Consider the following 451,986-nt stretch of genomic DNA (forward strand, 5'->3'; position numbering starts at 1 on the left):
CATCTGCACGTCGGACGCATCGCCCGGAATGCCGCCGATGGGCTTCAGCGAGATGGTGACCATGCCGTAGTCCGGATGCTTGTGCGGCTGAACGTTCTGATCCACCCAGCGGGCAAAGTTCTCGTCCTGCCGCTTCCAGCTGGCGAGTTCCTTCCAGCCCTCGGCGCGGTTCGCCAACGCGGGCGGTGCGAAATAGGCGGTGATCGCCTCGATATCCTGTTCCGGCAGTTTCAGCTCGGTGCCCTGCAGGTGCTGGAATTCTTCTTCCACCTGACGGGTCAGTTCCTCGACGCCGGTTTCGTGCACGAGGATCTTGATGCGGGCCTTGTACTTGTTGTCGCGGCGACCGTTTAGATTGTACACGCGCATGATCGCGGTCGTGTAGGAGAGGAGATCCTCTTCCGGCAGGAAGTCGCGGATCTTCTTGGCGATCAGCGGCGTGCGGCCCTGTCCGCCGCCGACATAGACGGCAAAGCCGATCTCGCCCTTGTCGTTCTTCTTCAGGTGCAGGCCGATATCATGCACCTGGATCGCGGCACGGTCGCGCTCAGCGCCGGTCACGGCGATCTTGAACTTGCGGGGCAGGAACGAGAATTCGGGATGGACCGACGACCACTGGCGCAGGATTTCCGCGTAAGGTCGCGGATCGGCGACTTCGTCGGCTGCAGCGCCTGCGAAATGATCCGCGGTGACGTTGCGAATGCAATTGCCCGATGTCTGCAGCGCGTGCATTTCGACGGTTGCGAGTTCGGCGAGGATATCCGGCGTATCCGACAGTTTCGGCCAGTTGTACTGGATGTTCTGCCTGGTGGTGAAATGGCCGTAACCGCGATCATACTTGCGGGCGATATGGGCAAGCATCCGCATCTGCTTTGCATTCAGCGTGCCATAGGGGATCGCGACGCGCAGCATGTAGGCATGCAGCTGGAGATAGACGCCGTTCATCAGGCGCAGCGGCTTGAACGCATCCTCGGCAAGCGCGCCGGACAGGCGGCGCTCCACCTGATCGCGGAACTGCTCCACGCGGCTTTCAACAAATGCGTGGTCGAATTCGTCGTAACGATACATGGTGTTCCTGAACTCTCGGTATCAGACTGCGATGAATGCCGGATCGGCGTGGCTGTAGCCGACTGCATAATCCATTGTGGGGCCCTGTGCACGAATGCGTTCGCGAAGGCGCGTGGGCCACAACTTGCCTTCGGTTTCTTCGACATCGATGACATTGACGTCGACGACCTTGTTTTCGGCGAAGTCACGCTTGCCGATTGCCTCCAGCGAGGAGACGGCTTCCGCATGGCGTGCGACGAGCGCTTCCTGCAGGTTTTCCGTCCAGCGACCGGCGGCATCGAGCCAGACGGCGATGCCATCGGACAGGCGGTTGGCAGTCAGAACCTTGTCGGCCATTATTCCACTCCAATGCTTGCCCGCTCAACCGTCCTTGCAAAGGCGGAAAGCGGTTCGGACTTCTCAAAATTCGCACCTGCGACGGCTTCGCCGATAATCACCATGACCGGGCCATCGAGGTCGTCGCGGGCCTCGAGCGCCGGGAGTTCCTGGAGGACCCCGTGGAACAGCTTGCGGTCGGTGCGGCTGGCATTCTCGATCACCGCGACGGTGGTGAGCGGAGAGACGCCCGCCTGCATCAGCCGTTCGGCGACCGATGCTGCAACCGTGCGGCCCATATAGACGGCGATGGTGGCGCCGGAGATCGCAAGGCTTGCCCAATCGGGCAAGGCTTTGCCAGCAAGGTCATGGCCGGTGGTGAAGATCAGCGACGAGGCGACACCGCGCAGCGTCAGCGGCAGTTCGAAATCGGCAGCAGCGGCAAAGGCCGAGGTGATGCCCGGCACGATCTCATAGGCGATGCCGGCTTCGCGCAAGGCTGCCATTTCTTCGCCGGCGCGGCCGTAGACCAGCGGATCGCCGCTTTTCAGGCGCACGACGCGCTTGCCCTGGCGACCGAGATCGACCAGCAGGCGGTTGATCTCGTCCTGGCTCTTGGAATGGCAGTTCTTGCGCTTTCCAACCGAAAGGCGTTCCGCATCGCGGCGGCCCATATCGACGATCGCCTGGGGAACGAGAGCATCGTAGACGATCGCGTCCGCTTCCATCAGCACGCGCTGGGCACGCAATGTCAGGAGATCCTCGGCACCTGGACCTGCGCCGACCAGCCAGATCTTGCCTTCGGCCTTGCCGGTGACCGAGAGAAGAGCGTCTGCGGCACGGCGGGCGGCGGTGTGATCATTGGCGTCGACGGCATCGGCGACATCGCCGGAGAAGAACCGGCGCCAGAAGATGCGACGCGAGACACCGCGCGGGACCATGCGTTCGACGGCATCGCGGTAATCGGTCGCAAGCGAGGCAAGTCTTCCGAGCGATGGCGACAGCATCTGATCGATGCGGGCGCGGATCATCTGGGCGAGAACAGGACCTGCACCTTCCGTGCCGATGGCGATGGCGAGTGGAGCGCGGTTGACCAGCGCCGGCGTGAAGAAATCGCAGTGATCCGGCTGGTCCACGGCGTTGGAGGGAATGCCATGAGCCCGGGCAGCAATGACGATGGTCTGGTCGAGCGCCTGATCGCCGGTGGCGGCAAACACGAGCGTGGCGCCCGCGACCTGACCGGCGGCAAAACTCTCGTGGATCGGCTCGATCTTGTGCTCGGCGAGCCATGCGGCGTAATCGGCCTGCGGATCATCCGCATAGGCGACGATCTGCGCGTCTGTATTGGCAATCAGCCGCGCCTTGGCATAGGCCTCTTCGCCGTTGCCGAACACGGCAACGTTTTTTCCGCGCACGCGAAAAAACGCCGGGAAGACCGACAGGCGTTGAAGGCTCTGAGACATGCGATTATCCTGCATCATATGAACCTGAATATCCACAATGCGGTGCCATAATTGAAGAAATGGATGTGCAAAAGGCCGGGGCGCCCGGTATTTCTGTTTCCCGTTCGCTCGCTTCTTGAGCAAAAGCCACCGCCAACCTTCCGTTTATTGTGTGCAGCGCTGCACGGCCATAACCCTACAACCGTACAATTTCGCTCAGCGGCAGACCTGGAGATGAGTGCCCCATGACCATTGCTTCCCGCCTTCTCGATGTCATCGAGCACGATATCCTGCCTCTGACCCAAACGGGCGTTGCCGCCGGTAACAAGGTGTTCGGGGCGGCGATCCTGCGCAAGTCAGATCTGTCGCTGGTGATTGCCGGGACCAATAACGAGCTGGAAAATCCGCTCTGGCACGGCGAGGTGCACACGCTGAAGCGCTTCTACGAGATTGATTCCGGACTTTCCGCCAAGGATCTGATTTTCCTCTCGACTCACGAACCGTGCACGATGTGCATGTCGGCGATTACCTGGGCCGGGTTTGACAATTTCTACTCGTTCTTCAGCCATGAGGACAGCCGCGACGCGTTTGCCATTCCGCATGACCTGAAGATCCTGAAGGAGGTGTTCGGGCTGGAGCCGGGCGGCTACCGACGCGCCAACGCCTTCTGGAATTCCTACTTCATCAGCGACCTTGTCGAGGCCGAGGAGGACGACGTCGTGCGGGACGATCTGAAGGCCCGGGCGGAGCGGATCAGGCAGCGCTACCAGCTGCTGTCGCAGAGCTATCAGGCAGGCAAGGCTGACAACACGATACCGCTCAATTGAAGGCCAAGGATTTCGGCATGCATGCTTCCAAGGATATTTCCCGCCTGATCGAGATCATGGCGGCGCTGCGGACACCGGTGACCGGGTGCCCGTGGGATCTCGAACAGAGTTTCGAGACGATCATTCCCTACACGATCGAGGAGGCCTACGAGGTGGCCGATGCGGTCGAGCGGCATGACATGGACGATCTGCGCGAGGAACTGGGCGACCTGCTTTTGCAGGTCGTGTTCCATGCGCGGATGGCGGAGGAGGCCGGTGCGTTCGCATTCGGCGACGTGGTCGAGGCCGTCACCACCAAAATGATCCGCCGGCATCCGCATGTGTTTGCGCGCTCCGATGCGGATACGCCGGGTGCCGTGAAGCTTCAGTGGGATGCGATCAAGGCCGAGGAGAAGCGCGAGCGGGCAGAGCGGCGGGCGCTGCGCGGCACGACCGAGCCATCCAAATCCGGCTTTCTCGGCAGCGTACACCGGGCCCAGCCGGCGCTGAGCGAAGCCGTGAAGCTGCAGCAGCAGGCGGCCCGCGTCGGGTTCGACTGGTCGAAACCGGGCCCGATCCTCGACAAGATCGAGGAGGAAGTCGCCGAACTGCGCGAGGCCCTGGCGGCCGGGCAGCCCGAAAAAGTCTCCGACGAACTCGGCGACCTCATCTTCGCCCTCGTCAACATCGGCCGCCATGTGGACGCCGATCCGGAAACGACGCTGCGTGGGACAAATGCGAAATTCCGCAGACGTTTCAGCCATATCGAGACGGAGCTTCAGAAGTCAGGCGAGACGCTGGAGGCTGCGACCCTGGAGCGGATGGAGGGGCTTTGGCAGGCGGCGAAGGCGATTGAGCGGGCGCTGTAAGCCGCTCAGCTTCCTGCCGCCTATCTCGGGCCGGCGGGGCTGGTTCTATCCGCGGTCTGCGTTACGGCCGGGATGGCGGGGGCAGTTTTTCGCGGGCCCGGTAGGCCGCCATCCATCGCTTGGCATCCTCGTCCGGTAGCGCGTTTCGGGCGACCTCGACACAGGCATCCTGCAATTCACGCTCGATGGCGGAGGGCGATGCGAACATCTTGCCCTGCCGGCCGAGATCGGCGCGGGCGGCAAGCGCGATGAGGTAGATCAGGGTAAAGCTTTCGGGGTAGTCGGGGCCGAAATTGATCAGACAGGCCGGGGCGCGGGTGTCTAGATCGACATGCAAGCATCGGTTGGCGCGACGGCATTCGCGCCGGAGGCAGGCCTGCGGAAAGGCCAGGATCTCTGCCGTGCAGCATGCCAGATGGGTCTCGATTTCCGTGATTTCGACAGACATGGTGCTTCTCCTGTCCGGTTTCGGATGATCCGCCCGCCGGGCAGACTCGTGCCTTGGCGATCGACGGATGGAAAATTCGGACGGGGCGCCGGAAGCTGCCTCGATATAGAAAATTGTAGGTGACACCTTTCGGCACCCCGTTCGGCGGTTTTTGCCCGCGACTGCGGTCTCTCTGCAATGACCCGGCCGGGCGGTTGTTCGCCGCCGGCTTCCCGGTGCTTCCGACGGATCAGGAATCCGGCGAAACCACCCGGCGGGCCACCTTGTGTGCCGCACAGGCACATCCGGCGCGCTCTTTCGGGCATCGGAAACCGGCGGTCGGTCCGTGACCCGCCTGTTTCCCCCGTGTCGCCGGAGGGAGACCATTTTCCGCGGACCCGGAGCATGGGGTGTTGCGTCCTTTCCCCATGACCCGCGCCGGTTCCGCCTCGCCGGGACGCCTCCCGGTGTATCCGCGACGGAACGCAGCATTATAGGCACGGAAAAAATCCGTGAGGATGTAACCTGCGTTAAGTCATTGAAATTTAGTGGGGCGGTGCGTCAAAAGTCGCCGCAGCGCAAACAAAAGCGCTCGAGTCGCATCTAAGGACCGGAAATGCGGGCGTTGCGCCCTCGGCGCGAAAAGCTGCCGCTCAGCGCGGCGCGGTGCCGGCCAGTTTCGACTGCACGAGATCGACGCTGCCGCGAACATGGATCGTCACCGGTTTGCCACCGGCACCCGTGACCGCCAGCGCAATCACCGAGACGTCTTCCTCATAGGTGGTGACGTAAAGGACCTGAGCCTGATTGACGTAAACGGGCTGATTGTGGGTGTTCTTGAAGCCAATCATCGTGGCTGTGCTCCATCTTCGTTGTGAAGAAGGTATCGCATGGAAGGGGTTGATGGAGGGTGAATGCGGGTGGTGATGGTGTATGGGGATGTGGAGCCGCTTTGGCTGGCGGCGAAGGCCGGCGCCGCGACCCCGCGCGGATCTAGTGGCCGCCGAGCAACTCGCGCAGGCCCCATTTGACCTCGCCCTTGCGGTTTTCGATGCCATCCACCTTCCAGCCGCCGTTTTCGCGCACGAGCGTGTAATGCAGCGTGACCGGCCCAAAATTGCGGAAGAACACATCGAGTTCGACGCGGTCGCCGCTTCCCTTGAGCGGCCCGAGCCGCACATTCGTCGCCTCGCCATCCTGCCCTGAAATCACCGGATCGAAATCGATCGTGCCGATCTCGTCATCGGACGTGCGGGCTCGATCAGCGACGAACAATTTGGCCAGCCCGCGCGAGAAGAACGGCTGGTAAGGCGAGGGAGCATCCGTCGGAGTCTTGTCGAGATCATAGGCATAGAGCGCCTTGATCAGAGCTTCCGGGGTTTTGTAGGTCTCCGCCTGGACGGCAAAGGCGGAGAGGAGGAGCAGGGCGAGGGTGATGAGGGTGCGCATTGGGGCCTGGGGGATAAAGAGAGACGCGCAGCGAAGCAACGGCCATTGAAGACAACACAAACAATCTCGAGTTGTAAATGATGTAGGTGTTGTTGTCACTACTTCAGTCAGGGATTGCAATATCGACCAATTCGAGTAGGAGCGAAAACAACGGACGAAATCCATCAAATGCCTCGACCGGAAGTTTTGAAACTACATGTTCCGAAAAATAGACTTTATTGCCAGATATAGTTTTGAAATGAGTATGATTTTCGAGATCCTTCCTAATTATGTGATCTCCGAGCTTGGCAGACGTCTGTTTTAGCTTTAGTTCAATAGACTTACCGTTTGATGCTGTCTCAAGAAAATCGTCGTTAAAGAGATACTCTATTGGCATATTTTTATATTTATGACATTCAGCCCTAAATTCTGGTGCAGGGAGAAGAACCGCATACACTCTGCCGCTTACACCCCTTCTCACAACATTTCCGCTCACCTCAAAATCGGAGAAATTCCGATCAAGTTTGAACTCTTGTATTCCCGCTTCGTCGTAGTCAAAAAGACCGACCACAATATGCGGATGATCGGCTGCCACACCCTTAATGCACACCCCTAGGCTTTGCGCGCCGCCATTACCTGTCCCCGCAACGTCAATTCCGGTCTCGCAACTTTTTATTTTGAACGGCATAGCTTCGTCAGGAAATAGCTTCGTCCAAGCTGTATGGAGAATTTTCGCATCGGTCCGACCCTCCGTCAAGATAACGGGCGTTGTGATTGCTTTCAGCTCTTGCCCCAAAATCAAAGCTCGCTCCTCGGCGTCTCGAGCTCTTTGTTCCGTAAGTGCAATTCCCCTAAGGGCGTCGGCTACGACCGGCAGGTAAAAGCCTTCGGCCATTGCTTGCTGAGGGTCCATCTTGTCCAACTCTTTTCCCTGTAAGACGGTTGAGAGTTTATTTTCATCTTTACTGACCAGGAATCTCGATATGCTTTCGTCCTGGAGCATATAAAATGAGGGGCTGTGCGTAGTCATGAATATCTGGATGCGATTGTCATTTGCTAGGGTGAGTATCCGCTTAGCTTCGGACTGAGCTGCAACAAAATCTAGAGAGTTCTCCGGCTCTTCAAACCCCCATATATGATACTCGTACGTGTCATTGTCCGAAATGTATTTTAGCAACTCAGGTATATGGCGGGCCTTTATGCCATCACCTCGTTGCTTTGTGAGGGATTTGGGATCAGTTTCGCCGACCCCCACAGTTTCGAAGTCTAATGTCTTGAATAGCTCGCTTAATTGAGTTGGCGCACCGATTTTCGTATTGAAGGAGACATCTACAGGTAGTGTCGCGAACATCGTGCTAGTCAATTTCTGAACTTCGTTTGAGAATCCGTTAACTACCTGAGTGAATCCCGGTGTGTTAGCCAATGTCTCGTGTATATCTGATAGCAACATTTCAAAAATAGAGACATCTTTTATAGCAGGTATGTAAATAAAGCGAATTTTATTGAGGAATCTAGTCGCAATATGGCGTCTTTTGGGCGGTATATTTTGCGATATTTCTTCGTGATAATCGAATCCCCTTGAAACCGTCCACTGTCGTTTAACGTAAAAACTTTCGCCTAGCGACTTCTGAAACGATTTTGGCGTGTTGAATGTAATTTTTACGTATAAAAACTTTCGTATATCCTCCGAAGCTTCAGATTCTTTTCGTCGAAAATCGCAAAAATCGGTATCGAACTCGAAATCCTGCGAGTGATCGACGTTTCCGGCAAAAAATAAGTTAAGAGCTCTTACTATATTAGACTTACCCGAGTCATTTTTTCCGAATATTATATTTAGGTCGCCAAGATTACGTATTTTGAACTTATAGAAACTGCGAAAATACGAAACTTCGATTTCACTTATTAAATTCACGTTTATACACCCCAAAAGAATCGCGATCACCAGTGAGTATGCACTCTACACGCGCAATTACTTTTACAGATTCTTATTTCTGTGCAATGCTTTAGTTGTAAGAGGTTCTAGCAAGTTTTCCGGTTTGGCCACCGGCGCCGTTCGGCCTTTGGACGAAGTACTGACTGTGACAGGATGGCCTCGATAGGTCGGTTCCTACCGCCCCGGCCGTCCCGTATACCCCTCCGTCCGCCGCTTCTGCTGCTTGGCGTCGCCAGCATCCTCGTAACTCCCGGCGCAGACCTTCCTTACCCGCCCCTTGAGGGGGAGGGTCGGACCGAAGGTCCGGGGTGGGGTGATGGTTTGAGGTTTTGGCGGGTCACCCCCACCCGCCGCTTTGCGGCGACCTCCCCCCTCAAGGGGGAGGTGGTTTCCGGGGTGCCCGAGGGTGAGTGACCGCTGCCTATTCGAAGCCGTCATGTGGGTGCCTACCTCCCCGGCCGGCCCATCTTCCCCTTGGTCCGCCGCTTCTACTGCTTGGCATCGCCAGCATCCTCGTAGCTCCCGGCGCCGACTTTCCTTACCCGCCCCTTGAGGGGGAGGGTCGGACCGGAGGTCCGGGGTGGGGTGATGGTTTGAGGTTTCGGCGGGTCACCCCCACCCGCCGCGTTGCGGCGACCTCCCCCCTCAAGGGGGAGGTGTTTTCCGGGATGCCTGAGGGCGGAGTGACCGCCGCCTCTTCGCAGTCATCCTGTCGGTGGCTACCGCCCCGGCCGGCCCGTCTTGCCCTTGGTCCGTCGCTTCTGCTGCTTGGCGTCGGTCGCATCCTCGTAGCTCCCGGCGCCGACCTTGCCGCGCACGATGGGCCTCGGGTCGTCCTTGCCTTCGCCTCGTTCCGGCTGGCCTTCCAGCAGCGGCGAGAAGCGTTTCTTGGTGCTGATCGTTTCCGGTGGGCGTTCCGGCAGGGTGCCGGGGGCGGGTTTTTCGGTGCGGCCGACGGTCATCTCGTCGAGGGAGTTGCGGCGGAACAGTGGGGTGGCCGTGTCGGTGCCCGGGCCCATGTCGTCGAGTGAGGGTTTGGCGAAGTAGGAGGGAGACGCCTCGTCTCCGGCCTTGGCGGCTTTGCCTTTGCCGCCGCCGAGCGAGGTGCGGGTGGCTTCGGCGCTGCGGCGCACGCCTTCCTGGGCCTTGGATTCCTCGCGGGCGATCGGGTCGTCCATGGTGGCGAGTTCTGAGGCCTTGAGGCGTTTGATCTCGTCGCGCAGGCGGGCGGCCTTTTCGAAGTCGAGGTCTGCTGCGGCGTCGCGCATGGATTTTTCCATGGCGTTGAGATGGCTCTGCAGGTTGTTGCCGACGAGGTGGCCGCCGTCTGCAAAACCCTTGCCCGAAGCGCCTGATATATCGGCGCGGACGTGGTCGCGTTCGTAGACGCTGTCGAGAATGTCGGAAATGCGGGCTTTCACCGATTCTGGGGTGATGCCGTGTTCGGTGTTGTAGGCGACCTGCTTTTCGCGGCGGCGGGCGGTTTCGTCCATGGCGCGCTGCATCGAGCCGGTGATCTTGTCGGCGTAGAGGATGACCTTGCCATCGACGTTACGGGCGGCGCGGCCGATGGTCTGGACGAGCGACGTCTCCGAGCGCAGAAAACCTTCCTTGTCGGCATCGAGAATGGCGACGAAGCCGCATTCGGGAATGTCGAGACCTTCGCGAAGCAAGTTGATGCCGATCAGCACGTCGAAGGCGCCGAGGCGCAGATCGCGGATGATCTCGATGCGTTCCAGCGTGTCGATATCCGAGTGCATGTAGCGGACGCGCACGCCTTGCTCGTGCAAGTATTCGGTGAGGTCTTCGGCCATGCGCTTGGTGAGCACGGTGACCAGGGTGCGGTAGCCTTTTTCGGCGGTCTCGCGGATCTCGCCGAGCACGTCGTCGACCTGGCTGCGGGCGGAGCGGACTTCGACCGGCGGATCGATGAGGCCGGTCGGGCGGATGACCTGTTCGGCAAACACGCCGCCGGCCTGTTCCATTTCCCAATTGCCGGGCGTTGCCGACACGGCGACGGTGAGGGGGCGCATCGCATCCCATTCCTCGAAGCGCAGCGGCCGGTTGTCCATGCACGACGGCAGGCGGAATCCGTATTCGGCGAGCGTCGCTTTCCGGCGGAAGTCGCCCCGGTACATGCCGCCGATCTGGCTGACGGAGACATGGCTCTCATCGATGAACAGAAGGGCGTTGTCGGGGATATATTCGAACAGCGTCGGCGGCGGCTCGCCGGGGGTGCGGCCGGTGAGATAGCGCGAATAGTTCTCGATGCCGGCGCAGGAGCCGGTCGCCTCGAGCATTTCGATATCGTAGCGGGTGCGCTGTTCCAGACGCTGCGCTTCCAGCAGGCGGCCGCCCTTTTCGAGCTCGTTGAGGCGGAGCTTCAGCTCTTCCTTGATCGACTTGATGGCGCCGTTGAGGGTGGGGCGCGGCGTCACATAGTGGGAGTTGGCGTAGATCTTGACCGATTTCAGGTCGCCGGTCTTGTGGCCGGTGAGCGGGTCGAATTCGGTGATACTGTCGATCTCGTCGCCGAACATCGAGATGCGCCAGGCGGCATCTTCAAGGTGGGCGGGAAAGATCTCGATCGTATCGCCGCGCACGCGGAAGGAACCGCGGATGAAGTTGATGTCCTGGCGCTTGTATTGCTGGGCCACGAGGTCGGCGAGCAGCTGCCGCTGGTCGAGCTTGTCGCCGACGGCCATCTGGAAGGTCATGGCGGTGTAGGTCTCGACGGAGCCGATACCATAGATGCAGGAGACCGAGGCGACGATGATGCAGTCGTCGCGTTCCAGCAGCGAGCGGGTGGCGGAATGGCGCATGCGGTCGATCTGTTCGTTGATCGAGGATTCCTTCTCGATGAACGTATCGGAGCGCGGCACATAGGCTTCCGGCTGGTAATAATCGTAGTAGGAGACGAAATATTCCACCGCATTGTCGGGGAAGAAGTTCTTGAATTCGGAATAGAGCTGCGCCGCCAGCGTCTTGTTGGGCGCAAGGATGACGGCCGGGCGCTGCGTGGCCTCGATGACCTTGGCCATCGTGAACGTCTTGCCGGAGCCGGTGACGCCGAGCAGGACCTGCGAGCGTTCGTTGTTGTTGATGCCCTCGACGAGGTCCTTGATGGCGGTCGGCTGGTCGCCGGCGGGCTGATAGTCCGAGGCCATGCGGATGGTGACGCCGCCTTCGGATTTCTCAGGACGGTGGGGACGGTGCGGCGTCCACATCTTGCCGTCCTTGAACAGCGGGTTGCCGCTTTCGATCAGCGCCGACAGGGCCTCCACCGTGGCGGTGACGGCGCCGGTGGCGAGGTGTTCCGCCTCTTCCAGCGACACGTCCATGCCGGCGACCGGATTGAGGCCGGCGGCGGCGCGGGTTTTGGGATCGGACGAGCCGCCCATAGACGTGCCGCGAGACGATTTCGACGAGGTCGTGTGCTTGGCGGTTTTCGGCGTGTCCTTCGCGGCGGCCTTGATGGCCTCCTCGCGGGCGGCGATCTCGATCTTCTTGCGATGCTTGCCGGCCTTGGAGGCGATCTCGCGCTGGGTCTCGACGCCGGACATTTCCGCCTCGGCTTCCAGCTGCCTCACCCAGTCCGAGACATTCCCCTCCAGCGGAGCGCCTTCAAACGACGATTGCGGGGATTCCTCGAAACCGCTGGGCTTGGAGGAGGGGGATTTTTTCGGAGATCTGGCCATGGCGCGAATATGGAGGCGGGATGGTGGAAAGTGAAGAGGGGGATGAGTGGAAAATGAGTACAAAAGGGCAACGGGGTAGTTTGTGCTTTTGGCGCGGTCTCCAGCAGATCCCGAAGGCTACCATTGTCCACAGTTCTACGATGCATAGCGTGGGCTGCGTCTCTCACATCCCCCTGCCGTAAAGTAACCGGATGACAGAATGTTGTACCGACCGTGGCTGGACAGGCGAGCTGTCGTTGGCGATATCGCAGCTGATGGCATTCTTGCCGAGGCATGTCGAAATCGTTTAGAGGGGCCACTTCCGAGGTTCTTCGGTCCCAGACCGCGGTTGGCTGGCGGCAAATCGTCCGGGTCGCGAAATGGCCGTAATTGTCTTTCGTTTCGGACACATTCGTCTCCAACTCTGGGGGACTGAAACAGGAGTGGCCGGATGGCGATTTCGAGACCGACATTGGCAGCGACTCGCTACGGGTACGGATTGCGTCCCGGCGAGGAGCCGCCGCGCGATGCCGAGGCTCTGCTGGCCCAGCTCGACCAGGCCGCAAAGCGGAAGCCGCGTTTTCCGCGCGAGGGAGCGGGTGGCCGCCGCGAGACTGCGTCTCGCGTGATGTCGCTGCGGGCTGCCGAAGCGAAGGCGGCGAAGGACGGCAAGCCGAACGAAAGCATTCGCAAGGAAACCCAGAAGGAAGCGCTGCAGATCTATCGGCAGGATGCGATGGCGCGGCTGGCGCAGGCGATCCTGTCGCCCTTCGGGTTTCACGAACGGCTGGCATCGTTCTGGACGGACCATTTTTCCACCAGCGCGCTCAAGTCGCTGCCGATGCGGATGGTCGTGCCTTTGTACGAGGCAGAGGCGATCCGTCCCAATCTGGCCGGGTCGTTCGCGAACCTGCTGAAAGCCGCCATGCTGCATCCCGCGATGCTGATCTATCTCGACCAGAGTGATGGTGCAGGCATGGACGCCCCCGCGGGGCGGTCGGGCGGGCGTGCCGTGAACGAAAGCCTTGGCCGCGAACTGCTGGAACTGCACACGCTGGGAGCTGGGAGCGGGTATACCCAGGAGGATGTCCGGGCCGCCGCGCTGATCCTGACGGGACTGTCGGTCGATCGCCGCGCTCTCGAAGTCGTCTATCGTCCACGCATTTCCGAAGGCGGCTCGATCAGCCTGCTCGGAGAGGTTTACGAGGACGACGAGGCGGGGAGCCAGGACCATTTGCGGATGCTCGAGGATCTGGCCCTGAACCCGATGACGGCGGAACATGTCTGCCGAAAACTGGTGATCCACTTCGTTGCCGACGAACCCCCGGCGGATGTGGTTGCCGCGATGACGGCAGCCTGGGCTGAAACCGAGGGTGATCTGAAGGCCGTCTATCGTGCCATGCTGGATCATCCCCGTGCCTGGAGCGATCCTGGACAGAAGATCAAGCGTCCGTTCGAATTCGTCGTGTCCGGATTCCGAGCCGTCGACATTTCCGATAAGGACCTCTCCCGGTTGCTGGACGAGATGGACGACGATGAGCAGGAAGACGACGGACCGATGCGAAAGGCGCTGAAGATGGCCAGCAGCACGGCTGCCCGCGCGGATGCCAAGCAGCGTGCCGCGCGCGCCAACGACCTGACGCTTGCCGCGCTCCAGCGGATGGACCAGCCGATCTGGCAGCCACCGAGCCCGGCCGGCTATGCCGACCTGGCGAGTGTCTGGCTGTCGCCGGGCCAGCTGAGCGAGCGGATCGCCTGGGCGCGGCTGATGGCCGGCCGTTTCGGCCAGAGGCGCGATCCCGGCACGTTTCTCGATGCGGCGCTCGGGGACGCGGCGGGCCAGAATACCAGGGACGTGATTGCTCAGGCACCCAACACCAACCACGCCATCGCGATGGTTCTGGCGTCGCCCGAGTTCAACAGGAGATAGCGATGACGATCAAGCCAAGCTTTTCGCTCTCCCGCCGCGGCTTTCTGGCCGGCGCCTGCTGTGCCGCTGCCGCACCCGTGCTGACATCGCTCAGCGTTGCGGCTGCTCCTGGCGAAAGCCGGTTCGTGACGATCATATTGCGCGGAGGGATGGACGGCCTGGATCTGGTGCAGCCCTATGGCGATGCGGCTTTCGCCGGATTGCGACCGACGCTCGGTCTGACGCCCGGGACCGGACTTGTTGATCTCGACGGATTTTTCGGTCTCAACCCGGCGGCGTCGGCATTGATGCCGCTCTGGCGGGAGAATGCGCTGTCCTTCGTGCACGCGGTCGCGACGCCCTACCGCAACGGGCGCAGTCATTTCGTCGGCCAGACAATGCTGGAAAACGGTGGTACCGACGCATCGCAGAAGAGTGGCTGGCTCAACCGGACGCTGGCGGTCATTCCGCGGACCGACGGCCGCAAGGCGCTCGACATCCATACGTCGATGGAACTGATCCTGAGCGGGCCGAACAAGGCCGACAACCGTCCGGGAACGGGCGACGTGGAGATGGCGCAGGACGAGATCGGCTTTCTCGATCGGCTCTACGCAGCCGACGCGCCGTTTGCCGCGGCGATGGAGGAGGTCAAGCGGACGGGGTTTTCGGCTGGCGGGTACCGCCAGAAGCGGAACCGCAGCGTCGTCGACATGGCGCGGCTTGCCGGTGGCATGCTGCGGGAAGACTACCGGATTGCCAGCTTTTCGATCAACGGCTGGGATACGCATCGCGAACAGGCTAGCCAGTTCGGATCGGTGGCTGGCGAGCTTGCCGCTGCCATCGTGGCGCTCAAGGACGCATTGGGTGCTGACGCCTGGGCCCACACGGTGGTGCTGGCCGTCACGGAATTCGGACGTTCCGTGCGTGAGAACGGCACCGGCGGGACCGATCACGGCACGGGCAGCGGTGCAGTCCTCGCGGGCGGTGCGGTGTCGGGTGGGAAGGTGATGGGGCCCTGGCCCGGTCTTGCCGAGGACAGGCTTCTGGATGGCCAGGATCTGATGCCGACCGGCGATGTGCGCGAGATCGCCGCGGCCATGCTGCACAAGCAGTTCGGCATTGCGCCGGACAAGCTGACGTCGCGCGTCTTTCCCGGGCTGTCCTTTGACAGGTCCTCCATCTATCTTCAGGGGTAACTGGCTATCTACAGCGATAGACCGGCTATCTGCAGGGATCGACTAGGGCCAGTCCGAGCCGACCGTTATTCTGCCGGGACGGGTCTTGGCTTGCCGTCGTCTCCCAGCGCCACCATGACGAAGGTCCCGGCCGTTACCTTTTCCAGCATCCGGTACCGGGCACGCTGCGCCCAGGCTTCGACATTCAGCGTGATCGAACTCGTGCCGACGCGGGTGATCTCGGTGTAGACGTTCAGCGTGTCGCCGATCTTGACGGGGAGCTGGAATGCCATTTCCTTCACGGCTGCGGTCACCGTGCGGCCATGCGCCCGCTCGGTGGCGCGGATGCCGCTGGCAAGGTCCATCTGGGCCATCACCCAGCCGCCGAAGATATCACCGGCTGGATTGGCGTCGGCCGGCATCGCAAGTGTGCGCAGTGTCAGTTCTCCGGTCGGAGAGGCAGGTTGCGGCTGTTCGGTCATTCGTCACGTCCTTGCTGAGTCTCGTATCTGTTGAGACCAGACTAGAGCGAAAGACGGGTCCGGCCCACCCTTGTTTTGGATTGGAGCAATGCTCCAGCAACATGGCTTGGATACATGCCGCTTTAGTGCGTGCGCACCCAATCCGAGTAAGTGTTTCCGCCGCTTACATGCTTTACGACCTGCTAACCCTCTTCACCTAAGCTCCGCGCAGTTTTACTGGAGGGGGAAACTATGCAGCGTATCGCTATTTCTTGGCGTCTCTACAGCCTTGTCGTCCTGTCGCTCGTCATTCTCGGTGGCGCGATGGTGTTCAGCCTGTTTCAAAGCTATCGTTCGTCGGAGCGGGAGCGCAAGGCGGGTCTTGCCCAGATGAACGACAACGCTGTTGCCATCCTGAAGAAGTACCAGGGTCTCGAAGCTGCCGGCACGATGAGCCGTGATGAGGCGCAGGCAGCCGCCAAGGCCATCGTCAGCGCCATGCGCTATGGCGGCGGATCGGGGTATTTCTGGATCAACGACATGCACCCGACCATGGTGATGCATCCGATCAAGCCGGAACTGAACGGGTCGGACCTGACCCAGAACAAGGACCCCAACGGGAAATTCCTGTTTGTGGAATTCACCAATGTGGTGAAGGCTGGCGGTCAGGGCTTTGTCGACTATTACTGGCCAAAGCCCGGTGCCGCCGAACCGGTCGAGAAATACTCGCATGTTATCGGCTTTTCGCCCTGGGGCTGGATCGTCGGTACCGGTGTCTATACCGATGACCTAAAGGCGATGTTCCGCCAGGACGCGATGAAGTTTGCCGCCATGTTTGCGGGTGGTGCGGTGCTGCTGCTTGCCGGCGCCTGGTTTGTGGTCAGAAGCGTGACCCGACCGATCCGTCAGGTAAAGGGCGTGCTGACCGCGATTGCGGCCGGCGAGACCGGCATGGCTGTTCCGTGCACGGCTTATCCGAACGAGGTGGGCGAGATGGCACGTGCCGTCGAAGTGCTGCGTAACAGCGTCGAAGAAAGTGCGGCACTTCGGGCACGCGAGGCCGATCAGCAGCGTGCCATGGCGACGGAACGTTTTGAAAGCGAGCGCAGCAGCGGTGCTGCGGCCGAGAGACAGGCGCGGGCGATCGGCGAGCTGGGATGGGCGCTGGAGGCACTTGCCGCCGGCAATCTCTCCGTTTCGCTCGGTGATATTGGTGCTGATTATGCGAAGCTGCGGCGCGATTTTAATGCGGCGGTCGAAGCGCTTCACAATGCCATCGCTGCGATTTCGGAAACCGGCCATGTGGTGCGCGACAGCGCTTCCGACATTTCCGGCGCTACCGGCAACCTTGCCAAGCGGACCGAGCAGCAGGCTGCGGCACTGGAAGAGACGGCCGCCGCACTCGACGAGATCACCGCGACAGTCGGAACTGCGGCAGAGCGGGCTCGCGAGGCACGCGTCATGGTCGCCGAGACCAAGGCAAGTGCCGGCCGTTCCGGAGAGATCGTCCGCAGCGCGGTGGATGCGATGGGCCGTATCGAGGCGTCGTCCAGCCGCATCAGCCAGATCATCGGGGTCATCGACGAGATCGCGTTCCAGACCAATCTTCTGGCGCTCAATGCCGGCGTCGAGGCGGCACGGGCAGGTGAGGCGGGTCGCGGCTTTGCAGTCGTTGCGCAGGAAGTGCGCGAACTGGCGCAGCGCTCGGCCAACGCCGCCAAGGAGATCAAGACGCTGATCAGCACCTCGGTTCACGAAGTCGAGACCGGCGTCGCGCTGGTGCGGTCAACCGGTGATGCGCTGGTGGAGATTGCCGTGCTGGTCGAAAAGGTCAACGCCCATGTCGAGACGATCGCAACGACCGCGCACGAACAGTCGGGTGGGCTTCGGGAGATCAACGCGTCTGTCAACCACATGGACCAGATGACCCAGCAGAATGCCGCCATGGTCGAGGAGACGACGGCTGCCAGCCAGACCCTGGCCGAACAGAGCCATCATCTGCAGCATCTGCTTTCGACCTTCCGACTGAATGGCGAGGCCGTAAGGGACACTCGTCAACCGGACCGGGTTCGCGCGGCCTGAGTGACTGACGTCGATGCGCCCGTCCGCAGCTTGCGGGCGGGCGTTTTTACGCGCGGCGGACATTTGATGGTCTTCACAAAGGTGCAGTTGTAGTGTGTGGCAGCTCGCGCTGCCTGCATGAAATGACCATGAAACGGCCTCGATTGGGCAAGGCTTCGTTTACCGAATCTTCCTACAATTTGCGCTTGTGTGATTTCGGCACCAGAGGGTGGCAACTGGTATGGCGTATGCGCTTCTCGAGAAGCAGGCCCAACGGATGGCCCCGAAGACTTTTATGCGCAAAGCTTTGGCGCTGCTGATGGTCTCCACCATGCTTGCCGCCTGTTCTTCCAGCGACCTTGTTCCGCCTGCGTCGATCGATAGCGGGACGCGCGTCGGCGCGATCCAGCCTGTCGCGCCGCTGCCGCCCGACACGATCGCCCAGTCGCCCTACCAGACAAACGCCGGTTATCAGGCTGGTCCTTCGCCAGCCGCTTCGGTTGGCATGATGAATGCTCCGGTCGCCTCGAACAGCCCTCCCGGTGACGGGGGACATTATCTGCGCGCGCCGCAACCGATGCAGTCAGCCTCGCTGGCGCCACCCGTATCCTCCTCGCCGCTCGGGCAGGGCGGAATGCCCACCGCCTCGCCTGAAGAGGGCGTCAACATGGATAGCGAGCTCGGCTTCGATCCGGACGAGAGCGGTGTGACGGGCCTTGCGGAAGAGCAGGACAGCGATATCGCCGAAGGCGTCGGCGACCAGCCGGTGGTCGATGGCATCGGCACGGACAATCCGCGTGCACTGAGTGCGAGACGCCAGCCGATTTCCAACGTCGAAGATGATCGTGTCATTGTGCCGCCGAAGCGTTCCGGCGCGGGCGCGCGCGATGAAATGAGGAATGACGGATTGGCCGGCGGTAGCCAGGTCTGGGGCGACCGTTCGCCCGTGACGCCGCCGAGCCGTGCGCCGGTTCGCAGCCAGCAGGTGGCGATGCTGCGTCCCAACAATCCGACTATCCAGTCGGGTCCGATGAGCGAGCCGGACAAGCCGTTTCTGCGCAACGTCATGCCGCAATCGGAAGTGAGCTGCCGGGCGGAACTGCGCCGGATGGGCGTCGAGTTCCGGGATCAGCCGCGCATCTCCAACGGTCCGAGCTGCGGCGTCGACTACCCCGTGAAGCTTTCCGGTCTTTCCGGCGGCATCGATGTCAAGCCGGCGGTGACGCTGAACTGTCAGGTGACGCTTGCCTTCGCCAAGTGGGTGAAGAGCGAACTCGCACCATCGGCACGTCTGCGCTACCTCTCGGGCATCCAGAAGATCCAGCCGATGGGTGGCTATTCCTGCCGCCGCATGAACAATTCGCGGCAGCGCTACAACCCGATGTCGGAACATGCCAAGGGCAATGCGATCGATATCGGTGCCATCGTGCTGAAGAACGGTCACGATATCAACGTGCGCAAGAAGGGGCTGTTTTCCTTCCGCGAGGGCGCGCTGCTCAAATCCGTGCGGACCGACAGCTGCAAGTATTTCAACACGGTGCTCGGACCCGGTAGCAATGCCGAGCACTGGAACCACTTCCACTTCGACCTGCGCCCGCGCAAGGGCGGTCGGCGCTACTGTAGCTGACGTCCACGCTACGGTTGCCCAAGCTCACGCAGCACAAGAAAAAGCCGTCTCCACTTTCACCCGGAGGCCGGCGAAAGTGGAGACGGCTCGCGGGGGGAAGCCTGTCTCCCGGTAGGAGACCCGCCTTTGGCTGAGGCGGGGTGATGCGGCAAGCGAAAGAAAATGCTGAAAAGGATCTGGTGATAACGGCCGACCGGTTTGGTGTTGCGGCACTCCAGAAACCTGGAACCGGGCGCCCATTGCTTGCCTCTGCGCAATCATGCTGTCAGAACGTCACGGGAAAATGACAGCGGCATGCAGAATCCAGTTTTTGAGCGCTGCCTTCGGAGACGAACGATGCAGCCTCTCATGCCGCCGCTGGCCGACCTTTTGCCTTTCATCACAGCACTTCTGGCAGCGGGCGTGCTGGCGGGACTTCTTGCCGGGCTGTTCGGGATCGGTGGCGGCGCGATCCTGGTGCCGATCTTCTTTCACGTGTTCGGCCTGCTGGGCATTTCCGACGCGGTGCGTATGCATCTGGCGCTCGGCACCTCGCTTGCGATCATCGTGCCGACGTCGATCCGATCTTTCATGGCGCACCGAAAGAAAAACGCCGACGCTGTCGACATCGATCTCCTGAAGGGCTGGATCATTGCCGTGCCGCTCGGCACGATGATTGCCGCCGTCGTCGCGGCATGGTCGTCCAGCACCGAGCTCAGAATCATCTTTGCGGTCATCTCGCTGCTTCTGGCGCTGCGGATGATATTCAACCGGGCAAGCTGGCAGCTGGGCGACGATCTGCCCAAGAACCCGGTCAAATTCCTTGTTGGCACGGGGATCGGTATTCTCTCAGGCCTGATGGGCATCGGCGGCGGCGTCATGAACAACACCTTCATGACGCTCTATGGCCGCTCCATCCATCAGGCGGTCGCGACATCATCCGGCGTCGGCGTGCTGATTTCGCTGCCGGGCCTGATCGGCTATGTCTGGGGCGGATGGGGTGAGCCCGGCCTGCCGCCGTTTTCCACCGGTTACATCAACTGGATGGCGGTGGCTCTGCTGATCCCGGTGACGCTTTTGATGGCACCCTATGGCGCAAGGTTGGCGCACGCGCTGTCTAAGCGGCAGCTGGAATTCGGTTTCGCGCTGTTTCTGGTGGGAATTTCGATCCAGTTCTTCTTAAGCGTGTTTGCCTGACACCATTGGTCGCGAAATCCGAACGCAATATTCGACCACCGGGGGATGGTTGCACGACGCGTTGAACCTATATTCGTGGCAATCCAGAAAATACTTTCCCCATTCAAGTCTCCCAGCGAGTAACAATGACTTCTATCGTTTCCATCCGCCAGCTGACCAAGACCTACGGTAATGGTTTTCAGGCGCTGAAGGGCGTCGATCTCGATATCGAGGAGGGCGAAATCCTAGCGCTTCTCGGCCCAAACGGCGCCGGCAAGACGACACTGATCTCGATCATCTGCGGGATCGTCAATCCGAGTTCCGGAACTGTCAAAGTCGGCGGCTACGACGTCGTCAAGGACTTTCGCAAGACCCGTTCGCTGATTGGACTGGTGCCGCAGGAACTCACCACGGACCAGTTCGAAACCGTGTGGAACACCGTCTGCTTTTCGCGCGGCGTCTACGGGTGCAAGCCGGACCCCGCGCTGATCGAGAGGATCCTGAAGGACCTCTCGCTCTGGACGAAAAAGGACAGCATGCTGCGCGAGCTTTCCGGCGGCATGAAGCGGCGCGTGCTGATTGCCAAGGCGCTGTCGCATGAGCCGAAAGTGCTGTTCCTCGATGAGCCGACCGCCGGCGTCGACGTCAACCTGCGCCGCGACATGTGGCTGGTGGTGGAAAAGCTGCGCGAAAGCGGCGTCACGATCATTCTTACCACCCACTATATCGAGGAAGCCGAAGAGATTGCCGACCGGGTCGGTGTCATCGATGGCGGCAGCCTTCTGCTCCTGGAGGAAAAGGCAAAGCTGATGACGAAGCTCGGCCGCAAGCAGTTGCGGCTGGAGCTTGCAGCACCACTTTCCGCGCTGCCGGAAAGCCTTGTGCCCTTAAACCTCACTCTTTCCGATGATGGATCGACACTCATCCACGACTATCAGGGCGAGGAAGCGCAGGACAGTATCGCCTCGCTTCTGGCGACGCTTGCGCGGGAGAACATCCATTTCCGCGATCTCTCCACGCGGCAAAGCTCGCTGGAGGATATTTTTGTGGCGCTGGTGGCTGAAAAAGCGGGAGAACAGGCATGAATTTCGAAGCCGTCAAATCGATCTACTATTTCGAGATGGCCCGCATGCGCCGCACGCTGCTGCAAAGCGTGCTGTCGCCGGTCATCACCACGTCGCTCTATTTCATCGTGTTCGGCACGGCGATCGGCTCGCGTATCCAGACCATCGAGGGCGTGTCCTACGGGTCGTTCATCACGCCGGGCCTGATCATGCTGACATTGCTGACGCAATGCGTTTCGAACGGCTCGATCGGCATCTACTTCCCGAAGTTTACGGGCACGATCTACGAGATCCTCTCGGCGCCGGTGGCGATGACGGAGGTTCTGCTCGGCTATGTGGGGGCAGCGGCGAGCAAAGGGCTGATCATCGGCCTGATCATTCTGGCGACCGCATCCTTCTTCGTGGAGATCCGCATCGCCCATCCATTCATGATGATCCTCTTCCTGGTGCTGACGGCTGTGACCTTCAGCCTGTTCGGTTTCATCATCGGCATCTGGGCGAAGAATTTCGAGCAGTTGAACGTCGTGCCGATGCTGGTCGTCCCGCCTCTGACGTTTCTCGGCGGCAGCTTCTACTCGATCGACATGCTGCCGCCCTTCTGGCAGGCGGTCAGTCATCTCAACCCGGTGCTGTATCTGGTCAGCGGTTTCCGCTGGAGCTTCTACGAAATCGCCGACGTCAATCCGATGATTTCGGTCGGCATGATCGCGCTGTTTCTGGTGATCTGCCTGTCGGTGTTGGGCTGGATGTTCAAGACCGGGTATCGGTTGCGGAACTAACCGGCTCAGCCGGTCCGCACCTGGCAGCCTCCACTCAAGAGACCCTCACAGAAACGCCCGCAACATTGCTGTTGCGGGCGTTTCTTTTGCGCGTTGGTTCGGGCCTGTCTAGCCCAGTGACAGTCGCCGACGTTCGCCGCGGGCGGCCATGACCGAGGTGCCGGCGAGGGCGGCGAGACCGAGGAAGGAGATCACCGCGATCGGTCCCTGTGTTTCGATCAGGATGCCGCCGAGGACCGCACCGCTGGAGATCGCGATCTGGAAGGCGGGGATCACGAGCGCACCGGCGCTTTCGGCCTCGTCAGGGGCGTGACGCACGACGAAACTCTGGATGCTGACCGGGAATGCACCGAAGGCGAGGCCCCAGAGGGCGATTGCGACAGCTGAGACGACAAGCGATGCGCCGCCGATCGCCAGTATCAGGGCCGATACGGCGACAAGGCTGCCGAAGATCGTCACCGACAGACGTGCACTGCGTTCCGAGACAATGCCGCCGAGGATGTTGCCGACGAAGCCTGCGATGCCGTAGCCGAGCAGAATCAGCGAGATCGTTTCGACGTCGAGCTTCGGCACGCGCTCCAGGAACGGGCGGATATAGGTGAAGCCGGCGAAATGGCCTGCGACGAAGAGGAGGATGGTGAACAGTGCGGTTCGGATGGCCGGACGGCGCATCAGGGCCGCGAGCGTTCCAAGACCTGCATGGCCGGTCGGCGGCAGGGCGGGCAAGGTGAAGGCCTGCACGGCCAGCGCGACCACGCCAACGGCTGCGGAGAGGTAGAATGCCGAGCGCCAGCCGAGCGTCGAACCCAGCCAGGCGCCGAGCGGAGCAGCGCAGACGGTGGCGAGCGAAACACCGGCCATGATGATGGCCATGGCGCGGGGCATGCGGGCCGGCGGCACGAGGCGCATGGCCAGTGCTGCCGACATGGCCCAGAACCCGCCAAGGCCGATGCCGAGCAGGACACGGGCGGCCAGCAGCATGACGATGTGGTTGGCGACTGCCGCCAGCAGGCTCGACAGGATCAGAAGCGTGGTCAGGGCGAGAACCGTCCAGCGCCGGTCGATATTGCGGGTGCCGATGATGACGCCGGGCCCGGCGATGGCTGCAATGACGGCGGTCGTCGTGATCGACTGGCCCGCAACGCCGGTGCCGACGCCGAGATCCGCCGACAGCGGCGTCAGCAGGCTGACGGGCAGGAATTCCGCGGTGACAAGGCCGAAGACGCCAAGCGTCAACGATATGACAGCTCCCCAGCGCGCGGGTGTGTCGTCGGCCTGCGGCGACGTGGCTCGTTGGACGCTCATATCCATTGGTATAGACTCCTGACTGAATGATGCGCCCTGGATAGGCTTCACTCGCCGGATGATCCATGCTAGATAATCCGATATGCTTGATCATTCGTCCAAACTGACATCTGACCTTACGTCCGATCCGCTGACCGAAATGTTGCGGGGGCTTCGCCTTGATGGGGTCGACTACGGTCGCTGCCGTCTGGCCGAGCCGTGGGGAACGGCGTTTCCGGCGCAGGACGCCGCGCGTTTTCATTTCATCAAATGCGGCCGGGCGATCATCAAGACCGAAACAGGCGACTGGCAGGAACTAAAAACCGGCGACGCGGTGCTGATCCCGCGGGGCGAGGCGCATGTTCTGGCGAGTGCTGCCGATGCGCCGACCCTGCCGTTCGAACACTACGGCCGCAAGGAAGTCTGCACCGGCATCTATGATCTGAAGTGCTGCAATACGGCGGAGAGCGGCGGCACGCTGGTGTTCAGCGGCTCCCTGCGCTTCAACGTCGACCGGCTGCATCCGCTTCTCCAGATGATGCCGGAGACGATGCTGACCAGTGATCTCGCCAAGGATGACCCGGCCATTCCGCATCTTCTCGAGGCGATGACGCGCGAAGTGGATATGGACCGTGTCGGCGCCGGCGGCATTCTGGCGCGCCTCGCTGACGTACTGATGGCGACGATGATCCGTACCTGGGTCGAACACGGCTGCGGCGAGACCCGCGGCTGGATCGCGGCTGTGAGAAGCCCCGATGTCGGCCGGGTGCTCGCGGCCATCCATCTGCAGCCCGAGCGCGACTGGAACAATGTCGAGCTGGCGCGGCTGATGGGCATCTCCCGCTCGGGCTTTGCGGAACGGTTCGCACGCGTCGTCGGCGAAACGCCGGCGCGGTATGTGGCACGGGTGCGCATGCACCAGGCCCGGCTGTGGCTGAAGGACGGGATGCGCGTGGCGATGGTGGCCGAGCGGCTGGGCTATGACGCCGAGGCCTCGTTCAGCCGCGCCTTCAAACGCGTGATCGGCGATCCGCCGAGTCATTATCGAATCAAGGGCGATCCGGTCCGCGCGATGGCGCCCCTTGCTGCGGTGTCCTTGGTCGCTGCCGAGTAGATTTGGAAGCGGAAGCCGCTAATCCTTCAGCCTCAGCTCATCGGACTGCATCTGCATCGAGCTGAGTGTGGAGAGGAAGGTCATGCCGAGAAGGCTCTCGTCGAGCCTGCCTTCTTCCGCCACCATGGCGCGGACATCGCGTCTGACGATCGGGCCGATCGAGACTTCGTTCAGGCGCACCGGTGCTGCCTGGGCGCGGCCGTTGGCGGTCATGACAGTTACCGAGTAGCTCAGCGCCGACGGATCAAGGCCGATCTGGCTGGCATCCTCATAGGTCAACACGATACTGCTCGCACCGGTATCGACCAGCATCGGCAGGACCTTGCCGTCGACGCCGACATTGGCCTTGAAATGGTCTCCGAGCGTCTTGTGGATGACCACTTCGCTGCTGCCGTCGCTGGATGTGGTGACGACCGCGGTGCCCGGCATCAGCCCTGCCGTCATGCGGGCACCAAAGCTGCTGAAGTCGTTTCGGTAGAGATAGCCCGCAACCAGCGCCATGATGATGACGAGCCAGATGGCGATCTGGCGGGCAACGGTTCCGAGGTTGCCGCGGCGGCCCTGCAGGACGCCGGCGGATAAAAGTGCGGCGATCGGGATCAGATAGACGAGGCTGCCGAAATCCTCGTTGGCCATGCCGAATGTGCGGCCGCTGTCGTGGTTGTAGACGAGCAGCGCCAGACCGGCACCGAGGATGAGGAGGACAACGGTAAAGCCGTTCATGCGGTGGTTGTTTCCTTCCTGACGGTGGCGTTTGCTGTTCTTCTGCGCTTGAGCTCACCGAGCTTTCCGGGTTCGACGGTGTCGAGCCGTGTGGGCAGCAGATCCATCAGCTGAACGCGCTCGTCATCGGTGAAACCGGTCCATCCGGCTATCTCGTCGCCGGTGCGTCCGCAGCCGAGGCAAAAGCCTGTTTTCATGTCGATCGAACATATCAGTGTGCAAGGCGAAATCATCGCGTCCATATCGTGGGTTCAGAGGCCGAGAGCAAGGGCAGATAACAGAGCGATCTCGCAGAGTTGTTGTGTGGCGCCGATCGTATCGCCGGTATGCCCTCCGAGTTTCTTCGCCACGTAGCGGGTGAAGCCCCATGCGGCGGCGGCAGAGAGGCCAAGCGCGATCAGCGCATGCAGCAGCCCGAAACCGGGGATGAGCATGACGAGGCCGGAGGCAGCGCCGATCAAGAGCGCGAGATTGCGGGCGTTGTCATCGGGCATTCCGGCACCGGCTGCGACACCGTTGTTTCGCGCGGGGGGCAGGGCGCGCCAATGGGCAACCAGCAGTGCGCGGCTGACGGCGGCGCTGGAGAGAAGGGCAAGAGCCGCCGCTTCCGGCGAAAGCCGCGCAATGCCGGCCAGTGCTGCGGCACGCAGGCCGAAGGATAGACTAAGCGCGACGACGCCGTAGGAGCCGATGCGGCTGTCCTTCATGATGAGGAGCGCATGATCTGCATCGCGTCCGCCGCCAAGACCGTCGGCGGCATCGGCAAGGCCGTCTTCGTGCAGCGCGCCGGTCAGGAGGGTGATCAGTGCGAGAGCGATCAGAACCGGCAGGAGCGTATCTCCAGCGGTTGACTGGATGCTGCAGAGGCTCAGGAGAAGGAGAGCGGGAAGAAACGCGATCAGCAATCCGGCGACCGGAAAGGCGCGCACGGCGCGTGAGACGGTGCCATCATAGCCGGCAAAGAAGCGATCCGGTACGGGCAGGCGGCTGAGGAACCCTACCGAGCGGGCGAGATCTGCAACGAAGTGGTTTGCGTATAGCAGTTTTTCTCTCCTGGCTTTGCGAGGCCTGTTTTGAGAATGGCCTTTTCGGCAGCAGCCTTTTTGACCTTGTCCCGTTCGACCTGACCTTGTCGCGTCGCTGATAGCCGATTATGAGATGGCGCATAAAGTATGATTTGCTGAATGATCAATCCCTACCCGATCCAGCGTCAGAAGACGATACCGCCCGAAAAGACCGAAGAGAGTTTTCCATGAGCATGACCGGCCTGCCGTTCGACGATTTCCGCACCCTGATGCAGAACCTTCCCGGCCCCGATGCAAGGGCATTGGTGGCGGCCCGCGAACGCGACGCGCAACTGACAAAGCCGGCGGGCTCGCTGGGACGTCTTGAGGAGATCGCCTATTGGCTGGCGGCCTGGTCTGGGCGGGCGCCGAGCGTGACGCGGCCGCTGGTGGCGATCTTTGCCGGCAATCACGGCGTCACCAGACACGGGATTACGCCGTTTCCCTCGTCCGTGACGCAGCAGATGGTCGAGAATTTTGCGGCTGGCGGTGCGGCGATCAACCAGATCTGCGTCACGCATGATCTCGGCCTCAAGATCTTCGATCTGGCGCTGGATTATCCGACCGGCGACATCGCCACCGAAGCGGCACTGTCCGAGCGCGACTGTGCGGCGACGATGGCATTCGGCATGGAGGCGATTGCCGGCGGCACGGATCTTCTGTGCATCGGCGAAATGGGGATCGGCAACACCACGGTTGCGGCCGCGATCAATCTGGCGCTCTACGGCGGCGAAGCGGAAGACTGGGTTGGTCCCGGTACCGGTTCGCATGGGGAGCTTCTGGCCCGCAAGGTGGCCGTGGTGAAGCAGGCGGTGGAGTTCCACAAGGAGCATCTGTCGGATCCGCTGGAAGTGCTGCGTCGCCTCGGCGGGCGCGAGCTTGCAGCGATCGCCGGCGCTATTCTCGCGGCGCGGATGGAGAAGATCCCGGTTCTGCTCGACGGTTATGTCGTGACGGCTGCGGCTGCTATTCTCAAAGCTGCCAATCCATCGGCGATCGATCACTGCCTGATCGGCCATGTCTCCGGTGAGCCGGGGCATTTGAAAGCCATCGAGAAGCTTGGCAAGACGCCGCTTCTGGCGCTCGGCATGCGGCTGGGCGAGGGTACCGGTGCCGCCCTTGCAGCCGGTATCGTCAAAGCAGCGGCTGCGTGCCACACCGGCATGGCGACCTTCGAGCAGGCTGGCGTCAGCAACAAGGACTGATGCTGGATGGAAAAGACGCCGCTGGACAGCCATATCGAAAAAGCGGCGACCTTTCGCAGGATCATCGCCTCGTTCCGGTATTCGATGCAGGGCCTTGCCAGGCTTTGGCGCGAGGCGGCGTTCCGGCAGGAGGTCTATGCCTTCCTGATCGGGATCGTCATCTTCGCGCTCGCCGGAGCCGGCTTCGGCGACTATTTCATCTTCATCATCCTGATGCTCGTGCTGTTTTGCGTGGAAGCGCTCAACACGGCGATCGAGGAACTTGTCGATAGGGTGTCACCGGAGATTTCGGTGGTCGGGCGGCATGCGAAGGATCTCGGATCCTTCGCCGTGTTCTGCCTTCTCTGCGCCAACGGCCTGTTTGCGCTCTATGTGGTGGTGAAGCAGATCTGGATCTGATCCGAACGGCGCTTGTGCCTCAGCCGATGATATCGAAATCGCCGGCGGTGAGGCCGAGGTTCTTGTCCAGTTGGGCAAATTGCACGGCGGCGGTCTTGCCGGTGCCGTCTGCGTCGTAGAACAGCTTGCCGGTCAGCTTGTCGTAGATGATCCGGTCGCTGGCATCATGCGCCTTGGTGCCGGTGTGGAATGCGCTGGACAGGAGATCGCCGACCTTGCCCGCCTTGGCGAAGATATCGTCGTCCAGCCAGATCGTGTCGTCCTTCGCACTGAAAACGCTGATCGTGTCGATATTGGACGCACCGAGCTTCGTATCGAACACGAAGATATCCGCGCCGCTGCTTCCTGCGAGCGCGTCCTTGCCGGCGCCGCCGGAGAGTTTGTCGTTTCCGGCGCCACCGGAAAGCTTGTCGTTGCCGGATCCGCCGATCAGGGTGTCGTTGCCTTTGCCGCCATCGAGGCGATCATTGCCGTTGCGTCCATCGATCCGGTCGTTGCCGGCAAGACCGTCGATCGTATCGGCAAGCTGCGAGCCGCGCAGGCTATCGTTCTTGTCGGTGGGGCGGATGAAGGCCGGGTCGCCGTCATGGGGGGCGGCCAGGCGGTCGAGATCGCGATCTGGTGCGGCGTATGGGATGAACCCGTCTTTCAGAGCGAGCTTGTTGAACTCATCGATCCGCGCCGTGCCGTTGATATAATCGACGGCGAAGACCGGTTTGCCGTTCGCGAGGAAATCCTTTTTGAGGATGTCGATCGTCTCGCGGTCCGGGTTGAGCTTGTTGTTCTCATCCGCATCGCCGCCATAATAGACGTCCTCGACTGCGATGCCGCCGATTGCGCCGAGATAGGCCTTTTTGCGGGCGCTGTCGGAGCCGAGGTCCTCCATGATGAAGGCGCCGTTTTGCGGAATGACGAAAAAGTCGGGATTGGTTTTGCGGGCATGCTCGGTCAGCGCGACGATGAAATCCACCATGCGCTGTGCAGCCTGCTTGGTGTTGGCCGGATCGCCCGGCTGCCTGTCCTTGGCCGAGGCCTCGGCGCCCCAGAAATAATAGGCATCGACGATGTCGAGATAGGCGGCGTCGAAGCCTGCCTTGACGATGGCATCGAAGTCACCGGTCTTCTTGTCGTTGAAGATCAGATCCTGCCAGTCCTTGTCCCAATAGCGAACCTTGCGCGATTCCGGCCAGTCGGCGTTGACGGGACCGAGCCAGTCGGGGGCATTCGACGTCAGCTTGTCGCGGGCTTCGCCGCCCGATGTCCATGTCGTCTTCCAGTAGTCGCGAAACTCCGCGGCCTCGCCGATCGAGATATAGGACGCGACCACCGAGCGACCGCCCATGCCGTCCTTCATCCGGGTGATCTCGTCGGCGGTAAACCGCTCCGCATTGCTGCCGTCGCGTGTTGAATCGATGACAAGAAAATCATGCGTCGCGGACGCCAGCAGACCGGCATCGAGCGGATTGCCGTTCGTGCCCTGCAGCTCATAGCCCCAGTTGTCGACTGTGACTTTGCCGGACGACGTTGTGAAACTGACCAATTGGTGACCTGGCTCGCGACTGAAGTCGCGGAGTAATGTTAAGCGAAGCTTTTGCGGCGGCGCTCGATGGGGGGGGCGTCGGCGATGGCGGGGACGCTCTGGAGGATGCGGGTCGAGGGCAGGATGGCGATGGCTTCGGTGCCTTCACGCAGCTTCGAGCGCAGGATGAACTGGCCGTCGTGCTTGGCAAGGATCGCCTGGACGATCGGCAGGCCGAGGCCCGTTCCCTGTTCGGCGTTCTTGATGGCAATCGATCCTTGTCCGAAGGCGGAGAGTACGATCGGGATTTCCTCTTCCGGAATGCCCGGTCCGTTATCCTTGATCGCCACATACTGGCCGCCGCCCGCGGTCCAGCCCACCTTGACGGTGATTTCGCCACCCTGGGGCGTGAACTTGACCGCGTTGGAGAGAAGATTGAGCATGACTTGGCGCATCGACTTCTCGTCGGCCCAGACCTGCGGCATGTGCTTTTCGAACTGGTCGCGGATGGTGATGCTTTTCGCCCGGGCCCGCAGTTGGACCATGCCGATGCAATCTTCCGCCACTTCCAGAAGCGACAGCGAATCCTCCGTCAGATCGTAGCGGCCCGCTTCGATGCGCGACAGGTCGAGGATCTCGTTGATGAGGTTCAGGAGGTGCTGGCCGGAGCGGTGGATGTCGCCGGAATATTCCCGGTATGTCGGGTTGGCGAGGGGGCCCAGGACCTCGGAACTCATCACCTCCGAGAAGCCGAGGATAGCGTTGAGCGGGGTGCGAAGCTCGTGCGACATCGAGGCAAGAAAGCGGGATTTTGCCAGATTGGCTTCTTCTGCACGGCGGCGAGCCTCGTCAGACATGGACTTCGCCACTTCGAGCTCGGCGATCAGATCGTCCTTTTCCGACTGATAGGACATCAGCGTCAGGTTGGAGCGGTAGAGGCGCTCGGCGACGTAATGGAAAAACACGACAGCCGTCGCGCACATGGCGGTAAGGCCGATATCGAGGACCTGACCCGACAGGATGGCGATGCTGAGAAGCGCCGCAATCATCGGCACGAAGCCGTAGAGAACGCTCTGGCGCAGCATGAACGTGCTCATGGCGGTGTAGGACACCGCAAACAGAAGCACCGCGCCCTTGTAGAAATAGAAGCTGTCGCCAGCGCAGGTGGAGCAGCCCTGAAGCGCGAAGACACCCCAGCCGCAGCCGAGCAGGATATGTCCCGTCAGAAGGCGTCTACGCCATTTCCTGGTGTCGGCAGCCGTTATCTCCACCTTGCTCGCACGGCGTGCCAGAAGCACGTTGATCGCGTGCAGGCACAGCATCAGCAGCGCCCAGGCGAAGATGTGGATATCCGGATTGAGATAGAAGCCGATGGCGGTGACGACGGCAACAACGAGCGGCGTCATCAGTGCCGCCTGCAAGCCGGACCCGATATGGATGGAGAGCATATCGCGATCAAACGCGAAATTGCCATTGGACGACGACTGCAGCCGATCACGGGTCGCACGGACAGCCTTCGAGACAGCCTTGTTGCGGTGGCTGCGCGTGCGATCGACGATATTCTTGTCGGTTGATGTGCTGACGCCGCTACTCATAGGCTGTGTACTGGGCCTGTAAACTGATATCCCCGGGGTACTTGAGAGGCTAATCCGCAAACCTTAAGAAGATGCTGCCGGGAAAGGATTTGTTTGCCATTTCCGTGAAGCTTCCGTTTTGTTGTAAGGCTCAAATGTGACCCGTATCGTTAAAATAGGCCGCGACGCCGTGTTCCTGGCGGCGTTCATCTTCCTGGGCTCGCTGATCATCGCCAAGCTCGATATCGGCCAGGGAAGCGCGATAAACGGTCCGTTTTTTGCGATCGATGGCGACACGCTGGCCGCCGGTGCTGAGCGGCTTCGGCTTGTCGATATCGATGCGCCGGAGGCTGGCCAGAGCTGTGGCGATGGCAAGGGCGGAGAGTGGGCCTGCGGCGATGCGGCTCGCGAAGCCTTGTCGAAGCTTGCGGCGAGTTCCATGACCGAGTGCCGCGGCGACGCGCGCGATCGCTACCGGCGTGTTCTGGTCTCCTGCCGCCGCGGTGACCTCGACATCAATGGCGAGATGGTGCGCCAGGGCATGGCTGTGGCGTCCGGTGGTTACGGGCGCGAGGAGGCGGCCGCGAAGGGTGCAGGCGAGGGGATCTGGGTCGGACCGTTCGAGAGGCCGAAAGCGTACCGGGCGGCGAAGGGGGCGATGGATGACGACGAGGGCACAACGGCGCTTGTCGATCGCGTAGGCGAGATGTTCGACCGGCTGAAGGCTGCGGTTTCGTGGTGAGTGCCAATCCGGCTTTCATCGCGTCACTCGGGGCCTCGATCGCGCAGTGTCGCATCTGTCGCGATCGTCCACTGAAAGGTGAAGCGGACCGGCTGCCGCACGAGCCGCGGCCGGTTGCCGTGCTGTCTGCCACCGCCCGGTTGCTGATCGCCGGGCAGGCGCCGGGCTTGAGGGTTCACGAGAGCGGTCTGCCGTTCAACGATGCCTCGGGCAACCGCCTGCGGGACTGGATGGACGTGACGCGCGAGGAGTTCTACGATGCGCGGCGTCTTGCGATCGTGCCGATGGGTTTCTGTTTTCCGGGCTATGACGCGAAGGGCAGCGACCTGCCGCCGCGTAAGGAATGTGCGCCGGCCTGGCGCAGCCAGGTGATGGCGGCGATGCCGCAGATCGATACGATCCTCGTGATCGGGCAGTATGCGAGTGCGTGGCATCTCGGGGCGCAGCGCAAGCCGAGCATGACGGAAACAGTCAGAAACTGGCGGCAGTATTTCTTCGCCAATGAGGGCCCGCGCGTTCTTCCGCTTCCGCATCCGAGCTGGCGCAATAGCGGTTGGCTGCGGAAGAATCCGTGGTTCGAGGCAGAGGTTATTCCAGCGCTTCGGCATCATGTGGATAGCTTGGTGCGGGGGAACAAATTTCGCTTAACTGTGCGATAATGGGGTATATAACGGAAAATCATTTCGAAAGGACGTTTGATGGACCGCCTGGACCGCAAGATTCTGCGCATACTGCAAGAAGACTCCACGCTCGCCGTTGCAGATCTCGCAAAGAAGGTCGGACTGTCGACGACTCCGTGCTGGCGGCGCATCCAGAAGATGGAAGAGGACGGCGTGATCCGCCGTCGCGTGGCGCTTCTCGATCCGGTCAAGGTCAATACCAAGGTCACGGTGTTCGTCTCCATCCGCACCGCAAGCCACTCGATCGAATGGCTGAAGCGGTTTTCCGAAGTGGTGGTGGATTTCCCCGAAGTGGTTGAATTCTACCGCATGAGCGGCGACGTCGATTACCTCCTGCGCGTGGTCGTGCCCGACATTGCTGCCTATGACGCGTTCTACAAGCGCCTCATCGCCAAGATCGAAATCCGTGACGTGTCGTCCGTGTTCGCGATGGAGCAGATCAAGTACACGACTGAACTGCCGCTCGACTATATGTTGCTCGACAATCAGAAGTCCGGCGACAGCGACTGATGGTCAAGGCGCTTCACAGGGCTGTTATTTTCGATTGCCCTTAATGAGGCCGGACCTACCTTGAGCGTGTGACCCGGTGCATGCCATGTGCCGGGCGCGAGCCTCAAGGAGACCTGATGCCCACGCTATTCCTACGTTCTATCGTTGTCGTTGCTGCTGCCTTAGCCCTGCCGGGCCTCGGTGCGGCGCAAGGCGTGTCCTCGGAGCACCCGACCTATGGTCCGAGGCTGGAAGGCTTCGAGTATCCGTTCAAGACTGAAGTCTTCAGCGTGGCGGGGCAGAGGCCGGATGCCGCGGCCGCAGGCGACAGCCAGCCGCTGGAAATGGTCTTCATGGATATCGCCCCTGAGACGCCGAACGGGCGCACGGTGGTGCTTCTGCATGGCAAGAATTTCTGTGCGGCAACCTGGGAGGCGACGATCGGTCGGCTGACCGGCGCCGGTTACAGGGTGATCGCACCCGACCAGATCGGTTTCTGCAAGTCGAGCAAGCCGGCCGCCTATCAGTTCAGCTTCCAGCAACTGGCGCAAAACACCAAGGTGCTGCTCGACGCGCGCGGTATCGACAAGGCGACGGTGGTTGGTCATTCGATGGGCGGCATGCTGGCGACGCGGTTTGCGCTGATGTATCCGGACTTTACCGAACAGCTGATTCTGGTGAACCCGATCGGTCTCGAAGACTGGAAGGCGAAGGGCGTGCCCTACCAGTCGATCTCGACGGCCTTCGAAGGTGAGCAGAAGACCAGCTTCGAGAGCATCAAGGCCTACCAGCAGAAGTTCTATTATTCCGGCCAGTGGAAGCCGAGCTATGACAAGTGGGTGGAGATGAGCGCCGGCATGTCTACGGGCGAGGGAGGAGATCAGGTGGCCTGGAACCAGGCGCTGACCTCCGACATGGTCTTTACCCAGCCTGTTGTCCACGAGTTCGGGCAGGTGAAAACGCCGACCCTGCTCATCATCGGCACGACGGACAAGACGGCTCCGGGCGCCAACCGCGCCAGCAAGGCGATCGCCGCATCGCTCGGCGATTATACCAAGCTCGGCAAGCAGGCGGCGGAATCGATCCCCGGGGCGAAGCTGGTGGAGTTCGATGACCTCGGCCATTCGCCGCAGATCCAGGATCCGGACCGGTTCCACAAGGCGCTGCTCGACGGGCTGAATGATCGCTCGTGATACTGGGAACCGCGTTCGCTTCAGAGAACGCGGTTCCTGATCAGCTTTCCGGCACGATTGCCGGCATGCGGAAGGTGAACACCGTCTGGGTATCATCAGAGGTGACATCGATATGGCCACCATGGGCCTTGGCGATCTGCGACGCGATGTAGAGGCCAAGGCCTAGACCCTGATCATGGGTGCCCGCATCGCTGCGGCTGAAGGGCTGAAACAGTTTTTCGATTGCCTTGCCGGTAATCGCGGTTCCGGCATTGGCGATTTCCAATTTCAGTTCGTCCCCTTCGACCGTTCCCAGAATGCGGATCGGATGTTCTGTAGAGCCGTGGGTGATCGCGTTGCCCAGAAGGTTGGAGAACATCTGCGCAAGGCGGTCATGGTCGACATCGAACAGGCCCGGCAGCTCTATCTCGACGTCAATCTGCCGCTCTGGATGGGCAGAGCAGATTTCCGAGACGACCTGCATCAGTGTGGGGCCAAGCGGACGATCTGCTTCCCTGCGTAGACCCAGACCGCCACCAAGCCTTCCGCGGGCGAAATCCATGACGTTATCGATCAGGCCGGACATGCGCAGGATACTGCCGCGCATCATGTTGAGCACCCTGGTAGACCGCTCGCTTTGCGCTTCGCGCTGCAGGATGTTGATGCCGCCGTCGAGCGACGCAAGGGGATTTCGAAGATCGTGGCCGAGGACTGCGATGAACTGTTCCCGCAACCGAGCCGTCGCTTCCGCATCGAGCAGACTTGCATTGGCCCGATCGAGCTTCTCGTCGGCTTCCAGATGGTAGGCAATCAGTTCGGCAAACAGCTTGAATGTTCCAATCACCAGCGGATTGTTGAGCGCTGCCGGCTTGGGATCTATGGCGCACAGGGTTCCGAAATAACGGCCATCCGGCAGGATGATAGGCATGGAAATGTAGCTCTTCAATCCGTAGAGCTTCGGGGTTTGATGCTGGAAGTAAACAGGGTCTTCGGCGACGTTGTCGATGACGATAACGTCGCGCGATTGCCGGACTTCGTGGCAGAGCGTCGTTTCGACCGGCAGTTCGCCTCCGGCCGGGAGGCCGAAATGGATGTTGTCGAGAACCTGGCAGGCAACCCACCGATCCTCCGTGACGCGAACCACTGCCGCATATCCCATCCCGGTCGCGCGACAGACAACATCAAGGATCGTTGGTACGGCACCGATACGCTGGACTGCGTCTATGTCGTCCTGAAAGTCATGCGCCATCAATATTCACCAATCCGGCTGACCTTGGTCCTCCAAAATACCCTCTACCCATGGGGCGTCGCAAGGACGTCCACCACGCGTCAGGTTCACCGTCGTCGCATAATGCCGCTGTAACCGCGAGTCCGGGTTTGCACCAGTCTGCTCTAGCTAAGGATAGAGCAACGGCCAATGTCAACGGGCCGTCGCCACGACTGCTGTCGTATCGATGAATTACTTCCGCTCCAGCCTTGCCAGCAGCGAAGACGTGTCCCAACGCTTGCCGCCCATCGCCTGCACTTCAGCATAGAACTGGTCGACCAGCGCGGTCATTGGCAGGTTTGCGCCGTTGCGACGGGCTTCGGTGAGGACGATATCGAGATCTTTGCGCATCCAGTCGACGGCAAAGCCGAAGTCGTATTTGCCCTGGTCCATCGTCTTGTGGCGGTTTTCCATCTGCCAGGATCCGGCAGCTCCCTTGGAGATGACGCCGACGACGGTCTCGATGTCGAGGCCTGCCTGCTTGCCGAAATGCACGGCTTCCGCCAGGCCCTGGACGACGCCGGCAATGCAGATCTGGTTCATCATCTTGGTCAGCTGGCCGCTGCCGACCGGACCCATCAGGCCGACCATGCGGGCATAGGCCTCGATCACAGGCTTTGCCGTGTCGAAGGTTTTCTGATCGCCGCCGCACATGACAGTCAACACGCCGCCTTCGGCGCCCGCCTGGCCGCCGGAAACCGGTGCATCGATAAAGCCGATGCCTTTTTCGCCGGCGGCTGTCTCCAGTTCACGGGCGACTTCGGCGCTGGCCGTCGTGTTGTCGATCAGGATCGCACCGGATTTCATGCCAGAGAGAACGCCGTTCTCACCTGTGGTCACCTGGCGCAGATCGTCGTCGTTGCCGACGCAGATGAAGACGAAATCGGCATCTTTTGCGGCTTCGGCTGGCGTTGCACCGGTGGCTCCGCCGAACTTCTTTGCCCACTCGGCAGCTTTGGACGCGGTGCGGTTATAGACGGTGACGTCATGGCCGCCCTTTTCTTTCAGGTGGCCTGCCATGGGGAAACCCATAACGCCAAGACCGATGAATGCCACTTTCGCCATGCCGGAACTCCCTGAATTGCTGTGATGCGAGGATTAGAACAAAGCAAGGCCGACGGGAAGGGCAAAGCGCTCGCAAGCCTGACTAGCTGACCTGTCACGACGCTCCACCCGCCGGTTGCGGCGCGTTGGAAATTGGTTCGGTGATACCATCGTGCAGAGCAGGGTCTTTCTTCTGATCAGAACGGTTTGATCACGGCGAGTGCCACGATCAGCACGAGACAGATCATGATGATCGGCATGCCGAGACGCACGAAGGCGTTCGGATCGCGTTTCGGATCGGCCGCCATCTTGCGCATGGCCGCCCCCTGCATGCCGTGCAGCGCGGAAAGCAGGATCACCAGCACGAACTTGGCGTGAAGCCAGCCGCCGGAAAAGCCGACGTAACCGATCGCCAGCCAAAGGCCGAAGATCCACGCGCCGGCAAGGGCTGCGGTCGTGACGGTGCGGTCGTATTTGCGCAGCGACTGGATGACGCCGACCCGGATCGTCGGGGGCACCATGGAGATGACGAAGGCGTTCACCAGCATGCCGCCGATCAGCAGGAAGTCGGAGATGAGGTGCAGGGTTTTTAGAACGAAATACAGCATGGGTCAGTCACTCCAGATCATGGATTCGGTAAAGCCGAGTTCGGCGAAGTCTCTTGCGCGCAATGCCTGTTCCTGCGGGTCCGACGGAAAGAACTCGTCGAGCTGCGGTGGGGAAACAGGGGTGGAAGACAGCATCGCATGCACCTGGCCGCGATGATGGATCTGGTGCTGGAAGAGGTGCAGCAGAATTCGATCGGCACGCTCGACCTGGACATGGTTTTGTCGCGGGATCCGGATTTCCCCGGCGAGGTCGTCCTCGCTCATGCGACGACAGTGATCGATCATGCGACGGTCGACGGCCCGTTGTTCCCGATCGAGATCGGCGATAGCGGGGAAGGGTATCTGCGGCTCGAACGCCGAAGCGCCGGGACAGTGTCCTTCGAGCGCACCGACGTAAAGCCAGTCCACCGTGAGAATGTGGTTGAGCGTGTGGATGATCGACGGGAAGAAGCTTTGCCGCGGCGCGCCAATATCTTCAGCCGACAGCAGGGCACAGGCTTTGAGCAGCCGGTGATTGGCCCAGGCATTGTTATAGGCCTGAGTGAGAATATAGCGCTGCGGCCCCATCGCCACCTCCATTGCGAAGTTGGTTTAGCCGTTCGGCACGGAGATGAGAAGACGGAAGTTGGTGTGGCTGCTCCGATGATGAACGGGGGGAGATCAATGCCTAGACAGTATCCGATGCTGGACCTGACGTTTCCTGCTTTTTGTTCTGGGGATTGCGCTTGGAATCCCGGAAGTAGGAGGATCCTGGCTCGAGGCTGTCAGCAATGTCGTTCCACAACCGACGCAGGCGGCGGACGTGCAGATCGTCCGAAATCCATGTCATCAGATGTTCGGCGGCTTTCGTGATCAGTTTCGGCTCGCTGCTGACCCGCTCCCGGGCCCATTTGGCGTATTCGTCCACCGAGACCGGGCGGGCATTCGTACCGTCCATGATCATGAAGTTCATTTTCGCGATGTCAGCCAGCTTGCGCAGGTTGCTGGTCGGCGACATGAGGATGCTCATGTAGATGTCGTCGAATTCTTCCGGAGAATCGACGCTGTCGATTGCGCGTTCGAGGTCGAAGATCGTCCGGATGTTTAACTCCCGCAAAGCCAGGAACCGCTCGAGGCCGACGATATGACAGAGCTGCGCCTGGGCGACCCAGTCGATGCACTGATAGATCCCGAACGGCGTTTCGACGTGAAGGAGGATGGGATTGTAGGTGGCAAGGTTCTGGATGTCGTAGATGCCGCAGTCTTCAAGACGGAAGCGGATTTCGTAATCGATGCCGTTGATCACATCGAGCGACACGATCGGGGTGATGGACACGAACCGGTCGTCGCTCACCTTGACCCAGGAGAAGATCTGCTGGAGCTTGACGAAGAGGAACTTGGTCGAGCTCTGCGGGAGCAGCCCGAGCATCGGCGCGAGTGCTATCCATGTGAGCGGCAAGGATTGGCCCGTGGTTTCGGCGCCTGAGGTTGCCCCGGCAGTCAGAACACGTCCGATGCCGCCGAGCGGGTCCGGAAAGGCTGCAAACAGGATGGCCGCAAAGAGAACCGATGCCAGGCTTTCGATGGTGATTCTCAAGAATGTGGTCGACGAAAGATCGAACACAGCGAGGCGGGCAAGAAGGGTCCGGGCCGAAGAAATGTAGGCGCCGATAAAGGCGAGCGAACCGATCACGATAAGCTTCGAGGAGGTGTCACCGCCGACGAGACCGGGCACAGGGCACTGAACGGAGATTTGCAGCCCGCAGCAGATCGCGGAAATGAAGATGTGGAAGCCGATATAACTGAGAAGGACAAACCCCAGCGACGACAGGAACAGACGATACGCGAATGTCACGCGGCCCTTTGCCGCGAGACTGATAAACTGCCTCAGCTTGTCCGCTTCCGGGAGAGCATCGAATTTGTCCTTCTCCGGAAAAACCAGATCGGCCGTGTATTTCGAGCGGACGAATTCGAAGGATGGATTGGTCCCGAGTCGCGAAGCTACGGTGTTTGAGGCACTGCCTTTTTCACTGCTGAAGTTGACGTAGAAATCCTGGATCTGTCGCAGCCGGCGCAAGCGCACTTCGTTTCGAGCTGCGAAGATGAGAAGCGGGCCAAGCAGGGCGATGACGAGAGCTATCCAGTCAATGCTCGAAAACAAGCCGCCCAAAAACGATAGTTTTGAGAAGGGGCTATCCAGCAGCCCAGTCCAAGACGTGGCATCCATAGCAATCCCCCCAATCAATCCGAATGCTATTATCGGTTGATTAGGTGAGCTTTGCGCAACTTATACGTAATGTCAATATGACTCGGCGAACCGTCCAGTTTAGGGGCTCAGCCCTTCAACTTCGCAATCACCAGATGGCCCGGGCTCGGGTTGCCGTCCTGCATCCGCACATTGATTTCGGTCATTTCCACGACCGTAAAGCCGGTCTCTTCAAGCCGCGAGCGGATGTAGGATTCCGAGTGGACGAAGCGCTGGTGGGGGCCGACCCGGTAGGGGGTGGTGTCGGATGCGGGGAGCGTTTCGGACGAGAAGGCGAACAGGCCGCCTGGCACCATGTTTTCGGCAGCACCGAAGAACAGCGGTTCTAGCGCGCCGAGATAGGGAAGAACGTCGGTTGCGGTGACGAGGTCGAAGGGCTCGTCGTCGTTATCGTCAAGGAAATCCTCGACTTCCGCAACGTAAAGCGTTTCGTAGAGGTCCTTCTCATGGGCGATCTCGACCATGTTTTCGGAGAGATCGATACCGGTGATGTCGTCCACCATGTCGCGCAGCGTACCGCCGGTCAGACCGGTGCCGCAGCCGAGATCGAGCATGCGCTTGAACGGGCCAAGGTTCAGTTCCTGCAGACGCTGGCGCAGGATGACGGGCACGGCGTAGCCGAGCTGTTCGACGAGGATGTCCTCGAAGCTTTCGGCATGCTGGTCGAACAGGGTTTCGACATAGGCATCCGGCGCTCTCGGAGGCGTTTCGCCGCGTCCCATCGAGGCAATGCGGACTGCTGCGCCGCCGTGATCCTCGGGGTCGATTGCCAGAACGTCCTCGTAGGCTTTCACTGCCGCGTCGATATCGCCGGCCTTTTCCAGCGCCAATGCGCGGTTGTAGGCCTCGGCCAGAGCTTCCTCGTCGATCTTCGTCATCGCCATCATCCTTTTCGTTGCGAAGCGCTTTAAGGGGCGGAGCGCCGTTTGGCAATCTGGACTAGCGTTTCAGATGACGGGTCAGGCGGGCTTCCATGAATGCCCAGAGGTGCCGCAGTGCTTCCACCATCGTCAGGTAGAAGATCGCCGCCCAGAGATAGGTCTGGTAGTCGAAGGTGCGCGAAAAGGCGTAGCGCGTCTCGCCCATCAGATCGAAAACGGTAACGATGGCGACCACGGCGGAGCCCTTGATCATCAGGATCACTTCGTTGCCGTAAGGGCGAAGTGCCACGATCAGGGCTTGCGGCAGGATGACCTTGCGCAGCGTGATGCGCTTGGAAATGCCCAGCGCCGCGGCGCCTTCGTGCTGGCCGCGCGGCACGCTTTCGATGGCACCGCGCAGGATTTCGGCCTGATACGCGGCCGTGTTGATCGTCAGCGAAAACAGTCCGCAATACCAGGCCTCGCGGAAGAACCACCATAGACCGACGGATTCGAGTTCCGCCCTGAAACTGCCGAGACCGTAATAGATCAGGAAGAGCTGCGCGAGCAGCGGCGTCGAGCGGAACAGATAGACGTAGGCGTAGGCGATCGTGTTGAGCACGCGGTTCTTCGACATGCGGGCGAACGCGATCGGCAGCGAAAGCAGCGCGCCGAGAACGATGGAGATGCCGACAATCGAGATGGTCGTCCACAGGCCGTTGAGGTAGCGCGGCCCATAGCGCTCAAACTTGGCCGTATCCCAGCCGTTGATGACCATCATCACCAACGCTGCTGCGAGCAGGCCCCAGAGTACAAGAACGACGATGCCCGCAACCTTGGCAGCGGTCAGCGGCCTCGCGACGACGGCGGGCGCAGGGCGTGGCGCTATCAGCTCTTTCACAAAGCTCATCGCGATACTCCCGAGCGTTTGGCCCAGCGTTCGATGAAGCCCAGTCCGAACGAGGAGATCATCGCAAGCACAAGATAGAGAAGGCAGGCGATGGTATAGAAGAAGAACGCCTCACGGCTGACGCGCGCGGCAATGCCTGTCTGGCGGATGATATCGGCAAGGCCGATGACCGAGACATAGGACGTATCCTTCAGCAAGATCAGCCAGAGATTGGTGAGGCCCGGCAGCGCGATGCGGATGAGCTGCGGCAGGACGATCAGGAACATCGTGCGCCAGCGCCGAAGGCCAAGCGCATCGCCGGCCTCATACTGGCCGCGCGGGATGGCGCGAAAGGCAGAGAGAAGCACTTCCGACGAGTAGGAGGAGAACACGACAGCGAGAGCTACCATCCCAGCCACGAAGGCGTTGATCTCGACGCGGCCGTCATAGCCGAAGGTCGACAGCACTGTCTGGAGAAGGATCTGGGCGCCGTAATAGACGATGAACAGCGTCAGCAATTCAGGAAGGCCACGGAAGATCGTCGTGTAGATGCCGGCGGCCAGCCGCAGCAGCCGTTCCTCAGACTGTGCTGCGAGCGCGATCAGAAAGCCGATGACGAGGCCGACCGGCAGGGTCGCCAAGGCCAGCGTGATCGTCACCTTGACGCCAAAGGCGATCTCGTCGCCCCATCCGGCGTCGCCGCAGGCAATCAGGGAACCTTGGCCGAGCCAGGTAAAGATGCCGGCCGGGCCGCAAAACGGGTCGAGCGTATCGAAGAGGGCGGAGAGCCATCCGCTCATAGGGTCATTCCGGTTCGTTCCCCATGCGGCTTTTAAGGCGCCGCTTCAGTCATAGGTGTCATTAAAAAGGAAAACGGCGGAAGGGCAAGCCTTCCGCCGTTCATATTCCGGCGTATAGACGATTACTTGTCGCCGTACACGTCGAAGTCGAAATACTTCTTGTTGATTTCGGCGTATTTGCCGTTGGCGCGGATCGCGGCGATCGCGGCGGTGAACTTGTCGGCCAGTGCCGTTTCGTCCTTGCGCACGGCAATGCCGGCGCCTTCGCCATTAATTTCAGCATCCACCGGGAGCGGTGCAAGGATCTTGCAGCAGTTGCCGGCTTCGGACTTCACCCATTCCGACAGGACGACGATGTCGTCCACAACGCCGTCGATGCGGCCGTTGGTGAGGTCGAGCTTGTACTCGTCAGACGTCGGGTAGAGCTTCAGTTCGGAATCAGGAAAATGCTTTTCGGTGTAGTTCGAGTGGGTGGTCGAACCCTGGGCGCCGAGCGTCTTGCCCTTGAGCGAGGCCGCGGTCGCATCCTTCAGCGGCGAATCCTTCGGCACGGCGACTGCCGGCGGCGTGTTGTAATATTTCTTCGAGAACGCAACCTGCTGCATGCGCTCCGGCGTGATCGACATGGAGGCGATGATAGCGTCGAACTTCTTCGACTGCAGCGCCGGGATGATGCCATCCCAGTCGTTGGTGACGAAGGTGCAGGTGACCTTCATCTCGTCACACAGCGCCTTGGCGATGTCGATGTCGAAACCGGTCAGATTGCCGTTGGATTCGAGAACGTTGAAGGGCGGGTAAGCGCCCTCGGTGCCGATCGTGAGCTTTTCCTGGGCAAGCGCGGATCCGGCAAAAAGCGATACAGCCGCGATGGATGCAGCTGCGAAAAGGCGGGACATAGTCATAATGATCCTCTCTGTTGGCAAGACCGGCGGCGTTGAATTCATACGCCATCCGGGTTGCGGGGCTTAAGGCCAGCTCGCCCCGTCTGACGTTTTATAGATACCGGCCAACGGGAAATTGCAACGGCATTTTCCTGCCTGATGACACCTCGCGGGAGGTGAACGCGGCATTCAGTTGTCATTCATGTGGTTGGGAACAGTCTTTGCGGAACCATATCGGTTGAATACCCGTTCAGCCGGCGCGTCAGCCCGAGGTCATTCTTTCGAACGATGCATAATACGGGATGCGCCAAGGGAAGAGACGCTTGAGAAGAGGAAGATTGCATGTCTAAAAAATTCAGACTGTTTGCCAGCGTGGCTGCGCCGGTGCTGTCGCTGCCGCTGATGCTGCAGCCGGTTGGTGCCATGCCGCTGAAGGCCGCCATCGAAGTCAACCAGGCTCCGGCCTCGGTACCAGGTTTCATCCAGGTTCAGCAGGAAGTCATCGCGCCTGAAGATGGTGGTGGCGAAAAGCCGCAGCGTCCGCGCCGCGAAAAGAGCGAAGCAGGCCAGGGCGAAGACAAGCCAGAGCGGCCGCAGCGTCGCCAGGCCGCGGAAGACGGTGGCGGTGCCAGCGAGCGCCCGCAGCGTCGCCAGCAGGCTGAAGACAACGGCGGCGCAAGCGAGCGTCCAGCACGCCGCGCGCAGGCTGAACAGGGCGAGCCCGAGCAGAAGAAGCCAGCGCGCCGCGATGCCGAGCGTCAGCAGGATGCTCCTGCAGCAGGCGAACGCCCGCGCCGTGAAGCGCAGGGAAGCGATGCCAAGGAGCGTCCGCCTGCAGCGGACCGTTCCAATGCCGAAGGCGAGCGCCCGAAGCCATCCCGTGACCGCGCCGATCCGTCCAAGGCCGATGCTGCCGACAGGGCAAAGCCGGACGATGCAAAGCCGGCCAAGCCTGAAAAGGCACAGGCTGATCGTGCAAAGCCAGACCAGGCCGATCCGGATCAGGCTCGTCCGCAGCGCGAAAAGGCAGGCGATGAACAGTCGCCTGAGCGTCCGCGCGCGCAGGGCGATCGTAACAAGGTAGATCCGAAGGCCGACCCCAAGGTTGATCCGAAGGCTGCGGAACGCAATGCTCGCGACACCGACGCTGAGAACGGGGCTACGCCACCGCGCGACGCCAAGGATCGCAACCAGCGCGACCAGACCCGTCCGGATACCGCAACGCAGCCAGACGCGGCTCGCCCAGACCGTAATCAGGCTGACCGTAACCCAGCCGATCGCGACCAGAACAACCGTCGCCCTGGTGATGCCGATCAGGCCAATCCGAACGAGCCCGGCCGTGATCGTCCCGATCGCAACCAGGCCGATCGCAACCAGCCGCAGACCGATCAGCCCGCAAACGGCCGTCCGCGGCCGCCGCAGGTTGCCGATACGCCTGACAAGGTGGAGCGCGCCAGGGAACTGGCGAAGGATCCGAAGTCTGCGCAGCGCGGCGAACAGCCGACCCTGCCGGTCGAAAACGGTGCAGCGGTGCTCGACAGCGCCAAGGAAGATGCACGTCCGCGTCGTCCGGACCGCGATGGTGAGCGTCCGCGCCGCGACCGCGACCGCGATGCCCAGCAGGCGGATCGTGCACCGCCACGTTCCGACGCTGATTCCCAGTCCAACACCCGGGAGACAGCCGACCAGAGGCGCAATTTCCGCGAACTGTCCGAAGAGCGCGGCGAACGGCTCGACCGTCGTCCGCAGTTCGATCGCCCGCGTGGCTGGGATTATCGCGGTCAGGACGGCCAGGACGTCGGTCGTAACGATCGCGGCAGGGATCGTGGCCGCGTAATCATCTCGATCGACAACCAGTCGGTCGTGCGCCACGATGACAGCCGCCGCTTCTATGAAGAAGACGGTCGCCAGCCGGAATACGAGCGTCTGCGCGATGGTCGTGTACGTGAAGTGATCGAGCGCGAAGACGGCACCCGGATCGTCACCGTGCGCAACCGTTACGGCGAGATCGTCCAGCGGTCGCGTATCGTGCGCGGCGGTGAGGAATACGTGCTCTACTATGCGCCGGAACTGTCGGACCAGAACCGTGGTGCGGATTATACCTGGCGCGATCCGGGTGACGATCTGCCGCCCATGCGTCTCGACGTTCCGCTCGACGACTACATTATCGACACGTCGTCGGAGCCTGACCGGAACTACTACGAGTTCCTCGAACAGCCGCCGGTCGAACAGGTCGAGCGCGTCTATTCGCTGGATGAGGTTCGCTACTCGGCCCGTATCCGCGACAAGGTTCGTCGTATCGACTTGGATACGGTCACCTTTGCAACAGGCAGTGCCGAAATTCCGATGAATCAGGCAAGCTCGCTGCGCAAGGTTGCGGATGCGATCAACCAGGTGCTGAAGAAGGACCCGGCTGAAACCTTCCTGATCGAAGGCCATACCGACGCCGTCGGCGCGGATGACGCCAACCTCGTCCTGTCCGACGAGCGTGCGGAAAGCGTTGCCCGCGTTCTGACCGACGCTTACGGCATCCCGCCGGAAAACCTGGCGACCCAGGGCTACGGCGAACGCTATCTGAAGGTTCGCACCGACGGACCGAACCAGGAAAACCGCCGCGTCACTATCCGCCGCATCACGGCGCTGGTAAAGCCGGTTGCGTCGAAATAGTACGGTTCACCAGAGTTGATCAGAGAGCGCCCGGTTTATCCGGGCGTTTTCATTTCTGCGGGAGAGAAACGACGTCCGCGATGAAATCCGCGATGGCGACCGTGTCGTCGAGATCGAAGACGAGCAGGGACGTACCCTCCACCGCATGATCGGCAGCGATGGCAACAATGTGCGGATCGGTCGGAGCCAGTGGCTCGCGGCTTTTCGATTCGAGCCTGCGGGCCTCAATCTTGGGCACTGGCTCGCGCTTGTAGCCCTCTATCAGCACCAGATCGCAGGGCGCGATACGATCGAGAACGTCCTGCAAACTGGGTTCCGGATCGCCGCGCAGCTCGTGCATGATGGCAAACCGGGTGCCGGAGACGATCGTCACTTCATGCGCGCCAGCCTGACGGTGCCGGAACGAGTCGGCGCCGACCTTGTCGATGTCGAAATCGTGGTGGGCGTGCTTGATCGTCGAGATCTTGTAGCCGCGGCGGGTGAATTCCGTCACCAGTCGGACGGCAAGGCCTGTCTTGCCTGAGTTCTTCCAGCCGGCAATTCCAAAGACACGGGGCGGCACTGTCATCTCAGAGCCTCGGTGAAGCGCTTGGCCAAGGCCAGATCCTCCGGAGTGTTGATATTGAGAAAAGGATCGAGCATTTCGCCGCCGATGTCGAGAATTGGGAAATCCACATAGACCGTCGAATGGCGATCCAGAAATGCCCTGAGGCGACGGTTGTCGGGATTAACAAGCCAGTTTTCGAGATCGTCGGCGATCGACTTCGGCCAGAGCGCGAAAACGGGATGCGTGCGACCATCCGACGTAGCGACGGCAATGGTTTCAGCGCCAGCGTCGGCTTCGAGACGTGCCACCAGATTGAGCGGCAGGAACGGACTGTCGCAGGGGACAGTCACCAGATGGGACGCATCGGTGTCCTGCGCCTGCAGGTCGAAAAGACCGGCCAGGACGCCTTCGAGCGGGCCGGCCTGGCCCGGTCTCAAGTCGGGAACGAGACGTAGCCCGGAGAGATCCTCTGAGGCTTCGGGCGCATTCAGAACGATCGATATCACCTGAGGCGCGAGCCGATCGACGACATGGCCGAGGATCGTCTTTCCGGCGAGCGGCAGATCAGCCTTGTTTTGCCCCATCCGGCTGGATCGGCCGCCGGCGAGAATGAGAGCCGGGAGATCGTTTGAGGCAGTTATCATCGACCCGTTTCTCTCGTCTGCGTGGAGCCGGGCGGGGCGACGTCGGCGGCGGTCGCGACCTGCTGCTTCCTCTTCTTTTCGCGCGCGAACGTGTAGAGACCGGAGCCGATCACGATTGCCGCTCCCGCAAGCATGCTGCCGCTCGGCTCCTCGCCGAAGAACAGGATCCCGATCGCCAGAGCCCAGATCAGGCTCGTGTAGCGGAACGGCGTCACAAACGAGACCTCTCCCGTGCGCATCGCCATGATCACGGTCTGATAACCCGCAAAAACGAGGAGCGATGTCAGGACGAGAATGGAGAAGGTGCCGGCGCTCACCGGTTGCCAGCCACCCATCGGCACGATCAGGATAATGCCGAGAAGCGTGTTGGCAAAGCTGGTGAAGAAGGTGATGCTGATGGTCGGAATCTCGGCGCTGATCCGCCGGGTCGTCAGGTCGCGGCAGGCGGTGAAGCATAAAGCGATGAGCGGATAGACAGCGTCCGCCGAAAACCCTTCCGCGCCGGGGCGCAGAATGAGAAGGACGCCAACGAGCCCGACCCCGATCGCGCTCCAGCGCCGCCAGCCAACCGGTTCACGAAAAATGAGTGCTGCGCCGAGCGTGACGACCAGTGGCAGCGACTGCATGATGGAGGCAGCGGTGGCAAATTCGAGCCGGGCGAGCGCGGTGAAATACGCAAGGGTGGCGCCGAGTTCGCAAAATCCTCGCAAAAGGACGAGGGGATGGCTCAGCGTTTTTAGCGAAATCGACGCGCGAAGGTGGCGCGCGATGAAATAGACGAGGGTTGTGGTCATGACCCCGCGCACGGCAATGATCTGTGCAATGCTGAGCTCTGACGTAACGGATTTGACCAAAGCGTCGTTGAAGGTAAATGCCGCCATGGCGAACGCCATAACCAGGGCGCCGCGTGCGTTTTCGGACAGACTCATGATGTCTCCTCGGGACCGCGCCGTCTTAACGCAGCTTCAAACGGTCCGCCAGCAGCCACATGTCCCCGTTCTTGCGAAATCGCAACTCGGACGTCCTTGAGTTAACGCTTGTTCAACCGAATTTGCAGATTGTGTGCAGCAATGTTACCCGCATGACGTGGGGGCGCTTGCTGGATAACCCGCGAATGAACAGCGGAGCCGGGGGCTACTCAACAACCCGGGGGTTCCATGTCATTCGTCGATCGTCTGCTTCAAAGACGCAAAATTGTCACCAAGGTTCTTCTCTTCGTCGTGCCACTGGTGCTTCTCATTGCAGGCGTGGGAATGGCTGGCTTTTATACGGCCGAAACGCTGAACGGTCATATGACCGTGACGCGTGCCACGATCGAAAATATCGGCGATTTCGAAGATCTCCAGTCATCGCTTCAGGCATTCACCGAGGCTCCGTCGGATCAGACCGTCGCGACCCTGCGGTCCAGTATCGCGCGTCAGGCAGACGGCGTCGGCCGGTTGCAAGGGCTGTTGCAGACCGAGGGTGACCGTAACCGGATAGCCGTTGTCCGCGAGCTTGCGGCTAAGCTCTCGGCCGACACGGACGGGCTGTGGGCGATCGAACAGATGCGCAAGCGCAATGTCGAGGAGATCAATCAGATCCTCAAAGGCGTGCGCGATGCTTCCAACGGCGTCGACAAGCAGGTCGAGATCATCCAGAAACAGTTTGACGGCAAAGAGAAATTCGCCAAGCGGCAGCTGTTTGAAGCCTACGCGTATCGATCCGTCGCGCGTCGGCTGGAAAATCTGCGCAATGCCGTGCGGGCCTCCGAAACCGACGAAGCCACCGTCAAGGGCGCGGAGCTTTACGGCCACACTCTGAAAAAGGAATTCGCGATCGTCGCTCCGATGCTGTCGTCCAACGGCAAGGCGGCCATGGCGCCGATCGAGCAGTCGGCCGATCAGCTTCTGGCCGTCATCGCCAGTGACAAGCCGGTTGCCGACAAGGCCCAGGCTTTGCGCATTGCGACAAGTGCCTTCATGAGACCGCAGGGGGAACTTGCCGCCGAAGTGACGAAGAAATCCGGTGACGCAGCCGAGCGTTTCGTCGATCTCGAAGGCGAGGTGGAAGTGCTGAAGAGCGTTCTCGACCAGATCGACCAGTCGCTCCAGATTTCGAACGCGATGCAGCTGCATGCCGAGCGTTTCATGACGGTGCCGACCGATGAAGCACGTTCGCATATCATTGCCGACATCGTGGCGCTGAGGGCAACAAGCGCAAAAGTCTCCGAACTCAATTCACGCAATGCCGCCACCCGCGACTTTGGACCGACCCTTGCGACACTGCTGAGCGCGCTCGACAAGAGCACGGCGACGACGATTGTCAACGCGGGTGAATGGACTGCGGCACGCACGAAGGCGACAGAAACGTTGACGGCAGGCATGGCCGGCCTCAAGAACTTCGTGGCGCAGGCGCAGGAGGTCGGCAAGGCGGACAGCGAGCGTTCGGCCACCGTTTCCGTGATCGCCATGGTGGCGGGCACGCTGCTTGCCATCGCCGGCGGCCTCATGCTGGTCGAGACGCTGCGCGGACCTTTGCGCCGCGTCACCGAGATCATGAAGCGTCTGGCCGATGGCGATCTCGATGTGAAGATCGAAGGCCGCGAGCGGGGTGACGAGATCGGCGACATGGTGCGCTCGGTCAGCGTGTTCCGCGATTCGGCGCTGGAGAATATCCGGCTGGAAAAAGAGGCGACGTCGGCACGGGAGCTTTCGAGCGCCGAATCGGACCGCAGCACAAGCGAACGTGCCCGGATTGCCGCCGAACAGCGTCAGGCGCTGACCGCTCTCTCGAGCGTTCTCGGCCAGCTTGCCGAAGGCGACCTGGAGCAGACCATGGATGAAAACCTGCCCGAGGATTTCATCGAGATGGCCCGCACATACAACCGCGCTGTCGAAGAGTTGCGCGGCACGCTTGCCGACGTCCGTTCCACGGCCGACGAGATCGAAGGCGGCACGGGCAATCTTGCGGCATCCGCCGACGACCTTGCCCGGCGCACCGAGCAGCAGGCGGCAGCACTCGAGCAGAGCTCACGTGCGCTCCGCCATCTCGGCGACATCGTCCGCGCAACAGCGCAAAGCGCTCGCGAAACCTCGACGTCCGTCAACGAGACTGAAGCTTTTGCGGTGCGTTCGGGCGAGGTCGTGGCACGCGCTGTCGGCGCCATGGGCGAGATCAGTCGGTCGTCGGAGAAGATCGCAACCATCATCGGCGTCATCGACGAGATCGCCTTCCAGACGAACCTGCTTGCGCTCAATGCCGGTGTCGAAGCCGCACGCGCAGGTGAGGCGGGTCGCGGTTTTGCCGTGGTCGCGCAGGAAGTCCGCGAACTGGCGCAACGCTGCGCAGGTGCTGCCCGGGAAATCAAGGGGCTGATCTCGGCAAGTTCCGCCCAGGTGACCAATGGCGTGCACCTGGTTGAAGAGACAGGTGGCGCGCTCTCGCAGATCATCGCCCATGTGACCGACGTGCGCAAACTGGTGACGCAGATCTCCGATGCTGCCGAGGAACAGTCGACGGGGATCAGCCAAGTCACCCGCGCCGTTCAGGAAGTGGAACACATCACCCAGCGGAACGCCGCGATGGTGGAAGAAAACAATGCCGAGATCCACGGCCTGCGCCAACGGGTCGGCGTTCTTTCCGAAAAGATCGAGCGGTTCAAGACCCGCGAACCGCATGAACAGTACGGCATGGGGAGTTATGACCGGCGCGATCAGCAGCGGCGCGACGTCGCCTGAGACGATCGCTGCAGTCCCAAAACGAAAAGAGCCGGCTCAAGCCGGCTCTTTTCACATCTGAGCTTTGCTTCGTTTACATCACCCGCCGGTGACGCTCATGTGCCGCGACACCGCCGGGCGGTTGTTGCGGTCGATGATGAAGTCGTGGCCTTTCGGCTTGCGCGAGATTGCCTCGTCGATCGCCGCCGAAAGAACGGCCGGATCGTCCGATGCGCGCAGGGCAGCACGAAGATCGGCAGCGTCGTTCTGACCGAGGCACATATAGAGCGTGCCGGTGCAGGTCAGGCGGACGCGGTTGCAGCCTTCGCAGAAGTTATGCGTCATCGGCGTGATGAAGCCGACGCGGCCACCGGTTTCGGCGACCTCGACATAGCGGGCAGGGCCACCGGTCTTGTAGGGGATGTCGGTGAATGTAAACTGCTGCTCGAGATCGGCGCGCAGCTTCGACAGCGGCAGATAGCGGTCCGTACGGTCTTCCTCGATCTCGCCCATGGGCATGGTCTCGATGACCGTCAGGTCCATTCCGCGGCCATGGGCGAAGCGCAGCATGTCGGCGATCTCGAATTCGTTGAAATCCTTGAGCGCGACCGCATTCAGCTTGATCTTCAGGCCGGCCTTCTGCGCCGCATCGATGCCTTCCATGACCTTGGAGAAGTCACCCCAGCGTGTGATGGTCTTGAACTTGTCGGGATCGAGCGTATCGAGCGAGACGTTGATGCGACGCACGCCGCAATCGTAGAGTTCTTGCGCGTGGCGGGCTAGCTGTGAGCCGTTCGTCGTCAGCGTCAGCTCGTCGAGATTGCCCTCTTCGATGTGGCGACCGATCGAGCGGACCAGATACATGATGTTCTTGCGCACCAAAGGTTCGCCGCCGGTTAGCCGAAGCTTTCGGACGCCCTTTGCGACGAAGGCCGAACAGAGCCTGTCGAGCTCTTCGAGCGTCAGCAGGTCCTTTTTCGGCAGGAACGTCATGTTTTCCGCCATGCAGTAGGTACAGCGAAAGTCGCAGCGATCCGTGACCGAGACACGCAGATAGGTGACCGCGCGACCAAACTTGTCGATCATCGGTGCGTTGGTCGCGGCAGGGCCGGCAGTCAGTGGCGGTATGACAAATGAATTCACGGGTAAATACTCCTGACGCCAGAACTTGGGTCCGATCCGGGGCAACGTCAAGGTTTGTACTCCTTAACGTGATGATGGACCGTTCACGGCGAACGGGCTTGCGAGGCATGAGCGAAGTCCATAATCGTGAGACATTCAAATTGGAAGAGAAACATGACTGACGTTCCCAACGACAGCTGGCCGACGGAATTGCGGGTTTCGCCGGACAAGAGAACACTGACCGTGCGCTTTGAAGACGGTGCGTCTTACGCCCTGTCCGCCGAGATGATGCGCGTGCTCTCGCCTTCCGCAGAAGTTCAGGGCCACAGCCCGGACCAGAAGGTGACGGTACCGGGAAAGCGCCTTGTGGGCATACGCAACGTCGTCGCGACCGGCAATTATGCGGTCCGCATCGCGTTCGACGACGGCCATGACAGCGGTATCTTTACCTGGCGCTATCTGCGCGAGCTCGGGACCGAGGGCGACGCGCTTTTCCAGGGTTACGAAAATGATCTGGCGGCCAAGGGACTGAGCCGCGATAGTGTCACGCAGACGCGCTAAAGCGATTGCGAAAACAAAGGGGATTGTCGGGGTGGCAGCGGAATCAAATGCGGGCGATCTGGTTCAGGTCGTCGCGCTTCTCGGGGCAGCGGTTATTGCGGCACCCCTCTTCAAGAAGATCGGTCTAGGATCCGTGCTCGGCTATCTCGCCGCCGGTTTGGCGATCGGGCCTTTTGGACTGAAGCTTGTCTCGGATCCGCAGGCGATCCTGCACATTGCCGAACTCGGCGTCGTCATGTTCCTGTTCGTCATCGGCCTGGAAATGCAGCCATCGCGGCTTTGGAGCATGCGAAAGGATATTTTCGGGCTTGGCGCACTTCAGGTGTGCGCCTGTATTGTTTTGCTGATGGCTGTCGGGATCGGCTTCGGTTATCCGGCGCCTGTCGCCTTCGTCGCCGGCACCGGCTTCGTCCTGACCTCGACGGCAATCGTCATGCAGATGCTTCAGGAGCGCAACCATCTGCACACGCCGAAGGGCCAGCATATCGTTGCGATCCTGCTGTTTGAGGATCTCGCCATCGTGCCGCTGCTGGCTATCGTCGCCCTCCTGGCGGCGCAGGGCGAGGCCGTATCCTTGACCGAGCGGCTGCAATCGGTCGGCATCGGGTTTGCAGCGCTTGCCGCACTCGTTCTTGCCGGGCGATACCTGCTCAACCCGTTCTTCCGGCTGCTTGCCAACTCCGGCGCCCGGGAGGTGATGACCGCTGCGGCTCTTCTCGTCGTGCTCGGATCGGCGCTGCTGATGCAGTTTGCGGGATTGTCGATGGCGATGGGCGCGTTTCTTGCGGGCGTTCTCCTGTCCGAATCATCCTTCCGGCATCAGCTCGAGGCCGATATCGAACCGTTTCGCGGCATCCTGCTGGGTCTGTTCTTTCTCGGCGTCGGCATGGCGGTCGATCTGTCGGTGATTGCCGCCAACTGGCAGCACGTTCTCCTTGCCGTGATCGCCTACATGATCGTCAAGGGACTGGTGATCTATGGGGTCGCGAGGCTGCTCGGCACGTCCCACGCCGAAGGTCTCGGCCGTGCGATCCTGATGGCGCAGGGCGGCGAATTTGCGTTCGTGCTCTACGCGGCGGCCGCCTCCGTCGGCATCTTGGATTCCGATACGAATGCCGTGCTGACGGCGACGATCGTTATCTCGATGGCGGTGACGCCGCTGGTCGTTGCGATCTACGTGCGCACCGCGCCGAAGCCGGAAGTGGATACGAGCGGTCTGGCCGAGCCAGAGAATATCGAAAATACGGTGCTGTTGATCGGCTTCGGGCGTTTTGGACAGATCGTCAGCCAGCCGGTTCTGGCGCGAGGCTATACGCTGTCGATCATCGACAGCAATGCGGAGTTCATCCGCGACATCGGCGATTTCGGCTTCAAGGTCTATTACGGCGATGGTGTCCGACCCGAGATCCTGCATGCAGCCGGTGCGGCGACGGCAAGGGCGATCCTGATCTGCGTGGACGATAAGGAAGCGGCGCTGAAGATCGCCGAGATCGTCAAGGAAGAGTTCCCGCTGGTTCCGGTTCTTGCCCGCGCCTATGACCGCGGCCATGCGATCGATTTGCTGAAGGCCGGCGTCGATTACCAGATCCGCGAGACCTACAATTCGGCGCTGAGCTTCGGAGGCGAGGTACTGCGCGCTCTGGGTGAGGCCGACGAGACCGCGCTTCAGATGGTCGAGGAGTTCCGCGAGATCGATCGCGAACGGTTTGCGCTGGAACAGGTCGGCGGCATCTATGCCGGCCGGTCGCTGATCAAGGGCAATGCGCAACCCGCAGACATCATCGCCGCCAAAACGGCGCGCGAACGGGAACGACGGGCGGCTGCACAGGACGCGGCGCAAGGGGCAGCAAGATGACAATCATCACAACGGTCGACGAACTGAAGGCGATCTATGGCGACAGCAGCGAGGCATCGCTTGCCAAGGTGACCCGCTTCCTGACGGCTGAATATCGGCAGATGATCGAGGCGTCACCGTTCGTGGCGCTGGCAACCGTCGGGCCGGAAGGGATCGACTGCTCGCCGCGCGGCGATCTCGGCGGGGTGGTGCGGATCGAGGACGAGCAGACGCTCGCGCTTCCGGACTGGCGTGGCAATAACCGCATCGATTCGCTGATCAACATCGTTCGAGATCCGCGGGTCGCCCTGATGTTTCTCGTGCCGGGCTCGACGATGACGATGCGGATAAATGGTCGCGCGGTGGTGTCGGTGGAGCCCGGACTGCTTCAAAGCTTCGAGATGGACGGCAAGCACCCGCGCAGCGTGACGGTGATTGCTATCGACGAGGTCTATTTCCAATGCGCGCGGGCGCTGATGCGGTCGGAACTGTGGAACCCAGCTCGGTTTGTTGACCCGAAGACCCTTCCGACGCCCGGCACCTTGCTGAAGGCGGCAAAGGCCGACTTCGACAAGGAGACCTATGACCGCGACTGGGCGGACCGTGCCGCCAAGACGATGTGGTGAGGGCAGGCGGTCACTTCTTGTAGATCAGCCAGCTCTTGCTGACGTAATCCTTGGTCATGCTGTCTTCGTAGAAGACGGTCCGGTTTCGTCCGGAGTTCTTGGCATGATAGAGCGCCGTGTCCGCGCGGGCGTAGAGATCGCCCGGATCGGCTGCCTGCGAGGCCATCGAGTATCCGAGCGAGATGGTGACTGGCCCATAGTTGATGCCTGAGCGGGAATTGCGGAAGGCGCGCGTTTCGAGAGCACGACGCACCCGCTCGCAGATGATCATGACCTCGTCGGGTGTGTTGCCCTGAACGATGATCGCAAACTCCTCGCCGCCTGTGCGTGCGACGAAGACTTCCTTGCGGACGTTCGAACGGATGACCGAGGCGACGGTCGACAGGATCTTGTCGCCGACCGGATGGCCGTAGCTGTCGTTGATCTTCTTGAAGTTGTCGATGTCGGCAAGGACCAGCGCGGTCACGGGCAGGCTTGGCGCATGGTCAAAGATCGTTGCCAGGCGCTCGTCGAAGGCGCGTCGATTGGAAAGTCGCGTCAGGGAATCGGTATTGGCGATCCGCTTGTACTCGTCGAGTTCGCGGCGGACCTGATCCATCTCCTGCGAGCGCTGCTCCATGTCGCCGGCGGTCTTTTCGCCCTGCGCGATCTTGTCACCGGTGGCATCGTTGAGGAGGCTGACGGCGTTGCGGATCAGCTCGCTCGAAAAGCTGCTTTTGGCATTGATACGGACGGCGGTCTCGCCAAGAAGACGGCTGTAGCTTTCGAGCGACGCCTGTTCCTGACGCAACAGCTTCAAGACAGAGTCCAGCTCCGTCAAGATGCGGTCATGCGCCTTCTCGATGACATCGACCTGACCCGTTCCCAGGTGCCGGGCAGAAAGGTCGTCGAGTTCCTCTTGCGTCGCGCGTGAGCCCAGCGCCGCAAGATCCTGTGCCAGCTCGGGGTTGGAGCCGATGTAAGCTTCATAGAATAGCTGATAATTACGCGGTATCGAAGCGACCCCCATCGCCCGAATTGCGTATATGACTTGACTGATCAAATCACTGGATTGCGCCTTCGGCGCCACACCCGTCGTCATCGACGACCCTCACTAGACCTCATCCACTGTGTGGATAAATTTATATGTCACGAATATTGGAAAACAATTAAGAGCAGTTTGTATTTGCGCAATTTTGTACGCGTTATTTTAATTATGATTCTATGTTATATTGCGTGAAAGTGCAAATCTTGGCTGAGCTTGCGATACAAGCCAAACATATGGTTCGGTCTAGCTCATTCCGGATGTAATCTTGACGACGGGGCCTATCGGTTGACCGACCCCGTCATCGCTATTGGGACCGATTTACTTGGGCCCGATCATGTTTTCCGGACGGACATACTGATCGAACTCCTCGTTCGTCAGATAGCCACCGCCAACGGCTTCCTCACGCAGCGTGGTGCCATTCTTGTGCGCGGTCTTGGCGATCTTGGCGCAGGTGTCGTAGCCGAGCCTGGAATTCAGCGCGGTGACCAGCATCAGGGAGTTTTCGACGCCCTTGCGGATATTGTCTTCACGCGCTTCGATGCCGACGACACAGTTGTCGGTAAAGGAAACGGCAGCATCACCGAGCAGCTGGACCGACTGAAGGAAGTTGTAGGCCATCATCGGATTGTAGACGTTCAGCTCGAAATGCCCCTGGCTGCCGGCGAAGGTGAGGGCAGCATGGTTGCCGAAGATGTGGGCGCAGACCTGTGTGAGCGCTTCCGACTGCGTGGGGTTGACCTTGCCCGGCATGATCGACGAGCCCGGCTCGTTTTCCGGCAGCGACAGTTCGCCAAGGCCGGCACGCGGACCGGAGCCCAGGAAGCGGATGTCGTTGGCGATCTTGAACAGGGCGGCTGCTGCCGCATTGATCGCGCCGTGCGAAAACACCATCGAGTCGTGTGAGGCGAGCGCCTCGAACTTGTTCGGCGCCGTCATGAAGGGCAGGCCGGTGATCTTCGAGATTTCGTCGGCGACCTTTTCGGCAAAGCCGACGGGGGCGTTGAGACCCGTGCCGACGGCCGTGCCACCCTGGGCGAGCTTGGAAAGCCCCGGAAGCGTCAGTTCGATATTGGCGATGGCGGACGCGACCTGCGCGGCATAGCCGGAAAATTCCTGGCCGAGCGTCAACGGTGTCGCGTCCTGCGTGTGGGTGCGGCCGATCTTGATGATGTGGGCGAAAGCCTTCACCTTGGCTTCCAGCGCCTCATGCAGGTGCTTGAGCGCCGGCAGGAGATGGCGGACGATGGTTTCGACGCAGGCAATGTGCATGGCCGTCGGATACGTATCGTTCGACGACTGGCTCATGTTGACATGGTCGTTCGGGTGCACAGGCTTCTTGGAGCCCATGACGCCACCGAGGACTTCGATCGCCCGGTTGGAGATCACTTCGTTGGCGTTCATGTTCGACTGCGTGCCGGAACCGGTCTGCCAGACCACAAGCGGAAAATGATCGTTGAGTTTGCCGTCGATCACTTCCTGGGCGGCATCGACGATCGCCTTGCCGACGGTCCGGTCAAGGCCTGCCAGTTCCATATTGGCGACGGCTGCGGCCTGCTTGACGATGCCGAGCGCACGGACCACGGCCAGCGGCTGCTTTTCCCAGCCGATCTTGAAGTTTCCAAGCGAACGTTGCGCCTGAGCGCCCCAGTAGCGGTCTGCGGCCACGTCGATCGGGCCAAAAGTATCGGTTTCGGTGCGCGTTGTGGTCATCGTGTCGCCTCTGTCTCCCATGCCCGCGAACGCGGGCGAACTATCGCGTGCCGGGCACGAAACCGGCGCCGGCATTACTATACCATTACCGGGTGACTTCAAGCGCAGCCGGGGTCGATTTGTGACCGTGTCCGCGTGCCATTTCGGTCACGCCGCGTGGAATTGTGCCCGATGGAACAATGGTCGGCCAAATAAACTAGGTTACCCATTGGTGAAAATTTAACGAATAATTTCTTAATCTTCGCCGGCGTTCGCGTATGCTTTGCCGCTCAGATCCGGCTTTGTGTGCGCTCGGGCGTTTCTTTCCACAGGCCACGCGATCGGATAGATGGCGGGCTGCACGAATTGATCCCGCAGATTTGCAAGCGGGTGGAAATGACGGGGACAAAATTGCCGCAAGATACCAAAAAGACTTCGCTCGCTCTGGCTTTGGTTTCCGGAATTTCGGCCTTTGCCGTCCTGGCCGGCCCCGCCAACGCCCTGACCCTGATGGATTTCCTGAAAGGCGGCCCTGGCAAGAGCCGCGCCGCCGACAACGGCGTTCCGGGTGTGACGACTGTTGCTCCTACCGAAAAGGCGCTGGCCGATCCCGAGCCGCTGCCGAAGGTGTCCGGACCCCGCTACTATACGTATAAAGCCGATGCCAGCCGGGCTGTGCAGACCGCAGGCTTTGCCGCGGCTTCAGCGACCGATGCGACCCGCCTGATCGCGCAGGCAAAGGTTTCGGCCCCGTCTGCGATCGCGTCCGCACTCGAAGCCTATTACAGCAAGAACGCAGCTCCGCTCTGGGTCTCCGGCGGCGATGCCAACGACCATGCGCGGGCGCTGATCAGCGTGCTGGAAAAGGCCGCCGACTTCGGTCTGGATCCCACCGACTACGCGTTGAAGGTTCCGAACCTGACGACCGCCAGCGTCGCGCCGGCCGAAGCGCCGGTTGCGTCGGCTGAAGCCGAGGCCACTGTCGACCCCGCAACCCCCTCCGCCGCGGCGCCGGAAGCGGCAACCGCCACACCCGTCGCTGCCACGCCGGACACAGCTACCACCACGGCTGAAACGCCTGCCGTAGCATCACCTGCCGCCGGTCCGGCCGAGGGTCACGACCGCGATCTGATGCAGTTCGAGCTTGCTCTGTCTGCCAAGGCATTGCTGTTTGCGCAGGATATGACGCGCGGGCGTATCGATCCGAACAAGATCTCCGGATTCCACGACTTCAAGCTGAAGGCCGTCGATCTGAATGGCGTCATGGCTTTCCTGGCGACAGGTCAGGAACCCGGCGCCTATCTTGCAGGCCTTGCTCCGCAGGACCGGCATTTCACGGCTTTGAAAGCCGAGCTTGTCAGGCTGCGTGCTGAAGCTGCGAGTGAAGCGACCGCCGTGAAGCTCCCGGACAATCTGCTCCTGAAGCCGGGCAACAGCAGCCCTGATCTGTCAGCTGTTGTGGCGGCGATCCAGCATTCGGGGTCCGATGCGCTGAAGACCAAGCACGAAGCGACGCTTGCGAGCTACCAGCAGACGCCGGAATACACGCCCGAGCTGGTCGATCTGGTCAAGACGTTCCAGAGCGAAGCAGGCCTGAAGGCCGATGGCGTCATCGGTGCGGCGACCGTTCGCAAGATGGTCGGCCATACGTCGCAGGACAAGATCGAAAAGCTTGTGGTCGCCATGGAACAGGCGCGCTGGCTGCCGAGCGATCTCGGTCAGCGCTACGTGTTCATCAACCAGCCTGCATTCCGCGTTTACTACAACGAGAACGGCGCCGAGCAGTTCTCGATGCGCACAGTTGTGGGATCGAAGGCGCATCAGACGTTCTTCTTCCAGGACGAGATCGAGACTGTCGAGTTCAACCCATACTGGGGCGTGCCGCAGTCGATCATCGTTAACGAGATGCTGCCGAAGCTTCGCGCGGACCCGTCCTATCTCGATCGTCTCGGCTATGAAGTCGCGGTCAATGGCAAGGCGGTGCCGTCGCGCAGCGTCAACTGGTACACTTCGACCCAGAACGTCTCGGTCCGTCAGCCTCCGTCGAGCGACAATGCTCTCGGCGACCTGAAGATCCTGTTTCCGAACGCCCATGCGATCTACATGCATGACACGCCTTCGAAGAGCTTCTTCCAGCGTGACATGCGTGCGCTCAGCCATGGCTGCGTGAGACTTGCAGAGCCGCGCAAGATGGCTGCGGCCGTCCTCGGCATTTCCGAGCAGGAGGTCGATGCTCGGATCGCCGGTGGTGAAAACGTTGCGGCCAAGGTGACCGCAAAGATCCCGGTCTACGTTTCCTACTTTACCGCATGGCCGAACAAGGACGGAAAGGTCGAGTATTTCGACGACGTCTACGATCGCGACGCGGCAGTGAGAAAGGCATTCGAGGCAACCACGAAGGCACGTTCGGCTTAAAGCTGAAAATCTTGACGTCAAATTGGAAACGGCGGCCTTCGAGCCGCCGTTTTCGTTCGTACCGACTTCAGATCATCTTCCGGATGACCTGGACGGTCAGATCGTCGAAGTGATCAATGACGATGTCAGCGTTGAGGTCCACGACCGGGACGTCGGAATAGCCGAAGCTGACGGCGATCGAACCAATCCTTGCATTTTGCGCGGCGAGGATGTCGTTGATGCTGTCGCCGATCATGATGCTGCATGCCGGGTCGGCGCCTGCCTTCTCGATCGTGCCGAGAATATGCCCGGCATCGGGTTTGCGGACCGCAAACGTGTCTCCGCCGGTGATGACGTCGAAACGCGAGGCAAGGCCAAGGCCCTGCATCAGCGGCAGCGCCAGTTCTTCCAGCTTGTTGGTGCAGACGGCAAGCCGGACGCCCGCACATGCGAGGCGATCAAGACAGTCGATGACACCCGGATAGACCTTGCTCTTGCCCGGCATATTCGCCTTGTAATGCGCCATGAAGCGATCGAAAAGCCGCGCGGCCAGTTCGTCGTCGAGCGGCGTGTTGCGCAGGTGGAAGGCGCGGGCGATCATCATCCGCACGCCCTGGCCGACGAGATGGGTGATATCCTCATAGGCGACAGGCTGCAGATCGGCCGCGGCAATCGTGTGATTGAGGCTATCGATGAGATCGGGCGCGGTATCAACGAGGGTACCATCCAGATCGAAGATGACGAGGGGAGTTTTCACGGGTGCCTCTTGGTTTCGATGAATGCCGGCTGGAATATCAACACAGAAAAAAGCAAGGCAGCGACTAACACGGATCCGGCGACGCCGCAAAACCTCAGCAAGCCTGTGTGCAAGACGTTAGGCTCTTTCGTTTGTCAAAAGAGCCGTGTAAACAGCGACCGCAGGAACATTCTGGAGCTTTTGGCGGATGGACGCCCGAGAAATGAAGGTCAAGGCGGCTGAGGCTGCGCTGGGATATGTCGAAGACGGAATGCGTCTTGGCATCGGCACAGGCTCGACTGCCGAAGAGTTCGTTCGTCTCCTGGCCGAAAAGGTGCATGGCGGCCTGAAGGTTCTCGGCGTGCCGACCTCGGAGCGGACCGCCCGCCTTTGCGTCGAACTCGGCGTTCCCCTCAAATCGCTCGACGAACTGCCGGAGCTCGATCTGACGATCGATGGCACCGACGAGGTGGACGGGAACCTGACCCTGATCAAGGGCGGCGGCGGTGCTTTGCTGCGTGAAAAGATCGTTGCGGCGGCGTCTGCTCAGGTGATCGTGATTGCCGACGAAAGCAAGGTCGTGGAAACCCTCGGCGCGTTTCCGCTGCCGATCGAGATCAATCCGTTCGGCATGGCCTCGACACGCATTGCCATCGAAAAAGCGGCCTCCAGGCTCGGCCTTTCCGGCGAACTGAAGCTGCGCCGCGGTGGCGAAGATGTGTTTCGCACCGACGGCGGGCACTATATTCTTGACGCATCTTTTGGCCGCATTCCTGATGCAGAGGCCTTGTCAGCTCAACTTCATCTCATTCCCGGCGTCGTCGAGCACGGGCTGTTCATTCACATCGCGTCCTTTGCGATCATCGCCGGCGAGGCAGGTGCGCGGACGTTGAAGGCGAAATAACCTTAGGAGCAATCAACCCATGATCAAATTCGCGGTTCTTGGCCGTGCTGCCGCCCTCGCAATTGTGATGTCCGGCGCAGTTTCCGTTTCTGCTCAGGCCCAGGAAATTCCTGAGGCCCATATGGCGGCTGCGCGCGATGCTATCGCTTCGCTCAACGTCACCGATCGGTTCGACAACATTCTGCCCAACATGGCCGAAGCGTTGAAGGGTCAGTTCATCCAGTCTTCGCCGAACTTCCAGGAACAGATCAACGCCATCGTCGACGAAGAGGCGCTGGCGCTTGCTCCGCGTCGTGCGGATCTCGAAAAGGAAGCTGCGACGATCTACGCCAAAAGCTTTTCCGTCGATGAGCTGAAGACGATCTCGACCTTCTTCACGACCGAAGCCGGCAAGAAGCTTTTGAACAACCAGCCGCTGGTTGCCCGCGAACTCGGACGTGCGGCTGAAATCTGGGCAAACGGCATTTCGCGCGACCTGAACACCCAGGCGACCGCCAAGCTGCGCGGCGTTATCGATGCCAACCCGATCAAGGCACCTGTCGTCGATACGCCGGCACCTGCGGCGGCTGGCGCCAAGCCGGCTCCGACGCCTGCTGCCAAGCCCTGATCGACTGATCCACAAGACTTCTGAAAAGCCCGGAGAAATCCGGGCTTTTGTTTATGGCGGCTGCAGCATTATATGTGGCTGGCACCTATCTATGCCCCAAGCATCCCACCCATGTTCTTTCTTCAGGAGCCTGCCATGACCGCCTATGACTATGACCTGTTCGTGATCGGTGCAGGCTCCGGTGGCGTCAGGGCAGGGCGCGTTGCCGCGTCGCTCGGCAAGACGGTTGCCGTGGCCGAGGAATATCGGTTCGGCGGCACCTGCGTCATCCGCGGCTGCGTGCCGAAGAAGCTGCTTGTCTACGCGTCGCAGTTCTCGGAGCATTTCGAAGATGCTGTCGGCTTCGGCTGGACGGTCGGCGAAACCAGCTTCGACTGGAAAAAGCTGATCGCGGCCAAGGATGCCGAGATCGCGAGGCTCGAGGCGATCTACAAGCGCAACCTCTCCAATAGCGGCGCCGAGGCGATCGAAGACCGGGCCGAGCTTGTCGATGCCCATACGGTGCGCCTGGTGAAATCCGGAAGAACCGTGACGGCGGACAAGATCGTGATTGCCACGGGCGGCACGCCCAACCCGCATGTGGCCCTTCCCGGCTACGAGCTCTGCATCTCGTCCAACGAGGCTTTCGATCTGCCGGAACTGCCGAAATCGATCCTGATCGCCGGCGGCGGTTATATCGCGGTGGAATTCGCCAACATCTTTCATGGCCTCGGCGTCGAGGTGACGCTCATCTATCGCGGTCAGGAGATCCTGTCGCGGTTCGACCAGGACATGCGCCACGGACTCCGCAAGGCGATGGAAGACAAGGGGATGCGGGTCATCCTGACGGACGTGATCGCCGAAGTGACGAAATCTCCGGCCGGTCATCTCATCGCGTCGACCATGGGCGGCGAAACGCTTGCCGTTGATACGGTGATGCTGGCGCTCGGTCGTGATCCGAACACCGATGGATTGGGGCTTGAGGCTGCCGGTGTCGAGGTGGATGATCTCGGTGCCATCGTCGTCGACGAGTATTCGCGCACCAATATCGAAAACATCTATGCGCTCGGCGATGTCACCAACCGGGTACAGCTGACGCCGGTCGCGATCCATGAGGCAATGTGCTTTATCGAGACCGCGTTCAGGAACAATCCGACCAAGCCGGATCACGAGCTGATTGCGACGGCGGTGTTCTCGCAGCCGGAAATCGGCACGGTCGGTCTTTCGGAAGAGGAAGCGGCCAAGCGCTATGCCGAGCTCGAAGTCTACCGCGCGGAATTCCGGCCGATGAAGGCAACGCTCTCCGGCCGGCAGGAAAAGACGATCATGAAGCTGATCGTCGATGCCGAGAGCCGCAAGGTGATCGGATCCCACATCCTTGGTCACGAAGCCGGAGAAATGGCGCAGCTGATCGGCATCTGCCTCAAGGCCGGCGTGACGAAGGACGATTTCGACCGCACAATGGCGGTGCATCCGACGGCTTCGGAGGAACTGGTGACCATGTACACGCCGAGCTACCGCATCAGGAATGGCGAGCGGGTCTGAGATCTGTTTGGACAAGAACGAATATAATTTAGCAATGTAAGATGTTTCGGCGTCGTTTGTTGCACTGGTGGAAGCCCTGGCGGGCGCTTATCTACCCGCTATGCAAACGAGGCCGTTCGGTCTATAAGCCCCGCAAAATTTGAAGCTTTGCCCGGCGGGGGAGCCGGGGTGGAAACAGGTGAGTATCATGGCGCAGAACTGGACCCCGAGCACGTGGCGGAACAAGCCGATCCAGCAGGTTCCGGACTATCCGAACATGGCTGCATTGGAAGCAACCGAGGCGCAGCTTTCCACATTCCCGCCGCTCGTGTTTGCGGGTGAGGCTCGCCGCCTGAAATCCCAGCTTGCCAAGGTGGCGGAAGGCGATGCCTTCCTTCTGCAGGGCGGCGACTGCGCCGAAAGCTTTGCCGAGCATGGCGCCGACAACATCCGCGACTTCTTCCGCTCGTTCCTGCAGATGGCCGTCGTGCTGACCTACGGTGCGCAGCTTCCGGTCGTGAAGGTCGGCCGCATCGCCGGTCAGTTCGCCAAGCCGCGCTCGTCCAATATCGAGAAGCAGGGCGATGTCGAGCTGCCGTCATACCGCGGCGATATCATCAACGGCATCGATTTCACCGAAGCCTCACGCATTCCGAACCCGGAGCGCCAGCTGGATGCCTATCGCCAGTCGGCGGCAACGCTGAACCTTCTGCGGGCCTTCGCGATGGGTGGCTATGCCAACCTCGAAAACGTCCACAAGTGGATGCTCGGCTTCGTCAAGGACAGTCCGCAGGGCGAGCGCTATCGCATGCTGGCCGGCCGGATCAGCGAAACGATGGAGTTCATGCGGGCGATCGGCATCACGGCCGACAACCAGCCGAGCCTGCGCGAAACGGATTTCTTCACCAGCCATGAAGCATTGCTTCTCGGCTATGAGGAAGCTTTCACGCGCGTCGATTCGACATCGGGCGACTGGTACGCGACGTCGGGCCACATGCTGTGGATCGGCGACCGCACACGCCAGCTCGACCACGCGCATGTGGAATATTTCCGCGGCATCAAGAACCCGATCGGTCTGAAATGTGGTCCGTCGCTGCAGCCGGACAATCTGATCCAGCTGATCGACGCGCTGAACCCGGCAAACGAGCCGGGCCGGTTGACGCTGATTGCGCGTTTCGGTCACGACAAGGTTGCCGATGGTTTGCCGAAGCTGATCCGTGCCGTCGAGCGCGAAGGTCGCAAGGTCGTCTGGTCCTGCGATCCGATGCATGGCAACACGATCACGCTCAACAACTACAAGACCCGTCCTTTCGAGCGGATCCTGTCGGAAGTGGAAAGCTTCTTCCAGATCCACCGGTCGGAAGGGACCCATCCGGGCGGCATCCATATCGAGATGACCGGCAAGGATGTGACCGAATGCACCGGAGGCGCCCGTGCGGTGTCGGCCGGCGACCTGCAGGACCGCTACCACACGCACTGCGATCCGCGCCTCAATGCCGACCAGGCGCTGGAACTGGCGTTCCTCCTGGCCGAGCGCATGAAGAGCGGTCGCGACGAGAAGCGAATGGTCGTCAACGGCTGAACCCCGGTTCGACGCAACGCAAAAGGCCGGCGTGAAAACGCCGGCCTTTTGCGTTTCAACGGTCGCCTACTGGACGAGAACGGGGTTGCGGCAGGACGCGCCACCGACCTGGACATCCGCTTCACCAACGCGCACGCCGAGGGTCAGCAGGACGTTGTAGAGGACGGTGTCGACCGGGCTCATGGCCGCACCGAGCGTGGCGCCGACGGCAGCGATAATGGGTTGCGGCAGCCCGAGCCCAAGGCCGAGAAGGTCTACCCGCACAACGAGCTTGGAAAGCAGGCTCGTCGTCAGCGACTCAAGTACGTTCTTGACCGACGTCGACTTTACCCTGTTCGCGGTGATTTCCGCCGGCGAGAACGTCAATCGCTCTGTCTTGAGATTGGTCGAGGTGGTGTCCGCCATGGCGGAGACCTTGAGAAGAAGGGTCGAGATGATGTCGGCTCGCGTGACACGCGGATCTTTGCCGAAGTTCGTGAATGCCGTCGTATCGACGTCGCCCAATGCGATCGACGCGATGCCCGGGACGGCGTCGACATCGACGGTGGCGCTGTTGGCCGCGCCCGTACAGGTGATGCCGGCAAGCCGTCCTTCGGCATAGGCAACTTCCAGGTAGAGGGGGACGCGGACCTTGAGCCCGAGGATCGCCTGAAGGCCATCAACTACGACCTCGACCGCCACGCGTGTCTGAGCGGTGCGGACGATCGTGCCCGGCGCACCCACTGCGAGGTAGGACGACCCGACGGGCGGCTCCCCGATCGCAACGGTCACCTTGGACGAGGCGACACCGGGAACGGATGTCCCAAGGTCGACAGAGAGCTGCTTGCCGCCGCTGGCAGCGGTTGCGACGGCCGACAACAGATCGAAGACGCTGGTGTTGACAGATAGTCCACTCGATTGGCCGATCAGCTTTTGAGATACGGGTCCCAGCTTCAGCGTATCCTCGAGCTTGACCATGACCTTCGTCTTGTTGAGCGTCTTTTCGAGATTGGAGAGGACCGTCGAGACCGAGGGGGTAAGTCCTGTCGTCTTGCCGAGGGCACCGACAAACTTGCCATAGTTGATGTCGGTTGTGAGAACATCCGCGTAAGTTCCTGACTGGAGACCAAGATCAAGAGCAAGCTGGTCGATCGTTTTCAAGGCATTGACCTGGGCATCGGCGAGGGCCCGATAATCCATCGCCTTCAGGGAAATCGTCGTTCCGAGCATCTGGCCAAGCAGGGCATTGAGGACACCCTCGTTGACGCTTGCCAAACGACTGCCGATCGAGAAGGACGCAAGCTTATCCGTTGCTGCTGTGCCGGATGCAGCAAGCGCCGGCGGGGTGGTGAGACTTGCCCCGAACATCAGGTTGCTCTTGCTGCGGAGCGTCAAGCGGACCGCATCGGGCGGTGTTGCGCCGGCGACAAAACGGTTCGCGGCAGGCTGCGCGGGATCGGGTACATAGCGGCCCCTGGTGATCTCGGCATAGCTGCCATAGGCTTCTAGCGCCGTCTTGGGGTTGAATGGGACAACCCCCTTGGTTGTCAGCAGGCCGCCGGCGCTGACGACGCCAATGCTTTGACCGTTCATCGCGAAAAAGTCGAAAGCGGATTTTTCTGCAGTCGAAATGTTGGCCGCTGCTGCAATCGCGGCGAGGTCGGCGCTTGCCTGCAACTGCCGCTGCTGCAGCGTCAGGCTGCCATAGTCGACGCCGAGTGCCAGCGCTCCGATGGCAAGCGGCATGGCAAGTGCTGCAGTAATGGCAATGTTGCCGGCCCGGTCACCGGCGATAGTCTGACGACGCTTCAGGCGGAAAAGCATCTCAAATGCCTCCGATCCGCATGGTCGAATAGCGCCTTATGTGCTTGTCCGGCATGGCGTAGCTGTAGAGACTGAAGATCGGCAGGGTACTTGCGTCGTATTCGATCGAAACGGTGAACTGGTTGGGGTTGCTCGGGTCGCTTTGCACCTTCGTCGTGAAGTTCTTCTTGTCGAGAAGCGCATAGTCCATCGTCGACTTGGTGAGATACTCCTGCACCAGCTTCTGGCGTTCGCTGGCATCGAGGCCGGCAACAGCCGTGCGTGCCGCATCCGCGGCAATCTGCTGCACGGCGTGGGCCGCAGCGAGGTAGACGCCATAGCCGATCAGGCTGAAGAGCATCAGAAGCAGGACCGGCGCGATGATCGCGAATTCGACGGCGGAACTGCCCGAACGGCATCGCAGCAAGGATCGGATTCTCATCACCAACTCCCATTGTATGAGTATATTCGAATATAATGTTATGCGGTTATAAAGAATCCATGAATCGCATCCGTCAGTTTTTAATGATGTGTTTTTAGAGCTCCGGAGGCTAATCTCGCGTGACTTGCCACCTTGTGTTCAGGCGTCGTAACCTCGAGCTGCCAGCAAATAGCCATGAGAGGACGCAATGCGCAGTTCGGTCGAAATCTATAATATCCGGACGCGACAGAGCCGGATTGTCTGGCAGACGAGCGCGCTTTTCGAAGCGCCGAACTGGGCGCCGGACGGACGTTTCCTCATGCTCAACAGCGACGGGCTGATCTATCGGCTGCCCGTGGCCGGCGACACGCCTCCGATCATCGTTGACACCGAGTTCGCGGTTGCCTGCAACAACGACCATGGCATCTCGCCCGACGGCACGCTGGTTGCGATTTCCGATAAGGTCGAATTCGGCAAGTCCGCGATCTATGTGCTTGCCGCGACCGGGGGCAAGCCAAGGTTGGTAACACGGAACCTTCCCTCCTACTGGCACGGCTGGTCTCCGGACGGACAGCGCTTCGCCTATTGCGGCATCCGCGACGACGTTTTCGATATCTATACGATTGCGGTCGAAGGCGGCGAGGAGATGCGGCTCACCCATGGCGAAGGCCGCAACGACGGGCCTGACTACTCCCCGGACGGGAACTGGATCTATTTCAATTCGAGCCGCACGGGCACCATGCAGATCTGGCGCGTGCCGGCTTTGGGCGGCTCGGCGGAGCGCATCACCGACAGCCCCTATGGCGACTGGTTTCCGCATCCGTCACCGAAGGGAGACAAGATCGTTTTCGTATCCTATGACGGCGACGTGTTCGATCATCCGCGCGATCTCGATGTCCGGGTTCGGCTGATGGATATGGATGGCAGCAATGTCGAAACGCTGTTCGAACTGTTCGGCGGGCAGGGCACGATGAATTCGCCAAACTGGTCACCGGACGGTGACGAATTCGCCTATGTCAGGTATTTTCCTGTTTCGTGATGGGCTTGCGATATCTGGTATGGTCGGGCATAGCCTCGGCAGTTTTGCTTCAGCCGTCGCAAGCACTGTTGGGGATAGACGATGCCGCCAATTCCAGACCCGTCCGACGATACGCAAGCAGGCCTTGCTCCGGCCGGCGCCTTTTCCGCGACGGAGCGGGCAGCGATCTACCGGGTGATCGAAACGCGACGCGACGTTCGCGATCAGTTCCTTGCCGACCCCTTGAGCGACGAGCTTGTCACCCGTCTTCTGGCGGCCGCGCATGCCGCACCGTCTGTCGGTTTCATGCAGCCGTGGAATTTCATCCTCGTCCGTGACCAGGCGATGCGGCAGGCGGCCTGGGAGGCCTTTTCCAAGGCCAATGACGAGGCGGCGGAGATGTTTTCCGGCGGCGAGCGCGAGCTTTATCGCAGCCTCAAGCTTGAAGGCATTCGCAAGGCGCCACTGTCGATCTGCGTTACCTGTGATCCGGACAGGGCGGGACCGGTCGTACTCGGTCGCACCCACAATCCGCGCATGGATGTCTACTCCACCGTCTGCGCCGTGCAGAACCTGTGGCTTGCCGCGCGCGCCGAAGGCGTCGGTGTCGGCTGGGTCAGCATTTTCCGCGATGAGGACGTGCGCAGGCTGCTGGGTATCCCAGAGCGCGTGGCGATCGTCGCCTGGCTCTGTCTCGGCCATGTGGACCAGCTCTACAGCGAGCCGGAACTGGCCGTGCGCGGCTGGCGCCAGCGCCTTGCACTGGATGACCTGGTGTTTTCCGAGTGCTGGCAGGGTGACTGACTACTGCTGTTGCTGCGGTCCATTTTCGCGGGGGTGGCGCAGATCAATACTGGCTTCAGGGAGAAAAATCGGACCCACCGTGCGGACCTTTGCGGAGGTTTCGTAATTCCGCTCCGGTACCGGCGGCGTGGGATCGATCGCAACCTTCTGGACGGTGGCAGGCTTGCGGGTCCGCAGGTCGGTGATGCTGCCGGAATAGGCCTCCTCATCCTTCGGTAGCGCGATCCCCTTTACCCGGATCCGTTCCTTTTCCTCCTCCTTCGCGACATCCTGGAAATCGGACGGAATGCAGGCATTCTGGCGGATGGCAACGATGGTTGCGCCGCGCTCTTCCCCGGTGACGGACAGGTTGCGGGCTTTGTTGCGCTCGTCAACAAGCACTTCGCGGTTTTCCTCCAGGGCTTGCAACTGCTCGAGAAGGGGTTCGCACTGGTCGGCCTTGGCCGCGCCAAAGGAAACAATGCTGCCGCCACCGCATCCGGCGCGCCGCATGTCGACGCGAAGTTTGCGGATGTCGGAGTTTGCCTGGCTGAGGTCCTGCGCATATCGGCGCATCTCAGCGGTATTGCCGATCACAACGGGTGTGCTGTGAAGCTTGCGGTACAGATCTGCGCAAAGCTGCGCATCCCGCGCCAGGACGGAGGCGGGGACGAAGACGAGCGGAATGAAGATCAGGCCGCGAAATCGCATCGCTTTTCCGGCAATTCGTTAAAACCCATCAAACATAGGCCGGGGCGGATGAAGATATCCTAAACCGCCCCGGCTTCTGTAAGACCTAGCCGAACAGCGACTCTGGCTGCGAGGCTTCGACGACGGCCAGAGCCGCCATATTGACGACGCCGCGGGATGTGACGGACTGGCCGAGAACATGGGCGGGTTTTGCCGTGCCAAGCAGGATCGGGCCGACATGCAGCGCGTCCATCATGGTGCGCACCAGGCCAAGCGAGATGCTGGCCGCATCGAGGTTCGGGAAGACCAGCAGATTGGCTTCACCGGACAATGTGGTGCTCGGCATGGCGCGCTTGCGCAGTTCCTCGGAAAGCGCCGAGCCACCCTGCATTTCACCGTCGACTTCCAGATCCGGCGCCCGTTCGCGAATGATGGCGAGTGCGTCGCGCATCTTCGCGGCGCTCTCGGAATTGCGCGAGCCGAAATTGGAGTGGCAGATGAGGGCCGCCTTCGGCTTGATGCCGAAGCGGCGCACTTCCTGGGCCGAGAGAATGGTGATCTCGGCAATCTCTTCGGCGGTCGGATTGTAGTTGACGAACGTGTCGGTGAAGAAGATCGCACCACGCTGCGAAATCAGGAGGCTGAGGCCGGCGAGCGTCTTCGTGCCTTCGCGTTTGCCGATGATCTGGTTGACGTCGCGCAGATGCCGGTCGTAGCGGCCTTCGATGCCGCAGATCAGTGCATCGGCCTCGCCGCGCTGGACCGAGAGCGCGCCGATGACCGTGTTGCTGGTGCGCACGATGGTTCGTGCCGCTTCCGGGTTGACGCCTTGGCGACCGACAAGCGCGAAATAGTCGTCGACATAGCCGCGGTAACGCGGATCGTCTTCCGGGTTGACGACGGCGAAATCGACATTCGGGCGGATGCGGATGCCGAAACGCTGGAGACGCGCTTCGATGACCGAGGGACGGCCGATTAGGATGGGCCTTGCAATCTGCTCTTCGAGCAAGATCTGTGCGGCCCTCAGAACGCGTTCGTCCTCGCCTTCGGCGAAGATGACGCGGTTTCTTTCGGCAGTCTTGGCCGCCGTGAAGATCGGCTTCATCACGAAGCCGGAACGCCAGACGAATCGGCTAAGCTGGTCGAGATAGGCTTCAAAATCCTGGATCGGACGAGCGGCGACGCCGCTTTCGGCCGCAGCCCTTGCGACGGCCGGCGCGATGCGCAGGATCAGCCGCGGATCAAATGGCGATGGGATCAGGTAGTCGGGGCCAAAGATCGGCGTTTCACCGGAATAGGCTTTCGCGGCGACGTCGGAGACTTCCTCGCGGGCAAGTGCCGCGATCGCCTTGACCGCCGCCATCTTCATTTCTTCGTTGATCGTGCGGGCGCCGCAATCGAGTGCACCACGGAAGATGTAGGGGAAGCAGAGGACGTTGTTGACCTGGTTGGCGAAGTCCGAGCGGCCGGTGCAGATCATCGCGTCGGGACGCTCGGCGCGGGCGAGTTCCGGCATGATTTCCGGCGTCGGGTTGGCGAGCGCCATGATCAGCGGCTTTTCGGCCATCTGCACCAGAAGTTCGGGCTTGAGCACGCCTGCGGCCGACAGGCCGAGGAAGACGTCTGCGCCGGCGATATTGTCGGCCAGAACGCGGTTGTCGCTTTTCTGGGCATAGATCGCCTTCCACTCGTCCATCAGCTCGACGCGGCCCTCATAGACCAGCCCTTCGATATCGTGGACCCAGATGTTTTCCTTCTTCGCACCAAGCGACACGAGAAGATGCAGGCAGGCAAGCGCCGCTGCACCGGCGCCCGACGTGACGATCTTGACGTTATCGATCGTCTTGCCGGCAAGCTCCAGGCCGTTGAGGATCGCGGCGGCGACAATGATCGCCGTTCCGTGCTGATCGTCATGGAAGACCGGGATATTCATCTTTTCGCGAAGACGACGCTCGACTTCGAAACATTCCGGAGACTTGATGTCTTCGAGGTTGATGCCGCCGAAGGTCGGCTCGAGTGCCGAGATCGTCGAGACCATGGCTTCGATGCCCGGCGCGTCGATTTCGATGTCGAACACATCGATGCCGGCGAATTTCTTGAAGAGGACGGCCTTGCCTTCCATTACCGGCTTGGAGGCAAGCGGGCCGATATTGCCGAGACCGAGCACGGCAGTGCCGTTGGAGACCACGGCGACCAGATTGGCACGCGCGGTAAATTCCGCGGCCATTTCCGGATTGTCGCGGATCGCAAGGCAAGGAGCGGCCACACCCGGCGAATAGGCAAGTGCGAGGTCGCGCTGGTTGCCGAGCGGCTTGGTGGCCTGGATTTCCAGTTTGCCGGGGCGGGGATAGCGGTGGAAGAAGAGAGCCTGTTCGTCGAGATCTCCGGTTACCGGCGATGGTTTCGGATTGTCGTGCCCATCCATGCTCTTATGGCTCCTCGTATCGATTTCCGTCCTGACATGCGAGTCCCCTCCTTACATCAATCGATCCATCGAGAAACTACAATATTTGCGATGCTGTCGGATTTTGCCGCCGGTTTCGGGTGGTCGCCGACTGCGGCGATCGCGCCCCTGTCATCATCCTGAAACACGAGTCTGATTTTCGAAGGGTAGGACAAGGTAGGTAACGAAGGGACGTTTCCGTGGCCGATGCAATCGAGACAAGGCATTTCAGAACCCTGTTCATTTCGGACGTGCATCTCGGCTCCAAAGCCGCCCGCACGGACTTTCTCCTCGATTTCCTGCGCTACCACGAGGCGGAAACGATCGTGCTGGTCGGCGATATCGTCGACGGCTGGCGGTTGAAGCGCAGCTGGAACTGGCCGCAGGGCTGTAACGACGTGGTTCAGAAGCTTCTGCGCAAGGCGCGCAAGGGCACGCGGATCGTCTACATTCCGGGAAACCACGACGAATTCCTGCGCGATTTTCCCGGCATGCATTTCGGCGGTATCGAGGTCGCAGACCGAATGATCTACGAGATGGCAGACGGGCGGAAATACCTGGTGCTGCACGGTGACGAGTTCGACGTCGTGGTGCGCAATGCGCGTCTGCTCGCCTATCTCGGTGACTGGGCCTATGATGCGGCAATCGCCATCAATGTCGGTCTTGCCGCGGTGCGCCGCCGCATCGGCCTGCCATACTGGTCATTCTCTGCCTGGGCGAAGCTGCAGGTGAAGCACGCCGTGAATTTCATCGGCGAGTTCCAGAAGGTTGTCGTCGACGAGGCTCGTCGCAACAATGTCGATGGCATCATCTGCGGCCATATCCATCATGCGGTGATGGAAGACATCGACGGGATCCACTACGTCAACACGGGCGACTGGGTCGAAAGCTGCACGGCGATTGCCGAGCATCGCGACGGGACGCTGGAACTGATCTCCTGGCAGAAGATCGCGAAGACTGCGGAAATCACGACGCTGCCGGCACCGGAGACGATCAGGGGCATGCAGGCCGCGTAACGGCCTGACGATGCAAGGGCCTCATTATCCCCAGAGATTCGTCCGGGGCGGATAGACCAGCGATCCGTCGTATCGCAGCCCGTCCGGGCGGTCTTGCGCCAAGAGTAGCGGACCGTCGAGATCGGCGTAGTCGGCATCCTGCGCCAGAAGAACTGCGGGGGCCATGGCCAGCGACGTTCCGACCATGCAGCCGATCATCACCGCAAAGCCGAGCCGTTCTGCTTCCTCCTTCATGATCAGCGCTTCGGTCAGCCCGCCTGTCTTGTCGAGCTTGATGTTGACGGCGTCATAGCGGTTTCTCAGGCTTGCGAGATCGCCGGTCGCGTGGACGCTTTCGTCGGCGCAGATCATCACCTTGCGGCGGATGGTGGCGAGAATCGCATCCTTGCCGGCGGCGAGCGGTTGTTCGATCAGCGACACGCCAAGGGCGTCTGCCACTTCCAGATGACGGGCAAGGTTATCTTCCGTCCAACCCTCGTTCGCATCGATGATCAGCCGCGAATCGGGCGCTGCATCGCGCACGGCGCGCATGCGACTTTCGTCATCGTCTGTGCCGAGCTTGACCTTGAGGAGCGGACGCCAGGCATTTTTCCGCGCATCCTCTGCCATCGCCTCGGGTTCGCCCAGAGACAGCGTGAAGGCGGTGACAAGAGGCTTTTCTCCGACCTCGATCATCGATGCCACGGACCGGCCGAGGCTCTTGGCTTCCAAATCCCACAAGGCGCAATCGACAGCGTTTCGCGCAGCACCCGGCCGCAGCCGTGTCTGGAGCGTGTGGCGATCCATGCCATCGCGCATCATCGATGCCAGCGAGTTGATCTCGGAAAGCACACTTTCGGTTGTTTCGCCGTAGCGCTTGTAAGGGACGCATTCGCCCCGGCCGGTGGCGCCATCCCGGGTGATCGCACAGGTCACCACCTCGGCTTCTGTCTTGGAACCGCGGGAAATCGTAAACACCCCGGCGATCGGGAATTTCTCGATTGTTGCTTCGAAGTGACGCGTCATGGTTTTCCACCTGGGCGTTGTGGCAAATCCGTTCAGGGTCGCTATATTGCCGCTCTCAGTGCTGCGATCAACAGCAGATCGCAGCCGCGTGCTGCTTAACCTAAGCCGAAAGAAACCTGTGCCGTCACAACCTGCCGAAATCAAAGCCGAAGACCTGCCCGGCGGCGATGGCGAGCGCTACATTCTGGCCGGAGAATGGCGCAATCATTCGATTTCGCCGGTCCTCAAGGCGTTTGGCGATCTTGAAAAGAGCAGCGGGTCTGGATCCCTCGAGATCGACGTCTCGGGGATCGACGGAATCGATACATCCGGCGCCTGGCTGATTCGCCGTCTTCTGTCGGCAAAAGCCGAGCAGGGTCGCGACGCGAAGTTGGTCGGGGCGGAAGGGACGATCGAGGAACTGGTTGGCGCCCTGCCGGAAAAGACCCCGGCACCGCCGCCCAACGATCAGGACAAGCGGTCGCTGTTTGATCGCGTGTTCAGCCCGGTCGGCAAGACGATGACGGAATTTGCCGGTGACTTCGTCGCCGCCATGCACATTCTCGGTTCGGCGGTCCGTGGCGCACAGCTGAAATTCGGCCGCGGATCCGGCGTCTCTCCTGCATCCGTCGTGACGCATATCGACCGGATGGGCGTTCGGGCGGTTCCGATCATCCTGCTGATGTCGTTTCTGATCGGCGCGATCATTGCCCAGCAGGGCGCTTTCCAGCTCCGGTATTTCGGGGCAGAAATCTTCGTCGTCGACTTGGTCGGCATTCTGCAGCTTCGCGAAATCGGCGTTCTGATCACTGCGATCATGATCGCCGGCCGTTCGGGCAGCGCGATCACCGCCGAAATCGGCTCCATGAAGATGCGCGAGGAGATCGACGCGCTGACCGTCATCGGCCTTAATCCCGTCGGTGTGCTCGTGTTCCCGCGCCTTGTCGCTCTGACGATCGCACTGCCGCTCCTGACCATCGTCGCGAACCTGTCGGCCCTCTACGGCGCTGCGGTGATCACGCTGGTCTATTCCGGCATCACATTCGATACGTTCCTGTCGCGCCTCAAGGAGGCGGTCGACTTCTCGTCGGTGGCCTCAGGCATGATCAAGGCGCCGTTCATGGCGCTGGCAATCGGCATCGTGGCGGCTGTCGAGGGAATGAAAGTTGGCGGCAGCGCAGAATCGCTCGGCCAGCACGTCACCTCGTCGGTGGTGAAATCGATCTTCGCGGTGATCCTGATCGACGCGATGTTTGCGATTTTCTATTCCGCGATCGATTTTTGATGGGGACCGGCGTGGAAGACGTTCAAACCTTTGACAATACCAAGCCCGCGGAGACGAAGAGCGACGAGCGCAAGGTCGTGCTGTCGGTCAAGGATCTGACGGTCGGCTTCGGCTCGAAGCTCGTGCTGGACAATCTGAACCTCGATATCTACCGGGGCGAGATCCTCGGCTTCGTCGGAGCGTCGGGCACCGGTAAGTCGGTGCTGATGCGCACGGTTCTCAGATTGCTGCCGCAGCGCTCAGGTACGATCGAGATCCTCGGAGTTGATTATGCCACCGCCGACGAACAGCAGCGCGTGGCGCTCGATACGCGGCTCGGCGTGCTGTTCCAGCACGGTGCGCTGTTTTCGGCGCTGACGGTGAAAGAAAACATCCAGCTGCCGATGCGCGAGTATCTCGATCTGCCGCAGTCGCTGATGGACGAACTCGCCTATGTGAAGCTTGAGATGGTGGGCCTGCCGCCCGATGCGGCCGACAAGTATCCGTCCGAACTATCCGGCGGCATGATCAAGCGTGCAGCCCTTGCGCGCGCTCTGGCGCTCGACCCCGATCTGGTTTTCCTCGACGAGCCGACATCCGGGCTCGATCCCATCGGCGCTGCCGATTTCGATGCCTTGATTGCAAGGCTGCGCGATACGCTTGGCCTCACCGTGTACATGGTGACCCACGACCTCGACAGCCTGTTTTCCGTTTGTGATCGCATTGCCGTGCTTGGGCAGAAACGGGTCTTGGTGGAAGGCACGCTTGAGGATATGTTCGCCTTCGACGATCCGTGGGTTCAGTCCTATTTCAAGGGCAAGCGCGCGCGTTCCGTCGTGACCGATGAGACCAGGCCCGACGGCGAATCTGAGAAGTGATGTAACCTATGGAAACTAAAGCAAATTACGCCCTCGTTGGCTTTTTTACCTTGCTGGTAATGGCTGCCGCTTTCGGGTTCGTCTACTGGATGGCTTCGTCCGGCCGGGGAGGCCCCACGGCTGAGCTGGCGATTCGCATTCCGGGCTCCGCAAACGGTCTTTCCGTTGGTTCGGCGGTGCGCTTCAACGGCATCCCAGTCGGCTCCGTGCGCAGCCTCAGCATCGACCCGGATGATCCGCGCTACTCGATCGCGTTCACCGAAGTGCGCGCCGACGCACCTGTCTACCAGTCGACCAAGGCCGTTCTGGAAGTTCAGGGCCTGACGGGCGCTGCCTATGTGGAAATGTCGGGTGGTGCCAAGGGTGAAGAAAACATCCTGCAGAAGGCGATCGAGAGTGGCCGTCCAGCGGTGCTGATCGCCGACCAGTCGAGCGTGACCAACCTTCTTGCGACCGCCGACAAGATCCTCGACCGGGCCGACCAGGCGATCGGCGACATCCAGGGATTTGTCGGAGACGCACGTGGTCCGCTGACGCAGACCATCCGCAACGTCGAGACGTTTACGGCTGCGCTCAGCAACAATTCGGACAGCATCGACAAATTCCTGAACAGCCTTTCGACGCTGTCCGCGACGGTCGATCGCGTCTCCGGCACTTTGAACTCGACGCTTGAAGCGGCCGACCAGCTGGTGCGGGCGATCGATGCCGAACGGGTCAACCAGGTTGTAACGAACGCCGAACGGGTGACTCGCAACATCGCCAATGCATCGGATAACTTCGGTCCGCTGGTGCAGAACGTGACCCAGGCGGCTGCGAGCTTCCAGCAGGCAGGCGTCGATGCGCAGAGCGCCCTGAAACGCGCCGATACGCTGATGGCGGCCGTCGACGTCAATCAGGTCGGCGCTACGATCCGCAACATCTCGTCGGCATCCGAAGACGCACGCCAGACGCTCAGCTCGGCGCGCGACGTGATCGACGACGTGTCGCGCCGCCGCGACGACATCAACGGTGCGATCTCTAACTTCACGGACATGTCGACCAAGCTGAACAACGCATCGAACCGTGTGGACGGCATTCTGGCCAAGGTGGACGGGCTGGTCTCCAGCGACGACTCGCAGGGTCTGTTTGCCGAGGCGCGCAAGACGCTCGAATCCTTCCGCACCGTCGCCGACAATATCAATTCGCGCGTTGGACCGATTGCCGACAATCTGTCGCGCTTTTCGTCCGGTGGCTTGAGAGACATCCAAACGCTGATCAACGACACGCGCGGAACCGTGCAGTCGCTCAATCAGGCAATCAGCAATTTTGACCAGAACCCCCAGCGCCTGATCTTCGGCGGCGAAACGGTGAAAGAGTACGATGGCAGGACACGGCGCTAACATGCGGGGAGTTCAGGGTTTCATGCAAGGATCTGCGATGCTTCGCGTCATGCGCCATCCGATCATCATCGCAGCCCCTTTGATGGCAGCACTTCTGGCCGGTTGTGGCAGCAAGGCGAACAACGACACGTTCGACCTGTCGATCACGCCGATGGCGAGCGGAGCAACCGCGAAGAGCCGGCAAATCCTGGTGCCTGAACCGACTGCGGTCAAGATGCTCAACAGCGACCAGGTCGTTGTGCGTATTTCGCCCTCCGAGGTTCAGTATCTGGCCAATTCCCGCTGGGGTGACAGGCTTCCGGCGCTGGTCCAGTCGAAGCTGGTCGAAGCGTTCGAAAACTCCGGACGGGTTGGCGGCGTCGGCAAGCCGGGGCAGGGTCTGGCGATCGACTATCAGGTCGTAACCGATATCCGCAGCTTCGAAGTGGTCACTGAGGGCAACAGGCTCGCCACGGTGGAGATCTCGGCAAAGCTCTTGAACGACCGCAACGGCAGCGTTCGTGCACAGACCGTCTTCAAGGCAACGGTGCCGGTCGCCGGAACCGAGAACCGCCGCTTCATCGAAGCGCTGGACAAGGCATTTGCACAGGTCGGCGCGAATATTGTCGACTGGGCTCTCAAGGCCATGTGATCCTTTTCGCGCGGGGACGACCCGCGCGATATCGGCCTGGCGGAGACTTCTCTGCCGAACAATTCGCAGCAGAGAAGCATTCTCCTGCAGTACGTCATGTGAGCTGAGCGTGCGCTACCCAAGGGCGCTGGCGGTGAAGCTTGGCGGTAGTCCCAAGCATCGCGATAGGATACCCACCCCGCTCCCGGACCCGCTCTGCCTGGTGAGCGATATGATACTGCTTCCAGCCCTGAGATCCTCGCAAGTCCTGCCATGTGTCTTTGACAGCGGGCTTCGCAATCCGAAGGAATAGCCTGGCCGTTGTGGGGTTGACCTGCGCTATAAACAGCGCTCCGATCTCGGTTGCCTCCCATGAGAGGCGAGCGAATAACTGAGCCTTCGATCCCCGTTTATCTTTTCAGGCAATCCGGTTTTGCTCCCTCCGGTGACACCGTGGTCAGCGTTGCACCGTTGGAAAGTGTCGTGGCGGTTTATGGCGCAGGCGGCGTGGTGGGCGAAGGTGGTCTGGCTTCTGCCTTTGGCGGCGCCGTGGTGTTTCGCAACGATGTCGCCGGCGCGTGCTACATCGGCGTCTAGGGCGCCCGGAACGCGTCACGCTTTCGCAGCGACCTTCGTGCACGGATGGAGATCATTCTCCTCAGGCACGCGCCCGATGCGCGGCTCAGTTTCTGGGGCGCGGCAAAAGAGCGGCCGTTGAGGAACTGAGTAGAAAGAGGGCCAGACGTCAGGTTCGCTCCGATGCAGTGCAGCCCATCGAAAGCCGGCTTGATGGGCGACTGAGTGTTCTGTGAAGTACTGGCGAAAAACTCCGCAGGTCGCTTTGGAAACTGAGCCTGTCACCAAACTCCTCTAATCCTCGCCCTTGTGGCGGGGATCCAGTCCGTACGTGTCCATGAAGTGAAGGAGTCTGTGACCCGACAGACCTCGTGCCGCTGGAATTTCGGCACAAGGGCTGGGAAGAGAGAAGTCGGGGTACCCCTCTCGCCAACAGCTTCTTCAGGGTTTATCCGCCAACGAAAAAGCCGCCCTGAAAGGCGGCTTTTCTTGTTTTTGGCATTCCCTGCGGAGTGGCTCGCTCAGCTGAAGCGACCAGCCGCGTGGGCGAGCATGGTGTAGACCTTGCCCGTATCCGAGGTCAGGTAGCTCTGGGTGACCGTCTTGTCGCGGTCGGTGCGGGCGACGTCGGCGAGGAGCTTTTCGAAATCGGCGATGTAGCGATCGACGGCGGTGCGGAATTCCGGCTCGCGCTCGTATTTGCGCTTGATGTCGTCGAACGTCTGCTGGCCCTTCAGCGTGTAGAGGCGGCGTGTGAACACGTCGCGCTCGCCGCGCTGGTAACGGCGCCAGAGGTCGACCGAGGCGTCGTGATCGATCGCGCGGGCGATGTCGACCGACAGAGAGTTGAGCGATTCCACCATGTGGCGCGGGTTGCGGTTGTCGCCGTTGGTGCGAACCGGCTGGGCCGGTTCGGCTGCTGTCGGGCGTGCAGCCTGCTGCGGCTGGCGAGCAACTGTGCCTGATGTATCGTCACGCGATGCACCGCGAAGGAGATCGCTGATCCAGCCGCCTTCACCTGGACGCTGCGTTGCTTCAGGTGCGCGGGAGACCGGGGCCTGAGGCTGTGCGAGAACCTGCGTTACCGGTGGCGTCTGTGACGGCGCCTGGGCAACCGGCTTGCTTACGCCCTGTGCGATGCTCGGCGTCGGACGATCGAGTGGCAGACTGTCACGAAGGACAGACGAGCCAAACGGTGCGCTCGTCGCGGCGGCTGGTGCCGTCGGAGCTGCAGGGCGCGGGGCCGCCGGCTGCGGAGCCGGCTGGGCGACCGGAGCAGGGCGCGACACTGCAACCGGCTCGGACACGTCGAGGCTCTGGGCGGACCGGCCGACTAGCTGCGAGATGTCCTGCAGGGCCTTGATCTGTTCAGCCACGGCACGGCGCATGGCGGCTGCGCTTTCCTTGGCTTCTTCGGGCAGATCGAACGCGCCGCGCTTCAGTTCGGTGCGAGTCGCATCGAGTTCCTGGCGAATGTCCTGGGCCGAGCGGCGGATCTCGTCGGTTGCGCCGGTAAAGCGGCCGATCGCCTCTTCAACGGAAACCCGCAGCGTATCGCGCAACTGCTGGGCTGCGCCATCGGTGCGGTTTGCGGCGTCGGCCAGCAGGCGCTCAATGTCGCCCATCGAACCGGTGATGCTGCCGCGCAGGCGCTCGGATAGATCGCGGGCGCGTGTTTCGGCATCCGACAGTGTCGTCTCGATGGCGCGGCCTGCCTCGTTGCCAGCCTCGCTCAGCGTCTCGCGCATAGCCTGGGCCGTGAGGTTGGCACGCTGCTGGGTTTCGCCCAGGCCGCGACCGATATCGGCGAAGGAAGCGTGCAGGCTTTCGCGCAGTGATGCGCCGATCTGCGAGGTGCGATCTTCGGCGCGGGTAAAGGCGCCATCGACTAGGGAGGTCAGACCATTGAGCGTGCCTTCGATTTCCTCCGAACGCTTGACGAGACCGGCAGAGAGCGTGCGAAGCGCGGTCTGGCGTTCGTCGAGCGTGCTTGCAAGGTTCGACTGGGCAGCGCCGAGCAGCTCGGACGCCTGAGCGAGAACCTTGGAGTGATCGTCGAAGCGACCGACGATGCCGCCGACCTGGCTGAGCGTCTGGCCGGAAATGCTGACCAGGCGATCGATGTTGTTTTCGAGCAGGCGGCTCGAACCATGCACGAGGTCGGCCGCGCTGTTGGCCGATTCGGCAAAGCGGTTGGCGGTCGCATCGAGCTTCTGATCGGCGTCGGACAGCTGTTCGCTGACACGGTCCGCTGCCTGGCCGAGATTGCGGGCGGCCTGTTCGACCAGCGATGCGATGCCGGAATTGCTTTCGGCAAGGCGCTCGATCAGGCTGTTGACGTTTGCCGACAGGCTCTGCTCGACGGCGCGCATGGCACCGGTGGCATTCTCTGTCCGCTGGCTGATGGCAGCGAGCGTCTCGTTGGTACGGGCGGAAATCGCCTCCACCAGTGCGTCGTTCTCGTTGCGGATGCGGTCGGTCGTATCGCGGGCGGCCGTGGAAAGGCGCTCGGCGCTTTCCTGTGCGGCCTGGCTGATGCGCTCGGCGGCGGACCGGCCGGTCTCGGCATATTCCTCGACGAGAGGGCGTGCCTTTTCGTCGATCAGCTTGGAGAGTTCGGCCGAACGGCTTGAGAGCATCGAGTTCAGGTCGCGGGTACGGCTGTCGAGTGACGAGCGGATCGATTCGCCACGGGCAGCGAGTGCCTTGTCGACGGCCGAAAGAGCGCTGTCGAGTTCGCCTGCGGTTTCGGCAAGGGTGTCGCGCAGAGACGTGCCGCGGGCATCGAGCGCCTTTTCGGCATCGCCAAGCGCTTCCGAAATCGCATTGACCTGCTTCTTCACCAGGCTGTCTGCTTCTGCGACCTTGTGGACGATCGCGTTGCCGGCTTCCGAGAAGGCCTGCGCCACGGTTGCCGCCTGACCGGCAAGCCGGTTCTGGGTTTCCGAAATGCGGTCGACGATATCGTTGGAGCGCTGTTCGATCGAGCGGGCAAACTCATCGTTGCGGGTGCTGAGTTCTTCCGTGAAGTCTGCGCCGGCGCGGGCAAGAAGCTCTGCCGAACGGCTGGCTTCGCTATCCATGCCCTGCGCTGCGGCGCTGACGGCGTCCCGCAGGCTGGAGGCGAGGCCGACAGCCTTGCCTTCGATGGTGCGCGACACGGCGTCTAGGCCGACGGTGAGCGCCCGGTCCATGGTACCGAGGCGTTCCTCGATGCGGGCGGTGCGTGTATCCAGCGTTTCGGCGATCCGATCCGAGGTTTCGGATCCGATGCGCTCAAATTCCTGCGTGCGGGATGCGAGCGCCTGATTGATGCGGTCTGCAGTTTCTCCCGACAAGCGCTCCAGTTCGGCCGTGCGATCACTCATCACGGTAGAAACGCGATCGGTCGCAAGGCTGGTAACGCGCTCCAGTTCCGCGGTGCGGGCGCCGAGTGCATCGGCGATACTGTTGCCGGCCGTGTCGACCAGGCTGGTCGCATTGCCCAGTTCCGAGCGGATGCGTTCTTCCAGACCACCGAAGGTCGTCTCGATCCGGGTGCCGGCGCCATCGAGGGCGGTAGAAACGCCGCCGACAGTTTCTTCGACGCGGCTCGAGAATCCCTCTGCGGAGGCTGTGATTTCGCGGGCGGCTTCGTTGAGCTGGCCTGCAATCGCGCCGACGTTTTCGCGAAGACGCGTTTCCAGGTTTTCACCGGCGCCGTCGATCGTGGCGCGCAGCGATTCCTGCTGGGCTTCGAGGGACATTTCCAGCATGCCGGCGCTGGTTGCGATGGTGGCGCCGATCGATGTTGCCTGATCCAGCATCAAGTCGGCCAGATGGTTTTGCGCATTGGTGAGCGTGCTGGCAATCAGGCCGCCGCGATCGTCGAGTGTCGAGCGAATGCGCTCGTAGCCGCCATCGAGTGTAGACGAGAGCTGGCGGTTTGCGGTGTCGAGCGTCTCGGCCATCTGACCGTGTGCCGTCGTGACCTTTTCGGATATGTCGCGGCTTGCGGTATCGACGACGCCGGAGATCTGTACGGCAGCGGTGCCGACCGTGTCGCTGATGGTGCGGGTTGCTCCATCCAAGGTCGAGGCGATGTTGCGCGTTGCGTCGCCGACGGACTGGGAGATGTTCTGGGCGCCCGAACCGACCGTCGAGGAAATCTCGTAGTTGGCGGCGCCGAGCGTCTGCGCGATGTCCTGTCCGGCTGTGGCAAGCGTATCGGCGAGCTGCTGGTGACCGAGGCCGATCGTTGCAGCAATCCGCTGCTGGGTGGCGTCGAAGGTTTCGTCCATCCGCTGCAGGCCATCGGCCATGCCGGTTTCGAAGCGGCTGGTGCCATCGGTCAGGGCGGATTCAATACGTGTGGCTGCGCCACCGACCGAGTTTTCGAGACGAGTGCTGCCACCGTCGAGGATGCGGGACAGTTCCGCAGCCTGGGTTTCGAGCGTGATGTCGAGGCCGAGCTGGCCGTCCTGGTAGGCACTGCGGATTGCATCCGTGCGATCTGCAAACGCGCTTTCGATGCGTTCCGCTGCACCGCCGACGGATGTCTCAAGCTGCGCGCTGCCGGACTGGATGATGCGCGACAGTTCCGAGGCGTGAGTCTCGAGCGTGATGTCGAGGCCGAGCTGGCCTTCCTGATAGGCGCTGCGGATGGCATCGGTACGATCGGCAAAGGCGCTTTCGATGCGCTGGGCTGCACCGCCGACGGACGTCTCAAGCTTCTCGCTACCGCCCTGGATGATACGGGTAAGTTCCGAAGCGTGCGTTTCGAGTGTGATGTCGAGGCCGAGCTGACCTTCCTGATAGGCGGTGCGGATGGCATCGGTACGATCGGCGAAGGCGCTCTCGATGCGCTGGGCTGCGCCGCCGACGGATGTCTCAAGCTTCTCGCTGCCGCCTTCGATGATGCGGGTAAGTTCCGAAGCGTGCGTTTCGAGTGTGATGTCGAGGCCGAGCTGACCTTCCTGATAGGCAGTGCGGATTGCGTCGGTACGATCTGCGAACGCCGTTTCGATACGCTGGGCTGCGCCGCCGACGGATGTCTCAAGCTTCTCGCTGCCGCCTTCGATGATGCGGGTGAGTTCCGAGGCGTGGGTTTCGAGCGAGATGTCGAGACCGAGCTGACCTTCCTGATAGGCGTTGCGGATCGCTTCGGTACGATCGGCGAAGGCCCTCTCGATGCGCTGGGCTGCGCCGCCGACGGATGTCTCAAGCTTCTCGCTGCCGCCTTCGATGATGCGGGTGAGTTCCGAGGCATGCGTTTCGAGTGTAATGTCGAGACCGAGCTGACCTTCCTGATAGGCGTTGCGGATCGCGTCGGTGCGATCGGCAAAGGCAGCTTCAATGCGGCCGGCAACCCCTTCTACGGAATTCTCGAGGCGTTCGCTGCCGCCGTCGAGGATGCGCGCCAGTTCCGAGGTCTGGGTCGCAAGCGTGATGTCGAGTCCAATCTGGCCGTCCTGATAGACGCTGCGGATCGCTTCGGTGCGTTCGGCCAACGTGGCTTCGATCCGTTCGGCTGCACCGCCGACAGACTTATCGAGCCGTTCGCTGCCGCTGTCGATGATGCGGGAAAGCTCGGAGACGTGGCTTTCGAGCGAGAGATCGAGACCGAGCTGGCCGTCCGTATAGGCCGTGCGGATTGCTTCGGCGCGAGCGGCGAACGTGTGTTCGATACGGCTGTCTGCATCCGATACGGCGCCGATCAGAGCTGCCGTCTTTTCTTCGAGTGCGCCTGTGAGGCGATCTTCATGCAGGGCAAGCGAAGTCGCGATGTCCATCGATCGGTCATCGAAGATCTCAGCGAGGCGGTCGCGGTTGGCGGCAAGCGTCGTGTCGAGGCTCGTCACCTTGCGCTCCAGTTCGCTGCCGAGCCGGATCTCGCTGTCGGACAGCGCCTTCGACAGGACTTCAGTCTTGTCGTCGAACATCGAGGACAGGCGCTCGGGTGTTCCCGACATCAGCTCGCTGATTGCCGAGGTGCGGCTGTCGAGGACTTCTGCAAGACGATCGTGGCTGCCGGTGACTGCATCGATGATGGCATCCGCACGCGAACCGACGGCGTCCTCGAAACGGGCCTGGCTATCGGAGAGTGCGGCGGCAAGTGCCGTGCCGCGTTCGACCATGACGGCATCGACCTTGTTGTGGGCGTCGCCGAAGCTGTGGCTGATTTCGTTGCTGCGGGCAGCAAGCGCATCGGAAAATTCGCGGGCGCGGTTTTCGAGCATGGAGTCCAGCACTTCCTGGCCGGTTCCAAGCGTCGTTGCGAGCGCCAGCGACTGGTCGGTCAGTGCATTGCCGATCCGGTCGATGCTGGACGACAGGATGCCTTCTATCGCATCCGAACCGCCTGCGACGGTTTCGTTGATGCGGGCGAGGCTGTCCATCAGCTTGCTATCAAGCGTGCCGGCGCGCTGGTCGAATGCCGTGGTAAACTGCGACAGGCCGTCGTCGAAGGTTGCCGAAAGCTGGCCAACGGTTGCCTGGAGACGGTCTTCGAACAGGCCGGAGCGGAGGTCGAGATCCATGATCGCGTCGTCGGAAGCGGTCTGCAGGCTCTGACGGAAGGTGGCGCTCTTCTGGTCGAGCGAGCGGTTGAGCGCGGCGATTGCCGTGTCCAGCGTGCCGCCGAGCGTCTTCTCGCTGTCATTCAGACCCTCGGTGATTTCGCGGGTGCGGGCAAGCAGCGTCTCGTTGAGCTGACGGGTGCGGTCGGCGAGGGCGGCGTTCAGCTTTTCGGTGTTGGCATCGATGGTCGACGCACGGGTTTCGAACTGGCCGAGCAATTCCTGACCGCGTTCGGACATGGTCGATGTGAGCGTGTCGAGGCGGATATCGAACTCGGTGGCCAGAGCGATACCGGACGATGCCAGGCTCGAGACGAGGTTTTCGGCACGGGCCGCCATCAGGGAGCTGAGCGCTTCACCGGCAGCGTCGGATTTTGCGATGAGAGACGCGGCGCGGGTGTCGATCATCGAGGCAAAGGCCTCGCCTGACGTGGCAAGGCGAACGGAGATCTCCTCTGTCGACAGCGACAGGTCTTCCTTCAGCTGCTCGTGCACGCCGACGATCGAGGAGCGGATACGTTCCGCATGGTTGACGATCGCGTCGCGCTCGGCACCGAGTTCATGCACCAGGCCGCGGACGCGCAGCTCGTTGTCTGTATAGCTGCGTTCCAGCGCGTTGACTTCGGAATGAACCAGCGTTTCCAGCTCGGAAGCACGCGCAATGGTGCGCTCGATGCCTTCGTTCATCGCAGACACTTCGCGACGGACAGCCTGGCCGACCGACATGATGCGCTCGGAGGCAATGGTTTCCGGTTCGGAGAGACGCAGGGCCACTTCCGCCATCGAGCGGGCCGCATTGCGCAGATCGGCAGCTCTCGCCATCATGATCGCGAAGGCGAAGAACAGCATGATCGGCAGCAGGATGCCGACGACGAGGGCGACGATTCCCGGTGCAGCGAGGACGCCGGCGACCGAGGTGAATTCCCACAGCTGGCTGCCGTAGATCAGCTGGCCGAGACCGATACCCGCAACAACCCAGAAGAACGAGATAATGGCGGCATTGCGGACGGCGCTCTTGATCGAGCCGCCTTCGAGCGAACGAAGAATCGCATTCGGGGTGCGGCGACCGGCATCATTGGCCGGCTCGAAAGCGGGCTGTCGGGCTGTCGTTTCGGGACCGGCCTGACGAGGCGGAGCGGATTGCGGATTTTGTGAGGACGATGGGGAGCGCTGCCTTGGCGTATCCGACACTCTGGTCTCCGAAGCGGTCTGAGTTGGTCGGGCGCGAGGCTGCTCGCCGTTGAAGTCGATCTTCAGCGCTTCTTCCAGTGCCTGGAAAGCCGTCTCATCGACCGACTCGCTGCTCGTTTTCTTCGCCATGCGGTTACGCCTCGTTACACTCACCCGGCGCTTTCGTTCCAGCTCTGCCGCCTGCAGGCTGGAAGTCGGGTCGCCGACCGGAACCCGGCCCGTGCGTCATGCTGGCCGCAATTCCACTTTACTCACAATTCGAACGGCCGTTGTTGCAAACGGATGATAATGAAAGCTTACCACCGTTCCGCCGTCAGACGCAGGATGGTTTACACACCCATCTCAACCGTCCTGTAGTGACACATTCGTGTCTTTCACACAATTGCTCGGCCGGGATCGGCCCGGAAAGCAGATTTGTTGTTAACAGAATTTAAACCACGAAAAATGTCGAAACCCCTGACATTCCGTGAGGTTGATGGAAATTAACCATGTCCCGAAATTTGCGCCGTGATTGTGCCGGAATTTAACGGGATAGGCAGCCGCTGTCCCGCATCACTGGGACGCATGATTGAGCCCCAAAGAGGAACAGAGTTTCATGTCAGCGGCGAATACTGCTTTTTCAACGCCCACTAGCCCGCGCGGGGCATGTCCTTCGCAGTCGCGCCCGATCGATCTCGTGCATCTTGCCCGCCAGACGATGGGCGACAAGACACTGGAAAACGAAGTGCTGATGATGTTTGCCCGCAACGCCCGCCGGGCGCTGCAGGACATGACGGGCGCAGACGCTGCCGGGGTTGCGATGACGGCGCATCGCCTGAGGGGTGCTGCATCTGCGGTCGGCGCGTTCGGCGTTTCCAAAGCTGCAGAAAAACTCGAAGCAGACGGTGCCGACGCCGCGCATTTGGCCGCGCTTGCCGCGTGTGTCGTGGAAGCGGAGAACTTCATCCTGAAACTCTGCCGCTGATCCGTGACAGTTGAAGGGCGCCGCAAGACAACGGCGCGTCGTCCGTTCGTGTTGACTGGACCGGTGATTTATCGGAAGACAACCGGCCAAGACTGCCACTCAATGCGGATTTCCTGATTATGACGAAACTGACCCTCGTTGCCTTCGACGGTACGCGCTTCGATATCGAAGCTGACAACGGCTCCACAGTGATGGAGAACGCCGTGCGCAATTCCGTGCCAGGCATAGAGGCCGAATGCGGCGGCGCCTGTGCCTGTGCCACCTGTCATGTCTATGTCGACGATGGCTGGACCGAAAAGGTCGGTCCTCCGGCAGCGATGGAAGAAGACATGCTCGACTTCGCCTTTGAGGTGAAGCCGACCTCGCGGCTGTCCTGTCAGATCAAGATCAAGGCCGATCTCGACGGTCTGATCGTGCACGTTCCAGAACGTCAGGCCTGAACCAAACCAGACGACGTTACTCCAAAAAAATGCCTCGCTGCGCAGTTAGCGCAAGCGAGGCAAGGCAGGCGCATAGCCGCAAGGCGAGGGAGGAAAACGCCTGCGGCCGCAATTGCGCCGGGGAGACCTGTGAAGCTTGTACAAGGCAACAACGCGGGACCTCTCTCGGTCCAAGTGCCTGATCGCGGCCGCGAACATCTGCGGCGCCTGAACGGGTAGATCCGGGCACCGTGGCCGGGATCGCGGGCGGCTGGATGACCCTTGATATGGGTCGTTGGCAGCGCCGTTCTGTTGCTACGGTTTTAGCCCAGACACACACATTAGTATATTGTTATAAGTCACCGATGAATGACAGGGTGGTGCGAAAGCTCCGCGCAAGTCTCGGGAAAGGTCGGGCTACGGGTCGGTTGATTGGCTGTGCGGTTCGAGATCGTCTTTCGCTGCCCGATCAGTCGCGCTTCATCCGGTATTTCAGGAGACGGGTCATCCGCTCGTCGAAGTTCTTCGACTCGACCTGGTCGAACCGCATCTGTTCCCGGTCGTGTGCTTCCAGAAGATCGCGAGTCGCATCGGCGACCTTCTTCTCGAGACTATCGCAACTGCTGGGCGTCGATAGGTCCAGAAGCTGTCTCTCGAGAATGCGGGCATGAGTGCGGGCAATCTCGGCATGGCGTTCTTCGTGGCGCTTGATGTCTGCCGAAAGCGTGTCCCATATCATGCCAAGATCCGCGTCTGCACGACGTCGATTGATCCAGCGTGGCAGAACGATATGGGTACGCAGTGTGACCCTTGCGGCGCCGACCGTGCAGCGATTGGCGCGCTCGACATAGGTCACTTCCCCGCCGAATTTGATTTCGGTTGCACCGGGATGACGGTGGCCGGTCGTGCGGGTCAGCGGACCGCGTTTTTCCAGCTCCTTGTCGAGGTCTTCGGCAGTTTTGCCGCCGATCTGAAAATACGAGTAAGTCTTGGTGATGATCGGTGCGGCCGATGCGGGAGAGGCGAAGACGCCTGCAAGAAGTACGGTACCGATGAGACGGCGAACCGCGCGCATTGAAAACATTCTGTGGCCTGCAACGTTGAACTTTAAAAGAGCTTGGGGCATAGCGGGGTCAAGCGCAACACGAGGTCTCTGAATTTTGCGTCAACTCTCCAAAGATGGTCAGCCGGTGATATCGCCGAGCAACAGGCTCTGGCATGTCGGGCGTGGACGGGTGCTGGAACTGGGCGCGCAAGGCCATATCATGGCGATCGTCAACGTGACGCCGGACTCGTTTTCCGACGGCGGTCGACATGTGCAAACGGATGCGGCCTTGAGGCATGCGCTGTCCTGCGTCGCCGAGGGCGCAACGATCCTCGATATCGGCGGCGAATCGACACGGCCCGGTGCGGACCCGGTGACGCCTGCCGAAGAGCAGGACCGCATCCTGCCGCTGATCGAAAAACTCTCGGGCGAAAGCGACGCCATCATCTCGGTCGATACCTATCGTGCGGCAACGGCGCGGCTGGCCATGGCAGCCGGCGCCCATGTCATCAACGACGTGCACGGCCTGCAGCGCGAGCCTGAAATGGCTGACGTCGCCGCCGAAACTGCGGCCGGTCTCTGCATCATGCATACGGGGCGCGACCGGACCGATCGACGGGCTGATGTGATTGAAGACCAGCACCATTTTCTCACCCGCTCGCTTGAGATCGCGCATGCCGCGGGGATCAAGGATGAGGCGATCGTGCTCGATCCCGGGTTCGGCTTTGCCAAGAACCGCGACGAGGACATGGAACTGATGGCGCGATTCGGCGAGTTGCATGCGTTCGGATTTCCGTTGCTGGCGGGAACGTCGCGGAAACGGTTTATCGGTGCGGTCACGATGCGGGATCCGGCTGATCAGCGCGATATCGGCACCGCTGCCACGACTGCGATTCTCAGGCTTGCTGGGGCTGCGATCTTCCGGGTCCATAACGTGGCCGCCAACCGCGATGCGCTGCTGATGGCAGATGCGGTTCTAGCAATCCACGCAGCACAAGGTAAGGACATCTGATGGGGACCTACAGCATCGCCCTCAAGAACTGTGCGTTCTTCGCTCGCCATGGCGCGCTCCCGGCAGAGGAGACGCTTGGTCAGCGATTCTATGTCGATCTCGTCATGCATGTGGATGCCGAGGAAGCGCTCGAGAACGACGACGTCGAGAGCACCGTGCACTATGGCAAAGCCTATGAGATCGTCGAGAGGATCGTGACCGATACGCGCCGCAACCTGATCGAGACGCTGGCCAAGGACATCGCGAAGGCGCTCTGCGCCTGGTCGTCGCAGATCCGCCGGGTCGAGGTGACGGTGCGCAAGCCGAGCGTGCCGATCCCTGGAATTCTCGATCATGCCGAAGTCAGGATCGAGCATGTCGCGTGACGGCTCGATGGAATTGGTAGCGCTGGGGCTCGGCGGTAATGTCGGTGATCCGCGGGCCGCGATGGCGGATGCGTTGCGGGAGCTCGATGGCCGATCGGACTGTCGGGTGGTCGCTGTTTCCCGGCTTTATGCCACGCCGCCATGGGGCAAGACCGATCAGGCCGAATTCCTGAACTGCTGCGCGCTGATTGAGACGTCGCTTCTTCCCGAGCCGCTTCTCGATGTCTGTCTCGATATGGAAAGGCGGCGCAAGCGCCAGCGTGTCGAGCGCTGGGGCCCGAGAACGATCGATCTCGACATGCTGACTTACGGCGACCAAGAGTTTCGAACCGAGAGGCTGGAGCTTCCGCATCCGCGCATGACGGCGAGGGGGTTCGTGATGATGCCGCTTGCCGATGTCGCGCCGGATATGGTCCTCGGACAGAAAAATGTCCGCGACTGGCTGGCAGAGGCGGACATCGAAGGCATCAGGATTGCTGATGCAAACAGGGACTGGTGGATTACGGCTTGATCGAGCCGACGGCGATCGAATCGAGATCGCGATCCAGCGACAGGCCGATCACAGGCACCATCTGGTCTTCGACCTTGACCGAGATGGTGATGTTCATCTTGTTTTCGCCGCGCAGGCTGGCGACCATTGCGCCATTCAGCTGTGCACGGTTGATGCCCATCACGACCTTGTCGCCATTAACGGAACCGGAGACGATATCGAGGCCCTTGCCCTGGGCGCCATCCAGGAACTTGCCGGAATAACCGGTGCTGCTCTGGCTGATGACCGCGGACATCGGCTGCTGGAAGACGCCGACGCGGCAGGTGCCATCGAGCTTGATGCCGACAGTGCCATCCGGCTGTGCAGCGCCAACCAGGTTGCAGCTGAACTTGGTGCCCTTGTACTTGCCCGCGACGATTTCGCCCGGGCCTTTCCAGACACCACCGACCTGCTGGAAAAAGGATTTGTCACGTGAAGCCGCCAAGGCCTCAGGTGCCAGGGCTGGCGCCGTTGCGATGGTCAGTGCAACGATGCCGCCGAAAAGCGAAAAGAGGCGCGAATACATGTGCTTTCCCTTGGAAACCAGAAACTTCAAGTGCCTCGTAAATTAGCGCGGAATGGTTAATGACTGGTATCTTTTCGGGTCACGGAAGGTAAACGCCGCGGCATCAATCGGTCTTGCGCGGACCGACCGGAGAGAGATCGGACATGAAGTCGCCGATCCCCGGACGCTTCACGGCGCGGAAGGGAAGTGGGCGGCAAAGATCCATCGCGGCGATGCCGATGCGGGCCGTCAAAAGGCCGTTGATGACGCCTTCGCCAAGTTTGCTCGATAGCCGGGAAGCCAGGCCGTGGCCCAGAACCTGCTGGGCGATGCCGTCTCCAACGGCGATCGAGCCTGTGACGGCCAGATGCGCCATGACGTCGCGCATCAGCTTCAAAAGCCCGAGCGTGCCCGGCCGCCCGCCGTAGAGATCTGCCATCGCGCGGATCAATCGCGTCACCTCGAACAGGACGTAAACGAGATCGACAACTGCTCGGGGGCTGACGGCGGTGACGACGGAGACCCGTTTCGAGGCGCCGAGAATGAGGATGCGAGCCTGCCGGTCGAGCGGCGACAGGAGTTCGCGCTCGGCGAGATCGATCAGTTGCGGGCCATCGATGATGTCGTCCTTCGTCGCATCGAGGGCTGCGCGTCCGCGGGCGGTCTCCGCCCGGTGACCGGTCAGTTTTGTCAGGGCTGCAACGACGGTTCTGGCCGCGGTCGGCCTCGTTGATTTCAAGGCTTCTTCCGCTTGCGTCTTCAGCGTCTGGACCGCGGCAAGCCGCATCATTCCGACGATCTCGCGACCGACCATGACGAGAAGCGCAACGATGCCGACGCCGAGCGCAGCCGCTGCCGCGTAACCGAGCCAGTCGGACCGGGCGAACAGATCCCGGATGATCCGATCTGCCCATAGGCCGAAGGCGAGCGACAGGAATGTGCCGAAGGCCGCGGCTGCGAGGTTGGCGAACGAGAACCGCTTCCGCTTGACCGGGACCGCGACGGCAAGCGCGTCCGGTGAAAGTTCCTGCGGGCTGATGAACGGATCGAGCTCGTCCGGCGTGATGGCAACGCCGTCGTCGAAGCGGCGCGGTGCGCGGTTCGGATGGGTCTGCGGCTCGTCCTTAGGCGGCATGTCATCCTCGACAACGAAGGAAGAGGGGCGGCGGCGGTCATCGGTGATCTTGCGGTCGGTCATGCGAGGCGATCTCCCAGCAGAAACTGCATGGCGCGGTCGAGCCTGATATGCGGGACCGATAGGGTAATGCCGCCCTTTTCGTCGAGAGCCGGGGGACGGAAGCGCACCACGTTGACATCCGGAAGCTCGGAGCCCGGCTGACCGAGCTGCCGAAACAAGGCTTCCGGGTCGGCCGGAAGGTCGCCAGGGAAGATCGCCGTCTGCCGCGTGCCGTCGAAGACTTCGCCATTGATGGTTTCGCCTGCCATCGGTGTGCCGACGATGACCGGCAGTTGGTGACTGCCGTCCTTCACGGAAGCTTCACGCGTGGCGCGCACGGAGGCGATTGCCATCACGTCGATGCCGGCGCCGGCCATGCCGATCCGCTCGATGGCGCGGTCGACGAGGCGGCCGGTCAGGCGTTCCAGCCGGTCGTGGCTTTCGTGATGCAGATGGTCGGCCTTGGTGGCTGCGACCAGCACCTTGTCGATGCGCCGGCCGACCAGCGACGAGAAGAAGCTGTTGTGGCCGGGACGGAAGCAGGCGAGTACGTCGGTCAGTGCGCGTTCCAGATCCTGCACGGCCTCAGGGCCACGGTTGATCGCCTGGAGCGCGTCGATCAGCACGATCTGCCGGTCGAGACGCGCGAAATGCTCGCGGAAGAAGGGTTTGACGACGATTGTCTTGTAGGCGTCGTAGCGGCGCTCCATCATCGCCCGGAACGACCCCTTCGGGGCCGGCGTATCCGGAAGATCGGCGAGGGGCGCAAAGGTGAGGGCGGGCGAACCTTCCAGGTCGCCGGGCATCAGAAATCGCCCGGGCGGCAGGGTGGAGAGCGAGCGCTCATCGGATTTGCAGGCTTTCAGGTAGGCCGCAAAACTCTCGGCCAGCCGACGCGCGGTTCCTTCGTCCGCCGGTGCGTCCATGTCTATGCCGGAGGCGAACGAAAGCCAGTCCTTCGACAACTCGGCGCGAATGCCGGTACGGGCAAGGGCTACCGTGTTGCGGCTGAAGGTCTCGTAATCCTGTGCCAGCAGCGGCAGATCGAGCAGCCATTCGCCGGGATAGTCGACAATGTCGATCGACAGCCGGCCGCGGGAAAACATCCGGTTCCATCCACTGGCGCTCTGGTATTCCAGCGTGACGCGGAGTTCCGAGATCGCGCGCGTCGAGTCCGGCCAGATCCGTTCGCGCACCAGTGCGTCGATGTGATCCTCATACTGGAAGCGCGGTATCGCGTCGTCCGGCTGCTGCTCGAGCCGCGCCTGCGAGACCCGGCCGGAGCGCATTGCCTCGAACAGCGGCAGTCGGCCGCCGTTCAGGAGATTGTGGACAAGCGACGAGATGAACACCGTCTTGCCGGCACGCGACAAGCCGGTAACGCCAAGCCGCATCGACGGATTGACCAAGTTCGATGCGCGATCGGCGAGATTATCGAGAGCAATCTTCGCGTCGTCGGTGATACTGGTGAGCGCTGGCGGCAAGGTGTCGTCCCAAAACTGTTTGTCGCTATATAGGGACCGTCAGGCAATGCGCAAAGGGATGGGATGCCTTGGAATCTGTGGTCACGGCGTGATGAAATCTGTCAGGTTCCATGCGGGTCGCGAGCCGTCGCTTCGGCCTGCGTGATCGATGACAGCAAGGCCTGCCGTCGGATACCCTGAGGGCAGGGCGCGGGCTGCATGCTCTTTTCCGATCAGTTCCCCGAACACGTCCTCGATCGTCGGGTTATGCCCGACGAGCATCACCGATCCGCTGCGGTCGCTGGTAAAAATCAGCGCGAGATAGGTGCCGACCGATCCGTTGTAGACCTCATCGATGAATTCGGGCTCGATGGTTTCGCTGATTGCGCGGCGCACCGCCTCCGCAGTCTGGCGGCAACGCATAGCCGTCGAACTGATAACAGCGTCGGGGCGGTAGCGACGGTCCGCCGCCTTGTCGGCAACGATTTCCGCTTCGGCGAAACCGTCCGTCGTCAGTGTTCGATCGAAATCTCTCTGACCCTGTTCCGGGTTGGCCGCCCGGCCGTGCCGGAGAAGGTAGATGCGTGACGGCGGCGGCGCGAGTGTCGGCATATCGGTGAAAGACGCCATTTCTTTCTCCTTTGACCGCCTGGACGGTAATTCCGTGACTTCGGAACTTCAACCACGCCTGCGCCATGATTGCCAGTTGCGCTGCCCAGGAACCGGTTTCAACCGAAGTCGATTAAAGCATAGAAAATAGTCATTTAGCTGATTTTTGTGACAATTTTAAAATTGCCTCAATAACGAGCGGAAGGCTTGAACCGGAACAACCAAAGCGATATAGAGCGGCCACGAGATGTTCTTCAGGAGAATCGCGTTGAGTGAGAAGATCGATCTTAGCAATTATGTACTCTCGGAAACCGACGAGTTCATGAATGCAAACCAGAAGGCGTATTTCCGGGCAAAACTGACGGCCTGGAGAAACGATATCCTGCGGGAGGCGCGGGAGACTCTGGATCATCTGGCAGAGGAAAGTGCCAACCATCCCGATCTGGCCGATCGCGCATCTTCGGAAACCGATAGAGCCATCGAGCTTCGTGCCCGTGACCGGCAGCGCAAGTTGATCTCCAAGATCGACGCGGCGATGCAGCGCATCGACGACGGGACCTATGGCTATTGCGAAGAAACCGGCGAGCCAATCGGACTGAAGCGTCTTGACGCCCGGCCGATCGCAACCCTGTCGATCGAGGCCCAGGAGCGGCACGAGCGTCGCGAAAAGGTCTATCGCGACGAATGATTTCTGCTTGACGCATGGTCTACGGCAGAAACGACAAAAGGCACGGGAAACCGTGCCTTTTGTCGTTTGATGTCATGGATACGTGCAAAGCCCGCGGCCCTGCATGTCATTTATCGCGCGTGGCGGACATTTCCCCAAATATACGGGCGACTTCGTCCTGAAGTGATGGCTCGGCAGTCGCGCCGGTAATCGGTGCGACAGCAGGATCGCGCTGCGGCAACTGGCGGTTTGGTGCTGGTACCGCGATCGTCTCGCGGCCGGCGTTTTCCCGCGCCGCAAGGTTTTGTGCCATTTCCTCTTCCAGAATTTTCTCGAAATCGCTCCCGAGCATCTTCGGCTTTTCGAGGGCCGGCTGTCCGCCGGTCGAGAGGTCCTCAGGATTGATCGGGACAACGCGCGACGGTTCTGTCGGCTGGTCGGGCTCGGCGTGAGCAAGAACCCGACTGCGCGCGGCTTCAAGCGCGTTTGCCGCATCGTCGACCCTGGATGGTGCAGGCTGCGGGATCGCCGTTATCGCTGCCGCGGCGATCGGCGCTGCGGCAACGCCAGCGGCTGTCGAAACCGTTGCCGGGATGACGACGGTCGGTGCCGGACGCTGTGGCTCGGGGGCGGATTGTCTTGCCGGCGGATCCAGTCGCTGCGGGGCGGGTGGCGATACGGACGCAGTCGGCGTCGGCTCCGACCGGGATACCGGGCTCACAGGGCGAGCGGGAATGGGAGATGGCTGGGTCGCGAGTGGTGGCTTCGCACGCGGGGCGTCGTCGCGCACAGAAATCTCCCGCATGGGCTCAGGCCGTTCGGCCTCTGGCAGAGCTGCCGGGCGAGGGTCCGGACGCTGCCTCTGGGCAAGTGCGGGACGTGGTTCAGAAGGCGCGCTTTCAATGGCGGAGGGCTGTGAGGGCGAGTTCGTCGCGATGCCGGTTTCGATCACGATATCGGTCGGCCCGCCGATCATGACGAGGTGCTCCACGCCGTCGCGGCGGATCAGCACGAGGCGGCGACGTGCATCGACGGCTGCCGCATCCAGCACCTGCAGCCGCGGATTGCGGTTGCGTCCCCCGCGGACGAACGGCGACGGTCCATTGCGACCGCGCAGCATCCACAAGATGCCGAACAGGAAGAGAAGCCCGATGCCGACACCGAGGACCGCGATAACCATCCGGCTGCCATAGGCGCCCATCAGTTCTTCGGCCATATGCTGATACTCCTCATGCCAATCGTCACATTTGAAAAGACGACAATTTTCGCTTCGATCAAGGGGTGCTGCGATGCTGTCTTGATGGAAAACATCACTTCGGAGAGGAAAGATAGGGCACAAGTCTTCACTGTCCCGGGTTTTCTGGCACAACGGAGCTTTTTGCGTCGCCGACAACTTGCTAAGAAGGAATCATAGGGTTTTCGGCTCCGTGGAGCATGACGGCCGCAGTAGGATGGCTTCGGCAGTCGGCCGTTGCGAAATGCGAGGGATTGATGACGAAGTTGCAGCAGGGCGGCAACTACGAGACCCCACTGGTCGAGCGTAAGACGCGGGGTGGAACCATTCTTCGGATCGTGCTTCTGGCGCTGGTGCTGCTGGGCGTTGCAGTCGCTTTTGTGGTTTTTCAGCAGGCACTCGACAATGAGATTGTGCTCGGCCTGCTGGGCATCCTTGCCATGGTCGGCATTTTTTTCCTCGTCTCTTCGATGATTGGCCTCGTGGAAGTCATGCCGCAATCGCGGTCCGACGATCTCGCCCGCGCTTTCCTGGCCGGCCATCCAGACGGTATCCTGATCACGGACATCAAGGGTCGCATCGTCTACGCGAACGCTGCCTATGGTCGGATGACCGGTGCGACGAAAAAGAGCGATATCCAATCCCTTGAAACGCTTCTGTCCAAGTCGCGCGAATCCAACGAGGCGCTCTACAGGCTGACATCCGCGCTGCGGGAAGGCCGCGAGGGTCATGAAGAATTCCGCCTGCTGCAGCCGCTTGGCCGCAGCACGGGCACTGCCGTCGTTGGAGAGAATGGTGCGGGCGCCTTCTGGTACAGGCTGAAGGCCGGCCTTCTGGCGGGTTCGGGAAACAACAAGGCGCAGCTCGACATCTGGCAGATTACCGACACGACCTCGGAACGTTCGGACCAGGAGCGCTTCTTTCGCGAACTGCAAAACGCCATCGACTACCTCGACCATGCGCCGGTCGGGTTCTTTTCCGCGGGCAAGAAGGGCGAGATCTTCTATCTCAACGCCACGCTGGCTGAATGGCTGGGTCTCGATCTGACCAAGTTTTCTCCGGGATCGATGACGATCGACGATCTCGTGGCGGGCGAGGGCATGGCGCTGATCCAATCGGTTCAACCGGCGCCAGGCCTGAAGCGCACGGAGACGCTCGATCTCGACCTGCGCCGTGCCAACGGCCAGAGCCTGCCGGTGCGACTTGTTCACAGCGTCAGCTCCATGCGCGACGGTGCGCCCGGCGAAAGCCGCAGTGTCGTGATCAACCGGCCGCATGGTGAGGACACCGATCAATCCGCGTCGGCAATGCGTTTCACGCGCTTTTTCAACAACACGCCGATGGCCATTGCGTCCGTCGATGGCGAAGGCCGGATCCTGCGCATCAATGCGCCGTTCCTGCGACTGTTCGCCGGGGTTCTGACCCGCGACGACGTGGAAAGTGGTGCGTCGCTGGAGCGTATCGCGCACGAGACGACCCGCGATCAGCTGATGGCGGCGCTTGCTGCCGCACGCGACCGGCAGGGCGACATTACTCCGATCGATTCGCGGCATCCGGGTGACGAGACCCGCTATCTGCGTTTCTACGTCAATGCGGTGATCGACGAGAGCGACGAGGCACCCGAAGAGGCGGCCATCATCTATTCCGTCGAGACGACCGAGCAAAAGGCGCTCGAGACGCAGATGGCGCAGACCCAGAAGTTGAACGCTGTGGGAACGCTGGCAGGCGGCATCGCCCACGATTTCAACAATGTGCTGACGGCAATCCTTCTGTCCTCCGATCACCTGCTTTTGCAGGCGCGTCCGTCCGATGCGAGCTTTGCCGACCTGATGGAAATCAAGCGCAACGCCAACCGGGCCGCCGTTCTGGTGCGCCAGCTCTTGGCCTTCTCGCGCAAGCAGACGATGCGTCCGGCGGTGCTGAACCTCACCGATGTGGTGGGCGACCTGCGCATGCTGGTCGACCGGCTGATTTCCGGCACCAATGTCAAGCTCGATGTCGACTACGGGCGTGACCTGTGGCCGGTGCGTACCGACCTGTCGCAGTTCGAGCAGGTTCTCATCAACCTCTGCGTCAACGCGCGCGATGCGATGCCGCAGGGCGGCACGATCCTGATCAAGACCCGCAATGTGACGGCCGAGGAAACCAGCAGCTTCCATCAGGCCGATCTGCCGGCGGAAGATCTCGTGATGGTCGAGGTTGCCGACAGCGGCACGGGCATTCCGCCCGAGATCATGGACAAGATCTTCGAGCCGTTTTTCACCACCAAGGAAGTGGGCAAGGGTACAGGTCTCGGCCTTTCGATGGTCTATGGCATCATCAAACAGTCCGGCGGCTATATCTATCCGGAATCCGAAGTCGGTCGCGGAACGAGTTTCCGGCTGTTCCTGCCGCGTCACATTCCCGAAATACCGGTCATCACGCCAGAGGCCGCAGAGGCTGCAGCTCTGGCAGCCGCACAGCCTGTGGCTTTGAAAGCGCCGGCAGATGATATGGATCTCACGGGCAAGTCTGCGGTCGTGCTGCTTGTGGAAGATGAAGAAGCGGTTCGCCGGGGTGGCAAGCGCATGCTGGAAACGCGCGGTTATACCGTGCACGAAGCCGGATCCGGCGTCGAAGCACTCGACATCATGGACGAGCTCGAAGGCAAGGTTGATATCGTCGTTTCCGACGTTGTAATGCCTGAGATGGACGGGCCGACGCTTCTGACGGAACTGCGGAAATCCTATCCGGATCTGAAGTTCATCTTCGTCTCCGGATACGCGGAGGACGCGTTTGCGCGCAACCTGCCGGCCGATGCGAAGTTCGGTTTTCTGCCCAAGCCGTTTTCGCTGAAGCAGCTTGCCGTTGCGGTTCGCGAGATGCTCGACTCGGACTGATTTTCTGATCCGCCTGCCAACCTTTATGGAGCCTCGCGATTCGTCCGTCGAACCGCGAGGCTTCTTGCTTTAACGCCTGATTTTCCACAGGTTATGCGTGCGTGAACGTTCCGGGAACGAAATCGCGATAACGCAGTTCAATCAAGCTGATAAAAGCCTCTTGATTGATGAGAACAAAAAGAGTACACGATGTCCATCGGCTGCTTCATTGCTTGCGTGGCGGCAATAACCTAAAGGTGGGACCTCATGGCACAGAATTCATTGCGGCTCGTAGAGGATAAAGGCGTGGACAAGAGCAAGGCGCTCGAAGCAGCACTCTCACAGATCGAACGATCCTTCGGTAAGGGATCGATCATGAAGCTTGGCTCGAACGATAGCATCGTCGAGATCGAGACAGTTTCCACCGGTTCCCTGAGCCTCGATATTGCGCTCGGCATCGGCGGTCTGCCGAAGGGCCGTATCGTCGAAATCTATGGTCCGGAAAGCTCGGGCAAGACAACGCTTGCCCTGCAGACCATTGCCGAGGCTCAGAAGGGTGGCGGTGTTTGCGCCTTCGTCGACGCGGAACACGCGCTCGATCCGGTCTATGCCCGCAAGCTCGGCGTCGATCTGCATAACCTCCTGATCTCGCAGCCTGACACCGGTGAGCAGGCGCTTGAGATCACTGATACGCTGGTGCGTTCCGGTGCTGTCGACGTTCTCGTCATCGACTCGGTTGCGGCATTGACGCCGCGCGCCGAAATCGAAGGCGAAATGGGCGACAGCCTGCCGGGTCTTCAGGCCCGTCTGATGAGCCAGGCACTGCGCAAGCTGACAGCGTCGATCTCCAAGTCGAAGACGATGGTGATCTTCATCAACCAGATCCGCATGAAGATCGGCGTGATGTTCGGTTCGCCGGAAACGACGACAGGCGGTAACGCGCTGAAGTTCTACGCCTCCGTCCGTCTCGACATTCGCCGCATCGGCCAGGTCAAGGAACGCGAAGAAGTCGTCGGAAACCAGACACGCGTCAAGGTCGTCAAGAACAAGATGGCGCCTCCCTTCAAGCAGGTCGAATTCGACATCATGTATGGCGAGGGCGTGTCCAAGACCGGCGAGCTCGTCGATCTCGGCGTTAAGGCTGGGATCGTGGAGAAGTCGGGCGCATGGTTCTCCTACAACAGCCAGCGTCTCGGTCAGGGCCGCGAGAACGCGAAGTCGTTCCTGCGCGACAATCCCGAGGTGGCACGCGAAATCGAAACGTCGCTGCGCCAGAATGCCGGCCTGATCGCCGACAAGTTCCTGCAGAATGGCGGACCCGATGCCAATGACGGCGACCAGGCCCCCGACCCTTGATCGGACCTGGGTTGGGATGCCGATATAGGGCATCCTGACGCTGATCTTCGCCGGTTTTTCGGCTTTCAAATCTTGCCGGCCGCCATCTACGAGATGCGCGGCCGGTCTGCGTTTCGGGCGGGTTTGGGATGATTAGGGGTGCTGTGGCTGGACAGTCGGGAACGCGGACGATACAAGCCTTTCGTCTTCGAATAACAGCATCGCACCCGGCGATAAAAAGGGCTTAGCATGAGCGGCGTGAATGAAATCCGGTCGACGTTTCTCGACTATTTCCAAATGAACGGCCACGAGGTTGTGTCCTCGTCCCCGCTTGTGCCGCGCAATGACCCGACGCTGATGTTTACCAATGCCGGTATGGTGCAGTTCAAGAACGTCTTTACGGGTCTTGAAAAACGCCCCTACACCACGGCCACCACATCCCAGAAATGCGTGCGCGCCGGTGGCAAGCACAACGATCTCGACAATGTCGGTTACACCGCCCGCCATCTGACCTTCTTCGAGATGCTCGGCAACTTCTCGTTCGGCGACTACTTCAAGGAAAACGCGATCGAGCTTGCCTGGAAGCTGGTCACAGAAGGGTTCGATCTGCCCAAGCACCGGCTGCTGGTCACCGTCTATTCGGAAGACGAGGAAGCTGCGACGCTGTGGAAGAAGATCGCCGGCATTTCCGACGACAAGATCATCCGCATTCCCACTTCCGACAATTTCTGGCAGATGGGCGATACCGGCCCCTGCGGTCCGTGCTCGGAAATCTTTATCGACCAGGGCGAAAATGTCTGGGGCGGACCTCCGGGCTCGCCTGAAGAAGACGGCGACCGCTTTCTGGAATTCTGGAACCTCGTGTTCATGCAGTACGAGCAGACGGCTCCTGGCGAGCGTTCGCTGCTGCCGCGTCCGTCGATCGATACCGGCATGGGTCTCGAGCGCATGGCCTGCGTCCTGCAGGGCAAGCAGAGCGTGTTCGACACCGACCTGTTCCAGACGCTGATCGGCACGATCGAGGATGTCCTGAACGTGAAGGCCGAGGGCAGTGCCAGCCACCGCGTCATCGCCGACCATCTGCGTTCGTCAGCCTTCCTGATTGCCGACGGCGTGCTGCCATCCAACGAAGGCCGTGGATACGTGCTTCGCCGCATCATGCGCCGCGCCATGCGCCATGCGCAGCTGCTCGGTGCCAAAGAACCGGTCATGTACAAGCTCCTGCCGACGCTGGTTCAGGAAATGGGCCGCGCCTATCCGGAACTGGTGCGCGCCGAGGCGCTGACCACGGAAACGCTGAAGCTTGAGGAAACCCGCTTCCTGAAGACGCTCGAACGTGGCCTGTCGCTGCTTTCGGACGCGACCAGCACGCTCGACAAGGGCGACATGCTTGATGGCGAGACCGCGTTCAAGCTTTACGACACCTACGGTTTCCCGCTCGACCTGACGCAGGACGCGCTCCGCGCCCGCGAAATCGGCGTCGATTTGTCGGGCTTTACCGATGCGATGGAACGCCAGAAGGCCGAAGCCCGCTCGCATTGGGCAGGTTCCGGCGACAAGGCGACCGAAACCGTCTGGTTCGAAATCAAGGAAAAGTTCGGCGCCACCGAATTCCTCGGCTATGACACCGAAACTGCCGAAGGTGTCGTTCAGGCGATCGTCAAGGATGGCAAGGCCATCGACAGTGCCTCGAGCGGCGATGCCGTTCAGATCGTCGTCAGCCAGACGCCGTTCTACGGTGAATCCGGCGGTCAGATGGGCGATGCCGGTTTGATTTCGACCGACCACGCCAAGCTTGAAGTGACCGACGTCCAGAAGCGGGGCGAGGGGCTGTTCGTCCATATCGCGACCGTCGTTGAGGGCACGTTGAAGGCTGGTGACGCGGTCATCCTCGCCGTCGATCACGCACGCCGTTCGCGCCTGCGCTCGAACCATTCCGCCACGCATCTGCTGCATGAAGCCCTGCGCGAAGTGCTCGGCACCCATGTGGCGCAGAAGGGCTCGCTGGTTGCGCCGGAGCGTCTTCGTTTCGACGTGTCGCATCCGAAGCCGATGTCATCCGAGGAGTTGCAGGTCGTCGAGGATATGGCCAACGCCATCATTCTGCAGAACGCGCAGGTCACCACGCGCCTGATGAGCGTCGACGATGCGATCGCCGAAGGTGCGATGGCATTGTTCGGCGAGAAATACGGCGATGAAGTTCGCGTTGTCTCCATGGGCAAGGCCGTCGATGGCCCGAAGGCCGGCAAGCCTTATTCGATCGAACTCTGCGGTGGCACGCATGTGAACGCGACGGGCGATATCGGCCTCGTGCGCATTCTCTCCGAAAGCGCCGTTGGCGCTGGTGTTCGCCGTGTCGAAGCGGTGACGGGGGATGCGGCGCGTGTCTATCTCGCCGAGCAGGATGAGCGCGTGAAGACCTTGTCCGGTGCGCTAAAGGTTCAGCCCGGTGAGCTTGTCTCCCGTGTCGAGGCGCTGATCGACGAGCGTCGCAAGCTCGAGAAGGAACTGGCAGACGCCAAGCGCCGGCTCGCCATGGGTGGCGGTCAGCAGGGTGGTTCTGCCGACGACATCCGTGACATCGCGGGCATCAAGTTCATGGGCAAGGCACTGGCCGGCATCGACGCGAAGGACCTGAAGGGGCTCGCGGACGAAGGCAAGGCCACGCTCGGTTCCGGCATCGTGACGCTGATCGGCGTCTCCGAAGACGGCAAGGCGAGCGCGGTCGTGGCGGTGACGCCTGATCTTATCGGCCGCTTCAGTGCCGTCGATCTGGTGCGGATCGCCTCTGCGGCACTCGGCGGCAAGGGCGGCGGCGGACGGCCGGATATGGCGCAGGCCGGTGGCCCTGACGGTGCCAAGGCCAGTGAAGCGCTGGAAGCCGTGGCCGCAGCGCTCGGCGCCTGAGGATTGGACTGATCGGGCGGCCACTGGCCGCCCGTTTCACATGAGGTTTGGACATGGGATTGAACGCGAGCGTACCAGACGAGATCGACGAGGTCGTGGATGGCCTCGTGCCGTCCCTGTTTCGGGATGCACCGAGTTCGGTCTCGTTCAACAAGTTGCGCAAGCGGCTGCTGCGGCAGGTCCGTCAGGCGTTCGACGATTTCGGCATGCTGAAGGACCAGAAACGCTGGCTGGTCGGCCTGTCGGGTGGCAAGGACAGCTATTCGCTTCTCGCCATTCTGCTCGATCTGCAGTGGCGTGGCCTGCTTCCGGTCGAGCTGCTTGCCTGCAATCTCGATCAGGGACAGCCGAACTTTCCCAAACACATCCTGCCGGATTATCTCACCTCCATCGGCGTCAAGCACCGGATCGAGTATCGCGATACCTATTCGATCGTGAAGGAAAAGGTGCCGGCGGGCGGAACCTACTGCGCGCTCTGTTCGCGGCTTCGGCGCGGCAATCTCTACCGGATCGCCCGTGAAGAGGGGTGTGATGCACTGGTTCTCGGGCACCACCGGGAGGATATTCTCGAAACCTTCTTCATGAACTTCTTTCACGGCGGACGGCTTGCCGGCATGCCGGCAAAGCTTCTGAACGACGAAGGCGACGTGATGCTGCTGCGGCCGCTCGCCTATTGCGCCGAGGACGATCTGGCGAAATTTTCTGCCGCCATGGAATTCCCGATCATCCCGTGCGACCTCTGTGGCTCGCAGGACGGGCTGCAGCGCAATGCGATGAAGGCCATGCTTGCCGATATCGAGACACGCATGCCGGGGCGCAAGGACACGATGCTGCGGGCGCTGGCGCATGTGAACCCGTCGCATCTGCTTGACCCGAAACTGTTCGACTTCTCCGGCCTCAGCGCCAACCCCGCCGCCTGATCCCCAACAAGCTGCTCCTACCACTGCAGGATCTCACACCATGACCATGCCGCTCGATATAGCCAAGCTTGCCGACATCCTGCGCCTTGCGGCGAAGGAAGAGATCCTGCCGCGGTTCCGGCGGCTTGGAAGCGGCGACGTGCGTTCCAAAAGCGAGCCGTCGGATCTGGTGACCGAAGCGGACGAGGCTGCCGAGCGTCTGATCCGCCGCGAGCTTGAAGCGCTGGCGCCTGATGCTCTGTTTGTCGGCGAAGAATTGGTGGCCGCCGATCCGTCGCTTCTCGCCAAGCTAGGAAGTTCGGATTTCGCGATCGTCGTCGATCCTGTCGATGGCACATTCAATTTCGCCTCCGGCATTCCTGCCTTCGGTGTCATGGCCTCTGTCGTCTGGAAAGGCGAAACGGTGGCCGGCATCATCTACGATCCGATGGGTGACGACTGGGTGATGGCGGAAAAGGGCGCAGGCGCCTTCCTGCGCCGTCCTGACGGCGATGCGGTGCGCCTTGCGGTCGCGGAAGCGACACCGATCGGCGACATGGTCGGAATGGCGTCACCCGGGTATTTCTTCGGCGAGGAGAGAGAGCGGCTGCTGGCCAATCTGGCGAAGGTGCGTTTCTTTGCCAACTATCGATGTGCCGCGCACGAGTATCGCACCTTTGCCGGCGGGCACGTGCAATACCTTCTCTACAACAAGCTCATGCCTTGGGATCATCTGGCGGGCACCCTGATTGCCACGGAGGCCGGCGGTTATGCGGCGCGCTTCGACGGATCCGATTACCTGCCGAACCACGTGGATGGCGGGCTGCTGGTCGCGACCTGCAAGGACAGCTGGCAGATGCTGCGCCGCGAACTCATCGGCGACTGAGCCTTCAAGGGGTCGGTCCCAGTAGAGGGCGAAACGACACCGTAAGCCAACTCCGTTGTCCTCGTTGAACCCTCGTGTATTCTGGTGCCGGAGGGCGGCATGAGGAAGCATATCCAGGTTCTCGAACGAGCGGGGCTCGTTGTCACCGAGTAGATCGGACGGGTGAGAACCTGCAGGCTTGGGAAGCACGGACTTGAGGCGGAGGCCGAGTGCGTAGAGGCGCATCGAAAGCTTCTCGAGGCCCGCTTCGAAGCATTGAATGAACTCATCAGTACCATGCGACGGGAGGCAACCGATGAATCAGCAAGTTGACAGGACATCAGTGGAGCGCAGGGGCGATCGTGAATTGGTCGTCAGGAGGACATTCAATGCGCCGCCGAGCGCCGTTTTCAGGGCGTGGAGTGAGCCCGAGATGTTCCAGGCTTGGTGGGTTCCCAAATCGGTCCCTGGCCTCTCGCTCGTATCGTGCGACATGGACGTGCGTACCGGCGGCAAGTATCGGCTGGAATTCGGTGCTGGCGGCGATTCCGATACCATGGCCTTTCATGGCAAGTATCTCGAGGTCGTACCGAACGAGCGCATTGTCTGGACCAACGACGAGGGCGAAGAGGGCGCGGTCACGACCGTGAGCCTCAAGGACCAGGGCAGCACGACGCTGTTGCGTTTCCACGAGGTCTATCCGTCCAAGGGGGCGCTTGAGGAGGCCCTGCAGGGCTCGGCGGTCGCATTGCCCGAGCAGTTGGACCAGCTCGACGAATTGCTGACCAGCAAAGCTGAGTAGCGCTGTTGCGGAAACGCATCGGGGCAACGTATGCCTCAGGCGCGCTACCCCACCGAGCTTTTCGCGGGTGGTGAAGGCAAAGCAAACCAATCTCGCGGCGCCGTTCTATGTCCGCAACGGGCCGAAAGGCGTCTTTGGCAGCTCTGCGCCAGAAGCGGACGTGCCATGTGGCAAGAGATCAAAATCCGTAGTAGATGAACCCGATGAAAATCAAAGAGAGCTTGATTGGCTTTCGCCGGTGGGAGCGGCGTCACCCCTTCTTAGGCTTCATCGCCTTCATAATCATTTCCTGCATCACCGTGCCCATATTCTTCGGCACGATTTTCTACCTCTTGTGGCCGGAGGGGTTTTGAACAGACCGGCGGTTACCGGTGGTGAACCATCGGAAGTATGACCGCAAAGGGCCGAAAGCTGACTATCTCCCTTAGAGTGTCATCTCGCCTTCTACCGAAACCGGCCCCTTCGAGACAAAGCGGATACGAAAAAGGCCGGATCGCTCCGGCCTTTTTTCGCGCTGACGTGATGGACCGTCAGGCCTTGTGGTTATGGGGCCGGAAGAGCTTTCCCTTTTCGCCGATCAGCACGAAGATCAGGCCGATGACCGAGACGGTAAAGAAGCCTGCCACCATCGGGGTTGCCGTGCCGTCGAAGGCCTGGCCGATCGATGCGCCAATGATCGCGCCGCCGACCGTGCCCATGAAGCCGAGGACGGAGGACGCGGTGCCCGCCACGTGGCCGAGGGGCTCCATTGCCAGCGAATTGAAGTTCGAGGCAATCAGGCCGAACAGGAACATGGCCATGGCGAAGAAGGCCAGGAACAGCAGGAAGGGCATCGGTTCGGATGACAGCAACTGGACGCTCAGCCACAGGAAGGTGACCACGACGAAGCCGATGATGGCGGCGTGCGACAGCTTGCGCATGCCGAGCCTGCCGACCCAGCGAGAGTTGAGGAAGGCCGAGATCGACATGAACAGAGCGACCGCAGCAAACGCCACCGGAAACCAGACGCCGAGCTGGTAGATGCCGACATAGACCTGCTGGGCCGAGTTGATAAAGCCGAACAGGGCGCCGAAGATGAACGTGCTCGCGAGCGTGTAGCAAAGCGCCATGCGATTGGTGAGCACGATCAGGAAGCCGGCGACGATGGACTTTACCGTGAACGGGCGGACATCGGCCTGATCCAGCGTTTCGGGCAGCTTGCGGGCAACCCAGATCGTGACAATGATTGCGACGACGGCGATGAAGACGAAGATCAGGTGCCAGTCACCAAACAGCAGCACGAGCTGTCCCGTTCCGGGCGCGATGATCGGTACGATCATGAACACCATCATGATGAGAGACATGACTTCCGCCATGGCGCGACCGCCGAAGACGTCGCGGACGATCGAGACGGAGATGACGCGGGTCGCAGCCGAGCCGATGCCCTGGATAAAGCGCAGGATGAGCAGGCCCGCAAAGGAGGGGACGAAAACGACGGCGATCGCGGAGACGATGTAGATGCCGAGACCGATCAGAAGCGGCGTGCGTCGACCGAAACGGTCGGAGATCGGGCCATAGAAGAGCTGGGCGATGCCGAAGCCGAACAGATAGGCCGAGACGACATACTGTCGATGGTTCTCGTTCTCGACGCCGAGTGCTGCGCCGATCTGCTGTAGTCCGGGAAGCATGATATCGATGGCGAGGGCGTTGAGTGCCATCAGAGCGGCCATCATGGCAATGAATTGTGCCCTTCCCATGCCTTGCAGCTTTGGGACAACGGGATGTGAAGGATTTGTCACGGGGGATTTCCTAAAGAATGGGAAAGGCGCCGTGGGAGCGGCGCCTTCAAAATTTTGGAGAGTATATCAAGCCGGATCAGGCTGCGCGGACGGTAATGCCCTGTTCCTCGATATGGGTTTTGAGCTCGCCCGACTGGAACATTTCGCGGACGATATCGCATCCGCCAACGAACTCACCCTTGATGTAGAGCTGGGGGATCGTCGGCCAGTTGGAATAGTCCTTGATGCCCTGGCGGATTTCCGCGTCGGCAAGAACATTCACGCCCTTGTAGTCGAGCCCGAGGTAATCGAGGATCTGGACCACCTGGCCCGAGAAGCCGCACTGCGGGAACTGGGGCGTGCCCTTGAGGAAGAGAACGACATCGTTCGTCTTGATTTCGTTTGCGATGAAGTCGTGAATGCCGCTCATGATCTTTCCTTTCACACGCGGTTTCAAGGACCGCTGCGGTGTCTTGCCCCTTAAATAGCAAGGTGACCTTACTAATTCCAGCGCAATTCCGCTGGAACTGTCAAACTGTTTACGCCTTCGCGCAACGCCACCAATGACGTGCCCCTTAGGGCTATCGGCTGCGTTGCTTGCTGCGGCTGGTGGCAGTGCGCCGGCGGCTCGTCTGCTTTTTCGCTGGCCTCGCAAGTTTTGATCGCGTTCTGGGCGTTTTGCCGGTGAACATACCCGTGGTCGCGGACCGCGTGCTTCCTGATGCAGCGGCGCGGGTCTGACGCTTTTTGCGCTTGGAAGGCGTGCGGCCGTGCGACTTGCCCAGAAGCTGCTTGACGACATCGTCCACAACGCTGGTAACGATCTGCTTGATCAGGTCGGACATCGCACCCGAAGCTCCGTTACTCTGATGGAGCGGAGGTCTGAAGCGCCAGGGCATGCAGAACGCCGCCCATATTGCCCTTCAGCGCTTCGTAGACCATCTGGTGCTGCTGGACGCGGCTCTTGCCGCGGAACGCGTCCGCGACGACCTCGGCTGCGTAGTGGTCACCGTCACCCGCCAGATCGCGGATCGTGACCTTGGCGCCGGGAATTCCGGCCTTGATCATGTCTTCGATATCGCCGGGACGCATGGGCATAGTGTCTTCCTCTTCTTCGGCCGCAGACTCATATCGCGGCATGCTTTGACCGAAAGACTGCCTGAAAGCCGTCCTCCGGTCAAAGAGGTAACAACCTCAAATCCAGATTGCTAGAGGATTTGGATCGATCGACGCCGCCCGGTCGTTGCTCATGCCATGAACGAGGGGAACCAGCTCTCGTGAGCGATGGTGAGATCCTCGACAGTGATGTCGACGATGTCATCGACGACGACGCGTTCGCCGGCGACCTTGCCGAGGCGGCGGAAGGGCACGGCTGAACCTTCGGCATTGGCCTGCAGGAAATTGGCGATGTCGGCCGGAACGGCGATCACGTAACGTGCCTGATCTTCCCCGAACAGGAGAGCATGCGACGGTCCGCGCTGTTCCGACAGGCTGACGGTCATGCCCTTTTCGGACGCCATCGCCATTTCGACGAGGGCGAGACCCAGGCCGCCGGAGGAGATGTCGTGGCAGGCGCTGACGTGGCCGTTGCGGATTGCCGAGCGGACGAAGTCACCGTTGCGGCGTTCGGCGGAAAGATCGACGGTGGGTGCTGGGCCTTCTGTCGAGCCGAGGATGTCGCGCAGGTAGATCGAGGAGCCGAGATGGCTGCCATCGGTACCGATCATGATCAGCACGTCGCCGTCGCCGGCCGAGCCGATCCTTGCCATCTTCTGCCAGTCGGGCAGCAGGCCAACGCCTGCGATCGTCGGGGTCGGCAGGATGGCGACGCCGTTGGTCTCGTTGTAGAGGGAGACGTTGCCGGAGACGATCGGGAAATCGAGTGCCAGGCACGCTTCGCCGATGCCCTTGATGGCGCCGACGAGCTGGCCCATGATTTCAGGCTTTTCCGGGTTGCCGAAATTGAGGTTGTCGGTGGCTGCGAGCGGTTCTGCGCCGGTCGCGACGATGTTGCGCCAGCATTCGGCGACCGCCTGCTTTCCGCCTTCATAGGGGTCTGCCTCGACATAACGCGGCGTGACATCGGACGAGAAGGCGAGCGCCTTGGTGGGATGGGTCTCGATGCGCACGACACCGGCATCGCCGCCGGGGCGCTGCAGCGAATTGCCCTGGATCAGCGTGTCATACTGTTCCCAGACCCAGCGGCGGCTGGACTGGTTGGCAGAGCCGACCAGCTTCAGAATGGCATCGTTGTAATCCGTCGGGGCTGCAACGTCTCCCGCTGCCAGGTCAGGGCGCGGGTTTTGCTGGATCCACGGACGGTCGTATTCCGGCGCTTCGTCGCCCAGTTCCTTGATCGGCAGGTTGGCGACTTCCTCGCCCTGATGGATGACGCGGAAACGCAGGTCATCTGTGGTCTTGCCGACGATTGCGAAATCGAGGCCCCATTTGACGAAGATCGCCTTGGCGACTTCTTCCTTCGAAGGCTCCAGCACCATGAGCATCCGCTCCTGGCTTTCCGAGAGCATCATTTCATATGCGGTCATGCGCTCTTCGCGGACCGGGACCTGATCGAGCTGCAGTTCGATGCCGAGGCCGCCCTTGGCACCCATCTCGACGGCCGAGCAGGTGAGACCGGCGGCACCCATATCCTGGATGGCGATGACGGCTCCGGTCTTCATCAGCTCGAGGCAGGCTTCCAGCAGGCACTTTTCGGTAAAGGGGTCGCCGACCTGAACGGTTGGGCGCTTCTCCTCGATATCGGCGTCGAATTCGGCCGATGCCATCGTGGCGCCGCCGACACCGTCGCGGCCGGTCTTCGCGCCGAGATAGACGACAGGCAGACCGACGCCCTTGGCTTCCGACAGGAAGATTCCGTCGGATTTTGCAAGTCCGGCTGCGAAGGCGTTGACGAGGATGTTGCCATTGTAGCGTTCGTCAAACTCGACTTCGCCGCCGACCGTCGGCACGCCAAAGGAGTTGCCGTAACCACCGACGCCGGCAACGACGCCGGAGACGAGGTGTTTTGTCTTTGCGTGGTCAGGGGCACCGAAACGCAGGGCGTTCATGGCCGCAATCGGCCGTGCACCCATGGTGAAGACGTCGCGCAGGATGCCGCCGACGCCCGTCGCCGCACCCTGGTAGGGCTCGATATAGGACGGGTGGTTGTGGCTCTCCATCTTGAAGACGACGACATCGCCGTCATCGATATCGACCACGCCGGCGTTCTCGCCAGGGCCCTGGATGACGCGCGGGCCCTTGGTGGGCAGCGTGCGCAGCCAGCGCTTGGACGACTTGTAGGAGCAGTGCTCGTTCCACATGGCCGAGAAGATACCGAGTTCGGTATAGGTCGGCTCGCGGCCGATCAGATCCAGGATCCGCTGATATTCGTCGGGCTTGAGGCCGTGGGATGCGACGAGTTCTGGCGTGATCGGGAAGCTGTTCGGAATGGTCATGATCTTCTCTATGTTGCGGAGCGAGATATGCGCCGCTCTTTAGCCTATGTCTCGACGAGGCGCGACAAGAAAATGCCGGCGCGCCACAGGCAAAAGCCGAGATCAGAACCGGTAACCTACCGTCAGACCCGCGCGGGTCAGACCATCGTTTGGTCCGTCGCAGAGATTGGCGTGAGACGAATGGCCCGCCTGCGCCAGGAGCTGCCAGTTTCCGAGAAGTTTGACGCCTGCGGCCACATATTCGTGGAAGAGCGCGCGGCAGCCAAGCTGGGGGTCGTCGCCGCTGTCCAGGTTGCCGTCATGCACCGCGCCGCCGAAGCCTGCTTCCACGAAGACATTGCGCGTGACCGGCACTGTCCACGAGAAGCCTGCATAGACCTGGCTCGTTTCGCCCGTGGTGCTGAGTTCGCCGCCGACGTGAAGACGTGGCCGCAGGACCTTCTCAACGCCCGTCGCCTGTTCACGACCGAACGGATCGGTGAGGAGCATTCCCGTCAGGAAGACGCCGTTTTCCTTGCGACCGCTGTCCAGGGAGGTGAGGACTCCAAAACGCGCGTCGTCGAACAGTTGTTCGGCAGCAACGATCGGTGTCGCGACCATGGACAGGAATGCCAAGGGTGCAGCGAGGGCGATCCGCGCCGGCAGTGTCAGGGAAATCGGCGGCAAACTACTCTCCTCGAATCGGCATTATGTTGCCGTTTGAGGAGAGAGTGGTCTGCGAAACTCGTACGGAGCTTACGCTATCGACAGAAGGCTTCTGACGGTCGAGATCAGCAGTTGGTGTTGCCAGCGGCCCAGCGTTGCACATCGGCGTTGACGCGGCCCGACACAGGCTCGCTCATCAGCGGGCCGAAGGTGGAAAGCTTGGCAGGTCTGCCCTCCGCCTGCACCACGAGAAGCGGACGGATATCGGACGAGCCCTTGCGTGTCAGAAGAAAGCGTGGACGACCGGAGAAGGACGTCAGTTCCGGCGCGAACGCGTAGGACTTGAAGGCAGGGTCGCCCGACCGGAACCAGCATCGATTGGCGCCAACGGCAACCTTTTCCATCACGTCGAGCGCCGATGCGTTGCTGACCGCTTTGACGGGTGGTTTCGACTGGCAGGACGCGAGCGCGGTCCCGAGAGCGACAAGAGAAATGGCAGTCAAAGTACGGTAAGAGATCTGCATGTCGTTCCCGGAGGGTTATGGTATTGTCTGCTACGGAGGCCTGAGACCGGTCAGGCAGCGATCACGTCGAGCGCCGAGGCAAAAAGGCCGCGACCGTCACTGCCGCCATGCGCGGCTTCGATCAGGTTTTCCGGGTGCGGCATCATGCCGAGAACGTTGCCGCGCGCGTTGATGACGCCAGCGATATCGCTCAACGAACCGTTGGGGTTGGTGCCTTCCGCATAGCGGAACACGACCTGGCCCTTGTCTTCCATGGACGCGAGAGTTTCTGCGTCAACGAAGTAGTTGCCGTCATGGTGGGCGACCGGGCAGCGGATGATCTGGCCCTTGCCATAGGCGCGGGTGAAATCCGTTTCGGCATTCACCACTTCGAGCTTCACGTCCTTGCAGACGAACTTCAGCGATGTGTTGCGCATCAGCGCACCCGGCAGCATGCCGGCTTCGACGAGGATCTGGAAGCCGTTGCAGACGCCCATGACCTTCACGCCCTGTTCTGCCTTCTGCTTGATAGCTTGCATGACCGGCATACGGGCTGCAATCGCGCCACAGCGCAGATAGTCGCCGTAGGAGAAACCGCCGGGAATGACGATCAGGTCGATATCGTCAGGGATCTCGGTTTCCGTCTGCCAGATGGTGACGGGCGCCTGGCCGGAGATCTTGGTGAGGGCGGCGATCATGTCGCGGTCGCGATTGAGGCCGGGAAGCTGGACAACGGCGGACTTCATGGGTGTGGTTCAAACCTTGCATGTGCCTCAGACAGCTCGCGCAGCTCGAGGCGGGTTTCGATACGGTCGAGACGCAGGTCGTGGCGCGCCAGTGCCGTGTGGATATTATGCATGTCCTGATGGAGCGATATCATCGCACCACGCATGGCATTCACTTCTGCCTTCAGATCCCGTTGGCCGATTTTGATGTCAGATATGTCTGCTTGCACGCGCTTCATCAGTTCGTACATGAGTTCATTCGTGACGTCGGCCATGACACACCCCGCAACCGTTACTCGATTGCGATAGTATAGTTCTCGATTACCGTGTTAGCCAGAAGCTTTTCGCACATCGACTTCAGGTCTGCTTCGGCTTTTACCTTATCGGTGCCCTCAAGGGAAAGGTCGAACACCTTGCCCTGACGAACATGGCCGACGCCTTCGAAGCCCAAGCTTCCGAGCGCGCCTTCGATGGCCTTGCCCTGCGGGTCTAGAACGCCGTTCTTGAGCGTAACGGTCACGCGTGCCTTGATCACTGAATATCCCCCGAATTACTTGACAAGAACCGGGCCGGTCCCGCGGAGCGGCTCGTTTTCGTTGATGATGCCGAGACGGCGCGCCACCTCGGAATAGGCTTCGACCAGACCGCCGAGATCGCGGCGGAACCGATCCTTGTCCATCTTTTCCTTCGTCTCAATATCCCAGAGACGGCAGCTGTCGGGCGAGATCTCGTCAGCCAGGATGATGCGCATCATGTCGCCTTCGAAAAGGCGGCCGCATTCGATCTTGAAATCGACGAGCTGGATGCCGACACCGAGGAAAAGGCCGGACAGGAAGTCGTTGACGCGGATGGCGAGCGCCATGACATCATCGAGCTCGGCCGGGTTTGCCCAACCGAAGGCGGTGATGTGCTCTTCGGACACCATCGGATCGGCAAGCTGATCGGACTTGTAGTAGAATTCGATGATCGAGCGGGGAAGAACGGTGCCTTCCTCGATGCCCAGACGTTCCGACAGCGAGCCGGCGGCGACGTTGCGCACGACGATCTCGAGCGGGATCATCTCCACTTCCTTGATCAGCTGCTCGCGCATGTTCAGCCGACGAATGAAATGCGTGGGAATGCCGATCTTGTTCAGGTGTGTGAAGAGATATTCCGAAATGCGGTTGTTCAGAACGCCCTTGCCGTCGATCACACCGTGCTTCTTCTTGTTGAAGGCTGTGGCATCGTCCTTGAAGAACTGGATCAGCGTGCCTGGCTCCGGGCCTTCGTAAAGGATCTTTGCCTTGCCTTCGTAAATACGGCGGCGACGGTTCATGATTGTTTTCTCGTTGTTGGCACCCGGGGCAGGCGCAATGGATCGTGTTTGAGGGGTCCATATCGGAAAAGATCGCATTTCACAATGCGGGGCCATCCGTCCGGTTTTCATCCCGATGAAAAAAGCTATGCCGGCTCCCTTTACCGGATAGGCCGCAGGCGACTCAGTCGCGCTATGCGGCAGAGCTCCAGCCTAGCAGGAAAAATGCGTCATGATTCCGGCGTGACCGCCGAGTTCAGGGCTTCAGTTTGCCGAGGAACTGGGCAAACACCATCGTACCCTCCGGCCATGGACCATGCCCCGATTCTTCGTTGATATGCCCGGACTCCCCCGCATCTACCAGTACCGATCCCCAGGACGCGGCGATATCGTCGGCGTGATCGTAAGAGCCGAAAGGATCGTTGCGGCTGGCGACGGTCAAGGTCGGAAACGGCAGTGGATCGCGCGGGTAGGGTCCGAAGGTCATCAGGTGCTTGGGTCTGATCTTCGGATTGGCCACCTCGGGCGGTGCGACCAGAAACGCGCCGGCGACCTTCTTCTTGAAAAGAGGAATCGCGTGGATGGCTGTTGCCACGCCAAGCGAGTGCGCGACGAGCACAACGGGTCGCGTCGAAGCATTCACTTCGTCCGCGAGCCGCTGGACCCAGTCGTCCTTGACCGGCTTTGCCCATTCCGATTGCTCGACCCGGCGGGCGGTGGCGAGTTTAGACTCCCACCGCGTTTGCCAGTGGCCTGGGCCAGAATTGGTGTAACCCGGGATGATGAGGATATCGGCTTCGGATGCTTTCATGCCGCTTATCTGTGTTTGTGTGATTTCAATATCAAGTTGCTGGTATCAGGCTTCGCCAAAGACCCGGGTAAAGATCGTGTCGACATGCTTGGTGTGGTAGCCGAGGTCGAACTTCTCACGGATCTCTTCCTCGGAAAGGGCGGCCCGGACTTCCTGATCGGCCAGCAGCTCTTCGAGGAAGTCCTTGCCTTCCTCCCAGACCTTCATGGCGTTGCGCTGAACGAGGCGATACGCATCCTCGCGCGACGTGCCTGCCTGCGTAAGCGCCAGAAGGACGCGCTGGCTCATGACCAGACCCTTGAACTTGTTCATGTTCTTCAACATGTTCTCTGGGTAGATCACCAGCTTTTCGATGACGCCGGCGAGACGGTTGAGGGCGAAGTCGAGGGTGACGGTCGTATCCGGGCCGATGGCGCGTTCGACGCTCGAGTGACTGATGTCACGCTCGTGCCATAGAGCAACGTTTTCCATCGCCGGAACCACCGACATGCGCACGAGGCGAGCAAGACCGGTCAGGTTCTCGGTCAGAACAGGATTGCGCTTGTGCGGCATGGCCGACGAGCCCTTCTGGCCGGGCGAGAAGAATTCTTCCGCTTCCAGAACTTCCGTGCGCTGCATGTGGCGAATTTCGATCGCGACGTTTTCGATCGACGAGGCGATGACGCCGAGGACCGCGAAATACATCGCATGACGGTCGCGCGGGATGACCTGCGTGGAAACCGGTTCTGCCTTCAGGCCGAGCGCTGCTGCGACATGCTCCTCGACGCGGGGATCGATATTGGCAAACGTGCCGACGGCGCCTGAGATCGCGCAGGTGGCAACTTCTTCGCGGGCTTCGAGCAGACGGGTCTTGTTGCGGTACATTTCCGCATAGAAGCGGGCGAAGGTCAGGCCCATCGTGGTGGGCTCGGCATGGATGCCGTGGCTGCGGCCGATGCGGACCGTATCCTTGTGCTCGAAGGCACGGGTCTTGAGGGCTTCAAGAACGCGATCGATGCCGGCGATCAGGATGTCGGTCGCCCGCACGAGCTGGATGTTGAAGCAGGTGTCGAGGACGTCCGAGGATGTCATGCCCTGGTGGATGAACCGGCTGTCGGGGCCGACGAATTCCGCGAGGTGGGTGAGGAAGGCGATGACGTCATGCTTGGTGACGGCTTCGATCTCGTCGATGCGCGCGACATCGAACGTTGCGCTGCCGCCCTTTTCCCAGATTGTCTCAGCCGCCGACTTCGGGATCACGCCGATCGCGGCAAGCGCGTCGCAGGCATGCGCCTCGATTTCGAACCAGATGCGGAACTTCGTCTCTGGCGACCAGATGGCGACCATCTCGGGCCGGGAATAGCGAGGGATCATGAGCGTGCGGCTTTCCTGTCAAGTGTTGCCCGGCCTGTAGCAACAAGCGGGCCAAAGCTCAATAACTTCGGGTTTGTTTGCAGGAAAGAGGCCGCCGGATGGTTAGCGCGCGCCGCTTGCCGCTGTTCTCAGTGCTTCGATATTGGTGCGATAGGCGTCGATGCCGTCACCCTTGTAGATGGCGGAGCCAGCAACGAAGACGTTGGCGCCGGCAGCGCTCGCAGCGCCGATCGTGTCCGCAGTAATGCCGCCGTCGACTTCGATCTCGATCTCGCGGTCACCGATCAGGGACTTCGTCGCGCGAATCTTGTCGAGCATGGCGGGGATGAATTTCTGTCCGCCGAAGCCGGGATTGACGCTCATGATCAGGATCAGATCGACGTCATCGAGCACGTTTTCGAGCGAGGACAGCGACGTTGCCGGGTTGAGCGTCACACCGACCTTCTTGCCGAGGCTGCGGATCGTCTGCAGGGAGCGATGCAGGTGAGGGCCCGATTCAGCGTGCACGGTAATGCTGTCGCAGCCAGCCTTGGCGAAGGCCTCAAGAAAGGGGTCGGCCGGTGCAATCATCAGATGGCAGTCGAAGAACGCATCCGTATGCGGTCGCAGCGACTTGATGACGTCAGGTCCGAATGAGATGTTGGGGACGAAATGACCATCCATGACGTCGAGATGCACCCAGTCGGCGCCGGCCTGCACGACGTCGATGACTTCCTGGCCAAGCTTGGAGAAATCGGCGGCAAGAATGGACGGGGCGATGCGGATCGGCAGGGTCATGGGATGGGTCTCCGGTTTGAGGGAGGCTTTATCATCCCGTGGCGACAGGAACAATCGCCTGGCCAGACCATCAGTCGGTGGCGGGCCCGATCTCCACAAAGTCCGTACCTTGCCACTCCACCAGACGGAACGGGTTCTGCTTCAATTCGTGGTCCGGGCCGAAGGCGACAGGACCGATCGCGGTCGTGAAGGAGCCTGCCGCAAGAGTGTCGGTCAGGGAACGACCATTGGACGTCTCGGTCACCGCCCGGTGAACAAGTTCTGTTGCCGCATAAGCGGGCAGAACGTAGCCTTCCGGCTCGACATTGCCTGCGCGTAGTTGCGTGACGGCGGTGGAAGCTTCAGGCGCAACTGCGTAATCCGGAAGGGCTGCCGCGAGCACGCCGTTGGCAAGGCCAACAGGACGGTTTGCGGCACGCAGCGCATCTCCGCCCATGACTGTCAGGGAAACGCGTTCGGCTGCAGCGTCGCGAACGATGATGGCGGTATCGTTTCGGTCGCCACCGATAAAGACATGGGTCGCGCCGGCCTTTGCCAGGCGGCGGACGAGAGCGATCTGTTGCTCCTGGCCAGGCCTGAACACGTCGGTGAACGCGGGGCGGATGCCTGACGGTTCCAGCTTCTGGCGCACGGCGCTTGAGAGCTCGCGGCCATAGATCGTGCCGTCGTCGATGAATGCGATCGGCTCGGCTTTCCAGCGGGATAGGATGGCAGCTGCAACAGCATCCGCTTCGGTGGTTTCGGTCGGTGCCAGACGGAAAAACGGCCAGTCGTTGCGAAGTGCATCCTCCATCAGAATCTTCGACCGCACCGAGACCGAAACGGCTGGAATAGCGGCGGCCTTCAGAGCGGGCATCGCCGTCGTCAGCGTTTCCACGCAGAGGAAGCCGATGGCCGCGCTGGCCTTTGCATCCGTCAGAGACTTCGATACCGCGAGCCCGCCATTCTCGTCACAGCTCTCGTCCAGCTCCACCAGCGTATCGCCATTGGCCTCGGCGGCCGCACGGGCGCCTTGGTAGATCTGGGCTCCGAGGAGGGCGTATGGACCCGATTTCGGTGCGACCACGCCGATGATCGCAGCCGATGCAGACGGAGCAGCGAGGAATGAGGCAAACAGGCCGGCTGATATCAAAGTGCGAATGTCCATGCCTTCCCTTAACTCATTGCGGCTTGCGTTCCAGCACATTTAGCTTTCCCATCCGACCGGTCAAAGAGAATCGCGTCACGACGATAAAAACTGCGCGTAGACATGGAAAAGCGCGGGTGAGGCTTCCATATCGTCACGACGCGCCGATGCGTGTTTCGAAAATTGCCGTCTGAAAGGCACCGATGACCGTCACATCCAGTCTTGATCCACTCGTCACCGCCCAGAATTGGGCCGAAAGCGGCCGCGACGTGGCGATCGCAACCGTCGTCGAGACCTGGGGATCTGCACCACGTCCGATCGGAAGCCATCTCGCGATCGATGGCGAGGGAAATTTCGTCGGCTCCGTTTCGGGTGGCTGCGTCGAGGGCGCCGTGATTACGGAGGCGATAGAGGTGATTTCGTCAGGCACTCCGAAGATGCTGGAATTCGGCGTTGCCGATGAGACGGCATGGCAAGTCGGGCTTTCCTGCGGCGGCAAGATCCGCGTCTATGTGGAAAGGCTCGGCCGATGAAGTTCGATGATCTGGCGCGTCTCAACGGCGCCCGGCAGGAAAGACGGGCCTCAGCGACAATAACCGACCTTGCGTCGGGCGAAATTTCTCTTGTTTCCGAGGAAACGGTTCCGGAGGGTCCGCTTGGTGCCGCCATCGCGGACGCGATGCGCAGCGGCAAGGCCACGAGCGTCGAAATTGACAACCGCATTCTGTTCATCAATGTCTATCTGCCGCCGCCAAGGATCGTCGTGATTGGTGCGGTTCATATCAGCCAGGCGCTCGCCCGTCTGGCGCCGGTGGCGGGCTACGACCTCACGATCATCGATCCGCGGACAGCCTTTGCCACCAAAGAACGGTTTGGTGATGTCGATGTCATCGCGGAGTGGCCCGAAGACGCGCTGAGAGAGCGACCGTTCGATAGCTATACGGCTGTCGCGGCCCTGACGCATGATCCGAAGATCGATGATTTTCCCTTGTCGCAGGCGCTGAAGGCGGGCTGTTTTTACGTCGGGGCGCTCGGTAGCCGCAAAACTCATGCGAAGCGCGCTGATCGACTGAAGGATATGGGACATTCCGAGGAGGAGATTGCCCGGATTTCAGCGCCGATCGGTCTCGACATCGGTGCTGCGAACCCGGCCGAGATTGCGCTTGCCACACTTGCCGACATCGTCAGGTCGTTGCGCCGGCGCGACCTCCTTACGCAGGGTTAGGGAATGAAATACGCCAGCTTCCCGTTGCGTGAGGCCGAAAACATAGTGCTTGCCCATTCAATCCGGTTTGAAGGTCAGCGCGGACGACTGCACAAGGGTCACCGGCTAGCGCCTGATGACATCGAGCGTCTTTGCGAAGAGGGTATCGCTTCCGTCATAGGCGTGCGGCTAGATGCAGGAGACGTTCTTGAAGACAAAGCGGCGGGAATGCTGGCCGCCGCAATCGCACCTGATCACCTCACGTTTTCGGAGCCAGCAACGGGACGTGTCAACGTTTATGCGGCAACGGCCGGTCTGTTCGTCGCCAACACGCACGTCGTCAACGCGCTCAACGGCGTGGACCCGTCGATCACGCTTGCCTGTCTCAAGGATCGCGTATCGGTCAAGGCAGGCGACATGGTCGCAACGTTCAAGATCATTCCGCTCGCTGTCGATGGCGATTGTCTCGGGAAGGCTGTGGCGCTGCTTGGGGCTTCTACACCGTTTGAGGTCAAACCGTTCGAGGCTCATGCTGTCACGTTGATTGCAACGGAGCTTCCGACGCTGAAGACGTCGGTGATGGATCGAACGGCGAAGCTCATCGAGCAGCGGCTTGCACTTTCGGGCAGCACACTGGTGCGCGAGATCCGTATTCCGCATACGCACGACGCCCTGACCGCCGCACTGCAGGCGCTTGATCTCGGGAACTGTCGCGAGCCTTCGCTGGTGATCGTGTTTGGTGCGTCCGCCGTTGCCGATGAAGAGGACGTCATTCCGGCTGCGATCCGAGCCGCTGGCGGTGAGGTGATCCGCGTCGGCATGCCGGTCGATCCCGGCAATCTTCTTGTTTACGGCGATATTGGTGGTGTCACGGTACTGGGAGCCCCCGGTTGTGCACGGTCTCCGAAGGAAAACGGTTTTGACTGGATGCTCCACCGGCTGCTTGCCGGCGAAAGACCGACATCGGACGATATTGCCGCACTGGGTGTGGGAGGACTTTTGATGGAGATCCCGACAAGGCCTGCGCCGCGGGACCGCAGCGAGAGCAAGGACGATGTCTCGCTTTCGGTTGCGGCTGTCCTGTTGGCCGCCGGTCAGGCCAGGCGCATGGGAGAAAGTGGCCTTCACAAGCTGCTTGCTGAGTTTGACGGTGTGCCGCTCGTGCGCCGCTCCGCCAAGATGCTGTTGGCCTCGAAGGCCACACCCGTGGTCGTTGTCACCGGTCACCGGCAGCAGGATATTGCGGCCGAGCTTTCATCGCTCGACGTCCGTCTCCAAGACAATCCCTCCCATGAAGCGGGGATGGCGAGCTCTCTGATTGCCGGCTTCACGAGGCGCGATGTCGCGGCAGCGGATGGGGTCCTCGTCATGCTGGCAGATATGCCGGGCGTGACCGTCAGCCATATCGATGCCTTGCTCGGTGCCTTTGGGGCCGCCGGTGGCGAGGCGATCGTGCGCGCAGTCTCCAACGGCACGCGCGGCAATCCGGTTGTTCTGCCGCGCGCCACCTATGATGCTGTACGGAACCTGCAGGGCGATGTCGGCGCAAGGGCGATTATCGAAACCTCCGGTCTTCCGGTGATCGATGTCGATATCGGTCCGGCAGCCCATCTTGATGTGGATACGCCCGAAGCCGTCATTGCTGCAGGTGGCGTTCTGAGGACGTGACAATGGATACTATCGCGATCGAAGAGATGTTCGAAGGTCTCGGGTCCGTCAGCATCCGTCGGATGTTCGGCGGCAAGGGCATCTACCATCAGGGCCTCATCGTCGCGATCGAGCTGCGCGACGAACTGATGCTGAAAGCCGATGCCGTGAGCGCGCCTGAGTTCGCTTCTGCAGGCGCGCGGCAGTGGAGCTACGAAGGCAAGAAGGGCAAGTCCGTGATGATGCCTTACTGGACGGTACCGGAAGATGCGTTTGAGGACCCCGACCTCATGTCAAATTGGACAAGACTGGCCTACGAGGCCGCAATCCGGAGTGAAATCGACAAGTAACCTATATTTTTGGCACTGCGAGATTTCGCGTATTGAATAGGCAATAGGTTTCGCGCTAAAATAGGCATCGTAATGGGGGATGCAGGCTTACCGAGCAGTCGGTGCGTTTCCATCTGACGTAAAATACAACGCTGTTTTCATCACGGGCAGCCGTTCCGGGAAACCGGGACGGCTTTTTGCGTTGCTGTTTTATCAACGTCCGCCGCGGGCTGGAAGTTGTGTGTTCAGATTTTGGAAAGATGTTCAAATGCGCGGATCGAGAAGACCGAGAGTGGCATTGGCGGATCTGCAGGGTCAAACCATCCCAGATCCGAAAGCTTGTCCGGTTCGGTCAAGCGTGGCTCGCCGGAGAAATCGCGTGTGACGTAGATCATGGAGATCCAGTGTTGTGCGTCTTCCGGGAGGATCTGTTCAGTCGCGCAGAGGAACTCAACTTTGCCGATCGACAGGCCGGTTTCTTCCTCGGCCTCACGACGTGCCGCATCCACGGACGGCTCCATCTTATCGACCTTGCCGCCGACGATGTTCCAGTAACCGGCTTCCGGCGCCTTCAGGCGACGGCAGAGGAGAACCCTCCCATCATCCCGCAAAATGACCAACCCGGCGCCGACGCCGGGAAAGTCTATGCCGGGTCTCAGGGACAAATTCAAACCTTGGCGTTGGCGACGATCAGCATGAATGCCGGAATGTCGTCGCCGAAACCGACTGGTGTCGGGCCGTCATCGTGGTCGCGGTAGTGACGGCGACGCTCGCGGTTGTCGTCATTGGCAGGATTCGGAGCAGGGGCCGGGCGAGGAGCGCGTTGTGCGCCATTGTTCTGCGGCTTCCTGTCGGCGCTACGTTCGCGCTTTACGTCTTCTACCCTGGCTTCAATCATATTTTCCGTCTGGCTCCGATCATCCTGGCTCGTCGGTTCTGCAATCTTGACCGGAGCTTCTACGCTCCTGGTCTGCTCGGCGCGCTTGCCGCGACCGCGATCCTTGTCGCGCTCGCCACGCTTGCCGCCACGATCGCGACCCTGGCCGCGTTCCTGACCCTTGTCGCTGCTTTCCATCGGTGCCGGCAGGGCAGCGATGTCACCGTTCAGCCATTCGATCTTTTGAGTGATCAGCTTTTCGATGGCATCGAGATACTTAGCATCGGATTTTGTCACAAGCGTGAACGCACGACCGGACCGTCCTGCACGGCCGGTACGGCCGATGCGGTGGACATAGTCTTCCGCATGGATTGGAACGTCGAAGTTGAAGACGTGGCTGACGTCGGGAATATCGAGACCGCGCGCTGCGACGTCGGAGGCGACCAGAAGCGTGATCTGGTTGTCCTTGAAGCCTGCCAGCATATTGGTACGCGAGCGCTGGTCCATGTCGCCATGGAGCGCGCCGACCGAGAAGCCGTGGCGCTCAAGCGAACGGAAGAGATCGGCGACATCCTTCTTGCGGTTGCAGAAGATGATCGCGTTCTTCAGGTCGTCCTGCGCGCGGATCAGGTCGCGAAGGGTTGCGCGCTTCTCGTAATCCTTGTTGTGAGCGGCGACCAGGCGCTGCGTCACCGTCGTTGCTGTCGAAGAAGGCTTTGCCACCTCGATACGTTCCGGGTTCTGCAGGAAGCGGTCGGCCAGCTTCTGGATTTCCGGCGGCATGGTTGCCGAGAAAAACAGCGTCTGACGCGTGAACGGGATCATCTTGGCGATCTTTTCGATATCCGGGATGAAGCCCATGTCCAGCATGCGGTCGGCTTCGTCGATCACCAGGATCTCGACGCCGGTCATCAGCAACTTGCCGCGCTCGCAATGGTCGAGCAGGCGGCCTGGCGTGCAGATCAGCACATCGGCGCCGCGCTCAAGCTTGCGATCCTGTTCGTCGAACGACACGCCGCCGATCAGGAGAGCGACGTTCAGCTTGTGATTCTTGCCGTATTTTTCGAAGTTCTCGGCGACCTGTGCCGCGAGTTCGCGGGTCGGCTCGAGGATCAGCGTCCGTGGCATGCGGGCGCGAGCACGGCCTTTTTCCAGAAGTGTCAGCATCGGCAGCACGAAGGATGCCGTCTTGCCTGTTCCCGTCTGCGCGATGCCGCAAATATCGCGGCGCTGCAGGGCAAAGGGGATGGCACCAGCCTGGATCGGTGTCGGGATTGTGTAGCCCGAGTCGGTGACTGCAGAGAGGACTTTCTGGCTAAGGCCAAGATCAGCGAATGTGGTCAAAGGGAAATCTGTTTCCGTTGCAATTCGGGGAAGTGATCCGGTGCCGACGGTAACTGGCGTACGACAACTGGCCCGCGACATAGGACCAAAATGCCGGAAAGTCAAGAAATCCCGGAATATTGCTGCCGGATGTGGTGAATAGAGGCGGCAAGGCTTCCAATGTGTTGTCGAACGCGCTCAGTTTCGCAACGCATGACCCATTCCGGACCTCTCGCGCATCTTTGCGGCCTAATTGAGATAATTGTCGAGCTTCATACCGGCGTTCAGGAAATGCACGGGGTCGACCGGCGAACCGTCGCGTCGCACTTCGTAATGAACATGCGGTCCCGTGGACCGTCCGGTGGAGCCTGCACGTCCGATCACCTCGCCGGGAGCCACAGTCTCTCCGGCTCTGACAAGGATGCGCGACATGTGGCCATAGCGCGTGGTGATGCCTTGGCCATGATCGATCTCGACCAGATTGCCATAGCCTGCTGAGGGACCGGCGACAACGACTTTGCCGGCGCCCGTACTTTTCACGTCATCACCGGTCTCGGCTTGAAAATCGATGCCTGCATGCAGCGCGAGGCGTCCGACAAACGGGTCCATCCGGTTACCAAACCGGCTGGTGACGGAACGGCCGGGGGCCGGGTTTCCGAACGGCAGCTCGCGCGCCACGTCGCGGACGCTTTCGAGCCGGTTGAGCGCGGAATCGAGATCATCGAGCGATGTGTCGAACGTGTCCGAGAACAGCTGAGGCTGGACGTAGGGGCCACCAATACCCGGGTCCGGTTCGGTCGGAGGAGCGGCCGCGACCTGCACGCCCGTACGCCGGAGGATGGACGTGATGGCGTCTGCCGTCTGCGATGCGCCAGTGGTGAGATCGGCGATCTTGACGATCTGGCGCTTCTCGATGTCCTTCAAGGACAGAGTCACCTTGGAAAAGATGCGGTCGGCTCGATCCGCGAGATTTTCGCGAAGCGGGGTGTAGGCCAATGGATTGGCGACGCCGAGATCCGCCGGAGCGGAATGGTTCGACAACAGGCCTTCGATCGCGTCCAGTCCATGACTGACGGATGCCTGCTTGTCCTTGCCTTCTGCCTGATAGGCTGAAGCTGGTGACGACGAGGTGCCGGCGGACGGGACGATGCCCGATTCTTCCGCGCGGTCTAGAAGCGAACCAAGTTTGCCGTGCCGCGAAAAGAGGGCGTTTTGCTGTTCAAGCAGTTTCTCGACCTTTTGCTCCACGACCTGCTGATCGAGCAACTGACGGGATGTGATGCGGTCGAGCTGGGCGCGCAGGGCAGAGATCCGGTCTTCGTAATCATGCTGCATGCGCGCCTGGCGCGCCATCGTTGCGCCGATCAGATCGTCGCGGATCACGAGATAGCTGGTGGCGCCGAGATATCCGATCGCCAACGCGCCGACGACGCAGACGGACACTGCCGCCATCCAGGGGCGGATCGTCATGTGGCGGATCTTTTCGCCGCTTGCGAGAATGAGAACGTGCTCGGGAGCACGATTTCCAAAAACGCGGCTTTGAGTTCCGTTTGCCACCTTCTGCTCCTGAAGATGCGCATGAGACGAGTCGTGCGCGGTGATCCTTCCTCCGCACTAGACCGCTTTATAGTTAACAAACCGTTGTTTTTCGTGCCGCAGGGCAGGAGGCGTGACACCGCAATTTCGCATCAACATGCGACAGAGAGGTGGCTGTCTTACAGGGTCTGTACGGCTTTCAGCACCTCTTCGGCGTGACCGGCAACCTTTACCTTCGGCCAGACATTTGCGATCCGGCCATGGGCATCGATCAGGAACGTCGTGCGGTCGATTCCCATGTACTTGCGCCCGTACATGCTCTTTTCCTTCCAGACGCCGTAGAGATTTGCGACGGCGGTATCCTCGTCCGATCCGAGGATCACTGCGAGCGCATGTTTCTCGACGAACTTGTCGTGCTTCTTCACCGTGTCCGGGGACACGCCGATGACGGCAGCGCCGGTTTTTTCGAACTCGGGGAGGAGGGCCGTGAACGCCAGCGCTTCGGTGGTGCAGCCGCTGGTATCGTCCTTTGGATAGAAGTAGAGAACCACCGGCTTGCCGGCGAACGTCTGCAGCGAGACGGTACCACCGCCGTCGCGGGGAATATCGAACTGTGGGGCGATGTCGCCAATGGCCAATTCAGACATGAATTTCCTTTCTTTCGCCGGGATCTTGAGCAATTGTCGGCCCATCGGTAGTCTATTGGTGCCCGTTGCGTCTAGTCAGGCTGCAGCGGGTCTTGAGAAGGTAATGTCAGCCTGATGGCGGAAATTCGCGGCGAAAAGGTCAGCTTCAACCGCAAGGATATGGTTCCGCTGCACGAACTTCCCTCTGCACAGGCGGAAGATCCCATTATCGTACACTGCCCACCGCGCCGATCGCGCATGCGCCGCGTGGGCAAGACTTTTTTGCTGTTTACGATGCTGATTCTGGCTGCTGCCGGAACTGCGATTGTCGCCATCGAGAGCGGCGTCGTCGACGGCGCGCTGACGGCGCGGGCCCAGTCGGCCCTCAACAACGCGATCGGACCCCGTTATGTCGCTTCGGTCGGTTCGACGGCGATCCGGTTTGATTCGGTGATGCGGATCGCGATCGAGGCGCGCGACGTGGATATCGTCGAGCAAGCGAGCGGTCAGCGGCTGAGCCGTGCCGAAGCGCTGCGGATGGCGATCGATCCGATGAAGCTTCTCGGCGGCCGCGTTTCCATCAACAACATTTCCGCGCAAGGCATTCGGCTGGAGACGGCGCAGTTGCCGGCAGGCGACCCTATGGCGCTGTCGCAGGTTCGCGTCGATGCGATGCCGAAGCTGCTCGAGCAGGCGTTCCAGCGCCTTGATGAAGTGCGCGGCCTGATCGAGCGTACCGGCACCGCTTTCGTTAGGATTGCCGGCATCGAAATCGTGCTGCCGTCTGCCCCTGGCCAGAAGCCGCTGATGTTCGTCGTCAACGAGCTCAATATGCAGCGCAACATCGAGGGCGAGATCGATATCAGGGGGATCGTCAGCCTTAACGACCGCCAGGCAACGCTGGTGGCAGGATCCCAGACTATCGAAGGCGTGACGACCGGACTTTCCGCAAAGCTCATGGGGCTGGACGTGACGTCCTTCCTGTTGCATCGGGATGCAGCCGGGATGCCGCGCGAAGGGCTGGACAGTGCCGTCGATCTTGAACTTGCTGCCACCCGTTCGCGCGAGACCACTGTTCCGGTCATCACCGCAAAGCTCAAGCAGTCGCCCGGACGGTTCTATTTTGACAGTATCGAGCAGCCCTTCAGCGGCGCGGATATCGATGTCGCCTATGATTTCACCAAGGACGCGATCGAAATCCAGAGATCGGAAGCGCGTTTTGGCCCGACTGTCCTTCCGTTCACCGGCGCGGTCGTCGATCTCAATAGGGTCGATCCGGCAGACCACCGGCCGGGGTTCGGTCTCGATCTCCTCGTCAGCGGCGGAACAGCAGCCGGCGCGTCGAACGCCGAAGAACCGGCACAGTTCGATCTGAAAGCCGTCGGACGCTATCTCTCGGCCGATCGCGAGTTGCAGTTCGACGAGATGGCGATGTCCAGTCCGCTTGGGCGGATGGCCGCTGCACTGAAAGTGCGCTTCGGCACGCAGTCTCCGGAAATCAGCTTCGGCGGTCAGTTGCCACAGATGCAGGTGACTGCAATCAAGCAGCTCTGGCCCTTCTGGATGGCCCGCAAGGCACGCGACTGGGTGATGGGAAACATGTTCGGGGGAACGCTGAGCAACGGCTCCATCGCCGTCTTCATTCCGGCAGGACGCATGAAGGGACCGGGCGTTCCGCTCGATCTCAACCGCAACGAACTGCAGATCAGTTTCGACCTTGCCGACGGGCGCGTCAACCTGCCCGCCGACATCCCGCCGCTTCGCGACATCTACGGCCGTTTCGACCTGAAGGGCGAAGCGATGCAGGTCGACATCACGCAGGCGGGTTCGTTTTTTCCGTCGGGGCGCGCGGTCAAGGTTGAGGGAGGGCGCTTCTCGATCCCATCGACCTACGCGAAGCCTCTGATGGCCGATATCGCGCTGAAACTGAGCGGGCCGGCAGATGCCATCGCGGAACTCACGAGTTTCAAGCCCATCAACGGCCTCAAAAACACAGAGTTCAAGGCATCGGATTTTTCCGGCACTGCCAGGGTGGATGTGAAGGCGCAGTTTGGTCTGGTCAATGACCAGAATCCGCCGAAGCCGGTCTGGAATGCGCATGCGGACCTGCGCGACGTTGCTCTGGCGACGCCGGTGTCCGGTCGCAAGATTTCCAATATCGACGGCACGCTCGATATCGATCCGCAGGCCGCCAGACTGAGCGCGAAGGCTGCGATCGACGAGGTGCCTGCAGACGTCACCCTCGTGCAGCCGATCGACAGCGCGTCGACTGTCAAGCGTGAACAGGTCATCAAGGCAGTCCTCAGCGACAGCCAGCGGGACAAACTGGTGCCCGGTCTCTCGGAGATCGTCCAGGGTACGATCAGCGTGGAACTGACCAGGCTCGATGATACCAGGCAAGGCGTCAGCCTCGATCTGACGCGCTCTGCGCTCTCGATCCCGGGCATCGGCTGGACGAAGGGCAACGGCGTCGGTGCCAAGGCGCAGTTCGAGATTGCCGGGGAGGGACTCCAGCGGACAGAGCTCAAGAACTTCGAACTGGTGGGCGACGGGTTTGGCGCGCAGGGCAATATCGTCCTCACCAATGGTAGCCTCGCGTCGGCGGAGTTCTCGAGCGCCCGCCTGTCGCCGTCCGATAATTTCAGCGTTGCGGTGAAGCAGTCGAAGGGTGTCTTCGACGTGTCGATCGGCGGATCCTCTGCCGATATAAGGCCTATCATCACCAAACTTCGCTCGGCTACGCCGGGCACAAGTGGGTCGGGTTCCTCTGCCAAAAGCAGCGGTGGCGCGACGATCCGTGCCAAGCTCGATCGCATGGTCGGCTTCAACGACGAGGCCTTGTCGAACGTCACTCTGTTGTTTGCGATACGCGATGGCGACATTGCCTCGGCCGACCTTTCCGCCGTAACGGAAAGCGGGCAGGCCGTTGTCAGCGACATAACGAAGGGCAACACGATCTCGATGACCAGCGGCGACGCCGGCGCCATCGTGCGGTTTGCCAATATCTACAACAACATGCGGGGCGGTCTTCTCAATTTGCGGCTGCGATCGCAAGGGTCCGACTGGGCCGGCAATGTCGACATCCGAAGCTTCGCTTTGGTGGACGAGCAGCGCCTGCAATCGCTGGTATCGACCCCTGTGGGCCGGGATGGGGAAAGCCTCAGCAAGGCGGTCAAGAAGGAAATCGATCTCAACGCCGCGCGCTTCCAGCGCGGTTTTGCCTCGCTCGTCTACCGAAACGGTGCGCTCTCTGTTGCCAACGGCATCGTTCGTGGCGAGCAGATCGGCGCGACATTTCAGGGCATGCTGCGCGACGCCCGCGGCAGCATGGACATGACCGGCACCTTCATGCCGGCCTATGGAATCAACCGGCTTTTCGGCGAGCTTCCGCTGATCGGTGCCATCCTCGGCAACGGACGAGACCGCGGATTGATCGGCATCACCTTCAAGCTCGAAGGCGTGTTCGACAAGCCGAAGCTGACGATCAACCCGCTGTCGATCATCGCGCCCGGTGTGTTCCGGCAAATCTTCGAGTTCCAATAGAAAAAAGGCCTCGCGAACGAGGCCTTTTCATTGGTCTGCAGACCGCTGGCACTCAGGCCGGGCGGACGAGGATATGCTTCTTCTTGCCGAGCGACAGCTTGATCACGCCGTCGGCAGTGACGTCGCAGGTGCCGATCACGGCACGTTCGTCCGAGACTGCGGCATCGTTGATGCGCACGGCACCACCCTGGATATGCCGGCGGGCTTCGCCGTTGGAGGCTGCAAGGCCTGCCTTGACGATCAGCGCCAGGAGGCCAAGACCGGCCTCCAGTTCCGAAGATGCGACGTCGATCGAGGGCAGGTTGTCGGCGAGGGCACCTTCCTCGAATGTCTTGCGGGCGGTTTCAGCCGCCTGCTCGGCATTGTCGCGGCCGTGCAGCATGGCGGTGACTTCCGTCGCGAGGATCTTCTTGACCTCGTTGATTTCAGTGCCCGATAGCGCCGACAGCCGGGCGATCTCGTCCATTGGCAGCGTCGTGTAGAGCTTCAGGAAGCGGGAGACGTCCGCATCCTCGGTGTTGCGCCAGTACTGCCAGAAGTCATAGGCCGACAGCATGTCCGGGTTGAGCCAGACCGCGCCGTTCATGGACTTGCCCATCTTGGCACCCGACGACGTCGTCAGAAGCGGCGAGGTGAGAGCGTAGAGCTGCGGCGTCCCCATGCGGTGACCAAGGTCGATGCCGTTGACGATGTTGCCCCACTGGTCGGAGCCGCCCATCTGCAGGCGGCAGCCGTAACGCTGGTTGAGCTCCACGAAATCGTAGGCCTGCAGGATCATGTAGTTGAATTCGAGGAAGGACAGCGACTGCTCGCGGTCCAGGCGCGTCTTGACGCTGTCGAAGGACAGCATGCGGTTGACCGAGAAATGACGGCCGACATCGCGCAGGAATTCGAGGTAGTTGAGATCGCGCAGCCAGTCGCCGTTATTGATCATCAGCGCATCCTTCTGACCTTCGCCGTAGCTCAGGTAGTTGGAAAACACGCGTTTGATGGAGGCGATATTGCTTTCGATCGTGTCGATCGTCATCAGCTGGCGAGCATCGTCCTTGAAGGAGGGATCGCCGACCATGCCGGTGCCGCCGCCCATCAGGGATATCGGCCGGTGGCCGGTCTGCTGCATCCAGTGCAGCATCATGATCTGGATGAGGCCGCCCGCATGAAGGCTCGGTGCCGTCGGATCAAAGCCGATATAGGCCGTCACGGTTTCCTTGGCGAACAGTTCGTCGAGACCCGATTCGTCGGAAATCTGGTGAATGAAGCCACGCTCGTCGAGCGTGCTGAGGAAATCGGACTTGAACCTGGACATCTTACTTCTCTGTGGATGCGTTTTTGTGTCTTGAGAGCCGGCGTCTAGCACTGTTTCGGGCGTTTATCACTTCAAAAATGAAGGCAAATGAGCAGGCACTACTCTGTAACCCGCCGTCACGGTTCGTTAATCTTTTGTTTTGTGCCGAGCCGATAAGGTGATGGCGGGAATGGCGGCATTTCATATTTTCTAAATGTATTGTTGGGTCGATGAACGGGGCAGTTTTTTTCCTGGGGGTGAATTTCGTCGTCGCGATATGTTTCTGTATCGTGTTTGCGGTTGTTTCCACCCGCAGTCGGTCGCGCGTTGCCGCGCTTTGGTTCGGGGCCGGTTTCGGCGTCGCTTCACTGGCCGCTGTTTGCGAGATTGCCGTCGCCTATCTGCCCTGGCCGCGTCCCTGGGCGATAGGAGCTTTTGCAACCGTTCTCGGTGGCATGATTTTCCTGCTGTTCGGCATTGGCAGTCTCTATGACGTTCGCATCAACCGTCGACTTGCCGGATTGATGTTCGCCGTCAGCTCCTTCGGAAACGTCTTCGTCTATGATCTGCGGCCCGGTACGCCGCTTCACGCATTTTCCTACCAGACTCCGTTTGCCCTGGTTATCCTCGCAAGCGCCGGCGTGGTTCTGCAGGCTTTGTTGCGCTCGAACCGGCAACTGCTGATCGACAAGGTCGTGTGCGCGCTCCTTGCGGTCACAGGGGTACACTTCATCGCGAAGGCCGTACTTGCGATCGCCGTTGGTGCCGGGTCCGTCGCGACAGACTATATCCGCACCGACTATGCGCTGATCTCCCAGAGCCTGACGGCTGTTCTGATGGTCGCGGTCGGCCTGACCCTGCTGTCGGTGCTGGTGCTCGAAATCATGGCCGATGAACGCAGCGTGTCGGAAAGCGACGCTCTGTCGGGCCTTGCAAACCGGCGCGGCTTCGAGCGCCGGGTGAGATCCGCAATCGCGACGTTTCCAAACGGACCGCATGCGGTGGTTTTATGCGATCTCGACAGGTTCAAGACCATCAATGACACCTATGGGCATCATGCCGGGGATATGGTGATCCAGAGTTTCGGGACCTTGCTTTCCTCGTGCGCGCCAAAAGAAGCAATCGTCGGCCGGATGGGCGGCGAAGAGTTCTCCGTGTTCCTTCCCAACACGCCGATGGACGTTGCGCTGATGGTGGCTCAGGCTCTGAGGGGCGGCACGATGGCGATGTCGGTGGCGGGTCTGCCACCCACCTCAAGGATCACGGCGAGTTTCGGCGTCGCCAATCTCACCAGCCCCGACGCGCTCGACGAAATGTTCCGGCAGGCGGATGTGGCGCTCTATGCCGCGAAGCGGGCCGGCCGTAACCGGGTTCATGAAGCGACGTCAGACGATGGGCGTCCGCGTGCGGCACATGTGCGACCGGTCAACTGAAGATACGAAAATGGCCGCAAACGCGGCCATTTCTGTGTTATCGATAGGGTACTACGCTTACCGGATGCGCTTGGCAGCCGGCTCGGGGACGAGTTCGCCATTGAGGCGGCGATCGAGGTAATCCTCGCATTCGCCCATCAGCGTTTCGGTCTGACCGTTGAAGAAGTGGTTGGCGCCCTCGATGATCTTGTGCGTGATGAGGATACCCTTCTGGGTCTTCAGCTTCTCGACGAGGCCGTTGACGTCCTTTTCAGGCGCAACCCTATCGGCATCGCCGTTGATGATCAGGCCGGACGAGGGGCAGGGCGCGAGGAACGAGAAGTCGTAGATGTTCGGCTGCGGCGCAACGGAGATGAAGCCTTCGATTTCCGGGCGGCGCATCAGAAGCTGCATGCCGATCCAGGCGCCGAAGGAATAACCGCCGACCCAACAGCTCTTCGAATCCGGATGCAGGCTCTGGACCCAGTCGAGTGCCGATGCGGCATCGGACAGTTCGCCTGCACCGTGATCGAATTCGCCCTGGCTGCGTCCGATCGAACGGAAGTTGAAGCGGAGTGTCGTGAAACCGCGCTTCTGGAACATGTAGAAGAGCTGGTATACGATCTGGTTGTTCATCGTGCCGCCGAACTGCGGATGCGGATGCAGGATGATGGCGATCGGCGCGCTCTTTTCCTTGGAAGGCTGATAACGGCCCTCCAGGCGGCCTGCAGGGCCGTTGAAAATCACTTCGGGCATCGGTACTCCGGTCGGTCAAACGTGATCTGATGCCAGACTGGGTTGCTATCCACGGTTCATCCGTCGAGTTTGACTTGACGAAGCCGCTCAGCTTTTCTAAAACCCAGTTTAGAACCATTCGAAATTGGGGCCGCCTTGGCAGCGCCCGATGCGATGTCTCTTAAGGCAAGCGTGGCCGGAATTTCAAGAAAAATGCGGCCTGCGGCAACCCTAGATGAGACCCAACGGTAATTAGGGACGGAATCTGATCAGGCAATGGCGTTGAACCGCACCTATCTCGACTGGAACGCGACGGCACCTTTGAGTGCGCCGGCGCGTGCTGCGATGCTGGAGGCACTTCAGCTTCCCGGCAACGCATCGTCGGTTCATGGTGAGGGCCGGTTGTCGCGCGCGGCCGTCGACAAGGCGCGGCGCCAGGTTGCGGCCTTGGTCGGTGCAGATCCAGCGCTTGTGACCTTTACCAGCGGTGCGACGGAGGCCTCGAACCACGTTCTGACCCCTGACTACCGGATGGGCCGTTCGCCCCTCGCGATCGGCGCTCTTTACGTTTCGGCGATCGAGCATCCGGCGATCCGCGAAGGCGGCAGGTTCGATCCCGCTCAGGTGATCGAGATACCGGTGACGCCCACAGGCATCGCGGATCTTTCGGCGCTGGAAACCCTGATGGCGGCGCATGACCATTCTCTTGGCCTTCCAATGGTCGGGCTGATGCTGGTCAATAACGAGACCGGCGTGATCCAGCCGGTGGCGGAGGCTGCAGAGATCGTCCACAGGCATCGCGGGCTTCTGGTCGTCGATGCGGTGCAGGCGGTCGGTCGCATCCCGGTCGATATCGTGAGGCTGGATGCGGACTTCATTGTACTCTCATCGCACAAGATCGGCGGTCCGAAAGGTGTCGGCGCCCTGATTTCGCGCGGCGAAGTGTTGATGCCGAAGCCGCTGATCCGCGGTGGCGGGCAGGAGAAGGGTCACCGTTCGGGCACGGAGAATTTTCACGCGATCGTCGGCTTCGGCGCTGCTGCTGCGGCGATGAGCGAAGACCTCGATGAGCGCAATGCCGGTATCGGCGCGTTGCGAGATCGTCTCGAAGGCGAGATGCGCAAGGCTGCTGCCGATGTGATGATCCATGGGGCGGATGTTTCACGCGTCTCCAACACCTGCTTCTTCACCCTGCCGGGGCTGAAGGCGGAGACGGGTCAGATCGCTTTCGACATCGAAGGGATCGCGCTTTCGGCCGGTTCGGCCTGCTCTTCAGGCAAGGTCGGCGAGAGCCATGTGCTGACGGCGATGGGCCGGGATCCGCAGCTGGGTGCGCTGCGCATCTCGCTCGGCCCCGACACGACAGACGAAGACATTACGCGTGCGGTTGCGGCTTTTGCCAAAATCGCAGCCCGTCGCAAGGCACAAGGCGTTGCGGCGTGACAGCGCTCTAATTTGTGCGAGCGCAACTTTCTACTTGCCTAAAGGTGTGAAAACCGCCTTTTGGCGCCTACATACGGGAGGAACAGAACCTCCCGGAGACATGACAGAATTGCCGGAATTTGAGCCGGCAAGATTTGGAGAATGAACATGCCAGCTGTCCAGGAAACAATCGATCAGGTCCGTGGGATCGATATCGATCAGTACAAATACGGCTTCGAAACCATCATCGAAGTGGACAAGGCGCCCAAGGGCCTTTCGGAAGACATCATCCGCTTCATTTCCGCCAAGAAGCAGGAGCCCGAATGGATGCTGGAATGGCGTCTGGACGCCTACAAGCGCTGGCTGACGATGGAAGAGCCCACCTGGGCGCGCGTCGACTATCCGAAGATCGACTTCAACGATCTCTATTACTATGCCGCGCCGAAGACCACGTCCGGTCCGAAGTCGCTCGAGGAAGTCGATCCCGAGCTGCTGCGCGTCTATGAAAAGCTCGGCATTCCGTTGCGCGAGCAGGAAATCCTTGCTGGCGTCGACAAGCCGCGGGTTGCCGTCGATGCGGTGTTCGATTCCGTGTCTGTTGTCACGACCTTCAAGAAGGAACTTCAGAAGGCCGGCGTGATCTTCATGTCGATTTCTGAAGCCATCCGCGAGCATCCGGACCTGATCAAGCAGTATCTGGGCACCGTCGTTTCGGCCACCGACAACTATTACGCCACGCTGAACGCTGCGGTGTTTACCGATGGGTCGTTCGTGTTCGTGCCGAAGGGCGTTCGCTGCCCGATGGAACTGTCCACCTACTTCCGTATCAACGAGAAGAACACCGGCCAGTTCGAACGCACGCTGATCATTGCTGAGGAAGGCGCTTACGTGTCCTATCTCGAAGGCTGCACGGCGCCGCAGCGTGACGAGAACCAGCTGCATGCCGCAGTGGTCGAACTTGTTGCTCTCGACGATGCCGAGATCAAGTATTCGACCGTTCAGAACTGGTACCCGGGCGATGCCCAGGGCAAGGGCGGTATCTACAACTTCGTGACCAAGCGTGGCGATTGCCGCGGCCACCGTTCGAAGATTTCCTGGACCCAGGTCGAGACAGGCTCAGCGATCACCTGGAAATACCCGTCCTGCATTCTGCGTGGTGACGATAGCCGCGGCGAGTTCTACTCGATCGCCGTGTCGAACGGTCACCAGCAGATCGATAGCGGCACCAAGATGATCCACCTCGGCAAAAACACGTCGAGCCGCATCATCTCGAAGGGGATTTCGGCCGGCGTTTCGCAGAACACCTATCGCGGTCAGGTTTCTATCCATCGCAAGGCTGAAAACGCCCGCAACTTCACCAACTGCGATTCGCTTCTGATTGGCGACAAGTGCGGCGCGCATACCGTGCCATACATCGACGTGAAGAACTCGTCGGGCCAGATCGAGCACGAAGCGACAACCTCGAAGATCTCCGACGACCAGAAGTTCTACGTCATGCAGCGCGGCATTCCAGAAGAAGAAGCGATCGCCCTGATCGTCAACGGCTTCGTCAAGGATGTCATCCAGCAGCTGCCGATGGAATTTGCGGTCGAAGCGCAGAAGCTGATCGGGATTTCGCTCGAAGGCTCCGTCGGCTGATCGGCCTGTCATTTGAATAGCGCGCCTGGCGCGTCACTAAAGAGTATCCGGAAAGATAGACCTATGCTTGAGATCAAAAACCTGCATGCCCGCATTGCCGAAGACGGCACCGAAATCATCCGTGGCCTGAACCTCACCGTGAAGGCTGGCGAAGTTGCCGCCATCATGGGACCGAACGGTTCCGGCAAGTCGACGCTCTCCTACATCCTGTCCGGCCGTCCGGACTATGAAGTCACCGAGGGCGAAGTCCTTCTGAACGGTGAGAGCATTCTGGAGCTCGATCCGGCGGAGCGTGCCTCCAAGGGCATTTTCCTCGCCTTCCAGTATCCGGTCGAAATCCCGGGCGTCGCCACCATGCAGTTCCTCAAGGTGGCCATGAACGAGCAGCGCAAGGCGCGCGGCGAAGCCGAACTGACGACGCCGGACTTCATCCGTCGCGTCAAGGAAGCCGCCAGCGAGCTGAAGATCGACATGGACATGCTGAAGCGTCCGCTCAATGTCGGTTTTTCCGGCGGCGAGAAGAAGCGCGCGGAAATCCTCCAGATGGCGCTGCTCGAGCCTTTGCTCTGCGTGCTGGATGAGACCGATTCCGGCCTCGACATCGATGCGCTCAAGATCGTGGCAGATGGCGTCAATGCGCTGAAGTCGCCGGATCGTGCGACGATCGTCATTACCCACTATCAGCGCCTACTCGATTATATCGTGCCGGATACGGTCCACGTTCTCTACAAGGGCCAGATCATCCGCACCGGTGACAAGGCGCTGGCGCTCGAACTCGAGGCCAATGGCTACGCGGACATCATCGGCAGAGCAGCCTGAGACGCGGGAAGGAATTTGGCATGAACATGCAAATCAATCAGCCCGTCCGGCTGACGGCCGCCGAAACGGCGCTCGTCGAGGCTTTTGCGGCCCAGGTCGGCGAATTGCCGGGCAACGGTGCTGTCACGGGAACCCGCGATCGGCTTCTGGACGATCTGAAGCGGTCGGGCCTGCCGACGCGACGCATCGAGTCCTGGCACTATACGGATCTAAAGAACCTGTTGCGCGCTGTTCCAGAGCGTGTCGCCGGCGGCGTTTCGGTCGATCCGATCGCGCCGCTGGTCGAAGGGGCTAAGGTCCTTTCGATCGTTCAGGGCGTAGCGGACAACCGCGCCACGATCGATGGCGTCGAGCTTTCGGTCTTCAGGGACCAGCTCGCCGATGGTTCGGCAGTGGCGGGTCTTGCAGCGTTCGACAAGGACGACGCGATCGGTCGCATCAATGGCAGCTTCGTGCGTGACGGCTTTGCGCTTTCCGTACCGGCTGACGTTGCGGTCGAGCAGCCCATCGAACTTCAGGCGGTTCACGGTGCCGGTCAGGTCCACACGCGGTTTCCGGCGGTGTTCGGAGCGCGTTCGAAGGCAACGATCATCGAGCGTCACTGCGCGGTGACTGAGGATGCGGCACTCGTATCGTCGATCAGCGACCTGACGCTGCAGGACGGCGCTGAGATCACCTGGATCATCCTCCAGACTCAAGGGGCTGACGACACCCATCTCGGTCAGATCCGCATATCGCTGGGTACCGATACCAAGCTGCGATTGTTCATCGTCAACGCCGGAGGCAAGCTGGTGCGCCAGGAGCTTCGCGTCGAGGTTCAGGGCGAGGGGTCGGAGTTCACGCTGCGTGCCGTCAACCTGCTCGGTGGCGATACCCATACGGACGTGACGATGGTTCTCGGCCATAACGTTCCCCATACGAGCTCCACGGAAATCATCCGTAACGTCCTGTTCGACAAGGCGAGCGGTGTGTTCCAGGGCATGATCAAGGTCGCCCCGGACGCGCAGAAGACCGATGCGAAGATGGCGTGCAATACGCTTCTGATGTCCGACGACGCCGATTTCTCGGTGAAGCCGGAGCTGGAAATCTTTGCCGATGACGTGATCTGCGGCCATGGCGCCACGGTGTCCGATATCGACCGCAACCATCTCTTCTACCTGATGGCACGCGGCGTTCCGGAAAACAGGGCGCGTGGAATGCTGGTCAACGCCTTCGTCGCGGAGATCGTCGAGGAACTGGAAGAAGAAAAGCTCGTCGAGGCGCTGGAAGGCGTCATCTCCGACTGGCTCGAAAAGCACGCCTGATTTTCAGGTGTGTCTCATAAAATGAGGCATGACATGGACCAGATCAACCCTGCGACAGCTTACGACGTCGAAGCGATCCGAAAGGATTTCCCGATCCTTTCGACCATGGTGCATGGCAACAAGCCGTTGGTCTATCTGGACAACGGGGCGTCTGCCCAGAAGCCGCAGGCCGTGATCGACGCGATCGCGCATTCCTACTCGAACGAGTATGCCAATGTGCATCGCGGCCTTCACTACCTCTCCAATGCGGCAACGGATGCCTATGAGGCGGCGCGCGAAAAGGTGCGCCGTTTCCTGAATGCCGGGTCCGTCGACGAGATCATCTTCACCAGCAATTCGACGGCGGCGATCAACACGGTCGCCTACGGTTATGGAATGCCGCATATCGGTGAGGGCGACGAGATCGTCATCACCATCATGGAGCACCATTCCAACATCGTGCCATGGCACTTCATTCGCGAACGGCAGGGCGCGAAGATCGTCTGGATCCCGGTCGATGACGACGGCGCCTTTCATCTCGAGGACTTCGAAAAGGCGCTGACGGACAAGACCAAGCTGGTTGCCATCACCCATATGTCGAATGCGCTTGGTACGGTGGTTCCGGTCAAGGACGTCTGCCGTATCGCGCACGAGCGCGGCATTCCCGTTCTCGTCGACGGCAGCCAGAGCGCTGTCCACATGCCGATCGATGTGCGCGATATCGACTGCGACTGGTTCGTGATGACCGGCCACAAGCTCTACGGTCCCTCGGGCATCGGCGTGCTCTATGGCAAGGCGGACCGTCTGAAAGAGATGCGGCCGTTCATGGGCGGTGGCGAGATGATCATCGACGTGGCCGAAGATTTTGTTACCTACAACGATCCGCCGCACCGGTTTGAGGCCGGGACACCGCCGATCGTTCAGGCGATCGGTCTCGGTCATGCGCTGGACTATATGGACAAGGTCGGGCGTGATGCGATTGCAAGGCACGAGGCGGATCTGACAGCCTATGCCACCCAGCGGCTGAGTGCGATCAATTCGCTTCGGATCATCGGCAATGCGCCGGGCAAGGGCGGGATCTTCTCGTTCGAGCTTGCCGGCATTCATGCGCATGACATCTCGATGGTGATCGACCGGCGCGGTGTGGCGGTGAGAGCCGGCACCCATTGCGCCATGCCGCTCTTGAAACGCTTCGGCGTTACCTCCACATGCCGTGCATCCTTCGGCATGTACAATACCCGCGCCGAAGTGGATGCGTTGGCCGATGCGCTCGACTACGCCCGCGATTTCTTTTCCTGAAGGACTTTTGAAGGCCATGGACGACCAGATACCGAAATGGGATGCCCGCGAGGGGATCATCCAGTCCGCCATTCCCGAAGACGAGGTGGCGCGGCTTTCCGACGACATCGTCGCGGCGTTGAAAACCGTCTATGACCCGGAAATTCCGGCCGACATCTTCGAACTCGGATTGATCTACAAGGTCGATATCGAGGACGACCGGATGGTGAAGATCATGATGACGCTGACAGCGCCCGGTTGCCCGGTTGCCGGCGAAATGCCGGGCTGGGTGGAAAATGCCGTCGGCGCCGTCGAAGGCGTGTCCGGCGTAGAAGTCGAGATGACCTTCGATCCGCCATGGACGCCGGAGCGGATGTCCGAAGAGGCGCAGGTTGCTGTCGGGTGGTATTGATCGGTTAAGGCACCGGTACTAAGTTGGAATCACGAGACGTAATCTCGAAACACCAGGTCTAGAAACACCGGGCCTTGAACCCGGTCGTGGAAGGAAAAAATGCCATGGGCTTTGCTGTCATGACGATCACCGACGCTGCTGCACAGCGCGTCAACCAGATCACCTCGAACTCCGGTCCCGATGCGCTTGGCCTGCGCGTCGGTATCAAGAAGGGCGGTTGCGCCGGCATGGAGTACACGATCGATCTCGTGACTGTGCCCAATGCCAAGGACGACCTGATCGAGCGGGATGGTGCCAAGGTGTGGATCGAGCCTTCGGCCGTTCTTTACCTGCTCGGCACACAGATGGATTTCGAGACCACCAAGATGCGATCCGGCTTCACCTTCGTGAACCCAAACCAGACATCGGCCTGCGGTTGCGGCGAATCGGTCGAACTGAAGCCTGCGGATCTGGCGGCGCTCGCGCAGCAGCGCACCACGCAATCTCCGGCCGCCTGAGGCGATAAATTCAGATTTTAAAGAGAAAGGGCCGCGAGGCCCTTTTTTATTGCGCTGTCTATTCGTGGCGCAAAGCCTCAATGGGGTTGAGCTGGGCTGCCCGTCGGGCCGGGAAGTAACCGAAGATCATGCCGATCGCTGCGGAAAAGGCGAAGGCCATAAGGATGATCGTCGGGCTGGCAACGAACGGCACCTGAAGAAAGCTGACGACGCCGTAGGCGAGTGCAAGGCCTGTTATGATGCCCGTCACGCCGCCGAAGATCGACAGCATCACGGCCTCCACGAGGAACTGCCGGAGAACCTGGCTTTCGAGCGCGCCGATCGCCAGCCGGATGCCGATCTCACGGGTGCGCTCGGTGACCGAGACCAGCATGATGTTCATGATGCCGATACCGCCGACAAGAAGACTGACGGCGGCTACGGCACCGAGAAGGCCTGTCAGCAGAACCGTCGTTCCCGTCATCGCCGCCGCGATCTGCGACATGTCGTTGACGGAGAAGTCGTCATCGCGTCCGATCGCGATGCGGCGCCGCTCACGCAACAGGCCTTCGACGTCCGACTGGACCTTGGCGGTCGAGATGCCGTCCTGAGCAGAGATAACGATGCTGGAGATCGTCGTCGTTCCACCGATCCGGCGCTGGTGCAGTTTCAGCGGCATGATGACGGTGTCGTCCTGGTCGTCACCCATTCCGGACTGACCCTTTACGGCGAGAACGCCGACGACCGGGCAGGCGATGTTGCTGACCCGGATCAGCTGTCCGACCGGGTTAGCGGCACCAAAGAGCTGCTTGCGGACGGTTTCGCCGATGATGCAGGCGGCATGGCTGCCGCGATCCTCGTTCGGATTGAAATTGCGGCCGAGCGCCATATCCCAATCCTGCACGATGAAATAGTCGTTGGTGGTGCCGACCGCGCTCGACGAATGGTTGGCGCCGCCGGCGATGACCGTGGCAGTCCCGCGATTGATCGGTGCGACGCCGCGAAGGCCGGAGACCTGCTCCTTGATCGCCAGCACATCCTTGTCGTTGAAGCGCTTGGCTTCCGTGCTCGCGCGTCCCGGTCCCCACTGACCGGGGCGGATGAACAGCGTGTTGGTGCCGAGGCGGGAGAGTTCGTCGCGGACCTTCGCAGTCGTACCATTGCCGATCGTCACCATCGCGATGACGGCGGCGACGCCGATCACGACGCCGAGGACCGTGAGGAAGGAGCGCAGCAGATTGCGGCTGATTGCCCGCCAGGCGAGCTTAGCGGCTTCCAGCAGCATGGCTTGCCCTTTCGAGATTGGGTTCGTCGGAGACGAGGTGACCATCGGTAAAGCGCAAGAGACGCGACCCGTAGGCTGCGATGTCTTCCTCATGGGTGACCATGATGACGGTAATGCCGTTGTCGCGGTTGAGCCGGGTGATCAGATCCATGATCTCCATGCTGGTCTTGGTGTCGAGATTGCCGGTCGGCTCGTCGGCGAGAAGCACGGCCGGATCGGTGACAATGGCTCTGGCGATCGCGACGCGCTGCTGCTGACCACCTGACAGTTCCTGGGTGGTATGGCCTTCGCGTCCGGCGAGGCCGACCTGCGCCAGTGCTGCGGTTGCGCGCTCACGTCGCTCCTTATGGGCCATGCCGCGATAGACGAGCGGCAGTTCCACATTCTCGACGGCCGATGTGCGGGCGAGAAGATTGAACCCCTGGAACACGAAGCCCAGCATGTGACGTCTCAGAAGTGTGCGCTGCTCGCGACTGAAATCTGATGTCGGGACGCCCTGAAACAGAAACTCGCCGGATGAGGGGATATCGAGCCCGCCGATGATGTTCATCGCCGTCGATTTGCCGGAACCGGAGGGTCCCATGATCGACACGAATTCCCCGGCGGATATGGCAAGGTCGATCTGGTCCAGCGCCCGGATCGTCGCTTCGCCGCGCCCGTAGAACTTCGAGACCTTGTCGAATGCGATGAGGGGGGCAGGCGTGACGGCGAGGTCCATCACTGCGCCCTTGCGACGGCATCCGTCACCAGTTCATCGCCGTCGCGGATTTCGCCTGATTTCAGCACCGTGAACTGGCCATCGGTCGGCCCGGTTTCGACCGGCACGCGCTGGGCTTCACCGTTTCGAAGTACCCAGACAGTGCGCGTGTTGTTTGCTGCCTGTTCGCCACGATTGCGATTGCGCGAGGGGCGCGGCGGCGAGAACAGCCGGGAGAGGACGTTGCCGCGCTGCCGTGCGGTGGCGGCCGGCGAGTAGCGAAGCGCAGCGTTCGGGACAAGCAGCGCATCCTTGACCGACTGGACCGTGATGTCTGACGTGGCGGTCATGCCCGGCCGCAGCAGCAGATCGGCATTGTCGACGGTCAGGATCGCCTTGTAGGTGACGACGTTGGACACTGTCTCGGACGCGAACCGGACGGTCTCGATTGTGGCCGGAAAGCTCCGCTCTGGATAGGCGTCGACAGAGAAGCGCGCCGGCTGCCCATCCTTGACCTGACCGACATCCGCCTCGTCGACGGAGACCTGGAGTTCCATGCGCTTGAGGTCGCCGGCGATTGTGAAGAGGACCGGTGCATTGAGCGAAGAGGCGACCGTTGCGCCCGGATCGACTTCGCGGGTCAGCACGATCCCGTCGATCGGGGACACGATCGTCAGTTTCCCGAGATTGACCTCGGCGAGCCTCAGGCTTGCTTCGGCAGACAGGATCGCGGCCTGATTGATGTCCTTCGTCGCAACCGCCGATTCGTAGGCATAGCGCGCCGCATCCAGATCCTGCTGGCTGGAAATGCGATTGGCGACGAGTGCCGTCAGGCGGTCGAATGAAATCTTCGCGGAAGCCGCTTCTGCCTCGGCCTTCAGGACATTGGCCTTCGCCGATGCAAGTTGAGCGCGCGCGCTCTGCACGTCCGCTTCCTGCTTGCTTGTGTCGAGTTCGAGCAGAACATCGCCGGCCTTGACCGCGCTGTTATAGGTCACGTTGACTTTCCTGACCGTGCCGGAAAGCTCGCTCGATATGTCCACCTGATCGGTCGGCTGGACGGAGCCGGTGGCCGTGACAACCACTGCGAGATCGCCGCGCTTTGCTGCCTGCGTCGTGTAATCGTATCGCGGGCCGCTGCTGCCGAAATAGGAGTAAGCCAGCAGGGCTGCGGCGGCGATGAGGATGAGGAGAGGCCAGACAAACCAACGTCCACGCTTTTTCCGCTTGCCCGAAGACGCAAGGATTGCGGCGAGATCAGGCGCATCCTGTTTACGGCTGGCTGGGGGAGTGGACTGGACGTTCAATGGCTATCCTCGATGCGGTGGAAATAGCGCGAGCCGTTCCGGTCTAGCGAGGGATCGCGTCGAAACCGCGGCTTTGCAACTCTGGAACGAGGCATTCGCATGAAAGCAGCCGGTGGCCAACTTAAATGTCGGTAATGTATCGGAGGCACTGCATCGAACTTCGCGGTTGTGCGTTATGGCTGAACACACAAAGGAGAACTCAGATGATCGATGTCGCCCTTATCAAGGAACATGCGGAAGTGATCGGTGCGGACGGCGTCCACATCGGAACGGTTGACCGCGTTGAAGGAAACCGTATCAAGCTGACCAAGAAGGATAGCGGTGAGGGGAGCCATAAAGGCCATCACCATTTCATTTCGCTTGAACTCGTTGCCGATGTAGAAGGCGACAAGGTTCGTCTCTCTGCAGATGGTGACGTCGCAGTGACGTTCGAAGAAGAAGACGGCGGCAAGCCGATCCACTGAAGCAATTCAGCATGCAAAAAGGCCGGCGTTTCTGACGCCGGCCTTTTTTGTTTACGCATCAAAAATTTCAACGGGTTGGATGGGGGACCCCGAAGCGCTCGGGAAGAAAAGCCGTTTCAGTCGCGGCGCCACTCAAGCGAGCGGATTTCTCGTGCGCAACAGGCGTGCTTGGAATGCCAACAAGAATTACAAAGACGGCACCAACAGCAGCTGAACAACATACCAGCAGAATATTACGAACGGTCATGCTTGCACTTCCTCTCGTGATGCGATCGCTTGAGATCGCGATGATGTAAGCCGGTCCTTGTCCTCCGTGTGATGATCCTAGTTGGCAGCCGACAACTGGGTCGGAGACGCGAGTATTTCTGTATCACCAAGCGAGTGATCAGAATATTTGAACACCAGAATACTGAGGACCGAACCGATAAGAGCGACGAAGACTATTCTCATGCTGAGACTCCTTTGCCGTCAGAACGGCGGTCCTGGAGTAAGGTTCCGTAAACCAATTCGTGATAGCCGCCGATTTAAGAACTTTGCGGATTGTTGATTGACAAATGGTTTGCCCCGGCACGTCCTTGGACGAGAGCGGGGCACTTATGCCGGAGCGATCTGTCTGCCGCGCGGCTTTATTGAACTTTAAACCCGTTACGGGTAATAGGTGTGATCCCTGCATCAGGATTGCGCATTATGGCCGAAACCGCTTCGGGATCCTCAAGGCAAGCCACCAAAGATCCGATGAGCGAAGCCATTGCGCGGAGCAGAACCGGTCTCGTTGCGGTCGCGGTCGCGAGCGGACTGGTCAACGTGCTCTACCTCACCAGCTCATTCTTCATGCTGCAGGTCTATGATCGGGTCATCCCAAGCCGCAGCATCCCGTCGCTGATCGCGCTCAGCTTGCTGGCATTGATGCTGTATCTATTTCAAGGCGCATTCGAGCTTACCCGCAGCCGCATGCTGACAAGGATTGCCGGCATCATCGATGATACGATGGGGTCGCGGGTTTTCAAGATGATGCTCAAGGCGCCGGTCAAGACGAAGGCGTCGATCGACGGTCTTTCGATCATGAAGGATTTCGACCAGGTCCGTTCGTTTGTCTCGAGCGCGGGGCCGCCGGCCTTTTTCGACCTGCCGTGGCTGCCGTTCTATGTCGCCATCTGTTTTCTGTTTCATCCGGTCATCGGCTATATGGCAGTCGGCGGGGCGCTCATCCTGATGGTGCTCACCTACCTCACCAATCGCAGCACGCAGGTTTCAGCCAAGAAAGTGCACGAACTGACCGGCCAGCGCAGCGCCTTTCTTTCGGCGGCACAACGCAATGCCGAAGTCATTGAGGCCATGGGCATGGCAAACGACTTCTCACGGCAATGGACTGCGACAAACGCCAACTATCGCAGCAGCTATCAGACCAATTCCGATACCTCGAACGGATACCTGTCCGTTACCAAGATTTTTCGCATCGCGCTGCAATCGGCAGTCCTTGCCGTCGGCGCGGTGCTCGTCATCGAAAACCAGGCATCCGGCGGCATCATCATCGCGTCGTCCATCCTTACCTCCCGCGCGCTCGCCCCGGTCGAGCAGGCGATTGCAAACTGGCGCGGCTTCGTTTCGGCCCAGCAGGCCTGGAAACGGTTGCGGCATATGCTCAATGCTCTGCCGGAGGCCGATATGCCTCTGTCGCTGCCCGCACCGAAGCAAAGTCTGGCGGTGGAGAGCCTTTCGAGCGGCCCGGCCGGGCTGCAGAAACTGGTGATTTCCAATGTATCGTTTACGCTTCAGGCCGGCAGCGCTCTCGGCGTGATCGGACCGAGTGCATCCGGCAAATCATCGCTCGTGCGGGCTCTGACGGCCGTCTGGCCGATCTATCGCGGCAGTGTCAGGCTGGATGGCGCAGCGCTCGACCAGTGGAGCGACGAGGACCGTGGTCGCCATCTCGGATATCTTCCGCAGGAGATCGAACTTTTTGCGGGCAGCGTTTCGGACAACATTGCGCGGTTTCGTGAAAACCCTGATGCGGCCGATGTCATTGAGGCGGCAAAGGCTGCAGGCGTCCACGACCTCATCCTGCGCCTGCCGAACGGCTATGATACCGATATTGGCTTGAGCGGTTCCATGCTTTCGGCCGGTCAACGCCAACGCATCGGGCTTGCGCGTGCGTTGTTCGGCAAGCCGTTTCTGGTTGTTCTTGACGAGCCCAATTCCAATCTCGATTCGGAAGGCGAGGTCGCGCTGACGGACGCGATCATCGGCATCCGCAAACGCGGGGGCATCGTGATCGTGGTTGCGCACCGCCCGAGTGCGCTCGCGGCGGTGGATTTCGTGCTGATGATGAAGGACGGTGGTCTTGCGGCCTTTGGTCCCAAGGACGAGGTGCTCTCGAAGGTGCTTCGGCGCGAGAACCAGCCGAACGAGAGAAGTTCGCCGCTCAAGGTCGTCGGGGAAAGCCCGGAACAGATAAGGCAATAGGTCTCAAGATGACAACAGCCGAGCGTTCGCTGAAGCGCCATATCCTGCTCGTATCGACGTTGAGCGTGTTGCTCGTCGGCGGCATCGGCGGCTGGGCACTCAGCACGACATTGTCGAATGCGGTGGTGGCCGAAGGCAGTGTCGTGATCGAGGACAATGCCAAGAAGGTGCAGCACCTGACCGGCGGTATTGTCTCCGAGCTGCTCGTGAAGGAAGGCGCGCATGTCAAAGCTGGGGACGTCCTGCTGCGGCTGGACGGCACGTCGCTCAAATCCAATCTCGGCATTACCAACAGCACGCTGGCACAGCTTTACGCGCGGCGCGCGCGGTTGCAGGCGGAACGCCGCGGTGAGGAGAACTTCACGGTCAAGGAAGCCGAGGCCGCAGGTATCAATTCCCAGACGAACCGCATCCTGATCGAAGGCGAACAGCAGTTCTTCCTCAGCCGTCGCGCCTCGCTCGAAGGTATGAAGAAGCAGCTCGCCGAGCGGAAGAGCCAGCTGGCCGAAGAAATTGAGGGCGCCACACTGCAGATCAAGTCGATCGACGATTCGATCGTGCTGATCGATGAGGAACACACGGCTATCAGCTCGCTCTACGAAAAGCAGCTCGTGACGATGCAGCGTGTCAACACGCTGAAGCGCCAGCGCGCCGAGCTTGACGGCAATCGCGGACGGATGATCGCGACGCGGGCGCAGGCGCATGGCCGCATCAACGAGATCAACCTGCAGATCCTGCAGCTCGACGAAGACAGGCAGACGGAAAACGCGCGTGACCTGACCGATGTCGAGGCAAAGATCGCCGAATCAGAAGAACGCCGTATCGCCATACAGGACCAGCTCGACCGTCTCGACGTTCGCGCACCGCTTGACGGTTACATCTATCAGCTGGCGCTGCACACGGTGGGCGGCGTTGCCAATCCGGGCGAGGCGCTGATGCTGCTGTCGCCGGAGACGCGCAGCCTGACGGTCGAGGCGAAGGTCGCTTTGCGCAGCATCGACCAATTGAGCGTGGGGCAAAGTGTCGACATCCGCTTCAGCGCTTTCGACCAGAAGACCACGCCTGAAGTCCAGGGCAAGATTTCGTCAATCTCGCCCGATTCGGTTGTCGATCAGCGTAGCGGCGCTGCCTCCTATATCGTGCGGATTGCGCCTGATGCAGGCGATATCGCGCGGTTACAGGGCCTGTCGCTCTATCCAGGAATGCCCGCGGAGGTGTTTATCAAGGTCGCCGACCGGTCGGTCATCTCCTATCTGACCAAGCCGATGATGGATCAGATCAACCACACGTTCCGTGACGAGTGAGCGGAAAGCGACCAATAGGCAGCTATTGGCCTCAGGCGCTGACGAGAACGCCGGCTTCCTCGGCAGCAGCGACGAAGGCCGCACGGGCGTCTTCCGGCTTGCGTTTTCCACCATCCACTTCGGCGCACACGATCAGCGCACGGTCGATCAGCGGACCGTCTTCGACAGGCCAGTCCTCGATCATCGCCCAGGCCGCAGCCTGGGTCGTTTCGACTGTCGTTTCGACAGGCGGCTCGCCAATCAGGACGACGACAGGTTTTGACCAAGGGTTGTTCATCATCGGGGGAATTTCACATGATTTGATGCAGGTCGAAGACTACGGAACATCTGAAGTCCATCTTCGCCAGCGTCGAGTTTCACCACATTATCTGGATAAATGGTGAGAGCGCAGGGTGTTCGAACCCTCGACCTACTGATTAAAGGTCGGTCGCCTTACCATTTTCCTGAACTTAGTCGACGCCGCCACCCCCGTCAATCCGGGAAGGATGTCTGTTAAATAATTGATTTGGTTCATCCTTACGAGACAGATGCTCCCCCCCTCGCTCGCTGCCACGACGCGCCAGGTCATATTTACGTCAGGGAAGCTTAACCGTGAGTTTTGAGATTGCGGCTTTGACCTTATGCGTGCCGTCCATCGGGGCCAAGCCCGTGCCGGAGGCGATCGAGTTTAGCCAGTCCGGAAATTGTGGGTTCATCGACGATTACAGTGAATAGGTAACCTGCAATGATCGAGACTGAGATTGCCAAGACTGCAAGCGTCATCAATTCCAGGGGGCCTTCGTGACCGAACTGGAGATAACCAATCGCCCCGAGGCTGTATAGGAGAGGAACGTGAACCAGGTAGAGGCCAAACGAGATCCTCCCGAGAAACATAAGCGGGCGGATTGAAAGAAAGCGGCTTATCGGGACGCTGGCGATGGCGCAATAAACCATCCCGACAGCTGCGAGCGTATGCCAGAATTTGTGCGGCTCGCCCAAAGCGAATGTCATGGGCAAGCTGAGCCCAATCCGATCTCCGAACCCCTTTGTCGAGCTTCCGACGACAATAGCGAATAGGAAGATTGCAAGAGAGCCCGATCCGGTGAGCCGTCCGGCTGCGTGACACTCACGCAGGAGAGCGCCAGCCATGAAAGCTGAATACTCGGGCCGACCCAAGGCGCATGCCGCTACCGCGAGCAGAATGAGCAGCGTAATTCTCGCTTTACCGGAAACGAAAGCATAGATCGCTATGATCGCAACCGATCCGAGCAGTTCGATCTTCATCGTCCACAGAACGTTGTTGAGCAGTGATGAACCTTCGACGAAGACATACAGTCCGCCCTCTAGCGCGGCGTTGAAGAGGTTCGGGAGTCTGTCATGGGCTAAAACGAACGTCATCCAAGGGTGGGTGAGAGCCGCCTGGACGTCTGGTAGCGTGCCTGCCGTAAGCGTCAACAAGGACCAGGCAATGACGGCACTGGCCGCACTCGGCAACGCTAGTCGAAAGTAACGCCGCGCGACGGTGATACTCAGCTTTCTTTTCCGTGACGCCGAAGCGGACGCAACGACGAACCCGGAGAGCACAAAGAACACCGCTACGGCAAAGCCGCCGTTGTAAAAGATACCGAGAGGAGTGTCGGATATCCAGTAAGGCGCAACGCTCTGCTCCGATATCAATCTGGGTTGAAAGGCGCTGAAAAAATGAAACAGCGTCACCGACAAGCAAGCGAAGCCTCTCAACCCATCGAGGCTTCTGAAACGAGGCTGTGGCATCTCTGACCCCGACATGACAACGCTATTGCCTGCTCAATCTCTCGCCCAATCCTTACAGTATATATCAGAGTATGTTCAGAAATAACAAATAGCAACTATAGTCATTTTTATTTTATAGTGCACAGTTTACGATTTAAATTTTATATATTATGACTAACCCTAGTTTTATGGTTTAATATTACGGGTCTTTTGGAGCTTGGGGAGTTATTTATGCGTCGAGTGGTGGCGAAATTTATGATGGCTCCCGCAGCGTTGCTGCATGCTATGGTGGCTTCGCTCACCTTCGGAGTTATTACCTACAGCTATACTGGGCGATGGATCACTGCAGTCGGCTTTGCGATCGCATGCCACGCTCTCATTCAGGTAGGTTACTTCTTGGGCATGGTGTACTTGGTCTTGAGGAAGCGCTAGCTCGACCCGAGTGACGGCGTTATTCCATCATGCCGAGCCGCATGCCAGCAGCACGCTCAAGACATTGATCCGCGGGCTTGGCAGAGGACCCTCGTCACATCTCTTCCTCAGTATTCGGGAGGGTGAATACTCGTAAGATCGAGGTGTGACGGGAGGTCGTTTTATACGGAGACAATCGAGCGAAACGGATTTTTTCGGGTTACGCTGTCGTCAAAGTTTTAGGGTTCAGCGCATTGGCGGTCTCGCTCCAGCGAACTGGGTCCGGAAACTGCGTTAATTTTTTTCGCCTTCTGCGTCACACGGCGGAAATCGAGCGATTTTGCCAGATCTTCGATATGACGGTCAGAAATGTCTGCGATAGCCAAGGCAACTTCGCAGTCCTGCCACCCGGCATCGGCGGATCGCTTTATCAGTTCGTCGAAAGCGGGCGCGAGTGCTTTGCGGCATTTCTCGAGACGTTGTGCTCCAAGCGCAGATGAAGGCGCCAACGGTATCTTATATCGCTGTTCCATTTTAGTCATCCCTACGTTAGATACCATAGGAAACTACACGATTAGAATTTAGTCAATGAGGTTAAATACAATAAAATACAGTGATGCAGATGTATCAAAATCAGACCTGCTTCCTCTCAATTGATAAACTTTTATGATTTCCTAATATTGATAATTCTAGATTTATATATTAGTATATAGTTCAATATACGATAAGTTGTCCTAGTGAACCTTTATGTATAGTGTAAGCTCCGCGGATATTGATTTCCGATCGTAACATTATTCTGATCGGTAGCTGCATAAGCCAGCGAAGTGTCAGGCGGGCACGGCCACTGTGGGACGACGGGATCGTACCGACAGTGCAGATGAATAGACTTCCATAGTCTCCGTCGCAACGCGATCGATTGTCATGTTTTCTATGCGGAACTGACTTCTGGTCTGCCACTCTTGCACCAGGCTGGGTGATTTCACGAGGTCATCGAGTACGGCTGCCAATGCTTCGGGGTTCTTTGGAGGAACGATGATTCCGGCGGCACCGTATTCCAGCAGCTGTGGGATGCCATCCACATCTGTGCCGACCACAGCGCAGCGTGCTTCTCGTGCTTCGGGCAGTACGAGCGGAGCGGGATCTGCATGGGATGGCAGTACAAATATGTCCGCACCCATCATGTATGGAAACGCATCACGAACGGGTCCGATGAAGGTAACAGCATCTTCCTGGGCCGTATCCCTGACAATCGCTTTGTAGGCTTCCTCGTACGGCCCTCCGCCAACGACGTATAGGCGGGCGTCTTTGTACTTCAGCCTCACCGAGCGAAAGGCTTCCAGCAAATCAGGCAATCCCTTTCGCGGATGCAGGCCGCCGACAAACAGAATGCTGGGTCCGGCAAGTGTAACCGACGCGCGGTCACGTGTATCCAACCGGGGAGAGCCGATGGTTCCGTTCAACACGACACACAACTTGCTCGCGGGTACTCCCCGCTTATTCATGGAAACCGCGACGGCCTCACTGACCGCGATCACCCTGTCTCCCAGCTTCATCACGACGGCGCTTTTCTCGAACGCGTTGTGAACCGTGGTGATAATAGGAACGCGCCTTGCCCGGCAGATTCCAACGGCCAGAACGGCACTGGTCATCATATGGGCATGGACGACGTCCGGCCGGAATGTGCCGACATACCGGTTTAGATCGGCGACAGCCCTCATGATCGACACAGGTCGTCTCCGGTGGTTGACGGTGACCGTTTCAATGCCCATGCTGGAAAGCAGATCGTCGAAATCCCCGCCACCGCTCGCGATGGAGACTTCGTGCCCCAGCTTCCGCTGGGCACAAGCCAGGTCAATAGCGGCATGGACATTGCCGTTCAGTTTTTGAGTATGGTTGATGACGTGGAGGATGCGCATGCCAGTCTCCGTTTCAAGGCGCCGAAATTTCAAATCACTCTTTGCCGCTCGTTGTCTGCCTATGGGCAAGAACAGACGTTTCGGCGTCGAGCGTCGAAACCCTGGCTGTAGGCTGGTAATTGAACGCGCCCTGTCGGCCATGGGATTCGACGCCGAATTCGGCCAGCCTTGCGACTCTCGAGAATGCGGCGTCTGCCGCGCCTTTGCTGTAGATCGGGTAAGCGTTATCGAGAACGTGGCTGCCCTCCAGCACGAGATCGCCTGAGAATAGTCCGTTGACGCGGACGTGCTCGCGAAAATCCGCCTCTGCAAGTGTGACCGAGTCGGCGACATGGTTTGCGATGACCTCCACGGCGAAATATTCTCTGCCATTGGCCGTACCGTAGAAGTCCGAGTAAACGGTCAGGCGCTTCCACGCACCGTCGTGCGAAAAATTGTAGATGATCGAGTCATCGAAGCCTCGCTTGCCCGAGAAACTGAAATAGAGGCTGATTAAAGTGATAGTTCCAAGCTGCTGCGCGTTGGACATCGCGCAAATTTCCTCAAGCTTCGGAATAGGAATCGTGGAAATAACCCGCGGCGCCATGATCGCCTTGTCTCTCAGGGTTGCGCAGAAACCTGTCGATGTTTTGTACAGGGAGTAAATCTGGGTCGACAGAGCGAAGGTAGCACCACGCTGTTCCAGTTGCCTGGCGGCCACCTCGTAGAGCGTGGCGAACCCGGCTCGGGGGCGCGCCATCTGTCTGTTGCGCCGGCGAGGCTTTACTCGTCGCCTGAACAACCGCCTGACCTGATTTCGCAGTGATGCGTGCTCGCTAATCCAGAGCATGCGCTTCCGCGCCAGGTCCAGATCAATGTCTTCCGCAGGCACTCCGTAGAACCGCTTCATGTAGGACAGGAGACCCGAGCGCTGCAGAAGATATTCGCCCAACCAGTAGGCGGCAAAATCCTTGGCATTTTTCATCTCCCGCTGTCTCAGTCTTGCGTTGACGAGCGAGGTCAAGATCCTCAGCAGGCCGATTGGTCCGGCGCGGAGCAGGTCGTCTCGGACGGAGATTGGGTAGGCAGTTATCATTCCTTGAGGGTTCAGTCGCCCCCATGTGGGTTTGATAGGCACATAGAGATCGAGCAACTCAGGAAAATGGGCAAGCAGAGGTGAGTCGTCCTGAAAAATCAGGCTGCCGACGTCGAACGTATAGCCGTTCGCAGACCAGTCGATATGGTTGCCACCGAGATGGTCGTATTCGTCGATAACAAGCAGTTTGATGCCGGGAGACTGCTTGAGAAGCACGGATGCAGAAACCAGTCCGGAAATTCCGGCGCCGAGGATCACCGCATCGTACGCTTCCAATTCGACAGGCAGTGGCGGTGAGAAGAGGGCTGCATCAACCATCGAGCGACCATGTGACTGGAGTTTGGCCTAATCGGAATTCTCGGTAAAGAACTTCTGATTTTCTAGGATTTTCGTCGAAACGAAAGCCTACAGATAAAATATTTCCTTAATGTAACTTCTATTTTATGTATATGCAATAATAAAGTTTCAATTCTTGATATATTTGACATTTCTATATTTAAAGACTAAAATCCCGCAATGTGAATGATGGGTACATTTCCCTAGATTTGTTTGATAATATTTGTGGTTAGTCGAATTTGCTTTAGGAGTGCGCATTGTTACAGAGAAATCTGGATTTCGACAGCTCGCTCGTTGGCATAGATCTGATATCTACCGACGTGTTCGACACGCTTCTGCTCAGAAAGGGAAAATCTCAACGGTCCCGAACGGCGGCGGGTGAAGCCATTTTCGCCAGCAGGCTTAGGCTGCGTGGTCGCCCCGTAGATGCGTCCGTTCTGGTTGATGCGAGATTGGCGGCTGAACGATGCGCTTATCGCGCCCTGAACAAGGGCGAGGGCAGCGGGGAGGTCCGCTTGATCGACATCGTACAGCGGCAGCTTTCCATGTTGGGGCTACCGCTGGATCTCGTCGATGAACGGATGGCCATCGAGCTCGAAATCGAGAGAAAAGTTCTTTTCGCCAACGGCGTCCTGGCGATGCGTCTGCGCCGATATCGCAGCATGGGAATTCGTGTCGTCGCAGTGAGCGATACAGGCCTTTCGGGCGTGCAGGTCCAGTCGCTCATCGACCATTTTCACGGGCCTGGCCTGCTCGATCGTATCTATTCCAGTGCCGACGAGAAACTGACGAAACGCCAAGGTGCGCTCTTCGCTGAAGTGCTCAAGAGGGAGGGTGTAGCCGCAAACCGTTCGATTCATATCGGCGACGATTTCGAAGCTGACAAACGTGTGCCTGAGCAAATGGGGTGGAATGCGGTCCATATACCGAAAAGCTCCAGGGCTCGATTGCTGGCGAAGGCAGACGGTGCCGTGACCGAGGTCAGTCGTTGGACGAAAAAAAGGCTGGCGAGCAATTCGGTTTCTCCCGGTGCCGCAAACGATGCCTTCGTTTTTGGTCGCGATGTCTTCGGCCCGATCGTGGCCGAGTTTTGCTTGAGGATCTGGCTGTACTGCGAGCAGGCGAGTGCTTCGTCAGACGCAACGGTTCTTTTCTGCGCCAGGGGCGGTATAGGGATCCGCCACGCCTATGAGAGACTGATCGACCGTCTTTCGCTCCCCTGTTCCGCAAAGAGGGAGAACTTGCTTGTTTCGCGGCTGGTTGCCGCGCGTTCAGCCGTTATCACACGAGACAATGCAGTGCTGGATGAGCTGAGCCGCGAGTTCAGCGGGGACACGTTCGCTGACGTGGCGCGTGCGCTCGCGTCTAGGGAACATGATCTACCCGACACCTGGCGCAGCGACTTTGCGCGAGAGCGTTTCTTTGAACTGCTTGATACCGAACCGGGAACGCGAGTGGTGGGTGACATCGCCTATCAGAACGACTTGTTCAAGCAGCACCTATCCGATATCGGCGCGCTCGGCTCACGGATGATCTTGTGCGACACCGGCCTATACGGAAGCACGCAACGTCTTCTTGCCGCTGGTTTTCCCGACCAGCGATTTGAGACGATCCAATTTGCCCGCAGCAACTACAAGAAATTGAGCGTTCAGCATTTTTCAAGAGTTGCCGGTCTCGTCGTCGAGCAAGACAGCTACAACCTGTTGCAGCCGCGAAGCTCGGTCCTGCGATACTGGCAGTTGGTGGAGAGCCTCTTCGAACCCAGGACGGCTTCGGTGCGCCAGCTTCATGTCGGCTTTGATGGCCGCGTTGCCGGCAATGGTGGTGACATCCGCTACGGTGCGATCGATGCGACCGCCGGCAACCCGCTCCTAGCCGGCGCGATTGACTATATCGACCGGCTCGTGGACGGCACCTCCATTTTTTCGGATGTCGATCGGGCATGGTTCAGGCTCCGCAGAGCGATCACAAATCCGAGCCCGTCGGATATAAGCGTGTTGGGTGTCGGGCCTCGCTCGATCGATTTTGGACGGCCCGAAACGAAGGATGTCGTCGCCGGTGCAACGACCAGCAGCGTCGGGGAAAAAATCGCGCGCATCAAGTCTCAAATGTGGAGGGAGGGGGCGATCGCCCGCGACTTCCCGAGATTGAGGCCGGCCTTGCTCGGTGCTCTGGAGATGACCCACATTATCCGCGGGCTCAATGAGCGCTTCTTGAGATAGACGACCAGCGATGATGATACCCAGCGATTTTCTGTACGAGTGAGGTAGCGCATGCTGGCGACCACGACGTTAAAAGGCGCGAGCTGGCTCGTGTTTTCCCGCTTCATAGGACGCTTCATCGACTTCTTCACGCTTCTCATCCTTGCTCGCATGCTCAGTCCTTCAGAGTTCGGGATTGCGGCTCTTGCGATGGCCCTGGTCATGGTCGTTGACACTGTCCTTGAAGTTCCGGTCACCCAGGCTTTGATCAGGTTACCGACGATCGATAAGTCGCATCTCGACACAGGCTTTACGCTGGCCCTGATGCGCAGCGTGTTCATCGCGGTGGTGGTGATGCTCGTTGCCTGGCCGTATGCGGCATACAATCACAACGAAAATCTTATCGCGCTGGCGAGCGTGCTTGTGATTGGGCCGGCGGCGAAAGGGTTTGCGTCCCCCGCAATGATCTATTTTGCACGCGACATCAACTATCTGCCGACATTCATGCTCGAGACGCTGGGGAAGGTCTGCGCATTCACAGCGGCGACGACCGTGGTGCTGATGGGAGGTTCCTATTGGGCAATCGCCGCTAACTTCGTCGCTTCGGCGGTCGCCGGCACTTTGATATCCTATCTGTTCGCGCCCTATCGGCCCTCGCTGACACTGGTGCGGTTCAGGGACTTTGCTTCGTTCATCGGATGGTTCAGCTCTGCGCAACTCGTGTCAGCACTGAACTGGCAGCTTGATCGCTTCATGCTCGGGGCGTGGGCCAGCAGCACGGTTCTCGGACGCTATTCCGTCGCCAACGACCTGTCGGTTCTGCCGACGCAGACGATCGTCGGTCCTGCTCTCCAGCCGGTGATGGCAGCATTCTCGCGTATCGCGAGCGACCGGCTTCGGTTGCAGAGGGCTTTCCTGAAAGCATCTCGTTTCGCCATGATGATCTCAGTACCGGTGGCAGTGGGTATCTCGTTGACAGCGGACCTCACGACGAGCGTCATGTTGGGCGCCCAATGGAATGAAGCCGCGACGTTCCTTAGCCTTCTTGCACTCGCGATGGTTCCGATACCCTATTTCCAGACACTGTATTCCGTATGCCTGGCGGTCGACCGGCCCCATATCATCCTGCGCCTCAATACTATCGATCTCGCGTTCAGGACTGCCTTCATAACCGTTGGCTATCATTTCCTGGCGGCCGAAGGTGCGGCGCTGGCAAGGGTGGCCTTGTCGTTTACGATGTTCGGGATTTACGTTTTGACGCTTCGCAAGATGCTTGGTTTGCATGTCCGGCAGCAGCTTGCCAATCTTTGGAAGGTGCTGGTTGCTGCTTTCGTCATGACCGTGATCGTGCTGATCCTCAGACGTGAAGTTGACCAGTGGCAGATGATCAGCGTCCTGGAACTCGGGCTCGTGGCTGTCGCCGGTGCGGCGACTTATGTCGGGATGTTGTTCGTACTCGGACTGAGGCTTACGCTTGCCAGCGGGCGTCCCGAGTTCCTGAACCTCTGACTACCTATTCATGGCGGCCTGAATCAGACCGGACAGGGATCTCTGGGAGGCCTTCAGGCGATACTCTACGCAGCGGCGGGCAGGCTTGTTCGGCAGTGTCGCGGCAATGATGAAGAACAAGGACATCGAGAGTTTTGTGCGCCAGGGCTGTCGGCCCCGCAACACCATGACGATCAGCTTCAGCAGGCGTCTAATCGAGACGCGGCTGCCGTTCGCGATGTCCAGATAGACGCTCCGCTCCAAGACATAGAACGTTTTCGTCGCGTCGATAAGCTTCTTGTCGAGTCCGAGAGGCTTCAGGATTTGCTGCAACTGCGCCAGCCTGGCTTCGAAACGAGTGATGTCGAACTGCAGCGCCTTGGCATCAAGAGCCCTGTTGAAGTTCGTGAAGTTGCGGCCGTGAACGCGGTACAGACCAAGTTCCTCGGAAAGGCTAACGACCTCGCCGAAGAAAGGAGCTGCGAACAGCATTATGCCGTCAACAGCGCGGTCATAGTCGGCCGCTTCGAGAAAAGAACACAAGTTGCGCCGAAACACATTCCCCGAAGTCGGTGGTGTCTGGTAGACGCCGGTCCTGAGAATGCTTTGACCAAGGGTGTTGCTGCGGAAGCTTTTGAGCGGCGGCATTGCCTTGCTGATGACATTGCCATCACCATCAATCCGCAGGAGCGGAAATTGCAGTTTCGAGACGTTGTCGTCGAGGTGAGCCAGAACAGTTTCGACGCAGTGAGGAAGTAGTTCGTCGTCGGCATCCAGGAAAAGGATGAACGGGGCGGTTGTCTGCTCGACACCGAAAATGCAAGCTTTCCTCTGGCCGCCGTTCGCCAGCCTGTAAGCGCGGACTCCGTATTTCTGTATCGCGTCCCACGAGCCATCCGTCGATCCGTCGTCGATGACGACCAACTCGTAGTCCTGGCGCGTCTGCCGCAGGACGCTGTCGATCGCGCGCCCGACATACTCCTGGTAGTTGTAACAGGTTATCACGATAGAAATCGAGGGCGAGATCGAGGGGGTGGATACCTGCATCTCGTCAGGCCTTTGCCAGGTTCAACACGGTCGCAACCGTCATCACGCCTGCCCGCCGCATGTTCTGGACTGCGTCTTTCACCTCGTCGACCCGGGATCGACCGGCTGTGGCAACCACGAGCGTAACGTCGGCGTGGTAGGCGAGCGCAAGCGCATCCAGAGAGCCGTGCAGGTTTGGCAGATCGAGAACGACATCGCCCTTCATGCGCGCGTCTTCGATGATGCGGACGACGGCCGGGGAACGGAAGTCGGCGAAAAGGTTGGCCCGCCTGTCGTCAGAAAGGATACGCATCGTATCCAGACCGTCCAGGTTCCGAAACTCGACCTTCTGTGTTGGTAGGTTTCGCGCAGCCGCGTCCGCAAGCGACAATGGAGCTGTGCTTCTGTCCTCTGCCTTTTTCGCGGTTCGATGATCCAAGGCGGGAATCCCCGAATGGAAAAGTGTCACATGACGTCCTCCCCGGTGGATCATCTGCGCTAGACTGAGTCCCAGCTCGGAAACCCCACGGCCTGGCCGCGTTCCGGCAAGAGCGATCACCATGTTTCCTTCGCGGCGCCGTGCTGCACACGCTATGTCGATTGCCGTGCGAAGATCACGGATGGCGTTGGCATATCTGAACGATTTACGGTTCAGACTGCGCCAGGGTATGTCCTTCAGTCCGCTGGGGGCTGGAACCGTCGCGAGGCATGGCACCTGTGTTTCGGCGATCAACGTTTTAGCGCTTCGCACCTTCCGATCGAAGGCGATGCCAAAACCGATCGTTAGCAGGCCGCCGACGAGACCCAGAAGGCCGCCGAGAGCGGTGATCAAGGTCGTCCTTGGGCTGGAGGGCGCTAGGGGCGGCAGGGCGGCGCCGATGATACGGGCGTCCGCGTCCGGAGTCGGACCATTCGGTAGGGTGCCATTCTGCATGGCCTTGCTCGCAGTCTCCACCTGCATGGCGAGGGAATCGATACGTCCCTGAAGAGCCTCAGGGCTAACCTTCGCCATCTGGTATTTCGATGAAACCGATTGCAGGAGATAGCCGGATACAGCAGCATTGGCGACCCGGGCGGGCAGAGCAGGATCCGACGACCGATATTCAATTTCGATCACGTAGGAGGATCCTACCCTTCGCGCGTCGAGCCGGTGCGTGAATCCAGAAAACGCAGCGCGTTTTTCGGCAGATTCTCCACGCTCAATCGCATCGGGGGCGGCCCGATCCATCTTGCCGCGATCTGCCACGGTTTCGGACCCTGAGAAGGATCCGAGCACGGAGGCTCCGAAGTCGACAATGGAAGACAGTTGCCCGGGTGGCTGCGGAGCAAGCTCGGGAACAGACTGGAGATTGAGGCTATTGAAGATCGTTGACAACAAACGTTCAGAACGAATGATCTGCAGTTCGCTATCTGCCCGGTTCAAGTCAAGATCCCGCCTCGCAACCGCGTCCGGACCAGACAGGGAAAGCGGCCCCGGTTCCAGGAGGATGGTGGCAGTAGCGTCGTAGATACGGGGCAATGAGTGCGCATACAGTCCCGCAACGAGAATGCCCGCGGCGAAGGACGTGGCAATCCTGAGTTTGTGTTCCCATGCGATATCGCTCGCCAGCCGCAGGAGTGCAAGCGGTCCATCAGGATCTTGGGGCAGCTGGACCGGTTCGTCCTCTATACGCCACAGCCGAGAAGATCGGGGAGGAGGACCGGGAATGTTGAAGGTCATGCGTTCACCCCTGACTGAAGAACCGGTTTATTCACGAATAAAAACGCTGCGCGTTCCGGCTGCAGGCGTCCGCGGACGATGTCCATAATCGCGACGAGATTGCCGACAGCGCGTCCACGCCTGTCGATAAAGGGTTCTGGCCGCGCTGCGCGTACGAGATTGATCGCCATGTTGCAGGCAACATGGGTGATGACCTCTCTGGGTTTCATCGTGCCCTTGCTCAGCATGTAAAGCGGATTGACGACCTGCGAATAGCCAAGTCGCCGGCCACTGACGCGACCGCTCTTCACGCCCATGTGGGCACCGATCGCATCGTCGGACTTCACCAGGCGGCCGCCGGCTTTCGATAGCGCCGCCGCGAAGTCCCGGTCCTCGAGCCACCCGTAGAGCACAAGCCGTTCGTCGAACCGCAGCGGACCAATCGCACTGATCCGGAAGGCCATGTTGCACCCATACGGGCTGAACGGTTCCTGCCACGAACCGACGCCGCGGCGCGCGTTGGCGACAGCCGTCACCGCCTCGTCGAACGTTATCCCCGGGCCGCGGATACCGTCTGCAACAACGCGCCCGGTAAACCCGACAACCTGGCTTTCGTCCCTGAATGCCTGTCCCGCACTTGCGATCCAGTCTCGATGGGCGACAAAGTCGTCGTCGAAGAACACGACTAGCTCGGCTTCACCGGACAGAGCGGCCAACGCGGTATTCCGTTGCGCCGCCAGCCCAGCCGGTCCGGTCAGGACTTTCACACGATGGTCGTCGACGAGACTGCCCGCGTCCGATTTCTCGACGCAGGAAACGATCAGTTCCAACGGCTTCTGGCTTTGGTTGTCCAACAGGTGCTTGACTGTCTGCTCCACGATGCTGGGCCTGCCGCGCGTCGCGATGACTACGCTGGTTCGCGTGGGCGTGGTCGGAACTGGCGACTTTCGGCAGGGCGCTGGCATGTGCTCCATCAGCTGGAGATACTGGCTTGCGGTTTCTCGCCATGTGAACTTCTGGATCTGATCACGGCCGCGACCGATCAGATCTGCGCGCAGTTGCTGCGAGCCCTGCAGGGTCTTGATATGATCGAGCCACTGACGAGCGACCCGGGGTGAGGCGAGCAGAGCCGCATCGCCGCATACTTCGGGCATGCTTGCGCAGTCCGAGGATATCACCGGGCACCCTCGCGCCATCGCTTCGACGATCGGCAGCCCGAAGCCTTCTGCCAGAGATGGAAACGCAAGGCAGAGCGCGTGTTCGAGAAGGTAGGCCAGATCGTCATCCGCCAACCGGCCAGGCCAGTGGACGTTCGGACGGCTCTGCTGGTCGCTGAGTGCAAATATTCCGGCGTCCCCGCCGACGACGACAATGTCGATCCCAAGCCGATCAAGAGCCTCGGCCATCTCGATCAGGAGGATAAGGTTCTTGTGACGCGCCTGCGAACCGATCGCCACAATGAACGCACGCCCGCGACTGGCTATTCGAGACTCAACGAGGAGAGGTGCGGTATTTGCGAGAGCCGAGTTCCACGCAAGGGCATGCTCATGCCCATTGGAAAGAATGGCGATGTCTTTGGCTTCAATCGGGAGATGGCGCGCCAGCTGACGCGCTGCGGCGTGAGATACGGTCACGATACGCGCGGACCGCTGAACGAGCACCGGCTGAAGCCGACTATAGAGTTCGCGAAAGCTCCGGCTGTAGCTGTCAGGAGCCGAGAATATGTTCGCGTCGTGAATGCACACAACCTGGTCGGCTTTCAACGCAGGCGCCGTATTGCAGAGGTTCAAAAGCGGGCCTCTATAGCGGGCAGGCAGCGTTGTCTGTTCCCACAGGTGGCCGCTGAGAGGCCCGAAGCGCGACGTCTTGATCCGTTCCAGCTCTGGATCGTGCGCGTCATTCGGAGCGACAAGCCGAATGGTTTTGTTTGCTGGAACCTGAGCATCAATCGCGCGGACGACGTTCATCGCGTAACGCTGTACGCCGGTCGCATTATGGGTCAGAAATCGGCCGTTGATGGCAAACGAGGACTGCTGCATTGCAGCTCCTTGCTGGTTTCGAGGACTGTGTGTCAGCGAACGAACGCCGCTCGTGACGGTGCGCTCACCGCGATCAAGGGAGGCTCTGCATCGGACGGTGGAATATCGTCGATATCCGTCAGTGCGGCTTAGTAACTTCCGCGTGCCTTTAGAACAGCCGGCACGGTCTTTGCAATGATGACGATGTCGCCCCAAAGGCTGCGCTGCTCGACGTAGCGCACATCGAGCTCGACACGCGCGCTGAAAGCAAGGCTGCTTCGGCCGCTGATCTGCCAAAGCCCTGTCAGGCCGGGCCGAACCCGGATGTAATGGTTGAAGTAATGACCGAACAGTTCGGCCTCGCTGCGCACGATCGGGCGAGGACCCACCAGGCTCATCTGCCCCCTTAGCACATTGAACAACTGCGGTACTTCATCGACGCTGCTTTGACGTAGCCACGCACCGAAAGGTGTAATACGCGGGTCGTCCCTGAGCTTGCGGGTGGTGTTCCATTCGAGCCGGGCCTGAGCGTTTTCGGCCAGATGGCGCGCCAGAACCTCATCGCCGTTGTTCACCATGGAACGAAACTTCAGGCACGGAAACATGACTCCGTTTTGGCCAATTCGTCGATGCGCGATGAAAATCGGTCGCCCCTGCAGAACGAGGAGGATGATCGCCACCATCACGAGAAGCGGGGCAAAGCCTATCAAGGCGATCGAAGCGATCATGACGTCGAGGGCGTATTTCAAACCCGAGGACATTGGATGCGTTGCTTCGTCTTCCGAAGTTGCAGCCATGTTGCCGAGGCGCGAGGGAGAAGAAAGACCCCGGCTCATCCTCGCGCCGATCTGGGCGTCATCCATATGTATCTCCTTATCGACTCTACTAATAGCGATCTAACCCAATTGCGGAATACATACTAAAGTTAACAATTAGTATACTGTTTGACAACACTTTTGTTATGAGCCAATATAAAAAATGTAAATAGCAAATCTGTAATCTATTTCGCGTAATAGTATATATCTATAAGTATTAATAAATATATCTATGCTTGTGAGATTCGTAATCGTATTTGCAGTGCTCAATAGAATGGAAGGTTTCATAGTATGCGCGTTGCGATCATTCACTATTGGCTTGTTGGGATGCGCGGGGGAGAAAAGGTCCTTGAGGCCCTTTGCAAGATCTATCCCGAGGCGGACATCTACACGCACGTGTATGATAGATCTGCTGTCTCCGTCGCTCTCAATGCTCGCACAATCAAAACGACGTTTATCAATGATCTTCCCTATGCGAAGAAATTGTACAAGAAGTACCTTCCGCTGATGCCGATGGCTTTGGAGCAGCTGGATCTGAGCAAGTACGACTTGGTCATCAGCAGCGAATCCGGGCCATCCAAGGGGATTGTTCCGAATTCATCGGCGCATCACATCTGCTATTGCCACTCGCCTATGCGATACATCTGGAACATGTATAACCAGTACTATTCCGGATCTGGATACTTATCCCGAATGCTGATGCCGCCCTTTGCGCATTATCTGAGAGCCTGGGACGTCGGTACATCCAGCCGGGTTGATAGTTTTGTTGCGAATTCCGCCACGGTTGCGCAACGGATCGAGCGTTATTATCGCAGGGACGCCCAGATCATCCATCCGCCGGTAGACACAGACGCCTTCCAGCCGGTGGGAGCCGATGAGGTTGGCAGCAATTACTTGATGGTCGGCGAACTCGTCGCCTACAAACGACCCGATCTTGCAGTCGAAGCCTGCAATCGGATGAAGGCCGAACTCGTCGTTATCGGCGGAGGGGAAATGCTCGGACACCTGCGCAAAATCGCTGGTCCTACCGTGAAAATTCTTGGCCCCCAGCCCTTCGATGTCCTCAAATACCATTACGCCCGCTGCAGGGCCCTCCTATTCCCCGGTGAAGAGGATTTTGGCATCGTCCCCCTCGAGGCGATGGCAAGCGGGCGACCCGTCATTGCCTTCGGGCGGGGAGGTGCGACAGAGACAGTGATCGAAGGCCGAACTGGCACGTTCTTCGACGAGCAGTCGATCGATGCGGTTACCAATGCGATCGAGCGATTTGAGGTGATGGATTTCGATCCGGCTCATGCTGTCGCGCGGGCAGGGGAATTCAAGACCCAGGCGTTCATCGACAAGTTCTCGGATTTCGCCGCGTGTTCGCTTGCGAGAAGCGTTCCAGGCCCTGCCGAGCGCCCCCGACCGGCGCCGGTGCTGGTTCGTACTCTCGAAGGGGTCTGAGAGCAAAAACGTCTTTTACGGTTCCGAAAAAGTGGCCAGATCGCGAACACTCCGGTCCCTGATTGGTCCGCTCGACGGAAATGCAAGTCAATGAGCTGGAGCTGACCTGACAATGAAATTCTGGATATCGAAAGCCTCCCTAAACCGCAAAAACGCCTCCGCTCATACTGTTGCACCGAGGCATGTCTCGACGAAGGTCGGGGCTGTCATTGCCATCGCCACTACGATCGTGGCCGGCTTCGTAACCAGTTCCCGTGCGGACGAGTATGTGCTTGGCCCTCTCGATACGCTGAAGGTTCGTGTCTTCGAGTGGCGTCCGAGCACAGGGACGACCTACGAATGGACGCCTCTGTCGGGCGAATTCGTGGTCTCCGCAGGCGGAAACCTCTCGCTTCCGATCGTCGGAACGATCCCAGCGGCTGGTCAGACCGTCGAAGCGGTCGCGGATGCAATCGGGGAGCGGCTGCAGAAGCAGGTTGGCCTTCAGAAAAAGCCGAATGCCTCGCTCGAAGTTGCGGCCTATCGACCCTTCTTCATCAGCGGACTCGTCGCCACCCCTGGGAAATATAGCTATAGCCCGGGGTTGACGGTTCTCCAGGCGCTGAGCATGGCCGGGGGGCTGGGGCCTTCCGATCCGAATACGCTGGGTATCCAGCGGGACGCCTTGCTGAGCCAGGGCGATCTGCGCAGCCTCGACGCCGAAAGGATGGCTCTTGCGGCAAGGAAGGCTCGGGTCGATGCCGTCCTGAGCGGTAGCGAGACGATTACCTTCCCGACTGATCTCCTTGCTCGCTCGGAAAATCCGCTGGTTGCGAAAATGATGGAGGAAGAGAACTCCTTGTTCGAGACCCGCCGCCGTTCGATGGATAGCGAACTCGAGTCGCTCAGCCAGTCGAAAATCCTGGCGATGAACCAGATCAAGGTTCTGACAGCGAAGAGTATCTCGCTTGAGAAGCAGATCGATATGGCAACGAAAGATCTGAACTCCGTCAACAAGCTGGTCTCGCAGGGGCTGACTGTGTCGGCGAGGCAAATCGGCGCCAGCCAGAATCTTGCAGACCTCGAGGCCCGGAGCCTCGATACTTCGCTCGCGCTCGTGAAAACCAAGCAGGATCTCGCGAAGTTCGATCATGACGCCTCCGAGGTCCGCGACAAGTATCGCGTCGACGCCTTGACTGAGGCGTCGGAACTCCGCGGTCGGCTGGCACTGAATACCGAGAAGGCACAGACGACGCGTGCGGTCCTCAGAAACATAGCAAACCGTTCGCCTGCCGCGCTTGCCGCCATCGACAACGATGGCTCCCCGACATTTGCAATCTCGATCGACAGGCATGTTGGCGGTGTCCTGCGCAACCTTAAGGTTACTGACAACGACGCCGTCGCTCCCGGCGACATATTGCGTGTCGAGCGGGCACGTGAGCCCCTCTCAAGCGAACTGGCCGAGAAGGTCGGCCAATAGTGGTTCAAACAACTGTAATGTAGAGGGGTATACTAAGTAAGTATATTCACTATTTCCTTTTGCCTTGCGTGCCGAACGGCTTCCGTGATATTCGAATCCGCGTCTTTTCTATTGCGGCAATCGGGGGTTGACTAGAATATGTACATCGCCCTGATCCTTGCTGTGATCATCGGAGCGGTATGTGCGGTACGTTTGCATGTCGCCGTCTTCAGCGTCGTTCTGTTCGTTCTCATCGCGGGGTCGGTTTGTGCGAGCATCGTTGCGGGATACGGGCTAGTCGCATCGTTTGTATGGGCTGCAATGTACGCCTTCGCGCTGGAAGCCGGCTACGTATCCGTCTACGGCGTGCTGCATGGCATCCGGATACGATGCGCGCGTCGTGCGAATGAAGCCAGAAAGCTTGATACAGGCTCAAACCACGTGCAGGATTAGCACAGCCTTGCAAAGGGCCGATCGTCCTTACGCGGTTGTCGGGTTCTCAAGTGACGCGGACGGCGTGTTGCTGGCCCTGCTTTCTACCGACAACCGATCAATTGCCTGCTGCTCGGCATATGCCATTCCGAACCTGAACCTATAGCCGGTTGCGGCGAGTTTGGCCGTCGAGAAACGCATCCGCCAGAGCGGGTTGCGCAAAGACAAGCGGCGCAGGCGCATGATATCGCGCGCCCAATCGAACACCCCGGGCAACGCTATGCTGCGGAACCTTTGATCATGACTGGCAGCATATGCGCGGCGCATGAAATCAATATGTCGAGGTCGTGCATAATCGTCCTCCGCGATATTGAATGTGTCGACCAAACCCTGCTTTAGCTTGCCCGAGAGACCTCGCTCCAGAAACCACACGAGTGCGTCCGAAAGGTCCTTGACGTAGAGATGATGGGCATGTCGATGAGCGCCGAAAAGGCGCTTTGAGAGCGGCCAGGCCCTTATGGAAATCAGATCGTCAACGCTTACAACGACTGTCGGTCGCACTATGACATAGCGAACAGCCCTGGCGGTATCTTTCAGGACCATCTCTCCCTCAAGCTTCGTCCGTCCATACATTCGGACATAGTCGAGCGCCAGATATTCGGAGGCGTCGTCGCGCTGAACCGTGAGGGTCGGAGATTTTTCATCCACATGCCGTCGACGCCCGCTCCCGTAGACCGAGACGGAGCTGGTGTAACAAAAGGCAGAAACGTTGTGTCTCTCGCTCGCTTCAGCAAGCATCCGCGTGGCATCGACGTTGACCGCTTTCATTTTAGCCATGTCGCCAAGTACGGCGGCTAGATGGATTACGCCCACGCACCCGGCAACGAGACTGTCAAAATCGGTGTCCCGCAAAAGGTCGAAATGTCGCCACTGGACCCGTTCGCTGCCCTGGCTTTCGGCTCGCGTCCGGGGGTTCGAAGTCACCGCCCTGACCGAATATCCTCGCTCGAGCAGGTCGTCGACAACGACTTTGCCTATCCGCCCGGTGGCCCCGGTTACAAGTACGATCTTCCTCCCCATTTCAGACGGCATCGACCAATACCCTTGCGCTCAGGTCGTCGGCACCGGCGCTCGCCTTGGAAACGAGATGATCCGACAAGCGTACCGCCATGGCGACGATCATCTGCGTCGGGTTGCAGTGTCCGGCTGTCGGAAACACGGAACTTCCAGACACATAGAGGCCCGGGACGCCATGGACTTGGCAGTTTTCGTCAACGACACCAGACGATGGCTCTGCCGACATCCTTGTGGTTCCAGTCGGGTGAGCGACATCGACGAAACTGTCCGGCAAGTCTGCCTTGTCGAGCACCCACTGCTCCAGTTCGGGGATCGGAAGTCCAAGTCGCGCAAACTCACCTGCGGTCAGATGCGCCATCGCATGCATGCTTCGTGCCTCGTCGACGCTGCTTCTCCAGTCGACCTTGGGCAAGCGCATTCCAAGATGGTCTCTCTTCTCCGATAGCGTGACGCGGCTGTCCGGGTTGGGCACCTGTTCAATCATGCATTCCAGTGTCAGAGCAGACAGTTTCCGTGGGACCCCATTCTTTTCGGCAAAGTGATCCTTGATCCCGCGAACGAGAAGATTGCTGTTCGAGACCACGCTGAACACGTCGCTGGGAAGTCGACCAGCACCGCCGACGATCCTCCGCAAGGCATCCCACGGATCGTCTGGCGCTCGGATTTCACCAAGCCAGCTTGCGCAGTTCAGCAAGCGCTCTCGTCTTTGAATGGTGGGGCTGAGACGGAACCCGGCCCTGAAGAACCTGCCGTCGACATTGTAGCGGCCGTAGCGTTTCTGTAGTGCCGCAGTGGTGGAGACATCGAAAGAACCGATTGGACCGCGTAGGTGATCCATCAGATATCGGCCGACCTGGTCGTAGTCGTTACCGAGGCCCCGAGGGTTTTGGCTGTCGGAATTCAGCAGTATGCGGGCGTTTTCCACTCCGCCGCAGCACAGGATCACAACCGGCGCTGCAATCAGCTTGCTTTGCCCGTCCTGGGTTGCGAATTCAACGGATTTCACCGAGTTCGATGTGTCCTCGATATGGACTTTCAAAACGGTCGCGCCTGTCACGAGGGTGATGTTCGACCCTAACTTCCTGTCGAGGTTCCGACCAAATCTTCTATATTCGTAGGGATAGCTTTCCTCGGGATCGCGGCTGAACTGCCAGAAGAAGGGGATCAGCACCTCCTTGTCGAGGTCGTTATCGGGTGGGCGCCGTCCGGCAAACTGCCAGAAACGTTCGTCGCTGTAACCGCTGCCTTGCGCCAGGCCCAGATAGCGTGCGCTTCGATCGAGATAGGGTTCCATATGGGCTCGATCGAATGGCCAACCGGAATGCGGCACCCAATCACGCTTTTCGAAGTCAATGTCGTCGAAATCGCCGCAGCGCCCACCCCAGGTGTGGGAACTGCCCCCGAGTATCCGGTTGCGTACTGCCCATTGATCGGCTCGGGGGCGACCGACATTCTCGATCTGGTTCAGGCTGTCGGCGAAATTGCTTCTCTCACCCGTTCCGCTTTCCAGCAGGATCACGCGGAGCTTGGTGCCTGACAATGACTCCGCAAGCGTTACGCCGGCGGGACCTGATCCGACGATGCAGATATCGCAACGGAGAGGCGGCAGCGTGCTGTCGCCCACAGATGACCGGATTTCCGCCAGTGACATCTCTACGATCCTCTCGCGTTATAATAATAAGTGTTATGAAGCAACTAATGATTGTCTGTACTGAAATACATTCCGTGAATAAAATTCATTTTGCAACAACAAAAATATTGGTATCTAGAAATAATAATGTAGTTTTGGCTCAAGCAGTTTTATTCATTGAGGAGGCTTACGATGGCTGACAAGCCTGTGCTGAAGGGCAGGGAACGCAAGCTTCAAATTTTGTATATCCAGCCCGGGACGCGCGCGTTTGCTGGTATGGAACGCGTCATCGACACGATCTGCTCGAAGCTATCCGAACTGCATGGCGACGATCTCAGCATCGACGTTCTCTACACCACCATCCATCATAATCGTCCCACGGATCCGAGGCCCTACCGGGTGATCGATGCCATCGCGCGCAACCGTTTCGATCTGATGCGGCAGTTTCGCCGTGTTATTGCCAGCAAGGAGTATGACCTGATCGTCGTACCGCAGGTCGAGCCGGCTGTGATCTGCATGGCATCCTGCCTGGGCCTGAAGCGAAAGTTTGCCGTTCATCTGCACGGAAACCCGGAACTTGAGCGCAGCCATACCAAGGCAAAACTTCTCTTCTTCCTGATGAAAGCCGTCTTCCTGAAGAGGTTGAGTTCCGTCTTCGGCACCTCTCCCAGGCAGCTTGAGTCCTTTCGCGCCATGTTCAAAAGCAGCCTGCCTCACTACTGGGTGCCTAATCCCGTTCGACACTTCGCTGCGAGCGCGATGCAGGCTGACCGCGACGCGCGCGATGTCATCACCTTCGTCAATGTCGGACGGTTCAGTTTCCAGAAAGGACAGGACGTCCTTCTGGCGGCGTTCGACAAGCTGCGCATGTCACGCGGAAACGTCCGACTGAAAATCGTTGGCTACGGCAGTGGCGAAGCGGCGCTCCGCAAGAGCATTCAGGAGCTGGGACTCGCTGATCTGGTGAGCATCGAACACCATCCGGAGGATCCAAGCCCGGCACTCGCCTCAAGCGATATTTATGTCTCATCGTCACGATGGGAGGGGTGGTCCCTGGCGATCTGCGAGGCCTTGCGCTTCGGCTTGCCGGTGGTATCGACCAACTGCGAGTTCGGTCCAAGCGATATCCTCGTCGACAACAGGCTCGGCCGCCTGGTGCCGATGAACGGTATTGATGGTCTCCTGGAAGCCATGAATTACTACTGCGATAATCTGGTGCAGGAGCGTTCCCACGCGCAGTACCGGAGGGACTATGTCGACCAGTTCAGTCCCGAGCGGGTCGTCAGTCAACATGCCAACGCAATCCGGTATGCCTCCGGGTTCGATCGCGCGCTCCCGACCTGAGAGAGGTTTGCATGGCTTTGGACATATCTCGCCGTTCTTTCCTGCTTTCCAGCGCTCAGTTTGGGCTAGGACTTGCAGCTTCCTCCAGGGCGATGGCGACCGAGGCTGATCCGGTGTCAGGGCGGACGCTGACCTTCGCCGACAACTTTGGCCACATCGACTGGTCTGTCTGGGATGCAGGGCCGAAACCGACAAAGTCAGATCCCGGTTTTTACGGACGCTCGGCTTTCGCAAGACGCGACGGCGAGGAGGGGTTCAATCCCTATGCCATCGTCGACGACGTGGCAGCGACCGATGGCAAAGCGTTGCAGATTTCGGCAAAGTATATTGGTCGGACCATGAGCGTTCCGCACTATTATGGAAACACTTCCCGCGAATTTCAATGGATCTCCGGAAATCTGAAAACCGCCAAGCGTAGCGGCGAGATTTCCAAGTCCTGGCGGAAAGGCTATTTCGAGGCCCGGATGTTGTTTCCCAGGCATCCTCTGACCTGGCCGGCATTCTGGATGATGAACGGTCGCAGTATCCTCTTTCCGAAAACGAGCATCGAACTCGACGTCGTGGAGCATAAGGGCTGGGAGCCTAATCTCTATGGCGCGTATTTGCATGAATGGGGCGAGCCTGGACAGAACCACGATTCTACGGGTGTTCCAACGCCGGTTGACATGACCCGGCAGTATTGCCGATACGGGATTTTGGTGACCGACGAGTTCTGCACGCCCTATTTCGAACGCCTGCCGGTCATCGACATGGCGACGAAACTGCCAGCGAAATGGAAAATCACGCGCGCGCGAGAGCTGGATATGCAGGGCGACACCTTCTGGCCATTGCTCACCCTGGCGCTACGATCCGATGTTCCCTATCCCGCGCAGTTACGCCCTGAGGAACTGCTGACCCATATGCGGATCGACTACTTCCACGTCTATCAATAGGGCTGCCGGCAGGCGCCCAGCATTCATGCCCCATCATCTATGCCCCTTGCGCGCTTGGCACTCTTGCGGATGCCTCGTCGACAGCGGTTTCAGGTCGGCAACTGGCCAAGGCAGCCAGAATGAAGAAGGGCAAACCCAGATCGACGGTCGGGCCTGCTACCAAGGACCCGATCAGGAGACAAAAGCAGCCGTTTCGTGCGGCCATCCGGCTGTCGGAGAAAAACGATCGTGGTGTATGCTTTGCAGGTGCGAACGCCGCGATCATGAAGCAAACGAAGAGGAAAGTCCCAGGCCATCCAACATTGGATAGCAGCGCCATAACGAAGCTCGAGGTTCGCGCGGTCCCCAGTCCGACGCCAAGTCCGGATGAGTCCACGAAGTTCGCGAGGGCATAGGCATTCCATGCACCGCGTTCGGAACCGGATGACGAGTTCGCCTTGCTGAATATCAAGAGATCGACGTAGTCGGTGATCTGGCGGGTCAGTGCCTCATCCAGCGCAATCATCATCAGGCAAATAGCGGCAATGGGAGGGGCAAGCAGTAAGGTTGCCGAACTGTTGAAACTCCCCCAATTCGCGCCGCTGCGCACAACGGCAGTCATATAGAGCAGAGCAAGGCACAGCGGCGCTGCAAACAGGCCTGTCGACGAGGTCGATCTGATGATCAGGAAGAGGGAAATGACGAAAGCGATGCCGGTCCAGCGGCTGAACCTTCCGCACAGCCACATCGTGCCACAAAAGCCAAGAGAGCCGAGCGTCGTTCCGGCAAACGCTGATGCCTCCGGCCAAGATCCGACGACACGTTTGACGCCAGCCACGGTGTCGTTCTCACGCATCGTATACTGGGCGTTTCGAATGAGGCCGAGCAGGTCCTGCCCAACAGGGCCGCCCAGCAGATCCATTAATCCGAAAACGATATTGGCAGCCGCATAGGAAATCAGCCCGATGACGAGTGCAACGAAGCCCTTGGGGGTGGAGCCGATCGCGACCAACAGACAAAATGAGATGAGGTCCGCCGTCAGGTAGACTGCCTGCGTCAGGTTGCTCGATACGGGACCCAGAGGAACTGTCCCGCCGTCGGCGTTATACTCGGAGATACCCAGCGGGACTATCTGTGTGACCCCTGCAAGCAGCCGAGGCGCGAACAGACCTGTGGCAGCCCCGTATAAAAGCAATCCAGCCAGCCAGAAGGCTGGACGGGGAAATGCCATGGCGCGCAATGCCAAGCCAGCTTCACGCCGGTGCGACAAAGTCGCTGCAGCCAGGAATAGAATGAAAAGATGAGCGGGTGGAATACTCGAGGAGCCGACGATTAACGTTGCTGCGGCACCGAGTACTGCCAGCGTCATGAAGATGATTGCGGCGGAGCGATATCCCAGAAAAACGCTGACAATTCCGATCGCAGCAACGAAAATGCCGAGCGGCTCTATGCCCATTGGCGAACTCCTCCCCTAGCCGTTCTCGGTTGCGAGACAACGCGTGCAGAGTGTCCAAAATCCAATACGACGGCGAGCCGCATATCGCCCACTACGCTAGCTCCACGTTTCATAGAACTCTGTCCCTTCATACCAACGAACGTGTCTTGCCAGTTTCAGCGGGGCGGATTGTAATATCCGAAAATATATTACATCTTCATTTAATTAGACTTCAATTCCGCCTTATAATTCTATCTCTTTTGATTGGATACATAATCTCCAAAATTTGTACATATCTTATTTGAAATGTATTTTGGGTGGAACGCGAGGCAGATCATCTCTGCGAGCCGCAGTCGTGAACTCCGGTGTGCCCGCTCGGTTACGGCTCATTTGCATTCGTTCGAGATTCAGTTGGGGCCTTTTACGTGCCGTGTCCCGGCCTGCGTCAGCACGCTTACTTATCGGACTGAACGGCTTCGTTGCTTGGGTTCTCGTTCGAAACCGCATAACCGCCGCCGAGTGCGACGTTGAGCGAGACATAGTCCTGCGCCATCTGCTGTACGGCCTGGGCCAGGCTTGCCTGGGCGGTGGAGACTTCGCGCTGTGCGTCGAGAACGTCGAGCAGCGAGGAGGCGCCATCACGATAGCTTGCGGTTGCGAGCTGCAGAGCTTCCTCGTAGGATTTCACGGTCGCACGGAGCGCTGCCACGGTGCGGCCATCGCGGGCAACGGCGGCAAGCGCGTTCTCGACTTCCTCGACGGCATCGAGAACCGTCTGCTTCCAGGACAGATAGGCTTCGCGGGCTGACGATTCGGACGACTTGACGTTGGCACGCAGGGCGCCGCCGTCGAAGATCGGAAGAGACAAGGCCGGACCGAAGGACCAGGACAGGATGCCACTTTCGCCGCTTCCGGCAACGCGGGTGTAGGATGGCGAAATGGAGCCACCGAGCGTAATCGCCGGATAGAGCTGTGCTTCGGCAACGCCGATCTGCGCAACGGCTGCGGCAAGCTGCCGTTCGGACGCACGAATGTCAGGTCGATTGCGGATCAGGTCGGCGGGAATGCCGGTCTTGGTGCTGTAGCGGGCGACCGGCTGGCGGGCACCGCGCTGCAGTTCAGGAAGCAGTGTGGACGCCGGCATGCCGAGAAGCGTCGCGATGCGATGCGCCGCGGTGCGATACTGGGTCTCGAGACCTGGCAGCTCTGACAGTGTCGAGTTCACAAGACCTTCGGCCTGAACAACATCCAGTCTGGAGGCAGCACCGGCTTCCAGCTGAAGCTTGGTGAGATCAAGCGTTTCACGGCGAGAACCGAGGTTCTTTTTGGTGATCGCGATACGCTCCTGATAGTAGCGAACATCGATATAGGCAGCGGCAACCTGCGAAAGCAGGCTGAGGCGGGCGACGTCAACGCTCGCGTAGGCCGAGTCGAGGCTGGCAAGAGCCGATTCCTTGCTGCGGCGGTAAAGGCCGAACAGATCGAGGAACCAGGACGCGCTGGCCCCACCACTGGCGGATGATTGCGGCGAAGTCGATGTGGCACCGAGCCGCCCGCCGATGTCCTTGGTGCCGCTGCGTTCGCCCTGCGCATCGATATCGAGCGAAGGAAGACCGCCGGCGCCGGCGCTGACGACGGATGCCTTGGCCTGGTTGATGCGTTCCAGAGCCTGCAGAACGCTGAGGTTCTGGGCCAGGCCCGTCTGCATGTAGCCGTTCAGGCGCGTGTCGGAAAACGCCGTCCACCAGGCTTTCATGGAAACGTCGCCATTGCTCGTCTGTCCGCCCTCGGCAAACTTTGCAGGCAGGGACACTTCCGGGGCCTGATGGTTCGGTCCGACCACGCAGCCGGAGAGAAGGAGCATGACGAGAGGAGCGGCTACGCGGATGGATGTCATATGCGATCCGAAATCCATTATTCAACCCGCTTGGCAACGACTGAATTGCAGTTAATTACATTAATTAAGACGATAGTAAAAGATAGTTAAATAATAGTAAATACAGGCAAATCTTATTATTCAAGTAGCGTTTCAACTGTACGCGTATTCGCGAAAAAGCAGATTTCTCTGAATTCATTGAAATCGGATCGCTCGTCCGTGCATCACTACGGGAAATTGCTCTTGCAGAGGTTGCGGGATACTGCCCTTGAGCTGTATGCGGACATGGCAAATTCGTTCCGCTCGCCGTCGTCCAATGGTTCGACCTCGATGACGCCAATAATCGCGCGTTGTCACCGGGGTTCGCAATAAACCTCACGCTTGTCAGAACGTCGCAACAGTACGGTGACGCCTACGAAGCCGTCAGCGGGCTGACACCCACAATGATCTTCATGGGATTATTCAGTTGAGAAGGCTGGTCTTCTCGGGGTCGTCCAAAACCCCTGTAGCGCAGGGGTTCATGACGTTTTTGAATGGTGAGAGCGCAGGGGTTCGAACCCTGGACCTACTGATTAAAAGTCAGTTGCTCTACCAGCTGAGCTACGCTCTCCCTAAAGACTGCCGAGGCATCCTTTGAAAGTGCGCGGAACATATGCAGGTCACTCTTTGCGGTCAACCCCGCTAGCTGTGCAAAATTGCGTTCCTAACGCTTTTCCCCGGCCGCTTCGCCTGCGCGCAAAAAGGTGACTGGCTTTCCGCGCGCGGCATGCTTAGGTGAAATCGATCCCACGGTCGGACAATGCCGATCAAAACCTGCGGACCAAAACGTGTCGATTGCTGATATCTCTCTTCTGAGTGCCTTGATTGCCGGCGCTCTATCGTTTCTTTCCCCGTGCGTCCTGCCGCTGGTGCCGCCCTACCTGTGCTACATGGCCGGGATTTCCGTCGACCAGTTTCGCGACGGGCATGCGTCCGTGTCGCGGTCAAAGGATACGCGCCGCGCGGTTCTTTTGGCCGCGTTCTTCTTCACCCTCGGCTTTGCGACCGTGTTCGTTGCGCTTGGCGCCGGTGCGTCGACGATCGGTGTTCTTCTCCGGCAGCATCTCGACCTGCTCTCCAAGATCGGCGGCGTGATCATCATCATCATGGGCCTGAATTTCCTCGGCGTGTTCCGCATTGGCCTGCTTGCGCGCGAGGCGCGGTTTCATGGCGGTGGACAGCCGGCGACGCTGTCTGGCGCCTACGTGATGGGGCTGGCTTTCGCGTTCGGCTGGACGCCGTGCATCGGTCCAGTTCTCGGCGCGATCCTCGGTGTTGCCGCGTCGCGCGATACGGTGGGCGAGGGCGCCATGCTTCTGGCGATCTATTCGCTCGGTCTCGCCGTGCCGTTCTGGATCGCTGCCGGGTTCTCCGGTGCCTTCATGCGGTTCCTCACCCGCTTTCGACGGCATCTCGGTCACGTCGAGAAGGCGATGGGCGTGTTGCTGATCCTGACCGGCCTTGCTTTCATCTTCGGTTTCGTGACGTCAGCCGCGATCTGGTTCCAGCAGACCTTTCCAATCCTGATGCAAATCGGCTAACGGAACGGCCACAAGGTCAACCGCGGTAAGGATTAAAGGCGGCATGGGCGACATCATCGGCTTGCTGCTCCCGTTTTTCGGACTAATCCTGATCGGCTACGTGGCCGCAAAGGTCACCAAACAACCGGCCGAGGCGCTTGGATGGATGAACACGTTCATCATCTATGCGGCACTTCCGGCGCTGTTCTTCAAGCTCGTCTCGCGCACGCCGATGGAGCAACTGGCGCGGGTCGACTTCATTCTTGGCGAGATCTTCGCGACCTATCTGATCTTCACGGTGGTGTTCCTGATCGGGTTCCTGATCCGCAAGACGTCATTCGAGGACTGCACGATCCAGGCGTTTGCCGGCGCTTACGGCAACATCGGATATATGGGGCCGGGGCTTGCACTGCTTGCTTTTGGCGAAGCGGCTGCCGTGCCGGTAGCGCTGATCGTCTGCTTCGAGAACGCCGCCCATTTTATCGTGGCACCCGCCATGATGGCGGCAGCCGGCGGCGACGGTCGATCACCGCTGGCGGTGGCGGGCGATATCGCCCGCAAGGTTCTGCTGCACCCGTTCATCATCTCGACAGCTGTCGGCTTTGCATTCGCCGCGATGGCGTGGCAGCCGGCCGAACCGGTACAGCGGCTTATCGATTATCTGGCGCAAGCGGCGGCGCCCTGCGCGCTCTTTGCAATGGGGGTGACGCTGGCGTTGAGGCCGGTGCGGCGTGTTCCGGTCGAGATCGGCTATATCGCCGTCTTCAAGCTGATCGTACTGCCACTGACGACGTTTTCGGTCCTGTCGCTGATCGGTGGTTTCGAACCGGTCTGGATCTACTCGGCGACGCTGCTGTCAGCCCTGCCGACAGCCACCAATGTCTTCGTCATCAGCCAGCAATATGGCGTCTGGCAGGAGCGCGCGTCGGCGAGCATCCTGATTATCACGCTGGCGTCTGTCTTCACCCTGCCAGCGATCCTCTATCTCATCCATTCCGGTTTTCTATCTGCGGGCTTGCTTCCTTAGGCCCGAAAAAATTTCGCGCAGTCCGCGGCCCGGTTCGATCCCCTCCCGCATCATCAGATTGCGTAACGGCGGGGCGTTTTTCAAGACCTGCAGACCGCCCGCCCGCAGCATCTGGACGGGCAGGAAGTCCGACAGAAGTGAGCGGTTGAGCAGATCGACACCGAAGGTGCGGGTCATGATATCGGGGCGGCGGCTCCGGTTAAAACGATCGCCGATATCCGCGCCGATCGGTCTGTCCGGTTCGTCCGTCACCAGATCACTCAGCGTGATGATATCACGCAGCGAGAGGTTGAGGCCCTGAGCGCCGATCGGGGGGAAGGCATGCGCGGCTTCGCCGACAAGTGCGACACGACCCTTGCCGAACCGGTCTGCCATCAGGCTCGAAAGCGGCCAGGCCTGCGGGGCGGCTTCGACGGTCACCTTTCCGAGCATCGACTGCATGCGGTCTTCGACGAGCTGCGACAGCTGGTCGAGATCGGTCGCCATCAACCGCTCGGCTTCTTCGGGCCTCACAACCCAGACGAGGCTGGAGCGGGAACCGGGTAGGGGAACCTGCGTGAACGGTCCGGTTTCGGTATGGAACTCCGTCGAAACGTTGTGATGCGGCACCGTATGGGCAAAGTTCATCACCAGGGCGGACTGCGGGTAGGACCAGCGGCGGACGTCTATTCCGGCGGCCTCGCGCGTGCTCGACTTTCGCCCATCCGAGCCGATGACCAGATCAACGGACATCGACGAGCCGTCCGACAAGGTGAGGCTGGCGCGATCACCGTAGAAATCAAACGCGTCGACCTGATGGGTGAACCGGGTCACGTTCGGCTCAAGGTCGATCGCCTTTTCCAGCGCCGGAGACAGAGCGTTGTTGGGAATGTTGTAGCCGAATGCGTAAAGGCCGACATCCTGTGCGCGAAACTGGGTGGTGGGCGCGCGCAGCAGCCGCGTCGTGCCGTCGATGATCTGCATGATCGACAGCGGTGCTGCCGAGGGTGCGATGATATCCCACAGACCCAGTCGATCCAGCAGGCGGATGGATTGATCCATCAGCGCGGTCGTGCGCCCATCGTCTCGCTCGGATGCCGGCGAAATCAGCGCGACTTTGCGGCCGGCTCGACCAAAAGCCAGCGCCGCCACCGATCCTGTCAGGCCGCCGCCAACGACGGCAATTTCGAACTCGTGCATCTGTCACCTCCGGAGCCATTCGCTCTCACCGTATTTATAGAGTGCCGGCCGTAATTCCAGCCGTAGCAGCGCCAGATTCGCCACGCGCTGCCCACGAGGGATCGAGAGAAATCCTGGTTTTCCCGGTCATAATCAGGTGTGCGCCGGCATGCGCAGTTGCAAACGGGGACAATTGGCCGCATATCTCGCAGGCTTCACGGAAAGGCGGGGGACGCGTGTTCAGGCGACTATTCAATTATCGGAACGTCCCTTACGCGGAAATCCGGGCTTTCTCCGTGCATCTCCTGACGGCGTCAGGCTCGTTCCTGGCATTCCTCGGTGTCGTGGCTGCGGCAGAACATCGATTTGTCGACATGTTCTGGTGGCTGGGGCTGGCACTTCTGGTTGACGGGATCGACGGACCGATTGCGCGCAAAGTGCATGTGAAGGAAGTCCTGCCGAACTGGTCGGGCGATACGCTCGACAATATCATTGATTACGTGACTTACGTTCTCCTGCCGGCCTTTGCGCTTTATCAAAGTGGAATGATCGGCGAACCCTGGTCATTCGTTGCGGCCGGCGCCATCGTCGTTTCGAGTGCGATCTACTATGCCGACATGGGCATGAAGACCGACGAGTACTTCTTCTCCGGTTTCCCGGTCGTCTGGAACATGGTGGTGCTGACGCTGTTCGTCATCGATGCCAGTGCGACGACGGCCATGATCGTGGTCTCCGTATCCGTGGTTGCCACTTTCCTGCCGATCAATTTCCTCCATCCGGTGCGCGTCAAGCGCCTTCGGCCGCTCAATCTCGGGATCTGCCTGCTCTGGTGCGCGCTCGCCGGCTACTCGCTGCTCCTGCATTTCCAGTCACCGGACTGGCTCGTCTGGGGCGTCGTGATCAGCAGTCTTTATCTCTATTGCATTGGCGGCATGATGCAGCTTTTTCCAGGTCTTGGAAAATAGCTGCGTTTTTTCGCAACGCGTCTCTTTGCTGTTGTGCAAGGCAACAAAAACGGTATCAATATCAACCCAGTATCCGGTCAGACCGGACGGGTTCAGCATTTGAAATAACTGCGACGCGGAAATACCGGCACTCAAGACCGGGCGCGCGGGTGAACGAGGGGACGTCGTGACTTTTTCCGAGAGCGAGCAGGCTGCTTCGCTTTTGTCGGTCCGTGGACTGACGAAGCTGTTCGGCGATTTTGCTGCGTGCAGTGGTATCGATCTCGATATCGCGCCGGGTGAAATCCATGCGCTGCTCGGCGAAAACGGTGCCGGCAAATCCACTCTCGTAAAGATGCTGTTCGGCGTGCTTCAGCCATCGGGCGGGCAGATTGTCTGGCAGGGGAACCCGGTGACGATTGGTTCGCCTGGGGAAGCCCGGCAGCTCGGCATCGGCATGGTGTTTCAGCACTTCTCGCTGTTCGAAGCGCTGACGGTTGCCGAAAACATCGCGCTCTCGCTCGATCCGAAGACACCACTTGCCAAGATCGCCGAAGAGGCTGCCTCGCTTTCCAAGGCGTACGGACTGCCGCTTGATCCTTATGCGCATGTGGCCGACCTTTCGGTCGGTGAACGCCAGCGGATCGAGATCGTGCGGGCTCTCCTCCAGAACCCGAAGCTGATCATTCTCGACGAGCCGACCTCCGTGCTCACGCCGCAGGAAGCGGACCGGTTGTTCGAGACGCTTTTCAAGCTGAAGTCCGAGGGCCGCTCGGTGCTCTATATCAGCCACCGGCTGGAGGAAGTGCGTCGCATCTGCGACCGCGCCACCGTTCTTCGCCACGGCAAGGTGACCGGCGCCTGCGATCCGAGGCAGGAGACGCCAGCGTCACTTGCCCGGATGATGGTGGGTACCGAAGTTGCCGCGGTGCATCGGGACGAGGCGGTGGCGCTCGGGGACATTCAACTCGATGTGACCGATTTGACCGTGAAGGCGCGCTCGCCTTTCGCGGTCAGTCTCAAGAACATTTCTATGCGCGTTAGGGCAGGCGAAATCCTTGCGATTGCGGGCATTGCGGGCAATGGCCAGAGCGAACTGTTCGACGCGCTGTCTGGCGAATATCCGGTTGCCGATGATGACCGGATCAAGGTCCGCGGCAAGTCCGTGGGTCGCACGGGCATCAATGGCCGGCGGCTGCTCGGCGCTAGTTTCGTGCCCGAGGAGCGGCATGGTCATGCTGCCGTACCCGGCATGTCGCTGACCGACAATCTGCTTCTGGCGCGCAGCCAGCCGGACCGGAAGGCATTCCTGTCGGGCGGTCTGGCGTCGATCGTGCGTTCCGGTGCGATCCGCTCGGCTACCAAACGCATCTGTCAGCAGATGGATGTGCGCAAGAGTGGAGAGGATCCGCTGGCGGGATCGCTTTCGGGAGGCAATCTGCAGAAATTCGTCGTGGGGCGCGAACTCGATCGGCAGCCTTCGATCATGATCGTCAACCAGCCGACCTGGGGCGTCGATGCCGGTGCTGCGAGCCGGATCCGTCAGGCGCTGATCGATCTCGCGAAATCCGGCTCCGCCGTCGTCGTGATCAGCCAGGACCTTGATGAGATTTTCGAGGTGGCAACCAATATCGCTGTTATCTCGGAGGGCAAATTGTCGGAGCCGCATCCGGTCGGCAGCCTGTCGCTGGAGCGGATCGGGCTGATGATGGGTGGCATCCACGAGAGCCATTCGATCCCTGACGCCATGCCGTCCTCGCCGGAGGCAACGTATGCGCATTGAACTGCAAAAGCGCGCCCGCGTCTCGACACTGTTTTCGGTTCTTTCGCCGCTTCTGGCGTTGGTGCTGACACTGATCGGCGGCGCCATCCTGTTCTGGGCGCTCGGCAAGAACCCGGGATCTGCGCTCTACAGTTTCTTTATCGAGCCGCTTCTGGAAGTCTGGTCGCTGCATGAACTGGCCGTCAAGGCCGCACCGCTGATCCTGATCGCGGTCGGGCTTTCGATCTGCTACCGCTCGAACAACTGGAATATCGGCGCCGAGGGCCAGTTCACGATCGGGGCGATCACGGGTTCGATCCTGCCGGTTCTTTATCCCGAGTGGCATTCGCCGATGATCCTGCCGCTGATGCTTCTGATGGGCATTGCCGGCGGCGCGCTCTACGCGGGTATTCCCGCACTTTTGAAGACGCGGTTCAACACCAACGAAATTCTGACCAGCCTGATGCTGGTCTATATCGCGCAGCTGTTTCTCGACTGGCTGGTCCGCGGCCCATGGCGTGACCCGCAGGGCTATAATTTTCCGCAGACGAAGAGCTTCCAGATCGAGGCGGTGCTGCCGGAAATGCTGGCCTCCGGCCGGGCCCATTGGGGCTTTGCCTTCGCGATCATTGCCGCGGTGGCGCTCTGGTTCATGATGCGCTTCATGCTGAAGGGTTTCGAGGTTCAGGTGCTTGGGCAGTCGGAACGGGCAGGGCGTTTTGCCGGCTTTTCGGCACGGCGCATGGTGTGGTTCTCGATGCTCGTCTCCGGCGGACTTGCCGGGCTTGCGGGGATCTCGGAAGTATCCGGTTCGATCGGTCACGTGCAGCCGTCGATTTCGCCCGGATACGGTTTCACCGCGATCATCGTTGCGTTTCTGGGGCGTCTCAATCCGCTCGGAATCATCGCGTCGGGCCTCGTTCTGGCGCTCACCTATCTCGGTGGTGAGGCGGCCCAGCTTTCGATCGGGATTTCCGATAAAGTCAGCCGCGTCTTCCAGGGCCTGCTGCTGTTCTTCGTTCTGTCCTGCGATACGCTGATCCATTACCGCATCCGGCTGATCTTTGCCGGAAGCCAGGCGGAGGCGAAGGGCTGATGTTCGAGGCGATCCTTCTTACCGTCATCACTGCCGCGACACCGCTCGTCATTGCGGCGCTCGGCGAACTCGTGACCGAACGTGCCGGTGTGCTTAACCTCGGCGTCGAAGGCATGATGATCATGGGCGCCGTCTGCGCCTTTGCGGCGACGCAGATGACCGGTTCGCCCTATATCGGCATCGTCGCCGGCATTGTTGGCGGCGGTCTGTTTTCGCTGCTGTTCGGGTTCCTGACGCTGACGCTGGTGGCAAACCAGGTGGCGACGGGACTGGCACTCACCATCCTCGGTCTCGGCATTTCCGGCCAGCTCGGCGAGAGTTTCGTCGGCCAGCCGGGCATCAAGCTGCAGCCGATCGTCATTCCGCTTCTGTCCGACATTCCCTTCGTCGGCCGGGTTCTCTTCGCCCAGGATCTGACCTTCTATCTGTCGATCGCGCTTGTCATCGGCATCAACTGGTTCCTGTTCAAGAGCCGTCGCGGCCTGAAGCTTCGCGCGATCGGCGACAACCACGGATCGGCGCATGCGCTCGGCATCAACGTCATCCGCACGCGCTATTTGGCAGTGCTGTTCGGTGGCGCCTGTGCGGGTCTTGCCGGTGCGCAGCTGTCGCTTGTCTATACGCCGCAATGGGTGGAAAACATGTCGGCCGGACGCGGCTGGATTGCGCTGGCGCTCGTCGTCTTTGCCTCGTGGCGGCCGTGGCGGGTTCTCGCCGGCGGCTATCTTTTCGGTGCCGTGACGATCGGGCAGCTGCATGCGCAGGCGTTCGGCATCGGCATTCCCTCGCAGGTTCTGTCCGCACTTCCTTACGTGGCGACTATTGTCGTCCTCATCATCATCTCGCATAATCGTCGCACGACGCTCATCAATACGCCGGCTTCGCTCGGAAAGGCATTCGTCCCCGATCGGTGACCGCGGTAAGCACACCCCGTCTTCAAGCCAATAGAGGTTTAGGAAATGAAGAAACTGATTATCGCCCTAGCCGCGTCGGCCGCCCTTCTGGGTGGTTTCTCGACCGGCGCGCAGGCCCAGGAAAAGAAGAAGGTCTGCTTCATCTATGTCGGTTCCAAGACCGACGGCGGCTGGACCCAGGCGCATGATCGCGGCCGTATCGAGCTGGAAAAGGCACTTGGCGACAAGATCGAGACGCCGTTCCTCGAAAGCGTGCCGGAAGGTCCGGATGCCGAACGTGCGATCGAGCGCATGGCCCGCTCCGGTTGCGCGATCGTCTACACGACCTCGTTCGGCTTCATGGATGCGACCGTGAAGGTTGCCGCGAAATTCCCGAACGTGAAGTTCGAACATGCAACCGGCTTCAAGGCTGGTCCGAACCTCGCGACCTACAATTCGCGCTTCTACGAAGGCCGCTACATCCAGGGCCAGATCGCTGCGAAGATGTCGAAGAAGGGCGTTGCCGGCTACATCGCATCCTTCCCGATCCCGGAAGTGGTGATGGGCATCAATGCTTTCGCACTCGGCGCAAAGTCGGTCAATCCTGAGTTCAAGCTCAAGGTCGTATGGGCCAACACCTGGTTCGACCCGGGCAAGGAAGCCGATGCTGCCAAGGCACTGGTCGACCAGGGCGTCGATATCCTGACCCAGCACACCGACACGACGGCACCGATGCAGGTTGCAGCCGAGCGCGGCATTTTCGCATTCGGTCAGGCCTCCGACATGATCGCCGCCGGTCCGAAGACGCAGCTGACTGCGATCGTCGACACCTGGGGCGCCTATTACATCAAGCGCACCAAGGCGCTTCTCGACGGCTCCTGGAAGTCCGAGCAGATCTGGGACGGCCTGAAGGACGGCATTCTCACGATGGCGCCCTACACAAACATGCCTGACGACGTGAAGGCGATGGCCGAAGAGACCGAAGCCAAGATCAAGTCCGGCGAACTGCATCCGTTTACCGGCCCGATCAACAAGCAGGACGGTTCCGAGTGGCTGAAGGCCGGCGAAAAGGCCGAGGACGGCGTTCTGCTCGGCATGAACTTCTACATCCAGGGTGTGGACGACCAGCTGCCGAAGTGAGCTCGTCTCCAGTCTGAGTTTGAAAGGGCGCCCTCATCGGCGCCCTTTTTGTTTCTGATGGACATATGCCGTTTATCGCCCTTCAAGACAGTTGCTGCTACACAGGCGGCGATCGCCGAAGGAGATTCTGAAATGAGCCGTTCCTGCCTTGCCGTCATTCTTGCCGCTGGCGACAGCACGAGAATGAAATCGTCCATGTCGAAAGTACTGCATCCGGTCGCCGGGCGACCGATGATTGCGCATGTGATGGCAGCGGTCGCTTCGGCCGGCATGACGGACGCGGCACTTGTGGTCGGCCGCGATGCGGACAAGGTTGCCAAGGCAGGCGCGATCGGCGGGATATCGGTCAAAGCCTTCCTGCAGAAAGAGCGGCTCGGCACCGGACACGCGGTTCTCGCGGCGCGTGACGCCATCGCCGAAGGCTTCGACGATGTTCTGGTGGCCTATGCCGACGTGCCGCTGATCACCGCCGCTCCCTTCATGGCCGCCCGGGCCGAGCTGGAAAACGGGGCCGACGTGGTCGTCATCGGTTTCCACACGGACAAGCCGACCGGTTACGGCCGTCTTCTGGTGGAGAATGGCGAACTCGTTGCCATCCGCGAGGAGAAGGATGCGACTGAGGAGGAGCGCAAGGTCACCTGGTGCAATAGCGGCCTGATGGCAATCAACGGTGCCAAGGCTTTGGCCCTGCTCGAACAGATCGGCAATGCCAATGCCAAGGGCGAGTACTACCTGACGGATCTCGTGGAGATCGCCCGGGCGAACGGCGGCAAGGTCGTTGCCGTGGATGCGCCCGAAACGGAACTGACCGGCTGCAACAACCGGGCGGAACTGGCTTACATCGAGCGCCTGTGGCAGGAGCGTCGCCGACATGAACTGATGGTGTCCGGTGTCACCATGATTGCGCCGGAAACCGTTTTCCTGGCCTATGATACGCAGATCGGACAGGACGCGCTGATCGAGCCGAATGTGGTGTTCGGGCCGGGCGTGACGATCGATAGCGGTGCGGTCATCCACGCGTTTTCCCATATCGAGGGTGCGCATGTCAGTTCGGGTGCGACAGTGGGGCCATTCGCGCGTCTTCGCCCAGGTGCTGATCTCGCCGAGGGCTCGAAGGTCGGCAATTTCTGCGAGGTGAAAAACGGCAAGGTGGGCGAGGGCGCCAAGGTGAACCACCTCACCTATATCGGCGATGCCGTCATCGGCGCGCATGCCAATATCGGTGCCGGCACGATCACCTGCAACTATGACGGCGTCAACAAGCATGAGACCCGGATCGGCGCGAACAGCTTCATTGGGTCGAACTCGTCGCTGGTTGCACCGGTCTCGATTGGCGATGGCGCCTATGTCGCGTCAGGCAGTGTGATTACCGAGGATGTGCCTGATGATGCGCTGGCTCTTGGTCGCGCTCGCCAGGAGGTAAAGCCGGACCGCGCCAAGGTGATCCGCGAGCGGGCGCTGGCGATCAAGGCATCGAAGTCGAAGTAGATAGCGGTGCTGATCGGTCGCAGAATCGCTTCTGCTTCCAGGTGCCATCCGGTTCGAGCCATTAAGGTTTTCGCGTTACGGTTCGACATCGAAAGTGACCGCGCCGGTGATTGCACGGCGAGGGCAATCGGCTAGGACTTCGCGATCGAACGAGAAGAATTGGAGAGGCCTATATGTGCGGGATTGTCGGGATCGTGGGCCAGGAGCCGGTAGCGACGCGTCTAGTCGAGGCGTTGCGGCGGCTGGAATACCGCGGCTATGATTCCGCCGGCGTCGCCACCATCCACGAGGGCAAGCTCGATCGCCGCCGCGCCGAGGGCAAGCTGTTCAACCTCGAGAAGAAGTTGGACGGAGAGCCGCTGCCGGGCACGATCGGGATTGCCCATACCCGCTGGGCAACGCATGGCGTTCCGAACGAGACGAACGCGCATCCGCATTTCGTCGACGGAGTCGCGGTTGTTCATAACGGCATCATCGAGAATTTCTCCGAACTTAAGGACGCCCTGATCGCCGACGGGGCTGTCTTCACCAGCCAGACGGATACGGAAGTCGTGGCACATCTGCTGGCGCATTACACGCGCGAAGGCCTGGGGCACCGCGAGGCAATGCTCGCCATGCTCAACCGCGTTTCCGGCGCCTATGCGCTGGTCGTGATGTTCGAGGACGAGCCCGGCACGATCTTTTCGGCGCGATTCGGGCCGCCGCTTGCCGTCGGTCATGGCCGGGGCGAGATGTTCTTAGGATCGGATGCGATTGCGCTCTCGCCCTTTACCAACGAGATCACCTATCTGGTCGATGGCGATTGCGCCATCATCACCCATGATCGTCTCGAGGTCGTCGACTACGAAGGCCGGCCGGTTACCCGAAAGAGCCAGATCTCGCAGGCGGCGACCTTCATGGTCGACAAGGGCAACCATCGCCATTTCATGGAGAAGGAGATTTATGAGCAACCCGAGATCATTTCTCACGCGCTTGCCCATTATATCGACTTTGCCACCAACACGGTGAAGCCCACGGATACGGCGATCGACTTCTCGACAGTGTCGGGCCTCGCGATTTCCGCCTGCGGTACGGCCTATCTGTCCGGTCTCATCGGCAAATACTGGTTCGAGCGCTATGCGCGCCTTCCCGTCGAGATCGACGTCGCCTCGGAATTCCGCTACCGCGAACTGCCGCTGTCGCCCAGCCAGGCGGCGCTGTTCATCTCGCAGTCCGGCGAGACAGCCGATACGCTCGCATCCCTGCGCTACTGCAAGGATCAGGGCCTCAAGATCGGCGCTATCGTCAACGTCCGCGAATCGACGATCGCGCGGGAATCGGATGCAGTGTTTCCAATTCTTGCAGGACCGGAGATAGGTGTCGCCTCGACCAAGGCCTTCACCTGCCAGCTCGCGGTTCTGGCGGCTCTTTCGATCGGTGCCGGTCGCGTCCGCGGGACGGTGACGGAGAGCGACGAGAAGGCGATGGTAAAGCACTTAGCCGAGATGCCGCGAATCATGAGCCGGGTATTGAACGACATCCAGCCGCAGATCGAGGCGCTTTCGCGAGAGCTTTCGCGCTTCAAGGATGTGCTTTATCTCGGGCGCGGCACGAGCTATCCGCTTGCACTGGAAGGTGCGTTGAAACTCAAGGAAATCTCCTACATCCACGCGGAAGGCTACGCAGCCGGTGAATTGAAGCACGGACCGATCGCCCTGATTGACGAGCACATGCCGGTCATCGTCATTGCGCCGCATGACAGGTTCTTCGAAAAGACCGTTTCGAACATGCAGGAAGTGGCGGCGCGCGGCGGCAAGATCATCTTTATCACCGACGAGAAGGGGGCCGCTGCCTCGAAACTTCCGACGATGGCGACGATCGTGCTTCCGAATGTAGACGAAATCATTTCACCGATGATCTTTTCGCTGCCGATCCAGCTGCTTGCCTACCACACGGCCGTGTTTATGGGCACCGATGTCGATCAGCCTCGCAACCTCGCCAAATCCGTCACTGTGGAGTGATCGGGAAAGGGTTGCTTTCCCTTGCATCGCAGCATTGCATCTTGCATTGTCGCATTCGATGAATGCGACAATGCAAGTCACGGGTAAGGAATTTTCATGAGCGACAGCCCAGAGCGCTTATCGCTGGCCGGTCGGCTCAGAAACAACTTCCTGACAGGCCTGATCATATGCGCGCCTTTGGCGATCACCATATGGCTTACCTTTACCTTCATCGACTGGGCCGATAGCTGGGTAACGCCCTACATCCCGCAGCGTTACGACCCCCAATATTACTTCGACGTAACGATTCCCGGCACGGGTCTGCTGCTGGCGATGGTGATGATCACCATCATCGGCTTTCTCGGCAGGAACCTGATCGGTCGCTCGATCGTCAGTTTCGGCGAGTCGATCCTCAACCAGATGCCGCTTATCCGGACCATCTACAAGAGCGTCAAACAGATCCTGGAGACGGTTCTGAAGGAACAGTCCACGTCCTTCAAGAAGTGCGGCATGGTGGAGTTTCCGACACCCGGCACCTGGGTGCTCGTGTTTATTGCCGGCGATGCACAGGGCGAGATTGCCGAGAAGCTCAACGCAGACGGCGAGGAGATGGTGGCGGTGTTCATGCCTCCGACCCCGGTTCCAACCGCGGGTTTCCTGATGTTCGTGCGCAAAAGCCAGATCATCATGCTCGACATGACGCCGGAAGAGGGCGCCAAGCTGTTGATCTCGGGCGGGCTTATCTCTCCGACCTATACGCCGAAGCCGGGCGAGGTCCCGATCCTGCCGGCACCGCAGGACATGCCCACTGTTACCACGCCTCCGACAGCACCTTAGCCGGCGCGCAGGAAGCGGATCGCTTCGTCACGTCTATGCAGGTAAAGCAGCGCGCGTACGGCCTCGCCGCGTTCACTTGTTAGGTCGGGATCGCGATCCAGGAGGTAGGTCGCGTCCTTGCGGGCGATCTCGAGGAGATCCGCGTGTGCTTCTAGGCTGGCGATCTTGAACCCGGGCGTCCCTGACTGGCGGGTGCCGAGGAGTTCTCCTTCGCCACGCAGTTTCAGGTCTTCCTCGGCGATCAGAAAACCGTCCTCGCTGTCGCGGAGAATCAACAGGCGCGCGTGGCCGGTCTCGCTGAGTGGTCCCTTGTAGAGAAGAATGCAGGCGGAGGCTTCGTCTCCACGCCCCACACGCCCACGCAACTGGTGGAGCTGCGCCAGACCGAACCGCTCCGCGTGTTCGATCACCATGATCGTCGCATCGGGCACGTCGACGCCGACCTCGACGACGGTGGTTGCGACAAGCAGGCGGATCTCGCCGTTCTTGAAGGCGCTCATGACGGCGTCTTTTTCCGGTCCGGCCATTCGGCCATGCACGAGGCCGACATTGTCGGCACCGAGTTCGCGGGCCAGTACCGCGTAGCGCTCCTCGGCCGACATCAGTTCGGAGACGTCCGATTCCTCGACCAGCGGGCAGATCCAGTAGGCCTTCTTTCCCTCTGCGACGGCGCTGCGCAGGCGCCCGACGACATCGCCGATCCGTTCGGTCGGGATCGTCACGGTCTGGATCGGCTTTCTGCCGGCAGGCTTCTCGGTCAGCTTGGACACATCCATGTCGCCGAAGGCTGCCAGCACCAGTGTGCGCGGGATGGGCGTCGCGGTCATGACGAGCATATGCGGGGATATGCCCTTGGCGGTCAGACGCAGACGCTGATGCACGCCGAACCGGTGCTGTTCGTCGACGACCGCCAGCATCAGGCTGTGATAGCTGACGGTGTCCTGGAACAGCGCGTGGGTGCCAATGACGATCTGGGCCTCGCCCGAGGCGATCCGCTCGACGATGGCTTCGCGTTCGCGACCCTTGGTGCGGCCGGTCAGAAGTTCGACAGTGACGCCGGCGGCACCGGCCAGTTTCGAGATGGTCGAGAAATGCTGGCGGGCGAGGATTTCGGTCGGTGCCATCAGAACGGCCTGGCCGCCGGCTTCGACAGCGGCGGCCATCGCCAGAAGGGCCACCAGCGTCTTGCCGGCGCCGACATCGCCTTGCAACAGCCGCAGCATGCGGTCTTCGCCTGCCATGTCCTTGATGATATCGTCGACGGAGGATTTCTGGCTGGGCGTCAGCGAAAAGGGCAGCGCGGCAACGAGACGGGCGGCAAGCTCGCCCTTTACCCGGATCGGCTGTCCCGGCACTTTGCGGATCTTCTGGCGCACCAGTGCCAGCGACACCTGGCCTGCGAGAAATTCGTCATAGGCCAAGCGGCGGCGTGCCTTGGACTGGGGATCGATATCCGTCTCGTCGCGCGGATCGTGCAGTTCCTGAAAGGCTTCCGTTACGGTAGGAAAGCCCTGACGCTGCGTGAGGCTCAAATCCGCCCATTCCGGGAACTGCGGCAGGCGTGCGATCGCGCCTTCGATCGTCCGGCGGAATGTCTTCGACGACAGGCCGGCCGTCATCGGATAGACCGGCTCGACAAGCGGCAGGTTTTCGGCTTCCGATACCTTCACCATGAAATCCGGATGGATCATCGAGGCGCGGCCGTTGAACCAGTCGACCTTGCCGCTGACCATCACCTGTTCGTCGACTGGAAGCGTCTTGTGCAGCCAGTCGCCCTTTGCCCTGAAGAAGGTGAGGGCGAGTTCGCCCGTCTCATCGTGCAGAAAGACCCGGTAGGGCTGGTTGGTCCGGGCCGGTGGAGGTTGATGCCGGTCGACGCGTCCCTCGATGGTGACGATCGCTCCTTGCGGCGCGAGCGCAATGCCCGGACGGTTGCGGCGATCGATCAGCGAATAGGGCGCATGGAACAGGAGATCGACGACCCGGCAGTCTTCCGCATCCTCGCGTCCGGTGACACGCGCGATCAGGTCGGCGATCTTCGGGCCAACGCCGGGCAGCGATGAAACGGAGGCAAACAGCGGATCGAGTATGGCAGGGCGCATGGTTGGCTAAATGGCGCAAGTTTTGCCCATTTGGCAAGGTGACGCGAGCCGAAAACAATCCTATATGAACCGCAAAACAGGGACTTGGCTTATGACTGGATTGGCACGCACCAGCGCGGATCTCGACCCCCGTCGCCGACGTATTCTCTATCGCTGCTGGCATCGCGGTATTCGCGAGATGGATCTCGTGTTCGGCAGCTTCGCCGAGGCGGAGATTTCCAACCTCTCCGATACGGAACTGGACGAGTTTGAAGTGATCATGGACGAGCAGGACCACGACCTGCACGCCTGGATCACCGGCGCTATGGCGCTGCCCGAGGAACGCAATACGCCTCTGTTTGCGCGTATCGCCGCCTACAAGCCGGACTTCGATCCCGTGACCAGAGAGTCGTTGCAAGAGAAACTCGGCCAATGATTTCCGGATTTAACGCGAAGAAGATCGCGGCGGCCTCAACACCGCTGACCATCGGCAGTGTGCCGGCCGGCACCGAACCGCTTGTTCTTGCGGAACTGGCGCGGGCCGGACAGTCGGTTGCCTACGTTCTCTCGGACGGCCAGCGGATGCCGGATCTGGAGCAGATGCTGTCCTTCGTTGCGCCGGAAATTCCGGTTCTGTCGCTGCCGGCCTGGGACTGTCTGCCCTATGACCGTGTGTCACCGAGTGCCGATGTCTCCGCAAGGAGACTTGCCGCCCTGTCGGGGCTGATCGCGCATGCCAAGAAGCCGCATCCGGCCATTGTGCTCGTCACCGTCAATGCGATGTTGCAGAAGATCGCGCCAGCCTCGGTGATCGAAAGCCTGGCGTTTTCAGCCAAGCCCGGCAACGTGATCCGGATGGACGATATTGCCGCGCGGCTTGAGCGCAACGGCTTTGACCGCGTGTCGACCGTGCGCGAAGTCGGCGAATTTGCGGTGCGCGGCGGTATTCTCGATGTGTTCGTGCCGGGTTCGGAAGAACCGGTGCGGCTGGATTTCTTCGGTGACACGCTGGAAACGATCCGGTCCTTCGATCCGGCAAGCCAGCGCACGACGGGCCAGGCCCGCTCGCTCGACCTCAACCCGATGAGCGAAGTGACGCTGACGCCTGATACTATCAGCCGCTTCCGCACGAACTATCTGTCGATGTTCGGGGCTGCCAACCGCGACGACGCGCTTTATCAGGCCGTGTCCGAAGGGCGCCGCTACGCCGGCATGGAACACTGGCTGCCGCTGTTTTACGAGAAGCTCGAGACCGCGTTCGACTATCTGAGCGGTTTCCGGATCGTCACCGATCATAATGCGCGCGAAGCGGCGACTGAGCGCTCAAAGCTCGTCACCGACTACTTCGAGGCACGCCGCGATCAGGCGAGCCTGGGCAAGGGAGCGACCGCGCAGGCGACACCCTACAAGCCGGTATCGCCGGGCCAGCTCTATCTCGATGGCAAGTCGTTTGCGGAAACCCTCGATGAGGTCGCCGCCATCCGGCTCACGCCCTTCAACGAGATGGATTCGGCCGGCCGACCTGTTCTGACGCTGGATGCCCATACCGGGCCGCGCTGGGCGAAAAGCCAGGCAGAGACCGGGTCCGAGACCCAGGAGCACGATTCCGATAGCGAGGTTCGTGTCAATATCTTCGATCTCGTCGTCAAGCACATCGCCGACAAGCGCGCTGAAGGCATCAAGGTTCTGATTACGGGCTGGTCCGCCGGCTCGCTCGACCGCCTGTTGCAGGTGCTGGACGAACGCGGCCTGAAGCGCATCAAGCCGATTGAAAAGCTGTCCGACCTGCAAAAGCTTGAAAAAGGCGAAGCGGCGTCGGCCGTGATGAGCCTGGAGGCGGGTTTCGAGACGGGCGATATCGCCGTGATCGGCGAGCAGGATATTCTCGGCGACCGCATGGTTCGGCGTGGCAAGCGCCGCAAGCGCGGAGCCGACTTCCTGACCGAAGTCGCGGGCCTCGATGAAGGGTCGCTTGTCGTCCACGCCGAACACGGTATCGGCAAGTTCGTCGGCCTGATCACGATCGAGGCAGCCGGTGCGCCGCGCGCCTGCCTGGAACTGCATTATGCGGATCAGGCGAAGCTTTTCCTGCCCGTCGAAAATATCGACCTTCTCTCGCGCTACGGGTCGGATGCGGCGGAAGCCAATCTCGACAAGCTCGGTGGTGGCGCCTGGCAGGCTCGCAAGGCCAAGCTCAAGAAGCGCCTGCTCGATATGGCCGGCGACCTCATCCGCATCGCTGCGACACGCATGGTGCGCCGTGCACCGGTTTTGGCAACGCCGGAAGGGCTCTACGACGAGTTCGCGGCGCGCTTCCCCTATGACGAGACGGAAGACCAGGCAACTGCGATCGAGGCCGTGCGTGACGATCTGGCAGCGGGACGGCCGATGGATCGCCTCGTCTGCGGCGACGTTGGTTTCGGCAAGACCGAAGTGGCGCTGCGCGCAGCCTTCTTTGCCGCGATGAACGGTGCCCAGGTTGCGGTCGTCGTTCCGACGACCCTGCTGGCACGCCAGCATTTCAAGACCTTCACCAACCGCTTCCGCGGGCTGCCGATCCGGATTGCACAGGCCTCGCGTCTTGTGCCGGCAAAGGAACTGGCGCTGACGAAGAAGGAATTGTCCGAGGGCAAGGTCGATATCGTCGTCGGCACCCATGCGCTACTGGGCAACAGCATCCAGTTCGCGAACTTGAGTCTTCTGATCATCGACGAGGAGCAGCATTTCGGGGTGAAGCACAAGGAACGGCTGAAGGACATGAAGACCGACGTGCATGTGCTGACGCTGTCTGCGACGCCGATCCCGCGCACGCTGCAGCTGGCCATGACGGGCGTTCGCGAACTGTCGCTGATCACCACGCCGCCGGTCGACCGGATGGCTGTGCGGACCTTTATCTCGCCGTTTGATCCGCTGGTCATTCGCGAGACGCTGATGCGCGAGCACTACCGCGGCGGTCAGAGCTTCTACGTCTGCCCGCGGCTGGCCGATCTTGCCGATATCCAGGCGTTTCTGCAGTCGGACGTGCCGGAACTCAAGGTAGCCGTTGCGCATGGCCAGATGGCTGCCGGCGAGCTGGAAGACATCATGAATGCCTTCTACGACGGCAAGTATGACGTGCTTCTCTCGACCACGATCGTCGAATCCGGTCTCGACGTGCCGACCGCCAACACGCTGATCGTGCACCGGGCCGACATGTTCGGACTGGCACAGCTCTATCAGCTGCGTGGCCGCGTCGGACGCTCGAAGGTTCGGGCGTTCGCGCTGTTCACGCTGCCGGTCAACAAGACGCTCACCCAGATGGCGGACCGTCGCCTCAAGGTGCTGCAGTCGCTCGATACGTTGGGCGCCGGTTTCCAGCTGGCAAGCCACGACCTCGACATCCGCGGCGCCGGCAATCTTCTCGGCGAGGAACAGTCCGGTCACATCAAGGAAGTCGGTTTCGAGCTTTACCAGCAGATGCTGGAAGAGGCGGTTGCGGAGGTGAAGGGTGAGGACGACGTCGTCGATACGGGCTGGTCGCCACAGATCTCCGTCGGCATCACCACGATGATCCCGGAGAACTACGTGCCGGATCTGCATCTGCGCATGGGTCTCTATCGCCGTCTCGGCGAAGTGCAGGAACTGTCGGAGATCGATGGCTTCGGTGCGGAAATGATCGATCGCTTCGGGCCGATGCCGCCCGAGGTGCAGAACCTGCTCAAGGTCGTCTATATCAAGACGCTCTGCCGCAAGGCGAATGTCGAGAAGGTCGATGCCGGTCCGAAGGGCGTGGTCATCGTCTTCCGTGACAAGCAGTTCCCCAACCCGACGGCGCTGGTCGGCTATATCGCCAAGCAGGGTTCGCTTGCGAAGATCAGGCCGGACCAGAGCATCTTCCTCAACCGCGACCTGCCGACGCCGACAAAGCGGCTGACGGCTGCAGCCCAGGTGATGACGCAGTTTGCGGAACTGGCGAAGACCTGAAGCGTCTCGTCGCTTCGACAACAAACAAAAGGCCGGTGAGCAGAGCTCGCCGGCCTTTTTCGTTCAATCGATACTGTGGCTTTCAGGGCTTCGTGTCTGGCGCTTCCGGCGCCATCACCGCGGCGGCCTGCGTATCCGAGCCAAGGGCCGGCGGAAGCGGCGTGCCGCGAACGCGTTCGCGAATGAGGGTCAGCATGCCCGAGCCGATGATCAGGATGATGCCGATCACCATCGGCAGGTCGATATGGTCGCCGAAGACCAAGTAGCCGAACAGCACCGCCCAGATCATTTGGCTATATTGCGTCGGACCGATCAGGGTCGCGGGTGCATAGGCGGCTGCATACATGACCAGGATCGCGCCGAGTGCTGCCAGAAGCCCGTAGCCGGCCAGCCAGAGCCACTGGATTGCCGTCGGTGCCTGGAAGCCGGGCAGGGCAAGCGCGCCGCACACGACGAGCGTTCCGAGCACGCCGGCCCCGTAGAGCGATATGTTCTTCTCTGATGGTCCCATGGCCCTGAACACGACGATCGAGATGGCTCCGCTCAAGCCGCCGAAGACGGCGCCGAGATGGCCGATCGAGAGTTCGCGAAATCCGGGGCGGAGCACGATCATGACGCCGACAAAGCCGATGACGACCGCGGCCCAGCGCCTGTATCCGACCTGTTCCTTGAGGAAGATGACCGACATGATGGTGACGAAGGACGGAAGAAGAAAGATCAGCGCGAACGCTTCGGCCATCGACAGATGGGTGAAGGCAGTGACGCTGCCGATCGTGCCGCCGGCCTGCGCCACAAATCGCAGGATCCAGAGCGATCTGTTGGTGGTGTTGAAGATATCCGTCCAGCGGTCGCCCTTCTTCATGAGGAAGGGCAGACCGACGAGGCAGAAGACCGCGCCGAGGAACGAGGATTGATAGGGGCTCAGCTGGCCCTCTATCAATTTGACGCTGGCGTCGCTCCATGCATAGGCGGCGAAGGCCGCAAAGGCGATGAGGACACCCTTGAGGGTCTGGTCTTTCTGCACAAAGATGACTTTCAGAGAGCTAGATCATGCCCTTGCGAGCTTCGGCTTTGAGCTGGGCGATTTCGCGGAAAGCGTTGGCGAGAACATCCGGCATCTGGGCACCGCTCACCGCATACTGTCCATCGATGATGAAGAACGGCACGCCGTTGACGCCCATCTTCTGCGCAGCGTCGATCTCGGCAAGGACCGTTTCCTTATCGGCGTCACCTGCCAAAAGGTTCTCGACGACCGTGCGATCCATACCGGCTTCGACGGCGATGTCTGCGAGAACCGCGTGGTCCCCGACAACGCGCCCCTGCTCGAAATTCGCCTTGAACAGCGCGGTCACAACGCGATCCTGAACCTCGCGGCCTTCCACCATCGCCCACTGAAGTAGACGGTGGGCATCGAGCGTGTTCGAGCCGACCGTGATCGCGTCGAAATTGAATGCGATGCCGACTTCCTGGCCCAGCTGAGTGAGCGCCCCGTGCGCGCGGGCGACCGTTTCGCTGCCGCCGAGCTTTGCTTCCAGAAACGCTTTGTGGTCCACACCTTCAGGCGGAATGTCCGGGTTGAGGCGATAGGGACGCCAGTTCAGGTCGACACCGATCTCGTCCTGAACTTCGGCGATTGCCAGCTCGAGCCGCGCCTTGCCCAGATAGCACCAGGGGCACACGACGTCGGAGACAATATCTACGGTGATGCGCTCCATCGGCGTTCTCTTTCCAATCAGGTTTGGCTTGCGATCGGGAGGTGGCGAGCTGTCTACTGCGCCCGCTCATCCCACCAGGTGTTGAGCTGATAGCCGTATAGCGGCAAGGTTTCCGGATAGCGTATCTGCTTGCGCCGCGCCACCCACTGGTCGGCAATATGGTAGAGCGGAACCATGTAATGGCCTGAAATCAGCAGGCGGTCATAGGCGCGAACCGTTGCTTCGAAATCTTCCTTGCTACGGACGGCTGTCATGGTCCCGATCAACCGGTCGATATCGGGATCCGCCGTTCCTGCAAAATTGAAGCTGCCGGGCGTGTCGCGGGAGGTGGAGCCCCAGCGACCCATCTGCTCGATGCCGGGAGACAGCGACGACGGATAGGATTTGACGATCATGTCGTAGTCGAAGCTGCCCGAGCGCGACTGGTACTGCGAATCATCGACTGTGCGGATTGCCATGTCGACGCCAATCATCCGAAGGGCGCGCTGGTAGGCGATGGCGAGCTTTTCCTGATCGACCGTCTGCGTCATCACCTCGAACGACAACTGGCGACCGCTGGCATTCGTCATGCGGCCGTTCTTGATCGTGTAGCCGCCCTTTTTCAGGAGATCGACGGCCTTGCGCAACACTCTGCGGTCGGCGCCGGACGCGTTGGTCTTTTCGATACGGTAGGTACCATCGAGTACGTCGGGCTCGATTCGGTTCTTGGTGTCACCGAGGATTTCTAGCTCGCGCTGGTCCGCCGGTTTGCCGAGAGAAGTCAGCGGCGAGCCCTGCCAGAAGCTTTCTGTGCGGGTATAGGCGTTCTCGAACAGGTTCCGGTTGGCCCACTCGAAATCGAAGGCCAGCGAAAGGCCGGCGCGCACATTGACGTCTGCAAAGATCGACCGGCGCGTGTTGAACACGAAGCCCAGCATGCCCGTCGGCAGTTGCGGCGTGAAGGCTTCCTTGACCGCGTCTCCAGTCCGGATGGCCGGGAAATTATACGCGCGCGCCCAGTGGGTCGGGCTGCCATCGGGATAGATGTCGATCTCGCCCTTCTTGAAGGCTTCGAACAGGGTGTTGTCTTCCAAAAAGTATTCGACGCTGATTCGGTCGTAATTGTCGAAACCGACTTTGGCCGGAATATCCTTGCCCCAGTACTTCTCATCGCGCTCGTAGACGATGCGCTGGCCGGGCGAGACGGATTTGATAAAATAGGGTCCCGAGCCCAGCGGCACCTTCAGGGTCGACTGATCGAATGTCTCCGGGTCGATCGCGTGTTTCGGCAGGATCGGGGTGGAGGCGGCGATGATCAGTGGGAATTCCCGGTCGACCGTGTCGTTGAAGGTGAAGCGGACACTGCGCTCGCCGACCTTTTCCATCTTCTCCACGGGGGCGAGACGCCTGGAGAACGGTACCCGACCCTTGTCGCGCAGCACCTCGAAGGAGAAGATCACGTCCTCAGGCGTCACCGGCTGGCCGTCGGACCATTTTGCCTTGGGATTGATGTTGAACTGTATGAATGTGCGCTCATCATTCCACTCGACGCTTTCGGCCAGAAGACCATAGAGCGTGAAGGGCTCGTCGGCGGAGCGGGTCATCAGCGTTTCATAGATCAGGTTGCCGAAGGCCGGATCCCAGACGCCGCGGGCGGTGGTGCGGATGCTCTTCAGATTGAACGGGTTGAGGCTGTCGAACGTGCCGACGACACCGTAGCGGACGCTGCCCCCCTTCTTCACTTGCGGATTGACGTAGCTCAGATGCGGGTAATCGGCAGGCAGGGCAGGTTCGCCATGCATGGAGATCGCGTGCACAGGCTGCGCCCGCGCCCCGGATGCCATGACAGGCACAAACAGCGTCGCTGCGATCAAGAAGGATATACTGCGCTTCATGAAAGCATTCCGTTTCTCTCAATACTGCTGATTCGGGCGGAAAATAGCGGATAGGTGACAATGCACCAAGCACAGGCTCTTCAAACTTGCGTTGCAACGGTGAGGTTTGTCAAAATAGCAAAAGAAAGGCTGGATATCGCCGTCGCGTCGATGTAACAGATTGGCAACACCCGCCGAGTCATTCAATTGCCTCATTTGAGCGACAGGTGACAGGCAGTAGGACATCTCGACGGGGTGGACGGCGCATGCTGCGCCCGCGGATTTCAGGAGACGGATTTCGTTATGATGCTCAAGGCAACCAAAGTTATGCGGACGGCCATGTCTGCTCTTGCTGTTTCGGTCGGCGTAGCTGCGCTGCCGGTTGCAGCCTTCGCCCAGCAGGCAGCTCCCGCACAGGGCGGCGCCTCTGCCGGCGGTCCGCCGCTTGGCTGGTTCAAGACCTGCACCAAGCAGGACGATGCTGATCTCTGCGTTGTGCAGAACATCATTCTGGCCCAGAACGGCCAGCTGATCACGGCAATCGGCCTCATCAGTGTCGAAGGCAAGGTCAACCGCAAGATCCTTCAGGTTTCGGTTCCGACCGCACGTATGGTGCAGCCTGGCATCATCATGCAGATCGACGGTGCCAAGGGTCAGAAGCTCGACTACGCCGTCTGCCTGCCTGACAAGTGCACGGCCGAAGTGCCGCTGACGGATGCGATGATCGCCAGCCTTAAGAAGGGCACCGACGTCGTGTTCACGTCGATGAACTTCCGTCGCGCGCCGAACCCGATCAAGGTTTCGTTGACCGGCTTTACCGGTGCCTATGACGGTGCCGCAATCACCCAGTCGCAGCTTGCGGAAAGCCAGCGTAGCCTGGAAGAAGGCATGCAGAAGAAGGCTGAGGAAGCGCGCAAGAAGCTTGAAGAAGCTCAGAACGCTGCCAAGCAGGGCCAGTAAGTTCAGATCTTAAAGCAACAAAAAAGCCCGGTCGAAAGACTGGGCTTTTTTCGTTTTGACGATTTATCTCGACCAGGCTGGCCCCGATCAGTGGGCGAGGATGACCTTCGGCTTTAGGTTGCCGGAGGGGCCGGCGTCGAAGATCTGGTAGACCTGCGGGTTGCGCAGGGGTTGGTCGCTCTCGTCATGGACCAGGTTCTGTTCCGAGACGTAAGCGACGTATTCGGTTTCGTCGTTCTCGGCCAGAAGGTGGTAGAAGGGCTGATCCTTGCTTGGGCGGATCTCGGCCGGAATCGCGTTCCACCATTCCTCGGTATTGTCATATTCGGGGTCCACATCGAACACGACGCCGCGGAACGGGAACACCTTGTGGCGAACGACTTCCCCGATCGTAAACTTGGCATTTCGCTGTTTCATGGTGCGACATCCTTTCGCAACATAATGTGGGTGTAAATCCGTTGCTGCTCAAGTGGCAAATGCGGTGTGGTAAGGATAGTTCCACTTTGTTCTCATCCCGTTCCGGCTCGTCTTCCCTTCAACGTTGCAAGAATGACGCCTCCGAGAACGCACACGATGCCGACAGCATGGTAGGCCTCGAAGGTTTCGCCGAGAAACGCCACGGCCATGACGATCGAAACCGGGGGCATGAGGTAGAGCGTGGTCCCGGCCGTGACCGATCCGAAGATCCGCACAACCTGCTGGAAGCAGAAGAAGGCGGCGAGCGAGGCGAAGAGGATGATACCGGCGAGTTTCATCCAGGCGGACTGGCTGGTGGGAAGAAGACCGCCGTGAAACAGTTCCCAGATCGCCGGCACGACCAGGATGAGCGAGCCGGAGAAGGCGATCAGCCCGAACAGGGTGAGTGGACGAACGGCTTGAGCGGCCGGGCGCCGCAGCAGGATCGAGTAGAAGGCAAACGCGATCGCGGCGATCAGAATGCCGAGATCGCCGAGATTGAAGCGCATGTGAAGAACGGCAGCTAGGTCTCCGCGCAATACGATGACAGCTACGCCCGCAAAGGCGAGCGCCATGCCGCAGATCTCCTTGATGCTGATGCGTCGACTGGCGAACAGCCATTCCAGCAGAATGATGAAAAGCGATGAGGTGCTGTAGATCAGCGTGGCATTCGAGGCCGTCGTCATGGTGAGTGCCCAGTAGACGAAGCCGCCGCAAATGCCCATGCCGAGGAAGCCGAGCCAGAGCCACAACCACGTATGGGCCCGCACAAAGGCCGCAGCAGCGCGACGATCCATATAGAGCAGCGGCAGCATAATAAGCGTCGAGCCTGCCCAGCGGATAAACGCGGTCATATAGGGACCGATCTCGCCGACAATGCCGCGGCCGAAAACGAGGTTGCTGGAGAAGAAGACCGGGACAAGAAGGAAGATCAGCCAGTCGAGGGGACGGGGCGTGCTGCCGGTATCGGTGCGCATGAGGCAATCCAGGGGGCGGTGAAGCAGGCACGGGCCTGTGACCGCAGGTTAGGAGCCTGCTGCTCCGATGAAGCACGAATGAAAAACGGCGGGTAAGCCCCGCCGTTTCTGGTTTTCAGGTTGGTCCGCGGATCAGGCGGAATAGTACATGTCGAATTCGACTGGATGCGGCGTCATCTCGAAGCGCATGACTTCCACCATCTTCAGTTCGATATAGGCGTCGATCTGATCGTCGTCGAAAACGCCGCCGGCGGTGAGGAACTTGCGATCCTTGTCGAGGCTGTCGAGCGCTTCGCGCAAGCTACCGCAGACCGTCGGGATCTTGCGCAGTTCCTTCGGCGGCAGGTCGTAGAGATCCTTGTCCATGGCCTTGCCGGGATGAATCTTGTTCTTGATGCCGTCGAGGCCGGCCATCAGCATGGCGGCAAAACCGAGATAGGGGTTCTGGGCCGGATCGGGGAAGCGGACTTCGACGCGCTTTGCCTTCGGGTTCGACCCGAACGGAATGCGGCAGGAGGCGGAACGGTTGCGGGCCGAGTAGGCAAGCAGAACCGGTGCTTCGTAACCCGGGACGAGACGCTTGTAGGAATTCGTCGTCGGGTTCGTGAAGGCGTTGATCGCCTTGGCGTGCTTGATTATGCCGCCGATGTAGTAAAGGCAGCTTTCCGACAGGCCTGCATACTCGTCACCAGCAAAGGTCGGCTTGCCGTCCTTCCAGATCGACTGGTGAACGTGCATGCCCGAGCCGTTGTCGCCGAAGATCGGCTTCGGCATGAAGGTGGCCGTCTTGCCATAGGCATTGGCGACCTGATGCACGACGTATTTGTAGATCTGCATCTTGTCGGCGTTGCGCACCAGCGTATCGAACTTCACACCGAGTTCGTGCTGGGCAGCGGCCACTTCATGGTGATGCTTTTCGACGACCACGCCCATCTCGGTGAGGACGGTGAGCATTTCCGAGCGCATGTCCTGAAGGCTATCGACCGGCGGAACCGGGAAGTAGCCGCCCTTGACGCGCGGACGGTGGCCAAGGTTGCCGGTCTCGTAATCGGTGTCGTCGTTGGACGGCAGTTCCGAACTGTCCAGCTTGAAGCCCGTATTGTAGGGATCGGCCTTGTACTTGACGTCGTCGAAGACGAAGAATTCAGGCTCGGGGCCGACGAAAATCGTATCGCCGATGCCCGATGCCTTGAGATAGGCCTCGGCCTTCTTGGCCGTGCCGCGCGGATCGCGGTTGTAGGCTTCACCGGAAATCGGATCGAGAATATCGCAAACGATGACCATGGTGGATTGCGCGAAAAACGGGTCCATGTGCACGGTCTGCGGATCGGGCATCAGCACCATGTCCGACTCGTTGATGGCCTTCCATCCGCCAATCGAGGAGCCATCGAACATGACGCCATCGGCGAACATATCCTCATCGACGGCCGAGACGTCCATCGTCACGTGCTGCAGCTTGCCGCGCGGGTCCGTAAAGCGCAGGTCCACGAACTTGACGTCGTTTTCCTTGATCTGTTTCATGATTTCGCTTGCGCTCGTCATATGACCTTTTCCTCGCCTGTATGATTGTTATGAACTGTCCGCGCGGCTTCTTATCAGCCTTCAAAGTGCGGTCAGATAGCGTCCACACCCGTTTCGCCGGTGCGAATACGAATGACTTCCTCCACGTTGGAAACGAATATCTTGCCGTCTCCAATTCGTCCAGTCTGTGCCGCGTTGCGGATGGCCTCAATGACCGCGTCTGCATTCTCGTCAGCCAGCACAACTTCAACCTTCACCTTCGGGAGAAAGTCGACGACGTATTCCGCGCCACGATAAAGCTCGGTATGTCCTTTTTGGCGTCCAAAGCCCTTGGCCTCGGTCACCGTAATCCCTTGCAAGCCGACTTCCTGAAGGGCTTCCTTCACTTCATCCAGCTTGAACGGTTTAATGATCGCTTCGATCTTCTTCATGAGAAACCAACTCTCCGCTTCTCCCAGTCGCAGGCCCATGCCCGCCAAACAGGCCGATGCACTATTCGTGCCAAACTCTTTCACGTTTTTCAGAAAATAACACGGGTTTGCGTCAAAACTTTCCATTTTTCGGTGGATTGCCTGCTGAACGTGGTCGGCCACGTCCGGGTTTGTGCGCCTGACGCCGTATCCTTGCCGAAATCGCTTCCGCCCGCCGCACCGAGCGCATGCCTGTCCACCTACTAAATAAGCATGTTTTCTGTGCATTTGATGATGTTTTGATCACTAAGATCGCGCTTGTATTTCCCCTGTTTTGCCTTTGAATAGACAAATGACCAATTCATTCGCTCATTTGCTCCTGACGCCCAACGATATGGCAGCCATCGACACGGCCGCGGCAGCATCAGGCATGTCCTCGATAGGGCTGATGGACCGCGCGGGCCGGGCTGTCGCGGCGTCGGCTCTTCGACACTTTCCCGGCGCGTTGCGCTTTGTCGTCCTGTGTGGACCCGGCAACAATGGCGGTGACGGCTATGTCGCAGCGGCGGCCTTGAACGAGGCCGGCACACGCTGCGTGGTCTACAGTCTCGGGGATCCCGCACAACTGCGCGGCGATGCGCTTGAGGCCCGTTCACGCTGCCCGCTCGATACCCAGCCGTTGGACAATTATGTGCCATTGCCTGGTGATGTCGTCATCGATGCGCTCTTCGGGGCAGGGCTCTCCAGAAACGTCTCCGATAGCGTGGCGGCACTCGCTGATCGTCTGGCAGCCACCAATACACCCGTGCTTGCCGTCGATCTGCCGTCTGGACTATGCGGCCGGCGCGGTGTGGCGCTTGGCGCGGCGTTGCGTGCAGATCGGACGGTGACATTCGTTGCGCGCAAGCCTGGCCACGTCCTCATGCCGGGACGCGAGCTCTGCGGTGAACTTGAGGTTTTCGATATCGGCATCCCCCGTCGAATCGTTTTGAGCAAGGCCGGCAGTCTTGCCGAGAACGCGCCGTCGATCTGGAGCTCAGCTGTGCCGTCACCATTGGGTGACAGCCACAAGTATACGCGTGGACATCTGGTCGTGTTCAGCGGTCCCGCGGACAAGACGGGCGCAGCCCGGCTTTCGGCGACGGCGGGTCTGAAGCGCGGGGCAGGGCTCGTTACCGTTGCAAGCCCAACGGACGCACTTTCCGTCAATGCCGCCTCGCTGACAGCAATCATGCTTCATGCAATCGACGATGTCGCAGACCTCGCCGACTGGCTGGGTTCGGCAAAACTCTCCGCCTTCGTGCTCGGCCCGGGGTTCGGCGTCGGGGAGAAAGCCCGCGAGTTCGTGCTGGCACTGAAGGGCAAGCGGCTGGTGCTGGACGCGGACGGCATTTCCTCGTTCAAGGACGATCCTGATACGCTGTTTTCAGCCTTCTCGGAGGGCGAGACGCGCCTGGTACTGACCCCACATGAGGGGGAGTTTGCGCGGCTGTTTCCGGATTTGGCTAAGGACAAAGAACTCAGCAAGCCCGAGAAGGCGCTGAAAGCCTCGGCGCTGGCCAGCGCCGTCATCGTCTACAAGGGTGCAGACACGGTGATCGCTTCACCCGATGGCCGCGCCCTGATCAACACGAATGCGCCGCCCTGGCTTGCCACCGCAGGCTCCGGAGATGTGCTCGCCGGAATGATCGGTGCGCTGTTGGCCCAGGGAATGCCCGCCTTGGAGGCCGCGGCGGCAGGCGTCTACCTACACGGCGAAGCGGCCAATAGCCTGACCCCAGACATGACCGCGGAAGAGCTGGCTAAAAGAGCAGGGATCATGCCGAACAGAGAGCCCTAGCTCTTGGCGTCGAGCATCTCCTGCATGGCCATTGCGCCGCCGGGGGCGTTGACCTTGCCCTCGTGAATGAAGAAGGCGTAGACGTCGCGCGCTGTCTTGGCGGGCTTACGCGTTTCGTCGATCAAAGGTAGATCGTCGGGGACGCTACCGGCAGACCAGGTTTTCAACCTTTTCGCCCAATCTTTCATATCCGGCTTCGTGTAACAGGTTTCGATCTCGTCCGACCCTTTTTGCAGCCGCGCATAGACGAAATCAGCGGTAACGTCGGCGATCATCGGATAGTCGAAATGATCGGCGCAGACGGGCGCGACATTGGATTTGGCGATGAGTTCGACGAATTCCGGAACCTTGAAGCTGTCGTGGCGGACCTCGACGACGTGGCGCAAAGGCAGCCCTTCCAGCGCGTCCGGCAGCAGTTTCAGAAACGCTTCGAAATCGTCAGGCTCGAATTTCTTGGTGGGCGCGAACTGCCAGAGCAACGGCCCAAGATGGTCGCCGAGTTCGACGAGCCCCTGCTGAAGAAAACGTTCGATCGATTCGCCCGCCTCGGCCAGGACCTTGCGGTTGGTGGTGTAGCGGCTGGCTTTGAGCGAGAAGATGAATCCGTCAGGCACTTCGGACGCCCATTTCGCAAAAGTCTCGGGCTTTTGCGACCCGTAATAGGTGCCGTTGACCTCGATGACCTTTAGCTTGGACGCCGCATATTCAAGCTGGCGTTTCTTCGCCAGCTTGTCCGGATAGAACGTGCCCTCCCAAGGCGCGAAGGTCCAGCCGCCGATACCTGTCCGAATTACGCCTGGTGTCATCAATCATCTCCCCGAAACAGGTACTGGCGGCGGTAAAAACTATTCTGCCGCTTGGACTTTCTTGACCGGACGCCGTTCCAGAAGCTCCTTAAGGAACTGGCCGGTATAGGAGCGCTTCTCCTTGACGACCTGTTCCGGCGTGCCGCAGGCAACAATCTCCCCACCCCCCGTGCCGCCTTCGGGGCCAATGTCGATAACCCAATCGGCGGTCTTGATGACTTCGAGATTGTGCTCGATGACCACGACCGAATTGCCTTGATTGACCAGCTCGTGCAGCATTTCCAATAGTTTCGCGACGTCGTGGAAATGCAGGCCTGTCGTTGGCTCGTCCAGAATATAGAGCGTGCGGCCGGTGGCGCGCTTCGACAGCTCCTTGGCAAGCTTGACGCGCTGCGCTTCGCCGCCTGAGAGCGTGTTTGCCTGCTGGCCGACCTTGATATAGCCGAGACCGACATCGAACAGCGATTGCAGCTTGTCGCGCACGGCCGGAACCGCGGCAAAGAACTCGACACCTTCCTCGACCGTCATGTCCAGGACATCGGCGATCGACTTGCCCTTGAAATGCACGTCGAGCGTTTCGCGGTTGTAGCGTTTGCCGTGGCAGACATCACAGGTGACATAGACATCCGGAAGGAAGTGCATCTCGATCTTGATGACGCCGTCGCCCTGGCAGGCCTCGCAACGGCCGCCCTTGACGTTGAAGGAAAAGCGGCCGGGTGCGTAACCGCGGGCCTTGGCTTCCGGCAGGCCGGCAAACCAGTCGCGGATGGGGGTGAAGGCACCGGTATAGGTGGCCGGGTTGGAGCGCGGTGTGCGACCGATCGGCGACTGGTCGATATCGATCACCTTGTCGATATGCTCGAACCCGTCGATCCGATCGTGCTCGGCCGGGATTTCTCTCGCGCCCATGACGCGGCGTGCGGCCGACTTGTAGAGCGTTTCGATCAGGAAGGTCGACTTGCCGCCACCCGATACGCCGGTCACGGCGGTAAAGACGCCGAGCGGTACGGCGGCGGTAACATTCTTCAGGTTGTTGCCGCGAGCTCCGAAAACTTTGAGTTCCTTGCCTTTTTTGACCTTGCGGCGCTCAGTGGGAACTGCGACGCCGAGTTCGCCCGACAGGTATTTACCGGTCAGTGACTTGGGGTTTGCCATGACCTGCTGCGGCGTGCCTTCGGCGACGACCGTGCCGCCGTGGATGCCGGCCGCAGGGCCGATATCGACCACGTAATCGGCGGTCATAATCGCATCCTCGTCATGTTCCACGACAATGACAGTATTGCCGATATCACGCAGATGCTTCAGCGTTTCGAGCAGGCGGGCATTGTCGCGCTGGTGGAGGCCGATTGATGGCTCGTCCAGCACGTAGAGAACGCCGGTGAGGCCCGAGCCGATCTGCGACGCCAAACGGATGCGCTGGCTCTCGCCACCGGACAGCGTGCCGGAATTTCGCGACAGGCTGAGATAGTCGAGCCCGACATCGTTCAGGAACTGAAGGCGCTCGCGGATCTCCTTGAGGATACGGACAGCGATCTCGTTCTGCTTCGCGTTCAGGTGCTCGGGGAGCGCCGCAAACCAGTCGCGTGCCAGCCGGATCGACATTTCTGTCGTCTGGCCGATATGCAGCTTATTGATCTTGACCGCCAGCGCTTCCGGCTTCAGGCGGTAGCCTGCACAGGACGGGCATGGAGCGGCCGACATGTAGCGCTCGATCTCCTCGCGCGCCCAGGCACTGTCGGTTTCCTTCCAGCGCCGTTCGAGATTGGGAACGATGCCTTCGAACGTCTTGGTCGTCTTGTAGGACCGGGCGCCATCGGCGTAGTTGAACTCGATCTTTTCCTCGGTGCCCTCGAGGATCGCCGAGCGGGCGCTATCCGACAGCTTGTCCCAGCGGTCCGTCAGCTTGAAACCGAAGACCTTGCCGAGACCCTCGAGCGTCTGGTTGTAGTAGGGCGAGGTGGATTTCGCCCAGGGCGCGATCGCGCCATCCTTCAGTGTCCGGCCGGGTTCCGGCACGATCATGTTCCGGTCCACCTTCTGCTGTGATCCGAGACCATCGCAGGTGGGGCAGGCACCGAAGGGATTGTTGAAGGAGAACAGCCGCGGCTCGATCTCCGGAATGGTGAATCCGGACACAGGGCAGGCGAATTTTTCCGAAAACAGAACCCGTTCATGGGTTTCGTTGAGCGACTTGTTGGCAGATCCGCCTGCGGAGGTTTCCTTCTCCGGCAGAGGCTTGTCGGCGAACTCCGCAACGGCTAGGCCATCCGCCAGTTTCAGCGATGTCTCAAGGCTGTCGGCCAGACGCGCGGCAATGTCGGATCGCACCACAAGGCGGTCCACAACGACGTCGATGTCGTGTTTGTATTTCTTGTCGAGCGCTGGAACGTCGGCGATCTCATAGAACTGGCCATCTACCTTGACGCGCTGAAAACCCTTTTTCATCAGCTCGGCGAGTTCCTTCTTGTACTCGCCTTTGCGCCCGCGGATCATTGGTGCGAGAATATAAAGACGGGTGCCTTCTTCGAAAGCAAGGACCCTGTCGACCATCTGGCTGACGGTCTGGCTTTCGATCGGAAGCCCGGTCGCCGGCGAATAGGGAACGCCGACGCGCGCGAACAAGAGGCGCATGTAGTCGTAGATTTCCGTGACCGTGCCGACCGTCGAGCGGGGATTTCGCGAGGTCGTCTTCTGCTCGATCGAGATCGCCGGAGACAAGCCTTCAATCTGGTCGACGTCAGGCTTCTGCATCATCTCAAGAAACTGGCGAGCATAGGCCGACAGGCTTTCGACATAGCGTCGCTGTCCCTCGGCATAGATCGTGTCGAACGCAAGCGACGACTTGCCGGAGCCGGACAGGCCGGTCATCACGATCAGCGAGTTGCGGGGCAGATCGAGATCGATACCCTTCAGATTGTGCTCGCGCGCACCACGGATGGAAATGGTTTTGAGTTCGCTCATCGTTATGCCTTCGGGGAGGATCGAAGGTCCTTATGTAGTTATCGAAAGCCGCCTGTCGAGACGAAACTGTTGCAACGCAACCCGGTTCCGAATGCTTGACAGAACTATACGGAGAAAATAGAACAAAGAAAGAACAAAATTCACTGTGGATTAAACCTCGGCATTGCCCAATCCGGACGATCGATGGTTTAAGGTGGGGTAATTGGTTTTCAAAGCCGCGCTTGGCGGCAAACGAGGTGAATACGATGGCGGGCAGCGTGAACAAAGTCATTCTGGTGGGCAATGTCGGCGCCGACCCGGAAATCCGCCGGACGCAGGATGGCCGCCCGATCGCAAACCTGCGCATCGCCACGTCGGAAAGCTGGCGCGATCGTACGTCGGGCGAGCGTCGCGAAAAGACAGAATGGCATACGGTCGTCGTGTTCAACGAAGGCCTCTGCAAGGTCGTCGAGCAGTATGTCAAAAAGGGCGCCAAGCTTTATATCGAAGGCGCACTGCAGACCCGCAAATGGCAGGACCAGACCGGCAACGATCGTTATTCAACCGAAATCGTGCTGCAGGGCTTCAACTCGACCCTGACAATGCTCGACGGTCGTGGCGAAGGCGGCGGTGAGCGCGGCGGCGCACGTGGTGGCGCAAGCGACTTCGGCGGCGGTGGCGGCGGTGATTTCGGCGGCAACTACGGTGGCGGCGGCGATGACTATGATCGTCCGCGTTCCGGGGGTGGAGCACCGGCAGGGCGCGGTGCTCAGGGCAGCCAGGGTGGCCAGTCCTCCGGTGGTGGCGGCGGGAACTTCTCCCGCGACCTCGACGACGACATCCCATTCTGATCAAAAAAAAGGCGCCGGTCAGGCGCCTTTTTCATGTTCGATTGGAGCATGAGTGGCGCGGTCCGAAAGCATCGCTACAAGCACGTCGGACTGCGAGAGTATCCCGACGAGTTTGCCGTTCTCGCCGACGATCGGCAGGTAGTGCAGGCCTTCCTCCGCAAACATGACGACCGCGTCGTTGAGCGGTGCCGACGGCTCGATCGTCCGGACCGGCGCGGTCATGATATCCCTTACGATATGGTTTGGCGCTGTTGCGCCTTGCATCATCAGGCGCAGACGCTGGCGAGGGCCGATCGTCGGGCGACCGCCGGTCCAGATTGGCTTGTCCAGAAAATCCGTCTGCGTAACGACGCCAACCACCTCAGCCTTTTCGTTGGTGACGGGCAGGGCCTTCAGACGGTGGTTGCGCATGGACTGATGCGCCTTCCCCAGGGGATCATCCGGTGACACCGCGATCACGTCGCGGGACATGACGTCGGCGCAGGTGAGGTGGCTCGCGCGCTGGCGGTAGGAGCGCAGTTCGGTCAGGCGAATAATGGTTTCGAGGTCGCTGCGATCGATATCGAGGACCTGATCATAGTCCCTGAGGACGGCGTCGAGATCCTCCCGGCGAAACCCGATACGGCCGCCCGGCGGCGGATCCTTGGTGCCGTGCGAAGGGGCAGGTGTAGCGGGCGCATGCGGATAGCGCCGGCCTGCCAGATTGTTGAGAATGATCGCAAGCAGCAGCAACGCCACCGAGTTGCCCAGAACCGGCCAGAGGACGAATCCGTAGCCCATCGCGTGAATGGACGGGCCGCCAAGCACTGCGGTCAGGGCAATCGCACCGCTTGGCGGGTGCAGGCAGCGCAGCGCCATCATCGCCGCGATCGCTATGCCAATGGCGAGGCCCGAGGCGAGGGCAGGGTCTGGCACGAGCGCAGCGACTGTGACGCCGACAGTGGCCGAGAGAATATTGCCGCCGAGGATGGACCAGGGTTGTGCGAGCGGGCTCGACGGGACGGCAAAGAGCAGCACGGCCGAGGCACCCATCGGGGCGATCAGTGCCGGCAATGACGGTTCGAAGCCGACGACGAGACTTCCGCCCAGTCCCGTCAGGGAAATGCCGAGCAAGGCGCCGCCCGCAGAGCGAAGCCGTTCCCTCATGCTGATCGGGTTCGGTGCCTGTCCGATGAGACGGTTCAGAATGTGCATGGATTGAGCTTTCGGCCGTCCGTCTCAGGAAGGATCAGGGTATCGCGAATGCCGACCGGATACCGTCGACCACGAACTGAACGGACAAGGCAGCGAGGATGACCCCGAGAAGCCGGGTGAGGATCGCGCGCCCTGTCACACCCAGGAAACGGTCGAGCTTTTCCGCGATCAGAAGCGTTGCGTAGAGCACCACCATGATCAGCGCGAGGACCCCGATAAGAAGGGCGCGGTCGAGAGCGCTGGTGAATGTTCCGGACAAAAGGACGGTCGCCGAGATCGCTCCGGGGCCGGCGATCAGCGGCAGGGCGAGCGGAAACACGGCGATATCGTGGATATGGTCGATCGTGATCGCCTTTTGAGACGTCTTTTCCTTTCGCTCCTGACGCTTTTCGAAAACCATTTCGAACGAGATCCAGAACAGAAGCAGGCCGCCCGCGATGCGGAAGGCGCCGATCGAGATGCCGAGCAGGCCGAGAACGCTCGATCCGAACAGGGCAAACACCGCGAGGATCCCGAACGCGATCAGCGCACCGCGAAAAGCGACAAAGCGCCGTTGTGCCGTCGTCATGCCGACCGTCAGGCCCAGAAAGACCGGCGCCAGACCAGGTGGGTCGAGCGTGACCAACAAAGTGGTCAACGCGTTGATGAGAGCATCGGGTGAGGCCATGGATACTCCTAGAGGACGCTCGGCTTGCCGTTCAATGATAAGATTGTTAGGACAGCCGGGCGCTTTAGGGAAGTCTTGCAACGAATGTATCCAACGATCGTGGCGAACACCTTCCAAATGCCGCAAAACCTGTTCACAACTACAAAGCAAATTCAGTGGAAATTGGCGCCCGGAGCCGCTTTCCGCTATAAAAATTCAAATGATTCCGAACAGAGATCGTGATCCGATTTGACTGAGCAAAGCACACCCGGCGGCGGAAAGCTGCCTCCAGGCATCGAACCCATTTCCATTATGGAAGAGATGCAGCGGTCCTATCTCGATTATGCGATGAGCGTGATCGTCAGCCGCGCACTTCCCGACGTTCGTGACGGACTGAAGCCGGTTCACCGGCGCATCATGTTCGGCATGTCCGAGCTCGGGATCGACTGGAACAAGAAATACGTCAAATGCGCCCGCGTAACCGGTGACGTGATGGGTAAATTCCATCCGCACGGCAACTCCGCGATCTATGATGCGCTGGCACGTATGGCGCAGGACTGGTCGCTCCGCTTGCCCCTCATCGACGGACAGGGCAATTTCGGATCGATCGACGGGGATCCGCCGGCGGCGGAGCGCTATACCGAGTGCAGGCTTGAAAAGTCCGCCCATGCGCTGCTCGACGATCTCGACAAGGAAACCGTCGATTTCCGCGACAACTATGACGGCACGCTGTCGGAACCGGTGGTTCTGCCTGCGAAATTCCCGAACCTACTCGTCAATGGCGCAGGCGGCATCGCCGTCGGTATGGCAACCAACATCCCGCCGCACAATCTGTCGGAAGTGATCGACGGCTGCATCGCGATGATGGACAATCCGGCGATCGAACTGCCCGAGCTGATGCAGATCATTCCCGGTCCGGACTTTCCGACTGGTGCAATGATCCTCGGCCGCGCCGGGATCCGGCTGGCTTACGAGACCGGTCGCGGATCGGTCATGATGCGCGGTCGTGCGACGATCGAACCACTGCGCGGCGACCGCGAGCAGATCATCATCACCGAAGTTCCCTACCAGGTGAACAAGGCCTCGATGGTCGAAAAGATTGGCGAGCTCGTCCGCGAAAAGCGGATTGAAGGGATTTCCGATCTGCGCGACGAGTCGGACAGACAGGGTTACCGTGTCGTCGTCGAACTGAAGCGCGATGCGAATGCAGACGTCATTTTGAACCAGCTCTACCGCTATACGCCGCTGCAGACGTCGTTCGGCTGCAACATGGTGGCGCTCAATGGCGGCAAGCCGGAGCAGCTGGCGCTGATCGACATGCTGAAGGCCTTTGTGTCCTTCCGCGAGGAAGTCGTCAGCCGCCGCACGAAATACCTGCTGCGCAAGGCGCGCGAGCGCGCTCACGTGTTGGTGGGTCTGGCGATCGCCGTTGCCAATATCGATGAAGTCATTGCGCTTATTCGCCGTGCACCGGATCCTGCGACGGCACGCGAGCAGTTGATGACGCGCCGCTGGCCGGCCCATGACGTCGAGGCTCTTATCCGGCTCATCGACGATCCGCGTCACAAGATCAACGAGGATCTGACCTACAACCTTTCCGAGGAACAGGCCCGCGCGATCCTCGAACTGCGTCTTGCTCGCCTCACGGCGCTTGGCCGCGATGAAATCGGCGACGAGTTGAACAAGATAGGCGCCGAGATTTCCGACTATCTCGACATCCTGTCGTCGCGGGTTCGCATCCAGCAGATCGTCAAGGACGAACTTATCGCCGTTCGCGACGAATTCGGCACGCCACGCCGCACCGAGATCCTCGAAGGCGGTCTCGAAATGGACGACGAGGACCTGATTGCCCGCGAGGACATGGTCGTCACCGTTTCGCATCTCGGCTATATCAAGCGTGTTCCGCTGGCGACCTATCGCGCCCAGCGTCGTGGCGGCAAGGGCCGTTCCGGAATGGCCACACGTGACGAAGATTTCGTTACCCGGCTATTCGTGGTCAATACTCATACGCCAGTGCTGTTCTTCTCCTCGCGTGGCATCGTCTACAAGGAAAAGGTCTGGCGCCTGCCGATCGGTACGCCGCAATCGCGCGGCAAGGCCCTGATCAACATGCTGCCGCTGGAAGCCGGCGAGCGCATCACCACGATCATGCCGTTGCCCGAGGACGAAACGTCCTGGGATAACCTCGACGTGATGTTCTCGACGACACGCGGCACGGTTCGCCGCAACAAGCTGTCGGACTTCGTGCAGGTCAACCGCAACGGCAAGATCGCCATGAAGCTCGAGGAAGAGGGTGACGAAATCCTCTCCGTCGAGACCTGCAGCGGTCCGAACCTCGACCTCAACGAGCCCGGCGACGACGTGTTGCTGACAACCGCGCTTGGACAGGCGATCCGCTTCCCGGTCGAAGAGGTCCGCGTCTTTGCCGGCCGTAATTCCATCGGTGTCCGCGGTATCAATCTGGCCGAAGGCGACCGCATCATCTCGATGACGATTGTCGGGCATGTGGATGCCGAGCCGTGGGAACGTGCAGCTTACCTCAAGCGCTCGGCGATCGAGCGCCGTGCTGCCGGGGTGGACGAAGAGGATATCGCTCTGGTTGGTGAGGAAGTCACCGAAGAGGGACAGCTCTCCGATGAGCGCTACGAATACCTGAAGCAACACGAGCAGTTCGTGCTGACGGTTTCGGAAAAAGGCTACGGCAAGCGCTCGTCTTCCTATGACTTCCGGACATCGGGCCGTGGCGGCAAGGGTATCCGTGCCACCGATACCTCGAAGACTGCGGAAATCGGCGAACTCGTTGCCGCCTTCCCGATCGGCGAGGGTGACCAGATCATGCTCGTTTCGAATGGCGGTGTTCTGATCCGTGTTCCGGTTGGCGGCATTCGCATTGCCAGCCGTGCGACGAAGGGCGTCACGATCTTCTCGACCCATAAGGATGAGAAGGTGGTCTCCGTCGAGCGCATCAGCGAGCCTGAGAACGAAGACGAGAACGGCGAGTTGCCGGGTGAGATCTCGGCCGAAACCGGTGACCTCGGGATTGCTCCCGATACCGACACCGACGCGCCCGAAACCGATACGCCTGATGCTGACGGGGATGCGACCGAATAGGTCGCGTCCACCCGGACGGCAAAAGACGAGAAAACGAAAAAAGCCGGAGGATAGGAAACCATCCTCCGGCTTCTGTTTGAGTAGCTCCACGGGTTGGGCATCTCACCAGTATTTGGCACCGGCGATCAAACTAGTGGCGCGGTGTTCGATCATTGGATTGGGATGCGACCGAGTAGGTCGCGTCCTCCCGGAGGGCAGAGGACATCAACAACGAAAAAGCCGGAGGATGGAAAACCATCCTCCGGCTTTGTTTGAGCCGCTTGGCGCGGAAAGGGCATCGCGTCCTGTTCGCTACCGTTCACGAAAATAATGGTGTGGCTTGTCGCTCTAGATCTTCCCGACAACGCGCCCAAAGATCAGGGGGCACGATTGCGGTTTCTAAGATCGCGGATGTTTCAGAGGAACGGCCAATGGGATTAGGTCCCAGTCCAGCTCCTCGCGGCAGGCGATCAATAGTAGGAGATGTCGCTGTAACGACCGGTAACCTGCGGGTAGTTGGAGCCGTCGACATCCGAGCGGTCCTGGTAAAGAGTGACCGTCGCCGTCAACATGACAGCAATCATGGCGCTCCATACGAGGTTAATCATGGTGATCTTGTCGGGCATAGCCATCTTTTTGTTTGCGATCATCATATCCGATTATCCTTTTAATTGCCTGAGCGCGTGAACTGCGCGCAGCGACACCACATTATGAGAGTGACCTATCTGAACGGCTCTGAAGCATGCTTGAATGGCGTGTTCATCTGGCGTTCAGGTTCCGGATCGCGTTTCCACTTCTCAGAGGTCTGGCGATCCGAATACGTAAATCGCGGCGTCCAATAAAAGCGCTGCAACGATTGCAGCGAAAATCATCAAAGCCAGCATTTCCGTGTCTCTCAACTCAGCGGGACGATGATCTCGCCCCGTCATGATTGTCAGTTAAACATGAGCCGGCTGAAACGGCCTTGAACGACGCATTCATCTTTCGTTCAGTTTTTGGGAAAGCCTTGCAGCGGGCGGCCTTCCATGACAAAAGGCCGTTGAAATTCAGCTGGAACAGGCTCCGACTTCAGTATGACGATCGCTCTTTATCCCGGCTCATTCGACCCGATGACAAACGGCCATCTCGATATTCTCGTGCAGGCGCTGAACATTGCCGAACGGGTCGTCGTGGCAATCGGCGTTCATCCGGGCAAGGTGCCGGTATTCAGCTTCGAGGAGCGCGCGACATTGATCGCAGCGGCACTTTCGGAGGCTCTGCCTGCTCGCCGCGACAGTCTTTCGGTGGTTTCCTTCCAAGGATTGGTGATCGACGCGGCCCGGGAGCAGGGGGCGACAATCCTGGTGCGGGGCCTGCGCGACGGGACCGATTTCGACTATGAGGTTCAGATGGCCAGCATGAACCGGACAATGGCGCCAGACCTTCAGACGGTATTCCTGCCCTCTGCGGCCGCCTCCCGGCCCATAACGGCCACATTGGTCCGCCAGATCGCTGCCATGGGCGGCAATGTCGGTGAATTCGTGCCGGCTGTGGTACTGCGCGCCCTGAACGAAAAGCACAAACGCTGATTCTGCGACAAAAGATAACAGGAGTCTTCTGATGAAACTGCTTCGCCTCGCCATAGCCGGCGCCCTCGCGCTCGCTGCCACGGTCGGAACAGCCGTTGCGGCGGCAGACGATTTTCTGACCATCCAGTTGAAGGATGGCCCGGTCGTGATCCAGCTGATGCCTGAGTCGGCACCGAAGCACGTTGCGCAGGTGAAGGCGCTGGCTGCCAAGGGTGCCTATGACAACGTCATATTCCACCGCGTCATCGATGGCTTCATGGCCCAGACCGGCGACGTCAAGTTCGGCAAGCAGGGCGGCCCGAGCTTCAACGCTTCGCGCGCCGGCACCGGCGGCTCGGATCTTGCCGATCTTCCTGCAGAATTTTCCAAGACGCCATTCGAGCGCGGCACTGTCGGCATGGCCCGTTCGCAGAGCCCGAATTCTGCCAACTCGCAGTTCTTCATCATGTTCGATGAAGGCCCGTTCCTGAACGGTCAGTACACCGTAATCGGCAAGGTCGTGTCCGGCATGGAAGCCGTGGACAAGATCAAGCGCGGCGATGGCAGCAATGGCGAAGTCACCAATCCCGACAAGATGGTCAAGGTGACCGTCGGCAAGAAATAATCGGCTCACAGTCGATTGAAACGGCAATGGCCCACCGGGCTGATGTCCTGAGACAGAGATAATCAAGGAGAAATACCATGGCCGAGATCAAGGATCCCGAAAACACCCTCATCATGGAAACCACCAAGGGCAAGGTCGTCATCTCGCTCCTGCCGGACCTGGCACCTGAGCACGTTGCGCGCATCAAGGAACTTGCCCGCGAGACGGCCTATGACGGCGTTGTTTTCCACCGCGTCATTCCGGATTTCATGGCGCAGACCGGCGACGTCAAGTTCGGCAAGCAGGGCGGAGCGGACTTCAACCCTTCGCGCGCCGGCATGGGCGGTTCCGACAAGCCGGACCTGAAGGCTGAATTCTCGGCTGTATCGCATATCCGCGGCACATGCTCGATGGCCCGTTCGCAGAGCCCGAACTCCGCCAACTCGCAGTTCTTCATCTGCTTTACCGACGCTCCTTGGCTGAACAAGCAGTACACGGTCTGGGGCCAGGTCATCGAAGGCATGGACATCATCGACCTGATCAAGAAGGGCGAGCCGGTCAAGGATCCGGACTCGATCGTTTCCGTCCGCGTCGCCGCAGACGTCTGATCTAAACCGCAATCTCTGGCCCGCTCCGTCTTCTCGACGGGGCGGGCCTTGCCTATTCTGGAAGCTCTAACATCATGCGTGTCGATCTTTTCGATTTCGATCTGCCCGAGGAAAACATTGCGCTGCGGCCGGCAAACCCGCGCGACAGCGCCCGGCTGCTTGTCGTCGACGCAAGCGCCGATCCTGTCCTTTCCGACCAGCGGGTCAGCGATCTGGTGGAATTCCTGAAACCGGGCGACGCGCTGGTCTTCAACGACACGAAAGTCATTCCCGCGCAGCTCGAAGGCGTCCGCCATCGTGAGGGCGCCGGCGGTCAGCAGGTTTCGGCAACGCTGCATATGCGCACCGAACCGGATGTCTGGAAGGCCTTTGCAAGGCCCGGCAAGCGGATCAAGATCGGCGATCGGATCGAGTTCGGCCGCTCCGGTGAGAGTACCTGCCTGTCCGGGTCGCTTGTCGCGACAGTCGAGGAGAAGGGAGAGGGCGGCGAGGTGACGCTGCGTTTTGATCTTTCCGGTCCGGCACTCGACGAAGCGATCCTGTCGGTCGGCCATATTCCACTGCCTCCCTATATCGCCGCCAAGCGACCTGAGGATGCGCAGGACGCCAAGGATTACCAGACGATCTACGCCCGCGAGCAGGGAGCGGTCGCAGCGCCAACTGCAGGGCTGCATTTCACGCCCGACCTGTTTGCCAGGCTGGACGCGGCGGGCGTCGAGCGGCATTTCGTGACGCTGCATGTGGGGGCCGGAACGTTTCTGCCGATGAAGGTGGACGATACCGAAGACCACAAGATGCATCAGGAAATCGGTTACGTGAGTGCCGAGACCGCGCAGCATCTCAACGCCGTAAGGGCGAGGGGCGGGCGCATCGTCTGCGTCGGCACGACCTCGCTGCGGCTGATTGAAAGTGCTGCGGCTGACGACGGCACCATACTGCCCTGGAGCGGTGCGACCGGCATCTTCATCACGCCCGGCTATCGGTTCAAGGCAGTCGACATGCTGATGACCAATTTCCATTTGCCGAAATCGACGCTGTTCATGCTGGTTTCGGCCTTCTGTGGGCTCGAGACGATGCGCTCAGCCTACGACCATGCCATCTCGTCCGGCTACCGCTTTTACTCCTACGGCGACTCAAGCCTGCTTTTCAGGAACGACCGATGACCACCGAAAATTTCCAGTTCAATCTGAAGGCAACAGACGGCGGCGCCCGTCTCGGCGAAGTCTCCATGCCGCGCGGAACGATCCGCACACCGGCCTTCATGCCGGTCGGCACCGTCGGGACCGTCAAGGCGATGTATCTCGACCAGGTGCGCGATACGGGCGCCGATATCATACTCGGCAATACCTATCACCTGATGCTGCGGCCGGGCGCCGAACGGGTTGCGCGGCTCGGTGGACTGCACAAGTTGATCCGCTGGGATCATCCGATCCTCACCGATTCGGGCGGCTTTCAGGTCATGTCGCTTTCGGCGCTCAGAAAGCTGGACGAGAAGGGCGTGACCTTCAAGAGCCATATCGACGGATCCAAGCACCATATGTCGCCGGAGCGTTCGATCGAAATCCAGGGCCTGCTTGGCTCGGATATCCAGATGCAGCTCGACGAATGCGTGGCGCTTCCGGCCGAGCCCAAGGAAATCGAGCGCGCGATGGAATTGTCGCTGCGCTGGGCCGAGCGCTGCCGGGTGGCCTTCGGGGAACAGCCAGGCAAGGCGATGTTCGGCATCGTCCAGGGTGGTGACATTCCGGCGCTTCGCGTGCGGTCTGCCGAAGGGCTGAAACAGCTCGACCTCAAGGGATATGCGGTGGGTGGCCTTGCGGTCGGCGAGCCGCAGGAAGTGATGCTGCGCATGCTGGAGGAAACGCTCCCGGTTCTGCCGTCCGAAAAGCCGCGCTATCTGATGGGCGTCGGAACGCCTGATGATATCCTGAAATCGGTGGCGCGCGGTATCGACATGTTCGACTGCGTGATGCCGACGCGGGCCGGCCGTCACGGTCTCGCCTTCACCCGTCGCGGCAAGGTGAACCTTCGCAACGCACGCCATGCCGAGGATATGCGACCGCTCGACGACGAGTCCGGCTGCCCGGCTACACGCGATTACTCCCGCGCCTATCTGCACCATCTGATCCGCGCAGACGAATCGCTGGGCGGGATGCTGCTGTCGTGGAACAACCTCAATTACTATCAGGATCTGATGAAGGGTATTCGCGAGGCGATAGCCAACGGTCGTTTCGAGGATTTCTGTGCAGAGACCCAGGCGGAATGGGCGAAGGGCGATATCGACCCGGTCTGAGGATGTTCCAGCGGGCAGGGGCGGTGCCCCTGCCGACCATATTTAGACTAGATGCCCTGGCTTGCCGTGTTGCGGATCATCCTGACGCCGTTGACCTTGTAGGAGCCGTCGTCCATCAGCCGCATCTCGTAGATGGCGGTCCAGTCCTTGCCCTGCTTGGCGCTGATCATCACTTCCTGCAGCACGACTTCGCCGCCGCCCACCAGTTTGGAGCGGCCGAAGGCATAGGTTCCGGCCTGATAGACAGCCTCATAGTTGTCGCGGACCATGGCGAAGAAGACTTTTTTATCCGGATAAAGACTGCGGATCCCCGGCGACGCGAGAGAATAGGCCTTATCCGCATCGTCGTTCATCAAGGCGGAGATCTGGGCGGAGATGACGGCGCGGGCGTCGGCGACCGGATCTTCGGCGTGGACGACACCTGCGGGTGACAGAAAGAGGAATGCGGCAAGAGAGGCTATTCGAAAGCGCATCTGACATTCTCCAGCATCGGCTTCCATAAAGTTTAGAGCATACTCACCAAAGGGAAAGGTGGCGTTGCGGATATTTTCAGCATCACCGCGATCTGCCCAGTCGGACGGCAAACCTTAACGCAGGGCAGGGTCCCACGTTCATGTCTTGTCGTCGTCAAAGTCGCGGTGCACCAGTGTGTCTGATGTGATTGCTTCGGAATTCCGTAATGACCCTACTTGCGCCGGCTCTGCTCTATTTCAGCAATGCTCTTCTGTTCGTTTCCCTGTTCACGCGGCTTCCGGCCATTCAGGAATCGATGGGCATCGACAAGGCGGTGCTCGGGATGGCGCTCTTGAGCGCCCCGGTTGGCACGTTTCTGGCGCTACCTCTGGCCGGACGGATCACCGATAGGCTTACGCCACGGCTGACCGCGGTCATCACGCTGCCCATTGTCGCGCTTCTGAGCCCGATCCTGGCGGCCGCGCCGCTCCCTTTATTTGTCCTCGGTTTCTTCCTGTTCGGCTTTTTTCGCACGATCTTCGATGTGTCCGCCAACATGATCTCCGCCGGTATCGAGCAGCGGACCGGCACAAAGGTTCTGGCGAGAAGCCACGGGTTCTGGTCGGTCGGGCTTCTGTTCGGATCGCTTGCGTCCGGTTTCCTCGCAGCGCAGGGCGTATCGCCCTTTGTGCAGCAGAGCGTGGCGGCGCTACTTGTCCTCGTAGCCTGCTTTGCCGTCTTCCGGGTGACGGCCGCCGACCCGGCGCCAGCTGCGCCGACGACGAAAAGAAAATCCGCATACGTCATGCCGGACAAGACCATCATCCTCATCTGCATCATGGTGTTCGGGCTCTGCATCGTGGAAGGCGCGGTCTACGACTGGGCGATCTTCTTTCTGCGCGAGGAAATGGGGGCGGATCCGGCGATGGCCGGCGTCCTCTACGCCGTCTTCACCGTCGGCATGGGACTGACGCGGCTGTCGGGCGACAAGCTGCGGGAAGTCGCAGGACCGATCTCGCTGATCCGGGGATCCGCTATCGCCGTCGCGTTCGGTATCGTGCTGCTGGTGACCGCCGCAAACCTCGTCGTTGCCGGCGTGGCGCTGTTTCTGATCGGCTGCGGGATAGCGCTGGCCTTTCCCCTGGCAGTCTCGACCACGATCGCGCGCGGCAAGGGACAGCCGTCCGACAATCTTGCAGCGCTCGCGCTGACACTGATGCTTTCCACGATCGGCGTGCCGCCGCTTCTCGGCTTCATTGCCGAGCATGTGAGCCTGGTTGCCACGTTCGTCGTTCTTCTGCCGACCGTTCTCATCAGCTTCCTGATGGCGCCCGTGGCCGATGGGCGCCGGCCGTTCCGTCTCAGGCGTTGATCGCTTGCATGTGGAAAACCGGTCGGTTTTGGGGCAGGGGCAAGACTTGCCGGCTGATGGCCCCTAATTGGCCACATGAATGGATAATGGCTTGAGCCGACTGGACTTCGTCGCTACGACTGGATTGGCGTTTTCTGATATGACTTTCCGAAAACAGGTGGCACTGTGATCGATCCCTATGAAATTCTTGGTGTTTCGCGCGAGGCGGATGTGACGGCGATCAAGCTTGCCTACCGCAAACGGGTGAAATCCGCTCATCCCGATACCGGCGGCGATGCGGAAACGTTCGGACAGCTGAAGGCATCCTTCGAGCTCCTGAACGACCCGATCCGCCGAAAAGTCTATGACGACACCGGCTACGATCCCGAGCTTGCCGACAAGAAGGACCTGCAGGGTCTCGTCATTCTGGAGATGCTCGTCAACGAGATGATCCTCGATGAGCGCGAGCCTGGCAGCTTTGATCCGGTTTCCTCGATGCGGCGCAAGCTCACGGACCGGATCGTCAATGCGCGCTTCCATATTCTCGAGATGGAGCGCCACCGCGCCCGGATCCGCAATCACATCAACCGGATCGGCCGCAAGCCAGAAACGGATGTTTTGGGCCGCATGCTGAAATCACGCTGCGAAACGATTGCCGATGCGATCAGCAAGGCGGATTCCGAGATCCAGACCATCGAGCAGGCCTATGGAATGCTGGATGGATACAGTTACGAGATCGAAATTGTCGAGGTAAAGGACGCGGCCGAATAGGCCGCGGACCCGCACGCGGCCATCGGACGATCACATTTGGCGTCGCCGAAACTTCACGGATCATTTCATGACACTTGCCATCCGAGACGCCACCCGTGCCGATGCCGGAACGCTCCTGTCTTTCATCCGCGAACTCGCGATCTTCGAAAAGGCCGAGCATGAGGTTGCGGCGACCGTCGAGACGATCGAGACATCGATGTTCGGCCCGACATCTGTCACGCGCGGCCTGATCTGCGAAAGCGATGGCAAACCGGTCGGCATGGCCATCTGGTTCTTCAATTATTCGACATGGCAGGCACGGAACGGACTTTATCTCGAGGATCTCTACGTGACGCCGAACGCTCGCGGGCTCGGGGCCGGGAAGGCGCTGTTGCGCCATCTCGCGAAGATCGCTGTCGAGAGCGGGTGCGGACGGTTCGAGTGGAGCGTGCTCGACTGGAACGAACCGGCGATCGGTGTCTACGATGCGATCGGTGCCGAACCGCAGAAGGAGTGGATCCGCTACCGGATGGCTGGTGAGAAGCTCAGGGACTTTGCTGACGGCTAGGCCGGATCAGCCCGTTACCGTCGCGCGGTCAAAGGCCAGGTGAGCGCGACGAACGCCATGCCGCCAGCAACCAGAACGAAGGCCACACCCAGACTATAGTGATGGGCAACGAAACCGATGGCGGCCGGACCCATGAGAATTCCGGCGTAGCCCATCGTCGTGATGGCAGCGATCGCATGGCTGGGTGGCATTTGGGTCTGCTTGCCGGCTGCTGTGAACAGAACCGGCACGATATTGGAAGCCCCGAGCCCTACCAGAAGGAAGCCCGCAAACGCCAGGGGCTGGTTGGGAGCCAGGACTGTCAGCAGGAAACCCAGTGCTGCGAGCGTGCCGCCACCGACCACGACTTTCATGCCGCCGAGCGTCTTGACGATCCAGTCGCCTGTCAGCCGACCAACGGTCATCGCGATGGCGAACATCGTGTAGCCAAAGCCTGCCTGAGCTGGATCGACAAGGTGCGCGCCGATGAGGAACAGAGCGCTCCAGTCGAGCACCGCGCCCTCGCCAAGGAAAACCAGAAAGCACAGCAGTCCGATGAAGGCCACGATGCCGCGCGGGATGGTGAACAACGGCGCATCTCCGGTCTCCTGGTTTCCGTAGGGCAGGAGGCCTCGAAAGGATTGCGCCAGCAGACCAAGCAGCAGCGCACTGAACATCAAGGTCGCGGTCAGGGGTGAAACGCCGGCACCAAGCAGAAGGCTCATGCCGCCCGCGCCGACAATGCCGCCGACGCTGAACAGCCCATGGAAGCCGGACATCATGTTGCGGCCGCTGTCCTTCTCGACCATGACGGCCTGAATATTGATCGCGACGTCCACCGCGCCAACGCTTGCCCCGAACAGCGCCAGCGAGATCGCCATGCCGGGAAGCGTATCGGCGACCGCCAGCAGCGGGAGCACGACGGCGAGGGCGAGGGTGCTTGCCACGATGACGGCCCGGCATCCGAATCGGCTCGCGAGAATGCCGACCATTGGCATGGTCACGATAGAGCCCAGGCCAAGGCAAAGGAGCAGCAGGCCAAGCGTGCCGTCATCCACGCCGATTCGAGCCTTGGCGACAGGAACCAGCGGTGCCCAGGCCGCCATGGCCGAGCCGGCAATGAGAAAGCTGGAGCGCGTGGCCCATTGGTGTCGGCCTCCGGTGCGGGGGCGTCCTTTGAGGATCTGGGCGTTCGGCATCTCGATAGCTCCTGGATTACAGCGTTGGACCTCGGAGGAGATCGTCGCCGTCCTTGATGGTGCCCTGTTTACAGAATGCGTAAGAATGTGCAAGATCGTGCAGAAACTTTCATGAGGGGGCTGGCACGTGCTGACAGAAGAGAGGCTCGACCGCATCCGCGAGCAGTTGACCGTCCGCGGCAAGGTTGTTGCGAGCGAACTGGCGACGCAGTTTGACGTGTCCGAAGACACGGTTCGCAGAGACCTGCGCGAACTCGCCAAGCTGGGTTTCTGCCGTCGAGTCTATGGTGGCGCGCTGCTGCCGACGCCGGATTTCGGCACGTTGGCTGCCAGAACGGCATTGGACACGGATAGAAAGTCGAGCCTTGCACGGGCGGCGGCGCGGCTTGTCGAGGACGGCCAGACCGTGTTCATCGACGCCGGATCCACCAATCTTGCGGTCGCGAACGCGCTCGATCCGAGCCAGACGCTGACGATCATCACGAACGCGCCGGTGATTGCGACGGCGCTGTCAGACCGACCGAACTTTACGGTCATTGTACTCGGCGGTCTGTACGATCAGGCGAAGGGCGCGTGCCTCGGGCCGCAGGCGATACGTGAAGCCATGCAGGTCTATGCGGACATGTTCATCATCGGCGTATGCGGCGTGGACAGCATCGCCGGCGTCACTGCGCTCGATCCGGGCGAGGCCGAACTCAAGCGGACCATGGTGAACCAGAGCAGCATTCTCGTTGTCGCCGCGACGGCCGAGAAGCTCGGCACAGTCGCGCCGTTCAAGGTCGCGGACACGTCGATGATCGATCATCTCATCGTGGAGGATGGCGAATTCGACCGCGGAGACTTCGCGCGGTGCGATGTCCAGGTGCATGTCGCACTAGATGGCGGTTCTCCGTCGACGTGAAGCATGTGGCGGCAACGTCCGCATCTTTCGTAGCTTCGCACGTTCGTCAAACGAGGAATTCAACGACCCATGCGCATCGCCCACACAGCACTTTGGACCCGCGACCTCGACGCCGCTGCCGGGTTTTTCGAGACCTATTTCGGCGCAACGGTGGGAGAACCTTACCACAGCAAGAACAGGGTAGGGTTCACATCGAGGTTCGCCAACCTGCCCGGTGCAGAGGACCAGATCGAGCTCATGTCCGGGCCATGGGTTACGGACGCCACAGAAGAAAGCGTTGGCTGGGATCATATCGCCATCGCCCTTGGCAGCGAGAGTGCAGTCGATGCTTTGGCGGAACGTTGCCGACTGGCCGGCTGTCTGCGGTCAGGACCCAGATGGACCGGTGACGGGTTCTACGAGGCCGTCATCGTGATGCCGGATGGTAGCGCCGTCGAGATCACCGTTTGAACGCGATGCCGACGGCGCACAAAGTTGTTGCGTTCGATCATCAATGTTCTGGGTACTGAAACGTATGGGATGTGATCCGGCGGATCCGGCGCTCGCTCAGGTCAAGACCATGCGCCAGTGACACTATTGTCATCAAGCAAGATCCGGCCTTGGACGAAACTTCGATCCGCCGCAGATCGCGCTCGCTACTCACATGCGGGGAGTGTGACAGTCCAGCTTTGCAGCAACATCCAAAGATCAGATAAGATAGATTATGGAACTAAAGGATGTGGCTGGAAGCGCAATACCTTGGCCTTCTCCCTTAGAGCTGCAGATCATCCGCCGTCACATCGACTTCGAACGCCAAACCGTCATAGGCCGGTTCGACATGGCCCGGCGTTTCAGCCATGACGCGATCGTAGTCCAGTGGAATATGCATGTGGGTCAGCAACGCGCGCTTTGGCGCCAGATGGCTGATCCAGTCGAGTGCCTGCTGAAGTGAAAGATGGCTCGGATGCGTGCGGTACTGGAGCGCGTCGATGATGAGCGTATCCAGTCCTGTGAGCTTCGGCACGGTTTCCGGCGGAAAGTCGCTGACATCGCTGCAGTAAGCGACGTTGCCGATCCGGAAGCCTAGTGAATTGATATCGCCGTGGATCTGCCTGAGCGGCTGGAACCGGATGGCACCGCCCGGACCGTCTATGACGATCGGCGCGTCCATCGTCTCGATCAGCACCGGCTTGACGATCGGCGGATAGCTGCCGCCGGCCGGTGTTTCCAGGCAATAGCCGAAGCCCTGGCGGATGCGGTCCATCGTCGACGGATCGGCATGGATCGGAATGCGGTGCTTCTGGAGGATGAAATAGCCGCGTAGATCGTCGATGCCGTGCAGATGATCGGCGTGTGGATGGGTGTACAGGACGGCATCGATGCGCTGGACGCTTGCGGCGATCATCTGCTCGCGAAAGTCCGGGCCGGTATCGATCACGACAACAGTTTTGCCGCCGTCCGGCGCGATCTGCTCCACCATGAACGAGGCGCGCGTGCGCCGGTTCTTCGGGTTTTCCGGGTCACAATCGCCCCAGTCGCCGTTCAGCCGCGGTACGCCCGGCGAAGACGCGCAGCCGAGAACGGTAAAGCGCCGCCGATATCCGGTGCTCGTTCCGACCCGGGCCGCCATCACCTCAAAGCCTCGGCATCTTGGAGAAGCAGCGGAACGCGTTTTCCGTCGTGATCGCAGCCATCTCTTCGTAAGTCAGGCCGTGAACATCGGCCAGCACCTCTGCGGTGTTGACCACGTAGGACGGTTCGTTGCGCTTTCCACGCCAGCGCTTCGGCGCCAGATAAGGTGCGTCGGTCTCGACCAGGAGCCGGTCCGTCGGCAGCGTTTTGGCGATGGCCCGGATTTCCTCGGATTTCGGGAATGTCAGGATGCCCGAGAAGGATACGTAGCCACCAAGCTCGATACCGGCACGGGCGAGGTCGGGTCCGGCCGAAAAGCAATGCAGAATGAAGGGGAAGGCCCCCTTCCCGCTTTCAGCTGTCAGGATCTCGATCATGTCTTCGTCGGCGCTTCGGCTATGGATCACCAGCGGCAGCCCGGTCTCGCGTGCAGCTTCGATATGTCTGATCAAACCGGTCTTCTGGTCGGCCGGCGTTTGCGTGTCGTAGAAATAATCGAGACCCGCTTCGCCGATCGCGACGATCTTGTCATGCGAATTGGCGAGACGAATGAGGTCTTCCGCCTGGATATCCAGCTCTTCGCTGGCATTGTTGGGATGCGTGCCGACCGAGCAGAACACCGACGGATATTTGTCCGTGATCGCCAGCAGGCTGTCGAGTTTCCTGACGCGTGTCGAGATCGTCACCATCTGCCGGACACCGGCTTCGTGGGCGCGCTCGATCAGTTCGTCGCGTTCGGAGTCGAAATCGGCAAAATCCAGATGGCAATGGGTATCGATCAGCATGACTTGCCCTATGCCGCCGGCTGCGGCGCAACGTAGCGCGGAAAGACCGGGCTTGGAGCTTCCAGCACCGTTCCGGGCGTCAGGCGGCCAACTTCGCCTAGTGACGCGAAATCACGCGATCCGGCAGGTGCAGCCACCAGATCGAGGAGCTTTGCCGACGAATCCGGCATGAAGGGCTGCAACAGGATGGCGATCTGGCGCACCACTTCGGCGGCCACGTAAAGAACCGTCTCCATCCGCGCCGGATCGGTCTTCTTCAGCACCCATGGCGCCTGCGCCGCGAAGTAACGGTCGGTTTCCGACACGACAGCGATGATCGATGCCAGTGCACGGTGAACCAGCTGCTTTTCCATGTCTTCGCGGCAGATCGGCAGAAGCGCATCGACGGAGGCCAGCATCTGCCGGTCTGCGTCAGTCAGTTCGCCGGGGGCCGGGATCTTGGCATCGCAGTTCTTGACGATCATCGACAGCGAGCGGCTGGCAAGATTCCCGATACCGTTTGCGAGATCGGCATTGATGCGCGTGCCGATCGCATCTTCGCTGCAGGTGCCGTCCTGGCCGAAGGAGATCTCCCGCAGCAGGTAATAGCGGATCGCATCGAGGCCGAAATGGCCGATCAGTTCGAACGGATCGAGCACGTTGCCGAGCGACTTCGACATTTTCTCGCCGCCCTTCGCCAGCACGAAGCCGTGGGCATAGACGCGCTTGGGCAGCGGCAGACCTGCCGACATCAGGAAGGCGGGCCAATAGACCGCGTGGAAGCGGATAATGTCCTTGCCGATGATATGGGCGTCCGCCGGCCAGTATTTCGCCCGCGGACCGTTCGGGTCGTCGAGATAGCCGGTCGCGGTCAGGTAATTCGTGAGCGCGTCGACCCAGACATACATGACATGCGCCGGATCGTCGGGAACCTTGATGCCCCAGTCGAACGTGGTGCGCGATACGGAGAGATCGCGCAGGCCGGATTTCACGAAGGAGATAACTTCGTTGCGGCGCTCGGCCGGACCGATGAAATCCGGGTGGTCCTCGTAGTGCTTTAAAAGCTTGTCGCCGTATTCCGACAGCTTGAAAAAGTAGCTGGACTCTTCAACCCACTCGACCGGCGTGCCCTGCGGGCCATAACGGGTGCCGTCACGCAGCTGCGTTTCGTCTTCCGCATAGTAGGCCTCGTCGCGGACCGAATACCAGCCGGCATAGGTATCCTTGTAGATGTCGCCGGCAGCAGACATCCGGTTCCAGATGTCCTTGCTCGCCTGATGGTGGCGCTGTTCCGTCGTGCGGATGAAATCGTCGTTCGAGGCGTTGAGCAGCTTGCCCATCTCCCGGAACTGCTCGGTATTGCGCTCGGCAAGCTCTTCCGGCGAAATGCCTTCGTTGCGGGCCGTCTGCTGCATTTTCTGGCCGTGCTCGTCCGTGCCCGTCAGGAAGAAGACGTCCTTGCCGTCGAGGCGCTGGAAGCGCGCCATCGCATCCGTCGCGATCAGTTCGTAGGCATGGCCGATATGCGGCTTGCCGTTCGGATAGGAGATCGCGGTCGTGATATAGAAAGGTGTCTTGTTCGGCATGGGCTGTACTCGGACAGATGTTAAGTCAGGCCGCTCTTAGCGCATGTTGCAGACAAGCGAAACCCAAACTTCCCGCCATGGTCCGGATCGACGATCAGGCGAGCCTGGCGGTTTCGAGAATGGACATCAGCGTCTGCTTGCGATCGAGGTTATAGGCCTGGGCGATCTTCAACTTCTCGGTCATGTCGGAAACCAGCTTCGCCCTGCGGTCCGCCGTCGCGAGATCGCCTGACAATGCGGCCTCCCTCGCCCGTTTGACGAGATGGTCGGACAGATGCTCCAGAAAGAAGCCGAAGATGACGTCGCTGTCCTTGCCGGAGAGAACGTCGGCCAGCCGGTGCATGGCTTTGCGCGCCGCCGGTCCATCCGCCGAGACGGCATCGTCGAATGCCGAGATGATATCGGCGCCGCCGTAATTCAAAAGTTTCAGCGCCTGCGCGACGCTACCCTTGGATTGAGTCAGCACCATCTCCTCGGTCTTGCCGCCATCGAGTGGGCTGCCGAGGGCTGCGAGCGCGCTTGCAAGATCGGCATCACTGAGCGGTGACAGCCTGAGCGGCTGACATCTGGACCGGATGGTCGGCAAGAGCCGTCCGGGGGCATGCGACAGGACGAGGAAAAGCGCACGCCGCGGCGGCTCTTCGAGGATCTTGAGGATCGCGTTGGCTGCGTTGCGGTTGAGGTCGTCGGCCGCATCGATAATGACGATGCGCCAGTTTCCGGTCCCGGATGTCTGGGAAAAGAAGTGCCCGGCCCTGCGCACTTCGTCGACGGTGATGGCCGTCTTCATCTTTCCCGTCTTCTCGTCCACCGGACGAGAGAGATGCAGAAGATTGTGCGAGGCGCCCGAGGCGATCTGGCGGCTGACGGCGCTGTCTGGATCCGGATCGGCGATGTGATCAGGCGCGTTTTCGGGCTCCGGATGGGAGAGGACATGATTGGCGAAACGAAAGGCCAGCGTCGCCTTGCCGATCCCTTCCGGACCTTCGATCAGGATGGCGTGATGGCCCTTGCCCGTTTTGTAGCTTGCACTGAGAAAATCCTCCGCGGCATGATGGCCGAACAGGTGCGGATTTCTGGCGGGCGAAATGGCGCCGTCCAGAATATGCGGATCCTGGTCGCTCATTCCGATGAACCCGTGACGCCGGCCTGATCTGCACCGAGGCTCAAAGCCATGGGCTCGATCAGCGCTGCAATCTCCTTGGCAATCACGTCTTCATCGCGGTCGGCATCGATAACGTGACAGCGGCCGTGATCGGCGGTGGCAATCGCGAGATAAGCCTGGCGGCGCGTTTCGTGGGTCTCGATCTCTTCCCGCTCGAAACGGTCGGGGGCTTCGTCCGGCGCGCGTTTGCGGGCACGGCCAAGGCCGATTTCGGCGGGCAGATCGAGGATCACGGTACAATCCGGTTTGACGCCGTCGATCGCGACACGCTGCAATGCCTCGATGAGATCGGACTCCAGATTGCCGGTGGCGCCCTGGTAGACGCGGGAGGAATCGATGAAGCGGTCGCAGAGAACGATTGCGCCGCTTGCGAGCGCCGGCCGGATGACCTCCTCGACGTGGTCGTTGCGGGCCGCCGCAAACAGGATCGCTTCGAGCCTAGTCCCGAACTCCTGCGCTGCACCCGAAAGCAGGACGTGGCGGACCGCTTCGGCGCCCGGCGAACCGCCCGGCTCCCGCGTCATCAGAACGTCGTATCCCCGCCTGCGCAGGAGATCGGCAAGCCTGCGGATCTGGGTGGATTTCCCCGCCCCTTCCCCGCCTTCGAATGTCACGAATAGCCCGGATTGTTGTGTCACACCTAGTTCCGTATTGCGCCTGTCGGACGGTTCATAGCCGATATCCACGCGTCACGGAACATGTCAAAGCCAGAAGAACATCAGTTCCAGAGCCGCATCGGTCGCCTTGTTGAAGAGTGTACCACCTTCGATGGCATCCGCCGTCATCAGTGGCACTTCCCGGACCAGACGGTCTCCGGATGAGATCTGCAGAACGCCGATTTCCTGCCCTTTCGTGACGGGTGCACGGAGCGGCCAGCGGTAGACGATCCGACCCGAAAGGCGATCGGGGCTGTTGGTCGGAAGGTAGAGATCGACCGGCTCCTGCGCGACGAGATCGACGTGGCGGCTGGTGCCGCCATAGACGCTTGCCTGGCCGATCACTTCGCCTTGCGCGAAGATCACCTTGGTTTGAAACGAGGAGAGCCCCCACTCCATCACCCGGCGCGCCTCTTCCACCCGTTCCTTGTCACTGGCAAGTCCCCCCATGGCAAGGAAAAGCCGCGTTCCTTCGCGCTGTGCGGAAGCGACGAACGAGAAACCTGCTCCTTCCGCATAGCCGGCTCCAAGCCCGTCTATGCCGAGATTGAGCGCGAGCAGCGGGTTCTTGTTGCGCTGAAAGATCTTGTTCCAGGTGAAGTCCGGCTGGGCATAGAGCGGGTAGTATTGCGGATATGTCCTTTGAAGGTGCCGCGCGAGTTCCACCATGTCGCGGGTGGTGGTCCGGCTTTCGGCAGACGGAAGGCCCGTGGAATTGCCGAATGCAGAGCGCGTAAGCCCCAGATCCTTGGCGCGCGCGTTCATGCGCGTCGCGAATTCGGCCTCCGAGCGAGACAGTCCTTCTGCCAGAATGATGCAGGCGTCGTTGGCATTCTGGATGATCACGCCCCGGATCAGGTCGTCGACCTTCATCTGCGATTTCAGCGCCGCAAACATCGTCGTGGTGCCCGATGGCGCGCCACCGGTGCGCCAGGCGAACTCGGTTACGGGATAGCTTGTTTCGGGTGTGATCTCGCCGCGCTGGAGCGCGCTGAACACCACTTCCATGGTCATCAGCTTGGCGAGTGAGGCTGCCGGAAGAGACTGGTTTTCGTTTGCCGAAAGCAGCACCGTGCCGGTCTTTTCCTCGACCATATAGACCTGTCTGGCCTTGGTCGCGAAGGCTGGTGCGGCGTCCTGCGCAGACACGGTCTGTGTCGCGGAAAAGGCTGCCGTGACGCACAGGCAGGCCGAAAACAGAAAGCGTCGCATCATGCCCCCAGAAACGTTTCGACCTATGCCTACAGCATCGATCCGCGAACAGGAATCAATTTTCGGAGATAGGATGCTTTGTGGAAGACAGCGCGAACAACGCGCTGCCGATCGGGACTTCAGACGCGTCGCCTCAGGGTCGGGCCGTGCCGGGCCGCTTAGTCCTGCAGCAGGACGTTGCCGAACATGACCTGCTGCTTGTGGCCCTTAGGCGGCTCGACATAGGCAGTTTCGGAGGTCCAGGCCTGCTGTGCCCGGTTTGCGACCGGGCGGATCTGCTGTTCTGCCCGCGCCGGAGCGACTGGCTGAACGTAACGCTGCTGGCTTGCAACCTGCTGCTGAGCCGGGGCTGCGATCGCCTTCTGGGTCGGAGCCTGAACTGGTGCCGGCTTTGGCGCAACTGCCGCGACCTGTCGCTGCGGTGCCTGGGCACGAACAGTCTCAGCCGTCGAACGCTCGACCGGGCGCGGCGACGCCGCATACTGCTCGGCCTGCTGGAAGCCCCTCTTCGAGGATGCGTTGCTCTGCGCACGGCTCGGATAGGCGGCAGGCGTCGGTACGGACGAACCGAAGCTCTGCATCTGGTCACGCAATGGCTGGTTCGACGCGACCATCACGCCGCTTGAACTCTGACCGCCACCCGGATTGAAGGACGGCAGTCGATCGCCCTTGCGGATGTAGGACGCCATCAGGAACGGTGTATCCTCACCATCCATACGAGCGCGGCCGACATACTGGACATTGACCTTGGCAGTGCCCGAACGCTTCATATCGAGGAGCTCGGCTGTCTTGCTGGACACGTCGAGGATGCGGCCGGCGTGATACGGGCCGCGGTCGTTGACGCGGACGATGACCGACGAGCCATTTTCGACATTGGTGACGCGGGCATAGCTCGGCAGCGGAAACGTCGGATGGGCTGCCGTGAGGCTGGCAGAATCATAGACCTCGCCATTGGCGGTATAACGGCCATGGAAGGCCGAACCATACCACGATGCGAGACCACTCTTGTTATACTGCGGATCTTCCTTGGGAACGTAGGTCTTGCCCCTCACCTGGTAAGGCTGGCCGACCATAAAGCGACCGCCGCCTTTCGGTACCGGCTGTCCGTCCCTGACGACGCGCGGACTGGCTTTGACGCCATACTCCTTCTCGGAGAAGTATTCCTTGCTGCGCACCTGCTTCTGCGCAGGTTCAGGCGTCGGCTTTGTCGTGGCACAGGATGCCATCGCCGCGAAAACCACCGTCATGCCAAGCCACTTCGCACTTAGCGAAACAATACCGCCACTCAAACGCAAAACCTGTCCGCCCCATAATTTCTTGCCACAACGAGCGCTTGAGCCTCGAAGATCGATTCGTCGTTCCGATCAATGAACCAAGCGAGACCCGTTCGGCCCCGTCTTTGATGGATGCCTAGATTTGCTTTTTTCGTGGCTAAAATGCGAACGAAAACTGTTGAGTAATTAAAATTGTATCCAGTATGGTTAACGGATACTTAAAGTAATATTCTATTAATACCTTGATTGCCGCCTTCCCCGCCAAAGACTAGGGTACCAGTGCAGCAATCGAAGCGCATCTCCAGTTGACGACAGCAGTTCTGCGATTATAAAGCCTGACAGCGAGGAAGAGTGTCCGAGTGGTTTAAGGAACCGGTCTTGAAAACCGGCGTGCGGGAGACCGTACCGTGGGTTCGAATCCCACCTCTTCCGCCATCAGCCGATCGCACCGAAAAGAGTGGCAGCGTTCCATACACATCACTTCTGTAATGCTTGCGGGCTTTTTGCCCTTGAAAAAAGCGTACCGCTCGCCATTTCGCAACTTCCTGTTTTAACCATGCGTGAAATGATGTCCGATAGCACAGCCTATACCGAATCCGCGAAAATCCTCCTGCTGGAGGATGATCTCCTTCTTGCCATGGACATGGAGGATTACCTCCTCGACCGTGGACACGAAGTCGTCGGACCGTTTGGACGTCTGGTCGATGCGCTCGATGCCATCCCTCGCAACGAGCTTGCCGGCGCGGTGGTCGATCTCAACCTGCACGGCGAGTTGTCCTTTCCGGTGATCGAGGAACTGCAGGCACGTTCTGTCCCCATCATCGTCTGCACCGGTTACGCCGAGCTGCCGGAAGTCAAGACGAGGCTGAAGGGATTGCCGCTGCTTCCCAAGCCCTGGACGGCCCACAAGCTTTCCTCGCTGATGGAAGAGACATTCGGGGCCACTCAGGAGCCACGGCACGCGCCTTCGTCGAAAATCCGGAACTAGTCGCTCGGGCTCTCATCACAGTTCGTTCTGACACAGTTTCGACGCGGCGCCTAAAGTGGCAGCCGCGCCGGAGTTCCGAACTTCAGTCGAATGACGGTATCGGGAACGTGATCCGGCAGACGAGGCCTGTCTCGGCATAGTCTATTTCGACGTTCCCTCGGAGTTCATACTGGATGCTCCGCTCCACCAGCGTCGTACCAAAACCCTGTTGCTCGGGTGGCGTGACGGTCGGGCCGCCAATCTCCTGCCAGGTGAGCGTAATGGTTGCCTTTCCCTCCTTCACGGCGTCGCGCACCCAGCTGATCGCGATATGACCGCCATCCTGTGACAGTCCGCCGTATTTCACCGCATTGGTCGTCAGTTCGTTGAAGACCAGGCTGAGCGCCAGCGCGGACTTCGGGTCGAGATGAACAGTCGGACCGGGATCGATCACGAACCGGTTGCCGCGGCCCTCCATATACGGTGCCAGGGTCCGACGTACGACGTCGGCAAGCTCCGCCTTGCTCCAGTTCGTTTCGAACAGGAGCGCATGTGCGTCAGCCATCGCCCGAAGCCTGCCAAGCAGGTTCGACGCGTAGTCATCGACCGTGTGACTGCTCTTTGCAGTCCGGCGTACGAGCGACATGACCATGGCCATGGTATTTTTCACCCGATGGCTGAGTTCACGGACGAGCAGTTCCTTCTGGTTCTGCGCACGCCGGTGCTCGGCTTTCTCGTGAGCCTCCGCCAGTGCCCGCTCGACGGCAGCGGGCAAGCGTATCAACCGTTGCTTCAGAACGTAGTCCGTCGCGCCACGCCGAAACGATTCGATCGCGGCCTCCTCCCCGAGTATACCGGAGACAAAGATGAATGGTATTTCCGGCACCTCGCGGCTTGCCATGTCCAGCGCCGCCATACCGTCGAAATCGGGCAGCGAAAAATCCGAAAGGATGAGGTCGAAATCGCGCGCTTCCAGCGCTTTCACAAATTCACCGCGGTTGCTGACGAGACGGATCTCCGGCTTTTTCGTCAACAGTTCAAGCTGCTCGCGGATCAATTCGGCATCGAGCGGGCTGTCCTCCAGCATGAGTAGGCGTGGATTGTGCTGCACTCTGTTAGCCTCCGTCTTTGGCGCGGTATCCAGGAGGTGGTTCATTCAAGAGAGCCCAAAATACCCCGAGATCCTGAATGGCCTTGAAGAACTGCTTGAACTCGACAGGCTTCACGACGAAGGCGTTGACGCCGAGCTCGTAGCTTCGCACCAGATCCTGCTCTTCCCTCGACGACGTCAGCATGACGATCGGAATGTGGTGCAGTCTCTCGTCTTTCTTGACACGCTCGAGGACTTCGAGACCATCGATCTTGGGCAGTTTCAGATCAAGCAGCACAACGGTCGGATCGCCGGACGGGCGACCTTCATGAATCCCGGTTCCGAAGAGATAATCGATCGCCTCGGCGCCATCGCGAGCAACGACAATCTCGTTGGCAAGCTGGCACTTTTCCAACGCGGCGAGCGTGAGTTCCAGGTCGCGTGGGCTGTCTTCGACAAGCAGTATCGGGCGTAGTTCAGGCATGGGCGCGGCCTTTCTTCTCAGGGCCTGGCAGGGCAAAGACAAAGGTTGCGCCCTTGTCCACTTCCCCATGGGCGGTAATGCTTCCGTTATGGCGTTCGACGATCCTGCGCACAAGAGCAAGGCCGATACCGGTCCCCTCGAAGTCTTCGGCGCGCTGGAGCCGCTGGAAGACCCCGAACAGTTTGCCGACATAAGCCATGTCGAACCCGACGCCGTTGTCGCTGACGCTGTAGGTGGTCACATCGCCTTTGGCGGAGCCCCGGACGCGGATTTCTGCGGGGTTGCGGTGCCTGCTGTACTTTACCGCGTTTTCGATAATGTTGAACCAGACCTGCCGCAACAGCGTGGCATCGCCCCAGGCGGTCGGCAACGGCTCGATCGACCACGAGATGGCTCGGTCGTCCTGGTTCAGAATCACGCTCTTCACAACCTCGGCGACAAGCTTGTTCATGTCGACATGCTTATGGGTGATCGAGGCACGCCCCAGCTGCGAAAAATTGAGCAGGCCATCCACGAGCCTGCCCGCTGCCAGCGCCGAATCGGAGATGGTCCGAAGGTAGTGGCGCGATTTTTCGTCGAGACTGTTTTCCCTGTCTGTCAGCAACTGAGCGAAGCCGACGATGTGCCGGAACGGCGCCCTCAGATCGTGCGACACCGAATAGGAGAAAGCTTCAAGCTCCTTGTTGGAGCGCTGCAGTTCGCTGGTGAGTTCACCCAGCTCTTCAGCCTTTCGCAAGACGATCCCGACGATCGCGTTGCGAAGGTCGCGTGCAGCAGAAAGTTCTGCTTCGCTCCAGGCCTGAGAATGGAGCCGGACATTTTCGCTCCAGGCCTGAAAGGATTTCCGCGGATGGATACGTCCTTTTTCCTGGACAATCTTATGCGGGTCTCCAGCCCACTGGACCGTGCGGATCACCTCGGGCCGGAACCAGATCAGCCAGTTTTCGTAAAGCTCGGACAAACGAATGGCGATGATGCCGCTTGCCTCGCCGGCAAACGCTTCAGCCGATGGAAAGTCCGCAGCAAGCGATGTGGTGGCGAAGATGTCGTCGTCCGCTCTGCCGGAAAGCCAGCCGACGATGGAGCGAACTTCGTCGTCCGTCGGGGTGATCCCCACCTTGTGGCACTCTCCCTGTGCAATAATGGCGGCTCCCGAGGCCCCAACCTGCGCGACCAGATCTTTCGGCAAGGTCTCCAATCCCTCGCTCCAGGACGAGGCAGATGTCATTGCCCGCAGAAGATCACCGGAGATGCGCGCCAGCTCGACGCGGCGGGTGGCGTCCTGGGAGTGAACTTGCGCTGCGATCCGCATGGCGAGCGACTGGACGATAAAGTCGCAGGCATCGCGCACCCTGACCGGAACCATGTGAGGCTCGGCGCTATGGCAAGCGACAAGCCCCCAAAGGCGTCCGTCGATTATGATCGACATGGACATGGATGCGGCCGTGCCCATGTTGTGCATGTATTCGAGATGCACCGGCGAAACGCTGCGCAGCTGCGAGAAGCTCAGATCAAGCGGACTGCCTGCGGTCCCGAGTTCGCGATCAGCGTCTATCGGCACAGGTTCATAGGATGCGTCGGGAATGACGCGCAAGCGATTGGCGGCGTAGAGCGCACGCGCCTGTGCCGGTATGTCGCCCGCCGGGAAACGCAGGTCGAGATACGATGGCAACCTGCCATTGCCTGCTTCCGCAACAACGTGTCCGTTCCAGTCGTCGTCGAACTTGTAGACGAGGACGCGATCGAACCCTGTCAGGTCGTGAACAAAGCGAGCGGCCGCCGCAAGCGAACCCGCCACATCGGCCTGCGTCGACAGAACCTGCGCAAAACCGCGCAGGCGCGCAAACAGGCTGCCGAGTGTCTGCGTTCCCGAACGCTCGACTTCCAGGATGACAAGTCCACCAGATCGATGCGCCGTCAGTGTTGCATCGGAGATATCTGTCTGGAAAACGGCTTCGCTCGACTCATGCCAATTTCTAATGTCGTCATTCAGTGGATCAAGGATCACCGGCGCGGGACCGCCGAGGCGCAGATCGGCACCAAAAAACGCGCCGGCATTGCGGCTTGCCTGCAGGACCGTGAGATCAGCCGGCCGCAGAACGATCAGCGCACCATGCGGCTGGATCGCACCCGGTATATGGATCGGCTCCTGCGCGCAGGATTCCAGGTTGATTTCCGATCGATCCAAAATGCTTTTTCTCCCTCATCTCCGCCCGCATTCCACCGCGGTTCAGAGCCAAACAGGCTTCTAAATTAGTCCTGTCGTTTCACAAGCCAAAATACAAACTGGACGATTCATGTAAACCGAGCCGCTACCCATCGGCTCGGAATCGAGGGAACTTCGCCGTCCCAACTTCATTATTCGCTGACAAACACGAGCAAGATTCGGATGAATGCCAATGGTCCTCAAACAGTGATTGCTCACCTTTACGATTATCGGCGCCGCGTCTCTTCGCGCCAGAAGAACTCCAGTTCCACGCAAGCGCGATTATCTAGCCTGCCCTTGTCGGAATCAATCGCGACAGTTAGGGGACAATGAATGTCTAAAGAAACCGAACACACGAGCCAGCCATCCGAACAGGCCATTGGCCTTTTCCTGCAGGACGGCGATGGCGACAGCCTTACCGACGTGCTCGTCGAAGCGCTTTACGAAGCATTTCGCATCATGGACGACGACGTCTCTACCGAAACCTACCACTAACGCGCTAAAACGTACACTGGCGGCGAATGAGCGGACGCGACGCCGGGCCTGAGACGGCTCGCCCGTGGAGATGCTGAGCAGCGTTCGGCGAAACGGGTCGTTTCGATCAATAGCGGGGATAGAGTGCCCACCGGGCCCGGCTGTCGTGACTGTCGTCGTCATATAATCCCTGCCATTACCTTCACGAAATAGTCAGTGGGGCGGACAATGGTGGTGCCTGCGCGCTTTTGCGCGTCAACGCCTTCATTTCCGTTGCAGATTGTTCTAGAGACATTCGCTCAAACCGCCGGAAAGGCGGCACTACGACTGATAGGTAATATCGCCGATGCTCAATTCGCTCAGAAACGCAGCCCGCTCCTGGGTCGCAAAACTCCTGCTCCTGGTTCTTGCCGCATCCTTCGGCATCTGGGGCATTTCGCACTCCCTGATCGGATCGAACAGCAATACCGTCCTGACGGTGGGCGATCAGCAAATCTCGTCTGAAGAGTTCAGGCTGGCCTATCAGCGACAGGTCGCTAATATCGGTCGTCAGTTCGGCGCACCGCTGACCGCGGAACAGGCACGTGCATTCGGCGTCGAGAACGAGGTGTTCGCACAGCTCGCCGCAGGCGCTGCACTCGATCAGCTTTCCGACGACATGAATCTCGGTCTTTCAGAAGACAAGCTCGGTATCCTGATCAGCGAAGACCCTGCATTCCAGGGCGTCAACGGTCAGTTCGACCGCGCCTTGTTCACCTCCCGCCTGCGCAATGCCGGCCTTCGCGAGGACGATTACATCAAGGAGCGCAGCAAGGTTGCCGTCCGCAGCCAGATCGTCGAAGCGGTGTCCGACGGGTTCAAGCCGCCGCAGGTTCTGATCGATGCATTGAAGCAGTATCGGGACGAAAGCCGCACAGTCGAATATCTGCTTCTGTCGAACGCCAATATCGATCCCGTGAAAGCACCGACGGATGATATTCTGGCGCAGTGGTTCGAAGGTGCGAAGAGCCGCTATCGGGCCCCGGAATACCGCACGTTTGCCTATGTGAAGCTGCAGCCATCCGACATCGCGGATGCGTCTTCGATCACCGACGAGCAGGCGCGGGCCGAATACGACAAGCGGATCGCCAGCTTCAAGACGAGCGAGACGCGCACCATCGAGCAGCTGCCCTTCCCCAACATGGAAATGGCAGAAGCTGCGGCGACGCAGTTGCGCGCCGGAACGACGACGTTCGACCAGGTCATGGCGGACCAGGGGAAAACCGCAGCCGACGTTCGCCTCGGCGACTTTACCCGCGACGCTGTTCCGGATGAGGCAATTGCAGAAGCGGCCTTCAAGCTTGGCGCGAATGGCGGCATCACGCCAGCCGTTCAAGGTACATTCGGTCCCGTCATTTTGCGGGTCTCCAACGTTCGCCCGGAAACCACCCGCGCCTTCGACGAGGTCAAGGGCGAGTTGCGCCAGCAGATGGCGGTCGCGGCCGCCTCGCAGGAACTCAACACGGCACATGACCGCTTCGAGGAGTTGCGCAGCAACGGGACGACGCTTGAAGACGCAGCAAAGGATCTGAACCTCAAGCTCGTCACGGTCACGGCCAATGCATCCGGTCTTGATCCGCAGGACAAGCGCATTGCGGATCTCCCGAGTGGTACCACGCTTTTGACCGACGTCTTCCGCACCGATCCCGGCGCCGATACGCTGCCGCTGACGGTTGGCACCGACGGCTTCGTCTGGTTCGAGGTCCGCAATGTCACGCCGGAACGGGAACGTCCGCTTAGCGAAGTCCGCGACCGGGCCGTTGCCGACTGGACGGCTGATCAGCAGCGTCAGGCGCTTTCGGCACGCACGGCCGACCTCAAGGGTCGCCTCGACAAGGGCGAGACGCTGGCAGTGATCGCTGAGGATCTCGGCGTCGCCATCGAAACGAAGTCCGGCCTGCGCCGCAACGGCGAGGACGCCATCTTCGGCAACGAGGCGATTGCGGCAGCCTTTGCAGGTCCGGTCGGTGTGACTGGAACAGCGCTCGGATCGGACGGCGAGAGCCGCCTTCTTCTGAAGGTGACGGCGGTCGATCAGGCCACGAGCGATGCGCTTGCCGGCGACGAGCAACTCCAGCGCATGGCCGATTCTGCCGGCGATGACATGCTCGATCAGATGGTCAACAGCCTCAAGAACACCTACGGTGTTTCGATCAACCAGGCCGCCGTCAATCAGTCGGCTGCGCCCGCGCAATACTAAGCGACTTGAGAGCCAAAGAATGCCTGAGCTGAAACCCTTCATTGCCAAAGTTGCTGCCGGGGAGAGCCTCACGCTGGATGAGGCGCGTCAGGCGTTCGACATTCTGATGTCCGGCGAGGCGACGCCCTCGCAGATAGGCGGGTTTCTGATTGCGCTGCGCGTACGAGGAGAAACGGTGGCGGAAATTTCCGGCGCCGTAACGACCATGCGCGAGAAAATGCTGCGGGTCGACGCACCAGCCGATGCCGTTGATATCGTCGGCACGGGTGGGGATGGTGCCGGCACCTACAACATCTCGACACTGGCATCGATCATCGTGGCTGGTACGGGCGTTCCCGTCGCCAAGCATGGCAACCGGGCGTTGAGTTCCAAATCGGGGACGGCGGACGCTCTGTCGGCTCTCGGCGTCAACCTGGAAATCGGTCCGGACCGCATTGCCCGTTGTATCCGCGAGGCCGGGATCGGTTTCATGTTTGCGTCTATGCACCATGCCGCGATGCGCCATGTGGGGCCTAGCCGCGTCGAACTGGGTACGCGGACGATCTTCAACATTCTGGGTCCTCTCTCGAATCCTGCAGGCGCCAAGCGTCAGTTGCTCGGCGTTTTCGATCCGAAATGGCTGCAGCCGATCGCAGAGGTGCTGCGCGGTCTCGGCTCCGAGACTGTCTGGGTCGTGCATGGCCAGGGTCTGGACGAGATCACCACGACAGGCGTGACGCAGGTCTGCGCTCTGGAGGGCGGCAGTATCCGCTCCTTTGAACTGACCCCAGCCGATTTTGGCGTGCCGCAGGCAACGCTTGCCGACCTCAAGGGTGGTGACGGCATCCACAATGCGAAGGCGTTGCGGGCGGTTCTCGGCGGGGCGAAGAATGCATACCGTGATATTTCACTCTGCAACGCGGCGGCAGCGCTTGTCGTCGCCGGAAAGGCCGAAACGCTGAAGGATGGCATGACGATCGCCACGAACGCGCTCGAAAGCGGCAATGCCGCTGCAGCGCTTGACCGGCTTGTGGCCGTATCGAACGAGAAGGATTGAGCGAATGGCGGATATTCTCAAGAAGATCGAAGCCTATAAGCGCGAGGAAATCGCAGCGGCGAAGGCAAGCGTGCCGCTCACTGAGCTGAAGGCTCGTTCCGCCGACCAGCCTGCTCCGCGCGGTTTTCTGCGTGCATTGCAGGCGAAGAAGGATGCCGGCATTTTTGGTCTCATTGCCGAAATCAAGAAGGCGAGCCCTTCGAAAGGGTTGATCCGCGCAGACTTCGATCCGCCGTCGCTCGCCGCAGCCTATGAGGCCGGCGGTGCAGCCTGCCTGTCTGTTCTGACAGATACGCCGAGCTTTCAAGGTGCGCCGGAATTCATGGTCGCAGCAAAGGCTGCCTGCGCCCTGCCCGTTCTGCGCAAGGATTTCATGTTCGAGACCTACCAGGTGCACGAAGCGCGCGCCTGGGGAGCCGACTGCATCCTGATCATCATGGCGGCGCTGTCGGATGACGACGCGCTCGCGATCTACGAGGCCGCCAGCGAGCTTGGCATGGATGCGCTTATCGAAGTGCACGACGCCCCTGAAATGGAGCGGGCGCTGAAGCTCGAGGCACCGCTGGTGGGGATCAACAACCGCAATCTGCGCACGTTCGAGCTCGATCTCGCCATCAGTGAGACACTTGCACCGATGGTGCCAGCCGATCGACTCCTCGTCGGCGAAAGCGGCATCTTCAGCTATGCGGACTGCCAGCGGCTGCAGAAGGCTCATATCGAGACCTTCCTGGTCGGTGAAAGCTTGATGCGTCAGGACGACGTTGCTGCGGCGACGCGACTGCTGCTATCTGGTGAGACAAAAGCACAGGCAGCCGAATAATGGCAACACTCACTCATATCGATTCGGCCGGCGAAGCGCATATGGTCGATGTCGGCGACAAGACTGAAACCGTACGCTCGGCGACGGCCGAGGGTCATGTCAGGATGCTTCCAGAAACGCTCGCGCTGATTCTGGATGGCAATGCCAAGAAGGGTGACGTCATTGGAACAGCGCGGCTCGCCGGGATCATGGCGGCGAAGAAGACCAGCGACCTCATTCCTCTTTGCCATCCGCTGATGCTGACCAAGGTCTCGGTCGAGATTACCGAAGATGCCGCCCTGCCCGGTCTGCGTGTCACGGCGACCGCCAAGCTGACCGGCAAGACCGGCGTCGAGATGGAAGCGCTGACGGCGGTGTCCGTTGCCTGCCTGACGATCTACGATATGGCGAAAGCCGCAGACAAGGGCATGCAGATCGGCGGCATCCAGCTTCTCGAGAAGACCGGCGGCAAGTCCGGAACATACCGCCTGGAGGGCTGATGAAGGCACTACTCCCCGTGGCGGATGCCAGGAGCCGGCTGCTCTCTGCAGCGCGTCCGATCGACGATATCGTGAATGTCCCGCTCGGCGAGGCCGACGGTCGCGTGCTGGCTGTCGATCTGGCCGCGAGGCTGACACAGCCACCGTTCGACGCGTCCGCCATGGATGGCTACGCAGTACGGGCAGAGGACGCGTCTACGGTCGGCACGGAACTGTCGGTCATCGGGACGGCGTCTGCGGGCCACGCCTTCGAGGGCATTGTCGGCCCGGGCGAGACGGTGCGGATCTTCACGGGTGCACCTCTGCCGCAGGGCGCTGATTCCGTCCTCATCCAGGAAGATGCCGAGCGAATCGCGGACGACCGGATCCGCACTGCATTTGCCGTCGTCGAAGGACGGCATGTGCGGCCCCGCGGCCAGGATTTTGCAGAGGGCGAGATCGTCCTCAAGCGCGGCACAGAGCTCGACTTCGCGCATCTGACCGTCGCCGCCGCGATGAACCATCCGACGCTTGAGATCTATCGGCGACCAAGGGTCGCGATCCTTGCGACCGGTGACGAGCTTGTCGTTCCTGGCGGTGTGCCGGCGACCGCGCAGATCATTGCCTCCAATACGTTCGGCGTCGCCGCACTGGTGCGGTCCAACGGCGGCGAGGTTCTCGACCTTGGCATCGTCAAGGACAACCAGGCGGATATCGCTGCAGCTGTCGCACGGGCGCAGCTCGAAAAGGCCGACGTGCTGGTCACGCTCGGTGGAGCTTCTGTCGGCGATCACGACCTCGTCCAGTCGACGCTGAAGGCCGCCGGTATGGAACTCGATTTCTGGCGGATCGCGATGCGTCCCGGCAAACCGCTGATGGTCGGTTCGCTCGACGGCATGCATGTGCTGGGCCTGCCCGGCAACCCGGTCGCAAGCCTTGTGACCAGTCTCCTGTTCCTCGAGCCTCTGCTGCGAAAGCTCGCGCGTCTCAGCGAGAGGAACCGCGAGGTCATGGGTGTCACAGCGGAGCATATGAAGGCGAACGACCAGCGGAAGGACTATGTTCGCGCGAGCGTGACGCGTGACGCGGCGGGAAATCTTGTTGCCAAGGCTTTCGGAAAGCAGGATTCGTCGATGATGAAGATATTTTCGCGATCCGACGGCCTTATCGTGCGTCCGCCGCACGCTCCGGAGCTGGCTGCCGGTGCACCCTGCCCTATATTGCTCATTCGTTCCTAAGGCGCTTTCCAGGCGTCCTTTGCGATGCCTCGAACGGAGAAGCGCGTGCCTGCCGATCATTCAACTGACAAAGACATTCCGACCATCCTGTGGTTTCGCAAGGATCTCCGTCTCGATGACAATGCGGCGCTGAATGCGGCGATCGATGCCGGCGGCGCGGTCATCCCCGTCTATATTCGCGAACCCGACGAACTGAACATCGGGCCTCTCGGTGGCGCGCAGGAATGGTGGCTGCATCATTCGCTGACGGCACTCAAGGGCGCGCTGAAAGCGCTCGGCAGTGACCTCATCCTCGTTAGGGGAAAGGCCGAGGATGTTCTGTCCGACATCGCCCACAAGACCGGCGCCCGCTCCGTCTTCGTCAACCGCGCCTATGAACGCACGGACTACGACCGTGAAATCGCGGTCGCCCTCAAAGACAAGGGCATCGCCATCAGCGCCTTTCATGGCCAGCTTCTCCACGAGCCGGACCGGATCCGCACGGGGGCGGGCAAGGCATTCAAGGTTTTTACACCGTTCTGGAACGCGATGCAGAAGCTCGGCGAACCGCACGAGCCGATGGATACCCCAAAGTCCATCCCTGCCCCGAAGCAATTTCCCCGTTCGGAAAGCCTGGACGGCTGGGACCTGCTGCCGACAAAGCCGGACTGGGCTTCGGGTTTTTCCGAAATGTGGACACCGGGAGAACAGGGCGCGCGGGAGAAGTTAAAGGACATCATCGACAGGGACCTGCACGACTACAAGCGCGGTCGGGACTTTCCGGCGATCGACGCCACGTCTTCGCTGTCTGCCCACCTCACCCATGGCGAGATTTCCCCTGCCCGCATCTGGTACGAGACGAGAGGTCTTCCGGCGAAGACATCGGAAGACGTGTCGCACTTCCGCCGCGAGCTTGCCTGGCGCGATTTCTGCTACGGTCTGCTGATCGAATTTCCCGGCCTCGATCGCGAAAACTGGGACGACAAGTTCGACGCATTCGAATGGCAATACGATGCCAAGCAATTTACGGCTTGGACCAAGGGGATGACGGGTTATCCGATCGTCGATGCCGGTATGCGGCAGTTGTGGAAACACGGCTATATGCACAACCGGGTGCGGATGATCACGGCGTCGTTCATGATCAAGGATCTGATGATCGACTGGCGCAAGGGCGAGCAGTGGTTCCGCGATGCGCTTGTCGATGCGGATCCTGCCAACAATTCCGCCAACTGGCAGTGGGTGGCCGGCAGCGGCGCCGATGCCTCGCCGTTCTTCCGGATCTTCAATCCTATCCTGCAGGGCGAGAAATTCGATCCAGACGGTGATTACGTTCGCGAGCATGTGCCCGAACTGGCAAAGCTCGACCGCAAATACATCCACAAGCCGTTCGAGGCGCCTGCGGCCGTGCTGGAGAAGGCAGGCATCGAGCTGGGCAAGACCTATCCAAAGCCCATCGTCGATCACGGCTTTGCCCGCGACCGGGCGCTCGCCGCATACAAGGCGCTGAAATAGAAAAGTGGTCAAAGAAAAACCCGGTCGAAGCCGGGTTTTCTCAGGTCTTAGACGAGACGGCTCTGTTCGAGCGCTGCCTCGACGAAACTCGCAAACAGCGGGTGCGGATCGAGCGGTCGGCTCTTCAGTTCCGGATGGTACTGAACGCCGATGAACCACGGATGGTCAGGGTATTCGACCGTTTCAGGCAGAAGGCCGTCCGGTGACATTCCCGAGAAGACGAGACCGCAGTTTTCCAGGCGGTCCTTGTATTGGACGTTGACTTCGTAACGGTGACGATGGCGCTCGGAGATATCCGTCGACCCGTAGATCTCAGCGATCTTGGTGCCCTTCTTCAGAGCCGCCTGATAGGCGCCAAGACGCATCGTGCCGCCGAGGTTGCCGGCGGTAGACCGCTTCTCGAGCTCGTTGCCCTTCAGCCACTCCGTCATCAAACCGACGACCGGTTCCTTTGCAGGACCAAACTCGGTCGAGGATGCGTCTTCGATGCCGGCGAGATGACGGGCGGCTTCCACCACCGCCATTTGCATGCCGAAGCAGATCCCGAAATACGGAACCTTGCGTTCGCGCGCAAACTGGGCCGCGAGGATCTTGCCTTCCGAACCCCGTTCGCCGAAACCGCCGGGGACCAGAATGCCGTGAACCTTCTCAAGCCACGGAGCCGGGTCTTCCTTTTCGAAGACTTCCGATTCGATCCACTCGAGATTGACCTTGACGTGATTGGCGATTCCGCCGTGATGCAGGGCCTCGATCAACGACTTGTACGCGTCCTTGAGGCCTGTGTACTTGCCGACGATCGCGATCGTTACTTCGCCTTCCGGCGTGTGGATGCGGTTGCAGACCTCTTCCCAGGCGTCTAGACGGGGCTTGGGAGCGGGTTCGATGCCGAACGCAGCCAGCACTTCCGAATCGAGGCCTTCCTTGTGGTAGGCCATAGGGACGTCGTAGATATTGGCAACGTCGAGCGCCTGGATGACCGCGGATGGGCGAACGTTGCAGAACAGCGAAAGCTTGCGGCGCTCGGCCTCCGGGATTTCCCGGTCTGCGCGCACCAGCAGGATGTCCGGCGCGATACCCAGCGCCTGCAGTTCCTTGACGGAATGCTGGGTCGGCTTGGTCTTCAACTCGCCGGCTGCCGCAATGAACGGCATCAGTGTCAGATGCAGATAGATCGTTGTTCCGCGCGGCAAGTCGTTCTTGACTTGGCGGATCGCCTCCATGAACGGCATCGCTTCGATATCGCCGACCGTACCGCCAACTTCGCAGAGGACGAAATCGTAGTCCTCATTGCCCTCGGTGACGAAATCCTTGATCTCGTTGGTGACATGCGGAATGACCTGAACGGTCGCGCCGAGGTAGTCGCCGCGGCGTTCCTTGTCGATGATGTTCTTGTAGATGCGGCCGGTGGTGATGTTGTCGGTCTTGGTCGCCGAACGGCTGGTGAACCGCTCGTAGTGACCGAGATCCAGATCGGTCTCAGCGCCGTCGTCGGTCACGAAGACCTCGCCGTGCTGCGTCGGGCTCATAGTGCCCGGATCAACGTTGAGATAAGGATCGAGCTTCCTCAGCCGAACCCGGTAACCCCTCGCCTGGAGCAGAGCTCCGAGGGCCGCGGCCGCAATTCCTTTTCCGAGGGAAGAAACCACGCCGCCTGTGATGAATACATATCGCGCCATGGGAGCCACCGAATACCTTCTGATTTCTGATTCCGCCAGCGGAATTTTCTTTTTCCGAAAAAAGTCTGTGGAATCTCCACAAACGAAAACCGGCAGGCTTTTGGCCCGCCGGAGTTTGTTGCCTTCAACCGTGCCTTACTGGCCGGTTGGAACGCTGTTCGTCGGAGCGGGCGTTGCCGGGGCCGGTGTCGCCGGAGCCGGTGCTCCCGTTGCCGGTGCTGTCGGAGCAGGCGCTGAACTCGCGCCATCCGATGGGACGCCGTTGCTTGCCGGCGGAGCGGTCGGTGCCGGGCCGAGCTGGTTCAAGATACCATTGCCTGAACCCTGCTGGCTCTGCGGAATGCGGTCGAGAATATCCGTCGGACGCGATTCGTAGCGAGCCAGAATGCCGAGCGCCAATGACGTGACGAAAAACAGCGTCGCCAAGATCGCCGTCGTGCGGGTCAGGGCGTTTGCCGTGCCGCGCGCCGACATGAAGCCGGAACCGCCGCCGATGCCAAGCCCTCCGCCTTCGGAGCGCTGGATCAGCACGACGCCGACAAGCGCCAGCACGATCATGAGATGAATGACGATCAGAACAGTCTGCATGAATAAGATCCCTGCCCCGTTGGCGAGGCAATAGAAGAAGTTTGGCGGCTCTTTACACGAGGCCCGCCCGCTTTCCAAGCCCCTATTGAATGGCTCAGGCGGTCAAGGCTTCATAGACGCCGTAGATGGCGAGAAAATCGTCGGCTTTCAAGCTGGCGCCACCGATCAGTGCGCCATCAACATTTTCGATCGCCATCAGCTCCGCCGCGTTGCCCGGCTTGACCGAGCCGCCGTAGAGGAGACGCATCCCCTTGCCGTCGTCGCCGAACCGCTTCACGAGTTCTGCGCGCATGAAAGCATGCGCGGCTTCCACATCGCTTGCGGTCGGCGTCACGCCGGATCCGATCGCCCATACGGGCTCGTAGGCAATGACCGTGTTTGCTGCAGTGGCATCATCAGGCAGGGAGCCATCGAGCTGACGCTTCAGAATATCCAGTGTCTGACCGGTGTCGCGTTCCTCCGCCGTTTCGCCGACGCAGACGATCGCGATCAATCCGGCTGCATGGGCAGCCTCGGCCTTGGCGCGAACCGTCGCGTCCGTTTCACGATGATCGACGCGCCGTTCGGAATGACCGACGATCACATGCGTGCCGAAGCAGTCGGCGATCATGTCTGCTGAAATATCACCGGTATGCGCGCCGCAATCCTTCCGATGACAATCCTGGGCGCCGATCATCAGCGGGCTGTCTGTCGAAAGCGCCGTCGCCACATAGAGAAGCGTGGCCGGCGGGCATATCAGGGTTTCAACCTTTTCCGAGAGAGGTCCCATCACGCCCTGAGCAATCGCCTTGATCTCGGGAAGGCTGTCCCTCGTGCCGTTCATCTTCCAGTTTCCGGCAATAAGCGGGCGAATTTCTGGTGTCATGTCGATCCCTGTTCCTCTCCTCCAGCCGACGCCGTTGAGCGCCGCCACCTAAACGTGCAGGACAGGCCTCCCGACATGTCCTTTCACACTTCGTACGCTGAATAATGAACGCATTTCAAGTGCTTGGATGGATCATGGATGCCGGGACACCGGCCTAGAGCCCGCTCATCGCGCACCGCAAGCGATGCACGCCGCGATTCAATCGGTTGAGACCCATTGAAACGCCCGATTGCGCTTAAACCGGTAATTTGTGGGCAATAAGCACGAAATTGAGGGCTTTGCGCCAGTCGATCATCCGGATCGGCGTTCCGTGCCCACCCGTGTTGAAAACGGACATACGGACCCGGTATCCGGCGCTCTGCAATTTCCGGTAGATCTCGGTCTGTCCGCTGGCTGCGTAGACGCTGTCGGCACTGCCATGGGCGATATAGACCGGCAGTTTCGCCTTGGCGAACGGCGTCGACGGCAGACCCGGATCGGGTGGACCGCCGAGCAGGACCATTCCCTCCAGAAAGCGGATCGTCGTGGCATCTCGGCTCACGGCCTGACAGATGAAGCCGCCCATGGAGGCGCAGGCGAGGATGACTGGACGTCCAGTCGATTTCTCCGACGCATAGCGAATAAGGGCGGCGATATCGGCTGCACCTTTGTCGTCGAAGGATTTGATGCTCGGCGAATAGTAGGTCCCGCCTGACGCGGTGACGAGGTTCTTAAGCCGGTTGAAATTGCCGCCGAACGTGTAGTCGTTGACGCCGAGCCGCCTGTCGCCGCCCCTGCCGTGAATGAAGATCACCGTGAAGGCGGCACCCTGCGCAGGTCCCACCCTGGTGACATCGAGGGTCCGCCCGGAGAGAGGCAGGGTTTCATTTTCCTGGACACGGCGCGATCCAAGCGCCACATAGGCATTCTTGACCCGCCGCTCAGGCTCGCTGTCACGTCCGTTGATGTCGCGCAGTTCCTGGTAGTCGATCACCTCGTAAGCGCCGCCATCCCGGGTTTCCAAGACCTCGAACCGGGAGAACAGATCGTCCTTGAACGGCTTGATGGGGCCTTCCTGCGCGAGGCTTGCTGAAGCGGTGAACGCGACCATGCCAGCAAGAAGCGTGCCGAAAAAGAAATGAACTGTGGACATGCGGGCTTTCATTCGGAACCTTCTGTCTTCCAACTTGCCATGCTAAAGCCGAGGCAGCATTGCTGGCAGAGCCGCCGTGTGCGTACGGCATCGCGAGAAAGCCGGTTTTCTGGCAAAATCGCATGTGATTCGAAACAGCACGAGATAGGTATGGCTATCTCCTCCGCACCACGACAGGTAGTACCGACACCGCCAATGGATGACAATAACGACCTTTTTGCCGATACGCCCGCTCTCCCCAGATCAGCGCCAGCGGAACCTGTACCCGCCGTCAAGGCAGCGCCTTCGCCGCGACGTCCGGCTACAATCGCCGCCGACGGCGACGACTACGGCGCATCGTCGATCCGCGTGCTGGAGGGGCTGGAACCGGTGCGTATGCGCCCCGGCATGTATATCGGCGGCACGGACGAAAAGGCTCTCCACCATCTGTTTGCCGAGGTCATCGACAACTCGATGGACGAAGCCGTGGCCGGCCATGCCAATTTCATCGAGGTGTATCTGGATACCGAAGGTTGCCTGACTGTGACCGACAACGGTCGTGGCATTCCTGTGGAAAACCATCCGCAGGTGCCCGGCAAGTCGACACTCGAAGTTATCATGACCAAGCTTCATGCCGGCGGTAAGTTTGACGGAAAGGCTTACGAGACCTCGGGCGGTCTGCATGGGGTTGGCGTCTCCGTCGTCAATGCGTTGTCCGACATGCTGGAAGTCGAGGTTGCGCGCAACAAGAAGCTCTATCGCCAACGTTTTTCCCGCGGCGTTCCGCAAGGTGGGCTCGAAGAACTCGGTGACGTACACAATCGTCGCGGCACCCGCGTCCGCTTCCATCCGGATCCGCAGATCTTCGGCGATCACGCGAAATTCGATGCCGGTCGCATTTTCCGCATGGCGCGCTCGAAGGCTTATCTGTTCGGCGGCGTCGAAATCCGTTGGAGCTGCGATCCGTCACTGGTTCAGGCCGGTGGCGATGTACCGGACAAGGCGGTCTTCCATTTCCCAGGCGGTCTCAAAGACTATCTTTCGGCCACGCTTGGCAAGGATTTCACCGTTACCCGCGAAATTTTTGCGGGCCGTACCGAAAAGACCGGCGGTCACGGCGCCATGGAATGGGCCATCACCTGGTATGGTGGCGACCCGCAGGTTCACTCCTACTGCAACACCATCCCGACGACTGAAGGCGGCACCCATGAAGCCGGGTTGCGCATCGCGCTGACCAAAGGCCTGAAGAATTACGCCGAACTGACCCAGAACAAACGTGCCCGCGAAATTACCACTGATGACGTGATGATCTCGGCCGTGGGCATGCTGTCTGTCTTTATCCGCGAGCCGGAATTTGTCGGCCAGACCAAGGACAAGCTTGCGACCGTGGAGGCTCAGCGGCTCGTCGAGAACGTTCTGCGCGACCCCTTCGATCATTACCTGACCGGAAATCCCAACGAGGCCGCGAAACTGCTCGACTGGGTGATTGAGCGCTCCGAAGAGCGGCTTCGTCGCCGCAAGGAAAAAGAGGTCAATCGCAAGACGGCCGTGCGCAAGCTGCGCCTTCCCGGCAAGCTTGCCGATTGCTCACAGAACACGGCCGAGGGCGCCGAACTGTTCATCGTCGAGGGTGACTCGGCTGGCGGCTCGGCGAAGCAGGGCCGTAACCGGTTGAACCAGGCCATTCTTCCGCTCCGAGGTAAAATCCTCAACGTCGGCTCGGCAAGCCGCGAAAAACTCTCGGCCAACCAGCAGATCGCAGATCTCGTGCAGGCGCTTGGCTGTGGCACGCGGACGAAATACCGCGAGGAGGATCTTCGCTACGAGCGGGTCATCATCATGACCGACGCCGACGTCGACGGCGCCCATATCGCATCGCTGCTGATCACGTTCTTCTATCAGGAAATGCCCGAACTCATCCGCGGCAGCCATCTTTATCTGGCCGTGCCACCGCTTTACGTCATCCGGCAGGGTGGAAAGACCGTCTATGCCCGCAACGACGCGCATCGGGCCGAATTGATGGAAACGGTGTTCAAGGGCAAGAAAGTCGAAATCGGTCGCTTCAAAGGCCTTGGCGAGATGATGGCTGCGCAGTTGAAGGAAACGACCATGGACCCCGCCAAGCGCACGTTGCTGCGCGTCGGGATCGACGAGGTGGATTTCGAAGGCACGCGCGAGGCGGTCGACAATCTCATGGGCACGAGGCCCGAGGCGCGATTCCGGTTTATCCAGGAACGCGCCGCCTTTGCCGATAACCTCGATATCTGACTGCTGCGACCGGAAGACTTCCGGTCGCATTTTGAAGCTATCGTTCCAGAACCTTGCTGACGGCGGCAATCAACGCCGTCGCTTCATAAGGCTTGCGCACAACCGGCGCTGAAAATGTCGCTGGAATGATCGAGCGATCGCTGTATCCCGTCGCAAACACGAAGGGCACGTGACGACGCAGAAGTTCTTCCGCGATTGGAAGCGACGTACCGGATCCCAGATTGACATCGAGGATCGCGACGTCCGGGGTGAAATCCTTGAGGCGGCGAAGCGCGTCCGAGACCGAAGGCGATGTCGTTACCTTGTCGATACCATTGTCCGCCAGCATCGCCTCGACATCTGCTGCGATCAGCATCTGATCTTCCACAAGAAGGAACTCCAGATTGCCGAGTGATCGCTCGCTCGCCGTCCGTCCGCCGAGCCCATCAAGGTGGAGATCGTCCTCGGATGCCGCGTCGTCATCGGCGTGAACGTGCTTGGAGGGGATGACAAAGACCGCGTTGACGCCCTCGGGCGGGTAGTCGACCGATGCCCTACCATCCAGCTCGAAAGGCATGCTGCGGCTGATAAGCACACTGCCGAACCCACTGCGACTGGGCGCCTTTGTGACCGGACCACCGGTTTCTTTCCAGGTCAGCTCGCAATCGCCATCGGCACTTCGGCCCCACTCGATGTCGAGCCGACCGTCAGATACCGAGAGCGAACCGTATTTCGCAGCATTGGTAGACATTTCGTGCAGGACGAGGGCCATGACGGAAAACGCACGGCTATCAAGCCAGAATCGCGGTCCGCTCATCGTCACGATGCGGCCGCTTCCCTTATAGGGCTGCAGTTCGGCTTCGAGAAGGTCGGCGAGATGTCCGCCATCGCCGCTGCGGACGACCTGATCGTGCGCATAGGCCAATGCCTGAATGCGTCCCTTCAGCGAGCCGACGTAATCAGACAGCGGTCTTGAGTCATCCACAGGATGCCCCACGAGCGCCTTGATCACAGACAGGATGTTCTTGACGCGGTGGTTGAGCTCCTCGTTGAGCATGCGCTGGCGCACGTCCGCCTTACCGCGCTCGTCCGCAAGCAGTTCGTTATGATGCAGTACGGTTTCGACAAGAACTGCCCTGATGGCGTCGGCAATCTCGAGATCCGTATCGGTCCAAGGTTGAGCCTTGAGGCGTACCTGTTCTTTCCAGATGGCGAAGCTCGACCTCGGCGTCAGTCGCTCCCCATGCGGTCCGCTGGTATACTGCTTGTCGGGATTGCCTGCCCAATCGAGGGTCTGCACGACTTCCTTGCGGAAGAAAAACAGATAGTCGCGAGGGCGCTGGGACAAGGAAATGGCAAGAACGCCGCTCACGTCGTCCGGCGAGATCATCGACAACGGTAGCGACCGAGACAATTCGGCCGTCGACCAAATCCGTCCGCCCGCGACGCCGCCGACCAGTTCCGCCAGTTCGGCAACGAGATGCTCCTGTGGGACGAGGCCCTGCCCCGTCCAGATCCCGTCAAGCCAAAGCCCGACCCCATCGCAGGGTAGCATGCCGCCGAAATCATCCAGCGAACTTCTCAACAGCCCGCTAATATCGTTGTGGTTGGAAGCGATCTGAAGGAATCGGTCAAGCGAACGTCTGGCAAGATTTGCCGTTTCGACAAGTTGCTTCTGTTTCAGCGCGCTCAAATGCAGGGAGAAGAACTCGCCGAACGTTTCTGCCGCAACGCGCTGGGGCATCGACAAGGTCTTCGGCGAATAGTGGTGGCAGGCCATCAGCCCCCACAACTCCCCATCAACGATGATGGACACCGACATCGAGGCAGAGACGCCCATGTTGCGAAGATACTCGCAGTGGATCGGCGAAACACTCCTCAGATGCGCGAAGGACATATCAAGCGGCAGGCCGTCTTCGCCCAACTCAGGGACGATGGCCACACGCTCGTTGTCAGCGTTGGAGATGACGCGGATGGTGTTCTTGATGTAGAGAATGCGTGCCTGTTTGGGGATATCCGCTGCAGGAAAATACTGGCCCTTGAAGCTCTCGAGGTCGCGGCGTTTGTATTCGCTGACGACCTTGCCGGACCCTTCCTCCTCGAAACGATAGACCATAACGCGGTCATATCCGAGCATGGCGAACATCAGCCTTGCAGCGTTCTCGATAAGCCTGTCGATGCTCTTCATGTTGCGAATGCGGCTGATCAACATGCGCGCAACTTCGAGCGGCTGGTCGGCGTCGTTTGAAGCCGGCTCGAACTCGATGATCACCTTGGAATCGAAACGATGCAACGAGATGTCGAAAGCTTTGCCTGACGGGAGTCGCAAGGCATGGCGTAGCGCCGGGCGTGCTGGATCATCGGAGGTCGCGAGCGCGTTGCGAAGCGAATGGGCCGCTTCGCCACCGACGACGTCCTCGAGTCTCCGGCCGTTGATGTCACCTTCAACACCGAGCATCTCTCCGACATTCGCAGAGTGGTGAAGAATCTCAGCGCCAGTTAAGTCGCAGGCAAGAAGGCAACCATGCGGTTGAATGCTCCCTGGGATGTGAATTGGCTCGCGGTCGCAATTTGTAAGGTCGACCGCCTCCGCATTGAGCATCATTAAAGTCCTTGGATCTCGTCTCTTATAAAACACGCGTACGTTACGGTTATCTATTGTTCTGCTCTACCGAAACAAGGGGCGCTGACAAAGACGGTTTAGCCATCGCAATGCCCTAGACGAAGTTATGGTTCGGTGTTTTCACATTTGTATCGTATCTGAAGGATAGGCAGACGATGAAGGGCTCGGTTAAGAGGTCCACGGTAGGCTTGCAGCGTAATGGCCGAGACACCATATCGGCGACAGCAATCGGGAGTGGCAGTATATCGTGAGCGCGCAAGATGATCGGAACATCCCTATAGAACCGCGTTGGCTGGGACCGGTCTCTCCCAATCGCATTGCTCTGATACCGGCGATATCGGCAGCTCGATGGCTTCTGGTCCTGATTGTTGCTGCGTCGATTTATTTCTTCTACGGCTTCCTTGTGCCGGTTCTGGCCGCCTTGGTCATTGGATTTGCGAGCTGGCCACTTTATCGCAAGCTCTTGGTCCGCGTTGGCGGAAACACGACAATCGCCGCGACGCTTGCCATTCTGTTCATCCTCGCCTTTCTGATTGTGCCGATCGGCGTCGCGATCAGCTACACCACGGGTGAACTGCGCCAGTGGTTCAGCTGGGCGGTCGAAGTGAACAGGTTCGGGGCACCGCCTCCAGCCTGGATCATCGGCCTTCCCTGGGCCGGTGATTGGCTCGGGTTGCAGTGGACAAAGCATGTTGGGTCACCTGGCGCCATCGGCGAGCTTGTACAGATCGTTAGCGGAGCCAATATCGGCAATATCTACCGCGCCGTGATTGCTGCCGGAGATGGCGTCTTCCATCTCGTTCTGACCATGCTGTTCATGATGATCGCGCTGTTTTTCGTTTATCGTGACGGCGCATCGTTTTCACGCCAGATTGATCTCGTTGGTGAGCGCATCCTGCCGTCGCGGTGGGAGCGGATTTCGCGTGTCGTACCGGCGACAATTAGTTCGACGGTGACCGGGATGACGTTGATTGCGATCGGCGAAGGCATCGTGCTTGGCGTGGCCTACTGGATTGCTGGCGTCCCCTCGCCTGTGACACTTGGGGTCATCACTGGTGTAATGGCGCTTATTCCGGGCGGCGCGCCGCTTTCGTTCACGCTGGTATCTGCCTATCTCGTTGCCAACGGCTCGTTCGTCGCAGGGATCGGGCTGTTCACGTGGGGTGCGGTGGAATTGTTTATCGTCGACAAGACGGTTCGTCCGCGCCTGGTTGGCGGCCCTATCAAATTGCCATTCCTTCCCACATTCTTCGGCCTTGTCGGTGGTGTGAAAACCATGGGCTTTCTCGGACTGTTTATCGGTCCGGTTCTGATGGCGCTGATTGTGTCGATATGGCGGGAATGGATTCGCGAGGTCCGGATGGCAGAGACGACCGAAGTGCAATCGGCCGACCTTGCGGTGTCGCCGAGCGAAGCGGCGGAGCGGGCCTATAAGCGAAAGGCGCAAACGCCTTAAGCGTTCAGCCCCGCTGCGGTGACGCCTCGCTGGCGCCATCATTAAGCAATCTAACCCCAACAACCGCCATTGGGGAAAACAGCATGAATTCCGCGCTCATCGTCATGACTATTTTGGGCTGCAACGATTCGGCCACGGACTGCCGCTACATCTCGACGGTCGACCAGAGATGGCCGACGGTCGCAATGTGCGACGCCGTTTCCGAAGACAGGCTACCGTCCTATGCCAATCAGCCTTATCCGGTAATCATCGCCGTCTGCCAGAATCCGGACGATGCGATCGAGACAGCAACACAGTCGCAAACCCCTCCCGTGCGGGATCAAGCGTCCGAGCCGATAGCGGCGGCTCCGGAGCCAGACAGCGACGTAAGCGAGAAGCAGAAGGAAGGTCTGGCCAGCCGTGCGATCCAGCGGGTTCGCAACGTTTTGCCAACGACCGAAGGCGTCAAGACGCTCGTGACGACGCCCGTAAGGCTTGTCGAAGGCGGTTATTCGTGGGTTGCCAAGCGTTTCGACCGCTGAGCTCAGGCAGCAAGCGCTAACTCGCTCGCATAGGCTCGTGCGGCGAACCGCATCTCCAGACGATGCCGTCTCTCGATCATCTGGATCATATCCGAGACTGCCGGATGCTGCCCTGCAACCCCTGAAAACCTCTCGATCAAACGACCGCAGACATCAGCGGTGGAACGACCCGCCGACGCGTCGCGCCAGAGCAGGACAGCCTCGACGAAGACGGCGGCGATCTCCCTTGTCAGACCACAGGCTTCAAAAAGGGCGCGAACGGCATGAAGGCGGCCTGTCGCCAGGATAGGCCTCACGCGACGCTCTCCGAGCCCGGAAAGGGTCGATACCGCCTCTGCAACGAGGTCAGCCTTGCCAAGGCAGAGGGCGTGGATCAGGAAAGACGGTGTGAGGCGTCCCGATGCCCGGAGATGCTCGACAAGTGCCGGCACTTCCTGCTGGGACGTCGTTCCTGCAATTGCGACGGTTGCCGCTTCGTCGGCCTCGCGGCCCACATATTCGATACGGCCGCGAGCAAGCGTCGAGCGGACCAGACCGCAGTTGAGAAGCGTGTCCGCGATGTGGCTAACGAGCATGTGGCGCGCTTCTGAAGGAAGGTCTTCGCGCTCGAGCAGAAGGTTGCGAATGTCGTGGCGCTGTCCATGCCGCTCGGCGATCCGGCGCAGGGATATGCCTGTGATCAACGCAGTGCCACTTTCGAGCAGAATCAGAATTTCCGGCTCGTCGCCGATTTCTGCAAGTGCTGCACAGGCGCCGCGGGAAAGATTGGGCCGCGAGGCGATCAGACGCCGGGTCATTCCATCGCCTCGGCCGATCAGGTCGACAAGATCCGAGTCGCTGATCACGGGCGAGCGGGCAATCACCGTACAGGCGATCTCGACCTGATCTTCCGCAAGCGCGAGGATGATTGCACGAGGAGCCTGAGGCGAATCGGCGATCGATTCTGCCAATGCGAGACGTACGCGCGGCGAAGGGTCATCGAGAAGGTAAGTGATCGCCAATCCGGCAGCCTTGCGCTCTTCCGCCCCCATCGCCGCGTGGAGATATGCCCGACCAAGGGCATCCGCTGCGCGGGAACGGTCCCCAGCCCTTGCCGTCTCAGCCCAACGAAGAAATGCCTGTACGATCACGACCTGCCCCGGAAACACAACGCTGCTGCTCCGTCTGGAACAGCCTGGTGCCACGGTAGAGACAAAAAGTTTAAGATTGGTTCACCATGTTCCACACCCGGCGCGGCGCACCTCACGCGTAGCCTGAACCAGGCCGCATTATGAAATCTCACGTCGGACGGATCAGTTCGAACACGCCCTCGCCGGCATCGGAATAGTCACGGTAGCCCATGCGGCCGACCGGTCGGGCAAGCTGCATGTCGATTCGGCCATCCCGGATGATGTCTTCGGAGATATGGATTCCGACCACCTCGCCAAACACCATGTAGGCGTCGGTGAGCTCGCCCTTGAGATCCTTCGGCTGGATCACTTCGGTAAGACGGCATTCCAGCGCGGTATAGGCCTCCGCAACGTAGGGCGCGTCGACGACCTCTCCCATTCTGGCGGTGAGGCCAGCCAGGTCGAACTCATTCACCCCGTAATCTACCGGAGCCGAGGAAGCGTTGACCTGTTCGGAAACATGGCGGCTGGCCATGCTTGCCGTGAAAAAACCCGTGTCCGACGCATTCTTCAGACTGTGCTTGCGTCCCGACGAGGAGAACATCACGATCTTGGGGTTATCGGACACGATGTTGAAGAAAGAATAGGGCGACAGGTTCAGCGAACCGTCGCGGCCTTTGGTACCGATCCAGCCGATCGGCCGCGGCGCCACGATGGCCTTGAAGGGATCATGGCGCATGCCGTGGGCGTTTGTGTCGGTGCGATAAAACATGCGTTCAACCTGCGTAGGTGACAATGTCGGCAAGAGCCGGCCGCGGCCGGTCCGGCGTCGCGAAATCGCTCGAGCCGATATGAATGAAACCCGCGACCTTTTCGCCCGGGCTTATGCCAAGAGCGGCGAGGGCTCGCTCGTCGTAGCACACCCACTCGGTGCGCCAGTTGGCAACATAGCCATGTGCATTTGCAGCCATCAGCATGTTGAGGCAGACAGCGCCAGCCGACAGGACCTGCTCCCATTCAGGGATTTTGACGTGGGGCTGCGCGGTGCTGATAACGGCAACGACAAGCGGTGCACGTGTGAAACGCGTCAGTTCAGCCTGTTTGGCCGGTTCATTCATCTCCGGGTTACCGGCGAGCGCGAGTTCAAGGAACGTTTCGCCGAGCTTTGTGCAAACGTCACCCCGATAGACGACAAGGCGCCACGGCGCGATTTTGCCATGATCGGGAACGCGGACCGACATGCTCAAGATCGATTCGAGCTCTTCTTGCGATGGGCCCGGGCCTGTGATCTGGGCAACGGGCGTCGAGTGGCGCTCTTGCAGGTAATCGCTGAGCTTCAGGTTGTTTTCCATGTCGAAAGCTTCCGATCGATACGTGATATAGAGGTAGGCCTTGAAAATGCCCGGACGTTCGTCTTCAAGTGGCTTCTCGCAAAACAAGAGTCAACGGGTCATATCCTGATGCCAGGCCTATCGTTCGTTACCCGTATCGCTGCTGCAGGCCTGCTGCTGTTGACCGCTGCCGACCTGGGTTTCGCGCAAAGCGATGCGTTCGGAAGCTTCCGCCAGCTCGACAGCACGGGGAAGATGCCCAAGCTGAACGCCTTCTCGGCCACACCGGGCGAAAGCGCCGGCTCGATCGCGAAGGATGTGCGGTTTGATGCCAGGCTGACGGCTGACAGCGACGTGATGCAGGAAGGTCTTGCCTGGCGCGTGTTCAGCCCGATTGCCGGTGTGGACGGCAAGCTTCCGCTTGTTGCAAGCTCCGACGGCGGATCCGCCGCTTTCCAGCTGGCGCCGGGTGATTATTTCGTGAATGTCGCGTTCGGCCGCGCCGGCGTCACGAAAAAAGTAACTGTACCCTCTGAAGGCGACTTCCAGAAACAGACCCTCGTCCTTGATGCCGGCGGGTTCATCCTGAACGCGGTTGCCGGAGCGGACCAGACTATCCCACCGGCACAGCTGAGCTTCTCCGTCTATGCGGCCGAAGTCCGCGAAAACGGCGATCGGGCCCTCGTGATGTCGGAGGTGAAGCCCAACACCATCGTGCGGCTTGCGACAGGGACCTATCACGTGGTCTCTGAGTACGGTGACATCAACGCCGTCGTGCGTGCCGACATCCAGGTGGAAGCGGGCAAGCTGACGCAGGCAGTCTTGCAGCACAAGGCCGCGGAGGTGTCGCTGAAGCTCGTGTCTCAGCCGGGTGGCGAAGCCATCGCCGACACGGCCTGGTCGGTGCTGACGGCTGCGGGCGACGTGGTCAACGAAAGCGTCAGCGCCCTGCCCTCCATGGTGCTGGCCGAGGGCGACTATCTCGCCGTTGCCCGCAACAAGGACAAGATCTATCAGCGCGAATTCAAGGTGACGGCTGGTAACAACGTGGATGTCGAGGTTTTGATGCGCAATGCCAACCCGTCAAATGCCACGACCGCTGCCGTCGTGCCCGACTGACATCGGCTTCCAGGGTCAACTGGCCTTCTTGAGAAACCGCTGACGTCTGACGGGTCGCATGGAGAAGACGGCACTGTGGAGCAGACCGAGCAACTCCTTGCGATCTGTGGTCCCAGCCATATCGTCCCAGCTCATCGCCCTGCCCACCCGTGCCGTGATCGACGTTCCAGACAGGCGTTTGAACTCGCGGATGAGAAGCGACAGCCTGAATGTCATCGAGATCCGGCTGGCCAGGTGAAAGAGCCGACCATTCTGCCCCTCGAAATAGACCGGAACCACGTTGGCCCTGGTAGCCTGGATGAGTTTTGCGGCGAAGATCTTCCACGGCAGGTCGTCGGCAATGCCGAATCCCTTCTTCGCGGTTGCGACACCGCCGGCTGGAAAGATAATGATGGTCGTGCCGTCTTTCAGCAGCCGTATCGCTTCGTTCCGCGTGTGCATGTTCAGCACCAGCGCCTCCTTCGTCTCCTCGAAGGATACGGGCAGCGAATAGGGTTCCATCTCAGGAACCTTCAGGAGATCGTTGTGGATCAGCACGCGGAAAGGTCGGCCGAGCTGTTCGGCAAGTGCCAGCACGGCAATTCCGTCTCCGATGCCGAACGGATGGTTTGCAACGATGACCAGTGGAGACTGCAGCTGTTCTTCGGGAGGCCATGCGCCTTCGATCTCGAGACCCACGTCGATGATATCGAGCATCTTGCCGAAGACGCGGTCGCTCTTGCCGACGATGTCGGTGCGCCAGATATCATACAGCCGGGCGAAACGATCGCGTCCCGAGAGCCCTTCGATAGACCGGATGAACCAGCGCTTGAAGCGCGGATCCCTGTCATTGGCGTAGGACAGTTCTCTGAACCGCAAATCAGTCTCCCAACGGAAAGGCGCATCCGATGGGAAGGCAATATTACAAAACGATTGCAGTTTTTTGACAGCACCCGCGGACATGGCCCGCGGGCGCTGGTCTTGATCAGGCCGGGCGCTTTCTCAGTGCTGCGCGGCGGCGAAGGTCCGGTGGCGTCGCTTCTTCCGAGAGCGACCGGATCGCCTCTTCAAGCGTCATCGACGTTTGCGCCTGCGAGCCGAGACGACGGATGTTGACCGAGTTCTCCTCAGCTTCCTTCTTGCCGCAGACGATGATGACCGGAACCTTGGTCACCGAGTGCTCGCGGACCTTGTAGTTGATCTTCTCGTTGCGGAAGTCGGTCTCTACCTGCAGGCCAGCATCGCGCAACTGTTCGGCAACTTCCCGACCGTAGTCGTCTGCATCGGACGTGATGGTCGCGACAACGACCTGGGTCGGTGCAAACCACAGCGGCATGTGGCCTGCGAAGTTCTCGATCAGAATGCCGAGGAACCGTTCCATCGAGCCGCAGATGGCACGGTGGATCATCACCGGCTGCTGCTTTTCCGAGTTGGCATCGATGTAGAACGCGCCGAAGCGCTCCGGCAGGTTAAAGTCGACCTGGGTCGTTCCGCACTGCCATTCGCGGCCGATGGCATCCTTCAGCGTATATTCGAACTTGGGGCCATAGAAGGCGCCCTCGCCCGGAAGAATGCCGGTCTTGATGCGACCGCCGGACTGTTCTTCAATGGTTTTCAGAACGTCCGTCATGACGCTTTCGGCGCGATCCCAGAGGTCGTCGGTGCCAACGCGCTTTTCAGGGCGCGTCGAGAGCTTGACGACCACTTCCTCGAAGCCAAAGTCTTCGTAGACGGAGAGGATGAGATCGTTGATTCGCAGGCACTCAGCCGCCATCTGCTCGTCTGTGCAGAACACGTGCGCGTCGTCCTGCGTAAAGCCGCGCACGCGCATCAGACCATGAAGCGCGCCTGACGCTTCGTAGCGGTGAACGAGACCGAATTCGGCAAGCCTGATCGGCAGTTCGCGATAGGACTTCAGACCATGCTTGAAGATCTGGACGTGGCCTGGGCAGTTCATCGGCTTTAGTGCGAAGACGCGATTGTCCGCTCCCTCGTCCTTTGGATGCGTGAACGCGTAAGCGGATTTCACCGCGAACATGTTTTCCTGGTACCAGCCCCAGTGACCTGACGTTTCCCAGAGAGACGCGTCGAGAACCTGCGGTGCGTTGACCTCTTCGTAGGTGCCGGCTAGGCGGCGGCGCATGTAGGACGTCAGGGTCTGGAACATGCGCCAGCCCTTGCCGTGCCAGAAGACGACGCCGGGGCCCTCTTCCTGGAAATGGAAAAGGTCCATTTCACGCCCGAGCTTGCGGTGGTCGCGCTTTTCGGCTTCGGCCAGGATATGCAGGTAGTTATCGAGCTGCTCCTGCTCCGCAAAGGCCGTGCCGTAGATGCGCGTCAGCATGACGTTGTTGCTGTCGCCGCGCCAATAGGCGCCAGCCACCTTCATCAGCTTGAAAGCCGTACCGATCTGGCCCGTGGACGCCATATGCGGCCCGCGGCACAGGTCGAACCAGTCGCCCTGATAATAGATTTTCAGATCCTGGTCTTCGGGAATGGCGTCGACCAGCTCGACCTTGTAGGCCTCGCCCTTGGCTGCAAAAACCTCGCGCGCCTTGTTGCGCGGCCAGACTTCCTTGGTGAAGGGCTTGTTGCGCTGGATGATTTCCTTCATCCGCTTTTCGATCTTCGGCAGGTCGTCCGGGGTGAAGGGCTCGGCCTTGGCAAAATCGTAATAGAAGCCGTTCTCGATGACGGGACCGATGGTCACCTGCGTGCCGGGCCAAAGCTCCTGCACCGCTTCTGCCATCACGTGCGCTGCATCGTGGCGGATCAGTTCGAGTGCCTTGGGGTCCGTACGGGTAACGATCTCGATCTGACCGTCGACGACGGGGTCGGAGAGATCGCGCACGGTGCCGTCGATCGCGATCGCGACAGACTTTTTGGCAAGCGACTTGGAAATGGATTCGGCAACATCACGGCCGGTCGTGCCGGCATCATACGTGCGGACGGAGCCATCGGGAAATGTGAGGGAAACCTGGGACATGTTCTATCTCCTGTCCAGTCCCGCCAACGAATGCGGGTGGTGGTAAAATGGCCAGATCGACCGGCCGGCAACGGGCGCGGTGATAGTGTGTTTCGGGCCGTTAGTAAAGGTTTGGAACCCGCGAACGGATGGTCGGAAAGCCTTTAGCTTCCGAGCTCTGGCGAGCTGCAAGGACTGACGCCTTTTGAGATAGCTGGGCTGGTGTCACGCTTATCCATGACGCCAGTAGCGCCAGGGCATCCACCAGACCTGGCGTTGCCTCTGCAGGTCCGGAACCGGGTCCAGTCCGCCGGAGCCACCAGGACCGCAGCGCGCGACTCGGTACAGTGTCATCCAGAGACCGGGCCAGAGCCCGTGTCGGGCGATCGCCTCGTAGCCATACTCGGAACAGGTCGGAATATGGCGGCAGCCGTTTCCGACAAAGCCGGAAAGAGTGAGCTGATAGAACCGGATCAGTCCCATACCGGCGAGGCGTCCGGGCGTCTTTTTGAACGGGCCCTGCCAGTTGCGCGATCGATAGGGCCCGCCGCGTTTCGTGTCGTGGTCACAATCCGGCGAGCCGCACATCAGGCGGTCGCTTTGTCGGCCCGGTCGCGGACGTCGATCTGATCGAGCGCGTCAACGACCGCATCGAACGTCAGCATGGTAGACGGATGCCGGGCCTTGTAATCCTTCACAGGCTTCAGGTAGCGCATGTCTTCGAAGCGGCCGACCGGGCCTTCGCCGCCCTCTTTCAGCATCGACAGCATGTCGACCCTCGCCTGGCGCAGTTCGTCGACCGGCGCGCCGACGATATGCCGTGCCATGATCGACGACGACGCCTGACCAAGGGCGCAGGCCCTCACCTCGTGAGAGAAGTCGCTCACCACGCCGTCACTGACTTTCAGGTAAACACGAACTTTTGAACCACAGAGCTTGGAGTGCTTTTCGGACGTCGCATCCGCATCGTCCATTGCACCCGCGCGGCCAATGTTCCCCGCAAACTCAAGAATTTTCTGGTTATAGATCTCGTCCATGTCGCTCGCTCACGTCATCGTCCTCGACATCCGCTCGACCGATCGAACGCACCGTCTACCGGGATGACCTACCACAATCTGGATTAGGCCCCTATATGTTGTCCGCGACGGGAATTATCAAGGAAACACGTTTTCGAGAAACGCGCGAAAACGGCGATGGTATGCCTTGAAAATTCGGAACGCGCAGACGAAAAGTCAGGAAACTGGTATTCCGGCGTGATCCATGGCGATCAGCTTTTTTACCATAGTGAGATCGGATGTGGCCCTGGCCCGCATCGAGGGACACAAGATGGATGCTATTTTGAAGAATTTTCCGGCCTCCAGCCAGAAACAGCCTCGTCCGACCCAGCAGGAAGCTGAGGACGCCGTGCGCGTCTTGCTCCAGTGGTCCGGCGACGATCCGGAGCGCGAAGGTTTGCTCGATACGCCGAAGCGCGTTGCAAAAGCCTATCGCGAGCTCTTTTCGGGCTATGATCTGTCGGCCGAAGAGGTTCTCGGCCGGACCTTCGAGGAGGTCTCGGGTTATGACGATATGGTTCTCGTTCGCGATATACCATTCTTCTCCCATTGCGAGCACCACATGCTGCCCATCAAAGGCAAGGCGACCGTTGCCTATCTTCCGCAGGGCCGGGTTCTGGGGCTGTCCAAGATCGCGCGTGTGATCGAGATCTACGGTCGTCGCCTCCAGACACAGGAAAATTTGACGGCACAGATCGCCAGCGCGATCGACACGACATTGAAGCCGCGCGGTGTGGCCGTCCTGATCGAGGCGGAACACATGTGCATGGAAATGCGCGGTGTGGAGAAGCAGGGATCTCAGACGCTGACGACCCGGTTTACCGGTGCGTTCAAGACCGACGCGGCCGAGCAGGCGCGTTTCTTTACCATGGCCCGCAACCGCTGAGCGCCGAAATGACAATAACTTTTCAAGCGCCGTCGTCGGATAAGGCCGAGCTCGAGGGTGACGGCGCCTTTACGCCGCGTTTCGATACCGACGGTCTTGTGACCGCTGTCGTGACCGACATTCGCGATGGCGAATTGCTCATGGTGGCGCATATGAACGCCGAGGCGCTCGCGCTGACGGTCGAGACGGGCGTCGCTCACTACTACAGCCGGTCGAGAGCGAAACTCTGGAAGAAGGGCGAGACCTCCGGCAATCTGCAAACTGTGCATGAGATCAGGACCGATTGCGATCAGGACGCCGTCTGGCTCAAGGTCTCGATGTCCGGCCATGACGCCGCTTGCCACACCGGGCGACGCTCCTGTTTCTATCGTGCGGTAAAGAAAAGTGACGGTGGCGCTGTCCTTGAAATACAGGATCAACAGCGTCACTTTGATCCAGAGCATGTGTATTCTGGTCATGATGAGACGGGAAAGCGGTAGGCGTCTGCACCGCTTTCATACCATCCCCACCTGAATAACGAATTGGCAACCAAACGATGCGTTAATTGGCGTACGTGGCTGTGTTCAGCTGAGAGGTGATGGCGATGATGAATTGGAGTTGGAGTCGCAACGAGCGGCAAGCCGCGCCAGCAGACGCTGTCACAAATCGGCTCCAGACGTCCCCTCCTCCCATTGTCATTGAGCAGCCACGCAAGGCAAAGCTGTCTTTAGCACTTGGTGGCGGCGCGGCCCGCGGATGGGCGCATATCGGCGTGTTGCGCGCGCTTGACGAAGCCGGCATCGAAGTCGGGATGATTGCCGGCACATCAATCGGCGCGCTGGTCGGAGGCTGTTATCTCGCAGGGAAGCTCGACGAACTCGAAAGCTTTGCCCGATCTCTGACCATGCGTCGGATCGCGGCGCTTCTCGACCTCACCATCGGTGGCGGCGGCCTGATCGGTGGCATGCGGTTGACGAAGCGAATGCAGGAACACCTGCAGGGCATCTCCATCGAAGATCTCGACCGCCCCTTCGTCGCAGTCGCGACGGAACTTCATACCGGGCACGAAGTGTGGATTTCGGCCGGCTCTCTGATCCGAGCCCTTCGGGCGTCCTACGCGCTGCCGGGGATTTTCGAACCTGTGAAATGCAGCGGCCGCACGCTGGTCGATGGCGCGCTGGTCAATCCGGTCCCGACCTCCGTCTGTCGCGCCTACGAGCAGCCGCTGGTCGTGGCCGTGAACCTCAACTACGATGTCTTCGGCCGGTCCGCGGTTGTCAAACACACTGCAGCCGATGCGCCGGACGATCACGAGCGTTCGCGCCATCAGGACGACCCCCGCGTCGGTGTCACCGGCACCATGGTGCAGGCGTTCAACATCATCCAGGAGCGCATATCGCGCGCCAGACTGGCCGGCGATCCGCCTGATCTGGCGCTGCATCCACGCCTCAACGATATCGGTCTGTCCGAATTCCACCGCGCCGGCGAGGCGATCGACCGGGGCTATGAAGCCACCATGTCGCAGATCGTGGCGCTTCAGCGCATGCAGGAAGTTTTCGCCCGCTGAGATGCGGGCGAAGGTGCCGCTCTCCCAGCCGCCTTACCCGGCGATATAGGCCTTCATCTGTTCGGCCTCGATCTCCACTTCGCGCAGCCGCGATTTCACGACGTCGCCGATCGAAATGATGCCGGAGAGCCTGCCGTCGGCTTCTACCGGGACATGGCGGAACCGCCCCGCCGTCATCATGCCCATCACCTCGTCTGCCGTCTGATCCTCCCGACAGCGTTGCACGGAGGTTGTCATGACGGCCTTGACCGGCTGCTCCAGCGCATCGACGCCTTTGGTGGCGATGCAGTGGACGAGGTCTCTCTCGGTGAAAATGCCGGCAATACGCCCCTCCATCCCGGCAATGATCACCGCACCGATGTTTCGGTCGTTCAAGATGCCCGCGATCTGGCGCAACGTCTCGTCCGGGCTGACGGTCACGACGTTACGGCCCTTCGAATCCAGCATGCTCTTTACGGTCGTCGACATGGCTCGCTCCTCCAAAACCATTCGAACCGAAATGTCTCCCCTCAAAGACATTTACGGCACAGTCCCTCGGCGCGAAGTTTAAGACGACAGCAACTGGAGATCAAGCGGGCGCCAATGGTTGGTCATCGGCGGCAATCCTGTCGAACAGGCCGAAAAACAAAAAGCCGAAGAGAAAGCCACCGATATGAGCATCCCAGGCGATCTCTCCGACATCCGATCCAATCAGCGGCAGACCGATGGCGACAAGCACGTTTCCGAAGAACCACATCGCCGTGAAAATCACCACTGTCCGGTTCCGGAAAGAGCCGAGTATGGACTGACGTGGATGGAGATGGCCGAAACTGCGGTCGTATCCGCGGCCGTCCGGGAACGCGAACCGGCACGCGGCGCCCATCAAGCCTGAGACGACGCCTGAAGCGCCGACGAGTAGCGTCTGGTCGCCCCAATGCAGGCCGGCATGGAAGAAAGCTGCCGCCGCTGCCGAGAAAATCCAGAACAGCACGTAGCGGAGAGTTCCGATGCGGCGCACGACCGGCGCTCCAAAGGCAACCAGCCAGAGTGCGTTAAAGCCGATATGCTCGATACCGCCATGCAGGAAGGAATAGGTGACAGGCGTCCACAGCCATTCGAAATTCTGCTCCGCAAACGGAACGACGTAGCGTACGGGCGTGAAGGCGAACCACATCAGCACCGAGATCTGCGCCTCCTCGTCGAGCAAGTAAGCATCGACTAGATAGACGACGGCCAGGAACAGGACCGAGATCACAAGACTTCGGGGAAGATTGAAAACTGGCTGCGACGACTGGTCGTCGATGGCGTCCGCATCCCTGTCCGTATCGTTCGCGGCACCCGGCAGGTCTTGCCTGTCGCTCATCACAATTCCTTCCCTGTTGAAGCGTCAGGCTTACAGGACGACCCGCCTGAAGAAAAGCTGCAGATAGCACCGGATACAAGCACTTAGTCGCCGGGTTCGACATTCTTTCGTCTAGGCTCACCGCTCTGGCATGGTTTTCGCAGCGTTAAGGCTGACCCTCGTGTTGTGCCTTAGAAAGCGGTTCAGCACGGGATGAAGCGTCTCGAAATGGATCACGGGAAAGCGAATGCGAAATCCGGCTACGACGGAAATCTTCGAATACTGGACAGGTCTGTGCGACGGGCGGTTGCCTCCCATGCGCAACGAGATCGATCCGGTCGCCCTGCGCAGATTTCTGCCTCATCTCTTCATCGTCGCAAACGAGGCAGACGACCAATTGACGTTTCGGCTTGCGGGAACGCGGTTATGCGAGTTGTTCGGTGGCGAGTTTCGCGGGATGCCGTTCCGCACGATCTGGGATCTCGAAGAAAACGATCGCGCCCAGGAGGTCGTCATGCAGATCCTCGTCCATGAGAAACCCGCGATTGCCGACGTAGTCCTGAACGTAGCCGGCACGTCAATCGAATGCGAAATGCTGATGATGCCGCTTCGCTCTTCCGAAACCGGAAGCGACCGGGTACTCGGAGCACTTCTGCCTGCCGACGGCCCTTTCCCGGTGGCGGCCAGACCGGCAAGTGGGCTGCATCTTCAAGATTGGGGCTTTGTCGAAAGCGATGAAACCGGCGGGTTGTCCGTCTGCGGGCATGACCAGCCGCAGTTGGTCCAGTCAGGACTTCTGCGCCGCTTCCTGCCGGCGAGCTTCTTCCCACAATGACGACTTCGGGAACCATATATTAACGCCCTGTCGCTAATGTAGGCTAGGACTCTAGCTGAAAAAGCGCTCATCCATGTTTTCCGGCACCTCGTCTCAGGCATCCGTTTCGCAAGCAACTGCAGCGCAGCGCTCATTCCAACGCGTCTCCGTGAACATCGGCGGCCGCTTGATGCTGGCCGACCATGAGGAATATGCCTGCACCGCGATCGAGATGTCCCCCGGGGACGTCAGCTTCCAGTGTGCTGGTCGTCCACGGACCAACGAGCGGGTCATCGCCTATCTCGATCACGTCGGCCGCCTTGAAGGGACAGTTCTCAGTGTTGCGGGCGGCGGCTTCCTGATGATGATCAACGCGACCGACCGCAAGCGCGAAAAACTTGCCGCACAGTTGACCTGGATCGCCAACAAGCATGAACTCGGGCTGCCGGAGGACCGTCGCCACGATCGTCTCACCCCGCGCAACACCCGTTCGGAGATTACTCTCGACGACGGGCGCCGCTATCCGTGCCGGCTGCTTGACCTTTCGCTTTCCGGTGCGGCTGTCGACATCGAGACCCGTCCGTCAATCGGGACCCCGCTTCGCCTCGGAAACATGCGCGGACGCGTGGTGCGTCACTTCATGGAAGGCGTCGCGATCGAGTTTCACTCGGTCCAGTCCCGCGAAGCGCTGACCGAGTTCCTGTAAGCCTCATCATATCCATTTTCTAAGCCGCCTGCCCGCAGCTGAGTTGTGCTGTGTCTGCTCCGGCGTGAATTCTTAAGATCACCGCCATCGTCAGCGGCGCTGGACCCGCTGGTCCGACACACCAAAATCCCGAAAAAACACGCCGACAGAATTATTTTGTGCCTTTTCGGGATTTTTTTCGGGCAGTTTCAGGCGGAGAAACGGGCTGTTTTGGTCGCGATTTCGTCCCGGAACGCGGCGAAGCAAAGCAACAGGCACAGGCAGATCGAAGATCTTCGCTCACCTTTCGATGATGTCACGTTTCATCAAAGCGACGCAGTATCAGGGAGATAGGAGCGGATAGGTCAAATTTACCTCGCATTTTATGCAAATTCGCCGAAAAAGCAGTGCGTATTTTATGAAAAAGCACGTCGAATTCGACGCGTATTTTCGCCAAAGTTGATTAGAATAAGCATCTGATTTTACTGCGGTATTTTGCGGTCGATCAAAGGGTCTGAGGCATTGTTTCCCCACAACGGGGAGACAAGAAAAATGAACTGCCGTAAAGCTCTCGCATTCGCAATCGCCGCCGCTGCAATGATCGGCTCCATGACCGTCCAGTCCTTTGCGATGCCATCCGGCGCCATGCGCGTTATCGGCAAGGCAAACCCGCCGATCGGTCATTACGAATTCTGCAAGACCTACACGAGCGAATGCGTGGCATCCTACAAGGACGCCGGCCCCGTGGCACTCACCGAAGACACCTGGCGCACGATCCTCGACGTCAACTACACGGTCAACACCTCGATCACACCGATGACCGACCAGGAAATCTACGGCGTCGAAGAGCGCTGGGCATACCCGCGGACCGTCGGGGACTGCGAGGACTTCGCGCTCCTGAAGCGGAAGATGCTGACGCAGCAGGGCATTTCGCCTTCCAACCTGCTGATCACGGTCGTGCTGCAGCCGAATGGCGAAGGTCATGCAGTCCTGACCGTCCGCACCGATCGCGGCGACTTCGTCCTCGACAACATGCGCAACAAGGTCATGATCTGGACCGATACGGAATACACATACCTGAAGCGCCAGGCGACCGATGATCCGGCGCGTTGGGTCAAACTCCAGGACGGCCGGGCGACCGCAGTCGGCAGTGTCAGCCAGTAAGTCAAGATTACCCGACGAACGATCGACCATGTGATCATTCAGAACGCCGGCAGGGCCTCCGAGGAGGTACCCTGCCGGCGTTTCCGTTTATGGCCCTCACCACTGTCGCGCGACTATGACTAACGATCCATTAACCACAAATCCGCAACAATGGCGGTATCGCTGCCGGCGCGGTCGCACCCCTCGTTCGGTCCGCCGGCCACTCCAGTGACGAGAGCCCGGCCGCATGCAACCCGACAGCCTTAGTGAAACGGACAGCCCGCTTCTATCCAGGCGAACCCTGTACAAGATCACCGGCATCGTGGTTGCGCTTGGCATGGTGACCAGCGCCATCAGCGTTGGCGGCCGATGGCTCGGCGAGCGGATGATGCTGGGTGGCCATTCCGAGAGCACAGAGACATTCGACTTGGTGATCGGTCAGGATACGATCCAGCTTTCCGCCAACACGCTCCGTTTCAAGGAGCAAAGACGGAGCGGTGCAACTGAACGGGCGGATCTTTATCTGACCTGGCCGGAAATGACGGGCTACAGCGCCACCAATCGGGCGCGATTCGACACCGTCTCCCAGCCGGCATCTCTGATCTTCGTACAAATGTCGCAGAGCACCATGTCGCGCGACATGTCGGGGCGGCTTCAGCCGATCTACGAAGGACTTTTCGAAGGCCCGGCAGAACCGGCTGAGCATGGGCTGACACTGCATCGCCTCCGGGCGGACAGCGGTTACGGGAACGAAGTGATTCTGACGGGCGCACAGCCCGGTGCCGCCTCCCCCTACGCCGTGCGTTGCCTATTTCCATCAGCGGGAGAGCGCCCTACCAGCGGCGACTGCCAGCGCGATATCCGAGTCGGGCAGGATCTGACCGTGCTTTATCGATTCTCGAGCGCGCTTTTGCGCGACTGGCAGAAGATTGACGCCCGAGTTCGGACATTTGTCCAAACCCGCCTTGTGACCGGGCACCCGGTAACGCAGGTCAATCGGTAAAATGGTCCTCTGCGAAGCAACCAAACGTTCATCATAAACCTCTTGGTAACGCTGTTCCCCTAGATTGCCTGACAACGGGCCCATCGGGGGCGCTGAGCCCGGACGTAATACAACCACCATGCAAGCGATGAGTGCGGCAGTGTCGAAGAGCATGTTTTCCACAATCCTCCCCAAGGGACGCGTGGCAGTGCCGGGAAAATTTCTCGGTTGTCTTTTTACGGTGATCTTGGCCTTTTCGAGCCTCGCCAGTCCGGCGCATGCCGATCCGAAATATGCAGGGATCGTCGTCGACGCCAAGTCTGGAAAGGTTCTTTACGGCGAGGATCCGGATGGTCTTCGCTATCCAGCTTCGCTCACGAAGATGATGACGCTTTACCTGACCTTCGAAGCGCTCGAGGCTGGTCGTATCACGCTTGACACCAGGGTTCCGGTTTCTGCGCACGCTGCGTCCGAGCCGCCTTCGAAACTGGGTGTGCGCCCCGGCGGCGCCATCAATGTCGATCAGGCGATCCGTGCACTCGTTACGCGGTCGGCCAATGATATGGCGACAGCTCTCGGCGAGTTCGTCGGTGGATCCGAAGACCGCTTTGCGCAGATGATGACGAACAAGGCACGTGCCCTCGGCATGACGCGTACGACGTATCGGAACGCACACGGCCTGCCCAACACGGCGCAGATGACGACTGCACGTGATCAGGCGCGTCTCGGCATCGCTCTTCGCCAGCATTTTCCGCAGTATTACGGTTACTTCTCCATCCGCACTTTCAATTTCGGCAAGCAGACGATCGGCAACCACAATCGCCTGGTCGGAACTGTCCGCGGCGTCGACGGTATCAAGACCGGTTATACCCGCGCAGCCGGCAGCAATCTGGCAACGTCGGCACAGCTCGACGGTCGCTCGATCGTTGCAGTCGTGCTCGGTGGCCGCTCCAGCGCTGCTCGTGATGCAACGATGCGCAAGCTTGTAGCGGAATATCTTCCGAAAGCCTCCCGCGGCGGTCAGAGCAACCTGATCTCGCAGGCTCCGTCCGCTCCGGTTCCGACACCATCGCTTCCCGTTGCAAGCCAGCCGCGTGTCGCTGCTGCAGTATCCGATGCCCGTCAGGTTTCGGCTCTCGACCTTCCTAACAGTGGCCCCATGCCCGGCGCTCGCTATGACGAGACGGCAGCACCTGCTGCGACTGCCTATCTCGGCGAACCGTCGCAGAAGCGAACGGCTTCGGCAGCGATGAACTCCGCCATGCTCGGCTCGGGTGCTGTCCCGACCCCTGCCCCGGAATATGTTCCGAAGCGCAGTGGCGCCGGCGAGCGGACCGAAATGGCGGCAATCGATTCCGTCACCACGGCATCCACCCGCGATACGCCCAAAGTGTCTCTCAAGGGTGATGTGTCCGGTTGGGTCATCCAGATTGGCGTCTCGCCCAATCCTTCGATGGCAAACGAACTCCTGCAGGATGCGCAGGATAAAGGCGGCAAGGTATTGCGTTCCGCCAAACCCTTCACAGTCGCCTTCAGCACCAATGGCGGCCAGGTCTATCGGGCACGTTTCGGAGGCTTCGGCGACCAGAAGTCCGCGATCGATGCCTGCAATATCCTGAAGAAGAAAGGCGTGAACTGCTGGGCGTCGATACAGTAATCGGCCCATCAGACGACCACTGAAAAAAGCTGCGCCAGCCACCGTGTTTTGTATCCGCCGGCGCAGTGAAATCTCGATAGTAATGCGTAAAACGGGGTTTCCTATGGGAATGAATGAAAACAGTATCGGCTTCGTCGCCAACGCGACGAAGTCCAAGGCCCGCGGCATTGCGCTCAATCCGCTGCACGAAGCGGCCATGCGGCTTGCGGGAATGGGAATGGCGGGAATGAACCTGTCTTCGCGTTCCCGGGAAAAGACCAAGGATCTCGTCACCCTGCTGCTCAGCCATGGAGCCCGTGCGTGGCGCCAGTCGCAGCCACCGGCTCAGATCCATCTGCATGTCGGGCTGCGTGCCGGACGCGCGTCGGTCCGTTTGAGACTTCGCTGACTGAGACTGGGCTGAATAGCTAGAGAAGACCGAGTTCGGCGAGGTGTCGCCGCAACTCTTCCGGCAGCTGGGTGACATCATCTCCCAGTCCGCCGAGGTCCTTCGGGATCTCGTTATCGAGGAGATAACGCCAGCCCTGAAATGGCCGCTTCGGCATCGGCGCGGTTTCGATGACTTCGGGACCGAGCACCAGCTGGCAACGGCCGATACCATCCTCGCCCTTAACTGTGCGAACCTCCAGAAGCTTCTGGCGCGCAGAGACCTGCCCCTTGATCACCCAGTAGAGCGACCCGCCATCGACGAGCTCTTCCACGCGCTTCGGCATCATTCGCGTCGTGTGGATGCTGTGGGGTTCAAGGCCGGCGGACATGGCGGTCAGAGACCGCTCGGCCACCCAGTCCCTCAGGTCCTGGATGGAGTCGGCGCCGACGCAGAGCTTGATCAGATGTAGAGCCATGTCCGTTCAAAGCCGCAAGGACTGCGCCGGGTCAAGTCGGATCTTTCAAAACGGAAAACGTCCCACAGGAAGCTCTCAGCACTCGACCACGTTCACGGCAAGCCCGCCGGTCGAGGTCTCCTTGTACTTCTCGCTCATGTCCATGCCAGTCTGGCGCATGGTTTCAATACAGGCGTCAAGCGGCACGAAATGGCTGCCGTCACCCTTCAGCGCCAGAGATGCCGCCGTCACGGCCTTTACGGCGCCAAGCGCATTGCGCTCGATACACGGCACCTGGACGAGGCCTGCAATGGGATCGCAGGTCATGCCGAGGTGATGCTCGAGCGCGATCTCCGCAGCATTTTCGATCTGCTCCGGCGAACCGCCCATAACGGCGGCGAGACCCGCAGCGGCCATGGCCGCAGCCGACCCGACTTCACCCTGGCAACCGACTTCGGCACCAGAAATCGAGGCATTGTGTTTGATGATGCCGCCGATCGCTGCCGCGGTCAGAAGAAAGGTACGGATGTCTTCCTGCGTCGCGTCGTCGTGAAAATGCAGATAATAGCGAACCGTGGCTGGAATGACCCCAGCGGCACCGTTGGTCGGCGCGGTCACGACACGGCCACCACCGGCATTCTCTTCGTTGACCGCCATCGCATAGACCGAAAGCCAGTCATTGGCGAGAAGCGGGTTGAGCCGATTGCTGCGCCATTCCTCGTTAAGGCGGTCGTGGATCGCCCGCGCACGGCGCTTCACCTTGAGGCCACCCGGCATGATGCCGTCGACCTTCAGACCGCGATCGATGCAATTCCTCATCGCGTCCCAGATCCGGTCGACGCCTTCGTCGAGTTCGGCCGCGCTCATCTTTGTCAGCTCGTTGGCGCGTTTCATCTGGGCAATCGTCAGGCCAGAACCCTGCGACATTTCGAGCATCTGTTTGGCGGACGAGAATGGATAGGGCACGCGCGCATCGCTTGCCGTCTTCTTGGACGCCCGCATTGCCTCCAGTTCGGTGTCGGTCACGACAAAGCCGCCGCCGATCGAATAGTAGATGCGCTTCAAGAGCAGCCGTCCGTCCCGATCCAGCGCCGAGAAGCTCATGCCGTTGGCATGGCCGGGCAGCGGCTGCTTCTTGTCGAAGATCAGGTCCGTTGCCGGCCTGAACTCGTAGCTGGGGTGGCCCGGCGGGGTGACGCGACCGGTGCGTTCGACGTCTGCAATGATCGCGTCCATCCGATCGGGATCCACGCTGTGCGGCTCTTCGCCGACAAGACCGAGGATAACTGCCCTGCCCGTTCCGTGCCCAATGCCGGTAAAGGCAAGCGACCCGTGGAGGCTGACCTTCAGCGCCGCGACGGCAGCACCCGTCGGGCGTGGCCAGTCATTGGAAAGGAGGAGCTCCAGGAAACGATTGGCTGCCGACATCGGCCCCATCGTGTGCGAGCTGGAAGGACCGATACCGATTTTGAAAACGTCGAAAACTGAAAGAAACATGATTGTTCACGGGACCGTTCGTTTGGGCAGAGGCTACGCCAAACCTGAGTTCGGCTCAGGCGATCACCCGACATCCGCTTGGACACGAGCGACATGCATCACAGAGACACGCTCTACAGATAGGTGTTGCAAAAACCTATACCAGGCACACGCCTCTTGCCCGGACAGCCGAAACAAAGCAAGACGAAACGAGGCATACACGATTTGTGGCGAGACCCATGACGACTGCGGACTATATCGCGCTGGCACTGTTTCTCGCCCTCTGGGCCCTTTATTCCTGGCTCACAGCGGGGTCTGGCAGTCGCTTTTTCCCCCGCTTGAGCCTTAACCGGGCCATGGCGGAGCGGCGTCGGAACTGGATCTACAACTCGCTTCGGCGCGATCTCAAGATGATCGACACGCAAATCCTGGCCGGTCTGCAGAACGGGACGGCCTTTTTCGCCTCGACCTCGATCTTCGCGATTGGTGGCTGCTTTGCGCTGCTTGGCTCGACCGACAAGGTGGAGGACGTATTCAGCAATCTGCCCTTTGTCTATTACGGCGGGCGCACCGCGTTCGAGCTCAAGGTTGCCGGTCTAACGGTGCTGTTCGGCTATTCCTTCTTCAAATTCGGCTGGGCCTACCGTCTGTTCAACTACTGCACCATCCTGTTCGGCGCCTTGCCGATGATGCACGACACGAATGCTGATCGTGCCAAAGCTGAGATCGCCGCAGATCAAGTCATCCAGATGAACACGATCGCCGCCGGCCACTTCAATGCCGGCCTTCGGGCGCTGTTTCTTTCCATCGGCTACCTGGGCTGGTTCGCCGGGCCCTACATGTTCATGGCGATGACCGCGATCGTGGTCTTCGTTCTGACACGCCGCCAGTATTTCTCCGACGCCCGTCTCGCGCTGATGGACCCGGTGAGCGACACCAAAGACAAACAAGAGCGGGACATGCGAACGTGACATCATCAGAGATCCAACCCAATGCCCCCCGCGTGCCGCGCATTGTCTTGATCGATACGCTGCGCGGCGTGGCACTGATCGCCATGGCGACCTATCATTTCACCTGGGATCTCGAATTCTTCGGCTATCTCGATCCGGGAACAGCGACGCAGGGTTTCTTCAAGATCTATGCGCGACTGATCGCCAGTTCGTTTCTGTTTCTCGCCGGCGTCAGTCTGGTCCTTGCACATACGCCGCAGATCCGCTGGCAGTCCTTTGCGAAACGGCTCGGCATCGTTGTCGGCGCAGCCCTTGCCATCAGCGTCGCGACATTCGTCGCCTTCCCGGGCGAATGGATCTATTTCGGCATTCTGCATAACATCGCCCTGTCGAGCCTTATCGGCCTGGCGTTCCTGCGGCTTCCTCCGGCGCTCACGGCTGCGGTCGCCGCGATGATCGCGGTTCTGATGCTGGTCGATTACGTCGCTATGCCGGGAACTCTCGATTCGGCTCTGTTCGACACGCGCTGGCTCGCCTGGATGGGCTTCGCCGAGGCTCCGCCCCGTTCGAACGATTACGTGCCGTTGTTTCCCTGGGTTGCCGCTCTTCTTGCAGGCGTCGCCGCAACCAAGTTCCTGATGACACGAAACGTGCTGCCGCGCATTGCGAAGGTCCAGACAAGACAGAACCTACTCTCAAAGGCCGGTCAGCACAGCCTGCTGATCTATCTCGTGCATCAGCCGATCCTGATCGCTCTCGTCTATCTCTTCTCGCTGGTCCACCCCGCTCCGCCGCCGGATGTCCGCAAAGGTTACATCTTGAGCTGCGAGAGGGGCTGCGTAGAGAGTGCCGACGCCAACATCTGCCGCGCGTTCTGCACCTGCACGGCCGATCGGCTGATTGCCCAGAACCTCATGACGCCCATGCAGTCAGGCGTGATCACGCCACAGGACGACCGGATCCAGATGCTCGCACAGGAATGCGCCATCGCTTCGCCGCCTCCCTGAGAGTTCAGGTGCCGACGCCGATTTCGGCGAGACGGGTCAGGCAGGCCTCCTCGACATTGTCGAGTTCGAGCAGCGTTTCCTCGATGTCCTTGCGCTTCTGGCGCAGGTCATCGCGTTTCTCGTCGACCTTCTTCATCAGAAGCTTGAGCTGGCCCATTTCGCCCGGAGGCTCCTTGTAGATCTGGACGATCTCGCGGATCTCCGCGATGGAAAAGCCGATGCGACGTCCACGAAGAATTTCCATGATCAGACGGCGGTCTGCAGCCCTGAAAAGACGCGTACGTCCGCGGCGCTCCGGATGGATCAGGCCCTCATCTTCATAGAAGCGCAAGGTGCGCGTGGAAACGCCGAACTCGCGGGTCAACTCGGTGATGCTGTAATATTTGTTCACGGCCACATCCTGACATTTCTGCCTCAAATAATTGACTTTTACGTAACAGTCAATTTTTCGGATGTTTGCTGCTCTCCTTACCCGATCGCAAACCACCAAGTGGCGAGGCCCAGAAACGAGAAGAACCCGGTCGTGTCGGTGATCGCAGTCACAAAGACCGCGGAGGAAACGGCGGGATCCGCCCCTGCCCGGTTGAGGAGAATCGGCACCATCAGGCCGGCGGTCGCGGCCGCGACCATGTTGATGAGCATGGCAGTGGCAATCAGTCCGCCGATGTTCGGATCCTGAAACCAGAAGCCCGCCACCAGCCCGACCAACGTGCCGATCAGACACCCATTGATCAGGCCGACGCAGATTTCACGCCGTGCGACGCGCCAGGCATTGTGGATATCGAGATCGCGGGTCGCGATGGCGCGCACCGTGACCGTCATCGTCTGCGACCCCGCATTGCCGCCCATGCCGGCGACGATCGGCATCAGGATCGCCAGTGCGACCACTTCTTCGATCGTGGCCTCGAACAGCGAGATCACCGACGCCGCCAGGAAAGCGGTCAGGAGGTTGACGAGCAGCCACGGCACGCGCGAGCGCGAGATATCGACCACTGTGTCGGACAGTTCCTCATCACCGACGCCGCCGAGGCGCATGATGTCTTCTTCGGCCTCTTCCTGCATCACGTCGACGATGTCGTCGATCGTCAGCACCCCGACCAGCCTGCCGTTTTCATCGACGACGGCGGCCGAGAGAAGGTCGTATTGCTCGAAGAGCTGTGCTGCCTCTTCCTGGTCCATGTCGGCGGGGATCGGATAGTTCGTCTCCCGCATGATCGTCTCGATCTTCACCTGCCGGTTGGTGCGCAGGATGCGGTCGAGATAGATGACGCCGAGCAGCTTGAAGGTCGGGTCGATGACGAAGACCTGCGTAAAGCTTTCCGGCAGGCCTTCATCTTCGCGCATGTAATCGATCGTCTGGCCCACCGTCCAGAACGGCGGCACGGCCACGAATTCGGTCTGCATGCGGCGTCCGGCCGAGCTTTCAGGATAGTCGAGTGCCCGCCTTAGGCGAACCCGTTCCGTAAACGGCAGCTGCGCGAGGATCTCTTCGCGATCCTCCTTGTCGAGATCTTCGAGAATGTAGACTGCGTCGTCGGAATCGAGACCGCCAATACCCGCAGCGATCTGCGCGTTGGACATATGCTCGACGATCTCCATACGGATCGCCTCGTCCACCTCGGTCAGAGCCGTCAGGTCGAAGTCGGTGCCCAGCAGCCGAACCATCGCCCGGCGCTGGTCGGGCATGATCGATTCGAGAAGGTCGCCGAGTTCGGATTCGTGCAGGCGCGCTACATGCTGGCGCAGATAGAGAACATCCCGATCGGCGATTGCTGCCCCGACCCTCGCGAGGAAATCGGGACGAACCGCGCCTTCTTCGGTATAGATGTCGTGGGCCGGTTCGTTGGCCTTGCTGCGACCGCGGGTCTCTTCGCCGATATCGCTCATTGCCGCCCTCGCTATCCGCATCTCGCAGGTTGAAGATAACGGCAGAAACTGATTTTCAACAACCAGATAACCGTCTTAGATCGAACGCGTTTGCCGCTTCATTCCAGCTAGAGCAAATGGTCGGGATGGTCCAGTGCGCAATGGTCAAACATCTGTGGCGAAACGGTTTTCGCCATGCCAATTTGAACGCTTGAGAGACGAGGAAGGATAACGAATGGCACCACTGACGATATTGCGATATCCTGATCCCGGCCTGTCAAAGCCGTGTCAGCCGATTACCGTGTTCGACGCGGCACTCGAGACGTTCGCGCAGGATCTGCTCGCCACCATGCGGGCTGCACCGGGCGTCGGAATCACCGCCGCGCATGTCGGGGCTCACATCCGGCTTGTCGTGCTCGAACTGTCGGCAGGAGACGGTCCGCGCTTTTATGCCAACCCGGAAATCCTTTCGTTCGGTGAACAGCCCATGCGCTACACCGAGGGAAGCGTATCCATGCCAGGTGCGACCGAAGAGGTCGAGCGTCCCGCCATGATCCGGTTCCGCTATCAGCGCCTGGACGGGACGCACGCAGAAGAGGACGCCACGGGCTTTTACTCCGTCTGCATGCAACATGAGATCGACCAGCTGGACGGCGTCTTCTGGCTGAAGCGTCTATCGAGGTTGAAACGCGACCGGTTGGTCCGCAAGTGGGAAAAAGGTCGGTAGAGGAACCAAGGCTGTTCCTGACGGTTATCGAGGCAACCCTCTACCGACTGACGAACCTTACGGAAGGAACCACAATGCCCGCCCCCCGCAAGCCCGACGATATTTCCCGCGAAGAAGATTTCCGCGATTACGACGACCGCAACATCGACGAAGGCTGGCCTTATGACGATGCAGCCGGTGCCGGTGCGCGTCCGGTCGGCAACGCGGCCTATGGCGAGCCTGCTGCGAACTTCGAAAGCGATCGTAACGAAGGCTACCAGGTCGAAGGCATCGAGGCCGACGGGCAGCAGGAACGGCTTGTCGACAGCGATACGCCCGCAACGATCGGGGTCGAAGAATCAGACGATCTTGAGGAGCGCATCACGGACGCAATCGAATCGCTCGATATCGCCATGATGGATGCCATCGACGTGCATGTCGATGACGGAGAGGTCACGCTCGAAGGCCTGGTCGACGAGGCATCTGCCGTGCGCATCATCGCTGCCAAGGTAAAGAGCATTGCCGGCGTGAAATCCGTCGTCAACAACTTGCGCGCTGGCGGCGTCGATGGACGTATGCCCGACGAGGACTAAGACTCGCAAGCCGGTCGTTATGACCGTCGCCTCCAACGATCAGACGATTGCACAGGTCACCGTGAGGTGACCTGTTCTCGTTCGTTCACAGTCGGGCCGAAGATCTGCTCGAACGCCTCACGAAGCCGGATATCGACATCCGTCATCATGACCGGCAGGCCGAGATCCATCAGGCTGGTCACACCATATCCAGTTATACCGCAAGGCACGATGCCGGAGAAATGCGACAGGTCGGGCTCGACGTTGAGCGACAGACCGTGAAAGCTCACCCAGCGGCGCAGGCGAATACCCAGTGCGGCGATTTTGTCCTCAGTGACAGACCCATCAAACATGGTGGGCTTGTCCGGCCGCTTCACCCATACGCCAACACGATCCTCGCGCCGCTCGCCGCGAACGTTCATCATGTCGAGCGTCTGAATGACCAGCTCCTCGAGGCCCGCCACATAGGCTCGAACGTCCTGACGCCGGCGCTTCAGGTCCAGCATAACATAGGCAACGCGCTGGCCCGGGCCATGATAGGTGTATTCTCCGCCGCGACCCGTCGCAAAGACGGGAAACCGATCCGGCTCGATGAGGTCGGCGGTCTGGGCGCTGGTACCCGCTGTATAAAGCGGCGGATGCTCCAGCAGCCAGACGAGTTCGTCGGCATGGCCGTCGGCAATGGCTGCCACCTCCGCCTCCATCGTGGCGATCGCCACGTCGTAAGGCACGAGTTCGTCCGAAACCCGCCATCTTACGGGCGGACAGTCGGCTTGCGGCAGCATGGAGAGATTGAGATCGGTGCGTGTCAGCATGGCCAGTCTTCTGTCAAAAGCGAACAAGGGCGGCAAGAGCCTTGTTTTCCGGGACTTTATATAAGGTTATCCCCAACCCGTTTAAATCCTTCAAAAATCTGTCACGACGCACTTGTGCACCCCAAATCCTTTTGCTACATGCTCGCTCGCCGGAGCAATTCGGCTCTACCACGGATGCGGTCGTGGCGGAATTGGTAGACGCGCAGCGTTGAGGTCGCTGTGGGGCAACCCGTGGAAGTTCGAGTCTTCTCGACCGCACCAAAAGAACCCGGCTTCGGCCGGGTTTTTTCGTTTCTGGCGTCAAGCGACGTTTCAAGCCTCGTCATGTCACCTAATTCACATCTTCACAAACGAATTGACTTCTTGCTCCTTCTGGAACATAAACAGAACAACATAGGAGCGTAACATGGCAACCGCAGAAAAATTCATCGTTCTCCAATTCAAGAAGAACCGCGGCCACATCGTCCCCGGTGAAATGCGCCAAGCCTCGAACGCGGCCTCCGCCGAGAAGATCGCGACGGCCATGTCGGTGCGCGTCATCGGTGTCGCAGCCTATTCTGTGATGGTGGACGAAGAGACGGGCGATATGACCTCCCCGCGCCTTCTCATCGAGCACGGCGAGACCACGGAACTCGCGGCCTAACATACCGCGACCTCGACTTCCGAGCATCGGATATGTTTTCCGGTGCTTGCAGCGTCAAGCGTTGCTGATGTGCCCGCACCTGCGGCTTGCCGACAAGGTCAGCCTGTGTTTGAACTCAGGTTCAATTGAAAGCGCAGGCCAATGCCCCCAAAGACTTCCGAAAACCCGCTCAAGGGCATGGCGATCATGGCCTCGTGTATGGCCATTCTGCCTATCATGGATGCCATCGCCAAATACATGGCGAATTTCGAGCACATGTCGCCCGGACAGGTCACCTTCTATCGGTTCCTGTTCCAGTTCCTGAGCCTGCTGCCGCTGGCACTGCTTACCGCCCGGTCGCTCATCCATGCGAACCGCCCGTGGATGAACCTGTTGCGCGGCACGTTGCATGCGTCGGCAAGCCTGATGTTTTTTGCCGCCGTCAAATATATGCCGCTTGCCGATGTGTTCGCGATCTACTTCGTTGAACCCTTCATGCTGACGATGATGTCGGCCATTTTTCTCGGAGAGAGGGTCGGCTGGCGGCGCTGGCTTGCCATCGTCGTCGGATTCGGTGGTGCGATGATCGTGATCCAGCCGAGCTATTCGATATTCGGCGGGACGGCGCTTCTGCCGGTCGCCTGCGCCTTTCTCTTCACGCTCTATCTGTTTCTCAATCGCGCCATTGGTGAGAGTGATTCGCCGCTGGTGATGCAAACCATCGCCGGCCTCGGCGGCACCGTCTTCATGGGCCTCGCGATGACGGCCGGAAGCGGTTTCGGCGTGACCGACTTCGAGCCGTCCCTGCCCGCCTCCGCGCTCGGGTTGCTGCTGCTGGTCGTATTGGGGTCGATCTCGGGATACATGCACCTCCTCGTCGTCAAGGCGTTCAGGATGGCACCCCTGTCGCTGCTCGCACCCTTTCAGTATTTCGAGATCATTTCGGCGACCGTCCTTGGCTATGCGCTGTTTGGTGACTTTCCGACGGCATCGAAATGGTTTGGCATCCTCATCATCGTGGCCTCGGGCCTGTTCATCATCTGGCGCGAACATGCGCAGTCGAAACAGCTGGTGCCTGCGTGACCTTCGTTGACAACAACCATCAAACATCGTGAAAAGACCTCATGAGCCAAGACCCGATGTCCCCTGACAATCCCATGCTTCTGAGCGGATATTCCAATGTTCCGCCGGGAATGATCGCGACCGTGGTAACCTGTCTGGAGATGCAGGAACGACCGGAACCGGGTTCGATGCCGCCTGTAGGATCGCTCACCGTCGAGCACTGGCCGTCGCCGTCGATCGAGGATTATCGCGCGCTCTACAGGTCGGTCGGCGAACACTGGATGTGGACCTCGCGCCTCGTAATGGACGACAGCGAGCTTTCCGCTATCCTTCAAGACCCATTGGTCGAAGTTCATGCCCTGATAGATGGCGATCGCGCGGTTGGGCTTCTGGAACTCGATTTTCGCAAGCAGGGTGAATGCGAGATTGGCTATTTCGGTCTCGCCGCCGGTACGATCGGCAAGGGTGCCGGCCGGTTCTTGATGAACGCTGCAATCGAGAAGGCGTGGTCTCGACCGATCTCGCGCCTATGGGTTCACACCTGCCATCTCGATTCGGCGCAGGCGCTGCCATTCTACCAGCGCTCCGGCTTCAAACCTTTCAAGATGATGGTCGAAGTCGTCGATGATGTTCGGCTGACGGGGTTGGTGCCGCGCAGCGCTTCTCCGCAGGCCCCGATCATCGAGCCCTGACCGATCACCCGATTGCGACTATTCATACCGTCTTCCGGCTTGAGCCCGGACCACTTGCCGTGCAAAAGTCCCGGCAGAATTTTATAGATAAAATGGAGTGACACCATGGATGTCCGCGCCGCCGTTGCCGTTCAGGCTGGCAAACCGCTCGAAGTGATGACCGTACAGCTGGAAGGCCCTCGCGCCGGCGAAGTGCTGATCGAGATCAAGGCGACCGGCATCTGCCACACCGACGATTTCACCCTGTCGGGCGCCGATCCGGAAGGCCTCTTCCCTGCCATTCTCGGCCATGAGGGCGCCGGCATCGTCGTTGATGTCGGACCGGGTGTCACCTCGGTCAAGAAGGGCGACCACGTCATTCCGCTCTACACGCCGGAATGCCGCGAGTGCTATTCCTGCACGTCGCGCAAGACGAACCTTTGCACCTCGATCCGCACCACGCAGGGCCAGGGCGTAATGCCTGACGGCACCAGCCGGTTTTCGATCGGCAAGGACAAGATCCACCACTATATGGGTTGTTCGACATTCTCGAACTTCACTGTTCTGCCCGAGATTGCCGTCGCCAAGGTCAATCCCGACGCGCCGTTCGACAAGATCTGCTACATCGGCTGCGGCGTCACGACGGGCATCGGCGCCGTCATCAATACGGCCAAGGTTGAAATCGGTTCGACCGCGATCGTCTTCGGTCTAGGCGGCATCGGCCTTAACGTCCTTCAGGGCCTGAGGCTTGCCGGTGCCGACATGATCATCGGCGTCGACATCAATCCCGACCGCAAGGAATGGGGCGAGAAGTTCGGCATGACACATTTCGTCAACCCGAAAGAGGTCGGCGAAGACATCGTGCCCTATCTCGTCAACATGACCAAGCGCAACGGCGATCTGATCGGCGGCGCCGACTACACGTTCGATTGCACCGGCAATACCAAGGTCATGCGCCAGGCGCTCGAATCGTCACACCGCGGCTGGGGCAAGTCGGTCATCATCGGCGTTGCCGGCGCCGGTCAGGAGATCTCGACCCGTCCGTTCCAGCTGGTCACCGGCCGCAACTGGATGGGCACGGCCTTCGGCGGCGCCCGTGGACGCACCGACGTGCCGAAGATCGTCGACTGGTACATGGAAGGCAAGATCCAGATCGATCCGATGATCACCCACACAATGCCGCTCGAAGACATCAACAAGGGTTTCGAGCTGATGCATTCGGGCGAAAGCATCCGTGGCGTGGTGGTCTATTGACCACCGGGCCGTCCTACACGACCGACGTGCGGAGACTCGAAGATTTCTCCGCACTCGACCTTTATGCCATGATGAAAATGCGCGTGGACGTGTTCGTCGTCGAGCAGACCTGCCCCTATCCGGAACTCGACGGCAACGATGCGGCCTGTCTGCATCTGCGTCTTCTCGATGGCAGCGATCTGCTGGCCTGCGCCCGCATCTGGCGGCCGGAGCCTTCGGACAATCCGCGCATCGGCCGCGTTGCCGTCTCGCCGGATCATCGGGGCAAGCGGCTCGGCGAAGCGCTGATGCGCGAAGCGATCACCGTCTGCGAACAGGCCTATCCCGGAGAAACGATCGAGATTTCCGCGCAGGCGCATCTTCAGAAATTCTACGCCTCGTTCGGCTTCTCGCCGATATCAGAGGAATATCTGGAGGACGGTATTCCGCATGTGGACATGCTGAGGGCAAAGCCTTGATCTATGTCGATGCTGATGCCTGCCCCGTGAAGGCGGAAATCCTTAAAGTCGCTGAGCGTCACGCGTTTGAGGTGACGTTTGTTGCCAATTCCGGCTTGCGTCCGTCCCGCGATCCGATGGTGAAGAACGTCATCGTCTCGGCCGGTTTCGACGCCGCCGACGACTGGATTGCCGAGCGCGCCGGCCCTGCCGACATCGTCATTACGGCCGACGTGCCGCTTGCCGTGCGTTGTGTGGCCGCCGGTGCCTTTGTCACGGGACCGACCGGGCGCGTGTTCGACGAGACCAATATCGGCATGGCGAGCGCCATGCGCGATCTTGGCCAGCATCTGCGCGAGACGGGCGAAAGCAAGGGCTATAACGCAGCCTTCTCGCCACGCGACCGATCCAAATTCCTGGAGACGCTGGACAGGCTCTGCCGGCGCGCCAAATCAAACGGCTAGACCGCGCTATCAAGGCGGTACGGGAGGGCGGATGTCGACACAACAGGGCAAGGCATCGCTGTGGCACTGGCGCCGCCGCCGGCATGGGCCCTTCTTCGCATCGGCGATCGTCGCAGTCGTCGCGTTGCCTGTGCTGATCTGGCAGCTGCCGGAGCTTGCCGCAGCGCTGACGGCGATCGTCTTTTTCGTCGTCTATCTCGGATTGATGGCATTCCGAATCCCGCATCTGGACGCCGACCGCTTCGAGAAAAGCGGCCAGAACACCGACGAACCGGCACCGCTTATCCTGGCCGTCACGCTTGCAGCGGCGGCGATTTCGTTGGTGACGCTGTTTGAAGCGATGAACGACAAGCAGACGTCAGGTGCGTTGGATGTGATGGTCGGCTTCGCCGCCGTCATTCTCGGCTGGTTTTCGCTGCACATGATGTTTGCCCTACACTACGCCCACCTCTACTGGCGCCCCGGCGACGACAAGGTCGAGGGCCCGGTTGGCGGCCTCGACTTTCCCGGAACCGATCGTCCGGGCGGCTGGGAGTTTCTCTATTTCGGCTATATCATCGGCATGACCGCCCAGACGTCCGATGTCGCGATCACGGCGACCGACATGCGCAGGATCAATCTCCTCCACTCGGTCGTGTCTTTCTTTTTCAACACGGTGCTGGTAGCCGCTGCGGTCAATGCCGTCGTTTCGCTGGCCGGCTGAAGTCCCAACATCGAGGAACATGACCGATGAAGATCATCTCACAGAACACCGCATTTGGCGGCATGCAGGGCGTCTATTCGCATCCGTCGGATGCCTGCAAATGCGATATGACCTTTGCCGTGTTCGTGCCGCCGCAGGCGGTGTCGCAGCCGTGCCCGGTTCTCTGGTATCTGTCGGGTCTCACCTGCACCCATCAGAACGTGATGGACAAGGGCGAGTATCGCCGGCTGGCTGCAGAGCTCGGTCTCGTCATCGTCTGCCCCGACACAAGCCCGCGCGGAGACGACGTCGCGGATGAGGCGACCAACTGGCAGATGGGCAAGGGTGCCGGATTTTATCTCGATGCCACTCAGCAGCCCTGGGCCGAGAACTACCAGATGTACACCTACATCACGCAGGAACTGCCCGCCCTCATCGGCGAGCAATTCCGCGTCGACATGAGCCGGCAGGGGATTTTCGGCCACTCCATGGGGGGTCACGGCGCCATGACGATTGCACTCAAAACCCCCGACCGGTTCAAGAGCTGCTCGGCCTTTGCGCCCATCGTCGAACCGACGACCGCCGACTGGTCTGCACCGGCGCTCGAAAAATATCTCGGTTCCGATCAGTCAACGTGGCGGCCATACGACGCCTGCGCGCTGGTGAAGGACGGGGCGCATTTTCCGGAATTCCTGATCGATCAGGGCAAGGCCGATAACTTCCTCGACAGCGGCCTACGGCCATGGCTGTTCGAACAGGCGATCGAGGGCAAGGATATTGCCCTGACGCTCAGACTGCATGAGCGCTACGACCATTCGTACTTCTTCATCTCGACATTCATGGACGACCATCTGCGCTGGCACGCCGAGCGTCTGGCCTAATGTCCCGTCCGAGGATCAGCACGCCCGCGCGCAATCGCTCGCGGGCGTAGAGTTTCAGTTCTTGTCGACGGCCCAGGCGCCCGGGCCCGAGAAGACGAGATACAGGAAAATGAAGCAGAACAGGATGGCGCCCTCGCCGCCGTTCAGCGCCGGCCAGAAGCCCTTGCTGGCATGGGCCATGAAATAGGCAACAGCCATCTGGCCGGACAGGAGAAACGCGACCGGGCGGGTCATGAAGCCGACAACCAGCAGCGCGCCGCCGACCACTTCAAGCAGCGCTGCAATCAACAGAAGCGGCGGCAAAGCACCGTCGCCCATCGGTGCCGGAAAACCGAACAGCTTCATTGTGCCGTGCTCGATGAAGAGCAGGGCTGCAATGATTCTCAGCACGGCCAGCGCCTGCGGACGGTATTGTCCCAAACGATTGAAAAACTGCATGTGATAACCTCTCGTAGCAATGTCGCGACTGCGCGACAGCGAGCGAGTTAAGCTCGACTTGCTTCAGGAAATCAATTGCATTTCAATGGAGTCAGGGTTCGAAAAGCGCCGATGTGATCGTTGTGGAATGTCCGCTGCGCAAGCGGAACTCGCTTGCCACGCGATCGGCGATCTTTCTGGCAAGAGCTGCATCTGCATCCTTGTTGCCGAAGAGGAAGACCGACGTTTCGAAGGAGCCGGTTGCGACCGGTTCGCCTGTCGAGACGGAGACGGCCTGAACCGTGACCCTTGCCTCCAGCCGCCGGCCGAAGACGACGGGAACGGGTGCTGCCTGGTCGATGCGGACGGAGATGATGGTTCGCGGCAGCATGCTCGGCCGCATGGTCGAGCGGACAGCCTCATCGATCAGCATGTCGGTAGCAATAACGAGGCCCTGAGGTACGTCCGGCCTTGCGGTGACGAAAGCTCCTCTGACGTCGTAGAGAAGCTTGTCCCGAACACCATCTTCCAACGGCATGCGAAACGCCATCAGCGACGGCGTCAGGGTCAAGATCAGGGCGAGGCGCAGGACACCGGAACGCATGGGGGAACTCGATACAAGGACTGTACCGATCTTCCCCCAACAGGGTTAGAGAAGGATTAAATCCGCCCTGTGGTTGCGTCGAAAACCGCAGCAGCAGCCTGCATCTCTTCGAACCGCTTTGCCCGGCGGTGTTCCGCCTCGGCATCGGATCCCCAATGTTCGATTGCCCAATCTTCCTCCAGATGCGCGATCCGCCATGTGTCATCGACGGAGAGTTCACCTTCGGCAAAAGCAATTGCCAGAATTGCGGAGCCCGTCAGCGATGTCACCGTGTGGAGAGACGCAAGCTCGATCGGGGACGCATATTTGCGCAACACCCCGGAAAGGGCGGCGATCGCTTCCTTAGGCTGCTCCTTGGGCATGACGCCCTCGATCACCTCGAAGCGGGCGCCGATCGCGTTTGCGGCCCAGTCCAGGACAGGATCCCATTGCTCGGCCTGACGAAGCGCGAGGTTTGCGGGCGTTTCTGCGCGGTAGCACAGCATGTCGCTGGACGAGAAGCGAAGGATGTCCTCGAACACGGCCTGCGGGTCGGCGGCAATGCCGTCGATTGCGGTGTTCACCAGCCGTGTCACCGGCATCGTGCGCGGATCGATCACGTCGACCTGCGATGCCCATTCGTCGCGGACGAGTTCGGCCACCCGTGTGGTCGGCATTCTCAAGGCGTTCTTGGCGGGTGTCTTCACCGGCCGACCGTCGAGAAGGATGGCGTAGTCGCCCTCGCCTTCCTCAACCGAAACTTCCTTGTAGAAGCGCTTCGGCAGCGGCTTGTGCATCTGGATCTGTGCGCGCCGGGTCGGGTCTTCGTGGCTCAAACCGGCGTTCGGGTCGGATAGTATGTCGCGCATGGAAAACCCTCAGCCGATCAACGGCAGCAATTCGCTTGGATGATGGACGATGTGGTCGGCTCCGGCCTTCTGAAGCTCGCCAACCGAGGCGTATCCCCAGGAAACACCGATTGCCGTTGCACCGGCCGCCTTTGCCATCTGCATGTCGTAGATCGCATCGCCAATGACAAGAGTGTCTTCGGGCGACACGCCCGTCGCGTCGCAGCATTCGGTGACCATCGCCGGATGGGGTTTGGACGGGCAATCATCTGCCGTGCGGCTGACGACGAAATGGTCTGCATAGCCGTGCGTGTTCATGATCATGTCGAGGCCGCGACGGGATTTGCCGGTGACAGCGCCGATCAACAGGTCGTCTCGCGGTCCGATCGTCTCGATCAGGTCCTTTATGCCATCGAACAAAGGCTCGCGGAAATCGAGATCCTGGCGCACCACGGAAAAGAGCGACTTGTAGTAGGCCATCATCTCGACGGCTTCTTCATCGGCATGCGGCTTGCCGTCGATGCGGGCGATCGCGATGTCGAGCGTCAGTCCGATGATCGACTTCGTCTGCGCCAATGTGGGTTCCGCCTTGCCGAAGTGGCGGAAGGTGCGCAGCATCGTCTCGTGGATCAGTTCGGCGCTGTCGACCAGCGTGCCGTCGCAGTCGAACAGGACAAGCTTCATTCCTGGTCCTCCCGCCGACCGTTCTCCATGTCGAAGCCCAGAAGGTTCCAGGACTGCACCATGTGCGGCGGCAGCGGAGCCGTGACCCGCAGACGACCGCCATCCGGATGCGGGATGTCGATGTGGCGCGCGTGCAGATGCAGCTTTTTCTGGATGCCGCCCGGGAACGGCCAGTTGTGGTCGTCGTCGAAATATTTCGGATCGCCAATGATCTGGTGACCGAGATGCAGCGCATGGACACGCAGCTGGTGCGTACGGCCGGTATAGGGCTCCATCTCTAGCCACGCCATCGTCTGCGCGGCGGTTTCCAGAACGCGGTAGTAGGAGACCGCGTGATCGGCGCCCTCCTCACCATGCCTGGCGATCCGCATGCGGTCGCCGTCGGGCGTCTGTTCCTTGACCAGCCAGTTGGAAATCTTGTCCTCGCGCTTGCGCGGCACGCCCTTGACCAGGGCCCAGTAGGTTTTTTTGGTATCGCGCTCGCGGAATGCCGCGGTCAGCTTCTGTGCAGCACCGCGGGTTCGGGCAACAACCAGGACGCCTGATGTGTCGCGGTCGATCCGGTGGACGAGACGCGGTTTTTCGCCTCTCTTGTTGGTGAAGGCATCCATCATCTGGTCGATATGGCGGGTCACGCCGGATCCGCCCTGCACAGCCAGACCCGCCGGCTTATTGAGAACGAAGACCTTGTCGTCTTCATGCAGCATCATCCGCTGCAAAAGCTCGTAGTCGCCGGCGTGCTTCAGATCCTTGCCCGCGATCGGCCCGCTGTTCTTCGCGTCGGTATCCATCGGGGGAATGCGGACCATCTGGCCGGGCTCAACGCGCGTGTCGCTTTTCACACGGCCACCGTCGATGCGCACCTGTCCGGAGCGCAGTAGTTTCTGTAGAGGGCCGAAGCCGAGACCCGGGAAATGGATCTTGAACCAACGGTCGAGGCGCATGCCTGCCTCGTCCGCCTCGACGCGGATATGCTCGATGCCTGCCATCAAAGCTCTTTCATCTTATCTGTGATCAGTCCTGCCCTTTAGAGCATTGCCCGCCCGAGCGCCAGCCCAGCAAAGACCGCACACAGCGACACACCAACGCTTGCGATCACATAACTTGCCCCCGCCACGGTCGCGCCGCGCTCGAACAGCGAGATGACATCCAGCGAAAAGGCCGAAAACGTCGTGAAGCCGCCGAGAAATCCAGTCACCAGCAGGAGACGCATCTCAGGCGAGGCGTTGAGGCGCCGGGCAATCACCTCGCTTATCAAACCGATTGCGAAACAGCCGACGATGTTGACGGTCAGCGTTCCCCAGGGAAAGTTCGGCCCGAACCGGCGCAGCGTCCAGACGCCCACGAGGTAGCGGGCGACGGAACCGAATGCGCCGCCCAGTGCGACAAGTATGATATTGATCATCGAGATATCCAGAAAAGTCCTAAATCGTGCCTACCGTTAAAATGCCGGGATTTCGGTTAAATCGCGGCAAACTCGGCGCATATTACATATGTGCCGAATGGGTTGAAGGCGGTTGCTATGGTTCAGTTGACGACAATTTCGGCAAGCATGGCAGCGCTCGCCATAGAGACGTTACGAACGCCGCCGCAACTGTCCGTCAAAGCGAGAATTGGTGAGGCCAAACGTGTCGCCGAACGCGCTTCTGCGCGTGATCAGAGTGCGACCGATCCGACGGTCACCGGGGCGATGACGCTTGCGACCAGCCTGTCTCTCGATTTCCTCGATGCCGGCCAGCAGCCTCCGCAGCAGCAGGCATCGCTGCAGATGGCCGAAGCCGCCTATCGTGACACGGAAGAGTGACCTTCAGACCCCGAGTACAAGAAGTCCGACACCCTGAATGCCGCTGAGGAAGCGGCGCCAGCTTTCGGGTATCGTGAAATACATCCGCTTGGCGAATGGACGGATGACCGGAAGCCAAGCCTGCGCGTAGAGGCGCCCTTTCCACGAGAAGGGCAGGCTATAGCCGTTCAGCACCAGTTTCTGGTTTGCCCAGGATTGTTTGTAGGCGCCATCGCCGCCGAGAAGATCGTAGGTCTTGATCCTGTTGTCGATCAGCCAGCAGACTGTCATTTCCATCTGCACCTTGCCGGCGGAGAGATGCCGCAGGCTCCAGTCGAAGCTTCCGAGATAGGCATAGTAGTGCCCTGCCCGCACGAAGCCGAGCTCCATCGCCACCGTGACATCGCCGGCCCGCAGGATCGAAAGGCACGCACCCTCTAGCAACGCGGCATCACCCGTCAGGCTCGCCAGGAAATCGTCCAGGCCATCGAAGGAAAAACCGCTGCTGCTTCTCCCGGTCTCGCGCAGCCAGACCCGCTTCATCGCCGCACATTCGCGAACGTATTCGGCAAACCTTTGATCGGAGGGCCAGATCATCTCGAAGGTGAGTTCGCCGAGCCGCGCCAGGTGGTTGCGCCGACGGTTGCGATTGCGCTTCTTCAATTTGCCGCCGTGCGAGCGGTATGCGTCCGAGCCCGCAAACTGCGTGAGATCGAGCACGGCGCTGCTTCCGCCGTAGCCGCGGATCTTCGGCTGTGAGCGAAGCAGAAGACCCAGCGAGGATTGGTGCGGAACGGGGTGAAAGATCGCGACATCGCAATCGGGCATCATCTCGATACGGGTCAGCAACTTGCCCATCAGCAATCCGGCAAGATGGGCGTCGTCGCACAGGAGATTGCAGTATTGCGAGTGGGGTGCGCCGAGGTTTTCCAACACCCTTATGCCGCTGACGGTCTGAACCATCAAAGGCCAGACTGCGACGAGACTGCCGTTGCGCCACACAGTCTCGATCCGGAATTCGAACGCGGAGCCATTGCCGGCAAAGGCTGCGACCCAGCCGCGGCACCAATCGAAACTCTGAAAATAGGTCAGCCGGTCTTCGCACCGGCTTTCAAGGGCCCGCCAGGCGTCGGCAACCGTGTCGATTTCTGCAAGCGTGCTGAGGCGTCGGTAAATGCCGGCGTCCGGCTCCGGTGCACTGGAAATATCCACGATCTTCGTCCCCACAAAGCCAACCCATCGGTAGAATAGATGGCGGAGCTAAACGAGATATTACGCCTGAGATCACATCCCGCGTGATCAGTTATGCTGGTTGCCGGGACGGAAACCCTGGACCGGGAGCGTGAGATCGAAACTGCCGGACTTCTCGAAGGTCAGCTTCAGGGGCACGCTGTCGCCCTGCTTGAAAGGAGTCGCGACTTTGGTGAACATCAGATGCAGTCCACTGGGCTTCAACTCGACGGTCTGGCCGGCTGGGACCGCAATACCGCCTTCGAGCCGGCGCATCTTCATGATCTGGCCCTGCATCGACATTTTGTGGATCTCCACGGCAGGCGACAGAGGCGATGAGGCAGAGACGAGTCTATCGTCTTCGCTGCCCGTGTTGCGGATCACGAGATAGCCACCGCCGACCGGCTGGCCGGGAAGCATGGCGCGAACATAGCCGCCGAAAATCTCGAGCGTACCGACTTTGACTGTGGCGCCCGATGTGGCCGCCGGATCGGACGATCCGTGCATGTGCATGCCACCATTCCCGGAACCGGCATCTCCCGCCTGGGCATAGGATTGATCTGCCGCCGCACCAAGTGTCGCTGCAAACAGCGCCAGAGTCGCAAGAAATTTCATGACAACGCCTCCCATCGTCTTTCAAGACGACGGGTAGAGCAGATTCCTGAACGTGCGGAAAGCTTGAACCTTGGCACTCAGTCGCGATGCCTAAACCTATGGTGTACGACAAAAATCTTTGTCACGACGACATTCTCCCCTTGTCAAACCTGTCGCCTCCTCGATAATGAACCTCATACCCGTTGGGAGAAGCCGCTTCGATGCGGTGCCGAAGGAGCAACCGCCCCGGAAACTCTCAGGCAAAAGGACCACGGGCGACCAACCGGAACTCTGGAGAGTAGCACCCGTCATCGGGGGCTCGCCGAAGGGATAACAATCTCAGGCGAAAAGGACAGAGGGGGCTCGAAACAGGCGCGTAACCGCGCCCTGATCAGAGCCGGCGTGTGAGCTGATTTTACGCAGCGAGCGCCAAAACCTGGAGGCGCCTTTTTGGACGATCACTCAGTTCTCAAGACCACACCGCTCAACGCGCTGCATCTCTCGCTTGGCGCGAAGATGGTGCCGTTCGCGGGCTACGACATGCCGGTGCAATATCCGCTCGGCGTGATGAAGGAGCACCTCCACACGCGCGCCGCCGCAGGCCTGTTCGATGTCTCCCACATGGGTCAGGTCATTGTCAGAGCGAAGTCCGGCGACTATGCAGATGCAGCACTTGCGCTGGAAAGGCTCGTTCCGGTCGACATCCTGTCACTGAAGGAAGGCCGTCAGCGCTACGGGTTCTTCACCGACGACAATGGCTGCATTCTCGACGACCTGATGATCACGAATCGCGGCGACCATCTTCTCGTTGTCGTCAATGCCGCCTGCAAGGATGCCGACCTTGCGCACATGAAGGCGCACCTTCCGGACTGCGAGGTCACCCTGCTCGACGACCGCGCGCTGATCGCCCTCCAAGGTCCACGTGCCGAAGCTGTTCTGGCCGAGCTCTGGGCTGGCGTCTCCTCAATGAAGTTCATGGATGTCCGCGAAGTGCCGCTGCACGACGTTCCCTGCATCATCTCGCGCTCCGGTTATTCCGGCGAGGACGGCTTCGAGATCTCGATCGCGCAGGACCATGCCGTGTCAGTTGCCAAGGCATTGCTCGAGCACCCAGACTGCGAAGCCATCGGCCTCGGCGCCCGTGATAGCCTGCGCCTTGAAGCCGGTCTGTGTCTTTATGGAAACGACATCGACACCACGACATCACCGATCGAAGCATCGCTCGAATGGGCGCTGCAAAAGGCTCGCAAGGCCGGCGGCGACCGCGAAGGCGGGTTCCCGGGTGCGGACCGCATCCTTGACGAACTGGCAGACGGTACCAGCCGCCGCCGCGTCGGCCTGAAGCCGGAAGGCAAGGCGCCGGTGCGTTCGCATGCGAAACTGTTTGCCGATGCGGACGGGCTGCAGGAACTTGGCGAAGTCACCTCTGGTACGTTCGGCCCGACGGTCGAAGGTCCGGTTGCCATGGGTTACGTCCCCGTCAGTCATGCAGCAGCGGGTACGCAGGTCTTTGCCGAGGTCCGTGGAAAATACCTGCCGATGACGGTGGCCGCGCTGCCATTCATCACGCCGACCTACAAGCGATAAACATGCGCGGGCGGCCTGGCCCCACCCCCGGCCTCCCCCACGTCATCCCCATTCACGCTTTCCTTAAGAGGACATTCCCATGCTGAAATTCACCGCCGAACACGAATGGCTGAAACTCGAAGACGGCGTTGCCACCGTCGGCATCACCACCCATGCTGCCGAGCAGCTCGGTGATCTCGTGTTTGTCGAACTGCCGGAAGTCGGTGCCGAGCTGGTGAAGGACGGCAATGCCGCAACCGTCGAAAGCGTCAAGGCAGCCTCCGACGTCTATTCGCCGCTCGATGGCGAAGTCACCGAAGTCAATCAGGCGATCGTTGACGACCCGTCGCTGGTCAATTCCGATCCGCAGGCTGCCGGCTGGTTCTTCAAGCTGAAGCTCAAGAATGCGGCCGACGCCGACGCGCTGATGGACGAAGCTGCCTACAAGGAACTGATCGGATGAGCGACTCGACCGACTTCCACTTCACCGACTACGACCCGTACGACTTTGCCAATCGTCGCCATATCGGTCCCTCCCCGACGGAGATGAGCGATATGCTTGCGGTCATCGGCTACAAGTCGCTCGACGCGCTGATCGATGCCACGGTCCCCGCCTCCATCCGCCAGCAGAACCCGCTGACCTGGGGTGCGGCGCTGACCGAACGAGAAGCGCTCGACAAGCTGCGCGAGACCGCAAATAAGAACCAGGTGCTGACCACGCTGATCGGACAGGGCTATTACGGCACCGTGACGCCGCCGGTCATCCAGCGCAACATTCTGGAAAACCCTGCCTGGTACACGGCATACACGCCCTACCAGCCGGAAATCTCCCAAGGCCGCCTCGAAGCGCTCCTGAACTTCCAGACGATGATCTGCGACCTGACCGGCCTCGACGTCGCCAATGCCTCGCTGCTCGATGAAGCGACGGCGGCTGCCGAAGCCATGGCGCTATGCCAGCGCCAGGCGAAATCGAAGGCAACCGCCTTCTTCGTCGATCACGCCTGTCATCCGCAGACGATCGCGTTGATCGAGACACGTGCAGCGCCGCTCGGCTGGAGCGTGATCGTCGGTGATCCGATGACCGATCTCGACCCGGTCGACGTGTTCGGAGCGATCTTCCAGTATCCCGGCACGAACGGCGAAGTGCGTGACTTCTCGGGCCTTATCTCCCGCCTGCACCAGACCGGTGCGGTCGCTGCTATGGCGGCCGATCTTCTGGCGCTGACGCTTTTGAAATCGCCCGGCGAAATGGGTGCGGATATCGCGATCGGCTCGTCGCAGCGATTTGGCGTGCCTGTCGGTTACGGCGGCCCGCACGCGGCCTACATGTCGGTCAAGGATGCGCACAAGCGCGCCATGCCCGGCCGCCTCGTCGGCGTCTCCGTCGATGCCCGCGGCAACCGTGCCTACCGCCTGTCGCTGCAGACCCGCGAACAGCATATCCGCCGCGAGAAGGCGACATCGAACATCTGCACGGCGCAGGTTCTGCTCGCCGTCATGGCCTCGATGTACGGCGTCTTCCACGGCCCGGAAGGCCTGAAGGCGATTGCCCAGGCTGTCCACAAGAAAGCCGTGCTGATGGCCAAGGGCCTCGAAAAGCTCGGCTACACGATCGAACCCGATACGTTCTTCGACACGTTCACCGTCGAGGTCGGCCACATGCAGGGTGTGATCATGCGGGCGGCCGTCGCCGAGGGCGTCAACCTGCGCAAGGTGGGTGAAACAAAGATCGGCATGTCGCTCGACGAACGCACCCGCCCGGTCACGCTCGAGGCCGTCTGGCGCGCATTCGGCGGTGACTTCAAGGTGTCGGACTTCCCGGTCGAATACCGCCTGCCCAACGCGCTGCTCAGAAAATCGGATTACATGACCCATCCGATCTTCCACATGAACCGCGCCGAAAGCGAGATGACCCGCTACATCCGCCGCCTGTCGGACCGCGACCTGGCGCTGGACCGCGCGATGATCCCGCTCGGTTCCTGCACGATGAAGCTGAACGCGACGGCTGAAATGCTGCCGATCACCTGGCCGGAGTTTTCCGACATCCACCCGTTCGTACCCGTCGACCAGGCGCTCGGCTACAAGGAGATGATCGACGATCTCTCGGCAAAGCTCTGCCAGATCACCGGTTACGATGCTTTCTCGATGCAGCCGAATTCGGGTGCGCAGGGCGAGTATGCGGGCCTGCTGACGATCCGCAACTACCATATCGCCAATGGCGATACGCATCGCGACGTCTGCCTCATCCCCACCTCCGCGCACGGCACCAATCCTGCCTCGGCCCAGATGGTCGGCATGAAGGTCGTGGTCGTGAAAGTGCTCGAGAACGGCGATATCGATCTCGAAGACTTCCGTGCCAAGGCACAGCAGCATGCGGCAAATCTGTCCTGCTGCATGATCACCTATCCTTCGACACACGGCGTGTTCGAGGAGACGGTGAAGGAGATCTGCGAGATCACCCATGCCAATGGCGGCCAGGTCTATCTCGACGGTGCCAATATGAATGCCATGGTCGGATTGTCCCGCCCCGGTGACATCGGTTCCGACGTTTCGCATCTCAATCTGCACAAGACGTTCTGCATTCCGCATGGCGGCGGCGGTCCCGGCATGGGTCCGATCGGCGTCAAGGCGCACCTGGCAAGCCACCTGCCCGGTCACCCGCAATGGGCCGGAGAACTTGGCAGCGAAGGTGCGGTTTCGGCGGCGCCGTTCGGCTCTCCCTCGATCCTGCCGATCTCCTGGTCCTACTGCCTGATGATGGGCGGCGAAGGGCTCACGCAGGCGACGAAGGTTGCGATCCTCAACGCCAACTATATCGCAGCCCGGCTCAAGGGCGCCTACGATGTGCTCTACAAGTCCGCAAGCGGACGCGTCGCGCATGAGTGCATCATCGACACCCGCCCGCTCAACGCCTCGGCCGGCGTCTCTGTCGACGACGTTGCAAAACGCCTGATCGACTGCGGCTTCCACGCCCCGACCATGAGCTGGCCGGTTGCCGGTACGCTGATGATCGAACCGACGGAATCGGAAACGAAGGCCGAGATCGACCGGTTCTGCGATGCGATGCTGGCAGTCCGCGAAGAGGCTCGTGCGATCGAAGACGGTCGCATGGACAGGGTCAACAACCCGCTTAAGAATGCCCCGCACACGGTGGAAGACCTGGTCGGCGAATGGGATCGTCCTTATAGCCGCGAACAGGCCTGCTATCCGCCGGGCGCATTCCGTGTCGACAAATACTGGTCGCCGGTCAACCGCGTCGACAATGTCTATGGCGACCGCAATCTGCTCTGCACCTGCCCGCCGCTTGAGGACTACGCGGAGGCCGCGGAGTAACACGAATACCGGAGAGGCCCGGGCTTTGGGCCTCTCCGGGATATATTTTCGCGCAGCCCTTGTTTAAGTGCAATTATTCTCTATTTTGAGTTTCATCGAACTTTGCTAGCGACTCGTCCGCAGCTCCCGGAAAACTTGGAGCTCTTTCTGATTTCCTCTCAACGTCGATCTACCCCCGACCCCGTATTTCAGGGTTGGCAACTTACTACGATTGAAAGGAAATCGTTATGGATACCGGCACTGTAAAGTGGTTTAACAGCACCAAGGGTTTTGGTTTCATTCAGCCTGACAACGGCAGCCAGGATGTGTTCGTTCACATTTCCGCTGTTGAGCGCGCTGGCATGAATGGCCTGAACGAAGGTCAGAAGATCAGCTACGAAATCGTCCAGGACAAACGTTCTGGCAAGAGCTCCGCAGACAACCTGCGCGCTGCTTAAGGTTTTGTCATTGCCCCGCGTGACCACGGATGTACTGGCACGAAGGCGGCGATGATGGTGGAAGGTCGGGGTTCATCTCCCGGCCTTTTGTTTTTTCGTCCATTCTGAGGTTTTACTGTGCTAGACGGTTTAACTTCGAATGGGTGAAAAGAGAGCGGATGTGAGATCGCTTCCCGATCAACCCGCGTCCGACAAATTTCAAGAGATAGCGGTTCGCCGCGTAAGGAGATATTTTGCAGGTACTCGTCAGAGATAACAACGTTGATCAGGCTCTCCGCGTCCTGAAGAAGAAGATGCAGCGCGAAGGTATCTTCCGCGAAATGAAGGCTCGTAGCGCTTACGAAAAGCCTTCCGAGAAGCGTGCACGTGAAAAAGCAGATGCGATCCGTCGCGCGCGCAAGCTTGCTCGCAAGCAGATGCAGCGCGAAGGCCTGCTTCCGGCTCCGAAGAAAAAAGTCATCGTAGCTCGCGCCCGCTAGGCTCCGACATGAGCGTGGTTTTGAGCACAAGCCAGAGCCACGCAACCAATCGCAGGATGGCAGTCTATGCCATTCTCGCGGTCCACGGCAGACATCGGCCGTTTCCAGGAGGAAAGCATGACAGCGACCAAGGACCAGTTCTTCAAGCCCGCGAAAATGTCGGCACAAGCCAAATCGGAGCAGACCAACTCCGTGGTGCGTGACATCCTGGACGCCGAAGTTATCGCTCGTGAAAAGAAGACAGAAAAACTACGTGCTCTGCGGCTCCAGCAGACCGCTGATGCCCCCGCCCCTGTAAAAAAAGCGGCGACGAAGACCAAGCGCGCGGTCAAGACTTCCTAATCTTTCGTTTTACTCCCGACTGCTTTTCCCGAATTGAACCAATTCGTTGGTTCTGCGTTAACTTGCACTGCGGGACGCATGCATACTCCGGGATGCAGCGCTCAGGTGTCGCCTTTTCAAAGACGCCCCGCAGTCTTTTCTGATCATCCGGCTATGCCGATATCAGGAGAGTGCTTGTCAAGGATGCGAGGGTAGAATGTGTCAGGACAACGCCTCATCGGCGATCGTGCTAGGTTCGGATGATCTCGAACTTCTTCAGAGATTCCTGGAAGCCTGGTGCGAAGAAAGACATGTGGACGTGTCGAGCGAGGAGGCTCAGACTGTCGCATCGGGTCTTTTCAACTGGTACCAGTTTGAACTCAATGATCGCAACAACCTCAAGTCGGAACCGCCCGAGCCTCTGCCGGAATCGGTCGAATTGAAGCGATTGCTACGGCAACTCGCCGTAGCCTGATATTGGGCCCTGACCGTGCTGCAATCGCGGCTCGCTCGGGATTACGGGATACGAGCGATCACTTTGATCTCGAAATCGAACCCCGCGAGCCAGTTTACCCCGACCGCTGTCCAATTCGGGTACGGCTTTTCCCCCATTATGCCCAAGCGAACTGCCTGAATCGTCCCGAACTGATTTTCAGGGTCGGTGTGAAACGTGGTGACGTCGATGATGTCGTCGAACCCGCAGCCTGCCGCTGCGAGAACCGCACGCAGATTGTCGAACGCGAGTTGAACCTGTTTTTCAAAATTCGGTTCCGGCGTTCCGTCATCACGGCTGCCAACCTGTCCGGACACAAAGAGAAGATCACCCGACCTTATCGCGGCTGAGTATTTGTTGATCTCGTAAAGGGCCTGTCGGCCTGCGGGGAAAATTGCTTCTCGTTCGATCATAGCTCGTCTCCAATCGGTTGTTGAGTGCTCGGCGTTGCAGGAGCCTTCCCTGCCCACGTCAATCTTGATATACGCTCCGTATGCAACTGCGTATCTCAGATACGCTGCGTATGTCAACTGCTGTAAGAATTCGATCCGGGGGTGAGCGATGGCGCCGAGCAAGCGTACAACAATGATGGAAGAAACGCGGGTCAAGCTGATCAGCGCGGCTCGCAAGTCCTTCGCCGAGAAAGGCTATGCCAGCTCGTCCATGGACGACTTCACGGCGTCCGCCGGCCTGACGCGGGGTGCGCTCTACCATAATTTCGGTGACAAGAAGGGTCTTTTACAAGCGGTGATCGATCAGATCGATTCCGAGATGCTGCGGCGGATGCGTGCTGCAGCAGACCACGCTGGCGGGACACTTTGGGACGGCTTTCTTGCCGAGGCGGTCGCCTATATCGAGATGTCGCTGGAGCCGGAAATTCAGCGCATCATGTTGCTGGATGGTCCTGCTGTCCTCGGCGACCCATCGCGTTGGCCCAATCAGAACGCCTGTCTGCGCACCACGGCGGATACGATCAGTGCTCTCATCGCCGAAGGGACGGTCAAGAGTATGGATGCGGAGGCCGCCGCACGTCTCATCAACGGTGCGGCACTCAACGCCGCACTGTGGATCGCTGCGGCCGACGATCCGCCGGCCGTGTTGGAAAAAGCCGTCGAAGCGTTCCGTCATCTTGCCAGCGGGTTGCTGACGAAACAGCCCGTATGATCGCCCACCTCAACCTCGACGGCGATAAGTCGGAAGATTGCGAATTCCTGAGAGGATCTCCACTTCGTCCTCGCTCTTCGGCTTGCCGAGGAGAAAACCCTGCAGCTGTTCGCAGCCGTCTTCGACCACCATCCGGTGCTGCCCGAAGGTCTCGATGCCTTCCGCGACGACGGGCAAGTCCAGGCTCTTGCCGAGACCGATGATGGCTTTGACGATGGCACGGGCGCTGTCGCTTTCCTCCATCTCGCTGATAAAACTGCGGTCGATCTTGATCTTGTCAAAGGGGAAGCTGTGCAGGTTGCTGAGCGACGAATAGCCGGTGCCGAAGTCATCCATCACCACATGGACTCCCAGCGCCTTCAACCGGAGCAAGGTCGCGAGCGTCGTGTCGCGATCCTTGAGCAGCGAGGTCTCTGTGATCTCGAGTTCAAGCCGGTGGGGCTCTAGGCCGCTCTCATCCAGTGCCGACGCAATCATGTCGACAAGGTTCGGGAAGCGAAACTGGATGGCCGAAACGTTGACCGCTACCGCCAGGCCGTCATCCCAGGTACTGGCGACCCTGCAGGCTTCGCGCATCGCCCATTCACCGATCGGCACGATGATGCCGGTTTCCTCGGCAACCGGAATGAAGACGCTCGGTGAGACATTGCCCCATTGCGGATGCTTCCACCGCATCAGGGCCTCATAGCCCGAGCAGAAGCCGCTTGTGGCATCAAAGAGTGGCTGGAATACCATGCTGAGTTGCGAGCGCAGTACGGCGTAGCGCAACTCGCTCTCGATCTCGCGCCGCTCGCGCAGCTCTGCGTCCATTGCCGCGGAATAGAATGCTGCCGTACCACGTCCCGAGAACTTCGCATTGTAGAGGGCCATGTCGGCCGCATTGCGCAAGTCATCAGGCGTTTCTCCGTCGTCCGGATAAACCGCGCAGCCGATGCTGACGCCGACGGCGGTGGGATCTAGTGCGACATTCATTTCGGTGCGGAAGGTTTCGAGGATACGCTCGGCGAGCAGGTTTGCGCCCGCCGGCTGTTCGACGCCTGTCTGGAGGATGATGAACTCGTCGCCGCCGATGCGGGACGGCGTATCGGCCGGACCGACACAGCGCCGCAGGATATCGGCGACCCGGATCAGGACACGATCGCCTTCCGCATGGCCGAACACATCGTTGACGGCCTTGAAGCGGTCGAGATCAAGGGCAAGCACCGCCAGCACATCGCCGGAAAGTGCAGCCGTCCTCAAGGCACCGTCGAGCCGATCGTTGAAGAGCGTACGGTTGGGAAGGTCAGTCAAAGCGTCGTGGCGGGCCATGTGTTCGATGCGGCGCTCCGCAATGCGCTTCTCGGTCAGATCGCGGACAGCCAGAACCTGGCAGGAGCGACCGCGATACTCGATCGTATGGACGGCAACCTCGAGAAAGACCTCACGGTCCGTCACTTTCGGCGTGGCAGCGACTGCGGAATTCCTTTGAGCCGTCAGCGGAAGACCGTCGGCTGCCGCCAGCAGATCGTCAGGATCTCGGCCGAGGATGTCGCGGTCGCGCAGCAACAGCAATTCGGCAAAGCGAGCATTGGTCTCAATGACGCGGCCATCGCGAACCACCGCGAGGCCTTCAAGCGTCGCGTTGGCGAAGCCACGCAAATCCGTCAGATACCGGTCGATGAAGCTCGCGGCAACAGTCGTCAGCACGATCACACTCATGACGATCGAAACCGCGCCGGTCAGCCAGATCCGCCCGCCACCGTCGAGCGAGGCCTCTGGAAGCGTCGGATCGGGGATCAGCTCGGTCGCCGACATCGCAGTAAAATGCAGGATGCAAATGGCAGCAACACTGGCAGCGACTGCACAGATCAGGCGCAGGGTGCTTCTTCGAAGCGTCGTGGAGGCGAACGCCGCGGTGAAGAGAGAGAAAGAGACAACAGAGCCGATCAAGATGGGCGTCATTTCGTAGCGGGTCGTTGCCGCGGCACGGATCGCTTCGGTGCCGATCAAGTGCATGGCGGCGACCGTGACGGTGGCGACCATGCCGGCTGCGAGCGAAGAAACCGTCTTCGATCGATCGGCGATCTGCAGCGCCAACCAGAAGCCGGCGACGGCAGTCAGAGCCGATACAAGGGTGAGGACGCGCTCGAATTCGATCGCTATCGTGCCCTGGTAGGCGAGCATTGCCACGAAATGCGTCGACCAGATGGAAAGCCCGCCCGTGGCGCTGGCGACAAGGAGCCAGATCCGCCGCCGACGTTCGTTGCACTCGATCGCCCGTCTATGGATCAGAAAAAATGCGAGCATGCCGACGACGCAGATGCCGGCCGCGAGAAGAACAGTGCTTCGATCATGCTGAACCACGACGCATTCGAGAACTCGAAACATGGATGCCACCACAAGAACGCACGACGAACAATTTCATCGACTTGTCAGCAAAACATTAGGTGTTAATATTTAAGGAAATAATAATATACAGTGCCGGCATTCACGTCGCCGGTAACGCGCCTTGGGTGCGAGATCTTGATCCCAAAAGGCTTATCCGGTCGCCTTTTCGAGCCCGGAGCTCAAATCCACCGCCGCGAACGCAGCCGTCAGGATTTCGGTCCCAGCGCCAGGCTTCGTCGCCTCCGACGACAGGATCTGGCGGAACCGACGCGCACCGGGATAACCCTGAAACAGACCAACCATGTGACGCGTCACGTGATGCAATCTGCCACCGGAGGCGATAACCTGATCCGCATAGGCAATCATCGCGTCGCGCAGCGCCAGCCAGTCAGGGTCTGGACACTCAAGTCTTCCATCCAGAAGCGCATCGACGCCCGCCAGCAAGCCGGTGTTGTGATAGGCAGCGCGGCCGAGCATGACGCCATCCATCACCTCCAGGTGTTCAGAAGCTTGCTTAAGATCGGCAATACCGCCGTTGATCCCGAGGAACACATCCGGGTTCTCACGCTTCATCCGATGGACGAGATCGTAATCCAGTGGAGGAACCTCGCGGTTTTGTTTTGGCGACAGTCCCTGCAGCCAAGCCTTGCGGGCATGGATCCAGATCGCGTCGGCACCGGCACCAATCATTCGCGCGAGAAAGTCCGGCAGGACGTCGGCCGGCACCTGATCATCAACGCCGATGCGGCATTTGACGGTCACAGGCGCCTGTGAAACCTTTTTCATGGCTGTGACGAGGTCTGCAACATGCGCAGGATCGCGCATCAGGCAGGCACCGAATGTCCCCGACTGCACCCGGTCCGAGGGGCATCCGACATTGAGGTTGATCTCGTCGTAACCGTAATCACCGGCGATCCGGATCGCCTCGGACAGCTTTTCCGCATTCGAGCCACCGAGCTGCAAGGCAACAGGATGTTCTGCCGGCGAATAGGACAAGAGCCGCTCCCGCGGCCCATGGATGATCGCATCGGCGACGACCATCTCCGTATAAAGAAGCGCCCGCGACGACAGCTGCCGGTGCAGGAAACGGCAGTGACGATCGGTCCAGTCGATCATGGGTGCGACAGCGAAGACTTTTTTATGAGGATGCGTTGGCATGGTTTCCGAGCGACTATTCCGGTGCGTGGCTGCACGGATAACAAGATTTCGAGCCTGGCGAAAGACAAACGGCGAAAATGCGTTGTCGCCAGGTTGGTGCGGATTGGAACCGGCTGGAGCGTAGATGGACTGAGTCTTGAGGTAAAAGCCTCTTCTACAGGGAATTCGACTTTCGACGGCCGAGATGCCAGCGAAGGTGAGAGGTCGCCACCCAAGGTGCAAGCCCTACCCTTCAGTAGCAAATTTTGTTTAATCCGAGCAAAATGCGTGCTAGTCAGACATATGAGTTCTTCTCGCGGTCTTGAGATAGATTTTGCAGAGCCGGCCGTGGCGCATGTCGCACGGGCGGCGTTCGACTTGAACGGATTTTCGGCCGAGTATGTCGAGCTGAGCGGTGCTGAACCCTATGACTTCAGAAGCCGTGGCGAGAACCACTATCTCGCACTGCACGACATCACTCTCACTGATGGTGAGCTGCGCGTGGACGGTCTTCCGACGCTCCATAAAAAGGACTTGCGCGACACGATCACCTTCGTGCCCAAAGGCTGCGGCATCGAGGGCTGGTGCCAGCCTCAGCCACGAACCAACCGGTTTGTCGCTATGTATTTCGATCCAAAGGCGATCCGCGACGATCTGGCTGGTAGATATTCCGAGCGGGATCCTGCGCCGTTCGCTTACTCCCGCGATCCACAGTTACGCGCCACACTTAAGAAGCTTGAAGCGGTTCTCAGGGCGCCTCATGTGGACGAGCTCCACGCGGAGAGCGTCTGCCTTCTGGCATCGCTTGAGGTTTTCGGGGTCATGGCCGACAGGCAGGGGCGTCTGTCGGACCGACAGATCGCCGCGGTCACGGATTTCGTGGAGGGGCATCTGCAGGCAACAGTCGGCCTGGCCGAGCTGGCCGCTGTTGCCGGGCTCAGCCGTTTTCACTTTTCCCGCGCCTTCAAGGCAACGACCGGGGAAAATCCACACTCGTTCAACGGCGGCGCATCTCGCGAGCTGTCACGCTCCTTGCTCAGGTTGACCTGCCCATCGACGCGATTGCCGGGGCAGTCGGGTACAAGGGCACACCACAGTTTCGAAGGGCGTTTCATGAGGTGATGGGGACCTCTCCGCTGAAATATCGTCTGCAACGTTAGGCAAAATGGCGGGGGCCACCAATGGGCTATGAGTACACAGATGCCAGTCTGATCGTCTGCGATAGGGAGCCAATCACGCGACTCGAAGAGATCCAGAACTTCGCGTTCCTCGTTGCGATGTCGAACGACTGGACGATCGTTCGCGTATCCGAGAACTCCGAAACATTCTTCAACGTCAAACCGGAGAAACTCCTGGGCACGCGCTTCGACACGTGGATCAGTGAGACGGCGCTCCACGACATCCGGAACCGGATGGCGATTTTGGCGTCAACGACAGGAGAGAGAATCTTCGACGTGAAGCTGGTGCAGGGATTGCCCAACGTCGATCTGTCGATCCATTTTCAGGGCGATCTTCTGATTGTCGAAGGAGAACGGACACAGAAGACCGAACGGGTGGAGGCGGCTTCGATGGTTCGCGCAATGGCTGCGCGTCTGACCAAAGTTCCTTCAATCGAGAAATTCCACAGAGATGCGGTCCGACAGGTCCTGGCGATCACCGGCTTTGATCGAGTGATGATCTATCGGTTCGACACAGACGGTCATGGCGAAGTCATCGCGGAATCAACCCGCGCCGGGGTGGATAGTTTCCTCGGGCTTCATTATCCCGCGTCGGACATCCCACGCCAAGCGCGCGAATTGTACTTGCGCAACCCTTTCCGCATCATAGCCGACGTCTCGGCACCGACCGTGGCGTTATTGCCTCCCGCGGACGCGGTCACGCTTCCGCTTGACCTGTCGATGTCGATCAGCCGCGCCGTGTCTCCCGTCCATATCGAATATCTGCGCAACATGGAGGTTGGTGCCTCCCTATCCATTTCGATCGTCGTCGAGGAAAAGCTGTGGGGGCTTATCGCATGCCATGCCAATGGACCGCGCCTGCCGAGCTTCATCATGCGGACGGCATCGGAACTGTTCGGCGCGATGTATTCGATGATGCTGGAGAGCCGTCTGCGGCGCGGCAGCGAGGAGCACGAGCATCGCGCACGTGCTTTGGCTGATCGCGTCATTACGATGATTGCTGGTGACGAATCGTTGATGGAAGATGCTCAGTGGCTGCAGGACATGACGCGCGACATGTTGGATTGCGATGGTGTCGCAATTTACCGTCGCGGCAAAGCTCATCTTCACGGGGCCACGCCGTCGGAACATAATGTCATCTCTCTGGCCCATCATCTGAACGCCGCCTCGCCGAGCCGGGTGTTCACGACCGACAACTTGGCTTCGGTCCATGCGCCGTGCAGCGAGACAGCGGACCGCGCCGCTGGCATGCTGTCGATCCCCATCTCGCGTGTTCCGCGCGACTATATCTTGCTGTTCCGCCGCGAGCGGCTGAGCGAGATCAGGTGGGGTGGCAATCCTGCAAAGCCAGCGGAAGCAGGCACCGAGAGCGAACGCATATCGCCCCGCAAAAGCTTCGCAGCATTCGCCGAACTCGTCCGCGGCAAGTCCAACCCTTTTTCCGATCGCGATCAGCGCATCGGCGAAGCGATCAGACAGGCACTGATCGAAGTCATCCTGCGCTATTCGGACGGCGCCAGCGACGAGAGACGACGTGCTTCCGAACGTCAGGAAGTGCTGATTGCCGAACTCAATCACCGCGTCCGCAACATCCTTGCCCTGATCCGCAGTCTCATGACGAAGACAAGCCATACAGCCGTTGATGTCGCGAGCTATGTCGAATCGCTCGGCGGACGGGTGCAGGCGCTCGCACGAGCCCATGACCGCGTCACGCGCCAGAGCTGGGGCCCGGCGCCGCTCGCCGGCATCTTTCAGGATGAGATCGCGGCACATGACGGCTTACGCGGTCGATTTACCTTGAAGGGGCCGAACGTACTGCTGCAGCCACAGGCGATGTCGACCATTGCGCTGGTCGTCCATGAACTCGTCACCAACAGCTGCAAGCATGGCGCGCTTTCGGCCAACGGCCGCATAGAGGTGACCGTCGACTCGGTCGACGGCGAAGGCGTTTACATCAAATGGAAGGAAATCGGCGGCCCGGCCGTGGTTGCGCCGACACGGCGAGGGTTTGGGTCTGTCATCGTCGAGAAAACGATTCCGTTCGATCTGAAGGGAACGGCAGAGGTCCGCTTCCTGCTGGCCGGGTTGGAAGCGGATTTCTTCATCCCGCTAAATTATGTGATCATTGCGCCTCAAGACCCGGCACCGACGCAGACGATGATTGAGCCCGATACCCTGAAAGCAACCAGCCTCCCCCCAAAGCAACTACTGCACGATGCGCAGGTTCTGCTGGTCGAGGACAACATGCTCATCGCACTGGAGGCCGAGGACATGCTGTACGAGCTGGGCGCGGTTCAGGTTCACCTCGCCTCCACTATTGCCGAAGCCGAACAGTTGCTTGCCAAGCAGAGTTTCCAGTTCGCTATGCTGGACATCAATGTCGGTCGCGGCACAAGTTTCGATCTTGCGACCAAGCTCGGGCAAGCCGGAACGCCGTTCATCTTCGCGACCGGCTACGGCAACGAATTGGCGATCGCGCGCAGAAAGGAAAGTGAGGTCGTCATCCAGAAGCCCTATGAGCGTGATCATCTTGCGCGCGCCGTGCAACAGGTGCTGACGAAAGCGACTGTCGAAGGTGGCTGACGAAAGTGCTCGCGCTCTAGTCATTCATCCGCTCTGAAACGACGTTCCCTGCTCCCACTGCGGTCAATGACCTCAACCGGCAGGTTGCCAGCATGACAGCCCGTTCAGTGAACCGACTGTCCGTCGTCCTCTTCGAGGAAGCTTTTGATGCCATCGCGTTCGGCGGTGGCGAGGAATTCTTCCCAGGCGTCCTTGTCGGTCGCGAATGTCTCTTCCCAGCTGGTCACGACTTCCGTCTGGCTGATGACCTCGAGCGTCCAGTCGCCATTGGTATCGGCCGGGCGATAGATATCGACGAGCACGGTGATGCCGTCGTCTTCGAACTCACCGGCGAATTCTGAATGTTCGAGTTTGGGCTGTTGCGTCATCGGTGAAGAACCTTCGTTATCGTGCTGTCTTTAGTGCGATGCCAGCTCAACACGCCGGCCCTTGTTCGGTTGCATGGCCGGCATATTTGCCGAATGCGCTTTCCCTTATAGCAAAGCGAAAATTCGCGCCAGCCGTACGGCTGCGCAGAAATCGGGCTAGGATTGTCGGCCGAATTGGTGGACAAAGGACGCCTATCGATGACCGGAGGAATTTTTCGATGCGCGCTACCGTGATCCCTGCCCCTCAGCCCGTGCTTCTTGATGTCGAGGGCGAGACCGAACAGTTTCCGGTGCGCCGGGTCTATTGCGTCGGCCGCAACTATGCGGACCACGCCATCGAAATGGGCCATGATCCGTCACGCGAGCCGCCCTTCTTTTTCCAGAAGAATGCCGACAATCTCTATCATGGCGACACGTTCCCATACCCGCCAGTCTCTTCCGATGTGCATTTCGAAGTCGAGCTGGTGATGGCGCTTTCCGGTGGCGGCGCCGACATTCCGGTCGAAGAGGCCCTGTCCAAGGTCTATGGCTACGGGATCGGCATCGACTTCACGCGGCGCGATGTGCAGGACAAGGCGAAGAAGATGAGCCGGCCTTGGGAATCGGCAAAGGCGTTCGAACATTCGGCGCCCGTCTCCGCACTTGTCCCGGCCGCCCAAATCGGGCACCCGCAGGAAGGTGCGATCTGGCTTGAGGTCAACGGCGAACGCAAGCAGTCCGGCAACCTCAACCAGATGATCTGGAAGCTGCCGGAAATCATCGCCGAACTGTCGAAGCTCTTCGTGCTGGCACCGGGTGACGTGATCATGACCGGGACGCCGGCGGGCGTCGGCCCGATCGTCAAGGGCGACACGATCACCTGCAGCGCCGAGGGTGTCGGCGAACTCTCTCTCACGGTGATCTGAAGCACGAACCGGAGGTCAACAGATGCCGATCTACGCGCTTGGTGAATTCCAGCCTAAACTCCCCTCCGCCGACCGCTTCTGGATCGCGCCGGATGCGAACGTGATCGGCAAGGTGGAACTGGGCGAGGATGTCGGCATCTGGTTCGGCGTGACGCTTCGCGGCGACAACGAGCCGATCACGGTTGGTGCGCGGTCGAACATTCAGGAGGGCGTGATGGTGCATACCGATCCCGCCTACCCCGTCGTAATCGGCTCGGACTGTACGATCGGCCACCATGCGATCGTGCATGGCTGCATCATTGGCGACAATTCGCTGATCGGTATGGGTGCGACCATCCTGAACGGCGCAAGGATCGGCCGCAATTGCCTGGTGGGCGCCAATGCGCTTGTCACCGAGGGGAAGGACTTCCCCGACAATTCGCTGATCGTCGGCTCGCCCGCCAAGGCGATCCGTACGCTCGACGATGACGCCGTCGAGCGGCTGCGGCAATCTGCGGCGCGCTATGTGGAGAACTGGAAACGGTTTTCCCGGGACCTCAGGCCGGTGTGACTACGCGGCACACTTCTCGCAGATGCCGCGGATCTCGATCGTCGTCTTTGATGGCTTGAAGCCTTTGCTGGACGCCCAGTCGGTAAGGTGGTGATCGACCTCGTGATCGTGGAATTCCAGCACCTGGCTGCAGCTTTCGCAGATCGCGAAGGCAACCGTGCCGTGGCCTTGACCTTTTCCGCAGCACGCGCTTTCTCGGTGGGCGCACGCGACGAAGGCGTTGAGGCTTTCGAGCCGGTGGACCATGCCGAACTCGGTCAGCTTGTCGAGCGCACGGTAAACCTGAAGCGGTGCACGGAAGCCGTGGTCGCGCAGTTTGTCGAGGATCGTGTAGGCGCTGAGCGGCCCATCGGCACGGTCAAGTGCCTCAAACACCAGAGACTGGTTCTTGGTCAGGGCCGGATTGACGATCGGGGCGTTCATCCGCGCACTCCTTTATTGGTTGCCCGCTCATTCGTTTTGCGGCCGAAGGCGGGAAGCAAACTCATGATGAAAAGTAGGAGTGCGGCCACCACGATGGAAGGGCCGGACGGCGTATCATAGGTCAAAGAGCCGAATAGACCGCCGACGACAGCTGCAGCACCGATCAGCGAAGCGAATACCGCCATCCATTCCGGGCTTGCCGAAAAGCGTCTGGCGGTCGCTGCAGGAATGATCAGCAGCGAGGTGATCAGCATGATGCCGACGATCTTCATGGCGATCGCGATGACCAGCGCCATCAGAAGCATGAAGAACAGTTTTGCCTGAGCCGGCCGCATGCCTTCGGCTTCCGCCACGTCTTCACTCACCGTCGAAGCGATCAGCGGGCGCCAGAGGAATGCGAGCGCTGCGATCACGACGATCCCGCCACCCCAGATCAGTGCAATATCGGATGGCGTGACCGCCAGGATGTCGCCGAACAGGAAGGCGATCAGATCGATCCGAACCCAGGTCATGAAGGCAACGAGGACAAGGCCGATCGCCAGAGCCGAATGGGAGAGGATCCCGAGCAGCGCATCCGCAGACAGCGACTGGCGACGCTGAAGGAGGAGCAGCAGGCCGGAGACGAGGACGGCGACGCCGAACACCGACAGAAGAAGATTGACCTCGAAAAACAGCGACAGCGCCACGCCGAGCAGCGCCGAATGGGCCATCGTGTCGCCGAAATAGGCCATGCGCCGCCACACGACGAAGCAGCCGAGCGGTCCGGCTGTCAGCGCCACGCCGACTCCGGCGATCAATGCGCGAGTGAAGAAGTCGTCAAGCATGGGGCTTGCCCTCGCCGTGATGATGGTGGGCGTGGTCGCCATCGTGGTGATGGTCGTGAGCACCAACGTGATGGTGCTTGTGGTCACCATGCTCGTGGTCGTGCCCGGCGTGATGCTCGTGATGGTGGCCGTCCTCGGGGTGGCAATGATCCGTGATCGAGCCGTCGCGGTGCTGGACCCGGCCGTCCGGCAGGTGGGTATGGTCGTGATTGTGGCTATAGACTGCGAGCGCACGGCCATTGGCGCCAAACAGCTTGGCATAGTCAGAACTCTGGCTGACCACTTCCGGCGTGCCACGGCAGCAGATATGACCGTTGAGGCAGATCACCGTGTCGGTCCCCGCCATCACCATGTGCAGATCATGCGAAATCATCAGGATGCCGCAACCCGTCGTGGTGCGGATCTTGCGGATCAGATCGTAGAGCGCTGCCTCGCCAGCGAAATCGACGCCCTGCACCGGCTCGTCCAGCACCAGCAGGTCCGGCTTGCGTGCCAAGGCGCGGGCCAGCAGCGCGCGCTGGAATTCGCCGCCCGACAGGTGCCGGACTTCGGCGTCTGCAAGATGCGCGATGCCGGTCGCTTCGAGCGCTGCGATCGTATCCTGATCGGAAATCGAGCTCGTCAGCCGCATCAGGCGACGAACCGAAAGCGGCATCGTCCAGTCGATCGAAAGCTTTTGCGGTACATAGCCGATGCGCAGGTCGCGGCTACGGGTAACGGCACCCTCGTCTGCCTTCAGGACACCAATCGCCATCTTGGCGGTCGTCGATTTGCCGGCGCCATTGGGTCCGATCAGCGTCACCACTTCGCCGCGGGCAATCGACAGATCGACGCCGCGCACCAGCCAGCGATTATCCCGGAAAATGCCGGCATTCGACAGCGATACGAGTTTCGCTGCGGCCTTTGCATGATCTCCAAGCGGCAGGTCGGCCCGGTTTCTCATCAGCATGGTCGTCTAAAAATCCTGTTGTCAGGCCTCTTGCAGACCCTCATGGCACACGTTATAGCATAACGCAATTGATGTAATAACATTACGTCATTTCACAAGGAGCTATCCGATGAAATTTGCCGCAACCCTCCTCCTCTCATGCTCGGCCCTGATGACCGCATCGAACGCATTTGCCGATGCACCCAGCGTCGTGGTCTCGATCAAGCCGATCCATTCGCTGGTCGCCTCGGTCATGAAAGGCGTGGGCGAGCCGAAGCTGATCGTCGAGGGCGCGGCCTCCCCGCATACCTACAACATGCGCCCATCCAACGCGTCGGCCCTGCAGAAAGCCGACCTGATCTTCTGGGTCGGCCATGGCATGGAAGCGTTTTTGGAAAAGCCGCTTGAGGCGCTCGGCGCCAAGGCTGCCGTGGTAAGCCTGGAAGACGCGCCGGGCCTGACCAAACTGAAGTTCCGCGAGGGCGGTGTGTTCGAGCCGGAAGCCGAAGAGGAAGGCCATGATCACGGACATAGCCACGGCAGCGAGGATCACGCAGCCGGCGCGGAGGACGACGGCGACCACGACCATGACGGCAATGACGTGCATCTATGGCTCGACCCGATGAATGCCAAGGCGATGGCGCAGGAGATCGAGAAGGCGCTGGTTCAGGCCGACCCGGAAAACGCGACGACATATCAGGCGAATGGCGCAGACCTGATGAAGAGGCTCGATGCACTCGATACGGAACTGAAGATCACGCTCGCTCCGGTCAAGGACAAGCCGTTTATCGTCTTCCACGATGCCTATCAGTATTTCGAGAACCGCTACGGCGTGAAGGTTGCGGGCTCGATCACGGTGAGCCCCGAATCCATTCCCGGCGCAGAGCGCGTGAAGGAAATCCACCAGAAGGTGGAGGAGCTTGGCGCCACCTGCGTGTTTGCGGAGCCTCAGTTCGAGCCGAAGCTGGTGAAAGTCGTGACGGAAGGAAGCAAGGCGCGTTCCGGCGTTCTTGATCCGGAAGCCGGCGCACTGACCGAGGGGCCTGATCTCTACTTCGAGATGATGCGCGGTCTCGCAACGTCGTTGAAGACCTGCCTCTCGCAGGCTTCCTGATCTTCAAGACATTCGAGGTGCTGCGACCTGCAGTGCCGCGTGTTGAGAGAAACAGGTGGGGGACGTCGAACACTCGACGTCCCCCAACTCAATTCATCGGCCGGAAATGATGCTTGCGATCACGCCACTGGTGATGCCGACGAGCAGGAAGTCGTTATCCACCTTCACCCAACGCTGACCGCGCGGCGGGGCCGACAGGCGGTAGCGGCGATAATCGCGGACTTCCGCCATATGGCGGCGCTCAGCGGCCGACATGCGATGACCCCGCACCCAGCGCTTCTTGGTGACGACGACTTTCTTCTTTTCAATGACGACATGCTTGCCGGCCGGGCGGTGATGCTCCGGACCCTTCCGCCAATCCTGCGCCTGCGCTGTGGAGGCGATCGGCGCGACCAGAACGGTAGCGGCGAGCATGGCAATGATGAATTTCTTCATGGTTGTTTCCTCGTATTGAACACACGAAAGAATTAGAGCCCAACCGATGAACGCCATATGAATGCAAGATTAAACTTACGTAATGATCCTAGTGCCTTGGCGTCATATCTTATCGCAGGAAGTTAAGCGCTACGGGAGCTTCTCATACGATTGGCTCGTATACGAAGTCGTCGAAATCAGCGGCTTTCGCACGACCTGAGGTATCGAAGGCAAACACGCCCACGAATGCGCCGGTGAATGAGCTATGCTCGCCGCGTCCACCTTCGTCTGAGATGACAGAGGCGTCCAGCTTCGGTCCGATCGCCTCCCAGTCGTTCGCTCCACCTGCGCGCCAGAAGAACTGGAGATCATTGTCATTGACCTCGATTGCCAGATGCACCGGTCCGTCCGGCACCGGCACGCCGCTTCCGGCTGGCCAGACGAGCTTTGCATGCGGGAAGTCGCCGGGGCATGACAGCACCGTTACGACGCGGCCGAGCTTCTCGTGCAGCGTGACGGCGACGGCATGCAGCTTGTGGCGATTGTAGTAATGGGTAAGGCCTGCCACCTGCTGGTAGGTGTCGGGTGAGAAATCGACGACCGTCTCGGCGCGGAAGCGATGGTGCTCCTGCCTGCGGGCAACGAGCGCCTGCTCGAACCAGGAACCGATGCTTTCCCGGCCGATCAGGCGCAGATGTCCGGGGCGCTCCGTCAGGCTGAAGATCCGCTCCGGCTCCGGCGTGCGCAGCCACTGGAATTCGCTCGGCAGCACCGCCGTGTCGAACCGGTGCGCTACGCGACCGGTATCCTGAGCCACCTCGGTGCCGTTCGTCACAGGGACGTCGACGGCTGGAACCACGCCGCCATGTTCGAGATAGAGCCAGTCGTCCTTCCAGACGCATTTCTGCAGGGCCGTCTCGCGCCCGAGCGGTGAGCGGCGATGCGGTTCGATCGGTCGGCTGCAGAGGTGGGTGTGATAGACCTCTCCTTCCGGCGTCTCCACATACTGCCCATGGCCGGACCGCTGCAGCTCCGCCTCCGGTGCATCCTTGGACGTGATCAGATGGTTATCGGGATGTAGCTCGTAGGGGCCGCCAATCGCCTTCGACCGGGCCATCGTCACGGCGTGGCTATAGCCTGTGCCGCCTTCGGCCGCCGTCAGATAGTACCAGCCATTGCGCTTGAAGAGATGCGGGCCTTCGACAAGGCCGAGCGGGCTGCCGGGAAAGATATTGCTGATCGGGCCCTTCAACGTCTTCGTTCCGGCGTCCCATTCCTGCATGAGAATGCCATCGAAAGCCGGTGATTGGGGCGCGCCGCCAAAGCTCTCGGTCCGGTGGTTCCACTGCATGTTCAGGAACCACTTGCGCCCGTCGTCGTCGTGAAACAGCGACGGGTCGAAGCCGGAGGAATTGACATAGATCGGGTCCGACCATTCACCTTCAATCGTCGGCGATGTGACGATGTAGTTGTGAGCGTCCTTGAAGCTGCCGTCGAACCGTTTCACGTCGGTATAGACCAACCAAAACAATCCATCCGCATGGGAGAGGCACGGCGCCCAGACGCCGCAGCTATCGGGATTGCCGCGCATGTCGAGCTGGCTTTTCCGCTCCAGAGGCCGCCGCACGAGCGTCCAGTTCACGAGGTCGCGGGAGTGGTGGATCTGAACGCCCGGATACCACTCGAATGTGGAGGTCGCGATATAATAGTCCTCGCCGATACGGCAGATCGATGGATCGGGATTGAAACCCGGCAGGATCGGATTGCGGATCATGGATTTCCTCCGGTGGTCGTAAAGTCTCAGGGCGCAGACTGCTCTCTCCTCAGTCTGCACCCGTGTCTCCCGCTGTGGGGAGGTTCACTTGCGGGCGGGACCCTCGCGTTCGGCCGACGCTGCCCAGAGGTTGATATCGGCCTCCTTGGCGTAACCGTCGATCTCGGCCAGTTCAGCTGCCGTGAATTCCGGGTTCTCGAGCGCCTTGACGCAATCCTCGACCTGTTCCGGGCGGCTGGCGCCGATCAGGGCCGTCGTCACGCGGCCGCCGCGCAGCACCCATGCAAGCGCCATCTGCGCCAGCGTCTGGCCTCGCCTTTCGGCAATGGCGTTCAGACCTTTGAGGTTCTCGACATTCTTGTCGTTGAGGAAGGCCGGGCGCAGCGACTTGCCCTGGGCGGCACGGCTGTCTTCTGGAATGCCGCCCAGATATTTCGATGTGAGCATGCCCTGAGCCAGCGGCGAAAACACGATCGAGCCGACGCCGAGATCGTCCAGCGTGTCGAGCAGACCGTCTTCCTCGACCCAGCGATTGATCATTGAATAGCTCGGCTGGTGGATGAGAACAGGCGTGCCCAGAGCCTTCAGGATCGCCGTAGCTTCCCGCGTGCGCTGCGAATTGTAGGACGAGAGGCCGACATAAAGCGCCCTGCCCGAGCGAACGATGTGATCCAGCGCGCCGCAGGTCTCTTCCAGCGGCGTATCCGGATCGAAGCGGTGCGAATAGAAGATATCGACATAGTCGAGACCCATGCGCTTCAGGCTCTGGTCACAGGACGCGATCAGGTACTTGCGGCTGCCCCATTCGCCATAGGGGCCGGGCCACATGTTGTAGCCGGCTTTCGACGAGATGATCAGTTCATCCCGCAGTCCATGAAACTCATCGCGCAGGATCTGGCCGAAGGCCGTTTCGGCGCTGCCAGCCTTCGGGCCGTAATTGTTGGCGAGATCGAAATGGGTGATGCCGAGATCGAAGGCTTTTCTGCAGATATCAACCTTGCGCTGGTGCGGCGTGTCGTCACCGAAATTGTGCCACAGGCCGAGCGAGATCGCCGGAAGTTTGAGGCCGGACCGGCCGCAGCGATTGTATTTCATGGTGTCGTAGCGGTTGTCCGCCGGGTGCCAAGCCATCTCTGAAAAATCCTCCGAATGAAAAACGGCGCCGACCTCTTCTTCGGCGCCGTGCACGTCATAGAGTATCAGACAAGAAGCGCCAACGCTTCATCGATGCCGAGTGCCGCCGGTTGGGTGCAGGTCGTTGTGGTCGCAACGAAATTGCCCTCTTCTCCGGATTTCAGGATCGAGGTCATGACGTCGACGCCATGCAGCGCCCGGTCGATCGAGCAGCGAATGTCGCGCCCTTCGATCAGTGCCATTGCCATGTCGGCCAGACCTGCGGTGCGATAGTTTGCACGCGGACCGTTCGTCGGATGCTCCTGGTTGTTTTTGCTGAAGGGATGATCCCAGTCCTTCAGCGGCTGGATATCCTTGTCGCGGCCGCTTGCTTCCACCACGCCACCGAAGAAGTTCGGGTCGGGGACGTAGATCGAGCCTTCCGTGCCGTAGAGTTCCATATTGGCATGACGATGCGACCAGACATCCCAGCTGGCCGAGAGCGTGATCGTTGCGCCTGCCGCGAACTCGAGCAGAGCGTGGATGTTGGTGGGGGTCTCGACAGGGATGCTCTGTCCCTTCAGCGGTTCGCTGGTGATCGTCCGCGTCGGATTGGCCATCGACGTCAATGCCGCGACCCGTTTGACGGGGCCGAGGAAGTTGACGAGGTTGGCGATATAGTACGGCCCGAGGTCGAGGATCGGCCCGCCGCCGTTGAGGAAGAAGAAGCCGGGGTTCGGGTGCCACATTTCCATGCCCGGGCTCATGACATGGCATGTACCCGACGTGATGCGTCCAACGCCGCCGTCATCGATGAATTTTCGGGCCAGCTGGTGCGCGCCGCCCAAAAAGGTGTCCGGCGCACAACCGATCGCCATCCCCTTTTCCCGTCCGAGGGCCTGCAGCTGCTTTCCCTCTTCCAGCGTGATGGTCAGCGGCTTTTCGGAATAGACGTGCTTGCCGGCATCGAGAATGGCTTTCGAGACCTCGAAATGCGCGGCCGGGATCGTCAGGTTGACAATCACGTCAAGCTCGTCATTGGCGAGCAGCTCCGGAATGGTCTGCGCCTTCACCCCGTATTCTGCTGCCCGCAGCCGCGCCGCCTCCGGATTGAGGTCGGCGCAGGCCAGAACCTTGATCCCCTTAAACAGCGGAGACAGCGCGAAATAGGTCATGGAAATGTTGCCGCATCCGATGATGCCGACGCCAAGTTCCTTGGTCATGGGAAACTCCGATCCAATATCTGAATTCAGTAGGTCTTGAAGGCGGCCATCGAACGGGATGCGAGCCGCTCGATATCCTTCGGGTTGTCGTGCTCCAGCACGAAGTGCTTGGCGGGTGTCTTCTTCAGTGCCGCCATCAGATCTTTCCACGGCACGGTGCCATGGCCGACATCAGCCCATCCGTCTTCATCCGTGTTCTCGCCCGCTGGCGCGATGTCCTTGACGTGAACCGCCGAGATCTTCTTGCCGTAGCTTTCGATCCAGGTGAACGGATCGGCACCGCCACGGACGACCCAGGCGATATCCGCTTCCCAGCTCAGGTCAGGGCCGCCGGCAAAGATCTGTTCCTGTGGCGTGGAGCCATCCGGCAGTTGCTTGAACTCGAAATCGTGGTTGTGCCAACCGAATGTATAGCCGGCGTCCTGATAGCGTTTTCCGGCTTCCTGCAGGCGCTGACCGAAGGCGAACCAGCCTTCCGCATCCGTGGGTCTCTGATCGGCTGCGAGGTGGGGGCAATAGATGGCACTGATGCCGAGCGTCTTTGCGATCAGCAGTGCCTGGTCAGGCTCCTGTTCGAGGAGGTCGAGACCGAAATGGCCTGTGGGCATCGTGAGTTCGTTGGCATCGAGCTCTGCACGAAACTTCTGAAGACCGGCCTCGTCGAGCGTTCCGTAGAGACCGCCATAGCCCTCGACCTCACGGTAGCCGTGACTGGCCACGAGTTTCAGAACATCGGATAGCGGCGGGAAATTGCGGGCGCTGTAAAGCTGGAAACCGAGCGTCGTCATGTCATTCTCCTTGCAATGAAACTTTGGTCCGCGGAAAGCGAGAATACCGCTCCCACGGCTGGTCACCCTCCTGGGGAGTGGTGAACTATTGAAAAGCTGCGGATCAGATCCGCTCCTCGGTCGCCGCATCGAACAGCGACGCCATGGTCATGTCGAAGCCCAGCCGGACCTTCGATCCGACAGCGTAACGACGGGCTCCGCCGACGCGAACGGACAGAGTGTGAGCGGCGAGTTTCAGCCAGATGAGATTGTCTGCACCCATCGGCTCCTCGATGTCGACGATCGCCTCATGGATTTCCTCTCCGGCGATATCGGCATCGACCTTGATATGTTCTGGACGGACGCCGAGGACGACCTTGCGCCCGGGCGTTAACGGTTCAGATGCGCTGTAACCGTCGAGCAGGAAGCTGACGCCGTTCGTCTTGAACACGGGACGGCCGCCCTCTTCCGCCAGCTCGCCATCCAGGAAATTCATCGAGGGTGAACCGATGAAGCCCGCGACGAACTTGTTCTTCGGTCGGTTGTAGATTGTGACCGGATCGGCGAGCTGCTGGATGACGCCGCTCTTCATGATGGCGATGCGGTCTGCCAGCGTCAGCGCCTCGATCTGGTCGTGGGTCACGTAGATCATCGTGTTCTTGAGCTGCTGATGCAGCCGCTTGATCTCGACGCGCAGCTCGGATCTGAGCTTTGCGTCCAGGTTGGAAAGCGGCTCATCGAACAGGAAGACGTCGACATCGCGCACCAGCGCACGGCCGATGGCGACACGCTGCCGCTGGCCGCCGGAAAGAGCTGCCGGCTTTCGCTGCAGAAGCGGTTCGATCTGCAGGATCGCCGAAGCACGCGCGACGCGTTTGGCGATGTCTTCCTTCGGCAGTCCGGCAACCCGCAGGCCGAAGGACAGATTCTTTTCGACCGTCATCTGCGGGTAAAGCGCATAGGACTGGAACACCATGCCGATGCCGCGATCCTTGGGTTCCTCCCAGGTGACGTTGCGGCCCTTGATGAAGATCTGGCCATCGGTCGGCTCCAGCAAGCCGGCGATGCAGTTGAGGAGCGTCGATTTCCCGCAGCCGGAGGAACCGAGCAGAACAAGGAATTCACCATCGTGAATGTCGAGGTTCAGGTCTTCCAGAACCGTGACCGCCCCGAAGGACAGCGACAGGTCGCGGATCGAGACGCTGTGCTCGCCGGATAGGGTGGAGGGTTCGGGCAACGAGGTTGCACCTGGGGGAAATGCGTTGGTGTATGGTGTCTGGACGGAAAGATCGGTCATGGGGTCATCCCTTCACTGCGCCAGCGGCGATGCCGCGGACGAAAAGGCGGCCGGATACGAAATAGACGATGAGAGGGACAGCACCCGTCAGAAGCGTCGCCGCCATGTTGACGTTGTATTCCTTCACCCCCTGCACGGAGTTGACGATGTTGTTGAGCTGCACCGTCATCGGGTAGCTGTCGGGCCTCGTGAAGACGACGCCGAACAGGAAGTCGTTCCAGATGCCGGTGACCTGCAGGATCATCGCCACCACGAAGATCGGGAGTGCCATGGGCAACATGATGCGCCCGTAGATCTGCCAGAAACCGGCCCCATCGATGCGCGCCGCCTTAAACAGTTCTTCCGGCAGCGAGGTGAAATAGTTGCGGAACAGAAGCGTCAGGATCGGCATGCCGAAGATGGTATGGACGATGATCAGCCCGGTCAGGGTTCCGTAGATCCCGATCTCACGCAGGATGATGACGATCGGATAGATCATGACCTGGTAGGGGATGAAGGCTCCGATGATCAGGATGGAGAAGAACAGCTCCGACCCTTTGAAGCGCCAGTTGGCGAGCGAGTAGCCGCTGACCGAGGCGATGAAGATCGAGACCACCACAGATGGCAAAAGGATGCGGACGGAGTTCCAGAAGCCGCGTGACAAGCCGTCGCAATTGAGGCCGGTGCAGGCTTCTGCCCATGCCTTTACCCAGGGCTCGAACGTGATCTCCATGGGCGGCGAGAAGACGTTGCCCATCCGTATCTCCGGCATGCCCTTTAGCGATGTCACGACCATCACGTAAAGCGGCAGAAGGTAGTAAAGCGCCGCAAGGCCGAGCGTGCCGTAGAGGATGATGTTGCGGCGTGAGAGCCTGCGCTTTGGTTTGCGACCACTCGGGCCCTCCAGTGCGCGTGACGGTGTTGTCGCCAGCACTGCGGCATCTGTGACGACGGTCGATGTGGTGTCGAAAGTGGAAACGTTAGCCACGCTTGCGCCCTCCGAATTCGAGATAAGCCCATGGGACAATGATGATGGCGACGGTCAGCAGCATCATGGTCGATGCGGCAAAGCCCTGGCCAAGGTTCTGCGCCTGAAACATGTAGTCGTAGACGTATTTCGCGGGCACTTCGGACGCGTTGCCGGGTCCGCCTGAGGTCTGCGCCACGACGAGATCGTAGAGCTTGACGATGCCGCTCGCGATGATGACCAGCGTGGTGATGAAGACCGGACGCATCATAGGGATGACGATGAAGAGGTAGGTCCGCCACATCGGAATGCCGTCGACGCGCGACGCTTTCCAGATATCCTCGTCGATGCCGCGAAGACCTGCGAGCATGAGGCACATGACGAGCCCCGTGCCCTGCCACAGCCCGGCAATCAGGATGCCGTAGATGACGATGTCGGGGTCATAGACCGGATTGAATTCGAAGGTCTCCCAACCGAGCGACCGGACGATGTGCTGGATGCCGAATTCGGGGTTCAAGATCCATTGCCAGACGAGGCCGGTGACGATGAAGGACAGCGCGAACGGATAGAGAAAGATCGTCCGGAAAACGTTTTCGAAGCGGATCTTCTGGTCCATCAGCGCGGCGAGCACAAAGCCGACAACGAGGCTGAAGATCAGCGACAGGATGCCGTAGATCGCGAGATTCTGGATGGAGATCAGCCAACGTGCCGAGCCCCACAAGCGCTCGTACTGATCAAACCCGACGAATGTTGCGCGCGGCAGAAGTCTCGAATTGGTAAATGAGTAGATGACCGTCCAGACGGAACCGCCGAGGAAAATTACCAGCGCGACGAAGATCATCGGGATGGAGGCAATTTTCGAATTCAGGTTGCGAAACAGCTGGTTTGGTCTGGCAGATTGATGGGTTTTCGCCATGTGTTGTCCTCGATCGGCTGCAGCGTGAAGGCCGCAGGTTTCCGGGCCGGCCCCGCGCTGATGCGGGGCCGGTCAAGGTCAGCGATTTGAAGCGGTGTCAGTCCGCAGAGCTGATGATATCGACGAAGCGCGCCTGAGCATCCTTCACGGAGATGGAGCTGCTGAAGAACTCCGACATCAGATCTTCCTTCTGTTTCTGCGTATCGGCAGAGACAAGCTGGTCGGTGCTGGTGGCGGTGTTACCCTTGGCGATGATCGCGATACCCTTCTTCATGCAGTCGTTGGCGGCTGCCATGTCGATATCGCCACGGATCGGAACCGATCCCTTTTTCAGGTTGAATGCGACCTGTAGCTTGGGATCGACGATCGTTTCGGCGAGAACGTTCTGCGCCTCCGACTTGGCTTCATCCTTCAGCAATGGGAAATAGATGGCATCGCCGTTGGTTGTCAGCACGTCGTTGATGCCGAGCCCTGGCAGGCAGGTGTAGTCGGTGCCGGCAGTCTTTCCTGCCAGCGAGAACTCACCCTGTGCCCAGTCACCCATGACCTGGCCACCGGCCTTGCCGGTCAGCACCATGTTGGTGGCCTGGTTCCAGTCCTGTACGTTCGAACCCTTGGCGAGTTCGCGTGCCTTGTCGGCTGCTGCAAAGATCTTGGCCATTTCAGGCCCTGCAGCAACCTTCGCGTCCTTGTCCTTGTAGACCTTCTCGTAGAGGTCTTTGCCGCCCAGCGAGATCAGCAAGGTATCGAACAGGCCATTGGCCTGCCACGGCTGACCACCCAGTGCCAAAGGCTGGATACCGGCCTTCTTGAGCGCGGGCGCTGCTGCGACGAACTCGTTCCAGTCCTTCGGAACGGCAACGCCTGCCGTCTTGAAGGCTGCGTTCGAGAGCCACAGCCATTGCCACGAGTGGATGTTGATCGGGGCACAATAGATCTTGCCCTCGAACGTGCAGCTGTCGAGCAGGTTGGCAGGCTTGATAACCTCTTTCCACTTGCCCTTCTCAGCCACATCGCTCAGGTCTCGCATGAGACCCGACTGGACCAGTTCTTCGGCCTGCCGGCCGTGGTTGAACTGCGTGGCGCCCATCGGGTCACCACCGGTGATCCGGCTGATCATGATCGGCCGCGCGGTTCCTCCCGAACCTGCGATGGCTCCATCAACCCATTTGTTGCCGGTAGCATTGAAAGCGCCTGCCAGTTCCTTGACAGCTGCAGCCTCTCCCCCCGACGTCCACCAATGGGTGACCTCAAGATCGGCTGCCTGAACAAAGCACGGCAATGCCACGGTGGCAGCCATAACGGCTGCTAAAGCACGGATGCGCATGAGTCTCCTCCCTCACTGAAACGTTGCAGTAAAAGGCTAGGACAAACATCGATGGAGGGCAACCGAAAATCGCGTGAAAGATTTGGAGCAGGTTCGCAGCAATGTCCGACAGCAGCCCGCGTGCTTCGTGTTGATGCACTTATCTCGTTACATAACAATGCTTTATAGAATTATCAAATTGATCCTTCTTCGCAGACGCAAAAGAATTGTGCGTCTGCGTTGTAACGGGTATATCGACGGCAAGTCGTTGGTTTTCAGCGAAAATAGGACTGTATCGTTGCAGATTTTTACCGTATGAACGGTGCTTGTGGAGAAGGTCGCAGTCGCCGGTGATCTCCGAGAAAGCTGCAGCCATGGATGAAGACAAACGTAGATCCTTCGGGACGATCGGCAATCAACGCCCGACCCTTAAGACAATTGCCTACATGACGGGGCTGGGTATCACGACGGTGTCGCGGGCCCTCAAGGATGCACCCGACATTGGGGCCGACACGAAGGAACGCGTTCGACTTGTGGCCGGCCAGCTCGGCTATCACCCGAACCGGGCGGGCGTCCGGTTGCGCACAGGCAAGACCAATGTGATCGCGCTCGTGCTCAGCATCGAACAGGAACTGATGGGCTTTTCCAGCCAGATGGTACAGGGCATTTCCGAGGTTCTCGGGGGCACGCAATACCACCTCGTGTTGACGCCCCACTCTTTCGAGAAAGACCCGATGGTGCCGGTGCGCTATATCCTCGATACGGGATCGGCAGATGGCGTGATCATCTCGAGGATCGAGCCGGACGATCCGCGTGTGCGGTTGATGACGGAGCGCAACCTGCCTTTCGTCACCCACGGCCGAACCAGTATGGGGATCGAGCACCCCTACCACGACTTCGACAACACGGCGTTTGCCTATCAGGCGGTCGAGCGGCTCGCCAAGCGAGGCAGGCGGCATATCTGTCTGCTCGCCCCACAGAGCAGGTTTGCCTACTATACCCATAGCCGCATCGGCTTCGAACGGGCGCTAGCCGACTTTGGCCTGAGCGAGGTGCCGATGGGACGGATCACGACGGAGACGTCGCTGGAGGATATCAGAGCCTATTCGGAGAAGCTGTCGCGGCTTCCGCAACCGCCTGATGGAATCATTTCGATGAGCGGCTCTGCAACGATCGCGATCGCCTCAGGCCTTGAAGCTTCCGGTCGAAAACTCGGCCGCAATGTCGATATCGTGTCAAAGCAGTCGGCCGAATTTCTCAACTGGATCAGGCCGGAAATCCTTGCCGTAAACGAGGATATCCGTTGGGCGGGACGGGAACTTGCAAAGGCCTTGCTGGCCCGAATCGATGGGGCGGCGCCAGAGCTTTTGCAAAGCGTCAGCCAACCGGAATGGTCGATCAAGTCACCACAGGACTGATCGAATGCAAAAGCCCGGCGCTTGGCCGGGCTTTCCGTGTTTGCAAGATAGCCTTAGGCGAAGTCGGCGAGACCGCTGCCCCACGGGCCATGGTGCTTGTCGATGCCGTCGAGGCGATCGAAACCGTGGGCACCAAAGAAGTCGCGCTGCGCCTGGATGAGGTTCGCAGTGCCGCGTCCACGACGGTAGGCATCGAAATAAGACAGCGCGGACGAGAGCGCCGGAACCGGCAGGCCGGACATGACGGCATAGGAAACCACGCGGCGCAGTGCGCCGTCGGTGTCTGCGACCATCTGGGCGAAGGCTGGCGTCACGATCAGGTTTGCAACATCCGGGTCCTTCGAGAAGGCCGAGGTGATCTCATCGAGGAAGGCCGAACGGATGATGCAGCCATCGCGCCAGATCTTGGCGATCGTCGGCATCGGCAGGTTCCAGCCATACTCCTTGGAGGCGGCAGCCATGACGGCAAAGCCCTGCGCATAGGCGCCGATCTTGGCCGCAAGCAGCGCGTTTTCGAGATCGGCGAGGAACGCCGCGCTGTCTGCCGGCGAATCGATCGCTTTCGGCAATCCGAACTGCTTTTCTGCGGCGAGGCGCTCGGTGCGCTGAGACGACAGAACACGCCCGGCGACGGCGGCCTCGATTGCGGTTGCCGCGACACCCATGTTCTGGGCTTCGATGACCGACCACTTGCCGGTGCCCTTCTGGCCGGCGGAATCAACGATCACGTCGACCATCGGCTTGCCGGAAATCGGGTCCTTTGCCTTCAGAACCTTCTCCGAAATCTCGATCAGGTACGAATTCAGGCGGCCGGTATTCCACTTGCCGAAGACGTCGCCAATTTCGGTGGCGCCCATGCCGAGACCATCGCGCAGGATGCCGTAGATTTCGGCAATCATCTGCATGTCAGCGTATTCGATGCCGTTATGGATCGTTTTCACAAAATGGCCGGCGCCGTTTTCACCGAGCCAGGCGACGCAGGGTTCATCGTGGAATTTCGCGGAGATCGAGGTCAGCACCTTCTCGACGCGCTTCCAGCTTTCCTCAGCACCGCCGACCATGATCGACGGTCCATGGCGTGCGCCTTCTTCCCCACCGGATACGCCCATGCCGATAAAGGTCAGGCCGGAACCTTCGAGGTTTTCGAAACGGCGCATCGTATCGCGGAAGTTGGCGTTGCCGGCATCGATCATGATGTCGCCCTGCGAAAGATAGGGCTTCAGGAGCTCCATCTGCTGATCGACCGGATCGCCGGCCTTGATCATGATGATGATCGGGCGTGGGGGCCGGATTGCAGCGATGAATTCTTCCAAGGTCTCGCAAGGAACGATCTGGCCTTGCAACGCGCCCGCCTCGGCGTAGAATTTCTTGGTAACTTCCGCTGTCCGGTTGAAGACGGCGATCTTGTTGCCTTTTTCCGCGATGTTGAGCGCGAGGTTTGCACCCATAACGCCAAGACCGATAAGACCGATTTCTGCCTGTTCCACGGATATGCCTCCAGTTTTAATTTGACGCTGTTTTGGCATCCTCGTTTCCAAACGGCAAGGCTAAGACGAAAGCGAGCCCGTTTATTCGCGGATGCGCCGGCTCGTGCGACCAAGAGAATTTCCGAGTGGCATGCCACTCGGCGTAGAACCCAAGGAGGCCTTCATGACGGTCATGCCCGCACGCGTAATCCACCTCTCGATCGAGCGGAACTGGAGGGATGTCTACGCATTTGCAAGGCGTCCGGAAAACATGGCAAGCTGGGCTTCCGGCCTTGCCGCAGACCTGCGCGCCGAAGGTGAAGACTGGATCGGCGATGGCGGTCCGGTTGGAACAATCCGTGTTCGCTTCGCTCCCGACAACGACTTCGGCGTGATCGATCACAGGGTCACGTTGGAAAACGGGATGTCGATGGACAACGCGCTGCGTATCATACCGAACGGTGCTGGAGCTGAAGTTCTGTTCACCCTTTTGCGCCAACCCGGTACCGACGATGCGGCGCACGATGCGGATGCCGCGCATGTCCTTAAGGATCTGCAGTCGCTGAAGGCAATCATGGAACGCTCAGCGTCAGGCCGCAGGCCTCTTCCGCCGATCGGCGGTCTCTTGAATGATCAGGAGAACACCGATCATCGTTGAGGACCGCTGGAACGGCGACATGCGGCAGCGAAGCACAAGCGTCTCGCCTCCGACTTGATCTGCATAGGTGACCGACGTGCTTTCTCCTTCGAAGCAGCGGTCCAGGTTCGGCTTGAACTCGTTTCGAAATCGATGGAGACCGACAAATTCCCCGATATGCCGGCCGACGAGTTCCTCACGGGGAATGTTCAGCCGCTGCGCGTTCGTCTCGTTGGAATAGAGAATGCGATAACCGGGAGCGACGACAAGAATGCGGTCCGAAAGCTGGTTCAGGAGGGAATCGTCGAGAATGCCGCTGGAGACGGCTTGGTCGATCGGCGACGATTGGTCCTGCCCCTCACCGGGAGCTCCCGGCGCTTCCGCACAGGTGGTCTGCGGTGCAAGATACCGCTCGACCAGGGTCTGCAGGAGGTGAGCGTTGCGCCGAACGCAGCTGCGATCGTCCGCTTCCTCATTCAGGAGGTCGAGCGCAAAACGGAACTGGGCCTGAATGCTGCCGGCATCGGATTCGGCGCTGCCAAAGATCGCCAGGAGCAAAGGATCAAGTTCGCGGTCGAGACTGGCTGTCAAAGCCTCGTCTTCGCGGTCGATCGCCTGCTGTAGCTCTCCATATTTCGACCAGAAAAGATCGATCAATGCTTGCAAGACAATGCCCTCTCCACACGAGCCTCACGTCAGCCGTGGCCCTCTGAGACGACTGCGTCCAATCTCGTATAATACATCACACGTTAAATGTAGTCTCAAAAACGGCCCCTAAAAATGGCCGGTAAATACCCGTAGACGCTTGCAACCCACGAGAATTGTGGCCTCAGGAAATCAATCTGTGACCGTTTTCTTGATGTGCCAGCGGTCGTGATACCACAGCCACTGTTCAGGGTATTCCCGCACCCAGGATTCGACCTTGTCGTTCAGGACCTGAGACGTGCCCTGAATGTCGAGATTGCCGCGTTCGTCGCGCGGAAGTTCGATGCGAGGCTCTATCTCAAGGCGAAAACGGTTGTTCGGGAGACGGATGCAGCGGGCCGGATAGACATCCGCATCAAACTGACGCACGAGCTTGGCAAGAAGCGGGTTCGTCTTAACAGGGCGTCCGAAGAAATTGGTCGACAAGCCTTTTCTGAACTTCTGGTCGACGAGGACACCCACCCCCCCGCCCGCGTCCAGGCGCCTTGCCAGCGAGAACGATGACCCCGCATGCGACGGCACGAGCTGCCCCATGCGGGCACTGCGGAACGAGAAGACCTTATCGGCGATGTAAGGGTTGTTCGGCGGACGGAACAACACCATGACCTCGAGACCAAAGGCCTTGCCGGCGACAGGCAGGAGCTCGAAATTGCCGGTGTGGGCGGTAAAGACGATAAACGGACGTGGGTTGTCGCGCAGGTCCAGGAAGATCGGGGTGCCCGAGACTTCCACCCTGCCCGGCTCTGCCTGTTCGGGGTCGAAATCGAACAGCCGGTCGAGGAAGACATATTCGGCGGCGAGCCTGCCCATGTGTCCCCAACTCGCGACAGCGATCTCCTGCAGCTCCGCCTCACCCTTTTCCGGAAAGGCGTTGCGCAGATTGGTCATCATCAGTTTATGACGCCAGAATTTCGGCCCGATGTAGCGTGCGAAGCGATCGGCAAACCGGATCGCCGGATCCGCCGGAAAGATCTTCAGGAAATTCAGCAGCCCGAACGTGAGCTGCGCCACCAGCCATTGGCGGAAGTGGATAAGCTTCAGAACAATCCGGGTAATGACCATCTTCATCAGTGGTCAGTCCATCCTCAGGACGATCTTGCCGAAGATCTGGCGGCTCTCCATGCGGGCAAGTGCCTTGTGGATTTCATCAAACGTGACTTCTGTGTCGATCACCGGATGAACGATGCCCTGGGCCATCTTCTGCATGGCATCGGCCATGTTCTCCATGCGGCAGCCAAACGAGCCGATGAGCTTCAACTGCTGCTGGAACAGCATCATCAGATTGAGGTCGGTGGAAACACCCGAGGTGGAGCCGCAAGTGACGAGGCGTCCGCCGCGCTTCATGCACAGCATGGAACCCGCCCAGGTATCCTTGCCGACATGTTCGAAGACGACATCAACGCCCTTCTTCTTGGTCAGCTTGCGCACGACGCCTTCAAACCGATCGACGCGGTAGTTGATGACATGATCGGCGCCGAGCGCCTTGGCCTTCTCGATCTTGTCGTCCGAACCGACCGTGGTGATGACCGTGCAGCCCATTTTCTTTGCCAGCTGGATGGCGGCAGATCCGATGCCCGAGCCGCCGGCGTGAATAAGGATCGTCTCGCCGGGCTGGAGCTTGGCGTTATCGAACAGCATATGCTCGACCGTGCCGAACGTGACAGGCGCGAGTGCTGCTGCAACGGCATCGACGCCCGGAGGTGCCGGAACGAGAAGACGGGCCGGAAGATTGGCCTTTTCCTGCGCGAAGCCATCGAGATGGAAGCCATGAACACCCGAGACATTTTCGCAAAGGTTGTCGCGCTTTTCGCGGCACGCCTTGCAGAGACCACAGGTACGGGCGCCGTAAATCGACACAAGCTGGCCGGGCAGAACATTCGAAACACCGGGACCTATGGCTTCCACGACGCCGGAGGCCTCGGCGCCGATCGTCAGCGGCATCTTGCGCTTGGCGAATGCCATACCGCGCCAGCCCCAGACGTCGATGTGATTGAGTGCTACGGCCTTGACACGCAACGTGACTTCGCCAGGACCCGGCGCCTCCGGCTCGGGAATGTCGACGGCTTCGAGCTTGCGGTCATCAATCAGTTGCAGCGCGCGCATAACAGGTCATCCTCCGCCCGTTTGGGCGTTCAAAAGTCTATAAAATCTCTTGGGGGCTCGCCTTACGCCGGTTCAAGCGTCATGACAAGGCTGGCGTTCTGGCCGCCGAAGCCGAAGGAATTGGACAGAACCGCCCTCGGCGCACCGTCCCGCTTCACATTCGGCACCACATCCAGCTCGATCGTCGGATCGGGATTGGTGTAGTTGATGGTCGGCGGCAGAGTGCCGGTCAGCATCGTCTGGATCGAGAATACGGCTTCGACAGCGCCGGCTGCCGTCAGCGTGTGACCGATCATCGACTTGTTCGACGACACCGGAATACCCTTCAAACCTTCGCCAAATACGGCCAGCATGGAGCTATATTCCATCTTGTCGTTTTCCGGGGTCGATGTGCCATGGGCGTTGATATAGCCGATGCCGCTTTCGTCCATGCCCGCATCTTCAAGCGCCGCCCGGATCGTGGCGATCGCCGGGCCGCCGTCCGGGGACGAGCGGGTGCGGTGGAAGTGATCGGCCTTTTCGCCGAGACCCTTGACGATGCCGAGCACCTTGGCGCCGCGGGCAATGGCCGACTGCAGCGATTCCAGCACCAGCGTTGCCGCACCTTCCGCGATGACAAAGCCGTCACGATCCTTGCTGAACGGCTTGGACGCCTTTTCCGGCGGATCATTTTGCGTCGAAAGCGCAGACAGAAGCGAGAAGCGCACGAGTGCCTCGACGCTGACAGAACCGTCGGTCGCAGCGACCAGAGCCTTGTCGGTACGACCCTGACGGATCGCTTCGACGCCGAGCTGGATCGCGGTTGCACCAGAGGCGCAGGCGGTGGAAAGCGTTACGGGCAGGCCACGGGTACCAAACTTGTCGGCCAGGCGCTCCGAAATCGAACCGAACTGGACGGCTTCGAGAAAGACAGGATCAGGACGCTCGCGCATGGCCGTCAGAAAGCGATCGTAGGCATCGCCCTGCTGCGTCGATGGCGGTGCACGGTCTGCAAGCGCGAAACGGTCGGACCATTCCGGCTCGACTGGCGGAGCGGCCAGAAACAGCGGTCCGTCGAAATCACCGGACAAGCCGGCTTGGGCCAACGCTTCCGCCGTTGTCTCGCGGGCGAAGGCAAACGAGCGCTCGACCGAGTTTTCGGCTGGAACCTTGATGAAGTCCACCGTGCCGCTGATGCGGGTCGAAAGGCCTTCGGTCGGAAAACGGGTGATCTTGTGGATGCCCGACGTGCCAGAGGTCAGCGCTGACCAGTTGTCATCAAGACCCTGTCCGAGCGAGGTGATGACGCCCATGCCGGTGACCGCGACGATGGGCCGGCCGAGATGATCCGTGAAGCGGTTGTCACTCATGACTGTCTCCTTCACGCTTCAGCAGAGAGGACAGCAATCCCCTCGCCGCGCGTATATCCAACTGTAGTGACAATCGCCTGCTTTGCCGGGGACGCCATCGGCGTCTCGTTTGCGGCGTCGAAGGCCGGGACCTTGGCAGTCGATTCGAGCGTCAGCGCTGCAAGGGCGATGCCGAGCGGGAACTGCGCTTCCATCGCGTGGCCCGTAACGCCGCCAAAGCCGCGGATCGCGGAACCCGGGAAAGCCTGCTCGAGCGCTGTCTTTTCGCGCTTCGCGAGATCGACCATGCCGCTCGCGCCGGAGAACACGACAGTTTCCGCCCCTGGCGTGCCGTGGGCGGTGAGCCGCGACATGCGCTTCTCGAGCCCGCCATCGTCGCGGTTGCCGCGATCGCCTTCGACGGCATCGATCGTTGCATAGATCCGTGCACCACGCGCCTGCGCGTAGCCGCGGGATTCGAGAACGAGAAAGGCGCCGACCGAACCGGTGATCATTCCGCCGCCATTGTCCGGCGAGCGAGACCACAGCGGCTGCCAGCCGCCTGTCGCGTGAGCACGGATGCCCTCGACCAGCAGAAGAATATCAGCCCGTTCCGCCACGAAGGCGCCACCGACGAGACTGTGGCTCGACTGGCCCGCCTTGAGGCGGTGGAAGGCGGTTTCGATGGCCGAGATACCGGCCGATTCTTCGCCCATGAAGGTGCGGGACGAGCCGGTGACCTTGTGGACGATCGAGATATTGCCGGCCATCAGGTTCGAAAGCTGGGCGAGAAACAGGGTGGGACGCAGCTCTGTCGTCAGCTTCTCATTGAGCACCATGTCGCGGTCGTTGCGCTTCAGGGCTTCGTCGACAATCAGCGAGTCGACCTTGATGTCGCGCTCACCGCCGCCGGCTGCAACGATCATGTCCATCGAGGCGCAGGCATCCGCATCCGTCTTCAAACCTGCGTCGTCGAGAGCGAGGCCTGCGGCGAAAACGCCGAGGCGCTGCCAGTTCTCCATCTGGCGCTGATCGCCGCGCTTGGCGATCTGTGCGGACCAGTCGATCTCAGGCATGGGATGGACAGGATAGGGTTTGAAACGCTCCGTTTCGACCTTGGGCTCGTCAATGGACGATCCCGTCAGAAACGCGACATGCGGCTCGATGCCGACGCCGAGCGAGGTCACGATGCCGACCCCGGTAATCACCACATCATTGTCAGACTTCATAACTGTCCTCTTTGCGCGGCCATTGACCAGCGACGACATCAGGCACGACGGGACACTTTAGAACCGGTCCGTCCGGGCCGCATTATTCCCGAAGGCTTTGCGTCAGGTGCCGGCTTGCATCGCCGCAATGAGGCCGATCTCTTCGGCGCGCTTGCGCACGATCGGCGCCAGCGGAACTTCACTGAAAGGCATGGTCCGCAGCTTGAGCTGCGCATCGCACACCTTCTTGCCGCCCGACGTAATCTTTGCCTTTGTCACCATGTAGCCGGAACCCTCATGCTCCAGAAACGCCTCGATGTCGAGCACGGCGTTCGGCTCGACAAACGCACGCATCTTGGCACTGTCCACCGACATCAGGAATGGCATCGCGGCGAAATCGGTCGCCGCAAGAACCAGCATTCCGGATGCCTGCGCCATGGTTTCGATCAAAAGCACGCCCGGCACGAGCGGCATTCCCGGAAAGTGCCCTTCGAAAACAGGGCTCTTTTCAGGAACGACCGAGCGTGCAGTCAGCGTTTTTCCGGCAAGATCGAGCGTTTCCACCCGATCGATCATCTGGAAATATTCAAGAAGCATGAACTTGCGCCGACTGTGGGCTTTAGCCCTTTGCCGCCTTCAGTTCGTCGATCTTGGCGCAGAGGTTCTTCAGAACGAAGTATTCCTCCGTCGAGACCTTGCCCTCGTTCACTTCCTGGGTCCACTGCTCGAGCGGGATCTTGATCCCGAATTCCTTGTCGATCGCGAAAACGATGTCGAGGAAGTCCAGGCTGTCGATGCCAAGATCGTCGATCGTGTGGCTCTCCGGCGTGATCGTCTCGCGGTCGATCTCGCTGGTTTCAGCGATGATGTCGGCAACTTTGTCGAATATAGCAGTCACGCCCATGTCCTTTTAAAAAGTCTGTATTCGGTGTTCCACATAAGGAAACCAATCGAAAATGCCAATGGGTTCCAACAAGACGGCGCCAATTTGCCGCTACATTGTTGCCTAAACATCGATTGCCGATCGGTCAGAATGCCAAACCGCCCTCAAATTTGAAGAGGGCTAGGCCGGCCGACCTGCCGTCAGCGCGACACGGATAACGTCCAGGACCTTTTCGGGTTGGACACCGACCGCGACCTTCTGGCTTGGCTGATCATCCCAAGGACTATCGACGAACCGTCGGCCTGTGTCAGGCGCCTGGATCGTCTCGCCATCGGCAATGCCGCCGCAGACCACGCGGACAGGGCCGCTGCGGAGCTTGAACAGATCGGGCGCCACCAGATAGACGCAGGCACAGCTGTCGTGGATTGCCATTCCATCGAGACCCGCGCCCTGGCGGTAGAAATCGATATAGAACTGCGAAAGGTCGGACAGGAGTGTTAGCGCCTTATCGCCACCCTTGGCCAACTCAGCCATATCATCTGACGACATCATCGTCTTCATGGTGACGTCGAGGCCGAAAGCAATGACGTTCCACGGCGCGGTAAAGACGATATCGGCGGCATCCGGATCGCCGTGAATATTTGCTTCGGCTGCTGGTGTCACATTGCCATTGACGTCGAAAGCGCCGCCCATGATCACCACCTGCTTGGTCAGGCCTGCGATCTCCGGATCAGCCTGCAGCGCCAAAGCCAGGTTGGTCATGCGACCGACCGCGACAATGGTGATTTCGCCGGGATTGGCCCTGATCGTATCGATGATGAATTGCGATGCCTCGCGCGGATCGAGCGGCCAATCGATTTCGAGAGGCACGCCGATATTGCCGAGGCCGTCCTCGCCATGCACGATCGTCGGCGAGTGCTGCTCGACCCGCGACGGATCAAGCGTCTTGCCCGCCCCTTTGGCGATCGGCGCGTCGATGCCCCACTCCTTAAGCAGGAACTGCGCATTACGCGTGGTCAGTTCGATCGAGGCATTTCCGAACACCGTCGTCACACCGACAAGATCGATATCCGGATGGCGATGCAGAAACAGCAGCGCCATGGCGTCGTCTACGCCGGGGTCAGTATCGAATATGACTTTTTGCATGCGAATACCTTGATATGCTCGCCGCCTGCCAGCGGCCGTTCATCGCGCAACATAGCGCCGCAACGGTTTACTGCAATGCAGCCGCAACCTGCAACCGCTGCCAGCGCCCCTCCTATTGCCGGATCACCGATTCGGTGCCACAAGCCGGCGCGCATCCCTTCGCCATTTCCCCTCCTCTCCTTCACGCAGAGCGCCAGCCTTGAGCGACATTGCATTTCAGCTGCTTTTTCTTCTTTTCCTCGCAGCCATCTTCGCGGGGTTCGTTGATTCGATTGCGGGTGGCGGCGGGCTGATCACCATCCCCGTCTTGCTCATTGCCGGCATTCCGCCGCTGGAATCGATCGCGACGAACAAGCTGCAATCCCAGTTCGGCTCGGCATCGGCAACAATCGCCTATGCGCGCAAGGGCCATGTGAAGCTGAAAGAGCAGCTGCCGATGGCGGTGATGGCGGCGCTCGGCGGCGCCATCGGTGCGCTGCTTGCCTCCATCGTTCCAGCCGAATTCCTGACGACCGCGATCCCCTTTCTGCTCGTGGCAATCGCAATCTTCTTTGCGATCAAACCCAATCTCGGCGATCTGGAAAGTCACCGACGGGTGACGCCGTTCGTTTTCGGGCTGACCGCCGTGCCGATCGTCGGGCTCTACGATGGCGTCTTCGGGCCAGGCGCCGGATCATTCTACATGCTGGGCTTCGTTCTGCTCGCCGGCTTCGGACTGCTGAAAGCAACCGCCCACACGAAGCTCATCAATCTCGGCTCCAACTTCGGGTCGTTTCTGGTGTTTGCAGCGTCGGGATCGGTGCTCTGGAAGATCGGCCTGATGATGGGCGTTGGCCAATTCATCGGTGCGCAGATTGGGTCGCGACTGGCGATGCGGAACGGTGCGAAGATCATCAAGCCGCTGCTGGTGATCTCCTGCATCGCGCTTGCGACCAAACTGATCGCCAATCCGGCTCATCCGGTTCGTATCTGGCTGGGGTTCTAGATTATCTCCCGACCGGAACCAGTATAGCCCGTCACCCCTTCATCTTCAGCGGTAAGCCGGCGGCCACGAAAAATACATCGTCTGCCACGGCTGCGATTGCCTGATGCAGGCGGCCGGCATGATCACGGAAGTCTCGCGCCATGCGATTGTCCGGCACGATACCAAGACCGACTTCATTCGACACGAGGATGACGGTCGAAGCAGTATCCCTCAGATAAGACAGAAGTCCTTCCGAGGCTGAGGAAATGTCTGCCTCCGCCATCATCAGGTTCGTAACCCACAGCGTGAGGCAGTCGACGAGGATGACGACATCATCAGAGTCTATGCTGCGAAGGTTGGCTGCGAGGTTCAACGGTGTTTCGTGGGTGATCCAGCCCGTGCCACGGTCGGCTTGATGGCGCAGAATGCGTTCTTCCATCTCGGCGTCATAGGCGCGGCCTGTGGCAATGTAGTGCCTGTTGAGACCGGTTTCGCCGCTAAGTTTTTCAGCGAAGGATGACTTGCCGGATCTGGCGCCGCCAAGGACAAGGACGACGCGCCCGGAGCGGGTCATGGCAGCAGGCCGATCGCAGAGAAAGGGACCGGACAATTCGTAGATGAGGAAGGCGTCCGGCCCTGCTGGTGTTTGCTCTGGATTTGCATTGCAGCGCCATGTTGACTCGTTGAAGGTCACCCGTCAATCCCATGCGGGTTAGACATTTCGGGGCGCGATCTCACAACTTTCTCAATGGGCATTCTGTTTGCGACATGCGCTGCCGACTTGTTGCGTTGAAACGCGCTGGTTCGCCGCGTATCTGAGCGCATATGAAAACGACATGGCTTCGGTCTACGAAGCCTCTGAGGAAACACCGATGCTTTACATCTTCAAGAACAATGACAGCGTTCAGATTGCCTGGAATTCGAGCCTTCCGCGTCGTGACCGTCAGACCCGCGCCATGGAACTCGACACGCGCTTTTCACTGCTCGGTTTCATCCGTACGTTCAGCGCTGGCTGATGTGAAATGAGAACCCAAAAGTCGATATGAACGCAACCATAGCGCGATCTTTCATTTCGAGATCGCTTGCGTCACTGCAAAATGGTTATGGCGGCCGGTATGCACTACCTGATCCGGCGCCAAGTCGTTCGAGGACGACCATGGCGGCAACATCTACGCGTACATTCTTACCGTATGGTTATTAGCGCGTTACCAATGCCTGCAGTTTCAATTTTTTTTCCCCACACTGCGTGAATTTTTCTTTGCGACAGCGAGGGCGCTAATCAGCCACTAAACGTCAAATATCGGACGTGACAAAGTGCCGACTGCATGAACGGGCTGCTGCTGGTTGCAGAGTTTGCTTAGTTATTGCCGGCGATGGCGCTTTTGTCGTCACAAAAGACGCGAACACGATATCTTACAAGGGCTTGGTGATATGCCCGTTATTGTGCGGTTACTCGCGGACAGTTGATTTCTGCTTCGGAAAACGTAGGCTGATACTGCTGACACATTATTGCGCAACGCCTGTGACATCATTCGCTGGCGTATAAAAGACGCATGAGGCCAGCTGGCCGGTGCAATCACATCTACCGGTTGATCGCACAAAGCCGCAGTCATCGGGTGCCGGCTATCGGCGCCTCCAGAGTTGAACACTGTCACGAATAAGACTGGGAGGTCTTACACATGAAGAAACTCCTCACTTCCGCAGCCTTCGCCGCCGGTCTTTACGCTTTTGCCGGCACTGCCCATGCCGACTGCGGTTCGGTATCAATCGCAGAGATGAACTGGGCGTCCGCAGGGGTTGCCGCTCATATCGACAAGATCATTCTCGAAAACGGGTATGGCTGCTCGGTGGAAATGGTGACCGGCGACACGATGCCGACCTTCACATCGATGAACGAAAAAGGTCAGCCTGACCTTGCACCCGAATTCTGGGTCAACGCGGTGCGCACCCCGCTCGACGCAGCGGTCAAGGAAGGACGGCTCGTCATTGCAGCGGAAATCCTTGCCGACGGCGCTGTCGAAGGATGGTGGATCCCCAAATTCCTCGCTGACGCGCATCCGGATATCAAGACCGTGCAGCAGGCGCTTGCTCATCCCGAACTCTTCCCGGCACCGGAAGACAAATCCAAGGGCGCGGTCACCAACTGCCCGTCCGGCTGGAACTGCCAGACATCGACCGCCAACCTCTACAAGGCTCTCGGCGCAAGCGAAAAAGGCTTTGAACTGGTCGATACCGGCTCTGCTGCCGGGCTCGACGGCTCAATTGCCGGCGCATTCGAGAAGAAGACCGGCTGGCTCGGCTATTACTGGGCTCCGACCGCGATTCTCGGCAAGTACGAGATGGTGAAGCTGTCCTTCGATACGCCGCATGACAAGGCCAACTGGGATGCCTGCACGGCGGTTCCGGATTGCCCGAACCCAAAGGTCAACTCCTATCCGAGTTCGGAAGCCTTCACGGTCGTAACGAAGAAGTTCGCCGACAAGGCCGGCGTCGCGATGGATTACATCAAGGCCCGCAAATGGGGCAACGCCACGATCAACAGCGTTCTCGCCTGGCAGACCGACAACCAGGGCACCAATGAAGACGCCGCCAAGCACTTCCTAACAACCAGCCCGGAAATCTGGAGCAAGTGGGTCAGTGCCGACGTCGCCGAAAAGGTAAAGGCCGCTCTCTGAGCCTAGCTTTGACAATGAGGGAAGCCGATCTGCGGCTTCCCGCTCAAGGCGCGTGAGAAGTCGCGACAAGCCGTCCACCGCTGACGGTCGCGCGAACCCGACGCCTTATCCATTGCAGACGTGCATGAAGCTGATTTGGTCAGGAAGGCGCTCGGGCAGCCATGCCGGGTTACGCCAAAAATCCAACCTATAAAGGGGAACATCATGGCAACCTGCAACTTCCTGCCGAACGCTCTCTGTAGCTTTCCGGCGATCAGCGACGCTTCCATCCGTGAAGCACGCAAGGTCATCGATGAGGGGTTCAAGAGCCTTGTTCGCGAGTATACCGGCTTTATCGATACGATCGTCCAGCCCCTGCAATGGTTCCTGAACTTCCTGGAAAGGCTGTTCACCAACTCGCCGTGGATCATCGTCCTCGCCGTCATCCTCACCATAGTCTATCTCGGCAGCCGCAGCATCCGCATCACCATCGGTACCGCGCTCGGAATGTCGTTCATCGGCTTTATCGGCCTTTGGAACGATGCGATGATCACGCTCGCGATCACCACGGTCGCAACTCTGATCTCCATCATCGTCGGCATCCCTATCGGCATTCTGATGGCGCGGTCCGACCGGGCGCAGGCAAGCGTCAACCCGGTTCTCGACGTGATGCAGACCCTGCCGAGCTTCGTCTACCTCATTCCCGTGGTGATGATTTTCGGTATCGGCAAAGTTCCGGGACTGATTGCGGTGGTCATCTATGCGGTCCCGCCAATGATCCGCCTGACCAATCTCGGCATCCGGCTTGTCGACAAGGAAGTGCTCGAAGCCGCGGATGCGTTCGGTTCGTCGCCAAGCCAGAAGCTGAAGAACGTGCAGATGCCGCTGGCCCTGCCGACAATCATGGCCGGGATCAACCAGACGATCATGATGTCGCTGGCGATGGTCGTAGTCGCATCCATGGTCGGCGTCGGCGGGCTTGGCCGCAACACGCTGCAGGCGATCAACAACCAGTTCTTTACGTTCGGCATCATGAACGGTTTCGCGCTTGTTGCGATCGCCATCATTTTCGACCGAACAAGCCAGGCATTCGGCAAGCGCCTGCAAAAACATTCGGAGGTGGTCCATGGCTAGTCACGGCATCGAGATCAAAGGTCTCTACAAAATCTTCGGCGCGAACGGTCGCCAGTATATCGACGCCATCAAGGCGGGCATGACGAAGACCGAGCTCAACAAGAACCACGGTCATGTGCTCGGCCTGAAAGACATCAACATATCCATGCCGGCGGGTGGCATCACGGTCGTCATGGGTCTGTCTGGTTCCGGCAAATCGACCCTGATCCGCCATATCAACCGGCTGATCGACCCGACCTACGGCGAAGTCGTCTATGACGGCGTCGACGTGTGCACGATGAGCGAAAACGATCTTCGGGAATTCCGTCGGCACAAGACGGCGATGGTGTTTCAGAAATTCGCGCTTCTGCCGCATCGGACCGTGATCGAGAACACGGTCTATGGACTGGATATCCAGGGCGTGCCTCGCGCGGAAAGCTTCAAGAAAGGCCAGTACTGGATCGAGCGGGTCGGCCTCTCCGGTTTCGAGAACCACTACCCGAACCAGCTTTCCGGCGGCATGCAGCAACGCGTCGGCCTCGCACGGGCGCTGACCAACGATGCCGACATCCTTTTGATGGACGAGGCCTATTCCGCGCTCGATCCGCTGATCCGCGTCGACATGCAGACCGTGCTTCTCGATCTCCAGGCGGAGCTCAAGAAGACCGTCGTATTCATCACCCATGATCTCGACGAGGCCCTGAGGCTGGGCGACAAGATCGCCATTCTGCGCGATGGCGAAGTGGTGCAGCAGGGAACCGGCCAAGATATCGTCCTGTCACCTGCTGATGACTACATCACCGCCTTCGTCAAGGAGGTGAACCGAGGGCGTGTGTTGCAGGCAAAAACCGTCATGAAACCGTTCGACGGTCTGACTGACGGCGTCAGGCTTGCGGGCAACACGACGATCGAAGCCGCTGCGAGAGCGATCTGCGAGGCGAGCCTGACACGGGCAACGGTTACAGATCCGACTGGAGCGCCTGTCGGGACGCTCGACCTGCACACCATCATTTCTGCCATGGTAAGCCCTGCATCATCCGAGGAGGCACGGATCGCTGCGGAATGACAGGGCTCGGCGTCGGACCGTTCTGACGCCAACCCGCCATATGCCGACGTCCTTATCGACAAGGTCGACATGTTGGGCGATAAGATCGACAAAGGTCAGGACGGCGCTCCCCACGGTGTGGAGGCGTGGATCTGGCGTGAAACGATCACGGTAAAGGATGAAGACGTGAGCAACATTTCGCCAATTGGCAGCCGCGAGACCGTTGCCGAGAGTTTCGAGAACCGGTCGGCCGAACAGCAGTCCTGGCTTGTTCTGTTGATGGAGAACCCGTCGAGCGATGACCTTCTCCTGTCGGGTCTGCACCTCTACCTGGATCAGGCGAGTGAAGGACGGTTTCTCAACTCTTTGAAACTGGAAAAATCTGGTGGATGGCTCGGCAATGCAGCGCCGGCGCGGCTTCAGATCCGCATTGCGGAAGCGGCGAAATCCAGCCAGCACCCGGCTTATCAGGCGTTCAAGAAGGGTCTTGATCAGTCAGGCGGCTTCGAGCGTGCCTATCCAAAGGCTCGAGTCTGATCAAGTCGAGCAAAGCGCATCGAAACTGGCGGTAGCTTGTAAGCCAAGACTGCCCTGCCCCTCGCTGCGGGGCACCTCAGCAGCCTCGCTGCCGGCACGTGATGGCCGACAGCGGAGCTGGGGAGTAACTAATTACTGTGCAGCCTTGCCAACGCGGTGGCCGGCGTCCTGGGTGGCGTTCACGGTGTTCGCCGTGTCCTGGCCTACGCCGCGGATCGTGTTGCCACACGAGCTGAGCGAAGCTGCCGTTACGAAAAGTGCGGCGATAACCGTGACTGTCTTTGCCGTCATGTTAGAAAACTCCCTGGATGAAGATCAAATCGTTCGGAAAATCAATTTCCGGCACAGGAACGTTCCAGCTCGGAAAAAGTTCACGTGATCAAATGTGATGTGTCTCTTAGCGACCGCTGTGATGCTTTTTGGCAACAGCCCAATCGCGCCCGATGACTTCACCGCCGGTTCCAGCACAATGATACAGGACAAATCGGTTGTCGCAGCGCGCGAACCGAGAGGTCGGTGTGAATTTGCCAATCTTTCCCCGTTACTATGAGCGCGCACGCTACGCGGTCAATTACGGGGCAGGCCCATGACGGAACATTCATCTTCTCGGGTTTTGATCATGACTGCTGGCGGCATAAACCCGCAGGTGATGATCAATGCCATCCATCGGGAGTTTTCTGATCTCCACGTTATCCAGGAGGAAGCGGAACCGAAATCGATGCTTCTGAAGCGGCGCGCGAAGCGGTTTGGATGGATGCATGCGCTTGGTCAGCTGGCTACGATGATTGCGTCACGGCTCGGCAAAGGCATCGCAGCGAGACGATCTGAAGAGATCATTCACGAGCACGGGTTGATAGCGGCTCCCAACCCGGCAGTTCCTGTGACATCCGTATCGTCCCTGAATGACGCTTCGTGTCACGCTGCGGTAAGTGCAATCCGACCGGCAGTCGTCTTCACGATATCCTGCCGTATCCTGTCATCCCGAACGCTTGCCGCGATCCCCTGCCCCGTGATCAACTTCCACGCTGGCATCAACCCGATGTATCGTGGCCAGATGGGTGGATACTGGGCTCTCGTGGAAGGCGACGCGCAGAATTTCGGGGCAACCGTCCATCTCGTTGACAACGGGGTCGATACCGGCGGAACGCTTTACGAGAAACGGATATCTCCGGCCCGTTCCGACACGATGGCAACCTATCCGCTCCTGATGACGGCATCCGCGACGGATATCGCAATCAAAGCAATCCAGGATGCGATCACGGGCAATCTGAAGACGTATGAACCAGCCGGGCCATCAGCCCTGCGCTTTCCGCCGCCGATCTGGACATGGCTTTATCACGGCATCACCAAGAAGATCTGGTGATGCTCACGGACATGCCCGAGTTCAGGCCGCCGTTGCCAGCGCGCCGAACGCTTCCCTCATGCTTTCCGCGACAGCCTTGGCCGGGGCCGAGAGATGGGGCGCGGTTAGAAGCCGAATGTCGAAGCTGATGAGTTCGGGCAGCCCTTCCTTGGCGCCCAGAACCTGCATGTCGCTCGTGACATAGGAAAGCGGGAATGGTGCGATCGCAAGGTCGGACACGACTGCTGCGCGCTGCGCCATCGTATGAGAGCTCGCATAGGCGATACGATAGGAGCGCTTGTGGCGATCGAGCTGAGAGATCGCATCCTGCCGCCACACGCACCCATCCTCCCAGACGGAGATCGGTAGCGGATCACGCAAGTAGGCATTGCCGCATTTAGCACCGGCCCAGACGAGCCGTTCGGAATGGATCACTTCACCGGTGGTCGGGAACGGCCTTGTCGCACAGTTGATCAGGGTGAGATCCAGCCGCTGCTCATCCATCCGCCGGCGTAACTGCAGGCTCTGGTCGACGGTGACATCGACCATGATCCCCGGAAAGCTCTCTCCGAAATCCTTCAGGAGCTTTGGAAGTAACCGCTCGGCGATATCATCGGGAGCGCCCAGCCTCACGACGCCCGCGAGATCGGGCATGACGAACCGCGAGACCGCCTCGTTCGATAGAGCGAGCATCCGGCGCGCATAGGACAAAAGCATTTCGCCATTCTGCGTCAACGACACCGATCGCGCGTCCCGCAGGAACAGCGTCGTCTTCAACTGTTCTTCGAGCTTCTTGATCTGCATGGACACGGCCGACGGTGTTCGCAGAACCGCTTCTGCGGCAGTCGAAAAGTTGCCCGTCTCGGCAATGGCAACAAAGGTTCTGAGGATGTCGATATCGAGCAATGGAAGAGGCGGTCGAAACGGAACGGTCATCGTCATCACCATCAATTAAATTGAACCTAAGCACCATATCATTTCGTTTGATTGAAAGTCAAACAGGTCGCACCCTTGGAAACACAACACGCCATCTCAAAACAAAACGAATCTTGATGGGATGGATCATTTTAATTCTCTTTTTTGATGACTGACCGCAGTTCACTTTGAATCGGCGTCCAGTGCTCGAACGAGAGCCCCAAGGAGAAAATCGATGAGCATCATGACCTATCGTGAGAGTGTACAGCCACGAACATCGCAGTCGTCGTTTGCGACATACGTCGGGCTTGCCCTGAGCACCATTTCAAACCTGCGGGACGCATGGCGCCGCCGTCAAAATGAACAGGTCCTTGAGGGCCTGCCACCAGAAATCCGAAAGGATATCGGTTGGCCATCCACCGACAACGACCTCAAGCGCCATTGATGCCCAATACTCATGGCCTGCATGCGACACGCAGGCAGGTCTTGAGGCTGCGTCTTTTTTGATCGCCTGTTAACGAGATTATAGTGTGTGCGACCTTTGGACGTCGCAAATTTGACATTTCGCCGTCGTCAAATGTCCTTCTCCGTCACCGCCTTCCGTGTCAATGTCGCTTTTAAAGAAACGACCGGATCAACGGCGGCCAGCGAAGGGAACAGCGACATGGATATAACAAACCGTGGGCACGCGAAGAAACGCGCGCTCGTTTTCTTTCTTGTGCCGCATTTTACGATGCTGCCCTTTGCAGCCGCCGTCGAAACCCTGCGGATCGCAAACCGCATGCTTGGCTACGCCGCCTATACCTGGCGCCTCTGTTCCGTCGATGGCGAGAAGGTTTACTCGTCCAGTGGTATCGGTCTCGAAGTCAATTCCTCTCTTGCAGACGAACGCCGTCACCTGAGCGGTGAGCATCGCCCCAGCATGGTGCTGATGTGTTCCGGCATCTATGTGGAGGAGTTCAACAACAAATCTGTCAACGCCTGGCTGCGCGAGACCTATAACCGCGGCACGGCTGTCGGAAGCCTTTGCACCGGCGCGCATATTCTGGCGCAGGCGGGGCTCCTGAACGGCAAGCGCTGCGCGATCCATTGGGAGAACCTCCCGGGTTTTGCAGAAGCGTTTCCACAGGCGGAAGTCTATGCGGATCTCTACGAGGTCGACTCCAACCTCTATACCTGCGCTGGCGGCACCGCGTCACTCGACATGATGCTGAACCTGATCGGCCAGGATTTCGGCGACAATCTCGTCAACCGTGTCTGCGAACAGCAGCTGACAGATCGCGTCCGCAACCCGCATGACCGCCAGCGTCTTCCCTTGCGTGCCAGGCTCGGGGTCCAGAACTCCAAGGTTCTGCAGATCATAGAGCTGATGGAAAACAATCTGGCCGAGCCGCTGTCACTGGTCGAAATCGCCGACGATGTCGGCCTGTCCCGCCGCCAGATAGAGCGTCTGTTCCGGCAGGAAATGGGGCGATCCCCTGCCCGCTACTATCTCGAGATCCGCCTTGACCGCGCCCGGCATCTGCTGGTGCAGTCCTCGATGCCGGTCGTCGAGGTTGCGGTCGCCTGCGGGTTCGTGTCGGCGTCTCATTTTTCCAAGTGTTACCGCGAGGTCTACAACCGCTCACCCCAGCAGGAACGCGCAGAGCGCAAGCTTTCGCTCAACACCGCACGCACCGGGGTCGTGGTGTAAGTTTTTTAAAGAGCGGCACCCCATCGATATGAGGTGCTGCTCGCTTTGCACACTCAGCAGCTCACAAGAAATCAGGCAACGTTCCTGACGTCGGCTGCTGGAGCCTTCGAGCGAATCGTGCGGATCTGGATCAGCGTATCCAGGTTCTGGTTGACGCGGCAGTAGAACTCCTCGTCGATGAAGGGCCGCAACATGAAGTCATTGCCGCCGGCCTTCAAGAACCGGGCGGAAAGCAGCCGGTCCGACGACGAAGACACGCCGATCACGCGCAGTTCGTGGGAACCGCGAACCGAGCGGATGCGGCGCGTCAGTTCGAAACCATCGATATCGGGCATGTTGTAGTCGGTGACGACGAGACCGATATCGGGGTTCTTCTTCAGGATCTCGAGGGCCTTGGCGCCGTTCTCGGCGACACTGACCCTAAAGTTATAGCGCTTCAGACGACTCGACAGCAATGCGCGGGCGGTCATGCTATCATCGACGATCAGGACGTGATGGCGGTGGTTGGTCAGGAACCGGCAAACCGATTCCGCCAGCATGTCGACCGCAAAGACGTTGTCCTTCAGGATATAATCCACGATATCCTTGGCCAGAAGCCTATCGCGTGTTTCCTGCTGGAAGGTGCCGGTAAAGACGATGGTCGGGATCGACAGATCGATCAGGTATTCCAGCGCCTCTCCGTTTTCAGCACCCGGGAGGTTGATGTTGGAGATCGCAAGCGTGACAGGCTCGGTGGAGCGATCGTAAGCAAGCTGCAGATCTTCGAAGTTACGGCAGATCTCAATCTCGATGCCGAACAGTTCTTTCAGTCGGGTCCCGACCATCGACGTAAATACGTTAGAATCTTCCGCAAGCAATATGCGCGCATTCGCCAAAGATTCGCCGGAATATTGCATGCCGGAAATGCCGAGAAATGTCATGGTACCCTTTTAACCCCGATCCTTGCCCCATTTGTTTAACTCTATGCGAAGCAATTTTCAGAAGCGTTAATTAGGCAGTACTTTCACATCTTGAGCGCAGCGGTCATCGAGTTACCGCTGCCTAAAGTGAATGATGTATTATTCCGGTACCTTACCATTCTCGGCGTGTGGCTTTACGCGCCACCCGCCGTATCTCCCTCATCCGGCAGGACCGGCTTTCCGCGGTGGAAGACGATCTCCTGCTGCGGGAACGGAATCTCGATGCCCTCCGCGCGGAAGCGCTGCAGAATGGCGATCCTAAGGTTGTTACGGATGCGAAGACCATCGCCCATGTCAGCGAGATGGAAACGAAGCTCGAAATTCAGCGACGACGGCCCGAATGTCAGGAACTCGACGTGAGGTTCCGGATTCCGCAGCACTTCGGGGATCTGGTCGACGAGTTCCAGCAGAATGTCCATCACCCGTTGCGGGTCAGCGTTGTAGCTGACAGCGATCGGAATTTCCGAACGGCCGATCTTGTTGCGATGCGTCCAGTTGCCGACCGCGGCGTTGATCAGGTCGGAGTTCGGCACGATGATCGATTGTTTGCGGAAGGTCTCGATCTCGGTCGCACGTACAGAAATCCGCTTGACGATACCTTCGTTTGCACCCGTCACCACGTGGTCACCCACCTTGAACGGACGTTCCACCAGCAGAATCAGTCCCGAAACGAAGTTCGATACGATGTTCTGCAGACCGAAACCGATACCGACCGACAGTGCAGACGCGACAAGAGCAAAGCTTGAGAGGTCAATGCCCGCAGCCGACACGCCGACGATGACGGCAAGTCCGACGCCGAGATAGCCGATGCCCGTCTTCACCGAGTTTCGGACACCGAGATCCACCTGGCTTCGGGCAAGAACGTTGTTGTCGATCCACTTCTGAACCCAGTGGGTGACGACAAAGCCCAATCCGAACAGAAGGATGCCGCCGAAAATGCCGACGATCGAGATGGAGACGTTACCGATCCGAATTTCGGTGAAGAAATTGTAGATCCATGCCTCGATATCGGTGGTCTGGAAGCCCCAGGTCAGAAGGATGAGCGGGATGCCGAGAAACAGGGCGAACGCATAGATGCCGAGGCCGGCAACAAGCCCTGTCTGGTCGAGCGCGACCTCGCCAAAATTGCGGCGCTCCGCCAGCTGCCGACCGGCGCCGGTGTTCTTGAACGCACCCTGCTTGGAGATCGCCTTGCCCGACAGGAAGCCCAGATAGACCAGGACGACGACCGCGCCGGTCAGCACGATCTGTGTCGCGACAAAACGGGCAAGACCAATGTAGCCCGTCAGGACAGCAAGCAGAAGCAGCCCGCCCATGATCTTCAACAGACCGGAGAAAAACCGCGGCCAGGGATGGCCGGTACTGCCGCCACGATCCTCGCCCTCGGCAACGCGCGGCCGAACAAAGGAAATGGCGATCAGGATGAGACCAACGATGACAGCGGCGAACAGGCTCTTGACGATCGTCAGAACCAGCGGCGAGTTCAATGCCTCGCTGATCGCGCCGAGAAGGTAATCCAGTCCGTTGACCACCGCCATGACGAGCACGGCCAATGTCAGCAGCCGCGCGGCCTTGTCGGTGATGCGCACCAGTCGCCATGCCGGTTCTCCCGGCGCCATTACGCCATAGGTGAGCTTCCAGACAAACGAGACGAACCAGATGAAGCCGAACAGCGAAGCAATGATCGGCGCCACATCGGGTCTGAGGACATTGAACCCATCGAGGAAGAGATAGGAGGTCACCAGAAAGGCCGCGATCGAGACCGTCTGAATCACGGTCGACCAGAAGGCGACCGAAAGACGCTTGATGTAGGATGGATCTTCCTGACCGTTGCGACGAATGAAGCGGCCGAAAATGCGGTAGCCGCCCCAGAGGAATAGGGCCGCAGCACCGATGGACAGCGCGATGGCGCTCAGAAGCTGAAGCAGCTTGAAGCGGATGACAAAGCCGATCCAGCTGCCAAGCGTCGCGTTGAAGTTGTGCACTTCAGTTACGAAGGCATTGCCCGCCTCGATGAATAGATCGGCGTTCAATTCCGTATGACGAAACAGCGTCTGCGCGAACAGGGCACGGCGCAGGTTGGTGATCGTGTTCGCGAGATTTGTCGCGCTGTTGGCCAGGTTGTTGGCATCATCGACGATCAGGTTCAGCTCGGAACGCTCATTGACCAGCTTGCCGCGCTCCTCGGCGACGGCCGGCGCTTCCTGCGGCTGCCCTTCGGCCGGTGGTTCTCCGAGGCTCGTCAACCTGGACTGGATCTGCGTGACACGTGCCTTCAGCGTGTCAGACGCGCTGCGCATCTGTTCGACGATCTCTTCCGCCTGCAGGCGAAGCTCGGCCAGTCGGCCGTCGTCGGTCGTATCCTGCCTGACCTGATCGTTAAACGTGGTCAGCCGGCCGCGAAGGCTGTCCAATGTCTCCTTCATTTCATGATTGATCGAGTCGACCGTCACCATCGACTGTGGATTTTGCTGAGCAGATGCCTGCGGTTGCCCGGCCTGCCCGGGGGCTGCCTGGCCCGGCGCGGTCTGGGCTGGTGCTGCTTGGGTCGGCGCAGCCGGGGTTGGCGCAGCCGGGGTCGGTGCAGCCTGGGTTGACGTCGTACCGTTTTGCGGAGCCTGCGCATTGGCCGTGAACGCTGCTGCGGTCACAAGCAGGACGATCATGGATGCGCGGATCGTTCGCGTCATCAGTGACAAGGGATCGAAGGAGTTCACGCGCACCGGTCTCTACTCTTCTCAGGACAATCGGAATCGCAGGCACGAATAGAGGCACTTCAAGGCGAAGAAAAGGACGTCCTGCACAGCCTGAAAATTCCTTGGGAACTTTGGAACATTCTGCTGCGTTACCAATCGCAAATTCAAAACGTGAGGGTAAGACATGGAAGAAGCAGGCATCGGCTGGATCGCAGCCATCATCATCGGCGGCATTGCAGGCTGGCTGGCAGAACAGTTCATGAAGAGCAATATGGGCGTCTTCATGAACATCCTTCTCGGCATCGTCGGCGCGATCATCGCCAACGCCATTCTCGGCTTCTTTGGCGTTGTGCTGGGCGGCTGGATTGGCTACCTCATCGCCGGCTTTATCGGCGCCTGCATACTTATTGCAGTTGCGCGCGCCTTTAGACGCTAAGCGCTGATTAGATCAGGTCTGATCAAAAACCCGACCCCGGCAGAGCAAGATACTCGAGCTCTTCCGGGGTCGAATTGCGTCCGAGCAAAGCATTTCGATGCGGGAAGCGGCCGAACTGACGGATCACCTCCCGGTGCTTGACCGCGTAGTCGTGATATCGTTCGTCGCCGAGGAGAGCAAAAAGCTCGACTGCGCGATCCTGGTCTTCAAGCGCTTCCGAATGCTCGAAGGGCAGATACAGGAAGCACCGCTCATGAAGACCGGCGCCCGTATCGACACCTTCGTCAACTGCCAGCCTCGCCTCCCGCAACGCGATCCAATCTGTTGCGAACGCCAGCGGTGTGCCCCGATAGATATTGCGAGAAAACTGGTCGAGCACGATGATGGCCGCGAGATGCCCCTCGCGTGAACCTCGCCACGTATCCAGATCTCCATGCGCCAGAAACAGGTGAGTCGCCGCGAAATGCTTCGAGATTGCGACGTCCAGCGCAGGGTTCTTTTCGAACCATTTCTCCGGTCCCAGTTCGACGAACCAGAAATTCAGCACGTCTTCAGGGGGACGAACCGCTTCAGAACTCATCAAGCTTGCTCCAGTTGAACACCGTCGGACGCCTTGCCCATCATCACCAGCAGAGCCTCCACGACAAGCCTGTGATCGTCTCGCTGCGGGAGACCCGATACGGTGACTGCGCCGATACAGCCCGCCCCGTCCACCTTTATCGGAAAACTGCCGCCATGCGGTGCATAGTCGGCAATAGGAAGCGAGAACTTTGCCTCGAGTGTTGTCTCCTGCCTGGTCATTTTCAGACCCATTCCATAGCTCGACTGAAAGAAGCGCAGGACGACATTGCTCTTGCGCCGAACCCAGTCTTCGTTGTCAGGCATCGACCCCGGCAACGCCGTGTAAAAGAGTGGCATCGAGTGAAGCCGGATACCGATCGCGACTGGCAGCCCCTTCTCGATCGCCATGTCGCGCAGCAAACAACCGAGCTGCCAGGCTTCGTCTGGACCAAAGCGGTCGAAGATCAGGGCCGCTTCCTGCTCGGCGATCCTGGCGATATCCTGTTCAAGCGTCATGGTATTTCCCCGTTTGTAGCCTCATTGATGACGGTGGAATTGGGGAATGTAAATATCCTGCCCGCCAGCGCCGTTGCTGATCTTCCGGCAGACCATCCGTTCCACGGTTTGCGCAAAGACAATTGTAAATTGCTTGTGCGCAACCGCGAAGAAGCGGATAGAGGAAATTACCTCCAATCCTTCCCATTCAGGCCTCCCTATCATGGATCTATTTACCGCTGCTGGCTTGGCTGCCCTCGTCGAGGTCATTGCCATCAATCTCGTGCTGTCCGGCGACAACGCGATCGTTATCGGTCTTGCCGCTGCCGGCCTTCCGGCGGACATGCGCAAGAAGGCAATCCTGTTCGGCATCGCGGCCGCAACCGTGCTTCGTCTGATCTTTGCAGCGGTCACCTCATACCTTCTCGGCATCGTCGGGCTGCAGCTTGTCGGCGGCCTGTTGCTCGCCTGGGTGTGCTGGAAAATGTGGAGCGAACTGCGTGCCCACGATACGGCAGACGCCGACGCGCTCAACGCTGCGGCCGCCAACCAACCGCAAAAGACGTTTTTTCAAGCGGCAATGCAGATCGTCGTCGCTGATGTGTCCATGTCACTGGACAACGTCCTTGCCGTTGCCGGAGCTGCTCAGGAGCATTCCGCAGTCCTGATCATCGGTCTCGTCGTGTCGATTGCGATGATGGGTATCGCTGCCAATTTCGTGGCGAACCTGCTCAACCGCTACCGCTGGATCGCCTATCTCGGCCTCGCCGTGATCGTCTATGTCGCAATCACCATGATCTATCACGGCACGATCGAAGTCTTGCCGCTGATTCAGTCTGCCTAGTCGTTTCGGCTCGTTTTGAAACAGCGGTTTAAACGCTCATTATCATACAATCGAGATTGACCGTCGAATCAGAGCGCTGCCATTGAAGCAGGCCGGCTAGCAACGTTAGGTGGTCGCAGCCGGCAATAACCGGTCAGGGGCTCGCGGACCCCCAGCTCGAAAGTGCTGGTGAGCCCCGTCCAATCGTTGACTGAGGTCAAGCCCGGTTCGCGCCCGACGCGAGGCGGGTCAAACTTCGGTTATCCCCTGCCGTGATGCGATTGACCGTACCAGCACTCTCCTTTAGAAGCGGCATTCTTCCGAAGCAGGCTCTTCGGTGTGACGAATATTCCGGAGTTGGAACGGATGGCGGTGTTTCCGGCAGGAACACGAGAGACGGCCCGGTGCGCGCAGGACAAGCTCCCGTCGCAATGGGCAGTCTTTGTCGCGGCACTGCTGATCGCCTTCGTCGCTCTGGTTTCCGGCGGACTTCGCGATAGCCAGGCGATCCTGCGCATCGCGCATTCCAGCGAAAAGAGCTCGGAGACGCCACAAGCCAGCAAGCGCGATCCTATTCGCACGCTGGCGACTGCCGACCGCAGGGAGGCTGGTCCCAGCCAGTGGAGCGGCGCAGACGGCGCTTTGGCTTTCACCGCCTCGACACTGACGATTCCGGAATTTGCTCAGGCGATTGCATCCGCACTCACCGATGCCAACCCTATCGGCACGCATTGGCCGGCTCCGCTGCCGCGCGCACCGCCCGTCGTCTCCTGAGCGCGATAGTCGAACCTCACACGCATACGGGCCCTTGCTGCGAAACGCGCAACCGGGGCGAAGCAGGATCTTAAAACATGAGAAATTCACCCTGGCTGGTGGCGAGCTATATCCTCGTCATCGTGTTCGGCTTCCTGGTGGCGATGCCGAACATTTTGCCGCAATCGGTCCTCGACCGCGTGCCGTCCTTCCTGCCTCACAGCCGCGTATCGCTCGGTCTCGACCTTCGCGGCGGTTCGCATCTGGTGCTGGAAGTGGACCGCGCTGATCTCATCAACGAGCGTGTCCAGGGCCTGATCCAGGATGCACGCCGCGTTCTGCGCGAAAAGAACCTCGCAACATCGGCTATCCGTCGCTCGGGCGAGGCTGTGCTAGTTACGCTTCGCGATCCAGCGCAGCGCGATCAGGCCGTCACCGAGTTGCAGACGCTCGCGAACCCGATCGGGCTTGGCACGACGGTTGGTGGCAGCGACCTTTCCATCACCAGCCAGGGCGACAACACGATTTCCATCGCTCAGACGGATGCGGGGATCACCTCCCATATCAACGCTGCCGTTGAGCAAAGCCTTGAGATCATCCGCCAGCGCGTCGACCAGGTCGGCGTCGCCGAGCCGACGATCCAGCGTGTGGGTTCGGACCGCGTTCTCGTCCAGCTTCCAGGCGAACAGGACCCTTCGCGCCTGCGCCAGCTTCTCGGCTCGACCGCCAAGATGAGCTTCCACCTTCTCGGTGACCAGGGCCAGCCGGGCGTAACCATGATCGCAGACGAAAGCGGTCAGCAGTATCCGGTGCTCGACCGCGTCGAGCTCTCCGGTGACCGCCTGACCGATGCCCGCGCGGCGTTCGACCAGCAGAGCCGCCAGCCTATCGTCACCTTCCGTTTCGACAGCGCCGGTGCAGCCCGCTTTGCCCAGATCACGCAGGCAAACGTCGGTCGTCCATTTGCGATCGTGCTCGACAACAAGGTGCTGAGCGCCCCCGTCATCCAGACGCCGATCACCGGCGGTTCCGGTCAGATTTCGGGCAGCTTCACGCCTGAGGACGCGACCACCCTTTCGGCTCTCCTGCGCGCTGGCTCCCTGCCCGCCAAGCTCACCGTCATCGAAGAACGCACCGTCGGTGCCGACCTTGGTTCTGATGCGATCGAGATGGGCATCTTCACCGGGCTGATCGGCTTCGTCCTCGTCGTCTGCTTTATCTTCTTCCTCTACGGAAGCTGGGGCATTCTGGCCAACGCTGCGCTGCTCATCAACGTCGTCCTGACCTTTGCGGGCCTAACCTTGATCGGGTCGACGCTCACCCTCCCCGGCATCGCCGGCGTGGTGCTCGGCATCGGTCTTGCAGTCGATGCGAACGTACTGATCAACGAGCGCATCAAGGAAGAAACCCGCAAGGGCAAGAGCGCGTTTGCGGCAATCGACTCGGGCTTTGCCCGCGCCTACTCGACCATCGTCGACAGTAACGTCACGGCGCTGATCGCGACCGTCCTTCTGTTCTGGTTCGGCTCCGGTCCTGTCCGCGGCTTCGCGGTCACCATGGGCCTCGGCATCATGATCTCGATGTTTACCGCCGTGTCGGTCGTTCGCGTCGCGATGATCTACATTGCCGCTCAGCGCAAGCTGAAGAAGATCGAGATCAAGCCGCTTCTGCCGATCAACCTCGTTCCGGATGGTACGCGTATCCCCTTCATGAAGGGTCGCTTTATCGGTATCGGCGTGTCGGTTCTCCTGTCGATCGCCTCGCTCGTGCTGTTCGTAACGCCTGGCCTCAACTACGGCGTCGACTTCCGCGGCGGTATCCAGATGGAAGTCGTAACCGCCAACGAAGCGGATCTCGCGTCCTTCCGTTCGGGCCTCAACGAGCTCGGTCTCGGCGAAGTGGCACTGCAGGAATTCGGTGCCCACAACAGGCTCCTGGTCCGTGTCGAACGCCAGCCGGGCGGCGAGATTGCCCAGACGGAGGCTGTCGAGAAGCTCAAGGCCGAAGTCCTGAAGATCGACCAGACTGCCAAGGTCGAGCGTACTGAAGTCGTCGGTCCGAAGGTATCGGGCGAACTTGCAACGGCCGGCTTCCTGTCGGTCCTGCTCGCCTCGATTGCCATGATGATCTACATCTGGGTGCGGTTCGAATGGCCATTCGCCGTCGGTGCCATCGCGACCCTCGTGCTCGATGTGACAAAGACGATCGGCTTCTTCGCGATCACCGGTCTCGACTTCAACCTGACAGCGATTGCCGCGCTGCTGACGCTGGTCGGTTACTCTGTCAACGACAAGGTCGTGGTCTATGACCGCATGCGCGAGAACATGCGCCTCTACAAGAAGATGCCGTTGCGCGACGTGATCGACCTGTCGATCAACGAGACGCTGGCGCGAAGCCTCTACACCTCGGCGACAGCGTTCCTTTCGCTTCTGCCGATGGCGATCTGGGGTGGTAGCGCGGTTTCCAGCTTCGCGATCCCGATGGTGTTCGGCATTCTCGTCGCTGCCCTCTCGTCGGTGTTCATCGCGGCGCCGATCCTGCTGTTCCTTGGCGACTGGCGTACCCGCCACCAGGCTCAGAAGCCTGTTGCAGACGACACAGCCGTCGATTCCAAGCAGATCAGCAACGTCTGAGGCGTTTCACCATCCGAACAAAAGGGCGGGTCGTTTCCCGCCCTTTTTCATTTCCACGTTTTAAACCCGGTTTTCCATGGTCGATCTTGCCGCCTATGCGGGCCTGTTCTTTGCTGCATTCATCGCTGCCACGATCTTTCCGATGCAGTCGGAAGCGGTCCTTGTCGGCCTCATCCTGTCGGATCGCTATGCGCTTGCGGCCCTCGTCCTCACGGCCTCCGTCGGCAACACGCTCGGCTCGGTGGTCAACTGGCTGATGGGATTGGGCGTGGAGCGGTTCCGGGACCGACGCTGGTTCCCCGTCAAGCCTGACAAGCTTGAGAAGGCAAAGACCTGGTATCGCAAATACGGAAAGTGGTCGCTTCTCCTGAGCTGGCTACCGATCGGCGGCGATGCCATCACCGTGGTCGCGGGTGTTCTGAAAGAACCGCTGCCAACGTTCCTTGTTTTGGTCTTCATCGGCAAGACGCTTCGCTACGGCGTCGTCGCGGCTGTAACGCTCGGCGTGATCGGTTAAGCCATACCAAACATGGAACAATCGTGTGATGTTCCCATTAGTGTTGCCATGTAGGACCATGTTGGGAGGCAGTCATGGCAGAGGCGTTCGGCGCGAAAGAAGAAACACCTGAACTCAAGCGCGTGATGGGCCCCGGCCTGCTGCTGCTGTTCATCGTTGGCGATATTCTCGGAACGGGGATCTACGCGCTGACCGGACAAGTGGCCGCTGAAGTTGGAGGCGTTGTCTGGCTTCCATTCCTCATCGCTTTTCTTGTCGCCCTGCTCACCGCCTGCTCCTATCTCGAACTCGTCACCAAATATCCGCAGGCAGCTGGTGCCGCGCTCTACACCCATAAAGCCTTCGGCGTCCATTTCGTGACGTTCCTTGTCGCCTTCGCCGTGATGTCATCAGGCATCACGTCTGCGGCGACGGCATCGCGGGCGTTTGCCGCCAACTTCTCGACGTCGCTCGGGCTGGATCTCGGGGTCTGGGGCGTACCGCTGATCGCCGTCGGCTTCATTGCGCTGGTGGCGGCGGTCAATTTCCGCGGTGTCGGTGAAAGCGTAAAGCTCAACGTCGTGCTGACCGTTGTGGAACTGACCGGCCTTCTCATCATCATCGGCATCGGCCTCTGGGCGATTGCTGGTGGCGAGGGCGATGTGTCGCGTGCCTGGACGTTCGCCACACCGGAAGGCAGCGGAACTTTCTGGCCAGTCGTCGCCGCAACTGGTCTCGCTTTCTTCGCGATGGTCGGGTTCGAGGACTCGGTCAACATGGCCGAAGAGTGCAAGGAGCCAAGCCGTCTCTTCCCGAAAGTGCTGCTGACCGGTCTCGCGATCACCGGCGTGATCTACATTCTCGTGGCAATTTCAGCGATTACTCTGGTGCCGGCGAACGAACTGGGCGAAGGGGAGACACCGCTTCTGAAAGTCATCCAGGCCGGAGCGCCCGAGTTCCCGATCAGCATCTTTGCGATCATCACGATGTTTGCGGTCGCAAATTCGGCGCTGATCAACATGATGATGGCAAGCCGGCTGATTTACGGCATGGCCCGCGAAAATGTGCTGCCCGCCATGCTCGGCAAGGTGCACGCAACGCGCCGCACGCCGTATATCGCAATCGTTTTCACATCGCTTCTCGCCGTCTGTCTGATTCTCTTTGCCGGCGGCGTGCCCGCTCTTGGCGGGACGACTGCTCTTCTGTTGCTTTGCGTCTTTGCGATCGTCAATGTCGCCGTGCTGGTGCTGCGCAAGGACAAGGTAGATCACAAGCACTTCCGGACACCAACGATCTTGCCGGTTCTTGGTGTGATCTCCTGCGTGTTTCTTGCAGGCCCCTGGGCCGGTCGCGATCCGGTCCAGTATGCCATTGCTGCCGCCCTGCTTGGCCTCGGCGTCATACTGTGGATCGCCACCGTCCAGTTCATGAAAACATCCAGCAGGGCTGCCTGACCGGTACCAGAAGACCGGCGTCAGCCTCTCACGCTCTGGACTGAAAGGTGATGACGCCGTCGTTGGCGACGCTTACCGAAACACCGGTATAATCCGGGATCCGGAAGTGCCCGCCTTCGACGTCGTGGGTATGAGTGGCGGTGATCACCATGACATCGGCACCCGCCGCCTCACCGGCCATGATACCGGCAGGGACGTCCTCGAACACCATCACGTTGGAAGGGTCTGCGCCAAGCCGTTTCGCGCCGAGCCTGTAGCCCTGCGGGTCCGGTTTGCCGATCGTGACGTCCTCGGCAGTGACCAGCATGGACGGTATCGCAAGGCCAGCTGCGGCAAGTCTTGCCTTTGCGAGTTCCAGCGGCGACGACGTCACGACACCCCATTGCCCCGCGGGCAGGCTTGCCAAGAATTCAGCAGCGCCCGGAATCTGAACGATACCCTCGACATCGTCGATCTCGCCGCGCAGAACCTTCTCCGCTTCCATTGCCGGATCAAGACCCGGCAGGTTGAGGCTGGTGATCGTATCGATGCCGCGCTTGCCGTGCATGAAGGGCAGGAATTTCTCTACGTCGAGCCCCTGCTCTGCCGCCCAGCGTCCCCAGACACGTTCGGCAGAAGCAATCGAATTGAGGATCGTTCCGTCCATGTCGAAGAGAAAGCCGCGATAACCTCTGGTCGGCAGGACGATGACGTTTTGGGAGACTGACAATGCGGAATTCCTTTTGGAGAGACTGACGGGATTTGCAGGACCGGATACGCATCCGGACTACAGATAGGAGGGAGCCGGCGCAATTGACGGCGAGGTTCGAAGCGTTAGAACTGAGAATGGGAATGGAGAAAACCCTATGAATGAGGATTTGATGGGGCACGCGGATCTGCGCGGCCGCGGCGTGCTGATCACGGGCGGCGGATCCGGCATTGGAGCGGCGCTTGTCGAGGGATTCGCGGCCCATGGCGCAAAGGTCGCGTTTATCGACATTGCCGACGAACCCAGTGCAGCAGTGGCGGACCGGCTTTCCGCGATCAGCGATCATCCAGTCCGATATATAAGGGCGGACTTGCGCGATACCGATGCTATCCGACATGCGGTCGATGATGCGGCAGCAAGCCTCGGGTCACTCTCCGTACTCGTGAACAATGCCGCCTGGGACGATCGCCGGGATCTCGATGATATCACCGAAGACTACTGGGACCTCAGCCAGGCGATCAATCTGAAGCAGGTGTTCTTCACATCGCAAGCCGCCGTGCCGCATATGCGGTTGGCCGGCGGTGGTGCCATCGTGAATTTCTCGTCGATCGCCTGGATGCTCAACATGGGTGGCATGCCATCCTACACAACCGCCAAGGCCGGTATCGTCGGCTTGACCAAAAGCCTCGCCGGCAGACTTGGGCCGGAAAATATCCGGGTCAATGCCATACTGCCCGGCATGATCGTCACCGAGCGGCAGAAGGACTTGTGGCTGAAGGACGAAGACATCGCCGCGATGATCGGGCGCCAGTGCCTCAAACGCAGCCTGGTGGCGCAGGATGTCGTGGGCCCGTGTCTGTTTCTCGCGTCGAGCGCCGCGGCTGCCATAACTGCGCAGACACTGGTGATCGACGGTGGCGCGATCTAGCGAGAAAGGAAGATGGTGCCCCTGCCGAGGAATTGAACCTGGATCGGCTGCAAACGAAGCAGCTGCTCTGGCTTTGAGCTACGAGGGGCGTGCGAACTGATTGCCACCGATTGGTAAGCAGCGCAATCACAGCCTTTACCAATGGTTACGGGGTAAGGTTAACCCTGGCCCATTATGGCTTGGCACAATTGAAAATGCCCTGCGGATCCTTCCAGAGGAAGAACCCGCAGGGCCTGGAGGCCAGCTACTCCGCTGGAGAGAGAGCGGGCGGCGCCTCCAAACCGTGCTGCCGCAGGGGCCGCATTCCGGTCATCAGGCGCGCCAGCATATAGAAGACCGGCGTCATAAAGATGCCGAAGAAGGTCACCCCGATCATGCCGGAGAATACCGCGATGCCCATGGCGACGCGCATTTCCGCACCGGCACCGGTGGACACGACCAGTGGCACCACGCCCATGATAAAGGCCATCGACGTCATCAGGATCGGGCGAAGGCGAAGGCGGCTGGATTCGACTGCAGCCTCGAACGGCGTTCGGCCTTCGAACTCCAGCTCGCGGGCGAATTCCACGATCAGGATCGCGTTCTTCGCCGACAGTCCGACCAGCACCACCAACCCGATCTGGGTGAAGATGTTGTTGTCGCCTCCCGTCAGCCAGACACCCGTCAGTGCCGCCAGCACGCCCATCGGCACGATCATGATGATCGCAATCGGCAGCGTCAGGCTTTCGTACTGCGCCGCCAGCACAAGATAGACCAGCAGCAGGGCGAGCGGAAACACGATGATGCTCGAATTGCCGGCCAGGATCTGCTGGTAGGTGAGATCGGTCCACTCGAAGGCAACGCCTGACGGCAGTGTTTCGTCGAGGATCTTGGTGATCGCCGCTTCCGCCTGACCGGAGGAAAAGCCAGGTGCCGGCGCTCCGTTGATATCGGCGGCGAGGAAGCCGTTGTAGCGCGTGGTGCGTTCCGGTCCCGTCTGGGCGTCCACCTTGAGGAGCGCCGATAGAGGGATCATCTGGCCCGATTGCGAACGAACTTTTAATGCACCGATATCCTCGGGCTTTGCACGGAACTGCGCATCCGCCTGCACCCTTACGCTGTAGGTACGGCCGAAGGCGTTGAAGTCATTGACGTAGAGTGAGCCGAGATAGATCTGCAGCGTCTCGAACACGTCGGTGACGGATACGCCCAGCTGTTCGGCCTTGGCACGGTCGAGATCGGCAAACAGCTGCGGGACGTTGATCTGGAAGCTGGAGAAGATGCCCGCCAGTTCCGGAGCCTGCATGGCCTTGGCAATCACGGCCTTGGTTGCATCGTCCAGTGCCTGGTAACCGTAACCGGCACGGTCTTCGAGTTGCAGCTTGAAGCCGCCCGTGGTGCCGAGGCCGTTGACCGGCGGCGGCGGGAACATGGCGATGAAGGCATCCTGGATACCGGCAAACTTCTGGTTCAGTGCCATGGCGATGGCGCCGCCCGAAAGCTCCGGCGTCGTGCGGTTCTCGAAGTCGTCAAGCACCGCGAAGACGATGCCGGAATTCGATCCGATCGTGAAACCATTGATCGACAGGCCCGGGAATGCAATCGCATGCTCGACGCCCGGCTGCTTCAGGGCGATGTCGCTCATGCGCTTCACCACATCTTCGGTACGGTCGAGCGTTGCCCCATCCGGCAGCTGTGCAAAGCCGATCAGATACTGCTTGTCCTGCGCCGGTACGAAGCCGCCCGGCACCGCGTTGAACACGCTGTAGGTTGCACCGATCAGGGCGAGATAGATCACCATGACGATACTCTTGCGCGACAGAAGCCCGCCCACCGTGCGGCCATAACCGTTCGAAGCGGAACCGAAGACCCGGTTGAAGCCGCGGAAGAACCAGCCGAACAGCCAGTCCATGCCACGCGTCAACCGGTCCTTCGGGGCATGATGCCCCTTGAGGAGAAGAGCTGCCAGTGCCGGCGACAAGGTCAGCGAATTGATCGCCGAGATCACCGTCGAGATGGCGATGGTCAGCGCGAACTGGCGGTAGAACTGGCCGGACAAGCCGGAGATGAAGGCGAGCGGCACGAACACCGCGACAAGGACGAGCGCGATCGCGATGATCGGTCCGGAGACTTCGCGCATTGCCTTGTAGGTGGCGTCGCGCGGATTGAGCCCGTTTTCGATATTGCGCTCGACATTCTCGACGACGACGATCGCGTCATCCACGACAATACCGATCGCTAGCACGAGGCCGAACAGCGTCAGCGCGTTGATCGAGAAGCCCAGCGCATACATCACGGCAAACGTGCCGATGATGGAGACCGGAACTGCGATCAGCGGAATGATCGAGGCACGCCAGGTCTGCAGGAAGACGATGACGACGATGACGACCAGCGCGATAGCTTCAAGCAGCGTATCGACGACCTTTTCGATCGACGAACGGACGAACTGCGTGGTGTCATATACGATCTCGTATTTCACACCTTCCGGCATCGCCAGTTGGAGCTGATCCATGGTCGCGCGGACCGTATCGGCGATCTCGATCGCATTCGAGCCCGGAGCCTGCAGGACCGGGATGGCGACTGCCGGACGTTCGTCGAGAAGCGAACGCAGCGTATAGTCGGCGGCCCCCATCTCGACCCTTGCGACGTCGCGAAGCCTGGTGATCTCGCCGTTGGAGCCGCTCTTGACGATGATGTTGGCGAACTCTTCAGGCGACTGCAGACGTCCCTGCGCGTTGACGTTGAGCTGGAGGTCGGTGCCCGGCAGGTTCGGCGAGGCGCCGATAATGCCGGCTGCGGCCTGGACGTTCTGCGCGCGGATCGCGTCCGTCACATCGCTTGCCGCGAGATTGTGCTCGGCAGCCTTTTGCGGATCGATCCAGACGCGCATGGAATAGTCGCCGGCACCGAAAACCTGCACCTGGCCGACTCCTTCGATCCGTGCCAGCCGATCCTTGACGTTCAGCGTCGCGTAGTTGCGAAGGTAGGTGAGGTCATAGCGATCGCTATCCGAGACCAGATTGACGACCATGATGAAGTCGGGCGAGCTTTTGATCGTCGTGATGCCAAGCGCCCTCACCTCGGATGGCAAGCGCGGTTCAGCCTGGCTGACGCGGTTCTGCACCAGCTGCTGCGCCTTGTCCGGATCGGTGCCGAGCTTGAAGGTGACCGTCAGCGTCATCACGCCGTCCGACGTCGCCTGGCTCGACATGTAGAGCATGTCTTCGACGCCGTTGATCTGCTCTTCGAGCGGCGTCGCGACTGTCTCGGCAATCACGACCGGATTGGCACCCGGATAGGTCGCCTTGACGACGACCGACGGGGGAACCACGTTCGGATATTCGGAAATCGGAAGTGCGCGCATGCCAAGCAGGCCGGCGACCACGATCAGGATCGACAGGACGCCAGCAAAAACCGGTCTGTCGATGAAAAATCTTGAAATATTCATTGTCTAAGCCCTCTCTCCAGGGTCGAACAGAAACAACAGGCTCCCCTCTCGCGGCCTGTGCAGGCCGCGAGTGCTTACCGTGTCTCGCAATTGTAGTTGTGGTTGCTGCCCGCCTCTCCAGTTAGGGAGAAGCAGACCGCATCAAGTCACTTGGTGGCGACTTCGTCCTGCGGCGCCACGATCGCGCCCGGGCGGATGCGCTGTAGCCCGCTGACGACGACACGATCGCCGGCAGAAAGGCCCTTTTCGACGATCCGCTGACCATCGATCACCGATCCGAGCTGAACCTGCCGGTAGCCGACCTTGTCGCCCGCCTCGACAACCAGCACGAACTTCTTGTCCTGATCGGTGCCGATCGCCTTTTCGCTGACGAGAAGGCGATCTTCGGCCTTGGGTTCACCCATGCGGACCCGCACGAACTGACCGGGGATCAAGCGCCCGCCCGGATTGTCGAAGACCGCGCGGACGCGGATCGTGCCGCTTGCCGCGTTGACCTCGTTGTCGATCAGCTGCAGCTTGCCGCGGACAGGCGTCGTTGACGCGAGCGTGCTGGCCTCAACCGGAACGTCGCCAATCGCCGGCACGCCGTCCTTGACGTCGACCTGGGCCAGTGTGCGGGCCACCAGTTCTTCGGCTGCATCAAAGCTTGCGTAGATCGGGCTGCTCGACACGAGCGTCGTCAGCACCGCCGAGGCAGAGCCTGCCGCCACGAGATTGCCGACGGTCACTTCGATGCGACCTGCACGCCCGGAGATCGGGGCACGGATCTGGGTATAATCCAGATTGATCTGCGCCGATTTCAGCGTTGCCCTTGCTGCCTGTACATTGGCGATCGCTTCGGCGCGGGCGCTCTGACGCTGCGAAAGATCGCTCTGCGAAATGGTGTTGCGCGAGGCGAGCGTCTTGCCCCGTTCCAGCTCGGTGTCGGCATAATCGAGCCTTGCCTGAGCGGATGCCATCTGTCCCTCCGCCTGAGCGACGGCTGCCTTGTAGGGCTCGGGATCGATCGAGACCAGAAGATCGCCTTCCTTTACGAGACCGCCTTCTCGGAAATGGACGGACAGAATTGCGCCGGCCACCCTTGGGCGAACCTCGACGCGATCAACAGCTTCCAGACGGCCGGAAAACTCCTGCCAGGTGGTGACGTTCTTCGGCTGCACGGCGGCAACCGTGACCGGCACCGCCGGTTGAGCCGCCGCTTCCGCGGGGGCCGCATGGGCGCCTGTCGGTGTATCGATAGAGAGGGAAGCGCCTGCAATGAGCGCAGCAACACTTATTCCGGCGCCCCACGGGGCCCAGTTTTTGATCTTCAACATATTCATAATCTCCTGACGGTCCTGCCCCAGGGAGGAGGAGAAAACCGTTGTCAAACGCTAGAAATCGACGTCTGCTTATTCACTCAACGTTTCGACGAAGCCTTTGAACTCGGCGGAAAGACCCGCCATCCAGTTCCCCTGCCCGCCCTTGTAGACACCCGTCCAGCCTGCGCCTTTCGGGAATATTTTCTGCCTGACCGAGACGCCCGAGGCTTCGAGCCGGTCCGCATAGTTGACAACCTCGTCATGCAGCGGATCGTCTTCTGACGTGACGACCAGAGCCGGCGCAAGACCGGATAGCCGCGAACAGAGACAGGGCGCAGCATAGGGATGCTGAAACCCGCAGGCTGCACGCAGATAATGGCTCCAACCGTCGGACCATTTTTCGCGCATGCCGATCTCATCGGCTCGACGAAACGATTTCGAGGCCATCATCGGATCGATCATCGGCGACAGAAGGATCTGTCCCCGAAGCTCGCCCGGCAATTGATCTCGCGCCTTCAAAGCCACGCCCGCCGCGACGTTGCCGCCGGCCTCGTCACCGGCCACAAACAGTGGAGACCGGGCAGAGCCGAAGCGCTTGCGGTTGCTGCTGAGATAAGCCAGCGCCGCGAACGCGCATTCCATTGCCTGCGGAAACAAGTTGCCTGAGGCAGATCCATAGTCGGCTTCAACAACGATCGACCCAGCATCCGAAAACACTTTGCCGATCGGCACTTCACGGTCCCGCACACCATTCTGCTGGAATGCGGTGCCGCGCAGATAGAGTATAATCGGCGCGACCTTGACTGCCGGCTGGCCTTCGTAACGGTGTATGGAAACGGGCAGGCCTGCCCATTCGATATCCGTGTTCTTGTTCCAGTCCGTCATCCAGTCCTCCTCGCTATGGAGCCAAAAAGCCACATTGGCGAAAGGCATCTTGCCGAATAACTTGACCCTGATATTATTGTTCCTGACAGAACTCGCAAGTCGCTGAAATCGGCAACACTGTTCCGGATAGGCGAATAATACAACTTTTCGAACGGGATCAACGATGGACCAGCTTTCCTCTATGCGCGTCTTCGTGCGCGTCGTCGAAACGGGCAACTTCACGCGTGCTGCCGCGACCCTCAATATTCCCAAGACCACGGCCACCAACATGGTCCAGGGTCTGGAGGCGCATCTGCGCACGAAGCTCCTCAACCGCACGACACGTCGGGTGATGGTCACGACCGATGGAGCACTCTACTACGAGCGCGCCGTGCAGATCCTGTCGGAGCTTGAAGAACTCGACGGCACGATGTCGAAATCGCAGAACCAACCCACGGGCCGACTGCGTGTCGAGATGGCAGGGGCGTTCGCCGACCTCGTCGTAATCCCCAATTTGTGCGAATTCTACCAGCGCTACCCGCAGATCCAGCTGGATATCGGGGTCGGCGACCGGCTGGTCGATTACATTGCTGAAAATGTCGACTGTGCTCTTCGAGGCGGCACGCCCAAGGACCAGTCGCTGATTGCGCGCAAAGTCGGCGAGCTTCGCATGCGCAATTACCTATCCCCGAACTATCTTGAGCGATTCGGTATGCCGACCCATCCGCGAGATCTGGAGACCGACCATTTCTCTGTCGGTTACCTCAACGCGACGGCCGGCCGGATCATGACCTTCGACTTTTGCAAAGAGGACGAGACGCTGGAGATCATGCCGCGTTACGTCGTCTCGGTGAATGATGCGCGCTCCTACGTCAACGCGGCGGTCGCGGGTCTCGGGATCGCACAGGCAGCGCGGTTCATGGTCCAGGAGCACGTGAAGAGGGGCGAACTCATCGAGATCTTCGCCGAATGGGAGTGCGAACCGCTGCCGCTCTACATCGTCTACCCGCAAACCCGGCACCTTTCCAACAAGGTCCGGGTCTTCGTGGATTGGCTCGCCAAACTGGTTCAAGGCTTGAAGGAAGACGAACAGCCGACGGTCACATTGCTGAAAACGGGCTGAACTAGGTCTCAGCCGTAGGGGGACTGACAAGTGCGGCGCATGCCGCCGTAGGACGTGTAGCTGTTGTCGTTGGCGCGGTATGAACGATATCGCGACAGGCACCACTCCTCGTGCGCCGGGTTCCCCATGGATGTTGCGTCGTATGAGGCGTTTTGCGGCGAAGACGAGCGGTCAGTTTCACGGATAAGACGGCCGTCCTGACCACGCCCGATCATCGTGCTCGTGGCGCTGACCTGCTGAACCAGCCCCTGGCCTTCGATGCCGGTGTCCTCGTTGCCAGAAACAATGTTGTCCTGACCATGCGACATGGCGACCGGTGACTGGCAAGCCCGACGCTGGCCACCCCGGTAAGGCTGGTAGGTGTTGTCCTCGAGCCTGTAGGAACGGTAGCGCGCGAAGCACCAGTCGGCATGCGCCTGGTTAACCGATGCATCGGACACAGGATCTACCGGCGCCTGGTCTGTCTCATCCAAGGAAGCCGTATGGACGCCGTCCACCGCATCCGTCGCCTGGTCCTGGGCAGCTACGGGCTGCCCCTGCGCATCCGACGCTGGCAGATCGATCTTTGCGGTCACAGCAGCAATCCGCTCGTAACGCTGATCGCCGCTGCTCACGACCACGGGTGTCGAGGTCCAAAGATCAGGATGGTCAACGTTGGAAAAGCGATGGGGCGCCGGCTCGGCAACGAGATAGGCCGTGGCCGCAACGCCACTCAAGAAGACCGTGACGGCCAAGACAAGCCCGCTCAGAAGTAGAAGGATCGCTTTCACGACGAGGATGCTCCGCAGATTTTCAACATGCGGACAAAATGCATGCGCGCGCAGAGGGTTCCGAACGAATTGCAACCTCGCCCGAGACAAATGCAGGGTGGTACAAAAAAGCCGACATTTGCTCGGCAGGAAGCCCCAGAGTTGCGCTATTCAGATTGTGATAGACTATCATACGGGAGGAGATTCCGATGAGAACCCTGATCGCTGCCTTTGCGGTCACGCTCGCCGCCTTGCCGGCTGAAGCACAGCAGTTTCGCAATACCGAAATTCAGCCGGATGGGACGGGCGGATATTACGGCACCTATGGAAACGAGAATTTTGAAGGAAGGCCACAAGGCGATGGCGTCTCGGGACATATGGGTGGACGCAGACCCGGTGTCATCGAGGAACGGCCCTCACCACGACCCGGAAGCGTCGGCGCGACGCAGCGAAACTGCGTCGTCGACGGCAACGGAAACGCCATTTGCCGGTGAAACCGGCATTTGAACATTTCAATATAAAGGATTGATTTGGTGGGTGATGTAGGGCTCGAACCTACGACCCGCTGATTAAGAGTCAGCTGCTCTACCAACTGAGCTAATCACCCGTAACCGGTTTGGCGAAGCGTCGTTTCCGCCGGTGTGAGGGCCGTATAAAGAGGAAGTTTAGGCTTGTCCAGCACCTCCCGCGAAATTTGTTGGATCAGCAGCTTCTTTTTTGCGCGAGCGAACAGCCTTTGCGAGGATATCCGAACTTATGGTAACAAAATCAACGGGTTGAAAAATATCGCCTAGATTTCGATAACGCCTTCGGCAAGTCGGATCGCTTGTCCGCCGATCCGGGCTTTTGCAATGGCCCCTTCCTGCACATCGATATGGAGATGGATAAAGGACGGCCGTCCCATCTCGACGCCTTGCTCGATCAGAAGGGGGTGATGGCCATCCGGCAGGCCGTCAAAATGATGGATCGCGCCGGACAATGCCGCTACCGCCCCACCCGTGGCTGGGTCTTCAGCGATGCCCATATCCGGCGAGAACATTCGGGCATGAAATTTCGCCTGATGATGGACGCCGCCGCGGCAATAGACATAGGCCGAAGCGAGCGCACCCTCGACGAAGGGAGCGACCTTCTCCCAAAGCGGCGCATCGAATTCCACGTCCTGGACAGTTGCGAGATTGTGCAGCGGGATCATCAGGAAGGGCACACCGGCGCTCCAGATCGACGCGACGTGGTTTTCGAACCCGATATCCGTCAGCTCGACGCCGAGCGCGTCCGCGATGCCCTGACGGTTCAAGGCGAGGTCGATCCGCTGCGACTTCTTCGGCAGATCGAACTCGGCGAACCCCACCTCCCCCTGGCGCAGACGCACGGCGCACCGAACCGGACCGACCGCCTCTTCGAGGACACAGACCAGATCGAGATCGCTGTCGCGCCCGTGCGTGCGCTCGGCAAGGGCGATGGCCGTCCCGACCGTCGGATGTCCCGCGAACGGAAGCTCCCGGCCCGGTGTGAAGATTCGCAGCTTCGCCGAATGGGTGGTGTTTGTCGACGTCTGGACGAACACCGTCTCCGAGAGGTTCATTTCCTTGGCAACGGCCTGCATCGCGCCATCGTCGAGACCATCTGCATCGAAGATGACCGCAAGCGGGTTGCCGGAAAGCTTAGCGTCGGTGAAAACGTCATAGATGCTATAGGGACGCGCCAATGCAAACTCCTCCTCATATACCGGGCGCAAAACTGCCCGACGGCGTCCCGTGGCGCAACCCCTGATCAACGTCACCGGCTAGTGATTTAATTAGCGGCGGTTACGGTCGGGCGCGCTGGGCGCCTCGGAGAAGGCCGCGTTTCCACGAGAGGCGGCGCCCGAGGCCGAGCGTCACCGACAGGTGAACTGGTCGCCAGCAGCCCGTGAGAAAGGCAAGCCATCGCTGGGTCGCCTTTCTCAGTACGCGATATTCAGATGATCGGGAGCGCTTCGTGCTCACGGGTTTCGGCATTGCCGATCAGTCTTCCGAGCCGCTTGATGCCTTCGTCGATCATCTCGTCGTTGGCGCAGGAGAAGCTGATGCGCAGCGTGTTGGCATTGCTGCCGTCGGCGTAGAACGCCTTGCCGGGCACGAAGGCGACCTTTTCGGTTGCCAGCGATTTCGCCAGAAGCTCCGCACCATCCGTGCCCTCAGGCAGCGTCAGCCATACGAACATGCCGCCTTCGGGCTTTGTCCATGTCGTTCCCTTCGGCATGTATTTCGCAAGTGCCGCCAGCATGGAATCGCGGCGGCCGCTATAGACCCGCTTGATCTTGGCAACCTGTTCATCGAAACCGCGCGAAGCGACATGCTCGACGGCGATCTGGTTGATCGTCGACGAATGCAGGTCGGCCGCCTGTTTCAACAACACCAGTTTGCGGATGACCGGCATCGCTCCGATGACGAAGCCGACGCGCAGGCCTGGTGCCAGCGTCTTGGAAAAGCTGCCGCTGTAGATCGTGCGGGTCTTTTCGATACCGCCGCTGCGGGCAATATCGAGCGCGAGGATCGGCGAAACCGGTTCGCCATCGAAGCGCAGGTTCTGGTATGCGGCATCTTCGAGAATCGCGATATCGAGTTCGTCTGCCAGTGCCAGAAGCTTTTCGCGGCCTGCGAGATCGATCGTCTCGCCGGTCGGATTGGAGAAGTCGGCGGACAGATAGGCAAACTTCACCGAGCCACCGGCTTTCGACGCCGTCTCGCGATAGGCTTCCGGCGTGCGGTTGCCGTTGACCGAGAGCTGATCGTAGGTCGGCTCATAGGCATTGAACGCGGAGAGCGCACCGAGATAGGTCGGCCACGTGACGAGCGCCGTATCGTTCGGCGACAGAAACAGTTTGCCGAGGTAATCGAGCGCCTGCTGGGAGCCTGACGTGATGAAGACGTTGTCGGCGGTACAGTCGATACCGATCTTGGCGACATCGGCCACGATCCAGTCGCGCAACGGCTTGTAGCCTTCGCTGACGGAATACTGCAGCGCGGAGTTCACCTGAGCGCCTGAGAAGATATCCGCATAGGCCTTCTGGAATTCCTCGGCCGGAAACAATGCCGGATCCGGAATGCCGCCGGCGAACGAAATGATATCCGGCTGCTCCAGAAGCTTCAGCAGTTCGCGAATTTCGGAGGCTTTCATGCGGCTGGAGCGTGTCGCGAAAATATGGTCCCAATCAAGCACGGGCGTTTCCTTTTATTTCAATATTCTTGGCATTGGTTTACATAAGTTTCGACAGGTCAACAATGCTGACCTATCGGTTTTTGGTACGGTGCGATCACGAATTGTAAAACGCAAAAGCCCGCGCAGATGGCGCGGGCTCTCGGATAGTCTGCCTCAGTCGACCGGAATGATCAGGCCTTGAGGATCGAGCGGCCCGCGTAGGCGGCCTGCGGCCCAAGCATTTCCTCGATACGGATCAGCTGGTTGTACTTGGCCAGACGATCAGAGCGCGACAGCGAACCGGTCTTGATCTGTCCGCAGTTGGTGGCGACGGCGAGATCCGCAATCGTCGAGTCTTCCGTCTCACCCGAACGGTGGGACATGACGGCCGTGTAGCTCGCCTTGTGCGCTGTTTCGACAGCATCGAGCGTCTCGGTGAGCGATCCGATCTGGTTGACCTTGACGAGGATCGAGTTGGCTGTGCCCTGGCGGATACCATCGCGCAGACGGGCCGAGTTGGTCACGAACAGGTCGTCGCCGACCAGTTGCACCTTGGAGCCAATCTTGTCAGTCAGATACTTCCAGCCGGTCCAGTCGTCTTCCGACATGCCGTCTTCGATCGAGATGATCGGGTACTTGCCGGCAAGTTCTGCCAGGTAATCGGCCATTGCTTCAGGCTCGAGCGAACGGCCTTCGCCTTCCAGCTCATACTTGCCGTTCTTGAAGAACTCGGTGGCTGCGCAATCAAGCGCCAGGTGAACGTCGTCGCCCGGCCGGTAGCCAGCCTTTTCGACCGACTTCATGATGAAATCGAGCGCTTCCGGAGCGCTCTTCAGGCCCGGTGCGAAACCGCCTTCGTCGCCGACATTGGTGTTGTGACCCTGCGCTGCCAGTTCCTTCTTGAGGACGTGGAAGATTTCCGCGCCCATGCGCACGGCATCCTTCAGCGTCTCGGCGCCGACGGGCATGATCATGAATTCCTGGAAATCGATCGGGTTGTCGGCGTGAGCGCCGCCATTGATGATGTTCATCATCGGGACCGGCAGGAGATGCGCGGAGGCGCCGCCGATATAGCGATAGAGCGGCAGGCCGGACGATTCGGCGGCGGCCTTGGCAACGGCAAGCGAAACGCCGAGAATGGCGTTTGCACCCAGGCGCGATTTGTTCGGGGTGCCGTCGAGCGCGATCAGGGTCTTGTCGATGTGGATCTGGCTTTCGGCATCGAAGCCGCCGATCGCGTCGAAGATCTCGGTGTTGACGGCTTCGACAGCCTTTTCGACGCCCTTGCCACCATAGCGCTTGCCACCATCGCGAAGTTCGACGGCTTCATGCGCGCCCGTGGAGGCGCCCGACGGAACGGCGGCGCGGCCCATCGAGCCGTCTTCCAGATAAACATCCACCTCGACGGTCGGATTGCCACGGCTGTCCAGAATTTCGCGAGCGATGATGTCGGTAATGGCGGTCAAGGGTCTCTCCTCGGTTGATGTGCGAGCCTGAATTCGCAGGCTCAGCGAACAGGCGGATCATCGACATTGTGCGATCGTCGATGACACGCGGATTACAATCCAGTCAATTCGGCGGTTTTTCGACGCCGTCAGCCTTTTGCGATGGCATCGAACGCCAGCAGCTTTTCCAGAAGCCGCGGCATGTCCTTCAGGTGGACCATGTTCGGACCGTCGGACGGCGCGTTGTCGGGGTCTTCGTGGGTTTCGATAAAGACGCCAGCAACGCCGACGGCGACGGCTGCCCGGGCCAGCGTTTCGACAAATTCGCGCTGGCCGCCGGAAGAACCGCCCTGGCCGCCGGGCTGCTGCACGGAATGGGTTGCGTCAAAAATAACGGGGCTTCCGAGCGACGCCATGATCGGCAGCGAACGCATGTCGGAAACGAGAGTGTTGTAGCCGAACGAGGCACCGCGCTCGCACAGCATCACATTGGGATTGCCGCTTTCGAGGAACTTCGCCTGGACGTTCTTCATGTCCCAGGGCGCCAGGAACTGGCCCTTCTTCACGTTGATCGCGCAACCCGTCTTTGCGGCCGCGACGAGCAAGTCCGTCTGGCGCGACAGGAAGGCGGGGATCTGCAGGATATCGATCGTATCCGCCACGAGAGCGCATTGCTCTTCAGTGTGAATGTCGGTCAGAACGGGAAAGCCGAATTCCGTCTTCAGATCGGCAAAGATCGCCATCGCGTTGTCCAAGCCGATGCCGCGCTTGCCGGAGATCGACGTGCGGTTGGCCTTGTCGAAGGAGGATTTGTAGACGAGGCCGATGCCGAGTTTCTTGCAGAGTTCGACAAGCGTGCCGGCGATCATGAAAGCATGATCACGGCTTTCCATCTGGCAGGGACCGGCAATCAGCGAGAGCTTTGCCGTGTTTGAGAAAACGACTTTCGAACTCCCCTCGCCCACGGACACTTCAGAATTGGCGGAGACTGTCATTTCACTATTCCTCGAAACCGAAAACCACACCTTGCCCCGGGGCTGCCGACACGATCACGCGGCCATCCCTGCGGATGAATGCGACGTCATTAGCAGCAAGGGTGATCTCTGTCACGGCGAGATCGGTGGTCTTGAAGATGATCCCGCGCGCAGCGAGGCGCGACGATAACAAGGGCTTCATCGAAGACCGGAACTCGTCGCTGAACGTGTCGTTGGATTGAATGCGGATGCCGGCATTGGCAGCTGCGATCCGCAGACCGTCTTTCCCTTGCTCGGGTTGCGTCTCGAACACGGTTTCGAAAAGCGGCAGAAACTCCAGCGGGTCATCTGCAGAAAAGACGATCTCTCGAAGGCCTGTAACGGCGTTTGCGTGCTCATCAAGACCACCGCGATCTGCCGGTAATGCGGCCATGCGCTGGCAGGAAAACAGCAAGATGTCATCGACCTCGGGAACTGCCGCGAACGCCAGACGGAATGAGACTTCGCTCTCCCCACCATCGGGCAACTGCATCGGGCGGGAGAATTGAAGCATCTCGCCCGCAGACATGTGCCCGTCCACAAAACGGCTATGATCGGCCGCTGCATCCTGCGTCCCGACGACCACCGCCGATAGACCTTCCCTTTTCCGCTGGCCGCGGAAGCGGATGTCGCGATCGGTGAACACGTTGCCTCGTTTTGCCGCAAGCGAGGCTTGCCGACGGTTCACAATGGCCAGCGGCTCGAGATACGAGCCATCCGCGAAGAATATGCAGGCATTGGCTGTGCCGAAAGGGTGAACACCTTCAGGTGCCACAGTAAAGCCGAGAGCGGTCAACCTCCCCCGCGCTGACGCCAGATCTGCAACGGGCAGAACCAAATGATCGACTGACTTGTTACCCACTTACACCCCCAAAGTCTTATTCCGCAGAACATTGGCTATCGCGGGAAACTCGGCAAGTGCTGCGCACGAACTGAATACGTGATCGAACGCTGAAATGAGACTATTCTTGAGCAAAAATTTGGGGCTTGCGGAACACAGATAGAACATATAGCGTCCGTTCTGCATTTGTTTCCAATTCTGAGGGTCCCGTCCATGCTGACACGCAAGCAACAGGAGTTACTTCTGTTCATCCACGAGCGGATGAAAGAATCAGGCGTGCCGCCGTCGTTTGACGAAATGAAGGACGCTCTCGACCTTGCATCGAAGTCCGGCATCCATAGGCTGATCACCGCGCTCGAGGAGCGTGGCTTTATTCGCCGTCTGCCGAACAGAGCACGCGCGCTCGAAGTGATCAAGCTGCCTGACGCCTATGTGGCGAACCTTCATCCGCGACGGGGTTTTTCTCCCAGTGTCATCGAGGGAAGCCTCGGCAAAACGCAACCGGTCGTCGCTCAGAAGCCGGCGCCGGTCATGGCGGACAATCCGTTCTCGACAAACATCCCGGTCATGGGTCGAATCGCTGCCGGCGTGCCGATCTCCGCGATCCAGAACAACACCCATGACATCGCCGTTCCGATCGAGATGCTGGGTTCCGGCGATCATTACGCGCTCGAAGTGAAGGGCGATTCGATGATCGATGCCGGCATCCTCGATGGTGATACCGTCATCATCAAGAATGCCAGCACCGCAAGTCCGGGCGATATCATCGTTGCCCTGGTCGATGAGGAAGAAGCGACCCTGAAGCGGTTCCGCCGCAAGGGTGCATCGATCGCGCTGGAAGCGGCGAACCCCGCTTACGAGACCCGCATCTTCCCGCCCGACCGGGTGAAGGTCCAGGGCAAGCTTGTCGGCCTTATTCGCCGCTATCATTAAGAACGCTGTTATCCCGGAGATGCGCGGCAACAGCCTCCGGGATGCCAAAGTCGAATTGTCGCGTTCGCCAGTCACAGAACCGGTGGACGGTCCACGGACGGCTTGAGGTCTGTGCGCTGTCTCGCATCGCCGCCGTAATCTTGATGTCTGGCGCTGTCGCGTTCGGAATAATGGTGATTTCCAGTGCGCCAGTCCGGCGCAACGTCCGCCCGCTGAGAAGCAAGGCGCCGGAGCGGCAAGTATCGAAGCGTGCGCCGGGCGAGACGATGATCCGACCGAAATCGCAGGCAAGACCGGTGTATCGGTTGTCTTCGACAGTGACGATCCGGATGTCCTGAGCAGTCTGCGCCGCGCACAGGATTTTCGGCAGACAGGCAAATCGTCCGGGCGTGAATGCTTGAAGAAAGCCCCTGACATATTCGATTTCCCGGCGCGTCAAATCCGGTCGCGAATGTGGTCTAGGTCGTCTGTCATCACTTTTCGCAAGGCTGGCACCTCGCGCTGGTTCCGAAGAGGCAAGAACCGGCAAGGCGAGCGGTTGTTCTCCGGTCTCAAGCACCAGCGCTCGCCGCCATTGATCGTAGATAAATCCCGGCGGCCGGGTTCGATTGAGGGTGATCTTGTCATCCTGGATCAGTCCCACTGACGCGCCGTCTTCGGATATGACGATATCAGGCCTCGGCGCCGAGCCTGAGCGGACCGCAAAGAGCAAAGCCACCGCCATGAACAGCGCGCCTGTCAGCCTCAGCGGCGTGCGCAGCAGCGTCAGAAGCAGAAAGCCTGCCGTCGCCAGCGGCAGGAAAAGCGGGTTCTGCCGGCCGATGGCAATATCGCCGCCCCATGCGGCAACGATCTCGGCAATGCGAATGACGATCCGCAGCCCCTCGCCCATGATGAACAGAAAGGGAGCATCCAGCCCGAACGGCATCAGCAACATGCCAACAAGCCCTGCCGGCATCACCACGAAGGAAATGATCGGCATGGCCGCGAGATTGGCCGCGAGGCCGTAGGTGGTCAGATGGTGGAAATGCTCGATCGAATAGATCGACGTCGAAGTACTGCCGATCAGCGACGTCACCACGATCCCGGCAATGAAATGGAACGTCGCCGCGACACCCGTTATCCACCGGTTGCTACCTTTTGTATCCTCCTTACCTTTCGCGAAATATCGCGTCCAGAGGGCGAACCCTGCCACCAGTGCCGCGGTTGCCGCAAACGACATCTGGAAACTCGGACCCAAAATCTCCGACGGCGAGATGGCGAGGATAATGATTGCCGAAAGGGCGACGTTGCGAAGGCTGATGGAGGGTCGATCGACGAGCACGGCGACCAGCATCACCGCCATCATGATATAGGCCCGCTCGGCGGAAACCCCGAACCCGGAAATCAGGTAATAGGCGGTCGCCATGACAAGCGCACCGAACGCGGCAAACTTCTTGATCGGATAGGCCTGCGCAAAGCCTGGAAACAGCGACAGGACGGAGCGGACGCCGACGAAGAAGATACCGGCTGCCAGCGCCATGTTCAGGCCTGAGATCGCGACGATATGGGCCAGCCCGGACAGACGAAGCGCCTCGGTCGTCTCACGGGAAATTGCACGGCGCTCGTCGGTCACGATTGCGGCAGCAAAAGCGCCCGCATCCCCCTTGACCGTATCGCGGATGCGATTGCCGATTGCGCTGCGAAGCGCAAAAAGCCCTCGCTGCATGTCCGACCATAACCCGGGTTGGTCATCGATCGCCGGTTGTACGCTAGGCGCGCCGTAAAAGAAGCCAACGGCCCCGATTTGATCGAAGTAGGAGGAGAAGGCGAAATCGTTCAATCCGGGAAGCGCCGGGCCAGAGGGTGGCGACAGACGGGCACGGCCGGAAACGCGCTCTCCGATGTCTGCAGGTTCGTGTTGGCTTCTGGCAAGAAGCGACACCCGCTGCGGGGGACGAGCGAGCGTGGGCTCAGATGTCTGCTCGATCCTCACGATATAGCGCCAGCGGCGCTGTGCATCCGCTTCGCGTCGTTCGACAATCCCGCTGATGGTCGTCGTGACGGGCGAATCGAGCACGACCGTCGAACACCGCCAGGTTTCGAGCGCTGCCAGCGCAGAACCGGAGAGAAGCATGCAGAGTACAAGGTTGGCACGAGACAGCGGATGCGCGCGATACCGTGTCAGCCCTGCGGTCACCATCGAGATCGCAAGCATGGTTGCGAGAATGAATGGCGATGGCGTCCAAGGAAGTGCGAACCAGATCGCAGCGCCGGCACCCAGCAAGACAGGCAGGAAGAGGAACCCATGACCGTGGGAAACCTCCTCGCTCAACGACGTGCACAGCCATTTGGAAACGGGCCGGTCTCTGACCACGTATACCCTGAAAACATCCTCGGAATGATGGTCGTTTCGACCATCATTCCGGACTTCCGCGGGCATTGTCTGCGATGCCGATTCGGGCATCCAGAGTGCGATTGCGTGGGGTGTCGAAGCAAGCATCACCGGCTTGCTGCTGGCTGCCTCAAAAATCGCTCCGCCATTCGCCATGATGAATTATCCCGCCGGCTCCGCTGCAGAGACGGTGATTGATAAACGCAACCTGCGCGTTTATATTCTCCTCGTCAACACATTCGCCAAGCTGCGGTTTTCCTTCACGTTACGGCCTCTTACACCATGAGGTTGGGCATCTTTTAAACGTGGCCTGCCTAAATTATTTTCGCGCTGCACAAAATGTCGCAGGAGCGCTTGGCATCACCTTTAGGATCATATAGCTAACTTGCGACGCTTAACTCTTATGGCGCTTTCTGGGCGCCATGCCGCCAACAGGTTGGAGGATCAGAATGACGGAACAAAGCGCAAATCTCGTACTTGGTGATAAGACAGTCGACCTCTCGGTGCGATCGGGCACCATTGGGCCGGATGTTATCGATATCGCAGCCCTGTACAAGCAAACCGGTGCCTTCACCTACGACCCCGGCTTCACGTCGACTGCATCCTGTGAATCCAAGATCACCTATATCGACGGCGACAAGGGTGTTCTCCTGCACCGCGGCTACCCGATCGAGCAGCTTGCTGAACAGGGTGACTTTCTGGAAACCTGCTATCTGCTTCTCTACGGAGAACTGCCGACGGCTGCCCAGAAGAAGGACTTCGATCATCGCGTAACCATGCACACCATGGTTCACGAGCAGATGAGCCGCTTCTTCACCGGCTTCCGCCGCGATGCGCATCCTATGGCCGTCATGTGCGGTTGCGTGGGCGCTCTCTCGGCCTTCTATCACGATTCCACCGACATCACCGATCCGCACCAGCGGATGGTTGCGTCGCTGCGCATGATCGCCAAGATGCCGACGCTCGCCGCCATGGCGTACAAGTACCATATCGGCCAGCCCTTCGTGTATCCGCAGAACGACCTGGATTACGCCTCCAACTTCCTGCGCATGTGCTTTGCCGTGCCGTGCGAAGAATACAAGGTCAACCCGGTCCTGTCGCGCGCCATGGATCGCATCTTCATCCTGCATGCGGATCACGAACAGAACGCGTCGACCTCGACGGTTCGCCTCGCAGGTTCCTCGGGTGCAAACCCGTTCGCCTGTATCGCTGCCGGCATTGCCTGCCTCTGGGGCCCCGCTCACGGCGGCGCCAACGAAGCAGCGCTCAACATGCTGACCGAGATCGGGACCGTCGACAAGATCCCGGAATACATCGCCCGTGCCAAGGACAAGAACGATCCGTTCCGTCTGATGGGCTTTGGTCACCGCGTCTACAAGAACTACGATCCGCGCGCCAAGATCATGCAGAAGACCACGCATGAAGTACTGGCAGAACTCGGTCACAAGGACGATCCGCTTCTGCAGGTCGCCATGGAACTCGAGAAGATTGCTCTGACGGACCCCTACTTCATCGAAAAGAAGCTGTACCCGAACATCGACTTCTATTCGGGCATTACGCTGAAGGCGATGGGCTTCCCCACGACGATGTTCACCGTTCTGTTCGCGCTTGCGCGTACCGTCGGCTGGATCGCCCAGTGGGCCGAAATGATCGAAGATCCGCAGCAGCGTATCGGTCGTCCGCGCCAGCTCTATACCGGCGAAGCGCAGCGTGACTATACGCCTGTTTCGAAGCGCTAGGCGCTGTAATAGGCTTTGCGAAAAGAAAAACCCGTTCAGCGATGAACGGGTTTTTTGTTGTCCAACAGTTCGAGTACCGCACCTGCTGCGGCCTCTCCAGGCGGAACAGGGACGTCCAGTCTCTGCCAGGCAAGTGCGAACCCGTCGAGCATCGCACGGCGCTCCGGCGTGTCGGCGGACAGACGTTCCGCCCAGCGGCTGAGGCTTCCGGGTCGCACGACCTCGTTGACATATTCGGGAACGACCGGGTAGTCGGCGATCAGGTTCGGAAGCGCGCCGGTCCAGATCTTGATGCGGCCGGCCAGAAGCTTGATCAGCCAGTCCGTCTTGTAAGCCGAGACAACAGGAACTGTCGCAAGCCCCAGTTCCAGGATAACCGTGCCGGAAGCGGCCAGCGCCACGTCCGCCTCTGCGAAGGCAGCCCATTTTCCGGCTGTATCCGTAGTAATCTCGACATGAACCGGCAGATCTGCGGCCATCTTCCGCACCAGTTCTTCCCGGCGCGGTACCGTCGGAAGCAGGAACCGGGTCTCACCATTGCGATCTGCGAACTCGCGCGCAGCCTCGCCGAACACGGGTAGGAGTGCCTTGATTTCGGCTGAACGGGAGCCCGGAAGCAAGAGGATCGTCTTCTTGTCGGCGGAGGTCTTGACCGGCCTCTCGGCGCGCGCAGCACGGACCCTCAGGAGATCCGCATCATTGGTCAGCCGGTGACCGACGAACACTGTCTGCGGACCCTCCAGCCTCCGCATCGCTTCCGGCTCGAACGGAAGGACGGCAAGAACGAGGTCGACATAGGAGAGCATCGCCTTGGCACGATATTCCTTCCAGGCCCAGACACTGGGGCAGACATAATCAACGATCGGCAGATCCGGCAGGGCCGCCCTCACCTTTCTTGCCACTCGGTGGGTAAAGTCAGGGCTGTCGACGATGACAAGCACATCGGGCTTTGCGGCGACGATCGCAGCCGCCGTCTGGTTGATGCGACGGATCAGGTTGGGAAGACGCGCGAGCACCTGGGTGATGCCCATGATCGACAATTCGGAGAAATCGAACAGCGACTGAAGGCCTTGGGCCGACAGTGCATCACCGCCCACCCCGATCAGTTCGACGGGACCGGCGTAGGACGCCTTCAGTGCCGCGATGAGGTCTGCCCCTAAGAGATCGCCCGACACTTCGCCGGCGATGATCGCAACCTTCAAACCTTGGTTCATCACAATCCTCTCGACGGAAGGGCCTGATCGATGCCGCAGACGAAAATGCCGTGGGCGTCAGCAGCTTTGATCAGCTTTGCTTCTTCCAGCACCAGCGCCCTGCCCGCTTCCACCGCGATCCCCGCCAGCCCGGCCGCGACGGCATGTTCGACGGTGGATGGCCCGATGGTGGGCAGGTCCGCGCGCATATCCTGGTGGAGCTTGCAGAGCTTGACGAGCACGCCCTTGCGACGCGTGGAGATACGTCCCTCGGCGCGCAGTTCGGCAACGCGCTGCATCATCCGGTCAGTTCCCTCGACACCTTCGAGTGCCACAACGCGGCCGCCGACGCTGACAGCGCCCTGGCCAATATCGAGATTGCCGAGCGCACTCGCAGCCTCGACACCGCGTTCGATATCGCGCAGATCGTCACCGCTTGGAGACACTTGGCCAAGCGGACCGACCTTCGCCAGCAGGCCCGGCGCGATGTCGTGGGCACCCAGAACTTCGCAACCCATGGCCTCGATCAACTTGATCACCATCTGCAGCACTGCGTCATCGCCGGCTGATAGCAGTGTGCGCACGACGGAGGGCAATTTGATCAGGGTCTTGAAGGTTGGATGAATGTCGCGCCATTCAGGGCGCCTTGCGACGCCGCCCGACATCACGACGCGACGGATGCCTCTTTCTCGAAAACTCTTCTCGATCCCTGAAAGATCGCCGACGCCGAGCGACACATGGTCGAACCCGTCAAAGCGATGATCCGCCTCATCCTTCAGCTGGATGATGAACGGATCTTCGCCTGCAACACGTGCGGCATCCGCCAGGTAGGCTGGCAAAAAGCCTTTACCGGCGATAATCGCCAGCCGGCCCTCTCGCGCTTGGCCAGGGGCGCCGGCCGCGACCATCAGCCCTTCCTGCGGAAAGGCGATGAGATCGCGCGGTCACTATCGGCTGTGATGAAATCGATGATTTCCATGGCCTCCGGGCAATCGGCAAACTCGTCGCGGATCGCTGCGGCATTGGCGCGAACATTTGCCTCGCCTTCGAAGATCTTCTTGAATGCGCGACGAACGATATGGATCGTTGCGCGATCAATGCCGGCGCGGGTCATGCCGACGACGTTCAGGCCACCCAGAAGACCGGGATTGCCGTTCAGCATGCCGAACGGAATGACGTCGTAGTTGACGGCGGAAAGTCCACCGATGAAGGCTTGCCGACCGATGCGGGTAAACTGGTGAACGGCGCAGCCACCGCCCAGGATCGCACGATCGGCGACCTGCACGTGACCAGCCAGCATCACGTTGTTGGACATGATGATATGGCTGCCGAGCTGGCAATCATGCGCGACGTGCGAATTTGCAAGGAAGAGGCAATTGTCACCGACGACCGTCTTGCCACCACCGCCCGTCGTACCGGTGTTCATCGTCACGCCTTCGCGCATCGTGCAGTTGTCGCCAATGGTCAGGCTCGAATCCTCACCAGCTTCGTGAAGGCTCTGCGACACACCACCGATGACCGCCATCGGGAAGATCCGACATCCCTTGCCGATCTCGGTTTTGCCACCGACTACCGCATGCGAGATGAGCTCGACATTGTCCTTCAGCACCACGCGCGGGCCGACATGGGAGAACGGTCCAACGACGACGTTCTCGCCAATCACGGCGCCATCCTCGACCACGGCCGAAGGGTGGATGCGCGCGCTGGCCGAGATCATGCTCATTCGCTTTCCTTGCGCATCATGGCGCCGATATCGGCTTCCGCAACCAGCTGACCATCGACCTTGGCGTCACAATGAAACTTCCAGATATTGCCGCGCTGCTTCTGCTTGACGACATGAAATTCCACGCGGTCACCCGGCACGACCGGCTTGCGGAAACGCGCGTTGTCGATCGTCATGAAGTAGACGAGATTGCCAGCCCCACCCTGCTTGCGCGCACAGATCGCGCCGGCAGTCTGTGCCATGCCCTCGACGAGAAGAACGCCCGGCATAATCGGCTGCTCGGGAAAATGACCGGTGAAATGGGGCTCGTTTGCCGTCACGTTCTTGATGCCAACAGCCGAGCTGTCGCCATCGATCTCGATGATCTTGTCGACCAGGAGAAACGGGTAGCGATGCGGCAGAAGGCGCATGATTTCCTGAATGTCGGCCGCGCCGAGCTCCGGCTTGGTCTCATCCGTCATTTTTCTTATCTCCTCGGCGTTTCGCCCGGTCATCGGAACGCGACATGATCTCCGCCATGTCTCTCAAAAAGTCTTTTATCGGCCGCGCCGGAATTCCGCCATAGGTCTGCCCGGCCGGGATATCGGCGACCACGCCGCTCATTGCTGCGATCTGCACGCCATCACCGATCGAGATGTGACCGTTAACGCCGCTCGCACCACCGATCATTACGCCATTGCCGATACGGGTCGATCCGGCAATGCCGACGCCAGACACGATACCGCAATGGCGACCGATGCGGACGTTATGGCCGACCTGAACCTGATTGTCGATCTTGGTGCCCTCGCCGATCACAGTGTCATCCATCGTGCCGCGGTCGATCGTCGTATTGGCGCCAATCTCGACGTGATCCTGGATGATGACACGACCGACCTGCACGATCTTGAGCATGCCTTTCGGGCCGGGCGCATAGCCGAAGCCGTCCTGACCGATCCGGGCGCCATTGTGGATGATGACGTTGTTGCCAATCAATGCTGACAGAATGCTGGCGCCAGAGGCGATCGTGCAGTCGCGGCCGATCTTCACGTCAGCACCGATCACGGCGCCGGCAGCAATCCGTGTGCCGCTGCCGATTTCGACACGCGCACCGATCACCGCCATGGGCTCGATCTCGACACCAGGCTCGAGCCTCGCCGTCGGATCGACAAAGGCCGCGGGAGAAATGCCGGACTGCGATGTTACCGGAGATGGACGAAGCGCGATGGGATGCAGAAGCGCGCCGGCCTCTGCGAAAGCCGTATGCGGCTTCTTCGTCGCAAGCACCGGAATGTGATCTGGAATGATGGATTTCAGGCCCGGATCGCAAAGGATTGCCGACGCTTCACAGGTCTCGAGATCGGCGCGGCTTTTCCTGGAGAGGATGTAGCAGATATCGCCTTTGCGCGCACGCGCGACGGGCGAGACAGACCGTACCAGTTCGTCACCGGCACGCTCGTCAAGCAGTTCAACCCCAAGATGGGCGGCCAGCTCACGCAGGCTCACGCCATCATGAGGCGGGAAAAATTCGTTATGGTCCATGAACCCTGAGCTCCAGAACAGGTTTCCGGCCGCTTTCGCGGCCGGAGACGATCAGAACTGGTTCGCCATGCTGAAGCGGAACTGCTGCTTCTCGTCGAAGTCTTCCTTGACGACCGGCTCGGCGTAATCGACGCGCAGGTTGCCGAACGGCGAAGCCCACATGACACCAACGCCGACCGAGGCGCGGATCGACATGTCGGTGCCGTTGACCTTGTCACCGAAAGTCTTGGTTTCATTGCCGAACAGCGAACCGGCGTCAGCAAAGACAGCGGCACGGAAACCGACATCTTCCGGGATGAGCGGCATCGGCATCGTCATTTCAGCCGAGGCATTGAAGTAGCTGGTGCCACCGAGAGCATCGCCGTGGTCGTCCGTGCGCGGACCGATACCGTCGTTCTTGAAGCCACGGATCTGACGACCGCCGATCGTGAACTGATCGAAGACGTTCAGATCATCACCGGTCTTGAACACATGACCACCACCGACGGCAATCGAACCAACCAGATCTGCTTCGGTCGAAAGAAGGTGGAAGTAACGGGCGCGGGCTGTGACCTTGTAGAAGTCGGAGTCGCCACCGAGGCCGGCATATTCATGCGTGAAGGATGCAAACAGACCTTCACGTGGAAGCGTCTGGCTGTCCAGCGAGTTGTAGACAAGCGACTGCGACACTGACGACTGCGTATACTTGCCTTCGTCGATCAGGTTCGCGTAGGTCTGCGACACCTTGTCATCAAGCGTAAACGGCAGGCCGTCACCACCAAAAGCACCGTCTTCTTCGTACTTGATCGTCTTGTAGGTGTAGCGGAACGTCGTCGCCAGCTCTTCAGTGATCGGCGCCGTTACGCGCAGGGTGATTCCCTGTTCGCTATAGTCGTAGTAATCGTTCGAAGAGGTCGTGCTCTTGAAGATGTCGAAGCCGGCAGCAAGACGGTAACCGAGGAAGTAAGGCTCGGTGAACGAGATGCTGTAGCTGCGCGCGTCGTCCGTACCGGCACCTGCCGCAACGCGGATGTACTGGCCACGACCGAGGAAGTTCTTTTCTTCGATGGATGCTTCGAGAAGGAAGCCGTCACCGCCAGCAGCGTAACCTGCACCGATACCGAACGAACCGGTTGGCTGATCTTCGACGTCCACGATCACGACGACACGGTCGGCAGAGCTGCCCTGCTGCGTCGTCACGTTGACGGTGGTGAAGTAGCCAAGCGCCTCAAGACGCTTCTTAGCGCGGGCAATCATCCCCTGATTGAACGCATCGCCTTCGGAGAAGTCGAACTCGCGGCGAATAACATAGTCGCGGGTGCGGGTGTTGCCGCGAACCTCGATACGCTCGACATAGGCGCGCTCGCCCTGGTCGACCATGTAGGAGACGCCGATCGTGTGGTTTTCAAAGTTGCGATCGCCGCGTGGCGTGACACGCGCAAACGGATAGCCGGCAGACGAGACGCGCTTCGAAATCGCATCCATCGTCTTCTGGATTTCACGGGCATCGTAGGTGCTGCCGGAATTGGTCTCGACGAGACCCTCCAGGTCCTGACCGGAGATGCCTTCTACCGTCGATTCAACGGCAATGTTGCCGTACTGGTAGCGAGCACCTTCCTCAACCGTGAAGGTGATGTTGTACTGGTTAGTCGACTCATCAAGAACCGCCTGCGACGACACGACCCGGAAATCCGGATAGCCGTGATTGTAGTAGAACTGGCGGAGCGTGTCTTCGTCGGCGCGCAGCTTGTCTTCGCTGTAGACATCCTTGCGGGTCAGGAAAGACAGTGGACCGGATTCTTTGGTGATGATCGTCGACTTCAGACGACCGTCGCCATAGGCCTGGTTTCCAACAAAGGTGATGTTGGCAATCTTGGTGCGGTCACCTTCGTTGATGACGAAGGCAAGGTTGACGCGGCCCTGGCCGACATCGGCGGTCTGCGTCGTGACTTCAACGTCGCTACGACCAATCGCGCGATACGATTCGCGGATGCGCTCGATGTCGGCGTTGATCATGGACTGGTTGTAAGGGCCAAGTGGCTGCGTCTGAACGGCGCCAGCGAGCTTGTCGTCCTTGATCTTGCGGTTGCCGTTGAAGACGACCTGGTTGATCAGCTTGTTTTCGCTGACGGTAACGACAAGCGCGCTACCGGAAACGCTGATGCGGACATCGGAGAAAAATCCGGTCGCATAGAGACGCTTCACAGACTCGTCGATGTCGCTCGCGGCGAATGCAACGCCGGGACGGATTGTGAGGTTCGAACGGACAGCTTCTTCGCCGGCGCGCTGAGCGCCGCGGACCTGTACGCTACGAATGGTAGCTGCCTCGGCAGCGGGAGCAGAGGCAAGCACCAGCACACCGGCGCCCGACGCAACAACACTAGCAGACAGCGCAACCGCCGACACTGCGTTCAAGAACTTTGAACCAGCCTTCATTTTCACTTCTTACCTTTTCCCGTTGTCCCTTGGCGGGTGAACCCGACTCCGGCCACGTGTGTCGTTTTACCTGCTTTTGCCCTACAAGCAAGATATCGCGTTAATTTCTATTTACTTCCTTTCGATGCGTGGCCATATCGCCACGCACCACATGCAAACATGGTAAATAAAGGGTTATTTCAACGATCTCACGGGGTTAACCGATGAGATTACTGATGTCGTTGAATGTCGCAAACACCATCAGGCTGAGCACCATGGCCAGTCCGATCCGGAATGCGATCTCCTGAGCACCAGACCCCAGCGGCTTGCCTCTGATGGCCTCGATTGCATAAAATACCAGATGCCCTCCGTCCAGAACAGGAACCGGCATCAGGTTCAACAATCCAATGGAAACTGACAGTACGGCTGCCAGCTGAACAACGGCGGCAAAGCCGAGGCTCGCCATCTGGCCAGATGCCTGCGCGACCCTGACAGGACCGCCCAGCTGATCAGCCTTCATGCGACCCGTCACGAGGTTGCCGATGTAGCGGAATGTGCCGGTGACGATATTTCCGGTTTCCTTGACCCCTTCCGCCACTGCCTCGAGGGGCGAGAAGGTTTCGGTCCTGAAATTGCCCAGCTGTTCGTTGGTGACGATGCCGATCAGGCCAAGCTCGACCTTGTTGCCGAACTGGTCGGTGATCTCACTGCGCTTTGGCACCATAGGCAGGTCGATGTCCTGCCCGTTGCGTTCAACGGTGACGGTGATCGGGGTTTCCGGACGCACGCTGACATAGCGGCGGACGTCGTCGAACGTCTTGATGCGACTGCCATCGAGCGCGACCAGACGGTCCCCCGTCTGCACACCAGCTTCTGCCGCGGCGCTGTCAGGCCTCACTTCGGCGACGACGGGATCGGCGATGACCTTTCCGTAAACGCTGAACAGGACGGCGAAGATTGCGATCGCCAGAATGAAATTGGCAATGGGTCCGGCAGCCACGGTCGCCGCGCGTTTCCACAGCTTGGCCCCGGCCAGCGTGTGCGCCTTGTCCGCCTCGGTCATATGCGAGACGCTTTTGGCATCGGGCATACTGGCGACATCGTCGTCGCCGAAGAACTTTACATACCCACCAAGCGGAATCGCAGAGATCTTCCAGCGCGTGCCGCGTTTGTCCGTAAACCCGATCAGTTCCGGTCCGAAGCCGACGGAAAACGCAGTCGAGCGGATGCCGCACCAGCGGCCGACAAGGTAGTGGCCCATTTCGTGCACGAAGACGAGCAGCGACAGGACGAGGATGAAGGGGATGATGTAACCCGTAACGAAGGTCAGGATGGCCATTTCAGTTTCCGGTTTCCAGCGGTCGCAAGGACCGACATTTATCAGAGGCCGAAAAGATAGGCCGCGACGCTTGCGTCAACATGGCTTGTCCAGGCGGCGTGCGCAAGTGTGAGAAGAAACGCCGCGAAACAGGCAAAAACGAGACCGTCGACGCGATCCATCACACCACCGTGGCCGGGGATGAGATGGCTGGAATCCTTCACGCCGAATCGGCGCTTGATGAAGGATTCGAAGAGATCGCCGATCTGGCTCGCGACAGACAGGATGAGCGCCATGAACGCCGTCCACAGCGAGAAGTCCGAAAACACCACGCCACTCAGCGCAGATCCGGCGATGACGGCGGAAACAGTACCGCCGATCGCGCCGGACCATGTCTTGCCGGGCGAGATTCGTGGCGCGAGTTTCGGTCCCTTCAGTTTGCGGCCGATGAAATAGGCGAGAATGTCAGTGGACCAGACGACGGCGAACAGAAACAGCATCGCCATCAGGCCGATCTGGTTCTCACCCCGGATCGCGGCAATGGCGATCGTACTCAAGCCTGCGTAGAGGATGCCTGATGGCAGCCACCAGCTACGCTTTCGCAGAACGACAAACAGCATGGCTGTTATCACGCCGCCGCCAAGGAGCGGCATCGACATCTGGTCGTCACCGCCGAGAACATTCAACGCGACAAGGACGACGATCAGCCAACCGAAGGCGTTGCCCTGGAAATCCACGTCCTTCAATCGAGTGATCGTGGACCATTCGTAATAGACGAGTACGCCGATCACGGCTGCGACGGCCCGGAATGGGAGACCACCTGCCCAGGTCGCGGCCAGGACCACGATGGCAAGCACGATTGCCGACAGAAGACGCTTCTTCAATTCTCCCGACATCAGCCGACGACCGCGGTGGGAGTGGCCGAGACGGCGCCGAACCGGCGGTCACGAGACGCATAGACCTTGAGGGCCTGGAAGAAGAGCTGCTTGTCGAAATCCGGCCAGTATTCGGGAATGAACAGGAACTCGGAATAGGCTGCCTGCCAAAGCAGGAAGTTCGAAAGCCTCTCCTCGCCGCTGGTGCGGATGATCAGGTCCGGGTCTGGAATATCGGCGGTGTCCAGACGCCCGCAAATCATCGCCGCATCGATCGCCTCTGGATCGAGAAGGCCTGCGCGCACGTCCTTTGCAAGGCTCACCGTCGCACGGACGATCTCGTCACGCGAGCCATAATTGAACGCGATCACAAGTGTCAGCGCGGTGTTGTTGCGCGTCGTCTCCTCGGCCTCCAGAAGCAGAGGAAGAAGATCGCCGCGCAGCTTGACGCGGTCGCCAATGATGCGGATGCGAACATTGGAATGATGCAGTTCGGCGAGGTCGCGACGGATGAAGCGGCGTAGAAGCCCCATCAGGTCGTTCACCTCGGCTTCCGGACGGCTCCAGTTCTCCGACGAAAAGGCGAACAGGGTGAGATACTCCACACCCGCCTCGCCTGCCGCCTTCACCGTTTCGCGAACGGCTTCCATCCCTTTGCTGTGGCCAACGGTACGGGGAAGCCCACGCTTGTTGGCCCACCGTCCGTTGCCATCCATGATGATGGCGACATGCCGAGGGATGATCGCAAGTTCGGGGGTCGCCATAATCGATGCCGTTCCTTTCGCAGCCGCAACGTTGCGGCGTCGCGGAGCAGGTTATACCTGCATGATTTCCTTTTCCTTGTCGGCAAGCAAGCGGTCGACTTCGGAAATCGTGTCATCCGTCATCTTCTGCACTTTTTCCGACTGGGCGCGACTTTCGTCCTGGCCGATGGAACCGTCCTTCTCAGCCTTCTTGAGCCCGTCCATGCCGTCACGACGGACATGGCGAGCCGCAACCTTGGCTTTTTCGCCGTATTCGTGGGCAAGCTTCACCAGCGACTTGCGGCGCTCTTCGTTGAGCTCCGGCAGAGGAATACGCAGGTTCTGGCCATCGACGATCGGGTTGAGGCCGAGATTCGATTCGCGGATTGCACGATCGACGGCACCCACCATTGACTTGTCCCAGATCGAGACGCCCAGCATGCGCGGCTCGGGAACCGTCACGTTTGCAACCTGGTTGAGCGGCACGCGCGAACCATAGGCTTCGACCGTGACAGGGTCGAGGATGTTTGCGGAAGCACGGCCCGTGCGCAGCGATGAGATGTCGCTCTTGAAGGCCGTGATCGCGCCGTCCATACGGCGCTTGATGTCGTTGAGATCTACTCCACTCATCAGCAGGAACTCCCTATTGTTCTTGGCGGTCGGTTCTTGGCAACGAACCGCGTGTCAGTTGTCGGATACGATGGTCTTGCGACCGCCGCCGGTCAAGATTTGTGCGAAACCGCCCTTCTCGTGGATCGAGAAGACGACGATCGGAATGGAATTTTCACGCGCCAGCGCAACGGCTGCGACGTCCATGACGGCAAGACCCTTGTCGAGCACTTCACTGTGGGTGAGCGTTTCGAAACGGGTCGCGGTCGGGTCCTTCTTCGGGTCTGCGGAATAGATGCCGTCGACCTGCGTGCCCTTGAATATCGCTTCTGCGCCGATCTCGGCAGCACGCAGCGCCGCAGCAGAATCGGTGGTGAAGAACGGGTTGCCGGTACCGCCGGCAAAGATCACCACACGGCCCTGCGCCATATGATGCAGCGTGCGACGCTGCGAGAAGCTTTCGCAGATCTCCGGCATGGCGACAGCCGACAGGACGACCGTCTCGATGTCGAGCTTGCGCAGCGAGGTTGCGAGCGCCAGTGCGTTGATGACGGTGCCGAGCATGCCCATGTGGTCGCCGGTCACCCGGTCGCCACCCTTGGAGGCTACGGCCACGCCACGAAAAATGTTGCCGCCGCCGACGACGACACCGACTTCGACGCCCATGGCGCAGGCATCCGCAATATCCGATGCGATCCGGTCTGCAACTTCGACGTCGATACCGAAGCCCTGACTTCCCATCAGTGCTTCACCGGAGGCCTTGAGCAGAACACGCTTGTAGATCGGTTGCGACATGGTGGCTCCTTGAAAGCGAAACGGACGGAGTGATCAAACGGGATGCGGATACACGAAGGGCACCGGCTTGTCACCGGTGCCCTTCAGGTTTTCAACGACTACAGCGCCTTGCGATGCGCGTGAAGGCAGCAATCAGCCCTTCGCGACTGCTGCAACTTCTGCTGCGAAATCGCTTTCTTCCTTTTCGACGCCTTCACCGAGGAGAAGACGTGCCATGCCGGTGACTTCGATCGGCGCGCCGACTTCCTTTTCGGCAGCCTTGACGGCGTCACCGACGGTGAGGTCAGGGTTGATGACGAAAGCCTGCGACAGAAGAGCAACTTCCTCGAAGAACTTGCGCATGCGGCCGTCGACCATCTTTTCGATGATGGCTTCCGGCTTGCCGGATTCGCGGGCCTGTTCGATGAAGACGTTGCGCTCGCGCTCGGCGACAGCGGCATCGACTTCTTCCGAACGGATGGCGAGCGGGTTGGTGGCTGCGATGTGCATGGCAACCTGGCGGCCAATGGCGTTCAGCGCTTCCTTGTTGCCGGTCGACTTCAGGGCAACGAGAACGCCGAGCTTGCCGAGACGGTCAGCCGCTGCGTTGTGGATGTAAGTCGCAACAACGCCGTCCTCGACGGACAGAAGCGCGGAGCGGCGCAGGTTCATGTTCTCGCCGATCGTGGCAATCGTATCCTTGATCGTGTCGGAGACCGTCTTGCCGGTAGCCGGATAGATTGCTGCGCTAACGCCGTCGACGGTACCGTCGGTGGTCAGGGCAACATCGGCAATGCCGCGAACCATGGTCTGGAACGCATCGTTGCGCGCTACGAAGTCGGTTTCGGAGTTCACTTCGACAACGACAGCGGACGTGCCGTTGGAGGCGACGCCGATCAGGCCTTCGGCTGCGGTACGGCCGGACTTCTTGTCAGCCTTGGCGATACCCTTGGCGCGCAGCCAGTCGATCGCAGCTTCGATGTCGCCGTTGTTTTCGGCAAGCGCGCGCTTGCAATCCATCATGCCCGCGCCGGACTTTTCGCGCAGTTCCTTCACCAGTGCAGCGGTGATTTCAGCCATTTTCGTGCCTCTTGTCGGTTCAAGTTGCGTGTCGCCGGAAAACCGTCGGCGATACCAAAGATTGGGACGAATGTACCCGGAAATATGACATCGTGATGAAGCCATCACGGTTGCGACCGTCTCCACGTCCACCTGACGGTAGACGGCGACGTATCGTCTTAAACGACCAAGGCCAGGGATTGATATCTCTGGCCTTGGTCGAATTCGAAAAGACGGAGCGTCTCAGAACGCTCCAGACTCAGACAATTAAGCCTGAGCTTCCGTTTCGGCTGCGCCTTCAGCTTCGAGAGCAGGCTCTTCAGGAGCCTCCATCATCGCGCCGAGGTCACGGCCCGAAGCGCCCTGCTGACGGGCAATGCCGTCGATGGCAGCGCGTGCCATCAGGTCGCAGTAGAGAGCGATGGCGCGCGAAGCGTCGTCGTTGCCGGGGATCGGGAAGTCGATCAGGTCCGGATCGCAGTTCGAGTCGATGATGGCGACGACCGGGATGCCCAGGCGCTTTGCTTCATCGATTGCGATCTTTTCCTTGTTGGTGTCGATGATGAACATCAGGTCCGGAACGCCGCCCATGTCACGGATACCGCCAAGAGCCTTGTCCAGCTTTTCGCGTTCGCGCTCGAGGTTCAGACGCTCCTTCTTGGAGTAGCCGGAAGCTTCCGAGTTCAGGATCTCGTCGAGCTTGCGCAGACGGGCGATCGAGTTCGAAATGGTCTTCCAGTTGGTCATCATGCCGCCGAGCCAGCGGGAGTTGACGTAGTACTGGGCCGAACGCTTGGCGGAGTCAGCGATAAGCTCGGAAGCCTGACGCTTGGTGCCAACGAACAGAACGCGGCCGCCACGAGCAACGGTGTCGGACACGACCTGAAGGGCGCGCGACAGCATCGGAACGGTCTGAGCCAGATCGATGATGTGGATGTTGTTACGATCGCCGAAGATGTACGGCTTCATCTTCGGGTTCCAGCGGTGTGTCTGGTGGCCGAAGTGGGTGCCTGCTTCGAGAAGCTGGCGCATAGAGAAATCGGGCAATGCCATGCCTAGTTATCCTTTTCCGGTTGAACCTCCGCAAGACGAACAGCAACCTCGTCGAGGCTGCCACCGGGCGGAACGGACCGGATTTCTCCCGGACCATCCCATGCCTTGCGTGTGGAATGCCGGTGCCCATACTAGGCATCGGCCACAAAGGCAAGCGTTTTTCGACGCTGCCCGTCTTTGGGAAGAGCGGGACTGGCCGAAGCCCTAGTCCATTTCGCGGTCGCCGCAGGGCCAGCTTTCCGGCAGTGTCAGGCCGGCCGGCAGTTTCGTGCGCCGGTCGCCGCAGGCCACGTTCATCTGGTGCTGATCGAGCCCGATCGAAGACGACAGGTCCACTCCTTCGATGCGCGTCAGAAAGAAGAAGGCGCTCTGGAAATTGAGCGGACCTTTGAATTCGGCCTTCGTCAGGTCGGCGCGTGCGAGGTTTGCGAAGGCGAAACTTGCGCCTGTCAGGATGGCCCCGTCGAAGTTCGACCTGCCGAGTTCGGCTTTCTCGAAGCGTGCGTTGTTCAACTCCGCTTTCGAGAAATTGGACCTCTCCAACTCCGCGCTCGTGAAATTCGCGTCGTTGGCGCGTACTTTCTGGAAGTCGGACCGATATGCTTCGACCTTTGAAAAATTCGCCCCCTCGGCGTTGCTGCCTGCCATCCAGGTGCGGATAAGCTTCGCCTTGGTGAGATTGGTACCGGCAAAATTCGAATCGCGCAGATCGGTAAAGCTTAAGTCCGCCTCCGCAAGACTACCCTTGGAGAAATCGGATCCGCTCAGCATCAGATTGCGCTTGGCGCAACTCGACCAGTTGATCCCGGGATAGGGATCGGTACGGCACTCCTGCGCCGAGACCGTCGCCGGCGCGAGTGTCAGCGCGGCGGCTCCTGTCAGGATCGCGACAGAAAGAATGGTACCAATCGAACTCATAGACACCGCTCCTCTCCACGCCTCGGTGGACGTGCATACTCAACTACCGCTTATATAGAGAAGGACGGCAGCAAATTCATCCCGTCGTCACCTGGTAACGGGTCGTTGATCTGCCTGGCAGTCGCTCTTTTGCAAAAGCTCAAGCTTGCTCAGGCTTCCGCTAAGCACGAAGTCGCCGTAGTCCATGGTCAGGTCGCGCGTGATGCCGTTCTCATAGAGCTTGAACGACATGTTGTAGACGGGCGTCGGATCGCCCGCGGCTGCCTCGTTGAAATAGGCAATGGTCACAGGCCAATACGCGGCCTTGGAGAACTCGCCGGCTTTGGCTGCATCAAGATCTTCCTTCTGCGGGTCCTGCTGCTTTCCGATGACTGTCGTGGTCAGAAGCGACTTGTCGCCATCCTCGGAACCGTCGAACACGCGTGCCTCGAAAAACCGGTTGCCATCCTTCGCATTCTTGATCACTTCAAGCATGTGATTGGTAGGGAACGCGCTGGCTGGAAGGTCGACTTCGCGCCCCTCGGGACCGGTCAGGTCCACTTTGACGCCGGTTTCGCCGGTTGTCGCGTCACCGGCGACCTCCTTGTCCAACTGTTCGTCGGTAAACGACTTGGTCTCGAAGTGAAACTGCTGCGCCGATACATCCTCGAACGTGTTGGTCTGCTGGTCGCTGACGCGGGTTTGCTCGCCGGTATCTATCTTTGTGACGAGACGGAAGTTGGTCGTGAACCCCGTGCAGGCCGAGCCGGTAAACTCGTAGACCATTCGTCCGACCATCCCTTCGATTCCGGACCGCTCGGACGCATCCTTGAGCTTCAGGTCGTAGACGGCGCGATGCGGAATGAGCAGGCGGGCCGCCGTATCGGCGCTCATCGGGGCAGCGGAGGCCGCTGGCACGCTCATCACGCCGGCAAGGAACATCCCAAGGCTCGTGCGCAGCATTCACATTCTCCTATTGGACTCAATGCATGATGTTGTAAGAACGCCATCAGCCGAGGTTATGACCTTGATGCAGGATTTTTGGGCAATTTACAATAAAACCGGAGACCGAAATGTCGAACCCGATCGAGACGCGCCTGCAGGAACTGGACATCGTTCTGCCTGAGGCAGCAGCGCCTGCCGCCAACTATGTGTCCTACGTGATCAGCGGCAACATGCTCTATATCTCCGGTCAGTTGCCGACCGAAAACGGCAAGATTGCGGTCAGTGGCCTGGTCGGTGCCGATGTCGACGTCCCGGCAGCGCAGCGCGCCGCAGAACTCTGCGCCATCAACATTCTGTCGCAGGCGAAGGCTGCTCTTGGCGGAGATCTCACCAGGATCAAGCGCGTCGTCAAGCTGTCGAGCTTCGTTGCGTCTGCACCGGGCTTCACGGAACAGCACATCGTCACCAATGGCGCTTCGAACCTGATTGCGAACGTGCTCGGGGAAGCCGGCAAGCACGCCCGCGCTGCCGTCGGCATGGCAGCACTTCCACTCAACGCCGCGGTCGAGATCGAGGCTATCATCGAGATCTCCGCATGACATCTGCAGACTGGATCAAGGACGTACCGGTGGCGCATCGCGGCTATCACGACATGAACAAGACGGTCTGGGAAAATACGCTGTCAGCGTTTTCCCGGGCCATTGATGCGGGTTTCGCGATCGAATGCGACATACAGCTGTCCGCAGACAGCGTCCCGGTCGTGTTCCACGACAACAAGCTGGAGCGCCTTTGCGGCATCAAGGGCGACGTTCGCGAACGGACCGCGGCCGAACTCGGAATGCTTTCGATTGGTGGCACCGCGGACAAGATACCGACGCTCAAGCAGATGCTCACGCTCGTCGCCGGTCGCGTTCCTCTTGTCATCGAGATCAAGGGTCGCCAAGCGGATGAGGACGACGGCTTCGTTGACGACGTTCTCGACGTATTGGAAGGGTATGAGGGCAAGGTTGCCCTGATGAGCTTCGACTACCACATCCTGCGTGCACTGAAGCAGGCCGAGGCGCCCTACCCGCTTGGCCTCACCGCGGAAGGCTCAAAGCCGGAGGAGTTCTTCAATCACGACGAAGCGATGCAGCTCGGCCTCGATTTCATCTCCTATCACTGGGCGCATCTGCCCAACTCATTCGTCACTGCGCAGGCTGATGCCGGAATTCCGATCATTACCTGGACGGTGAGGGATGCAAAGGCCGTCGAACATACCTATAAATATGCAAAGCAGATGACCTTCGAAGGGTTCGACCCACGGGAGAACCCTGCCGCATAATTGGATCCAATGACCGGCAACCTGACAATCCGCATCGAAAAATCCATTGCCGCGATCAGCCCACAAAGCTGGTCGCGGCTTTCCGGCGCCTCTAAGGAGGCCGATCCCTTAGGGACGTCTTCCGTTCCCTACAATCCGTTCCTGTCACATGCCTTCCTGTCCGCACTGGAGGAATCCGGTTCGGCAACGGCAAAAACAGGCTGGCACGGCCAGCATCTCCTGCTGGAAGATGACAAGGGTAAACTGATCGGCGCCGTGCCCGGCTATCTCAAGAGCCACAGCCAGGGCGAATACGTGTTCGACCATGGCTGGGCCGACGCCTTCGAGCGCGCCGGCGGCCGTTACTACCCCAAACTGCAGTGTGCGGTCCCATTTACACCCGCAACCGGTCCGCGCCTTCTCGTTGCCTCGGGCTTTGATCGCGAGATGGTGCAGACCACGCTCGCGGAAGGTCTCCAGGAAGTGACACGGCAGCTCGGCATATCGTCCGCGCATGTCACCTTCGTGCCGGATGATGAAGTCATCGCTTTCGAAGAGGCTGAATATCTGCACCGAACCGACAAGCAGTTCCACTTCATCAACGACGGTTATGCCGATCACGATGCGTTTCTGGAAACGCTCGCGTCTCGCAAGCGCAAGGCGTTGAAGAAGGAACGGCGAGCCGCGCTCGAGAACGGCATCACGATCGACTGGCTGACAGGCAAGGACCTGACCGAGGACATCTGGGACCAGTTCTACACGTTCTACATGGATACGGGCGGGCGCAAATGGGGCCGGCCGTATCTTACCCGTGCCTTCTATTCGCTGATCGGCGAACGCATGGCAGACGACATTCTTCTGGTCATGGCGAAGCGCGAAGGGCGATACGTCGCGGGTGCGATCAACTTCATTGGCGGCGACGCGCTTTACGGGCGCCACTGGGGCTGTATCGAAGACCATCCCTTCCTGCATTTCGAGGTGTGCTACCATCAGGCGATCGACTATGCGCTTGCGCATGGGCTGAAGCGGGTCGAGGCGGGTGCACAGGGCGAGCACAAGCTTGCGCGCGGTTACCTGCCCGTCACCACCCATTCGATGCATTACATCGCCCATCCCGGCCTTCGCAGCGCGATTGCTGACTACCTGAAGCGAGAGCGGGAGGATGTGGAATACATGAACGAGTACCTCTCCGAGCATAGCCCTTTCCGCAAGGGTGAACGGCAAGAACAAGACTGAGCAGCACCATCAGGGAGACGCCACCGATGACCGGTCACGACTACGATCCGAACAACATCTTCGCCAAGATCCTCAAAGGCGAAATTCCCTGCCACCGCGTCTACGACGACGACGACACGCTCGCCTTCATGGATGTGATGCCGCAGACGCCGGGTCACGTTCTGGTGGTTCCGAAAGCGCCCTCACGCAATTTGCTCGATGCGGATGCGGCGGTGCTTTCGAAGGTCATTCCGGTGATTCAGAAGCTCGCGCGCGCCGTCAAGGATGCGTTTGATGCTGATGGAATTACCATCACGCAGTTTAACGAAGCGCCGGCCGGACAGACCGTCTTTCACCTTCACTTTCATGTCATCCCGCGCTACGAGAACCAGCCGTTGAAGCCGCATACGGGCAAGATGGAGGACAAGGAAGTCCTCGCTGCCAATGCCGAGAAGATCATCGGCGAACTTGGCTTCTGATCAGGGTTGAAGCAGGAGCAGTCCTGCGACGAGAATGGCGATCGGTGTCAGCACGCCGATCGCGACCCGCTTGCCGGTCAGGAGAAACACGGCAAAGCCGATACCAGCCGCTGCAAGCCGCAGCCAGAGTGGCGAGAGCGCCAGCGTTCCCGTCGGGAATACGATCAGCTTTGCCGTCACCGCCATGACCAATGCCGTGGCAACCGCCCTCACCCAGTAGAGCGTTTCGGAATCCTCCTTCAGCCGGTGGCCTGCGATCACGCCGAGCCAGCGCCAGATATCGGTTGCGAGAAATCCCGCGACAGCGATGACGATATAGGTCCAGTACCCGTCGAACATCATGCGGCCCCACGATCAGATCCGCGCTTGCGGCGATAGCGGTCGATCAGATAGGCCACCGTGCCGCCGCCGATCCCAGCCAGAAGCACGTCGAACTGCGGCGCTACCAGCGCCAGCGCCGGTCCTAAGACGATGCCGATCACGAAGGCGATCCGGACGACCGGCTGCGCTGCACTCGCCCAGATCGAGGATATGAAATAGACCGGGGTCAGCATGAACAAGGCACCCGCCACAACAGGCGGAAACTGAGACACGACACCAAAGCTGACGCCGACGATCAGCGCATTGGTGCAGGTCAGCGTGATGCCAAAACCTGCAAAGAAGGCAACCCGGCGCTCTCTCGGCACATGCCGGAGATTGAGGCTCGCAAAGACCCAGGACGTGATGGCGATGAAATGCGAGAGAAACAGGAGAACCGGCAGCGGTGTCTTCTTCGTGCGCATCTCCGGCATGATCGACGCCACCATCGGCATCATCCGGATCGACGACAGCGTCACGGCGAGGAAGGACGCGGCGATGTTGGCGCCGCCCAACATCGAACCCACCAGAATCATCTGGGCCGGCAGGGCCCAGATACCGAGCGTCATCGCGACAGCCTGACCTCGTGTCAGGCCGGCTTCGACCGCAAAGGCGCTGAAACCGACATAGGACGTCATCAGGATCAGAGCCGGCAAGGAGAAGATGCCGCGCATGCCCTTGAGAAACCACGCAAGGCCGCTGCGCTCGGAGCTTTCGGTGGTCATTGGCATGCCCGTAAATGATTGACGTTACGGGACCTACAAAAACGACGATGCCGGGACAAGCCCGGCATCGATTTCTCGGATGGAAAAGAGCGCTACTTGCTCTTTGGGACGCGTGGCACGGTGCTACCCTTGCGGGGCGCGGACTTTGCCGGGGCTTCCTCGGCGATCACGTCGCCATCGTCGACGACATTTGCCTTCGCGGAACCGCCGTCCTTGTCCTTGGCCTTCGGCGCAGACTTCTTCGAAGGCTTTGACTTTGTCGTCTTCGCCTTGATCTCGTCGGCAGCCTCTTCCACTTCCGCTTCAGGCTTTGGCTTTACCCGGGCCGTTTCCGAAATGGACTCCAGAATAAGACCGTCGGTGCCATCTTCCTTTTTGCCAGCCGTGACACGGACGATACCACCCTTGCGAAGCTTGCCAAAAAGGATCTCGTTGGCGAGCGGCTTCTTGATGTATTCCTGGATCACGCGAGACAGAGGCCTTGCGCCCATCTTCTCGTCATAACCCTTTTCCGCCAGCCATGCGATCGCGTCCTCATGCAGATCGAACGTCACGTTACGCTCCGACAGCTGGCTTTCCAGCTGCATCACGAACTTCTGGACGACCTGATGAATAACCGTAGTCGGCAGCGGTGCGAACGGAATGATCGCATCGAGACGGTTGCGGAATTCCGGTGTGAACAGGCGATTGATCGCCTCCTCGTCTTCGCCGGTGCGTCTTGATGATCCAAAGCCAATCGCAGACTTGGCCATCTCGGATGCACCCGCATTCGTCGTCATGATCAAGATGACGTTGCGGAAGTCGATTTTCTTGCCGTTGTGATCGGTCAGCGATCCATGGTCCATCACCTGCAACAGGATGTTGTAGATATCCGGATGCGCCTTCTCGATTTCGTCGAGCAGAACCACGCTGTGCGGGTGCTGATCAACGCCATCGGTCAGAAGACCGCCCTGGTCGAAGCCGACATAGCCGGGAGGTGCGCCAAGCAGTCGCGAGACCGTGTGGCGTTCCATATATTCCGACATGTCGAAACGCAGCATCTCGACGCCGAGCGAGGCGGCAAGCTGCTTCGCGACTTCGGTCTTGCCGACGCCGGTTGGACCGGAGAAGACATAGGAGCCGATCGGCTTGTTCGGCTCGCGCAGACCTGCACGTGCCAGCTTGATCGCGGTCGACAGTGCGTCGATCGCCACGTCCTGGCCGTACACGACGGAACGCAGTTCCTTCTCGAGGTTGGCGAGAACCATCTCGTCATCCTTGGAAACCGTTTTCGCCGGGATGCGGGCCATCGTGGCGATTGTCGCCTCGATTTCCTTTTCCGTGATCAGCTTGCGACGCTTGGAAGCGGGCAGCAGCATCTGGGCTGCACCGGTCTCGTCGATCACGTCGATCGCCTTGTCCGGCAGCTTGCGGTCGGAGATATACCGTGCTGACAGTTCCACCGCCGACTTGATCGCGTCGTTGGTGTAGCGCAGCTTGTGATACTCTTCGAAATACGGCTTCAAGCCTTTCATGATTTCGATCGCATCATCGATCGACGGCTCATTGACGTCGATTTTCTGGAAGCGTCGAACCAGAGCCCGGTCCTTTTCGAAGAACTGGCGGTACTCCTTGTAGGTCGTCGAACCGATGCAGCGGATCTGGCCAGAGGACAGAGCCGGCTTCAGCAGGTTGGACGCATCCATGGCACCGCCCGACGTTGCTCCCGCACCGATGACGGTGTGGATTTCGTCGATGAACAGGACAGCACCTGGAAAATCTTCCAGTTCCTTGACTACCTGCTTCAGACGTTCCTCGAAGTCGCCGCGATAGCGGGTACCTGCAAGCAGGGTGCCCATATCGAGCGAGAAGATCGTGGCATCGGCCAGCGCTTCGGGCACCTTACCCTCGACGATGCGCTTTGCCAGTCCCTCGGCGATCGCAGTTTTGCCAACGCCCGGATCGCCCACATAAAGCGGGTTGTTCTTAGAGCGGCGGCACAGGACCTGGATCGTGCGGTTGACCTCGGAATGACGACCGATCAATGGATCGATACGGCCATTCTTGGCCTTTTCGTTCAGATTGACACAGTATGCCTTGAGGGCATCCTGCTGCTTCTTGCCGGGACCTTCCTCCTCGTTGCGCGAAACAGGCTTGGCGTCTGAATCGGGCTCATCAGCACCACGCGGGGTCCGGGCCTGGGAGGAACCCGGACGCTTGCCGATGCCGTGAGAGATATAGTTGACCGCGTCGTAGCGGGTCATTTCCTGCTCCTGCAGGAAGAAGGCTGCGTGGCTCTCACGTTCTGCGAAGATTGCGACGAGCACGTTTGCTCCGGTCACTTCTTCACGACCGGAGGATTGGACGTGGATCACAGCGCGCTGGATGACGCGTTGAAAGCCGGATGTCGGTTTGGAGTCCTCGTCATAGCCTGTCACCAGGTTTGCGAGTTCATTGTCGACATATTCAGACACGGTTTTGCGGAGCGTATCCAGGTTGACGCTGCATGCTCCCATGACCGCCGCCGCATCGGCGTCGTCGATCAACGCCAGAAGCAGATGTTCGAGTGTGGCATATTCGTGATGCCGCTCGTTCGCGAAGGTCAGTGCCTGGTGCAGAGCCTTTTCAAGACTAGGCGAAAATGTTGGCACGTCGGGTTCCTCACTTCTTTTCCATGACACATTGCAGCGGATGCTGGTGTTGCCGGGCGAAGTCCATGACCTGGGACACCTTGGTTTCCGCTACTTCATAGGTGAAAATTCCGCATTCTCCGACGCCATGGTTATGGACGTGGAGCATGATAATCGTTGCCGCATCGCGGTCCTTCTGGAAAAAACGCTCCAGAATATGGATGACGAACTCCATTGGCGTGTAGTCGTCATTCAGAAGGAGAACGCGGTACAGGTTAGGCCGTTTGGTTTTCGGTTTCGTTCGCGTGATGACGGAGGTTCCGCGGCCCGCGTTGTCTCCGTCGCCGTTCTTTTCATTTTCCATCAAGATCGGCAGTGCGATCATCGTCTTTCATTCCCTAGTCATCCAGCGGCGGTATAGCGAACAACCGGTCGACAGGACTTCAGTCTTGCTAAAGGTAGTTCTTTGGGAAAGGATTTTAAGCCCCCTTTCCCGCTGTGCAATCACTATTCCGCCGAGAGGGGCTCGCGACGAGCCAAAAGTACCACATTCGGCAACTCAAATTCTGCCGCCATACTGACCCAAAAGGCGGGCGGCATCATGGCCATAGCCTCAGACGCTGCAGCTTCATGCGTACGGATCCGACGCGCGAACGGCGATCGCCTGTCGCTCACAATTCCGTCGAAGAGTAGATGCTAATGAAGCTTGCATGCTCGAGGCTTACGTCCAAAACAAAAGAGGCCCACGGAGGGCCTCTCGACAACTTTTCTTGAAAACCAGTCGGATCCTGCGATCAAAGATCGACGTCGAGGATCGCCATGGAGAAATTGTAGGAACGCTCTCCATCTTCGTCATCCAGATAGACGACGCCGAGAAATTCATCACCAAGATAGACTTCGGCAGAATCGTTCTTGCGGGGACGCGCCTTGACGACGATCTGGGGGTTCAGAAGGCGCTTGAAATAGTCGTCGATCTTCTTAATTTCGTCGGGGTTCACGATCTTCTCCGTCAGATTTTGCGATCAAATCGATGCGCTTTTGGCACGGGAGAAAGGCGAAAGTAAAGCCGCCGTTCTCGACACCGCACGACCCTGCCCCGAGTTTTCCTGGAACAAGTAGGTCCGGGCGCGGACTAGTCCTCGGCGCGCAGAAGCTGGTCCATCAGGCGTGCCGGCTCGGAGCAACCCGCGGTCCCGACGACCTTTGCCGGAACACCGGCGACGGTGGATTTCTCCGGAACAGCTTTGAGGACGACGGAGCCCGCCGCCACACGCGAGCAGGCACCAACCTCGATATTGCCGAGGATCTTTGCGCCTGCGCCGATCAGCACGCCGTTGCCGATCTTTGGGTGACGATCTGCGCCCTCCTTACCGGTGCCACCGAGAGTGACCCCATGCAGGATGGAGACATTGTCCCCGATGATCGCGGTTTCGCCGACGACAAGCCCGGTCGCGTGGTCGAGGAAGATCCCCTTACCGATCTGAGCCGCCGGATTGATGTCTGTCTGGAAGACACTTGAGGCGCGGCTTTGCAGATAGAGCGCGAAGTCGCGACGGCCGCGGTAAAACAGCCAGTGCGCCAAGCGATGCGTCTGGATGGCGTGAAATCCCTTGAAGTAGAGGACTGGCTCGACGAAACGCAGGCAGGCAGGGTCGCGGTCATAGACGGCCTGGATATCGACGCGCAGAATAGCACCCCAATCCGGCCATTCGTCCAGCATTTCCATGAATGTCTGCCGCAGCAGGACGGCCTGCAGATCGGGATGATCGAGCCGTTCGCAGATCCGATGAACGACGCATTCTTCCAGCGAACGGTGGTTCAGGACGGTTGAATAGAGGAAGGCGGCCAGCAACGGGTCCTGGTCGATTGCGACGCGTGCTTCCTGCCGCAGCGTGTCCCATATGGGGTCGACGCTAGCGACACTATGGGTCTGGCGAATGTCCTCGGTCTGGCGAACTTCGGTTCTCGCGGCCATGGCCGTCTCCTCTTTGGCGTAAGCCACGATATATAGATTAGATTTACGACAACACCAACGCCGGCGAAATCGCATTTCGTTGATCGTTAATTCAAGGGAACCTGAAGTCTTGCCAATCCGTGGCTGAGCCGGGCTCAGGCCTGCGCCGAGTAAAACTCCAGTACCGCTTTCTTGAAAACCCTGTCACCGACCGCAAGCATGTGGTCACGACCGGGAATATCGAGCGCTGTCGAATTCGGCATCAGATCGGCCAGATCCTGCGGTGAACCCGCGATATCGTCCTTCGTCCCGACGCCGATCAGCGTGGGAACGTCGATCTTGCCCATATCGCTGCGTTCGACCAGATCGCGCGAACCGCGGATACAGGCGGCGAGTGCCTGCTTGTCGCTTTTCGTCTGGTCGGCAAAGGCGCGGAACATACGGCCGCGATCATGGCTGACGCTCTCAAGCGAGGGCGCCAAGAGCGCATCCGCGATCGGATCCCAGTCCCCGACCCCGTCCGTCATGCCGATACCGAGACCGCCGAGCACCAGCGACCGGACCCTGTCCGGATCGTTGAGTGCTGCAAACACCGAGATGCGCGCGCCCATCGAATAGCCGAACAGATGCGCTGCCGGGATGCGCAGGTGATCGAGCAGAGCAACCGAATCCGCTGCCATCACCCAAGGGCGATAGGCGTCCGGATCGGTCGGCTTGTCACTGCCGCCATGGCCGCGGTTATCCATGGCGATCACCCTGTAACCGGCATCGCCGAGCGTCTTTACCCATCCCGGATGCACCCAGTTCACGGTCGCGCTGGAAGCGAAACCGTGGATGAGCAGGACAGGATCGCCTGCCGGATCCCCCTCATCCAGATAGGAGAGGCTCAGGCCGTCATGGCTGAAGGTGGAAAAGGCCGGGGCATTGAGGTTCATCTGGGATATCCTGTTTTGGCGGCGGACCATAAGATATCGGTGCTTGCGATTGAACCCTGAAAGACACCTCGCATCGCGGTTTTTGCACTACACTTTTGAATGCGGCGGCGGTAATGTCCGCGCCAAATCAGACGTGCCCTATTGTACGCATTGGAGACGACCATGGCCGGCCACAGCATTCCCCATTTCCAGAACGACGGCGGTTTCCCGTCGATCCAGATCGGCGTGAAGGAATTCATGTGCACTGGTGCATCCGTTCCTTACGATCATCCGCACATCTTTATCGACATGGGCGACGAAGTCGAAAAAGTCTGCTCCTACTGTTCCACTCTGTACAAATACAACCCTACCCTGAAGGCCGAACAGACCGACCCTCCGGGCTGCGTCTTCAACGTCAAGGCCGCCTGATCGGCAGCCAGAAATGGCTGTCGAGACAGTAGCGATCGTGGGTGCGGGCATGGCGGGTCTCACCGCTGCGCTCGCGTTTGCGCGCCATGGCATCACCTGCGACATCTTCGAGCAGGCGCCTTCCCTTCAGGAAGTCGGCGCTGGGCTCCAGTTGTCGCCGAACGCTTCGCGCGTGCTGAGCAAGCTTGGCGTACTCGGCGATCTGGAACCGTTATGGACCGAGCCGGATGAAGTGCAGCTCGTGTCGGGTCGTTCGCTTCATCGGCTGGCCTATGTGCCATCCGGCCGGTTCGCCCGGCAGCGATGGGGAGCACCTTATGGCGTGATTCACCGGGCAACGCTGCAAGACGCGCTTCTCCACGCCGTGAACGCCAACCCGCTCTGCACGCTTCGGCTGGGCTCGAAGATTGGGAGCGCCGTTCGAGACGAACTGGCGGAGATCTCCGGATGCCACCATGACCTGATCGTCGCCGCAGATGGCGTCTGGTCTGGCATTCGCTCCGCAATTCCCAAAAATCCGGAAGCCGTTTTTTCCAACAGTGTCGCCTGGCGCTTCATGGTTTCCAAGAGCGCGGCACCTTCCTGGCTGAAGCCGAATGCCGTCAGTGCATTTCTCGGACCTTCGGCACACATTGTGGCCTATCCGCTCAAGGAGAAGGATAGTTTCAACATCGTCGCCATCGCGTCCGGCGGCAACACCGGCAATTGCTGGAATACGGAAGCGAGCGCCGCCCAGAAAGACCTGCTGCTGCGTCATTTCAAGGGGTGGCATCCGAGCATAGCCGAAACACTGGCCGCATCCGACAAGCCGACCTTCTGGCCACTCTATCAGGTGACACCGGGCCGTTGGCACAATGGCCGCGATCTTGTTCTGATCGGCGACGCCGCCCATGCGATGCTGCCCTTTGCGGCCCAAGGCGCGGCGATGGCGATCGAAGACGCGTTCATCCTGGCAAACCGCGTGGCCGCCCTGCCCTCGCTCACACAGGCGCTATCAGCCTACGAGACCGAACGGGCCGGTCGCGTCGCCAAGGTGCGAGCACGCGGGGAATTCAACCGCTTTGCCTACCATGCGCGCGGCCCGCTGAAGCTCGGTCGCAACTTTGTTCTCTCAATGCGTCCGCCGCAATCGCTCGCGGCGGATCTGGATTGGCTCTACGCTTTCGACGCCGAGTAGCGTCGAGGTTGAGCGATCAGACCGCGGCCGCCGCGGCAAACCCCGCTTCAAGATCTTTCTTGAGATCAGGCACGTCTTCGAGACCGATCTGAAGCCTGATGACTGCACCCTCGGTGGGCTGCTTGCGGATGGTGCGGTCGGAAAGATTTACGACCAGAGCAAGGCTTTCGTATCCTCCCCAGGAGTAACCGAGGCCGAAAAAGCTCAGGGCATCGAGGAAGGCGTGCGCCTTGGCCTTTGCCCTCTCAGGCTCGGCCTGCAGCACGAAGGAGAAGATCCCGCTCGATCCCTTGAAGTCACGCTTCCAGATCTCGTGGCCAGGAAAGCTTGGCAATGCTGGGTGCAGGACGCGCGCAACGCCGTCGCGGCCTTCCAGCCACTGGGCGATTTCAAGGGCGCTTTTTTGATGCTGGTCCAGCCGCAGACCCATCGTTCTCAAGCCACGCAGGATCAGGTAGGAATCTTCCGGCGCACCGCAGATGCCCATTGCAATCCGCGCCGCCTCAAGTGCCGGAAAGTGCTTCGCATTGGCCGACACCGAACCCATGACGATATCCGAATGCCCCGACGGGTACTTCGTGGTCGCATGGATCGAAACGTCGGCGCCGAAGTCGAGCGGACGAAAATAAAGCGGTGTCGCCCAGGTGTTGTCCAGCGTCACCACGACGTCTGCGGAATAGGCGTGCACAGCGTCCGTGATTGCGCGGATGTCCTGCATCTCGAACGTATTGGAGCCGGGCGCTTCCGTATGAACGAGTTTGGTGTTCGGCCTCATCAGCTTGGTGATGTCTGCCCCGATCTCCGGATCATAGTACTCGACGTCGATCCCCAGTCTCGTGAGCATCGTGTCACAGAAAGTCCGGCAGGGCGTGTAGACCGAGTCGACGATCAGCGCGTGATCGCCAGATGACAGGTAAGCCAGGAACGGGATTGAGATCGCAGCCAGTCCCGATGGAACGAGGATCGTACCCGCAGAACCCTCGAGTTGGTCGAACGCAGCGCACAGGGCGTCCGTCGTCGGGGTCGCGCGGGTTCCATAGGTGTATGGCTGGCTGCGCTTTTCCATCGCTTCGGCATTCGGGAAAAGGACCGTGGAACCTTTGACGACAGGCGGGTTGACGAAGCCATGATACGCGCGTGGATCGTTTCCGATATGCGCAAGGCGCGTATTCTGACCCGCTTCTTCGATCAGTTTATCTTTCTGGGACATGTCCGGAATGCACTTTCGTTGACAATGGTGCCAGTTTTGCCGCCGCCCTCCAGGCTGGTCAACCCCGCTGCCCAATTCCAAGTACCGGTGCAATATTAGCATGCTCGTTCGGTATAAAAACCGCCACAACTCGCACACGACTTGAGCATTTGCCCAGCGCGTAGGCGGTAAAGTCTAATACACCGTAATTTGGACGCAATTTGAACGGGTGGCCCTTGACCCTGCCTTCGTTTCCGAATGAGATATAAACACCCGCGCCGGGAGGTCAGCGGGGGACCGGTCGTATTCATAAAATCAGGGGAACGGCCTGTGTCGAGAGATCACACAAAACAACAGATAAGGTTGGGAAAATGAAAAAGACGCTTTTGTCTGCCGCGTTTGGCGCAGCGGTCCTTGGCTTTGCCTCGGCAGCTTCCGCGGCCACGCTTGATGATGTCAAGGCGAAGGGCTTCGTTCAGTGCGGCGTCAACACCGGTCTGGCCGGCTTCGCGCAGCCGGATTCGGCCGGCGCTTGGAAAGGCTTCGACGTCGATTTCTGCAAGGCCGTCGCAGCTGCGGTTTTCGGTGATGCAACGAAGGTGAAGTACACGCCGACCACGGCCCAGAGCCGCTTCACGGCACTGCAGTCGGGTGAAGTCGACGTGCTCGCACGTAACACCACCTGGACCATCAGCCGCGATACCGCGCTCGGTTTCAACTTCCGCTACGTCAACTACTACGACGGCCAGGGCTTCATGGTTCCGAAGAGCCTGAACGTGAAGTCGGCGCTTGAACTGTCCGGCGCTGCCGTCTGCGTTCAGTCGGGCACGACAACCGAACTCAACCTCGCCGACTACTTCAAGTCCAACAACCTCCAGTACAACCCGGTCGTCTTCGAAAAGCTCGAAGAAGTAAACGCCGCCTACCAGGCCGGCCGTTGCGACGTCTACACGACGGACCAGTCGGGCCTTTATGCAACGCGTCTCGCGCTGTCGAACCCTGACGAACACGTCATTCTTCCGGAAATCATCTCCAAGGAGCCGCTTGGCCCAGCCGTTCGCCAGGGCGACGACAAGTGGTTCGATATCGTTTCGTGGACAGGCTACGCCCTGGTTCAGGCCGAAGAATTCGGCATCACCCAGGCCAATATCGACGAGATGAAGAACTCGACCAACCCGGATATCCGCCGCTTCCTCGGCACCGAGAAGGACACCAAGGTCGGTACCGATCTCGGCCTGACCAACGAATGGGCCTACAACATCGTCAAGGGCGTCGGTAACTACGGCGACGTCTTCGAGCGCAATATCGGTTCCGGCAGCCCGCTGAAGATCGCACGTGGCCTGAATGCTCTGTGGAGCAAGGGTGGCCTGCAGTTCGCACCGCCGATCCGTTAATCGACTGATAGACTGACGTCTCGCAGGGTGGCTCCGTCCGCCCTGCGAGACATTCTCCACGATCAATAAGAATCAAAAACAATAAGGGCCCACAACGGGCCACAGGGGATTGGCAAAGCATGACGGACAACTCGATCCGTGCGCCTGCGACTAAGCGCGCGTCCACGTCACTCATTTACGATCCAAAAGCGCGGAGCATCTTCTTCCAGGTGCTGACGCTGGTCATTCTCGTTGCGCTCGTCTGGTCGATCGCACACAATGTCAGTGTCAACCTTGCCCGCAGCAACACCGCCACAGGATTTGGCTTCCTCGCTGGTCGCTCAGGCTTCGATATCGGGCAATCCCTGATCGCCTACACGAGCGACTCGACCTATGGCAGGGCGATCCTGGTCGGCTTCCTCAACACGATGATGGTCGCTGTCACCGGCATCATCACGGCAACCATCGTCGGCTTCATCATCGGTATCGGTCGCCTGTCGAAAAACTGGCTGATCGCCAAGCTCTGCACCGTCTATGTCGAGGTGTTCAGAAACATTCCGCCGCTGCTGGTCATTTTCTTCTGGTATTCCGGCGTTCTCGCCATTCTGCCGCAGCCGCGTGATGCTATCCAGGGCCCGCTCTCGACCTTCCTCAGCAACCGTGGCCTGACCTTTCCGGCAACGATCTGGGGCGAAGGCGCGTGGATCCTTCCGGTTGCCATTCTCGTCGGCATCGTTGTCGCGTTCGTCTTCCGCACGTGGTCGGTCAAGCGCCAGATGGCAACCGGGCAGCAATTGCCCAACGGCTGGATCTCCGCCGCCATCATCATCGGTCTGCCGCTTCTCGGATTCATCGCCATGGGTTCGCCGCTGACCTTCGACTATCCCGTCGAAGGTCGTTTCAATCTTTCCGGCGGCGCCAATATCCGTCCGGAATTTGTGGCGCTATATCTGGCGCTTTCGCTCTACACGGCTGCGTTTATCGCGGAAATCATCCGAGCCGGCATCAAGGGCGTCGGCAAGGGACAGACGGAAGCTGCCGCTGCACTCGGCGTCCAGCCGGGCAAGATCACCAGACTGGTTGTCGTACCGCAGGCTTTCCGCATCATCATTCCACCGCTGACAAGCCAGTATCTCAACCTGACCAAAAACTCGTCTCTCGGCGTTGCAATCGGTTTTCCCGAACTGTTTTCGACCGGGAGCACCTCACTCAACCAGACCGGTCAGGCTGTCGAGATGATCACGATCATGCTCACCATCTATCTAAGCATCAGCATCGCGACATCGCTGTTCATGAACTGGTTCAACGCCAAGATGGCTCTGGTGGAGAGATAAGACATGTCTACACACAAGCTCTCTTACGTTCGCAATGACATGATTGCACCGGAACCGCCGCCGGTCAGCGCCAGTTCGGCAAGCGGCTGGATCCGGACCAATCTCCTGGCAACGCCAAAGGATGTGGTGCTGACCATCGTCGCCATCGCATTGCTGGCTTTCGCCCTGCCCGGCATCATCAACTGGCTGTTCATCAATGCGAGTTGGGTCGGTGCCGATCGCTCGGTCTGCGCCACCGTCGTCCAGGGCGGCACCCAGCCGGATGGCTGGAAAGGCGCATGCTGGGCGTTTGTCGGTGACCGGTTCCAGCAGTTCATGTTCGGCCGCTACCCGATCGAGGAGCGCTGGCGCGTCATGCTGGTCGGGTTCATGCTGATCGTGCTGCTCGTGCCTCTCCTCATTCCGAAACTGCCGTACAAGGCGCTGAACGCCGTTCTGCTGTTTCTCGTCTACCCGGTCGTCTCGTTCTTCCTCATGCATGGCAATGTTCTTGGCCTGCAGCGGGTCGAGACCCCGCTCTGGGGCGGCATGATGGTGACGCTGATCCTCTCCTTCGTCGGCATCGCGGTCTCCTTCCCCGTCGGCATCCTTTTGGCGCTCGGACGGCGTTCCAACATGCGCGTATTGAAGACGCTCTGCGTCGTCTTCATCGAGGTGATCCGCGGCGTACCGCTTGTCATGGTTCTCTTCATGGCAAACGTGATGCTGCCGCTGTTCCTGCCCACCGGCTGGAGCATCGATAACTTCCTGCGCGCCGTGATCGGTGTGTCGCTGTTTGCCTCCGCCTATATGGCAGAAGTCATTCGTGGCGGCCTGCAGGCTATTCCGAAAGGTCAGGGCGAAGGTGCCGATTCGCTCGGCCTCAGCTACTGGCAGAAAACCCGCCTGATCGTCCTTCCACAGGCGATCAAGCTCGTGATCCCTGGCATCGTCAACACCTTCATCGGCCTGTTCAAGGATACGTCGCTCGTTGCCATCATCGGCATGTTCGACCTCTTGAACATCATCAGGCTCAACTTTACGGATACGACCTGGATCACGCCCATGACGCCGCTTACCGGCCTCGTGTTCGCTGGTCTTATCTACTGGATCTTCTGCTTCGGCATGTCACGCTATTCCGCCTTCATGGAACGGCATCTCGATACCGGCCACAAGCGATAACAAGGGGAAAAACAATGGCTGACGCCCAACCCAAAAACCTCACCGTCTCCTCCACGGATGTCGCTGTCGAGATCATCGGCATGAACAAGTGGTATGGCGATTTTCACGTGCTGCGCGATATCAACCTCAAGGTGATGAAAGGCGAACGCATCGTCATCGCCGGGCCGTCAGGCTCGGGAAAATCGACGATGATCCGCTGTATCAACCGCCTCGAGGAACATCAGTCGGGCAGCATTGTCGTCGACAATATCGAACTCACCAACGATCTGAAAAAGATCGACGAAGTGCGGCGAGAAGTCGGAATGGTGTTCCAGCACTTCAACCTCTTCCCGCACCTGACGATCCTTGAGAACTGCACGCTTGCCCCGATCTGGGTTCGCAAGATGCCGAAGAAGGAAGCCGAGGAAGTGGCGATGCACTACCTCAAGCGTGTCAAGATCCCGGAACAGGCCCACAAATATCCGGGCCAGCTTTCCGGCGGCCAGCAGCAGCGCGTGGCGATTGCCCGCTCGCTGTGCATGAAGCCGAAGATCATGCTGTTCGACGAACCGACCTCGGCCCTCGACCCTGAAATGGTCAAGGAAGTGCTCGATACGATGGTCGGACTTGCCGAAGAAGGCATGACGATGATGTGCGTTACCCACGAAATGGGCTTTGCACGCCAGGTCGCCAACCGCGTCATCTTCATGGACCAGGGACAGATCGTCGAGCAGAATTCGCCCGCAGAATTCTTCGACAATCCGCAGCATGAACGCACACGATTGTTCCTCAGCCAGATCCTGCACTAGGCAGGCTGTGCTCTGAGAATGACCAGCAAAAGAAAAGGGGCGCCGCGAGCGCCCCTTTTTTATTGATCGATCGCTTATCTTCTCGCGATCACCAATGAAACGAATAGCGCGCATTGACGCTTGTGACAGCGGATTCCGCGTCCGAATAGCGATCGAACGAGCCGCTCACGGTCAGGCTGTCGCCCAACTTCTGCTCCAGACCCAGACCCGCGCCGCCGATGCGGAACGTATCGGCCGCAGTGGCGCGTACGACGATGGCAGTGCCGGTGTTCGACCTCGACAGCTTGACGGTCTGGTTGGCGTCCAGGCCGCTCCAGTCCTGAGTGAGGCCGTTGTAGCGCATGACGTAGCTCGCATTGCGCTCGACATCGATCGTCGACGTGACGATCTGCGTTTGGTGGTAGTTCATGCTGACGGCGGCCGTTTCGGCCAATCCGTCGTAATCGATCCCGATCTTGCGTTCGACCTCGTAAGCGGGCCTCTGGATCGACTTCATCTTCATGCTGCCCCACAGCCGGAGCGGCGTGTTCATCGACCCATCCTTCTTCGCATCGACACCGACGTTAAAGCCCGCCTCGGGCTCCAGCTCTGTCGGCAACCTGAAGCCAAGCTTGACGGAATAGCTTCTGTCCGAATTCTTGACGGGCTGCCAGATGAGCGGCCTGTCCGCCGCATGGGCGCTCGATGCCGAAAACGGGCCGACCGCAAAGATTGCTGCAACCAGCGCGACGCCGCCGGCCAATAGACTTCTGTTCATTTGATCCCCACTCGAAGGCTCAAGACAATGTTGAGGCGCAAGCAACCGCGAGATCACCTGGAAAACCCGTTTCAATGCGATGGAGGCGAGTTTGTCAGACCCAAAGGTCCGTTTTCGCCACGTGCCTTCCCCTGCCGATGCAACGGAACTGACCGCCGCGAATATACGCTCGAATTAGGCAGCTTCGAATCGATTTTGCGGCTGAAATGCGATTGCGGGATCACGATCGGTTTCCCGAAGATGTGAACTCCCGCTGTTGCTGCATCGCAACATGACGTGGTGAGGCTGGGTACGCGGAGGAAGGAATGGTAGGGCCTACCCCACTGCAACGCTGGCACCAGGAGTACCGGTGGCAGCATGCTAGGCCCGGTTTGGTCATGAGCACGCGTTATCCTACAATGACAGGATCAAGTTCGACCGGGTCGCCGGCGGGCGATGAGCACACGTGGGGATTCACGGAAACAACTTCTTAACCATTCAGAACTCACATTAGCCAATAGGAACATATTAACCGATCCTGTTAACGCAACACTCTTTTGACTTTCAGTAAAAGAACAACACGTCGGGACGACTTGTCCCACGGCACGAATCAAGGAGGATTTGCATGTCGGTTTTTGCACGCTTTATGAAGGATGAGTCTGGCGCCACTGCCATCGAATACGGGCTTATCGCCGCTCTTATCTCTGTCGCGCTGATCGCTGGTGCACAGACGCTCGGCGGTGCACTAAGTACGCAATTCACGAACCTCAGCAAGAAGTTGAATTGCGGCGGCGCTGCTACCACTTGCTGATCGCTGGCATTGCGAGATGCAACCAAGTCGGGTCATGAGTTAACGTCGTTGCACGATTGGCCGGCAGGTAGTCTCACTCAAGTATTCGCCTGAGGTCTTCACCCCAGGTTAACATCCAGATCGTACCCAAAAGCTCGGACGCCATCTCTTGGTTCCAGCACTCAACTTGCCGAACAATGGGACCTCCATTGTTCGGTTTTTTGTTGCCGTCACGCCAGAGATTCTTGGTCTCTATATCCAGCTCCGAAGCAGCGCTTTGCTCAAGGCGATATTCCTCCGCTCAAGCGGCAGTCGCAATTTTTTGGGAGATGGTTTTGGCGACCCCTGCAGGATTCGAACCTGCGACCACCTGCTTAGAAGGCAGGTGCTCTATCCAGCTGAGCTAAGGGGCCTGCTAAGACGCTTCTAACAGAACGCACACAGGATGTCAGTGCGTCCAGGGCTGCGAGCGATTGAAGCGGAAATTGTCGGTGTATGAAGCAGCTTGACGCGCGGGTTCTTTCGGCTGAACGACGCGGTATTCGATGCCTTCGCGCTTGGCATAGGCTTCGGCAAGTTCCTGACTTTCAAAGGTCAGGCGCACTTGCTGCTTCATGTCTCCGGAAGATGTATAGCCAAGGATCGGATCGATCCGGCGTGGCTCTTCCTGGTCGAATTCGAGGAGCCAGAGATGCGTCTTGGCTTTGCCAGATTGCATTGCAGTTTTTGCGGGACGATAGATCTTGGCCGTCATGAACTGAAACATCCGACTTTTGCTAGCGTGACGCTTGGGCAACTGCTGAGCGCGACGCTCTTTTGAAGGCAATGGTCGGAGTGGAGAGATTCGAACTCCCGACCCTCTGGTCCCAAACCAGATGCGCTACCAGACTGCGCTACACTCCGTTCCTTACAAGAATGCGAGATACACGGTTCCCTACCAGCCCGCAACTGCAAAAAGTGGATTTTCCCAATTGTTCGAACTGTCTAGCGAACTAACTGTGGGAAAGCGGCCAAACACCTATCCTGCGTTGCCGATCCGTTTGGAAACCACCTTGTCACCAACCTTGATTCCGAGCGCTTTCGTCCGACCGGCATTCAGTTCGAGGACAAATTTTACCGGTCCCCGCGAATCGATCACGTCACGAGAGTAAGGAACCGCATTTTCGCGGATATGAGAGACCGTCCCGTCGCCCTCGATGAACAGCATATCGAGCGGCAGGATGGTGTTTTCCATCCACATGGAAACACGGCGTGTCTCGCCGAAGTCGAACAGCATGCCGTGATCGTCAGGCATTTCCTTGCGGTACATCAGGCCCTGCGAGCGCTGCTGGTCCGTCAGAGCGAGCTCAATCACAAAGGCATGGGTCTTGCCCGCTGCCGTGCGGATCGACAGCTCATCTTTTGGAAAGATGACCTGCTGGGCTGCGGCAGCGTAGGCGACAAACAGAAAAAGCGCCGCAAGGGCGCCTTTTGCAAAGGGCGTGATCCGCCCGAATGACTGCATTCTCAACATCAATGTGACCGGCTTACAGGGTTGGGATTGTCGGGATGAATTTCGGCTGCCATCAAGCCCTTGTCGCCAGGTCCGAACCGGACCAGCACGGTCTGGCCGGGACGGAGCTCTGTCAGTCCGTAGCGGCGCAGCGTTTCCATGTGGACAAAAATATCTTCGGTCCCCTCACCGCGGCTCAGGAATCCAAAGCCCTTGGTGCGGTTGAACCATTTCACCAGTGCCCGTTCGAGGCCGCTCGTTGGCGTGACCTGAACATGGGTGCGAACCGGCGGCAACTGCGAGGGATGAACTGCGGTCGACTGATCCATGGAAAGAATGCGGAAGGCCTGATAGCCGCGGTCGCGCTTCTGGATCATCGCGACGATACGGGTTCCTTCAAGGATGGTCTGGTATCCATCGCGCCTCAGGCAGGTCACATGCAGAAGCACATCCTGCATACCGTTGTCGGGCACAATGAAGCCGAACCCCTTCGCAACATCGAACCACTTGACCACACCCGTAATTTCGATGAGCTCGACCGGATCGCCCGCGAATTCCTCGTATTCGGCTACGCCTTTCAACGATATCCTGTCTGCCATATCCTATCGGCCCCTCGATTACGCGTTACGACATGACGGTGGAAGTGATTCTTCGCGCCTAGATTAACATCCCGTTAACCCTCCAGTGCAAGTCCCCGTCTGGACTTTATCAGCATCTTTCTACGGCTGACGGCTTGCCCCAGGCTTGCTGACCTCCTGCAATGCACCATATCCGCTCGACAGTTTGCCAACGACATCGCGGAGCTTGCGACACATGCGCTATCTACACACAATGGTTCGGGTCAAGGATCTCGACGCGTCTCTCCATTTCTACAAGACACTGATGGGTTTGGAGGAGATCCGCCGCATCGAAAATGACAAGGGCCGCTTCACGCTGATCTTTCTGGCTGCACGCGACGACGTTTCGCAGGCTGAGGAGAACATGGCGCCGTGCATCGAGCTTACCTACAACTGGGACAGCGAGGATTACACGGGCGGACGCAATTTCGGCCACCTCGCTTATGAGGTCGACGACGTCTATGCGTTCTGCCAGCACCTGCAGGACAATGGCATCGTGATCAACCGTCCGCCTCGCGAAGGTCGGATGGCCTTCGTACTTTCGCCGGACGGCATTTCCTTCGAGATCCTGCAGAAGGGCGACAACCTGCCGGTCGCCGAGCCGTGGGCATCGATGCCGAATACGGGCAGCTGGTAATTGAGGCTTGCGTCGGCCTGACCAAGGCCAACGCCCCTCTCTTGCCGAGCGAAACAGGACACGTGATGCTCATCTCCATGATTCGCGACAGAGTGTCCGCGACGCACATGAAGGGCATCACGTGCCGGTTTCGCCAGCAAGATCGATCTCAAGGCCGAGTTTTCCGCTCCTCGCAGTGGCGATAGCAGCCTTAATGATGAGCAGTTGCTCGATGACCCGCAAGGTCGCCGACGCCGAACCGGTGTCCGCAGAGGCGGTGGCCGCGGAGCAACCAGATGGCGCGGCAAAGCCGCTTGCCAAAGGCGGCACGAGCGGCGCCAGCCTCTATGTCGATCCTCTCGTCTCCACACAGGCGCACCAGGCCAAATCCGCGCCAGCAGCAGCGTCTGCTGCGCCGGGCGCCAACGCAGCCCCCGGCGCCTTTCCTCCTGCGCCGGAGCAGCCGTCGAACTCCATCGCTGGGCTCGTCACGCAACCGACTGGCGTGCGCGCGAGCAACTACAGCATCTTCTCGTCCAACGCATCGCCATTCCCATCGGCGACGACGGTACCTGCTGCTGCCCCTGACGGGCAGACAGCCGTCGCCGCTCCGGCCGGCGGCATCAATGCAGCACATGGCAGCGTCTTCACGCCCCGCCAGCCGCTGCCGGACCCGTCACAACAGGCGCAGCTCTAACCATCAGCCTTGAGCGGGAGCGAAAAGAGCGAGCTGGTCAAATCCAATAAGCCGCTGATTTCGCATGGCTTTACGCTTACTGAAGCCGCATTTTCCGCGCCTCTAATTTTTCGCGAAAAACATCGTTTTTGCGCTTGCGGTAACGAAATCGCGCCTCTATAAGGGCGCTCACTGTACGCGCCCTTCGTCTATCGGTTAGGACGTCAGATTTTCATTCTGAAAAGAGGGGTTCGACTCCCCTAGGGCGTACCAGTTCCTTCCTTCAAGCTGTTGATTATGCACAAGAACCTCTAAGTTCTTTTGGAGCATCCAGCCGCGCAATTTTCTCTGTTTATCTTCCGAATAATACCGTTTTTTGGCTTGTCTGTTTGAAAAAGCGTCCCTATAAGACGCTCCTGTACGCGCCCTTCGTCTATCGGTTAGGACGTCAGATTTTCATTCTGAAAAGAGGGGTTCGACTCCCCTAGGGCGTACCACTTCCCCCGTCTTCCATATCGTCAGGCTTGTTCGCTCGCGCGTTTTCCCGCAGCACGCCTTGGCTTGGATTATTTCATTTAAAAACAGAGAAATATCGATTTTCCTACTTGCCGGATCGGGCAAGCCTGACTATACGAGCGCTCACTGCACGCGCCCTTCGTCTATCGGTTAGGACGTCAGATTTTCATTCTGAAAAGAGGGGTTCGACTCCCCTAGGGCGTACCAGTTTCCCCTTCTGCCAATCGCTGATTTTACATTGCGGCTTTCACCGCGACTCGACCGCGTCGAGAAGCCTGAGCTGGATCCGTCGATTTCCCTGCCACTGGTCGGCCGTGAGGCATCCAGCGGCATGGATCTGCTTTCCGCGGGAGTTGAGCAGCATCTGGCCGAGCGGCGTCTCGGCAGCCCTGAACGCAATCCCGTCCAGACGCGTGCCATCAAGTGATTCCAGCGTGATCTTCACATGCGCGGTGCCGACAAGCCGCACGTCTCTCAGACGATGGGCGGGAATGGCAAAGACGGGCTGCGCGTGGCCAGACCCGTAGGGACCCGCCTGTTCCAACTGGTCGAACAGCGCAATCGTGGCCCCTGATGCCGATAGTGCGCCATCGATCTTCAGCACGTGGTTGGCAACAAGCGCCGGAACGCCCTCAGCCGCCACTTCCTCGAAATAGGCGCGCAGCTTGCCGAGATTGGCGCGCTCGACGGTCAGTCCCGCCGCCATGGCGTGACCGCCACCTTTTAGCAGAAGCCCTGATTCGACTGCGCCGCGAACCATCCGGCCCATGTCGAAACCGTTGATCGAACGGCCGGAACCGGTGCCCGTGCCGGACGGGTCGAAAGCGATCGCGAATGCGGGCCGCCGGAATTTCTCCTTCAGTCTTGCAGCGAGAAGACCGACGATGCCCGGATGCCATTTCTCATGCGCTGTGACGATGACGGACGCGCCCTCGGCGTCGCCGTATTCGCCAAGGACTTCGGCTTCGGCCTCCGCCAGCATGGCGGCTTCCATGGCCTGCCGCTCGCGGTTCAGATCGTCCAGCCGGCCGGCAATTTCCTCCGCCTTGATATCGTCTTCCAGTGTCAGCAAGCGGCTGCCGAGTGCTGCATCGCCGATTCGCCCGCCGGCATTGATACGTGGGCCGATCATGAAGCCGAAATGATAGGGCGTCACCGGTCCGCCAAGACCCGCCTTGCGAAACAATGCGGTGAGCCCCGGATTGACCATGTGACGGGCAGCAATCAGCCCCTTCACCACGTAGGCCCGGTTCAGCCCCTTTAGTGGCACGACATCGCAGACGGTTGCCAGCGCCACCAGATCCAGCAGACCGAGCAGATCGAGAGACTGTGCGCGGCTATCGCCACCTTCGCGCAACTGCTTCAGGGTCGCGACCATGACCAGAAACACGACTCCCGCCGCGCAGAGATGCCCCTGCCCCGAGAGATCGTCCTGGCGGTTGGGATTGACGAGCGCCACACAGGGCGGCAGCACGTGACCGACCTGGTGGTGGTCGATGACAACCACATCGCAGCCCTCGTCCCTGGCCGCTGTCAGCGCGTCCAGGCTCGTCGAGCCGCAGTCGACCGTGACGATCAGCTGCGCGCCGTTCGCCACCAGTTGACGGATCGCATTGGGGTTCGGTCCGTAGCCTTCGAAGATGCGATCCGGAATATAGATCTCGGCCTCGACACCGAAATGCGTCAGGAAACGATAGAGCAACGCGGAAGAGGCCGCGCCATCCACATCGTAATCGCCGAAGATCGCAACCCGCTCCCGTCGGTTGATCGCCGCAACCAGTCTTGCTGCAGCCTTGTCGCAATCCGTCAGCGTCAACGGATCGGGCATCAGTGACCGGATGGTCGGATCAAGGAAGGCCGGGGCATCGTCGAGCGTCACGCCGCGGCCGGCAAGCACGCGGGCGACCAGTTCGGGTATGCCATGGATCTGGCTGATGGCGAGCGCACGGTTCTGCGCCGCCTGGTCGAGCCGCGATACCCACCGCTGGCCACTAACCGATTGCTCGACGTTTAGAAAAGCGCGGGGCACGGGATCGACTGGAGACGTCGTCTGGGAAAGGCTGCTGGCGATTGAGGTGGTCGATTGGGTGGTCATGCAGCCGTTTTAGCGCATCGGCGCATCTACAGTAATCTGTTTTCGGCAAAGGACGTGGCCTCGGCGAAAAAACACCGGGGCCAGTCTAGTGCGGCTCGACGGCTGCGTGGGTCACATGTCCTTGGGGCGTTCGATCCGGATGACCTGCGGCTCGCCGACCAGATAGCTCTCGGCCTTGATGGCATCGACGGCCTTGCGGACCGAATTCTCCATCGTCGCATGCGTGACGAGGATGATCGTCTTCGACATCGCCGACGAATCGGGCTTCGAGCGCTGGACGATCGATTCGAGCGAGATGGCGTTCTCGGCCATGCGGGCAGCGATCGAGGCGAAGACGCCGGTCCGGTCGGCAACGGTCAGCCGGATGAAATAACCACCTTCGTGGCTCTGCATCTGGGCGCGCTTGTAAGGTGCCAGCGAAGCCGCCGGTGTGCCGAGAACCGGAACCTGCTGCGCGCCCGGGCGGCTCTTGGCGATGTCGGCGATATCGCCGAGCACCGAGGATGCCGTTGCATTGCCGCCCGCACCCGGGCCGACCATCAGCAGTTCGCCGAGGATGTCGGATTCGATCGCCACGGCATTCGTCACGCCATCGACCTGCGCGATAACCGAATCACGGGGCACCATGGTCGGGTGAACGCGCTGCTCGATGCCTGTTTCGGTGCGCTGCGCGACGCCGAGAAGCTTGATGCGGTAGCCGAGATCGGCGGCCGCGTGGATATCGTCGATAGAGATATTGGTGATGCCTTCGAGATAGATCTCGTCGGGCGCGATCTGGGTCCCGAACGCAAGCGTCGTCAGGATTGCCAGCTTGTGTGCCGTGTCGTTGCCCTCGATATCGAAGGCCGGATCGGCTTCGGCATAGCCCAGCCGCTGCGCTTCCTTGAGGCAGTCGGCAAAGGACAGGCCCTCCTTCTCCATCCGGGTCAGGATGTAATTGCAGGTGCCGTTCATGATGCCGTAGACACGCGAAATCGTGTTGCCGGTCAGGGACTCGCGAAGGGCCTTGATGACCGGGATACCACCGGCAACGGCCGCCTCGAAATTGAGGAGTGCGCCGTTTTCTTCGGCGATCCTTGCGAGTTCGACGCCGGATGCGGCGAGCAGCGCCTTGTTGGCTGTCACCACGTGGAGACCGCGCCGCAAGGCTGCGCGCACGGAGTCAGCAGCCGCCCCTTCGGCACCGCCCATCAGTTCCACGAACACGTCGATCTCAGCGTTTGCTGCCAGTTCTTCGGCGCTGTCGAACCAGGTCACGGCAGAGATATCGATCCCGCGGTCGCGGGTGCGGTCTCTCGCCGTCACGGCGGCAATCTCGATCGGGCGTCCGCAGGTGACCGCGAGTTCGTTGGCACGGGTCTGGATGATGCGAACGAGCGAGGCACCGACAGTGCCAAGACCCGCAATGCCGACTCTGAGGGCATCTGCCATGATAGTTTTCCTGGTATTTTGGGAGACTAGTATTTGGGAGAATGGGGCGGTCGAACGGCCGCCCCTCAAATCGTGATCGGCGGCCCGGTTCGCGGTCAGCGACGCGTGTTGAGCGTAATCACGTTGTGCATCGTATCGTCTGCCGTCGACAGAAACTTCTTGATGCTGCGGGCGGCCTGGCGAATGCGATGCTCGTTTTCGACCAGTGCGAGGCGAACGTAGTCGTCGCCCATCTCACCGAAACCGACACCGGGTGCGACGGCAACGTGCGCCTTCTCGACGAGAAGCTTGGAGAATTCCAGACTCCCGAGATGGCGGAACTTTTCCGGAATTTTCGCCCAGGCAAACATGGTCGCCGGTGGTGGCGGTACGTCGAAACCGGCCTTGCCGAAGCTCTCGACCATCACGTCACGGCGACGCTTGTAGACGCTGCGCACTTCCGCGATATCGGCACCGTCACCGTTCAGCGCGTGGGCTGCAGCCACCTGGATCGGCGTGAACGCGCCATAATCAAGGTAGGATTTGACGCGCGTCAGCGCTGCGATCAGCCGCTCGTTGCCGACAGCAAAGCCCATGCGCCAGCCGGGCATGGAGAAGGTTTTCGACATCGAGGTGAACTCGACGGCCACATCCATCGCACCCGGCACTTCGAGAACCGAAGGTGGCGGGTTGTTGTCGTCGAAGTAGATCTCCGAATAGGCAAGATCGGAGAGCACGATGATCTCGTGCTTCTTCGCAAACGCGATCACTTCCCTATAGAAATCCAGCGACGCGATATGCGCGGTCGGGTTGGATGGGTAATTGATGATGAGTGCCAGCGGCTTCGGGATCGAATGCTTCACCGCGCGTTCCAGCGGCGGAAAGAAGCTATCGTCCGGCTCGACAGACATGGAGCGGATCACGCCGCCCGCCATCAGGAAGCCGAAGGCGTGGATAGGGTATGTCGGATTGGGGCAGAGGATGACGTCACCGGGCGCGGTGATCGCCTGCGCCATGTTGGCGAAGCCTTCCTTGGAGCCGAGCGTTGCCACGACCTGCGTATCCGGGTCCAGCTTCACACCAAACCGGCGCGCATAGTAAGCGGCCTGGGCGCGGCGAAGGCCTGGAATGCCCTTGGAGGAGGAGTAGCGGTGCGTGCGCGGATCCTGGACGACTTCGCAGAGCTTGTCGACGATCGCCTGCGGAGTGGGTAGATCAGGATTGCCCATGCCGAGATCGATAATGTCCGCGCCACCCGCTCGCGCGCTTGCTTTCAAACGGTTCACCTGTTCGAAAACGTAGGGCGGCAGACGCCGGACTTTATGAAACTCTTCCATGTTGTTCCTCAAGGATGAAATCGAAGCAGAGTTCGTCCCTCTGCTCGCGCCTCACTTTATGCCATTTTTGCTTTGCGGCCAAATGTCCTCAAACGCAATAGCAATATCCGGCCGGATCGGCTCGTCGCGCTACTGGCCGGTAATATCGGCCTGGGCATCCTTGCCGTGATCGGTGGCGAGCTTGCGGTACTCGACCACACGACGCTGATACTCCGCTTCGGAGATGGTGCCGGACTTGCGGGCTCGGGCAAGCGATGCCATGCGCGGCTCGGTCTTCTGATAGTCGGCGTCTTCGATCTGCTCGTTGGCAGCGCGAAGCGTATAGTCGAATGTGGGATATGTGCCGGTGTCGCGCTTGACGATCGGACCCGGAGGCGGTGCCGTCCTGGTCTGCGTGATAACGGCCGGTGGCGGCGTATTGGGAATACCATCATCCAGCGCAAAGCTGTTGCTGTTGCAGCCGGACACAAGAGGCATGGCGCCGATACCGATGAAAAGCGGTAGCCAGCCGATGCGACGCCTCAGTTTTTCCATGTCCGTACCCATTTTCTGTCGCCGGGGCCATCTACCCGGCAGCCTAGCCGCTGGCACTTGTATTCGGTTTCAGCCACAATGTACAAATGAAATCAGACGACAGCTGACGAGGAGGGCTCGCGTGGCGCAAAACTCCGGGGATAAGGGGACAGGCGGTCCGGAATTTCCGGGCTTCGACCCCAAGGCGGTCGAGGCCTACATCGTCAAGGACCCGCACGAGATGGCGATGAATTTCGCGCGTGCCATGGAAAACCTCGGCAAGGCCGCATCGGAATGGCTCGCGCCAAGGGAGCGCGGCGATATTCCAGACCCCGCGCTCGATCCGCTCAGTGATCTCATCAAGACGCTTTCGCAGGTCACCGAGTACTGGATTTCAGAGCCGCAACGGACGCTGCAAGCACAAACCCTGCTCTTCTCAAGCTATATGGGGATCTGGACGCGATCGCTCTCGCAATTCGGAGGCGCGCCTCAAGAGAGCGAGCCAGCGGCGCCGCCGAGAGACAAGCGATTCGCCGACGAGGACTGGGTGAAGAACCCGTTCTTTGCGTTCATGCGGCAAGTCTTCACGGTTACCGCCACCTGGGCCGAGACGCTGGTTGCCGAGGCGCAGGGGCTGGACGAGCATACGCGGCACAAGGCGGCATTCTACGTGAAGCAGGTGACCGCTGCGTTGTCGCCTGCAAATTTTGCGATCACCAACCCCGAAGTCTATCGCGCGACGGTCGCCTCGCACGGAGCCAATCTCGTCACCGGTATGAAAATGCTGGCCGAGGACATCATGGCCGGCGGCGGCGAGCTGAGACTTCGCCAGACGGATGCCTCCAAGTTTGCGCTCGGCCTCAATATCGCGCTTACACCCGGCAAGGTCGTCGCCCGCAACGACCTCTGCGAGGTTCTGCAATACGAACCGACGACGGAGACGGTCTTCAAACGGCCGCTGGTCATCGTGCCGCCCTGGATCAACAAGTTCTACATTCTCGACCTGACACCGCAAAAGAGCTTCATCAAGTGGTGCGTCGACCGCGGGCACACCGTGTTCGTGATCTCCTGGGTCAATCCCGACAGGCGCCATGCGGCCAAGGGATGGGAAGCCTACATGCACGAGGGCATCGATTTTGCGCTCGACACGATCGAGACGTCGACCGGCGAACGCGAGGTCGATGCGATCGGCTACTGCGTCGGCGGCACGTTGCTGGCGGCTACGCTCGCCTTCCACGCCAAGACAAACGTGAAAAGGATCGCATCGGCGACGTTCCTCGCTACCCAGGTCGACTTTACCCATGCAGGCGACCTCAAGGTCTTCGTCGACGAGGCGCAGGTTTCGACGATCGAGACCTATATGAACGCGACCGGCTATTTCGACGGGTCGAAGATGGCGGCGGCATTCAACATGCTGCGTGCGTCCGAGCTGATCTGGCCTTACGTGGTCAATAACTATCTCAAGGGCCAGGAGCCGCTGCCGTTCGACCTGCTGTATTGGAATTCGGACTCGACCCGGATGACACCTGCCAACCACGCCTACTACCTGCGCAATTGCTACCTCGATAACAAGCTCTCCAACGGCCTGATGGAACTTGCCGGGGAGCGTCTGTCGCTGAAGGACATCGTTATTCCCGTTTATAATCTTGCCACAAGCGAAGACCACATCGCGCCTGCGAAATCCGTGTTCCTCGGCTCGTCGCTGTTTGGCGGTTCGGTCGATTTCGTGCTGGCTGGATCCGGCCATATCGCAGGCGTCGTCAATCCGCCGGAAAGACGGAAGTACCGATACTGGACCGATGGCCAATTGAAGGACACGCTGGAGGACTGGGTTGCCGGCTCGCAGGAGCATGAGGGGTCGTGGTGGACGCATTGGCAGGACTGGATCGGACCGAAAGCGGGTAACCAGGTGCCGGCCCGAAAGCCCGGCGGGTCCGCGCTCACCGCGTTGGCCGACGCACCGGGAACCTACGTTCTCGTCCGCGACTGACACTTCCCAGCATTCCAGAAGAACCTCATGCGCTTTGATCCGCCGCTCGTCTCCGCAACGCTTGTCCAGCGCTACAAGCGCTTCCTGTTCGACGCGGTGCTGGAGGATGGCACGCCGTTTACCGGGTCGTGTCCGAATACCGGCTCCATGCGGGGATTGACGGAGCCCGGGTCGAGGATCTGGGTATCGGAGCATGACAGCCCGACCCGCAAATACCGTCACATGTTCGAAATGGTCGAGGCCGGCGGCGAGATGGTCGGCATCAATACCGGACTGCCCAACAGGCTGACCGAAGAAGCGATCCGTGCCGGCCTGATCCCCAGCCTTTCCGGCTACGGCACGATCCTGCGCGAGCAGAGATACGGGCGTAACTCCCGCATCGACTTTCTCCTCAAGCAGGAAAATCTGCCGGATGCCTATGTGGAAGTGAAGAACGTCCATTTCAGCCGTTCAGCGGGGCTCGCCGAATTTCCTGACACCGTGACGAAGCGCGGCGCCAAGCATCTCGAGGAGCTCGGCGATATGGTGGAGGCAGGTCACCGGGCGGTGATGATCTACCTCATTCAGCGTCACGACTGCACGCGGTTTTCGATCTGCAGCGATCTCGACCCGATGTATGCGATCGCATTCGCTCGTGCCAAGGCGCGCGGCGTCGAGGCCTATGCGCTCCGCTGCCGCGTCACTCGCGAGGAAATCATAGCGTCGGGAATGGTTATGATGGACGAACCCCGCCCCTCTGTTTTATGAACTGTGGGAGTTGCGAGAGAAATATCATGGTCAATTACATCGAGGCGGTTTCCGCTCCCTCAAAAAACACGGGTGCTATCCGTCTCTACGATACGGCGCAGGATTTTGACGGCATGCGCAAGGCCTGCCAGCTGACGGCGCGCTGCCTCGACGAACTTGCGGCGATCGTTCAGCCGGGCATCACCACCAATGCGATCGACCGTTTCGTGTTCGAGTTCGGCATGGACAATGGCGCCCTTCCCGCAACGCTTGGCTATCGCGGCTACAAATACTCGGTCTGCACCTCGATCAACCATGTCGTCTGCCACGGGATGCCTGAGGACAAGCCGCTGCGCGAGGGCGATATCGTCAATATCGACGTCACCTATATCCTCGATGGCTGGCACGGCGATTCCAGCCGCATGTATCCGGTCGGACAGATCAAACGCGCTGCCGAACGGTTGATGGACGTGACCTACGAATGCCTTCTGCGGGGCATCGCAGCCGTGAAGCCCGGCGCCCGCACCGGCGCGATCGGCGAAGCGATCCAGTCCTATGCGGAGGCCGAGCGCTGCTCGGTCGTGCGCGATTTCTGCGGCCACGGCGTCGGTCGTCTGTTCCACGACTCTCCGAACATCCTCCATTACGGCCGCGCCGACGAAGGGCCGGAAATCCGGGAAGGCATGATCTTTACGATCGAGCCGATGATCAATCTCGGTAAGCCGCATGTGAAGGTTCTTTCCGATGGCTGGACCGCCGTCACCCGCGACCGGTCGCTGTCGGCACAATACGAGCATGCGGTCGGTGTCACCGCGACGGGATGCGAGGTGTTCACCCTGTCGCCCGGCGGTCTCGACCGGCCCGGCCTGCCTCCATTGCAGGCCTGACCATGACCAACCCGCCCGTCTCCTCGCATGACCCTATGGAAGCAAAAGAGGACGACGGGGCGGCCCTGTCTGTCGATGAACGCGGGTTCTTTGCCGAGACGCAGTCCAAGAGGCCGACGGCCAAACTTCCGCAAATCGGATCCCCTGCCGTCACGCAAGAACATTACCACGGCCACCGTGAGCGGTTGCGGGAGAAGTACCGAGACCACGGCGACGCTTCGCTGGCAGACTACGAGATCCTCGAGCTCCTGCTTTTCCGCTCCATCCCGAGGCGCGATACCAAGCCGCTCGCGAAAGCATTGATTGCTCGCTTCGGAAACCTTGCCAGCGTGCTTGGCGCGCCGCTCGGATTGCTGCAGGAGGTCAAGGGTATCGGCGAGGCCGTCGCGCTCGACCTCAAGCTTGTCGCGACGACGGGTCAGCGGATGCTGCGAAGCGAGTTGCGGGGCAAGCAGGTGCTTTCGTCCTGGTCTTCGGTGATTGATTACTGCCATGCCGCCATGGCCTATGAGGCCCGAGAACAGTTCCGCGTGCTCTTTCTAGACAAGCGCAACGCCCTGATCTCGGATGAAATCCAGGGGCATGGAACGGTCGACCATACGCCAGTCTATCCGCGCGAAGTGGTGCGGCGAGCCCTGGAGCTTTCGGCGACTGCGCTCATCCTCGTCCACAACCATCCCAGTGGCGACCCTACCCCGTCACGCGCCGATATCGACATGACGCGGACGATCGTGGAGACGGCAAAGCCACTCGGCATCACCGTCCACGACCACATCATCATCGGCAAGGACGGCCATGCCAGCCTCAAGGGGTTGAAGCTGATCTGACCTTCAGCGACTGACGATCACGCGACCTGTACGACATGGCCGTCGGAGACTTCGCGATACTCGCGAACCGGTGGCCGGTAATCCATGCCGCGCACCGGGCTTTTCAGCTCGTCGTTGGAAATGCCCCGTCTGATCCCCCGCCTTGCCGGATCCGGCACAGGCACGGCCGCCATGAGCTTCTTGGTGTACGGATGCTGCGGATTGTCGAACACGGCCGCCCGCGGCCCGATCTCGACGATTTCACCGAGATACATGACCGCCACCCGGTGGCTGACCCGTTCCACCACCGCCATGTCGTGACTGATGAACAGGAAGGACAGGTTGAGGCTCTGCTGCAGATCGAGCAGGAGGTTGCAGACTTGCGCCTTGATCGACACGTCCAGCGCCGACACGCTTTCATCGGCAACGATCACCTTCGGATCGAGCGCAAGCGCCCGCGCAATCGCGATGCGCTGGCGCTGGCCGCCCGAAAATTCGTGCGGGTAGCGTTTTGCCATGTCGGCGGAAAGGCCGACCTTTTCTAGGAGATCGGCAGTCTTTTCCCGAGCCTGTTTCACCGTGCCGAGCCGGTGCTTGATGAACGGTTCGGATATCGCCGAACCCACCGTCATGCGCGGATTGAGCGATGAGAACGGATCCTGGAAGATCATCTGGACGGACTTGCGCATGTTGCGCAGGCTGACCTGATCGAGCCGAAGGACGTCGTAGCCATCGAGCGAGATATCGCCGCCGGTCGGATCGACGAGGCGCATGATCGAGCGGCCTGTGGTCGACTTGCCGCAGCCGGATTCACCCACCAGTGCCAGCGTTTCGCCCTGGAAAAGGTCGAAGGACACGTTTTCCACCGCATGCACCGCGCCGGTCTGGCGCGACAGGAGCCCGGACCGGATCGGGAAACGGGTCACCAGGTTCTTGACGCTGAGGACCGGTGTGCGGCCCTTTTCGACGGTGCCTGCTACTTCGATCGGCTCGACGGCCAAACCGGTTTTCATGTCGACCACGGGGAAGCGGGTCGGCCACGCATGGTTCTGCATCGAACCGAGCTTCGGCACCGCCGAGAGCAGTGCCCGCGTATAGGGATGCTTGCCGCGGTGGAAGACCTCCTCCGTCGGTCCGGTCTCGACCTCGTCGCCGCGGAACATGACGATGGTACGGTCGGCAATCTCGGCGACCACGCCCATGTCATGGGTGATGAAGAGCACTGACATGCCCTCCTCTTCCTGCAGCACCTTGATCAGGTCGAGGATCTGTCCCTGGATGGTGACGTCGAGCGCCGTGGTCGGCTCGTCTGCGATCAGAAGCTTCGGCTTTGATGCAAGCGCCATGGCAATCATCACGCGCTGACGCATGCCGCCGGAGAACTGGTGCGGATATTCGTCGAACCTAGACTGCGCGTTGGGGATCCGCACCTTTTCGAGCAGCCTCACGGTTTCGGCGCGCGCCTCCTGCTTCGACATGCCCTTGTGACGGGTCAGAACCTCCGAAATCTGCCGGCCGATGGTGAAGATCGGATTGAGTGACGTCATCGGCTCCTGAAAGATCATCGATGCTTCATTGCCGCGCACCCCGCGCATGTCCTTTTCGGAGATGGACAGGAGATCGCGTCCGTTCAGCACAACCTCGCCTTCGATGCGGCTCGTGTTGGACGCGAGCAAGCGCATGATCGACAGGGACGTCACGGATTTTCCGGAACCGGATTCGCCGACGATGGCGACCGTTTCGCCGGGCATCACATCGAAGGAGACATTGCGGACGACGCTCTTCCACTCGCCATCGACGAGGAAGGAGGTGGTGAGGTTCTTGACGGAAAGGACGGGAACAGTCGGCGTGGAGGTCTGGCTCATCGGGTGACCCTTACTTGAGCGTCAAAGGGGTGGCGTAGGAGGCTGACGGACGTTTCTCGGCCAGCCGTTGCGCTTCGAGCGCGGCGATCTTTTCGTCGATGATGCTGCGGTCGGTCATGCCGTGCGGGTTTTCCCGGGTCGGCATGGTCTCAGCGACATGCAGGAAGCGCTCCTGCGCAACGGCATAGAGGCGGCGCAGTTCGAAAAGCGGCTCGGGGTGATCATCGGCATTGATCCGCAGCCAGGGATAATCCTGGTCGCGGTAGATGACGAGCGCTGCCGACTGGCGGCCGCGCTTGTCACCGCCAGCCGCCTCGCCCGCGTCCATGGCATCGAGCAAACGTTCGGCAAGCGGTGCACCGCGTGCAGCCGCTTCGTTGTAGACACGCATGGTCTCGGCGATCACCTGCGGTCCCGCCAGCATGTTGCCCGCAACCGAGACGTTGCGGTCGACGAGGTGACCGGCCCAGTCGACGCAGTTTTCACCGGTGAAGGCGGCGTTGCGACCATGGGCGTCGATCAGGTGCATCTGCCGCTGCCGGTGGCCGTCGTCACGCGCCGTCAGACTTGCAATGACCTCATCCGGAGACCTGCCCTCCTCAAGAAGCTTCAGGCCATCGGTTCCATAAAGCGGGTTGACGAACGCCTGGGTGGCGATAGCGCCCACCCTGCCCCTGATATGCGGCACGGCGCAGCCAACCGCGAAGAAACGGCTGGCGACGGCTACGCCCAGATGTCCCGTGTCTTGATCACGCGCGACGATTGACCAGGTCATGGTTCACCGTCCAATCGCGTAGGCTTGCATCAGGCGTGGCGTTGCAGCCGCCCTCAGCAGACCGTCAGCATCTCGACGCGCAGCCGTCAGGCGGCCGACGGTCCATGGATCGGCGACAGTGACCTTGTGGCCGCGACGACGGAGGTCTTCGAGTGCGGCTTCACCGATATTGCTTTCGACCATGATCTCGCCCGGCGAGCTCGTGCGCGGGTAGAACGAACCGGGGAAATGCGAGGTGTGGAACAGCGGCATGTCGATCGATGCCTGCAGGTTCTTGCCGTGATGGGCGTAGCGCAGAAAGAACGGCAGCTGCCACTGGTCCTGCTGGTCGCCGCCGGGCGTGCCGAACACCATCGAGGGTTTGCCCTGATGGAGAGCGAGCGAGGGTGTCAGGGTCGTGCGCGGACGTTTTCCCGGCGCAAGCGAGGTCGGCAAGCCTTCCTTCAGCCAGAACATCTGGGCACGCGAGTTGAGGGCGAAACCGAGACCCGGAACGATCGGCGACGACTGCAGCCAGCCGCCCGAAGGCGTGGTCGAGACCATGTTGCCCCAGCGGTCGATGACGTCGATATGCACAGTATCGCCGCGCTTTTCGGTGAGGTGCGACATGGTCGGCTCGTAAACCGTGCCGGTGCCACTCATCTCAGCCAGCATCGCCATCGTGGCATCGACCTGACGCTCGTAGCCCGGAACCGTGCCGGGGCGCAGTTCCATCGACGCGGTGCTGCCGATCAGCTTCCGCCGCTCGCTGTTGTACCCTTCAGACAGAAGGTATTCGGTCGGGATCTGGCTGAATTCCGGATCGCCGTAATAGACCTCGCGGTCGGCGAATGCGAGCTTCATTGCCTCGACGACCGTATGGACGAAATCGGGACCGGCCGGGTCCATTGCCTCGAGATCGAAGCCTTTCAGAAGCGCCAGCGACTGCAGCAGCACCGGTCCCTGGCCCCAGGCTGGCGTCTTGGCGATCGTCCAGTCCTGGTAATCGAGCGTCTGGGGCGCTTCGATCGTGGCGCTCCAGTTGGCCATGTCTTCGGCGGTCAGCACGCCCTTGTGCTTGGAACCGCTCGCGTCCATCACCTCGGCAGTCTTCAGATAGGTGTCGATCGCCTCGGCCACGAAGCCGCGATAGAATGCGTCGCGGGCAGCCTGGACCTGTTCCTCGCGGCCGGACTTCGCTTCCGATTCGGAGATGATCCGCTTGTAGGTTTCGGCGAGAACGGGGTTCCTGAAATTGGAGAGTGCTTCCGGCGCAACGCCACCCGGCAGCCATGTCTCATAGGATGTCGGCCATTCCTTCCGGAAGAATTCCGCCAGGCCCTTGATCGTGTTCGACACGCGCGGCAGCACCGGATGGCCATGCTCGGCGTAGTAGATCGCCGGCTCCAGAACCTCGCGAACGGTCATCGTTCCATAGTCGCGCAGCATCAGCATCCAGCCGTCGAATGCGCCTGGAATGACGGTGGAGAGAAGGCCGTCGCCGGGAATGAGCTTCAGACCTTCGGACGTATAGTGCTCGATGGTGGCACCGGCCGGCGCCGGCCCTTGAGCGCAGATGACTTCGACTTTATCGGTCCTCTTCGAGTAGAAGACGGCCGGCATGTCGCCGCCCGGGCCGCACAGATGCGGTTCGACAATCTGCAGAACGAAGCCCGTCGCGACCGCTGCGTCGAAGGCATTGCCGCCCTTTTCGAGGATCGCCATGCCGACGGCGGAGGCAATCCAGTGGGTGGAGGTGACGACACCGAAGGTGCCGAGGATTTCGGGGCGCGTGGTGAATTCGGTCATTCCAGGTATTCCTTGTATAATTCTCTTGTCCGCCGGGCGTTACGCCTCGCGCGGATCCAGTGCATCGCGCAGGCCGTCGCCAAGAAGGTTGAAGCCGATGACGACGAGGAAGATTGCAATCCCTGGCCACATGGCCATCCACGGTGCCTGGCTCAGAAAGTTCTTGGCCGTGTTCAGCATCGAACCCCAGCTCGGGGCCGGTGCCTGCTGACCGAGGCCGAGGAAGGACAGGCTGGCTTCGGCGATGATGGCGGTCGCCACCGTCAAGGTGGCCTGAACGATGATCGGGGCAAACACGTTCGGCAGGATGTAGCGGGTCATGATGTCGACGTGGTTGAGGCCAATCGACCGTGCGCCCTCGACATAATCCTCCGTCTTCACCGCAAGCACCTGGCCGCGGGTGAGACGCACGAAGACCGGCATGGCGGAGAGGCCGATGGCGATCATCGCGTTGGTGAGGCTCGGGCCGAGGAAGGCGGCAAGCGCGATCGCGGTGATCAGGAACGGCATCGCCAGCAGCGCTTCTGTCACACGCTGGATGACCTGATCGACCCAGCCGCCGAAATAACCCGACAGAAGTCCGAACGGCACGCCGATGGCAACCGCGATGCCAACGGAGACGACCCCTGCCATCAGCGAGGCACGGGCACCCCAGATCATGCGCGACAGGATATCGCGGCCAAGATCATCGGTGCCGAGCCAATGGGCGGCAGACGGTGCCTTGCGCAGTGCCGACCAGCTGGTCGCGATCGGGTCGGCAATCGGCAGGATCGGGGCGGCGATGGCGAGGATGGCGAAAAAGGCGATGATCACCATGCCGACCATCGAGCCGCGGTTGGCGCGCATCTTGCGCCATGCCCTGCTTTTCTGGCGCGGTTTTGCGATCGGTGCGGTATGTTCGATAGCGGTCATAGCGTTGCCCTCAGACGGGGGTTGAGGAGAACGTAGAGAATATCGGCAATGAGGTTCATGACGATAAAGCCGATGGCCGTGCACATGACGATGCCCTGAACGACGGCATAGTCGCGGGTAAAGACGGCATCGACGGTCAGCTTGCCAAAGCCCGGGATGGTGAAGATCTGCTCCGTGAGGACGGCACCGCCGAGCAGCTCGCCGAACAGCAGCGCCGACAGGGTGATGATCGGCAGAAGCGCGTTGCGGAACGTGTGGCTGAGGATGACTTCGCGCGGCGACAGTCCCTTGGCGCGGGCAGTGCGGATATAGTCGGAGCTCAACACGCCGAGCATGGCCGAGCGGGTATGGCGCATCAGCTGCGCTGCGAGCGCCGTCGAGAGGACGAAAGCCGGCATGATCATGGTCTTGAGCGAGCGGACCGGATCGACGAAGATCGATTCGTAACCGGATGCCGGCAGCCATCCGAGATTGACCGACACCAGCAGGATCAGCATGATTCCCAGCCAGAAATTCGGGATCGACAGGCCAGACAGCGCGACGACATTGGCGACGTAATCGAGCGTGCGGTTCTTGTAGACCGCTGCCAGAATGCCGGCCGGAATACCGATCAGCATGGCCAGGATCATGGCCATCACCGCGAGCTGGATCGTGACCGGCAGTTTCTGGCCGATCAGTTCCAGCACCGGCTGGTTGGTGCGCAGCGAGACGCCGAAGTCGCCGACCATGATGCCGCCAACCCAGGAGAGATACTGGGTGATGATGGGATCGTTGAGATGATATTTTTCGCGCAGGAATTCGATCGTCGCGGGATCCCGCTCTTCACCGGCCATGGCGAGGATGGGATCGCCCGGCAGCAGTTTCTGCAGCGAGAAGACGAAGATCGAGATGATCAGCAGGGTCGGGATCGCGACCAGCAGGCGCTTTCCGATATAGACAGGCATGGCATCGCCCTCGTGATTTCAGGTGACCGCGCGGAATGTCTTCCGCGCGGTATGCGATGGGAAATTACTTCTTGGAGACGCCAAGGAAGCGCATCATGCCATCCGGCGACGGCACGAAACCTTCGACCTTGTTGGAAATGGCATAGGCGTAGGGCTGATGGCCGAGGTAGATGATCGGCATGTCGTCGTTGAGGATGACGCCTGCGGCATCGTACTTTTCCTTGCGGACCGCTTCATCCGGCGATGTGCGGGCTTCATTCAGGAGCTTGTCGACTTCCGGATTGCAGTACTTCACGTCGTTGATGCCGCCCTTGCAGGTGACGAACTGGTGCAGGTTGCCATCGGGATCGATACGGCCCGACCAATCGGAGCGGCTGAGCTGGTAGTTGCCGGCCGTCTGTTCCGACAGAAGCGTCGCAAATTCGGTTGCCTTCAGCGTGACGTTGAAGCCCGCTTCCGCCACCATCGACTGGATGACCTGCATCATCTGGGTCTGCGTGGTGCTGTTGGCGTGCTGCATCTCGATGTCGAGCGTCTCGTGGCCCGCTTCCTTCATGAGCTGCTTCGCCTTTTCGATATCGCGCGCCGGCACCGGCAGGTTCTTGTTGAACCAGGGGCTGGACGACGGGAACGGCTGGTTACCGGCAAGCGACGTGCCTTCGAAGACGATCTGGCCGATTGCTTCGCGGTCGATCGCCAGCGAGAAGGCCTGGCGAAGGCGCTTGTCCTTGCCGAGCGGGTTGTCCGCACGGGGACCGTTGGCGAGGTTGACATACATCGCCATGTAGCCCGGGCCGATGACGTCGGCATAGGTGAGGTTCGGGTCGCTCTTTACCGATTCGGCATCGGACGCCGAGATGCGCTCGGCGATATCGAGGTCACCCGACCGCAGGTTGGCAAGCTTTACGGTCGTATCCGGGATTGGCAGATAGGTGATCTTGTCGACGAGGATCCGGTCCTTGTCCCAGTAGTCGGCGAACTTCTCCAGCACGATACGGTCCTGCTGGATGCGCTCGACAAACTTGAACGGACCGGCGCAGACCGGCTTCGAGCCGAAATTGGCGCCGAGTTCCTTGGCGGCCTTAGGCGCAACGATCATGCCGGCACGGTCGGAAAGCTGGGCGAGAAGCGTCACGTCCGGAGACTTCAGCGTGAACTTGACTTCAAGCGGGCCGCTGGCCTCAACCTTGGCGACCGAGGAAAGCTCGCTCTTGCGGCGCGACTCCGGCAGCGTCATGTTGCGCTCGATCGTTGCGACGACGGCTGCGGCATCCAGCGTTTCGCCGTCGTGGAACTTGACGCCGTCGCGGATCTTCATGGTCAGCACTGTGCCGCCTTCAGACCAGTTCCATTCGGTCGCAAGCTGCGGAATGATCTTCATATCCTGCGAGATGTCGACCAGCTTATCGCACATCGCGGTATAGACGATGCGGCCGACGAAGGTGCGCGACTGCGCCGGATCGAGAACGTCGGCATCGTCATTGAGACCGATGCGCAATTCGCTCGCCATGGCAGGCAGAGACATGATCGCGCTGGCGAGCAGTGCGGCAGTGAGCGTGGAAAATTTCTTCATCATTGTTCCTCTGGTCCATTCAGGTTTGTCGGTCATTGTTCTTGTTGGCCGGCCTTTGTGGCCGGCAGTCTGGGATGGCTAGGACGCAACGCTGAGCGTGTCGTCGTCGCGGATACCGATCTGCTCGCCTTCCGGCGAATGGTCATCGAGGGCCTCGAGCGAGGTCGCCCGGATCAGCCGCTCCTGGTGCATCAGGAGATGCTCGCGCATCGCCTCGCCTGCCCGGCCCGGATCGCGGGCGGCGATGGCGTCGACGATTGCGATATGCTGCTGGTACGACGTTCGGCCATTGGTTCCGGTCTTGCGCGCACGCTCGCGAATGGATTGCCACGCGGCATCCTGACGGATGCGGTTGACCACGTCGAAGATCGACAGGAAGAGTTTGTTGCCGGCACTTTGCGCGATCTGGCGGTGCAGCGATCCATCCCAGAGTTCCTTGGAATCCGCATCCGAACTCTGGCCGGTCTTGTCTGCCAAGTAGCGCATGCGCTCGATTTCGGCAGGCTTTGCACGCATCGCTGCAAGCTGTGCGAGCTGTGGCTCCAGGCGAAGGCGAACCTCCATGATTTCCATGATGTCGGTACCGGCAACCAGCGCGTCGACGTGGTCGCTCCAGCCGTCAGGCTTTTCGCCGACAAAGGTTCCGGCACCCTGGCGGCGCCAGATCAGCCCCTCCGACTCGAGCACCTCAAGCGCCCGTCGAACAGCACGGCGCCCGACATTGAGCGTTTCAGCAAGCGCCCGCTCCGTCGGCAGCCGCCCTTCCGCTCCGAATTTTTCCGAGTGGATCAGATCGCGGAGCTTCTCCAACGCGTAGTAGGAATTGTCTTGGGGTTCGGTCTGCATTGAACGTACCATTGTCCGGACCAATTCATGATTGGTTCGAATGAAAGACATTTCCCGGCGACGGTCAAGACGTTTTTTGTGCATCCTATTTTTCTGCACAAAACATACGCAACCCGAGACAGCCGTTCTACGCTTGCGGCCTTTCATGCAATCAAACATTCAGAATAGATTGGTAGGAGACGACGCAGGTAGGCTATTGCAGCGTAACAGCGGGATTCGAGAAGCGGAGCAGTCCATGAACCAGTACGACCTCATTGTTGTCGGAAGCGGCCCTGCCGGTCGCCGCGCAGCCATTCAAGCCGCCAAGCTCGACCGGAAAGTGCTCGTCATCGAGCAGGGACGACGGGTAGGCGGCGTTTCCGTGCATACCGGCACCATCCCCTCGAAGACACTGCGCGAAACCGCGCTGAACCTCTCCGGGTGGCGCGAGCGCGGGTTCTACGGCCGATCCTACCGGGTCAAGGAAGAGATCAGTGCCGAAGACCTTCGCCGCCGGTTGCTGATCACGCTCGACCATGAAGTCGAGGTGCTCGAACACCAGTTCGCCCGCAACCGCGTCCAGCACCTTCGTGGCAAGGCGAGCTTTCTGTCGACCGATACGATGGAAGTGCTGAAGGACGACGGAGAGGCGGTTCAGGTCAAAGCCAAAAGCATCCTGCTTGCTGTCGGCACGCGCCCGTTCCGCCCAGACTACATGCCCTTCGACGGCAAGACGGTCATCGACAGCGACGAACTGCTCGAAATCGAAAAACTGCCGCGCTCGATGGTCGTCATCGGTGCCGGCGTTATCGGTATCGAATATGCGACGATCTTTTCCGCTCTCGACACCGCCGTTACGGTGATCGACCCGAAGGCGACGATGCTCGACTTCATCGACAAGGAGATCATCGAGGATTTCACCTACCAGCTGCGCGACCGCAACATGAAGCTGTTGCTGGGCCAGAAGGTCGAGAAGGTGGAGCACCTTCCCGACGGCAAGGTCTCGGTCACGATCGATACCGGCCGTAAGATCATCACCGACATGGTGCTGTTTGCCGCCGGCCGCATGGGCGCGACCGACAGCCTCAACCTGGCAGCAGCCGGCCTCGACGCCGATAACCGCGGCCGTCTGAAGGTCAATCCGGAAACCTTCGAGACCTCCGTCCCCGGCATCTATGCCGCGGGCGATGTCATCGGCTTTCCGAGCCTTGCCTCGACATCGATGGAACAGGGCCGAATTGCCGCTCGCGTCGCCGTCGGCGCAATTGCCAAGGAGCCACCGAAGTATTTTCCTTACGGGATCTACGCCGTGCCGGAGATTTCGACCTGCGGCCTGACGGAAGAGGAAATGAAGGAGCGCGGCATTCCCTACGAATGCGGCATCGCCCGTTTCCGCGAGACTTCGCGCGGCCACATCATGGGCCTCGACCACGGCATGTTGAAGCTGATCTTCTCATTGAAGACGCGCCGCCTTCTCGGCGTGCACATCATCGGCGAAAACGCCACCGAACTCGTGCATATCGGCCAGGCGGTTCTCAACCTGAAGGGTACCGTCGAATATTTCGTCGAGAACACCTTCAACTACCCGACGCTTGCCGAAGCCTACAAGATCGCCGGGCTTGATGCGTGGAACCGGATGGGCGAGCTGCCGAAGGGCGATGCACACCACGAGACGGTCCAGCTGACGGACACCAACACGTCGACTACTGTCGAGACGTCTGTTACGTCGGAAAAGAAGAAAACCTCTTCCAGGTAAGAATGACCGTAAGAGACAATCAAAAAGCCGCCCCGAAAGGAGCGGCTTTTTTGTGGGTTCGACATGACACCAGATACAAAAATGGCCCCTCTCGGGGCCATTTGTCTGAAATGGTGTCGCGATTAACGCGAGTAGAATTCGACGACCAGCGACGGTTCCATGATGACCGCGTAGGGTACATCGGCCAGGCTCGGGATGCGAGCGAAGGTGGCAACCATCTTGTTGTGATCGACTTCGATGTAGTCAGGAACGTCGCGTTCTGCGAGCGAAACGGCTTCCAGTACGGTGACCATCTGCTTCGACTTCTGGCGAACTTCGACAACGTCGCCAGCCTTGCAGCGGTACGAACCGATGTTGACCTTGACGCCATTGACCGTGACGTGGCCGTGGTTGACGAACTGACGAGCAGCGAACACCGTCGGGACGAACTTTGCGCGGTAGACGATGGCGTCCAGACGCGATTCCAGCAGGCCGATCAAGTTTTCACCGGTGTCGCCCTTGCGGCGGTTGGCTTCTTCATAGATCGCGCGGAACTGCTTCTCGCGGATGTCGCCGTAGTAGCCCTTCAGCTTCTGCTTGGCGCGCAGCTGCACACCGAAGTCGGAAAGCTTGCCCTTGCGGCGCTGACCGTGCTGGCCAGGACCGTATTCGCGGCGGTTAACCGGCGACTTCGGGCGGCCCCAGATGTTTTCGCCCATACGGCGATCGATTTTGTACTTAGACGATTCGCGCTTGCTCATCGTATTTCCTTTCAGAAAGTTACACCGGTTCGTTGCCGAACCGGATGAAGGAAACACGCCCTCCTCTGAACCTCGATTTAGAGGTTCTGACAGGCTTCTCACGAAAAGCGTTCGGAGAGTGCCACGGGACATGTCGTTGAAACACCCGGTGTTGCCACCCGGCGTTGGCGGGTCTTTAGGCGGCTGTCATCAAAATGTCAACAGCAGCCGGGTCGCTGCGGGCTTATTCCGCAGCAATCTTGAGATCGCCCTCGTCAGGCGCTTCGGCACTGCCGGGCGCCGTTTCCGCCTGCAGCTCCGGAAACGCGACGATTCGCTTGCCGGTGAAGTCGGAATGGACCACGACCAGCCCCTGCTCTTCGAAATAGCCCAGCAGACGGCGTGCGCGGCGCGCGGAGTGCGTGCCGTACGCGCGGGCAATGCGTGCATCGGACGGGCATGGTTCGCCGCCGAGTGCCGCCTTTGCCATCATCAGAAACACGCCCTGAAGATCATCCGAAACACTGTTCGACATGGACAGCACCGTCGTCCAAGCTTCGCTCGATGCCATCGCAGCATCGACGCCGGAACGGGCAATCGCCGTGCGGCGACGGAAGTCGCTGAGCGACAGCGGCGGGCCCGGCAGACGACGCATGCGGGCGCGAACGAGGAAGTCCTGATAGAGAACCGCGTCCGTCCGATAGGCCGATTGCGGATCGTCGAGGATCTCGGCCATGACCGCCATCAGCCGATCCTCACGCTCCTCGACCGTAAGCACGGGCACCGGCGTCCGCGGCTCGGCGGCAGCCGGCTGAAGGGAAGCAGGCGTCGAGCGCGAGAGTTCCGCCAGAATATCGGTGGTCGGCCGTGGCGCCGGCACCTGGCGGCGGTTCGCCGTCAAAGGCCGGGTGAATTCTTCTGGATCCGGCGTGAAGATGAGACCTTCGACATCCAGATGCGCGTCCGGCAGCGGCATCAGCTTTGGGCTGGACGAACGGGCCGATGTCTCGACATTGCCGATGATGATCGGCAGAGGCCGACGCGACAGAGCCGGACCGAGCGCGACGAAGTTGCCGCGCTTCAGATCGCGGAACATTTCCGCCTGACGCCGATCCATGCCGAGCAGGTCAGCGGCGCGGGCCATGTCGATATCGAGAAACGTGCGACCCATGAGGAAGTTGGAGGCCTCGGCTGCGACGTTCTTCGCAAGCTTTGCCAGGCGCTGAGTGGCAATGACGCCGGCCAGACCGCGCTTACGGCCACGGCACATCAGGTTGGTCATCGCCCCGAGCGACATTTTGCGTGCATCTTCGGAGACGTCGCCACCAACCGATGGCGCAAACATCTGGGCTTCGTCGACCACGACCAGAACCGGATACCAGTAGTCGCGATCGGCATCGAACAGGCCGTTCAAAAAGGCGGCGGCGGCACGCATTTGCTCTTCTAGATCAAGCCCCTCGAGCGTGAGGACGCAGGACACGCGGTTCTTGCGGATACGGTTGGCGATGCCCGCGAGTTCGGCTTCGGTGCGTTCGCCATCGACGACGACATGACCGTACTTGTCGGCCAGCGTGACGAAATCACCTTCCGGATCGATCACGACCTGCTGCACCCACGGTGCGGACTGTTCCAGCAGCCGCCGCAGAAGATGCGACTTGCCCGAGCCCGAGTTGCCCTGAACGAGGAGACGCGTTGCCAGAAGCTCCTCGATATCGAGCTTGGCCGGATCACCCCCGGTCAGAGTTCCCATATCGATGCCGACCTGCAATGCCTTACCTCGTACGCCGTCTACACGCGGTCAAAGACCGCCAAACATTCTCACTAACAGAGAAAGGGATTCGTTTCGCCGTGCAAGAGAGGAAATGCACAGGCTTTGCGGTCAAGCCGCCGCGCGCTTAAAGCCGAGCGACAGAAGCCCTGCCCCGATCATCAGCGAACCACCGGTCCGGTTGACTATTTTCTGCACCCGTGGCCTGCGGATCTGGTTGCGGGCCAGGGAAGCGAGAAGCCCGTAGAGCGTGGCGTTGATTGTCGCCAGCACCAGAAACGTCACCTCGAAAACAGCCATCTGGAAGAACAGCGGTTTCGACAGGTCGAGAAACTGCGGCAGGAAGGCAACGAAGAACACGATGCCTTTCGGGTTGAGCGCGGTAACCACGTAGGTGTGCAGCAGGATGCGCAGCGGTCTGGCTTGCGGCAACTCCGCCTCCCCGGCTGCGACCTCTGGATCCATGACGGGTGCGCGCCACAGCTTGATGCCGAGATAGATCAGATAGGCAGCGCCAACCCATTTGAGGATCGTGAACAGCATCGCCGATGTGGCGAGCAAGGCGCCCAGCCCCAGCATCGAGGCGGTCATTGCCGTGAAGTCGCCAAGTGCCACGCCGACGACGGTCGCATTCGCAACCTTTCGCCCATGCGTCATCGCATAGGAGATGACGAGCAGGATCGTCGGTCCGGGAATGGCCAGAAGAATGGCGGATGCGGCGACGAAGGCCAGCCAGTTTTCAATCGACATCGTGTCTGCTCCTGATCCGATAGGCCGAACAAGCCACCGAATGCAGCCGATGACAAGAGCGATTTCAGCCCTTCCGCACCCAATGATACAGCACGTCCGGTTCCCTCTCCTGATTGCCGGCACCATCGGTTTCATCGATCGCAACGAACCCGCGGCTCTCGTAGAAGCGACGGGCCGCGGTGTTCTGCTGGAAGGTCCACAGGAAGAGCTCAGAAAAGGCCGATCTGGCGGTGTCCAGCAGTGCCGATCAGATGCCTTGTCCCTGGGCTGCCGGCAGTATGTAAAGCTGGTCGATCCAGTCACGCCGGAAGGCGATGACGCCCAGCAGCGTACCTTCCCTCTCGACGCCGAAAATCTGGCATTCCGGGAAGAGATGGTCTCGCCAATAGTCAAGATCCTCCTCCGGGGTATGCAGGCCGGTGAGCGCCGGCAGCCGCGCGTCGAAAGAGGCGCGATGGACGCGGGCAGCGGCGGGCATGTCTGACAGGGCCAGTTCTCGAAGCGTCACGGTTGACATGGAAATCTCCTGCGAACAGAGCGAGTTTGTCTGACACACCCACAATCACACCTATCCGGCTGCCGCCTCACGGCCGCATGCTCCAGACGGGGAATTTCGGTGGCAACGATGGATGGTTGGCCTCCGGCAGACCGATATCCCGCCGCATGTGGCTGTCCAGATCCGCAATGCTATTGCGGCTCCTGAACCGCCGCCGCCAGGCGGCCATTGCCAAGGCAATCGCCATCGTGAAGAGGCCGAACTTTCCGTACAGGTCGTCGATGGCCGATGCGAGATCGCCTGCAACTATGGATTGTTGTTTACGCATAGCGTTTCCGCCCCGGCGCGCTTGGCAGCCGGGTCCTTTCATGGAGTAGGGAGACGCAAGGCTGTGTGACGCGGGCACGATAAAACGGGCGACAGCCGGAAACGTCAGATCAAGGGGATGGGTCTAGAAAGCGGATTTCGGGCGTAAAACCCTATCAGCCTGCAATGCGTCGCATTGAGGCAAACGCCACGCAGGGCGCTGGATGAAATCCGCTGGTCGGGCGCATAGTCGAGAAAATCATCGTCATAATGCGCCTCCTGTCGTTGGCGTTGCGGATGGCGAAAAACTGCCACATGCTCGGCGCCTCGACAAGAGTACAATTGCGAATTGCAGAACAAGCGTTAAAAACGATGCACAAAAGCAACAATCGCTCAGTCCACCCTCAATCCAAAGCCCTGCATCAGCCGCTGCGTGGCAAAATCCGGATTGCCCGACGTGAACACCGCGAAGTCGAACTCGCCGGGGTGTTGCGCACCCTCCAGAAGCGGCACCTTGCGCCGGGCCTGTCGAGCGATCGCTTCCGCCGGATCGAGCCAGTCGACCGGCCAGGGCGCCAGGCGGCGGAACAGGTTCGCCATGAAGGGATAATGCGTACAGGCGAGAACGACGATATCGGTCTTGCGGCCGTCCTTCTCGACGAAGCAGGGCATGATCTCCGACAGGACCGAGTCGTCCGACAGGGTCTCGCCGCGGATATAGGCTTCCGCCATGCGGGCCAGATTTTCCGACCCGACAAGCCTCACGTGACACTGCGTGGCAAAGGACTGGATCAGATCACGCGTATAGGCGCGCTTGACGGTGCCGGGAGTTGCGAGGACGGACACGAGGCCGGATCGGGTTCGCTCGGCTGCAGGCTTGATCGCCGGCACGGTGCCGACGAAGGTCATCTCGGGGAAGCGCTCACGAAGGGCTGCGCCCGCCAGCGTGAACGCTGTATTGCAGGCGATGATGGAGATTTCCGGCTGGTAGTCGTTCAGCAGGCGCTCGAACTGGGACAGGATCCGCGCCGTCAGCGCCTCCTCCTCCCATCCGCCGTAAGGGAAACCAGCGTCGTCGGCGACATAGATGAAGCCGCGCTCCGGCATCAGCACCCGCGCCTCACGCAGCACAGTCAGTCCGCCGATGCCCGAATCAAACATCAGCACTGGCTTCAGGTCATTCGTCGTCGCCATTGCCTTCGATCTCCCCGGTCACGTCGGCCTTCTTCTGCCTCGGCGTCGTTTTTCGTGGCCACTGACGAGGAAACGCATCCAGCGATTTGATCACGCCGCGAAACACGCTGACTTCCTGCTCCGAAAAGCTCCGCCGCGAAAGGACCGCACGCAGATTGTCGATCATCTTCGGCTTCTTCTCAGGCGGATGGAAGTAGCCTCGGGCATCGAGCGCTTCCTCGATCTGCTCGAACATGCCGAACACTTGGTCCTTCGTCGAGGGCCGCTGCTCGATCGGCTGGAAGCGGGTTTCCTCGATATCGTCCATGCCGGATTTCATCCAGTCATAGGACATCAGCAAAACCGCCTGGGCGATATTGAGCGAGGCGAAGGCCGGATTGACCGGGAAGGTGACGATCTCGTCGGCGAGCGCCACCTCTTCGTTGCTCAAACCCCAGCGTTCGCGGCCAAACAGAATGCCGGTCTTTTCACCTGCCTTGAATTTCTCACGCAATGTGGACGCCGCATAGACCGGTGACCGAACGGGCTTGAAGCCGTAGCGTTCGCGCGCCGTCGTGGCATAGACGAAGTTCAGGTCGCGGGTCGCGTCTTCCAGCGTCTCGAAGACGACGGCTCCATCGATGACGTGGTCAGCCTTCGACGCGGCAGACCTCGCCTTCTCGTTTGGCCAACCATCACGAGGACTGACGAGGCGCAGTTCCGCCAAGCCGAAATTGGCCATGGCGCGCGCCACCATGCCGATGTTTTCGCCCAGTTGCGGTTCCACCAGAATGATGGCCGGGCCCTCGGCAATGAGCTCGCGCTCGCTATTCGTACCTGACATCGCTTAATCCCAACAATTTCAGGCTGGGCAGATAGCCGCCGGATGGATGAAGAGCAAGGCTTTCAGAAGGTTTGCTTCCCTCTACTCGCCCTTGGCGATCGATTGCATCTCTTCGACGAGCGAATCGCTTTCATTCTCGACAACGCGGTGGATGTCCTTGATGACCGGCTTGCCGTCTTCCTCGATCACGTCGAAATGCACTTCCGAAACGCTGTCCTTCATTTCCGCATCATCGATGCAGGCCCACTGCTTGAACGTGACCTTCACATCCGACACGCCATTTGCCGCCGGTGCCGGCACGATGGTGACGTCCTTCAGCGGGCAGCCGTCCTGCGAACTCGTGACGACGTCGTAGCCGAACGGATCGCCGGGGGCATTGTTTTCGGTTTCGTAAGCGGGGTGCTTGGACGCTTCCGAGTAGGCAGTCTGGAACGACTTGCTAAAATTCTGCTGGATCGGCTCGGGATCGAACAGCGACTTCCAGTCACTATCAACCGTATTCCAGTTGTCTTCGGTGATCTTCATCACCGCCTTTACCGGATCGGTCACATCCGCCGCCAGAACGCCGGTGGAAATCAGGGTGAAGAGAGAAAGAAGCGGGAGTATCCGCATATCATAGATCCAGTGCTGCGATGAGTTTTGGCGGACATTACGCCGCGCCCGATGTTTGGCAATGCTCAATCTTGAGGGCCAATTTCAGGCAGTATGAAGATGGCGAGCGCATGTTCCAATTTTCTAACCGAATCGCGCCATATCAGACCGCACCATCTTTGCGTTCTCTTCCCCGCGATGCTATAGCGCCCCCGTTGATCATTTTTGAGGCCTAAACGGCCCATTACGGCAAGAGGAAGTCCATGCAGAAGATCAAGGTAGCGAACCCGGTCGTCGATCTCGACGGCGACGAGATGACCCGTATCATATGGCAGCTCATCAAGGACAAGCTGATCCTTCCCTATCTCGATCTCGACATCGAATATTACGACCTTTCCGTCGAGAACCGTGATGCGACGAACGACCAGGTCACCGTCGATGCGGCTCACGCAATCAAGAAGCACGGCGTCGGCATCAAGTGCGCGACGATCACGCCGGACGAAGACCGCGTGAAGGAATTCAATCTCAAGCAGATGTGGAAGAGCCCGAACGGCACGATCCGCAACATCCTCGGCGGCGTTATCTTCCGCGAGCCGATCATCTGCCAGAACGTGCCGCGCCTCGTTCCCGGCTGGACCAAGCCGATCGTCGTCGGCCGTCACGCTTTCGGCGACCAGTACAAGGCGACCGATTTCAAGTTCCCCGGCAAGGGCAAGCTGACGATCAAGTTCGTCGGTGAAGACGGCCAGGTTATCGAGAAGGACGTGTTTGACGCGCCCGGCGCCGGCGTTGCCATGGCGATGTACAACCTCGACGAATCGATCCGCGAATTCGCGCGCGCTTCGATGATGTACGGCCTGATGCGCAAGTGGCCGGTCTACCTGTCGACCAAGAACACCATCCTCAAGGCCTATGACGGCCGCTTCAAGGATATCTTTGAAGAAGTCTACCAGGCTGAATTCAAGGCGAAGTTCGCCGAAATCGGCATCACCTACGAACACCGCCTGATCGACGACATGGTTGCATCGGCTCTGAAGTGGTCCGGCGGTTACGTTTGGGCGTGCAAGAACTACGACGGCGACGTCCAGTCCGACACGGTTGCGCAGGGCTTCGGCTCGCTCGGCCTGATGACTTCGGTTCTCTTGTCGCCGGATGGCCGCACGGTCGAAGCCGAAGCTGCGCATGGCACCGTGACGCGTCACTACCGCCAGCACCAGAAGGGCCAGGAAACATCGACGAACTCGATCGCCTCGATCTTCGCCTGGACACGTGGCCTCGCGCACCGTGCGAAGCTGGATGACAACGCCGAACTGGCAACCTTTGCCACCACGCTCGAAACCGTCTGCGTCGACACGGTCGAACAGGGCTACATGACCAAGGATCTGGCGCTTCTGATCGGCCCGGAGCAGCCTTGGCTGTCCACGACTGCCTTCCTCGACAAGATCGATGAAAACCTGAAGACGGCCATGGCTGCCTAAGCTTCATCTCTTCAGTAGAATTCGACAAACGGCGGGGTATACTCCCCGCCGTTTCTGTTTTTTGCTCGAGGAGATGCCCGTGACGACAATCCGCCCGCTTGAGCCTGCCGACCGTGCCGCTTGGGAACCCCTGTTCAGAGCCTATCTCGAGTTCTACGAGTCGGAACTGCCTAAAGAACAGTACGACATCACGTGGTCCCGCTTTCACCATGATGACGAGCCCCTGCAAGCACTTGGCGCTTTCGACGAGAACGGGCAGATGGTCGGCATCGTGCATGTCGTCTTCCACCGCTCGACCTGGTTACCTGACATGACCTGCTATCTGCAGGACCTCTACGTCGACAGCAGCCAGCGTGGACGCGGCGTGGGGGAAGCCCTGATCGAAAAGGTGGCGCTGCTCGCGCGCGACCAGAATGCCGGTCGGCTCTACTGGCTGACGCAGGAAGACAACACAGCCGCGAGGCGTCTCTATGACCGGGTCGCGGTTGCCCCTGGGTTTATCCAGTATCGCAAACCGCTCTGAGCGGCGCTTACAGCACAGCGGCTTAAACCGGACTTTCAGCAGTATTCCTGCCGGGTTTCACAGCGATATCTCGCGTTCCGCCGATGACACCGACAATGCTGCACGGCTTAATTAGTTGCGGTTTATCAATACTCTACAATTAATGATGAACCAACATGCTAGTTGTCTGCGGTTATGGAAATGATAGATGTTCCCTACCCCAATTCTGGGTTGAGGGACACTACCGTGAGAAAGACTGTACTTATTGCCGCCGCTGCATTGGCGGCTCTTTTTGCATGCACCACTACATCCAACGCCTCGGATCTCGTCTTTACCTTGAAGAACCGGACCAGCGGCACGCTTGAGCGTTTCTATACGTCGCCCGTCGGTGTTGACGACTGGGAAGAAGATGTATTCGGCAAGGATGTTCTCGAGCCCGGCGAGAGTATCGAGATCACCATCGCTGACGGTCGCAGGGTCTGCAAATACGATCTGCGCTTCGAATTCACCGAGGATTCAGGCCTCGAGGACCTCGAAGACTCGCAGGATCTCTGCAAGATGGGATCCTACACGATCCACGAATGACACCGTGCCTACATCACCACCCGGTGATGTAGGCTGCTCGTTCTTACTTCCTCACGATGCGTCGGTTGGTCCAGGATCAGCTTGCGAGACCCGGCGCCTCGTAACCCGTGCGTTCGACATATTCCGTGTAGCCGCCATCGAAACGATGAACGCCGTCCGCGGTCACTTCCAACACCCGGTTGGACAGCTCGGCCAGAAAATGCCGGTCATGGCTGACGAACAGCATCGTGCCGTCATAGTCGGCGAGCGCCTTGATCAGCATTTCCTTGGTATCGAGATCCAGGTGGTTGGTGGGCTCGTCCAGCACCAGGAAATTCGGCGGATCAAACAGCATGGCCGCCATGACGAGCCGGGCTTTCTCTCCGCCGGACAGAACGCGGCATCGCTTCTCCACGTCATCGCCTGAAAAGCCGAAGCATCCGGCAAGGGTTCGAAGCGCGCCCTGCCCGGCCCGTGGGAACTCGGACTCCAGCCATTCGAACACGGTCTGCTCGCCATCCAGCACATCCATGGCATGCTGGGCAAAATAGCCCATCTTGACACTGGCGCCGATCGCGACGGATCCGACGTCGGGCGCCGCCGAACCGGCGATCAGCTTCAGAAGTGTCGATTTGCCGGCGCCGTTGATCCCCATGATGCACCAGCGCTCCTTGCGGCGGATCATGAAATCCAGTCCGTCATAGATCACACGGCTGCCATAGGCCTTGTGGACACCCTTGAGGTTTGCAACATCCTCACCGGAACGCGGTGCCTGCTGAAATTCGAAGGCGACCGTCTGGCGGCGCCGCGGCGGTTCCACCCGCTCGATCTTGTCGAGCTTCTTCACCCGGCTCTGCACCTGGGCTGCGTGCGACGCGCGCGCCTTGAAGCGCTCGATGAACTTGATCTCTTTGGCCAGCATCGCCTGCTGCCGCTCGAACTGGGCCAGCTGCTGCTTTTCGTTCTGCGCCCGCTGCTGTTCGTAAAAGCCGTAATCGCCGGCATAGGTGTTGAGCGAGCCGGCATCGATCTCGATGATCTTGTTGACGATGCGGTTCATGAACTCGCGGTCATGCGAGGTCATCAGCAAGGCGCCATCGTAATTCTTGGGGAACTCCTCAAGCCAGATCAGGCTTTCGAGATCCAGATGGTTGGACGGTTCGTCGAGGAGCATGACGTCCGGGCGCATCAGCAGGATGCGGGCAAGCGCCACGCGCATCTTCCATCCGCCGGACAGTTTGCCGACGTCGCCGTCCATCATCTCTTCGCTGAAGGAGAGGCCTGCCAGAACCTCGCGAGCGCGGCTTTCCAGCCCATAGCCGTCCAGCTCCTCATAACGCGCCTGTACCTCGCCATAGCGATCGATGATGGCATCCATCTCGTCCATCCGGTCGGGATCGACCATCGCGGCTTCGAGCGAGCGCAGTTCGGCGGCAACGCTGCTGACTGGCCCTGCCCCGTCCATCACCTCGGTGACGGCGCTGACGCCCGACATTTCTCCGACGTCCTGATTGAAATAGCCGATCGTCACATGCTTCTCGACCGTGACCTGTCCCTCATCGGGCAGCTCCTGGCCGGTGATCATCCGGAACAGAGTCGTCTTGCCCGCCCCGTTCGGACCGACCAAACCGATCTTTTCGCCGCGGTTCAGGGCCGCAGAGGTCTCAATGTAGAGAATGCGGGAACTGTTGGACTTGCTGATATTCTCGATGCGGATCATGGCTGCCGGAAAGTGAGGACGCGTTCGGCGTGCCTTATGTCACGGGATGGGCCGGATGTCTTGGGGCTTCAGGATGCCGCCGGCCGGATGCATTCATGTTGATTTCGCAAGCAGCGGGCTTGCAACACAACGCAAAAGGCCGAGCAGTTTCCTGCCCGGCCCTTCGTCAATTCGTATTTGAGAAGATTACTCGGCGCTGTCTTCAGCGGCCTTCTTCTTCGGTGCTGCCTTCTTCTTCGGAGCAGCGGCTTCTTCGCCTTCTGCAGCCTCTGAAGCTTCAGCCTTTGCCTTCTTCGGCGAGGCCTTCTTCTTGGCAGGCTTGTCGGCGTCTTCGCCTTCTTCTTCGGCGAGCAGCTCTTCCTTCGTCACGGTCTTGTCGGTGACCTTGACCTCGGACAGGAGATGGTCGACGACCTTTTCTTCAAAGATCGGGGCACGCAGCGAAGCGGAAGCGCCTGGCGTGTTACGGAAGAAATCGAGGATTTCCTTCTGCTGGCCCGGGAACTGCTGCAGCTGAGCATAAAGCGCACGCTGCATTTCTTCCTCGGTTACTTCGACGCCGGCCTTTTCGCCGATTTCGGAGAGAACCAGGCCGAGACGGACGCGACGTTCGGCCAGCTTGCGATATTCTTCGCGTGCTTCTTCCTCAGTCGTTTCTTCGTCTTCGAACGTCTTGCCCGACTGCTGCAGATCGGTGTTGATCTGGCGCCAGATGTTTTCGAACTCGGCGTCAACAAGGCCCTGCGGCGCATCGAACTTGTACATCTCGTCGAGCTGGTCGAGGATCTGACGCTTGACCTTCTGACGCGTGACGTTGCCGTACTGGCTTTCGATCTGGCCGCGGACGATTTCCTTCAGACGATCGACCGATTCGATGCCAAGCGTCGAAGCAAGTTCGTCGTTGATCTCGACGGCAGCCGGAGCAGCGATGTCCTTGACGGTGATGTCGAAGGTCGCGTCCTTGCCAGCCAGGTTCGGAGCCGGATATTCGGACGGGAAGGTCACGGTGATCTGCTTTTCGTCGCCCGACTTGACGCCGACCAGCTGGTCTTCGAAGCCCGGGATGAAGCGACCCGAACCGATGACCAGTTCTGCGTCTTCAGCAGTGCCGCCATCGAAGGCTTCGCCATCGACCTTGCCGAGGTAGTTCATGGTGACGCGGTCGCCTTCAGCGGCAACGCCATCCTTTGTCTCGAACGTGCGAGCGCTTTCGGCGATCTTGAGGATCTGCTCGTTGACTTCGTCTTCAGACACTTCAACGACTTCGCGCTCAACGGTGATACCGTCAGTCGACTTCAGTTCGATCGGCGGGATCACTTCATAGGTCAGGGTGAATTCGAAATCAGCCTGTGCATTGAGGATCTTTTCGGCCACCGCCTCGTCTTCGGTCATCGATACCGAAGGCTGCGTTGCCGACTTCTCGCCGCGCTCGGAGAGAATCTTGGTGGGGCGTTCGCGGACGATCTCGTTGACGAGATCAGCCATGATCGACTTGCCATAGGTCTTCTTGAGGTGGGAAAGCGGCACCTTGCCCGGACGGAATCCGTTGATGCGAACCTTGTCCTTGGCGTCGGCCAGACGAACGTTGAGCTCGGCTTCCATATCCTGCTTAGGGATAACGACCTTGATTTCGCGCTTCAGCCCTTCAGCGAGCGTTTCGGTAACCTGCATTTTTATACCTTCTTATCGTGGCGGCGGCGCCCATACAGCCGTTCGTGTTTTTCGTGAGCACACCACCGGAACTAAAAAGTGACCAGCCGCGGCTTTCATAAGCAGCGCGTCCTGCCGTTACCGGCGAACAGCGCGTCCAGCGATCCTGGTGCGGGTAGAGAGACTTGAACTCCCACGCCTTGCGGCACCAGAACCTAAATCTGGCGTGTCTACCAATTTCACCATACCCGCGCCCCTAGGCATCGAAACTCTAGCGGCCAGAGGCCTTCCGGAGCGCGCGTCTCTATAACACCCGTTTTCCTACACGCAAAGGAAAAATGAAGGTTTGTGACGCCTGTTTGATGATGATCAGAAGGGAGACTGCGTTCACCTCGGGTCGAGCTGGCAAGCCGGACAGGAACGGCCCTACGCGCCTTCATTGTGGGTGTAATAGACGTAAAATTCAGCGCCTGATCAAATTATGGTCAGATACAGCTCGTTTCCGCACGATCCTTCTGCATGCAATGCAACAGATGCATAGGTGGCATACGAAATGCGCGCTTTTTCCTTCGCAGCGCAGCATTTAAAACGATTAGCAACGCAGCCGGAAGCAATTAGCCGGCATTGACCAACGAAGGAAACGACCATGAAAATCGCAAAGAAGCTGAACGACTGGCGCAAGTACCGCGAAACGGTTTCGGAACTCGGCCGCATGTCGGACCGCGAACTCTCTGACCTCGGTATTGGCCGCTCCGACATCCGTCGCGTTGCACGCACGGCAGTCGGCTTCTAAAATCTAAAGAACGACCAACGGTCTACCGTTTAAAAGCGCCTCCTTCGGGAGGCGTTTTTCGTTTGTGCATAGTGCTTCACGCAGCGAAACGGCTGCTGCTGCTTTTTCGTACGAAGCTGCAAAAAGCATCAACTCATTGCACAAACGCATGGCAGTCGCACATTTTTTGCACTGCATCTTTCCGCGCGTCTCACCTATATGAAGCTCATCGCCGGTGACGATAGATCACTGGGAAAAAGATGATTGAGGAAACACCAAATGAACCCGATCCGCATCGCTAAGAACTGGATCAGCTACCGCCGTACGATCAATGAACTCGGCAGCCTTTCCAACCAGGCGCTCAACGACATTGGTCTGACCCGCTACGACATCCGCGGCATCGCCGCTCGTTCCTTCCGTTAATCCATCCATTGTGATGGACCAGCGCGATATGATGTCGCGATGGCGAGAGAACGATAGTCGCAATGATCCTAAAAGATCAAAGAGACACCCAAGGAATGATCAGAGGCACCTTTTTAGGTGCCTTTTTGATTCCGGCCGTTCGAATGCCGTGATAATGAGCCGGACATGAGCACTATATCGAATTCGTCTACCCTTGCCCCAATCCACGTCGTCGGTGGCGGCCTTGCCGGCTCCGAAGCATCCTGGCAGATCGCTGAGGCCGGCATCCCCGTCATTCTCCACGAGATGCGCGGCGTGCGCGGCACCGATGCCCACCGCACGGACGGTCTCGCCGAGCTCGTCTGCTCGAACTCTTTCCGCTCCGATGATGCGACGGCCAATGCCGTCGGCGTCATCCATGCAGAAATGAGGCTGGCCGGCTCCTTGATCATGGCCTGCGCCGACAAAAATCAGGTCCCGGCCGGCGGCGCACTTGCGGTCGACCGCGACGGTTTCTCTCATGCAGTCACGCAGGCGATCGAAAACCATCCGCTGATCACCGTTGTGCGAGAGGAAATCCACGGTCTACCGCCGGCGGAATGGGACTTGGCCGTCGTCGCGACCGGTCCTCTGACGTCGCCCGATCTCGCAAAGTCGATCCAGGCCGAGACCGGAGAGGACCAGCTCGCCTTCTTCGACGCGATCGCGCCGATCGTCCACCGCGAATCGATCGATATGGATATCTGCTGGTACCAGTCGCGCTACGACAAGGTCGGGCCCGGCGGCACAGGCAAGGATTACATCAACTGCCCGCTCGACGAAGCGCAGTACAATTCCTTTCTCGATGCACTGATTGCGGGCGATACGGTCGGCTTCAAGGAATGGGAAGGCACGCCCTATTTCGATGGCTGCCTGCCGATCGAGGTCATGGCGGAGCGTGGGCGCGAAACGCTGCGCCACGGTCCGATGAAGCCGATGGGGCTTACCAATTCACACAATCCGACCGTCAAGGCCTATGCCGTCGTCCAACTGCGGCAGGACAATGCACTTGGCACGCTCTACAATATGGTCGGGTTCCAGACCAAGCTGAAGTATGGCGCGCAGGCCGAGATCTTCCGGATGATCCCGGGGCTGCAGAACGCCGAATTCGCGCGGCTCGGCGGCTTGCATCGCAACACCTATATCCAGTCACCAATGCTGCTCGATCACTCGCTGACCTTGAAGAGCCGGCCGGGCCTGCGATTCGCCGGTCAGATCACCGGCTGCGAGGGCTATGTGGAGAGTTCGGCAATCGGTCTTCTGGCTGGTCGTTTTGCGGCTGCCGAGCGCAAGGGCGAAGAAATCGTCCCGCCGCCGGCGACGACGGCCTTCGGTTCTCTGCTTGGGCATATCACCGGGGGGCATCTGGTCCACGACGAAGAGCCCGGCAAACGGTCCTTCCAGCCGATGAATGTCAATTTCGGCCTGTTTCCGGATCTTGCTCCCGGCTCCATCGTCAAACCCGAAGGCGTGAAGCGCTTCCGCGGCAAGGACAAGACGATCATGAAACGGCAGTTGATGTCGGTTCGTGCGCTGAAGGACTGCCGTGAGTGGCTGGGTATCGCCTAAAAGCCTAATCGGAGCGGTCGGTGTCTGAAGCCGGCTGCGGTTCGGCCGGAAGCTGTCGATCGGCAACGCTCACATAATTGTCGAGAAGCCAAAGCGACACTTCTGCCGCCTCGTTTTCATTCTTGAACACGAAAGTTCCGTTCTGTGTCGGGGAGTCCAGGAATTCGGCCGAAAAGCCTTTCGGTTCGGGCGTCGGCGTTACCCGCACGCGGCCGGGTCGGATTACGTGGCATGCGAAATGATTGCCACGGTTGCGCATGATGCCTGACTTATTGTCGTGCAGTCGCACAAAGATCGTGTTCGCATCGGCTGTGCTGTGCAGGCTCCTGATGGCTTCGGCAGGATAGGCGCGACCGAATTCGAGTATCGCCAGTCCCATATCGTGAAGGCTGTCCTCGTCACTGTGCTTGACCAGGCGGGTAACATAAAAGGCCATGGCCAGCATCACGCCGATGGCGATCGACCAAACTACCAAAGGGCTCAAGACTGCTTCTCCACTGATGGCAGATGCGCACCTGCCGATATAGGGCATTTATCCCCCAAGGCTTGCGTGAAGCGTGGCGACTGGTGATTGCTAGAAGCGTTTGAGGACGGCAGCCTTCAGCATCTGCAACTGACGACGCCATTGGGGAGACTGCATGTCTCCGTCGAGAGCATCGGCTCCCCGGCGTGAAGCGCGCTGCAGAACCGGCTCGACAAGCGCTACCGGCACGAAGGCCGGCACGAGCGCGGGCGGAAGAGGACCGGCACGTCGTGCCTTGTCGAGATGCTCGAGGCCAAGGCCGGCAAAGGCCTGAATTGCTGCGGAAATGCGAGGTTTGTCGCTGCCGGCCAGAAAGCTGTCGCGGTCAAGACCGGTGGCAGCCAGAAGATCGAGCGGGAGGTAAAGCTGGTTGCGGCGCCGATGGATCGGCAAAAGCAGGATGAAACCGGCGATCGCCTGCGCAACACCCGCATGGCCGGCCGCCTGCGTGGACCTTGCGGCATCTTCGGGCGAAAGGATGAGGCTTGCAAGCTGGATCAAAGCCGAGGCGGTTTCGCCAGCATAGCCTTCCAGCGCGTTGCGGTCAGTGAGCGGATCGTCGTAGAGATCGAAGATTCGCGCTTCCGTCATGGCGACAAGCGTCTGACGCGGCAGCCGATAGGTCTCGATCGCATCCTGCAGTCCCGCAGCGATCGGATTGCCGCCCGTGTCTCCCAGCCCGTCTGCCTGACTTCCACCCTCAAGGAAATCCCGCCACCATTGCAGGCGGATCTCTCCCGGGAGAGGATCGCGGACCATGTCCCGGACGCGCGCAATTTCGGCGTTGAAGGCGTAGAGCGCGGCCAATGCCGGGCGCTTGTCTTCCGGAGACAGGAGGCATGCGAGATAGCGATCGCGGTCCGTGTCTCGCAGCGTCGCGAGACAGAGTTCGCCATTCGTTGAACGATCGTCACTCATGGGTCAGACGGCAATCAGCGCGACGGCGACGGCACGGGATTCGGCGAGCATGATATTGTATGTGCGCACGGCAGCACCGGTGCTCATCGGGTCGGAAGAGATGCCCTTCGCCTTCAATGCGGCTTTCACCTCTGCAGGTATCGGCTTCAGGTTCTGGCCCGTGCCGATCAGCAAGACCTCAATGCCTGAGGCTTCGTCGAGGACCTTGTAGAGGGAGGATACCGTAAGGGGCTCACCTTCGCTCAGATCCCAGCCGTGTATCCCTGAGGGAAGGCAGAGGATCGACCCGCGATGCGACATGTCGGCAAAACGGAAACCGCCATTGCCGTAGGCATCGATCTGGGCGCGACCGGGGAAATGGGCTTCGCGTATCTCGATCCCTTTTGCCATCACCGCGTCCTTGATTGATTAGAAAATGGAAAGGCCCGCCAGAGCGGGCCTGCCGGATGTCAGGACGCGGTGTCGGCCTTGACCGGCTCGCCCTTGACGCGGACTTCGGCGATGTAGGCGCGCATTGCGCGGACCTTGACGCCGTCGGCGATCTCGACTTCGACTTCGTTGTCATCGACAACCTTCGAAACCCGGCCGACGAGGCCGCCGCCAAGCACAACCTGGTCGCCACGGCGAATGCTCGTCAGGGTCTCCTGGCGTTTCTTAGCCTGGGCGCGCTGCGGACGGATCAGGAAGAAATACCAGACCACCATCAGAGGTGCGAAGAGCAGCACCATCTGCAGAATCGAGTCTGTTGCGGAAGCCGCCGGCGCCGCTCCACCCGCCTGCGCGAATGCCTCAGTAATGAACATCAAGAACTCCTAAACGATAAGCGGAGGCGCCGAGCCCCCTGTCATAAGCCGCCGGAATATAGTTGTGACACCGGGGAATGCAACAGAAAGCGGTCCCCCCGCGTACTGAATCCACGGCTCTACGGCTTTTGATGCAATAACGAGCATGTTACCTGCTGAAAAAAGCGGCCGAGAGGGCGCGGCCGATGACAAAAAGTCTTGAGGAATACCAAATGACCGACGAGCTCAACGCCCTGATCCTGTCTGAAGTGCGCAGGCTCGCCGACGCAGTCGAGCGGCTGGCGGCCCCCCCACCCGCGGTCAATGACTGGACTGTCGCGGATTGCTTTGTCTGGGTGCCGACAAACCAGCGCCTGCAGCCCGTGCCACGCCCCAACCGCGTCGCCCTCACCCTGATCCGTGGCGTTGACCACGTGCGCGACATCCTGCAGGAAAACACGTTGCGGTTTGCCGAAGGTTATCCGGCAAACAACGTCCTTCTCTGGGGCGCGCGCGGCATGGGCAAGTCGTCGCTGGTCAAAGCCGTGCACGAGGATATCCGCGCGTCGACCGGTGTCTCGCTGAAACTGGTGGAAGTCCACCGCGAGGATATCGCCACGCTGCCGGCGCTGCTCGACATCCTCAAGGCATCCGGCCATCGCATCATCGTGTTTTGCGACGATCTGTCCTTCGACCACGACGATACGGCCTACAAGTCTCTGAAGGCAGCGCTCGACGGTGGCATCGAAGGCCGGCCGGACAACGTCCTGTTCTACGCCACATCGAACCGGCGCCACCTTTTGCCGCGGCATATGCTGGAAAACGAGCAGTCGACGGCGATCAACCCGTCCGAGGCGGTCGAGGAGAAGGTTTCGCTCTCGGACCGTTTCGGACTTTGGCTCGGCTTCCACAAATGCAGTCAGGACGACTACCTGACCATGATCGACGGCTATGCCGACCATTTCAATCTCGGCCTCAACCGCGAAACCCTGCACCACGAGGCGCTCGCCTGGGCGACGACGCGCGGCGGGCGTTCCGGCCGCGTCGCGTGGCAGTATATCCAGGATCTCGCCGGGCGGATGCGCAAGACACTCACG

417 protein-coding genes, 11 tRNA genes, 3 pseudogenes and 2 riboswitches (2 of these 433 cut by a window edge) are annotated in these 451,986 nt (G+C 60.1%); of the genes and pseudogenes, 195 read left to right on the plus strand and 236 right to left on the minus strand.

Annotated features, from left to right (window positions below; genetic code table 11):
- The 3 genes in view from ACQY1L_RS05800 to cysG are tightly spaced (at most 21 nt apart) and all read right to left on the minus strand, a layout consistent with a single transcriptional unit that may run on beyond the window.
- Positions 1-1,068: the 5' portion of a nitrite/sulfite reductase gene (locus tag ACQY1L_RS05800; RefSeq protein ID WP_430243264.1), read on the minus strand. The gene continues 606 nt to the left of window position 1, outside the view; 1,068 of the gene's 1,674 nt are visible here — the first part of the coding sequence; the start codon lies at positions 1,066-1,068; its stop codon lies off the left edge, out of view.
- Positions 1,069-1,089: 21 nt separating this feature from the next.
- Positions 1,090-1,404, minus strand: a complete 315-nt coding sequence (locus tag ACQY1L_RS05805; RefSeq protein WP_062456424.1) for a DUF2849 domain-containing protein — start codon at positions 1,402-1,404, stop codon at positions 1,090-1,092.
- Positions 1,404-2,846: a siroheme synthase CysG gene (cysG, locus tag ACQY1L_RS05810; RefSeq protein WP_430243267.1), complete on the minus strand. Its 1,443-nt coding sequence runs from the start codon at positions 2,844-2,846 to the stop codon at positions 1,404-1,406. Before cysG ends, ACQY1L_RS05805 begins: the two co-directional genes overlap by 1 nt.
- A 224-nt stretch (positions 2,847-3,070) precedes the next feature.
- Here cysG and ACQY1L_RS05815 point away from each other — a divergent pair, with 224 nt between their 5' ends.
- A complete protein-coding gene (locus tag ACQY1L_RS05815; RefSeq protein ID WP_430243269.1) occupies positions 3,071-3,652 on the plus strand; it encodes a deaminase in 582 nt (193 codons plus the stop codon).
- 17 nt (positions 3,653-3,669) lie between these two features.
- Positions 3,670-4,500 carry a nucleoside triphosphate pyrophosphohydrolase gene (gene mazG, locus ACQY1L_RS05820; protein ID WP_430243271.1) on the plus strand — a complete coding sequence of 277 codons (831 nt, stop codon included), beginning with the start codon at positions 3,670-3,672 and terminating at the stop codon, positions 4,498-4,500.
- 61 nt (positions 4,501-4,561) lie between these two features.
- Here mazG and ACQY1L_RS05825 read toward each other — a convergent pair whose 3' ends face one another.
- The 5 genes from ACQY1L_RS05825 to uvrB all read right to left on the minus strand — a co-directional run bounded on the left by ACQY1L_RS05825 (position 4,562) and on the right by uvrB (position 11,986).
- Positions 4,562-4,948: a hypothetical protein gene (locus ACQY1L_RS05825; protein ID WP_430261988.1), complete on the minus strand. Its 387-nt coding sequence runs from the start codon at positions 4,946-4,948 to the stop codon at positions 4,562-4,564.
- 632 nt (positions 4,949-5,580) lie between these two features.
- Positions 5,581-5,778, minus strand: coding sequence for a hypothetical protein (locus ACQY1L_RS05830; RefSeq protein ID WP_062456430.1), 198 nt, complete (start codon positions 5,776-5,778; stop codon positions 5,581-5,583).
- A gap of 142 nt (positions 5,779-5,920) precedes the next feature.
- Entirely contained in the window at positions 5,921-6,376 is a 456-nt protein-coding gene (locus tag ACQY1L_RS05835) for a DUF3828 domain-containing protein (RefSeq protein WP_430243275.1), read from the minus strand.
- A 103-nt stretch (positions 6,377-6,479) separates the two neighbouring features.
- Positions 6,480-8,297, minus strand: a complete 1,818-nt coding sequence (locus ACQY1L_RS05840; protein WP_430243277.1) for an ATP-dependent nuclease — start codon at positions 8,295-8,297, stop codon at positions 6,480-6,482.
- 710 nt (positions 8,298-9,007) lie between these two features.
- Positions 9,008-11,986 carry an excinuclease ABC subunit UvrB gene (gene uvrB / locus ACQY1L_RS05845; RefSeq protein ID WP_430243279.1) on the minus strand — a complete coding sequence of 993 codons (2,979 nt, stop codon included), beginning with the start codon at positions 11,984-11,986 and terminating at the stop codon, positions 9,008-9,010.
- 430 nt (positions 11,987-12,416) lie between these two features.
- On the opposite strand from uvrB, the gene ACQY1L_RS05850 reads away from it, so the two are divergent.
- Positions 12,417-13,895 carry a DUF1800 domain-containing protein gene (locus ACQY1L_RS05850; protein ID WP_430243281.1) on the plus strand — a complete coding sequence of 493 codons (1,479 nt, stop codon included), beginning with the start codon at positions 12,417-12,419 and terminating at the stop codon, positions 13,893-13,895.
- A gap of 2 nt (positions 13,896-13,897) precedes the next feature.
- Positions 13,898-15,070 (plus strand): DUF1501 domain-containing protein, encoded by a 1,173-nt coding sequence (locus ACQY1L_RS05855; protein WP_430243283.1) that lies wholly within the window; start codon positions 13,898-13,900, stop codon positions 15,068-15,070.
- 65 nt (positions 15,071-15,135) lie between these two features.
- Here the strand turns inward: ACQY1L_RS05855 and ACQY1L_RS05860 are convergent, their stop codons facing one another.
- Positions 15,136-15,531: an acyl-CoA thioesterase gene (locus tag ACQY1L_RS05860; protein WP_062456448.1), complete on the minus strand. Its 396-nt coding sequence runs from the start codon at positions 15,529-15,531 to the stop codon at positions 15,136-15,138.
- A gap of 231 nt (positions 15,532-15,762) precedes the next feature.
- Here ACQY1L_RS05860 and ACQY1L_RS05865 point away from each other — a divergent pair, with 231 nt between their 5' ends.
- From ACQY1L_RS05865 to ACQY1L_RS05885, 5 genes are all read left to right on the plus strand, one after another.
- Positions 15,763-17,592: a methyl-accepting chemotaxis protein gene (locus ACQY1L_RS05865; RefSeq protein ID WP_430261990.1), complete on the plus strand. Its 1,830-nt coding sequence runs from the start codon at positions 15,763-15,765 to the stop codon at positions 17,590-17,592.
- A 256-nt stretch (positions 17,593-17,848) separates the two neighbouring features.
- On the plus strand, positions 17,849-19,198 hold the full coding sequence (locus ACQY1L_RS05870; protein ID WP_430243285.1) for an extensin family protein: 1,350 nt from the start codon (positions 17,849-17,851) through the stop codon (positions 19,196-19,198).
- Positions 19,199-19,546: 348 nt separating this feature from the next.
- Positions 19,547-20,374, plus strand: a complete 828-nt coding sequence (locus ACQY1L_RS05875; RefSeq protein WP_430243843.1) for a sulfite exporter TauE/SafE family protein — start codon at positions 19,547-19,549, stop codon at positions 20,372-20,374.
- A gap of 125 nt (positions 20,375-20,499) precedes the next feature.
- Positions 20,500-21,438 carry an ABC transporter ATP-binding protein gene (locus ACQY1L_RS05880; RefSeq protein ID WP_430243287.1) on the plus strand — a complete coding sequence of 313 codons (939 nt, stop codon included), beginning with the start codon at positions 20,500-20,502 and terminating at the stop codon, positions 21,436-21,438.
- Positions 21,435-22,196, plus strand: a complete 762-nt coding sequence (locus ACQY1L_RS05885) for an ABC transporter permease (RefSeq protein WP_113167036.1) — start codon at positions 21,435-21,437, stop codon at positions 22,194-22,196. Before ACQY1L_RS05880 ends, ACQY1L_RS05885 begins: the two co-directional genes overlap by 4 nt.
- A 108-nt stretch (positions 22,197-22,304) precedes the next feature.
- Here the strand turns inward: ACQY1L_RS05885 and ACQY1L_RS05890 are convergent, their stop codons facing one another.
- Entirely contained in the window at positions 22,305-23,507 is a 1,203-nt protein-coding gene (locus ACQY1L_RS05890; RefSeq protein ID WP_062456463.1) for an MFS transporter, read from the minus strand.
- Between the two features lie 76 nt (positions 23,508-23,583).
- Here ACQY1L_RS05890 and ACQY1L_RS05895 point away from each other — a divergent pair, with 76 nt between their 5' ends.
- Positions 23,584-24,594, plus strand: coding sequence for an AraC family transcriptional regulator (locus ACQY1L_RS05895; RefSeq protein ID WP_430243290.1), 1,011 nt, complete (start codon positions 23,584-23,586; stop codon positions 24,592-24,594).
- An 18-nt stretch (positions 24,595-24,612) separates the two neighbouring features.
- On the opposite strand, the gene ACQY1L_RS05900 is transcribed toward ACQY1L_RS05895, so the two are convergent.
- The 3 genes from ACQY1L_RS05900 to cobS are packed head-to-tail and all read right to left on the minus strand — an operon-like array spanning position 24,613 to position 26,360.
- The gene (locus ACQY1L_RS05900) at positions 24,613-25,317 is read right to left on the minus strand and encodes a TIGR02281 family clan AA aspartic protease (RefSeq protein ID WP_430243292.1); all 705 of its coding nucleotides are present in this window, start codon (positions 25,315-25,317) and stop codon (positions 24,613-24,615) included.
- Positions 25,314-25,559, minus strand: coding sequence for a DUF1289 domain-containing protein (locus tag ACQY1L_RS05905; protein ID WP_430243294.1), 246 nt, complete (start codon positions 25,557-25,559; stop codon positions 25,314-25,316). Before ACQY1L_RS05905 ends, ACQY1L_RS05900 begins: the two co-directional genes overlap by 4 nt.
- 9 nt (positions 25,560-25,568) lie before the next feature.
- Positions 25,569-26,360 carry an adenosylcobinamide-GDP ribazoletransferase gene (gene cobS / locus ACQY1L_RS05910; RefSeq protein ID WP_430243845.1) on the minus strand — a complete coding sequence of 264 codons (792 nt, stop codon included), beginning with the start codon at positions 26,358-26,360 and terminating at the stop codon, positions 25,569-25,571.
- Positions 26,361-26,569: 209 nt separating this feature from the next.
- Here cobS and cobT point away from each other — a divergent pair, with 209 nt between their 5' ends.
- Both cobT and ACQY1L_RS05920 read left to right on the plus strand, forming a co-directional pair.
- On the plus strand, positions 26,570-27,586 hold the full coding sequence (cobT, locus tag ACQY1L_RS05915) for a nicotinate-nucleotide--dimethylbenzimidazole phosphoribosyltransferase (protein ID WP_062456473.1): 1,017 nt from the start codon (positions 26,570-26,572) through the stop codon (positions 27,584-27,586).
- 6 nt (positions 27,587-27,592) lie between these two features.
- On the plus strand, positions 27,593-27,985 hold the full coding sequence (locus ACQY1L_RS05920; protein WP_430243296.1) for a diacylglycerol kinase: 393 nt from the start codon (positions 27,593-27,595) through the stop codon (positions 27,983-27,985).
- Positions 27,986-28,004: 19 nt separating this feature from the next.
- On the opposite strand, the gene ACQY1L_RS05925 is transcribed toward ACQY1L_RS05920, so the two are convergent.
- Together ACQY1L_RS05925 and ACQY1L_RS05930 are read right to left on the minus strand one after the other, a co-directional pair.
- The gene (locus ACQY1L_RS05925) at positions 28,005-29,525 is read right to left on the minus strand and encodes an endo alpha-1,4 polygalactosaminidase (RefSeq protein WP_430243298.1); all 1,521 of its coding nucleotides are present in this window, start codon (positions 29,523-29,525) and stop codon (positions 28,005-28,007) included.
- Between the two features lie 38 nt (positions 29,526-29,563).
- Entirely contained in the window at positions 29,564-31,099 is a 1,536-nt protein-coding gene (locus tag ACQY1L_RS05930) for a sensor histidine kinase (RefSeq protein WP_430243299.1), read from the minus strand.
- Between the two features lie 136 nt (positions 31,100-31,235).
- Here ACQY1L_RS05930 and ACQY1L_RS05935 point away from each other — a divergent pair, with 136 nt between their 5' ends.
- From ACQY1L_RS05935 to ACQY1L_RS05950, 4 genes are all read left to right on the plus strand, one after another.
- Entirely contained in the window at positions 31,236-31,820 is a 585-nt protein-coding gene (locus tag ACQY1L_RS05935; protein ID WP_430243301.1) for a thermonuclease family protein, read from the plus strand.
- Complete coding sequence (locus ACQY1L_RS05940; RefSeq protein ID WP_430243303.1) at positions 31,814-32,479, plus strand: uracil-DNA glycosylase family protein; 666 nt, start codon at positions 31,814-31,816, stop codon at positions 32,477-32,479. The genes ACQY1L_RS05935 and ACQY1L_RS05940 overlap by 7 nt, the downstream gene beginning before the upstream one ends.
- A gap of 39 nt (positions 32,480-32,518) precedes the next feature.
- Complete coding sequence (locus ACQY1L_RS05945) at positions 32,519-33,010, plus strand: Lrp/AsnC family transcriptional regulator (protein WP_062456489.1); 492 nt, start codon at positions 32,519-32,521, stop codon at positions 33,008-33,010.
- A 116-nt stretch (positions 33,011-33,126) separates the two neighbouring features.
- Complete coding sequence (locus ACQY1L_RS05950) at positions 33,127-34,182, plus strand: alpha/beta fold hydrolase (RefSeq protein ID WP_430243305.1); 1,056 nt, start codon at positions 33,127-33,129, stop codon at positions 34,180-34,182.
- 40 nt (positions 34,183-34,222) lie between these two features.
- Here the strand turns inward: ACQY1L_RS05950 and ACQY1L_RS05955 are convergent, their stop codons facing one another.
- From ACQY1L_RS05955 to ACQY1L_RS05995, 9 genes are all read right to left on the minus strand, one after another.
- A complete protein-coding gene (locus ACQY1L_RS05955) occupies positions 34,223-35,410 on the minus strand; it encodes a GAF domain-containing sensor histidine kinase (RefSeq protein ID WP_174196580.1) in 1,188 nt (395 codons plus the stop codon).
- A 210-nt stretch (positions 35,411-35,620) separates the two neighbouring features.
- Positions 35,621-36,493, minus strand: a complete 873-nt coding sequence (locus tag ACQY1L_RS05960; protein ID WP_430243308.1) for an NAD(P)-dependent oxidoreductase — start codon at positions 36,491-36,493, stop codon at positions 35,621-35,623.
- A 176-nt stretch (positions 36,494-36,669) separates the two neighbouring features.
- Positions 36,670-37,080, minus strand: coding sequence for a CopD family protein (locus ACQY1L_RS05965; RefSeq protein ID WP_062456502.1), 411 nt, complete (start codon positions 37,078-37,080; stop codon positions 36,670-36,672).
- A 3-nt stretch (positions 37,081-37,083) separates the two neighbouring features.
- A complete protein-coding gene (locus ACQY1L_RS05970) occupies positions 37,084-37,647 on the minus strand; it encodes a DinB family protein (protein ID WP_430243310.1) in 564 nt (187 codons plus the stop codon).
- A gap of 100 nt (positions 37,648-37,747) precedes the next feature.
- A complete protein-coding gene (locus ACQY1L_RS05975) occupies positions 37,748-39,220 on the minus strand; it encodes a hypothetical protein (RefSeq protein WP_430243312.1) in 1,473 nt (490 codons plus the stop codon).
- A 173-nt stretch (positions 39,221-39,393) separates the two neighbouring features.
- Positions 39,394-40,212, minus strand: a complete 819-nt coding sequence (locus ACQY1L_RS05980) for a class I SAM-dependent DNA methyltransferase (protein WP_062580912.1) — start codon at positions 40,210-40,212, stop codon at positions 39,394-39,396.
- Positions 40,213-40,264: 52 nt separating this feature from the next.
- Positions 40,265-41,095 (minus strand): ABC transporter permease, encoded by an 831-nt coding sequence (locus tag ACQY1L_RS05985; RefSeq protein ID WP_062456514.1) that lies wholly within the window; start codon positions 41,093-41,095, stop codon positions 40,265-40,267.
- A complete protein-coding gene (locus ACQY1L_RS05990) occupies positions 41,092-41,874 on the minus strand; it encodes an ABC transporter permease (RefSeq protein ID WP_062456516.1) in 783 nt (260 codons plus the stop codon). Before ACQY1L_RS05990 ends, ACQY1L_RS05985 begins: the two co-directional genes overlap by 4 nt.
- Positions 41,875-41,996: 122 nt before the next feature.
- Positions 41,997-42,776, minus strand: coding sequence for an ABC transporter substrate-binding protein (locus tag ACQY1L_RS05995; protein WP_062456519.1), 780 nt, complete (start codon positions 42,774-42,776; stop codon positions 41,997-41,999).
- Positions 42,777-43,097: 321 nt separating this feature from the next.
- Between ACQY1L_RS05995 and ACQY1L_RS06000 the strand changes: the two genes are divergently transcribed.
- Positions 43,098-45,422 (plus strand): OmpA family protein, encoded by a 2,325-nt coding sequence (locus tag ACQY1L_RS06000; protein ID WP_430243315.1) that lies wholly within the window; start codon positions 43,098-43,100, stop codon positions 45,420-45,422.
- A 49-nt stretch (positions 45,423-45,471) separates the two neighbouring features.
- On the opposite strand, the gene mobB is transcribed toward ACQY1L_RS06000, so the two are convergent.
- Genes mobB through ACQY1L_RS06015 form a run of 3 tightly spaced genes read right to left on the minus strand, consistent with a single transcriptional unit; the run spans position 45,472 to position 47,542 of the window.
- Positions 45,472-45,990 carry a molybdopterin-guanine dinucleotide biosynthesis protein B gene (gene mobB, locus ACQY1L_RS06005; protein WP_430243317.1) on the minus strand — a complete coding sequence of 173 codons (519 nt, stop codon included), beginning with the start codon at positions 45,988-45,990 and terminating at the stop codon, positions 45,472-45,474.
- The gene (gene mobA, locus ACQY1L_RS06010; protein ID WP_430243319.1) at positions 45,987-46,613 is read right to left on the minus strand and encodes a molybdenum cofactor guanylyltransferase MobA; all 627 of its coding nucleotides are present in this window, start codon (positions 46,611-46,613) and stop codon (positions 45,987-45,989) included. Before mobA ends, mobB begins: the two co-directional genes overlap by 4 nt.
- Positions 46,610-47,542, minus strand: a complete 933-nt coding sequence (locus tag ACQY1L_RS06015; protein WP_113110591.1) for a DMT family transporter — start codon at positions 47,540-47,542, stop codon at positions 46,610-46,612. Before ACQY1L_RS06015 ends, mobA begins: the two co-directional genes overlap by 4 nt.
- A gap of 228 nt (positions 47,543-47,770) precedes the next feature.
- On the opposite strand from ACQY1L_RS06015, the gene ACQY1L_RS06020 reads away from it, so the two are divergent.
- Entirely contained in the window at positions 47,771-50,332 is a 2,562-nt protein-coding gene (locus ACQY1L_RS06020) for a methyl-accepting chemotaxis protein (RefSeq protein ID WP_430243321.1), read from the plus strand.
- Positions 50,333-50,410: 78 nt separating this feature from the next.
- On the opposite strand, the gene moaA is transcribed toward ACQY1L_RS06020, so the two are convergent.
- Positions 50,411-51,397: a GTP 3',8-cyclase MoaA gene (gene moaA, locus ACQY1L_RS06025; RefSeq protein WP_113110841.1), complete on the minus strand. Its 987-nt coding sequence runs from the start codon at positions 51,395-51,397 to the stop codon at positions 50,411-50,413.
- A 210-nt stretch (positions 51,398-51,607) separates the two neighbouring features.
- Here moaA and ACQY1L_RS06030 point away from each other — a divergent pair, with 210 nt between their 5' ends.
- From ACQY1L_RS06030 to ACQY1L_RS06040, 3 genes are read left to right on the plus strand one after another with little or no spacing between them, the layout of a single operon-like run.
- Entirely contained in the window at positions 51,608-51,994 is a 387-nt protein-coding gene (locus ACQY1L_RS06030; RefSeq protein ID WP_113110589.1) for a gamma-butyrobetaine hydroxylase-like domain-containing protein, read from the plus strand.
- Positions 51,995-52,025: 31 nt separating this feature from the next.
- A complete protein-coding gene (locus tag ACQY1L_RS06035; protein WP_430261993.1) occupies positions 52,026-53,849 on the plus strand; it encodes a monovalent cation:proton antiporter-2 (CPA2) family protein in 1,824 nt (607 codons plus the stop codon).
- Entirely contained in the window at positions 53,846-54,454 is a 609-nt protein-coding gene (locus tag ACQY1L_RS06040; protein ID WP_430243324.1) for a pyridoxamine 5'-phosphate oxidase family protein, read from the plus strand. Before ACQY1L_RS06035 ends, ACQY1L_RS06040 begins: the two co-directional genes overlap by 4 nt.
- A gap of 10 nt (positions 54,455-54,464) precedes the next feature.
- Here the strand turns inward: ACQY1L_RS06040 and ACQY1L_RS06045 are convergent, their stop codons facing one another.
- Positions 54,465-55,535 (minus strand): GGDEF domain-containing protein, encoded by a 1,071-nt coding sequence (locus ACQY1L_RS06045; RefSeq protein ID WP_062456544.1) that lies wholly within the window; start codon positions 55,533-55,535, stop codon positions 54,465-54,467.
- Positions 55,536-55,799: 264 nt separating this feature from the next.
- Complete coding sequence (gene fumC / locus ACQY1L_RS06050) at positions 55,800-57,191, minus strand: class II fumarate hydratase (RefSeq protein WP_430243326.1); 1,392 nt, start codon at positions 57,189-57,191, stop codon at positions 55,800-55,802.
- A 390-nt stretch (positions 57,192-57,581) separates the two neighbouring features.
- Between fumC and ACQY1L_RS06055 the strand changes: the two genes are divergently transcribed.
- Positions 57,582-59,585 (plus strand): L,D-transpeptidase family protein, encoded by a 2,004-nt coding sequence (locus tag ACQY1L_RS06055; RefSeq protein WP_430243328.1) that lies wholly within the window; start codon positions 57,582-57,584, stop codon positions 59,583-59,585.
- A 67-nt stretch (positions 59,586-59,652) separates the two neighbouring features.
- Here ACQY1L_RS06055 and ACQY1L_RS06060 read toward each other — a convergent pair whose 3' ends face one another.
- Complete coding sequence (locus ACQY1L_RS06060) at positions 59,653-60,321, minus strand: HAD-IA family hydrolase (RefSeq protein ID WP_184653284.1); 669 nt, start codon at positions 60,319-60,321, stop codon at positions 59,653-59,655.
- A 187-nt stretch (positions 60,322-60,508) separates the two neighbouring features.
- Here ACQY1L_RS06060 and rpiA point away from each other — a divergent pair, with 187 nt between their 5' ends.
- From rpiA to ACQY1L_RS06080, 4 genes are all read left to right on the plus strand, one after another.
- Positions 60,509-61,204 carry a ribose-5-phosphate isomerase RpiA gene (gene rpiA, locus ACQY1L_RS06065; RefSeq protein WP_062456553.1) on the plus strand — a complete coding sequence of 232 codons (696 nt, stop codon included), beginning with the start codon at positions 60,509-60,511 and terminating at the stop codon, positions 61,202-61,204.
- A gap of 19 nt (positions 61,205-61,223) precedes the next feature.
- On the plus strand, positions 61,224-61,811 hold the full coding sequence (locus ACQY1L_RS06070) for a DUF2059 domain-containing protein (protein ID WP_062580883.1): 588 nt from the start codon (positions 61,224-61,226) through the stop codon (positions 61,809-61,811).
- Positions 61,812-61,946: 135 nt separating this feature from the next.
- Positions 61,947-63,335: a glutathione-disulfide reductase gene (gor, locus tag ACQY1L_RS06075; protein ID WP_092661126.1), complete on the plus strand. Its 1,389-nt coding sequence runs from the start codon at positions 61,947-61,949 to the stop codon at positions 63,333-63,335.
- 187 nt (positions 63,336-63,522) lie between these two features.
- A complete protein-coding gene (locus ACQY1L_RS06080; RefSeq protein ID WP_113110585.1) occupies positions 63,523-64,896 on the plus strand; it encodes a class II 3-deoxy-7-phosphoheptulonate synthase in 1,374 nt (457 codons plus the stop codon).
- Between the two features lie 66 nt (positions 64,897-64,962).
- On the opposite strand, the gene ACQY1L_RS06085 is transcribed toward ACQY1L_RS06080, so the two are convergent.
- Both ACQY1L_RS06085 and ACQY1L_RS06090 read right to left on the minus strand, forming a co-directional pair.
- Positions 64,963-66,699 (minus strand): pilus assembly protein TadG-related protein, encoded by a 1,737-nt coding sequence (locus ACQY1L_RS06085; protein ID WP_430243332.1) that lies wholly within the window; start codon positions 66,697-66,699, stop codon positions 64,963-64,965.
- A gap of 1 nt (position 66,700) precedes the next feature.
- Positions 66,701-67,120 carry a TadE/TadG family type IV pilus assembly protein gene (locus ACQY1L_RS06090; RefSeq protein WP_062456567.1) on the minus strand — a complete coding sequence of 140 codons (420 nt, stop codon included), beginning with the start codon at positions 67,118-67,120 and terminating at the stop codon, positions 66,701-66,703.
- Between the two features lie 187 nt (positions 67,121-67,307).
- Between ACQY1L_RS06090 and ACQY1L_RS06095 the strand changes: the two genes are divergently transcribed.
- Entirely contained in the window at positions 67,308-68,138 is an 831-nt protein-coding gene (locus ACQY1L_RS06095) for a TolB family protein (protein ID WP_430243335.1), read from the plus strand.
- An 81-nt stretch (positions 68,139-68,219) separates the two neighbouring features.
- A complete protein-coding gene (bluB, locus tag ACQY1L_RS06100; RefSeq protein ID WP_184653277.1) occupies positions 68,220-68,921 on the plus strand; it encodes a 5,6-dimethylbenzimidazole synthase in 702 nt (233 codons plus the stop codon).
- Here the strand turns inward: bluB and ACQY1L_RS06105 are convergent, their stop codons facing one another.
- Both ACQY1L_RS06105 and ACQY1L_RS06110 read right to left on the minus strand, forming a co-directional pair.
- On the minus strand, positions 68,922-69,611 hold the full coding sequence (locus ACQY1L_RS06105; protein WP_092660813.1) for a hypothetical protein: 690 nt from the start codon (positions 69,609-69,611) through the stop codon (positions 68,922-68,924).
- Positions 69,612-69,696: 85 nt separating this feature from the next.
- Positions 69,697-72,015, minus strand: coding sequence for an NADP-dependent malic enzyme (locus tag ACQY1L_RS06110; RefSeq protein WP_062456577.1), 2,319 nt, complete (start codon positions 72,013-72,015; stop codon positions 69,697-69,699).
- 218 nt (positions 72,016-72,233) lie between these two features.
- Here ACQY1L_RS06110 and ACQY1L_RS06115 point away from each other — a divergent pair, with 218 nt between their 5' ends.
- Positions 72,234-73,049 (plus strand): UDP-2,3-diacylglucosamine diphosphatase, encoded by an 816-nt coding sequence (locus tag ACQY1L_RS06115; RefSeq protein ID WP_062580869.1) that lies wholly within the window; start codon positions 72,234-72,236, stop codon positions 73,047-73,049.
- A 24-nt stretch (positions 73,050-73,073) separates the two neighbouring features.
- On the opposite strand, the gene dgcA is transcribed toward ACQY1L_RS06115, so the two are convergent.
- Positions 73,074-74,054, minus strand: a complete 981-nt coding sequence (dgcA, locus tag ACQY1L_RS06120) for an N-acetyl-D-Glu racemase DgcA (RefSeq protein WP_430243338.1) — start codon at positions 74,052-74,054, stop codon at positions 73,074-73,076.
- Positions 74,055-74,112: 58 nt separating this feature from the next.
- On the opposite strand from dgcA, the gene ACQY1L_RS06125 reads away from it, so the two are divergent.
- From ACQY1L_RS06125 to ACQY1L_RS06140, 4 genes are read left to right on the plus strand one after another with little or no spacing between them, the layout of a single operon-like run.
- A complete protein-coding gene (locus ACQY1L_RS06125; protein WP_371816186.1) occupies positions 74,113-75,318 on the plus strand; it encodes an ABC transporter permease in 1,206 nt (401 codons plus the stop codon).
- A complete protein-coding gene (locus ACQY1L_RS06130; RefSeq protein WP_062456591.1) occupies positions 75,318-76,175 on the plus strand; it encodes an ABC transporter ATP-binding protein in 858 nt (285 codons plus the stop codon). Before ACQY1L_RS06125 ends, ACQY1L_RS06130 begins: the two co-directional genes overlap by 1 nt.
- 8 nt (positions 76,176-76,183) lie before the next feature.
- Positions 76,184-77,554, plus strand: coding sequence for an MlaD family protein (locus ACQY1L_RS06135; RefSeq protein ID WP_062456594.1), 1,371 nt, complete (start codon positions 76,184-76,186; stop codon positions 77,552-77,554).
- Between the two features lie 22 nt (positions 77,555-77,576).
- Positions 77,577-78,185, plus strand: coding sequence for an ABC-type transport auxiliary lipoprotein family protein (locus ACQY1L_RS06140; protein ID WP_062458021.1), 609 nt, complete (start codon positions 77,577-77,579; stop codon positions 78,183-78,185).
- A 1,076-nt stretch (positions 78,186-79,261) separates the two neighbouring features.
- On the opposite strand, the gene ACQY1L_RS06145 is transcribed toward ACQY1L_RS06140, so the two are convergent.
- The gene (locus ACQY1L_RS06145; protein ID WP_430261995.1) at positions 79,262-86,617 is read right to left on the minus strand and encodes a hypothetical protein; all 7,356 of its coding nucleotides are present in this window, start codon (positions 86,615-86,617) and stop codon (positions 79,262-79,264) included.
- A 466-nt stretch (positions 86,618-87,083) separates the two neighbouring features.
- Here ACQY1L_RS06145 and ACQY1L_RS06150 point away from each other — a divergent pair, with 466 nt between their 5' ends.
- Both ACQY1L_RS06150 and ACQY1L_RS06155 read left to right on the plus strand, forming a co-directional pair.
- The gene (locus ACQY1L_RS06150; protein WP_062456603.1) at positions 87,084-87,452 is read left to right on the plus strand and encodes an Hpt domain-containing protein; all 369 of its coding nucleotides are present in this window, start codon (positions 87,084-87,086) and stop codon (positions 87,450-87,452) included.
- A 119-nt stretch (positions 87,453-87,571) separates the two neighbouring features.
- On the plus strand, positions 87,572-87,892 hold the full coding sequence (locus tag ACQY1L_RS06155; RefSeq protein WP_062456606.1) for a 2Fe-2S iron-sulfur cluster-binding protein: 321 nt from the start codon (positions 87,572-87,574) through the stop codon (positions 87,890-87,892).
- A 448-nt stretch (positions 87,893-88,340) separates the two neighbouring features.
- Here the strand turns inward: ACQY1L_RS06155 and ACQY1L_RS06160 are convergent, their stop codons facing one another.
- Positions 88,341-88,955 carry a DUF922 domain-containing Zn-dependent protease gene (locus ACQY1L_RS06160; protein ID WP_082471927.1) on the minus strand — a complete coding sequence of 205 codons (615 nt, stop codon included), beginning with the start codon at positions 88,953-88,955 and terminating at the stop codon, positions 88,341-88,343.
- Between the two features lie 181 nt (positions 88,956-89,136).
- Between ACQY1L_RS06160 and folP the strand changes: the two genes are divergently transcribed.
- From folP to folK, 3 genes are read left to right on the plus strand one after another with little or no spacing between them, the layout of a single operon-like run.
- The gene (gene folP, locus ACQY1L_RS06165; protein WP_430243847.1) at positions 89,137-89,928 is read left to right on the plus strand and encodes a dihydropteroate synthase; all 792 of its coding nucleotides are present in this window, start codon (positions 89,137-89,139) and stop codon (positions 89,926-89,928) included.
- On the plus strand, positions 89,928-90,293 hold the full coding sequence (gene folB, locus ACQY1L_RS06170) for a dihydroneopterin aldolase (RefSeq protein WP_430243344.1): 366 nt from the start codon (positions 89,928-89,930) through the stop codon (positions 90,291-90,293). Before folP ends, folB begins: the two co-directional genes overlap by 1 nt.
- A complete protein-coding gene (folK, locus tag ACQY1L_RS06175; RefSeq protein ID WP_430243346.1) occupies positions 90,262-90,804 on the plus strand; it encodes a 2-amino-4-hydroxy-6-hydroxymethyldihydropteridine diphosphokinase in 543 nt (180 codons plus the stop codon). The genes folB and folK overlap by 32 nt, the downstream gene beginning before the upstream one ends.
- On the opposite strand, the gene ACQY1L_RS06180 is transcribed toward folK, so the two are convergent.
- The 4 genes from ACQY1L_RS06180 to ACQY1L_RS06195 form a co-directional block, all read right to left on the minus strand.
- A complete protein-coding gene (locus ACQY1L_RS06180; protein WP_430243348.1) occupies positions 90,794-91,348 on the minus strand; it encodes a hypothetical protein in 555 nt (184 codons plus the stop codon). The genes folK and ACQY1L_RS06180 overlap by 11 nt on opposite strands.
- 103 nt (positions 91,349-91,451) lie before the next feature.
- The gene (locus ACQY1L_RS06185) at positions 91,452-92,525 is read right to left on the minus strand and encodes a YcjF family protein (RefSeq protein ID WP_430243349.1); all 1,074 of its coding nucleotides are present in this window, start codon (positions 92,523-92,525) and stop codon (positions 91,452-91,454) included.
- Positions 92,522-93,988 (minus strand): YcjX family protein, encoded by a 1,467-nt coding sequence (locus ACQY1L_RS06190; RefSeq protein WP_430243351.1) that lies wholly within the window; start codon positions 93,986-93,988, stop codon positions 92,522-92,524. The genes ACQY1L_RS06185 and ACQY1L_RS06190 overlap by 4 nt, the downstream gene beginning before the upstream one ends.
- A gap of 81 nt (positions 93,989-94,069) precedes the next feature.
- Positions 94,070-94,579, minus strand: a complete 510-nt coding sequence (locus ACQY1L_RS06195) for a SixA phosphatase family protein (protein ID WP_062458026.1) — start codon at positions 94,577-94,579, stop codon at positions 94,070-94,072.
- Positions 94,580-94,844: 265 nt separating this feature from the next.
- On the opposite strand from ACQY1L_RS06195, the gene dksA reads away from it, so the two are divergent.
- Positions 94,845-95,264 carry an RNA polymerase-binding protein DksA gene (dksA, locus tag ACQY1L_RS06200; RefSeq protein WP_062456626.1) on the plus strand — a complete coding sequence of 140 codons (420 nt, stop codon included), beginning with the start codon at positions 94,845-94,847 and terminating at the stop codon, positions 95,262-95,264.
- Between the two features lie 106 nt (positions 95,265-95,370).
- On the opposite strand, the gene ACQY1L_RS06205 is transcribed toward dksA, so the two are convergent.
- Positions 95,371-96,459 carry a flagellar biosynthetic protein FliO gene (locus tag ACQY1L_RS06205; RefSeq protein ID WP_062580851.1) on the minus strand — a complete coding sequence of 363 codons (1,089 nt, stop codon included), beginning with the start codon at positions 96,457-96,459 and terminating at the stop codon, positions 95,371-95,373.
- A 275-nt stretch (positions 96,460-96,734) separates the two neighbouring features.
- Between ACQY1L_RS06205 and cckA the strand changes: the two genes are divergently transcribed.
- The 8 genes and pseudogenes from cckA (at position 96,735) to ACQY1L_RS06245 (ending at position 106,496) form a co-directional block, all read left to right on the plus strand.
- Positions 96,735-99,356 carry a cell cycle histidine kinase CckA gene (cckA, locus tag ACQY1L_RS06210; RefSeq protein ID WP_430243354.1) on the plus strand — a complete coding sequence of 874 codons (2,622 nt, stop codon included), beginning with the start codon at positions 96,735-96,737 and terminating at the stop codon, positions 99,354-99,356.
- Between the two features lie 246 nt (positions 99,357-99,602).
- The gene (gene recA, locus ACQY1L_RS06215) at positions 99,603-100,691 is read left to right on the plus strand and encodes a recombinase RecA (protein WP_062456635.1); all 1,089 of its coding nucleotides are present in this window, start codon (positions 99,603-99,605) and stop codon (positions 100,689-100,691) included.
- 228 nt (positions 100,692-100,919) lie between these two features.
- Complete coding sequence (gene alaS, locus ACQY1L_RS06220; protein ID WP_430243357.1) at positions 100,920-103,577, plus strand: alanine--tRNA ligase; 2,658 nt, start codon at positions 100,920-100,922, stop codon at positions 103,575-103,577.
- Positions 103,578-103,630: 53 nt separating this feature from the next.
- Positions 103,631-104,497: a tRNA 2-thiocytidine(32) synthetase TtcA gene (ttcA, locus tag ACQY1L_RS06225; RefSeq protein WP_430243359.1), complete on the plus strand. Its 867-nt coding sequence runs from the start codon at positions 103,631-103,633 to the stop codon at positions 104,495-104,497.
- Positions 104,498-104,537: 40 nt separating this feature from the next.
- On the plus strand, positions 104,538-105,362 hold the full coding sequence (locus tag ACQY1L_RS06230) for an inositol monophosphatase family protein (RefSeq protein WP_430261997.1): 825 nt from the start codon (positions 104,538-104,540) through the stop codon (positions 105,360-105,362).
- A gap of 96 nt (positions 105,363-105,458) precedes the next feature.
- Positions 105,459-105,674: pseudogene (locus tag ACQY1L_RS06235) on the plus strand (ArsR family transcriptional regulator); the annotation flags it as partial.
- The gene (locus ACQY1L_RS06240; RefSeq protein ID WP_430243363.1) at positions 105,658-106,143 is read left to right on the plus strand and encodes an SRPBCC domain-containing protein; all 486 of its coding nucleotides are present in this window, start codon (positions 105,658-105,660) and stop codon (positions 106,141-106,143) included. The pseudogene ACQY1L_RS06235 and the gene ACQY1L_RS06240, both read left to right, overlap by 17 nt.
- Positions 106,144-106,346: 203 nt before the next feature.
- Positions 106,347-106,496 (plus strand): hypothetical protein, encoded by a 150-nt coding sequence (locus ACQY1L_RS06245; protein WP_174196607.1) that lies wholly within the window; start codon positions 106,347-106,349, stop codon positions 106,494-106,496.
- 177 nt (positions 106,497-106,673) lie between these two features.
- On the opposite strand, the gene ACQY1L_RS06250 is transcribed toward ACQY1L_RS06245, so the two are convergent.
- The 15 genes from ACQY1L_RS06250 to ACQY1L_RS06320 form a co-directional block, all read right to left on the minus strand.
- Positions 106,674-107,879 (minus strand): multidrug effflux MFS transporter, encoded by a 1,206-nt coding sequence (locus ACQY1L_RS06250; RefSeq protein WP_062456653.1) that lies wholly within the window; start codon positions 107,877-107,879, stop codon positions 106,674-106,676.
- A 118-nt stretch (positions 107,880-107,997) separates the two neighbouring features.
- Entirely contained in the window at positions 107,998-108,330 is a 333-nt protein-coding gene (grxD, locus tag ACQY1L_RS06255; protein WP_062456655.1) for a Grx4 family monothiol glutaredoxin, read from the minus strand.
- A gap of 151 nt (positions 108,331-108,481) precedes the next feature.
- Complete coding sequence (locus tag ACQY1L_RS06260; RefSeq protein WP_430243365.1) at positions 108,482-108,745, minus strand: hypothetical protein; 264 nt, start codon at positions 108,743-108,745, stop codon at positions 108,482-108,484.
- 16 nt (positions 108,746-108,761) lie between these two features.
- A complete protein-coding gene (locus ACQY1L_RS06265; protein WP_062458029.1) occupies positions 108,762-108,998 on the minus strand; it encodes a BolA family protein in 237 nt (78 codons plus the stop codon).
- 149 nt (positions 108,999-109,147) lie between these two features.
- Positions 109,148-111,355: a phosphoribosylformylglycinamidine synthase subunit PurL gene (gene purL / locus ACQY1L_RS06270; RefSeq protein ID WP_430243367.1), complete on the minus strand. Its 2,208-nt coding sequence runs from the start codon at positions 111,353-111,355 to the stop codon at positions 109,148-109,150.
- 102 nt (positions 111,356-111,457) lie between these two features.
- Positions 111,458-111,955 carry an acyloxyacyl hydrolase gene (locus tag ACQY1L_RS06275; RefSeq protein WP_430243850.1) on the minus strand — a complete coding sequence of 166 codons (498 nt, stop codon included), beginning with the start codon at positions 111,953-111,955 and terminating at the stop codon, positions 111,458-111,460.
- A 170-nt stretch (positions 111,956-112,125) separates the two neighbouring features.
- Entirely contained in the window at positions 112,126-112,524 is a 399-nt protein-coding gene (locus ACQY1L_RS06280) for a hypothetical protein (protein WP_430243369.1), read from the minus strand.
- A 50-nt stretch (positions 112,525-112,574) separates the two neighbouring features.
- The gene (purQ, locus tag ACQY1L_RS06285) at positions 112,575-113,249 is read right to left on the minus strand and encodes a phosphoribosylformylglycinamidine synthase subunit PurQ (RefSeq protein ID WP_192076944.1); all 675 of its coding nucleotides are present in this window, start codon (positions 113,247-113,249) and stop codon (positions 112,575-112,577) included.
- A complete protein-coding gene (locus ACQY1L_RS06290) occupies positions 113,246-113,503 on the minus strand; it encodes a hypothetical protein (RefSeq protein ID WP_209900972.1) in 258 nt (85 codons plus the stop codon). The genes purQ and ACQY1L_RS06290 overlap by 4 nt, the downstream gene beginning before the upstream one ends.
- 17 nt (positions 113,504-113,520) lie before the next feature.
- Entirely contained in the window at positions 113,521-113,763 is a 243-nt protein-coding gene (purS, locus tag ACQY1L_RS06295) for a phosphoribosylformylglycinamidine synthase subunit PurS (protein ID WP_430243372.1), read from the minus strand.
- 15 nt (positions 113,764-113,778) lie between these two features.
- The gene (purC, locus tag ACQY1L_RS06300; protein WP_062456672.1) at positions 113,779-114,543 is read right to left on the minus strand and encodes a phosphoribosylaminoimidazolesuccinocarboxamide synthase; all 765 of its coding nucleotides are present in this window, start codon (positions 114,541-114,543) and stop codon (positions 113,779-113,781) included.
- A 235-nt stretch (positions 114,544-114,778) separates the two neighbouring features.
- On the minus strand, positions 114,779-115,333 hold the full coding sequence (locus tag ACQY1L_RS06305; protein ID WP_113110563.1) for an RBBP9/YdeN family alpha/beta hydrolase: 555 nt from the start codon (positions 115,331-115,333) through the stop codon (positions 114,779-114,781).
- A gap of 45 nt (positions 115,334-115,378) precedes the next feature.
- Complete coding sequence (purB, locus tag ACQY1L_RS06310; protein ID WP_062456678.1) at positions 115,379-116,686, minus strand: adenylosuccinate lyase; 1,308 nt, start codon at positions 116,684-116,686, stop codon at positions 115,379-115,381.
- 102 nt (positions 116,687-116,788) lie between these two features.
- A complete protein-coding gene (rpe, locus tag ACQY1L_RS06315) occupies positions 116,789-117,463 on the minus strand; it encodes a ribulose-phosphate 3-epimerase (protein WP_062580820.1) in 675 nt (224 codons plus the stop codon).
- 70 nt (positions 117,464-117,533) lie between these two features.
- The gene (locus ACQY1L_RS06320) at positions 117,534-118,595 is read right to left on the minus strand and encodes a branched-chain amino acid ABC transporter substrate-binding protein (protein ID WP_371816187.1); all 1,062 of its coding nucleotides are present in this window, start codon (positions 118,593-118,595) and stop codon (positions 117,534-117,536) included.
- Positions 118,596-118,792: 197 nt separating this feature from the next.
- Between ACQY1L_RS06320 and ACQY1L_RS06325 the strand changes: the two genes are divergently transcribed.
- The 4 genes from ACQY1L_RS06325 to ACQY1L_RS06340 are packed head-to-tail and all read left to right on the plus strand — an operon-like array spanning position 118,793 to position 121,790.
- Positions 118,793-119,122: an XdhC family protein gene (locus ACQY1L_RS06325; protein ID WP_062456684.1), complete on the plus strand. Its 330-nt coding sequence runs from the start codon at positions 118,793-118,795 to the stop codon at positions 119,120-119,122.
- Positions 119,119-119,814 carry an XdhC family protein gene (locus tag ACQY1L_RS06330; protein ID WP_113165599.1) on the plus strand — a complete coding sequence of 232 codons (696 nt, stop codon included), beginning with the start codon at positions 119,119-119,121 and terminating at the stop codon, positions 119,812-119,814. The genes ACQY1L_RS06325 and ACQY1L_RS06330 overlap by 4 nt, the downstream gene beginning before the upstream one ends.
- Before the next feature lie 3 nt (positions 119,815-119,817).
- Positions 119,818-121,461, plus strand: coding sequence for an NTP transferase domain-containing protein (locus tag ACQY1L_RS06335; RefSeq protein ID WP_430243376.1), 1,644 nt, complete (start codon positions 119,818-119,820; stop codon positions 121,459-121,461).
- Between the two features lie 2 nt (positions 121,462-121,463).
- Complete coding sequence (locus ACQY1L_RS06340; protein ID WP_430243378.1) at positions 121,464-121,790, plus strand: TfoX/Sxy family protein; 327 nt, start codon at positions 121,464-121,466, stop codon at positions 121,788-121,790.
- Between the two features lie 224 nt (positions 121,791-122,014).
- On the opposite strand, the gene ACQY1L_RS06345 is transcribed toward ACQY1L_RS06340, so the two are convergent.
- From ACQY1L_RS06345 to bcp, 4 genes are all read right to left on the minus strand, one after another.
- The gene (locus ACQY1L_RS06345; RefSeq protein ID WP_430243380.1) at positions 122,015-122,440 is read right to left on the minus strand and encodes an NUDIX domain-containing protein; all 426 of its coding nucleotides are present in this window, start codon (positions 122,438-122,440) and stop codon (positions 122,015-122,017) included.
- The gene (locus ACQY1L_RS06350) at positions 122,437-123,990 is read right to left on the minus strand and encodes a DEAD/DEAH box helicase (protein ID WP_062456700.1); all 1,554 of its coding nucleotides are present in this window, start codon (positions 123,988-123,990) and stop codon (positions 122,437-122,439) included. Before ACQY1L_RS06350 ends, ACQY1L_RS06345 begins: the two co-directional genes overlap by 4 nt.
- Positions 123,991-124,218: 228 nt before the next feature.
- Positions 124,219-125,526 carry a M23 family metallopeptidase gene (locus ACQY1L_RS06355; RefSeq protein ID WP_192086438.1) on the minus strand — a complete coding sequence of 436 codons (1,308 nt, stop codon included), beginning with the start codon at positions 125,524-125,526 and terminating at the stop codon, positions 124,219-124,221.
- A gap of 158 nt (positions 125,527-125,684) precedes the next feature.
- Positions 125,685-126,152 carry a thioredoxin-dependent thiol peroxidase gene (gene bcp, locus ACQY1L_RS06360; protein WP_062456705.1) on the minus strand — a complete coding sequence of 156 codons (468 nt, stop codon included), beginning with the start codon at positions 126,150-126,152 and terminating at the stop codon, positions 125,685-125,687.
- A 114-nt stretch (positions 126,153-126,266) separates the two neighbouring features.
- On the opposite strand from bcp, the gene ACQY1L_RS06365 reads away from it, so the two are divergent.
- Positions 126,267-129,674: a DUF3971 domain-containing protein gene (locus ACQY1L_RS06365; RefSeq protein ID WP_430243383.1), complete on the plus strand. Its 3,408-nt coding sequence runs from the start codon at positions 126,267-126,269 to the stop codon at positions 129,672-129,674.
- A gap of 52 nt (positions 129,675-129,726) precedes the next feature.
- Here the strand turns inward: ACQY1L_RS06365 and tyrS are convergent, their stop codons facing one another.
- Entirely contained in the window at positions 129,727-130,980 is a 1,254-nt protein-coding gene (tyrS, locus tag ACQY1L_RS06370; protein ID WP_430243385.1) for a tyrosine--tRNA ligase, read from the minus strand.
- 209 nt (positions 130,981-131,189) lie between these two features.
- Here tyrS and ACQY1L_RS06375 point away from each other — a divergent pair, with 209 nt between their 5' ends.
- Entirely contained in the window at positions 131,190-132,392 is a 1,203-nt protein-coding gene (locus ACQY1L_RS06375; protein WP_184653221.1) for a GGDEF domain-containing protein, read from the plus strand.
- Between the two features lie 57 nt (positions 132,393-132,449).
- On the opposite strand, the gene ACQY1L_RS06380 is transcribed toward ACQY1L_RS06375, so the two are convergent.
- Positions 132,450-133,127 (minus strand): alpha/beta hydrolase, encoded by a 678-nt coding sequence (locus ACQY1L_RS06380; protein ID WP_062456717.1) that lies wholly within the window; start codon positions 133,125-133,127, stop codon positions 132,450-132,452.
- A gap of 255 nt (positions 133,128-133,382) precedes the next feature.
- Between ACQY1L_RS06380 and ACQY1L_RS06385 the strand changes: the two genes are divergently transcribed.
- The 7 genes from ACQY1L_RS06385 to sufA all read left to right on the plus strand — a co-directional run bounded on the left by ACQY1L_RS06385 (position 133,383) and on the right by sufA (position 140,455).
- Positions 133,383-134,549, plus strand: a complete 1,167-nt coding sequence (locus ACQY1L_RS06385; protein WP_430243388.1) for a cysteine desulfurase family protein — start codon at positions 133,383-133,385, stop codon at positions 134,547-134,549.
- A gap of 147 nt (positions 134,550-134,696) precedes the next feature.
- Entirely contained in the window at positions 134,697-136,166 is a 1,470-nt protein-coding gene (sufB, locus tag ACQY1L_RS06390) for a Fe-S cluster assembly protein SufB (protein ID WP_113110548.1), read from the plus strand.
- Positions 136,167-136,229: 63 nt separating this feature from the next.
- Entirely contained in the window at positions 136,230-136,985 is a 756-nt protein-coding gene (sufC, locus tag ACQY1L_RS06395; RefSeq protein WP_062456726.1) for a Fe-S cluster assembly ATPase SufC, read from the plus strand.
- Positions 136,986-137,005: 20 nt separating this feature from the next.
- Positions 137,006-138,289: a Fe-S cluster assembly protein SufD gene (gene sufD, locus ACQY1L_RS06400; RefSeq protein ID WP_430243390.1), complete on the plus strand. Its 1,284-nt coding sequence runs from the start codon at positions 137,006-137,008 to the stop codon at positions 138,287-138,289.
- Positions 138,290-138,322: 33 nt separating this feature from the next.
- Positions 138,323-139,567 (plus strand): cysteine desulfurase, encoded by a 1,245-nt coding sequence (locus ACQY1L_RS06405; RefSeq protein WP_430243392.1) that lies wholly within the window; start codon positions 138,323-138,325, stop codon positions 139,565-139,567.
- Between the two features lie 16 nt (positions 139,568-139,583).
- Complete coding sequence (locus tag ACQY1L_RS06410; RefSeq protein ID WP_062456735.1) at positions 139,584-139,958, plus strand: SUF system Fe-S cluster assembly protein; 375 nt, start codon at positions 139,584-139,586, stop codon at positions 139,956-139,958.
- Positions 139,959-140,062: 104 nt separating this feature from the next.
- Positions 140,063-140,455: a Fe-S cluster assembly scaffold SufA gene (gene sufA, locus ACQY1L_RS06415; RefSeq protein ID WP_062580792.1), complete on the plus strand. Its 393-nt coding sequence runs from the start codon at positions 140,063-140,065 to the stop codon at positions 140,453-140,455.
- Between the two features lie 58 nt (positions 140,456-140,513).
- Here the strand turns inward: sufA and ACQY1L_RS06420 are convergent, their stop codons facing one another.
- From ACQY1L_RS06420 to ACQY1L_RS06430, 3 genes are read right to left on the minus strand one after another with little or no spacing between them, the layout of a single operon-like run.
- Entirely contained in the window at positions 140,514-141,719 is a 1,206-nt protein-coding gene (locus ACQY1L_RS06420) for an ABC transporter permease (RefSeq protein WP_430243394.1), read from the minus strand.
- A complete protein-coding gene (locus ACQY1L_RS06425) occupies positions 141,700-142,437 on the minus strand; it encodes an ABC transporter ATP-binding protein (RefSeq protein WP_062456744.1) in 738 nt (245 codons plus the stop codon). The genes ACQY1L_RS06420 and ACQY1L_RS06425 overlap by 20 nt, the downstream gene beginning before the upstream one ends.
- Positions 142,437-143,723, minus strand: a complete 1,287-nt coding sequence (locus ACQY1L_RS06430) for an efflux RND transporter periplasmic adaptor subunit (protein ID WP_430243396.1) — start codon at positions 143,721-143,723, stop codon at positions 142,437-142,439. The genes ACQY1L_RS06425 and ACQY1L_RS06430 overlap by 1 nt, the downstream gene beginning before the upstream one ends.
- 203 nt (positions 143,724-143,926) lie before the next feature.
- Between ACQY1L_RS06430 and ACQY1L_RS06435 the strand changes: the two genes are divergently transcribed.
- The gene (locus ACQY1L_RS06435; protein ID WP_062456750.1) at positions 143,927-144,187 is read left to right on the plus strand and encodes a DUF2171 domain-containing protein; all 261 of its coding nucleotides are present in this window, start codon (positions 143,927-143,929) and stop codon (positions 144,185-144,187) included.
- A gap of 67 nt (positions 144,188-144,254) precedes the next feature.
- Here ACQY1L_RS06435 and ACQY1L_RS06440 read toward each other — a convergent pair whose 3' ends face one another.
- The gene (locus ACQY1L_RS06440; protein WP_430243398.1) at positions 144,255-144,434 is read right to left on the minus strand and encodes a hypothetical protein; all 180 of its coding nucleotides are present in this window, start codon (positions 144,432-144,434) and stop codon (positions 144,255-144,257) included.
- 77 nt (positions 144,435-144,511) lie between these two features.
- Positions 144,512-144,637 carry a hypothetical protein gene (locus ACQY1L_RS06445; protein WP_256413796.1) on the minus strand — a complete coding sequence of 42 codons (126 nt, stop codon included), beginning with the start codon at positions 144,635-144,637 and terminating at the stop codon, positions 144,512-144,514.
- Positions 144,638-144,874: 237 nt separating this feature from the next.
- Between ACQY1L_RS06445 and ACQY1L_RS06450 the strand changes: the two genes are divergently transcribed.
- Together ACQY1L_RS06450 and ACQY1L_RS06455 are read left to right on the plus strand one after the other, a co-directional pair.
- Positions 144,875-146,650 carry a type I secretion system permease/ATPase gene (locus ACQY1L_RS06450; RefSeq protein WP_430243400.1) on the plus strand — a complete coding sequence of 592 codons (1,776 nt, stop codon included), beginning with the start codon at positions 144,875-144,877 and terminating at the stop codon, positions 146,648-146,650.
- Positions 146,651-146,658: 8 nt separating this feature from the next.
- On the plus strand, positions 146,659-147,954 hold the full coding sequence (locus tag ACQY1L_RS06455; RefSeq protein ID WP_062580782.1) for an HlyD family type I secretion periplasmic adaptor subunit: 1,296 nt from the start codon (positions 146,659-146,661) through the stop codon (positions 147,952-147,954).
- A gap of 31 nt (positions 147,955-147,985) precedes the next feature.
- Here the strand turns inward: ACQY1L_RS06455 and ACQY1L_RS06460 are convergent, their stop codons facing one another.
- The 5 genes from ACQY1L_RS06460 to ACQY1L_RS06480 all read right to left on the minus strand — a co-directional run bounded on the left by ACQY1L_RS06460 (position 147,986) and on the right by ACQY1L_RS06480 (position 153,405).
- A complete protein-coding gene (locus ACQY1L_RS06460) occupies positions 147,986-148,231 on the minus strand; it encodes a DUF982 domain-containing protein (RefSeq protein WP_062458038.1) in 246 nt (81 codons plus the stop codon).
- A 341-nt stretch (positions 148,232-148,572) separates the two neighbouring features.
- Positions 148,573-149,721, minus strand: coding sequence for an acyltransferase family protein (locus tag ACQY1L_RS06465; RefSeq protein ID WP_430243402.1), 1,149 nt, complete (start codon positions 149,719-149,721; stop codon positions 148,573-148,575).
- A gap of 614 nt (positions 149,722-150,335) precedes the next feature.
- Positions 150,336-150,638: a hypothetical protein gene (locus tag ACQY1L_RS06470; RefSeq protein WP_430243404.1), complete on the minus strand. Its 303-nt coding sequence runs from the start codon at positions 150,636-150,638 to the stop codon at positions 150,336-150,338.
- A gap of 285 nt (positions 150,639-150,923) precedes the next feature.
- A complete protein-coding gene (locus ACQY1L_RS06475; protein WP_430243406.1) occupies positions 150,924-152,012 on the minus strand; it encodes a glycosyltransferase family 4 protein in 1,089 nt (362 codons plus the stop codon).
- A gap of 34 nt (positions 152,013-152,046) precedes the next feature.
- Complete coding sequence (locus ACQY1L_RS06480; protein WP_430243408.1) at positions 152,047-153,405, minus strand: NAD(P)-binding protein; 1,359 nt, start codon at positions 153,403-153,405, stop codon at positions 152,047-152,049.
- A gap of 275 nt (positions 153,406-153,680) precedes the next feature.
- Here ACQY1L_RS06480 and ACQY1L_RS06485 point away from each other — a divergent pair, with 275 nt between their 5' ends.
- The gene (locus tag ACQY1L_RS06485) at positions 153,681-155,645 is read left to right on the plus strand and encodes a hydrolase (RefSeq protein WP_430243410.1); all 1,965 of its coding nucleotides are present in this window, start codon (positions 153,681-153,683) and stop codon (positions 155,643-155,645) included.
- A gap of 51 nt (positions 155,646-155,696) precedes the next feature.
- Entirely contained in the window at positions 155,697-157,133 is a 1,437-nt protein-coding gene (locus tag ACQY1L_RS06490; RefSeq protein ID WP_430243412.1) for an oligosaccharide flippase family protein, read from the plus strand.
- On the opposite strand, the gene ACQY1L_RS06495 is transcribed toward ACQY1L_RS06490, so the two are convergent.
- From ACQY1L_RS06495 to ACQY1L_RS06510, 4 genes are all read right to left on the minus strand, one after another.
- Positions 157,134-158,159 carry a glycosyltransferase family 2 protein gene (locus ACQY1L_RS06495; protein ID WP_430243414.1) on the minus strand — a complete coding sequence of 342 codons (1,026 nt, stop codon included), beginning with the start codon at positions 158,157-158,159 and terminating at the stop codon, positions 157,134-157,136.
- A gap of 4 nt (positions 158,160-158,163) precedes the next feature.
- Positions 158,164-159,858: an exopolysaccharide biosynthesis protein gene (locus ACQY1L_RS06500; protein ID WP_430243416.1), complete on the minus strand. Its 1,695-nt coding sequence runs from the start codon at positions 159,856-159,858 to the stop codon at positions 158,164-158,166.
- Entirely contained in the window at positions 159,855-161,876 is a 2,022-nt protein-coding gene (locus ACQY1L_RS06505; protein ID WP_430243418.1) for a glycosyltransferase, read from the minus strand. The genes ACQY1L_RS06500 and ACQY1L_RS06505 overlap by 4 nt, the downstream gene beginning before the upstream one ends.
- A 128-nt stretch (positions 161,877-162,004) precedes the next feature.
- Positions 162,005-162,652, minus strand: a complete 648-nt coding sequence (locus ACQY1L_RS06510) for a sugar transferase (RefSeq protein ID WP_430243853.1) — start codon at positions 162,650-162,652, stop codon at positions 162,005-162,007.
- 309 nt (positions 162,653-162,961) lie between these two features.
- Between ACQY1L_RS06510 and ACQY1L_RS06515 the strand changes: the two genes are divergently transcribed.
- The 3 genes from ACQY1L_RS06515 to ACQY1L_RS06525 all read left to right on the plus strand — a co-directional run bounded on the left by ACQY1L_RS06515 (position 162,962) and on the right by ACQY1L_RS06525 (position 166,007).
- Positions 162,962-164,116 (plus strand): glycosyltransferase, encoded by a 1,155-nt coding sequence (locus ACQY1L_RS06515; RefSeq protein ID WP_430243420.1) that lies wholly within the window; start codon positions 162,962-162,964, stop codon positions 164,114-164,116.
- A gap of 112 nt (positions 164,117-164,228) precedes the next feature.
- Entirely contained in the window at positions 164,229-165,575 is a 1,347-nt protein-coding gene (locus tag ACQY1L_RS06520) for a polysaccharide biosynthesis/export family protein (protein WP_430243422.1), read from the plus strand.
- A 138-nt stretch (positions 165,576-165,713) separates the two neighbouring features.
- A complete protein-coding gene (locus tag ACQY1L_RS06525; RefSeq protein WP_430243424.1) occupies positions 165,714-166,007 on the plus strand; it encodes a hypothetical protein in 294 nt (97 codons plus the stop codon).
- Positions 166,008-166,034: 27 nt separating this feature from the next.
- Here the strand turns inward: ACQY1L_RS06525 and ACQY1L_RS06530 are convergent, their stop codons facing one another.
- Together ACQY1L_RS06530 and ACQY1L_RS06535 are read right to left on the minus strand one after the other, a co-directional pair.
- Positions 166,035-167,078, minus strand: coding sequence for an NAD-dependent epimerase/dehydratase family protein (locus ACQY1L_RS06530; protein WP_430243426.1), 1,044 nt, complete (start codon positions 167,076-167,078; stop codon positions 166,035-166,037).
- Positions 167,068-168,714: a GMC oxidoreductase gene (locus tag ACQY1L_RS06535; protein ID WP_430243428.1), complete on the minus strand. Its 1,647-nt coding sequence runs from the start codon at positions 168,712-168,714 to the stop codon at positions 167,068-167,070. The genes ACQY1L_RS06530 and ACQY1L_RS06535 overlap by 11 nt, the downstream gene beginning before the upstream one ends.
- Positions 168,715-168,885: 171 nt before the next feature.
- Between ACQY1L_RS06535 and ACQY1L_RS06540 the strand changes: the two genes are divergently transcribed.
- Positions 168,886-170,037, plus strand: coding sequence for a glycosyltransferase (locus ACQY1L_RS06540; RefSeq protein ID WP_430243430.1), 1,152 nt, complete (start codon positions 168,886-168,888; stop codon positions 170,035-170,037).
- A gap of 11 nt (positions 170,038-170,048) precedes the next feature.
- Positions 170,049-170,969: a glycoside hydrolase family 16 protein gene (locus ACQY1L_RS06545; protein ID WP_430243432.1), complete on the plus strand. Its 921-nt coding sequence runs from the start codon at positions 170,049-170,051 to the stop codon at positions 170,967-170,969.
- Positions 170,970-171,006: 37 nt separating this feature from the next.
- Here the strand turns inward: ACQY1L_RS06545 and ACQY1L_RS06550 are convergent, their stop codons facing one another.
- The 3 genes from ACQY1L_RS06550 to ACQY1L_RS06560 form a co-directional block, all read right to left on the minus strand.
- On the minus strand, positions 171,007-172,404 hold the full coding sequence (locus ACQY1L_RS06550) for a hypothetical protein (protein ID WP_430243434.1): 1,398 nt from the start codon (positions 172,402-172,404) through the stop codon (positions 171,007-171,009).
- 433 nt (positions 172,405-172,837) lie between these two features.
- The gene (locus tag ACQY1L_RS06555) at positions 172,838-174,280 is read right to left on the minus strand and encodes an efflux transporter outer membrane subunit (RefSeq protein WP_430243436.1); all 1,443 of its coding nucleotides are present in this window, start codon (positions 174,278-174,280) and stop codon (positions 172,838-172,840) included.
- Between the two features lie 513 nt (positions 174,281-174,793).
- Positions 174,794-174,869: transfer RNA gene (locus ACQY1L_RS06560), tRNA-Lys, on the minus strand.
- A 217-nt stretch (positions 174,870-175,086) separates the two neighbouring features.
- Between ACQY1L_RS06560 and ACQY1L_RS06565 the strand changes: the two genes are divergently transcribed.
- Both ACQY1L_RS06565 and ACQY1L_RS06570 read left to right on the plus strand, forming a co-directional pair.
- Complete coding sequence (locus ACQY1L_RS06565) at positions 175,087-175,839, plus strand: cytochrome c biogenesis CcdA family protein (RefSeq protein WP_430243438.1); 753 nt, start codon at positions 175,087-175,089, stop codon at positions 175,837-175,839.
- Positions 175,840-175,882: 43 nt separating this feature from the next.
- Positions 175,883-176,845 (plus strand): AEC family transporter, encoded by a 963-nt coding sequence (locus tag ACQY1L_RS06570; RefSeq protein ID WP_062580780.1) that lies wholly within the window; start codon positions 175,883-175,885, stop codon positions 176,843-176,845.
- On the opposite strand, the gene ACQY1L_RS06575 is transcribed toward ACQY1L_RS06570, so the two are convergent.
- Positions 176,822-178,024 carry a UbiH/UbiF family hydroxylase gene (locus ACQY1L_RS06575; protein WP_062456766.1) on the minus strand — a complete coding sequence of 401 codons (1,203 nt, stop codon included), beginning with the start codon at positions 178,022-178,024 and terminating at the stop codon, positions 176,822-176,824. The two genes, ACQY1L_RS06570 and ACQY1L_RS06575, sit on opposite strands and share 24 nt — an antisense overlap.
- A 215-nt stretch (positions 178,025-178,239) precedes the next feature.
- Here ACQY1L_RS06575 and pcsA point away from each other — a divergent pair, with 215 nt between their 5' ends.
- The 8 genes from pcsA to ACQY1L_RS06615 all read left to right on the plus strand — a co-directional run bounded on the left by pcsA (position 178,240) and on the right by ACQY1L_RS06615 (position 188,142).
- The gene (pcsA, locus tag ACQY1L_RS06580; RefSeq protein WP_430243440.1) at positions 178,240-178,968 is read left to right on the plus strand and encodes a phosphatidylcholine synthase; all 729 of its coding nucleotides are present in this window, start codon (positions 178,240-178,242) and stop codon (positions 178,966-178,968) included.
- 166 nt (positions 178,969-179,134) lie between these two features.
- Positions 179,135-180,730 carry an ABC transporter ATP-binding protein gene (locus ACQY1L_RS06585; protein ID WP_430243442.1) on the plus strand — a complete coding sequence of 532 codons (1,596 nt, stop codon included), beginning with the start codon at positions 179,135-179,137 and terminating at the stop codon, positions 180,728-180,730.
- Complete coding sequence (locus ACQY1L_RS06590) at positions 180,720-181,805, plus strand: ABC transporter permease (RefSeq protein ID WP_062456776.1); 1,086 nt, start codon at positions 180,720-180,722, stop codon at positions 181,803-181,805. Before ACQY1L_RS06585 ends, ACQY1L_RS06590 begins: the two co-directional genes overlap by 11 nt.
- Positions 181,805-182,719 (plus strand): ABC transporter permease, encoded by a 915-nt coding sequence (locus ACQY1L_RS06595; RefSeq protein ID WP_062580772.1) that lies wholly within the window; start codon positions 181,805-181,807, stop codon positions 182,717-182,719. Before ACQY1L_RS06590 ends, ACQY1L_RS06595 begins: the two co-directional genes overlap by 1 nt.
- Before the next feature lie 45 nt (positions 182,720-182,764).
- On the plus strand, positions 182,765-183,838 hold the full coding sequence (locus ACQY1L_RS06600) for a BMP family ABC transporter substrate-binding protein (RefSeq protein ID WP_430243445.1): 1,074 nt from the start codon (positions 182,765-182,767) through the stop codon (positions 183,836-183,838).
- Positions 183,839-183,970: 132 nt separating this feature from the next.
- Entirely contained in the window at positions 183,971-185,326 is a 1,356-nt protein-coding gene (glmU, locus tag ACQY1L_RS06605; protein WP_430243447.1) for a bifunctional UDP-N-acetylglucosamine diphosphorylase/glucosamine-1-phosphate N-acetyltransferase GlmU, read from the plus strand.
- Positions 185,327-185,499: 173 nt separating this feature from the next.
- Positions 185,500-187,326 (plus strand): glutamine--fructose-6-phosphate transaminase (isomerizing), encoded by a 1,827-nt coding sequence (gene glmS / locus ACQY1L_RS06610; RefSeq protein WP_430243449.1) that lies wholly within the window; start codon positions 185,500-185,502, stop codon positions 187,324-187,326.
- Between the two features lie 96 nt (positions 187,327-187,422).
- A complete protein-coding gene (locus ACQY1L_RS06615) occupies positions 187,423-188,142 on the plus strand; it encodes a DUF502 domain-containing protein (protein ID WP_092662398.1) in 720 nt (239 codons plus the stop codon).
- Here ACQY1L_RS06615 and recG read toward each other — a convergent pair.
- Positions 188,139-190,244, minus strand: coding sequence for an ATP-dependent DNA helicase RecG (gene recG, locus ACQY1L_RS06620; protein ID WP_430243451.1), 2,106 nt, complete (start codon positions 190,242-190,244; stop codon positions 188,139-188,141). The genes ACQY1L_RS06615 and recG overlap by 4 nt on opposite strands.
- A 91-nt stretch (positions 190,245-190,335) precedes the next feature.
- Between recG and ACQY1L_RS06625 the strand changes: the two genes are divergently transcribed.
- Together ACQY1L_RS06625 and mfd are read left to right on the plus strand one after the other, a co-directional pair.
- Positions 190,336-190,659, plus strand: coding sequence for a succinate dehydrogenase assembly factor 2 (locus ACQY1L_RS06625; RefSeq protein WP_062456798.1), 324 nt, complete (start codon positions 190,336-190,338; stop codon positions 190,657-190,659).
- Positions 190,656-194,186 carry a transcription-repair coupling factor gene (gene mfd, locus ACQY1L_RS06630; RefSeq protein WP_430243453.1) on the plus strand — a complete coding sequence of 1,177 codons (3,531 nt, stop codon included), beginning with the start codon at positions 190,656-190,658 and terminating at the stop codon, positions 194,184-194,186. The genes ACQY1L_RS06625 and mfd overlap by 4 nt, the downstream gene beginning before the upstream one ends.
- 82 nt (positions 194,187-194,268) lie before the next feature.
- Here the strand turns inward: mfd and ACQY1L_RS06635 are convergent, their stop codons facing one another.
- Genes ACQY1L_RS06635 through ACQY1L_RS06645 form a run of 3 tightly spaced genes read right to left on the minus strand, consistent with a single transcriptional unit; the run spans position 194,269 to position 197,724 of the window.
- Positions 194,269-195,210, minus strand: a complete 942-nt coding sequence (locus ACQY1L_RS06635; RefSeq protein ID WP_062456805.1) for a DMT family transporter — start codon at positions 195,208-195,210, stop codon at positions 194,269-194,271.
- 19 nt (positions 195,211-195,229) lie between these two features.
- A complete protein-coding gene (locus ACQY1L_RS06640; RefSeq protein WP_430243455.1) occupies positions 195,230-195,901 on the minus strand; it encodes a DsbA family oxidoreductase in 672 nt (223 codons plus the stop codon).
- 53 nt (positions 195,902-195,954) lie between these two features.
- Entirely contained in the window at positions 195,955-197,724 is a 1,770-nt protein-coding gene (locus ACQY1L_RS06645; RefSeq protein WP_430243855.1) for an extracellular solute-binding protein, read from the minus strand.
- Between the two features lie 333 nt (positions 197,725-198,057).
- Here ACQY1L_RS06645 and ACQY1L_RS06650 point away from each other — a divergent pair, with 333 nt between their 5' ends.
- Complete coding sequence (locus tag ACQY1L_RS06650; protein WP_430243457.1) at positions 198,058-198,714, plus strand: invasion associated locus B family protein; 657 nt, start codon at positions 198,058-198,060, stop codon at positions 198,712-198,714.
- Positions 198,715-198,801: 87 nt separating this feature from the next.
- Here ACQY1L_RS06650 and hspQ read toward each other — a convergent pair whose 3' ends face one another.
- From hspQ to ACQY1L_RS06670, 4 genes are all read right to left on the minus strand, one after another.
- Positions 198,802-199,131, minus strand: coding sequence for a heat shock protein HspQ (gene hspQ / locus ACQY1L_RS06655; RefSeq protein ID WP_062456814.1), 330 nt, complete (start codon positions 199,129-199,131; stop codon positions 198,802-198,804).
- Between the two features lie 92 nt (positions 199,132-199,223).
- Complete coding sequence (locus ACQY1L_RS06660; RefSeq protein ID WP_430243459.1) at positions 199,224-200,147, minus strand: DMT family transporter; 924 nt, start codon at positions 200,145-200,147, stop codon at positions 199,224-199,226.
- A gap of 132 nt (positions 200,148-200,279) precedes the next feature.
- The gene (gene glnA, locus ACQY1L_RS06665) at positions 200,280-201,689 is read right to left on the minus strand and encodes a type I glutamate--ammonia ligase (RefSeq protein ID WP_062456819.1); all 1,410 of its coding nucleotides are present in this window, start codon (positions 201,687-201,689) and stop codon (positions 200,280-200,282) included.
- Between the two features lie 71 nt (positions 201,690-201,760).
- Positions 201,761-202,099: a P-II family nitrogen regulator gene (locus ACQY1L_RS06670; protein WP_007753933.1), complete on the minus strand. Its 339-nt coding sequence runs from the start codon at positions 202,097-202,099 to the stop codon at positions 201,761-201,763.
- A 331-nt stretch (positions 202,100-202,430) separates the two neighbouring features.
- Here ACQY1L_RS06670 and ACQY1L_RS06675 point away from each other — a divergent pair, with 331 nt between their 5' ends.
- The gene (locus ACQY1L_RS06675; RefSeq protein WP_430243461.1) at positions 202,431-203,918 is read left to right on the plus strand and encodes an NAD(P)H-hydrate dehydratase; all 1,488 of its coding nucleotides are present in this window, start codon (positions 202,431-202,433) and stop codon (positions 203,916-203,918) included.
- On the opposite strand, the gene ACQY1L_RS06680 is transcribed toward ACQY1L_RS06675, so the two are convergent.
- Positions 203,915-204,724 (minus strand): DUF72 domain-containing protein, encoded by an 810-nt coding sequence (locus ACQY1L_RS06680; RefSeq protein WP_430243463.1) that lies wholly within the window; start codon positions 204,722-204,724, stop codon positions 203,915-203,917. The two genes, ACQY1L_RS06675 and ACQY1L_RS06680, sit on opposite strands and share 4 nt — an antisense overlap.
- Before the next feature lie 39 nt (positions 204,725-204,763).
- Entirely contained in the window at positions 204,764-207,685 is a 2,922-nt protein-coding gene (gene uvrA / locus ACQY1L_RS06685; protein WP_062580741.1) for an excinuclease ABC subunit UvrA, read from the minus strand.
- Positions 207,686-207,930: 245 nt separating this feature from the next.
- On the opposite strand from uvrA, the gene ACQY1L_RS06690 reads away from it, so the two are divergent.
- The gene (locus tag ACQY1L_RS06690; protein ID WP_062456831.1) at positions 207,931-208,515 is read left to right on the plus strand and encodes a single-stranded DNA-binding protein; all 585 of its coding nucleotides are present in this window, start codon (positions 207,931-207,933) and stop codon (positions 208,513-208,515) included.
- 18 nt (positions 208,516-208,533) lie between these two features.
- Here ACQY1L_RS06690 and ACQY1L_RS06695 read toward each other — a convergent pair whose 3' ends face one another.
- Together ACQY1L_RS06695 and ACQY1L_RS06700 are read right to left on the minus strand one after the other, a co-directional pair.
- Positions 208,534-209,709, minus strand: coding sequence for an HPP family protein (locus ACQY1L_RS06695; RefSeq protein ID WP_430243465.1), 1,176 nt, complete (start codon positions 209,707-209,709; stop codon positions 208,534-208,536).
- Between the two features lie 34 nt (positions 209,710-209,743).
- Positions 209,744-210,376 (minus strand): MarC family protein, encoded by a 633-nt coding sequence (locus ACQY1L_RS06700; protein ID WP_062456837.1) that lies wholly within the window; start codon positions 210,374-210,376, stop codon positions 209,744-209,746.
- Positions 210,377-210,604: 228 nt separating this feature from the next.
- Here ACQY1L_RS06700 and gyrA point away from each other — a divergent pair, with 228 nt between their 5' ends.
- Entirely contained in the window at positions 210,605-213,466 is a 2,862-nt protein-coding gene (gyrA, locus tag ACQY1L_RS06705) for a DNA gyrase subunit A (RefSeq protein WP_430243467.1), read from the plus strand.
- Positions 213,467-213,915: 449 nt separating this feature from the next.
- Here gyrA and ACQY1L_RS06710 read toward each other — a convergent pair whose 3' ends face one another.
- Positions 213,916-214,098 carry a hypothetical protein gene (locus ACQY1L_RS06710; RefSeq protein ID WP_062456843.1) on the minus strand — a complete coding sequence of 61 codons (183 nt, stop codon included), beginning with the start codon at positions 214,096-214,098 and terminating at the stop codon, positions 213,916-213,918.
- A gap of 420 nt (positions 214,099-214,518) precedes the next feature.
- Between ACQY1L_RS06710 and coaD the strand changes: the two genes are divergently transcribed.
- The 5 genes from coaD (at position 214,519) to tgt (ending at position 218,497) form a co-directional block, all read left to right on the plus strand.
- Positions 214,519-215,013: a pantetheine-phosphate adenylyltransferase gene (coaD, locus tag ACQY1L_RS06715; RefSeq protein WP_430243469.1), complete on the plus strand. Its 495-nt coding sequence runs from the start codon at positions 214,519-214,521 to the stop codon at positions 215,011-215,013.
- A 31-nt stretch (positions 215,014-215,044) separates the two neighbouring features.
- A complete protein-coding gene (locus ACQY1L_RS06720) occupies positions 215,045-215,617 on the plus strand; it encodes a peptidylprolyl isomerase (protein WP_062456848.1) in 573 nt (190 codons plus the stop codon).
- A gap of 77 nt (positions 215,618-215,694) precedes the next feature.
- Positions 215,695-216,204 carry a peptidylprolyl isomerase gene (locus ACQY1L_RS06725; RefSeq protein WP_062456851.1) on the plus strand — a complete coding sequence of 170 codons (510 nt, stop codon included), beginning with the start codon at positions 215,695-215,697 and terminating at the stop codon, positions 216,202-216,204.
- 74 nt (positions 216,205-216,278) lie between these two features.
- Positions 216,279-217,367 carry a tRNA preQ1(34) S-adenosylmethionine ribosyltransferase-isomerase QueA gene (gene queA, locus ACQY1L_RS06730; RefSeq protein WP_430243471.1) on the plus strand — a complete coding sequence of 363 codons (1,089 nt, stop codon included), beginning with the start codon at positions 216,279-216,281 and terminating at the stop codon, positions 217,365-217,367.
- Positions 217,364-218,497, plus strand: a complete 1,134-nt coding sequence (tgt, locus tag ACQY1L_RS06735; RefSeq protein ID WP_430243473.1) for a tRNA guanosine(34) transglycosylase Tgt — start codon at positions 217,364-217,366, stop codon at positions 218,495-218,497. Before queA ends, tgt begins: the two co-directional genes overlap by 4 nt.
- Positions 218,498-218,544: 47 nt before the next feature.
- Here the strand turns inward: tgt and ACQY1L_RS06740 are convergent, their stop codons facing one another.
- On the minus strand, positions 218,545-218,970 hold the full coding sequence (locus ACQY1L_RS06740) for a DUF4864 domain-containing protein (RefSeq protein ID WP_209900904.1): 426 nt from the start codon (positions 218,968-218,970) through the stop codon (positions 218,545-218,547).
- Between the two features lie 206 nt (positions 218,971-219,176).
- Between ACQY1L_RS06740 and ACQY1L_RS06745 the strand changes: the two genes are divergently transcribed.
- The 3 genes from ACQY1L_RS06745 to ACQY1L_RS06755 all read left to right on the plus strand — a co-directional run bounded on the left by ACQY1L_RS06745 (position 219,177) and on the right by ACQY1L_RS06755 (position 221,619).
- On the plus strand, positions 219,177-220,322 hold the full coding sequence (locus ACQY1L_RS06745; RefSeq protein ID WP_174196646.1) for an MFS transporter: 1,146 nt from the start codon (positions 219,177-219,179) through the stop codon (positions 220,320-220,322).
- Between the two features lie 165 nt (positions 220,323-220,487).
- Positions 220,488-221,072, plus strand: coding sequence for a J domain-containing protein (locus ACQY1L_RS06750; RefSeq protein ID WP_062456866.1), 585 nt, complete (start codon positions 220,488-220,490; stop codon positions 221,070-221,072).
- Between the two features lie 67 nt (positions 221,073-221,139).
- Positions 221,140-221,619 (plus strand): GNAT family N-acetyltransferase, encoded by a 480-nt coding sequence (locus ACQY1L_RS06755; protein ID WP_062580728.1) that lies wholly within the window; start codon positions 221,140-221,142, stop codon positions 221,617-221,619.
- Between the two features lie 14 nt (positions 221,620-221,633).
- Here the strand turns inward: ACQY1L_RS06755 and ACQY1L_RS06760 are convergent, their stop codons facing one another.
- Positions 221,634-222,797, minus strand: a complete 1,164-nt coding sequence (locus ACQY1L_RS06760; RefSeq protein WP_062580727.1) for an MFS transporter — start codon at positions 222,795-222,797, stop codon at positions 221,634-221,636.
- A gap of 127 nt (positions 222,798-222,924) precedes the next feature.
- Between ACQY1L_RS06760 and ACQY1L_RS06765 the strand changes: the two genes are divergently transcribed.
- A complete protein-coding gene (locus ACQY1L_RS06765; RefSeq protein ID WP_430243478.1) occupies positions 222,925-223,698 on the plus strand; it encodes a DeoR/GlpR family DNA-binding transcription regulator in 774 nt (257 codons plus the stop codon).
- 69 nt (positions 223,699-223,767) lie between these two features.
- Positions 223,768-224,148 (plus strand): glyoxalase/bleomycin resistance/extradiol dioxygenase family protein, encoded by a 381-nt coding sequence (locus tag ACQY1L_RS06770; RefSeq protein ID WP_062456878.1) that lies wholly within the window; start codon positions 223,768-223,770, stop codon positions 224,146-224,148.
- A 301-nt stretch (positions 224,149-224,449) separates the two neighbouring features.
- On the opposite strand, the gene ACQY1L_RS06775 is transcribed toward ACQY1L_RS06770, so the two are convergent.
- From ACQY1L_RS06775 to ACQY1L_RS06805, 7 genes are all read right to left on the minus strand, one after another.
- Positions 224,450-225,307, minus strand: a complete 858-nt coding sequence (locus tag ACQY1L_RS06775) for an MBL fold metallo-hydrolase (RefSeq protein WP_430243480.1) — start codon at positions 225,305-225,307, stop codon at positions 224,450-224,452.
- Between the two features lie 4 nt (positions 225,308-225,311).
- Positions 225,312-226,094: a TatD family hydrolase gene (locus ACQY1L_RS06780; RefSeq protein WP_174196649.1), complete on the minus strand. Its 783-nt coding sequence runs from the start codon at positions 226,092-226,094 to the stop codon at positions 225,312-225,314.
- A gap of 8 nt (positions 226,095-226,102) precedes the next feature.
- Entirely contained in the window at positions 226,103-227,659 is a 1,557-nt protein-coding gene (gene metG / locus ACQY1L_RS06785; protein WP_430243482.1) for a methionine--tRNA ligase, read from the minus strand.
- A gap of 94 nt (positions 227,660-227,753) precedes the next feature.
- The gene (locus ACQY1L_RS06790) at positions 227,754-228,785 is read right to left on the minus strand and encodes a DNA polymerase III subunit delta' (RefSeq protein ID WP_430243484.1); all 1,032 of its coding nucleotides are present in this window, start codon (positions 228,783-228,785) and stop codon (positions 227,754-227,756) included.
- Positions 228,782-229,462: a dTMP kinase gene (gene tmk, locus ACQY1L_RS06795; protein WP_430243486.1), complete on the minus strand. Its 681-nt coding sequence runs from the start codon at positions 229,460-229,462 to the stop codon at positions 228,782-228,784. The genes ACQY1L_RS06790 and tmk overlap by 4 nt, the downstream gene beginning before the upstream one ends.
- 63 nt (positions 229,463-229,525) lie before the next feature.
- Positions 229,526-230,695 (minus strand): D-alanyl-D-alanine carboxypeptidase family protein, encoded by a 1,170-nt coding sequence (locus ACQY1L_RS06800; protein ID WP_430243488.1) that lies wholly within the window; start codon positions 230,693-230,695, stop codon positions 229,526-229,528.
- Positions 230,696-230,850: 155 nt separating this feature from the next.
- A complete protein-coding gene (locus tag ACQY1L_RS06805) occupies positions 230,851-231,987 on the minus strand; it encodes a septal ring lytic transglycosylase RlpA family protein (RefSeq protein ID WP_430243490.1) in 1,137 nt (378 codons plus the stop codon).
- Between the two features lie 324 nt (positions 231,988-232,311).
- Here ACQY1L_RS06805 and ACQY1L_RS06810 point away from each other — a divergent pair.
- A tRNA-Ser gene (locus ACQY1L_RS06810) sits at positions 232,312-232,401 on the plus strand.
- 121 nt (positions 232,402-232,522) lie between these two features.
- A complete protein-coding gene (locus ACQY1L_RS06815; protein WP_430243492.1) occupies positions 232,523-232,954 on the plus strand; it encodes a response regulator in 432 nt (143 codons plus the stop codon).
- Between the two features lie 82 nt (positions 232,955-233,036).
- On the opposite strand, the gene ACQY1L_RS06820 is transcribed toward ACQY1L_RS06815, so the two are convergent.
- From ACQY1L_RS06820 to ACQY1L_RS06830, 3 genes are read right to left on the minus strand one after another with little or no spacing between them, the layout of a single operon-like run.
- Positions 233,037-234,044: a sensor histidine kinase gene (locus ACQY1L_RS06820; protein ID WP_342366078.1), complete on the minus strand. Its 1,008-nt coding sequence runs from the start codon at positions 234,042-234,044 to the stop codon at positions 233,037-233,039.
- Positions 234,045-234,048: 4 nt separating this feature from the next.
- Positions 234,049-234,507 (minus strand): response regulator, encoded by a 459-nt coding sequence (locus ACQY1L_RS06825; protein WP_062456905.1) that lies wholly within the window; start codon positions 234,505-234,507, stop codon positions 234,049-234,051.
- Positions 234,500-236,695 carry an ATP-binding protein gene (locus ACQY1L_RS06830; protein WP_430243494.1) on the minus strand — a complete coding sequence of 732 codons (2,196 nt, stop codon included), beginning with the start codon at positions 236,693-236,695 and terminating at the stop codon, positions 234,500-234,502. The genes ACQY1L_RS06825 and ACQY1L_RS06830 overlap by 8 nt, the downstream gene beginning before the upstream one ends.
- Before the next feature lie 351 nt (positions 236,696-237,046).
- On the opposite strand from ACQY1L_RS06830, the gene ACQY1L_RS06835 reads away from it, so the two are divergent.
- From ACQY1L_RS06835 to ACQY1L_RS06865, 7 genes are all read left to right on the plus strand, one after another.
- Entirely contained in the window at positions 237,047-237,208 is a 162-nt protein-coding gene (locus ACQY1L_RS06835) for a hypothetical protein (RefSeq protein ID WP_092662350.1), read from the plus strand.
- A 325-nt stretch (positions 237,209-237,533) separates the two neighbouring features.
- Positions 237,534-239,426, plus strand: coding sequence for a SurA N-terminal domain-containing protein (locus ACQY1L_RS06840; RefSeq protein ID WP_430243496.1), 1,893 nt, complete (start codon positions 237,534-237,536; stop codon positions 239,424-239,426).
- 19 nt (positions 239,427-239,445) lie between these two features.
- Positions 239,446-240,462: an anthranilate phosphoribosyltransferase gene (gene trpD / locus ACQY1L_RS06845; protein ID WP_062456914.1), complete on the plus strand. Its 1,017-nt coding sequence runs from the start codon at positions 239,446-239,448 to the stop codon at positions 240,460-240,462.
- A gap of 4 nt (positions 240,463-240,466) precedes the next feature.
- Positions 240,467-241,282: an indole-3-glycerol phosphate synthase TrpC gene (gene trpC, locus ACQY1L_RS06850; protein WP_430243498.1), complete on the plus strand. Its 816-nt coding sequence runs from the start codon at positions 240,467-240,469 to the stop codon at positions 241,280-241,282.
- Positions 241,282-241,761, plus strand: a complete 480-nt coding sequence (gene moaC, locus ACQY1L_RS06855; RefSeq protein WP_430243500.1) for a cyclic pyranopterin monophosphate synthase MoaC — start codon at positions 241,282-241,284, stop codon at positions 241,759-241,761. Before trpC ends, moaC begins: the two co-directional genes overlap by 1 nt.
- A complete protein-coding gene (locus ACQY1L_RS06860) occupies positions 241,761-242,978 on the plus strand; it encodes a molybdopterin molybdotransferase MoeA (protein ID WP_430243502.1) in 1,218 nt (405 codons plus the stop codon). Before moaC ends, ACQY1L_RS06860 begins: the two co-directional genes overlap by 1 nt.
- A 24-nt stretch (positions 242,979-243,002) precedes the next feature.
- The gene (locus ACQY1L_RS06865) at positions 243,003-244,469 is read left to right on the plus strand and encodes a cryptochrome/photolyase family protein (protein WP_430243504.1); all 1,467 of its coding nucleotides are present in this window, start codon (positions 243,003-243,005) and stop codon (positions 244,467-244,469) included.
- 47 nt (positions 244,470-244,516) lie between these two features.
- Here the strand turns inward: ACQY1L_RS06865 and ACQY1L_RS06870 are convergent, their stop codons facing one another.
- The 4 genes from ACQY1L_RS06870 to ACQY1L_RS06885 form a co-directional block, all read right to left on the minus strand.
- A complete protein-coding gene (locus ACQY1L_RS06870; RefSeq protein ID WP_062456928.1) occupies positions 244,517-246,145 on the minus strand; it encodes a CTP synthase in 1,629 nt (542 codons plus the stop codon).
- 135 nt (positions 246,146-246,280) lie between these two features.
- A complete protein-coding gene (gene secG, locus ACQY1L_RS06875; protein ID WP_062456931.1) occupies positions 246,281-246,733 on the minus strand; it encodes a preprotein translocase subunit SecG in 453 nt (150 codons plus the stop codon).
- Positions 246,734-246,827: 94 nt separating this feature from the next.
- Positions 246,828-247,598, minus strand: coding sequence for a triose-phosphate isomerase (tpiA, locus tag ACQY1L_RS06880; protein ID WP_430243506.1), 771 nt, complete (start codon positions 247,596-247,598; stop codon positions 246,828-246,830).
- Positions 247,599-247,833: 235 nt separating this feature from the next.
- Positions 247,834-248,730, minus strand: a complete 897-nt coding sequence (locus ACQY1L_RS06885; protein ID WP_430243508.1) for an alpha/beta hydrolase — start codon at positions 248,728-248,730, stop codon at positions 247,834-247,836.
- A gap of 195 nt (positions 248,731-248,925) precedes the next feature.
- On the opposite strand from ACQY1L_RS06885, the gene parE reads away from it, so the two are divergent.
- Positions 248,926-250,977: a DNA topoisomerase IV subunit B gene (parE, locus tag ACQY1L_RS06890; RefSeq protein ID WP_082471923.1), complete on the plus strand. Its 2,052-nt coding sequence runs from the start codon at positions 248,926-248,928 to the stop codon at positions 250,975-250,977.
- Between the two features lie 37 nt (positions 250,978-251,014).
- On the opposite strand, the gene ACQY1L_RS06895 is transcribed toward parE, so the two are convergent.
- Positions 251,015-253,558 (minus strand): HWE histidine kinase domain-containing protein, encoded by a 2,544-nt coding sequence (locus ACQY1L_RS06895; RefSeq protein WP_062458046.1) that lies wholly within the window; start codon positions 253,556-253,558, stop codon positions 251,015-251,017.
- A 268-nt stretch (positions 253,559-253,826) separates the two neighbouring features.
- Between ACQY1L_RS06895 and ACQY1L_RS06900 the strand changes: the two genes are divergently transcribed.
- Both ACQY1L_RS06900 and ACQY1L_RS06905 read left to right on the plus strand, forming a co-directional pair.
- The gene (locus ACQY1L_RS06900; RefSeq protein ID WP_062580694.1) at positions 253,827-255,035 is read left to right on the plus strand and encodes an AI-2E family transporter; all 1,209 of its coding nucleotides are present in this window, start codon (positions 253,827-253,829) and stop codon (positions 255,033-255,035) included.
- 83 nt (positions 255,036-255,118) lie between these two features.
- Complete coding sequence (locus tag ACQY1L_RS06905; protein WP_062580693.1) at positions 255,119-255,556, plus strand: hypothetical protein; 438 nt, start codon at positions 255,119-255,121, stop codon at positions 255,554-255,556.
- A 2-nt stretch (positions 255,557-255,558) separates the two neighbouring features.
- On the opposite strand, the gene ACQY1L_RS06910 is transcribed toward ACQY1L_RS06905, so the two are convergent.
- From ACQY1L_RS06910 to ACQY1L_RS06920, 3 genes are all read right to left on the minus strand, one after another.
- Positions 255,559-256,686 carry a DUF2336 domain-containing protein gene (locus ACQY1L_RS06910; protein ID WP_174196663.1) on the minus strand — a complete coding sequence of 376 codons (1,128 nt, stop codon included), beginning with the start codon at positions 256,684-256,686 and terminating at the stop codon, positions 255,559-255,561.
- A 148-nt stretch (positions 256,687-256,834) separates the two neighbouring features.
- Complete coding sequence (locus ACQY1L_RS06915) at positions 256,835-257,437, minus strand: flavin reductase family protein (RefSeq protein ID WP_062456946.1); 603 nt, start codon at positions 257,435-257,437, stop codon at positions 256,835-256,837.
- A gap of 4 nt (positions 257,438-257,441) precedes the next feature.
- Positions 257,442-258,017, minus strand: a complete 576-nt coding sequence (locus ACQY1L_RS06920) for a nitroreductase family protein (RefSeq protein ID WP_430243513.1) — start codon at positions 258,015-258,017, stop codon at positions 257,442-257,444.
- Positions 258,018-258,125: 108 nt separating this feature from the next.
- Between ACQY1L_RS06920 and ACQY1L_RS06925 the strand changes: the two genes are divergently transcribed.
- Complete coding sequence (locus ACQY1L_RS06925) at positions 258,126-259,115, plus strand: hypothetical protein (RefSeq protein WP_430243515.1); 990 nt, start codon at positions 258,126-258,128, stop codon at positions 259,113-259,115.
- A gap of 15 nt (positions 259,116-259,130) precedes the next feature.
- Here the strand turns inward: ACQY1L_RS06925 and ACQY1L_RS06930 are convergent, their stop codons facing one another.
- The 4 genes from ACQY1L_RS06930 to ACQY1L_RS06945 all read right to left on the minus strand — a co-directional run bounded on the left by ACQY1L_RS06930 (position 259,131) and on the right by ACQY1L_RS06945 (position 263,096).
- Entirely contained in the window at positions 259,131-259,973 is an 843-nt protein-coding gene (locus ACQY1L_RS06930) for a lysophospholipid acyltransferase family protein (RefSeq protein ID WP_062456955.1), read from the minus strand.
- A 106-nt stretch (positions 259,974-260,079) separates the two neighbouring features.
- Positions 260,080-262,080, minus strand: coding sequence for a threonine--tRNA ligase (thrS, locus tag ACQY1L_RS06935; RefSeq protein ID WP_430243517.1), 2,001 nt, complete (start codon positions 262,078-262,080; stop codon positions 260,080-260,082).
- 210 nt (positions 262,081-262,290) lie between these two features.
- Positions 262,291-262,647, minus strand: a complete 357-nt coding sequence (gene yidD, locus ACQY1L_RS06940; protein ID WP_092662328.1) for a membrane protein insertion efficiency factor YidD — start codon at positions 262,645-262,647, stop codon at positions 262,291-262,293.
- The gene (locus tag ACQY1L_RS06945; RefSeq protein WP_062456964.1) at positions 262,647-263,096 is read right to left on the minus strand and encodes an iron-sulfur cluster assembly scaffold protein; all 450 of its coding nucleotides are present in this window, start codon (positions 263,094-263,096) and stop codon (positions 262,647-262,649) included. Before ACQY1L_RS06945 ends, yidD begins: the two co-directional genes overlap by 1 nt.
- A gap of 289 nt (positions 263,097-263,385) precedes the next feature.
- Between ACQY1L_RS06945 and folE the strand changes: the two genes are divergently transcribed.
- From folE to ACQY1L_RS06960, 3 genes are all read left to right on the plus strand, one after another.
- Complete coding sequence (gene folE / locus ACQY1L_RS06950; RefSeq protein ID WP_062458053.1) at positions 263,386-264,000, plus strand: GTP cyclohydrolase I FolE; 615 nt, start codon at positions 263,386-263,388, stop codon at positions 263,998-264,000.
- Between the two features lie 8 nt (positions 264,001-264,008).
- Complete coding sequence (hisI, locus tag ACQY1L_RS06955) at positions 264,009-264,479, plus strand: phosphoribosyl-AMP cyclohydrolase (RefSeq protein ID WP_209900838.1); 471 nt, start codon at positions 264,009-264,011, stop codon at positions 264,477-264,479.
- Between the two features lie 104 nt (positions 264,480-264,583).
- Positions 264,584-265,546, plus strand: a complete 963-nt coding sequence (locus ACQY1L_RS06960) for a patatin-like phospholipase family protein (protein WP_062458055.1) — start codon at positions 264,584-264,586, stop codon at positions 265,544-265,546.
- Between the two features lie 33 nt (positions 265,547-265,579).
- Here ACQY1L_RS06960 and ACQY1L_RS06965 read toward each other — a convergent pair whose 3' ends face one another.
- Together ACQY1L_RS06965 and ACQY1L_RS06970 are read right to left on the minus strand one after the other, a co-directional pair.
- Complete coding sequence (locus tag ACQY1L_RS06965) at positions 265,580-266,014, minus strand: CBS domain-containing protein (RefSeq protein ID WP_430243520.1); 435 nt, start codon at positions 266,012-266,014, stop codon at positions 265,580-265,582.
- Positions 266,015-266,114: 100 nt separating this feature from the next.
- Entirely contained in the window at positions 266,115-266,888 is a 774-nt protein-coding gene (locus ACQY1L_RS06970) for a rhomboid family intramembrane serine protease (RefSeq protein WP_430243522.1), read from the minus strand.
- A gap of 226 nt (positions 266,889-267,114) precedes the next feature.
- On the opposite strand from ACQY1L_RS06970, the gene ACQY1L_RS06975 reads away from it, so the two are divergent.
- The 6 genes from ACQY1L_RS06975 (at position 267,115) to ACQY1L_RS07000 (ending at position 272,536) form a co-directional block, all read left to right on the plus strand.
- Positions 267,115-267,702, plus strand: a complete 588-nt coding sequence (locus ACQY1L_RS06975; RefSeq protein WP_062456974.1) for a PAS domain-containing protein — start codon at positions 267,115-267,117, stop codon at positions 267,700-267,702.
- A gap of 73 nt (positions 267,703-267,775) precedes the next feature.
- Positions 267,776-268,387 carry a PilZ domain-containing protein gene (locus ACQY1L_RS06980; protein WP_062456977.1) on the plus strand — a complete coding sequence of 204 codons (612 nt, stop codon included), beginning with the start codon at positions 267,776-267,778 and terminating at the stop codon, positions 268,385-268,387.
- Between the two features lie 576 nt (positions 268,388-268,963).
- Complete coding sequence (locus ACQY1L_RS06985) at positions 268,964-269,530, plus strand: transglutaminase-like cysteine peptidase (protein WP_430243858.1); 567 nt, start codon at positions 268,964-268,966, stop codon at positions 269,528-269,530.
- A 226-nt stretch (positions 269,531-269,756) separates the two neighbouring features.
- Positions 269,757-270,512: a hypothetical protein gene (locus ACQY1L_RS06990; protein WP_430243524.1), complete on the plus strand. Its 756-nt coding sequence runs from the start codon at positions 269,757-269,759 to the stop codon at positions 270,510-270,512.
- A 118-nt stretch (positions 270,513-270,630) separates the two neighbouring features.
- Positions 270,631-272,148: a D-alanyl-D-alanine carboxypeptidase gene (locus ACQY1L_RS06995; protein WP_113167411.1), complete on the plus strand. Its 1,518-nt coding sequence runs from the start codon at positions 270,631-270,633 to the stop codon at positions 272,146-272,148.
- Between the two features lie 103 nt (positions 272,149-272,251).
- Positions 272,252-272,536: a hypothetical protein gene (locus ACQY1L_RS07000; protein WP_062456991.1), complete on the plus strand. Its 285-nt coding sequence runs from the start codon at positions 272,252-272,254 to the stop codon at positions 272,534-272,536.
- A gap of 19 nt (positions 272,537-272,555) precedes the next feature.
- Here ACQY1L_RS07000 and ACQY1L_RS07005 read toward each other — a convergent pair whose 3' ends face one another.
- On the minus strand, positions 272,556-272,993 hold the full coding sequence (locus ACQY1L_RS07005; protein WP_062456994.1) for a DUF1489 family protein: 438 nt from the start codon (positions 272,991-272,993) through the stop codon (positions 272,556-272,558).
- A gap of 75 nt (positions 272,994-273,068) precedes the next feature.
- Positions 273,069-274,469 (minus strand): L-serine ammonia-lyase, encoded by a 1,401-nt coding sequence (locus tag ACQY1L_RS07010; protein WP_113110490.1) that lies wholly within the window; start codon positions 274,467-274,469, stop codon positions 273,069-273,071.
- Positions 274,470-274,687: 218 nt separating this feature from the next.
- On the opposite strand from ACQY1L_RS07010, the gene ACQY1L_RS07015 reads away from it, so the two are divergent.
- The gene (locus ACQY1L_RS07015; protein WP_062457000.1) at positions 274,688-275,419 is read left to right on the plus strand and encodes a DUF599 domain-containing protein; all 732 of its coding nucleotides are present in this window, start codon (positions 274,688-274,690) and stop codon (positions 275,417-275,419) included.
- The gene (locus ACQY1L_RS07020; protein ID WP_430243527.1) at positions 275,416-276,405 is read left to right on the plus strand and encodes a heparan-alpha-glucosaminide N-acetyltransferase; all 990 of its coding nucleotides are present in this window, start codon (positions 275,416-275,418) and stop codon (positions 276,403-276,405) included. The genes ACQY1L_RS07015 and ACQY1L_RS07020 overlap by 4 nt, the downstream gene beginning before the upstream one ends.
- Before the next feature lie 4 nt (positions 276,406-276,409).
- On the opposite strand, the gene ACQY1L_RS07025 is transcribed toward ACQY1L_RS07020, so the two are convergent.
- Together ACQY1L_RS07025 and mgtE are read right to left on the minus strand one after the other, a co-directional pair.
- Positions 276,410-276,796 (minus strand): MerR family transcriptional regulator, encoded by a 387-nt coding sequence (locus ACQY1L_RS07025; RefSeq protein ID WP_092662576.1) that lies wholly within the window; start codon positions 276,794-276,796, stop codon positions 276,410-276,412.
- A gap of 77 nt (positions 276,797-276,873) precedes the next feature.
- The gene (gene mgtE / locus ACQY1L_RS07030) at positions 276,874-278,292 is read right to left on the minus strand and encodes a magnesium transporter (protein WP_430243529.1); all 1,419 of its coding nucleotides are present in this window, start codon (positions 278,290-278,292) and stop codon (positions 276,874-276,876) included.
- A gap of 214 nt (positions 278,293-278,506) precedes the next feature.
- Between mgtE and ACQY1L_RS07035 the strand changes: the two genes are divergently transcribed.
- Together ACQY1L_RS07035 and ACQY1L_RS07040 are read left to right on the plus strand one after the other, a co-directional pair.
- Positions 278,507-278,998 carry a peptide deformylase gene (locus tag ACQY1L_RS07035; protein ID WP_430243531.1) on the plus strand — a complete coding sequence of 164 codons (492 nt, stop codon included), beginning with the start codon at positions 278,507-278,509 and terminating at the stop codon, positions 278,996-278,998.
- Positions 278,999-279,072: 74 nt separating this feature from the next.
- Positions 279,073-279,570, plus strand: coding sequence for a BON domain-containing protein (locus tag ACQY1L_RS07040; protein ID WP_113167415.1), 498 nt, complete (start codon positions 279,073-279,075; stop codon positions 279,568-279,570).
- A 56-nt stretch (positions 279,571-279,626) separates the two neighbouring features.
- On the opposite strand, the gene lipB is transcribed toward ACQY1L_RS07040, so the two are convergent.
- On the minus strand, positions 279,627-280,364 hold the full coding sequence (lipB, locus tag ACQY1L_RS07045) for a lipoyl(octanoyl) transferase LipB (protein ID WP_430243533.1): 738 nt from the start codon (positions 280,362-280,364) through the stop codon (positions 279,627-279,629).
- Between the two features lie 176 nt (positions 280,365-280,540).
- Here lipB and ACQY1L_RS07050 point away from each other — a divergent pair.
- The 9 genes from ACQY1L_RS07050 (at position 280,541) to fghA (ending at position 286,437) form a co-directional block, all read left to right on the plus strand.
- A tRNA-Leu gene (locus ACQY1L_RS07050) sits at positions 280,541-280,625 on the plus strand.
- 145 nt (positions 280,626-280,770) lie between these two features.
- Positions 280,771-281,007 carry a hypothetical protein gene (locus tag ACQY1L_RS07055; RefSeq protein ID WP_062457020.1) on the plus strand — a complete coding sequence of 79 codons (237 nt, stop codon included), beginning with the start codon at positions 280,771-280,773 and terminating at the stop codon, positions 281,005-281,007.
- 141 nt (positions 281,008-281,148) lie between these two features.
- Positions 281,149-282,069 carry a DMT family transporter gene (locus ACQY1L_RS07060; RefSeq protein WP_430243535.1) on the plus strand — a complete coding sequence of 307 codons (921 nt, stop codon included), beginning with the start codon at positions 281,149-281,151 and terminating at the stop codon, positions 282,067-282,069.
- Positions 282,070-282,110: 41 nt separating this feature from the next.
- A complete protein-coding gene (locus ACQY1L_RS07065; protein WP_430243537.1) occupies positions 282,111-282,740 on the plus strand; it encodes a GNAT family N-acetyltransferase in 630 nt (209 codons plus the stop codon).
- A 105-nt stretch (positions 282,741-282,845) separates the two neighbouring features.
- Complete coding sequence (locus ACQY1L_RS07070) at positions 282,846-283,973, plus strand: S-(hydroxymethyl)glutathione dehydrogenase/class III alcohol dehydrogenase (protein ID WP_062580660.1); 1,128 nt, start codon at positions 282,846-282,848, stop codon at positions 283,971-283,973.
- A complete protein-coding gene (locus ACQY1L_RS07075) occupies positions 283,970-284,431 on the plus strand; it encodes a GNAT family N-acetyltransferase (RefSeq protein ID WP_430243539.1) in 462 nt (153 codons plus the stop codon). The genes ACQY1L_RS07070 and ACQY1L_RS07075 overlap by 4 nt, the downstream gene beginning before the upstream one ends.
- Positions 284,428-284,874: a YaiI/YqxD family protein gene (locus ACQY1L_RS07080; protein WP_062457036.1), complete on the plus strand. Its 447-nt coding sequence runs from the start codon at positions 284,428-284,430 to the stop codon at positions 284,872-284,874. Before ACQY1L_RS07075 ends, ACQY1L_RS07080 begins: the two co-directional genes overlap by 4 nt.
- Before the next feature lie 31 nt (positions 284,875-284,905).
- On the plus strand, positions 284,906-285,577 hold the full coding sequence (locus tag ACQY1L_RS07085) for a DUF1345 domain-containing protein (protein ID WP_062580655.1): 672 nt from the start codon (positions 284,906-284,908) through the stop codon (positions 285,575-285,577).
- A 26-nt stretch (positions 285,578-285,603) separates the two neighbouring features.
- A complete protein-coding gene (gene fghA, locus ACQY1L_RS07090; protein ID WP_430243542.1) occupies positions 285,604-286,437 on the plus strand; it encodes an S-formylglutathione hydrolase in 834 nt (277 codons plus the stop codon).
- A 54-nt stretch (positions 286,438-286,491) separates the two neighbouring features.
- Here fghA and ACQY1L_RS07095 read toward each other — a convergent pair whose 3' ends face one another.
- From ACQY1L_RS07095 to crcB, 6 genes are all read right to left on the minus strand, one after another.
- Entirely contained in the window at positions 286,492-286,875 is a 384-nt protein-coding gene (locus tag ACQY1L_RS07095) for a DoxX family protein (RefSeq protein ID WP_430243544.1), read from the minus strand.
- A gap of 91 nt (positions 286,876-286,966) precedes the next feature.
- A complete protein-coding gene (locus ACQY1L_RS07100; RefSeq protein ID WP_430243546.1) occupies positions 286,967-287,458 on the minus strand; it encodes a hypothetical protein in 492 nt (163 codons plus the stop codon).
- Between the two features lie 56 nt (positions 287,459-287,514).
- A complete protein-coding gene (locus tag ACQY1L_RS07105; RefSeq protein ID WP_430243548.1) occupies positions 287,515-288,306 on the minus strand; it encodes an ATP12 family chaperone protein in 792 nt (263 codons plus the stop codon).
- A 9-nt stretch (positions 288,307-288,315) separates the two neighbouring features.
- The gene (locus ACQY1L_RS07110) at positions 288,316-288,969 is read right to left on the minus strand and encodes an HAD-IA family hydrolase (protein WP_062457059.1); all 654 of its coding nucleotides are present in this window, start codon (positions 288,967-288,969) and stop codon (positions 288,316-288,318) included.
- Positions 288,966-289,958 (minus strand): RluA family pseudouridine synthase, encoded by a 993-nt coding sequence (locus ACQY1L_RS07115; RefSeq protein WP_062457061.1) that lies wholly within the window; start codon positions 289,956-289,958, stop codon positions 288,966-288,968. The genes ACQY1L_RS07110 and ACQY1L_RS07115 overlap by 4 nt, the downstream gene beginning before the upstream one ends.
- Positions 289,959-289,996: 38 nt before the next feature.
- Complete coding sequence (gene crcB / locus ACQY1L_RS07120) at positions 289,997-290,374, minus strand: fluoride efflux transporter CrcB (RefSeq protein ID WP_184655025.1); 378 nt, start codon at positions 290,372-290,374, stop codon at positions 289,997-289,999.
- Between the two features lie 117 nt (positions 290,375-290,491).
- Between crcB and ACQY1L_RS07125 the strand changes: the two genes are divergently transcribed.
- The gene (locus ACQY1L_RS07125) at positions 290,492-290,773 is read left to right on the plus strand and encodes a hypothetical protein (protein ID WP_062580651.1); all 282 of its coding nucleotides are present in this window, start codon (positions 290,492-290,494) and stop codon (positions 290,771-290,773) included.
- Between the two features lie 3 nt (positions 290,774-290,776).
- Here the strand turns inward: ACQY1L_RS07125 and ACQY1L_RS07130 are convergent, their stop codons facing one another.
- Positions 290,777-291,964: a GNAT family N-acetyltransferase gene (locus ACQY1L_RS07130; RefSeq protein WP_430243551.1), complete on the minus strand. Its 1,188-nt coding sequence runs from the start codon at positions 291,962-291,964 to the stop codon at positions 290,777-290,779.
- 87 nt (positions 291,965-292,051) lie between these two features.
- Positions 292,052-292,597: a copper chaperone PCu(A)C gene (locus tag ACQY1L_RS07135; protein WP_430243553.1), complete on the minus strand. Its 546-nt coding sequence runs from the start codon at positions 292,595-292,597 to the stop codon at positions 292,052-292,054.
- A gap of 173 nt (positions 292,598-292,770) precedes the next feature.
- Positions 292,771-292,857, plus strand: a riboswitch (glycine riboswitch).
- Positions 292,858-292,942, plus strand: a riboswitch (glycine riboswitch).
- Between the two features lie 84 nt (positions 292,943-293,026).
- Between ACQY1L_RS07135 and gcvT the strand changes: the two genes are divergently transcribed.
- The 7 genes from gcvT to ACQY1L_RS07170 all read left to right on the plus strand — a co-directional run bounded on the left by gcvT (position 293,027) and on the right by ACQY1L_RS07170 (position 299,187).
- Positions 293,027-294,163 (plus strand): glycine cleavage system aminomethyltransferase GcvT, encoded by a 1,137-nt coding sequence (gene gcvT, locus ACQY1L_RS07140; RefSeq protein ID WP_430243555.1) that lies wholly within the window; start codon positions 293,027-293,029, stop codon positions 294,161-294,163.
- A 79-nt stretch (positions 294,164-294,242) separates the two neighbouring features.
- Positions 294,243-294,605, plus strand: coding sequence for a glycine cleavage system protein GcvH (gcvH, locus tag ACQY1L_RS07145; RefSeq protein ID WP_192076876.1), 363 nt, complete (start codon positions 294,243-294,245; stop codon positions 294,603-294,605).
- Positions 294,602-297,475, plus strand: a complete 2,874-nt coding sequence (gene gcvP / locus ACQY1L_RS07150; protein ID WP_430243557.1) for an aminomethyl-transferring glycine dehydrogenase — start codon at positions 294,602-294,604, stop codon at positions 297,473-297,475. The genes gcvH and gcvP overlap by 4 nt, the downstream gene beginning before the upstream one ends.
- Positions 297,476-297,702: 227 nt before the next feature.
- On the plus strand, positions 297,703-297,912 hold the full coding sequence (locus ACQY1L_RS07155; protein ID WP_062457081.1) for a cold-shock protein: 210 nt from the start codon (positions 297,703-297,705) through the stop codon (positions 297,910-297,912).
- Between the two features lie 233 nt (positions 297,913-298,145).
- The gene (gene rpsU, locus ACQY1L_RS07160; protein WP_062457083.1) at positions 298,146-298,391 is read left to right on the plus strand and encodes a 30S ribosomal protein S21; all 246 of its coding nucleotides are present in this window, start codon (positions 298,146-298,148) and stop codon (positions 298,389-298,391) included.
- 117 nt (positions 298,392-298,508) lie between these two features.
- Complete coding sequence (locus ACQY1L_RS07165) at positions 298,509-298,733, plus strand: hypothetical protein (RefSeq protein WP_062458069.1); 225 nt, start codon at positions 298,509-298,511, stop codon at positions 298,731-298,733.
- 196 nt (positions 298,734-298,929) lie between these two features.
- Positions 298,930-299,187, plus strand: coding sequence for a hypothetical protein (locus ACQY1L_RS07170; protein WP_062457086.1), 258 nt, complete (start codon positions 298,930-298,932; stop codon positions 299,185-299,187).
- Between the two features lie 41 nt (positions 299,188-299,228).
- On the opposite strand, the gene ACQY1L_RS07175 is transcribed toward ACQY1L_RS07170, so the two are convergent.
- Complete coding sequence (locus ACQY1L_RS07175; RefSeq protein WP_092662284.1) at positions 299,229-299,618, minus strand: RidA family protein; 390 nt, start codon at positions 299,616-299,618, stop codon at positions 299,229-299,231.
- A gap of 148 nt (positions 299,619-299,766) precedes the next feature.
- Here ACQY1L_RS07175 and ACQY1L_RS07180 point away from each other — a divergent pair, with 148 nt between their 5' ends.
- A complete protein-coding gene (locus ACQY1L_RS07180; protein ID WP_113112177.1) occupies positions 299,767-300,369 on the plus strand; it encodes a TetR/AcrR family transcriptional regulator in 603 nt (200 codons plus the stop codon).
- Between the two features lie 9 nt (positions 300,370-300,378).
- Here ACQY1L_RS07180 and ACQY1L_RS07185 read toward each other — a convergent pair whose 3' ends face one another.
- Positions 300,379-302,736 (minus strand): bifunctional diguanylate cyclase/phosphodiesterase, encoded by a 2,358-nt coding sequence (locus ACQY1L_RS07185; RefSeq protein ID WP_430243561.1) that lies wholly within the window; start codon positions 302,734-302,736, stop codon positions 300,379-300,381.
- A 150-nt stretch (positions 302,737-302,886) separates the two neighbouring features.
- The gene (gene dusA / locus ACQY1L_RS07190; protein ID WP_430243563.1) at positions 302,887-303,852 is read right to left on the minus strand and encodes a tRNA dihydrouridine(20/20a) synthase DusA; all 966 of its coding nucleotides are present in this window, start codon (positions 303,850-303,852) and stop codon (positions 302,887-302,889) included.
- 1,067 nt (positions 303,853-304,919) lie between these two features.
- Here dusA and ACQY1L_RS07195 point away from each other — a divergent pair.
- On the plus strand, positions 304,920-305,033 hold the full coding sequence (locus ACQY1L_RS07195) for an AraC family transcriptional regulator (protein ID WP_430243860.1): 114 nt from the start codon (positions 304,920-304,922) through the stop codon (positions 305,031-305,033).
- 21 nt (positions 305,034-305,054) lie between these two features.
- Positions 305,055-307,634 (plus strand): HWE histidine kinase domain-containing protein, encoded by a 2,580-nt coding sequence (locus tag ACQY1L_RS07200; protein WP_430243565.1) that lies wholly within the window; start codon positions 305,055-305,057, stop codon positions 307,632-307,634.
- Positions 307,635-307,738: 104 nt separating this feature from the next.
- Here ACQY1L_RS07200 and ACQY1L_RS07205 read toward each other — a convergent pair whose 3' ends face one another.
- Positions 307,739-308,002: a hypothetical protein gene (locus tag ACQY1L_RS07205; RefSeq protein ID WP_430243567.1), complete on the minus strand. Its 264-nt coding sequence runs from the start codon at positions 308,000-308,002 to the stop codon at positions 307,739-307,741.
- 218 nt (positions 308,003-308,220) lie between these two features.
- Between ACQY1L_RS07205 and ACQY1L_RS07210 the strand changes: the two genes are divergently transcribed.
- Positions 308,221-308,907: a fumarylacetoacetate hydrolase family protein gene (locus tag ACQY1L_RS07210; protein WP_430243569.1), complete on the plus strand. Its 687-nt coding sequence runs from the start codon at positions 308,221-308,223 to the stop codon at positions 308,905-308,907.
- A gap of 22 nt (positions 308,908-308,929) precedes the next feature.
- Positions 308,930-309,457 carry a gamma carbonic anhydrase family protein gene (locus tag ACQY1L_RS07215; RefSeq protein ID WP_430243571.1) on the plus strand — a complete coding sequence of 176 codons (528 nt, stop codon included), beginning with the start codon at positions 308,930-308,932 and terminating at the stop codon, positions 309,455-309,457.
- Here the strand turns inward: ACQY1L_RS07215 and ACQY1L_RS07220 are convergent, their stop codons facing one another.
- Genes ACQY1L_RS07220 through ACQY1L_RS07230 form a run of 3 tightly spaced genes read right to left on the minus strand, consistent with a single transcriptional unit; the run spans position 309,458 to position 311,647 of the window.
- Positions 309,458-309,880, minus strand: a complete 423-nt coding sequence (locus ACQY1L_RS07220; protein ID WP_430243573.1) for a Fur family transcriptional regulator — start codon at positions 309,878-309,880, stop codon at positions 309,458-309,460.
- The gene (gene znuB, locus ACQY1L_RS07225) at positions 309,877-310,704 is read right to left on the minus strand and encodes a zinc ABC transporter permease subunit ZnuB (RefSeq protein WP_184655048.1); all 828 of its coding nucleotides are present in this window, start codon (positions 310,702-310,704) and stop codon (positions 309,877-309,879) included. The genes ACQY1L_RS07220 and znuB overlap by 4 nt, the downstream gene beginning before the upstream one ends.
- Positions 310,697-311,647 carry an ATP-binding cassette domain-containing protein gene (locus ACQY1L_RS07230; RefSeq protein ID WP_430243862.1) on the minus strand — a complete coding sequence of 317 codons (951 nt, stop codon included), beginning with the start codon at positions 311,645-311,647 and terminating at the stop codon, positions 310,697-310,699. The genes znuB and ACQY1L_RS07230 overlap by 8 nt, the downstream gene beginning before the upstream one ends.
- A 115-nt stretch (positions 311,648-311,762) precedes the next feature.
- On the opposite strand from ACQY1L_RS07230, the gene znuA reads away from it, so the two are divergent.
- Entirely contained in the window at positions 311,763-312,746 is a 984-nt protein-coding gene (gene znuA / locus ACQY1L_RS07235) for a zinc ABC transporter substrate-binding protein ZnuA (RefSeq protein WP_430243575.1), read from the plus strand.
- Positions 312,747-312,839: 93 nt separating this feature from the next.
- Here znuA and ACQY1L_RS07240 read toward each other — a convergent pair whose 3' ends face one another.
- The 9 genes from ACQY1L_RS07240 to ACQY1L_RS07280 form a co-directional block, all read right to left on the minus strand.
- Positions 312,840-313,181: an RcnB family protein gene (locus ACQY1L_RS07240; RefSeq protein WP_062457117.1), complete on the minus strand. Its 342-nt coding sequence runs from the start codon at positions 313,179-313,181 to the stop codon at positions 312,840-312,842.
- 142 nt (positions 313,182-313,323) lie between these two features.
- Positions 313,324-314,934, minus strand: a complete 1,611-nt coding sequence (locus ACQY1L_RS07245; protein ID WP_430243577.1) for a glycoside hydrolase family 43 protein — start codon at positions 314,932-314,934, stop codon at positions 313,324-313,326.
- An 84-nt stretch (positions 314,935-315,018) separates the two neighbouring features.
- Positions 315,019-316,065: an L-glyceraldehyde 3-phosphate reductase gene (mgrA, locus tag ACQY1L_RS07250; protein ID WP_430243579.1), complete on the minus strand. Its 1,047-nt coding sequence runs from the start codon at positions 316,063-316,065 to the stop codon at positions 315,019-315,021.
- A gap of 68 nt (positions 316,066-316,133) precedes the next feature.
- Positions 316,134-317,270 (minus strand): Gfo/Idh/MocA family protein, encoded by a 1,137-nt coding sequence (locus ACQY1L_RS07255; RefSeq protein ID WP_113112166.1) that lies wholly within the window; start codon positions 317,268-317,270, stop codon positions 316,134-316,136.
- 26 nt (positions 317,271-317,296) lie between these two features.
- Complete coding sequence (locus tag ACQY1L_RS07260; protein ID WP_192086600.1) at positions 317,297-318,058, minus strand: sugar phosphate isomerase/epimerase family protein; 762 nt, start codon at positions 318,056-318,058, stop codon at positions 317,297-317,299.
- Between the two features lie 103 nt (positions 318,059-318,161).
- Positions 318,162-319,334 carry an ABC transporter ATP-binding protein gene (locus ACQY1L_RS07265; protein ID WP_430243581.1) on the minus strand — a complete coding sequence of 391 codons (1,173 nt, stop codon included), beginning with the start codon at positions 319,332-319,334 and terminating at the stop codon, positions 318,162-318,164.
- 4 nt (positions 319,335-319,338) lie between these two features.
- Entirely contained in the window at positions 319,339-320,301 is a 963-nt protein-coding gene (locus ACQY1L_RS07270; RefSeq protein WP_062457132.1) for a carbohydrate ABC transporter permease, read from the minus strand.
- Positions 320,294-321,196, minus strand: coding sequence for a carbohydrate ABC transporter permease (locus tag ACQY1L_RS07275; RefSeq protein WP_062457134.1), 903 nt, complete (start codon positions 321,194-321,196; stop codon positions 320,294-320,296). The genes ACQY1L_RS07270 and ACQY1L_RS07275 overlap by 8 nt, the downstream gene beginning before the upstream one ends.
- 97 nt (positions 321,197-321,293) lie before the next feature.
- A complete protein-coding gene (locus ACQY1L_RS07280; protein ID WP_092662250.1) occupies positions 321,294-322,523 on the minus strand; it encodes an ABC transporter substrate-binding protein in 1,230 nt (409 codons plus the stop codon).
- 353 nt (positions 322,524-322,876) lie between these two features.
- On the opposite strand from ACQY1L_RS07280, the gene ACQY1L_RS07285 reads away from it, so the two are divergent.
- On the plus strand, positions 322,877-323,920 hold the full coding sequence (locus tag ACQY1L_RS07285) for a LacI family transcriptional regulator (RefSeq protein ID WP_062581404.1): 1,044 nt from the start codon (positions 322,877-322,879) through the stop codon (positions 323,918-323,920).
- Between the two features lie 53 nt (positions 323,921-323,973).
- Here the strand turns inward: ACQY1L_RS07285 and gndA are convergent, their stop codons facing one another.
- Positions 323,974-325,407 carry an NADP-dependent phosphogluconate dehydrogenase gene (gndA, locus tag ACQY1L_RS07290; RefSeq protein ID WP_113112163.1) on the minus strand — a complete coding sequence of 478 codons (1,434 nt, stop codon included), beginning with the start codon at positions 325,405-325,407 and terminating at the stop codon, positions 323,974-323,976.
- 163 nt (positions 325,408-325,570) lie between these two features.
- Between gndA and ACQY1L_RS07295 the strand changes: the two are divergent.
- Positions 325,571-325,969 (plus strand): annotated as a pseudogene (locus ACQY1L_RS07295) (SRPBCC family protein); the annotation flags it as partial.
- Positions 325,970-325,975: 6 nt separating this feature from the next.
- Here ACQY1L_RS07295 and ACQY1L_RS07300 read toward each other — a convergent pair.
- The 8 genes from ACQY1L_RS07300 to ACQY1L_RS07335 form a co-directional block, all read right to left on the minus strand.
- Positions 325,976-326,689 carry a PAS domain-containing protein gene (locus ACQY1L_RS07300; RefSeq protein WP_430243584.1) on the minus strand — a complete coding sequence of 238 codons (714 nt, stop codon included), beginning with the start codon at positions 326,687-326,689 and terminating at the stop codon, positions 325,976-325,978.
- Between the two features lie 171 nt (positions 326,690-326,860).
- A complete protein-coding gene (locus tag ACQY1L_RS07305) occupies positions 326,861-327,796 on the minus strand; it encodes a lipid A biosynthesis lauroyl acyltransferase (RefSeq protein ID WP_062457157.1) in 936 nt (311 codons plus the stop codon).
- Positions 327,797-327,802: 6 nt separating this feature from the next.
- Positions 327,803-328,831, minus strand: a complete 1,029-nt coding sequence (locus tag ACQY1L_RS07310) for a zinc-binding dehydrogenase (RefSeq protein WP_062457160.1) — start codon at positions 328,829-328,831, stop codon at positions 327,803-327,805.
- A gap of 62 nt (positions 328,832-328,893) precedes the next feature.
- A complete protein-coding gene (locus ACQY1L_RS07315) occupies positions 328,894-330,180 on the minus strand; it encodes a beta-ketoacyl-ACP synthase (RefSeq protein ID WP_062457163.1) in 1,287 nt (428 codons plus the stop codon).
- Positions 330,181-330,191: 11 nt separating this feature from the next.
- Positions 330,192-331,388 carry a beta-ketoacyl-ACP synthase gene (locus ACQY1L_RS07320; protein WP_062580616.1) on the minus strand — a complete coding sequence of 399 codons (1,197 nt, stop codon included), beginning with the start codon at positions 331,386-331,388 and terminating at the stop codon, positions 330,192-330,194.
- 102 nt (positions 331,389-331,490) lie between these two features.
- Positions 331,491-331,964 (minus strand): 3-hydroxyacyl-ACP dehydratase FabZ family protein, encoded by a 474-nt coding sequence (locus ACQY1L_RS07325; RefSeq protein WP_062457169.1) that lies wholly within the window; start codon positions 331,962-331,964, stop codon positions 331,491-331,493.
- Positions 331,965-331,986: 22 nt separating this feature from the next.
- Positions 331,987-332,271 (minus strand): acyl carrier protein, encoded by a 285-nt coding sequence (locus tag ACQY1L_RS07330; RefSeq protein ID WP_430243587.1) that lies wholly within the window; start codon positions 332,269-332,271, stop codon positions 331,987-331,989.
- A gap of 159 nt (positions 332,272-332,430) precedes the next feature.
- Complete coding sequence (locus tag ACQY1L_RS07335; RefSeq protein ID WP_430243589.1) at positions 332,431-333,396, minus strand: nucleoside hydrolase; 966 nt, start codon at positions 333,394-333,396, stop codon at positions 332,431-332,433.
- Positions 333,397-333,595: 199 nt separating this feature from the next.
- Between ACQY1L_RS07335 and ACQY1L_RS07340 the strand changes: the two genes are divergently transcribed.
- The gene (locus ACQY1L_RS07340; protein WP_113112241.1) at positions 333,596-334,381 is read left to right on the plus strand and encodes a TSUP family transporter; all 786 of its coding nucleotides are present in this window, start codon (positions 333,596-333,598) and stop codon (positions 334,379-334,381) included.
- A gap of 31 nt (positions 334,382-334,412) precedes the next feature.
- On the opposite strand, the gene cobU is transcribed toward ACQY1L_RS07340, so the two are convergent.
- A complete protein-coding gene (gene cobU / locus ACQY1L_RS07345) occupies positions 334,413-334,934 on the minus strand; it encodes a bifunctional adenosylcobinamide kinase/adenosylcobinamide-phosphate guanylyltransferase (protein ID WP_430243591.1) in 522 nt (173 codons plus the stop codon).
- Between the two features lie 298 nt (positions 334,935-335,232).
- On the opposite strand from cobU, the gene ACQY1L_RS07350 reads away from it, so the two are divergent.
- The 5 genes from ACQY1L_RS07350 to ACQY1L_RS07370 all read left to right on the plus strand — a co-directional run bounded on the left by ACQY1L_RS07350 (position 335,233) and on the right by ACQY1L_RS07370 (position 339,709).
- Positions 335,233-335,376, plus strand: coding sequence for a hypothetical protein (locus ACQY1L_RS07350; RefSeq protein ID WP_430243593.1), 144 nt, complete (start codon positions 335,233-335,235; stop codon positions 335,374-335,376).
- Between the two features lie 663 nt (positions 335,377-336,039).
- Entirely contained in the window at positions 336,040-337,035 is a 996-nt protein-coding gene (locus tag ACQY1L_RS07355; RefSeq protein WP_092662231.1) for an ABC transporter substrate-binding protein, read from the plus strand.
- A 204-nt stretch (positions 337,036-337,239) separates the two neighbouring features.
- Positions 337,240-338,148: an ABC transporter permease gene (locus ACQY1L_RS07360; protein ID WP_062457186.1), complete on the plus strand. Its 909-nt coding sequence runs from the start codon at positions 337,240-337,242 to the stop codon at positions 338,146-338,148.
- Positions 338,141-339,193: a glycine betaine/L-proline ABC transporter ATP-binding protein gene (locus ACQY1L_RS07365; protein ID WP_325265313.1), complete on the plus strand. Its 1,053-nt coding sequence runs from the start codon at positions 338,141-338,143 to the stop codon at positions 339,191-339,193. The genes ACQY1L_RS07360 and ACQY1L_RS07365 overlap by 8 nt, the downstream gene beginning before the upstream one ends.
- 165 nt (positions 339,194-339,358) lie before the next feature.
- Complete coding sequence (locus ACQY1L_RS07370; protein ID WP_062458086.1) at positions 339,359-339,709, plus strand: hypothetical protein; 351 nt, start codon at positions 339,359-339,361, stop codon at positions 339,707-339,709.
- A gap of 132 nt (positions 339,710-339,841) precedes the next feature.
- Here the strand turns inward: ACQY1L_RS07370 and ACQY1L_RS07375 are convergent, their stop codons facing one another.
- Positions 339,842-340,000: an entericidin gene (locus ACQY1L_RS07375; RefSeq protein ID WP_062457192.1), complete on the minus strand. Its 159-nt coding sequence runs from the start codon at positions 339,998-340,000 to the stop codon at positions 339,842-339,844.
- Positions 340,001-340,295: 295 nt separating this feature from the next.
- On the opposite strand from ACQY1L_RS07375, the gene ACQY1L_RS07380 reads away from it, so the two are divergent.
- A complete protein-coding gene (locus ACQY1L_RS07380) occupies positions 340,296-341,072 on the plus strand; it encodes a formyl transferase (protein WP_430243596.1) in 777 nt (258 codons plus the stop codon).
- Positions 341,073-341,093: 21 nt separating this feature from the next.
- Here ACQY1L_RS07380 and ACQY1L_RS07385 read toward each other — a convergent pair whose 3' ends face one another.
- Positions 341,094-341,987: a LysR family transcriptional regulator gene (locus ACQY1L_RS07385; protein WP_062458089.1), complete on the minus strand. Its 894-nt coding sequence runs from the start codon at positions 341,985-341,987 to the stop codon at positions 341,094-341,096.
- Between the two features lie 214 nt (positions 341,988-342,201).
- Between ACQY1L_RS07385 and ACQY1L_RS07390 the strand changes: the two genes are divergently transcribed.
- Both ACQY1L_RS07390 and ACQY1L_RS07395 read left to right on the plus strand, forming a co-directional pair.
- Entirely contained in the window at positions 342,202-342,411 is a 210-nt protein-coding gene (locus tag ACQY1L_RS07390; RefSeq protein WP_113112243.1) for a hypothetical protein, read from the plus strand.
- Positions 342,412-342,630: 219 nt separating this feature from the next.
- Complete coding sequence (locus tag ACQY1L_RS07395) at positions 342,631-343,659, plus strand: GlxA family transcriptional regulator (RefSeq protein WP_062458093.1); 1,029 nt, start codon at positions 342,631-342,633, stop codon at positions 343,657-343,659.
- A gap of 71 nt (positions 343,660-343,730) precedes the next feature.
- Here the strand turns inward: ACQY1L_RS07395 and ACQY1L_RS07400 are convergent, their stop codons facing one another.
- Together ACQY1L_RS07400 and ACQY1L_RS07405 are read right to left on the minus strand one after the other, a co-directional pair.
- Positions 343,731-344,579, minus strand: coding sequence for a response regulator (locus tag ACQY1L_RS07400; protein ID WP_430243598.1), 849 nt, complete (start codon positions 344,577-344,579; stop codon positions 343,731-343,733).
- 173 nt (positions 344,580-344,752) lie between these two features.
- Entirely contained in the window at positions 344,753-347,341 is a 2,589-nt protein-coding gene (locus ACQY1L_RS07405) for a mechanosensitive ion channel domain-containing protein (RefSeq protein ID WP_430243600.1), read from the minus strand.
- Between the two features lie 157 nt (positions 347,342-347,498).
- Here ACQY1L_RS07405 and ACQY1L_RS07410 point away from each other — a divergent pair, with 157 nt between their 5' ends.
- On the plus strand, positions 347,499-347,750 hold the full coding sequence (locus ACQY1L_RS07410) for a GlsB/YeaQ/YmgE family stress response membrane protein (protein WP_062457205.1): 252 nt from the start codon (positions 347,499-347,501) through the stop codon (positions 347,748-347,750).
- Between the two features lie 22 nt (positions 347,751-347,772).
- Here ACQY1L_RS07410 and ACQY1L_RS07415 read toward each other — a convergent pair whose 3' ends face one another.
- Together ACQY1L_RS07415 and ACQY1L_RS07420 are read right to left on the minus strand one after the other, a co-directional pair.
- Complete coding sequence (locus ACQY1L_RS07415) at positions 347,773-348,330, minus strand: DUF924 family protein (protein ID WP_062457209.1); 558 nt, start codon at positions 348,328-348,330, stop codon at positions 347,773-347,775.
- Entirely contained in the window at positions 348,330-348,827 is a 498-nt protein-coding gene (locus ACQY1L_RS07420) for a heme-degrading domain-containing protein (protein WP_430243603.1), read from the minus strand. Before ACQY1L_RS07420 ends, ACQY1L_RS07415 begins: the two co-directional genes overlap by 1 nt.
- A gap of 202 nt (positions 348,828-349,029) precedes the next feature.
- Here ACQY1L_RS07420 and ACQY1L_RS07425 point away from each other — a divergent pair, with 202 nt between their 5' ends.
- The 5 genes from ACQY1L_RS07425 (at position 349,030) to ACQY1L_RS07445 (ending at position 354,965) form a co-directional block, all read left to right on the plus strand.
- Positions 349,030-349,650: a TerC family protein gene (locus tag ACQY1L_RS07425; RefSeq protein ID WP_092662219.1), complete on the plus strand. Its 621-nt coding sequence runs from the start codon at positions 349,030-349,032 to the stop codon at positions 349,648-349,650.
- Between the two features lie 318 nt (positions 349,651-349,968).
- Positions 349,969-350,403, plus strand: a complete 435-nt coding sequence (locus tag ACQY1L_RS07430; RefSeq protein WP_192086612.1) for a hypothetical protein — start codon at positions 349,969-349,971, stop codon at positions 350,401-350,403.
- Between the two features lie 77 nt (positions 350,404-350,480).
- On the plus strand, positions 350,481-353,015 hold the full coding sequence (gene secD, locus ACQY1L_RS07435) for a protein translocase subunit SecD (protein ID WP_062457224.1): 2,535 nt from the start codon (positions 350,481-350,483) through the stop codon (positions 353,013-353,015).
- A gap of 76 nt (positions 353,016-353,091) precedes the next feature.
- Entirely contained in the window at positions 353,092-353,532 is a 441-nt protein-coding gene (locus ACQY1L_RS07440; protein ID WP_062457227.1) for a YqaA family protein, read from the plus strand.
- A 74-nt stretch (positions 353,533-353,606) separates the two neighbouring features.
- Positions 353,607-354,965 carry an APC family permease gene (locus ACQY1L_RS07445; protein ID WP_430243607.1) on the plus strand — a complete coding sequence of 453 codons (1,359 nt, stop codon included), beginning with the start codon at positions 353,607-353,609 and terminating at the stop codon, positions 354,963-354,965.
- 28 nt (positions 354,966-354,993) lie between these two features.
- Here ACQY1L_RS07445 and ACQY1L_RS07450 read toward each other — a convergent pair whose 3' ends face one another.
- Positions 354,994-355,674, minus strand: a complete 681-nt coding sequence (locus ACQY1L_RS07450; protein ID WP_430243609.1) for an HAD-IA family hydrolase — start codon at positions 355,672-355,674, stop codon at positions 354,994-354,996.
- A 136-nt stretch (positions 355,675-355,810) separates the two neighbouring features.
- On the opposite strand from ACQY1L_RS07450, the gene ACQY1L_RS07455 reads away from it, so the two are divergent.
- Positions 355,811-356,581 carry an SDR family NAD(P)-dependent oxidoreductase gene (locus ACQY1L_RS07455; RefSeq protein WP_062580588.1) on the plus strand — a complete coding sequence of 257 codons (771 nt, stop codon included), beginning with the start codon at positions 355,811-355,813 and terminating at the stop codon, positions 356,579-356,581.
- Positions 356,582-356,594: 13 nt separating this feature from the next.
- On the opposite strand, the gene ACQY1L_RS07460 is transcribed toward ACQY1L_RS07455, so the two are convergent.
- The 4 genes from ACQY1L_RS07460 to ACQY1L_RS07475 all read right to left on the minus strand — a co-directional run bounded on the left by ACQY1L_RS07460 (position 356,595) and on the right by ACQY1L_RS07475 (position 362,194).
- Positions 356,595-356,670 (minus strand) — tRNA-Thr (locus ACQY1L_RS07460).
- Between the two features lie 155 nt (positions 356,671-356,825).
- A complete protein-coding gene (locus tag ACQY1L_RS07465) occupies positions 356,826-360,008 on the minus strand; it encodes an efflux RND transporter permease subunit (protein WP_430243611.1) in 3,183 nt (1,060 codons plus the stop codon).
- A 146-nt stretch (positions 360,009-360,154) separates the two neighbouring features.
- The gene (locus tag ACQY1L_RS07470) at positions 360,155-361,324 is read right to left on the minus strand and encodes an efflux RND transporter periplasmic adaptor subunit (RefSeq protein ID WP_430243613.1); all 1,170 of its coding nucleotides are present in this window, start codon (positions 361,322-361,324) and stop codon (positions 360,155-360,157) included.
- A 75-nt stretch (positions 361,325-361,399) separates the two neighbouring features.
- Positions 361,400-362,194 carry an alpha/beta hydrolase fold domain-containing protein gene (locus ACQY1L_RS07475; protein ID WP_430243615.1) on the minus strand — a complete coding sequence of 265 codons (795 nt, stop codon included), beginning with the start codon at positions 362,192-362,194 and terminating at the stop codon, positions 361,400-361,402.
- Positions 362,195-362,357: 163 nt separating this feature from the next.
- On the opposite strand from ACQY1L_RS07475, the gene ACQY1L_RS07480 reads away from it, so the two are divergent.
- On the plus strand, positions 362,358-363,296 hold the full coding sequence (locus ACQY1L_RS07480; RefSeq protein WP_192086618.1) for a LysR family transcriptional regulator: 939 nt from the start codon (positions 362,358-362,360) through the stop codon (positions 363,294-363,296).
- Positions 363,297-363,304: 8 nt separating this feature from the next.
- Here the strand turns inward: ACQY1L_RS07480 and ACQY1L_RS07485 are convergent, their stop codons facing one another.
- Positions 363,305-364,066: a BA14K family protein gene (locus ACQY1L_RS07485; RefSeq protein WP_430243617.1), complete on the minus strand. Its 762-nt coding sequence runs from the start codon at positions 364,064-364,066 to the stop codon at positions 363,305-363,307.
- A 188-nt stretch (positions 364,067-364,254) separates the two neighbouring features.
- Between ACQY1L_RS07485 and ACQY1L_RS07490 the strand changes: the two genes are divergently transcribed.
- Positions 364,255-364,539: a hypothetical protein gene (locus tag ACQY1L_RS07490; RefSeq protein ID WP_209900750.1), complete on the plus strand. Its 285-nt coding sequence runs from the start codon at positions 364,255-364,257 to the stop codon at positions 364,537-364,539.
- Between the two features lie 37 nt (positions 364,540-364,576).
- Here ACQY1L_RS07490 and ACQY1L_RS07495 read toward each other — a convergent pair.
- From ACQY1L_RS07495 to ACQY1L_RS07520, 6 genes are all read right to left on the minus strand, one after another.
- A tRNA-Lys gene (locus ACQY1L_RS07495) sits at positions 364,577-364,652 on the minus strand.
- A 183-nt stretch (positions 364,653-364,835) separates the two neighbouring features.
- Entirely contained in the window at positions 364,836-365,750 is a 915-nt protein-coding gene (locus ACQY1L_RS07500; RefSeq protein ID WP_430243619.1) for a PhzF family phenazine biosynthesis protein, read from the minus strand.
- Positions 365,751-366,001: 251 nt separating this feature from the next.
- A complete protein-coding gene (locus ACQY1L_RS07505; protein ID WP_062580431.1) occupies positions 366,002-367,246 on the minus strand; it encodes a PLP-dependent aminotransferase family protein in 1,245 nt (414 codons plus the stop codon).
- Positions 367,247-367,416: 170 nt separating this feature from the next.
- On the minus strand, positions 367,417-368,691 hold the full coding sequence (gene eno, locus ACQY1L_RS07510) for a phosphopyruvate hydratase (RefSeq protein WP_113110927.1): 1,275 nt from the start codon (positions 368,689-368,691) through the stop codon (positions 367,417-367,419).
- A 128-nt stretch (positions 368,692-368,819) separates the two neighbouring features.
- Complete coding sequence (gene kdsA / locus ACQY1L_RS07515; RefSeq protein ID WP_174196719.1) at positions 368,820-369,665, minus strand: 3-deoxy-8-phosphooctulonate synthase; 846 nt, start codon at positions 369,663-369,665, stop codon at positions 368,820-368,822.
- Positions 369,666-369,669: 4 nt separating this feature from the next.
- Positions 369,670-370,545, minus strand: coding sequence for a VOC family protein (locus ACQY1L_RS07520; RefSeq protein WP_430243622.1), 876 nt, complete (start codon positions 370,543-370,545; stop codon positions 369,670-369,672).
- A 192-nt stretch (positions 370,546-370,737) separates the two neighbouring features.
- Here ACQY1L_RS07520 and lexA point away from each other — a divergent pair, with 192 nt between their 5' ends.
- Positions 370,738-371,457, plus strand: coding sequence for a transcriptional repressor LexA (lexA, locus tag ACQY1L_RS07525; RefSeq protein ID WP_184655098.1), 720 nt, complete (start codon positions 370,738-370,740; stop codon positions 371,455-371,457).
- On the opposite strand, the gene ACQY1L_RS07530 is transcribed toward lexA, so the two are convergent.
- Positions 371,438-373,987 (minus strand): ComEC/Rec2 family competence protein, encoded by a 2,550-nt coding sequence (locus ACQY1L_RS07530; protein WP_430243624.1) that lies wholly within the window; start codon positions 373,985-373,987, stop codon positions 371,438-371,440. The genes lexA and ACQY1L_RS07530 overlap by 20 nt on opposite strands.
- A 293-nt stretch (positions 373,988-374,280) precedes the next feature.
- Here ACQY1L_RS07530 and gltA point away from each other — a divergent pair, with 293 nt between their 5' ends.
- Positions 374,281-375,570 (plus strand): citrate synthase, encoded by a 1,290-nt coding sequence (gene gltA, locus ACQY1L_RS07535; RefSeq protein WP_062457278.1) that lies wholly within the window; start codon positions 374,281-374,283, stop codon positions 375,568-375,570.
- A gap of 35 nt (positions 375,571-375,605) precedes the next feature.
- Here the strand turns inward: gltA and lpxB are convergent, their stop codons facing one another.
- From lpxB to ACQY1L_RS07610, 15 genes are all read right to left on the minus strand, one after another.
- Positions 375,606-376,784: a lipid-A-disaccharide synthase gene (gene lpxB / locus ACQY1L_RS07540; protein ID WP_062457281.1), complete on the minus strand. Its 1,179-nt coding sequence runs from the start codon at positions 376,782-376,784 to the stop codon at positions 375,606-375,608.
- Positions 376,784-377,671, minus strand: coding sequence for an LpxI family protein (locus ACQY1L_RS07545; protein ID WP_062580426.1), 888 nt, complete (start codon positions 377,669-377,671; stop codon positions 376,784-376,786). Before ACQY1L_RS07545 ends, lpxB begins: the two co-directional genes overlap by 1 nt.
- Positions 377,671-378,486 carry an acyl-ACP--UDP-N-acetylglucosamine O-acyltransferase gene (gene lpxA / locus ACQY1L_RS07550; protein WP_062580424.1) on the minus strand — a complete coding sequence of 272 codons (816 nt, stop codon included), beginning with the start codon at positions 378,484-378,486 and terminating at the stop codon, positions 377,671-377,673. The genes ACQY1L_RS07545 and lpxA overlap by 1 nt, the downstream gene beginning before the upstream one ends.
- Positions 378,483-378,947: a 3-hydroxyacyl-ACP dehydratase FabZ gene (fabZ, locus tag ACQY1L_RS07555; RefSeq protein ID WP_062457291.1), complete on the minus strand. Its 465-nt coding sequence runs from the start codon at positions 378,945-378,947 to the stop codon at positions 378,483-378,485. The genes lpxA and fabZ overlap by 4 nt, the downstream gene beginning before the upstream one ends.
- Complete coding sequence (lpxD, locus tag ACQY1L_RS07560) at positions 378,937-380,004, minus strand: UDP-3-O-(3-hydroxymyristoyl)glucosamine N-acyltransferase (RefSeq protein ID WP_430243628.1); 1,068 nt, start codon at positions 380,002-380,004, stop codon at positions 378,937-378,939. The genes fabZ and lpxD overlap by 11 nt, the downstream gene beginning before the upstream one ends.
- Positions 380,005-380,055: 51 nt before the next feature.
- Positions 380,056-382,419: an outer membrane protein assembly factor BamA gene (gene bamA, locus ACQY1L_RS07565; protein WP_062580420.1), complete on the minus strand. Its 2,364-nt coding sequence runs from the start codon at positions 382,417-382,419 to the stop codon at positions 380,056-380,058.
- 196 nt (positions 382,420-382,615) lie between these two features.
- Positions 382,616-383,737, minus strand: coding sequence for an RIP metalloprotease RseP (gene rseP / locus ACQY1L_RS07570; protein ID WP_062457300.1), 1,122 nt, complete (start codon positions 383,735-383,737; stop codon positions 382,616-382,618).
- Positions 383,738-383,778: 41 nt separating this feature from the next.
- Entirely contained in the window at positions 383,779-384,612 is an 834-nt protein-coding gene (locus ACQY1L_RS07575; RefSeq protein ID WP_062457303.1) for a phosphatidate cytidylyltransferase, read from the minus strand.
- Positions 384,612-385,355 (minus strand): isoprenyl transferase, encoded by a 744-nt coding sequence (locus ACQY1L_RS07580; protein WP_062457306.1) that lies wholly within the window; start codon positions 385,353-385,355, stop codon positions 384,612-384,614. The genes ACQY1L_RS07575 and ACQY1L_RS07580 overlap by 1 nt, the downstream gene beginning before the upstream one ends.
- A gap of 51 nt (positions 385,356-385,406) precedes the next feature.
- Positions 385,407-385,964 carry a ribosome recycling factor gene (gene frr, locus ACQY1L_RS07585; RefSeq protein ID WP_062457309.1) on the minus strand — a complete coding sequence of 186 codons (558 nt, stop codon included), beginning with the start codon at positions 385,962-385,964 and terminating at the stop codon, positions 385,407-385,409.
- A 54-nt stretch (positions 385,965-386,018) separates the two neighbouring features.
- A complete protein-coding gene (pyrH, locus tag ACQY1L_RS07590; protein ID WP_062580417.1) occupies positions 386,019-386,738 on the minus strand; it encodes a UMP kinase in 720 nt (239 codons plus the stop codon).
- 132 nt (positions 386,739-386,870) lie between these two features.
- On the minus strand, positions 386,871-387,797 hold the full coding sequence (gene tsf / locus ACQY1L_RS07595) for a translation elongation factor Ts (RefSeq protein WP_062580415.1): 927 nt from the start codon (positions 387,795-387,797) through the stop codon (positions 386,871-386,873).
- Between the two features lie 246 nt (positions 387,798-388,043).
- The gene (gene rpsB / locus ACQY1L_RS07600) at positions 388,044-388,829 is read right to left on the minus strand and encodes a 30S ribosomal protein S2 (protein ID WP_062457320.1); all 786 of its coding nucleotides are present in this window, start codon (positions 388,827-388,829) and stop codon (positions 388,044-388,046) included.
- A 204-nt stretch (positions 388,830-389,033) separates the two neighbouring features.
- On the minus strand, positions 389,034-389,747 hold the full coding sequence (locus ACQY1L_RS07605; RefSeq protein ID WP_430243633.1) for a pentapeptide repeat-containing protein: 714 nt from the start codon (positions 389,745-389,747) through the stop codon (positions 389,034-389,036).
- A gap of 87 nt (positions 389,748-389,834) precedes the next feature.
- Positions 389,835-390,689 (minus strand): cell envelope integrity EipB family protein, encoded by an 855-nt coding sequence (locus ACQY1L_RS07610; protein WP_062580412.1) that lies wholly within the window; start codon positions 390,687-390,689, stop codon positions 389,835-389,837.
- A 110-nt stretch (positions 390,690-390,799) separates the two neighbouring features.
- Between ACQY1L_RS07610 and ACQY1L_RS07615 the strand changes: the two genes are divergently transcribed.
- The 4 genes from ACQY1L_RS07615 to ACQY1L_RS07630 are packed head-to-tail and all read left to right on the plus strand — an operon-like array spanning position 390,800 to position 393,668.
- On the plus strand, positions 390,800-391,270 hold the full coding sequence (locus tag ACQY1L_RS07615) for a RidA family protein (RefSeq protein ID WP_062457326.1): 471 nt from the start codon (positions 390,800-390,802) through the stop codon (positions 391,268-391,270).
- Positions 391,267-391,995, plus strand: coding sequence for a glycerophosphodiester phosphodiesterase (locus tag ACQY1L_RS07620; RefSeq protein ID WP_113110937.1), 729 nt, complete (start codon positions 391,267-391,269; stop codon positions 391,993-391,995). The genes ACQY1L_RS07615 and ACQY1L_RS07620 overlap by 4 nt, the downstream gene beginning before the upstream one ends.
- A gap of 9 nt (positions 391,996-392,004) precedes the next feature.
- The gene (locus ACQY1L_RS07625; protein WP_430243636.1) at positions 392,005-393,210 is read left to right on the plus strand and encodes a GNAT family N-acetyltransferase; all 1,206 of its coding nucleotides are present in this window, start codon (positions 392,005-392,007) and stop codon (positions 393,208-393,210) included.
- A 26-nt stretch (positions 393,211-393,236) separates the two neighbouring features.
- Complete coding sequence (locus ACQY1L_RS07630; RefSeq protein ID WP_430243637.1) at positions 393,237-393,668, plus strand: HIT family protein; 432 nt, start codon at positions 393,237-393,239, stop codon at positions 393,666-393,668.
- Here the strand turns inward: ACQY1L_RS07630 and ACQY1L_RS07635 are convergent, their stop codons facing one another.
- From ACQY1L_RS07635 to ACQY1L_RS07665, 7 genes are all read right to left on the minus strand, one after another.
- Entirely contained in the window at positions 393,669-394,010 is a 342-nt protein-coding gene (locus ACQY1L_RS07635; RefSeq protein ID WP_062457341.1) for an AzlD domain-containing protein, read from the minus strand.
- A complete protein-coding gene (locus ACQY1L_RS07640) occupies positions 394,007-394,750 on the minus strand; it encodes an AzlC family ABC transporter permease (RefSeq protein ID WP_062580406.1) in 744 nt (247 codons plus the stop codon). The genes ACQY1L_RS07635 and ACQY1L_RS07640 overlap by 4 nt, the downstream gene beginning before the upstream one ends.
- Before the next feature lie 92 nt (positions 394,751-394,842).
- Complete coding sequence (gene clpA / locus ACQY1L_RS07645; RefSeq protein WP_113110938.1) at positions 394,843-397,380, minus strand: ATP-dependent Clp protease ATP-binding subunit ClpA; 2,538 nt, start codon at positions 397,378-397,380, stop codon at positions 394,843-394,845.
- Positions 397,381-397,390: 10 nt separating this feature from the next.
- The gene (clpS, locus tag ACQY1L_RS07650) at positions 397,391-397,744 is read right to left on the minus strand and encodes an ATP-dependent Clp protease adapter ClpS (RefSeq protein WP_062457349.1); all 354 of its coding nucleotides are present in this window, start codon (positions 397,742-397,744) and stop codon (positions 397,391-397,393) included.
- A 409-nt stretch (positions 397,745-398,153) separates the two neighbouring features.
- Positions 398,154-398,357, minus strand: coding sequence for a DUF3126 family protein (locus ACQY1L_RS07655; protein ID WP_062457352.1), 204 nt, complete (start codon positions 398,355-398,357; stop codon positions 398,154-398,156).
- Between the two features lie 134 nt (positions 398,358-398,491).
- Entirely contained in the window at positions 398,492-399,334 is an 843-nt protein-coding gene (gene cysE, locus ACQY1L_RS07660; protein ID WP_430243640.1) for a serine O-acetyltransferase, read from the minus strand.
- Positions 399,335-399,468: 134 nt separating this feature from the next.
- Positions 399,469-400,248, minus strand: a complete 780-nt coding sequence (locus tag ACQY1L_RS07665) for an alpha/beta fold hydrolase (protein ID WP_430243642.1) — start codon at positions 400,246-400,248, stop codon at positions 399,469-399,471.
- Between the two features lie 162 nt (positions 400,249-400,410).
- On the opposite strand from ACQY1L_RS07665, the gene ACQY1L_RS07670 reads away from it, so the two are divergent.
- A complete protein-coding gene (locus ACQY1L_RS07670) occupies positions 400,411-400,656 on the plus strand; it encodes a zinc-finger domain-containing protein (RefSeq protein ID WP_062580399.1) in 246 nt (81 codons plus the stop codon).
- Between the two features lie 13 nt (positions 400,657-400,669).
- Positions 400,670-401,833, plus strand: a complete 1,164-nt coding sequence (locus ACQY1L_RS07675; RefSeq protein WP_430243644.1) for an FAD-dependent monooxygenase — start codon at positions 400,670-400,672, stop codon at positions 401,831-401,833.
- Positions 401,834-401,849: 16 nt separating this feature from the next.
- Here the strand turns inward: ACQY1L_RS07675 and ACQY1L_RS07680 are convergent, their stop codons facing one another.
- On the minus strand, positions 401,850-403,043 hold the full coding sequence (locus tag ACQY1L_RS07680) for a cystathionine beta-lyase (protein WP_430243646.1): 1,194 nt from the start codon (positions 403,041-403,043) through the stop codon (positions 401,850-401,852).
- 350 nt (positions 403,044-403,393) lie between these two features.
- On the opposite strand from ACQY1L_RS07680, the gene ACQY1L_RS07685 reads away from it, so the two are divergent.
- From ACQY1L_RS07685 to ACQY1L_RS07700, 4 genes are all read left to right on the plus strand, one after another.
- Entirely contained in the window at positions 403,394-404,416 is a 1,023-nt protein-coding gene (locus ACQY1L_RS07685) for an amino acid ABC transporter substrate-binding protein (RefSeq protein ID WP_062457371.1), read from the plus strand.
- A gap of 119 nt (positions 404,417-404,535) precedes the next feature.
- Complete coding sequence (locus ACQY1L_RS07690) at positions 404,536-405,729, plus strand: amino acid ABC transporter permease (RefSeq protein ID WP_062457374.1); 1,194 nt, start codon at positions 404,536-404,538, stop codon at positions 405,727-405,729.
- A 3-nt stretch (positions 405,730-405,732) separates the two neighbouring features.
- Positions 405,733-406,890 carry an amino acid ABC transporter permease gene (locus ACQY1L_RS07695; protein WP_062580393.1) on the plus strand — a complete coding sequence of 386 codons (1,158 nt, stop codon included), beginning with the start codon at positions 405,733-405,735 and terminating at the stop codon, positions 406,888-406,890.
- 14 nt (positions 406,891-406,904) lie between these two features.
- The gene (locus ACQY1L_RS07700) at positions 406,905-407,678 is read left to right on the plus strand and encodes an amino acid ABC transporter ATP-binding protein (RefSeq protein WP_430243649.1); all 774 of its coding nucleotides are present in this window, start codon (positions 406,905-406,907) and stop codon (positions 407,676-407,678) included.
- Between the two features lie 88 nt (positions 407,679-407,766).
- Here ACQY1L_RS07700 and ACQY1L_RS07705 read toward each other — a convergent pair whose 3' ends face one another.
- Positions 407,767-408,435 (minus strand): hypothetical protein, encoded by a 669-nt coding sequence (locus ACQY1L_RS07705; RefSeq protein WP_430243651.1) that lies wholly within the window; start codon positions 408,433-408,435, stop codon positions 407,767-407,769.
- Between the two features lie 604 nt (positions 408,436-409,039).
- Between ACQY1L_RS07705 and ACQY1L_RS07710 the strand changes: the two genes are divergently transcribed.
- Positions 409,040-409,225: a Flp family type IVb pilin gene (locus tag ACQY1L_RS07710; protein ID WP_062457386.1), complete on the plus strand. Its 186-nt coding sequence runs from the start codon at positions 409,040-409,042 to the stop codon at positions 409,223-409,225.
- Positions 409,226-409,540: 315 nt separating this feature from the next.
- Here the strand turns inward: ACQY1L_RS07710 and ACQY1L_RS07715 are convergent.
- The 5 genes from ACQY1L_RS07715 to ACQY1L_RS07735 form a co-directional block, all read right to left on the minus strand.
- Positions 409,541-409,617: transfer RNA gene (locus ACQY1L_RS07715), tRNA-Arg, on the minus strand.
- Positions 409,618-409,652: 35 nt separating this feature from the next.
- Positions 409,653-409,958: an ETC complex I subunit gene (locus tag ACQY1L_RS07720; RefSeq protein WP_062458113.1), complete on the minus strand. Its 306-nt coding sequence runs from the start codon at positions 409,956-409,958 to the stop codon at positions 409,653-409,655.
- A gap of 72 nt (positions 409,959-410,030) precedes the next feature.
- Positions 410,031-410,107 (minus strand) — tRNA-Pro (locus tag ACQY1L_RS07725).
- 115 nt (positions 410,108-410,222) lie between these two features.
- Positions 410,223-410,708: a DUF192 domain-containing protein gene (locus tag ACQY1L_RS07730; protein ID WP_062457420.1), complete on the minus strand. Its 486-nt coding sequence runs from the start codon at positions 410,706-410,708 to the stop codon at positions 410,223-410,225.
- An 8-nt stretch (positions 410,709-410,716) separates the two neighbouring features.
- Complete coding sequence (locus tag ACQY1L_RS07735) at positions 410,717-411,295, minus strand: cold-shock protein (protein ID WP_062457423.1); 579 nt, start codon at positions 411,293-411,295, stop codon at positions 410,717-410,719.
- A 214-nt stretch (positions 411,296-411,509) separates the two neighbouring features.
- Here ACQY1L_RS07735 and ACQY1L_RS07740 point away from each other — a divergent pair, with 214 nt between their 5' ends.
- The 5 genes from ACQY1L_RS07740 (at position 411,510) to ACQY1L_RS07760 (ending at position 413,328) form a co-directional block, all read left to right on the plus strand.
- The gene (locus tag ACQY1L_RS07740; RefSeq protein ID WP_430243654.1) at positions 411,510-411,950 is read left to right on the plus strand and encodes a VOC family protein; all 441 of its coding nucleotides are present in this window, start codon (positions 411,510-411,512) and stop codon (positions 411,948-411,950) included.
- Between the two features lie 211 nt (positions 411,951-412,161).
- The gene (locus ACQY1L_RS07745) at positions 412,162-412,626 is read left to right on the plus strand and encodes a hypothetical protein (RefSeq protein WP_430243656.1); all 465 of its coding nucleotides are present in this window, start codon (positions 412,162-412,164) and stop codon (positions 412,624-412,626) included.
- 177 nt (positions 412,627-412,803) lie between these two features.
- Positions 412,804-412,878: transfer RNA gene (locus tag ACQY1L_RS07750), tRNA-Glu, on the plus strand.
- 149 nt (positions 412,879-413,027) lie between these two features.
- Positions 413,028-413,102: transfer RNA gene (locus ACQY1L_RS07755), tRNA-Glu, on the plus strand.
- Positions 413,103-413,253: 151 nt separating this feature from the next.
- Positions 413,254-413,328: transfer RNA gene (locus tag ACQY1L_RS07760), tRNA-Glu, on the plus strand.
- Between the two features lie 40 nt (positions 413,329-413,368).
- Here the strand turns inward: ACQY1L_RS07760 and recJ are convergent.
- The 4 genes from recJ to ACQY1L_RS07780 form a co-directional block, all read right to left on the minus strand.
- Positions 413,369-415,216: a single-stranded-DNA-specific exonuclease RecJ gene (gene recJ / locus ACQY1L_RS07765; RefSeq protein WP_430243658.1), complete on the minus strand. Its 1,848-nt coding sequence runs from the start codon at positions 415,214-415,216 to the stop codon at positions 413,369-413,371.
- A gap of 111 nt (positions 415,217-415,327) precedes the next feature.
- The gene (locus tag ACQY1L_RS07770; RefSeq protein WP_209900714.1) at positions 415,328-416,647 is read right to left on the minus strand and encodes a homoserine dehydrogenase; all 1,320 of its coding nucleotides are present in this window, start codon (positions 416,645-416,647) and stop codon (positions 415,328-415,330) included.
- Positions 416,648-416,742: 95 nt separating this feature from the next.
- A complete protein-coding gene (locus ACQY1L_RS07775; RefSeq protein ID WP_430243660.1) occupies positions 416,743-417,963 on the minus strand; it encodes an LL-diaminopimelate aminotransferase in 1,221 nt (406 codons plus the stop codon).
- A 129-nt stretch (positions 417,964-418,092) separates the two neighbouring features.
- A complete protein-coding gene (locus ACQY1L_RS07780; RefSeq protein ID WP_082476304.1) occupies positions 418,093-418,497 on the minus strand; it encodes a hypothetical protein in 405 nt (134 codons plus the stop codon).
- A 121-nt stretch (positions 418,498-418,618) separates the two neighbouring features.
- On the opposite strand from ACQY1L_RS07780, the gene ACQY1L_RS07785 reads away from it, so the two are divergent.
- Genes ACQY1L_RS07785 through radC form a run of 4 tightly spaced genes read left to right on the plus strand, consistent with a single transcriptional unit; the run spans position 418,619 to position 422,906 of the window.
- Positions 418,619-420,466, plus strand: a complete 1,848-nt coding sequence (locus ACQY1L_RS07785; protein ID WP_430243663.1) for a PHA/PHB synthase family protein — start codon at positions 418,619-418,621, stop codon at positions 420,464-420,466.
- Positions 420,467-420,493: 27 nt separating this feature from the next.
- On the plus strand, positions 420,494-421,213 hold the full coding sequence (sfsA, locus tag ACQY1L_RS07790) for a DNA/RNA nuclease SfsA (RefSeq protein WP_430243665.1): 720 nt from the start codon (positions 420,494-420,496) through the stop codon (positions 421,211-421,213).
- A 26-nt stretch (positions 421,214-421,239) separates the two neighbouring features.
- Positions 421,240-422,079: a type I methionyl aminopeptidase gene (gene map, locus ACQY1L_RS07795; RefSeq protein WP_062457453.1), complete on the plus strand. Its 840-nt coding sequence runs from the start codon at positions 421,240-421,242 to the stop codon at positions 422,077-422,079.
- Between the two features lie 2 nt (positions 422,080-422,081).
- Positions 422,082-422,906 (plus strand): RadC family protein, encoded by an 825-nt coding sequence (radC, locus tag ACQY1L_RS07800; protein ID WP_082471900.1) that lies wholly within the window; start codon positions 422,082-422,084, stop codon positions 422,904-422,906.
- A 17-nt stretch (positions 422,907-422,923) separates the two neighbouring features.
- On the opposite strand, the gene ACQY1L_RS07805 is transcribed toward radC, so the two are convergent.
- The 7 genes from ACQY1L_RS07805 to ACQY1L_RS07835 form a co-directional block, all read right to left on the minus strand.
- Positions 422,924-424,750: an ABC transporter ATP-binding protein gene (locus ACQY1L_RS07805; RefSeq protein WP_430243668.1), complete on the minus strand. Its 1,827-nt coding sequence runs from the start codon at positions 424,748-424,750 to the stop codon at positions 422,924-422,926.
- A 10-nt stretch (positions 424,751-424,760) separates the two neighbouring features.
- Positions 424,761-425,525 carry a DUF1028 domain-containing protein gene (locus ACQY1L_RS07810; RefSeq protein ID WP_430243670.1) on the minus strand — a complete coding sequence of 255 codons (765 nt, stop codon included), beginning with the start codon at positions 425,523-425,525 and terminating at the stop codon, positions 424,761-424,763.
- A gap of 3 nt (positions 425,526-425,528) precedes the next feature.
- Positions 425,529-427,313: a gamma-glutamyltransferase family protein gene (locus ACQY1L_RS07815; RefSeq protein ID WP_430262001.1), complete on the minus strand. Its 1,785-nt coding sequence runs from the start codon at positions 427,311-427,313 to the stop codon at positions 425,529-425,531.
- A gap of 39 nt (positions 427,314-427,352) precedes the next feature.
- Positions 427,353-428,225, minus strand: a complete 873-nt coding sequence (locus tag ACQY1L_RS07820) for an ABC transporter permease (protein WP_430243674.1) — start codon at positions 428,223-428,225, stop codon at positions 427,353-427,355.
- Entirely contained in the window at positions 428,222-429,169 is a 948-nt protein-coding gene (locus ACQY1L_RS07825; RefSeq protein WP_062457470.1) for an ABC transporter permease, read from the minus strand. The genes ACQY1L_RS07820 and ACQY1L_RS07825 overlap by 4 nt, the downstream gene beginning before the upstream one ends.
- A 64-nt stretch (positions 429,170-429,233) precedes the next feature.
- Positions 429,234-430,742, minus strand: coding sequence for an ABC transporter substrate-binding protein (locus ACQY1L_RS07830; RefSeq protein WP_430243676.1), 1,509 nt, complete (start codon positions 430,740-430,742; stop codon positions 429,234-429,236).
- Positions 430,743-430,820: 78 nt separating this feature from the next.
- On the minus strand, positions 430,821-431,588 hold the full coding sequence (locus ACQY1L_RS07835; protein ID WP_113110955.1) for a FadR/GntR family transcriptional regulator: 768 nt from the start codon (positions 431,586-431,588) through the stop codon (positions 430,821-430,823).
- A gap of 235 nt (positions 431,589-431,823) precedes the next feature.
- On the opposite strand from ACQY1L_RS07835, the gene sthA reads away from it, so the two are divergent.
- The gene (gene sthA / locus ACQY1L_RS07840) at positions 431,824-433,323 is read left to right on the plus strand and encodes a Si-specific NAD(P)(+) transhydrogenase (protein WP_244631438.1); all 1,500 of its coding nucleotides are present in this window, start codon (positions 431,824-431,826) and stop codon (positions 433,321-433,323) included.
- A gap of 122 nt (positions 433,324-433,445) precedes the next feature.
- Here the strand turns inward: sthA and rpsD are convergent, their stop codons facing one another.
- The 8 genes and pseudogenes from rpsD to ACQY1L_RS07880 form a co-directional block, all read right to left on the minus strand.
- Entirely contained in the window at positions 433,446-434,063 is a 618-nt protein-coding gene (gene rpsD, locus ACQY1L_RS07845; protein ID WP_062457482.1) for a 30S ribosomal protein S4, read from the minus strand.
- Positions 434,064-434,286: 223 nt separating this feature from the next.
- Entirely contained in the window at positions 434,287-435,810 is a 1,524-nt protein-coding gene (locus tag ACQY1L_RS07850) for an ATP-binding protein (RefSeq protein WP_192086645.1), read from the minus strand.
- A gap of 111 nt (positions 435,811-435,921) precedes the next feature.
- Positions 435,922-436,560: a LysE family translocator gene (locus ACQY1L_RS07855; RefSeq protein WP_430243681.1), complete on the minus strand. Its 639-nt coding sequence runs from the start codon at positions 436,558-436,560 to the stop codon at positions 435,922-435,924.
- 64 nt (positions 436,561-436,624) lie between these two features.
- Positions 436,625-437,077: pseudogene (locus ACQY1L_RS07860) on the minus strand (N-acetyltransferase family protein).
- A gap of 67 nt (positions 437,078-437,144) precedes the next feature.
- The gene (locus tag ACQY1L_RS07865) at positions 437,145-437,384 is read right to left on the minus strand and encodes a DUF1127 domain-containing protein (RefSeq protein WP_430243683.1); all 240 of its coding nucleotides are present in this window, start codon (positions 437,382-437,384) and stop codon (positions 437,145-437,147) included.
- Positions 437,385-437,755: 371 nt separating this feature from the next.
- Positions 437,756-438,556, minus strand: a complete 801-nt coding sequence (gene murI, locus ACQY1L_RS07870) for a glutamate racemase (protein WP_430243685.1) — start codon at positions 438,554-438,556, stop codon at positions 437,756-437,758.
- Positions 438,540-439,379, minus strand: coding sequence for an RNA methyltransferase (locus ACQY1L_RS07875; protein ID WP_113110958.1), 840 nt, complete (start codon positions 439,377-439,379; stop codon positions 438,540-438,542). The genes murI and ACQY1L_RS07875 overlap by 17 nt, the downstream gene beginning before the upstream one ends.
- Positions 439,380-439,460: 81 nt before the next feature.
- A complete protein-coding gene (locus tag ACQY1L_RS07880) occupies positions 439,461-439,991 on the minus strand; it encodes a hypothetical protein (RefSeq protein WP_062457497.1) in 531 nt (176 codons plus the stop codon).
- Positions 439,992-440,233: 242 nt separating this feature from the next.
- Here ACQY1L_RS07880 and ACQY1L_RS07885 point away from each other — a divergent pair, with 242 nt between their 5' ends.
- From ACQY1L_RS07885 to ACQY1L_RS07895, 3 genes are all read left to right on the plus strand, one after another.
- Positions 440,234-441,448, plus strand: coding sequence for an NADP-dependent isocitrate dehydrogenase (locus ACQY1L_RS07885; protein ID WP_062457500.1), 1,215 nt, complete (start codon positions 440,234-440,236; stop codon positions 441,446-441,448).
- A 73-nt stretch (positions 441,449-441,521) separates the two neighbouring features.
- On the plus strand, positions 441,522-441,971 hold the full coding sequence (locus tag ACQY1L_RS07890; protein WP_062457504.1) for a GNAT family N-acetyltransferase: 450 nt from the start codon (positions 441,522-441,524) through the stop codon (positions 441,969-441,971).
- A 243-nt stretch (positions 441,972-442,214) separates the two neighbouring features.
- The gene (locus tag ACQY1L_RS07895) at positions 442,215-442,535 is read left to right on the plus strand and encodes a hypothetical protein (protein ID WP_430243864.1); all 321 of its coding nucleotides are present in this window, start codon (positions 442,215-442,217) and stop codon (positions 442,533-442,535) included.
- A 76-nt stretch (positions 442,536-442,611) separates the two neighbouring features.
- Here ACQY1L_RS07895 and ACQY1L_RS07900 read toward each other — a convergent pair whose 3' ends face one another.
- The 3 genes from ACQY1L_RS07900 to ACQY1L_RS07910 form a co-directional block, all read right to left on the minus strand.
- Positions 442,612-444,234, minus strand: a complete 1,623-nt coding sequence (locus ACQY1L_RS07900; RefSeq protein ID WP_430262003.1) for an ABC-F family ATP-binding cassette domain-containing protein — start codon at positions 444,232-444,234, stop codon at positions 442,612-442,614.
- Between the two features lie 186 nt (positions 444,235-444,420).
- Positions 444,421-445,905, minus strand: coding sequence for a trigger factor (gene tig / locus ACQY1L_RS07905; RefSeq protein WP_430243688.1), 1,485 nt, complete (start codon positions 445,903-445,905; stop codon positions 444,421-444,423).
- 146 nt (positions 445,906-446,051) lie between these two features.
- A tRNA-Leu gene (locus ACQY1L_RS07910) sits at positions 446,052-446,136 on the minus strand.
- Between the two features lie 394 nt (positions 446,137-446,530).
- Between ACQY1L_RS07910 and ACQY1L_RS07915 the strand changes: the two genes are divergently transcribed.
- The 3 genes from ACQY1L_RS07915 to trmFO all read left to right on the plus strand — a co-directional run bounded on the left by ACQY1L_RS07915 (position 446,531) and on the right by trmFO (position 448,666).
- Positions 446,531-446,677 (plus strand): DUF1127 domain-containing protein, encoded by a 147-nt coding sequence (locus ACQY1L_RS07915; protein WP_082471897.1) that lies wholly within the window; start codon positions 446,531-446,533, stop codon positions 446,675-446,677.
- A 258-nt stretch (positions 446,678-446,935) separates the two neighbouring features.
- The gene (locus ACQY1L_RS07920; protein ID WP_082471896.1) at positions 446,936-447,079 is read left to right on the plus strand and encodes a DUF1127 domain-containing protein; all 144 of its coding nucleotides are present in this window, start codon (positions 446,936-446,938) and stop codon (positions 447,077-447,079) included.
- Positions 447,080-447,244: 165 nt separating this feature from the next.
- A complete protein-coding gene (trmFO, locus tag ACQY1L_RS07925; protein ID WP_430243691.1) occupies positions 447,245-448,666 on the plus strand; it encodes a methylenetetrahydrofolate--tRNA-(uracil(54)-C(5))-methyltransferase (FADH(2)-oxidizing) TrmFO in 1,422 nt (473 codons plus the stop codon).
- 4 nt (positions 448,667-448,670) lie between these two features.
- On the opposite strand, the gene ACQY1L_RS07930 is transcribed toward trmFO, so the two are convergent.
- From ACQY1L_RS07930 to yajC, 4 genes are all read right to left on the minus strand, one after another.
- Positions 448,671-449,150 (minus strand): hypothetical protein, encoded by a 480-nt coding sequence (locus tag ACQY1L_RS07930; RefSeq protein ID WP_430243693.1) that lies wholly within the window; start codon positions 449,148-449,150, stop codon positions 448,671-448,673.
- 90 nt (positions 449,151-449,240) lie between these two features.
- Complete coding sequence (locus ACQY1L_RS07935; protein WP_430243695.1) at positions 449,241-450,107, minus strand: phytoene/squalene synthase family protein; 867 nt, start codon at positions 450,105-450,107, stop codon at positions 449,241-449,243.
- A 3-nt stretch (positions 450,108-450,110) separates the two neighbouring features.
- Positions 450,111-450,497, minus strand: coding sequence for an Mth938-like domain-containing protein (locus ACQY1L_RS07940; protein ID WP_062457520.1), 387 nt, complete (start codon positions 450,495-450,497; stop codon positions 450,111-450,113).
- Positions 450,498-450,556: 59 nt separating this feature from the next.
- Entirely contained in the window at positions 450,557-450,910 is a 354-nt protein-coding gene (yajC, locus tag ACQY1L_RS07945; protein ID WP_062457522.1) for a preprotein translocase subunit YajC, read from the minus strand.
- 212 nt (positions 450,911-451,122) lie between these two features.
- Between yajC and ACQY1L_RS07950 the strand changes: the two genes are divergently transcribed.
- On the plus strand, positions 451,123-451,986 hold the 5' portion of the coding sequence (locus ACQY1L_RS07950) for an ATP-binding protein (RefSeq protein WP_430243698.1). Its footprint extends 6 nt past the window's final position; the window shows 864 of its 870 coding nt (coding positions 1-864); the start codon lies at positions 451,123-451,125; the stop codon falls past the right edge of the window.

This window comes from Neorhizobium sp. DAR64862/K0K3 (assembly GCF_050500185.1).
Taxonomy (GTDB): Bacteria; Pseudomonadota; Alphaproteobacteria; order Rhizobiales; family Rhizobiaceae; genus Neorhizobium; species Neorhizobium soli.

Excerpts from the sequence above, each read along its gene's own strand:
- ACQY1L_RS07115 (WP_062457061.1), bottom strand. The coding sequence starts at position 289,958 with ATGGCAGGCATCGAGCATATCCGCGTCGAGGCGGACGAGGCAGGCATG.
- ACQY1L_RS06135 (WP_062456594.1), top strand. The coding sequence starts at position 76,184 with ATGGAAACTAAAGCAAATTACGCCCTCGTTGGCTTTTTTACCTTGCTG.
- tsf (WP_062580415.1), bottom strand. The coding sequence starts at position 387,797 with ATGGCTGAAATCACCGCTGCACTGGTGAAGGAACTGCGCGAAAAGTCC.
- ACQY1L_RS07465 (WP_430243611.1), bottom strand. The coding sequence starts at position 360,008 with ATGAATATTTCAAGATTTTTCATCGACAGACCGGTTTTTGCTGGCGTC.
- ACQY1L_RS05855 (WP_430243283.1), top strand. The coding sequence starts at position 13,898 with ATGACGATCAAGCCAAGCTTTTCGCTCTCCCGCCGCGGCTTTCTGGCC.
- clpS (WP_062457349.1), bottom strand. The coding sequence starts at position 397,744 with ATGATCGCACTGCCGATCTTGATGGAAAATGAAAAGAACGGCGACGGA.
- ACQY1L_RS06840 (WP_430243496.1), top strand. The coding sequence starts at position 237,534 with ATGCTCAATTCGCTCAGAAACGCAGCCCGCTCCTGGGTCGCAAAACTC.
- ACQY1L_RS07135 (WP_430243553.1), bottom strand. The coding sequence starts at position 292,597 with ATGAAATTTCTTGCGACTCTGGCGCTGTTTGCAGCGACACTTGGTGCG.
- ACQY1L_RS06155 (WP_062456606.1), top strand. The coding sequence starts at position 87,572 with ATGACGAAACTGACCCTCGTTGCCTTCGACGGTACGCGCTTCGATATC.
- ACQY1L_RS05885 (WP_113167036.1), top strand. The coding sequence starts at position 21,435 with ATGAATTTCGAAGCCGTCAAATCGATCTACTATTTCGAGATGGCCCGC.
- ACQY1L_RS07055 (WP_062457020.1), top strand. The coding sequence starts at position 280,771 with ATGGCAACCGCAGAAAAATTCATCGTTCTCCAATTCAAGAAGAACCGC.
- ACQY1L_RS06915 (WP_062456946.1), bottom strand. The coding sequence starts at position 257,437 with ATGTTTTATCGCACCGACACAAACGCCCACGGCATGCGCCATGATCCC.
- ACQY1L_RS07280 (WP_092662250.1), bottom strand. The coding sequence starts at position 322,523 with ATGCGCATCCGTGCTTTAGCAGCCGTTATGGCTGCCACCGTGGCATTG.
- ACQY1L_RS07065 (WP_430243537.1), top strand. The coding sequence starts at position 282,111 with ATGAGCCAAGACCCGATGTCCCCTGACAATCCCATGCTTCTGAGCGGA.
- kdsA (WP_174196719.1), bottom strand. The coding sequence starts at position 369,665 with ATGACAGTCTCCGCCAATTCTGAAGTGTCCGTGGGCGAGGGGAGTTCG.
- hisI (WP_209900838.1), top strand. The coding sequence starts at position 264,009 with ATGACAATAACTTTTCAAGCGCCGTCGTCGGATAAGGCCGAGCTCGAG.
- ACQY1L_RS07835 (WP_113110955.1), bottom strand. The coding sequence starts at position 431,588 with ATGCAGACCGAACCCCAAGACAATTCCTACTACGCGTTGGAGAAGCTC.
- cobU (WP_430243591.1), bottom strand. The coding sequence starts at position 334,934 with ATGACCCGCTCCGGGCGCGTCGTCCTTGTCCTTGGCGGCGCCAGATCC.
- ACQY1L_RS07425 (WP_092662219.1), top strand. The coding sequence starts at position 349,030 with ATGGATCTATTTACCGCTGCTGGCTTGGCTGCCCTCGTCGAGGTCATT.
- ACQY1L_RS06825 (WP_062456905.1), bottom strand. The coding sequence starts at position 234,507 with ATGCCTGAACTACGCCCGATACTGCTTGTCGAAGACAGCCCACGCGAC.
- znuB (WP_184655048.1), bottom strand. The coding sequence starts at position 310,704 with ATGCTTGACGACTTCTTCACTCGCGCATTGATCGCCGGAGTCGGCGTG.
- ACQY1L_RS07685 (WP_062457371.1), top strand. The coding sequence starts at position 403,394 with ATGAAAAAGACGCTTTTGTCTGCCGCGTTTGGCGCAGCGGTCCTTGGC.
- gcvP (WP_430243557.1), top strand. The coding sequence starts at position 294,602 with ATGAGCGACTCGACCGACTTCCACTTCACCGACTACGACCCGTACGAC.
- ACQY1L_RS07210 (WP_430243569.1), top strand. The coding sequence starts at position 308,221 with ATGCGCGCTACCGTGATCCCTGCCCCTCAGCCCGTGCTTCTTGATGTC.
- ACQY1L_RS06280 (WP_430243369.1), bottom strand. The coding sequence starts at position 112,524 with ATGCAGATCTCTTACCGTACTTTGACTGCCATTTCTCTTGTCGCTCTC.
- ACQY1L_RS07380 (WP_430243596.1), top strand. The coding sequence starts at position 340,296 with ATGACGGAACATTCATCTTCTCGGGTTTTGATCATGACTGCTGGCGGC.
- ACQY1L_RS05835 (WP_430243275.1), bottom strand. The coding sequence starts at position 6,376 with ATGCGCACCCTCATCACCCTCGCCCTGCTCCTCCTCTCCGCCTTTGCC.
- ACQY1L_RS06015 (WP_113110591.1), bottom strand. The coding sequence starts at position 47,542 with ATGAGTCTGTCCGAAAACGCACGCGGCGCCCTGGTTATGGCGTTCGCC.
- ACQY1L_RS05920 (WP_430243296.1), top strand. The coding sequence starts at position 27,593 with ATGGAAAAGACGCCGCTGGACAGCCATATCGAAAAAGCGGCGACCTTT.
- lipB (WP_430243533.1), bottom strand. The coding sequence starts at position 280,364 with ATGCTGACACGCACCGATCTCAATCTCTCCATGCTGCCGCAAGCCGAC.
- ACQY1L_RS06510 (WP_430243853.1), bottom strand. The coding sequence starts at position 162,652 with ATGGCTGCAACTTCGGAAGACGAAGCAACGCATCCAATGTCCTCGGGT.
- ACQY1L_RS06695 (WP_430243465.1), bottom strand. The coding sequence starts at position 209,709 with ATGCACATTCTGAACCGTCTCATCGGACAGGCACCGAACCCGATCAGC.
- ACQY1L_RS07825 (WP_062457470.1), bottom strand. The coding sequence starts at position 429,169 with ATGCCTGTCTATATCGGAAAGCGCCTGCTGGTCGCGATCCCGACCCTG.
- ACQY1L_RS07890 (WP_062457504.1), top strand. The coding sequence starts at position 441,522 with ATGCCCGTGACGACAATCCGCCCGCTTGAGCCTGCCGACCGTGCCGCT.
- rpe (WP_062580820.1), bottom strand. The coding sequence starts at position 117,463 with ATGACCCTGCCGATCCGCATCGCCCCGTCCATTCTTGCCGCCGATTTC.
- ACQY1L_RS06975 (WP_062456974.1), top strand. The coding sequence starts at position 267,115 with ATGCGAAATCCGGCTACGACGGAAATCTTCGAATACTGGACAGGTCTG.
- ACQY1L_RS07440 (WP_062457227.1), top strand. The coding sequence starts at position 353,092 with ATGGTCGATCTTGCCGCCTATGCGGGCCTGTTCTTTGCTGCATTCATC.
- ACQY1L_RS07215 (WP_430243571.1), top strand. The coding sequence starts at position 308,930 with ATGCCGATCTACGCGCTTGGTGAATTCCAGCCTAAACTCCCCTCCGCC.
- ACQY1L_RS07200 (WP_430243565.1), top strand. The coding sequence starts at position 305,055 with ATGGGCTATGAGTACACAGATGCCAGTCTGATCGTCTGCGATAGGGAG.
- ACQY1L_RS06920 (WP_430243513.1), bottom strand. The coding sequence starts at position 258,017 with ATGGAAAACAACCTGAAGCTCAGCGATTACCTGCAAGAGCGCCACTCG.
- hspQ (WP_062456814.1), bottom strand. The coding sequence starts at position 199,131 with ATGAAACAGCGAAATGCCAAGTTTACGATCGGGGAAGTCGTTCGCCAC.
- ACQY1L_RS06905 (WP_062580693.1), top strand. The coding sequence starts at position 255,119 with ATGAATTCCGCGCTCATCGTCATGACTATTTTGGGCTGCAACGATTCG.
- ACQY1L_RS07900 (WP_430262003.1), bottom strand. The coding sequence starts at position 444,234 with ATGATCCGCATCGAGAATATCAGCAAGTCCAACAGTTCCCGCATTCTC.
- ACQY1L_RS07605 (WP_430243633.1), bottom strand. The coding sequence starts at position 389,747 with ATGAGTTCGATTGGTACCATTCTTTCTGTCGCGATCCTGACAGGAGCC.
- ACQY1L_RS06045 (WP_062456544.1), bottom strand. The coding sequence starts at position 55,535 with ATGACGACGGGTGTGGCGCCGAAGGCGCAATCCAGTGATTTGATCAGT.
- coaD (WP_430243469.1), top strand. The coding sequence starts at position 214,519 with ATGACGATCGCTCTTTATCCCGGCTCATTCGACCCGATGACAAACGGC.
- ACQY1L_RS06555 (WP_430243436.1), bottom strand. The coding sequence starts at position 174,280 with ATGACATCCATCCGCGTAGCCGCTCCTCTCGTCATGCTCCTTCTCTCC.
- ACQY1L_RS06600 (WP_430243445.1), top strand. The coding sequence starts at position 182,765 with ATGAAGAAACTGATTATCGCCCTAGCCGCGTCGGCCGCCCTTCTGGGT.
- ACQY1L_RS06335 (WP_430243376.1), top strand. The coding sequence starts at position 119,818 with ATGAAATACGCCAGCTTCCCGTTGCGTGAGGCCGAAAACATAGTGCTT.
- ACQY1L_RS06365 (WP_430243383.1), top strand. The coding sequence starts at position 126,267 with ATGGCGGAAATTCGCGGCGAAAAGGTCAGCTTCAACCGCAAGGATATG.
- ACQY1L_RS05895 (WP_430243290.1), top strand. The coding sequence starts at position 23,584 with ATGCTTGATCATTCGTCCAAACTGACATCTGACCTTACGTCCGATCCG.
- ACQY1L_RS05870 (WP_430243285.1), top strand. The coding sequence starts at position 17,849 with ATGGCCCCGAAGACTTTTATGCGCAAAGCTTTGGCGCTGCTGATGGTC.
- ACQY1L_RS07490 (WP_209900750.1), top strand. The coding sequence starts at position 364,255 with ATGAGAACCCTGATCGCTGCCTTTGCGGTCACGCTCGCCGCCTTGCCG.
- ACQY1L_RS07915 (WP_082471897.1), top strand. The coding sequence starts at position 446,531 with ATGAAAATCGCAAAGAAGCTGAACGACTGGCGCAAGTACCGCGAAACG.
- sthA (WP_244631438.1), top strand. The coding sequence starts at position 431,824 with ATGAACCAGTACGACCTCATTGTTGTCGGAAGCGGCCCTGCCGGTCGC.
- parE (WP_082471923.1), top strand. The coding sequence starts at position 248,926 with ATGGATGACAATAACGACCTTTTTGCCGATACGCCCGCTCTCCCCAGA.
- ACQY1L_RS06375 (WP_184653221.1), top strand. The coding sequence starts at position 131,190 with ATGAACGGGGCAGTTTTTTTCCTGGGGGTGAATTTCGTCGTCGCGATA.
- ACQY1L_RS07475 (WP_430243615.1), bottom strand. The coding sequence starts at position 362,194 with ATGACGGACTGGAACAAGAACACGGATATCGAATGGGCAGGCCTGCCC.
- ACQY1L_RS06160 (WP_082471927.1), bottom strand. The coding sequence starts at position 88,955 with ATGTTTTCAATGCGCGCGGTTCGCCGTCTCATCGGTACCGTACTTCTT.
- folB (WP_430243344.1), top strand. The coding sequence starts at position 89,928 with ATGGGGACCTACAGCATCGCCCTCAAGAACTGTGCGTTCTTCGCTCGC.
- purL (WP_430243367.1), bottom strand. The coding sequence starts at position 111,355 with ATGACCATTCCGAACAGCTTCCCGATCACGCCAGAACTCGTCGCATCC.
- ACQY1L_RS06770 (WP_062456878.1), top strand. The coding sequence starts at position 223,768 with ATGCGCATCGCCCACACAGCACTTTGGACCCGCGACCTCGACGCCGCT.
- ACQY1L_RS05805 (WP_062456424.1), bottom strand. The coding sequence starts at position 1,404 with ATGGCCGACAAGGTTCTGACTGCCAACCGCCTGTCCGATGGCATCGCC.
- ACQY1L_RS06800 (WP_430243488.1), bottom strand. The coding sequence starts at position 230,695 with ATGATGCGACGCTTTCTGTTTTCGGCCTGCCTGTGCGTCACGGCAGCC.
- sufB (WP_113110548.1), top strand. The coding sequence starts at position 134,697 with ATGCCAGCTGTCCAGGAAACAATCGATCAGGTCCGTGGGATCGATATC.
- ACQY1L_RS06545 (WP_430243432.1), top strand. The coding sequence starts at position 170,049 with ATGGCTTTGGACATATCTCGCCGTTCTTTCCTGCTTTCCAGCGCTCAG.
- ACQY1L_RS07260 (WP_192086600.1), bottom strand. The coding sequence starts at position 318,058 with ATGACGACGCTCGGTTTCCAGCTTTACAGCGCCCGCAATTTCCCGCCG.
- sufC (WP_062456726.1), top strand. The coding sequence starts at position 136,230 with ATGCTTGAGATCAAAAACCTGCATGCCCGCATTGCCGAAGACGGCACC.
- mfd (WP_430243453.1), top strand. The coding sequence starts at position 190,656 with ATGATTTCCGGATTTAACGCGAAGAAGATCGCGGCGGCCTCAACACCG.
- ACQY1L_RS07390 (WP_113112243.1), top strand. The coding sequence starts at position 342,202 with ATGAGCATCATGACCTATCGTGAGAGTGTACAGCCACGAACATCGCAG.
- ACQY1L_RS06775 (WP_430243480.1), bottom strand. The coding sequence starts at position 225,307 with ATGGCGGCCCGGGTCGGAACGAGCACCGGATATCGGCGGCGCTTTACC.
- cysG (WP_430243267.1), bottom strand. The coding sequence starts at position 2,846 with ATGTCTCAGAGCCTTCAACGCCTGTCGGTCTTCCCGGCGTTTTTTCGC.
- secG (WP_062456931.1), bottom strand. The coding sequence starts at position 246,733 with ATGCAGACTGTTCTGATCGTCATTCATCTCATGATCGTGCTGGCGCTT.
- ACQY1L_RS07105 (WP_430243548.1), bottom strand. The coding sequence starts at position 288,306 with ATGCGCGACATACTATCCGACCCGAACGCCGGTTTGAGCCACGAAGAC.
- ACQY1L_RS06460 (WP_062458038.1), bottom strand. The coding sequence starts at position 148,231 with ATGAACAACCCTTGGTCAAAACCTGTCGTCGTCCTGATTGGCGAGCCG.
- ACQY1L_RS07545 (WP_062580426.1), bottom strand. The coding sequence starts at position 377,671 with ATGGTCGCGGCCGGCGCCCCTGGCCAAGCGCGAGAGGGCCGGCTGGCG.
- radC (WP_082471900.1), top strand. The coding sequence starts at position 422,082 with ATGACCAACCCGCCCGTCTCCTCGCATGACCCTATGGAAGCAAAAGAG.
- ACQY1L_RS06290 (WP_209900972.1), bottom strand. The coding sequence starts at position 113,503 with ATGGCCGACGTCACGAATGAACTCATGTACGAACTGATGAAGCGCGTG.
- ACQY1L_RS05995 (WP_062456519.1), bottom strand. The coding sequence starts at position 42,776 with ATGACTATGTCCCGCCTTTTCGCAGCTGCATCCATCGCGGCTGTATCG.
- ACQY1L_RS07125 (WP_062580651.1), top strand. The coding sequence starts at position 290,492 with ATGGTTCAGTTGACGACAATTTCGGCAAGCATGGCAGCGCTCGCCATA.
- ACQY1L_RS06475 (WP_430243406.1), bottom strand. The coding sequence starts at position 152,012 with ATGCGCATCCTCCACGTCATCAACCATACTCAAAAACTGAACGGCAAT.
- trpD (WP_062456914.1), top strand. The coding sequence starts at position 239,446 with ATGCCTGAGCTGAAACCCTTCATTGCCAAAGTTGCTGCCGGGGAGAGC.
- ACQY1L_RS06150 (WP_062456603.1), top strand. The coding sequence starts at position 87,084 with ATGTCAGCGGCGAATACTGCTTTTTCAACGCCCACTAGCCCGCGCGGG.
- ACQY1L_RS07400 (WP_430243598.1), bottom strand. The coding sequence starts at position 344,579 with ATGACATTTCTCGGCATTTCCGGCATGCAATATTCCGGCGAATCTTTG.
- purB (WP_062456678.1), bottom strand. The coding sequence starts at position 116,686 with ATGATCCCTCGCTATTCCCGGCCCGAGATGGTCGCCATCTGGTCGCCA.
- ACQY1L_RS07350 (WP_430243593.1), top strand. The coding sequence starts at position 335,233 with ATGCTTTACATCTTCAAGAACAATGACAGCGTTCAGATTGCCTGGAAT.
- ACQY1L_RS05980 (WP_062580912.1), bottom strand. The coding sequence starts at position 40,212 with ATGATGGCGATGACGAAGATCGACGAGGAAGCTCTGGCCGAGGCCTAC.
- thrS (WP_430243517.1), bottom strand. The coding sequence starts at position 262,080 with ATGTCCCAGGTTTCCCTCACATTTCCCGATGGCTCCGTCCGCACGTAT.
- recJ (WP_430243658.1), bottom strand. The coding sequence starts at position 415,216 with ATGACCACCCAATCGACCACCTCAATCGCCAGCAGCCTTTCCCAGACG.
- ACQY1L_RS05825 (WP_430261988.1), bottom strand. The coding sequence starts at position 4,948 with ATGTCTGTCGAAATCACGGAAATCGAGACCCATCTGGCATGCTGCACG.
- ACQY1L_RS06645 (WP_430243855.1), bottom strand. The coding sequence starts at position 197,724 with ATGGCATCCGGGGCGCGGGCGCAGCCTGTGCACGCGATCTCCATGCAT.
- ACQY1L_RS06550 (WP_430243434.1), bottom strand. The coding sequence starts at position 172,404 with ATGGGCATAGAGCCGCTCGGCATTTTCGTTGCTGCGATCGGAATTGTC.
- ACQY1L_RS07000 (WP_062456991.1), top strand. The coding sequence starts at position 272,252 with ATGGGAATGAATGAAAACAGTATCGGCTTCGTCGCCAACGCGACGAAG.
- ACQY1L_RS07325 (WP_062457169.1), bottom strand. The coding sequence starts at position 331,964 with ATGCTTCTTGAATATTTCCAGATGATCGATCGGGTGGAAACGCTCGAT.
- ACQY1L_RS07780 (WP_082476304.1), bottom strand. The coding sequence starts at position 418,497 with ATGGAAAAACTGAGGCGTCGCATCGGCTGGCTACCGCTTTTCATCGGT.
- ACQY1L_RS06000 (WP_430243315.1), top strand. The coding sequence starts at position 43,098 with ATGTCTAAAAAATTCAGACTGTTTGCCAGCGTGGCTGCGCCGGTGCTG.
- uvrA (WP_062580741.1), bottom strand. The coding sequence starts at position 207,685 with ATGAGCGAACTCAAAACCATTTCCATCCGTGGTGCGCGCGAGCACAAT.
- map (WP_062457453.1), top strand. The coding sequence starts at position 421,240 with ATGGTCAATTACATCGAGGCGGTTTCCGCTCCCTCAAAAAACACGGGT.
- ACQY1L_RS06570 (WP_062580780.1), top strand. The coding sequence starts at position 175,883 with ATGGGCGACATCATCGGCTTGCTGCTCCCGTTTTTCGGACTAATCCTG.
- tgt (WP_430243473.1), top strand. The coding sequence starts at position 217,364 with ATGACCACCGAAAATTTCCAGTTCAATCTGAAGGCAACAGACGGCGGC.
- purQ (WP_192076944.1), bottom strand. The coding sequence starts at position 113,249 with ATGAAGTCCGCCGTTGTCCAGCTTCCCGGCCTCAATCGCGACCGCGAC.
- ACQY1L_RS07690 (WP_062457374.1), top strand. The coding sequence starts at position 404,536 with ATGACGGACAACTCGATCCGTGCGCCTGCGACTAAGCGCGCGTCCACG.
- ACQY1L_RS07305 (WP_062457157.1), bottom strand. The coding sequence starts at position 327,796 with ATGAAGATGGTCATTACCCGGATTGTTCTGAAGCTTATCCACTTCCGC.
- ACQY1L_RS06870 (WP_062456928.1), bottom strand. The coding sequence starts at position 246,145 with ATGGCGCGATATGTATTCATCACAGGCGGCGTGGTTTCTTCCCTCGGA.
- ACQY1L_RS06815 (WP_430243492.1), top strand. The coding sequence starts at position 232,523 with ATGCGTGAAATGATGTCCGATAGCACAGCCTATACCGAATCCGCGAAA.
- ACQY1L_RS06330 (WP_113165599.1), top strand. The coding sequence starts at position 119,119 with ATGAAGTTCGATGATCTGGCGCGTCTCAACGGCGCCCGGCAGGAAAGA.
- ACQY1L_RS06130 (WP_062456591.1), top strand. The coding sequence starts at position 75,318 with ATGGGGACCGGCGTGGAAGACGTTCAAACCTTTGACAATACCAAGCCC.
- bcp (WP_062456705.1), bottom strand. The coding sequence starts at position 126,152 with ATGTCTGAATTGGCCATTGGCGACATCGCCCCACAGTTCGATATTCCC.
- ACQY1L_RS06405 (WP_430243392.1), top strand. The coding sequence starts at position 138,323 with ATGGACCAGATCAACCCTGCGACAGCTTACGACGTCGAAGCGATCCGA.
- ACQY1L_RS07230 (WP_430243862.1), bottom strand. The coding sequence starts at position 311,647 with ATGAGAAACCGGGCCGACCTGCCGCTTGGAGATCATGCAAAGGCCGCA.
- ACQY1L_RS07395 (WP_062458093.1), top strand. The coding sequence starts at position 342,631 with ATGGATATAACAAACCGTGGGCACGCGAAGAAACGCGCGCTCGTTTTC.
- ACQY1L_RS06275 (WP_430243850.1), bottom strand. The coding sequence starts at position 111,955 with ATGGTCGCGACACCGATCGTTGCTGCCGAACAACTGTTCGACGACGCG.
- ACQY1L_RS07285 (WP_062581404.1), top strand. The coding sequence starts at position 322,877 with ATGGATGAAGACAAACGTAGATCCTTCGGGACGATCGGCAATCAACGC.
- mgrA (WP_430243579.1), bottom strand. The coding sequence starts at position 316,065 with ATGGCTTGGCACCCGGCGGACAACCGCTACGACACCATGAAATACAAT.
- ACQY1L_RS07630 (WP_430243637.1), top strand. The coding sequence starts at position 393,237 with ATGACCGGTCACGACTACGATCCGAACAACATCTTCGCCAAGATCCTC.
- ACQY1L_RS06495 (WP_430243414.1), bottom strand. The coding sequence starts at position 158,159 with ATGCAGGTATCCACCCCCTCGATCTCGCCCTCGATTTCTATCGTGATA.
- recG (WP_430243451.1), bottom strand. The coding sequence starts at position 190,244 with ATGCGCCCTGCCATACTCGATCCGCTGTTTGCCTCCGTTTCATCGCTG.
- ACQY1L_RS07805 (WP_430243668.1), bottom strand. The coding sequence starts at position 424,750 with ATGAGCCAGACCTCCACGCCGACTGTTCCCGTCCTTTCCGTCAAGAAC.
- rpsB (WP_062457320.1), bottom strand. The coding sequence starts at position 388,829 with ATGGCATTGCCCGATTTCTCTATGCGCCAGCTTCTCGAAGCAGGCACC.
- ACQY1L_RS05990 (WP_062456516.1), bottom strand. The coding sequence starts at position 41,874 with ATGAGCGGATGGCTCTCCGCCCTCTTCGATACGCTCGACCCGTTTTGC.
- ACQY1L_RS07355 (WP_092662231.1), top strand. The coding sequence starts at position 336,040 with ATGAAGAAACTCCTCACTTCCGCAGCCTTCGCCGCCGGTCTTTACGCT.
- ACQY1L_RS06260 (WP_430243365.1), bottom strand. The coding sequence starts at position 108,745 with ATGTCCGACCTGATCAAGCAGATCGTTACCAGCGTTGTGGACGATGTC.
- ACQY1L_RS06530 (WP_430243426.1), bottom strand. The coding sequence starts at position 167,078 with ATGCCGTCTGAAATGGGGAGGAAGATCGTACTTGTAACCGGGGCCACC.
- ACQY1L_RS07445 (WP_430243607.1), top strand. The coding sequence starts at position 353,607 with ATGGCAGAGGCGTTCGGCGCGAAAGAAGAAACACCTGAACTCAAGCGC.
- fabZ (WP_062457291.1), bottom strand. The coding sequence starts at position 378,947 with ATGACGGATGAGACCAAGCCGGAGCTCGGCGCGGCCGACATTCAGGAA.
- ACQY1L_RS06925 (WP_430243515.1), top strand. The coding sequence starts at position 258,126 with ATGCCAGGCCTATCGTTCGTTACCCGTATCGCTGCTGCAGGCCTGCTG.
- ACQY1L_RS06945 (WP_062456964.1), bottom strand. The coding sequence starts at position 263,096 with ATGGACGAGATCTATAACCAGAAAATTCTTGAGTTTGCGGGGAACATT.
- ACQY1L_RS07455 (WP_062580588.1), top strand. The coding sequence starts at position 355,811 with ATGAATGAGGATTTGATGGGGCACGCGGATCTGCGCGGCCGCGGCGTG.
- ACQY1L_RS06515 (WP_430243420.1), top strand. The coding sequence starts at position 162,962 with ATGCGCGTTGCGATCATTCACTATTGGCTTGTTGGGATGCGCGGGGGA.
- ACQY1L_RS07720 (WP_062458113.1), bottom strand. The coding sequence starts at position 409,958 with ATGACGGCCAAGATCTATCGTCCCGCAAAAACTGCAATGCAATCTGGC.
- ACQY1L_RS07865 (WP_430243683.1), bottom strand. The coding sequence starts at position 437,384 with ATGCGTAAACAACAATCCATAGTTGCAGGCGATCTCGCATCGGCCATC.
- ACQY1L_RS06540 (WP_430243430.1), top strand. The coding sequence starts at position 168,886 with ATGGCTGACAAGCCTGTGCTGAAGGGCAGGGAACGCAAGCTTCAAATT.
- ACQY1L_RS07110 (WP_062457059.1), bottom strand. The coding sequence starts at position 288,969 with ATGAAGCTTGTCCTGTTCGACTGCGACGGCACGCTGGTCGACAGCGCC.
- cysE (WP_430243640.1), bottom strand. The coding sequence starts at position 399,334 with ATGGCCGCGAGAACCGAAGTTCGCCAGACCGAGGACATTCGCCAGACC.
- ACQY1L_RS06110 (WP_062456577.1), bottom strand. The coding sequence starts at position 72,015 with ATGGATGGGCACGACAATCCGAAACCATCGCCGGTAACCGGAGATCTC.
- ACQY1L_RS07010 (WP_113110490.1), bottom strand. The coding sequence starts at position 274,469 with ATGTTTCTTTCAGTTTTCGACGTTTTCAAAATCGGTATCGGTCCTTCC.
- ACQY1L_RS06205 (WP_062580851.1), bottom strand. The coding sequence starts at position 96,459 with ATGGCCGAAGAACTGATGGGCGCCTATGGCAGCCGGATGGTTATCGCG.
- ACQY1L_RS05900 (WP_430243292.1), bottom strand. The coding sequence starts at position 25,317 with ATGAACGGCTTTACCGTTGTCCTCCTCATCCTCGGTGCCGGTCTGGCG.
- ACQY1L_RS07310 (WP_062457160.1), bottom strand. The coding sequence starts at position 328,831 with ATGCGCGCGCTGCAACTGATTGATGACCGCAAGCTCGAAGCCGTCGAC.
- ACQY1L_RS07255 (WP_113112166.1), bottom strand. The coding sequence starts at position 317,270 with ATGACCAAGGAACTTGGCGTCGGCATCATCGGATGCGGCAACATTTCC.
- ACQY1L_RS06710 (WP_062456843.1), bottom strand. The coding sequence starts at position 214,098 with ATGATGATCGCAAACAAAAAGATGGCTATGCCCGACAAGATCACCATG.
- ACQY1L_RS05830 (WP_062456430.1), bottom strand. The coding sequence starts at position 5,778 with ATGATTGGCTTCAAGAACACCCACAATCAGCCCGTTTACGTCAATCAG.
- ACQY1L_RS05905 (WP_430243294.1), bottom strand. The coding sequence starts at position 25,559 with ATGGACGCGATGATTTCGCCTTGCACACTGATATGTTCGATCGACATG.
- ACQY1L_RS06435 (WP_062456750.1), top strand. The coding sequence starts at position 143,927 with ATGATCGATGTCGCCCTTATCAAGGAACATGCGGAAGTGATCGGTGCG.
- ACQY1L_RS07940 (WP_062457520.1), bottom strand. The coding sequence starts at position 450,497 with ATGGCAAAAGGGATCGAGATACGCGAAGCCCATTTCCCCGGTCGCGCC.
- ACQY1L_RS06755 (WP_062580728.1), top strand. The coding sequence starts at position 221,140 with ATGACACTTGCCATCCGAGACGCCACCCGTGCCGATGCCGGAACGCTC.
- ACQY1L_RS07070 (WP_062580660.1), top strand. The coding sequence starts at position 282,846 with ATGGATGTCCGCGCCGCCGTTGCCGTTCAGGCTGGCAAACCGCTCGAA.
- ACQY1L_RS07770 (WP_209900714.1), bottom strand. The coding sequence starts at position 416,647 with ATGGCAGATGCCCTCAGAGTCGGCATTGCGGGTCTTGGCACTGTCGGT.
- ACQY1L_RS07240 (WP_062457117.1), bottom strand. The coding sequence starts at position 313,181 with ATGAAGAAATTCATCATTGCCATGCTCGCCGCTACCGTTCTGGTCGCG.
- ACQY1L_RS06660 (WP_430243459.1), bottom strand. The coding sequence starts at position 200,147 with ATGCGCACCGATACCGGCAGCACGCCCCGTCCCCTCGACTGGCTGATC.
- ACQY1L_RS07165 (WP_062458069.1), top strand. The coding sequence starts at position 298,509 with ATGACAGCGACCAAGGACCAGTTCTTCAAGCCCGCGAAAATGTCGGCA.
- ACQY1L_RS07470 (WP_430243613.1), bottom strand. The coding sequence starts at position 361,324 with ATGTTGAAGATCAAAAACTGGGCCCCGTGGGGCGCCGGAATAAGTGTT.
- ACQY1L_RS07035 (WP_430243531.1), top strand. The coding sequence starts at position 278,507 with ATGGCACCACTGACGATATTGCGATATCCTGATCCCGGCCTGTCAAAG.
- ACQY1L_RS06410 (WP_062456735.1), top strand. The coding sequence starts at position 139,584 with ATGGACGACCAGATACCGAAATGGGATGCCCGCGAGGGGATCATCCAG.
- ACQY1L_RS06450 (WP_430243400.1), top strand. The coding sequence starts at position 144,875 with ATGGCCGAAACCGCTTCGGGATCCTCAAGGCAAGCCACCAAAGATCCG.
- ACQY1L_RS05865 (WP_430261990.1), top strand. The coding sequence starts at position 15,763 with ATGCAGCGTATCGCTATTTCTTGGCGTCTCTACAGCCTTGTCGTCCTG.
- ACQY1L_RS07640 (WP_062580406.1), bottom strand. The coding sequence starts at position 394,750 with ATGACCACCGAAAGCTCCGAGCGCAGCGGCCTTGCGTGGTTTCTCAAG.
- folP (WP_430243847.1), top strand. The coding sequence starts at position 89,137 with ATGGCGATCGTCAACGTGACGCCGGACTCGTTTTCCGACGGCGGTCGA.
- ACQY1L_RS05950 (WP_430243305.1), top strand. The coding sequence starts at position 33,127 with ATGCCCACGCTATTCCTACGTTCTATCGTTGTCGTTGCTGCTGCCTTA.
- ACQY1L_RS06700 (WP_062456837.1), bottom strand. The coding sequence starts at position 210,376 with ATGGCCTCACCCGATGCTCTCATCAACGCGTTGACCACTTTGTTGGTC.
- ACQY1L_RS07265 (WP_430243581.1), bottom strand. The coding sequence starts at position 319,334 with ATGACCGATCTTTCCGTCCAGACACCATACACCAACGCATTTCCCCCA.
- ACQY1L_RS06380 (WP_062456717.1), bottom strand. The coding sequence starts at position 133,127 with ATGCCCGAAGTGATTTTCAACGGCCCTGCAGGCCGCCTGGAGGGCCGT.
- ACQY1L_RS06145 (WP_430261995.1), bottom strand. The coding sequence starts at position 86,617 with ATGGCGAAGAAAACGAGCAGCGAGTCGGTCGATGAGACGGCTTTCCAG.
- ACQY1L_RS07420 (WP_430243603.1), bottom strand. The coding sequence starts at position 348,827 with ATGACGCTTGAACAGGATATCGCCAGGATCGCCGAGCAGGAAGCGGCC.
- ACQY1L_RS06965 (WP_430243520.1), bottom strand. The coding sequence starts at position 266,014 with ATGTCGACGACCGTAAAGAGCATGCTGGATTCGAAGGGCCGTAACGTC.
- ACQY1L_RS05955 (WP_174196580.1), bottom strand. The coding sequence starts at position 35,410 with ATGGCGCATGACTTTCAGGACGACATAGACGCAGTCCAGCGTATCGGT.
- metG (WP_430243482.1), bottom strand. The coding sequence starts at position 227,659 with ATGCCGAACAAGACACCTTTCTATATCACGACCGCGATCTCCTATCCG.
- ACQY1L_RS06835 (WP_092662350.1), top strand. The coding sequence starts at position 237,047 with ATGTCTAAAGAAACCGAACACACGAGCCAGCCATCCGAACAGGCCATT.
- recA (WP_062456635.1), top strand. The coding sequence starts at position 99,603 with ATGGCACAGAATTCATTGCGGCTCGTAGAGGATAAAGGCGTGGACAAG.
- ACQY1L_RS07205 (WP_430243567.1), bottom strand. The coding sequence starts at position 308,002 with ATGACGCAACAGCCCAAACTCGAACATTCAGAATTCGCCGGTGAGTTC.
- ACQY1L_RS07625 (WP_430243636.1), top strand. The coding sequence starts at position 392,005 with ATGACCGGCAACCTGACAATCCGCATCGAAAAATCCATTGCCGCGATC.
- ACQY1L_RS06470 (WP_430243404.1), bottom strand. The coding sequence starts at position 150,638 with ATGACTAAAATGGAACAGCGATATAAGATACCGTTGGCGCCTTCATCT.
- ACQY1L_RS05850 (WP_430243281.1), top strand. The coding sequence starts at position 12,417 with ATGGCGATTTCGAGACCGACATTGGCAGCGACTCGCTACGGGTACGGA.
- ACQY1L_RS06080 (WP_113110585.1), top strand. The coding sequence starts at position 63,523 with ATGGCGCAGAACTGGACCCCGAGCACGTGGCGGAACAAGCCGATCCAG.
- ACQY1L_RS06615 (WP_092662398.1), top strand. The coding sequence starts at position 187,423 with ATGAGCGACAGCCCAGAGCGCTTATCGCTGGCCGGTCGGCTCAGAAAC.
- lpxD (WP_430243628.1), bottom strand. The coding sequence starts at position 380,004 with ATGGACCATAACGAATTTTTCCCGCCTCATGATGGCGTGAGCCTGCGT.
- ACQY1L_RS07330 (WP_430243587.1), bottom strand. The coding sequence starts at position 332,271 with ATGGGCGTGACTGCTATATTCGACAAAGTTGCCGACATCATCGCTGAA.
- mobB (WP_430243317.1), bottom strand. The coding sequence starts at position 45,990 with ATGACAGTGCCGCCCCGTGTCTTTGGAATTGCCGGCTGGAAGAACTCA.
- ACQY1L_RS06245 (WP_174196607.1), top strand. The coding sequence starts at position 106,347 with ATGAAAATCAAAGAGAGCTTGATTGGCTTTCGCCGGTGGGAGCGGCGT.
- ACQY1L_RS07275 (WP_062457134.1), bottom strand. The coding sequence starts at position 321,196 with ATGGCGAAAACCCATCAATCTGCCAGACCAAACCAGCTGTTTCGCAAC.
- ACQY1L_RS06085 (WP_430243332.1), bottom strand. The coding sequence starts at position 66,699 with ATGCTTTTCCGCCTGAAGCGTCGTCAGACTATCGCCGGTGACCGGGCC.
- ACQY1L_RS07530 (WP_430243624.1), bottom strand. The coding sequence starts at position 373,987 with ATGGCGAATGGCGGAGCGATTTTTGAGGCAGCCAGCAGCAAGCCGGTG.
- tig (WP_430243688.1), bottom strand. The coding sequence starts at position 445,905 with ATGCAGGTTACCGAAACGCTCGCTGAAGGGCTGAAGCGCGAAATCAAG.
- ACQY1L_RS06505 (WP_430243418.1), bottom strand. The coding sequence starts at position 161,876 with ATGCAGCAGTCCTCGTTTGCCATCAACGGCCGATTTCTGACCCATAAT.
- dgcA (WP_430243338.1), bottom strand. The coding sequence starts at position 74,054 with ATGACGCGTCACTTCGAAGCAACAATCGAGAAATTCCCGATCGCCGGG.
- ACQY1L_RS06790 (WP_430243484.1), bottom strand. The coding sequence starts at position 228,785 with ATGAGCGACCAGGATCCGCATATTCTGGACGGCGCCATTTCGCCCGCC.
- ACQY1L_RS06535 (WP_430243428.1), bottom strand. The coding sequence starts at position 168,714 with ATGTCACTGGCGGAAATCCGGTCATCTGTGGGCGACAGCACGCTGCCG.
- crcB (WP_184655025.1), bottom strand. The coding sequence starts at position 290,374 with ATGATCAATATCATACTTGTCGCACTGGGCGGCGCATTCGGTTCCGTC.
- ACQY1L_RS06990 (WP_430243524.1), top strand. The coding sequence starts at position 269,757 with ATGCAACCCGACAGCCTTAGTGAAACGGACAGCCCGCTTCTATCCAGG.
- ACQY1L_RS07410 (WP_062457205.1), top strand. The coding sequence starts at position 347,499 with ATGGAAGAAGCAGGCATCGGCTGGATCGCAGCCATCATCATCGGCGGC.
- mobA (WP_430243319.1), bottom strand. The coding sequence starts at position 46,613 with ATGATAACTGCCTCAAACGATCTCCCGGCTCTCATTCTCGCCGGCGGC.
- ACQY1L_RS06690 (WP_062456831.1), top strand. The coding sequence starts at position 207,931 with ATGGCGGGCAGCGTGAACAAAGTCATTCTGGTGGGCAATGTCGGCGCC.
- ACQY1L_RS06140 (WP_062458021.1), top strand. The coding sequence starts at position 77,577 with ATGCAAGGATCTGCGATGCTTCGCGTCATGCGCCATCCGATCATCATC.
- secD (WP_062457224.1), top strand. The coding sequence starts at position 350,481 with ATGAGAAATTCACCCTGGCTGGTGGCGAGCTATATCCTCGTCATCGTG.
- alaS (WP_430243357.1), top strand. The coding sequence starts at position 100,920 with ATGAGCGGCGTGAATGAAATCCGGTCGACGTTTCTCGACTATTTCCAA.
- ACQY1L_RS07935 (WP_430243695.1), bottom strand. The coding sequence starts at position 450,107 with ATGAGTGACGATCGTTCAACGAATGGCGAACTCTGTCTCGCGACGCTG.
- ACQY1L_RS06590 (WP_062456776.1), top strand. The coding sequence starts at position 180,720 with ATGCGCATTGAACTGCAAAAGCGCGCCCGCGTCTCGACACTGTTTTCG.
- ACQY1L_RS06525 (WP_430243424.1), top strand. The coding sequence starts at position 165,714 with ATGTACATCGCCCTGATCCTTGCTGTGATCATCGGAGCGGTATGTGCG.
- ACQY1L_RS06885 (WP_430243508.1), bottom strand. The coding sequence starts at position 248,730 with ATGTCCACAGTTCATTTCTTTTTCGGCACGCTTCTTGCTGGCATGGTC.
- ACQY1L_RS06995 (WP_113167411.1), top strand. The coding sequence starts at position 270,631 with ATGCAAGCGATGAGTGCGGCAGTGTCGAAGAGCATGTTTTCCACAATC.
- ACQY1L_RS06095 (WP_430243335.1), top strand. The coding sequence starts at position 67,308 with ATGCGCAGTTCGGTCGAAATCTATAATATCCGGACGCGACAGAGCCGG.
- frr (WP_062457309.1), bottom strand. The coding sequence starts at position 385,964 with ATGAGTGGAGTAGATCTCAACGACATCAAGCGCCGTATGGACGGCGCG.
- ACQY1L_RS07665 (WP_430243642.1), bottom strand. The coding sequence starts at position 400,248 with ATGAACCTCAATGCCCCGGCCTTTTCCACCTTCAGCCATGACGGCCTG.
- ACQY1L_RS07675 (WP_430243644.1), top strand. The coding sequence starts at position 400,670 with ATGGCTGTCGAGACAGTAGCGATCGTGGGTGCGGGCATGGCGGGTCTC.
- gltA (WP_062457278.1), top strand. The coding sequence starts at position 374,281 with ATGACGGAACAAAGCGCAAATCTCGTACTTGGTGATAAGACAGTCGAC.
- ACQY1L_RS07820 (WP_430243674.1), bottom strand. The coding sequence starts at position 428,225 with ATGACCGCTATCGAACATACCGCACCGATCGCAAAACCGCGCCAGAAA.
- ACQY1L_RS07580 (WP_062457306.1), bottom strand. The coding sequence starts at position 385,355 with ATGGCGACCCCCGAACTTGCGATCATCCCTCGGCATGTCGCCATCATC.
- ACQY1L_RS07320 (WP_062580616.1), bottom strand. The coding sequence starts at position 331,388 with ATGAAGTCTGACAATGATGTGGTGATTACCGGGGTCGGCATCGTGACC.
- ACQY1L_RS07730 (WP_062457420.1), bottom strand. The coding sequence starts at position 410,708 with ATGCAGTCATTCGGGCGGATCACGCCCTTTGCAAAAGGCGCCCTTGCG.
- ACQY1L_RS06860 (WP_430243502.1), top strand. The coding sequence starts at position 241,761 with ATGAAGGCACTACTCCCCGTGGCGGATGCCAGGAGCCGGCTGCTCTCT.
- ACQY1L_RS06180 (WP_430243348.1), bottom strand. The coding sequence starts at position 91,348 with ATGTATTCGCGCCTCTTTTCGCTTTTCGGCGGCATCGTTGCACTGACC.
- ACQY1L_RS07885 (WP_062457500.1), top strand. The coding sequence starts at position 440,234 with ATGCAGAAGATCAAGGTAGCGAACCCGGTCGTCGATCTCGACGGCGAC.
- ACQY1L_RS07365 (WP_325265313.1), top strand. The coding sequence starts at position 338,141 with ATGGCTAGTCACGGCATCGAGATCAAAGGTCTCTACAAAATCTTCGGC.
- ACQY1L_RS06980 (WP_062456977.1), top strand. The coding sequence starts at position 267,776 with ATGTTTTCCGGCACCTCGTCTCAGGCATCCGTTTCGCAAGCAACTGCA.
- ACQY1L_RS07705 (WP_430243651.1), bottom strand. The coding sequence starts at position 408,435 with ATGAACAGAAGTCTATTGGCCGGCGGCGTCGCGCTGGTTGCAGCAATC.
- lexA (WP_184655098.1), top strand. The coding sequence starts at position 370,738 with ATGCTGACACGCAAGCAACAGGAGTTACTTCTGTTCATCCACGAGCGG.
- sufA (WP_062580792.1), top strand. The coding sequence starts at position 140,063 with ATGGGCTTTGCTGTCATGACGATCACCGACGCTGCTGCACAGCGCGTC.
- glmS (WP_430243449.1), top strand. The coding sequence starts at position 185,500 with ATGTGCGGGATTGTCGGGATCGTGGGCCAGGAGCCGGTAGCGACGCGT.
- ACQY1L_RS06185 (WP_430243349.1), bottom strand. The coding sequence starts at position 92,525 with ATGACCGACCGCAAGATCACCGATGACCGCCGCCGCCCCTCTTCCTTC.
- ACQY1L_RS06970 (WP_430243522.1), bottom strand. The coding sequence starts at position 266,888 with ATGAGCGACAGGCAAGACCTGCCGGGTGCCGCGAACGATACGGACAGG.
- lpxA (WP_062580424.1), bottom strand. The coding sequence starts at position 378,486 with ATGAGCATGATCTCGGCCAGCGCGCGCATCCACCCTTCGGCCGTGGTC.
- ACQY1L_RS07015 (WP_062457000.1), top strand. The coding sequence starts at position 274,688 with ATGACGACTGCGGACTATATCGCGCTGGCACTGTTTCTCGCCCTCTGG.
- ACQY1L_RS07245 (WP_430243577.1), bottom strand. The coding sequence starts at position 314,934 with ATGATCCGCAATCCGATCCTGCCGGGTTTCAATCCCGATCCATCGATC.
- grxD (WP_062456655.1), bottom strand. The coding sequence starts at position 108,330 with ATGAGCGGCATTCACGACTTCATCGCAAACGAAATCAAGACGAACGAT.
- ACQY1L_RS07810 (WP_430243670.1), bottom strand. The coding sequence starts at position 425,525 with ATGACCTGGTCAATCGTCGCGCGTGATCAAGACACGGGACATCTGGGC.
- ACQY1L_RS07575 (WP_062457303.1), bottom strand. The coding sequence starts at position 384,612 with ATGTCGGGAGAATTGAAGAAGCGTCTTCTGTCGGCAATCGTGCTTGCC.
- folE (WP_062458053.1), top strand. The coding sequence starts at position 263,386 with ATGGATGCTATTTTGAAGAATTTTCCGGCCTCCAGCCAGAAACAGCCT.
- rpiA (WP_062456553.1), top strand. The coding sequence starts at position 60,509 with ATGGACGCCCGAGAAATGAAGGTCAAGGCGGCTGAGGCTGCGCTGGGA.
- ACQY1L_RS07220 (WP_430243573.1), bottom strand. The coding sequence starts at position 309,880 with ATGAACGCCCCGATCGTCAATCCGGCCCTGACCAAGAACCAGTCTCTG.
- ACQY1L_RS06250 (WP_062456653.1), bottom strand. The coding sequence starts at position 107,879 with ATGGGAAGGGCACAATTCATTGCCATGATGGCCGCTCTGATGGCACTC.
- cobT (WP_062456473.1), top strand. The coding sequence starts at position 26,570 with ATGAGCATGACCGGCCTGCCGTTCGACGATTTCCGCACCCTGATGCAG.
- ACQY1L_RS05965 (WP_062456502.1), bottom strand. The coding sequence starts at position 37,080 with ATGCTGTATTTCGTTCTAAAAACCCTGCACCTCATCTCCGACTTCCTG.
- tpiA (WP_430243506.1), bottom strand. The coding sequence starts at position 247,598 with ATGACACCAGAAATTCGCCCGCTTATTGCCGGAAACTGGAAGATGAAC.
- ACQY1L_RS07060 (WP_430243535.1), top strand. The coding sequence starts at position 281,149 with ATGCCCCCAAAGACTTCCGAAAACCCGCTCAAGGGCATGGCGATCATG.
- ACQY1L_RS07040 (WP_113167415.1), top strand. The coding sequence starts at position 279,073 with ATGCCCGCCCCCCGCAAGCCCGACGATATTTCCCGCGAAGAAGATTTC.
- ACQY1L_RS07315 (WP_062457163.1), bottom strand. The coding sequence starts at position 330,180 with ATGAGTGACAACCGCTTCACGGATCATCTCGGCCGGCCCATCGTCGCG.
- tyrS (WP_430243385.1), bottom strand. The coding sequence starts at position 130,980 with ATGTCCAGGTTCAAGTCCGATTTCCTCAGCACGCTCGACGAGCGTGGC.
- folK (WP_430243346.1), top strand. The coding sequence starts at position 90,262 with ATGCCGAAGTCAGGATCGAGCATGTCGCGTGACGGCTCGATGGAATTG.
- lpxB (WP_062457281.1), bottom strand. The coding sequence starts at position 376,784 with ATGAACCAAGGTTTGAAGGTTGCGATCATCGCCGGCGAAGTGTCGGGC.
- ACQY1L_RS05875 (WP_430243843.1), top strand. The coding sequence starts at position 19,547 with ATGCCGCCGCTGGCCGACCTTTTGCCTTTCATCACAGCACTTCTGGCA.
- yidD (WP_092662328.1), bottom strand. The coding sequence starts at position 262,647 with ATGTGCGGCTCGCCGGATTGTGACCACGACACGAAACGCGGCGGGCCC.
- ACQY1L_RS07005 (WP_062456994.1), bottom strand. The coding sequence starts at position 272,993 with ATGGCTCTACATCTGATCAAGCTCTGCGTCGGCGCCGACTCCATCCAG.
- ACQY1L_RS07615 (WP_062457326.1), top strand. The coding sequence starts at position 390,800 with ATGTCGAACCCGATCGAGACGCGCCTGCAGGAACTGGACATCGTTCTG.
- ACQY1L_RS07920 (WP_082471896.1), top strand. The coding sequence starts at position 446,936 with ATGAACCCGATCCGCATCGCTAAGAACTGGATCAGCTACCGCCGTACG.
- ACQY1L_RS07385 (WP_062458089.1), bottom strand. The coding sequence starts at position 341,987 with ATGACCGTTCCGTTTCGACCGCCTCTTCCATTGCTCGATATCGACATC.
- ACQY1L_RS07775 (WP_430243660.1), bottom strand. The coding sequence starts at position 417,963 with ATGGAAGAGTTTCATAAAGTCCGGCGTCTGCCGCCCTACGTTTTCGAA.
- ACQY1L_RS05890 (WP_062456463.1), bottom strand. The coding sequence starts at position 23,507 with ATGGATATGAGCGTCCAACGAGCCACGTCGCCGCAGGCCGACGACACA.
- ACQY1L_RS06640 (WP_430243455.1), bottom strand. The coding sequence starts at position 195,901 with ATGGAGCGCATCACCGTAGATATTGTCTCCGACGTCGTGTGCCCCTGG.
- ACQY1L_RS07635 (WP_062457341.1), bottom strand. The coding sequence starts at position 394,010 with ATGATGTTCGACGGGTACTGGACCTATATCGTCATCGCTGTCGCGGGA.
- ACQY1L_RS06520 (WP_430243422.1), top strand. The coding sequence starts at position 164,229 with ATGAAATTCTGGATATCGAAAGCCTCCCTAAACCGCAAAAACGCCTCC.
- ACQY1L_RS06960 (WP_062458055.1), top strand. The coding sequence starts at position 264,584 with ATGATGAATTGGAGTTGGAGTCGCAACGAGCGGCAAGCCGCGCCAGCA.
- ACQY1L_RS05815 (WP_430243269.1), top strand. The coding sequence starts at position 3,071 with ATGACCATTGCTTCCCGCCTTCTCGATGTCATCGAGCACGATATCCTG.
- fumC (WP_430243326.1), bottom strand. The coding sequence starts at position 57,191 with ATGACCACAACGCGCACCGAAACCGATACTTTTGGCCCGATCGACGTG.
- queA (WP_430243471.1), top strand. The coding sequence starts at position 216,279 with ATGCGTGTCGATCTTTTCGATTTCGATCTGCCCGAGGAAAACATTGCG.
- ACQY1L_RS06745 (WP_174196646.1), top strand. The coding sequence starts at position 219,177 with ATGACCCTACTTGCGCCGGCTCTGCTCTATTTCAGCAATGCTCTTCTG.
- bluB (WP_184653277.1), top strand. The coding sequence starts at position 68,220 with ATGCCGCCAATTCCAGACCCGTCCGACGATACGCAAGCAGGCCTTGCT.
- ACQY1L_RS05860 (WP_062456448.1), bottom strand. The coding sequence starts at position 15,531 with ATGACCGAACAGCCGCAACCTGCCTCTCCGACCGGAGAACTGACACTG.
- glmU (WP_430243447.1), top strand. The coding sequence starts at position 183,971 with ATGAGCCGTTCCTGCCTTGCCGTCATTCTTGCCGCTGGCGACAGCACG.
- ACQY1L_RS07335 (WP_430243589.1), bottom strand. The coding sequence starts at position 333,396 with ATGCAAAAAGTCATATTCGATACTGACCCCGGCGTAGACGACGCCATG.
- ACQY1L_RS06040 (WP_430243324.1), top strand. The coding sequence starts at position 53,846 with ATGACAATCATCACAACGGTCGACGAACTGAAGGCGATCTATGGCGAC.
- ACQY1L_RS06575 (WP_062456766.1), bottom strand. The coding sequence starts at position 178,024 with ATGCACGAGTTCGAAATTGCCGTCGTTGGCGGCGGCCTGACAGGATCG.
- ACQY1L_RS07710 (WP_062457386.1), top strand. The coding sequence starts at position 409,040 with ATGTCGGTTTTTGCACGCTTTATGAAGGATGAGTCTGGCGCCACTGCC.
- ACQY1L_RS06325 (WP_062456684.1), top strand. The coding sequence starts at position 118,793 with ATGACCGTCACATCCAGTCTTGATCCACTCGTCACCGCCCAGAATTGG.
- ACQY1L_RS07735 (WP_062457423.1), bottom strand. The coding sequence starts at position 411,295 with ATGGCAGACAGGATATCGTTGAAAGGCGTAGCCGAATACGAGGAATTC.
- ACQY1L_RS06385 (WP_430243388.1), top strand. The coding sequence starts at position 133,383 with ATGGCGTTGAACCGCACCTATCTCGACTGGAACGCGACGGCACCTTTG.
- znuA (WP_430243575.1), top strand. The coding sequence starts at position 311,763 with ATGAAATTTGCCGCAACCCTCCTCCTCTCATGCTCGGCCCTGATGACC.
- ACQY1L_RS06760 (WP_062580727.1), bottom strand. The coding sequence starts at position 222,797 with ATGCCGAACGCCCAGATCCTCAAAGGACGCCCCCGCACCGGAGGCCGA.
- trpC (WP_430243498.1), top strand. The coding sequence starts at position 240,467 with ATGGCGGATATTCTCAAGAAGATCGAAGCCTATAAGCGCGAGGAAATC.
- ACQY1L_RS07815 (WP_430262001.1), bottom strand. The coding sequence starts at position 427,313 with ATGACCGAATTCACCACGCGCCCCGAAATCCTCGGCACCTTCGGTGTC.
- ACQY1L_RS07610 (WP_062580412.1), bottom strand. The coding sequence starts at position 390,689 with ATGCTGCGCACGAGCCTTGGGATGTTCCTTGCCGGCGTGATGAGCGTG.
- ACQY1L_RS05945 (WP_062456489.1), top strand. The coding sequence starts at position 32,519 with ATGGACCGCCTGGACCGCAAGATTCTGCGCATACTGCAAGAAGACTCC.
- fghA (WP_430243542.1), top strand. The coding sequence starts at position 285,604 with ATGAAGATCATCTCACAGAACACCGCATTTGGCGGCATGCAGGGCGTC.
- ACQY1L_RS06265 (WP_062458029.1), bottom strand. The coding sequence starts at position 108,998 with ATGCCCATGCGTCCCGGCGATATCGAAGACATGATCAAGGCCGGAATT.
- cckA (WP_430243354.1), top strand. The coding sequence starts at position 96,735 with ATGACGAAGTTGCAGCAGGGCGGCAACTACGAGACCCCACTGGTCGAG.
- ACQY1L_RS07740 (WP_430243654.1), top strand. The coding sequence starts at position 411,510 with ATGCGCTATCTACACACAATGGTTCGGGTCAAGGATCTCGACGCGTCT.
- ACQY1L_RS07085 (WP_062580655.1), top strand. The coding sequence starts at position 284,906 with ATGTCGACACAACAGGGCAAGGCATCGCTGTGGCACTGGCGCCGCCGC.
- ACQY1L_RS07880 (WP_062457497.1), bottom strand. The coding sequence starts at position 439,991 with ATGCGGATACTCCCGCTTCTTTCTCTCTTCACCCTGATTTCCACCGGC.
- ACQY1L_RS06725 (WP_062456851.1), top strand. The coding sequence starts at position 215,695 with ATGGCCGAGATCAAGGATCCCGAAAACACCCTCATCATGGAAACCACC.
- ACQY1L_RS06500 (WP_430243416.1), bottom strand. The coding sequence starts at position 159,858 with ATGACCTTCAACATTCCCGGTCCTCCTCCCCGATCTTCTCGGCTGTGG.
- ACQY1L_RS07100 (WP_430243546.1), bottom strand. The coding sequence starts at position 287,458 with ATGCGTTCCGGTGTCCTGCGCCTCGCCCTGATCTTGACCCTGACGCCG.
- ACQY1L_RS05880 (WP_430243287.1), top strand. The coding sequence starts at position 20,500 with ATGACTTCTATCGTTTCCATCCGCCAGCTGACCAAGACCTACGGTAAT.
- ACQY1L_RS06030 (WP_113110589.1), top strand. The coding sequence starts at position 51,608 with ATGACTGACGTTCCCAACGACAGCTGGCCGACGGAATTGCGGGTTTCG.
- ACQY1L_RS07175 (WP_092662284.1), bottom strand. The coding sequence starts at position 299,618 with ATGATCGAACGAGAAGCAATTTTCCCCGCAGGCCGACAGGCCCTTTAC.
- ACQY1L_RS06985 (WP_430243858.1), top strand. The coding sequence starts at position 268,964 with ATGATCGGCTCCATGACCGTCCAGTCCTTTGCGATGCCATCCGGCGCC.
- yajC (WP_062457522.1), bottom strand. The coding sequence starts at position 450,910 with ATGTTCATTACTGAGGCATTCGCGCAGGCGGGTGGAGCGGCGCCGGCG.
- glnA (WP_062456819.1), bottom strand. The coding sequence starts at position 201,689 with ATGACGAGCGCAAGCGAAATCATGAAACAGATCAAGGAAAACGACGTC.
- dusA (WP_430243563.1), bottom strand. The coding sequence starts at position 303,852 with ATGATCGACTGGACCGATCGTCACTGCCGTTTCCTGCACCGGCAGCTG.
- ACQY1L_RS07700 (WP_430243649.1), top strand. The coding sequence starts at position 406,905 with ATGGCTGACGCCCAACCCAAAAACCTCACCGTCTCCTCCACGGATGTC.
- ACQY1L_RS07830 (WP_430243676.1), bottom strand. The coding sequence starts at position 430,742 with ATGAAGAAATTTTCCACGCTCACTGCCGCACTGCTCGCCAGCGCGATC.
- ACQY1L_RS06625 (WP_062456798.1), top strand. The coding sequence starts at position 190,336 with ATGACTGGATTGGCACGCACCAGCGCGGATCTCGACCCCCGTCGCCGA.
- ACQY1L_RS06020 (WP_430243321.1), top strand. The coding sequence starts at position 47,771 with ATGTCATTCGTCGATCGTCTGCTTCAAAGACGCAAAATTGTCACCAAG.
- ACQY1L_RS07480 (WP_192086618.1), top strand. The coding sequence starts at position 362,358 with ATGGACCAGCTTTCCTCTATGCGCGTCTTCGTGCGCGTCGTCGAAACG.
- ACQY1L_RS05970 (WP_430243310.1), bottom strand. The coding sequence starts at position 37,647 with ATGGGGCCGCAGCGCTATATTCTCACTCAGGCCTATAACAATGCCTGG.
- ACQY1L_RS07375 (WP_062457192.1), bottom strand. The coding sequence starts at position 340,000 with ATGACGGCAAAGACAGTCACGGTTATCGCCGCACTTTTCGTAACGGCA.
- ACQY1L_RS07180 (WP_113112177.1), top strand. The coding sequence starts at position 299,767 with ATGGCGCCGAGCAAGCGTACAACAATGATGGAAGAAACGCGGGTCAAG.
- ACQY1L_RS06445 (WP_256413796.1), bottom strand. The coding sequence starts at position 144,637 with ATGAGAATAGTCTTCGTCGCTCTTATCGGTTCGGTCCTCAGTATTCTG.
- gcvH (WP_192076876.1), top strand. The coding sequence starts at position 294,243 with ATGCTGAAATTCACCGCCGAACACGAATGGCTGAAACTCGAAGACGGC.
- ACQY1L_RS06230 (WP_430261997.1), top strand. The coding sequence starts at position 104,538 with ATGACCATGCCGCTCGATATAGCCAAGCTTGCCGACATCCTGCGCCTT.
- ACQY1L_RS07185 (WP_430243561.1), bottom strand. The coding sequence starts at position 302,736 with ATGTTTCGAGTTCTCGAATGCGTCGTGGTTCAGCATGATCGAAGCACT.
- moaC (WP_430243500.1), top strand. The coding sequence starts at position 241,282 with ATGGCAACACTCACTCATATCGATTCGGCCGGCGAAGCGCATATGGTC.
- ACQY1L_RS06895 (WP_062458046.1), bottom strand. The coding sequence starts at position 253,558 with ATGCTCAATGCGGAGGCGGTCGACCTTACAAATTGCGACCGCGAGCCA.
- ACQY1L_RS06340 (WP_430243378.1), top strand. The coding sequence starts at position 121,464 with ATGGATACTATCGCGATCGAAGAGATGTTCGAAGGTCTCGGGTCCGTC.
- ACQY1L_RS07695 (WP_062580393.1), top strand. The coding sequence starts at position 405,733 with ATGTCTACACACAAGCTCTCTTACGTTCGCAATGACATGATTGCACCG.
- ACQY1L_RS07155 (WP_062457081.1), top strand. The coding sequence starts at position 297,703 with ATGGATACCGGCACTGTAAAGTGGTTTAACAGCACCAAGGGTTTTGGT.
- ACQY1L_RS06305 (WP_113110563.1), bottom strand. The coding sequence starts at position 115,333 with ATGAAAGCATCCGAAGCCGATATCCTCATCATCCCGGGTTACACCAAT.
- purC (WP_062456672.1), bottom strand. The coding sequence starts at position 114,543 with ATGAACCGTCGCCGCCGTATTTACGAAGGCAAGGCAAAGATCCTTTAC.
- murI (WP_430243685.1), bottom strand. The coding sequence starts at position 438,556 with ATGGCGACGACGAATGACCTGAAGCCAGTGCTGATGTTTGATTCGGGC.
- mgtE (WP_430243529.1), bottom strand. The coding sequence starts at position 278,292 with ATGAGCGATATCGGCGAAGAGACCCGCGGTCGCAGCAAGGCCAACGAA.
- ACQY1L_RS06465 (WP_430243402.1), bottom strand. The coding sequence starts at position 149,721 with ATGTCGGGGTCAGAGATGCCACAGCCTCGTTTCAGAAGCCTCGATGGG.
- ACQY1L_RS06195 (WP_062458026.1), bottom strand. The coding sequence starts at position 94,579 with ATGCCGACACTCGCGCCGCCGCCGTCACGCATCTACCTTCTCCGGCAC.
- sfsA (WP_430243665.1), top strand. The coding sequence starts at position 420,494 with ATGCGCTTTGATCCGCCGCTCGTCTCCGCAACGCTTGTCCAGCGCTAC.
- ACQY1L_RS05960 (WP_430243308.1), bottom strand. The coding sequence starts at position 36,493 with ATGGCGAAAGTGGCATTCATCGGTCTTGGCGTTATGGGTTTCCCCATG.
- ACQY1L_RS06455 (WP_062580782.1), top strand. The coding sequence starts at position 146,659 with ATGACAACAGCCGAGCGTTCGCTGAAGCGCCATATCCTGCTCGTATCG.
- ACQY1L_RS05985 (WP_062456514.1), bottom strand. The coding sequence starts at position 41,095 with ATGAGCTTTGTGAAAGAGCTGATAGCGCCACGCCCTGCGCCCGCCGTC.
- ACQY1L_RS06490 (WP_430243412.1), top strand. The coding sequence starts at position 155,697 with ATGCTGGCGACCACGACGTTAAAAGGCGCGAGCTGGCTCGTGTTTTCC.
- ACQY1L_RS05930 (WP_430243299.1), bottom strand. The coding sequence starts at position 31,099 with ATGAGTAGCGGCGTCAGCACATCAACCGACAAGAATATCGTCGATCGC.
- ACQY1L_RS06865 (WP_430243504.1), top strand. The coding sequence starts at position 243,003 with ATGCCTCGAACGGAGAAGCGCGTGCCTGCCGATCATTCAACTGACAAA.
- bamA (WP_062580420.1), bottom strand. The coding sequence starts at position 382,419 with ATGAAGGCTGGTTCAAAGTTCTTGAACGCAGTGTCGGCGGTTGCGCTG.
- ACQY1L_RS07745 (WP_430243656.1), top strand. The coding sequence starts at position 412,162 with ATGACCCGCAAGGTCGCCGACGCCGAACCGGTGTCCGCAGAGGCGGTG.
- ACQY1L_RS06420 (WP_430243394.1), bottom strand. The coding sequence starts at position 141,719 with ATGCTGCTGGAAGCCGCTAAGCTCGCCTGGCGGGCAATCAGCCGCAAT.
- gor (WP_092661126.1), top strand. The coding sequence starts at position 61,947 with ATGACCGCCTATGACTATGACCTGTTCGTGATCGGTGCAGGCTCCGGT.
- ACQY1L_RS06070 (WP_062580883.1), top strand. The coding sequence starts at position 61,224 with ATGATCAAATTCGCGGTTCTTGGCCGTGCTGCCGCCCTCGCAATTGTG.
- rseP (WP_062457300.1), bottom strand. The coding sequence starts at position 383,737 with ATGGCCATCCTGACCTTCGTTACGGGTTACATCATCCCCTTCATCCTC.
- ACQY1L_RS07170 (WP_062457086.1), top strand. The coding sequence starts at position 298,930 with ATGTGTCAGGACAACGCCTCATCGGCGATCGTGCTAGGTTCGGATGAT.
- ttcA (WP_430243359.1), top strand. The coding sequence starts at position 103,631 with ATGGGATTGAACGCGAGCGTACCAGACGAGATCGACGAGGTCGTGGAT.
- uvrB (WP_430243279.1), bottom strand. The coding sequence starts at position 11,986 with ATGGCCAGATCTCCGAAAAAATCCCCCTCCTCCAAGCCCAGCGGTTTC.
- ACQY1L_RS06425 (WP_062456744.1), bottom strand. The coding sequence starts at position 142,437 with ATGGACCTCGCCGTCACGCCTGCCCCCCTCATCGCATTCGACAAGGTC.
- ACQY1L_RS07680 (WP_430243646.1), bottom strand. The coding sequence starts at position 403,043 with ATGTCCCAGAAAGATAAACTGATCGAAGAAGCGGGTCAGAATACGCGC.
- trmFO (WP_430243691.1), top strand. The coding sequence starts at position 447,245 with ATGAGCACTATATCGAATTCGTCTACCCTTGCCCCAATCCACGTCGTC.
- ACQY1L_RS06240 (WP_430243363.1), top strand. The coding sequence starts at position 105,658 with ATGAATCAGCAAGTTGACAGGACATCAGTGGAGCGCAGGGGCGATCGT.
- ACQY1L_RS06780 (WP_174196649.1), bottom strand. The coding sequence starts at position 226,094 with ATGCTGATCGATACCCATTGCCATCTGGATTTTGCCGATTTCGACTCC.
- ACQY1L_RS07415 (WP_062457209.1), bottom strand. The coding sequence starts at position 348,330 with ATGAGTTCTGAAGCGGTTCGTCCCCCTGAAGACGTGCTGAATTTCTGG.
- sufD (WP_430243390.1), top strand. The coding sequence starts at position 137,006 with ATGAACATGCAAATCAATCAGCCCGTCCGGCTGACGGCCGCCGAAACG.
- ACQY1L_RS07670 (WP_062580399.1), top strand. The coding sequence starts at position 400,411 with ATGGCCGGCCACAGCATTCCCCATTTCCAGAACGACGGCGGTTTCCCG.
- ACQY1L_RS06595 (WP_062580772.1), top strand. The coding sequence starts at position 181,805 with ATGTTCGAGGCGATCCTTCTTACCGTCATCACTGCCGCGACACCGCTC.
- ACQY1L_RS06675 (WP_430243461.1), top strand. The coding sequence starts at position 202,431 with ATGACCAATTCATTCGCTCATTTGCTCCTGACGCCCAACGATATGGCA.
- ACQY1L_RS06440 (WP_430243398.1), bottom strand. The coding sequence starts at position 144,434 with ATGACCGTTCGTAATATTCTGCTGGTATGTTGTTCAGCTGCTGTTGGT.
- ACQY1L_RS06740 (WP_209900904.1), bottom strand. The coding sequence starts at position 218,970 with ATGCGCTTTCGAATAGCCTCTCTTGCCGCATTCCTCTTTCTGTCACCC.
- ACQY1L_RS06720 (WP_062456848.1), top strand. The coding sequence starts at position 215,045 with ATGAAACTGCTTCGCCTCGCCATAGCCGGCGCCCTCGCGCTCGCTGCC.
- rpsD (WP_062457482.1), bottom strand. The coding sequence starts at position 434,063 with ATGAGCAAGCGCGAATCGTCTAAGTACAAAATCGATCGCCGTATGGGC.
- ACQY1L_RS06480 (WP_430243408.1), bottom strand. The coding sequence starts at position 153,405 with ATGGTTGATGCAGCCCTCTTCTCACCGCCACTGCCTGTCGAATTGGAA.
- ACQY1L_RS06680 (WP_430243463.1), bottom strand. The coding sequence starts at position 204,724 with ATGACACCAGGCGTAATTCGGACAGGTATCGGCGGCTGGACCTTCGCG.
- ACQY1L_RS06090 (WP_062456567.1), bottom strand. The coding sequence starts at position 67,120 with ATGAGAATCCGATCCTTGCTGCGATGCCGTTCGGGCAGTTCCGCCGTC.
- pyrH (WP_062580417.1), bottom strand. The coding sequence starts at position 386,738 with ATGTCGCAACCGATCTACAAGCGTGTTCTGCTCAAGGCCTCCGGTGAA.
- ACQY1L_RS06105 (WP_092660813.1), bottom strand. The coding sequence starts at position 69,611 with ATGCGATTTCGCGGCCTGATCTTCATTCCGCTCGTCTTCGTCCCCGCC.
- mazG (WP_430243271.1), top strand. The coding sequence starts at position 3,670 with ATGCATGCTTCCAAGGATATTTCCCGCCTGATCGAGATCATGGCGGCG.
- moaA (WP_113110841.1), bottom strand. The coding sequence starts at position 51,397 with ATGATCGACAAGTTTGGTCGCGCGGTCACCTATCTGCGTGTCTCGGTC.
- ACQY1L_RS07855 (WP_430243681.1), bottom strand. The coding sequence starts at position 436,560 with ATGTCGATTGAAAACTGGCTGGCCTTCGTCGCCGCATCCGCCATTCTT.
- ACQY1L_RS07620 (WP_113110937.1), top strand. The coding sequence starts at position 391,267 with ATGACATCTGCAGACTGGATCAAGGACGTACCGGTGGCGCATCGCGGC.
- ACQY1L_RS06670 (WP_007753933.1), bottom strand. The coding sequence starts at position 202,099 with ATGAAGAAGATCGAAGCGATCATTAAACCGTTCAAGCTGGATGAAGTG.
- ACQY1L_RS06650 (WP_430243457.1), top strand. The coding sequence starts at position 198,058 with ATGATGCTCAAGGCAACCAAAGTTATGCGGACGGCCATGTCTGCTCTT.
- ACQY1L_RS07875 (WP_113110958.1), bottom strand. The coding sequence starts at position 439,379 with ATGTCAGGTACGAATAGCGAGCGCGAGCTCATTGCCGAGGGCCCGGCC.
- ACQY1L_RS07360 (WP_062457186.1), top strand. The coding sequence starts at position 337,240 with ATGGCAACCTGCAACTTCCTGCCGAACGCTCTCTGTAGCTTTCCGGCG.
- ACQY1L_RS07095 (WP_430243544.1), bottom strand. The coding sequence starts at position 286,875 with ATGCAGTTTTTCAATCGTTTGGGACAATACCGTCCGCAGGCGCTGGCC.